At 67.0% G+C, this 458,980-nt stretch carries 406 protein-coding genes, 5 tRNA genes, 1 other RNA gene, 3 pseudogenes and 3 riboswitches (1 of these 418 running past the window's edge); of the genes and pseudogenes, 157 read left to right on the top strand and 258 right to left on the bottom strand.

All coding sequences use genetic code 11. The features are described 5' to 3' along the window. Positions 1–133, top strand: partial view of a flavin reductase family protein gene (locus QP512_RS04225; protein ID WP_164082268.1) — the final stretch only. The gene continues 488 nt to the left of window position 1, outside the view; the window shows 133 of its 621 coding nt (coding positions 489–621); its start codon lies beyond the left edge, outside the window; the stop codon is at positions 131–133. Between the two features lie 3 nt (positions 134–136). On the opposite strand, the gene QP512_RS04220 is transcribed toward QP512_RS04225, so the two are convergent. The 6 genes from QP512_RS04220 to grxC all read right to left on the bottom strand — a co-directional run bounded on the left by QP512_RS04220 (position 137) and on the right by grxC (position 4,795). Beyond that, entirely contained in the window at positions 137–898 is a 762-nt protein-coding gene (locus tag QP512_RS04220) for a sulfite exporter TauE/SafE family protein (RefSeq protein WP_286071082.1), read from the bottom strand. A gap of 25 nt (positions 899–923) precedes the next feature. Next, entirely contained in the window at positions 924–1,832 is a 909-nt protein-coding gene (locus QP512_RS04215; protein WP_286071081.1) for a LysR family transcriptional regulator, read from the bottom strand. A gap of 53 nt (positions 1,833–1,885) precedes the next feature. After that, a complete protein-coding gene (locus tag QP512_RS04210; RefSeq protein WP_164082271.1) occupies positions 1,886–2,629 on the bottom strand; it encodes an isochorismatase family cysteine hydrolase in 744 nt (247 codons plus the stop codon). 200 nt (positions 2,630–2,829) lie between these two features. Beyond that, complete coding sequence (locus QP512_RS04205) at positions 2,830–3,834, bottom strand: isocitrate dehydrogenase (RefSeq protein WP_107229995.1); 1,005 nt, start codon at positions 3,832–3,834, stop codon at positions 2,830–2,832. 281 nt (positions 3,835–4,115) lie between these two features. After that, positions 4,116–4,508 (bottom strand): carboxymuconolactone decarboxylase family protein, encoded by a 393-nt coding sequence (locus QP512_RS04200; protein ID WP_164082272.1) that lies wholly within the window; start codon positions 4,506–4,508, stop codon positions 4,116–4,118. Continuing rightward, complete coding sequence (grxC, locus tag QP512_RS04195) at positions 4,505–4,795, bottom strand: glutaredoxin 3 (RefSeq protein ID WP_049400919.1); 291 nt, start codon at positions 4,793–4,795, stop codon at positions 4,505–4,507. Before grxC ends, QP512_RS04200 begins: the two co-directional genes overlap by 4 nt. Before the next feature lie 88 nt (positions 4,796–4,883). Between grxC and QP512_RS04190 the strand changes: the two genes are divergently transcribed. From QP512_RS04190 to lpxH, 9 genes are all read left to right on the top strand, one after another. Then, a complete protein-coding gene (locus QP512_RS04190; protein WP_204323514.1) occupies positions 4,884–6,584 on the top strand; it encodes a M48 family metalloprotease in 1,701 nt (566 codons plus the stop codon). A gap of 116 nt (positions 6,585–6,700) precedes the next feature. Beyond that, positions 6,701–7,390 (top strand): phosphate regulon transcriptional regulator PhoB, encoded by a 690-nt coding sequence (phoB, locus tag QP512_RS04185; RefSeq protein ID WP_005408258.1) that lies wholly within the window; start codon positions 6,701–6,703, stop codon positions 7,388–7,390. Between the two features lie 106 nt (positions 7,391–7,496). Then, the gene (gene phoR / locus QP512_RS04180; protein ID WP_087921666.1) at positions 7,497–8,828 is read left to right on the top strand and encodes a phosphate regulon sensor histidine kinase PhoR; all 1,332 of its coding nucleotides are present in this window, start codon (positions 7,497–7,499) and stop codon (positions 8,826–8,828) included. Between the two features lie 4 nt (positions 8,829–8,832). Then, the gene (gene ppk1 / locus QP512_RS04175; RefSeq protein WP_286071080.1) at positions 8,833–10,920 is read left to right on the top strand and encodes a polyphosphate kinase 1; all 2,088 of its coding nucleotides are present in this window, start codon (positions 8,833–8,835) and stop codon (positions 10,918–10,920) included. 381 nt (positions 10,921–11,301) lie between these two features. Next, entirely contained in the window at positions 11,302–12,828 is a 1,527-nt protein-coding gene (gene ppx / locus QP512_RS04170; protein WP_286071079.1) for an exopolyphosphatase, read from the top strand. Positions 12,829–13,091: 263 nt separating this feature from the next. Further along, positions 13,092–16,058: a TonB-dependent receptor gene (locus tag QP512_RS04165; protein WP_286071078.1), complete on the top strand. Its 2,967-nt coding sequence runs from the start codon at positions 13,092–13,094 to the stop codon at positions 16,056–16,058. A gap of 157 nt (positions 16,059–16,215) precedes the next feature. Next, the gene (locus QP512_RS04160) at positions 16,216–17,361 is read left to right on the top strand and encodes a glycosyltransferase family 1 protein (RefSeq protein ID WP_286071077.1); all 1,146 of its coding nucleotides are present in this window, start codon (positions 16,216–16,218) and stop codon (positions 17,359–17,361) included. Further along, the gene (locus QP512_RS04155) at positions 17,342–17,881 is read left to right on the top strand and encodes a phosphatase PAP2 family protein (protein WP_286071076.1); all 540 of its coding nucleotides are present in this window, start codon (positions 17,342–17,344) and stop codon (positions 17,879–17,881) included. Before QP512_RS04160 ends, QP512_RS04155 begins: the two co-directional genes overlap by 20 nt. A gap of 67 nt (positions 17,882–17,948) precedes the next feature. Then, positions 17,949–18,695, top strand: coding sequence for a UDP-2,3-diacylglucosamine diphosphatase (lpxH, locus tag QP512_RS04150; RefSeq protein WP_286071075.1), 747 nt, complete (start codon positions 17,949–17,951; stop codon positions 18,693–18,695). A 54-nt stretch (positions 18,696–18,749) separates the two neighbouring features. Here the strand turns inward: lpxH and QP512_RS04145 are convergent, their stop codons facing one another. After that, positions 18,750–20,003, bottom strand: a complete 1,254-nt coding sequence (locus QP512_RS04145; RefSeq protein WP_286071074.1) for a zinc-dependent metalloprotease — start codon at positions 20,001–20,003, stop codon at positions 18,750–18,752. 225 nt (positions 20,004–20,228) lie between these two features. Between QP512_RS04145 and QP512_RS04140 the strand changes: the two genes are divergently transcribed. After that, positions 20,229–21,686 (top strand): DUF2235 domain-containing protein, encoded by a 1,458-nt coding sequence (locus tag QP512_RS04140; protein WP_286071073.1) that lies wholly within the window; start codon positions 20,229–20,231, stop codon positions 21,684–21,686. Positions 21,687–21,707: 21 nt separating this feature from the next. Here the strand turns inward: QP512_RS04140 and QP512_RS04135 are convergent, their stop codons facing one another. From QP512_RS04135 to QP512_RS04105, 7 genes are all read right to left on the bottom strand, one after another. Then, positions 21,708–22,532, bottom strand: a complete 825-nt coding sequence (locus QP512_RS04135) for a ferritin-like domain-containing protein (protein ID WP_286071072.1) — start codon at positions 22,530–22,532, stop codon at positions 21,708–21,710. 9 nt (positions 22,533–22,541) lie between these two features. Further along, a complete protein-coding gene (gene purF, locus QP512_RS04130) occupies positions 22,542–24,008 on the bottom strand; it encodes an amidophosphoribosyltransferase (protein ID WP_286071071.1) in 1,467 nt (488 codons plus the stop codon). Between the two features lie 30 nt (positions 24,009–24,038). Then, positions 24,039–24,818, bottom strand: a complete 780-nt coding sequence (locus QP512_RS04125) for a CvpA family protein (RefSeq protein ID WP_286071070.1) — start codon at positions 24,816–24,818, stop codon at positions 24,039–24,041. 46 nt (positions 24,819–24,864) lie between these two features. Beyond that, entirely contained in the window at positions 24,865–25,908 is a 1,044-nt protein-coding gene (locus tag QP512_RS04120) for an SPOR domain-containing protein (RefSeq protein WP_286071069.1), read from the bottom strand. 81 nt (positions 25,909–25,989) lie between these two features. Then, positions 25,990–27,261, bottom strand: coding sequence for a bifunctional tetrahydrofolate synthase/dihydrofolate synthase (gene folC, locus QP512_RS04115; protein ID WP_286071068.1), 1,272 nt, complete (start codon positions 27,259–27,261; stop codon positions 25,990–25,992). A gap of 41 nt (positions 27,262–27,302) precedes the next feature. After that, positions 27,303–27,947 (bottom strand): histidine phosphatase family protein, encoded by a 645-nt coding sequence (locus QP512_RS04110; RefSeq protein WP_049430321.1) that lies wholly within the window; start codon positions 27,945–27,947, stop codon positions 27,303–27,305. Positions 27,948–28,165: 218 nt separating this feature from the next. Then, the gene (locus QP512_RS04105; protein ID WP_286071067.1) at positions 28,166–30,331 is read right to left on the bottom strand and encodes a S46 family peptidase; all 2,166 of its coding nucleotides are present in this window, start codon (positions 30,329–30,331) and stop codon (positions 28,166–28,168) included. Between the two features lie 417 nt (positions 30,332–30,748). Between QP512_RS04105 and tdh the strand changes: the two genes are divergently transcribed. Further along, complete coding sequence (tdh, locus tag QP512_RS04100; RefSeq protein ID WP_005415442.1) at positions 30,749–31,771, top strand: L-threonine 3-dehydrogenase; 1,023 nt, start codon at positions 30,749–30,751, stop codon at positions 31,769–31,771. Between the two features lie 199 nt (positions 31,772–31,970). Here tdh and QP512_RS04095 read toward each other — a convergent pair whose 3' ends face one another. Continuing rightward, a complete protein-coding gene (locus tag QP512_RS04095) occupies positions 31,971–32,663 on the bottom strand; it encodes a TorF family putative porin (RefSeq protein ID WP_286071066.1) in 693 nt (230 codons plus the stop codon). A gap of 197 nt (positions 32,664–32,860) precedes the next feature. On the opposite strand from QP512_RS04095, the gene kbl reads away from it, so the two are divergent. Further along, entirely contained in the window at positions 32,861–34,069 is a 1,209-nt protein-coding gene (gene kbl, locus QP512_RS04090) for a glycine C-acetyltransferase (RefSeq protein WP_286071065.1), read from the top strand. A gap of 87 nt (positions 34,070–34,156) precedes the next feature. Here kbl and QP512_RS04085 read toward each other — a convergent pair whose 3' ends face one another. The 4 genes from QP512_RS04085 to QP512_RS04070 form a co-directional block, all read right to left on the bottom strand. Beyond that, positions 34,157–34,492, bottom strand: a complete 336-nt coding sequence (locus QP512_RS04085) for a hypothetical protein (RefSeq protein WP_286071064.1) — start codon at positions 34,490–34,492, stop codon at positions 34,157–34,159. Positions 34,493–34,576: 84 nt separating this feature from the next. Next, positions 34,577–35,386: a pseudouridine synthase gene (locus QP512_RS04080; RefSeq protein ID WP_286071063.1), complete on the bottom strand. Its 810-nt coding sequence runs from the start codon at positions 35,384–35,386 to the stop codon at positions 34,577–34,579. 20 nt (positions 35,387–35,406) lie between these two features. Further along, positions 35,407–35,913, bottom strand: coding sequence for a hypothetical protein (locus tag QP512_RS04075; RefSeq protein ID WP_049468334.1), 507 nt, complete (start codon positions 35,911–35,913; stop codon positions 35,407–35,409). 218 nt (positions 35,914–36,131) lie between these two features. Next, positions 36,132–37,223, bottom strand: coding sequence for an OmpA family protein (locus tag QP512_RS04070; RefSeq protein ID WP_286071062.1), 1,092 nt, complete (start codon positions 37,221–37,223; stop codon positions 36,132–36,134). 357 nt (positions 37,224–37,580) lie between these two features. Here QP512_RS04070 and QP512_RS04065 point away from each other — a divergent pair, with 357 nt between their 5' ends. The 5 genes from QP512_RS04065 to QP512_RS04045 all read left to right on the top strand — a co-directional run bounded on the left by QP512_RS04065 (position 37,581) and on the right by QP512_RS04045 (position 42,950). After that, the gene (locus tag QP512_RS04065; protein WP_286071061.1) at positions 37,581–38,600 is read left to right on the top strand and encodes a zinc-binding alcohol dehydrogenase family protein; all 1,020 of its coding nucleotides are present in this window, start codon (positions 37,581–37,583) and stop codon (positions 38,598–38,600) included. A 135-nt stretch (positions 38,601–38,735) separates the two neighbouring features. Then, complete coding sequence (locus tag QP512_RS04060; protein WP_286071060.1) at positions 38,736–39,368, top strand: hypothetical protein; 633 nt, start codon at positions 38,736–38,738, stop codon at positions 39,366–39,368. A 101-nt stretch (positions 39,369–39,469) separates the two neighbouring features. Beyond that, positions 39,470–41,500, top strand: a complete 2,031-nt coding sequence (locus QP512_RS04055; RefSeq protein WP_286071059.1) for an NADPH-dependent 2,4-dienoyl-CoA reductase — start codon at positions 39,470–39,472, stop codon at positions 41,498–41,500. 295 nt (positions 41,501–41,795) lie between these two features. Further along, the gene (locus QP512_RS04050; RefSeq protein ID WP_004154513.1) at positions 41,796–42,254 is read left to right on the top strand and encodes a cell wall hydrolase; all 459 of its coding nucleotides are present in this window, start codon (positions 41,796–41,798) and stop codon (positions 42,252–42,254) included. An 84-nt stretch (positions 42,255–42,338) separates the two neighbouring features. After that, the gene (locus QP512_RS04045; protein WP_286071058.1) at positions 42,339–42,950 is read left to right on the top strand and encodes a glutathione S-transferase N-terminal domain-containing protein; all 612 of its coding nucleotides are present in this window, start codon (positions 42,339–42,341) and stop codon (positions 42,948–42,950) included. A 67-nt stretch (positions 42,951–43,017) separates the two neighbouring features. On the opposite strand, the gene QP512_RS04040 is transcribed toward QP512_RS04045, so the two are convergent. The 6 genes from QP512_RS04040 to QP512_RS04015 all read right to left on the bottom strand — a co-directional run bounded on the left by QP512_RS04040 (position 43,018) and on the right by QP512_RS04015 (position 49,680). Continuing rightward, positions 43,018–44,073, bottom strand: coding sequence for a suppressor of fused domain protein (locus QP512_RS04040; protein ID WP_286071057.1), 1,056 nt, complete (start codon positions 44,071–44,073; stop codon positions 43,018–43,020). A gap of 46 nt (positions 44,074–44,119) precedes the next feature. Further along, positions 44,120–44,623, bottom strand: coding sequence for a hypothetical protein (locus tag QP512_RS04035; RefSeq protein ID WP_286071056.1), 504 nt, complete (start codon positions 44,621–44,623; stop codon positions 44,120–44,122). A gap of 193 nt (positions 44,624–44,816) precedes the next feature. Next, a complete protein-coding gene (prpE, locus tag QP512_RS04030) occupies positions 44,817–46,697 on the bottom strand; it encodes a propionate--CoA ligase (protein ID WP_286071055.1) in 1,881 nt (626 codons plus the stop codon). A 675-nt stretch (positions 46,698–47,372) separates the two neighbouring features. Further along, on the bottom strand, positions 47,373–47,987 hold the full coding sequence (locus QP512_RS04025; protein WP_286071054.1) for an RluA family pseudouridine synthase: 615 nt from the start codon (positions 47,985–47,987) through the stop codon (positions 47,373–47,375). 96 nt (positions 47,988–48,083) lie between these two features. Next, positions 48,084–49,070 (bottom strand): malate dehydrogenase, encoded by a 987-nt coding sequence (locus QP512_RS04020; protein WP_004153634.1) that lies wholly within the window; start codon positions 49,068–49,070, stop codon positions 48,084–48,086. Between the two features lie 118 nt (positions 49,071–49,188). Next, positions 49,189–49,680 (bottom strand): peptidylprolyl isomerase, encoded by a 492-nt coding sequence (locus QP512_RS04015; RefSeq protein WP_005408225.1) that lies wholly within the window; start codon positions 49,678–49,680, stop codon positions 49,189–49,191. Positions 49,681–49,953: 273 nt separating this feature from the next. Here QP512_RS04015 and typA point away from each other — a divergent pair, with 273 nt between their 5' ends. The 3 genes from typA to QP512_RS04000 are packed head-to-tail and all read left to right on the top strand — an operon-like array spanning position 49,954 to position 53,944. Then, complete coding sequence (gene typA, locus QP512_RS04010; RefSeq protein WP_286071053.1) at positions 49,954–51,801, top strand: translational GTPase TypA; 1,848 nt, start codon at positions 49,954–49,956, stop codon at positions 51,799–51,801. Between the two features lie 11 nt (positions 51,802–51,812). Then, positions 51,813–52,280, top strand: a complete 468-nt coding sequence (locus QP512_RS04005; RefSeq protein ID WP_049467554.1) for a DUF2127 domain-containing protein — start codon at positions 51,813–51,815, stop codon at positions 52,278–52,280. A gap of 41 nt (positions 52,281–52,321) precedes the next feature. Beyond that, positions 52,322–53,944 (top strand): amidase, encoded by a 1,623-nt coding sequence (locus QP512_RS04000; RefSeq protein ID WP_286071052.1) that lies wholly within the window; start codon positions 52,322–52,324, stop codon positions 53,942–53,944. A gap of 72 nt (positions 53,945–54,016) precedes the next feature. On the opposite strand, the gene QP512_RS03995 is transcribed toward QP512_RS04000, so the two are convergent. After that, positions 54,017–55,204: a mechanosensitive ion channel family protein gene (locus tag QP512_RS03995; RefSeq protein WP_343229510.1), complete on the bottom strand. Its 1,188-nt coding sequence runs from the start codon at positions 55,202–55,204 to the stop codon at positions 54,017–54,019. A gap of 557 nt (positions 55,205–55,761) precedes the next feature. Then, positions 55,762–57,153, bottom strand: coding sequence for a 3-deoxy-7-phosphoheptulonate synthase class II (locus QP512_RS03990; protein WP_286071050.1), 1,392 nt, complete (start codon positions 57,151–57,153; stop codon positions 55,762–55,764). A 217-nt stretch (positions 57,154–57,370) separates the two neighbouring features. On the opposite strand from QP512_RS03990, the gene QP512_RS03985 reads away from it, so the two are divergent. Continuing rightward, the gene (locus QP512_RS03985; RefSeq protein ID WP_286071049.1) at positions 57,371–59,491 is read left to right on the top strand and encodes a TonB-dependent receptor; all 2,121 of its coding nucleotides are present in this window, start codon (positions 57,371–57,373) and stop codon (positions 59,489–59,491) included. A 105-nt stretch (positions 59,492–59,596) separates the two neighbouring features. Here the strand turns inward: QP512_RS03985 and QP512_RS03980 are convergent, their stop codons facing one another. The 47 genes from QP512_RS03980 to QP512_RS03750 form a co-directional block, all read right to left on the bottom strand. Next, positions 59,597–60,103 carry a disulfide bond formation protein B gene (locus QP512_RS03980; protein WP_286071048.1) on the bottom strand — a complete coding sequence of 169 codons (507 nt, stop codon included), beginning with the start codon at positions 60,101–60,103 and terminating at the stop codon, positions 59,597–59,599. Between the two features lie 181 nt (positions 60,104–60,284). Next, positions 60,285–60,668 carry a 50S ribosomal protein L17 gene (rplQ, locus tag QP512_RS03975; protein WP_005408217.1) on the bottom strand — a complete coding sequence of 128 codons (384 nt, stop codon included), beginning with the start codon at positions 60,666–60,668 and terminating at the stop codon, positions 60,285–60,287. 190 nt (positions 60,669–60,858) lie between these two features. After that, on the bottom strand, positions 60,859–61,857 hold the full coding sequence (gene rpoA / locus QP512_RS03970) for a DNA-directed RNA polymerase subunit alpha (protein ID WP_004145453.1): 999 nt from the start codon (positions 61,855–61,857) through the stop codon (positions 60,859–60,861). Positions 61,858–61,912: 55 nt separating this feature from the next. Beyond that, positions 61,913–62,542, bottom strand: coding sequence for a 30S ribosomal protein S4 (rpsD, locus tag QP512_RS03965; protein ID WP_004145446.1), 630 nt, complete (start codon positions 62,540–62,542; stop codon positions 61,913–61,915). Positions 62,543–62,557: 15 nt separating this feature from the next. Then, the gene (rpsK, locus tag QP512_RS03960; RefSeq protein ID WP_004145443.1) at positions 62,558–62,947 is read right to left on the bottom strand and encodes a 30S ribosomal protein S11; all 390 of its coding nucleotides are present in this window, start codon (positions 62,945–62,947) and stop codon (positions 62,558–62,560) included. Between the two features lie 11 nt (positions 62,948–62,958). Beyond that, positions 62,959–63,315 (bottom strand): 30S ribosomal protein S13, encoded by a 357-nt coding sequence (gene rpsM / locus QP512_RS03955; RefSeq protein WP_004154500.1) that lies wholly within the window; start codon positions 63,313–63,315, stop codon positions 62,959–62,961. Between the two features lie 347 nt (positions 63,316–63,662). Next, the gene (secY, locus tag QP512_RS03950) at positions 63,663–65,030 is read right to left on the bottom strand and encodes a preprotein translocase subunit SecY (protein WP_004154499.1); all 1,368 of its coding nucleotides are present in this window, start codon (positions 65,028–65,030) and stop codon (positions 63,663–63,665) included. 7 nt (positions 65,031–65,037) lie between these two features. After that, complete coding sequence (gene rplO, locus QP512_RS03945; protein ID WP_004154498.1) at positions 65,038–65,481, bottom strand: 50S ribosomal protein L15; 444 nt, start codon at positions 65,479–65,481, stop codon at positions 65,038–65,040. A 6-nt stretch (positions 65,482–65,487) separates the two neighbouring features. Beyond that, complete coding sequence (rpmD, locus tag QP512_RS03940) at positions 65,488–65,679, bottom strand: 50S ribosomal protein L30 (protein WP_005408214.1); 192 nt, start codon at positions 65,677–65,679, stop codon at positions 65,488–65,490. Beyond that, complete coding sequence (rpsE, locus tag QP512_RS03935; RefSeq protein WP_005408213.1) at positions 65,672–66,214, bottom strand: 30S ribosomal protein S5; 543 nt, start codon at positions 66,212–66,214, stop codon at positions 65,672–65,674. Before rpsE ends, rpmD begins: the two co-directional genes overlap by 8 nt. Positions 66,215–66,375: 161 nt before the next feature. Next, the gene (rplR, locus tag QP512_RS03930; protein WP_014646053.1) at positions 66,376–66,729 is read right to left on the bottom strand and encodes a 50S ribosomal protein L18; all 354 of its coding nucleotides are present in this window, start codon (positions 66,727–66,729) and stop codon (positions 66,376–66,378) included. Between the two features lie 32 nt (positions 66,730–66,761). After that, positions 66,762–67,286 carry a 50S ribosomal protein L6 gene (rplF, locus tag QP512_RS03925; RefSeq protein ID WP_014646052.1) on the bottom strand — a complete coding sequence of 175 codons (525 nt, stop codon included), beginning with the start codon at positions 67,284–67,286 and terminating at the stop codon, positions 66,762–66,764. Between the two features lie 18 nt (positions 67,287–67,304). Beyond that, positions 67,305–67,703, bottom strand: a complete 399-nt coding sequence (rpsH, locus tag QP512_RS03920) for a 30S ribosomal protein S8 (protein ID WP_005408210.1) — start codon at positions 67,701–67,703, stop codon at positions 67,305–67,307. 259 nt (positions 67,704–67,962) lie between these two features. After that, a complete protein-coding gene (gene rpsN, locus QP512_RS03915; protein ID WP_005408209.1) occupies positions 67,963–68,268 on the bottom strand; it encodes a 30S ribosomal protein S14 in 306 nt (101 codons plus the stop codon). A gap of 18 nt (positions 68,269–68,286) precedes the next feature. Further along, positions 68,287–68,829 (bottom strand): 50S ribosomal protein L5, encoded by a 543-nt coding sequence (gene rplE, locus QP512_RS03910; protein WP_004154491.1) that lies wholly within the window; start codon positions 68,827–68,829, stop codon positions 68,287–68,289. A gap of 11 nt (positions 68,830–68,840) precedes the next feature. Next, positions 68,841–69,158, bottom strand: a complete 318-nt coding sequence (rplX, locus tag QP512_RS03905) for a 50S ribosomal protein L24 (protein ID WP_004154490.1) — start codon at positions 69,156–69,158, stop codon at positions 68,841–68,843. A 16-nt stretch (positions 69,159–69,174) separates the two neighbouring features. Next, positions 69,175–69,543: a 50S ribosomal protein L14 gene (gene rplN / locus QP512_RS03900; protein ID WP_004145357.1), complete on the bottom strand. Its 369-nt coding sequence runs from the start codon at positions 69,541–69,543 to the stop codon at positions 69,175–69,177. A gap of 11 nt (positions 69,544–69,554) precedes the next feature. After that, positions 69,555–69,824: a 30S ribosomal protein S17 gene (gene rpsQ, locus QP512_RS03895; protein WP_004154489.1), complete on the bottom strand. Its 270-nt coding sequence runs from the start codon at positions 69,822–69,824 to the stop codon at positions 69,555–69,557. An 11-nt stretch (positions 69,825–69,835) separates the two neighbouring features. Beyond that, positions 69,836–70,021, bottom strand: a complete 186-nt coding sequence (rpmC, locus tag QP512_RS03890) for a 50S ribosomal protein L29 (RefSeq protein WP_004154487.1) — start codon at positions 70,019–70,021, stop codon at positions 69,836–69,838. After that, positions 70,021–70,434, bottom strand: coding sequence for a 50S ribosomal protein L16 (rplP, locus tag QP512_RS03885; RefSeq protein ID WP_004154486.1), 414 nt, complete (start codon positions 70,432–70,434; stop codon positions 70,021–70,023). Before rplP ends, rpmC begins: the two co-directional genes overlap by 1 nt. A gap of 5 nt (positions 70,435–70,439) precedes the next feature. Then, the gene (rpsC, locus tag QP512_RS03880) at positions 70,440–71,174 is read right to left on the bottom strand and encodes a 30S ribosomal protein S3 (RefSeq protein ID WP_005415414.1); all 735 of its coding nucleotides are present in this window, start codon (positions 71,172–71,174) and stop codon (positions 70,440–70,442) included. An 18-nt stretch (positions 71,175–71,192) separates the two neighbouring features. Further along, positions 71,193–71,528: a 50S ribosomal protein L22 gene (gene rplV, locus QP512_RS03875; RefSeq protein ID WP_004145348.1), complete on the bottom strand. Its 336-nt coding sequence runs from the start codon at positions 71,526–71,528 to the stop codon at positions 71,193–71,195. Between the two features lie 12 nt (positions 71,529–71,540). Beyond that, a complete protein-coding gene (gene rpsS / locus QP512_RS03870; RefSeq protein ID WP_004154485.1) occupies positions 71,541–71,810 on the bottom strand; it encodes a 30S ribosomal protein S19 in 270 nt (89 codons plus the stop codon). A 6-nt stretch (positions 71,811–71,816) separates the two neighbouring features. Then, positions 71,817–72,644: a 50S ribosomal protein L2 gene (rplB, locus tag QP512_RS03865; RefSeq protein ID WP_004145339.1), complete on the bottom strand. Its 828-nt coding sequence runs from the start codon at positions 72,642–72,644 to the stop codon at positions 71,817–71,819. A 10-nt stretch (positions 72,645–72,654) separates the two neighbouring features. Continuing rightward, positions 72,655–72,954 (bottom strand): 50S ribosomal protein L23, encoded by a 300-nt coding sequence (rplW, locus tag QP512_RS03860; protein ID WP_004145338.1) that lies wholly within the window; start codon positions 72,952–72,954, stop codon positions 72,655–72,657. Further along, positions 72,951–73,556 (bottom strand): 50S ribosomal protein L4, encoded by a 606-nt coding sequence (gene rplD / locus QP512_RS03855; protein ID WP_049432779.1) that lies wholly within the window; start codon positions 73,554–73,556, stop codon positions 72,951–72,953. The genes rplW and rplD overlap by 4 nt, the downstream gene beginning before the upstream one ends. A gap of 12 nt (positions 73,557–73,568) precedes the next feature. Beyond that, the gene (rplC, locus tag QP512_RS03850; RefSeq protein WP_004145336.1) at positions 73,569–74,219 is read right to left on the bottom strand and encodes a 50S ribosomal protein L3; all 651 of its coding nucleotides are present in this window, start codon (positions 74,217–74,219) and stop codon (positions 73,569–73,571) included. 11 nt (positions 74,220–74,230) lie between these two features. Beyond that, positions 74,231–74,542, bottom strand: coding sequence for a 30S ribosomal protein S10 (gene rpsJ, locus QP512_RS03845; RefSeq protein WP_005408208.1), 312 nt, complete (start codon positions 74,540–74,542; stop codon positions 74,231–74,233). A gap of 332 nt (positions 74,543–74,874) precedes the next feature. Beyond that, entirely contained in the window at positions 74,875–76,065 is a 1,191-nt protein-coding gene (tuf, locus tag QP512_RS03840; protein ID WP_004154360.1) for an elongation factor Tu, read from the bottom strand. Between the two features lie 52 nt (positions 76,066–76,117). Continuing rightward, on the bottom strand, positions 76,118–78,259 hold the full coding sequence (gene fusA, locus QP512_RS03835) for an elongation factor G (protein WP_010480354.1): 2,142 nt from the start codon (positions 78,257–78,259) through the stop codon (positions 76,118–76,120). Positions 78,260–78,400: 141 nt separating this feature from the next. Further along, positions 78,401–78,874, bottom strand: a complete 474-nt coding sequence (gene rpsG / locus QP512_RS03830) for a 30S ribosomal protein S7 (protein ID WP_004145321.1) — start codon at positions 78,872–78,874, stop codon at positions 78,401–78,403. Positions 78,875–78,886: 12 nt separating this feature from the next. After that, positions 78,887–79,261: a 30S ribosomal protein S12 gene (gene rpsL / locus QP512_RS03825; RefSeq protein WP_004145320.1), complete on the bottom strand. Its 375-nt coding sequence runs from the start codon at positions 79,259–79,261 to the stop codon at positions 78,887–78,889. A gap of 269 nt (positions 79,262–79,530) precedes the next feature. After that, entirely contained in the window at positions 79,531–83,751 is a 4,221-nt protein-coding gene (gene rpoC / locus QP512_RS03820; RefSeq protein WP_285317916.1) for a DNA-directed RNA polymerase subunit beta', read from the bottom strand. Between the two features lie 87 nt (positions 83,752–83,838). After that, positions 83,839–87,993: a DNA-directed RNA polymerase subunit beta gene (gene rpoB, locus QP512_RS03815; protein WP_049446770.1), complete on the bottom strand. Its 4,155-nt coding sequence runs from the start codon at positions 87,991–87,993 to the stop codon at positions 83,839–83,841. 365 nt (positions 87,994–88,358) lie between these two features. Beyond that, a complete protein-coding gene (rplL, locus tag QP512_RS03810; RefSeq protein ID WP_005408204.1) occupies positions 88,359–88,727 on the bottom strand; it encodes a 50S ribosomal protein L7/L12 in 369 nt (122 codons plus the stop codon). Positions 88,728–88,790: 63 nt separating this feature from the next. After that, entirely contained in the window at positions 88,791–89,327 is a 537-nt protein-coding gene (gene rplJ / locus QP512_RS03805; RefSeq protein WP_010480377.1) for a 50S ribosomal protein L10, read from the bottom strand. A 385-nt stretch (positions 89,328–89,712) separates the two neighbouring features. Then, positions 89,713–90,411 carry a 50S ribosomal protein L1 gene (rplA, locus tag QP512_RS03800; RefSeq protein WP_248859368.1) on the bottom strand — a complete coding sequence of 233 codons (699 nt, stop codon included), beginning with the start codon at positions 90,409–90,411 and terminating at the stop codon, positions 89,713–89,715. 4 nt (positions 90,412–90,415) lie between these two features. Then, on the bottom strand, positions 90,416–90,844 hold the full coding sequence (gene rplK, locus QP512_RS03795) for a 50S ribosomal protein L11 (protein WP_004145248.1): 429 nt from the start codon (positions 90,842–90,844) through the stop codon (positions 90,416–90,418). A 257-nt stretch (positions 90,845–91,101) separates the two neighbouring features. Beyond that, complete coding sequence (gene nusG, locus QP512_RS03790; RefSeq protein ID WP_004154362.1) at positions 91,102–91,662, bottom strand: transcription termination/antitermination protein NusG; 561 nt, start codon at positions 91,660–91,662, stop codon at positions 91,102–91,104. A 10-nt stretch (positions 91,663–91,672) separates the two neighbouring features. Beyond that, on the bottom strand, positions 91,673–92,086 hold the full coding sequence (secE, locus tag QP512_RS03785) for a preprotein translocase subunit SecE (protein WP_286071047.1): 414 nt from the start codon (positions 92,084–92,086) through the stop codon (positions 91,673–91,675). Positions 92,087–92,135: 49 nt separating this feature from the next. Continuing rightward, a tRNA-Trp gene (locus QP512_RS03780) sits at positions 92,136–92,211 on the bottom strand. A 102-nt stretch (positions 92,212–92,313) separates the two neighbouring features. Then, the gene (tuf, locus tag QP512_RS03775) at positions 92,314–93,504 is read right to left on the bottom strand and encodes an elongation factor Tu (RefSeq protein ID WP_004154360.1); all 1,191 of its coding nucleotides are present in this window, start codon (positions 93,502–93,504) and stop codon (positions 92,314–92,316) included. 41 nt (positions 93,505–93,545) lie between these two features. Next, positions 93,546–93,621 (bottom strand) — tRNA-Thr (locus tag QP512_RS03770). Between the two features lie 49 nt (positions 93,622–93,670). Next, positions 93,671–93,744 (bottom strand) — tRNA-Gly (locus QP512_RS03765). A 24-nt stretch (positions 93,745–93,768) separates the two neighbouring features. Further along, positions 93,769–93,854 (bottom strand) — tRNA-Tyr (locus QP512_RS03760). A 137-nt stretch (positions 93,855–93,991) separates the two neighbouring features. Continuing rightward, positions 93,992–95,008, bottom strand: coding sequence for an isoaspartyl peptidase/L-asparaginase (locus QP512_RS03755; RefSeq protein WP_286071046.1), 1,017 nt, complete (start codon positions 95,006–95,008; stop codon positions 93,992–93,994). Positions 95,009–95,146: 138 nt separating this feature from the next. Further along, the gene (locus QP512_RS03750; RefSeq protein WP_286071045.1) at positions 95,147–96,166 is read right to left on the bottom strand and encodes a cyanophycinase; all 1,020 of its coding nucleotides are present in this window, start codon (positions 96,164–96,166) and stop codon (positions 95,147–95,149) included. Between the two features lie 170 nt (positions 96,167–96,336). On the opposite strand from QP512_RS03750, the gene QP512_RS03745 reads away from it, so the two are divergent. Next, positions 96,337–99,075 (top strand): TonB-dependent receptor, encoded by a 2,739-nt coding sequence (locus tag QP512_RS03745; RefSeq protein WP_286071044.1) that lies wholly within the window; start codon positions 96,337–96,339, stop codon positions 99,073–99,075. 632 nt (positions 99,076–99,707) lie between these two features. Here QP512_RS03745 and ychF read toward each other — a convergent pair. The 8 genes from ychF to QP512_RS03705 form a co-directional block, all read right to left on the bottom strand. Then, on the bottom strand, positions 99,708–100,799 hold the full coding sequence (gene ychF, locus QP512_RS03740) for a redox-regulated ATPase YchF (RefSeq protein WP_019338145.1): 1,092 nt from the start codon (positions 100,797–100,799) through the stop codon (positions 99,708–99,710). A gap of 122 nt (positions 100,800–100,921) precedes the next feature. Further along, entirely contained in the window at positions 100,922–101,500 is a 579-nt protein-coding gene (pth, locus tag QP512_RS03735) for an aminoacyl-tRNA hydrolase (protein ID WP_008268208.1), read from the bottom strand. Positions 101,501–101,548: 48 nt separating this feature from the next. Further along, positions 101,549–102,166, bottom strand: coding sequence for a 50S ribosomal protein L25/general stress protein Ctc (locus QP512_RS03730; RefSeq protein WP_014036085.1), 618 nt, complete (start codon positions 102,164–102,166; stop codon positions 101,549–101,551). A gap of 110 nt (positions 102,167–102,276) precedes the next feature. Further along, positions 102,277–103,236, bottom strand: coding sequence for a ribose-phosphate diphosphokinase (locus QP512_RS03725; protein ID WP_005415400.1), 960 nt, complete (start codon positions 103,234–103,236; stop codon positions 102,277–102,279). Positions 103,237–103,375: 139 nt separating this feature from the next. After that, positions 103,376–103,452: transfer RNA gene (locus tag QP512_RS03720), tRNA-Gln, on the bottom strand. A gap of 11 nt (positions 103,453–103,463) precedes the next feature. Continuing rightward, on the bottom strand, positions 103,464–104,333 hold the full coding sequence (ispE, locus tag QP512_RS03715; RefSeq protein ID WP_286071042.1) for a 4-(cytidine 5'-diphospho)-2-C-methyl-D-erythritol kinase: 870 nt from the start codon (positions 104,331–104,333) through the stop codon (positions 103,464–103,466). Then, positions 104,330–104,989, bottom strand: coding sequence for a lipoprotein insertase outer membrane protein LolB (gene lolB / locus QP512_RS03710; RefSeq protein ID WP_286071041.1), 660 nt, complete (start codon positions 104,987–104,989; stop codon positions 104,330–104,332). The genes ispE and lolB overlap by 4 nt, the downstream gene beginning before the upstream one ends. Then, the gene (locus tag QP512_RS03705) at positions 104,986–106,671 is read right to left on the bottom strand and encodes a tetratricopeptide repeat protein (RefSeq protein WP_286071040.1); all 1,686 of its coding nucleotides are present in this window, start codon (positions 106,669–106,671) and stop codon (positions 104,986–104,988) included. Before QP512_RS03705 ends, lolB begins: the two co-directional genes overlap by 4 nt. Positions 106,672–106,734: 63 nt before the next feature. On the opposite strand from QP512_RS03705, the gene hemA reads away from it, so the two are divergent. The 4 genes from hemA (at position 106,735) to ppk2 (ending at position 111,754) form a co-directional block, all read left to right on the top strand. After that, complete coding sequence (gene hemA, locus QP512_RS03700) at positions 106,735–108,018, top strand: glutamyl-tRNA reductase (RefSeq protein ID WP_032130429.1); 1,284 nt, start codon at positions 106,735–106,737, stop codon at positions 108,016–108,018. Continuing rightward, positions 107,996–109,078 carry a peptide chain release factor 1 gene (gene prfA, locus QP512_RS03695; RefSeq protein ID WP_286071039.1) on the top strand — a complete coding sequence of 361 codons (1,083 nt, stop codon included), beginning with the start codon at positions 107,996–107,998 and terminating at the stop codon, positions 109,076–109,078. The genes hemA and prfA overlap by 23 nt, the downstream gene beginning before the upstream one ends. Before the next feature lie 5 nt (positions 109,079–109,083). Further along, entirely contained in the window at positions 109,084–110,796 is a 1,713-nt protein-coding gene (locus QP512_RS03690; protein ID WP_286071038.1) for a tetratricopeptide repeat protein, read from the top strand. A gap of 175 nt (positions 110,797–110,971) precedes the next feature. After that, entirely contained in the window at positions 110,972–111,754 is a 783-nt protein-coding gene (gene ppk2, locus QP512_RS03685) for a polyphosphate kinase 2 (protein ID WP_286071037.1), read from the top strand. A 530-nt stretch (positions 111,755–112,284) separates the two neighbouring features. Here the strand turns inward: ppk2 and QP512_RS03680 are convergent. Both QP512_RS03680 and QP512_RS03675 read right to left on the bottom strand, forming a co-directional pair. Then, complete coding sequence (locus tag QP512_RS03680; protein WP_286071036.1) at positions 112,285–112,857, bottom strand: TlpA disulfide reductase family protein; 573 nt, start codon at positions 112,855–112,857, stop codon at positions 112,285–112,287. After that, positions 112,854–114,128, bottom strand: coding sequence for a YihY family inner membrane protein (locus tag QP512_RS03675; protein WP_286071035.1), 1,275 nt, complete (start codon positions 114,126–114,128; stop codon positions 112,854–112,856). The genes QP512_RS03680 and QP512_RS03675 overlap by 4 nt, the downstream gene beginning before the upstream one ends. Before the next feature lie 77 nt (positions 114,129–114,205). Between QP512_RS03675 and wrbA the strand changes: the two genes are divergently transcribed. From wrbA to QP512_RS03660, 3 genes are all read left to right on the top strand, one after another. Next, positions 114,206–114,799, top strand: coding sequence for an NAD(P)H:quinone oxidoreductase (gene wrbA / locus QP512_RS03670; RefSeq protein ID WP_012510135.1), 594 nt, complete (start codon positions 114,206–114,208; stop codon positions 114,797–114,799). Then, the gene (locus QP512_RS03665) at positions 114,796–115,131 is read left to right on the top strand and encodes a DUF2069 domain-containing protein (RefSeq protein ID WP_049435186.1); all 336 of its coding nucleotides are present in this window, start codon (positions 114,796–114,798) and stop codon (positions 115,129–115,131) included. Before wrbA ends, QP512_RS03665 begins: the two co-directional genes overlap by 4 nt. 79 nt (positions 115,132–115,210) lie before the next feature. After that, the gene (locus QP512_RS03660) at positions 115,211–115,696 is read left to right on the top strand and encodes an asparaginase domain-containing protein (RefSeq protein ID WP_010481766.1); all 486 of its coding nucleotides are present in this window, start codon (positions 115,211–115,213) and stop codon (positions 115,694–115,696) included. A 120-nt stretch (positions 115,697–115,816) separates the two neighbouring features. Here the strand turns inward: QP512_RS03660 and QP512_RS03655 are convergent, their stop codons facing one another. From QP512_RS03655 to sufT, 3 genes are all read right to left on the bottom strand, one after another. Continuing rightward, positions 115,817–117,556: a S8 family peptidase gene (locus QP512_RS03655; protein ID WP_286071034.1), complete on the bottom strand. Its 1,740-nt coding sequence runs from the start codon at positions 117,554–117,556 to the stop codon at positions 115,817–115,819. 452 nt (positions 117,557–118,008) lie between these two features. Further along, complete coding sequence (locus QP512_RS03650; RefSeq protein WP_286071033.1) at positions 118,009–119,103, bottom strand: branched-chain amino acid aminotransferase; 1,095 nt, start codon at positions 119,101–119,103, stop codon at positions 118,009–118,011. 59 nt (positions 119,104–119,162) lie between these two features. Then, a complete protein-coding gene (gene sufT / locus QP512_RS03645) occupies positions 119,163–119,714 on the bottom strand; it encodes a putative Fe-S cluster assembly protein SufT (RefSeq protein WP_012479222.1) in 552 nt (183 codons plus the stop codon). Positions 119,715–119,835: 121 nt separating this feature from the next. On the opposite strand from sufT, the gene QP512_RS03640 reads away from it, so the two are divergent. Next, positions 119,836–120,255, top strand: a complete 420-nt coding sequence (locus QP512_RS03640; protein WP_286071032.1) for a hypothetical protein — start codon at positions 119,836–119,838, stop codon at positions 120,253–120,255. Between the two features lie 115 nt (positions 120,256–120,370). Here QP512_RS03640 and QP512_RS03635 read toward each other — a convergent pair whose 3' ends face one another. Then, positions 120,371–121,831, bottom strand: coding sequence for an NAD(P)(+) transhydrogenase (Re/Si-specific) subunit beta (locus QP512_RS03635; protein ID WP_286071031.1), 1,461 nt, complete (start codon positions 121,829–121,831; stop codon positions 120,371–120,373). After that, on the bottom strand, positions 121,828–122,148 hold the full coding sequence (locus QP512_RS03630; RefSeq protein ID WP_286071030.1) for an NAD(P) transhydrogenase subunit alpha: 321 nt from the start codon (positions 122,146–122,148) through the stop codon (positions 121,828–121,830). The genes QP512_RS03635 and QP512_RS03630 overlap by 4 nt, the downstream gene beginning before the upstream one ends. A gap of 98 nt (positions 122,149–122,246) precedes the next feature. Here QP512_RS03630 and QP512_RS03625 point away from each other — a divergent pair, with 98 nt between their 5' ends. The 3 genes from QP512_RS03625 to QP512_RS03615 are packed head-to-tail and all read left to right on the top strand — an operon-like array spanning position 122,247 to position 123,619. Further along, positions 122,247–122,831 (top strand): RNA polymerase sigma factor, encoded by a 585-nt coding sequence (locus QP512_RS03625; RefSeq protein WP_286071987.1) that lies wholly within the window; start codon positions 122,247–122,249, stop codon positions 122,829–122,831. Continuing rightward, entirely contained in the window at positions 122,828–123,154 is a 327-nt protein-coding gene (locus QP512_RS03620) for a hypothetical protein (protein ID WP_286071029.1), read from the top strand. Before QP512_RS03625 ends, QP512_RS03620 begins: the two co-directional genes overlap by 4 nt. Before the next feature lie 3 nt (positions 123,155–123,157). After that, positions 123,158–123,619 carry a DUF3106 domain-containing protein gene (locus QP512_RS03615; RefSeq protein WP_286071028.1) on the top strand — a complete coding sequence of 154 codons (462 nt, stop codon included), beginning with the start codon at positions 123,158–123,160 and terminating at the stop codon, positions 123,617–123,619. A 102-nt stretch (positions 123,620–123,721) separates the two neighbouring features. Here the strand turns inward: QP512_RS03615 and QP512_RS03610 are convergent, their stop codons facing one another. Continuing rightward, positions 123,722–124,801 carry an NAD(P) transhydrogenase subunit alpha gene (locus QP512_RS03610; RefSeq protein WP_286071027.1) on the bottom strand — a complete coding sequence of 360 codons (1,080 nt, stop codon included), beginning with the start codon at positions 124,799–124,801 and terminating at the stop codon, positions 123,722–123,724. 51 nt (positions 124,802–124,852) lie between these two features. Further along, a complete protein-coding gene (locus QP512_RS03605; RefSeq protein WP_286071026.1) occupies positions 124,853–127,177 on the bottom strand; it encodes a DUF1631 domain-containing protein in 2,325 nt (774 codons plus the stop codon). A gap of 331 nt (positions 127,178–127,508) precedes the next feature. On the opposite strand from QP512_RS03605, the gene QP512_RS03600 reads away from it, so the two are divergent. The 4 genes from QP512_RS03600 to QP512_RS03585 are packed head-to-tail and all read left to right on the top strand — an operon-like array spanning position 127,509 to position 130,363. After that, the gene (locus tag QP512_RS03600; RefSeq protein WP_286071025.1) at positions 127,509–128,090 is read left to right on the top strand and encodes a nitroreductase; all 582 of its coding nucleotides are present in this window, start codon (positions 127,509–127,511) and stop codon (positions 128,088–128,090) included. Next, entirely contained in the window at positions 128,087–129,022 is a 936-nt protein-coding gene (locus tag QP512_RS03595) for a 5'-3' exonuclease H3TH domain-containing protein (RefSeq protein WP_286071024.1), read from the top strand. The genes QP512_RS03600 and QP512_RS03595 overlap by 4 nt, the downstream gene beginning before the upstream one ends. After that, positions 129,019–129,573 carry an NUDIX hydrolase gene (locus QP512_RS03590; RefSeq protein WP_286071023.1) on the top strand — a complete coding sequence of 185 codons (555 nt, stop codon included), beginning with the start codon at positions 129,019–129,021 and terminating at the stop codon, positions 129,571–129,573. The genes QP512_RS03595 and QP512_RS03590 overlap by 4 nt, the downstream gene beginning before the upstream one ends. After that, positions 129,566–130,363 carry an N-formylglutamate amidohydrolase gene (locus tag QP512_RS03585; protein ID WP_286071022.1) on the top strand — a complete coding sequence of 266 codons (798 nt, stop codon included), beginning with the start codon at positions 129,566–129,568 and terminating at the stop codon, positions 130,361–130,363. The genes QP512_RS03590 and QP512_RS03585 overlap by 8 nt, the downstream gene beginning before the upstream one ends. A gap of 32 nt (positions 130,364–130,395) precedes the next feature. Here QP512_RS03585 and QP512_RS03580 read toward each other — a convergent pair whose 3' ends face one another. Both QP512_RS03580 and QP512_RS03575 read right to left on the bottom strand, forming a co-directional pair. After that, positions 130,396–131,067, bottom strand: coding sequence for a hypothetical protein (locus tag QP512_RS03580; RefSeq protein WP_286071021.1), 672 nt, complete (start codon positions 131,065–131,067; stop codon positions 130,396–130,398). Then, positions 131,064–132,482: an MFS transporter gene (locus QP512_RS03575; RefSeq protein WP_286071020.1), complete on the bottom strand. Its 1,419-nt coding sequence runs from the start codon at positions 132,480–132,482 to the stop codon at positions 131,064–131,066. The genes QP512_RS03580 and QP512_RS03575 overlap by 4 nt, the downstream gene beginning before the upstream one ends. 106 nt (positions 132,483–132,588) lie before the next feature. On the opposite strand from QP512_RS03575, the gene QP512_RS03570 reads away from it, so the two are divergent. Next, positions 132,589–133,473 carry a LysR family transcriptional regulator gene (locus tag QP512_RS03570; protein ID WP_286071986.1) on the top strand — a complete coding sequence of 295 codons (885 nt, stop codon included), beginning with the start codon at positions 132,589–132,591 and terminating at the stop codon, positions 133,471–133,473. A gap of 99 nt (positions 133,474–133,572) precedes the next feature. On the opposite strand, the gene pip is transcribed toward QP512_RS03570, so the two are convergent. Beyond that, positions 133,573–134,514, bottom strand: a complete 942-nt coding sequence (pip, locus tag QP512_RS03565) for a prolyl aminopeptidase (protein WP_014646006.1) — start codon at positions 134,512–134,514, stop codon at positions 133,573–133,575. 48 nt (positions 134,515–134,562) lie between these two features. Then, on the bottom strand, positions 134,563–135,420 hold the full coding sequence (gene prmC / locus QP512_RS03560; protein WP_286071019.1) for a peptide chain release factor N(5)-glutamine methyltransferase: 858 nt from the start codon (positions 135,418–135,420) through the stop codon (positions 134,563–134,565). A gap of 353 nt (positions 135,421–135,773) precedes the next feature. Here prmC and ahpC point away from each other — a divergent pair, with 353 nt between their 5' ends. From ahpC to QP512_RS03535, 5 genes are all read left to right on the top strand, one after another. Beyond that, complete coding sequence (gene ahpC, locus QP512_RS03555; RefSeq protein ID WP_005408159.1) at positions 135,774–136,337, top strand: alkyl hydroperoxide reductase subunit C; 564 nt, start codon at positions 135,774–135,776, stop codon at positions 136,335–136,337. A gap of 225 nt (positions 136,338–136,562) precedes the next feature. Next, positions 136,563–138,155, top strand: a complete 1,593-nt coding sequence (gene ahpF / locus QP512_RS03550; protein ID WP_286071018.1) for an alkyl hydroperoxide reductase subunit F — start codon at positions 136,563–136,565, stop codon at positions 138,153–138,155. An 85-nt stretch (positions 138,156–138,240) separates the two neighbouring features. After that, positions 138,241–139,203, top strand: coding sequence for a LysR substrate-binding domain-containing protein (locus QP512_RS03545; protein WP_286071017.1), 963 nt, complete (start codon positions 138,241–138,243; stop codon positions 139,201–139,203). 123 nt (positions 139,204–139,326) lie between these two features. Next, the gene (gene rnk / locus QP512_RS03540) at positions 139,327–139,731 is read left to right on the top strand and encodes a nucleoside diphosphate kinase regulator (protein ID WP_286071016.1); all 405 of its coding nucleotides are present in this window, start codon (positions 139,327–139,329) and stop codon (positions 139,729–139,731) included. A 50-nt stretch (positions 139,732–139,781) separates the two neighbouring features. Further along, positions 139,782–140,738 carry a transaldolase gene (locus QP512_RS03535; RefSeq protein ID WP_286071015.1) on the top strand — a complete coding sequence of 319 codons (957 nt, stop codon included), beginning with the start codon at positions 139,782–139,784 and terminating at the stop codon, positions 140,736–140,738. A 735-nt stretch (positions 140,739–141,473) separates the two neighbouring features. Here the strand turns inward: QP512_RS03535 and msrA (QP512_RS03530) are convergent. Both msrA (QP512_RS03530) and QP512_RS03525 read right to left on the bottom strand, forming a co-directional pair. Next, positions 141,474–142,139, bottom strand: a complete 666-nt coding sequence (msrA, locus tag QP512_RS03530) for a peptide-methionine (S)-S-oxide reductase MsrA (protein ID WP_286071985.1) — start codon at positions 142,137–142,139, stop codon at positions 141,474–141,476. Positions 142,140–142,169: 30 nt separating this feature from the next. Then, complete coding sequence (locus tag QP512_RS03525) at positions 142,170–142,433, bottom strand: DUF2007 domain-containing protein (protein ID WP_005408153.1); 264 nt, start codon at positions 142,431–142,433, stop codon at positions 142,170–142,172. A 157-nt stretch (positions 142,434–142,590) separates the two neighbouring features. Between QP512_RS03525 and QP512_RS03520 the strand changes: the two genes are divergently transcribed. The 6 genes from QP512_RS03520 (at position 142,591) to QP512_RS03495 (ending at position 147,958) form a co-directional block, all read left to right on the top strand. Beyond that, positions 142,591–144,339 carry a glutamine--tRNA ligase/YqeY domain fusion protein gene (locus tag QP512_RS03520; RefSeq protein ID WP_286071014.1) on the top strand — a complete coding sequence of 583 codons (1,749 nt, stop codon included), beginning with the start codon at positions 142,591–142,593 and terminating at the stop codon, positions 144,337–144,339. Between the two features lie 43 nt (positions 144,340–144,382). Beyond that, the gene (locus QP512_RS03515; protein WP_286071013.1) at positions 144,383–145,036 is read left to right on the top strand and encodes a hypothetical protein; all 654 of its coding nucleotides are present in this window, start codon (positions 144,383–144,385) and stop codon (positions 145,034–145,036) included. Between the two features lie 48 nt (positions 145,037–145,084). Continuing rightward, on the top strand, positions 145,085–145,807 hold the full coding sequence (locus QP512_RS03510) for a DUF6348 family protein (RefSeq protein WP_286071012.1): 723 nt from the start codon (positions 145,085–145,087) through the stop codon (positions 145,805–145,807). Between the two features lie 97 nt (positions 145,808–145,904). Next, positions 145,905–146,465 carry a nucleoside deaminase gene (locus QP512_RS03505; protein WP_004154307.1) on the top strand — a complete coding sequence of 187 codons (561 nt, stop codon included), beginning with the start codon at positions 145,905–145,907 and terminating at the stop codon, positions 146,463–146,465. Further along, complete coding sequence (rlmM, locus tag QP512_RS03500; protein WP_286071011.1) at positions 146,449–147,516, top strand: 23S rRNA (cytidine(2498)-2'-O)-methyltransferase RlmM; 1,068 nt, start codon at positions 146,449–146,451, stop codon at positions 147,514–147,516. Before QP512_RS03505 ends, rlmM begins: the two co-directional genes overlap by 17 nt. A gap of 49 nt (positions 147,517–147,565) precedes the next feature. Beyond that, positions 147,566–147,958, top strand: coding sequence for an EF-hand domain-containing protein (locus QP512_RS03495; RefSeq protein WP_286071010.1), 393 nt, complete (start codon positions 147,566–147,568; stop codon positions 147,956–147,958). Between the two features lie 76 nt (positions 147,959–148,034). Here the strand turns inward: QP512_RS03495 and QP512_RS03490 are convergent, their stop codons facing one another. Together QP512_RS03490 and ubiH are read right to left on the bottom strand one after the other, a co-directional pair. Further along, positions 148,035–149,216 (bottom strand): UbiH/UbiF family hydroxylase, encoded by a 1,182-nt coding sequence (locus QP512_RS03490; protein ID WP_286071009.1) that lies wholly within the window; start codon positions 149,214–149,216, stop codon positions 148,035–148,037. Continuing rightward, a complete protein-coding gene (gene ubiH, locus QP512_RS03485) occupies positions 149,213–150,421 on the bottom strand; it encodes a 2-octaprenyl-6-methoxyphenyl hydroxylase (protein WP_286071008.1) in 1,209 nt (402 codons plus the stop codon). Before ubiH ends, QP512_RS03490 begins: the two co-directional genes overlap by 4 nt. A 106-nt stretch (positions 150,422–150,527) precedes the next feature. Between ubiH and QP512_RS03480 the strand changes: the two genes are divergently transcribed. From QP512_RS03480 to QP512_RS03435, 10 genes and pseudogenes are all read left to right on the top strand, one after another. Then, positions 150,528–151,112 carry a hypothetical protein gene (locus QP512_RS03480; RefSeq protein WP_286071007.1) on the top strand — a complete coding sequence of 195 codons (585 nt, stop codon included), beginning with the start codon at positions 150,528–150,530 and terminating at the stop codon, positions 151,110–151,112. An 8-nt stretch (positions 151,113–151,120) separates the two neighbouring features. Continuing rightward, positions 151,121–151,675 carry a cob(I)yrinic acid a,c-diamide adenosyltransferase gene (locus tag QP512_RS03475; RefSeq protein ID WP_286071006.1) on the top strand — a complete coding sequence of 185 codons (555 nt, stop codon included), beginning with the start codon at positions 151,121–151,123 and terminating at the stop codon, positions 151,673–151,675. A 9-nt stretch (positions 151,676–151,684) separates the two neighbouring features. After that, positions 151,685–152,623, top strand: coding sequence for a histone deacetylase family protein (locus QP512_RS03470; RefSeq protein WP_286071005.1), 939 nt, complete (start codon positions 151,685–151,687; stop codon positions 152,621–152,623). Between the two features lie 89 nt (positions 152,624–152,712). Next, positions 152,713–155,193 (top strand): LPS-assembly protein LptD, encoded by a 2,481-nt coding sequence (gene lptD, locus QP512_RS03465; RefSeq protein WP_286071004.1) that lies wholly within the window; start codon positions 152,713–152,715, stop codon positions 155,191–155,193. Continuing rightward, positions 155,190–156,518: pseudogene (locus tag QP512_RS03460) on the top strand (peptidylprolyl isomerase); the annotation flags it as partial. The gene lptD and the pseudogene QP512_RS03460, both read left to right, overlap by 4 nt. Before the next feature lie 18 nt (positions 156,519–156,536). Then, entirely contained in the window at positions 156,537–157,517 is a 981-nt protein-coding gene (pdxA, locus tag QP512_RS03455; RefSeq protein ID WP_286071002.1) for a 4-hydroxythreonine-4-phosphate dehydrogenase PdxA, read from the top strand. Next, on the top strand, positions 157,514–158,317 hold the full coding sequence (rsmA, locus tag QP512_RS03450) for a 16S rRNA (adenine(1518)-N(6)/adenine(1519)-N(6))-dimethyltransferase RsmA (protein WP_286071001.1): 804 nt from the start codon (positions 157,514–157,516) through the stop codon (positions 158,315–158,317). Before pdxA ends, rsmA begins: the two co-directional genes overlap by 4 nt. A 13-nt stretch (positions 158,318–158,330) precedes the next feature. Continuing rightward, entirely contained in the window at positions 158,331–158,714 is a 384-nt protein-coding gene (gene apaG, locus QP512_RS03445; RefSeq protein ID WP_286071000.1) for a Co2+/Mg2+ efflux protein ApaG, read from the top strand. A 15-nt stretch (positions 158,715–158,729) separates the two neighbouring features. Beyond that, a complete protein-coding gene (locus QP512_RS03440) occupies positions 158,730–159,761 on the top strand; it encodes a symmetrical bis(5'-nucleosyl)-tetraphosphatase (protein ID WP_286070999.1) in 1,032 nt (343 codons plus the stop codon). Beyond that, positions 159,758–160,408: a DUF1287 domain-containing protein gene (locus tag QP512_RS03435; RefSeq protein ID WP_286070998.1), complete on the top strand. Its 651-nt coding sequence runs from the start codon at positions 159,758–159,760 to the stop codon at positions 160,406–160,408. Before QP512_RS03440 ends, QP512_RS03435 begins: the two co-directional genes overlap by 4 nt. Positions 160,409–160,496: 88 nt before the next feature. Here QP512_RS03435 and QP512_RS03430 read toward each other — a convergent pair whose 3' ends face one another. The 6 genes from QP512_RS03430 to QP512_RS03405 are packed head-to-tail and all read right to left on the bottom strand — an operon-like array spanning position 160,497 to position 164,729. Beyond that, complete coding sequence (locus tag QP512_RS03430; protein ID WP_286070997.1) at positions 160,497–160,988, bottom strand: dihydrofolate reductase; 492 nt, start codon at positions 160,986–160,988, stop codon at positions 160,497–160,499. Positions 160,989–160,993: 5 nt separating this feature from the next. After that, on the bottom strand, positions 160,994–161,788 hold the full coding sequence (locus tag QP512_RS03425; protein ID WP_099526839.1) for a thymidylate synthase: 795 nt from the start codon (positions 161,786–161,788) through the stop codon (positions 160,994–160,996). Then, positions 161,785–162,672: a prolipoprotein diacylglyceryl transferase gene (gene lgt, locus QP512_RS03420; RefSeq protein ID WP_286070996.1), complete on the bottom strand. Its 888-nt coding sequence runs from the start codon at positions 162,670–162,672 to the stop codon at positions 161,785–161,787. Before lgt ends, QP512_RS03425 begins: the two co-directional genes overlap by 4 nt. A gap of 51 nt (positions 162,673–162,723) precedes the next feature. Further along, a complete protein-coding gene (locus QP512_RS03415) occupies positions 162,724–163,218 on the bottom strand; it encodes a TPM domain-containing protein (RefSeq protein WP_286070995.1) in 495 nt (164 codons plus the stop codon). Further along, positions 163,218–164,105 carry a TPM domain-containing protein gene (locus tag QP512_RS03410; protein WP_286070994.1) on the bottom strand — a complete coding sequence of 296 codons (888 nt, stop codon included), beginning with the start codon at positions 164,103–164,105 and terminating at the stop codon, positions 163,218–163,220. The genes QP512_RS03415 and QP512_RS03410 overlap by 1 nt, the downstream gene beginning before the upstream one ends. Before the next feature lie 3 nt (positions 164,106–164,108). Then, positions 164,109–164,729: a LemA family protein gene (locus tag QP512_RS03405; protein ID WP_286070993.1), complete on the bottom strand. Its 621-nt coding sequence runs from the start codon at positions 164,727–164,729 to the stop codon at positions 164,109–164,111. Between the two features lie 581 nt (positions 164,730–165,310). On the opposite strand from QP512_RS03405, the gene QP512_RS03400 reads away from it, so the two are divergent. Then, a complete protein-coding gene (locus tag QP512_RS03400; RefSeq protein ID WP_286069090.1) occupies positions 165,311–165,604 on the top strand; it encodes a transposase in 294 nt (97 codons plus the stop codon). Further along, positions 165,601–166,461: an IS3 family transposase gene (locus QP512_RS03395; protein WP_286069091.1), complete on the top strand. Its 861-nt coding sequence runs from the start codon at positions 165,601–165,603 to the stop codon at positions 166,459–166,461. Before QP512_RS03400 ends, QP512_RS03395 begins: the two co-directional genes overlap by 4 nt. Positions 166,462–166,654: 193 nt before the next feature. On the opposite strand, the gene QP512_RS03390 is transcribed toward QP512_RS03395, so the two are convergent. The 3 genes from QP512_RS03390 to QP512_RS03380 all read right to left on the bottom strand — a co-directional run bounded on the left by QP512_RS03390 (position 166,655) and on the right by QP512_RS03380 (position 169,260). After that, on the bottom strand, positions 166,655–167,815 hold the full coding sequence (locus QP512_RS03390; RefSeq protein WP_286070992.1) for an MFS transporter: 1,161 nt from the start codon (positions 167,813–167,815) through the stop codon (positions 166,655–166,657). A 266-nt stretch (positions 167,816–168,081) separates the two neighbouring features. Next, entirely contained in the window at positions 168,082–168,831 is a 750-nt protein-coding gene (locus QP512_RS03385) for a TerC family protein (protein ID WP_005408127.1), read from the bottom strand. Between the two features lie 33 nt (positions 168,832–168,864). Then, the gene (locus tag QP512_RS03380) at positions 168,865–169,260 is read right to left on the bottom strand and encodes a diacylglycerol kinase (RefSeq protein WP_049406112.1); all 396 of its coding nucleotides are present in this window, start codon (positions 169,258–169,260) and stop codon (positions 168,865–168,867) included. 212 nt (positions 169,261–169,472) lie between these two features. On the opposite strand from QP512_RS03380, the gene QP512_RS03375 reads away from it, so the two are divergent. Beyond that, complete coding sequence (locus tag QP512_RS03375) at positions 169,473–170,174, top strand: SGNH/GDSL hydrolase family protein (protein WP_286070991.1); 702 nt, start codon at positions 169,473–169,475, stop codon at positions 170,172–170,174. A 136-nt stretch (positions 170,175–170,310) separates the two neighbouring features. On the opposite strand, the gene QP512_RS03370 is transcribed toward QP512_RS03375, so the two are convergent. The 3 genes from QP512_RS03370 to QP512_RS03360 all read right to left on the bottom strand — a co-directional run bounded on the left by QP512_RS03370 (position 170,311) and on the right by QP512_RS03360 (position 173,184). Then, entirely contained in the window at positions 170,311–171,582 is a 1,272-nt protein-coding gene (locus tag QP512_RS03370; RefSeq protein WP_054171040.1) for a HAMP domain-containing sensor histidine kinase, read from the bottom strand. 156 nt (positions 171,583–171,738) lie between these two features. Then, complete coding sequence (locus QP512_RS03365; RefSeq protein WP_002811889.1) at positions 171,739–172,452, bottom strand: response regulator transcription factor; 714 nt, start codon at positions 172,450–172,452, stop codon at positions 171,739–171,741. Between the two features lie 87 nt (positions 172,453–172,539). Then, positions 172,540–173,184: an arylesterase gene (locus QP512_RS03360; RefSeq protein ID WP_286070990.1), complete on the bottom strand. Its 645-nt coding sequence runs from the start codon at positions 173,182–173,184 to the stop codon at positions 172,540–172,542. A gap of 75 nt (positions 173,185–173,259) precedes the next feature. On the opposite strand from QP512_RS03360, the gene QP512_RS03355 reads away from it, so the two are divergent. The 3 genes and pseudogenes from QP512_RS03355 to QP512_RS03345 form a co-directional block, all read left to right on the top strand. Next, positions 173,260–173,907, top strand: coding sequence for an ATP-binding cassette domain-containing protein (locus tag QP512_RS03355; RefSeq protein WP_345783117.1), 648 nt, complete (start codon positions 173,260–173,262; stop codon positions 173,905–173,907). Beyond that, positions 173,904–176,417, top strand: a complete 2,514-nt coding sequence (locus tag QP512_RS03350; RefSeq protein ID WP_286070988.1) for an FtsX-like permease family protein — start codon at positions 173,904–173,906, stop codon at positions 176,415–176,417. Before QP512_RS03355 ends, QP512_RS03350 begins: the two co-directional genes overlap by 4 nt. Positions 176,418–176,492: 75 nt before the next feature. Beyond that, positions 176,493–176,573, top strand: a pseudogene (locus QP512_RS03345) (DMT family protein); the annotation flags it as partial. Positions 176,574–176,680: 107 nt separating this feature from the next. Here the strand turns inward: QP512_RS03345 and QP512_RS03340 are convergent. From QP512_RS03340 to QP512_RS03320, 5 genes are all read right to left on the bottom strand, one after another. Further along, positions 176,681–177,616 (bottom strand): DUF6607 family protein, encoded by a 936-nt coding sequence (locus QP512_RS03340; RefSeq protein ID WP_286070987.1) that lies wholly within the window; start codon positions 177,614–177,616, stop codon positions 176,681–176,683. Between the two features lie 73 nt (positions 177,617–177,689). Next, the gene (locus QP512_RS03335) at positions 177,690–178,289 is read right to left on the bottom strand and encodes a Hemin transport protein (RefSeq protein ID WP_286070986.1); all 600 of its coding nucleotides are present in this window, start codon (positions 178,287–178,289) and stop codon (positions 177,690–177,692) included. Between the two features lie 4 nt (positions 178,290–178,293). Next, the gene (locus QP512_RS03330) at positions 178,294–180,450 is read right to left on the bottom strand and encodes a TonB-dependent hemoglobin/transferrin/lactoferrin family receptor (protein WP_286071984.1); all 2,157 of its coding nucleotides are present in this window, start codon (positions 180,448–180,450) and stop codon (positions 178,294–178,296) included. Between the two features lie 189 nt (positions 180,451–180,639). Further along, positions 180,640–180,834, bottom strand: a complete 195-nt coding sequence (locus QP512_RS03325) for a hemin uptake protein HemP (protein ID WP_005412278.1) — start codon at positions 180,832–180,834, stop codon at positions 180,640–180,642. A 288-nt stretch (positions 180,835–181,122) separates the two neighbouring features. After that, complete coding sequence (locus QP512_RS03320) at positions 181,123–182,094, bottom strand: aldo/keto reductase (protein WP_286070985.1); 972 nt, start codon at positions 182,092–182,094, stop codon at positions 181,123–181,125. A 193-nt stretch (positions 182,095–182,287) separates the two neighbouring features. Between QP512_RS03320 and QP512_RS03315 the strand changes: the two genes are divergently transcribed. From QP512_RS03315 to QP512_RS03295, 5 genes are all read left to right on the top strand, one after another. Continuing rightward, a complete protein-coding gene (locus QP512_RS03315; RefSeq protein ID WP_286070984.1) occupies positions 182,288–183,586 on the top strand; it encodes a nucleoside transporter C-terminal domain-containing protein in 1,299 nt (432 codons plus the stop codon). 25 nt (positions 183,587–183,611) lie between these two features. Continuing rightward, positions 183,612–184,577, top strand: a complete 966-nt coding sequence (locus tag QP512_RS03310) for a ribokinase (protein WP_286070983.1) — start codon at positions 183,612–183,614, stop codon at positions 184,575–184,577. A 151-nt stretch (positions 184,578–184,728) separates the two neighbouring features. Beyond that, positions 184,729–185,160, top strand: a complete 432-nt coding sequence (locus tag QP512_RS03305; RefSeq protein WP_286070982.1) for a hypothetical protein — start codon at positions 184,729–184,731, stop codon at positions 185,158–185,160. Between the two features lie 302 nt (positions 185,161–185,462). Further along, positions 185,463–186,458 carry a tRNA dihydrouridine synthase DusB gene (gene dusB / locus QP512_RS03300; RefSeq protein ID WP_286070981.1) on the top strand — a complete coding sequence of 332 codons (996 nt, stop codon included), beginning with the start codon at positions 185,463–185,465 and terminating at the stop codon, positions 186,456–186,458. A 59-nt stretch (positions 186,459–186,517) separates the two neighbouring features. Further along, the gene (locus QP512_RS03295; protein WP_286070980.1) at positions 186,518–187,345 is read left to right on the top strand and encodes a class I SAM-dependent methyltransferase; all 828 of its coding nucleotides are present in this window, start codon (positions 186,518–186,520) and stop codon (positions 187,343–187,345) included. A 48-nt stretch (positions 187,346–187,393) separates the two neighbouring features. On the opposite strand, the gene QP512_RS03290 is transcribed toward QP512_RS03295, so the two are convergent. The 3 genes from QP512_RS03290 to QP512_RS03280 all read right to left on the bottom strand — a co-directional run bounded on the left by QP512_RS03290 (position 187,394) and on the right by QP512_RS03280 (position 191,057). After that, complete coding sequence (locus QP512_RS03290) at positions 187,394–188,425, bottom strand: metal-dependent hydrolase (RefSeq protein ID WP_286070979.1); 1,032 nt, start codon at positions 188,423–188,425, stop codon at positions 187,394–187,396. A gap of 119 nt (positions 188,426–188,544) precedes the next feature. Next, entirely contained in the window at positions 188,545–189,345 is an 801-nt protein-coding gene (locus QP512_RS03285; protein WP_005415316.1) for a UDP-2,3-diacylglucosamine diphosphatase, read from the bottom strand. Further along, positions 189,342–191,057 carry a lysophospholipid acyltransferase family protein gene (locus QP512_RS03280; RefSeq protein WP_286070978.1) on the bottom strand — a complete coding sequence of 572 codons (1,716 nt, stop codon included), beginning with the start codon at positions 191,055–191,057 and terminating at the stop codon, positions 189,342–189,344. Before QP512_RS03280 ends, QP512_RS03285 begins: the two co-directional genes overlap by 4 nt. Positions 191,058–191,390: 333 nt before the next feature. Here QP512_RS03280 and metK point away from each other — a divergent pair, with 333 nt between their 5' ends. Together metK and QP512_RS03270 are read left to right on the top strand one after the other, a co-directional pair. Next, positions 191,391–192,602, top strand: coding sequence for a methionine adenosyltransferase (metK, locus tag QP512_RS03275; RefSeq protein WP_079220656.1), 1,212 nt, complete (start codon positions 191,391–191,393; stop codon positions 192,600–192,602). Positions 192,603–192,668: 66 nt separating this feature from the next. Continuing rightward, on the top strand, positions 192,669–193,175 hold the full coding sequence (locus tag QP512_RS03270) for an acyl-CoA thioesterase (protein ID WP_005415314.1): 507 nt from the start codon (positions 192,669–192,671) through the stop codon (positions 193,173–193,175). 67 nt (positions 193,176–193,242) lie between these two features. Here QP512_RS03270 and ppc read toward each other — a convergent pair whose 3' ends face one another. Continuing rightward, positions 193,243–195,954 (bottom strand): phosphoenolpyruvate carboxylase, encoded by a 2,712-nt coding sequence (gene ppc, locus QP512_RS03265; RefSeq protein ID WP_286070977.1) that lies wholly within the window; start codon positions 195,952–195,954, stop codon positions 193,243–193,245. A gap of 236 nt (positions 195,955–196,190) precedes the next feature. Continuing rightward, entirely contained in the window at positions 196,191–198,707 is a 2,517-nt protein-coding gene (locus QP512_RS03260) for a prolyl oligopeptidase family serine peptidase (RefSeq protein ID WP_286070976.1), read from the bottom strand. A gap of 119 nt (positions 198,708–198,826) precedes the next feature. After that, a riboswitch (S-adenosyl-L-homocysteine riboswitch) is annotated at positions 198,827–198,910 on the top strand. A 36-nt stretch (positions 198,911–198,946) separates the two neighbouring features. On the opposite strand from QP512_RS03260, the gene ahcY reads away from it, so the two are divergent. From ahcY to QP512_RS03245, 3 genes are all read left to right on the top strand, one after another. Then, complete coding sequence (gene ahcY, locus QP512_RS03255; RefSeq protein WP_286070975.1) at positions 198,947–200,392, top strand: adenosylhomocysteinase; 1,446 nt, start codon at positions 198,947–198,949, stop codon at positions 200,390–200,392. Positions 200,393–200,576: 184 nt separating this feature from the next. Next, entirely contained in the window at positions 200,577–201,050 is a 474-nt protein-coding gene (gene ybaK / locus QP512_RS03250) for a Cys-tRNA(Pro) deacylase (RefSeq protein WP_286070974.1), read from the top strand. Further along, the gene (locus tag QP512_RS03245; RefSeq protein WP_286070973.1) at positions 201,050–201,553 is read left to right on the top strand and encodes a hypothetical protein; all 504 of its coding nucleotides are present in this window, start codon (positions 201,050–201,052) and stop codon (positions 201,551–201,553) included. The genes ybaK and QP512_RS03245 overlap by 1 nt, the downstream gene beginning before the upstream one ends. Here QP512_RS03245 and QP512_RS03240 read toward each other — a convergent pair. From QP512_RS03240 to QP512_RS03220, 5 genes are all read right to left on the bottom strand, one after another. Beyond that, positions 201,550–202,182 carry an energy transducer TonB gene (locus QP512_RS03240; protein ID WP_286070972.1) on the bottom strand — a complete coding sequence of 211 codons (633 nt, stop codon included), beginning with the start codon at positions 202,180–202,182 and terminating at the stop codon, positions 201,550–201,552. The genes QP512_RS03245 and QP512_RS03240 overlap by 4 nt on opposite strands. Before the next feature lie 90 nt (positions 202,183–202,272). Continuing rightward, a complete protein-coding gene (locus tag QP512_RS03235) occupies positions 202,273–202,830 on the bottom strand; it encodes a DUF3228 family protein (protein ID WP_286070971.1) in 558 nt (185 codons plus the stop codon). A gap of 50 nt (positions 202,831–202,880) precedes the next feature. Further along, positions 202,881–203,612, bottom strand: a complete 732-nt coding sequence (locus QP512_RS03230) for a LytTR family DNA-binding domain-containing protein (RefSeq protein ID WP_286070969.1) — start codon at positions 203,610–203,612, stop codon at positions 202,881–202,883. Beyond that, positions 203,609–204,658, bottom strand: a complete 1,050-nt coding sequence (locus QP512_RS03225; RefSeq protein WP_286070968.1) for a histidine kinase — start codon at positions 204,656–204,658, stop codon at positions 203,609–203,611. Before QP512_RS03225 ends, QP512_RS03230 begins: the two co-directional genes overlap by 4 nt. A 36-nt stretch (positions 204,659–204,694) precedes the next feature. Continuing rightward, positions 204,695–205,621, bottom strand: a complete 927-nt coding sequence (locus QP512_RS03220; protein WP_286070967.1) for an alpha/beta hydrolase — start codon at positions 205,619–205,621, stop codon at positions 204,695–204,697. A gap of 203 nt (positions 205,622–205,824) precedes the next feature. On the opposite strand from QP512_RS03220, the gene metF reads away from it, so the two are divergent. Next, on the top strand, positions 205,825–206,652 hold the full coding sequence (gene metF / locus QP512_RS03215; protein ID WP_197619763.1) for a methylenetetrahydrofolate reductase [NAD(P)H]: 828 nt from the start codon (positions 205,825–205,827) through the stop codon (positions 206,650–206,652). Positions 206,653–206,692: 40 nt separating this feature from the next. After that, positions 206,693–207,277 carry a DUF4124 domain-containing protein gene (locus tag QP512_RS03210; RefSeq protein WP_286070966.1) on the top strand — a complete coding sequence of 195 codons (585 nt, stop codon included), beginning with the start codon at positions 206,693–206,695 and terminating at the stop codon, positions 207,275–207,277. A gap of 95 nt (positions 207,278–207,372) precedes the next feature. Here the strand turns inward: QP512_RS03210 and QP512_RS03205 are convergent, their stop codons facing one another. The 3 genes from QP512_RS03205 to QP512_RS03195 form a co-directional block, all read right to left on the bottom strand. Further along, a complete protein-coding gene (locus QP512_RS03205; RefSeq protein ID WP_286070965.1) occupies positions 207,373–208,329 on the bottom strand; it encodes a Nudix family hydrolase in 957 nt (318 codons plus the stop codon). Between the two features lie 101 nt (positions 208,330–208,430). Further along, positions 208,431–211,163 carry a preprotein translocase subunit SecA gene (gene secA / locus QP512_RS03200; protein ID WP_286070964.1) on the bottom strand — a complete coding sequence of 911 codons (2,733 nt, stop codon included), beginning with the start codon at positions 211,161–211,163 and terminating at the stop codon, positions 208,431–208,433. 250 nt (positions 211,164–211,413) lie between these two features. After that, positions 211,414–212,370, bottom strand: coding sequence for a M23 family metallopeptidase (locus QP512_RS03195; RefSeq protein WP_286070963.1), 957 nt, complete (start codon positions 212,368–212,370; stop codon positions 211,414–211,416). 12 nt (positions 212,371–212,382) lie between these two features. Here QP512_RS03195 and QP512_RS03190 point away from each other — a divergent pair, with 12 nt between their 5' ends. After that, positions 212,383–212,832, top strand: a complete 450-nt coding sequence (locus QP512_RS03190) for a DUF721 domain-containing protein (RefSeq protein ID WP_286070962.1) — start codon at positions 212,383–212,385, stop codon at positions 212,830–212,832. A 282-nt stretch (positions 212,833–213,114) separates the two neighbouring features. Here QP512_RS03190 and lpxC read toward each other — a convergent pair whose 3' ends face one another. The 15 genes and pseudogenes from lpxC to QP512_RS03115 all read right to left on the bottom strand — a co-directional run bounded on the left by lpxC (position 213,115) and on the right by QP512_RS03115 (position 229,880). After that, a complete protein-coding gene (lpxC, locus tag QP512_RS03185; RefSeq protein WP_004143722.1) occupies positions 213,115–214,026 on the bottom strand; it encodes a UDP-3-O-acyl-N-acetylglucosamine deacetylase in 912 nt (303 codons plus the stop codon). Positions 214,027–214,218: 192 nt separating this feature from the next. Next, positions 214,219–215,454: a cell division protein FtsZ gene (gene ftsZ, locus QP512_RS03180; protein ID WP_286070961.1), complete on the bottom strand. Its 1,236-nt coding sequence runs from the start codon at positions 215,452–215,454 to the stop codon at positions 214,219–214,221. A gap of 161 nt (positions 215,455–215,615) precedes the next feature. Beyond that, a complete protein-coding gene (ftsA, locus tag QP512_RS03175; protein WP_005408083.1) occupies positions 215,616–216,851 on the bottom strand; it encodes a cell division protein FtsA in 1,236 nt (411 codons plus the stop codon). Between the two features lie 71 nt (positions 216,852–216,922). Beyond that, a pseudogene (locus QP512_RS03170) lies at positions 216,923–217,597 on the bottom strand (cell division protein FtsQ/DivIB); the annotation flags it as partial. After that, the gene (locus tag QP512_RS03165) at positions 217,594–218,556 is read right to left on the bottom strand and encodes a D-alanine--D-alanine ligase (protein WP_286070960.1); all 963 of its coding nucleotides are present in this window, start codon (positions 218,554–218,556) and stop codon (positions 217,594–217,596) included. The gene QP512_RS03165 and the pseudogene QP512_RS03170, both read right to left, overlap by 4 nt. After that, a complete protein-coding gene (murC, locus tag QP512_RS03160; protein ID WP_286070959.1) occupies positions 218,553–219,989 on the bottom strand; it encodes a UDP-N-acetylmuramate--L-alanine ligase in 1,437 nt (478 codons plus the stop codon). Before murC ends, QP512_RS03165 begins: the two co-directional genes overlap by 4 nt. 40 nt (positions 219,990–220,029) lie before the next feature. Beyond that, the gene (murG, locus tag QP512_RS03155) at positions 220,030–221,115 is read right to left on the bottom strand and encodes an undecaprenyldiphospho-muramoylpentapeptide beta-N-acetylglucosaminyltransferase (RefSeq protein ID WP_286070958.1); all 1,086 of its coding nucleotides are present in this window, start codon (positions 221,113–221,115) and stop codon (positions 220,030–220,032) included. Then, entirely contained in the window at positions 221,112–222,422 is a 1,311-nt protein-coding gene (ftsW, locus tag QP512_RS03150) for a putative lipid II flippase FtsW (protein WP_286070957.1), read from the bottom strand. The genes murG and ftsW overlap by 4 nt, the downstream gene beginning before the upstream one ends. A gap of 1 nt (position 222,423) precedes the next feature. Continuing rightward, the gene (mraY, locus tag QP512_RS03145; protein WP_180865298.1) at positions 222,424–223,509 is read right to left on the bottom strand and encodes a phospho-N-acetylmuramoyl-pentapeptide-transferase; all 1,086 of its coding nucleotides are present in this window, start codon (positions 223,507–223,509) and stop codon (positions 222,424–222,426) included. After that, the gene (murF, locus tag QP512_RS03140) at positions 223,499–224,893 is read right to left on the bottom strand and encodes a UDP-N-acetylmuramoyl-tripeptide--D-alanyl-D-alanine ligase (protein WP_286070956.1); all 1,395 of its coding nucleotides are present in this window, start codon (positions 224,891–224,893) and stop codon (positions 223,499–223,501) included. The genes mraY and murF overlap by 11 nt, the downstream gene beginning before the upstream one ends. Continuing rightward, positions 224,890–226,398, bottom strand: a complete 1,509-nt coding sequence (locus QP512_RS03135) for a UDP-N-acetylmuramoyl-L-alanyl-D-glutamate--2,6-diaminopimelate ligase (protein ID WP_286070955.1) — start codon at positions 226,396–226,398, stop codon at positions 224,890–224,892. Before QP512_RS03135 ends, murF begins: the two co-directional genes overlap by 4 nt. Next, positions 226,395–228,239: a penicillin-binding protein 2 gene (locus tag QP512_RS03130; protein WP_286070954.1), complete on the bottom strand. Its 1,845-nt coding sequence runs from the start codon at positions 228,237–228,239 to the stop codon at positions 226,395–226,397. Before QP512_RS03130 ends, QP512_RS03135 begins: the two co-directional genes overlap by 4 nt. Then, positions 228,236–228,499 carry a cell division protein FtsL gene (gene ftsL, locus QP512_RS03125; RefSeq protein WP_005408074.1) on the bottom strand — a complete coding sequence of 88 codons (264 nt, stop codon included), beginning with the start codon at positions 228,497–228,499 and terminating at the stop codon, positions 228,236–228,238. The genes QP512_RS03130 and ftsL overlap by 4 nt, the downstream gene beginning before the upstream one ends. Beyond that, positions 228,496–229,464 carry a 16S rRNA (cytosine(1402)-N(4))-methyltransferase RsmH gene (gene rsmH, locus QP512_RS03120; protein WP_019661066.1) on the bottom strand — a complete coding sequence of 323 codons (969 nt, stop codon included), beginning with the start codon at positions 229,462–229,464 and terminating at the stop codon, positions 228,496–228,498. Before rsmH ends, ftsL begins: the two co-directional genes overlap by 4 nt. Before the next feature lie 14 nt (positions 229,465–229,478). Beyond that, positions 229,479–229,880, bottom strand: coding sequence for a division/cell wall cluster transcriptional repressor MraZ (locus tag QP512_RS03115; RefSeq protein WP_008266948.1), 402 nt, complete (start codon positions 229,878–229,880; stop codon positions 229,479–229,481). A gap of 368 nt (positions 229,881–230,248) precedes the next feature. On the opposite strand from QP512_RS03115, the gene QP512_RS03110 reads away from it, so the two are divergent. Both QP512_RS03110 and QP512_RS03105 read left to right on the top strand, forming a co-directional pair. After that, complete coding sequence (locus QP512_RS03110) at positions 230,249–231,025, top strand: NRDE family protein (protein ID WP_286070953.1); 777 nt, start codon at positions 230,249–230,251, stop codon at positions 231,023–231,025. A gap of 812 nt (positions 231,026–231,837) precedes the next feature. Further along, positions 231,838–232,317 carry a DM13 domain-containing protein gene (locus QP512_RS03105; RefSeq protein WP_286070952.1) on the top strand — a complete coding sequence of 160 codons (480 nt, stop codon included), beginning with the start codon at positions 231,838–231,840 and terminating at the stop codon, positions 232,315–232,317. A gap of 89 nt (positions 232,318–232,406) precedes the next feature. Here the strand turns inward: QP512_RS03105 and rnpB are convergent. Both rnpB and rsmI read right to left on the bottom strand, forming a co-directional pair. Beyond that, positions 232,407–232,758: RNase P RNA component class A (gene rnpB / locus QP512_RS03100), an RNA gene on the bottom strand. Between the two features lie 118 nt (positions 232,759–232,876). Then, the gene (gene rsmI, locus QP512_RS03095) at positions 232,877–233,695 is read right to left on the bottom strand and encodes a 16S rRNA (cytidine(1402)-2'-O)-methyltransferase (protein WP_286070951.1); all 819 of its coding nucleotides are present in this window, start codon (positions 233,693–233,695) and stop codon (positions 232,877–232,879) included. Between the two features lie 81 nt (positions 233,696–233,776). On the opposite strand from rsmI, the gene QP512_RS03090 reads away from it, so the two are divergent. From QP512_RS03090 to QP512_RS03070, 5 genes are all read left to right on the top strand, one after another. Further along, the gene (locus QP512_RS03090; protein ID WP_286070950.1) at positions 233,777–235,498 is read left to right on the top strand and encodes a penicillin-binding protein activator; all 1,722 of its coding nucleotides are present in this window, start codon (positions 233,777–233,779) and stop codon (positions 235,496–235,498) included. Beyond that, positions 235,488–235,856, top strand: a complete 369-nt coding sequence (locus QP512_RS03085) for a YraN family protein (RefSeq protein WP_286070949.1) — start codon at positions 235,488–235,490, stop codon at positions 235,854–235,856. The genes QP512_RS03090 and QP512_RS03085 overlap by 11 nt, the downstream gene beginning before the upstream one ends. Positions 235,857–235,935: 79 nt before the next feature. Further along, the gene (locus tag QP512_RS03080; RefSeq protein ID WP_286070948.1) at positions 235,936–236,553 is read left to right on the top strand and encodes a metal-dependent hydrolase; all 618 of its coding nucleotides are present in this window, start codon (positions 235,936–235,938) and stop codon (positions 236,551–236,553) included. Beyond that, positions 236,550–237,935, top strand: a complete 1,386-nt coding sequence (locus tag QP512_RS03075) for an FAD-linked oxidase C-terminal domain-containing protein (protein WP_286070947.1) — start codon at positions 236,550–236,552, stop codon at positions 237,933–237,935. The genes QP512_RS03080 and QP512_RS03075 overlap by 4 nt, the downstream gene beginning before the upstream one ends. Positions 237,936–238,074: 139 nt before the next feature. Continuing rightward, a complete protein-coding gene (locus QP512_RS03070) occupies positions 238,075–238,629 on the top strand; it encodes a molecular chaperone (RefSeq protein WP_286070946.1) in 555 nt (184 codons plus the stop codon). 69 nt (positions 238,630–238,698) lie between these two features. On the opposite strand, the gene QP512_RS03065 is transcribed toward QP512_RS03070, so the two are convergent. The 6 genes from QP512_RS03065 to QP512_RS03040 form a co-directional block, all read right to left on the bottom strand. Further along, positions 238,699–239,667, bottom strand: coding sequence for a fimbrial protein (locus tag QP512_RS03065; protein ID WP_286070945.1), 969 nt, complete (start codon positions 239,665–239,667; stop codon positions 238,699–238,701). 188 nt (positions 239,668–239,855) lie between these two features. After that, positions 239,856–240,818, bottom strand: a complete 963-nt coding sequence (thiL, locus tag QP512_RS03060) for a thiamine-phosphate kinase (RefSeq protein WP_286070944.1) — start codon at positions 240,816–240,818, stop codon at positions 239,856–239,858. Positions 240,819–241,023: 205 nt separating this feature from the next. Next, on the bottom strand, positions 241,024–241,503 hold the full coding sequence (gene nusB, locus QP512_RS03055) for a transcription antitermination factor NusB (RefSeq protein WP_286070943.1): 480 nt from the start codon (positions 241,501–241,503) through the stop codon (positions 241,024–241,026). After that, positions 241,500–241,967, bottom strand: coding sequence for a 6,7-dimethyl-8-ribityllumazine synthase (gene ribH, locus QP512_RS03050; RefSeq protein WP_012479138.1), 468 nt, complete (start codon positions 241,965–241,967; stop codon positions 241,500–241,502). Before ribH ends, nusB begins: the two co-directional genes overlap by 4 nt. A gap of 192 nt (positions 241,968–242,159) precedes the next feature. Next, positions 242,160–243,260 carry a 3,4-dihydroxy-2-butanone-4-phosphate synthase gene (ribB, locus tag QP512_RS03045; protein ID WP_286070942.1) on the bottom strand — a complete coding sequence of 367 codons (1,101 nt, stop codon included), beginning with the start codon at positions 243,258–243,260 and terminating at the stop codon, positions 242,160–242,162. Then, entirely contained in the window at positions 243,257–243,883 is a 627-nt protein-coding gene (locus QP512_RS03040; RefSeq protein WP_286070941.1) for a riboflavin synthase, read from the bottom strand. Before QP512_RS03040 ends, ribB begins: the two co-directional genes overlap by 4 nt. 77 nt (positions 243,884–243,960) lie before the next feature. After that, a riboswitch (FMN riboswitch) is annotated at positions 243,961–244,106 on the bottom strand. Positions 244,107–244,373: 267 nt separating this feature from the next. Here QP512_RS03040 and QP512_RS03035 point away from each other — a divergent pair. From QP512_RS03035 to QP512_RS03020, 4 genes are all read left to right on the top strand, one after another. After that, entirely contained in the window at positions 244,374–244,997 is a 624-nt protein-coding gene (locus tag QP512_RS03035) for a hypothetical protein (RefSeq protein ID WP_286070940.1), read from the top strand. A 152-nt stretch (positions 244,998–245,149) separates the two neighbouring features. Beyond that, a complete protein-coding gene (locus tag QP512_RS03030; RefSeq protein WP_286070939.1) occupies positions 245,150–246,034 on the top strand; it encodes a hypothetical protein in 885 nt (294 codons plus the stop codon). Positions 246,035–246,165: 131 nt separating this feature from the next. Further along, positions 246,166–247,029 carry a hypothetical protein gene (locus tag QP512_RS03025; protein ID WP_286070938.1) on the top strand — a complete coding sequence of 288 codons (864 nt, stop codon included), beginning with the start codon at positions 246,166–246,168 and terminating at the stop codon, positions 247,027–247,029. Then, positions 247,029–247,712, top strand: coding sequence for a hypothetical protein (locus tag QP512_RS03020; RefSeq protein ID WP_286070937.1), 684 nt, complete (start codon positions 247,029–247,031; stop codon positions 247,710–247,712). Before QP512_RS03025 ends, QP512_RS03020 begins: the two co-directional genes overlap by 1 nt. 36 nt (positions 247,713–247,748) lie before the next feature. Here QP512_RS03020 and ribD read toward each other — a convergent pair whose 3' ends face one another. The 5 genes from ribD to glyA form a co-directional block, all read right to left on the bottom strand. Beyond that, positions 247,749–248,834 carry a bifunctional diaminohydroxyphosphoribosylaminopyrimidine deaminase/5-amino-6-(5-phosphoribosylamino)uracil reductase RibD gene (gene ribD / locus QP512_RS03015; protein ID WP_286070936.1) on the bottom strand — a complete coding sequence of 362 codons (1,086 nt, stop codon included), beginning with the start codon at positions 248,832–248,834 and terminating at the stop codon, positions 247,749–247,751. Positions 248,835–248,912: 78 nt separating this feature from the next. After that, positions 248,913–249,434: a transcriptional regulator NrdR gene (nrdR, locus tag QP512_RS03010; RefSeq protein ID WP_004143350.1), complete on the bottom strand. Its 522-nt coding sequence runs from the start codon at positions 249,432–249,434 to the stop codon at positions 248,913–248,915. 138 nt (positions 249,435–249,572) lie between these two features. Further along, positions 249,573–250,022 (bottom strand): hypothetical protein, encoded by a 450-nt coding sequence (locus QP512_RS03005; protein WP_286071983.1) that lies wholly within the window; start codon positions 250,020–250,022, stop codon positions 249,573–249,575. After that, a complete protein-coding gene (locus QP512_RS03000) occupies positions 250,015–250,485 on the bottom strand; it encodes a hypothetical protein (protein WP_286070935.1) in 471 nt (156 codons plus the stop codon). The genes QP512_RS03005 and QP512_RS03000 overlap by 8 nt, the downstream gene beginning before the upstream one ends. 67 nt (positions 250,486–250,552) lie before the next feature. Further along, the gene (glyA, locus tag QP512_RS02995; RefSeq protein WP_286070934.1) at positions 250,553–251,806 is read right to left on the bottom strand and encodes a serine hydroxymethyltransferase; all 1,254 of its coding nucleotides are present in this window, start codon (positions 251,804–251,806) and stop codon (positions 250,553–250,555) included. A gap of 226 nt (positions 251,807–252,032) precedes the next feature. On the opposite strand from glyA, the gene QP512_RS02990 reads away from it, so the two are divergent. Beyond that, entirely contained in the window at positions 252,033–256,979 is a 4,947-nt protein-coding gene (locus QP512_RS02990) for an autotransporter-associated beta strand repeat-containing protein (protein ID WP_286070933.1), read from the top strand. Positions 256,980–257,071: 92 nt separating this feature from the next. Here the strand turns inward: QP512_RS02990 and QP512_RS02985 are convergent, their stop codons facing one another. Continuing rightward, positions 257,072–257,536: an RcnB family protein gene (locus QP512_RS02985; protein ID WP_286070932.1), complete on the bottom strand. Its 465-nt coding sequence runs from the start codon at positions 257,534–257,536 to the stop codon at positions 257,072–257,074. A gap of 257 nt (positions 257,537–257,793) precedes the next feature. Between QP512_RS02985 and ettA the strand changes: the two genes are divergently transcribed. From ettA to QP512_RS02970, 3 genes are all read left to right on the top strand, one after another. Next, the gene (ettA, locus tag QP512_RS02980) at positions 257,794–259,458 is read left to right on the top strand and encodes an energy-dependent translational throttle protein EttA (RefSeq protein WP_108748493.1); all 1,665 of its coding nucleotides are present in this window, start codon (positions 257,794–257,796) and stop codon (positions 259,456–259,458) included. A 256-nt stretch (positions 259,459–259,714) separates the two neighbouring features. Beyond that, a complete protein-coding gene (locus QP512_RS02975) occupies positions 259,715–260,404 on the top strand; it encodes an outer membrane beta-barrel protein (RefSeq protein WP_286070931.1) in 690 nt (229 codons plus the stop codon). Between the two features lie 64 nt (positions 260,405–260,468). After that, positions 260,469–261,785, top strand: coding sequence for an NCS2 family permease (locus QP512_RS02970; protein WP_024957255.1), 1,317 nt, complete (start codon positions 260,469–260,471; stop codon positions 261,783–261,785). 61 nt (positions 261,786–261,846) lie between these two features. On the opposite strand, the gene bcsZ is transcribed toward QP512_RS02970, so the two are convergent. The 13 genes from bcsZ to QP512_RS02905 form a co-directional block, all read right to left on the bottom strand. Further along, the gene (bcsZ, locus tag QP512_RS02965) at positions 261,847–262,980 is read right to left on the bottom strand and encodes a cellulose synthase complex periplasmic endoglucanase BcsZ (protein ID WP_286070930.1); all 1,134 of its coding nucleotides are present in this window, start codon (positions 262,978–262,980) and stop codon (positions 261,847–261,849) included. Next, a complete protein-coding gene (bcsC, locus tag QP512_RS02960; protein ID WP_286070929.1) occupies positions 262,964–266,545 on the bottom strand; it encodes a cellulose synthase complex outer membrane protein BcsC in 3,582 nt (1,193 codons plus the stop codon). Before bcsC ends, bcsZ begins: the two co-directional genes overlap by 17 nt. Beyond that, positions 266,545–268,908 (bottom strand): cellulose biosynthesis cyclic di-GMP-binding regulatory protein BcsB, encoded by a 2,364-nt coding sequence (gene bcsB, locus QP512_RS02955; protein WP_286070928.1) that lies wholly within the window; start codon positions 268,906–268,908, stop codon positions 266,545–266,547. The genes bcsC and bcsB overlap by 1 nt, the downstream gene beginning before the upstream one ends. Beyond that, on the bottom strand, positions 268,905–271,529 hold the full coding sequence (gene bcsA / locus QP512_RS02950) for a UDP-forming cellulose synthase catalytic subunit (RefSeq protein ID WP_286070927.1): 2,625 nt from the start codon (positions 271,527–271,529) through the stop codon (positions 268,905–268,907). Before bcsA ends, bcsB begins: the two co-directional genes overlap by 4 nt. Then, the gene (gene bcsQ / locus QP512_RS02945; RefSeq protein ID WP_286070926.1) at positions 271,529–272,284 is read right to left on the bottom strand and encodes a cellulose biosynthesis protein BcsQ; all 756 of its coding nucleotides are present in this window, start codon (positions 272,282–272,284) and stop codon (positions 271,529–271,531) included. The genes bcsA and bcsQ overlap by 1 nt, the downstream gene beginning before the upstream one ends. Next, a complete protein-coding gene (bcsR, locus tag QP512_RS02940) occupies positions 272,281–272,460 on the bottom strand; it encodes a cellulose biosynthesis protein BcsR (protein WP_049444988.1) in 180 nt (59 codons plus the stop codon). Before bcsR ends, bcsQ begins: the two co-directional genes overlap by 4 nt. Beyond that, positions 272,460–274,091: a cellulose biosynthesis protein BcsG gene (gene bcsG, locus QP512_RS02935; protein ID WP_286070925.1), complete on the bottom strand. Its 1,632-nt coding sequence runs from the start codon at positions 274,089–274,091 to the stop codon at positions 272,460–272,462. The genes bcsR and bcsG overlap by 1 nt, the downstream gene beginning before the upstream one ends. After that, on the bottom strand, positions 274,088–274,267 hold the full coding sequence (gene bcsF / locus QP512_RS02930; RefSeq protein ID WP_286070924.1) for a cellulose biosynthesis protein BcsF: 180 nt from the start codon (positions 274,265–274,267) through the stop codon (positions 274,088–274,090). Before bcsF ends, bcsG begins: the two co-directional genes overlap by 4 nt. After that, on the bottom strand, positions 274,264–275,802 hold the full coding sequence (locus tag QP512_RS02925; protein WP_286070923.1) for a BcsE family c-di-GMP-binding protein: 1,539 nt from the start codon (positions 275,800–275,802) through the stop codon (positions 274,264–274,266). The genes bcsF and QP512_RS02925 overlap by 4 nt, the downstream gene beginning before the upstream one ends. 213 nt (positions 275,803–276,015) lie before the next feature. Next, positions 276,016–277,053, bottom strand: a complete 1,038-nt coding sequence (locus tag QP512_RS02920) for a fimbrial protein (protein ID WP_286070922.1) — start codon at positions 277,051–277,053, stop codon at positions 276,016–276,018. Continuing rightward, positions 277,044–279,608 carry a fimbria/pilus outer membrane usher protein gene (locus tag QP512_RS02915; protein WP_286070921.1) on the bottom strand — a complete coding sequence of 855 codons (2,565 nt, stop codon included), beginning with the start codon at positions 279,606–279,608 and terminating at the stop codon, positions 277,044–277,046. Before QP512_RS02915 ends, QP512_RS02920 begins: the two co-directional genes overlap by 10 nt. A gap of 92 nt (positions 279,609–279,700) precedes the next feature. Then, positions 279,701–280,429, bottom strand: a complete 729-nt coding sequence (locus QP512_RS02910; RefSeq protein ID WP_286070920.1) for a fimbria/pilus periplasmic chaperone — start codon at positions 280,427–280,429, stop codon at positions 279,701–279,703. 85 nt (positions 280,430–280,514) lie between these two features. Then, a complete protein-coding gene (locus tag QP512_RS02905; protein WP_286070919.1) occupies positions 280,515–281,054 on the bottom strand; it encodes a fimbrial protein in 540 nt (179 codons plus the stop codon). 457 nt (positions 281,055–281,511) lie between these two features. Here QP512_RS02905 and QP512_RS02900 point away from each other — a divergent pair, with 457 nt between their 5' ends. Then, positions 281,512–281,877 carry a hypothetical protein gene (locus QP512_RS02900; protein WP_286070918.1) on the top strand — a complete coding sequence of 122 codons (366 nt, stop codon included), beginning with the start codon at positions 281,512–281,514 and terminating at the stop codon, positions 281,875–281,877. A 22-nt stretch (positions 281,878–281,899) separates the two neighbouring features. Here the strand turns inward: QP512_RS02900 and pncB are convergent, their stop codons facing one another. The 17 genes from pncB to purL form a co-directional block, all read right to left on the bottom strand. Further along, complete coding sequence (gene pncB, locus QP512_RS02895; RefSeq protein WP_033834855.1) at positions 281,900–283,081, bottom strand: nicotinate phosphoribosyltransferase; 1,182 nt, start codon at positions 283,079–283,081, stop codon at positions 281,900–281,902. A 122-nt stretch (positions 283,082–283,203) separates the two neighbouring features. Continuing rightward, positions 283,204–284,043 (bottom strand): glycosyltransferase family 2 protein, encoded by an 840-nt coding sequence (locus QP512_RS02890; RefSeq protein ID WP_286070917.1) that lies wholly within the window; start codon positions 284,041–284,043, stop codon positions 283,204–283,206. After that, entirely contained in the window at positions 284,040–284,891 is an 852-nt protein-coding gene (locus tag QP512_RS02885) for a glycosyltransferase (protein WP_286070916.1), read from the bottom strand. Before QP512_RS02885 ends, QP512_RS02890 begins: the two co-directional genes overlap by 4 nt. 587 nt (positions 284,892–285,478) lie before the next feature. Continuing rightward, positions 285,479–287,686, bottom strand: coding sequence for a type II secretion system secretin GspD (gene gspD / locus QP512_RS02880; protein WP_286070915.1), 2,208 nt, complete (start codon positions 287,684–287,686; stop codon positions 285,479–285,481). Positions 287,687–287,695: 9 nt separating this feature from the next. Continuing rightward, the gene (locus QP512_RS02875; protein ID WP_286070914.1) at positions 287,696–288,478 is read right to left on the bottom strand and encodes a general secretion pathway protein GspN; all 783 of its coding nucleotides are present in this window, start codon (positions 288,476–288,478) and stop codon (positions 287,696–287,698) included. After that, the gene (gene gspM, locus QP512_RS02870) at positions 288,468–289,175 is read right to left on the bottom strand and encodes a type II secretion system protein GspM (protein ID WP_286071982.1); all 708 of its coding nucleotides are present in this window, start codon (positions 289,173–289,175) and stop codon (positions 288,468–288,470) included. The genes QP512_RS02875 and gspM overlap by 11 nt, the downstream gene beginning before the upstream one ends. Then, the gene (locus tag QP512_RS02865) at positions 289,156–290,301 is read right to left on the bottom strand and encodes a PilN domain-containing protein (protein WP_286070913.1); all 1,146 of its coding nucleotides are present in this window, start codon (positions 290,299–290,301) and stop codon (positions 289,156–289,158) included. The genes gspM and QP512_RS02865 overlap by 20 nt, the downstream gene beginning before the upstream one ends. Further along, positions 290,298–291,161: a general secretion pathway protein GspK gene (locus QP512_RS02860; protein ID WP_286070912.1), complete on the bottom strand. Its 864-nt coding sequence runs from the start codon at positions 291,159–291,161 to the stop codon at positions 290,298–290,300. Before QP512_RS02860 ends, QP512_RS02865 begins: the two co-directional genes overlap by 4 nt. Then, the gene (locus QP512_RS02855; protein ID WP_286070911.1) at positions 291,158–291,790 is read right to left on the bottom strand and encodes a type II secretion system protein J; all 633 of its coding nucleotides are present in this window, start codon (positions 291,788–291,790) and stop codon (positions 291,158–291,160) included. Before QP512_RS02855 ends, QP512_RS02860 begins: the two co-directional genes overlap by 4 nt. Next, positions 291,787–292,212, bottom strand: coding sequence for a prepilin-type N-terminal cleavage/methylation domain-containing protein (locus tag QP512_RS02850; protein WP_286070910.1), 426 nt, complete (start codon positions 292,210–292,212; stop codon positions 291,787–291,789). The genes QP512_RS02855 and QP512_RS02850 overlap by 4 nt, the downstream gene beginning before the upstream one ends. Next, positions 292,209–292,703 carry a GspH/FimT family pseudopilin gene (locus tag QP512_RS02845; protein ID WP_286070909.1) on the bottom strand — a complete coding sequence of 165 codons (495 nt, stop codon included), beginning with the start codon at positions 292,701–292,703 and terminating at the stop codon, positions 292,209–292,211. Before QP512_RS02845 ends, QP512_RS02850 begins: the two co-directional genes overlap by 4 nt. Positions 292,704–292,709: 6 nt before the next feature. After that, the gene (gene gspG, locus QP512_RS02840; protein WP_004154150.1) at positions 292,710–293,153 is read right to left on the bottom strand and encodes a type II secretion system major pseudopilin GspG; all 444 of its coding nucleotides are present in this window, start codon (positions 293,151–293,153) and stop codon (positions 292,710–292,712) included. Positions 293,154–293,202: 49 nt separating this feature from the next. Next, positions 293,203–294,423, bottom strand: coding sequence for a type II secretion system F family protein (locus QP512_RS02835; RefSeq protein WP_286070908.1), 1,221 nt, complete (start codon positions 294,421–294,423; stop codon positions 293,203–293,205). A 24-nt stretch (positions 294,424–294,447) separates the two neighbouring features. Next, the gene (gene gspE / locus QP512_RS02830; protein ID WP_286070907.1) at positions 294,448–296,169 is read right to left on the bottom strand and encodes a type II secretion system ATPase GspE; all 1,722 of its coding nucleotides are present in this window, start codon (positions 296,167–296,169) and stop codon (positions 294,448–294,450) included. A 137-nt stretch (positions 296,170–296,306) separates the two neighbouring features. After that, complete coding sequence (locus QP512_RS02825; RefSeq protein WP_286070906.1) at positions 296,307–298,199, bottom strand: S8 family serine peptidase; 1,893 nt, start codon at positions 298,197–298,199, stop codon at positions 296,307–296,309. 157 nt (positions 298,200–298,356) lie between these two features. Next, positions 298,357–305,538 (bottom strand): ESPR-type extended signal peptide-containing protein, encoded by a 7,182-nt coding sequence (locus tag QP512_RS02820; RefSeq protein WP_286070905.1) that lies wholly within the window; start codon positions 305,536–305,538, stop codon positions 298,357–298,359. Between the two features lie 439 nt (positions 305,539–305,977). Next, positions 305,978–309,862, bottom strand: coding sequence for a phosphoribosylformylglycinamidine synthase (gene purL / locus QP512_RS02815; RefSeq protein WP_286070904.1), 3,885 nt, complete (start codon positions 309,860–309,862; stop codon positions 305,978–305,980). A gap of 844 nt (positions 309,863–310,706) precedes the next feature. Between purL and QP512_RS02810 the strand changes: the two genes are divergently transcribed. Next, a complete protein-coding gene (locus tag QP512_RS02810) occupies positions 310,707–312,806 on the top strand; it encodes a glycosyl hydrolase family 18 protein (RefSeq protein WP_286070903.1) in 2,100 nt (699 codons plus the stop codon). Positions 312,807–312,928: 122 nt separating this feature from the next. On the opposite strand, the gene QP512_RS02805 is transcribed toward QP512_RS02810, so the two are convergent. Continuing rightward, on the bottom strand, positions 312,929–313,714 hold the full coding sequence (locus QP512_RS02805) for a DsbC family protein (RefSeq protein WP_286070902.1): 786 nt from the start codon (positions 313,712–313,714) through the stop codon (positions 312,929–312,931). Positions 313,715–313,814: 100 nt separating this feature from the next. Then, positions 313,815–314,792, bottom strand: coding sequence for a site-specific tyrosine recombinase XerD (gene xerD, locus QP512_RS02800; RefSeq protein ID WP_197596026.1), 978 nt, complete (start codon positions 314,790–314,792; stop codon positions 313,815–313,817). Positions 314,793–314,848: 56 nt separating this feature from the next. On the opposite strand from xerD, the gene QP512_RS02795 reads away from it, so the two are divergent. Next, positions 314,849–315,340 (top strand): RDD family protein, encoded by a 492-nt coding sequence (locus QP512_RS02795; RefSeq protein ID WP_286070901.1) that lies wholly within the window; start codon positions 314,849–314,851, stop codon positions 315,338–315,340. Positions 315,341–315,457: 117 nt separating this feature from the next. On the opposite strand, the gene lptG is transcribed toward QP512_RS02795, so the two are convergent. Continuing rightward, entirely contained in the window at positions 315,458–316,564 is a 1,107-nt protein-coding gene (gene lptG, locus QP512_RS02790) for an LPS export ABC transporter permease LptG (protein WP_286070900.1), read from the bottom strand. Further along, on the bottom strand, positions 316,561–317,643 hold the full coding sequence (lptF, locus tag QP512_RS02785) for an LPS export ABC transporter permease LptF (RefSeq protein ID WP_286070899.1): 1,083 nt from the start codon (positions 317,641–317,643) through the stop codon (positions 316,561–316,563). The genes lptG and lptF overlap by 4 nt, the downstream gene beginning before the upstream one ends. A gap of 104 nt (positions 317,644–317,747) precedes the next feature. Between lptF and QP512_RS02780 the strand changes: the two genes are divergently transcribed. From QP512_RS02780 to QP512_RS02765, 4 genes are all read left to right on the top strand, one after another. Then, positions 317,748–319,226 (top strand): leucyl aminopeptidase, encoded by a 1,479-nt coding sequence (locus QP512_RS02780; protein ID WP_286070898.1) that lies wholly within the window; start codon positions 317,748–317,750, stop codon positions 319,224–319,226. An 82-nt stretch (positions 319,227–319,308) separates the two neighbouring features. After that, complete coding sequence (locus tag QP512_RS02775; protein ID WP_014645876.1) at positions 319,309–319,734, top strand: DNA polymerase III subunit chi; 426 nt, start codon at positions 319,309–319,311, stop codon at positions 319,732–319,734. A 72-nt stretch (positions 319,735–319,806) separates the two neighbouring features. Further along, a complete protein-coding gene (locus QP512_RS02770) occupies positions 319,807–322,635 on the top strand; it encodes a valine--tRNA ligase (RefSeq protein ID WP_286070897.1) in 2,829 nt (942 codons plus the stop codon). Between the two features lie 131 nt (positions 322,636–322,766). Beyond that, positions 322,767–323,588: an EamA family transporter gene (locus QP512_RS02765; RefSeq protein ID WP_286070896.1), complete on the top strand. Its 822-nt coding sequence runs from the start codon at positions 322,767–322,769 to the stop codon at positions 323,586–323,588. A 96-nt stretch (positions 323,589–323,684) separates the two neighbouring features. On the opposite strand, the gene rimI is transcribed toward QP512_RS02765, so the two are convergent. The 3 genes from rimI to pssA are packed head-to-tail and all read right to left on the bottom strand — an operon-like array spanning position 323,685 to position 325,464. Beyond that, positions 323,685–324,182, bottom strand: a complete 498-nt coding sequence (gene rimI, locus QP512_RS02760; protein WP_286070895.1) for a ribosomal protein S18-alanine N-acetyltransferase — start codon at positions 324,180–324,182, stop codon at positions 323,685–323,687. Next, positions 324,179–324,691 (bottom strand): hypothetical protein, encoded by a 513-nt coding sequence (locus tag QP512_RS02755; protein ID WP_286070894.1) that lies wholly within the window; start codon positions 324,689–324,691, stop codon positions 324,179–324,181. Before QP512_RS02755 ends, rimI begins: the two co-directional genes overlap by 4 nt. Continuing rightward, complete coding sequence (gene pssA / locus QP512_RS02750) at positions 324,688–325,464, bottom strand: CDP-diacylglycerol--serine O-phosphatidyltransferase (RefSeq protein ID WP_046983850.1); 777 nt, start codon at positions 325,462–325,464, stop codon at positions 324,688–324,690. Before pssA ends, QP512_RS02755 begins: the two co-directional genes overlap by 4 nt. Before the next feature lie 80 nt (positions 325,465–325,544). Between pssA and QP512_RS02745 the strand changes: the two genes are divergently transcribed. From QP512_RS02745 to QP512_RS02735, 3 genes are all read left to right on the top strand, one after another. Continuing rightward, positions 325,545–325,919, top strand: coding sequence for a DUF4124 domain-containing protein (locus QP512_RS02745; protein WP_286070893.1), 375 nt, complete (start codon positions 325,545–325,547; stop codon positions 325,917–325,919). A 573-nt stretch (positions 325,920–326,492) separates the two neighbouring features. Further along, entirely contained in the window at positions 326,493–328,196 is a 1,704-nt protein-coding gene (locus QP512_RS02740; protein ID WP_286070892.1) for a proline--tRNA ligase, read from the top strand. Positions 328,197–328,418: 222 nt separating this feature from the next. Next, a complete protein-coding gene (locus tag QP512_RS02735) occupies positions 328,419–328,802 on the top strand; it encodes an H-NS histone family protein (RefSeq protein WP_005408004.1) in 384 nt (127 codons plus the stop codon). A gap of 109 nt (positions 328,803–328,911) precedes the next feature. Here QP512_RS02735 and QP512_RS02730 read toward each other — a convergent pair whose 3' ends face one another. Next, complete coding sequence (locus QP512_RS02730; RefSeq protein WP_286070891.1) at positions 328,912–330,171, bottom strand: threonine/serine exporter family protein; 1,260 nt, start codon at positions 330,169–330,171, stop codon at positions 328,912–328,914. 93 nt (positions 330,172–330,264) lie between these two features. Here QP512_RS02730 and QP512_RS02725 point away from each other — a divergent pair, with 93 nt between their 5' ends. From QP512_RS02725 to QP512_RS02710, 4 genes are read left to right on the top strand one after another with little or no spacing between them, the layout of a single operon-like run. Beyond that, positions 330,265–331,386: an ABC transporter permease gene (locus QP512_RS02725; protein ID WP_286070890.1), complete on the top strand. Its 1,122-nt coding sequence runs from the start codon at positions 330,265–330,267 to the stop codon at positions 331,384–331,386. A 1-nt stretch (position 331,387) separates the two neighbouring features. After that, positions 331,388–332,215 carry an ABC transporter ATP-binding protein gene (locus tag QP512_RS02720; protein ID WP_286070889.1) on the top strand — a complete coding sequence of 276 codons (828 nt, stop codon included), beginning with the start codon at positions 331,388–331,390 and terminating at the stop codon, positions 332,213–332,215. Between the two features lie 3 nt (positions 332,216–332,218). Continuing rightward, a complete protein-coding gene (locus tag QP512_RS02715) occupies positions 332,219–333,145 on the top strand; it encodes an MlaD family protein (RefSeq protein ID WP_286070888.1) in 927 nt (308 codons plus the stop codon). Further along, entirely contained in the window at positions 333,142–333,783 is a 642-nt protein-coding gene (locus tag QP512_RS02710) for an ABC-type transport auxiliary lipoprotein family protein (RefSeq protein ID WP_286070887.1), read from the top strand. The genes QP512_RS02715 and QP512_RS02710 overlap by 4 nt, the downstream gene beginning before the upstream one ends. 4 nt (positions 333,784–333,787) lie before the next feature. Here the strand turns inward: QP512_RS02710 and QP512_RS02705 are convergent, their stop codons facing one another. Next, positions 333,788–334,375 (bottom strand): alpha-ketoglutarate-dependent dioxygenase AlkB, encoded by a 588-nt coding sequence (locus QP512_RS02705; RefSeq protein ID WP_286070886.1) that lies wholly within the window; start codon positions 334,373–334,375, stop codon positions 333,788–333,790. A 160-nt stretch (positions 334,376–334,535) separates the two neighbouring features. Between QP512_RS02705 and QP512_RS02700 the strand changes: the two genes are divergently transcribed. Continuing rightward, positions 334,536–337,361, top strand: coding sequence for a rhamnan synthesis F family protein (locus tag QP512_RS02700; protein ID WP_286070885.1), 2,826 nt, complete (start codon positions 334,536–334,538; stop codon positions 337,359–337,361). On the opposite strand, the gene QP512_RS02695 is transcribed toward QP512_RS02700, so the two are convergent. Continuing rightward, positions 337,358–337,987 carry a CoA transferase subunit B gene (locus QP512_RS02695; RefSeq protein WP_286070884.1) on the bottom strand — a complete coding sequence of 210 codons (630 nt, stop codon included), beginning with the start codon at positions 337,985–337,987 and terminating at the stop codon, positions 337,358–337,360. The two genes, QP512_RS02700 and QP512_RS02695, sit on opposite strands and share 4 nt — an antisense overlap. A 1-nt stretch (position 337,988) precedes the next feature. Further along, positions 337,989–338,720 carry a CoA transferase subunit A gene (locus QP512_RS02690; protein WP_286070883.1) on the bottom strand — a complete coding sequence of 244 codons (732 nt, stop codon included), beginning with the start codon at positions 338,718–338,720 and terminating at the stop codon, positions 337,989–337,991. A 161-nt stretch (positions 338,721–338,881) separates the two neighbouring features. On the opposite strand from QP512_RS02690, the gene QP512_RS02685 reads away from it, so the two are divergent. The 3 genes from QP512_RS02685 to QP512_RS02675 all read left to right on the top strand — a co-directional run bounded on the left by QP512_RS02685 (position 338,882) and on the right by QP512_RS02675 (position 345,059). Continuing rightward, a complete protein-coding gene (locus QP512_RS02685; RefSeq protein ID WP_286070882.1) occupies positions 338,882–342,199 on the top strand; it encodes a DEAD/DEAH box helicase in 3,318 nt (1,105 codons plus the stop codon). Positions 342,200–342,296: 97 nt separating this feature from the next. Beyond that, positions 342,297–343,643: a phosphomannomutase gene (locus QP512_RS02680; RefSeq protein WP_286070881.1), complete on the top strand. Its 1,347-nt coding sequence runs from the start codon at positions 342,297–342,299 to the stop codon at positions 343,641–343,643. A 12-nt stretch (positions 343,644–343,655) separates the two neighbouring features. Next, a complete protein-coding gene (locus QP512_RS02675) occupies positions 343,656–345,059 on the top strand; it encodes a mannose-1-phosphate guanylyltransferase/mannose-6-phosphate isomerase (RefSeq protein WP_286070880.1) in 1,404 nt (467 codons plus the stop codon). A 103-nt stretch (positions 345,060–345,162) separates the two neighbouring features. Here QP512_RS02675 and rfbD read toward each other — a convergent pair whose 3' ends face one another. The 4 genes from rfbD to rfbB are packed head-to-tail and all read right to left on the bottom strand — an operon-like array spanning position 345,163 to position 348,564. Beyond that, on the bottom strand, positions 345,163–346,056 hold the full coding sequence (rfbD, locus tag QP512_RS02670) for a dTDP-4-dehydrorhamnose reductase (RefSeq protein WP_286070879.1): 894 nt from the start codon (positions 346,054–346,056) through the stop codon (positions 345,163–345,165). After that, positions 346,053–346,610, bottom strand: a complete 558-nt coding sequence (gene rfbC / locus QP512_RS02665) for a dTDP-4-dehydrorhamnose 3,5-epimerase (RefSeq protein WP_049434959.1) — start codon at positions 346,608–346,610, stop codon at positions 346,053–346,055. The genes rfbD and rfbC overlap by 4 nt, the downstream gene beginning before the upstream one ends. After that, positions 346,607–347,494 carry a glucose-1-phosphate thymidylyltransferase RfbA gene (gene rfbA, locus QP512_RS02660; RefSeq protein WP_286070878.1) on the bottom strand — a complete coding sequence of 296 codons (888 nt, stop codon included), beginning with the start codon at positions 347,492–347,494 and terminating at the stop codon, positions 346,607–346,609. The genes rfbC and rfbA overlap by 4 nt, the downstream gene beginning before the upstream one ends. Positions 347,495–347,508: 14 nt before the next feature. Next, entirely contained in the window at positions 347,509–348,564 is a 1,056-nt protein-coding gene (gene rfbB / locus QP512_RS02655) for a dTDP-glucose 4,6-dehydratase (protein ID WP_286070877.1), read from the bottom strand. A gap of 285 nt (positions 348,565–348,849) precedes the next feature. Between rfbB and QP512_RS02650 the strand changes: the two genes are divergently transcribed. From QP512_RS02650 to QP512_RS02595, 12 genes are all read left to right on the top strand, one after another. After that, positions 348,850–349,596 carry an electron transfer flavoprotein subunit beta/FixA family protein gene (locus tag QP512_RS02650; protein ID WP_057496707.1) on the top strand — a complete coding sequence of 249 codons (747 nt, stop codon included), beginning with the start codon at positions 348,850–348,852 and terminating at the stop codon, positions 349,594–349,596. Beyond that, on the top strand, positions 349,596–350,534 hold the full coding sequence (locus tag QP512_RS02645; RefSeq protein WP_286070876.1) for an electron transfer flavoprotein subunit alpha/FixB family protein: 939 nt from the start codon (positions 349,596–349,598) through the stop codon (positions 350,532–350,534). The genes QP512_RS02650 and QP512_RS02645 overlap by 1 nt, the downstream gene beginning before the upstream one ends. Next, complete coding sequence (locus QP512_RS02640; protein WP_286070875.1) at positions 350,534–351,517, top strand: lysylphosphatidylglycerol synthase transmembrane domain-containing protein; 984 nt, start codon at positions 350,534–350,536, stop codon at positions 351,515–351,517. The genes QP512_RS02645 and QP512_RS02640 overlap by 1 nt, the downstream gene beginning before the upstream one ends. Positions 351,518–351,629: 112 nt before the next feature. Then, entirely contained in the window at positions 351,630–353,048 is a 1,419-nt protein-coding gene (locus QP512_RS02635) for a UbiA family prenyltransferase (RefSeq protein ID WP_286070874.1), read from the top strand. Further along, positions 353,045–354,358, top strand: a complete 1,314-nt coding sequence (locus QP512_RS02630) for an FAD-binding oxidoreductase (RefSeq protein ID WP_286070873.1) — start codon at positions 353,045–353,047, stop codon at positions 354,356–354,358. Before QP512_RS02635 ends, QP512_RS02630 begins: the two co-directional genes overlap by 4 nt. Before the next feature lie 2 nt (positions 354,359–354,360). Next, positions 354,361–355,092, top strand: coding sequence for an SDR family oxidoreductase (locus QP512_RS02625; RefSeq protein WP_286070872.1), 732 nt, complete (start codon positions 354,361–354,363; stop codon positions 355,090–355,092). Between the two features lies 1 nt (position 355,093). Continuing rightward, a complete protein-coding gene (locus QP512_RS02620) occupies positions 355,094–356,038 on the top strand; it encodes an NAD-dependent epimerase/dehydratase family protein (RefSeq protein WP_286070871.1) in 945 nt (314 codons plus the stop codon). Between the two features lie 13 nt (positions 356,039–356,051). Further along, positions 356,052–358,175: a hypothetical protein gene (locus QP512_RS02615; RefSeq protein ID WP_286070870.1), complete on the top strand. Its 2,124-nt coding sequence runs from the start codon at positions 356,052–356,054 to the stop codon at positions 358,173–358,175. Next, entirely contained in the window at positions 358,172–358,702 is a 531-nt protein-coding gene (locus QP512_RS02610) for a GtrA family protein (RefSeq protein WP_286070869.1), read from the top strand. The genes QP512_RS02615 and QP512_RS02610 overlap by 4 nt, the downstream gene beginning before the upstream one ends. A gap of 72 nt (positions 358,703–358,774) precedes the next feature. Then, entirely contained in the window at positions 358,775–360,076 is a 1,302-nt protein-coding gene (locus QP512_RS02605; protein WP_286070868.1) for an NAD(P)/FAD-dependent oxidoreductase, read from the top strand. After that, a complete protein-coding gene (locus QP512_RS02600; RefSeq protein WP_286070867.1) occupies positions 360,073–360,474 on the top strand; it encodes a GtrA family protein in 402 nt (133 codons plus the stop codon). The genes QP512_RS02605 and QP512_RS02600 overlap by 4 nt, the downstream gene beginning before the upstream one ends. Then, complete coding sequence (locus QP512_RS02595) at positions 360,471–361,853, top strand: hypothetical protein (RefSeq protein WP_286070866.1); 1,383 nt, start codon at positions 360,471–360,473, stop codon at positions 361,851–361,853. The genes QP512_RS02600 and QP512_RS02595 overlap by 4 nt, the downstream gene beginning before the upstream one ends. A gap of 12 nt (positions 361,854–361,865) precedes the next feature. Here the strand turns inward: QP512_RS02595 and QP512_RS02590 are convergent, their stop codons facing one another. From QP512_RS02590 to QP512_RS02545, 10 genes are all read right to left on the bottom strand, one after another. Further along, a complete protein-coding gene (locus tag QP512_RS02590; protein ID WP_286070865.1) occupies positions 361,866–362,801 on the bottom strand; it encodes a methyltransferase domain-containing protein in 936 nt (311 codons plus the stop codon). A 110-nt stretch (positions 362,802–362,911) separates the two neighbouring features. Further along, positions 362,912–365,179 carry a glycosyltransferase family 2 protein gene (locus QP512_RS02585; RefSeq protein ID WP_286070864.1) on the bottom strand — a complete coding sequence of 756 codons (2,268 nt, stop codon included), beginning with the start codon at positions 365,177–365,179 and terminating at the stop codon, positions 362,912–362,914. A 113-nt stretch (positions 365,180–365,292) separates the two neighbouring features. Beyond that, positions 365,293–366,705: a class I SAM-dependent methyltransferase gene (locus QP512_RS02580; protein ID WP_286070863.1), complete on the bottom strand. Its 1,413-nt coding sequence runs from the start codon at positions 366,703–366,705 to the stop codon at positions 365,293–365,295. Further along, positions 366,702–368,042: an ABC transporter ATP-binding protein gene (locus tag QP512_RS02575; RefSeq protein ID WP_253143399.1), complete on the bottom strand. Its 1,341-nt coding sequence runs from the start codon at positions 368,040–368,042 to the stop codon at positions 366,702–366,704. Before QP512_RS02575 ends, QP512_RS02580 begins: the two co-directional genes overlap by 4 nt. Continuing rightward, positions 368,032–368,886, bottom strand: coding sequence for an ABC transporter permease (locus QP512_RS02570; RefSeq protein ID WP_343229530.1), 855 nt, complete (start codon positions 368,884–368,886; stop codon positions 368,032–368,034). The genes QP512_RS02575 and QP512_RS02570 overlap by 11 nt, the downstream gene beginning before the upstream one ends. Continuing rightward, complete coding sequence (locus tag QP512_RS02565) at positions 368,883–370,067, bottom strand: cystathionine gamma-synthase (protein WP_286070862.1); 1,185 nt, start codon at positions 370,065–370,067, stop codon at positions 368,883–368,885. Before QP512_RS02565 ends, QP512_RS02570 begins: the two co-directional genes overlap by 4 nt. Positions 370,068–370,190: 123 nt before the next feature. Next, positions 370,191–371,561 carry a pyridoxal-phosphate dependent enzyme gene (locus QP512_RS02560; protein WP_286070861.1) on the bottom strand — a complete coding sequence of 457 codons (1,371 nt, stop codon included), beginning with the start codon at positions 371,559–371,561 and terminating at the stop codon, positions 370,191–370,193. Positions 371,562–371,861: 300 nt separating this feature from the next. Beyond that, complete coding sequence (locus QP512_RS02555) at positions 371,862–372,098, bottom strand: YdcH family protein (protein WP_005407964.1); 237 nt, start codon at positions 372,096–372,098, stop codon at positions 371,862–371,864. A gap of 324 nt (positions 372,099–372,422) precedes the next feature. After that, positions 372,423–373,307 (bottom strand): hypothetical protein, encoded by an 885-nt coding sequence (locus QP512_RS02550; protein ID WP_286070860.1) that lies wholly within the window; start codon positions 373,305–373,307, stop codon positions 372,423–372,425. Further along, positions 373,304–373,669, bottom strand: a complete 366-nt coding sequence (locus QP512_RS02545) for a DUF4398 domain-containing protein (RefSeq protein WP_019660954.1) — start codon at positions 373,667–373,669, stop codon at positions 373,304–373,306. The genes QP512_RS02550 and QP512_RS02545 overlap by 4 nt, the downstream gene beginning before the upstream one ends. Before the next feature lie 121 nt (positions 373,670–373,790). Here QP512_RS02545 and QP512_RS02540 point away from each other — a divergent pair, with 121 nt between their 5' ends. From QP512_RS02540 to QP512_RS02530, 3 genes are all read left to right on the top strand, one after another. Beyond that, positions 373,791–374,918, top strand: a complete 1,128-nt coding sequence (locus tag QP512_RS02540; protein ID WP_043398800.1) for a PilT/PilU family type 4a pilus ATPase — start codon at positions 373,791–373,793, stop codon at positions 374,916–374,918. Between the two features lie 129 nt (positions 374,919–375,047). Continuing rightward, entirely contained in the window at positions 375,048–376,331 is a 1,284-nt protein-coding gene (locus QP512_RS02535; protein WP_286070859.1) for a putative DNA modification/repair radical SAM protein, read from the top strand. Further along, positions 376,312–377,808: a UdgX family uracil-DNA binding protein gene (locus QP512_RS02530; RefSeq protein WP_286070858.1), complete on the top strand. Its 1,497-nt coding sequence runs from the start codon at positions 376,312–376,314 to the stop codon at positions 377,806–377,808. The genes QP512_RS02535 and QP512_RS02530 overlap by 20 nt, the downstream gene beginning before the upstream one ends. Before the next feature lie 33 nt (positions 377,809–377,841). Here QP512_RS02530 and maiA read toward each other — a convergent pair whose 3' ends face one another. Both maiA and QP512_RS02520 read right to left on the bottom strand, forming a co-directional pair. Further along, on the bottom strand, positions 377,842–378,525 hold the full coding sequence (maiA, locus tag QP512_RS02525) for a maleylacetoacetate isomerase (RefSeq protein ID WP_286070857.1): 684 nt from the start codon (positions 378,523–378,525) through the stop codon (positions 377,842–377,844). A gap of 14 nt (positions 378,526–378,539) precedes the next feature. Next, on the bottom strand, positions 378,540–379,529 hold the full coding sequence (locus tag QP512_RS02520) for a fumarylacetoacetate hydrolase family protein (RefSeq protein WP_286070856.1): 990 nt from the start codon (positions 379,527–379,529) through the stop codon (positions 378,540–378,542). A 993-nt stretch (positions 379,530–380,522) separates the two neighbouring features. Here QP512_RS02520 and QP512_RS02515 point away from each other — a divergent pair. After that, positions 380,523–381,935 carry a DEAD/DEAH box helicase gene (locus QP512_RS02515; protein WP_286070855.1) on the top strand — a complete coding sequence of 471 codons (1,413 nt, stop codon included), beginning with the start codon at positions 380,523–380,525 and terminating at the stop codon, positions 381,933–381,935. Between the two features lie 535 nt (positions 381,936–382,470). On the opposite strand, the gene QP512_RS02510 is transcribed toward QP512_RS02515, so the two are convergent. Together QP512_RS02510 and QP512_RS02505 are read right to left on the bottom strand one after the other, a co-directional pair. Continuing rightward, complete coding sequence (locus QP512_RS02510; protein WP_286070854.1) at positions 382,471–385,065, bottom strand: M14 family zinc carboxypeptidase; 2,595 nt, start codon at positions 385,063–385,065, stop codon at positions 382,471–382,473. 73 nt (positions 385,066–385,138) lie between these two features. Then, positions 385,139–387,778 carry a TonB-dependent receptor gene (locus tag QP512_RS02505; RefSeq protein ID WP_286070853.1) on the bottom strand — a complete coding sequence of 880 codons (2,640 nt, stop codon included), beginning with the start codon at positions 387,776–387,778 and terminating at the stop codon, positions 385,139–385,141. Positions 387,779–387,970: 192 nt separating this feature from the next. Here QP512_RS02505 and queD point away from each other — a divergent pair, with 192 nt between their 5' ends. Together queD and QP512_RS02495 are read left to right on the top strand one after the other, a co-directional pair. After that, positions 387,971–388,333, top strand: a complete 363-nt coding sequence (queD, locus tag QP512_RS02500) for a 6-carboxytetrahydropterin synthase QueD (RefSeq protein WP_286070852.1) — start codon at positions 387,971–387,973, stop codon at positions 388,331–388,333. Between the two features lie 117 nt (positions 388,334–388,450). After that, the gene (locus tag QP512_RS02495; RefSeq protein ID WP_286070851.1) at positions 388,451–388,798 is read left to right on the top strand and encodes a phasin family protein; all 348 of its coding nucleotides are present in this window, start codon (positions 388,451–388,453) and stop codon (positions 388,796–388,798) included. A 344-nt stretch (positions 388,799–389,142) separates the two neighbouring features. Here QP512_RS02495 and asnB read toward each other — a convergent pair whose 3' ends face one another. Next, the gene (gene asnB, locus QP512_RS02490; protein ID WP_286070850.1) at positions 389,143–391,044 is read right to left on the bottom strand and encodes an asparagine synthase (glutamine-hydrolyzing); all 1,902 of its coding nucleotides are present in this window, start codon (positions 391,042–391,044) and stop codon (positions 389,143–389,145) included. Positions 391,045–391,391: 347 nt separating this feature from the next. Between asnB and QP512_RS02485 the strand changes: the two genes are divergently transcribed. Next, a complete protein-coding gene (locus tag QP512_RS02485) occupies positions 391,392–392,081 on the top strand; it encodes a winged helix-turn-helix domain-containing protein (protein ID WP_286070849.1) in 690 nt (229 codons plus the stop codon). Then, complete coding sequence (locus QP512_RS02480) at positions 392,078–393,424, top strand: ATP-binding protein (RefSeq protein ID WP_286070848.1); 1,347 nt, start codon at positions 392,078–392,080, stop codon at positions 393,422–393,424. The genes QP512_RS02485 and QP512_RS02480 overlap by 4 nt, the downstream gene beginning before the upstream one ends. On the opposite strand, the gene QP512_RS02475 is transcribed toward QP512_RS02480, so the two are convergent. Then, the gene (locus QP512_RS02475; RefSeq protein WP_286070847.1) at positions 393,421–394,890 is read right to left on the bottom strand and encodes a HAMP domain-containing sensor histidine kinase; all 1,470 of its coding nucleotides are present in this window, start codon (positions 394,888–394,890) and stop codon (positions 393,421–393,423) included. The two genes, QP512_RS02480 and QP512_RS02475, sit on opposite strands and share 4 nt — an antisense overlap. Then, positions 394,887–395,606, bottom strand: a complete 720-nt coding sequence (locus tag QP512_RS02470) for a response regulator transcription factor (protein ID WP_286070846.1) — start codon at positions 395,604–395,606, stop codon at positions 394,887–394,889. Before QP512_RS02470 ends, QP512_RS02475 begins: the two co-directional genes overlap by 4 nt. A gap of 144 nt (positions 395,607–395,750) precedes the next feature. Between QP512_RS02470 and msrB (QP512_RS02465) the strand changes: the two genes are divergently transcribed. From msrB (QP512_RS02465) to QP512_RS02450, 4 genes are all read left to right on the top strand, one after another. Further along, a complete protein-coding gene (gene msrB, locus QP512_RS02465; RefSeq protein ID WP_286070845.1) occupies positions 395,751–396,323 on the top strand; it encodes a peptide-methionine (R)-S-oxide reductase MsrB in 573 nt (190 codons plus the stop codon). Between the two features lie 2 nt (positions 396,324–396,325). Then, positions 396,326–398,095 (top strand): cytochrome c biogenesis protein DipZ, encoded by a 1,770-nt coding sequence (locus tag QP512_RS02460; RefSeq protein ID WP_286070844.1) that lies wholly within the window; start codon positions 396,326–396,328, stop codon positions 398,093–398,095. Positions 398,096–398,109: 14 nt separating this feature from the next. Continuing rightward, the gene (gene msrA, locus QP512_RS02455) at positions 398,110–398,847 is read left to right on the top strand and encodes a peptide-methionine (S)-S-oxide reductase MsrA (RefSeq protein ID WP_286070843.1); all 738 of its coding nucleotides are present in this window, start codon (positions 398,110–398,112) and stop codon (positions 398,845–398,847) included. A 235-nt stretch (positions 398,848–399,082) separates the two neighbouring features. Then, positions 399,083–400,534, top strand: coding sequence for a PLP-dependent aminotransferase family protein (locus QP512_RS02450; RefSeq protein WP_286070842.1), 1,452 nt, complete (start codon positions 399,083–399,085; stop codon positions 400,532–400,534). Between the two features lie 79 nt (positions 400,535–400,613). Here QP512_RS02450 and bioD read toward each other — a convergent pair whose 3' ends face one another. Beyond that, positions 400,614–401,297, bottom strand: a complete 684-nt coding sequence (bioD, locus tag QP512_RS02445) for a dethiobiotin synthase (protein ID WP_286070841.1) — start codon at positions 401,295–401,297, stop codon at positions 400,614–400,616. Between the two features lie 68 nt (positions 401,298–401,365). Here bioD and QP512_RS02440 point away from each other — a divergent pair, with 68 nt between their 5' ends. Together QP512_RS02440 and QP512_RS02435 are read left to right on the top strand one after the other, a co-directional pair. Next, complete coding sequence (locus QP512_RS02440) at positions 401,366–401,848, top strand: GAF domain-containing protein (RefSeq protein WP_286070840.1); 483 nt, start codon at positions 401,366–401,368, stop codon at positions 401,846–401,848. Next, the gene (locus QP512_RS02435; RefSeq protein WP_286070839.1) at positions 401,845–402,207 is read left to right on the top strand and encodes a TfoX/Sxy family protein; all 363 of its coding nucleotides are present in this window, start codon (positions 401,845–401,847) and stop codon (positions 402,205–402,207) included. The genes QP512_RS02440 and QP512_RS02435 overlap by 4 nt, the downstream gene beginning before the upstream one ends. An 89-nt stretch (positions 402,208–402,296) precedes the next feature. Here QP512_RS02435 and QP512_RS02430 read toward each other — a convergent pair whose 3' ends face one another. Next, positions 402,297–402,875 carry a histidine phosphatase family protein gene (locus QP512_RS02430; protein ID WP_286070838.1) on the bottom strand — a complete coding sequence of 193 codons (579 nt, stop codon included), beginning with the start codon at positions 402,873–402,875 and terminating at the stop codon, positions 402,297–402,299. A gap of 143 nt (positions 402,876–403,018) precedes the next feature. Further along, positions 403,019–403,242: riboswitch (cobalamin riboswitch) on the top strand. Between the two features lie 114 nt (positions 403,243–403,356). On the opposite strand from QP512_RS02430, the gene btuB reads away from it, so the two are divergent. Next, positions 403,357–405,198: a TonB-dependent vitamin B12 receptor gene (gene btuB / locus QP512_RS02425; RefSeq protein WP_286070837.1), complete on the top strand. Its 1,842-nt coding sequence runs from the start codon at positions 403,357–403,359 to the stop codon at positions 405,196–405,198. A gap of 115 nt (positions 405,199–405,313) precedes the next feature. Here the strand turns inward: btuB and gph are convergent, their stop codons facing one another. The 3 genes from gph to QP512_RS02410 form a co-directional block, all read right to left on the bottom strand. Next, positions 405,314–405,982 carry a phosphoglycolate phosphatase gene (gene gph, locus QP512_RS02420; RefSeq protein ID WP_286070836.1) on the bottom strand — a complete coding sequence of 223 codons (669 nt, stop codon included), beginning with the start codon at positions 405,980–405,982 and terminating at the stop codon, positions 405,314–405,316. 64 nt (positions 405,983–406,046) lie between these two features. Next, positions 406,047–406,838, bottom strand: a complete 792-nt coding sequence (locus QP512_RS02415) for a class I SAM-dependent methyltransferase (RefSeq protein ID WP_286070835.1) — start codon at positions 406,836–406,838, stop codon at positions 406,047–406,049. Beyond that, the gene (locus QP512_RS02410; RefSeq protein ID WP_286070834.1) at positions 406,835–407,764 is read right to left on the bottom strand and encodes a LysR family transcriptional regulator; all 930 of its coding nucleotides are present in this window, start codon (positions 407,762–407,764) and stop codon (positions 406,835–406,837) included. The genes QP512_RS02415 and QP512_RS02410 overlap by 4 nt, the downstream gene beginning before the upstream one ends. A gap of 108 nt (positions 407,765–407,872) precedes the next feature. Between QP512_RS02410 and QP512_RS02405 the strand changes: the two genes are divergently transcribed. After that, positions 407,873–408,511, top strand: a complete 639-nt coding sequence (locus QP512_RS02405; protein WP_286070833.1) for an NAD(P)H-binding protein — start codon at positions 407,873–407,875, stop codon at positions 408,509–408,511. A gap of 161 nt (positions 408,512–408,672) precedes the next feature. After that, positions 408,673–409,584, top strand: coding sequence for an MBL fold metallo-hydrolase (locus QP512_RS02400; RefSeq protein WP_286070832.1), 912 nt, complete (start codon positions 408,673–408,675; stop codon positions 409,582–409,584). 271 nt (positions 409,585–409,855) lie between these two features. On the opposite strand, the gene dinB is transcribed toward QP512_RS02400, so the two are convergent. Continuing rightward, entirely contained in the window at positions 409,856–410,950 is a 1,095-nt protein-coding gene (gene dinB, locus QP512_RS02395) for a DNA polymerase IV (RefSeq protein WP_286070831.1), read from the bottom strand. A gap of 191 nt (positions 410,951–411,141) precedes the next feature. Between dinB and fabA the strand changes: the two genes are divergently transcribed. Next, positions 411,142–411,657 carry a 3-hydroxyacyl-[acyl-carrier-protein] dehydratase FabA gene (gene fabA, locus QP512_RS02390; RefSeq protein ID WP_010484110.1) on the top strand — a complete coding sequence of 172 codons (516 nt, stop codon included), beginning with the start codon at positions 411,142–411,144 and terminating at the stop codon, positions 411,655–411,657. Beyond that, positions 411,657–412,865, top strand: a complete 1,209-nt coding sequence (gene fabB / locus QP512_RS02385) for a beta-ketoacyl-ACP synthase I (RefSeq protein ID WP_286070830.1) — start codon at positions 411,657–411,659, stop codon at positions 412,863–412,865. The genes fabA and fabB overlap by 1 nt, the downstream gene beginning before the upstream one ends. A 38-nt stretch (positions 412,866–412,903) precedes the next feature. Here fabB and QP512_RS02380 read toward each other — a convergent pair whose 3' ends face one another. The 3 genes from QP512_RS02380 to QP512_RS02370 are packed head-to-tail and all read right to left on the bottom strand — an operon-like array spanning position 412,904 to position 415,346. Then, positions 412,904–413,587 (bottom strand): HAD family phosphatase, encoded by a 684-nt coding sequence (locus tag QP512_RS02380; RefSeq protein WP_286070829.1) that lies wholly within the window; start codon positions 413,585–413,587, stop codon positions 412,904–412,906. After that, positions 413,584–414,285 carry a pseudouridine synthase gene (locus tag QP512_RS02375; RefSeq protein ID WP_286070828.1) on the bottom strand — a complete coding sequence of 234 codons (702 nt, stop codon included), beginning with the start codon at positions 414,283–414,285 and terminating at the stop codon, positions 413,584–413,586. Before QP512_RS02375 ends, QP512_RS02380 begins: the two co-directional genes overlap by 4 nt. Next, positions 414,282–415,346, bottom strand: coding sequence for a class I SAM-dependent methyltransferase (locus tag QP512_RS02370; protein WP_286070827.1), 1,065 nt, complete (start codon positions 415,344–415,346; stop codon positions 414,282–414,284). The genes QP512_RS02375 and QP512_RS02370 overlap by 4 nt, the downstream gene beginning before the upstream one ends. A 159-nt stretch (positions 415,347–415,505) precedes the next feature. Here QP512_RS02370 and QP512_RS02365 point away from each other — a divergent pair, with 159 nt between their 5' ends. Next, positions 415,506–415,769, top strand: a complete 264-nt coding sequence (locus QP512_RS02365) for a hypothetical protein (protein WP_005407925.1) — start codon at positions 415,506–415,508, stop codon at positions 415,767–415,769. A 72-nt stretch (positions 415,770–415,841) separates the two neighbouring features. Here the strand turns inward: QP512_RS02365 and QP512_RS02360 are convergent, their stop codons facing one another. Both QP512_RS02360 and QP512_RS02355 read right to left on the bottom strand, forming a co-directional pair. Next, on the bottom strand, positions 415,842–416,135 hold the full coding sequence (locus QP512_RS02360) for a DUF3247 family protein (RefSeq protein ID WP_286070826.1): 294 nt from the start codon (positions 416,133–416,135) through the stop codon (positions 415,842–415,844). Between the two features lie 43 nt (positions 416,136–416,178). Further along, positions 416,179–418,167 (bottom strand): ATP-binding protein, encoded by a 1,989-nt coding sequence (locus QP512_RS02355; protein ID WP_286070825.1) that lies wholly within the window; start codon positions 418,165–418,167, stop codon positions 416,179–416,181. 243 nt (positions 418,168–418,410) lie between these two features. Between QP512_RS02355 and QP512_RS02350 the strand changes: the two genes are divergently transcribed. Beyond that, a complete protein-coding gene (locus QP512_RS02350; protein ID WP_286070824.1) occupies positions 418,411–418,977 on the top strand; it encodes a DUF3016 domain-containing protein in 567 nt (188 codons plus the stop codon). 107 nt (positions 418,978–419,084) lie between these two features. Here QP512_RS02350 and alr read toward each other — a convergent pair whose 3' ends face one another. Together alr and QP512_RS02340 are read right to left on the bottom strand one after the other, a co-directional pair. After that, positions 419,085–420,152 (bottom strand): alanine racemase, encoded by a 1,068-nt coding sequence (gene alr, locus QP512_RS02345; RefSeq protein ID WP_286070823.1) that lies wholly within the window; start codon positions 420,150–420,152, stop codon positions 419,085–419,087. Beyond that, entirely contained in the window at positions 420,131–421,435 is a 1,305-nt protein-coding gene (locus QP512_RS02340) for a D-amino acid dehydrogenase (protein WP_286070822.1), read from the bottom strand. The genes alr and QP512_RS02340 overlap by 22 nt, the downstream gene beginning before the upstream one ends. Before the next feature lie 149 nt (positions 421,436–421,584). Here QP512_RS02340 and QP512_RS02335 point away from each other — a divergent pair, with 149 nt between their 5' ends. After that, positions 421,585–422,064, top strand: a complete 480-nt coding sequence (locus QP512_RS02335; RefSeq protein WP_005407919.1) for a winged helix-turn-helix transcriptional regulator — start codon at positions 421,585–421,587, stop codon at positions 422,062–422,064. Between the two features lie 107 nt (positions 422,065–422,171). Here QP512_RS02335 and QP512_RS02330 read toward each other — a convergent pair whose 3' ends face one another. Next, positions 422,172–422,318, bottom strand: coding sequence for a lana protein (locus QP512_RS02330; protein ID WP_286070821.1), 147 nt, complete (start codon positions 422,316–422,318; stop codon positions 422,172–422,174). Between the two features lie 141 nt (positions 422,319–422,459). Further along, a complete protein-coding gene (locus QP512_RS02325; protein WP_286070820.1) occupies positions 422,460–422,831 on the bottom strand; it encodes a classical arabinogalactan protein 4 in 372 nt (123 codons plus the stop codon). A gap of 153 nt (positions 422,832–422,984) precedes the next feature. On the opposite strand from QP512_RS02325, the gene msrB (QP512_RS02320) reads away from it, so the two are divergent. The 5 genes from msrB (QP512_RS02320) (at position 422,985) to QP512_RS02300 (ending at position 426,219) form a co-directional block, all read left to right on the top strand. After that, a complete protein-coding gene (msrB, locus tag QP512_RS02320; RefSeq protein ID WP_286070819.1) occupies positions 422,985–423,452 on the top strand; it encodes a peptide-methionine (R)-S-oxide reductase MsrB in 468 nt (155 codons plus the stop codon). A 91-nt stretch (positions 423,453–423,543) separates the two neighbouring features. Next, the gene (motA, locus tag QP512_RS02315) at positions 423,544–424,398 is read left to right on the top strand and encodes a flagellar motor stator protein MotA (RefSeq protein WP_008264562.1); all 855 of its coding nucleotides are present in this window, start codon (positions 423,544–423,546) and stop codon (positions 424,396–424,398) included. A gap of 3 nt (positions 424,399–424,401) precedes the next feature. Further along, positions 424,402–425,340: a flagellar motor protein MotB gene (motB, locus tag QP512_RS02310; protein ID WP_286070818.1), complete on the top strand. Its 939-nt coding sequence runs from the start codon at positions 424,402–424,404 to the stop codon at positions 425,338–425,340. A 95-nt stretch (positions 425,341–425,435) separates the two neighbouring features. Further along, positions 425,436–425,930: a hypothetical protein gene (locus tag QP512_RS02305; RefSeq protein ID WP_286070817.1), complete on the top strand. Its 495-nt coding sequence runs from the start codon at positions 425,436–425,438 to the stop codon at positions 425,928–425,930. Between the two features lie 13 nt (positions 425,931–425,943). After that, entirely contained in the window at positions 425,944–426,219 is a 276-nt protein-coding gene (locus QP512_RS02300; RefSeq protein ID WP_286070816.1) for a DUF4031 domain-containing protein, read from the top strand. A 197-nt stretch (positions 426,220–426,416) separates the two neighbouring features. On the opposite strand, the gene QP512_RS02295 is transcribed toward QP512_RS02300, so the two are convergent. Beyond that, a complete protein-coding gene (locus QP512_RS02295) occupies positions 426,417–426,959 on the bottom strand; it encodes a hypothetical protein (protein WP_286070815.1) in 543 nt (180 codons plus the stop codon). Positions 426,960–427,049: 90 nt separating this feature from the next. Between QP512_RS02295 and QP512_RS02290 the strand changes: the two genes are divergently transcribed. Next, a complete protein-coding gene (locus tag QP512_RS02290; RefSeq protein ID WP_012509930.1) occupies positions 427,050–427,298 on the top strand; it encodes a DUF3297 family protein in 249 nt (82 codons plus the stop codon). 84 nt (positions 427,299–427,382) lie between these two features. Here the strand turns inward: QP512_RS02290 and QP512_RS02285 are convergent, their stop codons facing one another. The 3 genes from QP512_RS02285 to QP512_RS02275 all read right to left on the bottom strand — a co-directional run bounded on the left by QP512_RS02285 (position 427,383) and on the right by QP512_RS02275 (position 430,383). Further along, positions 427,383–429,032, bottom strand: a complete 1,650-nt coding sequence (locus QP512_RS02285; RefSeq protein WP_049432345.1) for a Na+/H+ antiporter — start codon at positions 429,030–429,032, stop codon at positions 427,383–427,385. A 117-nt stretch (positions 429,033–429,149) separates the two neighbouring features. Further along, on the bottom strand, positions 429,150–429,941 hold the full coding sequence (locus tag QP512_RS02280) for a class III extradiol ring-cleavage dioxygenase (RefSeq protein WP_286070814.1): 792 nt from the start codon (positions 429,939–429,941) through the stop codon (positions 429,150–429,152). Positions 429,942–429,972: 31 nt separating this feature from the next. Next, positions 429,973–430,383, bottom strand: coding sequence for a DoxX family protein (locus tag QP512_RS02275; RefSeq protein WP_286070813.1), 411 nt, complete (start codon positions 430,381–430,383; stop codon positions 429,973–429,975). A gap of 96 nt (positions 430,384–430,479) precedes the next feature. Between QP512_RS02275 and QP512_RS02270 the strand changes: the two genes are divergently transcribed. Beyond that, the gene (locus QP512_RS02270; RefSeq protein ID WP_286070812.1) at positions 430,480–431,361 is read left to right on the top strand and encodes a LysR family transcriptional regulator; all 882 of its coding nucleotides are present in this window, start codon (positions 430,480–430,482) and stop codon (positions 431,359–431,361) included. A 195-nt stretch (positions 431,362–431,556) separates the two neighbouring features. On the opposite strand, the gene QP512_RS02265 is transcribed toward QP512_RS02270, so the two are convergent. Continuing rightward, entirely contained in the window at positions 431,557–434,619 is a 3,063-nt protein-coding gene (locus tag QP512_RS02265; RefSeq protein ID WP_286070811.1) for an EAL domain-containing protein, read from the bottom strand. Between the two features lie 176 nt (positions 434,620–434,795). Between QP512_RS02265 and QP512_RS02260 the strand changes: the two genes are divergently transcribed. Continuing rightward, complete coding sequence (locus QP512_RS02260; RefSeq protein ID WP_286070810.1) at positions 434,796–436,907, top strand: M13 family metallopeptidase; 2,112 nt, start codon at positions 434,796–434,798, stop codon at positions 436,905–436,907. A 171-nt stretch (positions 436,908–437,078) separates the two neighbouring features. On the opposite strand, the gene QP512_RS02255 is transcribed toward QP512_RS02260, so the two are convergent. Beyond that, positions 437,079–438,008, bottom strand: a complete 930-nt coding sequence (locus QP512_RS02255; protein ID WP_286070809.1) for an oxygenase MpaB family protein — start codon at positions 438,006–438,008, stop codon at positions 437,079–437,081. A 309-nt stretch (positions 438,009–438,317) separates the two neighbouring features. Here QP512_RS02255 and QP512_RS02250 point away from each other — a divergent pair, with 309 nt between their 5' ends. After that, complete coding sequence (locus QP512_RS02250; protein WP_106549748.1) at positions 438,318–438,932, top strand: hypothetical protein; 615 nt, start codon at positions 438,318–438,320, stop codon at positions 438,930–438,932. 39 nt (positions 438,933–438,971) lie between these two features. Here the strand turns inward: QP512_RS02250 and QP512_RS02245 are convergent, their stop codons facing one another. The 13 genes from QP512_RS02245 to QP512_RS02185 all read right to left on the bottom strand — a co-directional run bounded on the left by QP512_RS02245 (position 438,972) and on the right by QP512_RS02185 (position 451,407). Further along, complete coding sequence (locus QP512_RS02245; protein ID WP_286070808.1) at positions 438,972–439,316, bottom strand: hypothetical protein; 345 nt, start codon at positions 439,314–439,316, stop codon at positions 438,972–438,974. 18 nt (positions 439,317–439,334) lie between these two features. Further along, positions 439,335–440,105, bottom strand: coding sequence for a LytTR family DNA-binding domain-containing protein (locus tag QP512_RS02240; RefSeq protein ID WP_286070807.1), 771 nt, complete (start codon positions 440,103–440,105; stop codon positions 439,335–439,337). Beyond that, positions 440,095–441,354 (bottom strand): histidine kinase, encoded by a 1,260-nt coding sequence (locus QP512_RS02235; RefSeq protein WP_286070806.1) that lies wholly within the window; start codon positions 441,352–441,354, stop codon positions 440,095–440,097. Before QP512_RS02235 ends, QP512_RS02240 begins: the two co-directional genes overlap by 11 nt. A 163-nt stretch (positions 441,355–441,517) precedes the next feature. Continuing rightward, entirely contained in the window at positions 441,518–443,167 is a 1,650-nt protein-coding gene (locus tag QP512_RS02230) for a M28 family metallopeptidase (RefSeq protein WP_286070805.1), read from the bottom strand. A gap of 360 nt (positions 443,168–443,527) precedes the next feature. Beyond that, complete coding sequence (locus QP512_RS02225; protein ID WP_286070804.1) at positions 443,528–445,174, bottom strand: CsgG/HfaB family protein; 1,647 nt, start codon at positions 445,172–445,174, stop codon at positions 443,528–443,530. A 16-nt stretch (positions 445,175–445,190) separates the two neighbouring features. Beyond that, a complete protein-coding gene (locus QP512_RS02220) occupies positions 445,191–445,877 on the bottom strand; it encodes a hypothetical protein (RefSeq protein ID WP_286070803.1) in 687 nt (228 codons plus the stop codon). A 97-nt stretch (positions 445,878–445,974) separates the two neighbouring features. Then, positions 445,975–447,075, bottom strand: a complete 1,101-nt coding sequence (locus QP512_RS02215; protein WP_286070802.1) for a hypothetical protein — start codon at positions 447,073–447,075, stop codon at positions 445,975–445,977. Next, positions 447,066–448,262, bottom strand: coding sequence for a hypothetical protein (locus QP512_RS02210; protein WP_286070801.1), 1,197 nt, complete (start codon positions 448,260–448,262; stop codon positions 447,066–447,068). Before QP512_RS02210 ends, QP512_RS02215 begins: the two co-directional genes overlap by 10 nt. Before the next feature lie 107 nt (positions 448,263–448,369). Next, positions 448,370–449,632 carry a sigma-70 family RNA polymerase sigma factor gene (locus QP512_RS02205; protein ID WP_286070799.1) on the bottom strand — a complete coding sequence of 421 codons (1,263 nt, stop codon included), beginning with the start codon at positions 449,630–449,632 and terminating at the stop codon, positions 448,370–448,372. Between the two features lie 45 nt (positions 449,633–449,677). Beyond that, complete coding sequence (locus tag QP512_RS02200) at positions 449,678–450,034, bottom strand: DUF1428 domain-containing protein (protein ID WP_286070798.1); 357 nt, start codon at positions 450,032–450,034, stop codon at positions 449,678–449,680. Between the two features lie 24 nt (positions 450,035–450,058). After that, positions 450,059–450,469, bottom strand: coding sequence for a VOC family protein (locus QP512_RS02195; RefSeq protein ID WP_188219105.1), 411 nt, complete (start codon positions 450,467–450,469; stop codon positions 450,059–450,061). Between the two features lie 34 nt (positions 450,470–450,503). Further along, entirely contained in the window at positions 450,504–450,926 is a 423-nt protein-coding gene (locus tag QP512_RS02190) for a VOC family protein (protein ID WP_286070797.1), read from the bottom strand. A 67-nt stretch (positions 450,927–450,993) separates the two neighbouring features. Beyond that, positions 450,994–451,407 carry a YciI family protein gene (locus QP512_RS02185; RefSeq protein ID WP_241885894.1) on the bottom strand — a complete coding sequence of 138 codons (414 nt, stop codon included), beginning with the start codon at positions 451,405–451,407 and terminating at the stop codon, positions 450,994–450,996. A gap of 810 nt (positions 451,408–452,217) precedes the next feature. Between QP512_RS02185 and QP512_RS02180 the strand changes: the two genes are divergently transcribed. After that, positions 452,218–452,625, top strand: coding sequence for a YciI family protein (locus QP512_RS02180; protein ID WP_286070796.1), 408 nt, complete (start codon positions 452,218–452,220; stop codon positions 452,623–452,625). Here the strand turns inward: QP512_RS02180 and QP512_RS02175 are convergent. Together QP512_RS02175 and QP512_RS02170 are read right to left on the bottom strand one after the other, a co-directional pair. Beyond that, positions 452,603–454,666 (bottom strand): gluconolaconase, encoded by a 2,064-nt coding sequence (locus tag QP512_RS02175; protein WP_286071980.1) that lies wholly within the window; start codon positions 454,664–454,666, stop codon positions 452,603–452,605. The genes QP512_RS02180 and QP512_RS02175 overlap by 23 nt on opposite strands. After that, positions 454,587–454,784 (bottom strand): hypothetical protein, encoded by a 198-nt coding sequence (locus tag QP512_RS02170; RefSeq protein WP_286072080.1) that lies wholly within the window; start codon positions 454,782–454,784, stop codon positions 454,587–454,589. The genes QP512_RS02175 and QP512_RS02170 overlap by 80 nt, the downstream gene beginning before the upstream one ends. Positions 454,785–454,848: 64 nt before the next feature. On the opposite strand from QP512_RS02170, the gene QP512_RS02165 reads away from it, so the two are divergent. Next, positions 454,849–456,369 (top strand): hypothetical protein, encoded by a 1,521-nt coding sequence (locus QP512_RS02165; protein WP_286070795.1) that lies wholly within the window; start codon positions 454,849–454,851, stop codon positions 456,367–456,369. Positions 456,370–456,467: 98 nt separating this feature from the next. On the opposite strand, the gene QP512_RS02160 is transcribed toward QP512_RS02165, so the two are convergent. Further along, positions 456,468–457,244, bottom strand: a complete 777-nt coding sequence (locus QP512_RS02160; protein WP_286070794.1) for a lytic transglycosylase domain-containing protein — start codon at positions 457,242–457,244, stop codon at positions 456,468–456,470. A 283-nt stretch (positions 457,245–457,527) separates the two neighbouring features. Beyond that, a complete protein-coding gene (gene cycA, locus QP512_RS02155) occupies positions 457,528–458,901 on the bottom strand; it encodes a D-serine/D-alanine/glycine transporter (protein WP_286070793.1) in 1,374 nt (457 codons plus the stop codon). Positions 458,902–458,980: the final 79 nt, after the last annotated feature.

The raw sequence follows: 458,980 nt of genomic DNA, 5'->3' as shown, positions 1-458,980 counted from the left end.
TATCGATGAACGGTTGCTCGTCGATGGCATCTACGACACCGCCGCGGCGGCGCCGATCCTGCGCGGCGGCGGTCCCGCCGACTACTTCCGCATCGGCGCTGAACAACGCTTCCGCATGTTCCGCCCGGCCTGAATCTCAGCCGCCGGCAGGACGGGACAACAGCACCGGCAGCGAGGAGGCCAGCAGGGCGATGCCGGAGGCGGTCAGCAGGCTCAGCACGACCTGCCGGAAACGCGCTTCGCTGATGCCGATGTAGACCCGCGCGCCCAACAGCGTCGGCACCAGCATCGCCGGTGCAACGATGGCGAAGTACGGCAGCATCTGCCGTGTCACCAGGCCACTCCCGACATAGGTGGCCATGGTCACCGCCAGCATCGCCAGATTGAAGTTCTGGATGACCGCGCGCTGCTCGTCCTTGCCGAAACCGCGCAGCGTGCTCCACAGCGTCGGCACCGGTCCGGCGAAACCGCCGATGCCACTGAGCACGCCGCCGGCCATGCCGGCGATCGCATCGCCCACACGGCCACCCACGGTGATTGGCGGCAATGTGCGCGCCATCAGCATCACCGGGCACCACAGCGCCAGGAAGCCCCCCAGCAGCGCCTTGAACCAGGCCATGTCCAGCTGCGGCAGCACCATCACGCCCATCGGGATGCCGGCCAGCCCGCCCAGCACGAACGGCAGCAGCAGGCGCAGGTTGAAGCCGCGGCGCACGGTGAACACCGCCACCAGCTGGCCAACCAGCGCGCCGAACACCGAAAGCGTCGCCGCCAGCCGCGGCTCCAGCCCCCATGCCCAGAACGACATCGCCACCATGCCGAAGGCGAAGCCGGACAAGCCTTGTACGAATCCGGCGACGATCGCGCCAAGCGCGACCAGCAGATACACCGACTCCATCACCACCTCGGCTGCAACCGCGCGGCTAACCTGCCACGCCCCTCTGTGCAGCGTAGTGCGCCGCAAGGTGCTCGACCAGCGCGCGCACTTTCGGTGCCAGCGCCCGTGCATGCGGATACAGCGCGAAGTAGCGGCGCTGACCGGCATGCCAGGCCGGCAACACGCGGATCAAACGACCGGCGCGCAGGTCCTCCTGTACGGTCAGTGCGGTGAACAGGCTGATGCCCATTCCGGCCAGCGCGGCGGCATACAGCGCGGGCGTGGCATCCACGCGCAGGCGCTGGCCGGCCTCGATGCTCACGCTGGCACCGCGTGGCCCCTGCAGCTGCCAGGGCGGCATTGACGGCGTGGGACTGAATCCCAGCAGCGTATGTTGTTCGAGATCCGCAGCCTGTCGCGGCAGACCACGACGTGCCAGATAGGCCGGCGCAGCAACCAGGATGCGCGGGCAGCTGGCCAGTTCGCGCGCGACCAGCTGGCTGTCCGGCAACGAGGGCGCGATGCGCAGGGCCAGGTCGAAACCGCCCCCCACTACATCGACCAGTTGATCATCGGCCGACAGGTCCAGCGAGACCTGCGGGTAGCGCTGCAGGAACGACGGCAACCACTGGGGCAGCTCCTGGCTGGCGACCACCTGCGGCACGCTGATGCGTAAGGCGCCACTGGGCTGCGCCTGCCCGGCGCGCGCGCGGTCGTCCGCTTCCTGCAGGCGATCGAGCAGTACGCCGGCCTCCCGGTAGTAGTCGCGCCCGGCTTCGGTCAGCGACAGCCGCCGACTGTTGCGGTCGAGCAGGCGAACCTGCAGGTGATCTTCCAGCTGCCGCAGTTGCCGTGACATCGCCGAGTGAGTCGTGCCAAGGCGTTCGGCCGCAGCGGTGAAGCTGCCGGCATCGACGATGGCGCGCAGCGCACGCAGGGCGGCGAAATGATCCATCAGCGGGCGGCTCCACCTGGCAGGGCCCACGGCATGCGGGCCCTGCCAGCTTATCAAGCGCCGTCGCCGGCCTTGCGCACCGGCAGCGCCAGGATCGCGTCGGTACGCATGACATCACCGAAGGTGTCTTCGATCTGCGCCAGCGATGCCTCATGCAGCGCGCGATGTTCGATGCGACGGCCATCGGCCAGGTCCAGGTCACGGCTGGCACTGGCGTCGGATGAGACGATCACGCGGTAGCCGCGCGGTGCAGCGGCGGCATCGCGGGCCGCGCCGGCCACGCAGGCATGGGTCTGCAGGCCAGTGACGATCAGGGTGTCGATGCCAGCCTCCTTCAGCACGGTGTCGAGCACGGCGGCCGAGGCGCCGGCGAACACGCTGACGTTGTCCTTCTGCACCACGGTTTCGCCCTCGCGCGGCTGCAGGTCGCGATGGAAGTCGGCATTGACACTGCCCTGCGCGAACAGCGGCGCGCCGGCCGGCAGCACGTGCTGCACATGGATGACGCGGATGCCATTGGCATCGGCGAACTCGACCACGCGCGTGGCCTGGCGCAGTGCCGCCACGCCATCGGGAATGACCATGCGGCCACCGGCAAAGCCGGGCGCGGCGCTGGCATCGAAGTATTCATTCTGGAAGTCGATCACCAGCACGGCGGTCTTCGCGGCATCCAGCGAGGCCGCGACCGGCGCGCCGGCCATGTGGCGGATGGTGGGATGGGACGGTTCGGCGGCGGCGACCGGGGCGGTGGCGGCCATGCCGATCAGGCTGGCCAGGCCGAAGGCGGTGAGGTTCATAAGAGGGTTCCTGTGCGATGGGTGCGGGGCACAGGATGCGGAGCGATTGGCGCACGAACCAGCCGTGCGGCGGCACATGATCTGTGCGAAAACCGCACAACCGATCATTCCGTCATCCACGCATGGCGTGGATCTACCGGAAAACGCAACGGGGCGCCCGAAGGCGCCCCGCTGGGATCCAACCGAGGTCGACCAGCTGCTTACAGGCGGCTGGCGATGGCCTTGGCGAAGCTCATGGTGGTGCCGGTGCCGCCCAGGTCGCCGGTCAGCGAGTCCTTGGCTTCCATGGTCGCCACGATGGCCTTGCGCAGGCGCTCGGCGTTTTCCGGCTGGCCGACGTGGTCCAGCATCTGCGCGGCTGCCAGCAGCAGCGCACACGGATTGGCCTTGCCCTGGCCAGCGATGTCCGGCGCGGTGCCGTGCACGGCTTCGAAGATCGCCGCGTCCTTGCCGATGTTGGCACCCGGGGCCAGGCCCAGGCCGCCGACGAGGCCGGCACACAGGTCGGAGATGATGTCGCCGAACAGGTTGGTGGTGACGATCACGTCGAACTGTTCCGGACGCATCACCAGCTGCATGCAGCAGTTGTCGACGATCATTTCCTGGAATTCGATGTCCGGGTACTGCGCGGCCACTTCACGGGCGACATTCAGGAACAGGCCCGAGGTCGACTTGATGATGTTGGCCTTGTGCACGGCGGTAACCTTCTTGCGGCCGACGCTGCGGGCCAGCTCGAAGGCGTAGCGCACGATGCGCTCGGAGCCCTTGCGGGTGATGCGGGTGCCGGAGAAGGCGGTCTCGCCATCGGCCGACACTTCCTGGCCTTCGGCCAGGTACGCACCTTCGGTGTTCTCACGCACGGTGATCAGGTCGACGTTGTCGAAACGCGACTTGGTGTTCGGGAAGGTGTGGGCCGGACGCACGTTGGCGTACAGGTCGAAGTGGCGGCGCAGGCTGACGTTGATCGAGGTGAAGCCACCACCGACCGGAGTGGTCAGCGGGCTCTTCAGCGCCACCTTGTTGCGCGCGATCGATTCCAGGGTCACCGCCGGCATCAGGTCGCCGTGCTTTTCCAGGGCCACCAGGCCGGCGTCGGCGTCTTCGTACTCCAGGCCAGCGTTGAGCTGGTCGAGCACGAACAGGGTGGCGTCCATGATTTCCGGGCCAATGCCGTCGCCGCGGATGACCGTAATTTTCTGCGTCATTGATCGATGTTCCGAACAGGGGGAAAAACGCCGTCCGGACGTGCCCGGAAACGCCGGCGCAAAGGAAGTTTCACCGGCAATTATGCCTTAGCCGGGCCCGGCTACCCAAGTAGACCATGGTCCTGACCCCGGCAAAGGCATAATTGCCCGCGCATTCCTCCTCTACCCCCGCCTGTCGGCGCGCCCCTTCAACAAGAAGGGGCTCTTGGGCGGTTGGATCGCGGGAAATGCCCCGGTGCGCGGCCGTGATCCGGTAGCGCCGGGCATGGCCCGGCGCTACCTCAGTGCTCGTGCGCTTCGGGGGCGGCGGCGCCCCCTTCGAGCTGGTCGAGGAAGTCGACCGCGCGGCGCAGGTGCGGGATCACGATCGAGCCGCCCACCACCAGGCCGACCGAGAAGGTCTCGAAGAACTCTTCGCGGGTCACCCCGGCGTCCTTGCACTGGGCCACGTGGTAGCTGATGCAGTCGTCGCAGCGCAGCACCATCGAGGCCACCAGGCCCAGCAGCTCCTTGGTCTTCACGTCCAGTGCGCCGGCCTGGTAGGTCTGCGTGTCGAGCGCGAAGAAGCGGCGCACGACCTGGTTCGGTTCGCCCAGGATGCGCTCGTTCATGCGCTTGCGGAACTCGGTGAACTCGGCGATGCGGTCCTTGCTGCCGTCGTCGGCCGCGCTCATGCCTGGCCCTGCCCGGCCAGCAGCGGCTCGAGCTTGCCTTCACGGTGCAGGGCCATCATGTCGTCGTAGCCGCCGACATGGACATCACCCACGAAGATCTGCGGCACGCTGGTGCGGCGGGTCAGCGCCATCATCTTCTCGCGCTCGACCGGGTCCAGGTCGATGCGGACCTCGGTCCACTGCTGGCCCTTGCTCTTCAGGAAGTTCTTGGCGGCCACGCAATACGGGCAGACGGCGGTGGAATAGATGGTGATGGCGGGGGCACCGCCGGCGGTCTGGGCTGTCACGGGAAACTCCACGATGGATCGACGGTCTACATATGGTACCGGTGCGCTGGAATTTCCACGCCACCGCCGCAACACTGTGGATTAACGAATGGTTGCCCCCTGCCCTGCCACGCTGGGCGCGCCCTGCCCGAGGACCCCCTGCTTGCGAGCCCTGCTGCTGACTACCGCCGTCACCCTGGCCCTGGCCATGCCGCTGGCCCAGGCCCAGGAGAAGCTGCCCGACATCGGCTCCTCGGCCGGCGAGCTGCTGACCCCGGCGCGCCAGGCCGAGTACGGCGCGATGATGCTGCGCGAGCTGCGCAACTACGGCTACCTGCTGGACGACCCGCTGGTGAACGACTGGCTGCAGACAATGGGCACCCGGCTCGGCTCCAACAGCGACCAGCCACGCCAGCCGTACACGTTCTTCGTGATGAAGGACCGCCAGATCAACGCCTTCGCCACGCTGGGCGGCTACATCGGGGTCAATGCCGGCCTGGTGCTGACCGCCGAGCGTGAGGACGAGGTCGCTGCGGTGCTGTCCCACGAAATCGCCCACGTCACCCAGCAGCACGTGCTGCGCGGGGTCGAGCGCGCCCAGCGCGACCAGATTCCGATCCTGCTGGGCATGCTGGCGGCGGTGGTGGCCGCCCAGGCCAGCAACAGCACGTCGTCCGGCAACGCGACGATGGCCGCGATCAGCTCGGGCATGGGCCTGATGCAGCAGCGGCAGATCAACTACACCCGTTCCAACGAGTCCGAGGCCGACCGTCTCGGCATCCGCACCCTGTCGCGCAGCGGCTACGACGTGGATGCGATGGCCGGCTTCTTCGAGCGCATGTCGGCGGCGATGCGCGGCAACGAGGGCGGCTACAGCGTGCCGGAGTTCCTGCGCACCCACCCGGTCAACATCACCCGCATCAGCGAGGCCAAGGCCCGCGCCGAGCAGATGAAGAAGGACACGGTGCTGCTGACCACCAGCACTCCCAGCGGCGAGCGCAAGGAGCGGGTGAATCCGGCCGACCCGGGCCTGGCCGAGCCGCTGCTGCGCGGGAACAACCCGTTGCTGCCCGGCAGCGTGCTGCGCATTCCGATGGGCCAGCTGGCCCGTGGCGCCAGCGGCGACTTCGAGTGGGCACGCGAGCGCCTGCGGGTGCTCAGCGCCGATTCCACCACCGAGCTTGAGCGCGAATACGCGGACATGGCCAAGCGGCAGAAGGACGGCCTCAACGACGCCCAGCGCTACGGCCAGGCGCTGGCGGTCATGCGCGGCGGCCGCAGCGGTGCCGCGCAGGCCCGGCAGACCCTGGCCAGCCTGCTGCAGACCCGTCCGGACAACCTGTGGCTGGCACTGGGCCTGGGCGAGGCCGAATCACGCGCCGGGCTGGGCGCACAGGCCAACACCCGTTTCGAGCAGCTGCTGCGCGAGCACCCCAACAGCCGGCCCGTGGCCCTGACCTACGCGGAGATCCTGAACGAGCAGGGCACCCGCGAGGCCGGCCAGCGTGCACAGGCCATGCTGCGGCCCCTGCTGTCGCAAAGTGGTAACGATCCGGTCTTCCAGCAGCGATACGCCCGTGCCAGCGAGCTGGCCGGCGACAGTGTCCGCGCCAGCGAAGCCTATGCCGAGGCCGCCTTCCTCAGCGGCCGCCCGGAGCAGTCGCTGATGCAGCTGCAGGCGCTCAAACGCAACCCGGCACTGGACTACGTGGGCCGGGCGCGGGTGGATGCGCGCATCGAGGCGATCACCCCCACCGTGCTGGAACTGCGCCGCCAGGGCGTGCAGGACCCGGACCTGGACCGCCGCTGAGCGCTGCATGACCGGTCGATGGCAATCCCGACCGGTTCCGGCCAGACAGTCACAAACATGTCATCAAACCGTAGTCTACTGGCACCACTCCAGTAACCGAGCCCTACGGTGTCCTCGTGCAGAAACGCATCCTGATCGTCGATGACGAGCCCGCGATCCGTGAAATGGTCGCCTTCGCCCTGCGCAAGGGCGATTACGAACCGGTCCACGCCGGCGACGCCCGCGAGGCCCAGACCGCGATCGCCGACCGCGTTCCCGACCTGATCCTGCTGGACTGGATGCTGCCCGGTACCAGCGGCCTGGACCTGGCCCGCCGCTGGCGCAAGGAAACCCTGACGCGCGAAGTGCCGATCATCATGCTGACCGCCCGCGGCGAAGAGAACGACCGCGTCGGTGGCCTGGAAGCCGGTGTCGACGACTACGTGGTCAAGCCGTTCTCGGCGCGCGAACTGCTCGCCCGCATCCGTGCGGTCATGCGCCGCGCTCGCGAGGACGACGAAGACGGCAGCGTGGCGGTCGGCCCGATCCGCATCGACGGCGCCGCCCATCGCGTGTTCGCCAACGACCAGCCGGTGCCGATCGGCCCGACCGAATACCGCCTGCTGCACTTCTTCATGACCCACCCCGAGCGCGTCTACACCCGCGCCCAGCTGCTGGACCACGTGTGGGGCGGCAGCGTGTACGTGGAGGAGCGCACCATCGACGTGCACATCCGCCGCCTGCGCAAGACGCTGGAACCGTTCAACGCCGAGAACATGGTGCAGACCGTGCGCGGCGCCGGTTACCGCTTCTCCACTGCCACCTGAGTCTCGTCGTGCCGGCGCCGCGCACCCGCGGGTGCCGGCGTCGGCAACTCTGCTATAACCCTCGGTTCACCCCAGTGAACCGCCGCACCTCAACGACGAGATCGCAATGCCCCGCCACATCCGCTCTGCCTGGTTGAAGACCCTGGCCACCGTTGCCGCGGTACTGCTGTTCTCCGGACTGGTGGGGTGGTTCACGGGTCACCTGTGGCTGTGCATCGCACTGGGCGCACTGGCCACCCTGGCCTGGCATTACTGGCGCCTGCGCAGCGTGCTGCGCCGGCTGACCGCGCGCCAGCGCTGGGACACCGCCGAGGAAGGCACTGGCGTCTGGAACGAGCTGGACCGCCTGCTGTACCGCAACCAGGTGGAAATGCGCGTTCGCAAGCGCCGCCTGCTCGACATGCTGCGCAGCTACCGCGCCGCCGCCGCCGCGCTGCCCGATGCGGTGGTGGTGCTGGACCGCAACAGCCAGCGCGTGCAATGGTTCAACGAAGCGGCCACCGCCCTGCTCGGCCTGCATCATCCGGGTGATCTCGGCGAGGCGCTGGTCGAGCGCCTGCAGCCGATGCCGCTGGCCCACTGGCTGGCCGGCGGTCGCAACGCCGAGCCGATCCTGGACGTCCCCTCGCCGGTCGACCCGGCGATCCGCCTCAACCTGCGCCTGATTCCCTATTCGTCGGACTACTGGCTGCTGATCGCCCGCGACGTCAGCAAGCTGCTGCGCCTGGAACAGGTGCGCCGCGACTTCGTCGCCAACGTTTCACACGAACTGCGCACGCCGCTCACCGTGGTCCACGGCTACCTGGACATGATGGACCCGGAGGATTTCCCGGGCACCGGTCCGATGCTGGAAGAGATGCGCAAGCAGAGCCAACGCATGGCCCAGCTCGTCGAAGACCTGCTGACCCTGTCGCGCCTCGAATCGCAGGAACACAGCGAGGAAGAGACGGTGGCCATGCAGCCGATGCTGGCCACGCTGCGCCGCGAGGCCGAGGCGCACAGCCAGGGCCGCCACCAGATCAGCATCGACGACCTCGCCGGTGTCGACCTGCAGGGTTCGACCAAGGAACTGCACAGCGCCTTCTCCAACCTGGTCACCAACGCGGTGCGCTACACGCCGGCCGGTGGTCGCATCGCGGTGGAATTCCGCCGCGAAGGCGACGGCGCGGTGCTGGCGGTGCGCGACTCTGGTTACGGCATTCCGGCCACCCACCTGCCGCGCCTGACCGAACGTTTCTACCGTGTCTCCAGCAGCCGTTCCCGCGAAAGCGGCGGTACCGGACTGGGCCTGTCCATCGTCAAGCACATCCTCGGCCTGCACCACGCGCGGCTGGAGATTGAAAGCGAGGTCGGCAAGGGCTCGGTGTTTTCCTGCCATTTCGATGCCGACCACGTGCGCCCGCGCGAGTCCGCCCCCCTGACTTCCATCGAAGAATGACGCCATGAGCAGCCTCGGATCCCTCCCCCTCCCCGTGAGCCCGGACAACGATCCGCTGCGCGACCCGGCGCTCTACATCAACCGCGAACTGTCGCAGCTGGATTTCAACTTCCGCGTGCTGGCGCAGGCGATGGACCCGCAGGTGCCGCTGCTGGAACGCCTGCGCTTCATGTGCATTTCCTGCACCAACCTGGACGAATTCTTCGAGATCCGCGCCGCCGCCGTGCGCCATGCGCAGGAATTCGGCCTGCCACCGGCGCCGGACGGCATGAGCCCGCAGGCCATCCTCACCGCCATCCACGACCGTGCCGCCGAACTGGTGGACCAGCAGTACCGCTGCTGGAACGAGACGCTGCGCCCGGCGCTGATGGACGCCGGCATCGGCGTGCTCGGCCGCCATTCGTGGAACCACCGCCAGAAGCGCTGGCTGCGCGCGTACTTCCGCAACGAGATCATGCCGGTGCTGTCGCCGCTGGGCCTGGACCCGGTGCATCCGTTCCCGAAGATCCTCAACAAATCGCTGAACATCGTGGTGGTACTGAAGGGCACCGACGCGTTCGGTCGCGCCGGCCACCTGGCCATCGTGCGTGCGCCGCGCTCGCTGCCGCGCATCATCCAGCTGCCGGAAAAGCTGGGTGGATCGCAGAACTTCGTGTTCCTGTCGTCGGTGCTGTCCACCTTCGTTGATGAACTGTTCCCGGGCATGGAAGTCCAGGGCGCCTACCAGTTCCGCGTCACCCGCAACTCCGAACTGGTGGTGGACGAGGAAGAAGTGGAGAACCTGGCGCTGGCGCTGCGCGACGAACTGGTCGACCGTGGCTACCGGCCGGCGGTGCGGCTGGAAATCGCCCACGACATGCCGCGGGAGATCGTGCGCACCCTGCTGCAGAACTTCGGCCTGACCGAAAACGCGGTGTACCGCATCGATGGCCCGGTCAACCTCAACCGCATCATCCAGCTGTACGACCTGATCGCACAGCCGGACCTGAAATACCCGCCGATGACCCCGCGCACCCTGCGCGACAGCGACGGCATCTTCGAGACGGCCGCGCGCCAGGATCTGCTGCTGCACCACCCGTTCGATGCCTTCACCGCCGTGCTGGACCTGATCCGGCAGGCGGCGGTGGACCCGAACGTGCTGGCGATCAAGCAGACCCTGTACCGCACCGGCAAGGATTCGCTCATTGTCGATGCGCTGATCCAGGCCGCGCGCAACGGCAAGGACGTGACCGTGGTGGTCGAGCTGCGCGCGCGCTTCGACGAGGAGGCCAACCTGGGCCTGGCCGATCGCCTGCAGGAAGCCGGCGTGCAGGTGGTGTACGGCGTGGTCGGTTACAAGACCCACGCCAAGATGCTGCTGATCGTGCGCCGCGAGGGCCGCAAGCTGCGCCGCTACGTGCACCTGGGCACCGGCAACTACCACAGCGGCACCGCACGCGCGTACACCGATATCAGCCTGATCACCGCCGATCCGGACATCGGCAACGATGTGCACCTGCTGTTCCAGCAGCTGTCCGGGCTGGCGTCGAAGATGAAGCTCAAGCGCCTGCTGCAGTCGCCCTTCACCCTGCACACCGGCATCCTCGGCCGCATCGAGCGCGAAACGCGCATCGCCGCCGCCGGCCGTCCGGCGCGGATCATCGCCAAGATGAACGCCCTGAACGAACCGCAGGTGGTGCGCGCGCTGTACGCCGCTTCGCAGGCCGGCGTGCAGATCGACCTGATCATCCGCGGCGCCTGCACCCTGCGCCCGGGCGTGCCGGGTGTATCGGACAACATCCGCGTGCGCTCGATCGTCGGCCGCTTCCTGGAGCACAGCCGCGTCTACTGGTTCGGCAACGACGGTGCGCCGGAGATGTACTGCGCCAGCGCCGACTGGCTGGAACGCAACCTGCTGCGCCGGGTCGAGACCTGCTTCCCGATCCTTGACCCGGAACTGGCCAAGCGGGTGTACCGCGAGGTGCTGCAGAACTACCTGGACGACAACCTCAACGCCTGGGAGCTGGATGCCGACGGCGTGTACCACAAGCGCGCACCGGCCCACGACGAAGCCCCGCATTCTGCTCAGATGGCATTGATGCAGGGCCTCTGATCCGGTACGTGTCGACCAAGGTCGGCGCGTTTGGACTCATCCACGCATGGCGTGGATCTACCGTGTCGACCGAGGTCGACACCCACCAACAGCCGCACAGCACGCCGTAACAGCAGATCGCAGGGAACTGTCGAAGGCGGGGTGGGTCCGGTTGCGGGGGGCCAGATCAGTCCGCGGCATCGATGCCGCGGCCAAGCCCCCAAGGATGGGTTCACGGCGCCCCCCGCAACCGGACCCACCCCCGCCATCCCACGGATACCCCGCTTTTGACGTTGACGTTGCCTCTGCGGGTGCAGGGCGCAGCCCTGCCGCACTCCCTTCTTCCAAAATGTGAAGGCCGCGCGGTGACGAGCACACCGCCCCTTCGGCTAACATTCGCCCATGCCGCATACCACCACGACTCCGCCCGCATTGCAGGATGGCGACCTGCTGGCCGCCATCGACCTTGGCTCCAACAGTTTCCACATGGTCATCGCGCGCTACACGCTCGGCCAACTGCGGGTGATCGACCGCCTGCGCGAGACAGTGCGCATGGCCGATGGCCTGGATGGCAAAGGTGGACTCTCTTCCGCCGCACGGCAGCGCGCGCTGGAATGCCTGGCCCGTTTCGGCCAGCGCATCCGCAATGTGCCGCCGCACCGGGTGCGCGCCCTGGCCACCAATACCGTGCGCCAGCTGCGTTCTCCCCAGTCGTTCCTGGTCCCGGCCGAAACCGCGCTGGGACACGCCATCGAAGTGGTCAGCGGCCGCGAAGAGGCGCGCCTGATCTACCTTGGCGTGGCCCACGCACAACCTCCAAAGCCCGGCCAGCGCCGGCTGGTGATCGACATCGGCGGTGGATCGACCGAATTCATCATCGGCATGGGCATGCAGACCCTGGAGCGCGAAAGCCTGCAGGCCGGCTGCATCGCCAGCACCCGCCGCTTCTTCCCGGGCGGCAAGCTGAGCAAGAAGCGCTGGAAGGACGCGCTGGCCGAGATCGGCCGCGAGTTCCAGCCGTTCGCCAGCAAGTACCGCGCGCTGGGCTGGCAGGAAGCCCTTGGCTCGTCCGGCACGCACAAGGCGATCAGCGAAATCTGCGCGACCATGAAGCTGAGCAAGGGCGCGATCACCGCCGAGGCCCTGCCGCAGCTGCGCGACGAACTGCTGAAAGCCAAGAAGATCGACGACATCCAGTTGCCGGGGCTGTCCAGCGACCGCCGCCCGATCATCGCCGGCGGCATCCTGGTACTGGAGGCTGCCTTCCAGGCACTGGGCCTGCAGAAGCTGCTGGTCAGCAAGGCGGCGATGCGCGAAGGCATCCTGTACGACATCGTCGGCCGCGCCGGTGAGAACGACCTGCGCGATGAATCGGTGGCCGCGCTCAGCCAGCGCTACGGTATCGACACGGTGCAGGCCGACCGCGTGCAGGACACCGCACTGTCACTGCTGGAGCAGGTGCAGGAACGCTGGCAGCTCGATGCCGACGATGCGCGCATGCTCGGCTGGGCCGCTCGCCTGCACGAGCTGGGCCTGATGATTGCCCACAGCGGCTACCACGTGCATGGCAGCTACGTGCTGGAACACTCGGACATCGCCGGTTTCTCGCGGCAGGAACAGCAGATGCTCGCCGCGCTGGTGCGCAGCCATCGCCGCAGCGTACCCCGGACCGCCTTCGACGCCCTGCCCGAGCGCCTGCTGCTGACCGCGCGCCGGTTGGCCGCCCTGCTGCGCCTGGCGGTGCTGCTCAACCGCGCCCATGAAGACGCCCCGCTGCCGGCGCTGGAACTGACCGCCGACGACAACCGACTGTCACTGATCGTGCCGCAGGCCTTCATCGATGCCCGCCCACTGCTGCGCGCCGACCTGATCGGCGAAACCGACGGCATCGCCGGGCTGGGCATCCAGTTCCGGCCGTTCGTGGCCTGATCCGGCCCGGGCGAGACCCGGGCCGCGCGCAATTCGCGCTGCGCCGCAACATCAACCCACCGTCGCTATAGATGCATCTCATCTGCAAGCCCCCGAATTCCTTCACATTTTCATCACCAGCATGACACGTGGTGAATTATTTCGACACGGGCTATTTACAAACTCTTAACTACCGAGACTAGTATTGGGGCACCGGCGCACTTCCGCTGGGCAATTGGGTGCTTTTTTGGGCATCTCCCTACGTCTTTGAGAGAGAGAACGTAATGACTTCACGTACCGTGCTGGGCAAGGCCATTGCCCACGTCCTGGTGACGACCACCGCCGTGGCCGCGCTGCCGGCCTTCGCCCAGGACAGCGGCAACGCTTCGCCGACCAATCTGGATCGCATCGAAATCACCGGCTCGCGCATCCGCCAGGTCGATGTGGAGACCGCCCAGCCGGTGCTGGCAATGACCCGCGTGGACATCGAGCGCCAGGGCTTCAGTTCGGTCGCCGACATCCTGCAGAACGTGACCGCCATGGGCAGCCCGGCGATCAGCCGCGCCAACGCACTGAGCTCGGGCGAAAACACCGGCGGCACCTACATTGACATGCGCAACCTGGGCGCGCAGCGCACTCTGGTGCTGGTCAACGGCAAGCGCCTGGGCATCAGCACCTCGGGCCTGCAGGACGTGTCCTCGCTGCCGGTGTCGGCGGTGGAGCGCATCGAAGTGCTGAAGGATGGCGCCTCGGCCATCTATGGTTCCGATGCGATGGCCGGCGTGGTCAACATCATCACCCGTTCCAACGTCAACGGCGTGACCGCCAACGTCTACCACGGCCAGTACAGCGAAGGGGACGGCGCGCGCGACCGCTTCGACGTGGTCGGTGGCTGGAGCAACGACCGCGTGTCGCTGACCCTGGCGCTGGAACACTCCGAAGAAAAGGGCGTGTGGGCACGTGACCGCTGGTTCAGCAAGTACGGCACCAGCGACCACAATCCGAAGGATCCCTCCAACTGGACCACGCTGAGCCAGTGGGGCCAGATCACCGGCCTGAAGGGCCTGCCGGGCTGCACCGATGCCCGTCTGGGCTGCGGCTACTCGCTCAACCGTGGTGCCGACCCGACCAACCCGGCCAACTACCACCTGACCGATACGACGCCGTTCACCGGCGACGTCAGCAATGCCAACGATCAGATGCACGTCATGTACCCGATCAAGCGTGATTCGGTGTACTTCGATGGCCGCTTCAAGCTGACCGACAGCATCAACCTGCGTACCGAGCTGGGCTACAACAAGCGTTCCTCCGAGCGCCAGATCGCCGGCTACCCGACCCAGTCCAGCTCGGTGTCCATCCCCAATGACCCGAACGCCACTGGCCAGATGTCCAGGGACAGCTACTTCAACCCGTTCGGCAGCCAGCACGGCTACGCCAACCCGACCGCAGTGTCCTGGAACCGCCGCACCTGGGAAGTACCGCGCGTAAGCACCAGCGAACTGAAGACCTATCGCGCGGTGGTGTCGCTGGATGGCTCCTTCGAGATCGGCCAGCGCTACTTCGACTGGGACGTGGGCTATCAGTACAACCGCAATGAGCTGACCGCCACCGCCACCGGCAACCTGCACAAGAAGCGCGTGCGTGATGCCGTGGGCCCGTCGTTCCTCGACCCGGCCACCGGCAAGGTGATGTGCGGCCGCCAGGGCGCGGTCATCGATGGCTGCAAGCCGTGGAACCCGCTGGTGCCGTTTGGCAAGAACGATCCGTACGGCCTGACCGGCAACGAAGAGCTGCTGTCCTGGCTGTTCCCGGCCGAGAAAACCACCGGCCGCACCACCACCAAGAACGCGTTCGCCAACCTGTCGGGCAGCATCATCACCCTGCCGGCCGGCGACCTGGGCTTTGCCTTCGGCGTTGAGAGCCGCAAGGAAGATGGCCAGTACACGCCTGACGCGCTGGCCCAGACCGGTGCCACCACCAACCTGGCCGCTGGCCCGACCGGTGGCAGCTACACGGTGAAGGAAGCGTACCTGGAGCTCAACGTGCCGATCCTGGCCGACCTGCCGGGCGCCAAGGAACTGAGCCTCAGCGCCGCAACGCGTTTCTCCGAGTACAACACCTTCGGCAACACCCTCAACAGCAAGTTCGGCTTCAAGTGGAAGCCGATCGACCAGCTGCTGGTCCGCGGTACCTGGGCTGAAGGTTTCCGTGCACCGACCATCAGCGACCTGTACGGTGGCGGTTCCGAAACCTTCGCGCAGTTCAGCGATCCCTGCGACACCGTGTTCGGCGCTTCCAAGAACAGTCCGGAAGTCCGCGCACGCTGCGCACGCGACATCGCCGATGCCGGCAACTTCCGTCAGCTGCGCCAGGGCAATACGCCGGTGACCACCGCGCAGGACGCAACGCCGACGCCGTTCGTGTCCGGTTCCAATCCGCAACTGACCCCGGAAACCTCGACCAGCAAGACGCTGGGCGTGGTGTGGAGCCCGACCTTCATCAGCAACTTCAACGTTGCGCTGGATTGGTGGAAGATCCGCATCGACAACACCATCGTCGATGACAGCCCGAACCAGATCCTCACCGACTGCTACGAGCAGGGCATCCAGGCACGTTGCAGCCGCTTCACGCGTGATGCGGCCACCGGCATCGTCACTGGCTTGAGGTTCGGCAACCGCAACGCCGGCTTTGCCGAGACCGAAGGTTACGACCTCGACGTCAGCTACCGCGTCGATACCAGCTACGGCAAGCTGAGCGCTGGCTGGACCAGCACCTATGTCAGCAAGAACATTTACCGTTCCACCAACGATACCGGCGTGGTGCCCACCCCGATCAACGGCGTGGCCAACACCATCGGCACCAACACCAGCCTGGCCTTCCGGGTGCGTTCGAACCTGGTGCTGGGTTGGGATATCGGTGACTTCGGCGTCAGCTGGACCGCGCGTTACTACTCCGGCGTGAAGGAGCGTTGCCTCAACGCCACCCGTTACGCGGATGAGTGCTCCGATCCGGGCTTCATGGCCCCGTGGATCAAGGGGACGCGCGATTACAACGAGCGTGGCGCGGTCACCTTCCATGACGTGCAGTTCCGCTACAACCTGCCGTGGGATGCCACCGTGTCGGTTGGCGCCAACAACGTGTTCGGCAAGGAAGGCCCGGTGATGTACAGCAAGCCGAACTCGTCGTTCTCCTACTACGGCGGCTACGACATCGGTCGTTTCATGTACATGAAGTACCAGCAGCGCTTCTGATCCATCCGCGTTGTTGAAGCTCCACGACCACGGCCCTTCGGGGCCGTGGTTTTTTTTCTGCCCGCAGCGGCCGCGACCGGCGTCATCTGCCGGTCGCAAGGCGGTCATATCGGCTACATCGCCAGCACCGAGCATGCCGGAAACCCGGAGGCCCGCCATGCGCTATGCCATCGTCACCGAGACCTACCCGCCGGAAGTGAACGGCGTTGCCCTGACCGTGCAGGGGCTGGAACAGGGACTGCGCAACGCCGGCCACGAGATCGACCTGATCCGCCCGCGACAGGCCAGTGAAGCGCTGGACTCCGCAGCGGGCACCCTGTTGGTTCCGGGTGCCGCCCTGCCGCGTTACCCCGGTCTGCGCTTCGGGCTGCCGGCCCCGATCCGGCTCGGCCGCCATTGGCAGCAGCAACGCCCCGATGCCGTCTATGTCGCCACCGAAGGCCCGCTGGGCTGGTCGGCGGTGCGCACCGCACGGCGCCTCGGCATCCCGGTGGCCAGTGGCTTCCACACCCGCTTCGACGAATACCTGCCCGACTATGGCGTGGCTTGGCTGCAGGCCGCCGCGATGCGCTGGATGCGTCGTTTCCACAACCAGGCCGATGCAACGCTGGTACCCACCCGCGAACTGCAGCAGTTTCTCGGCGAACAGGGTTTCGAACGCGTACGCCTGCTGGCCCGTGCGGTCGACAGCCAGCAGTTCGATCCCGGCCGGCGCGATCCTGCGCTGCGCGAGGAGTGGGGCGTGGACGGCAACGGCCTGGTGGCGATCTACGTCGGCCGCATCGCCGCCGAGAAGAATCTCGGCCTGGCGGTGAAGGCATTCCGCCGCCTGCAGCAGATCCGTCCCAAGGCGCGCTTCGTGTGGGTGGGCGATGGTCCGGCCCGCGAAAAACTGGCGCACGAGAATCCCGACTTCATCTTCTGTGGCATCCAGCGCGGCGAAGCCCTTGCACGCCATTTCGCCAGCGGCGATCTGTTCCTGTTCCCCAGCCGCAGCGAGACCTTCGGCAACGTGACCCTTGAAAGCATGGCCAGCGGCGTGGCAACCGTGGCCTTCGACTATGGCGCTGCCCGCGAGTACCTGCGCAGTGGCGAGAATGGCGCCGCGGTGGACAACGATGAGCAGTTCATCGAAGCGGCCGTGCAGCTGGCTGCGGATGACGCGCAGCGCAGGACGCTGGGCGGCAACGCCGCACGCGCCATGAAGCGCCTGCATCCGCAGCAGGTGGTGGCGGAGTTCGATGCCCTGCTGGCCGAACTGGCGCAGTCGCGGAGGATCGGCCATGCGCACAACGCGGCTTGAACTGCTGGCCGACCGCGAAGCCCGCCTGTGCCGGCGGGCCAACCACTACTGCCGCCGCCGCCGCGTGCGCCGCGTGTTCGCGGTCATCAGCCGGCTCGGTGATGGCGTGTTCTGGTATGTGCTGATGGGCGCGCTGGTGCTGCTCGATGGCTTCGACGGCCTGCGCGCGTCCGTGCACATGGCCGCCACCGGCCTGGCCGCGCTGTTGCTGTACAAAGGCCTGAAGCGCTGGACCCGGCGCCCGCGCCCGTATGCGGCCGACCTGCGCATCCGCGCCTGGGTGGCACCGCTGGATGAGTTCAGCTTCCCCTCCGGCCACACCCTGCACGCGGTGTCGTTCACCATCGTGGCGCTGGCCTACTACCCGTGGCTGGCGCCGCTGCTGGTACCGTTCACGGTGGGCGTGGCGCTGTCGCGTGTGGTGTTGGGCCTGCATTACCCCAGCGACGTGCTGGCCGCCACCGGCATCGCCATCGGGCTGGCCTCGGCCAGCCTGGCCTGGTTGCCGTTGCCGGTGTAGCCCCCGGGGTCAGATCCGTTCGGTAGCGCCGGGCCATGCCCGGCGGTGGATGTCCTAGAATGGCCGCATGACCACGCTGTTCATTTCCGACCTGCACCTGGACCCCAGCCGTCCGGAGATCACCGATCTGTTCCTGCGCTTCCTGCGCGAGCAGGCGCCCGGCGCCGATGCGCTGTACATCCTCGGCGACCTGTTCGAAGCCTGGATTGGCGATGACACGCCCTCGCCTGCCGCCGATGCGGTGGCCGATGCGCTGAAGGTGCTGTCCGACAGCGGCGTGCCGGTGTACTTCATCCGCGGCAACCGCGATTTCCTGCTCGGCGAGGACTACGCGCGCCGCGCCGGCCTGCGCATCCTGCCCGACCCGTGCCTGATCGAACTGTATGGCCGCCCGGTGCTGTTGCAGCACGGCGACCTGCTGTGCACCGACGACATTCCTTACCAGCAGTTCCGCGCGCAGACGCGCGACCCGGTGTTCCAGGCGCAGTTCCTGTCGCAGCCACTGGCCGCGCGCATCGCGTTCGCGCAGAAGGCGCGCGAAGCCAGCCAGGCCCGCCAGTCGGAAATGAAGCAGGGTGATCGCGCGCAGTTCGAGACCGTCACCGACGTGGCCCCGGCCGAAGTCGATGCCACCTTCGTGCGCCACGGCGTGGACACCATGATCCATGGCCACACCCATCGCCCGGCGATCCATTCGCTGCAGGCCGGTGGCCGCGCCTGCACCCGCATCGTGCTGGGCGACTGGTACGAGCAGGGTTCGGTGCTGCGCGTGGATGCCAGCGGCTGGTCGCTTGATACCCTGGCCCGCGGGTAAGTCCTGCCGGCAGGACATCCGCGGCCGCGCAAGGCGGCCGCGGACTGTACGGACTCAGCGGAAGGCCGCGATGGTGGCCTTCGTATTGACCAGCACACGCTGGTTGTCGGCGGTACTGGCATTGCCCATCGGGATGCCGTTGTAGCTGATGTTCGGGTTGGACCAGTAGTTCAGGCGCGGGCAGCTGCGGGTGCAGTTGTAGGCCATGATCGTGCGCCAGCCGGTGCCGCTGGCCGGTTCATAGCGGTAGCCGTGACCATAGGCGTAGGGCGAGGTGCTCGAGTCCGTGGCGATGTCATGCCGCGCGCTCTGCAGGTGGCCGATCTCATGCGCGAACGAGTAGTAGCCGGTCGCGCAATCCCAGTACACCGCCGCGAATGCGGTCGATGCGGTCGAGCCGATGCCAGAGGCTAGGCCGCAGTACGCGGCGTTGTTGATCAGCAGTACGCCGACGTCGGCTGCGGTGCTGTTGCGGCTGGTATGGATGCTGTCCATGTAGCCATCACTGGTGCCACGGAAGCGCGCCAGATCGGTATCGAAGCTGCCCGACTCGCTGTAGCTGGTGGTCTCGTAGCCGGCCAGCTGCAAGGTGATGCCGACGTTGCTGTTGACGTAGCCCTGGTTGGACTCAGCCACCGCCAGCTGCACCAGCGACTGCATGTTGCCGCCGTAGGCTGACACCGCAGCGTTGGTCGCCACCACCAGCACGCGGATGGTCGCCGGCGTGCCCGACGAAGCCTGCGCGATGCCGATGTGGTCGTTGTCGCCCATCGGGATCTTCGGCAGCTGGTTGTAGTCGGCCGGATGATCGGCCGGCATCCGCGATTCGTCCACTTCCACCAGTACGTGGCGGTTGCCCAGCGGACGCAGGCGATACAGCTTGCCGTCCTTGCGGATCGAACCGGTGATCGTGTCGCCCGAGCGCACCAGGATCAGCGAATTGCCCGGATCGTCCTGGCCGCTGGAGGTGGTCGCGGTCAGCCGGTCGGACGGCGAGCGGAACTGGCCGTACCAGATGCTGCCGCCATCGGGCAGAGCTTCGACCTTGCTGCGCACCGCCTGCACGCGCTTGCCGAGCAGCTCGAACTCCAGCTGCGGTTGCGCCGTAGCCGCGGCGTCGACACGCACTTCCTGTACCGTCGCCGTGGACGGCGTGGCCAGCAGCTTGCCGAGTGCGGGCTCACTGTTAGCGGATGCCCGGCTGATCACCGTGACCGGCTCGAACAACGGTGCCGCGTGCGCGGCCGCTGCCACCGACAAACCCAACACCAGGCCACCTGCCGCTTTGCCAATCGATCTGGACAACATTGCGTCGCTCCTTGAATGATGTGAACAGCGTTGATGCAGCACGCCCGGGTTTGCCGGGTCTGGCCATATGGCCTGCGCGGGTCGTGTGAATTCAATAGTTGACGCGAATGAAGATCAGGAACTGTGATCGACCGCATCTGCGTTCAGTCAGGTCAAAAGCGTCACTGCACGTCGTACACACACTGTTTTCGCGCTACTTTGACGCAGTCACGACGGGGGATGCACATGGCACCATCGCAGGAGACGGACGAAGATGACGGCTTGCTGCGGATAGGCCTGTTCTTCGATGGCACGCGCAACAATGCCCACAACCTGGCGCGCGGTCGCCCGCAGCGTCCGCAACCGCGTCCGGCCGAACTGCGCGCCGACGACGATTCGACCTACCAGAGCCGGCTGACCAGCAGCTACGACAACGGCCTGACCAACATCGCGCGCCTGCAGCAGCTGTATCCGGACAGCCGCCGCGATGCGATGGCCGCGCCTTCGCTGTCGATCTATGTGGAAGGCGTGGGCACCCGCGATGATGCCGATGACGATCTGATCGGGCTGGCCTTCGGTATCGGTGCCAGCGGCGTGCGGGCGAAAGTGCAGCGCGTGCTGCAGGTGCTGCTGCCAGCCGCGCTGGCGGAACTGTCCACGCGCTGGCGGCAGCCGCTGCATCGCGTGCAGCTGGATCTGTTCGGTTTTTCACGCGGCGCTGCCTCGGCCCGTGACATCGCCAACCAGCTGCAGGGGTGGGATGGCACGCGGTGGCGGCAGCTGCTGCAGGCCTCGGGCCTTGCCTGTGCAACCGACTTCGCCCCCGCCACGCCGGTGCTGCGCTTCATCGGTCTGTTCGACACTGTGGTCGCGGTCAATGGCGGCCGCGCCGATGAGCAGCCGCAACTGGCTCTGCGCAGTGGCATCGCACGCCACGTCGTACAGCTCACCGCGCGTGATGAACATCGCCAGCACTATCCGCTGACCAGCGTGGCACCGCCGTTCACCGAGATCGCGCTGCCCGGCGTGCACGCCAACATCGGTGGTGGCTACAACCAGCTGGAGGAAGGCCCCAAGCTGCTCAGTCGCCCACGTCGGCAACAACTGCGTCGGCCAGCAGTGGCTGACTACCAGACGCCACCGCTGGCCCTGCTGCAGACGACCACGGCCTACGCTGAAACACTGGCCGATGCCGAGCGCTGGCGGCAACAACTGGGTGTGGGCGAGAAAGAGGTCTGGGTGGATGTCTGGCACCAATGGCAGCAGCAGCGTCGTGCCGGCAGCCGCAGCGTGCTGCTGTCACCGGTGCTGTATGTGACCGCTGCGGTAGTGCTGCGCCGGAAGATCGATTGGCGTTACCAGCTGATCGCACTACAGGTGATGCAGCAACAGGCTATCAATGCCGGCGTGCAATGGACCGCCAATGCCGCCGAAGTTCCTGGCTGGGAGCTGCCGTCGGCCCTGCAGCCGATCGCACGGCGGCTGGTGGGCGGACAGGCACTGACCCAGACCCAGGAAGCGTTGCTGCGGCGGCGCTACCTGATGCAGTCGGCGCACTGGAATTTCGACGCGCTGGGCGACACCGCACTGACCTACGCCGCCGATGCCGGCGTCAGCGAACTGCCATACCGGCCGGGGCCGGGGTTGTTGTACATCAACCGGCCGACCGTGGACGGCAAGCGCGTGGTGTTGCCGAATGGGTGAACTGCATCCAACCGGCGCCAATCAACCCGCCTGTTCGACCAGGTTGGCCAGCTCATCCGCATCGAACCCGGCCAGCAGGCGCGCTTCCATGTTGAACGGCCCGTGCAGGTAGCCGCCGGCGTACTCCACCAGCAGTTCCTTGAAGCGTGCGCGCGGTTCGACACCGGCGCGGTCGCAGTACCAGCGATACCAGCGCGAGCCGGCGGCAACATGCGCCACTTCCTCGCGCAGGATCACTTCCAGCACATCGGCGGTTTCACCATCGCCGACATTGCGCAGCTTCTCGATCATGCCGGGCGTCACGTCCAGGCCGCGCGCTTCCAGCACGCGTGGCACCAGCGCCATGCGTGCCAGGCCATCGTGCGCGGTCTTTTCGCACATTTCCCACAGGCCGTTGTGCGCGGGGAAATCGGCGTAGTCGTGGCCGTGTGCCTGCAGGCGCTCACGCAGCAGCATGAAGTGCCGCGATTCGTCGTCGGCACAGCTGACCCAGTCGGCATGGAACGCCGGCGGCAGGCCGCGGAAGCGGTACACCGCATCCCAGGCCAGGTCGATCGCGTTGAGTTCGATATGCGCGATGGCGTGGATGAAAGCAGCCCGCCCTTCCACACCACCCAGTCCGCGCCGCGGCACTTCGCGCGGGTGCACCAGCACCAGCTGCGCCGGCCGGCCGGGCATGCGGATCGGCTCCGGCGGCGGCGCGTCGGCAGCCACCTTCAGGCGGCCGGCACGGAACGCAGCGGCATGGGCCTGGGTCAGCGCAACCTTGCGCAGCGGATCGGCTTCAGCCAGGCACTGCTGCGCAGCGCGCAGCAGGTCGCCACCAACGTCGGGCACATCAACCACGCCTGATCCTCAGGCGCGGCGCTTGTGCTTGGCATCGTCCGAACGCAGCTGCTGGATGCGCTCGAAGTAGCCCGGCTCGATGCCGGTCGGGTAGTGCCCGTTGAAGCAGGACGAGTCGAAGCTGCGCAGCGCCGGGTTGCCCTCGCTCACCGCCGCTTCCATGTCCTCGATGTCCTGGTAGATCAGCCAGTCGCAGCCCAGGTGCGCTTCGATCTCTTCAACCGTGCGGTTGTGCGCGACCAGCTCTTCGGCGGCCGGCATGTCGATGCCGTAGATGTTCGGGTAGCGCACCGGCGGCGCGGCGCTGGCCAGGTAGACCTTGCGGGCGCCCGCATCACGCGCCATCTGCACGATCTGCTGGCTGGTGGTGCCACGCACGATTGAATCGTCCACCAGCAGCACCACGCGGTTGCGGAACTCCAGGTGGATCGGGTTGAGCTTGCGACGCACCGACTTCACGCGTTCGCCCTGCCCCGGCATGATGAAGGTGCGGCCGATGTAGCGGTTCTTGATGAAGCCTTCGCGGTACTTCACCCCGAGCACGTTGGAGATTTCCAGCGCGGCATCGCGCGAGGTGTCCGGGATCGGGATGATGGTGTCGATGTCGTGGTCCGGGCGCAGGCGCAGGATCTTCTCGCCCAGCTTGATGCCCATGCGCATGCGCGCCTTGTGCACCGACACGTTGTCGATCATCGAATCCGGGCGCGCGAAGTACACGTACTCGAAGATGCACGGGGTGTGCTCGGCGGGCTCGGCGCAGATTTCGGAGAACAGTTCGCCGCGCGCGGTGATCACCAGCGCTTCGCCCGGCTGCACGTCGCGCACGCGCTGGAAGCCCAGCACGTCCAGTGCCGCCGATTCGGAAGCCACGATGTACTCGTCACCTTCAGCGTGGCTGCGCTTGCCCAGCACCAGCGGACGGATGCCATGCGGGTCGCGGAAGGCGACCAGGCCCAGGCCCAGCACCACGCTGACCACTGCATAGCCGCCCTTGCAGCGGCGGTGCACGCCGGCCACCGCGCGGATGGCCGCTTCCGGGCTGAGCTGGCGCTGCTGCTCCAGTTCGTAGGCGAACACGTTCAGCAGCACTTCGCTGTCCGAATCGGTGTTGACGTTGCGGCGGTCCTGCTCGAACACCTGCTGGCGCAGCGCCTCGGTATTGATCAGGTTGCCGTTGTGAGCCAGCGCGATGCCGTAAGGCGAGTTGACGTAGAACGGCTGCGCCTCGTCCATGCCTTCCGAACCGGCGGTGGGGTAACGCACATGGGCGATGCCGACGCTGCCTTCCAGGGTGGACATGGTGCGGGCATCGAACACATCGCGGACCAGGCCGGTGGCCTTCTGCACGCGCAGGCGGCTGCCATTGGCGGTGGCGATGCCCGCCGCGTCCTGGCCACGGTGCTGGAGGACGGTCAAGCCGTCATACAACTGCCCGGCGACGTTCTGGTTGCCGACGATTCCGACGATGCCACACATGGTGCGAGGTCTCCGCTGGGCTGTGCCCAGTTACAAGGAAGGTGGCCGTACCTGGCCGCGGTGGTCGCCGCGCCTGCGGTCGACATTGGCCGGATCGCCCGGCTCGATACTGTCCGGCAGTGCTGGGGCGTCCGGACGCACTTCGGCCGGATCGTAGGAATCGCCCTGTTCCGCTTTTGCAGGCCGCAGCCATCCGCTGCCTGCCACTACCTGATTGAGGATGCCATTATCGCCTGCCGCGCCCGGCTTTCCCAACCCGCCGCCTGCGTTCCTGCCCAACTCCATCAATGCAGATGGGGACAGCGCGTCGGTCGGCAAGGCCTTGGGCAGCAGATCGGCCCCGGCAACCTCCCAGTGCGGCAGCTTGCTGTTCATCCAGGCAACGGTGGGGTTCAGCAGTGGGCGCACCGCCGAACGCTGCCAGGAAGGCTCGGCGGTCAGCGGAGTGAAACTGCCCAGCAGCAGCAGGATCGCGGCGATCAGGCCGCCACGGACCACGCCCAGCACACCTCCCAGCAGCCGGTCCAGGCTGGTGAGCATGCTGCGGTTGACCAGGGCCTTGATGACCATGCCGACCACGGCGACCACGATCATCACGCCGATGCCCACGCCCAGGTAGCCACCAACGAAGTGTTCGCCGCCCGGGGCGGCCGGGGCGGCCCACCAATGGGCCGCGTCATTGCCGAAGGCGAAGGCCGCCCACGCGGCCAGCAGCCACGACAGGGTGCCGATGACGATGCCGACGAAGCCGCGCAGCATCCCCAGCAGCGCCGAGGCGGCGATCACGATCAGCAGCACCACGTCGATCATGGCGCCCCGCTCCTTCGGCGGCGCTGGCAACGGGGCTGCGCGTGGGTCATGGGTGCGGTCGCACCATGCCGGCCACGCCGACCTTGGCGGCGACCTGCGCCTTCAGCTGCTCGGCATCGGCGCGGTTGGCCACCGGCCCAACGCGGACGCGGTGCAGGGTGCCCTTTTCAGTGCGCACCTGCTCGACAAAGGCGCTGAAGCCCGCGACCCGGACCTTGTCGCGCAGGGCGTTGGCATCGTTGGCCTGGCCGAACGCGCCCAGCTGCACGGCAAAGCCGACGCCGCTGGCCGCCGGTGCGGCGGGCGTGGTCGGGGCGGTTGCCGGCTTGCTGGCGGCGGCATCCGGCTTGGGCTCCGGCTTCGGGGTTTCGGGCTTCGGCGCCGGCTTCGGCGGCTCCGGCTTGGCGGCCGGGGCGGTCGTTGCGGTCGGCGTACTCGGCGGCAGGCTTTCGCTGTGCACCGGGTTGCTGCTGGCCGACGGCGCAGTGGCTGCGGACGGGGTACTGGCGCCTGGCGTGGACGGTGCCGGGGTGGCTGCCACCGGGGCGCTGCTGGCCGCTGCGGCATCCAGGGTGATCACTTCGGCCTTCACGTCGGCGCGGATCTTCACCGCCTGCAGGCGAGCCGCCTCGGCCTGGGCGCGGTCGGCATACGGCCCGACACGCACGCGCCATGCCTGGCGCCCGTTGATGGTCGTCGTTTCGGCGAAGCCCGGCAGCTGCGAGCGCTTCAGGTAAGCGATCACCGCGTCGGCGTCGGCCTTGCTGCCGTAGGCACCGAAGGTAACCGCATAGTTGCCGGCGGCAACCGCCGGCGACGTGTCCACGGTCGGCGGCGTGGCGGGCGCTGTGGCCTCCGCAAGCGGTTTGGCCTGGCCGGTCTGCAGCCCCGTGGCACCGCCCGCCGGGGCCACCAGCGGCAGTTCACGGGTTTCGAACTGGCCATCGGCAGGTGCATCCGGCGCGGCGATCGGCACATTGGCGACGCCGCTGTCCGGTGCGGGTCCCTTGACCAGCATCGGCAGGAAAATCACGGCCAGTGCCACCAGCACGATGGCACCAATTAGACGCTGTTTCAGAGGCGTATCCACGTGAGGCAGGCAACTGTCCGGAGATTGCCATCGATTATACGGGTGCCGGACCGGACGGCGTCGGCGTTGGCTGAACGCGTATCAGGCGGCGTCCTGCAGCCATTGCAGGGCGGCGGCGGCGGTATGGAAGGAGCCGAACACCAGTACCCGGTCCCCACGTTCGGCCTGGGCCAGTGTCTGCGCCAGCGCCTGTTCGACGCTGTCAGCCAGCGCCGCCGTGGCGGCGACCGTGCCGGCCAGGCGTGCCTGCAGCTGGGCGGCGCTCTGCCCGCGCGGGCCTTCCAGCCCGGCCAGGGTCCACTCGCCCACCACGTCCTCCAGCGCCTGCACCACGCCCGCTGCGTCCTTGTCCTGCAGCGCGGCGTACACCGTCAGGGTGCGCCCGGCCGAGACCTCGGCCTTCAGCGCACGCGCGAGCTGGCCCGCGGCCTGCGGGTTGTGGCCCACGTCCACACGGATCTGCACGCCGTCGCGCTCGAATGCCTGCAGCCGGCCGGAAATGCGCGCCGCCGCGACACCGGCAGCCCACGCCGCGCGCGGCACCGGCTTGTCCAGCGCGCGCAGCGCGGCGATGGCGGCGCCGGCGTTGGCCAGCTGGATCGGGCCGGCCAGCGCCGGGGTCGGCAGTTCCATGCGCAGGCCGACGTCGCGCCAGCGCCAGCGCTGGGCATCGATCGGCTCGTAGAAATAATCGCTGCCGCCACGGATCGCGTTGGCGCCGACCAGGTAAGCACGGCGCAGCACGCTCGACGGTGGATCGGTCTCGCCCAGGATCACCGGCTTCCAGCCGCGGATGATGCCGGCCTTCTCGGTACCGATCGCCTCGCGGTCCTCGCCCAGCCACTCGGCATGGTCGATGTCCACCGTGGTGATCACGGCCACGTCGGCGTCGATGATGTTGACCGCATCGAGGCGACCGCCCAGGCCCACTTCCAGCACCGCCAGGTCCAGCCCGGCGTCGCCGAACAGCCGCAGCGCGGCCAGCGTGCCGTACTCGAAATAGGTCAGCGTGGTTTCGCCACGCGCCGCCTCGATGGCGTTGAACGCGGCAACCAGCGCGGCATCGTCCACGTCCTGGCCGTCGATGCGCACGCGCTCGTTGTAGCGCAGCAGGTGCGGCGAGGTGTACGCGCCGACCTTCCAGCCGGCGGCGCGCGCGATGGCCTCGATGAAGGCCACGGTGGAACCCTTGCCGTTGGTACCACCGACCACGATGGTGCGCTTGGCCGGCGCGCCCAGGCCCATCGCCGTAGCCACGGCGCGCACGCGCTCCAGGCCCATGTCGATGGTCGCCGGGTGCTGGCGTTCAATGTAGTCCAGCCAGTCGGCCAGGGTGGTCGGGGTGTTCGTCACGGCAGCGGTTCCAGCAGAAGCAGTTGATGCGGGGGGATGGATCAGAGGGCGCGGTGCTTGGCTTCGCCAAAGAACGGCGTGTGGTGGGCGCAGTCGTTCAGGCGCACCACTTCCAGGCTGTCCAGGTCGGGGCCTTCGAGCAGGTTGAGCGTGGTCGGTGCCTGGCGGAAGGTCCACAGGCGGGAGATCGGCAGGCCCAGCACCTTGCACAGGATCACGCGGTTGACCGCGTCGTGGGCGACCACCAGCAGGGTGTCGTGCTCGCCGAGGCCTTCGGTGGCACGGGCCAGGCCACGCCAGCTGCGTTCCAGCACCAGGCGCAGCGATTCGCCGCCGGGCATCAGCACGGTATCCGGTTCCTCGCGCCAGGCCTGCAGGCGCGACGGATCCTTTTCGTTGATTTCGCTGGCCAGCAGGCCTTCCCATTCGCCGTGGGCGATTTCCTGCAGCTCCGGCTCGGTCAGCAGCATGTCGGCGCGGGCGGCGCCAAGCGCCAGCTGCGCGGTGCGCTGCGCGCGCGACAGCGGCGAAGCGACGGCACGGGTGATGTCCACCGAGGCCAGCCGGGCACCCAGTGCCTGGGCCTGGGCTTCACCGATCGGCGAAAGCGGGATGTCGATCTGGCCCTGGTAGCGGCCTTCGGCGTTCCACGGCGTTTCGCCGTGACGGGCAAGCAGGATGCGCATGCGAGCAAGGGGTCCTGGGGGAAGGAGGTTTCCGCGTTCGTTCACATCCTGTGAAGTATGCGGAACAGGGATGATACCTGTTCGGCGCACCGGGCCGGGGCGGGCATGAAAAAACCCCGCGACCTGCGTCGCGGGGTTTCAGGTCCGGCAGTAGATCCACGCCATGCGTGGTTGCACCGCCAGGCCGTAGGCGTTGCCGGCCAGCGGCCGGCACTCCCTTATTTCGCCAGGTTGAGTTCCTTCAGCAGCTCCGGTGCCGGCGCCACCTCCTGCATGATCCACTGCATGTAGCGGCTGTCGACCGAGATCATGCGGGTCATCACCGGGTCGAACACCCAGTTGGAGCTGACCGATTCCCAGTTGCCGTCGAAGGCCAGGCCGACCAGCTTGCCGTTGGCGTCCAGCACCGGCGAACCGGAGTTGCCGCCGGTGATGTCCAGGTTGGACAGGAAGTTCACCGGCACCGAGCCGATGCGCTTGTCTTCCAGGCCGCCGTAGCGCTTGGCCTTGACCGCATCGAGCAGCGCCTTGGGCGCATCGAACGGATCCACGCCGGTGTCCTTGGCGACGATGCCTTCCAGCGTGGTGAACGGGGTGTAGGCCACGCCGTCCTTGGGCTCATAGCCCATCACGTTGCCGAAGGTGATGCGCAGCGACAGGTTGGCGTCCGGGTACACGAACTCACCCTGGCTCTTCTTGTAGTCGGCCAGGGCCTGCAGGTACAGCGGACGCGCGGTCAGCGACTCGCCTTCCCGGATCTTCTTCTGCTCTTCCTGCTTCAGCAGCGACGGCATGATCGCCACCGCGTACTGGATGGCCGGATCGCTGCTGGCTTCAAACGCGGCGCGGTCGGCCTTGAACCACTTCAGGCGCGCGTCCAGGCTGCCCAGCTCGGTGCCCGACAGCTTGGTGACCAGCGCCTTGACGGCGTTGGCATCGCTGCCACCCAGCCAGGTGTTGAGCACTTCATTGTTGCGCTGTGCGGCCGGCAGGGCGACGTACTGGTCCAGCCAGTAGGTCTGCAGCTGCTGGTCCATCTTCGCCACGTAGCGGCGGTCCATCTGCTTCAGGCCGCCTTCCAGGGTCGGCAGGTCGCGCTGCTGGTAGCCGACTTCGCGCTCGGCGTCCGGCTTGGTGCGCTCGATCGACAGGCGATACAGGCCGATGGCAGCGCTGACCGCCTGGGTGTTGTTGAACTGGCCGACGAACAGGTCACGCTCGCGGGTGGCCTTGCTGGTGTCCAGGTGCTTGACCAGCTGCGCGTGTGCGGCCAGTGCCGGCTTGCCGGCGGCGCCCTGCTTCTTCAGCCACGCCAGCACGGCGGCTTCTTCGGCCTGCTTCTGGCCAGCCGCGTCGATGCGCTTGAAGCCTTCCAGCTGGCCCGAGTAGTTCTTGGCCACGTTGTTCATGCTGGCGGCAGTGGCGGCGTACTTCACCTTGACGTCGGCGTCGGCCTTGCCGGCCTCGTCGATCATCTTCAGCACCGCGTTGTAGTGCTTGGCGATGGTCGGGTAGGTCCAGTTGGCGGTTTCGTTGAACTCACCGGCCAGCGCATAGCGGTTGGTGCGGCCCGGGTAACCGGCCACCATCACGAAGTCGCCGGCACCCAGCGGCTGGTCGGTGAACTTCAGGAAGTGCTTGGGCTGGTACGGCACGTTGTCGGCCGAGAACGCCGCCGGCTTGCCGTCCTTGCCGACGTAGGCGCGGTAGAACGAGAAATCGCCGGTGTGGCGCGGCCACATCCAGTTGTCGACATCGCCGCCGTACTTGCCGACGCTGCCCGGGGGCGCGTAGACCAGGCGCACGTCCTTGATTTCCATGTTGCGGAACAGGCGGTAGGTGTTGCCGCCGGAGAAGGTGTACAGGCGGCAGCGGAAGCCTTCCTCGGCTTCACAGGCGGCGACCTGGGCCTTGTCGAAGGCGTCCAGCGCGCGGCTGCGGGCCAGCGGGTCGTTGCCGGCGGCGGCAATCGCGGCCTTGGCCTGCGCGGTGACGTCGGTGATCTGGTCCAGCACGTAGACGCGGGCATTCGGGCCCGCGCTCAGTTCATCGCTGTGCTTCGGGGCGTTGAAGCCGTCCTTGATCAGGTTCTTCTGCGCGGTCGAATTCAGCTGGATGGCGCCGTAGGCGCAGTGGTGATTGGTGACCACCAGGCCCTGCGGCGAGACGAAGCTGGCGGTGCAGCCGCCCAGCGCAACCACCGCGCCCATCGGGTCGCCGGTGAGGTTGGACAGCTGTTCCGGGGACAGCTTCAGGCCGGCCTTCTGCAGCGGGCCGGCGATTTCCGGCAGCTGCTGCGGCACCCACATGCCTTCAGCGGCATGGGCGACCTGGGCCAGCCCGAGGCTGGCGACGATGGAGAATGCAAGCAGGTTCGAGCGCATGGAGCGGCCCCTGGTAGTGGAACCCTCGATTGTAGCCCGCCGCCCTGCCCCGGCCCGAACCCCGGAAGTCATGCAATCGGATGCTTCCACCGTTCAGCGTCTCCACTGCGATCGGACGGAGACGGGAGGCCAGGCCGATGCAGGACACGCCGTAAACCCATCCATGGGGGCTCGATCGCGCCATCCATGGCGCTTACGGTCCTGCATCGGCCTGGCCTCCCGTCTCCCGACAATTCCCTGGCCTCGGGCGGTAGCGCCGGGCCATGCCCGGCGAGTGCAGCGGCCACGTTCGAAACGCCTGCCGGCGCACGCCTTTCGTTCCGCCAATGCACCCGCAGCGCAACATGGGAATTCCGCCCGGCACCCTATAATCCGCGTTTTCCCCCTGATGAGTTCCACCCGATGGCGCAGCAAACGATGAAGGCCCTGGTCAAGCGCGAAGCGGCCAAGGGCATCTGGATGGAAGAGGTTCCGGTACCGACCCCGGGCCCGAACCAGGTGTTGATCAAGCTGGAGAAGACCGCGATCTGCGGCACCGACCTGCACATCTACCTGTGGGACGAGTGGAGCCAGCGCACGATCAAGCCGGGCCTGACCATCGGCCATGAATTCGTCGGCCGCATTGCCGAAATCGGCCCGGGCGTGACCGGCTACGAGATCGGCCAGCGCGTCTCGGCCGAAGGCCACATCGTCTGCGGCCACTGCCGCAACTGCCGTGGCGGCCGCCCGCACCTGTGCCCGAACACCGTCGGCATCGGCGTCAACGTCAACGGCGCATTCGCCGAATACATGGTGATGCCGGCCAGCAACCTGTGGCCGATCCCGGACCAGATTCCGTCCGAGCTGGCCGCCTTCTTCGACCCCTACGGCAACGCCGCGCACTGCGCGCTGGAGTTCGACGTGATCGGCGAGGACGTGCTGATCACCGGGGCCGGCCCGATCGGCATCATTGCCGCCGGCATCTGCAAGCACATCGGTGCGCGCAACGTGGTGGTGACCGACGTCAACGACTTCCGCCTGAAGCTGGCTGCCGACATGGGTGCCACCCGCGTGGTCAACGTCGCCAATCAGTCGCTGAAGGACGTGATGAAGGAACTGCACATGGAGGGCTTCGACGTGGGCCTGGAAATGAGCGGCAACCCACGCGCGTTCAACGACATGCTCGACTGCATGTACCACGGCGGCAAGATCGCCATGCTCGGCATCATGCCCAAGGGCGCCGGCTGCGACTGGGACAAGATCATCTTCAAGGGCCTGACCGTGCAGGGCATCTACGGCCGCAAGATGTACGAGACCTGGTACAAGATGACCCAGCTGGTGCTGTCCGGCTTCCCGCTCGGCAAGGTGATGACCCACCAGCTGCCGATCGACGACTTCCAGAAGGGCTTCGACCTGATGGAAGAAGGCAAGGCCGGCAAGGTCGTGCTGAGCTGGAACTGATTCACCGTGCCCTCGGCACGTTGAATCAGTCCGCGCATGTTTTCTTATCCCCGCGCCATTGGCGCGCCCCCTGGAACAACAAGGGGGCTCTCCCCCGGATGGGATCAAGAACACTGCGGAATTGAAAAAGGCGCCCGATGGGCGCCTTTTTCGTAGAGCGTGCCAGGCAAGCCTGGCACCTACCGTAACGCCTGCGGCGTTACTTCCCGACCGCCACGGTCAGCAGCACGCGGCTGTGTGCCAGCTTGCCCGAGTTCTCGCGGCCATTGCTGTCGGTGCCGTAGTAACCCAGGCCGACGTTGAACAGGCCGAACTGGCGGCTGACGCCGACGTTCCAGTCGGTGTAGTCCTTGGCCAGGCCCTTCTCGAAGCTGCTGCGGCCGACGTTGGCGTTGAGGGTGAAGTCACGCGGCAGGCCCCACTGGCCGCCGACACCGTAGTACCAGCCGTCGGTCCCGCTGTTCCACTGGTCGTTGGTGTAGGCCACGGTCAGCTTGTAGGTCTCGTCCAGCGTGGTCGTCGTAACCAGCTCGTTGTAGTTCTGGTTGCTGGCACCGATGTAGGTATAGCGGTTCAGCAGCACATCGAAATTGACGCGCGGGGTGACGTCCACGCCATAGCCGATCTGGTAGTCGACCTCGGTGTTCGGGTCGCCCGGACCGAAGTCCACGCCCGATCCCCAGACGCCGGCGTACAGGCCCACCGGGGAGGTGTAGGTGAAGCCCGCCTGCAGGGTCGGCTTCTCGTCGGTCTGCGACACGCCACGGAACAGGTAGTCCGACACGGCGGTGACGTTCCAGCTGTAGGGCGATTCGTTGTCCTGGGCACTGGCGGCAAACGGCGCAAGGGTCAGGGCGGCGGCAATGGCGAGGCAGGCACGGGCATGCTTCATGGGCGTCTCCGAGGGTGGCGGGGGCGGGAGGGGGAGCGGGCAACCGGCGCTAGACAGGCGGGGTTCACGAATTTTTAACCCGTTTGCTATTGCGATGCAACATGTGCCGCCGGTGGCGGGGCCCTGTCCGGCCCGGTCGATGGGCGCCGTTGCCCGGTAGAATCAGTGGTTTCCCCGTGCTGAGCCGTGCCCACGCCATGACCGACGCCTCCTCCGCCCTGACCCGCCACTACGCCGAGGAACTGGACGCCATCCGCGCCCAGGGCCTGTTCAAGTCCGAGCGGATCATCACCAGCCCGCAGTCGGCCGAGATCACCCTCGACGACGGCCGCAAGGTGCTGAACTTCTGTGCCAACAACTACCTGGGCCTGGCCGACCATCCGGACCTGATCCAGGCCGCCAAGGACGCGCTGGATACCCACGGCTTCGGCATGGCCTCGGTGCGCTTCATCTGCGGCACCCAGGACCTGCACAAGCAGCTGGAAAAGCAGATCGCCGACTTCTTCGGCAAGCAGGACACCATCCTCTACGCCGCCTGCTTCGACGCCAACGGCGGCTTGTTCGAGCCGCTGCTCGGCGAAAACGACGCGATCATTTCCGATGCGCTGAACCACGCCTCGATCATCGACGGCGTGCGCCTGTGCAAGGCCAAGCGCTTCCGCTACGCCAACTGCGACATGGCCGATCTGGAAGCGCAGCTGCAGGCTGCCGATGCCGCCGGCTGCAAGACCAAGCTGATCACCACCGATGGCGTGTTCTCGATGGACGGCTTCATCGCGCCGCTGGACGAGATCACCGCGCTGGCGAAGAAGTACAACGCGCTGGTGCACATCGATGAGTGCCACGCCACCGGCTTCCTCGGCGCCACCGGCCGTGGCTCGGCCGAAGTGAAGGGCGTGCTGGACAAGATCGACATCATCACCGGTACCCTGGGCAAGGCCATGGGCGGCGCGCTGGGCGGCTTCACCTGCGCCAGTGCCGAGGTGATCGAACTGCTGCGCCAGCGTTCGCGCCCCTACCTGTTCTCCAACTCGCTGCCGCCGCACGTGGTGGCCGCCGGCATCAAGGCGTTCGAGATGCTGGCCGCCGCCGACGACCTGCGCGACACCCTGGTGGAGAACACCCGCCACTTCCGCGAGAAGATGGTCGCCGCCGGTTTCGACGTGAAGCCGGGCGTGCATCCGATCAGCCCGGTGATGCTCTACGACGCACCGCTGGCGCAGAAATTCGCCGAGCGCCTGCTGGAAGAAGGCATCTACGCGATCGGCTTCTTCTTCCCGGTGGTGCCCAAGGGCCAGGCGCGCATCCGTACCCAGATCAGCGCCGCGCACACCCGTGAACAGCTGGACCGCGCGATCGATGCGTTCACCCGCATCGGTGTCGAGCTGGGCGTGATCAAAGGCTGACCGCCCCGGGGTCGGATCCCTTTCCGCAGGAAAGGGCTCTGACCCCACCAGGCAAGGCGTGCCGACCCAGGTCGGCACCCACAGGCGTCATTTCTTTTTCTTCTTGCCCTTCGGTTCGTCCTTGCTGGCCACCACCACCGGCTTGGCGGCAGCGTCCTGGCCATTGCCCTTGGCAACGCGGATGCCATTGGCCTTCATCCAGGCATCGAACTGGTCGGCGGTCATCTTCTGGTCGCCGTTGCTCATCATGAAGCGGTAGCTGCCGCGGCCATCCAGTTCCGGGGCCTTTACTTCCACCACCGGGGTCTCGGCAGGAGTTTCGGCCCTGGCCACCTTCTTGTGGCCGCCGCAGGCGGTCAGCAGCACCATCGGCAGCAGCAGGCCTGCACAGCGCAGGGTTGGGTTGAGGGTCAGGTGGTACATGGGCAGGCTCCGTTCGGGAAATTCAACAACCAGACGCCCCCACGCCTGGAACGGTGGCCGGCAACTGCCGGCCGCGGGCGATGATCAGCCCGTTGCAGCGGCCCCCAGCCGCTGCTGGTCGCCGACCTCCAGCACCCGCCACTGTCCCTTGCCGAGATCGCCGAGCTGCAGCCCACCGATCGCGACCCGGACCAGGCGCAGCACCTGCAGGTCGAAGGCCGCCAGCAGGCGGCGGATGTGACGGTTGCGGCCCTCGTCGAGGACCACCTCCAGCCACGCGGTCTTGTCGCCGCTGCGCAGCACGCGCACGGCCTGGGCGACGAGGAACTCGCCCTCGTCCTCGATACCGGCGCGCAACGCAGCCAGGGTGTCCTCGTCGGGCAGATGGTCCACCTGCACGTGGTAGGTCTTCTGTGGACCGGTTTCCGGATCGGTCAGGTGCGCGGCCCATTGCGGATCGTTGCTGAACAGCAACAGGCCTTCACTGGCCTTGTCCAGCCGCCCGACCGGGGCGATCCACGGCAGGCCGGCGCCATCGAAGCAGCGATAGACGGTGTCGCGGCCACGCTCGTCCTGCACGGTGGTCACCACCCCACGTGGCTTGTTCAGCATCAGATACAGGCGCTGCGGCGCGCCCATCGGCTGGCCGTCAACCTCGATCGGCGGCGCCGGCTGGCCAATCGGAAATTCCGGATCACGCACGATGCGTCCGGAAACACGCACACGGCCATCGGCGATCCAGCGCGCGGCTTCGCTGCGCGAACAGACACCCGCCTTGGACAGCACGCGCGCCAGGCCATGGCGGACACCGGCGGGCGTGGCAGCGGGAGTCGCACGCCCACGCGTTGCGTGGGAGCGGGCGGCGGGGGATGCAGGCGGGCGGCGCGTACGCAAGCCTCTGCTCCCCGCAGCGCTTACTTCTTGTCGACCGGCTTGGTTTCAGCCGGTGCTTCGGCTGCGGCCGGCGTGGCGGCCGGTGCCGGGCGGGCCTTCACCACGCGCACGCCACGCGCCTTCATCCAGGCGTCGAACTCTTCGGCGGTCATGCGCTTGCCGTTCTGGCTCATGTCGAAGCGCCAGGGCGTGTTGTCGAATTCGGTCTGCGGCTTGTACGCCGCCGGATCGTTCGGCTTCACCGCCGGTGCGCTCGGGATGGCCTTGGCGATGTTCTGGCAGCCATCGATGCGCAGACGCTGCAGCACCTGGTCCAGCGACTGCGACGGATCGTAGTTGCTGCTCAGCACACCGGCCGGCATGCCCAGCTGGTTGCCACGGATGTACAGCTCGTCGGCCACCGGCGCGATGGTCGTGGCCGGCAACGGCAGCGGCGAGGCGCTGGTGTTGACCGAGCAATCGACCGCAGCGTGGGCGGCGGGAACCAGGGCCAGCGCCAGGACGGCGGCCGATGCAGAGCGCAGCATGAGGGGCATCCACGGAAGGAAGTGACGCGGCGAGTTTAGCAATGCCGCGCCAGCTTTCAAGCGCCACTTTCAATGAATACGGCAACTCATTGGTTTTACGAACAAAATCCCGACGAACGGTCACCTTTGCACAGGCAAGGCTGGATTCGAGGCCGCAGAAACAACAAGACCCGGCCGAAGCCGGGTCCTGCTGTGTCTTGCGGGCAGAGCGTCAGAACTTAGTTCTGGACGTTCAGCTCGGTACGACGGTTCTTGGCGCGACCTTCCGGGTTGTCCGAACCATCCGGGTTGGTGTTCGGAGCAATCGGACGGCTCTCACCATAGCCGATCGGGCCGACCAGGCGACCGGCGTCAACGCCGTTCTTGGTCAGGTAGTTGTACACGGCGGTAGCGCGACGCTCCGACAGCTTCTGGTTGTAAGCGTCGGTACCCTTCGAGTCGGTGTGACCGGCAACTTCAACGCGCAGATCCGGGTAACGCTTCAGGATCTCGGTGGCTTCGCTCAGGATCGCCACGGCGTCCGGACGCAGGTTCGACTTGTCGAAGTCGAAGTTGACGCCCTTCAGGTCGATGGAGACCGGAACCGGGCAACCGTCCGGACCGATGGTCTGACCCGGCTGCGAGTTCGGGCACTTGTCGTCGCAGTTGTTGACGCCGTCACCGTCGTCGTCCAGGTCGGCGCAGCTCGGGGCAACCGGAGCCGGAGCCGGAGCAGCCGCGACCGGAGCCGGGCCCAGCGGGATCACGACGCCGACCGAAGCCAGCACGTCGCCGAACCAGCTTTCGTTGCGAGCGGCAACGCTCTGGTCGTCGAAGTCAGCGCGGTAGGCCACTTCGGCGCGGACAGCAACGCGCTTCTCGAAGGTGGTCTGCAGACCGACGCCGAGCTTGGCGGCAACGTTGCCGTCCTTGCGCTGACGCGGACCGTTGTTGTCCAGTGCCGGGTACTCTTCTTCCGACTTCTGGTAGCCCAGGCCACCCACGATGTACGGGTTCCAGCCGCGGCCTTCCTTGATGAAGTGGCGACGCAGGTCCAGCGAAATGCCGTACTGCGACCAGTTCAGGTCCTGGTTCGAATCGAAGTTCGGGTTCTGATAGTTCAGCTCACCGTCCAGCGACCAGTTCGGGCTGATGAACTTGCCCAGGCCCAGGGTGACGAACGGAGCGTCATTGGTCAGACGGTCGCTGTCCTGGAAGTTGAAGCCGGCCGAACCGGTCAGGTACCAGCGGTCATCGAACTCCTGCGCGGAGGCAGCCTGGGCGAAAGCCAGACCACCCAGCAGCGCGGCAGTAAGGATCTTCTTGTTCATTGAGTACAGCTCCTATTTCGGGGGTATGAAACCGGTAGAGGCATGGGCCAGCACTACTGCGTCGATGTTCGACAGCCGATTCAGCACGCCACCGCCGCGAACATTATGCTCAGGCGGGTGAAGGTCATGTTAACAGTCCCGTAACATGTGAAGTGTTGCGCCCGACCCTCCACCGGTCCGACGTTGAAACCCTATACAGGATGATGAAAATCCGCAAGACCCTCACACCACAAGGGTTTGAGGAGGTTTAGGTGCAGGAAACGACATACTGCGCGACGCACTGCTTCACACGGTTCAGCGCGTCTGCGGAAAGGTGAGGAACCTTATGATGGGATTACGAACCCAGCCGGAGCCGAGATGAAAGCCGTCGCCCTGAGTCGTGAATCCGCCCCCGCCCTGGGCGATGTCCAGCTGCCTCCGCCGTTGCCTCCCACCGGCCGTGATCTGCTGATCCGGGTCGAAGCAGTCTCGGTCAACCCGGTCGATGGCAAGCAGCGCGCCGCCACTGCCCCCGCCGTGCTCGACGTGCCGCGCGTGCTCGGCTGGGACGCTGCGGGTGTGGTCGAAGCGATCGGCGAAGAGGCCAGCCTGTTCGCTTCTGGTGACGAGGTTTACTACGCCGGCGATGTCACCCGCCCTGGGTGCAACGCGCAGTTCCATCTTGTGGACGAACGCCTGGTGGCGCGCAAGCCGACGACGCTCGACTTCGCCGAAGCGGCGGCCCTGCCGCTGACCACGCTTACCGCATGGGAACTGCTGTTCCAGCGCATGCCACTGCAGCTGGATGATCGCCGCCATGCCGGCCAGCACCTGCTGGTGATCGGCGGCGCAGGCGGGGTTGGATCGATGGCGATCCAGCTGGCCCGGCATGCCGGATTCGAGGTGATCGCCACCGCCTCGCGCGAGGCGTCGATCAACTGGTGCCGGCAGATGGGCGCCCAGCAGGTGATCGACCACCGGCAGCCGCTGCTGCCCCAGCTGCAGGCGCTGGGCATCGACGCAGTACAGGTCGCCCTCAATCTGGCCGACACTGACCAGTACTGGGATGAACTGGGTCAGGTGCTGGCGCCACAGGGCCATGTCGGCCTCATCGTCGAACCGCGCGGCGCACTGCGCATCGGCGATCCCTACAAGGCCAAGTGCATCGGCATCCATTGGGAGTTCATGTTCGCGCGTTCGCGTTTCGCCACCGCCGACCGCATCGAACAGCACCGCATCCTCAGCCGTGCAGCCAGCATGATCGACGCGGGCCAGTTGCGCGGCACCCTCAGCGAGACGCTGGGCACGATCAATGCGGCCAATCTGGACATCGCCCATCAGCGCCTGGCCAGCGGGCGCACGGTGGGCAAGCTGGCGCTGGCCGGCTGGGGCGACTGACGCGCCGGTAGCGCCGAGCATGGGCTCGGCGCTGCAGCTTCCGCCTGTGGCAGCGGATTGGCTGTCATCTGTATCTATGGATGATTCGGAAACGGGGATACGGTGGAAACAGATCCTCCCCTCCCCGAGCGTGCCATGCCCACCGCCCTGCCCCTGCGCCTGCTGCAACTGATCGTTGGCCTGTTTCTGTACGGCTTCGGCGCCTCGCTGATGATCCGTGCCGCGATCGGCGTGGCACCCTGGGATGTGCTGTCGCAGGGCATCGCCGCACAGACACCGCTGTCCTTCGGCCTGGCCACCAACGTGATCGGCGCGCTGGTGCTGCTGCTGTGGTGGCCGTTGCGGCAGAAGCCGGGCGTCGGCACCGTGCTCAACGTGATGCTGATCGGCCCGTCGGCGCAGTTCGGCCTGTGGCTGCTGCCGCCTGCCATGGGCCTGGGCTGGCAGCTGGCGATGTTCTGCGCCGGCATGCTGTTGGTTGCGCTGGCCACGGGCCTGTACATCGGTGCCAGGCTCGGGCCTGGCCCGCGCGACGGCCTGATGACCGGCCTGCACGCCCGCACCGGCTGGCCGATCTGGAAGGTGCGCAGCCTGATCGAAGGCAGCGTGCTGCTGCTGGGCTGGTGGCTGGGCGGCAATGTCGGGCTCGGCACCCTCGCCTTCGCCTTGCTGATCGGCCCGCTGTGCGGGGTGACGCTGGGCTGGTTCGGGATTGGCCGGCCGATGCCGGGACCGCGCCCGGCGAGCGCGCAGCGCGGCCACGGGTAGCCGCGTCGCCGGGCATGGCCCGGCGCTACCGATTCGCCAGCCCTTGCCCCGACCGACGTTTCGCGGCACGCTTCGCGCTTCCGTACGCAAGCGTATCGACCATGTCGCCAGCCAACGAAAGCGCCTATCCCCACTTGTTCACTCCGCTGGACCTGGGCTTCACCCAGCTGCGCAACCGCGTACTGATGGGCTCGATGCACACCGGCCTGGAAGATCGCGCCCGTGATTTCCCGCGCCTAGCGGCCTATTTCGCCGAGCGCGCCGAGGGTGGTGTCGGCCTGATCGTCACCGGCGGCTTCGCGCCCAACGTGGTGGGCTGGCTGAAGCCGTTCGGCGGCAAGCTGTCCTGGCCGTGGGAAGTACGCCCGCACCGGCAGCTCACCGCTGCCGCGCACCAGCATGGCGCGAAGATCTGCCTGCAGCTGCTGCATGCCGGCCGCTATGCCTACCATCCGCTGTCGGTGGCACCGTCGAAGCTCAAGGCGCCGATCAACCCGTTCACCCCGCGTGCGCTGTCGGCCAGCGGCGTCGAGCGGCATATCGCCGATTACGCACGCAGCGCCAAGCTGGCCCGCGAGGCTGGCTACGACGGCGTGGAAGTGATGGGCTCGGAGGGCTACCTCATCAATGAGTTCATCGCCCCGCGCACCAACACGCGCACCGATGCCTGGGGTGGCGACGCGCGACAGCGCATGCGCTTCGCGGTGGAGATCGTGCGCCGCATCCGCGAGGCCTGTGGCCCGGACTTCATCATCATCTACCGCCTGTCCCTGGTGGACCTGGTGGAAGACGGCAGCAACTGGGAAGAGATCGTGCAGCAGGCGCAGGCGATCGAGGCGGCCGGCGCGACGATCATCAATTCCGGCATCGGCTGGCACGAAGCGCGCATTCCGACCATCGCCACCTCGGTGCCGCGCGCGGCCTTTGCCGGGGTCACTGCCAAGCTGAAGCCGCATGTGACGGTGCCGCTGGTGGCGACCAACCGCATCAACATGCCCGAGGTCGCCGAGCGCATCCTGGCCGATGGCGGCGCGGACATGGTGTCCCTGGCACGCCCGCTGCTGGCCGACCCGCAATGGCCGAACAAGGCCCGTGCCGGCCGCGCCGAGGCGATCAACACCTGCATCGCCTGCAACCAGGCCTGCCTGGACCACGTGTTCGAGAACAAGCTGGCCAGCTGCCTGGTCAATCCGCGCGCCGCGCACGAGACCGAGCTGGTCTATCGCCCGACCGCTGCGCCGAAGAAGATCGCCGTAGTCGGTGCCGGTCCGGCCGGGCTGGCCTGCGCCACGGTCGCCGCCCAGCGCGGCCATCAGGTCACCCTGTTCGATGCCAACGAGGAGATCGGCGGTCAGTTCAACGTGGCCAAGCGCATCCCGGGCAAGGAAGAGTTTTACGAGACGCTGCGCTATTTCCGCCACAAGCTGGCTGAAACCGGGGTGCAGCTGCGTCTGGGCACCCGTGCCGACGCAAGCCGCCTGGCCGGCTTTGACGAGGTGGTGCTGGCCACTGGCATCACCCCGCGCAGGGTCGACTTCCCTGGCGCCGACCATGCCAAGGTGGTCAGCTACCTGGACGTGCTGCTGGGCCGGGTCCAGGTGGGCGCCAATGCGGCGATCATCGGCGCCGGCGGCATCGGCTTCGATGTCGGCGAGTTCCTCAGCCATGCCGGCGAGTCGCCGTCGCTGGACCCGCAGCGCTGGATGGCCGAATGGGGCGTTGACGCCAGCTTCGAAGCGCGCGGCTCGCTGGCCAGGCCGCAGGCAGAAGCCTCGCCACGCCGGCTGTGGCTGCTGCAGCGCAGCCCGGGCAAGCCCGGTGCACGGCTGGGCAAGACCACCGGCTGGATCCATCGCGCCACGCTGAAAGCCAAGGGCGTGCGCATGCTCGGCGGCGTCGAGTACCTGGGCGTTGACGATGACGGCCTGCGCATCCGCGTTGATGGCAGCGAACAGCTGCTGCCGGTCGATCACGTGGTGATCTGCGCCGGGCAGGAACCGAACCGTTCGCTGCAGGCCGAGCTGCAGGCGGCCGGCATCAACACGCAGCTGATCGGCGGTGCCGACGTGGCCGCAGAACTGGATGCGAAGCGGGCCATCGACCAGGGCAGCCGGGTCGCCGCCGCGCTCTGATGAGTGCCTGAATGGGGGGCGGAATGTGATTTCCGTCACCCCTCCCGAACCTGAATGTCAAGCCGGACGGTTCACGATGCGTTCGGCTATCCCCCCCTACCTTGCGCCATCTTCCGCTCACCAGCCAGTTTCCGGTGAGCCGGTGCGGCCCCCTCGATCGGTACTGATCGTTTCTTTTGGGGCCGCCCACGGGGCGGCCCCGATGGCCGCCTCCCCATGACGCCAAGTCGTACCCCGTCCCGCAGCCCCCGCTGCGGGGGCCGGGAAGTGCGGCCCATACGGAGCAAGGAGTTATATGAAACTGGCCTGGATTCTCTGGCTGTCGCAGTTGTTGCCGCAGCCGGCCGCTGATTCATTGTGTTTGAGCACCACCGTTTACCTGGAAGCCCGCGACCAGACCCTGCGTGGCCAGCAGGCCGTCGCCGAGGTCGCCCTGCGTCGCCTCGACAGTGGCCTGTGGGGTGACTCGATGTGCCAGGTGGTCACCGCGCGCAAGCAGTTCGCACCGACCATCGTCTCCCCCGGCACCCAGCTGGGCAATGACGCGGCGTGGAGCGAGGCGATGAACGTGGCCTTCGATGCCGAGCGCAACTGGGCGCTGCCGGCCGGCGAACGCCGCGAGATCGTGCCCGGTGCCAGCCACTTCGCCGCGCTGTCCATCGCCAGCCCGAACTGGCGCAACGCCTACCAGGTGGCCACCATCGGCGATCACACCTTCTACAAGGTGCAGAACCTCAAGCCGCGGCAGTCGTAACGATCCGTGCTGGCGGCGGCGTTGCCGCCCGCCGGCAGGCTCTGGGATAGTGGGCGTTTCCCGCCCGCATCACCTGGAGTTCCCATGAAGCTGTACAGCAAGCCCGGTGCCTGTTCCACCGCCGACCACATCGCCCTGCAGTGGACCGGCCAGCCGTTCGAGGTTGAACTGCTGAACAAGGACACCCTGAAGGGTCCGGAATTCCTCAAGATCAATCCGGCCGGCGCCGTTCCCGCGCTGGTCGACGGCGACTTCGTGCTGCTGCAGAACGCCGCGATCATGGGCTACATCGCCGACAGCTACCCGCAGGCCGGCCTCGCGGGTGACGGCAGCCCGCGCCAGCGTGCCGAAGCCACCCGCTGGCTGGCCTTCGTCAATTCCGACGTGCACCCGGCCTTCTCGCCGCTGTTCGCACCGGGCAAGTTCATCGCCGACGAAAGCCAGTTCGATGCGATCCGCGCCGCCGCACACAAGCGCCTGCGCGGGCTGTTCGAGACCGCTGACAAGCAGCTGGCGGACAAGCCCTGGCTGGCCGGTTTCCGCAGCTACGCCGACCCTTACTTCTACATCACCCTGCGCTGGGCCGCCGGCACCAAGGTCGACCTGTCCGGCCTGGACAACCTGGCTGCCTACAAGGCACGCATGGACGCCGATGCCGGCGTGCAGGCCGCGCTGAAGGCTGAAGGCCTGGCCTGACCTTGACCAGGGGTCAGAGCCGTCCGCATGGCGAACGGATCTGACCCCACCGGTTCCACCCGCCCGGTCAACCGATCTGGCGGATCACTTCACCCTTTGCATCGCGCAGGTAGGTCGGCACCACCTCGATGCGCAGTGCTCCCGCCACCGGGTAGAGGCCACGTTCGGCACGCACGCCTGCCAGGGCCTGCAGCCCTGTCTCGTCCAAGGGCCAGCGCGCGCTGTCAGTGGACACCTCGCCGGCTTCACCGGGCCCGGCCGGAATGAATTCCCACTGCCGCTCGCGGCTGACCAGCTCCAGCGATCTGCCGTGTCGCAGGCGCAGCGGCAGCAGTTCACACACACTGGCCACCTGGCCCGCGCCAAGCACCAGCGTGGTGACGCCCGCCTCCTGCCCCCAGTCCAGCGTCTCGATGAACAACATGCCGGTGCTGGAGCCCTCGCGCTCGCTGCCGGCCCGCACCCGGGCCGTCAGTGCCGGATCGTCCAGCAGGTTGCCGCGATGCAGATCACTGATCCACAGCGGCATCGCCGGCTGCAGCGCCTGCAGCACACCGCGCGTCGACCAGCGCTTGACCGCCTCCATCTCTTCGTCGGTCAGGCCGACCAGCTGCAGGAACTGCAGGTGGCCATTGGCGGTGTCGCGCGCCGGCAGCTGCGGGTCGGCAATGAAAGCCAGGTGGCACAGGCGCGTGTCGGTCTCCAGCGCGATCGGGCCATTGGCATTCAGATGGTGACCATCCTCGAACACGTTTCCGCTGCCAAACACGTAGCGCGCCAGGTTCTGCAGCAGGTTCATCGGCCACACCGGCGGCGAGCTGCCAGCGTTCTCACCGGTGTCGGCAGCGAGGCGGAAGGTCAGCTCGAAACCATAGCCGCTGGCGGCGGCATCGCTGCTTTCCTTGGTGTACAGCTCGGAGAAGCCGTAGGTGACGTAGTGCCAGTGCGGCACCGGCGCATCCGCCCAGTACACGCTGATGCCATCCAGTGGATCCTGGCCGCCGAGCGTGTACGACAGCGCGGTGCCGAAATGACGCGGTTCCTGGCCTGCATACAACGGCGCCAGTGCTGCGTTGATCGCGTCCCAGCCTGGGGTGTCGGTGTCGTCGTGGTCGTCCTGCACGCGGGACTCCTTGTGGGGAAGTGAACCGATCACTTTACGCGGTGGCTCAGGCCTCCACGACCTCGCCACCATCATTCACCATCGACGCCTGCGTTTCCTGCCACCAGCGCTGCGCCAGCGCCGGGCTGCGCGCCTTGCCCACCGCCGCCAGAAGTTCCGGGCACAGGCGCTCCAGCGCCACCGCATCGGTGCAGCGCTCGATCTTCAATTGCATGAAGTAGCCCTTCAGGCCGAGATGGCGCCGTACGGCTTCGCTCATCGCGTCGTACAGGTGCTGGTACAACGCCGGATCCTGTTCGCGGCCGGCGCTGATGCCGCGCGCCGGTGGCGCCTCAGCGCTGCCGCCGATCACTTCGATCAGGCCCTGCGCTGCCAGCTGCTCCAACGCATCGGCCGGCGCGCGCAGGCCTTCGAACAGACCGCGCAGTTCAGTGTCGTCGCGATGGCCGTCGACCATCAGCAGGATCGACCGCAGTGCTGCCGGCAGGCGCCGGCCACGGTCTTCGATTTCCTGACGGCCAGCCGCCGTCTTGGCGTGCAGCAATGCCATTGCCTCCCCCTCCCTTCATGCGCCATGCCAGCGCGCCCTTGCGGGCACGCTCCCCTGCAACCGAGCTTAGCGCACCGGTTGCAGGGAGGAAGCTGCGGTGCAGCAACGGCCTCCCCTGTAGAGCCGAGCCGATGCTCGGCTGCCTTGGCAAGGCATGCGGAGCCGAGCATCGGCTCGGCTCTACAGAAGCAGGTCAGCGCCCCAGCGCGCGGCGGATTTCCTCCAGTGCGCTGGGATCATCCAGCGTCGACAGGTCCCCCGGATCACGCTGTTCGGCCAGCGCCTGCAGCGAGCGTCGCAGCAGCTTGCCCGAACGGGTCTTGGGCAGCGCATTGACCACGTGCACATGCGCCGGGCGCGCTACCGCGCCGAGCGAAGTGGTCACCGTGGCCATCATCTCCGCCACCACCGGCGCCGGGTCCTCACCGTTGAGCCCCTGCTTGAGGGTGACGAACACCAGCGGCACCTGTCCCTTCAGTTCGTCCATGACCCCGATCACCGCCGCCTCGGCCACGCGCGGATGGCTTGAAATGGCTTCCTCGATCTCACGCGTGCCCAAGCGATGCCCGGCCACGTTAATCACATCGTCGGTGCGGCCCAGGATGAAGGTGTAGCCATCGTCATCGCGGATCGCCCAGTCCAGCGAGCTGTACAGCAGTTCCTTGAAGTGGCTGAAGTAGCTCTGCAGGAAGCGGCTGTCATCATTCCACACTGTGCTCATGCAGCCCGGCGGCAACGGTGGCGAGACCACCAGCACGCCCTTCTGCCCCGGCGCGACCTCCTCGCCGGTGTTCTCGTCGATCACCTTCATCCGGTAACCGAGATTGGGGAAGCCGGGCGAACCGAAGCGCACCGGCTTCATCTCCAGGCCCGGCAGCAGGGTCAGCGCCGGCCAGCCGGTTTCGGTCTGCCAGTAGTTGTCGATGATCGGCTTGCCCAGCGCTTCGCTGATCCAGTGGGCGGTGGGTTCGTCCAGTGGCTCGCCGGCCAGGAACAGGTACTTCAGCGCACCCAGGTCATGCCGGTGGATGAAATCCGCGTCGTGCTTCTTCAGCACGCGGATGGCGGTCGGCGAAGAGAACATCGTGCGCACGTTGTACTGCTCGCACAGCGCCCACCAGATGCCCGGGTCCGGGTTGGTTGGCAGACCTTCGTACAGCAGCGAGGTGCAACCACCGATCAGCGGACCGTACACATTGTAGGAATGACCGACAGCCCAGCCGACATCAGAGGTGGAAAACATCACCTGGCCCGGCTTGCAGTCGAACACGGTCTCCATCGACTGCGCCATCGCCACCGCGTAGCCACCCACGTCACGCTGCACGCCCTTGGGCTTGCCGGTGGTGCCGGAGGTGTACAGCAGGTAGCTCGGCTCGCTTGCTTCCAGCCATTGCACCGGCACATCGACTTCACCGATCTGCGCGCGCAGCGTGGCGTACTCCACATCACGGCCCGGCGCGCGCGGTTCGGCTGCGTCCAGCCCGCGCGACACGATCAGCACGTGCGGTGGCGGTGAAGCCGCTTCAGCGCAGGCGGCATCGACCATCGGTTTGTACGGAATGAGCTTGCCACCGCGCATGCCGGCATCGGCGGCGATCAACAGCTTGGGCCTGGCATCGTCGATGCGCAGCGCCAGGTTATGCGCGGCAAAGCCTCCGAACACCACCGAATGCACCGCACCGATGCGCGCGCACGCCAGCATCGCGAACACGGCTTCGGCCATGTTCGGCATGTAGATCACCACGCGATCGCCGTGGCCGACACCGAGGTGCTTGAGCACCGCGGCGAAGTCGTTCACTTCGCGGTACAGCTGCCGATAGGTGATCTCGCGGGTGCTGTTGGTCTCGGTGGAAATGGCAACCAGCGCGAGCTGGTCGGCGCGCTCGGCCAGGTGGCGGTCGACGGCGTTGTAGCAGAGATTGGTTTCGCCGCCGACGAACCAGCGCCGGAACGGCGGGTTGCTGTAGTCGAGCACCTGCTGTGGCGGTTTGTGCCAATGGATGCGCTTGGCTTCCTCGCCCCAGAAGGCCTCCGGCTCGTCGATCGAGCGACGGTAGGTTTCCTCGTAGTTCATGACGCAGCCCTCCCAGACAAAGTCATGGGTTCGAGGATAGTCCGGCGCTGGCGTGCGGGCCGCCCTACCTTGGTAGGGGGTGGGGTTTGTTCTGCAGGGCTTGCAGCCCTGCGCCTGCAGAGGCCAGAGCAACGTCAACGGCAGAAGCCGGCTATCCGTGGGATGGCGGGGTGGGTCCGGTTGAGGGGGACGCTGCAAGTACGTCCATGTAAGCTCGGTCGCCGCTTGCTCGTGTGCGCAGTCCTGCGCACACGGCAAGACCGGGGTTGGGCGTCCTGCCCAACCCGCCCGAGGCATGCCTCGGGCCCATGCGGCTCACGCCCCCTCAACCGGACCCACCCCGCCTTCGACAGACTTCCGCGATCTGTCGGAGCACGGGGTCGGATCCCAGATTCAATATTCAATTCGATATCTGACAGAAAAATCGTGTCGACCAAGGTCGACACCTACCAAGACCAACAGCGACAGCCGTTACCAACCGCCGCAGGAATCTGTCGGGGGTGGGGCGGTGTGGGTTGGCAGGACCGTTGGCGCCATGGATGGCGCCATCGAGCCCCCATGGATGGGTTTACGGCGTGTCCTGCCTACCCACACCGCCCCGCCACCCCACGGACAGCCCGCTTTTGACGTTGACGTTAATTCTGCGGGTGCAGGGCTGCAAGCCCTGCCGACCCCCTAGAACGGAGCCGCGGACTCGAACGCGAGCACCTCGCCCGTCAGCGGATGCGTGAACCGCAGGCTGCGCGCATGCAGATGCACGCGGTGCGCCGGTGCCGCGTCATACAGCACGTCGCCAACAATCGGATGGCCAAGACTGGCCATGTGCAACCGCAGCTGATGGCTGCGGCCAGTGATCGGTTCCAGCGCCACGCGCGTGCGCTGCGCTTCAACATCACGCGCCAGCACGCGCCAACGCGTCAGCGCCGGCTTGCCGCTCCCATGGTCGACCATCTGCTTCGGCCGGTTCGGCCAGTCCACGATCAGCGGCAGGTCCACTTCACCGGCATCGCTTTCGATCACACCCTGCACGACGGCTTCGTAGCACTTGCCGACCTGGCGCTGCTCGAACTGCATCGACACTGCGGCCTGCATCTCCTTGCCGCGCGCGTGCAGCAGCAGGCCCGAGGTGACCTGGTCCAGCCGGTGCACGGTCAGCGCGTCCGGGTACACCGCCTGCAGGCGCGCGACCACGCAGTCCTGGTTCTCGGCGCTGCGGCCGGGCACGGACAGCAGGCCGGCCGGCTTCTCGGCCACCAGCAGCGCGTCGTCGATGTAGTGCAGGTGGATCATGCGGTTCCAGGAATTCCAAATGAAAACGGGGAAGCCGAAGCTTCCCCGTTTTCTGCGTACCGACCAACGGTCGGCACCTACCGGCCGAGGCCCGTATCAGCCCAGCAGGTGGGCGACGCCGGCGCGCTCTTCTTCCAGCTCGGCCAGGGTCTTGTCGATGTACTTCTGGCTGAAGTCGTCGATCGGCAGATCCTTCACCAGGGTGTACTTGCCGTTCTCGGTGGTCACGGCGAAGCCGAAGATCACGCCTTCCGGAATGCCGTAGGAACCGTCGGACGGCACGCCCATGGTGACCCACTTGCCGTTGCTGCCCAGCACCCAGTCACGCACGTGGTCGATGGCGGCGTTGGCGGCCGAAGCGGCCGAGGACGAGCCACGGGCTTCGATGATCGCTGCACCGCGCTTGCCCACGGTCGGGATGAAGGTGTTGGCGTTCCACTCCTGGTCGTTGATCGCATCGGCGATCGACGCGCCATCGGCGGTGGCGAAACGGTAGTCCGGGTACATGGTCGGGCTGTGGTTGCCCCACACGACCAGCTTCTCCATGCCACCGACCGGCTTGCCCAGCTTGGTCGACAGCTGGCTCAGGGCGCGGTTGTGGTCCAGGCGCAGCATGGCGGTGAAGTTTTCCGGCTTCAGGTCCGGGGCCGACTTCATGGCGATGTAGGCATTGGTGTTGGCCGGGTTGCCGACCACCAGCACCTTCACGTCACGGCTGGCGACCTTGTTCAGCGCCGCGCCCTGGGCGGTGAAGATCTTGGCGTTTTCCAGCAGCAGGTCCTTGCGCTCCATGCCCGGGCCACGCGGACGTGCACCGACCAGCAGGGCGATGTCGGCGTCCTTGAACGCGACTTCGGCGTCATCGGTGCCGACCATGCCGGCCAGCAGCGGGAAGGCGCAGTCTTCCAGCTCCATCATCACGCCCTTCAGGGCGGCCTGGGCCTTGTCCACCGGCAGTTCCAGCAGCTGCAGGATGACCGGCTGGTCCTTGCCCAGCATTTCGCCGGAGGCGATGCGGAACAGCAGGGCATAACCGATCTGGCCGGCGGCGCCGGTCACGGCAACACGAACGGGTGCTTTCATGGGGGTTTCCTCTTGCTTGCAAGCGTTTGATGGGACGCCGCGGGCAGAGCCACGCAGGCCTGGCGGGCGGCGGGGAACAGGGAAACGGCCACCCGTGGGTGGCCGTTTCGAAGGGGAATCAGGCGGCGAGGTGCTTGTTCCACTCGGCGACGCGGTCGGCCTGGGCGGCCAGCACGGCGTCGACGTCGCCTTCCAGGGTGATCGAATGGATCACGTCGCCCTGCTTGACCGAATCGACGATGGCCTGGCCTTCCAGGACCTTGCCGAAGACGGTGTGGCGGCCGTCCAGCCAGTCGGTCTTGATGTGGGTGATGAAGAACTGGCTGCCGTTGGTGTTCGGGCCGGCATTGGCCATCGACAGCGAGCCGACCTCGTGCTTCACGCCATTCTTCTCGTCTTCGAACTTGTAGCCCGGGCCGCCGGTGCCACGACCCTGCGGGCAGCCGCCCTGGATCATGAAGTCGGCGATCACGCGGTGGAAGATCAGGCCGTCATAGAAGCCGTGCTTGACCAGGTTCACGAAGTTGGCCACGGTCAGCGGCGCCTTGTCGGCGAACAGCTCGACCTTGATCGGGCCCTGGGTGGTGTCGAAAGTGGCGATGAGGGACATGAAGATCCTTGATGCAAAGGGGAATGCGTCTAGCCACCTAGTTTACACCCGCCTCGTGTCGGCGGCGGCTTCGACCATGGGTGAAGCGCCTCGCTTCAGCCCACGGACGGGGAGCCGCGCCGCCGGGTCCTGGCGGCCTCGGCCGGGGCCGCGGATGGTCAGCTGAATGGGGGGCGTGACGGGCGTGAACTCCATCTTTTCGCGAATCGTCAAGTTCGACGTATAATGTTGGACTTCTTTTTCCAAATCCGGCGCCGACTGGCCCCCTTTCGTATGTCCATCGAAAATCTTCGCAACATCGCCATCGTCGCCCACGTCGACCATGGCAAGACCACCCTGGTCGACCAGCTGCTGAAGCAGTCCGGCACCCTGTCCGAGCGCACCGTCCTCGCCGAGCGCGTGATGGACAGCAACGACCAGGAAAAGGAACGCGGCATCACCATCCTGGCCAAGAACACCGCCATCACCTGGGAAGACAAGAAGACCGGCATCAAGAACCGGATCAACATTGTCGACACCCCCGGGCACGCCGACTTCGGTGGTGAGGTCGAGCGCGTGCTGTCGATGGTCGACACCGTGCTGATCCTGGTCGATGCGATGGACGGCCCGATGCCGCAGACCCGCTTCGTCACCCAGAAGGCCTTCGCGATGGGCTTCAAGCCGATCGTCGTGGTCAACAAGATCGACCGTCCGGGCGCGCGTCCGGAGTGGGTGATCGACCAGGTCTTCGACCTGTTCGACAAGCTCGGCGCCACCAACGAGCAGCTGGACTTCCCGATCGTCTACGCCTCGGCCCTGAACGGCTACGCCGGCCTGGAAGATACCGTGCGCGACGGCGACATGACCGCTCTGTACGAAGCGATCATGCAGCACGCCCCGCGTCCGGAAGTGGACCCGGAAGGCCCGTTCCAGATGCGCATCAGCCAGCTGGACTACAACAACTTCGTGGGCGTGATCGGCATCGGCCGCATCCAGCGCGGCACCCTGAAGAAGAACATGCAGGTCGCGGTCATCGACCGTGAAGGCAAGAAGCGCAACGGCAAGGTCGCCCAGGTACTGGGCTTCCTGGGCCTGGAGCGCATCGAGCAGGACACCGCCGAAGCCGGTGACATCGTGGCCATCTCCGGCATTCCGGAACTGACCATCTCCGACACCCTGTGCCACCCGGACACCCCGGAAGCGCTGCCGGCACTGACCGTCGACGAACCGACCATCTCGATGACCTTCCAGGTCAACAACTCGCCGTTCGCCGGCAACAAGGATCTGTCCGGTGGCAAGTTCCTGACCAGCCGCCAGATCAAGGACCGCCTGGACCGCGAGCAGGTCCACAACGTGGCCCTGAAGGTCGAACAGCTGGAAGACGCCGACAAGTTCCTGGTCTCCGGCCGTGGCGAACTGCACCTGTCGGTGCTGATCGAGAACATGCGTCGTGAAGGCTACGAGCTGGCCGTGTCGCGCCCGGAAGTGATCATCAAGGAAATCGACGGCCAGATGATGGAGCCGATCGAGCAGCTGGTGGTGGACATCGAAGAAGTGCACCAGGGCGGCGTGATGGAAAAGCTGGGTACCCGCAAGGGCCAGCTGAAGAACATGGAGCCGGACGGCAAGGGCCGCGTGCGCCTGGAATACCAGATCCCGGCCCGTGGCCTGATCGGTTTCCAGAACGAGTTCAAGACCCTCACCCAGGGTTCGGGCCTGCTGTTCCACGTGTTCGACCACTACGGTCCGAAGGAACAGGGCGCCATCGCCAAGCGCATCAACGGTGTGATGATCGCCAACGCCCCGGGTACCACGCCGGCCTACTCGCTGGGCCCGCTGCAGGAGCGCGGCAAGCTCTTCGCTGCTGAAGGCGACAACGTGTATGAAGGTCAGCTGGTCGGTATCCACTCCAAGGACAACGACCTGACCGTCAACGCGATCAAGACCAAGCCGCTGACCAACATGCGCGCTTCGGGCAAGGACGATGCGATCCAGCTGACCCCGGCGATCAAGTACTCGCTGGAACAGGCCCTGGACTTCATCGAAGACGACGAGCTGGTCGAGATCACCCCGAAGGAGATCCGTCTGCGCAAGAAGTTCCTGACCGAAAGCGACCGCAAGAAGGCTTCGCGCGGCGGCTGAGCCAGCACCCCGTGAACCCGAGCGGCTACAACCCGGATCCACACCGGCATCCGGGTCTCCACGTCATCGCCCTGCTCGAAGCGAGCAAGGCGATGCTGGCGCTGTTGGCGGCCACCGGGCTGGAAGTGCTCGGACCGCAGCCGCTGCGGCACGGCATCATGGTCCTGATCCGGCGTTTCAGCCTGGATCCGGACCATGGCACCCTGCCCTCGCTGCTGCACATGATCAGCCCCGACGCGGTGCACCTGGCCGCGGCGGGGATGATCGGCTACGGCCTGCTGCACCTGGTCGAAGCCTGGGGCCTGTGGCGGGCCAAGGCCTGGGCCTCCTGGCTGGGCTGCCTGACCGCCTCGCTGTACCTGCCCTTCGACATCTTCGCGATCATCCGCCATCCCGGCTGGCCGTCGTGGACGATCCTGGCGATCAACCTGATCGTGGTCTACGTCCTCGCCCGCGACCTGCGCAAGCGCCACCGCTGAGCACCGGCTACACTGGGGATTGGAGCCGACCAAGCCGCCCCATGCGCCCGTCCTTGACGCCTCTGCTGACCTGCCTGCTCGCCGCGCTGCCTGCGCTGCTTTCGGCTGGCTGCAGCCCCGCCACGTCCAGCGCCCATGCGGCCGAACCTGCGAGCCGCAACGTGCCGTTCCCGTATGCCGAAACCGATGTCGCCGACCTGCAGGCGAGGATGACCGCCGGCGAGCTGGACAGCACCACCCTGACCCAGGCCTACCTGCAGCGCATCGCCAGCCTCGACCGCACCGGGCCGCGCCTGCGCGCGGTGATCGAGCTCAACCCCGATGCCCTGAAGGAAGCGGCCGCGCGCGACCGCGAGCGCCGCGAAGGACGCCTGCGCGGCCCGCTGCACGGCATCCCGCTGCTGCTGAAGGACAACATCAACGCCGCGCCGATGGCCACCAGCGCCGGCTCGCTGGCCCTGCAGGGATTCCGCCCGGACGACGCCTACCTGGTGCGCCGGCTGCGCGAGGCCGGTGCCGTGGTGCTGGGCAAGACCAACCTCAGCGAATGGGCCAACTTCCGCGGCAATGATTCGATTTCCGGGTGGAGCGCACGCGGTGGCCAAACCCGCAATCCCTATCGCCTGAGCCATTCGCCCTGTGGCTCCAGCAGCGGCAGCGCGGTGGCCGTGGCCGCCAACCTGGCCAGCGTGGCGATCGGCACCGAAACCGACGGCAGCATCGTCTGCCCCGCCGCCATCAACGGCGTGGTCGGCCTGAAGCCGACGGTCGGCCTGGTCAGCCGCGATGGCATCGTGCCGATCTCTTTCAGCCAGGACACCGCCGGGCCGATGACACGCAGCGTCGCCGATGCCGCCGCTGTGCTGACCGCGATCGCCGGCCGCGACGATGCCGATCCGGCCACCGCGACCATGCCCGGCCGCGCGGTCTACGACTACACCGCCCGCCTGGACCCGCAGGGCCTGCGCGGCAAACGCATCGGCCTGCTGCAGACGCCGCTGCTGAAGTACCGCGGCATGCCGCCCCTGATCGAACAGGCCGCCACCGAGCTGCGTCGCGCCGGCGCCGTGGTGGTGCCGGTGGAGCTGCCCAACCAGGGTGCCTGGGCCGAGGCCGAGCGCACGCTGCTGCTGTACGAATTCAAGGCCGGGCTGGAGCGCTACTTCAGCACCCACCGCGCGCCATTGCGCAGCCTGGCCGAGCTGATCGCCTTCAACCAGGCGCACAGCAAACAGGAACTGGGCCTGTTCGGCCAGGAGTTGCTGGTGGAGGCTGACGCCACCGCGGGCCTGGCAGACCCGGTCTACATCCGCGCACGCAGTGAAGCCCGCCGCCTGGCCGGTCCGGAGGGCATCGATGCCGCCCTCGCCGCCCATCAACTCGATGCGCTGGTGGCGCCGACCACCGGCGTCGCATGGCCGATCCGCAGCGAAGGCGACGACTTCCCCGGCGAGAGCTACAGCGCCGCTGCCGTGGCCGGCTACCCGAGCCTCAGCGTGCCGATGGGCCAGATCGACGGCCTGCCGGTCGGCCTGCTGTTCATGGGCACCGCCTGGAGCGAGCCGAAGCTGATCGAGATGGCCTACGCCTACGAGCAACGCACGCGCGCGCGCAAGCCGCCGCACTTTGATACCGACGCACTGATCGACGCCGGCGAGCCTTGATCGTGTTTCTGTAGCGCCGAGCCCACGCTCGGCTTCACCGGAAAATCGAAAGCAGCCGAGCACGGCTCAGCTCTACAGAGGCTGGTCAGGCTCCATCGGCGCGATCGCGGCCTCACCATCTTCAGCACCCGGCGACCGCACATCCGCGGTGCGCGCCCGCGGACCGCGCGGCATATCCAGCTCATCATCGTGCTGCACGCGTGCACGGACCTGCGGCAGCGCCTGCGGATGCTCGCGCGCAAGGAAATCGAGCATGCGCTCGCGCACCAGGCAGCGCAGGTCAAAGGCATCGCCGGAACTGCGTGCGCTGACCAACAGGCGTACCTGGATTGCGCGTTCGCTGGTTTCGGTCACCTGGGTCACGCAGACCCGACCATCCCACAGCGCTTCGCCACGACAGATACGCTCCAGCTCGGCACGGATCGCCGCGATCGGTGCTCGGTAGTCCAGCCACAGGAAGGCCGTGCCGAGCAGATCGGCACTGCGTCGCGTCCAGTTCTGGAACGGGTTCTCGATGAACCAGGTCAGCGGCACCACCATCCGCCGCTCATCCCAGATGCGCACTACCACGTAGCTGCTGCCGATCTCCTCGATGCGGCCCCACTCGCCTTCGACGATCACCACGTCATCCAGGCGGATCGGCTGCGTTACCGCAATCTGCAGGCCGGCAATGAGGTTGCCGAACACCGGCTTGGCCGCGATACCCGCCACCAGGCCGATCAGGCCCGCCGACGCCAGCAGGGCCGTGCCGATCTTCTGCACCATCGGGAACGTCAACAGCACCAGCGAGGCACCGAGCACGATGATGCCGCCCATCAACACGCGGCTGAGCACCCGCGTCTGGGTCTGGATGCGGCGTGCCTCCAGGTTGTCGGAGACATCGATTGGATGGTTGCGCAGGATCGCGCGCTCACCCGCGGCGACCGCTCGCACCAGCAACCAGATGAAGCAGGCGGTCAGCGCGATGTGCAGCACATGCTGCAGATTGCCCAGCACGGGATCCTGCAGCGGCGTGGCCTGCAGCGCTGGAATCAACAGCAGCAGCGGCCATGCGGTGGCCATCGGCAATCCAAGCACGCGACCGATGCGCGCGCGCCGCCGATCACGCCCTTTCAGCCGGTGATAGATCCACAGGATCAGCCACGCACCGACGCCGCCCACCACTGCTGCCAATCCCAACGGCCATGCGTAGGCCTGTGCGGTTTGCCAGTGCACCGTTGCCACCTCCACTCGAACAGCCAAGCGGACAGCCTCGCGCATGGCGCATGAGCGTCACGTCAGTCGTTCGTAAGCAGGGTGTTGGTCGGCAGGGCTTGCAGCCCTGCACCTGCCGAAGCCAGAGCAACAGCAACAGCCGAAGCAGAAGCGGGTTTCCTGTGGGATGGCGGGGTGGGTCCGGTTGCGGGAGACGCCGTAAACCCATCCTTGGGGGCTTGGCCGCGGCATCCATGCCGCGGACACTCCCGCAACCGGACCCACCCCGCCTTCGACAGATTTCCGCGATCTGTTCGCGCTTCTGTAGAGCCGAGCCATGCTCGGCTCAAATCTCACAGATATCGATATATTCGATTTCCATAGTGATTCATCCACGAATGGCGTGGATCTACCGCAGGTCGCAGAGATCTGTCAGAGGCGGGGCGGTGTGGGTAGGCAGGACCGTTGGCGCCATGGATGGCGCCATCGAGCCCCCATGGATGGGTTTACGGCGTGTCCTGCCTACCCACACCGCCCCGCCACCCCACGGAATGCCCGCTTCTGCCGTTGCTGTTGCTTCGGCTTCTGGCAGGTGCAGGGCTGCAAGCCCTGCCGAAAAACCCTTACCGCACCTGCTCCTGCTTGCGCACGATCGCCATCGCGATCTCCAGCGACTGCTCGTAATTCAACCGCGGGTCCACCGTCGAGCGGTACGCGCGCTCCAGGTCGCGCTCGGTCAGTTCGCGTGCGCCACCGGTGCACTCGGTCACGTCCTCGCCGGTCAGTTCCAGGTGCACACCCCCCAGGCGCGTGCCTGCGGCCGCATGCAGATCGAACGACAGCTCCACTTCGCCACGCACGTTGTCGAAGCGGCGCGTCTTGAAACCGTTGGCGGTGCTCTCGGTATTGCCATGCATCGCATCGCACACCCACAGCACACGGCGGCCGTCGCGCTTGACCGCATCCAGCAGCGGCGGCAGCTTCTCGGCAATCTGCGCGGCGCCCATGCGGTGGATGAAACTCAGGCGGCCCGGTTCGTCATGCGGGTTGAGCACGTCGATCAGGCGCAGCAGCTGGTCCGGCGTCACCGACGGGCCGACCTTGATCGCGATCGGGTTGCGCACGCCACGCAGGTACTCCACGTGCGCGCCATCCAGCGCGGCGGTACGCATGCCGATCCACGGGTAATGCGTGCTCAGGTTCAACCAGCCCTGCTGGCGCGGCACCTGCCGGGTCAGCGCCTGCTCGTAGGGCAGCAGCAACGCCTCGTGCGAGGTGTAGAAATCGATGCGGTTGAGGTTGTGCACGCGGGCCCCGGCCAGGGTCTCCATGAAGTGCACCGCATCGCCGATCGAGGCCACCATCTTCTGGTACTCGGCGGCCAGCGGCGAGTGGCTTACCCACTCCAGGTTCCAGTACTCGGGGTGGTGCAGGTCGGCGAAGCCACCATCGATCAGCGCCCGCACGAAGTTCATCGTCATCGCCGAGTGCGCGTGGGCCTGCAGCATCCGCTTCGGGTCCGGCAGGCGTGCCGCTTCGGTGAAGGCCGGCGCGTTGATCACATCGCCACGGTAGCTGGGCAGGGTCACGCCGTCGCGGGTCTCGGTATCGGCCGAGCGCGGCTTGGCGTACTGGCCGGCGAAGCGGCCGACGCGGATCACCGGCTGGCGCAGGCCGTGAACCAGCACCAGGCTCATCTGCAGCAGCACCTTCAGGCGGTTGGAGATGGTGCCCGATTCGCAGTCGCTGAAATTCTCGGCGCAGTCGCCCCCCTGCAGCAGGAAGCGCTTGCCCTCCTGGGCCTCGGCCAGCTGCTGCTTCAGCGCCAGGATCTCCCACGAGGTGACCAGGGGCGGCAGCCGCTTCAGCTCGTGCAGAGCGGCGTCCAGCGCCACCGGGTCCGGATAGGTCGGCATCTGCAGCGCGGTCTTGCCACGCCAGCTCTCCGGCGACCAGGCAGCGCCAGCGGCGGCTGCGGCAGGATCGGGGACAGGCGAAACGGCGGACAGGCTCATTGCAGACTTCCGGAGGTGGGGGGCGTTCATGGTCGCAGAGCCGACCGCTGTCGCAAAGGGTCGAACATCGTCTCCACATGACTGAACGCCGGGGAAAGCGCATCGCGATTGGCCAGAAGCGGCACGCCCACGGCCGGCCGGACAGGCGCATGATTCGCCACGCACTGTTACGAAGTAACACTCAATCCCCATTGGCCCCTTCCACAGCCTATCCGCCATGAAGCCCTCCCTGCTCGCTACCGGCATCACCTTCGCCCTCACCCTGGCCAGCCTGCCCTCCCTCGCCCTGGCTGCCGATGCGGCCCCGGTGAAGGACCTCGATACCGTCACCGTCAGTGCCCAGCTCGACCAGGCCCGCAACGCGCTGTCGCCGGACATCGGCAGCAGCCAGTACCAGATCACCGCCGAGGACATCCAGAAGCAGCCGCTGGGTGCCTCCGCCCCGCTCAGCCAGGTGCTGTTGCAGGCCCCGGGCGTGGTCCAGGACTCCTATGGCGGCGTCCATGTGCGCGGCGACCACGCCAACCTGCAGTACCGCATCAACGGCGTGCTGCTGCCCGAATCGATCTCCGGCTTCGGCCAGACCCTGGACGCGCGCACCATCAAGAGCATCCGCCTGATGGACGGCGCGCTGCCGGCGCAGTTCGGCGAGCGCACCGCGGCGGTGGTCGACATCACCACCCGCAGTGGCGCCGAGCTCGGCAATGGCGGCAGCGCCGGACTCACCGCGGGCTCGTTCGGCAAGGTCAACCCGAATGCCTCCTGGTGGGGCAACCAGGGCCGCTGGAGCTGGTTCCTGACCGGCAACTACGACCAGAACGAGGTTGGCCTGGAGAACCCGACCAGCTCGCGCAAGCCAATGCACGACGACACCCATCAGGGCAAGGCGTTCGCCGACCTGACCTACCTGGTCAACGACAACACCCGCCTGAGCGTGTTCGCCGGCTTCGCCAACAACCGTTTCCAGATCCCGGTCAATCCGGGCCAGACTCCACAGTTCGGCTATCTCGATACCACCACGTTCGATTCCAGCCAGCTGGACGAGACCCAGCGCGAGACCACCCGCTTCGGCATGCTGGTGCTGCAGGGCACGCTGGGCAGCACCGCCTACCAGGTCTCTGCCGGGCAGCGCTACAGCGATGTGGCATTCAACCCGGATGTCGTCGGCGACCTGGTGTTCAGCGGCGTCGCCTCGCAGGTCCAGCGCAGCAACCGCGCCAACACCCTGCAGGCCGACTTCTCCACCCCGCTGGGCAACGACCACACGCTGCGCTACGGCCTGTACGGCAATTACGAGAACGCGCAGGCCAGCAACAGCAGCTGGGTGTTTCCGGTCGATGATGCCGGCCAGCAGTCCAGCACCACGCCGCTGCTGATTCCGGATCGCAGCGCCTTCCACGCCAGTACGCTGGCGCTGTACGTGCAGGACGAATGGAAGATCGGCGACGACTGGACCGTGAACTACGGCCTGCGCGGCGATCGCTACAAGGCCTTCGGCCACACCGAGGGTCAGCTCAGCCCGCGGTTGGGGGTGGTCTGGAATGCCAGCGACAGCACCACCGTGCATGCCGGCTATTCGCGTTACTTCACGCCGCCTGCCAGTGAGTTGATCGCCAGCAGCGATATCGCCCTGTACGACGGCACCACCAACCAGCAACCCAGCGGCGGCAGCAACACGCCGCTGGCCGAACGCAGCGACTACTACGACATCGGCGTCTCGCAGCAGCTGGGCGAGCACCTGACGCTCGGCCTGGATGCCTATGATCGGCGCGTCGCGCGGCTGCAGGATGAAGGCCAGTTCGGCGCCGCCTACATCTATTCGACCTTCAACTATCGCCGTGGCCACATCCGCGGCCTGGAGTTCAGTGCCGACTACAGCAACGGCCCCTTCAGCGCCTATTTCAATGCGGCGTACAACAAGGCAATCGGCACCCGGGTCATCACCGGCCAGTACAACCTCGATCCGGATGCGCTGGCCTACGTGGCCGACCACTGGATCCACCTCGACCACGACCAGAAGCTGACCTCATCGGGTGGGCTCAGCTACGCCTTCGCCGGCCACAACCGGATCGGTGCAAACTACGTGTTCGGCAGCGGTCTGCGTTCGGACATCGAGGGCGTGCCCAACGGCGGCGAACTGCCGGCGTACCTGCAGGTGAACCTCAGCGCCGGGCACGACTTCAACGCCGACAGCGGGCATCCACTGCATGTGCAGCTGGCCGTGATCAACGCGCTGGACCGCAGCTACCAGCTGCGTGATGGCGGTGGCGTGGGCGTGTTCGCCCCGCAGTGGGGGCCACGCCGCGGCGCCTACCTGAGCCTGCAGCAGGATTTCTGAGGAGACAGGGGTCGGATCCCTTTCCGCAGGAAAGGGCTCTGACCCCGCACCGGGAATGAGGTCAGCGCCCTTTGCGATGCAAAGGGTTCCGACCCCGTTTTGCTCTCAGCGCTTGACCTTGCGCAGCGACACCGCCAGCGCCCACAGCGCCAGCAGCACGAACCACACGCCGGACCACATCGGCATGGTCAGGCCCAGGAACGTCCAGTCAATATTGCCGCAGTTGCCGGTGCCGGTCAGCACCGTGCGGAACACTTCCAGCGGGCCCATGGTCTCGCGCAGGAAGCTCAGCGGCGGGCCGCAGGTCGCGCCCATCTCCGGCGGCAGCATCTGCACGTAGACGTGGCGAGCGGCGATGCCGACACCAACTGCGGCGGCAATGAAGGCCAGCACGCCATAGGTCGCGCGGCCGGGGCGGTTGGACGGCCCGTGCAGCGCACCGATCAGGAACAGCAGGCCCAGCGCAGCGAACGCCAGGCGCTGGAAGATGCACAACGGACACGGCTCCAGGCCCATCTTCAGCTGCAGGAAGATGGCGTAGCCCAGCAGGCCCGCGCAGATCAGGAAGCCCAGGAAGAACTGGGCGCGGAAGGGCCAGCGCAGTGGATTCATCGTCAACGCTCGAATGGATCAGGCGCCAAGCGTAACCGACAGCGCGCCCCGTTCGAACCGCCACACGGCACGCCTGTCGGAACGGTGCGGGTCAGAGCCCGTGCCCGCGGCACGGGATCCGCAGAAACGCAAAAGCCCGGCAGAGGCCGGGCTTTCGCTGTGTCGCGTTGGAGCGGTCCGATTACTCGGCCACTTCCTCGGCCACGACCGGACGGTCAACCAGCTCGACGTAGGCCATCGGCGCGTTGTCGCCGGCGCGGAAACCGCACTTCAGCAGACGCAGGTAGCCGCCCGGACGGTTCGCGTAGCGCGGGCCCAGGATGGTGAACAGGTTGCCCACGGCTTCGTTGTCGCGCAGGCGGGCGAAGGCCAGACGGCGGTTGGCGACGGAGTCGACCTTGGCCAGGGTGATCAGCGGCTCGGCAACGCGGCGCAGTTCCTTGGCCTTCGGCAGGGTGGTCTTGATCAGCTCGTGCTTGAACAGCGAGGCGGCCATGTTCTTGAACATCGCTTCGCGGTGGGCGCTGGTACGGCTGAACTTACGGCCAGACTTCTGATGACGCATGGTGATATTCCTTGGTTAATGATGAGGCTGTGTGGATCGTTGTCGCCATCCTGGCGTTGCTGCGCGGACTGCGGGTGGTCCTGGCCATCCATCCTGGACGACCTGCCCGCGAACCTTGGGTTCGTCGTGGCATGTTGTGTTGCGTTGAAGGCTCCACCGCGAACGGTGGAGCCCTCAGGCATTACCGATATCAGCCCAGCATGCCGTGGCTGGCGACGCCGGCCGGCGGCCAGTTCTCCAGCTTCATGCCGAGCGACAGGCCGCGCTGAGCCAGCACTTCCTTGATCTCGGTGAGCGACTTCTTGCCCAGGTTCGGGGTCTTCAGCAGCTCCACTTCGGTCTTCTGGATCAGATCGCCGATGTAGTAGATGCTTTCAGCCTTCAGGCAGTTGGCCGAACGCACGGTCAGCTCCAGATCGTCGATCGGGCGCAGCAGCACCGGATCCACGCCGTTGTTGGCCGGCTTCGCCGCACCGCGGTCGCGGTGGGTGAAGTCACCGAACACCGACAGCTGATCGCTGAGGATGTCGGCGGCGGTGCGCACGGCTTCCTCGGCATCGATGGTGCCGTTGGTCTCGATATCGATGACCAGCTTGTCCAGGTCAGTACGCTGTTCGACGCGGGCCGCTTCCACGGCATAGGCGACGCGGCGGACCGGCGAGAACGAGGCATCCAGGACCAGGCGGCCGATGGCACGGGTTTCTTCGTCCGGACGACGACGCGCGGCAGCCGGCTGGTAGCCGAAACCACGTTCGATCTTCAGACGCATGTTGACTGCCGTGTCCTTGGTCAGGTGGCAGATGACATGGTCGCCGTTCAGGATCTCCACATTGTGGTCGACCTTGATGTCGGCAGCGGTGACAACGCCCGGGCCCTGCTTGGACAGGGACAGGGTGGCGCTGTCGCCGGAGTGCATACGGATGGCCACGTCCTTCAGGTTGAGCAGGACTTCAAGCACGTCCTCCTGCAGACCTTCGACCGTGGTGTACTCATGCAACACGCCGTCGATTTCGACTTCCGTGATGGCGAAGCCCGGGATGGACGACAGCAGCACGCGACGCAGGGCATTACCCAGCGTATGCCCGTAACCCCGCTCCAAAGGTTCGATAACGACCTTTGCACGGGTGTCGGTAAGGCGTTCGATCTGCGGACCGCGAGGACGCAGAACCTGGTTGGCGGTAACCGTCATGTTGCGGGTTCTCCTAGTGAACCCCCGGCCGTCGCCGGGGGCTCTCCAATGTGAATTACTTCGAATACAGCTCGACGATCAGCGCTTCGTTGATGTCCGCAGGCAGATCCGAACGATCCGGAACAGCCTTGAAGATGCCGGTGAACTTGCCGGAATCCACTTCAACCCACGACGGGCTCAGGTCATGCTGGGCGGCGACGGTCAGGGCTTCCTGGACGCGCAACTGCTTTGCAGCCTTTTCAGACAGGGCGATGGCGTCGCCAGCCTTGACCTGGTACGAAGCCAGGTTGACCGACTTGCCATTCACGGTGACGCCGCGGTGCGACACCAGCTGACGGGCAGCCGGACGGGTCACGGCGAAGCCCATGCGGTAGACGACGTTGTCCAGGCGGGTTTCCAGCAGCTGCAGCAGGTTCTCGCCGGTGTTGCCCTTCTTGGTCGAGGCCTTCTTGTAGTAGTTGCGGAACTGACGCTCCAGCAGGCCGTAGATACGCTTGACCTTCTGCTTTTCACGCAGCTGGGTAGCGTAGTCGGACAGCTTGCCCTTGCGGGCAGTGGCGCCGTGCTGGCCGGGCTTCTGCTCCAGCTTGCACTTGGAGTCCAGCGCACGCGCCGGGCTCTTCAGGGACAGGTCGGCGCCTTCGCGACGGGCGAGCTTACAGGTAGGACCGATATAACGAGCCATTTCTTATCGCTCCCTTTAGACGCGACGCTTCTTCGGCGGACGGCACCCGTTGTGCGGGATAGGCGTCACGTCGATGATGTTGGTGATCTTGTAGCCGACGTTGTTCAACGAACGCACGGCCGACTCACGGCCCGGACCCGGGCCCTTGATGCGGACTTCCAGCGACTTCACGCCGTAGTCCAGCGCAGCACGACCGGCCTTTTCAGCAGCCACCTGGGCAGCGAACGGGGTCGACTTGCGCGAACCGCGGAAGCCAGCGCCACCGGAGGTCGCCCACGACAGAGCATTGCCCTGGCGGTCGGTGATGGTGACGATGGTGTTGTTGAACGAAGCGTGGACGTGGGCAACGCCGTCGGTGACGACGCGCTTGATCTTCTTCTTGGTCTTAGCAGCGGGCTTAGCCATTTCTCAGTCCCTTACTTCTTGATCGCCTTGCGCGGACCCTTGCGGGTGCGGGCGTTGGTACGGGTGCGCTGGCCACGCAGCGGGAGGCCACGACGGTGACGCAGGCCGCGGTAGCAGCCCAGGTCCATCAGGCGCTTGATCGCGATGCCGATTTCACGGCGCAGATCGCCTTCTACGATGTACTTGCCGACTTCGGCGCGCAGGCGCTCGATTTCCGGCTCCGACAGATCGCGGATCTTGGTGGTCGAAGCAACGCCTGCGACTTCGCAGACCTTCTTCGAACGGGTACGGCCGATGCCGTAAATGCTTTGCAACCCGACCCAGACGTGCTTCTGGGCTGGCAGGTTGACGCCTGCAATACGCGCCATGACGCGGTTCTCCAGCTGAGTGATGGCCGACAGCGCGCCTCGGGCACGCCAATCCGGCAGGATGGATCAAAAAAGTGAACTAGCGATACTAACAAGGTTCCGGTTTACATGGAAGCCCGTGAAACCATTGGTTTCATGAACCCGGCCTGGGGAGTGTGCCCAGGCTCCGGCGCCGGATGGGGTTGGACCTGGGGTTTCCCCCGGGGCCGCCCGCGCTACTCCAGCGCGGGACCACCTCATCACACCCCCACCCGGAACCGCTGCGGGGGCCGCCCTTCGTTTGTGTGGCCGAAGTCCGCGAAGCGGAGGGACCATCACGTCAGGAAGACGAAAGTATAACAGGCCAATCAGCCGCGGGCAAAACCGCCGCGGTTGCCGCCCTTCAGGTTGGCCTTCTTCAGCAGGCTCTCGTACTGGTGGGACATCAGGTGCGCCTGCACCTGGGCGATGAAGTCCATCACCACCACCACCACGATCAGCAGCGAAGTACCGCCGAAGTAGAACGAGGCGTTCAGCTGAGTGCGCATCAGCTCCGGCAGCAGGCAGACAATCACCAGGTAGGCCGAGCCGGCCGCGGTCAGGCGGGTCAGCACGCCGTCGATGTAGTCGGCGGTGGCCTTGCCCGGACGGATGCCCGGAATCAGCGCGCCCGACTTCTTCAGGTTGTCGGCGGTTTCCTGCGAGTTGAACACCAGCGCGGTGTAGAAGAACGCGAAACCGGTAATCAGCGCAGCGAACACGATCATGTGCAGCGGCTCGCCCGGGCCCAGGGCGTTGGCGACCTTCTGCAGGATCTGGCCGAAGCTGCTCTGGTTGGCGGCCTGGCCGGACCACATGGCCAGGGTGGCCGGGAAGGCCAGCAGGCTCGAGGCGAAGATCGCCGGGATGACGCCGGCCATGTTGAGCTTCAGCGGCAGGAACGAGGTCTGGTTCATGTACGCATTGCGACCGCCCTGGCGGCGCGCGTAATTGACCGTGATCCGGCGCTGGCCACGCTCGACGAACACCACGAAGAAGGTGAAGGCGAGCACGACGATGGCGATCAGCAGCAGCTGGATGAACTGGATGTTGCCGTCGCGGTACGCGTCGAAGGTGTGGATGACCGCACCCGGCAGGCCCGCCACGATACCGGCAAAGATGATCAGCGATACGCCGTTGCCGATGCCGCGCTCGGTGACCTGCTCACCGACCCACATCAGGAACATGGTGCCGGCAGTCAGTGCGACCACGGCGGTGAGCACGAAGCCCATGCCCGGTGCGTACACGACCGGAGCGCCCGACGGCGAGACCTGGCCCTGCAGGGCCAGCGCGATCGAGCCGCCCTGCACCACTGCCAGCAGCACGGCGCCGATGCGCGAATACTGGGTGATCTTGCGGCGGCCGGACTCACCTTCCTTCTGCATCGCCTTCAGGGCGGGGAAGATGTGCACGGCCAGCTGCATCACGATCGATGCCGAGATGTACGGCATCACGTTCAGCGCGAAGATGCTGAAACGGTGCAGGGCGCCGCCCGAGAACATGTTGAACATGTCCACGATGCCGCCGCCCTGCTGTTGCATCATGGCAAGCATGGCATCGGGATTGACGCCCGGCACCGGCACGTAGCAGCCGATGCGATAGACGATCAAAGCCCCGACGACGAACAGCAAACGTTGGCGAAGTTCAGTGAACTTGCCCATTCCGCCCGCGAGGTTACCGATGCCAGCTTGCGCCATGATTTTCTTACTCCGTTACGCTGCCGCCGGCAGCTTCGATCGCAGCCTTGGCACCGGCCGTGGCAGCAATACCCTTCAGGGTGAACGCCTTGGTCACTTCGCCCTTGACGACGACCTTGGCCTTCTTTGCGGTGCTCGGGACCAGCTTGGCAGCACGCAGGGCGGCGAAGTCGATCTCACCGGCCGGCAGCTTGTCCAGCGCGTACAGCAGCACTTCAGCGGTGTCCTTGGCGATCGGCGAACGGAAGCCGATCTTCGGCAGACGACGCTGCATGGGGGTCTGGCCGCCTTCGAAGCCAGCCTTGATCTTGCCGCCACCCTTGCGGGCGAACGAACCCTTGTGGCCGCGGCCGGCAGTCTTGCCCAGGCCCGAGCCGATACCGCGACCGACGCGGGTACGCTCGGTGCGGGCGCCCGGTGCCGGGCTCAGTTCATTGAGACGCAGAGTCATGGTCGATTACTCCTCAACCTGGACGAGGTACTGAACCTTGTTGATCAGGCCGCGCACCTGCGGGCTGTCCTTCAGTTCACGCACATCGTTGAGCTTGTTCAGGCCCAGGGCACGCACCGACAGGCGGTGACGCGACTGGGTGCCACGCAGGCCACGCACCAGGCGGACCTTGACAGTCTTGTTGGACTCATTAGCCATGGTTGAGTTCCTCCACCTTCTTGCCGCGCTTGGCCGCGATGCGGGCCGGCGACTGCGCAGCAGACAGGCCCTTCACGGTGGCACGCACCAGGTTGATCGGGTTGCGCGAACCGGTGGCCTTGGCCAGCACGTTCTTAACGCCAACGGCTTCCAGCACGGCGCGCATGGCACCGCCGGCGATCACACCGGTACCTTCCGAAGCCGGCTGCATGAACACGCGGGCTGCGCCGTGACCATCCTTGATGGTGTGCCACAGGGTGCCGTTGTTCAGGTCAACGCTGACCAGGTTCTTGCGGGCCTGTTCCATCGACTTCTGGATGGCGACCGGCACTTCGCGGGCCTTGCCATAACCGAAACCGACCTTGCCTTCGCCGTCGCCGACAACGGTCAGGGCGGTGAAGGTGAACTGGCGGCCACCCTTGACGGTCTTGCTGACGCGGTTGACCGCGACCAGCTTTTCGATCATGCCGTCGTCGATCTTCTCTTCGCGGTTACGGTCGCGATCGCGACCCCGCTGCTGACGCTCTTCTGCCATGTTGATTCCTTGGTTGTTTGGGTATGTACGGCTCGAGGCCGCTTATGGTTGTGGAATGTCGCGTTGTTCCGGTGAACCACTGCAGAAGAGTGGCGCCGCCCCGCCTCACTCAGGCGGGCGAGCAGGCGGGCAGGAGACCACAGGTCCCCTGCCCTTGTCCCTTAGAACTGCAGGCCGGCTTCGCGGGCGGCTTCTGCCAGGGCCTTGATGCGGCCGTGGTAGCGGTAGCCCGAACGATCGAAGGCAACCTTCTCGACGCCGGCGGCCTTGGCGCGCTCAGCGACGATACGGCCGACCTTGGCGGCGGCATCGGCGTTCTTGCCGTTCTTCAGGCCTTCCTTGACGTCGGTCTGGGTGGTGTTGGCGGCAGCCAGCACCTTGGAACCGTCGGCGGTGAAGACCTGGGCGTACAGGTGCTGGCCGGTGCGCAGCACCGACAGGCGGGCGACGCCGAGCTCACGGATGTGGGCGCGGGTCGACTTGGCGCGACGCAGGCGGGCGATGTTCTTGTTCATGATGTTTTTCCTTTGAAAGCGGAAGCGCCTAATTAGGCCTTCTTGGCTTCCTTACGGATGATGACTTCGTCGGAGTACTTCACGCCCTTGCCCTTGTACGGCTCCGGCTTGCGGAACGCACGGATCTTGGCGGCAACTTCACCGACGACCTGCTTGTCAGCGCCCTGGACCAGGATCTCGGTCTGGGTCGGGGTGGTGATGGTGATGCCTTCCGGCGCCACGAACACGACCGGGTGCGAGAAGCCCAGGGACAGGCTCAGGTCCTTGCCCTGCATGGCAGCGCGGTAACCCACGCCGACCAGCTCCAGCTTGCGCTCGAAGCCTTCGGACACGCCCTTGACCATGTTGGACAGGATCGCACGCACGGTACCGGTCAGTGCGACCAGCTCGGCGTTCTCGGTGCTCAGGGTGGCAACGCCGTTGTCGACGTTGATGGCAATACCGGCCGGCTTGGCCAGCGACAGGGTGCCCTTCGGGCCCTTGGCGGTGACGCTGTCCGACTGGACGTTCAGTTCAACCTTACCCAGGGTAATCGGCTTCTTGGCTACGCGGGACATAGTTCTACTCCTTTCGCCTTAGGCCACGAAGCACAGGACTTCGCCGCCGACGCCCAGCTGGCGCGCCTGCGCATCAGTCATGATGCCCTTGGAGGTGGAAATGATGGAGATACCCAGGCCGTTCATGACCTTCGGCAGCTCGCTCTTGCCGCGGTACTGGCGCAGGCCCGAACGCGAGAAGCGCTTCAGGGTCGCGATGACCGGCTTGCCTTCGAAATACTTCAGCACGATTTCCAGCTCGGACTTGTTGTTTTCCAGCTGGGTCACGCGCAGGTCGGTGATGTAACCCTCGTCCTTCAGGACCTGGGCGATCGCAACCTTGATCTTGGACGACGGGGCCTTCACCGTCTGCTTGCCTACCGCGGCCGCATTCTTGATGCGGACCAGCAGGTCGGCGATGGGATCAGTCATGCTCATATGAGTACCTTTGAGTGCACCGATATCCGCTTTCGCGAAAATCTGTTGTCTCCTGGAAACGGGCCAGGTCCCTTGATGCAGCGGGCCGGAAGCCCACTCCTACGACCCCGTTTGCGCAGGGCAAGACGCGGGAGTATACGCCAAAAGAGCCCGGCTTGCGCCGGGCTCTTCGGTTTTTTTTGCGTCGGGAAAGCTGAATGCCTCCCCCGCCCGGTTCAGGAACCCCCGAAGGGGCTCCTGATCGCAGGGCCGGCTGGGATTACCAGCTGGCCTTGCGCAGACCCGGGACGTCGCCACGCATGGTGGCTTCACGCAGCTTGTTACGGCCCAGGCCGAACTTGCTGTAGACGCCACGCGGACGACCCGACAGTTCGCAACGGTTGCGCTGGCGGCTCGGCGACGAATCGCGCGGCAGCTTGGCCAGCTTGGTTGCGGCGTCGATCTTCTCTTCGTAGGTCGCGTCCACGGAGGACACGATCTTCTTCAGAGCCGCACGCTTTTCAGCGTACTTCTTTGCCAGCTTTTCCCGCTTGATGTCGCGGTTGACCATGGAGGTCTTTGCCATTTCGGTTTCCTCGACAGATCAGTTACGGAACGGGAACTTGAACGCTGCCAGCAGCGCCTTCGCTTCCGCGTCGGTCTTCGCAGTGGTGGTGATGGCGATATCCATACCGCGGATCGCGTCGACGGCGTCGAAGTCGATTTCCGGGAAGATGATCTGCTCCTTCACACCCATGTTGAAGTTGCCGCGGCCGTCGAAGGAACGACCGGAAACACCACGGAAGTCGCGCACGCGCGGCAGCGAGATGTTGATCAGGCGATCCAGGAACTCGTACATCTTGTGGCGACGCAGCGTGGTCTTGCAGCCGATCGGCCAACCATCGCGGATCTTGAACGACGCAACCGACACACGCGACTTGGTGACAACCGGCTTCTGGCCGGAAATCTTGGTCATGTCGCCGACGGCGTTTTCCAGGATCTTCTTGTTGGTGGCCGCTTCGCCGACACCCATGTTCAGGGTGACCTTGACCAGCTTCGGCACTTCCATCGGATTGGTGTAGCCGAACTGCTTCATCAGCGCCGGCACCACTTCGTCCTTGTAGAACTTTTCGAGACGGGAACTCATCTTCTCATTCCTCAGGCGTCGAGCGCCTCACCGCTGGAGCGGAACACACGCAGTTTGCGTCCATCCTCCAGCACCTTGAAGCCAACGCGTTCGCCCTTGCCCGAAGCCGGGTTCAGAACATTCACGTTGGAGATATGGATCGAAGCTTCGCGCTCGACCACGCCGCCGGCAACACCTGCCTGCGGGTTCGGCTTGGTGTGGCGCTTGACGATGTTCACGTTGGCGACGACCACGCGGTCGCCGTCGACGCGGACGACTTCGCCCTGCTTGCCCTTGTCCTTGCCAGCGTTGACGACAACCTGGTCGCCCTTCTTGATACGGTTAGCCATGATTATCTCCTGTCGCTCACAGCACTTCGGGAGCGAGCGAGACGATCTTCATGAACTTCTCCGAACGAAGTTCACGGGTCACCGGCCCGAAAATACGGGTACCGATCGGCTCCTGCTTGCTGTTCAGCAGAACGGCAGCGTTGCCGTCGAAGCGGATCAGCGAGCCGTCGGCGCGACGCACACCCTTGCGGGTACGCACCACGACGGCGTCATACACTTCACCCTTCTTGACCTTGCCGCGCGGAATCGCATCCTTCACGGTGACCTTGATGATGTCGCCGATGCCGGCGTAACGGCGCTTGGAACCACCCAGCACCTTGAAGCACATCACCTGCTTGGCACCCGAATTGTCCGCGACGTCAAGGTAGCTCTGCATCTGGATCATGATTCAGCTCCTTATTCAGCCGCGCGCGTGATGACTTCCACCACGCGCCAGTTCTTGGTCTTGGACATCGGAGCAATCTCGGTCACGCGGACGACATCGCCTTCCTTGCAGGCGTTGTCGGCATCGTGGGCGTGCAGCTTCGTCGAGCGCTTGATGTACTTGCCGTACAGCGCGTGCTTGACCTGACGCTCAACCAGGACGGTAACCGTCTTGTCCATCTTGTTGCTGACGACACGGCCTTCGACCGTGCGCAGCGTCTTCTTTTCAGTATTGTCGCTCATAGCGGCCATCCTTACTTCGTGCTGCCGAGCAGGGTCTTGACGCGAGCAATCTCGCGACGGACCCGGCGAATGTCGTGGGTCTTCGGCAGCTGGCCGGTGACCTGCTGCATACGGACAGAGAACTGTTCCTTACGCAGGTCGATCAGGTGGGCCTTGAGTTCGTCAGCCGACTTTTCACGGAGAGTTTTGATATCCATCAGCGCACCGTACGGGTCACGAAAGTGGTGGTGACCGAGAGCTTGGCGGCGGCCAGGCGGAACGCCTCGCGAGCCACTTCCTCGGAAACACCCTCGATTTCATAGATCATGCGGCCGGGCTGGATCTGGGCCACCCAGTATTCCACGTTACCCTTACCCGAACCCATTCGGACTTCGATGGGCTTCTTGGTGATGGGCTTGTCGGGGAACACGCGGATCCACATCTTGCCGCCGCGCTTGACGTAGCGGCTGATCGAGCGGCGGGCCGCTTCGATCTGACGCGCGGTCAGCTGACCGTGTGCGGTTGCCTTCAGGCCATACTCGCCGAAGCTGACAGCGTTGGCGCTCCAGCTCAGGCCATCGTTACGGCCCTTGTGTACCTTGCGGTACTTGGTTCGCTTGGGTTGCAACATTGTCGTTACCTCGCTTCACGGGCCGGGCGCTGACGGTCACCACGGTCGCCGCGATCGTGACGATCGTTGCGCGACGGGGTGTCGTCCTGCTTTTCCTGGCCAACCTGGGAGAAATCGAAGACCTCGCCCTTGTAGATCCAGACCTTGATGCCGATGATGCCGTAGGTCGTCTTGGCTTCAGCGAAGCCATAGTCGATGTCGGCACGCAGGGTGTGCAGCGGCACGCGGCCTTCGCGGTACCACTCCGAACGGGCGATTTCTGCACCGTTGAGGCGGCCACCGACGTTGACCTTGATGCCCAGGGCACCCAGGCGCATCGCGTTGCCGACCGAGCGCTTCATTGCACGGCGGAACATGATGCGACGCTCCAGCTGCTGGGCGATCGACTCGGCAACGAGCTGCGCGTCCAGTTCCGGCTTGCGCACTTCGGTGACGTTGATGTGCGCCGGGACGCCCATCATCTCGCTCACTTCCTTGCGCAGCTTCTCGATGTCCTCACCGCGCTTGCCGATCACCACGCCCGGACGGGCGGTGTGGATCGTCACGCGAGCGGTCTTGGCCGGACGCTCGATCAGGATCTTGCTGATGCCGGCCTGAGCCAGCTTCTTGCGCAGCATGTCGCGCACTTTCAGGTCGGCTGCCAGGTAACCAGCGAACTCGGCCTTGTTGGCGTACCACTTGGAGTTCCAGTCCTTGGAAATGCCGAGGCGGATACCAATCGGATGAACTTTATGACCCATGGTCTTTTCCTTATCCGCTTACTTGGCGGCGCCCACAACCACAGTGATGTGGCTGGTGCGCTTGAGGATGCGGGTACCGCGGCCTTTCGCCCGCGCCATGAAACGCTTCAGGGTCGGACCTTCATCAACCATGATGGTCTGAACCTTCAGCTCGTCGACGTCGGCGCCCTGGTTGTTCTCGGCATTTGCAATAGCCGACTCCACCACCTTCTTGATCAGGTGGGCAGCCTTCTTGTCCGAAAACTTCAGCAGGTTGACCGCACGCTCGGCCGGCAGACCGCGCACCTGGTCAGCGACCAGACGAGCCTTCTGCGGGGAGATGCGCGCAGTGCGCAGGATGGCTTTCGCTTCCATTGTCATCTCTCCTTACTTGCCCGACTTCTTGTCACCACCGTGACCCTTGAAGGTCCGGGTGATGGCAAATTCGCCGAGCTTGTGGCCGACCATGTTCTCGTTGACGAGAACCGGGATGTGGTTCTTGCCGTTATGCACGGCAATGGTGACGCCTACCATGTCAGGCAGGATCATCGAACGGCGCGACCAGGTCTTGATCGGCTTCTTGCTGCCCGCAGCGGCCTCCACCTTCTTGACGAGGTGGTGATCGACGAACGGGCCCTTCTTGAGTGAACGTGCCATGGTCGATTAGCCCCTACGATCGCGGACGATGAACTGCTGAGTGCGCTTGTTATGGCGCGTCTTGTAACCCTTGGTCGGGACACCCCACGGGGTGACCGGATGCGGGTTACCCTGGCCGGCCTTGGCCTCACCACCACCGTGCGGGTGGTCAACCGGGTTCATGGCAGCACCACGAACGGTCGGGCGGACGCCGCGCCAACGCTTGGCACCGGCCTTGCCCAGCTTTTCCAGGCTGTGCTCGTCGTTGCCGACTTCGCCGATGGTGGCGCAGCACTCGACCGGAACCTTGCGCATTTCACCCGAGCGCAGGCGCAGGGTGGCGTAGATGCCTTCGCGAGCCACCAGCTGCACGGCCGCACCCGCGGCGCGAGCGATCTGAGCGCCCTTGCCCGGCTTCAGTTCGATGCAGTGGATGGTGGTGCCGACCGGGATGTTGCGCAGCGGCAGGGTGTTGCCAGCCTTGATCGGGGCATCCGAACCGGCGATCACCTGATCACCAGCCTTCAGGCCCTTCGGGGCGATGATGTAGCGACGCTCACCGTCGACGTAGCACAGCAGAGCGATGTGGGCGGTGCGGTTCGGATCGTATTCGATGCGTTCCACGCGCGCCGGGATGCCCAGCTTGTTGCGCTTGAAGTCGATGATGCGGTAGTGCTGCTTGGCACCACCACCGACGTGACGCACGGTGATACGGCCATGGTGGTTACGACCACCCGAGCGGCTCTGCGACTCGACCAGCGCAGCGTGCGGAGCACCCTTGTGCAGGTCGGGAGTGACCACGCGCACGGCCGAGCGGCGGCCGGGGGAAGTGGGCTTGAATTTCATCAATGGCATGGGATGTACCTCAGGCCTTGGCCGTTACATCGATCGACTGGCCGTCGGCCAGGCGAACGTACGCCTTGCGCCAATCGCCGCGGCGGCCAGCACGGTTACGGAAGGACTTGTTCTTGCCCTTGACGTTGACCACGTTGACGGCTTCGACCTTGACGTCGAACAGCTGCTCAACCGCGGCCTTTACATCGGCCTTGGTGGCTTCGTTCGAAACTTCGAAGACATACTGGTTGGAGAGTTCCTGCAGGCGCGCGGTCTTTTCGGAGACACGCGGGGCACGCAGCACGCTGAAGATTTTTTCGTTGCTGTTCATGCCAGCCACTCCTCGACCTTCTTGACCGCGTCAGCGGTGATGACGACCGTGTCGGCACCCACCAGCGAGACCGGATCCAGACCCTGGACGTCACGCACCTGCACGTACGGCAGATTGCGGGCGGACAGGTACAGGTGCTCGGACGCTTCTTCGGTGACGATCAGCGGGCGCTTGCCCACTTCCAGGCCGGCCAGCTTGGCGATCAGACCCTTCGTGTTGGTCACTTCGACGTCGAAGGACTCCACGATGGTCAGACGGCCCTGACGGTTCAGCTCGGACAGGATCGCGCACATGGCGGCACGGTACTGCTTGCGATTGACCTTCTGCTCGAAGCTGCGCGGCTTGGCCGCGAAGGTGACACCGCCGCCGACGAAGATCGGAGCCGTCAGTGCGCCATGACGCGCGCCGCCGCCCTTCTGCTTCTTCGACTTCTTGGTGGTACCAGCCACTTCAGAGCGAGTCTTCTGTGCCTTGGTGCCGGCGCGACCGGCGTTGCGGTAAGCAACGACGACCTGGTGGACCAGATCTTCGCTGAAATCGCGACCGAACACGGCTTCGGAGACCGAGACCTTGTTGTTGCTACCCGTGATAACGAGTTCCATCGTCATCTCTCCTTATGCCTTGCTCGCCGGACGGACGATCACGTCGCCACCCGCCGCGCCCGGAACGGCGCCGCGAACCGCGATCAGACCGCGCTCGACGTCGACCTTGACCACTTCCAGGTTCTGGGTGCTCTGCTGCACCGCGCCCATGTGGCCCGACATCTTCTTGCCCGGGAAAACGCGACCCGGGGTCTGGCGCTGACCCAGCGAACCCGGCGCGCGATGCGACAGCGAGTTACCGTGGGTTGCATCGCCCATACGGAAGTTGTGGCGCTTGATGGTGCCCTGGAAGCCCTTACCCTTGGTGACACCCTGGACGTCGACGATCTGGCCGACTTCGAAGATGTCCGCCTTGACTTCGCCGCCAACGGCGAAATCGCCGAGCTGCGCGTCTTCAACGCGGAATTCCCACAGGCCACGACCCGCTTCCACCTTCGCCTTGGCGAAGTGGCCGGCTTCCGGCTTGTTGACCAGGGCAGCGCGACGCGCGCCGACGGTCACCTGCACGGCGCTGTAGCCGTCGGTTTCGACGGTCTTGATCTGCGCGATGCGGTTCGGGGTTGCTTCGATCAGGGTCACCGGGATGGAGCGGCCATCTTCAGTGAACACGCGGCTCATGCCGGCCTTGCGGCCCACGAAGCCCAACGAATACTTCTTCGTCATGGTCGTAGTCCTCAGGTCAGCTTGATCTGAACGTCGACGCCGGCAGCCAGTTCGAGCTTCATCAGCGCGTCCACGGTCTTGTCATTCGGGTCAACGATATCGAGCACGCGCTTGTGCGTGCGGGTCTCGTACTGGTCACGCGCGTCCTTGTCGACGTGCGGGGAAACGAGAACGGTGTAACGCTCGATCTTGGTCGGCAGCGGGATCGGGCCACGCACTTGCGCGCCGGTCCGCTTTGCCGTTTCAACGATCTCGCTGGCCGAACGGTCGATCAGACGATGATCGAACGCTTTCAGCCGGATCCGGATCTTTTGGTCCGCCATGGCGGTAGGTTCCTTCGTTAAAAGAGCGACAGACAAAGCCTCTGGGTTGCTTTGCCCCATGAAATTCCTGAATACGGACGGCCCACACTCCTGCAGGCCGACAAGGTCACTCCATAGACCTCAAAAACGTAGGCAGACCCGTTCCCAGGCCTGCCCAGACGTAGAAGCATAATGGCACGCAAGGCAGCTGTCAACAGTCGCCTGTTGACGCCGCCTGAATGGCATTGACCCTTCCTGGTCCGGGGAACACAAGGCACATCCTGTGCCTGCTTTCCCATTTGATACGCCCCGATGCCCTACCCAGGCAACATCGGGGCGCAGATACTACCAGATTACTCGATGATCTTCGAGACCACGCCGGCGCCGACGGTACGGCCACCTTCGCGGATGGCGAAGCGCAGGCCTTCGTCCATTGCCACCGGGTTGATCAGGGTGACGACCATCTTGACGTTGTCACCCGGCATCACCATTTCGACGCCTTCCGGCAGTGCAGCTGCGCCGGTGATGTCGGTGGTGCGGAAGTAGAACTGCGGGCGGTAGCCGTTGAAGAACGGGGTGTGACGGCCGCCCTCGTCCTTCGACAGGACGTAGACTTCGCCTTCGAACTTGGTGTGCGGCTTGATCGAACCCGGCTTGGCCAGAACCTGGCCACGCTCGACGTCGTCACGCTTGGTGCCGCGCAGCAGCAGGCCAGCGTTGTCGCCTGCCTGACCCTGGTCCAGCAGCTTGCGGAACATTTCAACGCCGGTCACGGTGGTCTTCTGCACCGGACGGATGCCGACGATTTCGATTTCGTCGCCAACCTTGATCACGCCGCGCTCGATACGACCGGTCACCACGGTGCCGCGGCCCGAGATCGAGAACACGTCTTCCACCGGCATCAGGAACGGCTTGTCGATCGCACGCTCCGGCTCCGGGATCCAGCTGTCCAGGGCGTCGACCAGCTTCAGGATGGCCGGCACGCCGATGTCGCTCTGGTCGCCTTCCAGCGCCAGACGGGCCGAACCGGCGATGATCGGGGTGTCGTCGCCCGGGAAGTCGTACTTGCTCAGCAGCTCGCGCACTTCCATTTCGACCAGCTCGAGCAGCTCGGCGTCGTCAACCATGTCGGCCTTGTTCAGGAACACGACGATGTACGGCACGCCGACCTGACGCGACAGCAGGATGTGCTCGCGGGTCTGCGGCATCGGGCCGTCAGCGGCCGAGCACACCAGGATCGCGCCGTCCATCTGGGCGGCACCGGTGATCATGTTCTTGACGTAGTCAGCGTGGCCCGGGCAATCGACGTGGGCGTAGTGACGAACCGGGGATTCGTATTCGACGTGCGCGGTCGAGATCGTGATACCACGGGCCTTTTCTTCCGGAGCGGCGTCGATCGAGGAGTAATCCTTGAACTCGCCACCGAAGCGCTCGGCACCGATCTTGGTCAGTGCAGCGGTCAGCGTGGTCTTGCCGTGGTCGACGTGACCGATGGTGCCGACGTTGACGTGCGGCTTGGTGCGCTCGAACTTACCCTTTGCCATTGTTCTATACCTTGATTGTTCGTAAGTGGTTTCAAGAGAGGCCGAGCGAGGCTCAGCCCTTCTTCATGACGGCTTCGGCGATGTTGGTCGGCGCCGGCTCGTAGTGATCGAATTCCATGGTGAAGGTGGCGCGGCCCTGGGTCTGCGAACGCAGCGCAGTGGCGTAACCGAACATTTCACCCAGCGGGATCATCGCGTTGATGATGCTGGCCGAACCGTCACCGGTGGTGTCGGAACCCTGCAGCACGCCGCGACGACGGCTGACGTCGCCCATCACGTCACCCTGGTAATCCTCCGGGGTCACGATCTCGACCTTCATGATCGGCTCCAGCAGCACCGGCTTGGCCTTGGCGAAGCCCTGCTTGAAGGCCATCGACGAAGCCAGCTTGAACGCCATTTCCGAGGAGTCGACGTCGTGGTACGAACCGAACACCAGCTTCACCTTGACGTCCACGACCGGGAAGCCAGCCAGCGGGCCGCTGGTGATGGTTTCGCGCAGGCCCTTTTCAACCGACGGAATGAATTCCTTCGGGATGACGCCGCCGGTGATGTCGTTGATGAACAGGAAGTCGTCCTTGATCATCGGAGCGATCTTCGGATCGGCACGGTCTTCAGCGGTGATCGGCGACAGTTCGATCACGACGTGACCATACTGACCCTTACCACCGGACTGCTTGGCGTGCTTGTAGTCCGACTTGACGTCAGCCAGGGTGATGGTTTCGCGGTAGGCCACCTGCGGCGCGCCGACGTTGGCTTCAACGTTGAACTCGCGCTTCAGGCGGTCGACGATGATGTCCAGGTGCAGCTCGCCCATGCCCGAGATGATGGTCTGGCCGGATTCCTCGTCGGTCTTGACGCGGAACGACGGATCTTCCTGCGCCAGGCGACCCAGCGCCAGACCCATCTTTTCCTGGTCCGACTTGGTCTTCGGCTCGACGGCCATCGAGATCACCGGCTCCGGGAACGTCATGCGCTCCAGGATGATCGGGGCGTCCACGGCGCACAGGGTGTCACCGGTGGTGGTGTCCTTCAGGCCCACGGCAGCGGCGATGTCACCGGCCAGAACTTCCTTGATTTCCTCGCGGTTGTTCGAGTGCATCTGCAGGATGCGGCCGATGCGCTCCTTCTTGCCCTTCACCGAGTTCAGCACGGTGTCGCCACCGTTCAGGGTGCCCGAGTAGACACGGAAGAAGGTCAGCGCGCCGACGAACGGGTCGGTGATGATCTTGAAGGCCAGCGACGAGAACGGCGCCTTGTCGTCCGACTTGCGGGTCATTTCGACGGTGTCGTCATCAACGTCCACGCCCTTCACGTCCGGCACGTCGACCGGCGACGGCAGCAGCTGGATCACGCCGTCCAGCATGGCCTGCACGCCCTTGTTCTTGAAGGCCGAGCCGCAGTACATCGGCACGATCTCGGTGGCCAGGGTACGGGTACGCAGCGCGTTGATGATTTCGGCCTCGGCCAGCTCTTCGCCGCCCAGGTACTTTTCCATCAGCTCTTCGCTGGCTTCGGCAGCGGTCTCGACCATGAACTGGCGAGCCTCTTCAGCCGGACCCTGCAGTTCGGCCGGGATTTCACCGTACTCGAACTTCATGCCCTGCGAAGCCTCATCCCAGTGGATGGCCTTCATCTTCAGCAGGTCGACGACGCCCTTGAAGTTGTCTTCAGCGCCGATCGGCAGCTGCATCGGCACGGCAACCGCGCCCAGCTTGGCCTTCAGCTGACCGACGACCTTCTGGAAGTTGGCACCGGTGCGGTCCATCTTGTTGACGAACGCGATGCGCGGCACGTGGTACTTGTTGGCCTGGCGCCACACGGTTTCCGACTGCGGCTGCACGCCACCGACGGCGCACAGGACGAAGACGGCACCGTCGAGCACGCGCAGCGAGCGCTCCACTTCGATGGTGAAGTCGACGTGCCCGGGGGTGTCGATGATGTTGAAGCGGTGCTCCGGCAGGGACTTGTCCATGCCCTTCCAGAACGCGGTGGTGGCAGCGGACTGGATCGTGATGCCACGCTCCTGCTCCTGCTCCATCCAGTCCATGGTGGCGGCGCCGTCATGCACTTCACCGATCTTGTGGCTCTTGCCGGTGTAGAACAGGATGCGCTCGGACGTGGTGGTCTTGCCGGCATCGATGTGAGCCATGATGCCGAAGTTACGGTAACGCTCGATGGGAGTGGAACGGGCCACGGGAGCCTCTCAGATTTCTTGGATTTCGGATGGCCGAACGCCGCCTTTCGGCGGCCTTCGGATTGGCGCAGTCTTTCTGGGACCGCGAGGCAGCACGCACCGAAGTGGTGCTGCCCTGCCTGTTTTACAAGGCCGTCAAACTCACCAGCGGTAGTGGGCGAAGGCCTTGTTGGCTTCGGCCATGCGGTGGGTTTCTTCGCGCTTCTTGATGGCCCCGCCACGGTTTTCCGAGGCGTCGATCAGTTCAGCAGCCAGCTTCTTCGGCATGGTGTTCTCACCACGCTTGCGCGCGGAGTCGATCAGCCAGCGCATGGCCAGGGCCATCTTGCGCGACGAACGCACTTCGACCGGCACCTGGTAGGTGGCACCACCGACGCGGCGCGACTTGACTTCGACCGCCGGAGCGACGTTGTCCAGAGCCTTCTGCACCAGTTCAATGGCGTTGGCGCTGCTGTTCTTCTCGGTGATCACGTCCATGGCGCCGTACACGATCTTTTCGGCGACGGACTTCTTGCCGCTCTGCATGACCATGTTGATGAAACGGGCGATGGTTTCGCTTCCGTGCTTCGGATCGGGCAGGACGGAACGCTGCGGAGTATTACCCTTACGCGACATTGTGCTCTCTCCTTATGCCTTCGGACGCTTGGCGCCGTACTTGGAACGGGCCTGGCGACGCTTGGCAACGCCGGCGGCGTCGAGCGAGCCACGAACGGTGTGGTAACGCACACCCGGCAGGTCCTTGACGCGACCGCCGCGGATCAGGACCACGGAGTGCTCCTGCAGGTTGTGGCCTTCACCACCGATGTAGGAAATCACTTCTTCCTGGTTGGTCAGGCGGACCTTGGCAACCTTGCGCAGAGCCGAGTTCGGCTTCTTCGGAGTGGTGGTGTAGACACGGGTGCAGACGCCACGGCGCTGCGGGCACTTGTCGAGCGCCGGCGAGGCACTCTTGTAGGTGGTCGCTTGCCGCGGCTTGCGGACCAGCTGGTTGATCGTCGCCATCAGTAGGTTCTTCTGATTGGTGGCCGGATAATCCGACCAGAGATGCGGAAATGTTAAAGCAGGCCAAAATTCTGGCCTGCTGAGACAGACGATTGTAGCAACCTGCCAGGAAAGCAGTCAAACGCCTTCTGTCAAGCCCGTTCCTGATCCCGGAACGTTACTGGGGGGCCTCCATGTACCCCGTTCAGGTTGGCGGGGTGAACCGCGAACGGCCCACCCTGCCCTGCCCCGGTCGCCCGGGTGGTCCGGCCTGAGGCCGGACCCGTGTTTCAGTCCTCCGAGGCCTGTTCAGCTTCGGCTTCAACCACCGGTGCCTCGACCGCGGCCGGGGTGCCGGCCAGGGTCTGCATTTCCGACTCGGTGAGACCGGAAGCGCCGCGACGGCGGTTGCTGTGGTACGCCAGGCCGGTACCGGCCGGAATCAGGCGACCCACGATGACGTTTTCCTTCAGGCCACGCAGGTTGTCCGAGGTGCCGCGGACGGCCGCTTCGGTCAGCACGCGGGTGGTTTCCTGGAACGACGCGGCCGAGATGAACGATTCGGTCGCCAGCGAGGCCTTGGTGATACCCAGCAGGACCGGATCGAAGTGCGCCGGCAGCTCGTTGCGGGCTGCAAGGCGGGCATTCTCCTCGATAACGCGCTGGCGCTCCACCTGTTCGCCGTTCAGGAACTTGCTGCTGCCCTGGTCGGTGATCTCGACCTTGCGCAGCATCTGGCGGGTGATGACCTCGATGTGCTTGTCGTTGATCTTCACGCCCTGCAGGCGGTACACGTCCTGGATTTCCTTCACCAGATAGGCGGCCAGCGGTTCGACACCCAGCAGGCGCAGGATGTCCTGCGGGCTCGGCTCGCCGTCCACGATGGTTTCACCCTTGGTGACATGCTCGCCTTCGAAGACGATGACCTGGCGGTACTTCGGGATCAGCTCTTCGTGCTCCGAACCATCGGTGTCCTTGATGATCAGGCGCTGCTTGCCCTTGGTGTCCTTGCCGAAGCTGATGATGCCCGAACGCTCGGCCAGCACTGCCGGATCCTTCGGCTTGCGCGCTTCGAACAGATCGGCCACGCGCGGCAGACCACCGGTGATGTCGCGGGTCTTCGACGCTTCCTGCGGAATCTTGGCGACCACGTCACCCACGCCGACGGCAGCGCCGTCCTGCAGGTTGACGATCGAGCGCGGCGGCAGCAGGTACTGCGCCGGCAGGTCGGTGCCCGGAATCGACAGGTCGTTGCCCTTGGCGTCGACGATGCGCACGATCGGGCGCAGGTCCTTGGCCTGGGTACCACGACGCTTCGGATCGGTGATTTCGCGCGACGCCAGACCGGTCAGCTCGTCGGTCTTCTCGATGACGGTGATGCCGTCGACGAAGTCGATGAAGCGGATGAAGCCGGCCACTTCCGACACGATCGGGTGGTTATGCGGATCCCAGTTGGCCACGGTCTGGCCCGCCTTGATCGCATCACCGTCCTTGGACGTGATGGTCGCACCGTACGGCAGCTTGTAACGCTCACGCTCACGGCCGTGGGCATCGAGCACCGAGATTTCGCCCGAGCGCGACACTGCCACCAGCGAGCCGTTGGCATGCTCGACCGACTTGAGGTTGCTGAACTTGACCGAGCCGGTGGTCTTGACGGTGATGTTGTCGACCGCAGCAGCTCGAGACGCCGCACCACCGATGTGGAACGTACGCATGGTCAGCTGGGTACCCGGCTCACCGATGGACTGGGCGGCGATGACGCCGACCGCTTCACCGATGTTGACCAGGTGGCCGCGGGCCAGATCGCGGCCGTAGCAGCGCGAGCAGACACCGAAGGCCGATTCGCAGGAGATGGTCGAGCGGACCTTGATGGTCTGCACGCCGGCATCTTCCAGCTTGGCCACCCAGGCTTCGTCCAGCAGGGTGTTGCGGGTCACGATCGGATCTTCGTCGTTGCCCGGCAGGAACACGTCCTCGGCAACCACGCGACCCAGCACGCGGTCCTTCAACGGCTCGACCACGTCGCCGCCTTCCACGATCGGGGTCATGATCAGGCCTTCGGTGGTACCGCAATCCACCTCGGTGATCACCACGTCCTGCGCCACGTCGACCAGACGACGGGTCAGGTAACCCGAGTTCGCGGTCTTCAGCGCGGTATCGGCCAGACCCTTACGGGCACCGTGGGTGGAGTTGAAGTACTCCTGCACGTTCAGGCCTTCGCGGAAGTTCGCCTTGATGGGCGTCTCGATGATCGAGCCATCGGGACGGGCCATCAGGCCGCGCATGCCGGCCAGCTGACGGATCTGCGCCTGCGAACCACGCGCACCGGAGTCGGCCATGATGTACAGCGAGTTCATCGACTTCTGGTCGATGGTTTCGCCCTTGGCATTGACCACCTTCTCGGTACCGATGGTGTCCATCATCGCCTTGGCGATGCGTTCATTGGTGCGCGACCAGATGTCGACCACCTTGTTGTAGCGCTCGCCGGCGGTGACCAGGCCCGACTGGTACTGCTCCTGGATTTCCAGCACTTCGGCTTCGGCCTCGGTGAGGATGCCCTTCTTCTCGTCCGGGATCAGCATGTCGTCGATGCCGATGGAGACGCCGGCGCGGGTCGCGTAGGCGAAGCCGGTGTACATCAGCTTGTCGGCGAACACGACCGTGTCCTTCAGGCCCAGCTGGCGGTAGCTGGAGTTGATCAGGCGGCTGATGTTCTTCTTGGTCAGCTCGACATTGGCCAGCGCGAACGGCAGGCCTTCCGGCAGGATTTCAGCCAGCAGGGCGCGACCGATCGTGGTGTCCACGATCGAGGTCTTGTTCTGCTTGTTGCCGTCTTCGTCGGTCACCACCTCGGTGATGCGGACCTTGACCTTGGCGTGCAATTCCACCACGCGGTTGTCGTAGGCGCGCTTGACTTCGGCGATGTTGGCGAAGGCCATGCCCTCGCCCTTCTTGTTTTCCAGCGAGCGGGTCATGTAGTACAGACCCAGCACGACGTCCTGCGACGGCACGATGATCGGCTCGCCGTTGGCCGGCGACAGGATGTTGTTGGTCGACATCATCAGCGCACGCGCTTCCAGCTGGGCTTCCAGCGAGAGCGGCACGTGGACGGCCATCTGGTCACCGTCGAAGTCGGCGTTGAACGCGGTGCAGACCAGCGGGTGCAGCTGGATGGCCTTGCCTTCGATCAGCACCGGCTCGAACGCCTGGATGCCCAGACGGTGCAGGGTCGGCGCACGGTTCAGCATCACCGGGTGTTCGCGGATGACCTCTTCCAGGATGTCCCAGACTTCGGCTTCTTCGCGCTCGACCAGCTTCTTGGCGGCCTTGATGGTGGTGGCCAGGCCACGACGCTGCAGCTTGGCGAAGACGAACGGCTTGAACAGCTCCAGCGCCATCTTCTTCGGCAGGCCGCACTGGTGCAGGCGCAGGTACGGGCCGACCACGATGACCGAACGGCCCGAGTAGTCGACGCGCTTGCCCAGCAGGTTCTGGCGGAAGCGACCCTGCTTGCCCTTGATCATGTCGGCCAGCGACTTCAGCGGGCGCTTGTTGGTGCCGGTGATGGCACGGCCACGACGGCCGTTGTCCAGCAGCGCATCGACCGATTCCTGCAGCATGCGCTTTTCATTGCGCACGATGATGTCCGGCGCGCTCAGTTCGAGCAGGCGGCGCAGGCGGTTGTTACGGTTGATGACGCGGCGGTACAGGTCGTTCAGGTCGGAGGTCGCGAAGCGGCCGCCGTCCAGCGGGACCAGCGGACGCAGGTCCGGCGGCAGCACCGGCAGCACGGTCATGACCATCCATTCCGGACGGTTGCCCGATTCCAGGAAGGCTTCGATCAGCTTGATGCGCTTGGTGAGGCGCTTGAGCTTGGTTTCCGAACCGGTAGCAGCGATTTCCTCGCGCAGGCGGGTCATTTCCGACTGCAGGTCGATCGTGCGCAGCAGTTCGTACACGGCCTCGGCGCCCATGGCGGCGTCGAAGTCGTCGCCGTGTTCCTGGCGGGCCTGCAGGTACTGTTCTTCGGTCAGCAGCTGGCGGCGCTCCAGGGCGGTCAGGCCCGGCTCGGTCACCACGTAGGCTTCGAAGTACAGCACGCGCTCGATGTCGCGCAGGGTCATGTCCAGCATCAGGCCGATGCGCGACGGCAGCGACTTCAGGAACCAGATGTGCGCGACCGGCGAGGCCAGGTCGATGTGGCCCATGCGCTCACGACGCACCTTGGCCAGGGTCACTTCGGTGCCGCACTTTTCGCAGACGACGCCGCGGTGCTTCATGCGCTTGTACTTGCCGCACAGGCACTCGTAGTCCTTCACCGGCCCGAAGATGGCGGCGCAGAACAGGCCGTCGCGTTCCGGCTTGAAGGTACGGTAGTTGATGGTTTCCGGCTTCTTCACTTCGCCGAAGGACCACGAACGGATCAGGTCCGGCGAAGCCAGCGCGATCTTGATCGCGTCGAAGTCCAGCGTCTGGCGCTGCTGGTTGAAGAGGTTGAGCAGGTCTTTCATGGTGTTCTCCAGAAGGAGGAATGCTGTGTCGATGGGCTTTCAGTTCACTGCCAGCGGCGCGGCGGCGGACCGCCGCGCCGGCATGGATCAGTTGTCTTCCAGTTCCATGTTGATGGCCAGCGAGCGGATTTCCTTCACGAGCACGTTGAAGGATTCCGGCATGCCCGCGACCATCTCGTGCTCACCGTCGACGATGTTCTTGTACATCTGGTTGCGGCCCTGCACGTCATCGGACTTCACCGTCAGCATTTCCTGCAGGGTGTAGGCCGCGCCGTAGGCTTCCAGCGCCCAGACTTCCATTTCACCGAAGCGCTGGCCGCCGAACTGCGCCTTGCCGCCCAGCGGCTGCTGGGTGACGAGCGAGTACGGACCGGTCGAACGGGCGTGCATCTTGTCGTCGACCAGGTGGTTCAGCTTCAGGTAGTGCATGTAACCCACGGTGGTGTGGCGATCGAACGCTTCACCGGTGCGGCCGTCGTACAGCTGGGTCTGGCCACTGCTCGGCAGGTCGGCCAGTTCCAGCATGCGCTTGATTTCCGCTTCGGTGGCGCCGTCGAACACCGGGGTGGCCATCGGCACGCCGTCGGTCAGGTTGCGGGCCAGACGCAGCAGTTCCTCGTCGCTGAACTGCGACAGGTCGACACGGTTGGCCACGTTGGTGTCGTCGTGGTTGTAGATGTCGTCCAGGAACTTGCGCAGGTCGGCAACGGCGGCCTGGGCTTCCATCATCGCCTGGATCTTGCGACCCAGACCCTTGGCCGCCCAGCCCAGGTGCACTTCCAGGATCTGGCCGATGTTCATACGCGACGGCACGCCCAGCGGGTTCAGCACGATGTCCACGGTTTCGCCCGAGGCCATGTACGGCATGTCCTCGACCGGCACCACGTTGGAGACCACACCCTTGTTGCCGTGGCGGCCTGCCATCTTGTCGCCCGGCTGGATGCGGCGCTTCACGGCCAGGAACACCTTGACCATCTTCAGCACGCCCGGGGCGAGGTCGTCGCCGGCGGTGATCTTGCCGCGCTTGTCGGCGAAGCGACGCTCGAATTCCTTCTCGTGCGCCTGGATCTGCTTCTGCGCGCGTTCGATGGCTTCCGAAGCGTCTTCGTCCTTCATGCGCAGGGCGAACCAGTCAGCCTTCTTCAGGCCGTCCAGGAAGGCGTCGGTGATCACGTCACCCTTCTTCAGGCCAGCGCCACCGTTGACCACCTTGCCCACGATCTGCGAACGCAGACGCATGTAGATGGCCGCTTCCAGGATGCGGAACTGGTCGTCGAAGTCCTTCTTGACGCGCTTGATTTCAGACTCTTCGATCTGGCGGGCGCGCTTGTCCTTCTCGATGCCGTCGCGGGTGAAGACCTGCACGTCGATGACGGTGCCGTCCATGCCCGGCGGAACGCGCAGCGAGCTGTCCTTAACGTCCGAAGCCTTCTCGCCGAAGATCGCGCGCAGCAGCTTCTCTTCCGGGGTCAGCTGGCTTTCGCCCTTCGGGGTGACCTTGCCGACCATGATGTCGCCGGCGCGGACTTCGGCACCGATGTACACCACGCCGCTCTCGTCCAGGCGGTTCAGCGCCTGCTCGGAGACGTTCGGGATGTCGGCGGAGATTTCCTCCGGCCCCAGCTTGGTGTCACGCGCGACGCAGGTCAGCTCTTCGATGTGGATCGTGGTGTAGCGATCCTCTTCCACCACGCGCTCGGAGAGCAGGATGGAGTCTTCGAAGTTGTAGCCGTTCCACGGCATGAACGCGATCAGCATGTTCTGGCCCAGGGCCAGTTCGCCGATGTCGGTGGACGGGCCGTCGGCCAGCACGTCGCCGCGGGCGATGACGTCACCCACCTGGACCAGCGGACGCTGGTTGATGCAGGTGTTCTGGTTCGAACGGGTGTACTTGACCAGGTTGTAGATGTCCACGCCTGCGTCGGTGGCGCCAACGATCTCTTCCTCGTTGACCTTGACCACGATGCGGGCCGCGTCGATCTGCACGATCTCGCCACCACGGCGGGCGTTCACGGTCACACCGGAGTCACGCGCCACGGCGCGCTCGATGCCGGTACCGACCAGCGGCTTCTGCGCACGCAGGGTCGGCACGGCCTGACGCTGCATGTTGGCGCCCATCAGTGCGCGGTTGGCGTCATCGTGCTCCAGGAACGGAACCAGCGCGGCCGCGATCGACACGGTCTGCATCGGCGAGACGTCCATGAAGTGGACTTCCGCCGGCGGCTTCAGCAGCGATTCGCCCTGGAAGCGGCACGGCACGAACTGCTCGGTCAGCACGCTGTCGGCATTGGTCAGCGCGTTGGCCTGCGCAATGACGTACTCGTTTTCTTCGATGGCCGACAGGAACTCGACTTCGTCATAGACCTTGCCGTCCACGACCTTGCGGTACGGGGTCTCGAGGAAACCGTACTGGTTGGTGCGGGCGTACACGGCCAGCGAGTTGATCAGGCCGATGTTCGGGCCTTCCGGGGTTTCGATGGTGCAGACGCGGCCGTAATGGGTCGGGTGCACGTCGCGCACTTCGAAGCCGGCGCGCTCACGGGTCAGACCGCCCGGGCCCAGGGCCGAGACGCGACGCTTGTGGGTCACTTCCGACAGCGGGTTGTTCTGGTCCATGAACTGCGACAGCTGCGAGGAGCCGAAGAACTCCTTGATGGCTGCGGCAACCGGCTTGGCGTTGATCAGCTCCTGCGGGGTCAGGCCTTCGGACTCGGCCATCGACAGGCGCTCCTTGACCGCGCGCTCGACGCGGACCAGGCCGACGCGGAACACGTTCTCGGCCATTTCGCCGACCGAACGCACGCGACGGTTGCCCAGGTGATCGATATCGTCGACCACGCCGCGACCGTTGCGGATCTCGGTCAGGACCTTGATCACGTCCAGGATGTCGGAGCTGTCGCCATGGGCGGCAACCAGGCGCTTGGACTCTTCGTCGTTGCGCTCACCGAAGTACTTGCTGTCGTACAGCACGGCTTCGCCGGTGGTTTCCTTGCGGCCCACGCGACGGTTGAACTTCATGCGGCCGACCGCGGACAGGTCGTAGCGCTCGAAGGTGAAGAACAGGTTGTGGAACAGGTTCTGCGCGGCGTCCTTGGTCGGCGGCTCGCCCGGACGCATCATGCGGTAGATCTCGACCAGGGCTTCCAGCTGGGTCTTGGTCGGGTCGATGCGCAGGGTGTTGGACAGGTACGGACCACGATCCAGATCGTTCACCCACAGGGTGCCCACGGCATCCACACCGGCCTTGCGGAAGGCCTGCAGCTGCTCGTCGGTGATCTCGTCGTTGGCCTGGGCCAGCAGTTCGCCGGTCGATGCATCGACCACGTCGTGCGACAGGATGCGGCCGACGATGTAGTCGTCCGGCACGGCCAGGGCGGCGATGCCCGAGGCTTCCAGCTGCTTGATGTGGCGCGCGGTGATGCGCTTGCCGGCTTCCACGATGACCTTGTCGCCGTCGGCGAGGTCGAAGCCCAGGGTTTCGCCACGCAGGCGCTCCGGCACCAGCTCCAGCTGGACGCCTTCATCCGGGTTGATGTGGAAGGTGTTGATCTCGAAGAACTCGGCCAGCATCTCTTCGTTGCTGTAGCCAAGCGCGCGCAGCAGGATCGACACCGGCAGCTTGCGGCGGCGGTCGATACGGGTGAACAGCGCGTCCTTCGGGTCGAACTCGAAGTCCAGCCAGGAACCGCGGTAAGGAATGATGCGGGCGCTGTACAGCAGCTTGCCCGAGCTGTGGGTCTTGCCACGGTCGTGGTCGAAGAACACGCCCGGCGAACGGTGCAGCTGCGAGACGATGACGCGCTCGGTGCCGTTGACGATGAAGGTGCCGTTCTCGGTCATCAGCGGGATTTCGCCCAGATAGACCTCCTGCTCCTTCACGTACTTGATGGCCTTGGTCGACGACTCACGGTCGTAGATCACCAGGCGCACGGTCACGCGCAGCGGGGCGCCGTAGCTCATGCCACGCTGGCGGCACTCGCGCTCGTCGAAGACCGGTTCGCCCAGCTTGTAGCCGACGTATTCCAGGGCAGCATTGCCGCTGTAGCTGGCGATCGGGAAGACCGACTTCAGCGCAGCATGCAGGCCGTGGTCCGTGCGCTTGGCCGGATCGACGTTTTCCTGCAGGAATTCACGATAGGAATCCACCTGGATGGCGAGCAGGAACGGCACTTCGAGGATCGAGCGCTGCTTGCCGAAATCCTTGCGGATACGCTTTTTTTCGGTGAACGAATAGGACGTCATGAGGTCTTCCACCTTGTTGTGCGGGCCGTGCGTCCACGACCCAGAAGGAAACTTGAAATTGTCAGTTGGAAGTCGCTGGTATTGCCGGCACCAGCACGCCTTCTCCCGCTACTTCCAACTGCCAACTCGTCTGCTACCACGCCCCTGCTGCCGCGCGCCGCGCTGGCCGGCCGGGGTTTGACTGCAGCCCGTGTTGGGCTTTTTGCTGCTTTTGAAACGGTAAGGCCGACTGTCAGTCGACTTCTTTCACAGGAGTCGACTGACAGTCGACCCTACCAGTACCGCAACAACGACCAAAGGCCGGGGGCTTACGCCCCCAGCCTTGGCTGCATCGCCGTGAATCGGTGACGATGCAAGGTAACTGCTTACTTGACTTCGACAGTCGCGCCAGCAGCTTCCAGGTCCTTCTTCATCTTCTCGGCGTCTTCCTTCGAAGCGCCTTCCTTCAGGACGCCACCGGCTTCGGCCAGGTCCTTCGCTTCCTTCAGGCCCAGGCCGGTGATGGCGCGGACGGCCTTGATGACTTCGACCTTCTTGTCGCCGGCCGACTTCAGGGTGACGGTGAACTCGGTCTGCTCTTCAACAGCAGCGGCCGGGCCAGCGGCAGCAGCCACGGCAACCGGAGCAGCGGCGGAGACGCCGAACTTCTCTTCGATGGCCTTGACCAGCTCCATCACTTCCATCAGGGACTTCTCGGCGATGGCGTCGACGATCTGTTCGTTGGTAAGGGACATGATTAATACCTTTGGATGATTTTCTGGGTTGAGGTTCCGTCAGGAACCACGGTAAGTCGAAACTCAGGCGGTCTCGGCGGCCGGCTCGGCAGCGTCGGCGGCGACATCGCCACCACCCTGCTTCTCGCCAACGGCCTTGATGGCGCGGGCAAACATCGTGACCGGCTCGGTCAGGACGCGGGCCAGCATGGCCAGGGCCTGATCGCGGGTCGGCAGCGAGGCCAGCACTTCGACGTGGCTTGCCGGGAACACTTCGCCACCGATGGCGACGACCTTAGCCTTCAGCTTGTCGTTGCCCTTGGCGGCTTCCTTGATCAGGCGACCGGCAGCGCCGGGCTCCTCGAGCGAGAACGCGTACAGCAGCGGACCAACCATCTGGTCCTGGGCGACTGCGAACTCGGTGCCTTCAACGGCGCGCGAAGCCAGGGTGTTCTTGACAACCTTCAAGAAAACACCGGTTTCACGAGCCTGCTTGCGCATCGCGGTCATCTGGGCGACCGTGGTGCCAGCGTATTCGGCTGCGATCAAGGAGTGGGCCTTGGCGGCGACGTCTGCCAGCTCGGCGACTACTTCTTGCTTCTGGGACAGATTGAGAGCCATTGCACTCCTCCTATTGAACTCCGCTTACGGCTCCTGCCGTGTGCGGTCCTGTGCGGCATCCGTCCTGGACGCCGGGAACATCGGGATGATGTTCCGGGGGGTGGGCCGTTCCAGACCTGGAGGCAATCAGGGAAATCCCAGACATGCGTGAACCAGAAAAACTCCAGAAGGGCACCATCTACGCAGGTTGATTCCGGGGAATCGATTAAGCGTTCGTGACTGCTCCGGCGGCGACTCCTTGCCAGATCGAGCTTCCGTGCCCGTCGCCGGTAGTGCCACGACCGCGCCTGCGGTCTTTGACGGCTACCACTGGCGATGTACTGCCAGCGATGCCTTCAAATGTCACGGCCACGGCACCCGAGGGCACCGTGACCGCTTCAAACAATTACTTCAGGGTCAGCGACGACTGGTCGACGGTGACGCCCGGGCCCATCGTCGAGCTGACCGAAACCTTCTGCAGGTAGGTGCCCTTCGAGGTGGCCGGCTTGGCCTTGATCAGGTCCAGCAGCAGCGCGGTCAGGTTCGACTTCAGCGCGTCTTCGGCGAAGTCGGCCTTGCCGATGGTGCAGTGGATGATGCCGGCCTTGTCGGTGCGGTAACGGACCTGACCCGACTTGGCGTTCTTCACGGCTTCACCCGGGTTCGGGGAAACGGTGCCGACCTTCGGGTTCGGCATCAGGCCGCGCGGGCCCAGCACGGTGCCCAGCTTACCGACGACGCGCATGGCGTCCGGGGTCGCGATGACGACGTCGTAGTTCAGATCGCCGGCCTGCATCTTCTCGGCCAGGTCATCCATGCCGACGGCTTCGGCGCCAGCGGCCAGGGCTTCGTCAGCCTTGGCACCGGCCGGAGCGAACACGGCGACGCGGACCGACTTGCCGGTACCGGCCGGCAGCACGGTGGAGCCACGGACCTGCTGGTCGGACTTCTTCGCATCGACGCCCAGGCGCACAGCAACGTCGATCGACTCGACGAACTTGGCCTTGGTGGCGTTCTTCAGGATGTTGATCGCGTCCTCGAAGGCGTATGCCTTGCCCGGAACGACGGCGGCCTTGATGGCCTTCTCACGCTTGGTCTGTGCCATCTTATTAACCCTCCACCACGAGGCCCATGGAACGGGCAGAGCCAGCGATGGTACGCACGGCGGCGTCCAGATCGGCGGCAGTCAGATCCGGTTCCTTCGCCTTGGCGATCTCTTCCAGCTGCTTACGGGTGACCTTGCCGACCTTCTCGGTGTTCGGGCGCTTGGAGCCCGACGAGATGCCAGCGGCCTTCTTCAGCAGGGTGGTGGCCGGGGTGCTCTTGGTGATGAAGGTGAACGTACGGTCCGAGTAGGCCGTGATGATCACCGGAACCGGCAGACCCGGCTCGAGCTTCTGCGTGGCAGCGTTGAACGCCTTGCAGAATTCCATGATGTTCAGGCCGCGCTGACCCAGCGCAGGACCGACCGGCGGCGAGGGGTTGGCCTGACCGGCCTTCACCTGCAGCTTGATGTAACCGACAACTTTCTTTGCCATGAGTATGCTCTCCGGGTGCTAGCGCCTTTCGACAACAGGCTCCCCATCGGACCGGGAATCACGCGTCCCGGCATCGCGTTTTGAAATCATGCTGAAGGCCACCTTGCGGCGGCCTCGTCCTGCTGGCTTCCCAGCGGGGAGCCGCGCACTATATCAGGTTTTTTCTTCACATGCCTGAAGCGGCACGTAAACGCGAGAAACCGGGCCACGCCCGGTTTCTCGTCCGGAGTCGAGCATGGCTCGACTCTACAGTGGGATCAGACGGCCTTTTCGACCTGGCCGAACTCGAGTTCGACCGGAGTGGCACGACCGAAGATCAGCACCGAGACGCGCAGACGGCTCTTCTCGTAGTTGACTTCTTCGACGACGCCATTGAAATCGTTGAACGGGCCATCGGTGACACGGACCATCTGGCCCGGCTCGAACAGCACCTTCGGACGCGGCTTCTCGACACCTTCCTGAACGCGGTTCAGGATGGCCTCGGCCTCGGAATCGGCGATCGGCAGCGGACGGTCGGCGGTGCCGCCAATGAAGCCCATCACGCGCGGGGTTTCCTTGACCAGATGCCAGCTTTCGTTGTCGATGCGCGGAATACCCGCTTCTTCGTGGGTCTCGATCTGGACCAGCACGTAACCCGGGAAGAACTTGCGCTCGGAGCGGCGCTTCTGCCCAGCGCGCATCTCGACCACTTCTTCGGTCGGGACCAGGACGTCGCCGAAGCGCTCTTCCATGCCGTCACGGACGATGCGATCGCGCAGAGCCTGCGCCACCGACTTCTCGAAGCCCGAATAGGCGTGAACGACGTACCAACGCTTCATGCAAATCTCCTTAGCGGCTCAGGAACCACTGAGTCAGTTTCTGGATCAGGAAGTCGAAGCCACCCAGCAGCAGGCTGAGGATGAGCACCACGACGATCACGACCCAGGTCATGCGGATGGCTTCCTGGCGCGTCGGCCAGACCACCTTGCGCAGCTCAAAGCGCGACTCGGAGAGGAATTCGCGGGTGTCGCGCCCCTTGCCGGTCAGCATGAACACGCCGATACCGCCAACCAGACCGACCACGACCGCCAACGCACGCAGCTGACCCGCCCACGCGCCCAGTTGGGCGGCGCGACCGGAGTCGGCGGAGAACCAGAACCAGACGAACAGACCGGCCAGCACCAGCAGCGATGCGGCGACATACTTGACGATATCCCCACCGTTGGCGGAGGTGTCCTTGGAGTGTTCGATCTTGCTATTCATCAGGCTGTGTCTGCTTTAGCGGCCCAGGCCGCTGGATAAGGTGGGCAGATGGCACGCCAGGAGGGACTCGAACCCCCAACCTGCGGTTTTGGAGACCGCTGCTCTGCCAATTGAGCTACTGGCGTACGTTGAAAACTTGCCTTCCCTTAGACGGCGAAGGCGGACCGAGGTTCCCGGCCCGCCATTCGCGTAACCGGCGGCGCTATGCAACCACCGGTACTGCAGGCTTACTCGATGATCTTCGAGACCACGCCGGCGCCGACGGTACGGCCACCTTCGCGGATGGCGAAGCGCAGGCCTTCGTCCATTGCCACCGGGTTGATCAGGGTGACGACCATCTTGACGTTGTCACCCGGCATCACCATTTCGACGCCTTCCGGCAGTGCAGCTGCGCCGGTGATGTCGGTGGTGCGGAAGTAGAACTGCGGGCGGTAGCCGTTGAAGAACGGGGTGTGACGACCGCCCTCGTCCTTCGACAGGACGTAGACTTCGCCTTCGAACTTGGTGTGCGGCTTGATCGAACCCGGCTTGGCCAGAACCTGGCCACGCTCGACGTCGTCACGCTTGGTGCCGCGCAGCAGCAGGCCAGCGTTGTCGCCTGCCTGACCCTGGTCCAGCAGCTTGCGGAACATTTCAACGCCGGTCACGGTGGTCTTCTGCACCGGACGGATGCCGACGATTTCGATTTCGTCGCCAACCTTGATCACGCCGCGCTCGATACGACCGGTCACCACGGTGCCGCGGCCCGAGATCGAGAACACGTCTTCCACCGGCATCAGGAACGGCTTGTCGATCGCACGCTCCGGCTCCGGGATCCAGCTGTCCAGGGCGTCGACCAGCTTCAGGATGGCAGGCACGCCGATGTCGCTCTGGTCGCCTTCCAGCGCCAGACGGGCCGAACCGGCGATGATCGGGGTGTCGTCGCCCGGGAAGTCGTACTTGCTCAGCAGCTCGCGCACTTCCATTTCGACCAGCTCGAGCAGCTCGGCGTCGTCAACCATGTCGGCCTTGTTCAGGAACACGACGATGTACGGCACGCCGACCTGACGCGACAGCAGGATGTGCTCGCGGGTCTGCGGCATCGGGCCGTCAGCGGCCGAGCACACCAGGATCGCGCCGTCCATCTGGGCGGCACCGGTGATCATGTTCTTGACGTAGTCAGCGTGGCCCGGGCAATCGACGTGGGCGTAGTGACGGACCGGGGATTCGTATTCGACGTGTGCGGTCGAGATCGTGATACCACGAGCCTTTTCTTCCGGAGCGGCGTCGATCGAGGAGTAGTCCTTGAACTCGCCACCGAAGCGCTCGGCACCGATCTTGGTCAGTGCGGCGGTCAGCGTGGTCTTGCCGTGGTCGACGTGACCGATGGTGCCGACGTTGACGTGCGGCTTGGTGCGCTCGAACTTACCCTTGGCCATGGCTGCTTATCTCGAATTCGTCTGAGAGGTGATGCTTAAGATGGTGCTCACGAAAGGAATCGAACCTTCGACCTCTTCCTTACCAAGGAAGTGCTCTACCGACTGAGCTACGTGAGCCGAGTTTTGCATTATGACATGAACTCGATAATATTCAAAGTTCATTCAATGGAGCGGGAGACGGGAATCGAACCCGCACCATCAGCTTGGAAGGCTGAGGTTCTACCATTGAACTACTCCCGCGCCGGGAATGTCACAACGTGAAACTGGTGGAGGGAGGTGGATTCGAACCACCGAAGGCGTAAGCCAGCAGATTTACAGTCTGCCCCCGTTGGCCGCTTGGGTATCCCTCCTTACCACCCCATCCCGTTGCCGCCGAAGCGTTGCGGTGTGTGGTGGTGAGCCGCTTATTCTGCTGATGGGACGGGGGCGTGTCAACGCTTTTTTCCATCTTTTTCACACGTTGTCGCAAACCCATTGATACGCAAGGTTATTGCCCGGGGACCGGCAGGGTCTCGCTGGCGAAAATTGCGACATGGGGGACGCCGTCGGCGCCGATCCAGCCCCGGTACATGCCCTGGGTGTTGAACGGCGTGGCCATTTTTCCGTCTGCGGCAAGCACGATCGCACCGCCATCGCCGCCCATCTGCGGGATCGTCTCGTTGATCACGCCCTTGCCGGCCTGTTCCGGGGTCTGCCCCTGGTAGCGCATGCGCGCGCAGATCTCATGCGCGGCGGCAGTACGGATGTAGTACTCGCCCCAGCCGGTGCCAGACACCGCGCAGCGCGCGTCAGCCCAGGTACCGGCGCCGATGATCGGCGAATCACCCACACGCCCATAGCGCTTGTTGGTCATGCCTCCGGTGGAGGTGCCCGCCGCGAGATGCCCCTGCGCGTCCAATGCGACCGCACCCACGGTGCCGAAGTGCTTTGCGGTCTCCAGGTCGGCATGCGCCTGGCCGCTGGCCTCCTCCTTCAGCGCGCGCTGCAGCTGCTGCCAGCGCTTGTCGGTGCGGAAGTACGACGGATCGACCAGGGTGATGCCCTGCTCCACCGCAAATGCCTCGGCACCCTGCCCGACCATCATCACGTGCTTGGATTTCTGCATCACGGTCTGCGCCAGCAGGATCGGGTTGCGCACCCGCTGCACGCCCGCGACCGCGCCCGCCGCCTGGCTCGCGCCGTCCATGAGAGCCGCATCCAGCTCGTTGCGACCGTCGTGGGTGAACACTGCACCCTTGCCGGCGTTGAAGGTGGGATCGTCCTCCAGCACGGTGATCGCTGCGGTGACCGCAGCGAGCGCCGGACGACCCGCGGCGAGTTCGGCATGCCCCTTCAGCAGCGCCGCCCGCAGCGCGTCGCGTGCCGCCCTCTCTTCGGCCGGCGACAGATCCTTGCGCTCGACGCCGGCGCCACCGTGGATGACCAGCATCGGCGCGGTGGCCGGCGCGGCCTGGGCGAGCAACGGCAGGGACAGCAGCGCGGACAGCGCCAGGCGCAGTTTCATCGGGTACGTCTCCAGCAAGTGGGCAAGGGAGGCATCATGGTAGGGCCGAGCGCATGCTCGGCTGATGCCTCGATTGAAAGGCAGCCGAGCGCGAGCTCGGCTCTACAGCATCCCATGCGTGACCACAGGATCGCCGGGTCACTGGCGGATGACTTCGATCTCGCCATCGCTGACGTCGGCCACGGCCTGGTAGTCAGCCTCGGCCTGGAAGTCATCCAGGCGCATGCGACTGCCGCTGGCGACCACGGTCACCGGGACGGCATGGAAGCGCAGTGGCTCGCCCTCCACCAGGCGGTCGGCATCACGGCCGGGGCTGACCACCCAGACCTTGCCGTCGCCGTCGACGCTGTAGACCTGGGCCTGGCCATCCGGCTCCACGCACAACGCGGTGTCCTCATCGACACCGATGCCGACGATGTCGGGGTCGCCACTGTCCTGTGCGGCGCGCGCCACGAACACGATCAGGCGTCCGAGCCGGTCACGCTTGTCGAAATGGGTGTCGGTGACCACACGCTGCAGGTAGGGCATCTGCAGGAAGCCGCTGTCCATGGTCACCGCACTGCCCATCGGGTCTGCCAGCGCACCGGCAGAGGTGATGCTGCCGCCATCCATCGCGCCGTAGGCATAGCCACCGAGTATCGCCAGGCCAGCACTGGTACCGGCAATCGGCTTGCCGGCGCGCACATGCGCGTTGAGCGCGCGGTTGAGCGCGGTGCCCTTCCAGAAGCGGATGTAGCGCGACTGGTCGCCGCCGGCGATGAAGATGGCATCGGCCGCGGCAACCACGCGCAGCACGGCAGGATCGTCGGCGCCGCGGCGGCTGTCGAAGACCAGGGTCTGTACCGCGGTGGTGCCGCCGATCTCGTGATAGAGCCGCTCCTGAAGTTCGTCGCCGCCGGAGGCGCGCAGGATCAGCACGCGGCCGTTGCCGGCCTGCTTCAGCCACCACCGGAAGGCTTCGGGCACCCATTCGCCGCCTCCCATCAGCATCATCGCCGGTGCGCGCGGGCCGGATCTCGGCGCCTCCAGGTCACCCACTTCGTAATAGGCAAGGCCCGGCCCCTGCAGATCCTGCGCAACGGCCGCCAGCGGCCAGGCCAGGACCAGCAGTGCCAGCCAGAGAAAGGGTCCGCGCAGGGGGCTGTGGAGGCGTCGCATCTTGATCTCCCTGAACAAAATCGACTTGCAAGCGTTTTCACTCTTTGCCAGATAGGGACCCAGTAGTCAAGGGCATGAAAAAGGCGTTAAATGCGCGCGCCCATTCCGGAAATCTGAATGGGGGACAGGGCTCCTCCTCTGCGGGCCGGCTTCAATACCGAGAATTCCTCATGCGTAGAAAGGCGATGGCGTGGTCGATCCAGCTGGCGTTGATGGGCGTGGCTGCTTCCGCGGCGGCCCAGGCTCCGGCTTCCTCTTCGGTTCAACAACTGGATGCGGTGCAGGTCACCGGTTCGCGCATTCCCCGCGCCCAGGTGGAAGGTCCTGCCCCGATCACGGTGATCAGCGCCGAGCAGATCCGCTCCAGCGGCTTTACGACCGTGCCGGACGTGCTGCGCGCGATGACCCAGAACGGCGGTGAGACGCAGAGCCAGCAGTCTTCCAGTGGCGCCGACTTCTCGCCGGGCGCCCAGCAGGTGGACCTGCGCGGCCTCGGCCCCAACCACACGCTGGTACTGGTCAACGGCCGCCGCATCGCCGACTTCCCGATGCCGTTCAAGGGCCGCAGCAACTTCACCGACGTCTCCAACATCCCGCTGGGAATGATCGAGCGCATCGAAGTGCTGACCGGCAGTGCCTCGGCCATCTACGGCTCGGACGCGATCGCCGGCGTGGTCAACTTCATCCTGAAGAAAAAGGCCGACGGCACCACGATCGACATGCGCATGGGCACCACCAGCGAAGGCGGTGGCGAGTCGTTCGACATGAGCCTGGCCAGCGGTTTCAGTCGTGGCAACTTCAACGCCGTGTACAGCGTCGAGCTGCAGTCGCAGACGCCGTTGTGGGCGTATGAGCGCGACATCCAGGATTCGACCCAGGACGCGCCGACCGAAGGCTCGCGCATCGCGCGCCGCGCCTACCTGCGTACCGATTACAACGATGACTACCTGGACCCGGGCGCCGCCACCTGCGAGGCGCTGGCCGGCCAGAACCAGGGCACCACCTACCATGCCTATCGGCCGAAGTACGGCTACTACTGCGGCAGCGAAGCGTCGATCGGCTACGGCACCATCCTCAGCAAGCGCCGCGGCGCCAATGGCTACGCCTCGCTGAGCTACGACTTCGACAACGGCCAGCAATGGTTCGCCGACGTGCAGCTGGGTTACCACACGATGTCGCTGATGCGCGACGTCACCAGCTGGGGCCGCATGGACGCCAGCGGTGACGAGTCGGGCTACTTCAACAATGAAGCCACCGGCGAGATCGAATTCTGGCAGCGCCAGTTCTCACCCGAGGAAATGGGCGGACTGCGCAATGCAATGGTGCGCAGCACGCAGAAGACCTTCAGCGTGACCACCGGCTTCAAGGGCAACCTGACCGGCAACTGGGATTACGAAGCGGCATTGAGCCATTCGCAGTACCAGTCGCGGATCAGCTGGGCGCAGATCATCGCAGCCAAGGCCAATGACCTGTTCCTGGGCCCGCAGCTGGGCGTGGATGATGATGGCTTCCCGATCTACAACGCGGACCCGTCACGCCTGTACCGGCCGCTCACCCGCGCCGAGTACGATTCGATCGCCGCACGCACCACCTATTCGCCCAAGTCGCGCACCGAGACGGCCGCGTTCACCCTGACCAACTCGGCACTGTTCGGCCTGCCGGGCGGTGACGCCGGCTTCGCCGCGACCGTGGAAGTGGGCCAGCAGGCGTACTCGCTGAATCCCGATCCGCTGGCTACCCAGTACTACTACTACAGCTGGAAGGATTCGGACGGCAACGGCTCGCGCAACCGCTGGGCCACGGCGGCCGAGCTGCGCATGCCGCTGCACGAGACGGTCAACCTGAGCGTGGCCGGCCGCTACGACCAGTACCGCTATTCCGGCCACACCATCGGCAAGGCCACCTGGAGCGGCGGCCTGGAATGGCGCCCGATCGATACCCTGCTGGTGCGCGGCTCCTACGGCACTGCATTCCGCGCACCGGACCTGCACTATGTGTTTGCCGGACCGGGCAACGACGAGACCAGCGCCGAGGACCTGTACACCTGCCGCCTCGAGGAAGCCAGCGACTGTTCCGATTACGAGCGCAACCTGATCCGCAGCCGCACCGGCAACCGCCAGCTCGACCCGGAAACCAGCACCTCGTGGAGCGCCGGCTTTGTCTGGTCGCCGGCAATCGGCCTGGACCTCTCGGTGGACTGGTTCGACATCGACATGCGCAAGCAGGTGCAGGACATGGACGTGCGCACGATCCTGGCCAATGAAGCGAACTGCCGGCTCGGCAGCGCGGACATCAACTCGCCGACCTGCGTGGATGCACTCGACCGCATCACCCGCACCAGCGACGGCCGCTTGTATGGCGTGCGCGTGGCCCCGATCAACGTTGCCCGCGAGTCGACCTCCGGCATCGATGTCGGCCTGCGCTACCGCGTGCAGACCGGCATCGGCGACTTCATCCTCAACGGCACCCACACCTGGGTGAAGAAGCACGATTTCCAGCGCTACCCCGGCGATCCGACCCTGGACCAGTTCGCGGTCAACAGCGGCTTCGACATTCCGCGCACCAAGACCAGCCTGAGCGTGACCTGGGAGAAGGACGCGTGGTCGGCCACGGTCTATGGCTCGCGCCTGGGCAAGCTGCCGACTTCGGACAACTACGACCAGTCGTTCGACTGGGACAGCGGCGACAGCCCGTACGTGAAGGCGACGTACCGCTACAACGCCTCGGTGCAGTACCGCTTCGACGACCATTCGCGCCTGTCGCTGGCAGTGGTCAACGTGTTCAACAAGATGCCGCCGAAAGACGCCACGTACACCGCCTACCCGTACTACGACGTGTCCTGGTTCGACAGCGTCGGCCGCACCATCAACCTGCAGTACACCCACAAGTTTGGTGGCAGCGCGTTGTAAGGCACGCCGCACTGCAGAACGTGGACGACAAGGCCCGCCATTGGCGGGCCTTGTCGTTGGGGAACCTGGCTCTGCCAGATGCCCACGTTGGTAGGCACTGATCTGCCACGCCCCGCCAAGGTGGGCGACTACCAGAGCGGGCCACGCGGGTTTTCCACATCGGACGTGGAGAGCGATGGGAACTAGGTGTGGACAAGTGGGCGCGATCGTTGTCCCACAGGCATTTCCGGGCGTGGTGATTTTTTATCCATGCGCTTCGATTGTTTTCCACACCAGACGTGGAGAGCGATGGGAACTTGGTGTGGACAAGTGGGCGCGAGCATTGCCGCGCAGGCGTTTGGAAGCGTGGCGAATATTTGTCCACGCTTCGCGGACAAGCGCCGTAGAGCCGAGCCCATGCTCGGCGCCGGCCGGCATCAGCCGATGCATGGGCTCGGCTCTACAGCGGCACACGGGGTTTTCCACACCGCGCGTGGAAAGTGGTGGGGGTTTGGTGTGGACAAGTGTGCGCGAGGCTTGCCGCGCAAGCGTTTCAATGCATGGTCAATTTTTCACCAGCCACCAGCGCGGCGCCGGAAACGCGAACGCCCCGCACAAGGCGGGGCGTCCAGGGTCGATCCGCTACCGCTGGATCAGACGTTGAAGCGGAAGTGCAGGATGTCGCCTTCCTGCACGCGGTATTCCTTGCCTTCCAGGCGCAGGCGACCGGCTTCCTTGGCACCGGCTTCGCCCTTGTACTTGATGAAGTCGTCGTACGCGATGGTTTCGGCGCGGATGAAGCCCTTCTCGAAGTCGGTGTGGATGACCGCGGCGGCCTGCGGGGCGGTAGCGCCCTTGCGCACGGTCCACGCACGGACTTCCTTCACGCCGGCGGTGAAGTAGGTCTGCAGGCCCAGCAGGCTGTAGGCCGCGTTGATCACGCGGTTCAGGCCCGGCTCGCTCAGCCCCAGATCGGCCAGGAAGGTATCGCGGTCCTCATCGTCGAGCTGCGACAGCTCCTCTTCGATGGCGGCCGACACCGGCACCACCTGCGCGCCTTCGGCGGCGGCATGCGCGCGCACGGCTTCCAGGTGCGGGTTGTTCTCGAAACCATCTTCCAGCACGTTGGCGATGTACATCACCGGCTTCAGGGTCAGCAGGAACAGGTCACGCACCAGCGCCTTTTCTTCATCGTCCAGGCCGACCGAACGGCCAGCCTTGCCATCCGACAGCGCCGCCTGCAGCTTGGCCAGCACCGGCTTGCGCGCCGCTGCGTCCTTGTCGCCGCCCTTGGCTGCACGCTCGGCACGGTTCAGCGCCTTCTCGACGCTGTCCAGGTCGGCCAGCGCCAGTTCGGTATCGATGGTTTCGATGTCCGAGATCGGGTCGACCTTGCCGGCCACGTGCACGATGTCGCCGTGCTCGAAGCAGCGCACCACGTGGGTGATCGCATCGACTTCGCGGATGTGCGCCAGGAATTTGTTGCCCAGGCCTTCACCGCTGGCCGCACCGGCCACCAGGCCGGCGATGTCGACGAACTCGACCGCGGTCGGAATGACCTTCTGCGGGTTGATGATCCCTGCCAGTTCGCCCAGGCGCGGATCCGGCACCGGCACGATGCCGACGTTCGGTTCGATGGTGCAGAACGGGAAATTCGCCGCGGCGATACCCGCCTTGGTCAGCGCATTGAACAGGGTCGACTTGCCGACGTTGGGCAGGCCGACGATGCCGCATTTGATACCCATGGGTGACAGCTCTCTGGGGTGAAAGTGATTGGTGAAACAGCGCGCGCGCTGCTTGGCCAATCCATCTCGGTGTGGTCGATCAACAGCGGCGCCAACCACGGTTGGCACCTACCCAAAGCGGGTTATTTCGGCGTGTGCAGGCGCTTCATCGCTTCGCTGAAATCGCCCTGCACCGCCAGCGGCATCACGTCGATCGCATCGTCGATGGCGCGTGCGATCAGCACGTCGTCATCCTTGGACGGGCGGCCGAGCACCCAACCCACCACGCGGTCCTTGTGGCCGGGATGGCCGATGCCCACGCGCAGGCGATGGAACTTGCCGTGACCGAGCAGGCGGATGGTGTCACGCAGGCCGTTCTGGCCACCGTGGCCACCGTCGAACTTCAGCCGCGCCACGCCGGGCGCCAGGTCCAGTTCGTCGTGGGCCAGCAGGGTTTCTTCCGGTTCGATCTTCCAGAACCGCTGCGCGGCGGTGACCGACTTGCCACTGAGATTCATGAAGGTGGCGGGCTTGAGCAGCCACACCGTCTGCCCGGCAATCTCGACCTTGGCGGTCTCGCCGAACAGTTTGCTGTCCACATTCCATCGTGCACCGGCTTTTTCAGCCAGGGCCTCAACGAAATGAAACCCGGCATTGTGCCGGGTCCGGGCGTGTTCCGATCCGGGGTTGCCCAGACCGACGATCAGTCGCAGTCCTGCCATGGCTCCTTCCAATACGGTGCCTGCCCGGAGGCAGGCACCGTAGCGGTATTACTCGGCGGCAGCCGCTTCTTCGTCGGCCGCGTCGGCCTTGCCGGCCTTGGCGGTGACGATGGCGTCGTCGTGGTCCTTGCCCAGCGCCAGGGCCGGGATTTCCACGCCCTTCGGCAGCTTGATGTTGGACAGGTACACCACGTCACCGGCCTTCAGCTCGCCCAGGTCGACTTCGATCGACTCCGGCAGGTCCTTCGGCAGGCAGGTGATGGTCACTTCCTTCAGTTCGTGGGTGACCACGACGTCGGCAGCCTTGCCAGCCGGCGAGGTGTCTTCGTTGATGAAGTGCAGCGGGACCGAAGCGGTCAGGGCTTCGTTCTCGTTCACGCGCTGGAAGTCCAGGTGCATGATCAGCTGCTTGTACGGATGGCGCTGCATGTCACGCAGCAGGACCTTCTGCACCTGGCCGTCCAGGTTCAGGTCCAGGATCGAGGCATAGAACCACTCGTTCTGCTGGGCCAGCCAGATTTCGTTGTGGTCCAGGCTGATGGCGACCGGCTCGGCGTTGCCGCCGTACACGATGGCCGGGATCACACCGGCGTGACGCAGGCGGCGGCTCGCACCCTTACGCTGCAGTTCACGCTTGGTGACCTTGATTTCATGGGTCTTCGACATTTTCGACTACTCAGGTTGTTGCCCTGCCTTGCGGCCTGGCGGTTGAAGATGCTTCCGCGACCAGAAGCACCCGGGGCATGTCCCCGCCGTTGCCGGCAGGGACGAAAAACTCAGTCGACGTACAGCGAGCTGACCGACTCGCCGAAGGCGATGCGGCGCATCGTTTCGGCCAGCATTTCCGCCACGCTCAGCTGACGGATCTTGCTGCACACCCGCGCTGCGTCCTTCAGCGGGATGGTGTCGGTCACCACCAGCTCGTCGAGCTGGGAATTGGTGATGTTGTCCACCGCCGGGCCCGACAGCACCGCGTGGGTGCAGTAGGCGGCGACCTTGAGCGCACCGCGCGCCTTCAGGGCAGCGGCAGCGGCGCACAGGGTGCCGGCGGTATCGACGATGTCATCGACCATCACGCAGGTCTTGCCTTCGACGTCACCGATGATGTTCATCACGGTGGAGACGTTGGCGCGCGGGCGGCGCTTGTCGATGATCGCCAGGTCGGCGTCATCCAGGCGCTTGGCCACCGCACGGGCGCGGACCACGCCGCCGACGTCCGGCGACACAACGATCAGGTTCTCGGTGCCGTAGGCGCGCCAGATGTCGGCCAGCAGCAGCGGGGACGCATACACGTTGTCCACCGGAATATCGAAGAAGCCCTGGATCTGGTCGGCGTGCAGGTCGACGGTCAGCACGCGATCAGCGCCAGCGGTGCTGAACATCTTCGCCGCCAGCTTGGCGGTGATCGGCACGCGCGAGGAACGCATGCGGCGATCCTGGCGCGAGTAGCCGAAGTACGGCACCACGGCGGTGACGCTGGCCACCGATGCGCGCTTGAGCGCGTCAATCAGCACCAGAAGTTCCATCAGGTTTTCCGCGCTCGGCGCGCAGGTCGGCTGGATCACGAACACGTCCTGCTTGCGGACGTTCTCTTCGATCTCCACCTGCACTTCGCCATCGGAGAAGTGCGAGACCAGCGCCTTGCCCGGGCGGACCCCCAGTTCCTTGCAGATGTTCTGCGCCAGACGTTTGTTGGCGTTGCCGGAAAAGACCAGCAGGTTCGGGGACTCTTGCATCATGATTGTCTCGGGCGGGGACGAGTGGCGGGGATCCGGGATCGGCAAGGACCCGATGGACCCTTGCTGCTGACAACACCGCGGTTGTTTCCACGTCCCGCGCAGGCGATGCGCTGGAAGGCGCGGACACAGCCGCTATTGGCAGGGGCGGTAGGATTCGAACCTACGAATGCCAGGATCAAAACCTGGTGCCTTGGGCCTCTTGGCGACGCCCCTGCAGTGATGAATCAGTGTTGCTCGAGTGCATCCAGCAGTGGCGAACGCGCAACGCCCGCTGCCACCCTTGCCCGCAACTCCTTCGGCAACTTCGACCGTCCCTGCTCTGCGGCAGACTGCGATGCGAACTCGACGAAACAACCACTTCCCGAACCGGTCAGCCGCGCCGTGCCGATGTCGCTCAACGCGGCGAACGCTGCCTCGACGGCAGGCTCACGGCGGCGCAGCACCGGTTCGAACGCATTCCCGACCAGGGTCCCGGAAGCGAAGTCCTCTATTTTCGCCACTGGGCTGTCGCGCGTCAAATCCGGGTCTGCGAACAGGGCCGGGGTGGGAACATGAACGCCCGGTTCAACCACCACATACCAGGCCGGTTCCAGCAAGATCGGCTGCAGGCGCTCGCCCACCCCTTCGGCCCAGGCATTGCGCCCGCGCACGAACACCGGCACATCCGCGCCCAGGCGCAGGCCCAGCGCGGCCAGGGCATCTTCGTCCAGGCCCGCCCGCCAGAGCCGGTTCAGCACCACCAGCACGGTGGCGGCATCGGACGACCCGCCACCGAAGCCACCGCCAGCCGAAACATGCTTTTCGACGATGATGTCTGCGCCTTGCGCGCTATTGGCCGCATCTTTAAGAAGCCGCGCAGCGCGGACCGCCAGGTCATCCGCCTCGGCCACGCCGGCCAGGCCCTCACCCTGCCGGCGCACCTGGCCATCTTCACGCAGGCGCAGGCCAATGAGGTCACCCCAGTCCAGCAGGCGGAACACGGTCTGCAGCTCGTGGTAGCCGTCGGCCCGGCGGCCGGTGATGTGCAGGAACAGGTTCAGCTTGGCCGGGGCCGGCCACCAGGACCAGCCCGCGTCGTCGGCTGCCCCACTCATGGGCCGCCCTGCCCCCACTGGTCCACCAGCAGGCGCACCTTGGCGTCGCCTTTGCTGGCCTCGATTCGGCGCGGCAGCGCCGGGCGCCCAGCCTCGGCGGGATACCAGTCCAGGTACTGCACTTGCCAGCCCATCTGCTGCATGCGGCGCGGCCGGCCTTCACCGTCGCGCTCGACCTTCTCCGGACCGGCAGCATCGCCGGCTACCAGGCCGCGGATCCACTCCGGCAGCTGGTTGACCGGGATGTCCCAGCCAGTCGCCTCCAGCAGCAGCTGCTGGGCATCCTCGCCATCGCGCGGCCCGCCAGCCAGCCCTTCCAAGCGACCTGCTTCGGAATGGGTATCGCCGGTCAGCTTCCAGCTCTGCCGGGTCACCGGCGCACTCAGTTCGACCACGTAGCGGCGGCCTTCCTGCTTCCAGTCGATGCGGCCGCTGCCACCGTCCTTGCCCTTGCTGACCGCGACCCGGCCCTGGAACGTCCAGTCCGACTGTGCCTGCAACGCAGCCACGCGTGCGGCCTCGGTCTGTGCCGCTTCGGCAGACACGGTCTCGACCACGGCCGGCGCAGGGGTCTTCTGCGTGCCCACGCTGGTGCAGGCGGTCACCGCCAGGGTCGCGGCCGCCAACAGCAGCGGCCGGATCAGGGAAACACTCATGGATTGAATTTCTCGCGGGCGCGCAGCAGCGCGCGGTTTTCGGGATCGAGCTTGGCCGCTTCCTCGAAGAAGTGGCGCGCCTCGTCATGCTTGCCCAGCACCCACAACACTTCGCCGACATGGGCGGCGATCTCGGGGTCCTTGGCCAGGGTCCAGGCACGGCGCAGCTGCACCAGCGCCTCTTCCTTGCGACCCAGGCGATACAGCACCCAGCCATAGCTGTCGACGATGGCGGCGTTGTCCGGTTCGGCCACGCGCGCGCGGTCGATCAGCTCCAATGCTTCCTGCAGGCGACCGGTGCGATCGGCCAGCGTGTAGCCCAGCGCGTTCAGCGCCGGCACGTTCTCCGGGTCAGTCACCAGGATCTTGCGCAGGTCGGCCTCGGCGCGCGGGATGTCGTCACGGCGCTCCCAGGTGAGTGCACGGGCGTACAGCAGGCCGTTGTCATCCGGGTAGGCGGCCAGGCCGCGGGCCAGTGCATCCAGTTCGCCGCCGCTGTCGTCGGCGCGCTGGCGCAGTTCGGCTTCCAGCAGGTAGGCGTCGCGACGCACGTCGTCGTCGACCACCGCATCGGATTGGATCGCGTGGACTTCATCCAATGCCTGCGACAGGCGCCCGGCCAGCGCCTGGGCATTGGCCGCGCGCAGGCGCGCCTCGCTCAGCTCATCGCCACCGGGCACGCTGTGGTACCACTGCACGGCCTCGGGGTAACGCTTCAGGTATTCGGCGATCTTGCCCAGCAGCAGGCGCTGTGCCGGGTCAGGCTTGGCCGCCTGCCGGGAAAGTTCGTTGTAGAGATTGGAGAGCGCGGCCTTGTCGCCCTGCTTGGCCAGCAGCGAGGCGCGCATGCCCCAGGTCTGTACGTCCTGCGGGCCGAAGGCCAGTACGCGTTCGGCCGCGGCCGGCTGCCCCAGGCTGTCGTAGGCGATGGCCACCGCGTTGCGCAGTTCCGGATCCTGGCGCGTCTTCGGCTCGACGTCATGCAGCAGCGACAGCGCCTTGTCGGTCTCGCCAGCCTGCTGCAGCTGGCTGGCGCGCAGCAGTGCCACGCGCGGTTCTTCAGGGAAACGCTTGACCACTTCATCGATCATGCGCCGCGCCAGTTCGGGCTTGTCCATGCGCAGGGCAAGGCGGCCGAACTCCTGCCAGGCCTCGATCTTCGGCGGAATGGCGTTGGCATCGACCAGCTCACCCAGCACCTGCGCCGGTACTGCCGGGTCGCGGCCACCGCCAATCAGCGCGGCCAGGGCGAACTTCCAGCCACGTTCATCCGGGTCGGCCAGCAGGGCCTGCAGATCGCCACGCGCGGCCTTCACATCGCCCTGGCGCATGGCCAGCGCAGCAGCGGCGCTGCGCATCGTCAACGAGCTCGGTGCGCGCTGCTGCCACAGGGCCAGGCCCTTGGCGGCGCTGGCATCGTCGTTGGCCAGCATGGAAATGCGGGTGGCACGTTCGGCCAGGCCGGCATCGCCGTCGGTCTGCTGGGCCGCCTGCAGGTACCAGCGCGCAGCCTCGGCCAGCTTGCCGGCCTGCAGGGCGAATTCACCGGCCATCACCGGTTCCAGCGCCAGTTCCTCAGTGGCCGGCGCCCGCACAGGGGCCTTGGCCGGCACCGCCGCCAGGGCCTGGGAACAGGCCAGGGACAGCAGCAGAACACTGGGGATGCGAATCAATGCGGGCATCGTCGGCATCGGGGCCTTAAAATGTCGTCCAATGGCCAGCAGCTTATCGCAAGCAACTGAACAATGACCCTGTGGGTGCTCGGACTGAATCACCAGACCGCACCGGTGGAGCTGCGCGAGCGCGCGGCCTTCGCCGGTGAGGCGTTGCCGCGCGCGCTCGGTTCGCTGCGCGATACCCCGCAGATCGCCGAGGCGGTGCTGCTGTCCACCTGCAACCGCACCGAACTGTACGCCGTGGCCGAGTCGGCGCAGGCGCTGGACCAGTGGCTGCACAGCCAGGCCGGCGACCTGCAGGGCTACCTGTACCAGCATGCCGATGCCGAGGCCGTGCGCCACCTGTTCCGGGTCGCCACCGGGCTGGATTCGATGGTGCTGGGCGAGCCGCAGATCCTCGGCCAGGTGAAGGATGCGTGGTCGACCGCGCGTGACCACGGCCTGCTCGGCCAGCGCCTGGACCGGCTGTTCCAGCAGACGTTCTCTGTAGCCAAGCGTGCGCGCACCGACACCCAGGTCGGCGCCAACCCGGTCTCGGTGGCCTCGGCCGCAGTGCGCCTGGCGCAGAACGCCTTCGCGCGCCTGGACGATTCCACCGTGCTGCTGGTCGGTGCCGGCGAGACCATCGAACTGGCTGCACGCCACCTGAGCGAGGGCAAGGTGCGGCGGTTGCTGATCGCCAACCGTACCCTCGCCCATGCCCAGGAGCTGGCCAGCCGACATGGTGGCGTGGCGCTGCCGCTGACCGAGCTGGACCGCCACCTCGGCGAGGCCGACGTGGTGTTCTCGGCCACCGCCGCGCGCGAACCGGTGATCCATCGCGAGATGGTGGCCAAGGCCCTGCGCGCGCGCCGGCACAAGCCGATGCTGCTGTTCGACCTGGCCGTGCCGCGCGACATCGAGGCCGAGGTCGGCACGCTCAATGACGCCTTCCTCTACACCGTCGACGACCTGGAGCGCGCGGTGGAAGACAACCGCCGTGGCCGCCGCGAGGCCGCCGCCGAGGCCGAGGCGATCATCGACCTGCAGGTGTCCCGCTTCGTCGAGACCCAGCAGGCCAGCGCCCACCAGGCACCGCTGCGGCAGTTGCGTGCGTTCGGCGAAGCCACCCGCGCCGAACTGCTGGAGCGCGCGCGCCAGCAGCTGGCCAACGGCAAGCCGGCCGACGAAGTGCTGGAACTGCTGGCGCACGGGCTGACCAATCGATTGCTGCACCCGCCGACCGCTGCCCTGCGCGCCGCCGCGCTGAGCGGCGATGCCGACCTGACCCGCGCCGCCGAGCGCCTGTTCCCGGCCACGCCGGGTTACCGCCACCCACCCGTGAGACCCGATGACGCCGACCCTGCGCCGTAAGCTGGAAGCGCTGGCCGAGCGCCGCGAAGAACTGGAACGCCTGCTCGCCGAACCCGACGTGGTCGCCGACAACACCCGTTTCCGCGACCTTTCGCGCGAATTCGCCCAACTTGAGCCGGTTGCCACCGCACTGGCCGATGAAGCCCGTGCCAAGGCCGACCTGGCCGCCGCCGAAGGCATGCGTGCCGACCCCGACCTGCGCGAGCTGGCCGACGAGGAAATCGCTGCCGCCCAGGCCCGCCTGCAGGAGCTGGAACAGGAACTGGCGCTGCTGCTGGTACCGCGCGACCCGCGCGACGACGGCAACCTCTTCCTGGAAGTGCGCGCCGGTACCGGCGGCGACGAAGCGGCGATCTTCGCCGGCGACCTGTTCCGCATGTATGCCCGCTACGCCGAACGCCAGGGCTGGAAGGTCGAGATCGAATCGGACAATCCCGGTGAGCATGGCGGCTACAAGGAAGTGGTGGCGCGCGTGGTCGGCCGCGGTGCGTTCTCGCGCCTGAAGTTCGAATCCGGCACGCACCGCGTGCAGCGCGTGCCGGCCACCGAATCGCAGGGCCGCATCCATACCTCGGCGGCCACCGTGGCGATCATTCCCGAAGCCGATGAGGTCGAGGACATCGTCATCAACCCGGCCGACCTGAAGGTGGATACGTTCCGCTCCTCCGGCGCCGGTGGCCAGCACGTGAACAAGACCGAATCGGCCATCCGCATCACTCACGTGCCCACCGGCGTGGTGGTGGAATGCCAGACCGAGCGCAGCCAGCACGCCAACCGCGACAAAGCGATGAAGCGCCTGAAGGCACAGCTGCTTGATGCCGAGCGCCAGCGCCAGGATGCGGCGCAGGCCGAATCACGCCGGCTGCAGGTCGGCAGCGGTGACCGCAGCCAGCGCATCCGCACCTACAACTTCCCGCAGGGCCGCATCACCGACCACCGCGTGGAAGGCCTGACCCTGTACGACCTGCCCAACATCCTGGCCGGCGACCTCGACGCGTTGCTGCAGCGGCTCAGCCACGAGCACCAGGTCGACGCCCTGGCCCAGCTGTCGGCGGGCTGAGTACGATGTCGGCCTGGCAGCAGCGACAGCACCTGCAGCAGGCGATTGCCCGCCAGCCGGACGACTTCGTCGCCTGGGTGATGCTGGCCGACGTGGAACTGGAAGCCGGCGACATCGCCGCCGGCGAACAGGCCGCGCGGCGCGCGCTGCAGCTGCGCCCGAACCACCCCGAAGCACTGGCGCGGCTGGGCCGCGTGGCGTGGATGGCCGGGGCGCATGGCGATGCGGCCAAGCTGCTCGGCCAGGCCTCGGCGCTGGCACCGCAGCATCCCGGCATCGCGCTGTGGCTGGGCCACGCACTGGAAGATGCCGATGATGCCGAAGGTGCGTCGGCGGCGTATCGACGCGCCCATGCGCTGATGCCGAGCGAACCCTACATCGCCGCCCAGCGCCTGGCCTGGCAGCGCCGCGTGTGTGACTGGCAGGACCTGGACGAACTGGCCGCACAGGTGCGCGGCGCACTCGCCTCGGGACAGGGCGTGGTCGAACCGTTCGCCTTCCTCAGCGAGGATGCCAGCGCCGCCGAACAGCTGGCGTGCGCACGCGCACGCGCCGCCGCGGTCGCCGCATCGGTACGCCCGTTGCCGCCGGTATCGGTGCGTGCGCGTGGCCCGCTGCGCGTCGGCTTCCTGTCCAATGGATTCGGCGCGCATCCGACCGGGCTGCTGACCGTGGCCCTGTTCGAGCAGCTGCGCCACGATCCGGCGCTGCAACTGCATCTGTTCGCACTGAACCGCGCTGACGGCAGCCGCATCCGCCAGCGCCTGCAGGCAGCGACGCAGCTGCATGATGTGGCCGGCCTGCGCCACGCCGACACCGCCGCACGCATCCGCGCACAGGGCATCGATCTGTTGTTCGACCTGCGTGGCTGGGGCGGTGGCGGCACGCCGGAAGTGCTGGCGATGCGCCCGGCCCCGCTGCAGTTGAACTGGCTGGCCTACCCGGGCACGTCGGGCGCGCCGTGGATGGATGCGGTGGTGGGCGATGCGTTTGCGCTGCCACCGACCCTGGAACCGCACTACAGCGAACGCGTGCTGCGACTGCCGCGCGCCTTCCAGCCATCGGACAACACGCGCGTACTGGAGCCGGCGCCGACCCGCGCCGACTGCGGCCTGCCCGCGCAGGGCGTGGTGTTCTGCTGTTTCAACAACAGCTACAAGCTCAATCCGCGCAGCATGGGCCGCGCCTTCGCGATCCTGCAGGCGGTACCCGACAGCGTGCTGTGGCTGCTGTCCGGGCCCGGACAGGCCGATGCGCGCCTGCGTGCGGCCGCGCAGGCCGCAGGCCTGGATCCAACGCGGCTGGTGTTCATGGCCAAGCTGCCGCATCCGCAGTACCTGGCCCGTTATCGGCTGGCCGACCTGTTCCTGGACACGCATCCGTACAACGCCCACACCACCGCCTCCGATGCGCTGTGGGCCGGCTGCCCGGTACTGACCTGCCCCGGCGACACCTTCGCCGCGCGCGTGGCCGGCAGCCTCAACCATCATCTGGGCCTGGCGCGGATGAACGTCGCCGACGATGCCGCGTTCATCGCCACTGCCCGTGCACTGGGCAACGACCCGGCAGCGCTGGCCGCGCTGCGTGCTGAACTGGCGCAGGCACGCGAGGGCAGCGGACTGTTCGACATGGGCGGGTTTGCCGGTGATCTGTCGGCGTTGGTGCAGGAGCTGGCGCGCGAGCACGGATGGCGCGGAACAACCGAACCGGCTGGGTAATGTCGGCTGGGTGATGTCGACTGGGTAGAGTCGACTGTCAGTCGACTGCTGTTGGCAAGAAGCAGAAACCCCGCGCTGCGCGCGATCGTCGACCAGCAGTCGACCCTACCCGGCGTCGACATCGCCTGAGCGATCCCTGCGCTAGGCTTGGGCTTCCTTCCCGCGTGGTGTGACGATGGCCAAGCTCAAGCGCAAGGCGTACGACGAACTGCTGCTGCCACTGCAGCTGGAACTGACCGCGATGGCGCGCTGGGTGCAGCATAGCGGGCAACGCCTGCTGGTGCTGTTCGAAGGACGTGACACGGCGGGCAAGGGCGGCGCGATCCAGGCCATCAGCCAGCACCTCAACCCTCGCCAGTGCCGGGTCGTGGCCTTGCCCAAGCCGACCGACCGCGAAGCCACGCAGTGGTACTTCCAGCGGTACGCCTCGCATCTTCCCGCCGCCGGCGAGATCGTGCTGATGGACCGCAGCTGGTACAACCGCGCCGGCGTTGAGCGGGTGATGGGCTACTGCAGCGAAACCGAGTACCAGCAGTTCCTGCGCCAGGCACCGGTGTTCGAACAACTGCTGGTGGACGACGGCATCCTGCTGTTCAAGTACTGGCTGTGCGTGGACCAGGAGCAGCAGGAGAAGCGTTTCTGCGAACGCCATGTCGATCCACTGAAAGGCTGGAAGCTGTCGCCGGTGGACCTGAAGTCGCGCAGCAAGTACAGCGCCTACACCGAGGCCCGCGAGGCGATGCTGCGCGCCACCCATCGTGAGGCGGCGCCGTGGACGCTGGTGGATTTCAACGACCAGCGGCTGGGCCGGCTGACCCTGGTGCGCAACCTGCTGGACCGGTTGCCGGACACGCGCGTGGATGCACCGTTGCCGGAACTGCCGAAGCTGAAGGGCAAGCTGCATCGCGAGCACTACGATGTGCTGAAGCCGATCGAAGACTTCCCGGTCGAGGAATAGGTTGGTCGGCAGGGCCTGCGGCCCTGCACCTGCAGAAGCCTTCAAGCAACGGCAACAGCAACAGCCAGAGCGGGATTTCCGTGGGATGGCGGGGCGGTGTCGGAGTGCGGGGACGCCGCAAGTACGTCCGTGTAGGCTTGGCAGCCGCATCCATGCGGCTGACACCCCGCACTCCGACACCGCCCCACCTCTGACAGATTCCGACGATCTGATGGATCCACGCCATGCGTGGATGAGTCCCAATCGAAATCGAAAATCTCGATATCTGTGAGATCTGAGCCGAGCATGGCTCGGCTCTACAGAAGAGCGGGCAGATCGCGGAGATCTTTCGAAGGCGGGGTGGGTCCGGTGGCGGGAGTGTCCGCGGCATGGATGCCGCGGCCAAGCCCCCAGGGACGGGTTTACGGCGTCTCCCGCAAACGGCCCCACCCCGCCATCTCTCAGGAAACCCGCCGTTGCTTCGGCTGTTGCTTCAGCTGTTGCCTTGGCTCGTAGCGGGTGCAGGGCCGCAGGCCCTGCCGACCAACCCACTACTTGGCAGCAGCGATCTGCTTTTCGATGTCGGCGGCAGTCACCGGGCCAAGGAAGCTGTGCGCCAGCTTGCCCTGCGGGTCCAGCAGGTGCGTCAGCGGCAGACCGCGCGGCGTGGCGAAATCAGCCGGCGGGTCGAACGGGTCGACGATCACGATCGGATAGGTCACCGGATGCTTGGTCAGGAATGCCTGCATCTCCGGCGCTTCGATGTCCTCATACGCCAGGCCGACCACTTCGATGTTGCTGCGCATCGCATGCAGCGCCGACAACTCCGGCATCTCCTTGCGGCACGGCGCGCACCAGGTCGCCCAGAAGTTCACCACCACCCACTTGCCGCGGTGCGCGGCCAGGTCGTAGTCGCTGCCATCCACCGCCTTCATCTTCAGTGTCGGGAACTCGGCCGTGGTGCGCTCTGCCGGGGTTTCCTCGACCGGGGCCGGTGCGGCCGGCGTCGGTGCCTGTGCCGGCGGCTGGCTGCTGGACGGGGTCGGTTCCTGCGCCGGCTTGCAGGCGGCAAGGGCCAGCGTCAGGGCCAGCGGGAGCAGCAGCAACGGGGTCTTGCGGGTCATGGCGTGTCTCCGGAATCGGTATAGATATCGCTGACCTTGCGCTTGAGGCGTTCGCGCAGGGGCAGTCGCAGGTCGTCCAGTGCCGCCAGGGCGGCCCGGCCCAGGCTGTCGTCGCGGTACGGCAGGTGCTGCTCGGCAACCGGGATGCGCAGCTGGGTGCATTCGTACAGGTCAGCCAGGCTCACCTGGTCCAGGTCGCGGGACAGCAGCCACTCGCCGCGCTCGTCGCGGCGCAGCAGGCCGATCTCCTGCAGGTTGCAGGCCAGGTCATGCAGCAGGGAGTCGGTCAGCATCGGCTCCAGCCGCAGGATTTCATCATCGGCAAGGCCCCTGCCCTTCAAGCGTGCATGGTGGAAGCGGCCTAGCAGGCGCAGCAGGCCGTAGAACTCGTAGCCCTGCGGCAGCCGCAGCTCCACCGGCTGGTAGCGGAAGGCCGCCATCGACGATGACAGCGACGCGCCCAGCAGCACCGCCACCCAGCACAGGTAGATCCACAGCAACAGGATCGGCACGAACGCCACCGTGCCGTACAGCTTCTGGTAGGACTGGAAGCTGCCGAGGTAGGCGCCGATGCCCCACTTCACCAGTTCCAGGATCACCGCCGCCAGGATGGCGCCGGGGACCGCGTGCCGCCACTTCACCGTGTGGTGCGGCACCACCCGGAACATCAGGGTGATGCAGACGAACTCGATCAGGATCGGCGCCAGCCGCAGCGCCAGCTCGGCCAGCCAGCGGCCCTCCTGGGTGCCGAACAGGGGCATCGCGAACACCCGCGCCGATACCGCCAGCGACGCGGCGGCGAGCATCGCGCCCAGCGTCAGGACGGTCCAGTAGACGAGGAAGCGGGTCAGCTTGGGCCGGGTCGAACCGACCCGCCAGATCTGGTTGAAGGTCTCTTCAACACTGTTGAGGGTGATCAGCAGCGAGACCACCAGCGCGATGAAGCCGGCAGCGGTGAGCTGGCCGGCACTGGCCGAGAACTGCCGCAGGTAGCCCTCGGCCGCGCGCGCGGCGTTGGGCACGAAGTTGGAGAAGACGTAATCGCTGAGCTGGTCGCTCCAGCGGTCGAAGACGGGAAAGGCCGAGAGCACGCCGAACACCACGATTGCCAGCGGCACCAGCGCGAACACCGTGGTGTAGGCCAGTGCCGCCGCTGCCTGGAACAGGCGGTCGTCGAGGAAGCGATGCCACAGGAAGCGGCCGAAACTGATGGCCCGTGCGCGATCCCGCGCGCGCTCCATCCACAGGTTGAGCGTATCCAAAGGTTCCATCGGTGGAAGGGTACCCGATGCGGAATGCTGGCAGGATAGCCATACTGATGGCTACACGACGAGGAGAAGCGGGCACGATGGGCGAGATTCTGGTGCTGTACTACAGCCGGGGCGGTTCGGTGGCACGGCTGGCGCGCCAGATCGCGCGGGGCATCGGCGAAGTGCCGGGCATGACCGCGCGGCTGCGCACGGTGCCGCCGGTGGCCGCGGTGACCCAGACCGCACAGCCGCCTGTGCCCGACGATGGGGCTCCCTACGTGAGCGTGCAGGACCTGGTCGAGTGCCAGGGCCTGCTGCTCGGCAGCCCCACCCGCTTCGGCAATATGGCCGCACCGGTGAAGCACTTCCTGGATGGGCTGGGCGCTGAATGGGTCAATGGCACCCTGTCCGGCAAACCGGCCGGCGTGTTCACCTCCACCGCCTCGATGCACGGCGGGCAGGAATCGACCCTGCTGTCGATGCAGGTGCCGCTGCTGCATCACGGCTGCGTGATCGTCGGCATCCCGTTCACCGAGCCGGCGCTGAGCCACACCACCAGCGGCGGCACGCCCTATGGCGCCAGCCACGTGGCCGGCGCCGCCGACGACCCGCAGCCGACCGACGACGAGGCGGTGCTGGCACGCGCGCTGGGCCGCCGGGTGGCCGACATCGCGCAGCGGTTGGCCCGATGAACCGCGCGCCGCGCACGGTCCTGCTGCTGGCCCTGATGGGGCTGGCCGCGCTGTTCGCCGGTTGGTTCATCAATGACAAGCACTGGCTGGCGACCCAGCTGGTGTTCACCGCGCCGCCGCTGGCGCTGGCCTGTGCGCTGCGCCTGGGCTGGCGCAAGGCCGGCTTCTGGGCCTCGGTGCTGGCGCTGGGCTGGTTCAGCCATGGCGTGATGAGCGCCTGGAGCCATCCGGAAACGCGCTGGCTGGCATTGATCGAGATCGCGCTGGCGCTGCTGGTGATCTTCAGCGCCAGCCTGCCCGGGCTGCGCGCCCGCTTCGGCAAGCGACGCTGACGCTGCGCCCGCCGGGCCGTATCATCTGTGTTCCTGGCCCCGCGCCGCTGCACCTGTCCTGGTTTCACGCATGCACATGATGGAAGAGCTCCTGGTCGTCACCACCGGTGGCACGATCGACAAGATCTACTTCGACGACAAGTCGGACTACCAGATCGGCGACCCCCAGATCGGCATGATCCTGCGCGAGCTGGGCGTCACGTTCCGCTTCAACGTGATTCCGATCCTGCGCAAGGATTCGCTGCACATCAACGATGAAGACCGCGAGCTGATCCGCGCCACCATCGCCGCGCAGCCGACCCGGCATGTACTGGTCACCCACGGCACCGATTCGATGGTGCAGACCGGCAAGGTGCTGGCGACGATTCCGGACAAGACCATCGTGATGACCGGCGCGCTGAGCCCGGCACGCTTCCGGGGTTCGGATGCCGAGTTCAACATCGGCTGCGCGATCGGTGCGGTGCAGTCGCTGCCGAGCGGCGTGTACATCGCCATGAACGGCCGCATTTTCGACCCGCAGCACGTGCGCAAGAACGTGGCCGCGAACCGCTTCGAATCGGTCTGAGCAACAGCGTGCCGACCAGGGTCGGCACCCCACCATGGCGCGGCCGCACGTACCACTGCCGGCCCCATGAGAAAACGCCCCGGCCTGAGCCGGGGCGTGCCCATGGAGAGGGACTTGGGCTCAGTACTGGGCGCTGAGGGTCAGGCCCGAGAAGGTGCTGTACGCCTTCACCCGCACATACCAGGTGCCTGCGGCCGGGCTGTTGATGGTGCAGGTCTCGCTGTTGCCGCTCAGGTACGGACGGCAGGTGTAGGTGGTATCGGTCGGGGCACTGCCTTGGCGCACGTACAGGTCGGCATCACCGCTGCCGCCACTGATCGCCACGCGCAGCTGGGTGCTGCCGGCCGGAACCGCAACGGTGTAGTTCAACTCGGCACCGGTGGCGGCGCCCAGGCCGGTCACCGGCACGTTGTTCTGCAGCACGTTGCCGCCCGGGTTGGTGCCACCGCCGTTGATCGCGGCAGCCACCGCGGCATTGGCGTCGATGATACCGGCACCGCAGCCGCCCGAGCAGGCGCCCGGCAGCGGACGTGCCGTGCTCTTGATGATGCTCTCGACCTGCGCCGGGCTCAGCGGGCTCGGGGCGACCGACTGCATCAGCGCGACCACGCCGGCCACGTGCGGCGCCGCCATCGAGGTGCCGTTGTACGACGCGTAGGTCGCGCTGCCCGGCGTGGTGGTGCCGGTGTTGAGGGTGGACAGGATGCTCTGGCCCGGCGCCGAGATGTCGATGCCGGTGCCGTAGTTGGAGAAGCTGGCACGTGCACCGGCCGAGGTGGTCGCGGCCACCGCGATCACGTTCGGGCAGTTGGCCGGCACCGAGCTGGACACGTTGGTGTTGCTGTTGCCGGCAGCGACCACCACGGTGGTGCCACGGCCGACCGCCCCGTTGATCGCATTCTGGTAGGTGGTCGAGCAGCTGCCGCCACCACCCAGCGAGAGGTTGATGACCTCGGCCGGATTGGCATTGGCCGGCACGCCACTGACGGTGCCACCGGACGCCCACACGATCGCATCAGCGATGTCGGAGGTGTAACCGCCGCACTTGCCGAGCACGCGCACCGGCACGACCTTGGCGTTGAACGCGGTGCCGGCGACGCCGCTGGCGTTGTTGGTCACCGCCGCCACGGTGCCGGCAACGTGGGTGCCGTGCCAGCTGGAGTTGGAGGCCGGGATGCCCGAGCCACACTCATTGGCGCCGTACCAGTCGCCTTCATCGTTCGGATTGTTGTCGCGGCCGCCACCATCGCGCGCCATCGCGGCGTCGCTGATGAAGTCGTAGCCGGGCAGGATGTTGGCGTTGAGGTCGGGATGGTTGGTGATGCCGGTGTCGATCACCGCCACCACCACGCCGGTGCCGGTGGACTTGTCCCAGGCCTGCTGGATGTTGATGCCTGCGTTGGACGTACCGAAGCCCCACTGCTCGCTGAAGCGGGTGTCGTTCGGGGTCAGCGTCGCGCGCATGATCTGGTCGACTTCGACGTATTCCACGTTCGGGTCGGCCGCCAGCTTGCGCATCAGCAGTTCGGATTCGGCCTGGTCGAGCGGACGGTCGGTCCTGACCAGGGTCGGGCCGACGGCCAGCTTGCGGACCTCCTGCAGGCCCAGCGCGCGGCCCTGGCTGCTGGCCAGGCCAGCGGCGGCCGTCTTCAGCGACGAAGCCAACGCGGTGGTGTTGGCCACGGCGGCGCTGCCGTCGCGGTACTTCACGATGAAACGCTGGTGCGTCGGCGCGGACTGCAGGCCGGTGAGCTGGACTTCACCGGCCAGCGCAGGCGTGGCCAGCAGCAGCGATGACAGAACGGACGCACCAAGGACCACCCACACTCGACGCACACGCGGTTGCGTTACCTGGGACATCGTATTTCCCTTTCTTGTGGTGTGAATGCCGGAATCGGCAGAAGCACCGGCCCGAACCCTGGGCTGGCTTGCATTGGCGAGGTTCGAAGTCCGGTGAGTCAGCGGATCCCCCTAACGATCCGCCGTGCAGATGACGCTAATGGCCGAAACCGGACACCACAAGATTTTCAGCGTCTTTTCAGCAAGATGAAATGTTCGTTCTGAGACTTTTCGGGTCAATGGTTTGTGAAGGTGAAGGAACTTTCTCGTGTCCTGCACAGACCTGACTGGGTCTTCACGTGTCCCGGAATGACTTTGCCGACATCGGCGTCCGCTGTTTCGGGGCCAGATCCTTTTCCCATGGAAAAGGGATCTGACCCCCAGGCCCATAACGCAGAAAGCCCGTCACGGGGGACGGGCTTTCCGGACAATCAGCCGAGCGCGGGCGCGGCTCTAAAGTTGACCGCAGGCGATCAGCCCAGCTTGACCAGCCAGTTATGGCGGTCCGGCAGGCGGCCGTACTGGATGTCGGTCAGCTCTTTGCGCAGCGACATGGTCACTTCGCCGGCCGGGGCGTTGATGTCGCCGACCGAGAAGCCCTCGCCCTTCAGCTGGCCGATCGGGGTGACCACCGCGGCGGTACCGCAGGCGAACACTTCGGCGATATCGCCCGAGGCCACGCCCTGCTTCCACTCATCGATGGTGACCTTGCGCTCTTCGACCTTCATGCCGCGGTCGCGGGCCAGCTGCAGGATGCTCTCGCGGGTGATGCCTTCCAGGATGCTGCCCGACAGTTCCGGCGTAACCAGCGTGCCGTCCTTGTAGACCAGGAACACGTTCATGCCGCCCAGTTCTTCCAGGTACTTGCCTTCGACCGGGTCGAGGAACAGCACCTGCGAGCAGCCCTGCGCCTGCGCCTTCTGCTGCGGCAGCAGCGATGCGGCGTAGTTGCCACCGCACTTGGCCGCGCCGGTGCCGCCCTTGGCCGCACGCGCATATTCGGTAGACAGCCAGATCGACACCGGGGCAACGCCCTTGGCGAAGTACGGGCCGGCCGGGCTGGCGATGACGTAGTAGCCAGCCTTGTGTGCGCCGCGCACGCCGAGGAAGGCTTCGTCGCCGATCATGAACGGACGGAAGTACAGGCTCGACTCATCGGCCGACGGCACCCAGGCGCTGTCCACGGCGATCAGCTGCTTCAGCGATTCGACGAAGATCTCCACCGGCAGTTCCGGCAGCGCCAGGCGCTGTGCCGAACGCTGCAGGCGACGGCCGTTGGCATCCGGGCGGAAGGTCCAGATCGAGCCATCGGCATGGCGGTAGGCCTTGATGCCTTCGAAGATTTCCTGGCCGTAGTGCAGCACGGCCGCGGCCGGGTCCAGCTGCAGCGGGCCGTAGGCACGCACGTTGGCGTTGTGCCAGCCGGCGTCCTTGTCCCAGCGTACCTCCACCATGTGATCGGTGAAATGCAGGCCGAAGCCCGGCTTTTCCAGGATCTGGGCGCGCTCTTCAGCGCTGCGCGGGTGGTCCGAACGGGTGACGGCGAAGCTGGGAATGGACTGGGACACCGGAGGATTCCTGTTCTGGTTGCGGGTAGTGCCGGGCCCGCGTCACTGCGGGCCCTGGGTCAAAGCATGCCGGTCTCGAGCCGGGCCGCCTCGGACATCATGTGCTGGTTCCACGGCGGGTCGAACACCAGGTCGACGTCGGCCTCGGCCACCGTCGGGATCATTTCAAGCTTGCTGCGCACGTCGTCGACCAGGATGTCACCCATGCCGCAGCCCGGTGCGGTCAGGGTCATCTTCACGTCGATCTCGCGCTGGCCTTCGTCCAGGTGCTTGATCTCGACCTCGTAGACCAGGCCCAGTTCGACGATGTTCACCGGAATTTCCGGGTCGAAGCAGGTGCGCAGCTGCTGCCACACCAGCTGTTCCACCTGTTCGTCGGTGGCATCGGCCGGCAGCTCCAGCGGTGCCGGTGCCTCCTTGCCGATGGCGTCGCCGTCCTTGCCGGCGATGCGGAACAGGTTGCCCTCGACGAACACCGAATAGCTGCCGCCCAGCGCCTGGGTGATGTACCCATAGCTGCCGGCGGGCAGGGTCACGGTATCGCCCTGCGGGACCATCACGGCCTCGCAATCGCGTTCGAAGTGGACAGGTTCGCTGCTACGGGAATACATGGGGACCGATATGGGGCCGTGGCCGGGCCACGCAAGACGGCATTCTAGCCCAGCCGCCCCGGCACCGCCGGTGCACCGCGGCAAACCACAGTATCCTGTGGGTGATCTTCAGGGAGCTTCGATGTCCTCCAATGCCGCGCGTGCCAGGACCGTCACCTGGCTCTGGCCCCTCATGTTGTTGCTGGGCCTGCTTGTTGCTCCCCTTGCCTGGATGGTGCTGGCGCTGATGACCGGCCGGCAGGTTGGCTGGATGGCGGTTCTGACCGCCCTGGAACTGGTGTTCATGCTGCGCATGGGTACGCTGGGCCCGGGCCGGCTGCGCATTGCGCTGGTCGTGGTCGGCACCCTGCTGGTGGCCGCCGTGGCCAACTGGACCATCGCCAGCGCCTGGATGGGCGGCTCGATCGGGCTGGACCTGTGGGACGCCACCACGCGGATGGGCCCGCACCTGGCCTGGACCCTGATCAGCCTGGCCAACGGCGCGATGGAATGGATCTGGCTGGCCGTGGGTGTTGCCGTGGGCGCCTGGCTGGCGCGCTGAGCGCGATGCCCCCCGTGCGCGTTGTGCCTTCCGGGTAGATCCACGCCACGCGTGGATGAGGCTGCGCATATGGGGTCAGAGCCCTTTCCTGTGGAAAGGGATCCGACCCCGGATCTCAGTGCCCGCCGTCGAGCGCCTTCAACTCGCTCACCAGCGAGGCCGCCGCTTCGGCACCGTCGCCATACAGCATGCGGGTGTTGTCGGCGTAGAACAGCGCATTCTCGATGCCGGCAAAGCCGGTGCCCTTGCCGCGCTTGATCACCACCACGTTGCGGGCGTTCACCACGTCCAGCACCGGCATGCCATAGATCGGGCTGGCCGGATCGGTGCGTGCCACCGGATTGACCACGTCGTTGGCACCGATCACCAGCACCACGTCGGTGTTGGCGAACTCCGGGTTGATGTCGTCCATGTCGGCGATCAGGTCGTAGGGCACGCCGGCTTCGGCCAGCAACACGTTCATGTGCCCGGGCATGCGCCCCGCCACCGGATGGATCGCGAACTTCACCTTCACCCCGCGCTGGCCCAGCCGCTGCGCCAGTTCCCAGATCTTGTGCTGGGCCTGGGCCACGGCCATGCCGTAGCCGGGCACGATCACCACACGCTCGGCGAAGGCCATCATGGCAGCGACGTCGGCCGCGTCGATCGGCTTCTGCGAGCCGGTGATCGCCTGCGCTTCGCCACCGGCGCCAGCGCCGAAGTTGGAGAACAGCACGTTGCGGATCGGCCGGTTCATCGCCTTGGCCATCAAGCGGGTCAGCAGGATGCCGGCCGCGCCGACCATCATGCCGGCGATGATCAGCGCCTCGTTGCCCAGCACGTAGCCTTCGAAGGACACCGCCAGGCCGGTGAACGCGTTGTACAGCGAGATCACCACCGGCATGTCCGCACCGCCGATGGGCAGCGTCATCAGCACGCCCAGGGCCAGCGCCAGCACGAAGAAGGCCACGATCGCCCAGGTGCTGAGCGTGCTGGCCGCGATGATCGCCAGCACCACCACCGCCAGCGCCACCAGCAGGTTCATCACCTGCTGGCCGGGCCAGGTCACGCGCTTGTCCAGACGCCCGTCCAGCTTGGCCCAGGCAATCACCGAGCCGGACAGCGACACCGCGCCGATGGCCGCGCCGACCACCGCCAGCAGCAGCACCGTGCCCGACGGCTGGCGCGCGGCCAGGTCGGCCAGTGCCTGTTCGCTCCAGTGCGTGGTGTCGCGGTGGGCCAGGAAGGCATAGCGCAGCAGTTCCACCGCACCGATCGCCGCCGCCGAGCCGCCGCCCATGCCGTTGTACAGCGCCACCATCTGCGGCATGTCGGTGATGGCGACCTTGCCGGCCGACCACCAGGCCAGGCCAGCGCCGAGCAGCAGTGCCACCAGGATCAGGGGCACGTTGTGCAGTTCGGGCAGGAAGAAGGTGGCCACCGTGGCCAGCAGCATGCCCAGCCCGGCCCAGCGGATGCCGCTACGCGCGGTGAGCGGCGAGGCCATGCGCTGCAGGCCGAGCAGGAACAGGGTGGCGGCCACCAGGTAGCTGGCCTTGACCAGCCAATCGAGCAGTTCGACGGTGCTGATGTTCAAGCCTGCGGCTCCTTCGTTTCGTCCTTGCCACCCTTGGGCGCGCTCGGCTTGAACATTTCCAGCATGCGCGCGGTGACCACGTAGCCACCGGCGGCGTTGCCGGCGCCCAGCACCACGGCGAGGAAGCCCAGGGCCTTCTCCAGCGGCGTCTGCGCGTGCCCCAGCACCACCATCGCGCCGATCAGCACGATGCCGTGGATGAAGTTGGAACCCGACATCAGCGGGGTATGCAGGATCACCGGCACCCGCGAAATGATCACGTGGCCGGCGATGGCGGCCAGCATGAAGATGTACAGCGCTACGAACCCGTCACTCACTGGCAACGCTCCCGCTCTGTCTTCGTCGGCCCATCATAACCACGGGCTGAACCCGGCGCGCGCCCACGGTCAACCGGAGGCGCGCTCACGCGTTGTCGATGGTGACCCCGAGCGAGGAACCGTACCCTGTGCTGGTGAGCAGCCCCGTCCCCTCGAGCGCCGAGACCGATGCCCTGCCGGCGTCGCTGGAGGCGTTCCTGGCCAGCGTCGGCCCGCGCGCATTCCGCTTCGCCGAGGCCGGCCTGCGCCAGCGCGACGACGCCCTGGATGCGGTGCAGGATGCGTTGATGCGCATGCTGGACTATGCCGACAAGCCGGCCGCCGAATGGGCGCCGCTGTTCTGGAGCATCCTGCGCCGGCGGGTGATCGACCTGCAGCGCCGGCGCCGCTTCCGCCTGCCGTTCTGGCGCGACAACCAGGACGCCGACGGGGGCGAGATCGACTGGGCCGATCCCGGCCCGGACCCGGCGCAGGCGCACGAACAGCGCCAGCAGTACCAGCAGCTGGTGCAGGCACTGCGTACCCTGCCCGCCCGCCAGCGCGAAGCCTTCACCCTGCGCGTGCTGCAGGACCTGGACGGGGCCACCACCGCCCGCGCCATGGGCTGCAGCGAAGGCGCGGTAAAAACCCATCTGGCACGCGCCCGGCAGGCGCTGCAGGACTACCTGGAGACTCACCTGTGAACCGCTCCCTGCCCTCCGATGACATCCTGCGCAGCCTGCACGCGCGGTCGCTGCAGGCCGTGTCGCCGGCCACGCTGGCACGGCTGCGCCAGGCCCGGCACGGCGCCGGCGCAGCCCATCGCGGGCGCCTGCGGTGGTGGCTGGCCAGCGCCTGCTCGCTGGTGGTGGCACTGGGTGTCGGCCTGCAGTTCAGCGGCCATGGCAATCTGGCGGGGCCCTCGCCGGCGCCGGTGCTGGCATCGGTGGAAGACAACAGCGCGCTCTACGACGAAAATCCCGATCTGTACCTGTGGCTGGGCGATACCGACCTGGCGATGGAGTGAACCATGCCCCGATCCAATCTCCTGCCGCTGCTGTTGACCCTGTCGCTGCTGCCGGCCGTTCCGGCGCTGGCGCAGAGCGCGGCCCCTGCGCCGGCCGCACGCCCTGCACCGGCTGCGCCGCTGCCGGCGTGGGAACAACTGAGCGAAGCCCAGCGTGAATCGCTGCTGGCGCCACTGCGCGACCGCTGGAACAGTGCCGATGCCGGCCAGCGCCAGCGCATGCTCTCGCATGGCCAGCGCTGGCAGTCGATGAGCCCGGAGGAACGCGACAAGGCCCGCCGTGGCCTGCGCCGCTTCGAGCACATGAGCCCGGAGCAGCGCGAGCAGGCACGTGCCCTGTTCGGGCAGATGCGCAACATGCCGCCAGCGCAGCGCGAAGCCCTGCGCGAACGCTGGTCGCAGATGACACCGGAACAGCGCAAGGACTGGGTGCGCGACAACCCGCCGCCGGCGAAGCCGAGGTAAAGGCAGCGTTCAACCCTTTGTAGAGCCGAGCCCAAGCTCGGCTGCTTTATCGCGCCTGCGCAAGCCGAGCATGGGATCGGCTCTACAGGAGGCATATCAGGTTCACGCCTGCCAGCGCGTCTTCGCCAGCAGCTCGTCGTCCCAGTCGAACGCCAGCTGCCCCTCGCGCACGAACAGCGCGACGAAGTTCAGCAGGTTGCGCGCATACATCTCGCTGGCCTGGGTCGCGCCGCGACTGGCCAGGCCCAGCGGGCCGTCAATGGTCACGCCCTGGTGTTCGATGCATTGCCCCGGCTGGGTCAGCGCGCAATTGCCGCCGCTCTCGGCGGCCAGATCCACGATCACGCTGCCGGTGGCCATGCCTTCCACCATCGCCGCAGTGACGATGGTCGGGGCCGGGCGACCCGGTACCGCAGCGGTGCAGATCACCACATCCACGCCGCGCAGGTGGTCGGCCAGCCGCCGCTGCTGCTCGGCGCGTTCCTCGTCGGTCAGCGCACGCGCATAGCCACCCTCGCCCGCCGCACTGACGCCCAGGTCGAGGAAGCGCGCGCCCAGTGACTGGATCTGCTCACGGGTTTCCGGACGCACGTCGAAGCCTTCCACCTGTGCGCCAAGACGTCGGGCGGTGGCAATGGCCTGCAGGCCCGCCACGCCCGCACCGATCACCAGCACCTTGGCCGGTCGCACGGTGCCAGCCGCAGTGGTCAGCATCGGGAAGAAACGGGGTGCGCGTTCGGCAGCGATCAGCGCCGCCTTGTAGCCGGCCATGCCGGCCTGCGAACTGAGCACGTCCATCGCCTGCGCACGGGTGGTGCGCGGCAGCTGCTGCAGCGGGAACAGGTGCAGGCGATCATCGGCAGCCAGTGCCGCCAGGGCAACATCACTGGCAGGGGTCAACAGGCCAACCACGGTGGCCCCCGGCTTGAGCTGCTGCAGCACCGTCGCCGGGGGCGCCTGCACGCACAGCAGGATGTCGATCTCGGCCCAGCGGGCGGCATCAAAGGCGCGGGCACCGGCATCGTCATAGGCGGCATCGGTGAAACCCGCGGCCAGTCCGGCGCCGGGCTCGTACCACACAGTGATGCCCAGGGCACCGAGCTTGTGCGCGGTTTCCGGCGTCAGTGCCACGCGCCGTTCGCCCGGCGCGGTCTCCTTGATCCCCAGCAACGCCACGGCCATGCAGGTCCCCGCTGATCGGTGAGTTTTCCCGATCCTAGCAGGCGGCTCCGCTCAGTGCAGGGTGGCGCTGCCCGGGTCCAGCCGATCGATCACGCCCTGCATGGCGCTGTCGAAGGCGCCGTCATCCACATGGGCGCGCAGCCGGCCCAGCCGCACCATCACCGCCAGCTCTTCCGGCGAGGCCACGCAGAAGCGCACGCCACGACGATTGACGAACAGCAGGCGCGAGGAGATCGGGCTGACCCAGGACAACTTGCCGGCCTGCACCTTGCCGTCCTTGTCGACGAAGTCCAGCCAGTTGCCGATCTCCATGCGGCGGAAGCGATCCGCATCGGCGTTGTCGAAATCATCGGCGTCGATCTGCCCACTCAGTTCCACCGCCGGCGATTCGGCCACCGGCGGCGCCGGCAGTGCGACCTGCGGCAGCTCCGGCAGCGCACGCTGCAGTTCCGGACGCGACTCGGCGATGCCCTGCAGGGTGTCGTGCAAGGCATCGATGGCGCCGGAGGCGGCGTCGCCATGCACGCCCACGCTGGCGAACACCTTGGCCAGCACCGGCTGCCAGGCCTGCAGCCACGGCTTGCCGACGATCTGGCGGCGGGCCTCGGCCACTTCCTCCAGCAGACCGTCGCCCAGGCTCAGGGCCTCGGCCACCGACGCGCCCTCCTCGCCCTCGCGCAGCAGCGCCAGGGTCAGGTGGTGCTGCCACGGCTGGCGCAGGAATTCGGCGATGGCCGGCGGCAGGCTGGCATCACCAATGCGGCGGTCCAGTTCGGCGCCGGCGCGGGTGCGGGCCATTTCCAGTTTCTCCTGGCCACGCTGCGTTTCGGCGGCGCGACGCTCGGCGATTTCCACGCGGCGGCGATGCTGCACCAGGAACTCGCGGAATTCTTCTTCCAGCGTCAGGAAGATCGCCAGGTTCTCGTTGAACTCGGCCACCAGGCGCTCGATGATCTCCTCGACCTTGGCCATCAGCATGCGCTCGGCCTGGCTTTCGCCGGTGTTGCCTTCGCAGGCCTCGGCCAGCGAGTTGAGCAGCTTGCGCGCCGGATGGGTCTTCTGCACGAACATGCGGCGGTCGAGCATCGCCACCTTGACGAACGGCACCACCAGGCGGCCGATCAGCTCCCTCGAGCGGCCTTCCAGTTCACGCTCGTCCAGCATCACGTCGAACAGCATGCCGACCAGATCGATCGCGTCCTCGTCCTGCGGGTCCAGCCGGGTCTGGCCCGGGTCGACACCGAGGCGGGTGGCGCTGGACAGCACCTCACTCTTCAGCCGTTGGGCCAGCGATTCGCCGTCCTCGCCGATCGCCGCACGCAGGGTCGCACTGGGCGTGGCCTGCAGCAGCGACAGCACCGACATCATCTCGCGCTGGCTGAGCGGACGCTGCTGGCCGATCGCCACCTGCGCGGCCGAGGTCGCGTCCTCGCGCACATGCCGGGTCTGCTGCAGCAGTTCGTGCAGCGCCTCCAGCAGCATGCCCTGCTGCTGGCCCGCGTAGGCCTCGCCACCACCACCGTCGTCTCCGGGCAGATGCTGCTGCATGTGGCCACGGCGTTCGGACCAGCGCGCGGCGAAACGCTGCGCCCAGGCCGGCGCGGCCTGTTCGTCATCACCGAAGTCGCCGTCGAAGCCCGCGCCGGGGCGCTGCTCCACCAGATCGTCCAGGACCGACGCCATGCGCGGGTCGGGCGCGGCCGACAGCGGACGCCGCGGCGCTCCCGTCTGCGACATGACACCGGCCGCGGCCAGTTGCTCGTCCAGCTTCTCGTAGATGCGGCCGACCGGCGCGCGCAGGTCGCGTTCGCACAGCTTGATCAGCACCAGGTGCACTTCCGGGGCCAGTTCACAACCAGCGAAGGCTTCGTGGATGGCCACGCCCAGATGCTCGGGGCTGATCGGGTTGTGGTCGGCATCCAGTTCGGCGCCGCCGATCAAGCGGCCCAGGCGACGATCCAGCCGCGCCAGTACCGGCTTGAAGTCGCGCAACAGCACGGTGGCGAAATTGCGCACCGCCAGCCGCGATTCCAGTACGTGTTCGGCCAGCAGGCTGAGGCCATCCTCGGCCGGGCCGGACAGCGTGGTTTCCGCGGACAGCGGCTCACCACTGGCCAAGGCTTCCCAGGCGCGCTGCAGGTGGCCGGCAAAGGCGGCGGCGATCTCCTCGCGGCGGCGGCGCAGTTCACGCATCGCGTCCAGGAACAGCAGCTGCGACGAACCGGCATTGCCGGCCCGGTCGAACAGGGCATCGTCGAAGCGCGCCAGTGCCGCCCCGAAGGCCTGGCACAGCGCGGGCAGGACCATGTCCCGGGCAAGCTGGAGCTGGGCCGGGTCACGGCCCGGCGATCCCAACGGTGTGGGCGCGCTCATCATTCGGGAAGGCTCCCCACCTTCTCTGGTACGGCAGGCATCATGGACATCGCGACGGCCGGTACACCCCATGTACCGGTACGTCGATGGTAGGCCGGCCAGCCCGTCACGGACAGTGAAACAGTCCTCACTTCAAACCTCATGACCGGCGGCCCGGCAAGGTAGATATCGTAAGCCGTGCAAGGCCTGCGAGGCGAGGGGAAGCGGCTGCCCGTTTCCCGCCAGTGGCATGACGTTCATCACAGTTTGATATTCAGAGGCCAGACGCGACACAGACGGCGTCTTTGACCACCCCGACTATAATCAAACCTCCGTGATGACTGGTTCAGACACCATGCCCGACCCCGCTGCCCTGCTCGCCCTGGATGCCCGCCGCTCCGTGCCTTCGCGGCAGCTGGCCGAGCCCGGCCCGGATCCGGCCACCCTGCAGCGGATGCTCGCCTCCGCAGTGCGTGTTCCCGACCACGGCAAGCGCGTACCGTTCCGCTTCCTGAAGATTGCCGGCGATGCACGTCACACTCTGGGCGACTTCCTGGCCCAGCGCAGCCGCCAGCGTGACCCGCAGGCCGGCGAGGCGGTGTTCGAGAAGGACCGCCAGCGCTTCAGCCATGCGCCGCTGGTGATCGTGGTGGTGGCCAGCCCGCGACCGGACCCGAAGGTGCCCGAACAGGAACAGCTGATGACCGCCGGCTGCGTCTGCTTCGCGCTGCTGCAGGCCGCTCAGGCCTTGGGCTTCGGCGCGCAGTGGCTGACCGCCTGGATGGCCTTCGATCCGGCCGTGCAGGCCTATCTGGGGCTGTCCGAGGGCGAAGGCATTGCCGGTTTCATCCATATCGGCACGCCGAAGGCCGCCGTCCCCGAACGCGAGCGCCCCGATCCGGCGGCCCTGCTGCGCGACTGGACGCCGCCGGCATGACCCTGCCGGCAGCGCCGCCCTCGCTGTACCTGGTCGACGCCAGCATCTACGTGTTCCGCGCCTGGCACTCGCTGCCGGACCAGTTCCAGGACGCGCAGGGCTGGCCGACCAACGCGGTGCACGGCTTCGCCCGCTTCCTGCTGGACCTGCTCGAGCGCGAGCGCCCGCGGCACATCGCCATTGCCTTCGACGAAGCGCTGGACAGCGGCTTCCGCCACCGACTGTATCCGGCCTACAAGGCCAACCGCGACCCGGCGCCGGAGGCGCTCAAGCGCCAGTTCGTGCACTGCAAGGCGCTGTGCGCGGCGTTGGGCCTGGCGGTGCTTGCGCACCACGAGTACGAGGCCGACGATCTGATCGGCAGCGCACTGCACGTGCATCGTGGCAGCCATCGCGGCGTGATCATCTCCGCCGACAAGGACCTCTCGCAGCTGCTGCTCGACCACGACGAACAGTGGGACTACGCACGCAACCAGCGCTGGGACGTGGCCGGGGTGAAGCCGCGACACGGCGTGCATGCGCACCAGATCGCCGATTACCTGGCGCTGTGTGGCGACGCGGTGGACAACATTCCCGGTGTCAGTGGCGTCGGCAGCAAGTCCGCTGCCGTGCTGCTGGCCCATTTCGGCAGCATGGACGTGCTGTACGAGCGACTGGATGAAGTGCCGTTCCTGCGCCTGCGTGGCGCCGCCCAGATGGCCGTGCGCCTGCGCGAGCAGCGCGAGCACGCCCTGCTCTGGCGCCAGCTGACCACCATCGCGCTGGACGCGCCGCTGGAAGGCAGCCAACCCGGCCTGCTGCGCCAGACCGCCGATCCCGAGCTGCTCGGCGGCCTGTGCCAGACCCTGCGCTTCGGCCCGATGACCCGCCGCCGGCTGTTCGATGCCGCTGGCGTGCCCGATATTCTTCCCACCCACAGCGAGCCCGCATGAGCCAGCGCAACACCGAAGCCCCGCGTGTCGTCTATGAAGGCAAGTACCAGCGCATGCTGGTGCGCGGCACCTGGGAATACAGCGAACGTACCCATGCCGGTGGCCTGGCCGCGATCATCATCGCCGTCACCCCCGAGGACAAGGTGCTGTTCGTCGAGCAGTTCCGCGTGCCGCTGCAGGCCCCCACCATCGAGATGCCGGCCGGCCTGGTCGGCGACATCCACGCCGGCGAGTCGATCGAAGTCTCGGCGGTGCGCGAGCTGGAGGAAGAAACCGGCTGGACCGCCGATCACGCTGAAGTGCTGATGATCGGCCCGACGTCCTCTGGCGCCAGCAGCGAGAAGATCGCCTTCGTGCGCGCCACCGGCCTGCGCCGTGTCGGCGAGGGCGGTGGTGATGACAGCGAAGACATCACCGTGCACGAGATTCCGCGCAGCGAAGCCGCAGCCTGGCTGGTGCAGAAGATGGGCGAAGGCTACGAGCTGGACGCCAAGCTCTGGGCCGGGCTGTGGATGATCGAGCACCACCTGGACGGACGCCCGCGTGGCTGACGCCGACCTGCACGCGCTGCCGGCCCTGCTCGGCGCAGACGACCCGGCGATCCACACGATCCACCGGCCGCAGGGCGCCTCGCCGTTCCTGCTGCTGGCCGACCATGCCGGCCAGCGGGTGCCGCGCGTCCTCGCAGGCCTGGGCTTGCCGCAGACCGAACTGGACCGCCATATCGGCTGGGACATCGGCATTGCCGGCACCACCCGTGCACTGGCCGAACGACTGGATGCCTGGGCGATCGAACAGACCTATTCGCGGCTGCTGATCGACTGCAACCGCCCGCTGGCCTCGCCAACGCTGATTCCGGAAGTGAGCGACCACACCGTGGTGCCAGCCAATGCCGGGCTGTCAGTGGCGCAGCGGCAGCAACGCATCGAGGCGATCCATGCGCCGTACCACGCGCGCATCGACGCCGAGCTTGATACACGCCGTGATGCCGGCCGCCCGACCCTGCTGGTGATGATGCACAGCTTCACACCGGTGATGAACGGCGTGCAGCGGCCGTGGCACGCCGGCGTGCTGTACCACCAGGACACGCGTTTTGCCCATGCCCTGCTGCAGGCGCTGCGCGACGAGGGCGACCTGGTGGTGGGTGACAACGAGCCGTATTCGGTCAGCAGCACCAGCGATTACGCGGTACCGGTGCACGGCGAAGGCCGTGGCCTGGTGCACGTGGAGCTGGAGATCCGCCAGGACCTGATCGCCGACGTGGCCGGGCAGCAGGCCTGGGCGGAGCGGCTGGCGCGGATTTTCAGCGCGCTGCAGCCGCAGTTGCTGGCGTTCGGTTGAACGTCATCCACGCCCTGCGTGGAGGGTGTTGCTCAAGGCAATGCGGGCGCGTCCATCCACGGGAACGGCTTGTAGCCACGCACCTGCAGCGTCGCGCCGATGTCGGCGAAGTCATCCTTGATCGCCTGCGCGCGGCGACGATCCAGCGCTTCACCCAGCAGCAGCGGTAACGCGCGGCAGCGCGCCAATGCATCGCTCACCGGAATCTCCAGCAGGCGCGCCACGCGTTGGGCCGCCGCTTTGACCTGCGCCTCCGGGCACGCGTTCAATGCCAGATCGAAGGACGCGAAGATGCCTGTCCCCACTCCCGCCTCGCGCGCAGCCGCCTGTTCCGCAGCTTCCGCTTCGCCCAGCACCTCGTCGATGCCTTCGACCTGCCGGAACGCGTCGTACTCGGCGTAGTACGCCAGCGCCTGCGCGTAGTCCCGCAACGAAGACAACGGGCGCTGCCGCTTCTGCACGTCGAGCACATCCGCAAACGTCGCAGGTTCCAGGAACGCGCCCAGGCCCAGCGCGCGTGCCTCAGCCGGGACCTCGCTGTCCTCATCGAAGGCGGCATCCTCATCGGGTGGCAACCAGAAGCGTGCCTGCAGCAGGTCGCCCTCGGTGGCGTGCACCCAACCGAAGGAGCCGTACACCTCATCATCATCGTTGCAGGCTGCGAAGGCATGCAGGGTCTGTTGCAGGTCCAGCAGTTCGATCATGCGTCGGTGCCCAGGCAGGTAGTGGCAGCCGAGTCTACCGGCGCCGGGCGCAGGCCCAGCGCGATGACCACGCCGAGCGCGGCGAACAGCGCGGCGCCGTACTGGGCATTGACCATGCCCTGCAGGGCATCGGCACTGGTTGCTGCCTGCGTGCCGCGCGCGGCGTTGGCCACCATCACCAGCACCGCCAGTCCCAGCGCGCCGCCGATCTGCTGGGCGGTGGCGGCCATGCCGGACGCGACACCCTGCTGCGGTCCCGGCACGCCCTGACCGGCCACGATCCACATCGCTGTCCAGCTCATGCCCTGGCCGACGCTGAGCACCACGATGCCCGGCAGCAGCGGCCAGTAACCAGCGCCATGCGGCATCGCCAGCGCCACCGCAGCGATGCCGATGGCACCGGCGGCGAAGCCCCAGGCCAGCACCTGCCGTGGTGAACGACGCCGCAGCATGCGCTCGGCAATACGGATGCCGAAGGTGCACACCAAGGTCGGCAGCAGGAAGGCCATGCCAGCCTGCAGCGGGCTCCAGCCATAGCCATCCTGGAAGTAGAGCGCCAGAAAGTAGTACTGCACGCCGTAGCTGCTCATGAAGGCGAAGGTCAGGCCGAGTGCCGCACGCAGGCCGGGCAGGCGCAGCAGCGCGAACTGCATCAGCGGGTCACGGCTGCGCTTCTCGATCTGCACGAACACGGTCAGCAGTACCGCTGAAAGCAGCAGGCAGAGCATCGTGGCCGGTGCCGCCCAGCCCCACTCCGGCCCCTGCACCAGGGTGGTGACCAGCAGGCTGCCGCCGGCGGTGACGGTGAGGCAGCCGGCCAGGTCGAATGAACGCCCCTGCACCCGTGGGCCATCGCCCGGCAACCACGCACCGGCAGCGACCGCACATGCGGTGGCCAGCGGCACGATCACCGCCAGCACCGCCGGCCAGCCGAACGCCTGGGTCAGCACGCCGCCGAGCAGCGTGCCCAGCGCCAGGCCGACCGCGCTGGCCATGCTCCAGATCGCCAGTGCGCGGTTGCGCACCGGGCCTTCGGCGTACAACGTGTTGATCAATGCCAGCGTGGCCGGGAACAGCAGCGCCGCACCGACGCCCTGTGCGGCACGCGCGATGATCAGCAGGATCGCATTCGGCGCCAGCGCACCAAGCAGCGAGGCCAGTGCGAACAGCAGCATGCCCAGCCGGTAGAAACGGCGGCGACCGATCAGATCGGCGGCGCGGCCACCCAGCAGCAGGCTGCCGCCGAAAGCGACGGTATAGGCGCTGACCACCCACTGCAGTTGCTGCGCGTTGATCTGCAGCGCGCGGCCCATGTCATGCAGGGCGACGAAGATGATGGTGGCGTCCAGCGCGATGATCAGCTGCGCGGTGGCCAACAGGGTCAGCGCCCAGCGTGGATAGTTGAGGGGAGGCATCGGTGGGTTGGAGCGATGGGGGGAGCGCAGTCTCATTGATGCGGACAATTCAATAAAGCCCTTGCCGCCCATATCTGTCATGATTTTTCGCATGAATGGAGCCTCGATGGACCTCAATGCGGTGCGCATGCTGGTGCAGGTGGCAGAAGCGCGCAGCTTCACGGTGGCCGCCGGCCAGCTCGGCCTGAGCCAATCCGGGCTGTCGCGCGCGATCGGCCGGCTGGAGGCGACGCTGGGGGTGAAGCTGCTGCAGCGGAACACCCGCAACGTGGCGCTGACCCCGGATGGCCGCCAGTTCGTCGAACAGGTGATGCCGCTGCTGGCTGGCCTCGACGATGCCGAGCGCCAGCTGGCCGACCGACCCTGCACGCCCTCGGGCACATTGAAGATCAGCGCGCCGTCGATGTTCGGGCGCAAGGTGCTGGTGCCGATGCTGGCGCCGCTGCTGCAGCAGCATCCGCAGTTGCAGGTGGAAGCGGTGCTGAGCGACCGCCTGGTCGATCTGGTCGAGGAAGGCTTCGATGCAGCGCTGCGCACCGGCGTGATTGCCGACCAGCGCATTGTTGCGCGGCCCTTGCGGCCGCTGCGCTGGGTGACCGTGGCCAGTCCGGACTACCTGGCCCGCTGCGGCGCGCCGGTCGATGTCGCCGCGCTGCGGGACCACGCCTGCCTGGCCGTGCGCAACCTGCGCAGTGGCCGCGTGGTCGACTGGCAGTTCCTGCAGGACGGCCAGTTGCGGGAAGTCACGCCGCCGACGCGGATGGTGTTCGACAGCGGTGATCCACTGGTGGAAGCGGCCATCGCCGGCATCGGTATCGTGCAGGTCATGGATTTCGCCGTGGCCGACGCGCTGGCCGATGGCCGGCTGCAGCGCGTGCTGCAGCCGTATGAAGGCCGCAGCCTTGCGTTGTCGTTGATCTATCCGCCCTCGCGGCAGCACTCGCCGAAGCTGCAGGTGCTGGCTGACGCGTTGCTGGCCGGTAACTGGTAGATCGGTGCATTCGGGCCGGGGTCAGATCCCTTTCCTCGGGAAAGGGATCTGACCCTGGCGTCGACCCTGGCGTCGCCGGCCAGCGGCCGGCACTCCCGATCAAGCAAAGCTATCGGTGGCGCGTACCAGTGCGTCCACGTTCTCGGCTTCGAACGCCGAGTGGCCCGAGGCCGGGGTGATTTCCAGCTTCGCCTTCGGCCACACCTTGGTCAGGTCCCAGGCGTTGGCCAGCGGGCAGACCACGTCGTAGCGACCGTGCACGATCACGCCCGGAATGTCGGCAATGCGGTGCGCGTCGCGCAGCAGCTGGTCTTCCACCTCGAAGAAGCCACCGTTGACGAAGTAGTGGTTCTCGATGCGGGCGAAGGCCAGCGCGAAGTGCGGGTCTTCGTGGCTGTTGATGAAGTCGTCATCGACGTGCAGGAAGCTGGTCGCGCCTTCCCACACCGCCCAGGCCTTGGCCGCTTCCAGGCGGGTGGTTTCGTCGTCGCTGGTCAGCCGGCGGTGGAAGGCCGAGATCAGGTCATGACGCTCCACCGACGGGATCGGCTTCAGGTAGTGCTCCCAGGCATCCGGGAACAGGCGGTTGGCACCTTCCTGATAGAACCATTCCAGTTCCCAGCGGCGCAGCATGAAGATGCCGCGCAGCACCAGCTCGGTCACGCGCTGCGGGTGGGTTTCTGCATAGGCCAGCGCCAGGGTCGAACCCCAGCTGCCGCCGAATACCTGCCAGCGATCCACCTTCAGGTGCTCGCGCAGCTTTTCGATATCGGCAACGAGGTCCCAGGTGGTGTTGTCCACCAGGTCCGCGTGCGGGGTGGAACGGCCGGCACCACGCTGGTCGAACAGGATGATGCGGTACTTCGACGGGTCGTGGAACTGGCGCATCTTGTCGCTGCAGCCGCCGCCCGGGCCACCGTGCAGCATCACCACCGGCTTGCCATCCGGGTTGCCGCACTGTTCGAAGTACAGCGTGTGGCGGTCATCGACCTTCAGGGTGCCGACGTCGTAGGGGGTGATGGCGGGGTACAGCGTACGCATGCTTGCAGCTCCAGGGTGATGCCCTGCCGGGGCAGGAGAACCTCCATTCTAGGCCGGACGCCGGCCCAGGGTGATGCGGTCGCGCTGCTCCAGGTCCTGCACGGTCTGCACGTCGGCAAAACCGGCGGCGTCGAACAGCGCGCGGATCGCCTCGCCCTGGTCCCAGCCATGCTCGATCAGCAACCAGCCACCGGGCAGCAGATGCGCCCGGCCGCCGTCGACGATGCGGCGGATGTCATCCAGCCCATCCAGGCCGGACGCCAGTGCGGTGGACGGCTCGAAGCGCAGGTCGCCCTGCTGCAGGTGCGGGTCATCGCTGGCGATGTACGGCGGGTTGCTGGCAATCAGGTCGAAACGCGCCCCCTGCAACGGCGCATACCAGTCGTGCCCGCCCTCGGCGAAACGGACGTTGCCCAGTTCATGACGGGCGGCATTGCGCGCGGCCACGGCCAGCGCGCCCGGGCTGGCATCGGTGGCCAGCACCTGCGCCTGCGGCCGTTCGCTGGCCAGCGCCAGCGCGATCGCGCCGCTGCCGGTGCCGAGGTCGGCCACCTGCAGGTCACGCTCCAGCGGCAGGCGCTCCAGCGCCAGCTCCACCAGCAACTCGGTTTCCGGGCGCGGGATGAGGGTGAAGGGGTCCACCTCCAGATCGAGGGTCCAGAAGCCGCGGCGGCCAGTCAGGTAAGCCACCGGCTCACCGGCCACGCGGCGGGCCAGCAACGCGTCGAAGGCAGCCTGTTCGGCATCAGCCAGCGGATCGGTGGCGTGCGCGAACAGCCAGCTGCGCGGGCGGTCCAGCACGTGCAGCAGCAGCAGTTCGGCCTCATGGCGGGCGTCGATGCCGCCCAGGCGGGCACTGGCGTCGGCCACGACCTGGCGTAGGGAGGATTCGGTTTTGACAGACATTCCGCAATTGTAGAGCCGAGCCCATGCTCGGCTGCTTCTGGGACAGCCGAGCGTGGGCTCGGCTCTACAGATCCGCAACCGAGCGTAGGCTCGGCTCTACAACGCCGGAATCCGTTCAGGTTCTGGCAAACGGAATAAGGACGGGCTATCGGCCGCGTTCACCTGCCGGGAAGAATTTTCCTTGTCATACAGGCAGTTGCAGGATGGAAGCAGCAAGGTTCAGTGCCGGCTCATGACCCCTTGATAGACTCTATCTATCAAATAGATGCAATCAATGGATTGTTCTTATCGCCAGCGAGTCGGTAACCTAGCTCCTGTCGATTCACCCACTCCCCTTCACCAGAGGAAAAACGATGTCCCTGATCAACACCCAGATCCAGCCGTTCGAAGCCAACGCTTATCACAATGGCGAGTTCATCAAGGTTTCCGATGCCAGCCTGAAGGGCCAGTGGTCCGTCCTGATCTTCATGCCGGCCGCCTTCACCTTCAACTGCCCGACCGAGATCGAAGACGCAGCTGACCATTACGCCGAGTTCAAGAAGGCTGGCGCCGAGGTCTACATCGTCACCACCGACACCCACTTCTCGCACAAGGTGTGGCACGAAACCTCGCCGGCCGTCGGCAAGGCCCAGTTCCCGCTGGTCGGCGACCCGACCCACCAGCTGACCAACGCCTTCGGCGTGCACATTCCGGAAGAAGGCCTGGCCCTGCGCGGCACCTTCATCATCAACCCGGAAGGCGTGATCAAGACCCTGGAGATCCACTCCAACGAGATCGCCCGTGACGTGTCCGAGACCCTGCGCAAGCTGAAGGCTGCCCAGTTCACCGCCGCCAACCCGAACCAGGTCTGCCCGGCCAAGTGGAAGGAAGGCGAGAAGACCCTGACCCCGTCGCTGGACCTGGTCGGCAAGATCTAACGCAGTACCGGCCTGCCGTGGCCCCACGTCACGGCGCGCCCTTCATCCCCGTGCCGGTCCCCCCGCCGGCGTGGGGGTGAACCCAAGACAGCCAACGCGCGCCAGCCTTGGCCAGCCAGCCCCTTCCACGGTCGCTGTCTTGGGTTCACCCCTACCCCCTGCTGGTCCGCTACCTTCTACAGCGGTGCCACGCCCCCTGTTTGCCTGAAGCCAGGAGATGACCCGATGTTGGACGCCAACCTGCAGTCGCAGCTGAAGACCTATCTGGAGCGCGTGACCCGCCCGATCCAGATCACCGCGCACGCCGACGATGGGGCCAAGTCGCAGGAAATGCTGGAACTGCTGCAGACCCTGGAAAGCCTGTCGGACAAGATCTCGCTGCAGGTGCTGCGCGACGGTCAGGGCCGCGTGCCCTCGTTCGACCTGGGCACCCCGGGCCAGGACATCCACCTGACCTTCGCCGGCCTGCCGATGGGCCACGAGTTCACCTCGCTGGTGCTGGCGCTGCTGCAGGTCGGCGGTCATCCGTCCAAGGCCACCGCCGAACTGATCGAGCAGGTGCAGAATCTGGAAGGTGAGTACCGGTTCGAAACCTATTTCTCGCTGTCCTGCCAGAACTGCCCGGACGTGGTGCAGGCGCTGAACCTGGCCGCAGTGCTCAACCCGCGCATCCAGCACGTGGCCATCGACGGTGCCCTGTTCCAGGACGAAGTCGAGAAGCGCGAGATCATGTCGGTGCCGACCGTGTACCTCAACGGTGAAGTCTTCGACCAGGGCCGCATGACCCTCGAGCAGATCGTGGCCAAGCTGGATACCAATGCCAGCAAGCGCGATGCCGAGAAGATCGCCGCCAAGGATGCCTTCGACGTGCTGGTGGTGGGCGGTGGCCCGGCCGGCGCTGCAGCGGCGATCTATGCCGCACGCAAGGGCATCCGCACCGGCATCGCCGCCGAGCGTTTCGGTGGCCAGGTACTGGACACCATGGCCATCGAGAACTTCATTTCGGTGAAGGAGACCGAGGGCCCGAAGCTGGCCACGGCGCTGGAACAGCACGTGCGCGAGTACGAGGTGGACATCATGAACCTGCAGCGCGCCAGTGCGCTGGTGCCGGCCGGCGAAGACGGCCTGGTGCAGGTGCAGCTGGAGAACGGCGCGGTACTGAAGTCGCGCTCGGTGATCCTGTCCACCGGCGCGCGCTGGCGGCAGATGAACGTGCCGGGCGAAGACCAGTACCGCAACAAGGGCGTGGCCTACTGCCCGCACTGCGATGGCCCGCTGTTCAAGGGCAAGCGCGTGGCAGTCATCGGCGGCGGCAACTCCGGCGTGGAAGCGGCCATCGATCTGGCGGGCATCGTGTCGCATGTGACCCTGCTGGAATTCGATTCCAGCCTGCGCGCCGATGAAGTGCTGCAGAAGAAGCTGCGCAGCCTGGGCAACGTCACCGTGCTGACCAGTGCGCAGACCACCGAGGTACTGGGCGATGGCAGCAAGGTCACCGGCCTGGTCTACAAGGACCGCGTCGGTGGCGATGCCCACCGCGTCGAGCTGGAAGGCATTTTCGTGCAGATCGGCCTGCTGCCCAACACCGAATGGCTGAAGGACACCGTGGCGCTGTCGCCGCGTGGCGAGATCGTCATCGACGACCGCGGCCAGACCAGCCTGCCGGGCGTTTTTGCCGCCGGCGATTGCACGACGGTGCCCTACAAGCAGATCATCATCGCCATGGGCGCCGGCTCGACCGCCGCACTGAGCGCGTTCGACCACCTGATCCGCTCGTCGGTAAGCAACAGCAGCGGTGCCGTTGCTGAAGCGGCCTGATCCACCGTTCCCAGATCACCGGGAACCTTGTCTGCCTGTCGGGTAACCACGCCGTCAGCCGGTCCGTTACCCCTGGGGTGTAAGGATGAACCTACGTGATCTGAAGTACCTGGTAGCCCTGGCCGACCACAAGCATTTCGGTCGGGCTGCCGCCTCCTGCTTCGTCAGCCAGCCCACGCTGTCCACGCAGATCCGCAAGCTGGAAGAAGAGCTGGGCCTGCCGCTGGTGGAACGCGCGCCGCGCAAGGTGATGCTGACCCCGGCCGGGCAGGAAGCAGCCGCGCGGGCACGGGTGATCGTGTCCGAAGTGGAACAGCTGAAGGAAGCGGCACGGCGCAGCCGCGATCCGGAAGCCGGTACGGTGCGCCTGGGGATCTTCCCGACCCTGGGCCCCTACCTGCTGCCGCATGTGATCCCGCGCATCCGCGAGCGTTTCCCGGAGCTGGAACTGCTGCTGGTCGAGGAAAAGAGCGATGTGCTGCTGGACCGCCTGCGCGAAGGCAAGCTCGATGCTGCGCTGCTGGCCCTGCCGGTGATCGACGATCAGCTGCACGCCGAGTTCCTGTTCGAGGAGCCATTCCTGCTGGCGGTGTCCGGGCGCCACCCGCTGGCCCGTCGCGAACACCTGGACGTGCAGGAACTGGCCACGCAGAAGCTGCTGCTGCTGGAAGACGGGCATTGCCTGCGCGACCAGGCGCTGGAAGTCTGCCGCCTGTTCGGCGCCAACGAGAAGTCCGAGTTCCGCGCCACCAGCCTGGAAACCCTGCGCCAGATGGTCGCCGCCGACGTCGGCATCACCCTGCTGCCCAGCCTCTCCGTGCAGCCGCCAGTGCCGCGCTCGAACAACATCCGCCTGCTTGATTTCACCGGCGAAGGCCGTCCCAGCCGGCGTATCGCCATGATCTGGCGCCGCAGTTCGGCCATGAACGAGTTCCTGATGGAGCTGGCCGACCAGTTCAAGCGCCTGCCGCAGGCGCTGTTCACGCTCGATGCGCTCACTGCCACCGACGAGGCTGCGGCCCTGCCCGGCCCTGCGCTGAACCGCTGAGCCCCCGCAGCACCGGCCCGGAATCGGCAGGAGTCGATTCCGGCCGCATTTGTCCCCACAATACAGACAGGCGGCGCCAGCAGGCGCCGCCTTTTGCATGGCTTTCAACCAAGGAGCTTCACCATGAACACCGCCAGCGGCCTGCCGCCGTCGATCACCGTTTCTACCTTCGACATGGACCGCCTGGACGCCATGCTCGAATCCCCTGCGCTGAGCCAGACGCCTGCCGCGCTCGCGCTTGCTGAAGAACTCAACCGGGCCACCGTGCTGGCACCGGACCAGATTCCCGAAGGCATCGTCATGATGCATTCGCGCGTGGAGTGCGAAGATGAGGTGTCGGGCGAAACGCATGTCCTGACCCTGGTCTTCCCCCGTGAAGCCAACGTCGACGAAGGCAAGGTCTCCGTGCTGGCTCCGGTCGGCAGTGCCCTGCTCGGCCTGGCCGTTGGCCAGAGCATCGACTGGAATGCGCCCGGCGGCCGCAAGCTGCGCCTGCGCGTGACCGCGGTCCACAACGACCGTCCCTGATTACCGCTGCGCACCGCGCGCGATTCGATCCCCCTGCACCAGGAGCCGTAATGAGTACCCCGTCCAAACTGTCCCAGCTGCGCGAACTGTCCGTGGTCGTTGCCGATACCGGTGACTACGAGGCGATCAAGCGCCTGCAGCCGGTGGACTGCACCACCAACCCGACCCTGGTGAAGAAGGCGCTGGACCTGCCGGTCTATGCCGAGCTGATCGAACGCGAACTGGCCTGGGGCCGGCAGCAGACCGGAGACCGCGAAGCCGTGGTGCACGCCGTGGCCGACCGCCTCACCATCGGCGTCGGCGCGCTGCTGAGCACGCTGGTGCCGGGCCGCGTGTCCACCGAAGTGGATGCCGACCAGGCCCACGACACCGCCGCCACCGTGGCCAAGGCCCGCCAGTTCATCCAGATGTACGCCGATGCCGGCGTGCCGCGCGAAAAGATCCTGATCAAGATCGCCGCCACCTGGGAAGGCGTGGAAGCCGCGCGCATCCTGCAGGCCGAGGGCATCGACTGCAACCTGACCCTGATCTTCAACCCGACCCAGGCGCTTGCCTGCAGCGAAGCCGGCGCGTTCCTGATCTCGCCGTTCGTCGGCCGCATCCTGGACTGGTACGTGGCCAACGGCCAGACCCCGGCCAGCATCGACGAAGACCCGGGCGTGAAGTTCGTGCGTGGCGTGTATGCCGAATTCAAGCGTCGCGGTTCGCCGACGGTGGTGATGGGCGCCTCGTTCCGTTCGACCGCGCAGATCGAAGCGCTGGCCGGTTGCGATCGCCTGACGATTTCGCCGGACCTGCTGGAGAAGCTGGACGCCGACCATGGCGAGCTGCCGCGCAAGCTGGTGGCCGGTGCCGCCGATGGCGTGGCGGTGACCCCGATCGACGCAGCGAAGTTCGCGGCGGACCTGGCGGCCGATCCGATGGCGACCGAGAAGCTGGCGACGGGTATCGATGCGTTTGCCAAGGATCTGGAAGCACTGCGCGAGCGGATCCGCGCGGCACTGTGATTCCGGCCAACGGCTGAGCCCCTCGTGGCGGGCTGCTCGGTTCGGTAGAGTCGACTGTTAGTCGACTTGTATCGCGCTGGGTCGGGCGGGTTGGGTTCGCGGGGGACGCCGTGAACCCGTCCATGGGGGCTTGGCCGCGGCATCCATGCCGCGGACACCCCCACGAACCCAACCCGCCCGCCCTCTGACAGTTTCCTGCGGCCGCCCGCCACGGAAGAAAGAAAGAAGAGCAACAGCGGGTCGCGCGCTTCGCTTGCTCGGAGCCGAGCATGGCTCGGCTCTACAAGGGCAATGCAGAACCAAAGAAAAAGGACGCGGCGAACGCCGCGTCCTTTTTCTTTCCCATCAGTTCGTCAGTAACCCAATGCTCTTTCCCACCGTCACCGGGAAACTGTCGGGGGGTGGGGCGGTGTGGGTTGGCAGGACCGTTGGCGCCATGGGCCCGAGGCATGCCTCGGGCGGGTTGGGCAGGACGCCCAACCCCGGTCTTGCCGTGTGCGCAGGACAGCGCACACGAGCAAGGCGCCATCGAGCCCCCAGGGGTGAGGGCGCTTTGCTCGCGAAGCACTGCTTCGCAAGCGCCCGAACGCCCAGCCGCCAGCGGCTGGGCCGGACCGCGGAGCGGGGTTTACGGCGTGTCCTGCCAGCCGTCCCCGTCCCGCCAAACCATCAGCACCCCAGAGCCGCTTTGGATGTTGATGTTGACGTTGCCCGCCGCAGGCGGACCTCCACGCGTCAGCGCGGCGCCTCCACATCCAGCCCGATCGGGCAGCTCACGCCGGTGCCGCCAATGCCGCAGTAGCCGTTCGGGTTCTTCGCCAGGTACTGCTGGTGGTAATCCTCGGCGTAGTAGTACGCCGGCGCCGGGTACACGATCTCGGTGGTGATCGGGCCGTAACCGGCCGCATCCAGTTGGGCCTGGTAAGCCTCGCGGCTGGCCAGCGCGGCCTTGTACTGGGCCTCGTCGGTGGCGTGGATCGCCGAGCGGTACTGGGTGCCGGTGTCGTTGCCCTGGCGCATGCCCTGGGTCGGGTCGTGGCTCTCCCAGAACAATTGAAGCAGCCGCTCCAGGCTCACCACCGCCGGGTCGAACACCACCTGCACCACTTCGGTGTGGCCGGTCAGGCCCGAGCAGACCTCTTCATAGGTCGGGTTCGGGGTGATGCCGCCGGCATAGCCGACCGAGGTGCTGTACACGCCCGGTTCGGTCCAGAACTTGCGCTCGGCGCCCCAGAAGCAGCCCAGCGCAAAACGGATCTGCTGCAGGCCGGCGAAGCGGTCCTTCAGCGGATGGCTGTTCACGAAGTGCTGGTTGCTGTGCAGCGGCAGCGGTTGCTCGCGTCCCGGCAGCGCCTCTTCCGGGCGCGGCAGGCGCTGCTTGAAGGCGCCGATGCCGAGGATGCCCTGGCCAATTCCCAACATGATGCGCTCCTACGCCGGAAGGCCGGCTATGTCGTCTGCATCTGAAATGGGGGCGTCCGGCGCGTGGCCCAAGTCCAGCGCCGCCACGATGTCTTCGGCCTGCGGCCGCGCCGCGTCGGGGATACCCACCCGCAGCACGCCGAACAGCGGCAGCTCGCCCATGCCGCCCAGCAGCTGCTCGCCGAACACGAAGGCGGGGATGCCCGCGTCTTCCAGTGCGTGCTTCACAAGGTGGGCGTCGAACAGATTGTCGGCCTTGTACACGATGTGCATGGGCGGCTCCTTGAGTCAGGGGTCCAGCATACGCCCGGGGGCTGAATCGCGCCGCCGCGCTCGCCGGGCGTGGCCCGGCGCTACCGTTCCGGACCGGGCAGCCCTGGCCTGTACGCGCTAGACTGTTGGTCTTTCTGCCCTTTTTCGCCCCAGACTCATGTCCGAGCACACCCCCGCCAGCCCCGAGACCCCCGCCGACAGCCACGAAAAGCGCGATTTCATCCGCCAGATCGTGCGCGAGGACCTGGCCAGCGGAAAGCACCAGGCGATCAAGACCCGCTTCCCGCCCGAGCCGAACGGCTACCTGCACATCGGCCATGCCAAGTCGATCTGCCTGAACTTCGGCATCGCCGGTGAGTTCAGCGGCGTCTGCAACCTGCGTTTCGACGACACCAACCCGGCCAAGGAAGACCCGGAGTACGTGGCCGCGATCCAGGATGATGTGCGCTGGCTGGGCTTCAGCTGGAACGAGCTGCGCCACGCGTCGGACTACTTCCAGGCCTATTACCTGGCCGCCGAGAAGCTGATCGAACAGGGCAAGGCCTACGTCTGCGACCTGTCGGCCGAGGAAGTGCGCGCCTACCGCGGCACCCTGACCGAGCCGGGCCGTCCGTCGCCGTGGCGCGACCGCAGCGTCGAGGAAAACCTCGACCTGTTCCGCCGCATGCGCGCCGGTGAATTCCCGGATGGCGCGCGCACCCTGCGTGCGAAGATCGACATGGCCAGCGGCAACATCAACCTGCGCGATCCGGCGCTGTACCGCATCAAGCACGTCGAGCACCAGAACACCGGCAACGCGTGGCCGATCTACCCGATGTACGACTTCGCCCACGCACTGGGCGATTCCATCGAGGGCATCACCCACTCGCTGTGCACGCTGGAATTCGAAGACCACCGCCCGCTGTACGACTGGTGCGTGGACAACGTCGATTTCGCCCATGACGACGCGCTGACCCAGCCGCTGGTCGACGCCGGCCTGCCGCGCGAAGCGGCCAAGCCGCGCCAGATCGAGTTCTCGCGCCTGAACATCAACTACACGGTGATGAGCAAGCGCAAGCTGATGGCGCTGGTCACCGAACAGCTGGTGGACGGCTGGGAAGATCCGCGCATGCCGACCCTGCAGGGCCTGCGTCGCCGCGGCTACACCCCGGCGGCGATGCGCCTGTTCGCCGAGCGCGTGGGCATCAGCAAGCAGAATTCGCTGATCGACTTCAGCGTGCTGGAAGGCGCGCTGCGCGAAGACCTGGACAGCGCCGCACCGCGCCGCATGGCGGTGGTCGATCCGGTCAAGCTGGTGCTGACCAACCTGCCGGAAGGCCACGAAGAACAGCTGACCTTCAGCAACCACCCGAAGGACGAGAGCTTCGGCAGCCGCGAAGTGCCGTTCGCACGCGAAGTGTGGATCGACCGCGAGGACTTCGCCGAAGTGCCGCCGAAGGGCTGGAAGCGCCTGGTCCCGGGTGGCGAAGTGCGCCTGCGCGGCGCCGGCATCATCCGCTGCGATGAAGTGATCAAGGATGCCGACGGCACCATCACCGAGCTGCGCGGCTGGCTGGATCCGGAATCGCGTCCGGGCATGGAAGGCGCCAACCGCAAGGTCAAGGGCACCATCCACTGGGTCAGCGCCGTGCACGGCGTGCCGGCCGAGATCCGCCTGTACGACCGCCTGTTCTCGGTGCCGAACCCGGACGACGAATCGGAAGGCAAGACCTACCGTGATTGCCTCAATCCGGAATCGCGCCGCACCGTCACCGGTTATGTCGAGCCGGCCGCAGCCAGCGCCGCCCCGGAGCAGTCGTTCCAGTTCGAGCGTACCGGCTACTTCGTTGCCGACCGCCGCGACCACACCGAGGCCAAGCCGGTGTTCAACCGCAGCGTGACCCTGCGCGACACCTGGTCGGCCTGAGGATCTGCGCGGGCGCCGGCATGGCGCCCGCACGACCGCGACGATGATCACCGCCCCGTCCGCCCTGCTCTGGTTCATCTCGCAGCATCCGCTGCTGACGTTCTTTGCAGCAATGGTGCTGGCCGGGCTGGTCTCATGGTGGCGGCGTTCGCCGGTCTACGCCATCGTGGTGTTTCCGCTGGCGATGCTCAACATCTTCCTCGGCAGCTTCCTCAACGCCACCTTCCTCAATGCGGTGGGCGAGCGCGGTGAAGCGGTGATCGTCAAGGCCGAGGAAACCAATTCCACGCTCAACGAACAGTACATCTGGCGTTACGAAGCGGTATTGCGCACCGCCGAGGGTCGCGACGTGGAGGTGGTGTTCCATACCAACACCGCCTCGCTGTGGCCGCTGGAGAACGCGATCCGCATCCCGGCGCGCGACCAGCCGTTCGTGGTGAAGTACACCCCGGGCTTTCCGCGCAACTTCGTCATCCTCACCAACGAATCACCGCACGGCATCGCCCAGGCCCGTGCCAGCGCGCGCGAGCGGGTGGAGGTGGCGGCGCGCAAGCTGCACTTCAGCCCGGGCAACGCCGACTTCCGTGCGGACTATCGCCGTGAACTGGATACCTGGCTGCGTGATCATGGCAACGATCCGCAGCAGCAGTCCGACGCACTGCGATATCGCGCAGAACGCGAAGCGCTCGATCACTAGCACCAGGCCCGGCCTGGATGCTCCACCCGATCCATCCACAGGCCTGACATGACCACGACGTCCACCGCCCTCCTCCCGCTGCTGCAGCAGGTCCTGCAGGACGCCGGCATCGCCAGCCGCGTCGACGGCGGCGCGCTGCTGCTGGACAGCGGCCTGCGCCTGACCCCGCACGCGATGGCGGCACACGCGCGCGACAACGGTGGCTGGCAGACCTCCACGGTCATCGAGGTGCAGCACACCACTCTGTTCGCCGATGGCCTGTTCGAGTACCAGCACGCCAACGGTGCCGATGAGCAGGCGTCGCTGCAGTCCGGCTTCCAGACCTGGGTGCGGGTGGACCTGGCGACCCTGCAGACCGCGATCGGCGCCGAAGATGCCCAGGGCCTGCCGATGATGGGCCTGACCTATCCGGCCAGCGACGACGGCGAGGAACACGAACGCACCGTGGTGCTGGGGCCGCTGGCGCACTACCGCGCGCAGGAGGTGGATCCCTCCACCGGCAGCGAGGACGACCACGGTTCCTGCCCCTGCTGTCTGTTCACCAGGAGCATGGATGCCTTCGACGACCTGCTGAAGGCGCGCCAGTTCCTCGCCATCCGCCTGTTCGCCTCGCGCGATGCCGACGGCCTGTGCGAGGCCGATTGCCGGGTCAATGGCCACGACTTTGCCGCCGCCCTGCCCCTGCTGCGCGCCTACGCGGCCAGCTGGCCGCAGGCCGGGCTGGAATTCCGCAAGCAGTACGTGGTGATCCGCACCGGCTCACCCGGCTGACCCGCGCCCACACCCGATACAGGCCGGTGCGGCTACACTGCGCGCCGGTTTCCCCAAGCAACCGCACTTTTCCCATCCCACACGAGGCACCCCCGCGATGCTGTACGCGCAAGTCCACCTGACCCTTCCCGCCTGGATCCACGACCAGATCGACCTGGATCGTCGATATCCGGGCGATGAGGCCAAGGTCGCGCTGGCGATCGAGCTGTCGCGACTGAACGTCGAGCACGCCAGTGGCGGTCCGTTCGGCGCCGTGGTGTTCGGCCCGGACGACAAGGTGATCGCTGCCGGCGTGAACCGGGTGATGCCGCACGCGACCTCGCTGGCGCACGCCGAGAACATGGCCTACATGCTGGCCCAGCAACGCCTGCAGACGCCGCGCCTGAACGCGGTGCTGTCGCCGGTCACCCTCGCCACCAGTTCGCAGCCATGCTGCCAGTGCTACGGCGCCACCGTGTGGGCCGGCATCGACCGCCTGTTGATCGGCGCCAACTCGGCCGACGTCGAGGAACTGACTCCGTTCGACGAAGGCCCGCTGCCGGCGGACTGGGTCGGCGAGCTCAACAAGCGCGGCATCGAAGTCGTGCAGGGCCTGAACCGCGACGCCGCGCGCAGCGTGCTGCGTGCCTATGGGGAAAGCGATGGCGCCCGTTACTGAAACCGGCATCGGCCTGCTGTGCCTGTGCCGGCAGGGATTCGAGCCCGAGCTGGCCGGCGAGCTGCAGTTCCGCGCCGGTGAAGCCGGTTTCGCCGGCTACGCGCGCACCCAGCGCAATGATGGCTACGTGCTGTTCATGTGCGACGAAGCCGCCGCGCTGGCGCCGCGCCTGCGCTGGCGCGAGCTGATCTTCGCGCGGCAGAAGCTGGTGGTGCTGGCCGAACTGCCGCAGCTGGACCCGGCCGACCGCATCACCCCGATGCTGGAGGTGCTGGCCGATGCGCCGCGCTTCGGCGACCTGTGGGTGGAGCACCCGGATTCGGATGCCGGCAAGCCGTTGTCCGGGCTCGCCCGCGCCTTCGGCAATGCGCTGCGCCCGGCGCTGCGCAAGGCCGGCACGCTGACCGACAAGCCGAACACCCGCCTGCCGCGCCTGCACGTGGTATTCGTCGACGGCACCCACGCCTTTGTCTGCGTGGCCGACCCGGCCGACAGCGCACCATGGGCACTGGGCATCCCGCGCCTGAAGCTGCTGCCCGAAGCGCCTTCGCGTTCGGCGCTGAAGCTGGACGAAGCGTTGCTGACCCTTCTGACGCCGGAAGAACGTGAGGCGCTGGCCAAACCCGGCATGCGCGCGGCTGACCTCGGCGCCGCACCGGGCGGCTGGACCTGGGTACTGACGCGCCAGCACATGCACGTGCTGAGCATCGATAACGGCCCGTTGCGCCAGCACGTGCTGGACACTGGACTGGTCGAGCACCTGCGCGCCGATGGCTTTCACTGGCATCCGGAACAACCGCTGGACTGGATGGTCTGCGACATGGTCGAGCAGCCGCGCCGCGTCGCCGAACGCATGGCCACCTGGTTCCGCGAAGGCTGGTGCCGGCACGCGATCTTCAACCTGAAGCTGCCGATGAAGAAGCGCTGGGATGAAACCCGGCTGTGCCTGGACCTGTTCCAGGACCAGGCCGGCAAGCCACTGGTGGTGCGCGCCAAGCAGCTCTATCACGATCGTGAAGAGATCACCGTACTGGCTTCGCAGCTGCGCTGATGCGCGATGTCCGCCGGGCATGGCCCGGCGCTACCGGGAACAAGACTGCATGCACTTTCGACTGATTCCACTCCTGCTGGCCCTGCTGCCGGCGGCTGCGTCGGCGCAGGTGGCCCTACCCCAACCGGCACAGAGCGCACCGCTGCGCGATGACAGCGGCGTGGTCCGCCAGCAGTCACTGGCCAGTGGCCGGGTGACCGGCAGCGTCGACATCGCCGTGCCGCTGGGCGAAACGCCGGTGACGGTGCGCTCGGTCAGCCCGGCCAGCGTGGTCGGGCAGTACCGCATCCACTTCGCTGCGCTAGACGTGGACGGCGATGGTTTCATCAGCCGCGACGAGGCACAGGCCAACCCAGCGCTGGGCGATGAGTTCACCTCGCTGGACGAGAAGCATCGCGGCAAGCTGGACCGCACCGACCTGGCCGGCTGGCTGATCGACTGATCCGAGTCACGCGTGCCAACCAAGGTTGGCGACTACCGCGCTACGCGCTCGCCGGGCAGGGCCCGGCGCTACCCGCTCAGACGCCGGCGGCGCGCTTCCAGAACGCCTGCACCAGCGGCGGCCATTTGCCGACACAGCCCAGCGCGCGTCCACGGGCCAGGGTCAGGTGCATTTCGTCGTTGGAGAACAGGCGGTTGATCGCGTCGAAGCTGTAGGCGGCGATCTGGTTGTCACTGCGCCGTTCGCGCGCCCAGCGTTGCAGGCGCTGCGGCGACAGGCGTGGCTGCCCGCGGCGTTCGGCCGACGGCGCCAGCCACTGCTGCAGGGCGGCGACATCGCGCAGGCCAAGGTTCACGCCCTGCCCGGCCAGCGGATGCACCACATGTGCAGCATCGCCCAGCGCCAGCACGCGGCCGGCGACGTAATGACGGGCGAGCTGGCGCCGCAGCGGGAAGGCCGCACGCGGTGACGCCAGCCGCAGCTCACCCAGGCGCGCCGCGAAGGCGCGGGTCAGTTCGCGGTTGAACGCCTCTTCGTCCAACGCCAGCACGCGAGCCGCTTCGTTTTCGGGCAGGGTCCAGACGATCGAACTGCGGCGCTCGGCCACCGGCAGCAACGCCAGCGGTCCGGTCGGCAGGAAGCGCTGCCAGGCCGTGGCCTGGTTCGGCAGCTCACTGTCCACATAGGCCACCACGCCACGCTGGTGGTAGTCATGGTGCTCGACCTCGATCCCGGCCAGCTGGCGCAGGGTCGATTCGGCGCCGTCGGCGGCCACGGCCAGCGCCGCTTCCAGGCGGCGCCCGTCATCCAGCCGCAGGCGCACGCCGTCCTCGTCCTGCTCCAGCGCTTCCACCCGTGCGGGGCAATGCAGCTGCACGCCCGCCGCCGGCAGCGCCGACCACAGGCGATCCTGCAGCAGGCCGTTCTCGACGATGTAGCCCAGCTCACGCCGACCGAAGCGGTCAGCGTCGAACAACAGATCCTCGCCACCGGCCGCATCCCACACCTGCATGCGCCGGTAGGGCCACGCGCGGGCCTGCGCGATGGCCGGCCACACCCCCAGGCGGTTCAACAGCTGCACGTTGTCGGCGGCAAAGGCGAACACCCGCAGGTCTGGCTGCGCGGCCTGCCACGGTGCCGGTTCACGGCCCTCCACCAGCGCAACCGACAAGCCGGCATCGGCCAGCGCCAGCGCACAGGCGGCACCGACCACGCCGCCACCAACAATGGCCACGTCCAGGCGCGTGCGCCGGCTCATGCAGCTTCTCCACGGCATAGGCGCGGCACTTCACCGCGGAAGCCCATCGCACCACCCACCAGCATCGACTGCACCGAGGTGCGTTGTGCGGCCACCAGGCCGAGGCTGCGCAGCGGCCGCATCAGCGGTGCCGGATTGCTGGTCAGGCGTGCCAGGCCACCCGAGAACGCCACCGTCTGCCGTCGGTCTTCCTCGCGGCGCGCGACATAGGCCTGCAGCAGCGCATCGCTGCCGGCATCCTCATGTGCATCCTCCAGCAACTCGGCCAGGGTCAGCGCATCGCGCAGGCCCAGGTTGAAGCCCTGCGCACCCAGCGGATGGATGGTCTGCGCGGCATTGCCGAGCAGCACTGTGCGTTCACCGGCCAGCGCGCGCGCCAGCACCTGGATGAGCGGGTAAGCGCTGCGCGGACCGGATTCAAGCAGGCGGCCGGCACGCCAGCCGATCGCATCCTGCAGCCGCTGCAGCCAGGCCGCGTCGTCCAGCGCCATCACCGCATCGGCCTGGTCGCGTGCCACGCCATGCACGACGCCGAAGTGGCGGTCACCCCGCGGCAGCAGCGCGGTCGGACCGGTATCGGTGAAGCGCTCCCAGGCCGTGCCGTCCGGCGCGCGCTGGCTGCGCACGCGGGCCACGAACAGGGTCTGCTGGAAATCATGGCGGTCGACCTCGATGCCCAGCGCATCGCGCACGCCGCTGTTCGTGCCATCGGCACCGACCACCAAGCGTGCCAGCAGCACGCGCTCGCCGGCCTCGTCGGCCACCCGTACCTGGCGGTAGCCGTCAACCACCTCGCCCAGCCCCAGGAACCGCATCGGGCGGTAACGGTGCAGCCGCGGCAGCTCCTGCAGGCGTGCCTCCAGCGCCTGGCCGAAGTCACGGGCGACCACCACCTGGCCGAACCACGGCCGGTCGTAATCGGCTGCTTCCAGCTGCACACGGCCGAAATCGCCGGCGCGGCTGACATGGATGCGGCGGATCGGGCCCGGCGCCATCGCCAGTTTCTGCATCACCCCCAGCGCGGTCAGCGCGTTGACGGTGGCGGCGGCGAAGCTGAGGTTGCGCTGGTCGAACACCGCCGGCAACTCGCCGGCCGGGCTTGCCTCGAGCAGGCCCACGTCGCGGCCGAGGCGGTCCAGGGCAATGGCCAGGCTGGCGCCGACCAGGCCACCACCGACGATCAGCACGTCATGTCGTTCACTCATGCGTTCATGATACGCGCTCGCCCCGTCTGTACGCCGAACGGCCGGCTCTGCGCCAAGTCGCGCGGCGGGCTAGAATGAAACCTGAATCCGCTCCGGGCCCGCCACCATGTCCGACACTGCCAACCGCGCCTTCGTCCTGTCCGTGCTCGTTCTGGTGCTGGCAGCGACCCGGGTCAACCACTTCGCGGCCATCCCCGATGCCTCGTGGGCGGTGTTCTTCATCGGCGGCTTTTACCTTGCGCGCTGGACGCGCTGGGCGTTCCCGCTGCTGATGGTGTTCGCGGTGCTGGTGGACTGGATCGTGATCCGCAGCAGCGGCCTGGACTTCTGGCAGCACTACTGCGTGTCGCCGGGCTACTGGATGCTGCTGCCAGCCTATTTCTCGCTGTGGGCCGGTGGCATGCTGCTGGGCCGCAACTACCAGAGCGCGCGCTGGCCGGTGCTGGCCAAGGGCGCGCTGCTGCTGGTCGCCTCGGTGGCGGTCTGCCACCTGCTGGCGCAGGGCGGTTTCTACTGGACCACCCGCAACGTGGCCGAGCCGACCCTGGCCGGCTGGGCGCAGAACTATGCACAGTGGTTCGGCCCCTACCTGCGCACCACGGCCATCTACGTGGCGCTGGCCGCCGCGCTGCAGCTGGCCGTGGAGCAGGTGCTGAAGCTCCAGCAGGCCCGCCGCGACATCCGGCACTGAGCCGCGCCATGGGTCATCGCCTCTCGCGCATCTACACCCGCACCGGCGACGACGGCAGTACCGGCCTTGGTGACGGCCAGCGCGTCGCCAAGGATGACGCCCGCGTGGCGTCCTACGGCACCGTCGACGAGGCCAACGCCGCGCTCGGCCTGCTGCTTGCGGCACCGCTGCCGGAGGACGTACGCGCGCTGGTCGTACACCTGCAGCACCAGTTGTTCGACCTCGGTGCCGAGCTGTGCATCCCCGGCCATGCGGCGATCCACGCCGCTGATGTCTCGGCGCTGGAGCAGCAGCTGGACCATTACAACGCCAGCCTGCCGAGGCTGAAGGAGTTCATCCTGCCGGCCGGGGGCGAGGCCGCTGCACGCTGCCACCTGGCCCGTACCATCGTCCGCCGCGCCGAGCGCGAGACCGTCACCCTGGCCCGCCTTGAGCCCGTGCGCAGCGAAGCGCTGCAGTACCTCAACCGGCTGTCGGACCTGCTGTTCGTGCTGGCCCGGGTCCTGGCCCGTGCCGACGGCCAGGGCGAGGCGCTGTGGCAGCCACAGCAGCGCCAGCGCTGAGTCGGCACGATGCTGGTCTACACCCATCCGTCCTGCCTGCTGCACGCCCCCGGCCCCGGCCACCCGGAGTGCCCGCAACGCCTGCAGCATGTGCTGGATGCCCTGCATGCCGCGTTCCCCGGCCAGCTGGACTGGCGCGAGGCGCCGCCGGCCAAGTTCGGCGAGCTGACCCGGGTCCACGACAGCGCCCTGCTGGACTTCGTGCTGCAGCCGCAGACCGTGCCGCTGCGCCAGCTGGACATGGACACCTGGACCTCGCCCGGCTCGGCCAGTGCCGCCGTGCATGCCGCCGGCGCCGGCGTGGCGGCGGTCGATGCGGTGATGCTGGGCGAGGACCCGCTGGCCTTCTGCGCGGTGCGTCCGCCCGGCCACCATGCCACCAGCAGCACGGCGATGGGCTTCTGCCTGCTCAACAACATCGCCATCGCCGCCGCCTATGCCCGTGACCGGCATGGCCTGGAGCGGATCGCGGTGGTCGATTTCGACGTGCACCACGGCAATGGCACCCAGGACATCTTCCAGCACGATGCCCGGGTCTCGTACTACAGCACCCACCAGGCCGGCCTGTTCCCCAATTCCGGCCTGCGCCGCGACCGGGGCGCCGGCAACCTGATGAACATCCTGCTGCCCCCCGGCAGTGGCGGCTTCCGCTTCCGCAACGTCTGGGCCGACGAAATGCTGCCGGCCATCGACGACTTCCGTCCGCAGCTGCTGCTGATCTCGGCCGGCTTCGACGCCCACCTGCGTGACCCGCAGGCGGACCTGATGCTGGAGACCGACGATTTCGCCTGGATCACCCGTGAACTGCACGCGCTGGCACGGCGCCATGCGGCCGGCCGGGTGGTCTCGATGCTGGAGGGCGGCTACGACCTGCAGGCGCTGGCCGAGTGCAGCGTGGCCCATGTCCAGGCCCTGATCTCGGCGGCCAGCGGTGGCACGTCTGGATGAACCCGAACCGGCGGCCACCGGCGCCCTTCATTGCCCCTATGCAAGGGATGGGGCAAGCTACCGTCCGTTTTCGCCCGAATCCGAACCGCGTGCGCCGAGCCCTCCGCCTGCTTCCCCTGCCTCTGAGCATCGCCATCAGCCTGCCGGCGATGGCCGATGAAAAGCCGCTCAACTGGGGCCTGTGCCCGGCTACCGACGTCATCCCCGCGTTCACCGACGCCCCGACCCCGGTCCCCGCCCAGAACAAGGCCAGCGCCGCTGCCGCGCGCGAACAGCAGCCCACCGACATCGAGGGTGACCAGCTGCTGGGCACCACCACCGTGCCGCAGTACGAAGGCAACGTGGCGCTGCGCCGCGGCGACCAGTTCGTCGGCACCGACAAGCTCAGCTTCGACACCGAGACCGGCAACTACATCGCCGACGGCAATGTCCGCTACCAGGACTCCTCGATCCGCATGGTCGCCAAGCGCGCCGAGGGCAACCAGGAAAGCGACACCCACAAGATCAGCGACATCAAGTACCAGCTGGTGTCGCGCCGTGGCAACGGCGATGCCGAGTCGGTGGACCTGCAGGGCGCGGTCGGCCAGATGCACCGCTCCACCTACACCACCTGCGACCCCTCGCAGCCGGTGTGGAAGCTGTCGGCGCCGCAGATCGAAGTGGACAACGACGAGGGCTTCGGTACCGCCCGCAACGCCGTGCTGCGCATCGGCAAGGTGCCGGTACTGTGGGCGCCGTACTTCAAGTTCCCGATCGATGACCGCCGCAAGACCGGCCTGCTGTTCCCGCAGCTGGGCATGTCCGGCCGCAACGGTTTCGACTACGCGCAGCCGATCTACTTCAATCTGGCGCCGAACTACGACGATACGCTGACCCCGCGCTACATGAGCCGGCGCGGCCTGCTGCTCGACAACGAGTTCCGCTACCTCTACAACGGCGGCCGCGGCGAACTGCTCACCGCGTTCATCCCCAACGACAAGCTGCGCGACCGCGACCGCGGCCGGGTGATGTTCAGCGGCTACCACAACGTGGACAGCCACTGGCAGGCACGCGCCAACCTGGCCTGGGTCAGCGACGAGCGCTATGTCGAAGACTTCGCCAACCGCCTGGTCGGCGTGACCGCCTCGAACCTGCAGAGCACCGTGGGCCTGTACGGCACCGGCAACAACTGGACGGCCGGCATCATGGCCGACCGCTGGCAGCTGACCGACTACACCCTCAACGAGAGCGCGCTGCCCTACAACCGCCAGCCACGCCTGTACTTCAACTGGGACAAGCCGGTCCTGCCGTGGCTGGAAACCGGCATCTACGCCGAAGCGGTGCGCTTCACCCACGACGACATCAACTTCAAGTACGGCCCGGAAGCCGGCGAGGACCTGCAGTACACGCGCAACGGCCAGACCCAGCGCATGTACGGTGGTTCGCGCCTGGATGTGAAGCCGTACGTGTCGTTCCCGATCAGCGGCGCGGCCTGGTACATCACCCCCACCCTGGCCTACCGGTACACCGGTTACGAGCTGGACCGCGGGCTGGCCGATGCCACCCGCAGGAGCATCCTGGTTTCGCAGGGCATCGACCCGGCCACGGCCACGCCCCAGCAGCTGCGCGGCAATACCTCGCCCAGCCGCAGCCTGCCGATCGGCAGCATCGACGCCGGCCTGTTCTTCGACCGCGAGACCAGCATCGGCGGAAAGTCCTTCCTGCAGACGCTGGAACCGCGCCTGTTCTACCTGCGCACGCCGTACCGCAACCAGGACGAGCTGCCGATCTTCGATACCCGTGACTTCACCTTCAGCTGGGGCCAGCTGTTCCGCGATTCGCGCTACACCGGCGCCGACCGCCAGAACGATGCCAACCAGCTGACCCTGGCGCTGGGCACCCGTTTCATCGACCAGACCACCGGCAAGGAACGCTTCTCGGCCTCGATCGGCCAGATCCAGTACTTCGATGAGTCGCGGGTGACCGTCACCCCCGGCGGCGAGCCGGTGGAGAAAGGCAAGTCGGCCTGGATCGCCGACGGCAACTACATGATCAACGACCGCTGGACCCTGGGCGCCACCTACCAGTGGGACCCGAAGTACAAGCGCGAGGATCTGGCCAGCGTCCGTGCCCGCTACCTGATGCCCAACGACGGCGTGGTCAACCTGAGCTACCGCTACCGCATCAATGCCGGCGCCGCGCCGGGCGCCAACAAGCATGACCGCACCCTGCTGGAGCAGGCCGACCTGTCGTTCCTGTACCCGCTGAATGCGCGCTGGAGCCTGGTGGGCCGTTATTACTACTCGCTGCAGGACAAGGAACCGCTGGAAATCATCGCCGGCGTGCAGTGGGACAGCTGCTGCCTGGCCGTGCGCGCGGTTGCCCGCCGCTACGTCCGCAACCGCGAAGGCGAGATGAACAATGCCATCCAGGTCGAGTTCGTCCTGAAGGGCCTGAGCTCCATCGGCCAGGACACGGACCGCACCCTGCGCCGTGCTATCCTCGGCTACAACCGCGACGACCTCTATCTCGTGCCGCCCAGCAACACCGGGGCGACCCGGGATGACTACGATCCGAATCTGATCCCATGACCAAGCGCTTCCCCGTTCTACTCGCCTCGCTGCTGGCGGTGTCCAGCGTGTCCGCCCCCATGCAGGTGCTTGCCCAGGAGGCGCAGCCGCTCGACCGCATCGCCGCCGTCGTCGATGAGGACGTGATCCTGCAGAGCGAACTCCAGCGTGCGATCGCCAACATCAAGGCGCAGTACGCCGGCCGCGAGAACCAGCTGCCGCCGGAAGACGTGCTCAGCCGCCAGGTGCTCGAGCGCCTGGTGCTGGTCAAGCTGCAGGTGGCCCGTGCCCAGGGCAGCGGCATCCGTGTCGGCGACCAGGAGCTGAACCAGGCGATGAATGCCATCGCCCAGCAGAATGGTTCGACCCTGGACGCACTGCGCCAGCGCCTGGCCCATGACGGCATCGATTTCAACGATTTCCGCGCCTCGGTGCGTGACGAGATCACCGTGCAGCGCCTGCGCCAGAGCTTCGCGCAGAGCCGCATCAGCGTCAGCGAGGGTGAAGTCGACGCCGCGCTGAAGCAGCAGGCGACGGTAGGCAACCAGTACCACCTGGCGCACATCCTGATCGCCCTGCCCGACGGTGCCAACGCCGACCAGATCGCCACCGGCCAGAAGAAGGCCGACGGCGTGAAGGCCTTGCTGGACAAGGGCGAGCTGGACTTCAACGCAGCCGCGGTGCGCTATTCGGACAGCCCCAACGCGCTGGAAGGCGGCGACCTGGGCTGGCGCAGCCTGGACGAGATTCCGCAGGCGTTCGCGCAGATGATGGAAAAGATGAAGCCCGGTGAAGTGGTCGGCCCGATCCGCGGCCCCAGCGGCTTCCAGCTGCTGAAGCTGGTGGACGTGCGCGACGCCAGCGCCAGTGCTGGCACCCACACCGTCACCGAGTACCACGGCCGCCACATCCTGGTGCGCGTGGATGACCACCAGACCGACGCGGCCGCCAAGGCCAAGATCGATACCCTGCGTGCCCGCATCGCTGGTGGCGCGGACTTCGAGACCGTGGCCAAGGAGTCCTCCGAGGACAACAACAGCAAGGGCCAGGGCGGCGATCTGGGCTGGTTCCCGGCTGACGCGTTCGGTCCGGCGTTCGGCCAGCAGGTGTCCGGCATCCAGGATGGTGGCGTCAGCCAGCCGTTCCGTACCGATGCCGGCTGGCACATCGTGCAGCGCGTGGCCACCCGCCAGACCGACGTGACCAGCGACAACCAGCGCGCCCAGGTCCGCGAGACCATCGGCCGCCGCAAGCTGGAAGACGAGTACAACCGCTTCCTGCAGGAACTGCGTGGCGAAGCCTACGTCAGCTTCCGCAGTGGCGACCGCGCGGAAAATACCGCCACCCCGCCGCAGTCCTGACCGATGCGCCCCGAGCTCGCTCTGGTACCGGGCGAGCCCGCCGGGATCGGCCCGGAGCTGTGTGTCCGCCTGGTCCAGCAGCCGCGTGAAGACTGCCGGCTGCTGGCCTTCGCCGACCCGGATACCCTGCGCGCGGCCGCCGCCGCGCTGAACCTGCCCCTGCAACTGCTGCCCGAGGACGCCGAAGCACGCGTCCCCGGTGACCTGCGCCTGCGCGTGGTGGCCAATGCTGCCCCGAGCCGCTTCGGCCAGGCCGACCCGGCCAATGCGCCGGCCGTCATCGGCGCCCTGCTTGGCGCTGGCCAGGCCTGCCTGTCCGGTGAACTGCACGGCGTGGTGACCGGCCCGGTGCACAAGGCGGTCATCAACGACGGCGGCATCGCCTACAGCGGAACCACCGAACTGCTGGCCGACCAGGCCGGGGTAAAGGTGGTGATGATGCTGGCCAATGACATCGTGCGCGTGGCCCTGGCCACCACCCACATGCCGTTGCGCGCGGTGGCCGACACGATCACCGCGCCCGGCCTGGAACACACCCTGCGCACCGTGCACGCCGCGCTGCGCCGCGAGTTCGGCCTGCCGGCGCCACGCATCGCCGTGCTCGGCCTGAACCCGCACGCCGGCGAAGACGGCCATCTGGGCCGCGAAGAACTGGACCTGATCATTCCCCTGATGCTGCGCCTGCGCGCAGAGGGCATGGACCTGGTCGGCCCGCTGCCGGCCGATACCGCGTTCCTGCCAGCCAAGCTGGCCGGCTTCGACACCGTGCTGGCGATGTACCACGACCAGGGCCTGCCGGTGCTGAAGTACTCGGGCTTCGAGCAGGCGGTGAACCTGACCCTGGGCCTGCCCTACCCGCGCGTGGCGGTGGACCATGGCACCGCGCTGGACCTGGCCGGCCGCGGCATCGCCGATCCTTCCAGCCTGCAGGCGGCAACGACGTTGTGTGCGCAGCTTGCGCGGCAACGTACACTGAGCGCATGAATTTCCCGCATTCCCCCTCCGGCCCGGTGTTCACCGCACCGGCCAAGAAGCAGCTTGGCCAGCATTTCCTGGCCGACCGCCACTACATCGACAAGATCGTGATGGCGGTCAACCCGAAAGATGGCGATCGGCTGGTCGAGATCGGCCCCGGCCAGGGCGCGATCACCCTGCCGCTGCTGCGCGTGCACCCGAAGCTGACGGTGATCGAGTTCGACCGTGACCTGATCGCGCCGCTGACCGCCGCCGCCGAGCCGCTGGGCGAGCTGACCATCGTCCACCGCGACGTGCTGCGCGTGGACTTCACCGAGCTGGCCGATGGCCAGCCGATCCGCCTGGTCGGCAACCTGCCCTACAACATCTCCTCGCCGATCCTGTTCCATGCGCTGGAGCACGCCGCGGTGATCCGCGACATGCACTTCATGCTGCAGAAGGAAGTGGTCGACCGCATGGCCGCCGGCCCTGGCAGCAAGGTCTACGGCCGCCTCAGCGTGATGCTGCAGGCCTACTGCCAGGTGACCTCGCTGTTCGTGGTGCCGCCGGGCGCGTTCCGTCCGCCGCCGAAGGTCGATTCGGCCGTGGTGCGGCTGGTGCCGCGCGACCCGGCCACGGTCAGCATCAACGATCACACGCGCTTCGCCGAGGTGGTCAAGGCCGCCTTCGGGCAGCGCCGCAAGACCCTGCGCAATGCGCTCAACAACGTCGTGACGGCCGAGCAGTTCGTGGCCGCCGGCGTGCGCCCCGATGCCCGCGCCGAACAGCTGGATGTGGCTGAATTCATCGCTTTGGCCAATGCCTCCTGATTACACTGCCGGTATGGAAGACGCTGACGTTTACGCCATCTCCGTCGAAGTCGCACCGCGCTTCCTCGACGATCAATCCACCCCGGAAGACGGTCGCTACGCGTTCGCCTATACGATCCGCATCCACAACCAGGGGCGCGTGGCCGCGCGCCTGGTGGCGCGTCACTGGCGCATCACCGATGCCAATGGCCGCGTCGAGCATGTCGATGGCGACGGGGTGATCGGCGAGCAGCCGCGCCTGCGTCCCGGTGAAGACTTCCGTTACACGTCCGGTGTCATGCTGGGGACCGATCACGGGACCATGCAGGGCCACTACGACATGGTCGCCGACGACGGCACCGAATTTGCCGCGCCGGTCGCACCTTTCGTGCTGGCCATCCCGCGTACCCTGCACTGACACGGAGGCCGAACGATGAGTGTGTGGGCGATCGGCGACCTGCAGGGCTGCTATGACATCACCCAGCGGCTGCTGGAGAAGATCCGTTTCGACCCGGCACAGGACACCCTGTGGTTCTGCGGCGACCTGGTCAACCGCGGCGGGCAATCGCTGGAAACCCTGCGCTTGGTGCATTCGCTGCGCGAGCACAGCGTGGTGGTACTGGGCAACCATGATCTTTCGCTGCTGGCCGTGGGTGCGCGCACCGAGGAGGAACAGCGCAAGGTCAACCCGGACCTGCTGCGCATCGTGCAGGCCGAGGACCGCGACGAACTGCTGGACTGGCTGCGCCTGCAGAAGCTGGTGCATGTGGATCGCGAGCTGGGCTGGATGATGGTGCACGCCGGCCTGGCGCCGAAGTGGACCACGCAGATGGCCGAGAAGCATGCGGCCGAAGTCGAGGCACAGCTGCACGGCGCCGGCTACCGCAAGCTGTTCCGCAACATGTACGGCGACAAGCCGAGCTGGGCGCCCAATCTGTCCGGCTACGACCGCTCGCGCGCGATCATCAACGTGCTCACCCGCATGCGCTACTGCACCCCGCGCGGGCGCATCGGCATCGAGGACAAGGGCACGCCGGGCACGCAGGAACAGGGGCTGTACCCGTGGTTCGAAGTGCCGGGCCGGGTCGAGCGTGACCTGAAGGTGGTCTGCGGCCACTGGTCGGCGCTGGGCCTGACCATCACCCAGGGCGTGCACGCCATCGACACCGGTGCGGTGTGGGGCGGCAAGCTCACGGCGATCCAGCTCGATACCGATGAACTGCGCGTGGTGCAGGTGCCGGGCCGCGATGTACCGGCACCCGTCCCGAACGCCCGTCCGCCGGCGCGACCGGCGCACGAGCGCCCCGCCGCAGCGGCGCAGGGCAAGGAACAGGGCAGTGGCAACGCCCCCGCAGCCAACCCGGGCAATCGTGGCCCGCGTCGTCGCCGCCGTCGTGGTGGTGGCGGGGGTGGTGGGGGCGGCTCCGCCGGACCCAACAACAACGGCACAGCGCCACAGGCATGACGCGGCTTCGCCGGGCACCATGGACGGTGCTGCTGCTGACGCTGGCCCTGGCCAGCGGCTGCCAGCCCGGTTCGGCCCCCGCGCCGACGGTCGCGGAAAACGCCGACCACACCCCATCATCGCAACCGCAGCCGCCTTCGCCGCCGCTGGTGGCCGCGGCACGTGCGCAGATCGGCGTCACCACCCGCTACGATCCGGCCTACCGGGTGCTGGCCTACCCCGGCGGCGACGTTCCCGTGGACCGTGGTGTCTGCACCGACGTGGTGGTGCGCGCGCTGCGCAGCCTGGACGTGGACCTGCAGGCCCGCGTGCATGAGGACATGCGCGGCAACTTCAGTGCCTATCCGGCGATCTGGGGCCTGTCACGACCGGACCGCAACATCGATCATCGCCGCGTACCGAACCTGATGCGCTGGTTCGAACGGCAGGGCTGGCAGCAGCCGATCACAGCCGCCGCCGCCAACTACGCGGCCGGCGACATCGTCGCCTGGAAGCTCAACGGCAACGGCCTGTTGCATATCGGCATCGTCTCTGACCGGCGCCTGGCCAATGGCACGCCGCTGGTGCTGCACAACATCGCGCGCGGCACGCGCGAAGAGAACCTGCTGTTCCAGCACACCATCATCGGGCACTACCGGATGCCGTAGGCAATCCTGTAGAGCCGAGCCATGCTCGGCTACGGGATGTGTCCGGCAACAGCAGCCGAGCATGGCTCGGCTCTACAGGAAACCATCTTCAGCGGCGCACGTAGTGCACGAACCGGAACGCATACGCGTGGCGCGCATCGGCCGGGTGCGGCTCGCTGCTCACTTCCTGCCACACCGCGGCATCCACCTCAGGGAAACGGGTATCGGCAGGGACTTCGGCATCCACCCAGGTCAGGTACAGGTCACTGGCCTGGTCGAGCAGCTGTCGGAAGATCTCGCCGCCGCCGATGATGCACAGTTCACTGGCACCCTCGCCTTCGGCAATCACCCTGGCTTCCTCCAGCGACGCCACCGCGCGCATGCCCTCGAACGGCACCTGGCCGCTGCGGGTCAGCACCAGGTTGGTCCGCCCCGGCAGCACGCGGCCGATCGACTCGGCCGTCTTGCGCCCCATCAGGATCGGCTTGCCCAGGGTGAGCGCCTTGAAGTGCTTGAAGTCGTCGGGCAGGTGCCAGGGCATGGCGTTGCCCTGGCCGATGCCACGATTGCGGTCCAGCGCCACGATCATCGAAAGCTTCATCGCAGTCACACCGCCACCGGCGCCTTGATGGCCGGATGCGGATCGTAGCCGTCGATACGGATGTCGTCGAACTGGAAGCCGAACAGGTCGGTCACCTCCGGGTTCAACCACAGCTTGGGCAGCGCGCGCGGTTCGCGCGACAGCTGCTCGCGGGCCTGCTCGAAGTGGTTCGAATACAGGTGCGCATCGCCCAGCGTATGCACGAAGTCGCCCACGCCCAGGCCGGTGGCCTGCGCCACCATGTGGGTCAGCAGCGCGTAGCTGGCAATGTTGAACGGTACGCCGAGGAAGATGTCGCCGCTGCGCTGGTACAGCTGGCAGCTGAGCTTGCCGTCCACCACGTAGAACTGGAACAGGTTGTGGCACGGCATCAACGCCATCTGCGAGAGCTCGCCCACGTTCCAGGCGCTGACCACCAGCCGCCGCGAATCGGGGTTGCGCTTGATTTCATCCACCAGCCACTGCATCTGGTCGATCTCGCGACCATCGGCGGTGGCCCAGCTGCGCCACTGCTTGCCGTAGACCGGGCCGAGGTCGCCGTTCTCGTCGGCCCACTCGTCCCAGATGCGCACCTGGTTGTCCTTCAGGTAGCCGATGTTGGTGTCGCCCTTCAGGAACCACAGCAGCTCGTGGATGATCGAGCGCAGGTGCAGCTTCTTGGTGGTGACCAGCGGGAAGCCTTCGTTCAGATCGAAGCGCATCTGCCAGCCGAACACGCTGCGGGTGCCGGTGCCGGTGCGATCACTCTTCTCTGCGCCGTGCTCGAGCACGTGCGAGAGCAGGTCCAGGTAAGCCTTCATGCCTTGCCCTCGGCGGCCACCGGCAGCTGCGGCTGCAGCACCGGCGCGCGACGCGACATCGCCAGCAGCACCAGGCCGAAGGCGATCAGCGGCAGGCTCAGGATCTGGCCGCGGGTCAGCCAGTCGAAGGCCACATAGACGCCGTTGTCGGGCATGCGCACGAACTCCACCGCGAAGCGGAACAGGCCGTACATCAGCGCGAACAGGCCGCCGACCAGGTAACGGTGGCGCGGCTTGGCCGACACGGCCCACAGCACCACGAACATCACCAGGCCTTCCAGGAAGGCTTCATACAGCTGCGACGGATGACGCGCGAACTGGTTCAGCGCGCCGGTGGCGAACTGCGCCTGCAGGGTTGCATGGTCCAGCTGGTTCAGCGGCGCCGGCAGGCCGGACGGGAACACCACGCCCCACGTGCCGTCGGTGTACTTGCCCCACAGCTCGGCGCCGATGAAGTTGCCGATGCGGCCGAAGCCCAGGCCCAGCGGCACCAGCGGCGCCATGAAATCCATGGTGTCGAAGAAGTGCAGCGCGTGCTTGCGCGACCACCACCAGCAGGCACCGAGCACACCGAGCAGGCCGCCGTGGAAGCTCATGCCGCCATCCCATACCTTGAACAGCAGCAGCGGGTTGTGCAGGAAATCGCCCAGCGCGTAGAACATCATGTAGCCGATGCGCCCACCCAGCACCACGCCGAGCATGGCGTAGAACAGCAGGTCGGAGAATCCATTGGCGTCGACGCCCGGCAGGCGACCGGCGGCGATGCGCTTGCGGCCCAGCAGCCAGGCGGCGGTGAAGCCCAGCAGGTACATGATGCCGTACCAATGCACCTTGATCGGCCCCAGCGAGAGGGCGATGGGGTCGATGTCGTGGAAATAGATCATGGAAGGTGCCTTGCGGTTGAACGCCTATTCTCGGGCCAGTGCCGCCCCGGCTCAACCAAGGATCTGCGGCGAGTTCGGCAACGCGTCATCGTTCGACCGCGTCGAGGCCGGAAAGTGCCCTTCCACCAGGCTGGAGACTTCATCGATCGCATCCTGCAGCGCCTCCACCGGGTTGGACCCGCGCAGGCCCTCGCGCAGATGGGTGCAGACCCGCTGCCACTGCGCCGGGCTGACCCGGCCGTGCAGGCCCCGGTCGGCAACGATCTCGATGGCGTGGTCGGCCAGCAGCAGGTAGATCAGCACCCCGTTGTTGTGGGCCGTGTCCCAGGTGCGCAGGCGCGCGAAGGCGTGTTCGGCCGCTTGGCGCGGGGTGACCTTGTGCCACAGCGCGGCCAGTGGCAGGTCCGCTTCCACCGCGAACATCACCTGCCCGCCGTGGCGCTGCTCACCGGCCGCGATGGCCTCGGTGATCGCCTGCAGCGTGGCCGGCGGGAACGCGCGCCGTACCGACGGCGAAAACACATGACGACACAGTCGTTGGATCATCACCAGCCCCCCGAAGCGCCGCCACCGCCGGAGCGGCCACCACCGCCGCCCCAACCGCCGCCACCGCCGAATCCACCACCGCCACCGAAGCCGCCTCCGCCGCCCCAGCTGCCACCGCCCCAGCCGCCGCCACCGGCAAAGCGGCCCGGGTGGCCGGAGAGCATGGCAACGATCAGGCCCACGATGCCCGCCAGGCCACTGGCCAGCACGGTTGAGGTGAACAGGAACGCCGCCACCGCTGCACCGGCACCGCCCAGCACGCCACGCAGCGGCCGCGGCACCCGCGAGAACACACCGCGCAGGATGCTGCCGGCGAACACACCGATGAACAGCGCCAGGAACCAGGTGTCGCCGCCCCCCTCGGGCTCACGGCCACGCTGGCTGCTGACCGGTGCAGGCAGTGCTTCACCCTCGACGATCTTCACCAGCACGGCCGTGGCATCGGTGATGCCGCCGGCGTAGTCGCCGCTGCGGAAGCGCGGCACCAGGTATTCCTGGATGACGCGGTTGGCAATGGCATCGGGAATCGCTCCCTCCAGGCCGTAGCCCGGTTCGATGCGCACGCGCCGGTCGTCCTTGGCCACCACCAGCAGTACGCCGTCATCCACGCCCTTGCGGCCGATCTGCCACTGGTCGAAGACGCGGGTGGTGTACTGCGCGATGTCTTCAGGCTGGGTCGTGGGTACCACCAGCACCTGCAGCTGGCTGCCCTTGCGCTGCTGAAGGTCCAACGCCTGCTGTACCAGCGCCTGCTTCTGCGTGGCATCCAGCGTACCGGTGGTATCGACCACCGGCGAATCCAGCGCCGGAATCGGCGCCAGCTGCTGCGCCTGCGACGCCAGCGGCAGCCACAGCAGCAGGGCCAGCAGCGCAGTGGCCAGGCGCATGGGTCAGTGACCCGGCTGCGGGGCCGGCTGCTGCTGCGGCGCGTTGCCGAAATCGACCGCCGGCGCGTTGGAGATCTGCGCTTCGTTGTCCACGGTGAAGTTCGGCTTGGTCTTGTAGCCGAAGATCTTGGCGGTGATCACCTGCGGGAACGAGCGGATGTAGGTGTTGTAGTCCTGCACCTGCTGGATGTAGCGGCCACGGGCGACGGTGATGCGGTTTTCGGTGCCTTCCAGCTGCGCCTGCAGGTCGCGGAAGTTCTGGTCGGACTTCAGCACCGGGTAGTTCTCGGTGACCACCAGCAGCCGCGACAGCGCGCTGCCGAGTTCACCCTGGGCCTGCTGGAACTGCTTGAGCGAGGCTTCGTCATCAGCGTTGACATTGATCTGGCCGACTCGCGAACGGGCGTTGGTGACTTCGGTCAGCACGCGCTCTTCCTGGCTGGCGAAGCCCTTCACGGTCTGCACCAGGTTGGGCACCAGGTCGGCGCGGCGCTTGTACTGGTTGAGCACTTCCGACCAGCTGGCCTTGACCGCCTCATCCTTCTGCTGGATGGCGTTGTAGCCGCAGCCGGACAACAAGGAGGCCAGCAGCATCAGGGACAGGACACGGGTGAACAGGCGCATGGCGGAGGTTCCGGGTGGGCTTGGCGCCGAGCATGCCACGGTTGGGGTGAAAGACCGGCCATCGGGCGCCGCCCTCCGCGGTGGTTGGCGAGGAAGCGCTATCGGGGTCGGCCGGAAGGGTGGGATGGCTGGGGGGCGCTGCAAGTACATCCATGTAAGCTCGGTCGCGCTTGCTCGTGTGCGCTGTCCTGCGCACACGGCAAGACCGGGGTTGGGCATCCTGCCCAACCCGCCCGTGGCATGCCTCGGGCCCATGGCGCTCACGCCCCCAGCCGACCCACCCTCCCGACCATGGACGGTTTCCTGGCACCGCAGGAAAGATCAAAAAAGAGCAAGAGCAAGAGCAAGAGCAAAAACAAAATCCCATGCTCCAGGCATTCGTGCCGACCAACGGTCGGCACCTACCAAAGCAGAACCAGGGTCAAAGCCCGTTGCACAGCAACGGGATCCGACCCCGGTCATTGCGGCAGAGCGCAGGAAACTGTCGAAGGCGGGGTGGGTCCGGTTGCGGGGGTGTCTGATCTGGCCCCCCGTCAGCGGACGCCAAGAAGCGATACTTTGATCGCACTTGGAGGTCCCTTATGTCCCGTCTCACCCGTCGTAGCTACACCGATGAGTTCAAGCACCAAGCCGTGGAGTTGGCCGAGTCGCTCGGGCCTGCCGCAGCGGCCCGTCAGCTAGAGATGTCGGTCAAGACGCTGGCAAATTGGCTTGACGCGGTCCGTGCTGGCCGGTCGTTGACCTCTGAGGCTCGCAGGCCGGCCACCGATCTGGAAAGCGAGATCAGCCGCCTTCGGGCCGAGAACGCCAATCTGAAGATGGAGCGGGAAATCCTAAAAAAAGCGGCGGCGTTCTTTGCCAGAGAGTCCAAGTGAGGTACGCCTTCGTCGCCAGTCAAAGGACTCACTACCCGACTAGGTTGTTGTGTCGGGTTCTTGGAGTTTCTATCTCTGGATTCCATGACTACCTGCGCCGGCAGTGTGCCCAAACGTGCGATGTCGATTCGGCCCTCCGTACCGAGCTTCGGGCCATTCATGTGACCAGCAAGCGCAGTTATGGGCGACGTCGGCTGGTCGAGGCCTTACGAGCCAGGAATCACCCGGTCGGCCACAAGCGCGTGGCACGGCTAATGGCCCAGGAGCGAATCCAGGGCAAGACCAAAGGCCGATCTCGACCCAAGTCCTCCGGCGGCTCATCTCAGCTCGCCCCCAACCTGCTGGATCGGCAATTTGCCCCCGGAACCGGACCGACGGCGTGGGTCGGGGATATCACGTATGTCCCCACCCGTCAGGGATGGCTGCATCTGGCCGTGGTCATCAGCGTCCAGACCCGGCAGGTGCTGGGCTACAGCGTTTCCAAGCGCCTGACTGAAGAGCTGGTGGTGAAAGCATTTGCCAATGCTTGGGCTCTGCATCCACAACGACCCGGCCTGATCTTCCATTCAGATCGTGGTGGGCAGTACTGGGGGAACCAGTTTCGCCAGCTGCTGCAGTCCCATGACGTGGTCCAAAGCATGAGCCGGCCTGGCAATTGCTGGGACAACGCGGTGGCCGAGAGCTTCTTTGCGACGCTCAAGACAGAAGAGGCTGCCGAGCCTTACGCCAGTAGGGAACAAGCCAGCCAATCCATCGCTGCTTACATCCACGGCTTCTATAATCCAGCCCGGCTACACTCGGCGCTGGGCTATCGCTCGCCTAACAACTACGCCCGGCAGCTCCCGGCTGTCGCATGAAACGGCTTCATGGCGTCCGTTTTCAGGGGGCCAGATCAGTCCGCGGCATGGATGCCGCGGCCAAGCCCCCATGGAAGGGTTTACGGCGTCCCCCGCCACCGGACCCACCCCGCCATCCCACGGAATGCACGCTGTGGCTGTGGCTGTGGCCTCGGCGGGTGCAGGGCGCAGCCCTGCCGGAAACCCTCCCCTCTCAGCAGGCTTCAGCCACCGCAGTGCGGGGACGCCCCAGCCATGCCAGCAGCAATCCCGCCGCCGCCAGCAGGCCACCCGCCACCGGAATGGCGGCATAGCCCAGGCCCAGGCTGATCACCGCACCGCCCAGCGCCGCACCCAGCGCGTTGCCCAGGTTGAACGCACCCACGTTGATCGACGACGCCAGGCCCGGCGCCTCGCTGGCCGCCTGCATCACCCGGATCTGCAGCGGCGGCACGATGGCGAACGTCGCCGCACCGAACAGCAACACACCCACCGCCGCGGTGGCGTGACTCATGAAGGCCAGCGGCAGCACGAACATCAGCATGGCCAGCGCCGCCAGCAGGATGCGGGTGGCGCCATCCAGAGACCAGTCGGCCATGCGGCCGCCGATGCCGTTGCCGACGGTGAAGCCGATACCGATCAGCATCAGCGACATCGAGATGAAGCCGTTGGAGGCACCGGTCAGTTCGGTCAGCACCGGCGCTACGTAGGTGTAGAGGGTGAACATCGCACCCGCGCCGAGCACGGTGGTGCCCATCGCCAGCAGCACCTGCGGCTGCAGGATGGCCTTCATCTCGCGACGGACATCCGGGCGCGGACCCGGTGCCGATGCCGGCAGCGCCAGGCCCAGCGCGGTGATCGCCACCACACCCAGTACCGCGGTGCCGGCGAACGACAGGCGCCAGCCCAGCTGCTGGCCCACCCAGGTGGCCAGCGGCACGCCGCCAATGTTGGCGATGGTCAGGCCCATGAACATGGTGGCCACGGCGGCCGCCTGCTTGTCCTTTGGCACCAGGCTGGCGGCGACCACCGCGCCGATGCCGAAGAAGGCACCGTGGTTGAGGCTGGTGACCAGACGCGACAGCAGCAGCAGGCCGTAGTTCGGTGCCAGCGCGGACAACAGATTGCCCACCACGAAGATCGACATCAGCAGCATCAGCGCGGTGCGCTTGCCGAAGCGTCCCATCAGCAGGGTCATCACCGGCGCGCCCAGCATCACGCCCACGGCGTAGGCGGTGATCAACATGCCGGCGGTGGGGATGCCGACACCCACGCCATCGGCGATGACCGGCAGCAGGCCCATCGGGGCGAATTCAGTGGTGCCGATGGCGAAGGCACCGACGGCAAGGGCCAGCAGGGCGGCTCTGGAGTTCATGGGGGTTCCTGGGGGCGGAAACGGGCAGGTGCGTAGCCTGCGCGCTTTGCCACGGGCAATTAAGCCTCGCCCCGGGAAAACACTGTTGATCCTGGTTCACAAGTGGAGGCCGCAACCCCGCCACAGATGCAAAAACCGCAGCGCCGGTGAGCCGAGCCCATGCTCGGCTGACCGGCAGGAAGCAGCCGAGCATGGGCTCGGCTCTACACGACCTCGCATCCACAACGAAGAACCCCCGGCAGGGCCGGGGGTTCGGGGTCACGCACTTACCAGTTGCCGGCGCCCGGCACGTTGTGCTCGCGGGCGCGACGGCGCATCAGCAGGTTCAGCCACTCCACCAGCACCGAGAAGCCCATCGCGGCGTAGATGTAGGGCTTGGGCACGTGCACGTCCAGGCCGTCCAGGATCAGCACCGCACCGATCATCAGGATGAAGGCCAGGGCCAGCATCTTCACGGTCGGGTTGGCGTCGATGAAGCGGCCCAGCGGGTTGGCGGCCAGCAGCATCACCAGCACCGACAGCAGGATGGCGGCGACCATCACCGGGATGTGGTCGGCGATGCCGACGGCGGTGATCACCGAGTCCAGCGAGAACACGATGTCGATCACCGCGATCTGCGCGATCACGTAGCCGAACACGGCCGAAGCCTTGGTGGTGCTGGGATCTTCATCCTCGCCGCCGCTGATCAGTTCCTTGATCTCCATGCAGCCCTTGATGATCAGGAACAGGCCACCAACGATCAGCACCAGGTCGCGGATGGAGATGCCCATGCCGGCCACGGTGAACAGGTTGGCAGCCATGTGCGCCAGGTAGGCCAGCGACACCAGCAGGCCGATCCGGGTGATGCAGGCCACCGCGATGCCGAGCTTGCGCGCGAACGGACGGCGTTCTTCCGGCAGCTTGCTGACCGCGATGGAAATGAACACCAGGTTGTCGATGCCGAGCACGATTTCCAGCGCGCTGAGGGTGAACAGGGTCACCCAGGCATTGGGGTCGGCGAGGAACTCAAAGGACATGGAAACTCTTCAAGGCAGTGGGGGAATGGGGTTTCAGCCGTAGCTGCCGGCCAGCGCGTGCGGAACCACGACCAGCGCCCAGCACAGCAGCACGTTCATCATCAGCACGAACACCGCCGCCGAGCCCATGTCCTTGGCGCGACCGGCCAGTTCGTGGATCTCGCTGCCGTAGCGCTCGATCACCGCCTCGATGGCCGAGTTGGCCAGTTCCATCGCCAGCACCAGCAGCATCGAGCCGATCAGCAGCGCGCGCTCGACCGGGGTCTGGCCCAGCCAGATCGCGACCGGGGTCAGCAGGATCAGCAGGTAGACCTCCAGCCGGAACGACGATTCGTGCAGCCAGGCGGCGCGCAGGCCCTGCCAGGACCAGCGAGCGGCCTGGAAGATGCGGCGCGGGCCGCGGGGCAGATGACCGAACTGGTCAGCCACGGGTGGAACATCCAGCAACAGGGGCGCGGCGCAGCGACCGCTCAGACGCACGGCAGGGAATCATGGGTGCACAGGAATAGGCAGATGGCCGCCATTTTGCCACAAGGCCGCCGACCATACCCCCGGCCGCTGCGGCGAACGGCCTGCCCGGGGAAAGCGCCACGCCGCGTCCTGCTCCTATGATGGTTCCCCCTTCCCTGCTGGAGCGCCTGATGTCCCGTCGCCGTACCTGCCTGCTGATGCTGGGCCTGCTGACCGCCGCACCGCTGGCCCAGGCCCTGGGCCCGACCTCGTCGCCCAAGGTGCCCGAACAGGTCTCCAACGTGGCCTGGGCGGGCGACATGGCCCGCTTCGCCAGCGCCGACCAGGCCAACCCGCCGCCGCGCGGTGGCATCGAATTCATCGGCAGCTCCTCGATCCGCTTCTGGGAGAGCCTGGCCACCGACTTCCCCGGCCAGCCGGTGTTCAATCGTGGCTTCGGCGGTTCGGAAGTACGCGACAGCACCTGGTACGCCGACCGCATCGTAGTGCCGTATGCGCCATGCAAGGTGTTCTTCTACGCCGGTGACAACGACCTCAACAGCGGCCGCAGCGCGACCCAGGTGCGCGACGACGTGGTTGCCTTCGTGCAGCGCGTGCACCGCGATCTGCCGAAGACCACGGTGGAGTACCTGTCGATCAAGCCGAGCCCGTCGCGTGCCCACCTGCTGCCGGCGATCAACGAGGCCAACACGCTGATCAAGGCTGCCCTGGCCAAGCTGCCCAATACCGGCTTCATCGATATCTACACGCCGATGCTGGGTGCCGACGGCCAGCCGGATGCGAAGCTGTTCCGCGAGGACATGCTGCACATGACCCCGGCCGGCTATGCGATCTGGACCAGAGCAGTGGCGCCAAAGGTCAACTGCAACTGAGGCACTGCGGACGCCGGGCCTGGCCCGGCGCCACCGCAACACCACCCACGCATGGCGTGGATCTACCGGGATTCCAGCGGGAGGGGGTCAGAGCCCGTTGGGCAGCAACGGGATCCGACCCCGGCAGGCCGCCGCGTCAGCGGAAGATGACCGTCGCTTCGGTACCCTGCCCCGGCTCGCTGGCCAGGCTGACCTTCCAGCCGAAGCGGTCGCACAGCCGGCGCACGATCGACAGGCCCAGGCCGGTGCCCTGCGGGCGGCTCGGTTCAGCGCGGTAGAAAGGCTCGAACGCGCGCGACAGCGCTTCGGCGGACATGCCGATGCCGGTATCGCGCACCACTACCCGATCGTTGTGCACCTGCACGTCGATGCGCCCTTCGTCGGTGTAGCTGCAGGCGTTGCGCACCAGGTTGCTGACGACCACCTGCAGCACCCGCGGCGGCGCATGCAGCTGCACCGGGCCATCGCTGTGCAGGTGCACCGACACCGGCCGGGACCCCAGCAGTTCGTTGGCGTTGTCCACTTCATAGCGGACGATGTCGTTGACGTCGAACAGCTCGATCTGCGGCTCGACGTCGGCCTCACGGGCCAGGATCAGGAACGCATCGATCACCGCTTCCATGTCGCGGCCAGCCCGCTGGATGCGCTGCAGGCTGCGGCGCAGGCGCGGCTGCAGGGTTTCATCGCCCAGTGCCATGTCGCTGGCCACGCGGATGACGGTCAGCGGCGTACGCAGTTCGTGGCTGGCATCGCGGGTGAAATTGCGCTCGCGGGCGACGTGCGCACTGACCCGGTTGGCCAGCGAATGCAGCGCGGCCGCCAGCTGCCGGGTCTCACCCTGCATGTCGGCGGGCAACTTGTTCGGCTCCAGGTCGGCCGCTTCCGGATGGCCCGGGTCCCAGCGCGAGACGCGCCGTGCCAGCCAGTTCACCGGCGACACCAAGCGTTTGGACGCGCGGTAGGTCACCCAGCTGGCGCCATACACCGCCAGCAGGGTCAGCAGCACCGGCACGATGCCGAACCAGAACGCCAGCATCTCCGCGCGCGAGCGCAGGAACACCAGGTACAGGCGACCGGCCGGGCGCACGTCGACCAACACCAGCTGGTCGTCCTTGGGCAGCTCGTGGAAGCCGGGTTCCAGATTGCGCAGGTTGGCCGGCAACGACAGGGCCGACTGCCCGCTTTCCAGCAGATAGCCGCGGATGTTCTGGGTGTTGGGGGGTGGCTGCACCGGCGACGCTTCGTGCAGCGTCCAGTAGTACGCCGCCTCTTCGCGCAGGGCAGCGCCCACCAGGCTGTGCTTGATCACCAGCGACACCAGCCACGCACCCAGCAGGATGCCCAGGCTGGCCAGCACTGCCTGCAGGATGAAAGCGATACGGATCTTGCGCGGCAGGCCGTGCGGCATTGCGGGGTCCCGGTCAGAGCGCTGCGATTATAGGCAGCGCGCCACGCCGTGCGGGTGCATGGGCGATGACCGGCGACAATGCCGGCCGGTCATGCCCTGCCCTCGTACATGGCCACCACCCGGCCGGGCCTGCTGCTTCACCGGCGCGTGCCCTGCTCAGGCCATCGGCTGGGCAATGTCGGCAATGCGGTAGCCGGCGCTCTGCACGGTATGCAGCAGCGGACGGTCGAACGGCTTGTCGATGATCTTGCGCAGGTTGTACAGGTGGCTGCGCAGCGTGTCCGAATCCGGCAGGCCATTGCCCCAGATCTCGCGCTCGATCTCCTGGCGGGTGACCACGCGCGGCGATTCGCGCATCAGGATGGTCAGCAGGCGCAGACCGATCGGCGAAAGCTGCAGCTCGGTGCCGGCACGGGTGGCACGCATGCTGACCGGGTCGAGCACCAGATCGGCCACCTTCAGCACTTCCGAACCGACCTGGCGACGTTCGCGACGGATCAGCGCGCGCAGGCGGGCTTCCAGCTCCTGGATCGCGAACGGCTTGGTCAGGTAGTCATCGGCACCGAACCCCAGGCCGGTGAGCTTGTCGTCCAGCGTGTCGCGGGCCGTGAGCATCAGCACCGGGGTGGACTTGCGCGCATCATTGCGCAGGCGACGGCACACTTCGATGCCATCCAGGCGCGGCAACATGAGATCGAGCACCACGACGTCATAGCTGTTCTCCGCCGCAAGGCGGTAGCCATCCAGGCCGTCCTGTGCATAGTCGACTTCAAAGCCGCGACCTTCCAGGTATTCCCCGATCATCTCGGAGATGTTGCGGTTGTCTTCGACCACCAGCACCAAGCCGGAGGTCTCCTTCGTCTGACGCATGTGATTCCCTCTAACTTCAGCTTTGTGAAACATGCCGGATCGACGGTGGACGCGATGTGAAGTTCCGTCAAGAGGAAATCAAACGGTTCAGAGCAGCGGCCTGAGCAGCGGCCAGACGTTGTCCAGCACCTTCGGCTGCGCCTGTGCCGTGGGGTGCAGGCCATCGGCCTGCATCATGCCCGGCTGCAGGGCCACGCCCTCCAGCAGGAACGGCAGCAGCGGCACCTTGTACTGCGTGGCCAGCGCCCTGTAGGCCGCCGCCAGGCGCTGCCGGTAGGCCGGCCCGTAGTTGGGCGGCACGTCGATGCCCAGCAACAGCACCTTTGCGCCGGCCTTCTGGCTGGCCTGCACCATTTTCTCCAGGTTGCCCTGCACCTGGGCCGGGGTCAGTCCACGCAGCGCGTCGTTGCCCCCCAGCGCGATCACCACCACCGTCGGCTTCTCTTTCGCCAGCAACCCTGGCAGTCGCGTCAGCGCGCCAGCGGTGGTCTCGCCGCTCATGCTGGCGTTGACGATACGCGGTGGGGTTTTCGACTGCTGCCTGACCCGCTGCTGCAGCAGGCTGACCCAGCCGGCGTCGGCGGGGATATTGTGGGCAGCACTGAGGCTGTCGCCGAGCACCAGCACGGTACCGGCCGGACCTTTGGCACAGGCCAGCCCCGGCAGCAGCAGCAACGCTAGCAGCAGCACCATCATCGCGCCGGCTTGCCGGCTCCATCCCGTCTTGCGCATTGGAGTCTCCTCATCGACAGCCTGTCCCCCCGCAGCGCGCCCGTCGCCATCGCCGTCGACCAGGTCGGCAAGTCCGTGCAGGGCCCGGAGGGTGAAGTCCACATACTGGACAACATCACCCTGACCGTCCATGAAGGCACCAGCGTGGCCATCGTCGGCGCCTCCGGTTCCGGCAAGACCACCCTGCTCGGCCTGCTGGCTGGGCTGGACCTGCCCAGCCGCGGCCGCATCAGCCTGGCCGGGCACGATCTGGGAAACCTTGACGAGGAAACACGCGCCCAGCTGCGCGCGCGCGCGGTCGGCTTCGTGTTCCAGAGCTTCCACCTGCTGCCCGCGCTGACCGCCGCCGAGAACGTGGCGCTGCCGCTGGAACTGGCCGGGCGCGAGGACCGCGTACGGGTCGAAGAGGTGCTGGCCCAGGTCGGCCTGTCCCACCGCGCCCGCCACTACCCGCGCCAGTTGTCCGGCGGTGAACAGCAACGCGTGGCACTGGCGCGTGCCTTCGTCACCCGCCCACGCATCCTGTTTGCCGACGAACCGACCGGCTCGCTGGACCATGCCACCGGCCAGCACATCAGCGACCTGTTGTTCGAGTTGAACGCCGGCAGCGGCACCACCCTGGTGCTGGTCACCCACGACCTGCGCCTGGCCCAGCGCTGCCAGTACATCCACCGCATCGACGACGGCCGCCTGCTGCCGGTCGAGCGCGGGGCCCAGGCATGAACGTGCTGCGGCACGCGTGGCGCGCGTTGCGCCGCGAGGCCCTGGCCGGCGACCTGCTGACCGTGTTCGCTGCGCTGGTACTGGGCGTGGCGGTGATGACCGCAGTCGGCACTCTGGTGAACCGGGTCAACCTGGCGCTGACCGGTAGCGCGGCGGAGATGCTCGGCGGCGACCTCGGCATTGCCGGGCGCGATGATCCGTCCCAGGCATTCGCAGAGGAAGCGCAACGCCGTGGACTGGCCCACACCCGCATCGCCAGCTTCGGCAGCGTGCTGTTCCATGGCGAGGCCAGCCAGATGGCCAGCATCAAGGCGGTGCAGGCCGGCTACCCGCTGCGCGGCACGCTGCGGGTGCGCGCCACGCCCGGGGGTGCCCTGATCGCCAACGCCGGCATGCCCCCCAAGGGCCAGGCCTATGCCGACCCGCGCCTGCTGCAGGGGCTGGGACTGAAGGCCGGTGATGATCTCGAGTTCGGCGCTGGCACGCTGCGCATCGCCGGCATCATCGAGGCCGAACCGGATACCGGCGGCGACCTGCTGACGCTGTCCCCCACCCTGCTGGTCAACCGCGCCGATGTGGAAGGCACGGGACTGCTTGGCCCCGGCAGCCGCATCAACTACCGGCTGATGTTTGCAGGACCGCCCGCGCAGGTCGCGTCCCTGCGTGAGTGGCTGCTCCCACAAGTGAAGGGCCTGCGCCTGCTGAGCGTCGATGACACCCAGCGCGGCGTGCGCCAGGCCTTCGATCTGGCAGGGCGCTTCCTCGGCCTGAGCGCGCTGCTGGCGGTGCTGCTGGCGGGCGTGGCCACCGCATTGGCGGCCAACCGTTTCGCCCTGCGCCGTATCGACCAGGTGGCGATCCTGCGCTGCCTCGGTGCGCGCCAGCGCGACATCCTGCTTGGCCTGGCACTGCAGTTGCTGATGCTGGCGGTGCCGGCCTGCGCGCTTGGCATCGGCCTGGGCATGGCCGCGCAGGAAGGGCTGGTGCAGGTGCTGGGCAGCCTGGTGCCGCAGCGCCTGCCGCTGCCGGAAGCGATGCCGGCGCTGACCGGTGCCGGCATCGGCCTGTTGCTGCTGTTCGGCTTCGGCCTGCCACCGCTGCTGCGCCTGCGCGGGGTGCCGCCGATGCGCGTGCTCAACCGTTCCTTCGCCTCCCTGCCGCCGGCCTCGCTGCTGGCCTATGTGGCCGCGCTGGGGGCGAGCCTGTTGCTGGCGGTGCAGGTCACCGGTGACCTCAAGCTGGCGCTGTGGGTGCTGGGTGGTCTGGCCGCGCTGGCAGTGGCGGCCGGGGTGGTCGGCTTCGTGCTGCTGCAGTTGCTGCGCGGCCTGCAGCATCGCCTGCATGGCAACTGGCGACTGGGCCTGGCCGCACTGACCCGGCGCCGCATGCTGGCGGTGATGCAGCTGGTCGGGCTGTCGCTGTCGCTGTGCGCGCTGTTGCTGCTGGCTGTGACCGGCCCCGGCCTGCTGCAGCAGTGGCGCGAGCGGCTGCCCGCGGACACGCCGAACTACTTCCTGATCAACATCCAGCCCGAACAGCGCGACAGTGTGCTGGCAACGCTGCGCGGGCTGGGTGCCAACGACGCCAGCATCGAACCGATGGCCACCGGGCGCCTGATCGCCATCAACGGCAAGCCGCCGCTGCGCGTGGACCGCGAGCCGGGTCAGGACGGGCAACCGGCTCAGGGCGGCCAGCGCGACGACGATGACGAGAACCGGCCACTGAATTTCAGCTGGCGCAGCACGTTCCCGCCGGCCAATACGCTGGTCAATGGCACGTTCTGGAAAGCCGACAGCACCGCACCGGAAGCCTCGGTGGAGATCGGCTGGGCCAAGCGCTACGGCGTGTACCCCGGCGACCGCATCACCATTGCGGTGGGCGAGCAGGAGCGCGAATTCGCCGTCACCAGCGTGCGCAAGGCGGACTGGAACACCTTCCGTCCCAACTTCTTCGTGCTGTTGAACCCGAATGCCGTGGGCGACACCCCGCACAACCTACTGTCGGCATTCCACCTGCCGGCCGGCAAGGCGGCCGGGCTGGGCGAGCTGGTGCGTGCGCAACCGAACCTGTCGCTGCTGGACGTGGATGCGGTGATCTCGCAGGTGCGCGATGTGATGGAGCGGGTGGCGCAGGCGGTGCAGCTGGTGATGGTGTTCAGCCTGCTGGCCGGTGTGCTGGTGCTGCTGGCCGCGGTGCAGGCCACGGCCGGCGAGCGCCGCTACGACAGCGCGGTGCTGCGCACGCTGGGCGCGACCCGTCGCCAGCTGCGCGGTGCGGTGCTGGTTGAGTTTGGTGCACTGGGCACGCTGGCCGCGTTGCTTGCGGTGGGTGCAGCCGCCGCCATCGGCGTGGCGGTCTCGCAGAAGGTGTTCGAGCTGCCGTTGCTGCCACCCTGGCCGGGACTGCTGCTGGGCGGCGTGGCCGGCATCGGATTGAGCCTGCTGGCCGGCTGGTGGGGCACGCGGCGCATCCTGCACACCTCGCCGGCCCTTGCCCTGCGCGAGGCCTGACGCGGCCGCTGGCGCACCCGGGGGGGCGCCAGCGCTGTGCTGCGCGCCCCAATCCCACGAGATCACCCGGATGCGCTGATGACGGTGATCCTGGTCAGCTGGGGCATCGCCTTCTTCGAATACTGCCTGCAGGTGCCGGGCAACCGGCTGGGTTCAAGGAATGAAAGCATCCACGCATGGCGTGGATCTACTGGGGGTTACCCGGCAGATCCACCCGATGCGTGGATGAGGTGCCGGCCACGACCGGCACCTGGACGTGCCGATCAACCTTCCTTCGGTGCCTTTTCCACGTACTTGGCGAACACTTCGTCGATCTGCGTGTCCTTCACCTTCTTGCCGGCCTGGATCTCTTCGGCCTGGGTGAACAGCGGAATGATCATCGCCATGCCATCGATCTTGGTCTTCAGGTGCACGCCCGGAGCCTGGCCGAGGAACCCGTCCCAGCGCTGGCGCACCTTGGCCCAGTACCCGGCGGTCGCCTTCCAGTAGTTGCGCGCCGGGGTGAAGTCGATCTCGGTGGTCTTCACGTAGTCGTTGAAGCCGAACTCGCGGGCGATCTCCACCTGGCTGCCGTCGGCATTGCGCTGCACCTTGGTGTTGAACTGCTCGTGGGTCCAGCCGTTCGGGGTCAGGGTGTGGCGGTTGACCACGGCCAGCGCGTTGTAGTCGCTGCGCTTGGTGTACTCACGACGCGGCAGCGGACGCCAGCTCAGGTCGCTGGTCCAGCTCGGCACGTTGTTGGTATAGGTCCATCTGCCGGTGCCGCAGTAGCGCGGTGCATCGCTCACTTCATACACGCACTGGGTCCAGGCGCCCTGGTTCACCGCCGCCGGAATGCTGCGCACCTGCCAGGTCTGGTCGGCACTGAATTCGAAACGGTTGGGCGCTTCGTACACCCAGTCCTGGCGCCAATGCTTGGTGATGTGGCCGCTCTTCTCGTCCAGCAGCAGGTGCTGCAGCACGATGCGCCTGGGGGTGTCCTCGACCACGATGACCACTTCGTTGCCACCGCTGCGCATCGCCGGCGCACGCTCATAGCCCGGCTTCAGCAGCACGGTTTCGTCGAAGGCGAAATCCACGGTGTATTCGCCCTGCATGGCCAGGATGCTGTCGTGGTCGCGGGCGATGTCGGAGGGCTGCGCGCTGGCCGCGCCGCTGGCGGCGAGCAGCAGCAAGGCGCAGGCTGTCTGGAGCTTCATCGGGGTCTTCCTTCGGGGGTGCAGATTCATTGAGGGGCCATCCGTGGCCAATGGGCGTTCCATCAGGACAGGATCAGAGTCGGATCAGCGGCAGGTCGCCTGGAATCCGGGGGGCCGGCCGGCGCGCTGCGTCGGCACAGCAGCAGTCATCGATGGCCAGCTCGCCCTCGGCGCCTTCCAGGCGGGCGATGCGGCGTGCGGTGACCGCGCCCAGCGACGACAGCGTCGACAGGCTGGCGGCCAGGGTGCGGCCATCGTCGGCGGCGTGCAGGCGCAGCGCGCACAGGCGCCAGCGCTGGCCGCCGAGGTGACCGGCCAGGCGTCGCCACAGGCGTTCACCGACGCTGCCGTCGCTGTCGTGCTGCGGGCCCGGCGGCAGCGAGGCCACCAGCCGGTCCCAGGCCAGGAAATCGCTGTCCGGCAGCAGGTACAGGCGCCACACGCAGCGGCCACGGCCATCGAGGAAGCACAGGCTTTCGCGCAGCCCCTCGCTGTCCACGCCCTGGCAGGCATGCACGCGCACCGCCTGTCGCCAGCCGCCAAGCTCGTTGCCGTCGGCGTGGTAGAGACACAACACGGTGCCAAGCGTGGCCAGCTGTGCCGGGGTCGGCCAGACCGCGCGGTGTGGCGCGGCGATGGAGTCATTCCTGCGTGCGGACAGTGCTCGGCTCATGAGGTCACCAGGAAACGGCAAGGCTGGCGGAGAAGGTACGGCCCGGGCTGGTGTAGCGATCCAGCACGCGGCTGGTCGGCGACAGCGTCGAACCCACGTTGGACCAATCGATGTAGCGTTTGTCGCCCAGGTTGAACACGCCTACGTTGAAGGTCGCACCGGGGGCGAAGTTCCAGTGCGCCATCAGGTCGGCCACACCGTAGCCGGCCGGGCGGTACACCGTGGCCGAAGCGACGCGGTCCTTGCGCTTGACGAACGTGCCGGCCAGTTCCACGCCCCAGGTATCGGTGTCGTACATCAGGCCGACGGTGCCACGCAGGGGATCAACCGAATCCAGCGGGGTGTCCTCGGTCTTGTTGTCGCCGCGCGACCAGGCCACCGCACTGCGCAGCGCCCAGCCCTGCAGCGCCGGGCTGATCTGGCCGAAGTCGACGCCGGCCTTCAGTTCGGCTCCGTAGATGCGTGCGTCGGCGATGTTGCGCGACTGGAACACCATCAGGCCCTGTGCGTTGGTACCCACCAGCGACTGCGACTCGATGAAGTCCTTGTACTCGTTGTAGTAGCCGCTGACGCTGACGTAGGCGGCCGGCGACAGGAAGCGCAGGCCCAGCTCCATGCCATCACTGGTTTCCGGCTTCAGGTCCGGATTGGGAATGGCGGTGTAACCGAAGGCGAAGTTGGTGAAGCCCAGGTTGACGTCGTTGTACGGCGGCGAGCGGAAGCCATGCGAATAGCCGGCAAACAGCGACCATTCGTCGGTGAAGCGATAGACCATGCCGAGCTTCGGCGAAACGCTGGTCTTGGTCAGCTTGGCCACCGGCACACCAGGATTGTCCTCGGCAAAGATGCTGTCCACCTCCGGCTTCAGCTCGTAGCGGTCCACGCGCACGCCCGGCACCAGCGACAGCTTGCCGCCGGCCATGCGCATTTCATCCTGTGCGTACAGGCCAAGCTCGGTGGTCTTGCTGATCGGGAAATCGCGAACCGGGAACGCGTCGGGCAGGATGGTGGTGCTGGTCTGGCCGTTGGCCAGGACCTGGAAACCATCGCGCTTCTGGCGGATCTCGGTGCGCGCACCCTCGAAGCCATAGGTCAGCGCGTGCTCGACGCTGCCGGTGCTGAAGGCCTTGTTGAACTGTGCCTGCAGGCCGTACACGCGCTGGTCGAAATTGAACTCGCGGTGGCGACGGCTGCGGTTGGCGCGGTCCTCGTCGGTAACCTGGGTGGTTTCGCTGTGCTGGGTGTAGACCTGCCAGTGCAGGCTGTCGGCGAAGGCCTTGTCCAGCGCATCCATTTCATGCGCGAACGACACGCGGGTGCGGTTCTGCTTGTCGCGCGCCTTCATGCCGGTGGTGGTGGTGTGGTCGATCGAAGACAGCACGTTGGTCTCGGTCTTGTCTTCGTTGCCTTCCACGGTCAGGCGGAAACGCTGATCCTCGCTCGGCGCATAGACCAGCTTGGCCAGGCCGCTGCGACCGTCGCGGTCCTGCGGGTTGGGGGCGGTGCGGGTGTTGTCGTTGCTGCGCACGTCACCCTTGTTGTCGGTTTCCTGGCCCTGGCGGTGGTTGATGTTGACCATGCCGCTCCAGTGTTCGCCGCCGAACGCGGTGGTGACACCGCCGAGCAGGCCCTTCCATTCGCCGTCGTAGCCGAACTTCAGGCCGACGTAGCTGTCCTTGCCGTCCTTCAGGTAGTCGGCCGGATCCTTGGTGACGAAGGCGACGACACCGCCCAGTGCGTCCGAGCCATACAGCGAGCTGGCCGGGCCACGCACGATCTCCACACGCTTGAGCGTGTCCAGATCGGTGAAGTTGCGGTTGGCATTGGAGAACGAACCGATGTTGAAGCTGGTCGGCATCGCGATGCCGTCGGTCTGCACGCGCACGCGGTTGCCGTCCAGGCCACGGATGCGGATGCTGCCCAGGCCGAAGCGCGCGGCGCTGCGGTTCACCGACAGGCCCGGCTCATAGCGCAGCAGGTCCTTGATGTCCTGTACCAGGTGCCGTTCCATCTGCTCGCGATCGATCACATCGACCGTTGCGGCCACGTCGCTCACCGCACGTTCGGTGCGCGTGGCAGTGACCTGCACGCGATCAAACTCGCGTGCATCGGGCGCGGCGCTGGCAGCGGCAGCGGCGTGGGCGGACAGCGGCAGGGCCATCCAGACAGCAAGGCAAAGGGCGGTATGGCGGGTCATCGGGTTCGTTCGGTCAGGCAGGGGAACCCCCGGTTACCGGCACACCCGGAAGGTGCACGCGGTAGGCCGAGGGGGAGAGAGCGGGAGCGGACGGGTCGCCCACCCTGCCGGCGCTGCCGGCAGGAGGGAGGGAGGCGGGCGACCAGACCGCGATTACTTGGTCAGGATCAGCTTGTCGTTGCTGGTGTGCCGCAGGCGATAGAAGCGGTCGCCGTGCTGGATCAGGATTTCACGACGGCCCTTGAGCAGGGCTTCGCTGTCGATGACCTCTTCCGGCGGAACGACACGGACCGGGCGATCGCGAAGGGTCAGCGTTTCGGGGCGCAGCAGTACAGGTTGAGCATTCATGAGCATCTGGACTCGTGCGAGGGACGAGTCAAATGATAATGATTCTCAGTTGACAATCAACAACCATTCTCACTTTCATTGATGGGATTAATGATCGAATTATGAAATTCGATAGCCGCCATCAATCAAAATTTGGGCGCGGCACCTTTGTAGCGTCGAGCCACGCTCGACTGCTCTTGGCGCCGTCGCCAGGAAACGTCCGCGCTGCGCGCGGAGTCGAGCATGGCTCGACTCTACAAAGTCCCGGTCAACCTGAAGTCGAGCGTGGCTGGACTCTACAAAGGGCTGTCAGGCGAAGACGGCTTCGACCTCGGCCCAGCCGGCTGCGTCAACCTGCTCCAGCACGTCCAGCGCCTGCAGGTTCTGCAGCAGCTGGCTGACCCGGCTGGCGCCGAGGATCACGCTGGATACATTCGGGTTGCGCAGGCACCAGGCGATGGCCAGCGTGGCCGGGGCCTGGCCCAGCGCGCGCGCCGCCTCGCTGAAACGGCGCACCTGGCCCAGGCGGGTCTCGGCGTCGGCACCCAGGACCAGGTCCTGCAGCCAGCCCATGCCCTCGCGCCCAAGTCGTGCATCAGCCGGAATGCCCTGGTCATACTTGCCGGTCAACAGGCCCGAGGCCAGCGGCGAGAAGATGGTGGTGCCCAGGCCGGCGCGGGCGTACAGCGGCGCATACTCGACCTCCACCCGCTCGCGGTGCAGCAGGTTGTACTGCGGCTGCTCCATCGACGGTCCCTGCAGGTTGTGCACTTCAGCGATGTCCAGCGCCTGCTGGATCTGCGCCACCGACCATTCGGAGGTACCCCAGTAAAGGATCTTGCCCTGGCGCACCAGCGTATCCATCGCATGCACGGTCTCGGCGATTGGTGCGTCCGGGTCCGGGCGATGGCAGTAATAAAGGTCCAGGTAGTCCACCTGGAGGCGCTTGAGCGCGGCATGGCAGGCGTCGGTCACGTGCTTGCGCGACAGCCCGCGCTGGGTCGGTCGCGGGTCCTTGGCGCTGCCGAAGAACACCTTGCTGGACACGCAGAAGCCGTCGCGCGGCAGGCGCAGGTCGCTGATCACGTCGCCCATCACCTGTTCGGCGCGGCCGTTGGCGTAGCCCTCGGCATTGTCGAAGAAGTTGACGCCATGATCCCAGGCGGCGGCCACCAGGTTGCGGGCCTCGTCACGCGGAATCTGGTCACCGAAGGTCACCCAGGCGCCAAAGGACAGGGCGGAAATCGGCAGGCCGGTGGAGCCGAGGCGACGGTATTGCATGCGAATCTCCTGCTGCGGGCCCGCATCCGGGCCGGGATCGATCCTCATTCTACCTGCCGTCACCGGCCGCAAGCCCTTGCCGTTGCTGGCCCGATCGGTACCGATGGGTGCGCGCACGCTGCTTTTCCTTGCCCCGGCCCCGGCCCTGCACTAGGCTTCCCGTTTTTCGCGACGCCCCAGGGGAGTCACTCACATGGTCGAAGGTTTGGGCAGGATCGGCTTCGGCCTGTTCGGGTTGGCGGTGCTGATCGGCATCACCTGGTTGTTTTCCAACAACAAGCGCGCGGTGGACTGGAAGCTGGTTGCCACTGGTATCACCCTGCAGATCGCCTTTGCGGCGCTGGTGATCCTGGTGCCGGGCGGGCGCGACGTGTTCGACGCGCTGGGCCACGGTTTCGTCAAGGTGCTGAGCTTCGTCAACGAGGGCTCGGGGTTCATCTTCGGCTCGCTGATGGACACCAAGAACTACGGCTTCATCTTCGCCTTCCAGGTGCTGCCGACCATCATCTTCTTCTCGGCGCTGATGGGCGTGATGTACCACCTCAACATCATGCAGGCGATCGTGCGCGTGATGGCGTGGGCGATCACCAAGGTGATGCGCGTGTCCGGTGCGGAAACCACCAGTGTCTGCGCCAGCGTCTTCATCGGCCAGACCGAGGCGCCGCTGACCGTGCGCCCGTACATCGCCAAGATGACCCAGTCCGAACTGCTGACCATGATGATCGGCGGCATGGCGCACATCGCCGGCGGCGTGCTGGCGGCCTACGTGGGCATGCTCGGCGGCGGCGACCCGGTGCAGCAGGCGTTCTACGCCAAGCACCTGCTGGCAGCCAGCATCATGGCCGCGCCGGCCACCCTGGTCGTGGCCAAGCTGCTGATTCCGGAAACCGGCACCCCGCTCACCCGCGGCACGGTAAAGATGGAAGTGGAGAAGACCTCCAGCAACATCATCGACGCGGCTGCCGCCGGCGCCGGTGACGGCCTGAAGCTGGCGCTGAACATCGGCGCGATGCTGCTGGCCTTCATCGCCCTGATTGCGCTGCTGAACGCCCCGCTGACCTGGATCGGTGATGTCACCGGCCTGGCCGCGATGATCGGCAAGCCGACCAACCTGTCGACCATCTTCGGTTACGTGCTGGCCCCGATCGCCTGGGTGATCGGCACCCCGTGGGCCGATGCCACCACCGTCGGTTCGCTGATCGGCCAGAAGGTCGTGATCAACGAATTCGTGGCCTACACCGAGCTGTCGCAGATCGTGAACGGCCAGGTGGCGGGCGTCAGCCTGTCCGATGAAGGCCGCCTGATCGCCACCTACGCGCTGTGCGGCTTCGCCAACTTCAGCTCGATCGCGATCCAGATCGGCGGCATCGGTGGCCTGGCCCCGGAACGTCGCCACGACCTGGCCAAGTTCGGCCTGCGCGCGGTGCTGGGCGGTACCATTGCCACCTTCATGACGGCGACCATCGCCGGCGTGCTGACGCACTTCAGTTGAACCCTTGGTTGAGAAAAGATTCCCTATGAGCAGCAGTGTCGTTGTCGTCGGTTCCTTCAATGTCGATCACGTGTGGCGGTGCGAGTCACTGCCGGCACCGGGTGCGACCATTGCCGGCCGCTACAGCACCGGCCCGGGTGGCAAGGGCTTCAACCAGGCCGTGGCCGCCTGCCGCGCCGGCGCCGAGACGCACTTCGTGTGCGCGCTGGGCGATGACGCCGGCGGCGCCACCGCACGCGAACTGGCCGCTCAGGACAGCTTCGGCCTGATGGCCGAAGCCAGCAGCGAGCCGACCGGCACCGCCGGCATCTATGTGGACGCGCGCGGCCGCAACACCATCGTGATCGGCCCGGGCGCCAACGCCGCGCTCAGCACCGACTTCCTGCAACAGCAGCAGGCATTGCTGACCGGCGCCAAGGTAGTGCTGGTGCAGCTGGAATCACCGGTGCAGACCATTGAAGCGGCGCTGGCCACGGCCCGCGAGGCCGGTGTGACCACCGTGCTCAACACCGCACCGGCCGACGCGCCCTCGACCATCGGCCTGCTCAAGCTGGCCGATGTGATCACTCCGAATGAAACCGAGTTCGCCGCCCTGCTCGGCCGTCATGTGGGTGAGCGCGTGGATGCCAACGACGTGGCCGCGCTGGATGGCGCCAGCCTGCATGCGCTGTGCCGCAAGCTGGTCGGCAACGGCACGGTGGTGGTGACCCTGGGTTCGGTGGGCGTGTTCGTCTCGCATGCCGACGAGAACCTGCGCGGCGATACCCAGCCGTACTACCGCGTCGGCGCCGAGCAGGTGCAGGCCATCGACACCACCGGTGCCGGTGACGCCTTCAACGGTGCGCTGGCCGCGTCGCTGGCGCAGGTGGCCGACGCCCCGTTCGCCCGCCACGTACGCTTTGCCAACCAGTTCGCCGGTCGCTCGACCGAGAAGGAAGGCGCCGCTGCGGCGATGCCGCGTTTCACGCCGGCCGACTCCGAAGTGAAGTAGATCCACGCCATGCGTGGATGAGAAGGCCCGGGTGCGCTGGCACCCGGGCCTTTGTTTTTGCCCATTTCCCAGCGGCTGCGACCGCCTGTCGCATTGCCCACACCCTGCTCCCGCGCCCACCATCCGCGCAGCTCCCTTGCACGGACAGGACGTGGACGGATTCCCTTGGCTGCTGGTCGCGGCCGCCGGCAGTGCCCTCGCGGCGCTGCTGCACATTGGCTGCATTGCTTTGGGCGCACCCTGGTATGAGCGTTTCGGCGCTGGCCAGCGCATGGTCCGGCTGGCGCACGCGGGGCACTGGTGGCCCCCGCTGATGACGGCCGGCATCACCGCCATGTTGGTGGCCTGGGCCTTGTACGCACTGGCGGCCGCCGGCTGGCACTCGCCGCTGCCGGCCAGCCGCCTGGTGCTGCCTGGCATCGCCGCGCTGCTGTTGCTGCGTGCCGCGTCGGGATTCGGCCTGGCGTTGTTCCGCCCGGGATACAACGGCGCGCGCTTCTGGATGGCCAGTTCGCTGGTCTGCCTGGGTCTGGGCCTGGCCTTTGCGCTGGGCGCCCGCCAGGCGTGGGAAACGCTGGGCTAGCCGGCGGAGGCGGGGCGACCGGGTAGAGTCGACGGGTAGCCGACGGCTTTCCGGCCAGGTCGTGGAAACCCCGCGCTTCGCGCGATAGTCGACTGGCAGTCGACTCTACCCCCTCTCGCCGCGTCCCCAGTCCGGCGGCATCGGCCTTCACCAAGCCGCCTACCATCACCCGCCCGTGGGGGCGGTGGAAGCAACCGTCAAGCATCTGCTGATGCCGGTACGGCATGAGGTCGGTGCCGATCGGCCTGAACCGGGTCCGCGTGGACACGGCCGCTCCGTCGTCCGCGCTTTACAATGAGCGCATGCAGATCGGCCCGTACACCATTGCCCCCAACGTCGTGCTGGCGCCCATGGCCGGCGTTACCGACAAGCCCTTCCGCCTGCTGTGCAAACGGCTGGGCGCGGGCTTGGCTGCCTCGGAAATGACCATCAGCGACCCGCGCTTCTGGAACACGCGCAAGTCGATCCACCGCATGGACCATGAGGGCGAGCCGGCGCCGATCAGCGTGCAGATCGCCGGCACCGAACCGCAGCAGCTGGCCGAGGCGGCGCGCTACAACGTCGACCACGGCGCGCAGATCATCGACATCAACATGGGCTGCCCGGCCAAGAAGGTGTGCAACGCCTGGGCCGGTTCGGCGCTGATGCGCGACGAGCAGCTGGTGGCACGCATCCTCGAAGCGGTGGTCAACGCGGTGGACGTTCCGGTCACGCTGAAGATCCGCACCGGCTGGGACTGCGACCATCGCAATGGCCCGCTGATCGCGCGCATCGCCGAGGACAGCGGCATCGCGGCGCTGGCGGTACATGGCCGCACCCGCGACCAGCACTACACCGGCCAGGCCGAGTACGGCACCATCGGCGAGATCAAGGCCGCGCTGCGCATTCCGGTCATCGCCAACGGCGATATCGATTCGCCGCAGAAGGCGGCCCACGTTCTGAAGGAAACCGGCGTGGACGCGGTGATGATCGGCCGTTCCGCACAGGGCCGGCCGTGGATCTTCCGCGAAGTGGCGCATTACCTGGCCACCGGCCAGGAACTGCCGCCACCGTCGCTGGCCGAAGTGCGCGACATCCTGCTTGGCCACCTGCACGCACTGCATGCGTTCTATGGCGAACCGCAGGGCGTGCGCATCGCGCGCAAGCACCTGGGCTGGTATGCCAAGGATCGACCGGAGAACGCCGCCTTCCGCGCGGTGGTCAACCGCGCGGAGGACCCGCAGAGCCAGATCGCGCTGACCACCGAGTACTTCGACCGCCTGATTGCCGCGGAACCGGCGCTGTCTTCGGCCGCCTGAGCCGCCAATCCCGCGTTTCCGGACAGTCGAGCCCGCTCGACGCTACGAGAGCCCGCCCCATGACCCCGCCGATTTCCTCCCCGACTTACCTGCACGGGTTCTCCGGCACCGAGCAGCAGCGCCTGATGACCCAAGCGCGCCTGCTGGAGTCGAGCATCTTCGGCCAGATCGACTACAGCGGCGCCCGGCGCCTGCTGGAAGTCGGCAGCGGCGTGGGTGCGCAGACCGAGATCCTGCTGCGCCGCTTCCCGGAACTGCACGTGACCGGCGTGGACCTGAGCGAGACCCAGCTGGCCACCGCGCGCGAGAACCTGGCGCGCACCCCGTGGTGCAGCGATCGTTACACCCTGCAGCAGGCCGATGCCGGCGAACTGCCGTTCGAGGCCCGCAGCTTCGATTCGGCCTTCCTATGCTGGGTGCTGGAACACGTTCCGTCACCGGCACGCGTGTTGAGTGAAGTGCGCCGCGTGCTGGCTCCGGGTTCACCGGTCTACATCACCGAGGTGATGAATGCCTCGTTCCTGCTTGACCCGTATTCGCCGCATATCTGGCGCTACTGGATGGCCTTCAATGATTTCCAGTACGACCACGGTGGCGACCCGTTCGTCGGCGCCAAGCTGGGCAACCTGCTGCTGGCCGGCGGCTTTCGCGACGTGCACACCGAGATCAAGACCATCCACCTGGACAACCGCGAACCGGCACGCCGCAAGACCATGATCGTATTCTGGGAGCAGCTGCTGCTCTCGGCCGCCGACCAGCTGCTGCAGGCCGGTTCGGTGGACGAGGAGACCGTGGAAGGCATGCGCCGCGAATTCCGGCTGGTGCAGAACGACCCGAACGCGGTGTTCTTCTACTCGTTCGTGCAGGGCCGCGCGACGGTGTATTGAGCCGACGCGGCGCTGCCGATGTTCCCGTCATCCACGCATCGCGTGGATCTACTCGGGTGCATGCCAGATGCGCTGCCACATCGCCGACAACCGGCGACCGGCATCGGCTCGCGCGGCCGCGCTGCTGTAGTCCGCCCGTGTCTGCTCGGGCACGATCGCCCGCCATTGCCCGTCCGCCTGCTCGGCCACCACGAAGTTGAAGGTGTAGTCCGGTTCCAGGCCCATGCGCAGATCGCTCAGTACCAGCTGGCCGTCCACGACCTGTGCACGCATGAAACCGCGGTTGAACCACTGAAGCTGCTGCACCGCCGGAATCGCCTGCGCCTCGCGCAGCGCCTGTACGTTGGACGGATGGCCTTCGAACCGCATCGGCCCATGGTCGGCCACCAGTGAGCGATCACCCACCACGTAGCCATTGGGCGTCATCGCCACCACCCGCCACAGCAGCGTATTGAACGGCATCGGCACCGAGAAGCGCGGCGCGTCACCCAGGCCCATCGCCGCCAGGCTCTGCTGGGCGGCACGGTCGACCTGCGCCTTGGCGATCAGGCCCCAGCCGAGGTAGCCACTGCTGAGCACCAACGCCGTGCCCAGCACCTTGCCCGCCCAGGGCCGCGCACGACCGAACCAGGCGAGCACGCAGCCCAGCAGCAGCCACACCGTGTAGCCGGGGTCGATGATGAAGACGCTGGAGCCCATGGTTGGGTGGGGCCGCAGCGGCCACCACAACTGGGTACCGTAGACGGTGAACGCATCCAGCAAGGGATGGGTCACCAGCGCCAGCTGGATCGCCCAGAACCAGCGCACCGGTGACTGCGCGACGCGGCCGTTGCCGAAGCGCTTGAACAACCACCAGATCAGCGCCGCCACCCAGGGCAGCACCAGCAACGAATGGCTGAAGCTGCGGTGTTCGGTCATGTTGGCCACCGGGTCGGCAGCGGTGAGGCCGAGCCACAGCGCGTCGAGGTCCGGCAGGGTGCCGAGCGCGGCACCGGCCAGCAGGGCCGCACGGCGATGGCCGGGCGGAGCGATGGCAGCGGCGACGGCGCCGCCGAGTACGATCTGGGTCAGGGAATCCATTGGCCGATGCTAGCGGCTTGCGGGCGGTGCATGTAGAGCCGAGCCCATGCTCGGCTGCTCTTCGTTGCCTACAACCGCAGCCGAGCATGGGCTCGGCTCTGCAATAGGCCAGAGGCGAGTTACGCCGCCTGCGAAAGGCGCGCGCCCGGCAGCTCCACCAGCGTCTGGCCGTTGTGGTCCAGCAGGCGCAGCGCGCCATCGTGGTCTTCGACCAGCGCGGTCAGGCTTTCCACCCAGTCACCATCGTTGGCATAGACCAGGCCATCGCGTTCGACCAGCGCGGCGCGGTGGATATGCCCGCAGACGATGCCGTCCAGGCCGCGCCGGCGTACGTCGTCCAGGCCGGCCTGCACGAAGCGCTCGATGTAGCGTTCGGCCGCACCACTGCGCTTCTTCAGGAACTCCGACAGCGACCAGTAGCGCATGCCAAGCTGGCGGCGCACCGCGTTCAATGCCTGGTTGCCGGTGAGGATGCGGTAGTACAGCCAGTCACCGAACTTTTCCTGCAGGCCGCCGAAGTGGGTCACGCCGTCATAGTCGTCGCCATGCGCGACCAGCAGCCGGCGGCCATCGGCGGTCACGTGGATGGCGCGGCGGCGCACCTGCATCGCCGGCAGCATCAGCCCGCACACCTGGCGCAGCGATGCATCGTGGTTGCCGGGGATGTAGATGATCTCGGTGCCGGCGCGACGCAATGCGTGCAGTGCCTGGATGACCTCGCTGTGTGACTGCCGCCAGTTGGCACGGCGGTGCGCCATCCACCACAGGTCGATGATGTCGCCGACCAGGTACAGCCGTTCACAGCGCAGCTGCGAGAGAAAGCGCGCCAGCTCGGTTGCATGGCAGTGACGTGATCCCAGGTGCACGTCGGAGACGAACACTGCGCGCCGGTGCGGCGACAGGTTCGCCAGCGTGCTCATGCCGGCGTCCCCGCCTCGCGCAGGTAACGTTTGCGCTTGTTCGGCCGGATCGCACACAGGTCCACCTCGATCAGGCCGTCGATCGAATCGCTGAAGTCCGGATCCACCCCGAAGGCGAGGAAACGCGCGCCGCCCGGTTCGCACAGATCGGTGTACTGGCGGTACAGCGTGGGTACGCCGGTACCGAGCGCAGCCAGGTTGGCCTTGAGCACGTCGAACGCGGCGCCTGCGTCCAGCTCACCGAAACTGGGCGGTGCGGCGAAGTACTGGAACGGCCGGTTCGATTCGGCCAGGCCGGCGGTGCCGCTGTAGTAGCGCTGGTAGTACGCCACCAGCTGCTCGCGCGCATCGCGCGGCAGCGCCGCACTGATCGACACCGCGCCGAACAGGTAGCGGATGCCCGGCCGGCACTGCAGGTAGGCACCGATGCCCTGCCACAGGTAATCCAGGCTGCGGCTGCCCCAGTAATCAGGCACCACGAAGCTGCGGCCCAGTTCCAGGCCTTCGGCGATGTGGGTGATGGCGTCGTCGGAATAGCGGAACAACGACGCACTGTAGAGGCCGGACAGGCCGTGCCGGGCCAGTGCCTGGGCGCCGCGCATGATCCGGTAGGCGCCGGCGATGCGCTGCGCGGCCGCGTCCCAGATCACGATGTGTTCGTACTGCGGATCGTAATCGTCCAGGTCGCGGCTGCGCCCGGTGCCCTCGCCTACCTGGCGGAAGGTCAGTTCCCGCAGGCGGCCCAGCTCCAGCAGCAGCGGCGAATCGGCGCTGCAGGTGGCCAGCAGGATCTGCTTGCCATCGGCGGTCTGGCCCAGCTGGGTGGCGGCAGCGACGCCGACGGCGACCTGGGAAGGCGGCACCGGGGACGCCAGCGGTTCGGGCCCTGCAATGGCAGCGGCATCGCCCGCCGCACCGTTACGGCCCAGCGCATACAAGGCGCGGCGCACGGCCAGCAGCTGGGCACCGGGGTCGCCGCCCTTGCCCAGCTGCATCGGCTCACCGATGCTCAGGCGCAGCGGGCGGCCACGGCGGGTGAACATCTCGCGCGCCAACAGCGCGGTGCCGGCCGGCTTGAACAGGGTGGAGGCACCGTAGAACAGCGCCGAGTTGCGCGCTTCCACCCGCACGGGCAGCACCGGCGCGCCCGCGGCACGGGCAAAGCGCACGAATCCGCGCTGCCAGCGACCGTCGCGGATGCCGCGCAACGAGAGGCGCGAGACCTCGCCGGCCGGGAACACGATCACGCACTGCTCGGCCGCCAGCGCCTCCTCGACCGCATGCAGGCTGCCGCGCTGCGCCTTGCCGCCAAGGATGCGCACCGGCAGCAGCAGATCCTGCAAGGGCGCGATCGCCCCCAACAGATCGTTGGCCACGATCCGCACATCGCGTCGGATGCGACCAACCGCGTCCAGCAGGGCCAGCGCATCCAGCGCCCCGGACGGGTGGTTGGCGACGATCAGCAGGCGGCCGGTGGCCGGGATCTTCGCCAGCGCGGCCGGGTCCACCTGGTACTGGCCATCGATGAACTCCAGGGCGGCGGCGACGAAGCCGAATCCGCGCAACCCTGCACTGCGCTGCAGGAAAGCTTCGATCTGGTCCAACCGCGACCAGCGACCGACGCTGCGCAGCAGCGGCCGCGCCAGCTGGCCACGCCGGCCATGGAACCAATCGGGAAAGCGTTGCTGGAGGCGCTGTTCAAGTTCCTGCATGGCGGATCCACTCATGCCCGGCGGCCGGATTGGCCGACAGCCTGCGCCCGGCAGGCGGCAGCCCGATGGCGGTTTCTGGACAGAACGATGACGGCCGCCAGGCCATGCGGCCCTGACGCCCGCGCATTCCAGGCCGGTCGGCAGCCTGGCTCGTCGTCACGCTGGTGGAACACTGGGCGTCGAGGCTGGGCCCCAATCCCGGCAGGACGGCCCCTGCCGGGCCTACACGGGCTTAACCACCGGCAACCGGTACCGGTTCACAATGCACAGGCGGCGCACCCCGTGTATGATGCGCGCCCATCTTTCCATCCGAATCAAGGGATATACCGCCTGATGTCCAGCTATCTCTTCACCTCCGAGTCGGTCTCCGAAGGCCATCCGGACAAGGTTGCCGACCAGATCTCCGATGCGGTGCTGGACGCGATCCTGACCCAGGACCAGCGCGCCCGCGTGGCCTGCGAGACCATGGTCAAGACCGGTGTTGCCATCGTCGCCGGTGAAATCACCACCAGCGCCTGGATCGACCTGGAAGCCCTGACCCGCAAGGTCATCACGGACATCGGCTACGACAGCTCCGACGTCGGCTTCGACGGCGCCACCTGCGGCGTGCTGAACCTGATCGGCAAGCAGTCGCCGCACATCGCCCAGGGCGTGGACCGCAAGAAGCCGGAAGAAATGGGCGCTGGCGACCAGGGCCTGATGTTCGGCTACGCCACCAACGAGACCGACAGCTTCATGCCGGCTGCGATCCACCTGTCGCACCGTCTGGTCGAACAGCAGGCCAAGATCCGCAAGAAGCGCAACTCGCCGCTGTCCTGGCTGCGCCCGGACGCCAAGAGCCAGGTCACCCTGCGCTATGAAAACGGCGTGGTCTCGGCTATCGACGCCGTCGTCCTGTCCACCCAGCACGCCCCGGGCATCAAGCAGAAGGACCTCATCGAGGCCGTCCGCGAAGAGATCATCAAGCCGGTGCTCCCGGCCAAGTGGCTGCACAAGGGCACCAAGTTCCACATCAACCCGACCGGCAAGTTCGAGATCGGCGGCCCGGTGGGCGACTGCGGCCTGACCGGCCGCAAGATCATCGTCGACACCTACGGCGGCTGGGCCCGTCACGGTGGTGGCGCCTTCTCCGGCAAGGACCCGTCCAAGGTCGACCGTTCGGCGGCCTACGCGGCCCGCTACGTCGCCAAGAACGTGGTTGCCGCCGGCCTGGCCGACCGTTGCGAAGTGCAGGTTTCCTACGCCATCGGCGTGGCTGAGCCGACCTCGATCTCGGTCACCACCTTCGGCACCGGCAAGATCAGCGACGACAAGATCGAGAAGCTGATCCGCAAGCACTTCGACCTGCGCCCGTACGGCATCATCAAGATGCTGGACCTGGTGCACCCGATGTACCAGCAGACCGCGGCCTACGGTCACTTCGGCCGCAAGCCGAAGGAGTTCAGCTACCTCAACGGCGAAGGCGAGACCGTCAACGCCACGGCCTTCTCCTGGGAGAAGACCGACCGCGCCGCCGCCCTGCGCGCCGATGCGAAGCTGAAGTAAGAAACACGAAGGGCCGCTCACGCGGCCCTTCTGCTTTCTGTAGAGCCGAGCCGATACAATCGGTGCATGTCGACCGAACTGAAAACCCACCAGCTGTCCATGACCGTGCTGATGTCGCCGGAGATGGCCAATTTCTCCGGCAAGGTCCACGGTGGCGCCATTCTGCGCCTGCTCGACCAGGTTGCCTACGCCTGCGCCAGCCGCTACGCGGGCAGCTACGTGGTTACCCTGTCGGTGGACCAGGTGATGTTCCGCCAGCCGATCGCGGTGGGCGAGCTGGTCACCTTCCTGGCCTCCGTGAACTACACGGGCACCTCGTCGATGGAGATCGGCATCAAGGTGGTGGCCGAGGACATCCTCAAGCGCAGCGTGCGCCACGCCAACAGCTGCTTCTTCACGATGGTGGCGGTGGACGAGGAAGGCCGGCCGACGCCGGTACCGCCCTTGCAACCGGCCACGTCCGACGAGAAGCGCCGCCAGGCCGCCGCACAGATCCGCCGCCAGCTGCGCCAGGAAATGGAGCAGCGGCACCTGGAACTGCTGGCGTCGAATCCGCCGTCGCCGGAGGAGTGAGGGCGTGCGGGGCATGCCCCGCACCCACCGAGGCAGGTAGCGCCGGGCCACACCCGGCGGATACGCATCACCCGGTGTTCTGCACGCCCTGCGAAACACCGTTCACGCAGGCCACCAGCGCGCGCAGCAGGTCCTCGTCTTCGCGCCCGCTGGCCCGCCAGCGCTGCAACAGATCCACCTGCAGCACGCTGATCGGATCGACGTAAGGATTGCGCAGGCGGATCGACAGCGCCAGCCGCGCATCGTGGTCCAGCAGCGTCTGCTGGTCCATCAACGCCAGCAGCCAGTGCCGGGTCAGTTCCAGCTCGCGCTGCACCTGCGGGAAGAAGCGCCCATGCAGGTCGCCCGACAACCGCGAGAACTGCTCGGCGATGGTGATATCGCCCTTGGACAGCACCATCGCGATGTCGTCCAGGAAGGTGCGGAAGAACGGCCAGTCACGCGCCATCCCGCGCAGGGTCTGTTCGTGGCCGGCATCAACCGCCGCCTGCATGCCACTGCCTACACCGTACCAGCCGGGAATCACCGCCCGCGCCTGGCTCCAGGCGAACACCCAGGGAATCGCACGCAGGTTGCCCAGCGCCGCGTCCTGGCCGAGCCGGCGCGATGGCCGCGAGCCCAGCGTCATCCGCTCGATCACGTCGATCGGCGTGGCCGTGCGGAAGTAATCCATGAAGCCGGACTGGCCGACGAAGCCACGGTAAACCTCGCTGCTGGCCGAGGCCACCGCGTCCATCACCGGCCGCCACTCATCCTCGCGCGGCTCGGCGGCACGCGGGCGCAGGCTGGCGCGCAGCACTGCACCGGTGGCCTGTTCCAGCGAGCGCAGCGCCAGCGCGCGGATGCCGTACTTGCGATGGATCACCTCGCCCTGCTCGGTCACCCGCAGGCGGCCATCGATGCTGCCGCGCGGCGACGCATCGACCGCGTGGGTGGTTTTGCCACCGCCACGGCTGATCGAACCGCCACGGCCATGGAAGAAGGTCAGCCGGATGCCGGCCTCGGCCGCCACTTCCAGCAGTTCCACCTGCGCGCGCTGCAGCCCCCAGCGCGACGCGGCGATGCCGCCGTCCTTGCTGCTGTCCGAATAGCCCAGCATCACCATCTGCACGTCCCCGCGCGCACGCAGATGGGCGCGATACACCGGGTCGGCCAGCAGGTCGCGCAGGGTCGCGGTGCCGCGCTTGAGGTCATCCACGGTTTCGAACAGCGGTGCGATGTCGAGCGGCACGCCGCCATCGGCATCGACCAGACCACCGCGCCGCGCCAGTGCCAGCACGGCCAGCACGTCGCCGCGATCGTGCGCCATCGAGATGATGTAGCTGCCCAGCGCATCGCCACCGTGGCGTGTGCGCGCATCGGCCAGTGCAGCGAACACCGCATCCAGCCGCTGGTTGCCCTCGTCATCGCCCTTGGGAAGCGGTACTTCGCCGCTGGCATGCGGGCCCAGCAGCCGTGCGCGGCCCAGCGCATCCAGCGCCTGCCAGGCCTCCTCGCCGCCCAGCACCGCGGCCAGCGCGCGCGCATGCACGCTCGATTCCTGGCGCACGTCCAGCCGCGCCAGATGGAAGCCGAACGTCTTCACCCGCCACAGCAGGCGCTGCACGGCAAAGCCACCGGCGTGCTCGCCACGGTTGGCGCGCAGGCTGTCGAGGATCAGCTGCAGGTCGTCGATCAGCTCGTCCGGGCCAGCATAGTTGCCTTCGCCATCATCCAGCGTGGCCTGCAGGCGCGCGCGCATGCGGTCGTTGAGCAGGCGGTACGGCATGTCGGCATGGCGTGGGCGCGACTGCACCTGCGGCAGCAGCTGCTGGTAATGCGCCACGCGCGCCTGCAGCGCATCACTCACGCCCACCCGCTCGGTAGACTGGCTGAGCAGGCTGGCCAGCTGCAGCAGTTCCTTCTGGTAGCGCCCGAGCACCGCCTGCCGCTGCGCATCCAGCGTGTTGCGGATGGTGGTCGCATCCACGTTCGGGTTGCCATCCATGTCGCCGCCTACCCACGTGCCGAAACGCAGCAGGCGCGGCAGCGGCAGCTCCTCGCCGTAGGTATCGCGCAGTGCCTGCTGCAGCGATTCGTACAGCACCGGAATCACGCGGTACAGCACCTGCACCAGATAGAAACCGACGTGCTCACGTTCGTCATCCACGGTGGGCCGCACCGGCGAGGAATCGGTGGTCTGCCACGACGCGGTCAGCGCCATGCGGAAGCGCGCGGCATCGGCGGCAGCTTCCCCCGGCGTGCGCTGGCCATCAAGGTTGTCGACCAGGCTGGCCACCATCAGCTGCTCTTTCTCCAGCAGCGCGCGGCGCACCGCCTCGGTCGGGTGGGCGGTGAACACCGGTTCGATGTCGATGCGCGGCAGCCACCGCGCCAGCTCGTCCAGGCCCACGCCCTGCGCCTTCAGGTGCTGCAGCGCATCCTGCAGGCCATCGGGCTGTGCGCCTGCGGTACCGGCACGCTGGTAGTCGCGGCGGCGGCGGATGCGATGCACGCGCTCGGCGATGTTGACCACCTGGAAGTAGGTGCTGAACGCCCGCACCATGGTCTCGGCCTGCTGCGGCGTGCGCCCGGCCAGGCCATCGGCCAGCTCGGACAGGGGCGCCTGGTTCTCGCGGCGGGCGATGGCGCGGGTGCGCACGTCTTCGACGTCGTCGAGAAACGCGGCCGAAACCTGTTCCACCAACAGGTCGCCGACCAGCGCGCCAAGCCGGCGCACGTCATCGCGAAGCGGAAGATCGGGAGAAGCGAATTCGATGCTGCTGCGGTACTCGTTCATCGGCGACGCACAGGCCTCGGTCAACGGATCCAGACCCCAAGCCTAAACCAGATTGCGCACCATGCTGCGACGCAAGAATGGTTTCATCTGCACGCATCCATGGCGGACGCAGCCGAGCATGGGCTCGGCTCTACAAGCGTCGTGGCGCGTGACACCGTGTAGCGCCCGAGCCCATGCTCGGGCGGCAGCGCAGCCGCACAGGCGGCCCCGTTGCGGGGGCCGCCCTCATGCAGGTATCAGCGCTTCTTCTTCGCCTTGCCCTGCTCGGCCGGGCCGATGGTCTGCTCCAGCCAGCGCTCGCTCTCGGCCAGCATGGTCATGATCGATTCGCGTGCGCGGTAGGCATGCGATTCGTTCGGCAGCATCACCAGCCGCGCGGTGCCACCCAGGCCCTTCACCGCGGCGAACATGCGCTCGCTCTGGATCGGGAACGTGCCGGAGTTGTTGTCGTCCACGCCGTGGATGAAGAGGATCGGATCCTTGATCCTGTTGGCGTAGTTGAACGGCGCCATCTTCTGGTAGACGTCCTGCGCCTGCCAGTAGTTGCGTTCCTCGGCCTGGAAACCGAACGGGGTGAGCGTGCGGTTGTAGGCACCGCTGCGCGCGATGCCGGCCTTGAACAGGCGGGTATGCGCCAGCAGGTTGGCGGTCATGAACGCACCGTAGGAATGGCCACCGATGGCGATGTGCTCGCGATCGGTCACGCCACGACGTACCACTTCATCCACCGCTGCCTGCGCGTTGGCCACCAGCTGTTCGATGTAGGTGTCGTTCGGCTCCTTGTCGCCCTCACCGATGATCGGCATCGACGGGCTGGCCAGCACCACATAGCCCTTGGCCAGGAACGCCTGCGGGCCCCAGTAGCTGACCGCATTGAAGCGGTACGGCGAATCGGTCACCTGGCTGGCCGCCGCCGCGCTCTTGAACTCGCCCGGGTAGGCCCACATCAGCAGCGGCCGCGGGCCGTCGCGCTTCGGGTCGTACCCCGGCGGCAGCAGCAGGGTCGCGGTCAGGTCGACGCCATCCTTGCGCTTGTAGCGGATCTGCTCCTTCTGCACGCCCTTCAGCTGCGGCAGCGGATGGGCGAAATGGGTCAGCGCGCGCGGTGCGGCACCGGCATCGGCCAGCGACTGCACGTAGAAGTTGGCCGGCTCATCCGGGCTTTCACGGCTCAGCAGCAGCGAGCTGCCCTGGTCGTCCAGCAGCGCCACCGGCGCGGCGTAGTTGGGCGCCTGCGAGTGGAACAGGCGGGTAGCCTTGCCACTGGCAATGTCGAAGCGGTCCACGAACGGGCGGTCGCCCTCCGGCGAAGCACCGGCACCGGCCAGGTACAGGCTGCCGCCATCCGGGCTGGTCTGCAGCAGCGAACGCCCGCGGTCGTCGCTGGACAACAGCGGCCGACCCGGATCGGAATAGCGGTCCTGCGCGTCACGATCCCACAGCAGGCGCGGCTCGGCACCGGCATTGTCCGGGGCAATCAGCCAGGTCCTGGTCTTGCGCGTCTTCCACCACGACTCGGTCAGCAGGGCCAGGTCGCCACGGCCCCAGTTGATGCCCACCAGACGGCTGCCGAGCTGGGCCAGGGTCACCGGCGGCTTGTCGAACGGCGCGGCCTGCATCAGCACCGCATCGCGTACCTTGGCCTCCCGGTTCGGATCACCACCGTCCTGTGCCTCGGCCCAGACCAGGGTGGCATCGGCATCACCCCGCCAGCTGATATCGCGCACGCCGGTCACTTCGGCGTCGTTGCCGGTTGGCAGGCCTTCCACCAGCGGGCGCACGGCCACGGTATGCACCAGCTTGCCGCTGGTACGGTCGATCACTTCGATGCGGCGCGGGAAACTGCTCACCGGCACCACATAGGAATACGGGCGCTGCACCGGCTGGCGCAGCACGAAGCGGCCATCGGGCGACACCGAGAAGCCCATGAAGATGCCGGCCGCGCCGATCGCGCGGGTGCTGCCGTCCAGGCCGACTTCCATCGGCTGGGTGGTGGCGTAGTAATCGAACTGGCGGGCGTCAGCTTCGTTCTTCAGCAGGTCCTGGTAGGTACGGATCGACACGACGCCGCCGCCCTGGCTGGTCTGCTGCACGGCCGGACCGGTCGGAATGCCGTCGGCGGCCGGGGCCGCACCGAGGTTGGCCGGGCGGGTGAACACCACCAGGCCGCGGCTGTCCGGCAGCCACTGGTAGCCGCTGCCGATCACCGTGTTCAGGCCGGCAGCCAGGCGACGGGCACTGCCACCGGCCACGTCCACCAGCCACAGTTCATTGGCGCCACTGGCGGCGTCGACCTGGTTGAAAGCCAGCCATTTCTGGTCCGGCGACCACATCAGACTGGCGATCCACAGCTTGGCGGGCAGTCCGCTGATCTGCCGTTCCTTGCCGTCGGCCACGTTCATCAGCCACAGCTTCTCGCCGAAGCTGAAGCGGCTGTCGGAGAACGTTCGCGGGTTGATGCGCAGGCCGGCCAGCTTCAGTTCCGGCTGCGCCACCACCTGGATCGACGGCAGCGACGGCATCTGCATCATCGCGGCCACGTCGCGGCGTGGCGACAGGTACAACGAGGGCGCACGCGGGGCGTCAACCACCGCCTGCAGCGCGGCCGAGGGCAGTTCATAGCCGGTGACGCCCTGGGCCTGTGCGGCCACGGGCTGCGGCGCGGCCGCCCAGGCCAGCGGAGCCACCGCCAGCAGTCCCATCGACAGGACCAGGCCGGTCCAGCGCCGTGTGCGGCGCGCGTGCATGCTCATCGTTCCACCTGTGTGATGCGTGAAAACACCGACATTAACAGTCTGTGCACGCGATCCCATCTGCCGATGGTTGGGTCATCCGACGCCATGCCGGGGCCGCGATATACTGGGGGTTCTCCCCTGCCGAGGGGCGCTGCGACCGGATCCCACGAGGCCCGGCCAGGCTCGGTAAGGTGGCTTTGTAACAACGGCGCCCGGCTAGATGCGAGCACCCGCTCGTCCACAACCGGAGCACACGAATGAATGCTGTTGCCAAGACCTTCTCCACCGAAGGTGATTACAAGATCCGCGATATCACGCTGGCCGACTGGGGCCGCAAGGAACTGGACATCGCCGAGCACGAAATGCCGGGCCTGATGTCGATCCGCCGCAAGCATGCCGCCAGCCTGCCGCTGAAGGGCGTACGCGTGACCGGTTCGCTGCACATGACCATCCAGACCGCGGTCCTCATCGAGACCCTGAAGGACATCGGCGCCGACGTGCGCTGGGCCTCGTGCAACATCTTCTCGACCCAGGACCACGCTGCCGCCGCCATCGCCGCCACCGGTACCCCGGTGTTCGCCTGGAAGGGCGAGACCCTGGAAGAGTACTGGGACTGCACCCTGGACGCGCTGACCTTCACCCTGGCTGACGGCACCCTGACCGGCCCGGAGCTGGTGGTGGACGACGGCGGTGACGTCACCCTGCTGATCCACAAAGGCTACGAGCTGGAAAACGGCAGCGACTGGGTCAACACCGCCTCGTCCTCGCACGAAGAACAGGTCATCAAGAACCTGCTCAAGCGCGTCGCCAAGGAGCGCCCGGGTTACTGGGGCCGCGTGGTCAAGGACTGGAAGGGCGTCTCCGAGGAGACCACCACCGGCGTGCACCGCCTGTACCAGCTGGCCCAGGCCGGCACCCTGCTGATCCCGGCAATCAACGTCAACGACTCGGTCACCAAGAGCAAGTTCGACAACCTGTATGGCTGCCGCGAGTCGCTGGCCGATGGCCTGAAGCGCGCGATGGACGTGATGCTGGCCGGCAAGGTTGCCGTGGTCTGCGGCTACGGCGACGTGGGCAAGGGCTGCGCCGCCTCGCTGCGTGCCTACGGTGCGCGCGTGATCGTCACCGAGATCGACCCGATCTGCGCCCTGCAGGCGGCGATGGAAGGCTATGAAGTCAACACCATCGAATCGACCCTGGGCCGTGCCGACCTGTACGTCACCACCACCGGCAACAAGGACATCATCCGCATCGAGCACCTGAGCGCGATGAAGGACCAGGCCATCGTCTGCAACATCGGCCACTTCGACAACGAGATCCAGGTCGATGCGCTGGTCGCGTTCCCGGGCGTGAAGCACGTCAACATCAAGCCGCAGGTGGACAAGTACATCTTCCCGAACGGCAACGCGATCTTCCTGCTGGCCGAAGGCCGCCTGGTGAACCTGGGCTGCGCCACCGGCCACCCGAGCTTCGTGATGTCCAACAGCTTCGCCAACCAGACCCTGGCACAGATCGACCTGTGGGCGAACAAGGACAGCTACGAGAAGAAGGTCTACCTGCTGCCGAAGAAGCTGGACGAGGAAGTGGCGCGCCTGCACCTGGAGAAGATCGGCGTGAAGCTGACCACCCTGACCCAGGAACAGGCCGACTACATCGGCGTGCCGGTGGAAGGCCCGTTCAAGCCGGACCACTACCGCTACTGATCGTGCCCGGGTCGGATCCCTTTCCGCAGGAAAGGGCTCTGCCCCCAGCAACGGATGCAGACAGAACGGGCGCCTTCGGGTGCCCGTTCTGCGTTTGCGCACGGCCGAACATCACGCATCCACCAGAGTGGGGGCCAGTAGCCTCGGTCAAGGCAACGCGCCCAGCACGCGCTACGATGCCCCCATGACCCCGGCCATCAACCTGCTCAAGCGCGAGAAGATCGCCCACACCGTGCGCAGCTACGTGCACGACGCCCACGCCGAATCGTATGGCGGCGAAGCCGTCGACAAGCTCGGCCTCGACCCGGCCCAGGTGTTCAAGACCCTGCTGGCCAGCACCGAGGCACACGAACTGCTGGTGGCGATCGTACCGGTGGCCGGCCAGCTGGACCTGAAGGCCTTGGCCGAAGCGGCCGGCTGCAAGAAGTGCGAGATGGCCGCCGCCGACGCAGCGCAGCGCGCGACCGGCTACCTGGTCGGCGGCATCAGCCCACTGGGGCAGAAGAAGCGCCTGCGCACCTTCCTGGACGCCAGTGCGCAGGCATTGCCCGCGCTGCATGTCAGCGCCGGTCGCCGCGGCCTGGAAGTGGAACTGGCGCCGGCTGACCTGCTGCGGCTGACAACCGGCCACTACGCTGCCATCGGCAAGGCACGTTGATGCGCTGGCCGTGGTCCGCAGTACCGATTCCCCGGCTCGACGATGCACAGGCCGATGTGCTGCTGCAGGACCTGTTGTCGCGCGACGCAACGCGCATCACCGATGCCGCACGCACCGTCGCCCGATTGTTCACTCCCGCATCCCTGGAGGCGTTGAGCGCGCATGTGGATACGATTGAACGCAGCTGCCAGGGCGTCGCCCTTGGCGGCATGCTGATCAGCAACCAGGCTCACCTCAAGGCGGCCCTGCAACGGCTGCGCCACTGGCAGGCGCGCGAAGGCTGCCTGTGTGCGCTCTACCCTTCCTACGTGTTCTTCAACCCCGAGCCGCTGCTGGAACAAGGTCACGTGCAGCTGCGTGCACGGGGCGAAGCGGAGGACGGCTGGGGCGAATGCTACCGGCTGACGTGCACCTGCTGCGCGCAGCCATGGAGCGCGACCGAGCGCGAGTACCACTACCGCTGGTGGGAGTGGAAGGCCGAGCCCGCCCTGCAGACGCCCTAGTTGAGCTTGAACGTGACCGTTCCGCGTATCAGGCTCATGTTTGGCGCCTTGTCCGCCGCTTCACGCTCATAACGCCAGTCACGCGCGTGCTTGAGCGCCGCCGCATCGAGCAGTGGGTACGCACTGGACCGGGACAGGATGATCGCCTGGGTCTTGCCCTGTGCATCCAGCAGCAGCATCAGCTCGACAACGCCCTCCTGGGCTTCGCGCATGGCGGCCGCAGGATACATCGGGACCGACGAGAGCCGCCGCTGGTGCCAGCCTCCTTCCCGTGCAATCAACGGCGTGCTGGAAGAGAGTGGGCAACGCGCAGGCATCTGCAGGTCGAAGCCCGCAGCCCCTTGCGAAGGCCGGGTGGTGGCTGGCGCACCACAGGCGATCGCCGACACGCTCTGGAGCAACGACTGCTGACGCGAAAGCGCTGCTGCGTCATCCGCTTCCACATGGAACGTGCAACGCCCCGAGGTTGCCTGCGCCTGCAGTGAACCCACGCCCGCGTCGCGGATCTGCGTCACGTCGGACAGGGACCCACAGGCTGCGCCTGCATCGTACTTTGCTGCCGAGCTTTCACATGCGGCCAGCAGGCCTGCGGCGACCCATGCGAACAGCATCCAATGTCGAACATCCATCCCTGTGCTCCCTGCGTTGATTCACCGCCATGGTAGCGCTCCACTGCCGTTACCCTCTTCGCATGCCGGCTGTCCGGCCACAGCGTGGGCTCAGGGCCGCCAGTTGGCGTTGTTCTCCCAGAACGCCACCGAGCGCCGGTAAGCCTCGCGATCCAGCGGCACGCCGGACCCGCCCTCCTCTACGCCCAGTGCGTTGCGCATCATCGTGATCGGCGCCATCGGCACCTCTTCCGGTTCCGCGGTGTAGATGCAGCCGACAATGCCCCAATCGGCCTCGATCGGTGAACCTTCCTTCGCCAGCTGCTCGGCGCTGTACAGGATCACCACCAGATAGTTCGCACGCGGGGACTCCACGCCTTCGAACCAGCGCACCAGCACCGGCAGCTCGTCACGATTGCGCGCCTCATAGCCACTGCGCAGCTGGTGGCGGTTGGCCTCGGTGATCGGCACCGTCAGGCAGCGCGTGCTGGTCCAGTTGTCGTAGACGAACAGCTTGCAGAACGGCGCGTAGCCATCGAGCACCTTCAGTGGCGCGTGCGCATTGAGGTGTGCCTCGAACTGCTCGGCAGTGCAGTCCTGGATGGTGTTGCCGCGTGGCACGCGTGGGAACAGGCGGGGACGGGCGAAATCGGTGAGGACGATGGACATGGCGTGGTGCAACGTGGGAATCCGCTGCACAGGGTAACCGCTGGCCGCCCCTACAACGCCATCCGCTCGCGCAGTTCCCGCGCCTGCCGCCGCGACACCTCCACCTCGCTGCCGTCGTCCAGCATCAGGTCGTACCCATCGCCGATGCTGGGCGTCACGCAACGGATGCGGCGCAGGTTGACCAGGGTATTGCGGTTGGCACGGAAGAACAGATCCTGCGGCAGGCGTGCTTCCAGCGCGCTCAGGCTGCGGGCCAGCAAGGCGTTCTGGTCACGGAACCACAGCCGCGTGTAGTTGCCGTCCACCACCAGCCGGCGGATCTCCGAGACGGCGACGAACCAGCAGCGTTCGCCCTCACGCACGAACACCTGGTCCTGCGCGGCCAGCGTACTGCGTGACTGCGGCGCTTCGGCCTGCACGGCCTCGCGCTGGCGCGCCCGCTCCAGCGCCTCCAGTAAGCGTGGCGCCTCGACAGGCTTCACCAGATAATCCAGCGCATTGGCCTGGAACGCGCGCACGGCGTAGGTATCGTAGGCAGTGACGAACACCACCGCCGGCACCGTTTCCAGGCCGTCCAGCACATCGAAACCACTGCCGGAAGGCATCTGCACGTCCAGCAGCACCAGGTCCGGCGCCAGCGTGGCGATCGCCTCGCGCGCGGCAGGCACATCGTCGGCCTCACCCACGCACTGCACCCATGGCAGCGCCGTCAACAGCGTACGCAGCTCCTGCCGCGCCAGCCGGGCGTCATCGACAATCAGCACACGCAGTACGCCACTCATTGCGGAATCTCCAGAAGGGCCTGCATGCGGTCGCCGATCGGCTGCAGGGTGAAACGGCCACGCGAACCGAGCTGCGCACGCAGATAGGCCAGGCCGACGCCATGCCCGTCGGCAGGCTCGCTGGCGTTGCCCAGCGGGTTGTCCACCTGCAGTCGCAAGACATCGCTGTCCAGCGTGACCTGGATCTGCACCTCGCCACCACCGGGGCGGCTGGCAATGCCGTGCTTGATCGCATTCTCCACCAGCAGCTGCAGGACCATCGCCGGCAACTGCGCCTGCAGGGCGTCAGCATCGATGCGCCGAGCTACCTGCAGGCGCTGCTCGAAGTGGATGGCTTCGATCGCCAGATAGTCGTCCACCACCGCCAGTTCTTCGGCCAGCGTGACCTGCTCGCTGCGGTTGTGCGCCAGCGCTTGGCGCAGCGTGCGCGACAGGCGCGTGACCATGTCGCGGGCGCGCTCGGGGTCTTCCAGGATCAGCGCGCGCAGGTTGTTCAGCGCGTTGAACACGAAGTGCGGATTGAGCCGTGCGCGCAGTGCATCGCGTTCCAGCGCGCTGCGTTCGGCTTCGGCGCGCAGGCGCGCCAACTCACTGTGGCGGGCTCGGCGCAGGCCATGCAGGCCGGCCCACAGTCCGGTCCACATCAGCAGGAACAGCGCGGTGTTCATCCAGTACACCAGCAGCGAAGACCACCGGTAATCCGCGTGGCCGCCGGGCAGCTGCACCCAGCCCAGTGCCAGCGCCGGTAGCAGCAGCGCGGCAGTTGCCACCTGCGCGACGCTGGCGCCGGCCACCACACCGGCGGCCAGTTTCAACACCAGGCTGCCCAGGCTCCCCTCCCACCAGCGCTGGCGCAGTGCCACCGCGCGCAGCATGCCGCTGCACATCCACAGGCAGGCGGCTACGCTGACGGTGATCAGCACGATGCCGCTGAACACCACGCCGCCGCCGATCCGCATCCCTGCCCACAGCCCGTACATCGCGTAGCCGGCCCAGGCCAGCGCATTGAGCGTCCAGAAGCGGCGGGATGAGGTGGTGGCGTCCATGCGGACTCTCGGCGGTGGCAGGAGGGCAGACAAGGGTCAGGGGTGCGCGGCGAGGAAACGCTGCACCTGCTGCTGCAGCCAGCGCGGATCATCCCACATCAGGAAGTGGAACCCCTGCGCGCTCATCGCGATCTGCACGCCCTGCAGTTTCGCGTACTGCGCCTGGAACACCGCGCGGGTGCTTTCTTCGGTACCGCCCATCGGCTGGTAACCGGCCCAGCTGCCCAGTACCAGCGTCGGTGCGCTGACGGAGGCGATGCTGTCACGCAGGTCGGTGGTCATCACCCCGTGCATGGCGTCGGCGGTGGTCTGTCGGTCACTGCTCTCGCCCCAGCGGCCCAGCTCGGCCTGGCGCTGCGGATCACGGGTCATGCCCGGCAGGCCGGCTTTCAGCTGCGCCTGCCACTGCGCGGCGTCGGCGGCGAGCATGCCCTTGCGCAGCTGGTCGGCCATCGGCCGCACGCTGTCTGCGGTGGCGTTCGGGTCACGCGCCGCCGGCAGGAACGGCAATGCATCAACCACCACCAGCGCGCTGACCGCCTTCGGCTCGGCCTGCGCCATCTGCAGGCCCAGCAGGCCGCCGAGGCTGTGGCCGATCACCACCACCGGGCCCAGGTGCTGGTCGTGCAGGTAGGCCAGCAACTGGCCGCGCACCGCCGACAGGAACTCGGCCGGGCGCGGATCGGCGGGCGCTGCGCCGGCAAAGCCCGGCAGCTGCACCAGGTGGCACTGCACGTTCTCCAGCGCCAGGCAGGTCTCGCGCCAGACCTCGGCGCTGCTGTTGAGGCCGGGGATCATCAGCAGCGGGCGGCCCTTGCCGACCACCTCGACCTGCACCTTGCCGGTGCCTGAGGCCGCCGCCGCATGGGCCGGACCGGAGCCAAGCACGGCCATCGCCATGCCGATCATCGCCAGCCGGGCCAGCGCCTTCAGTGCGTACCAGAGTGCCAGGAAGATCTTCATCGTCTGCTCCTTCGTCGGGTGGATGTTGCCGGGATGGGAGCAGCGTGGGCCGGGCCGAGGCGTACCGGTTGCGATTCCGGAGCAGCGGCCGCACGGCGGGGCGAACGGTCGCGGCTCGGGGTTGACGGACCCTCACGCAGTCGTCAAACATCTATCTTGATGAAGCGATATACTGCTTCGTACTTGCCGCCGCCGCCCGCGCCATGACCGCCATCAGCTTCGAGTTCTATCCGCCCAAGACCGACGAACAGCGCAGCCAGCTGGACCGTGCCGCGGCCAAGCTGAAGGACTACGATCCGCAATACGTGTCGTGCACCTTCGGTGCCGGCGGCTCGACCCTGAGCTATACCTCCGAGACGGTACGCCACCTCAACCAGCACCACGGGTTCGACGCGGCGCCGCACCTGTCGTGCGTGGGCGGCACCCGCCAGGAGATCCGCGAGCTGCTCAAGCTGTACCGCGCCATCGGCTGCCGTCGCCTGGTCGCACTGCGCGGTGACCTGCCCTCGGGCATGGGCTTCCCCGGCGACATGCGCTATGCCGCCGAGCTGATCGCCTTCATCCGCGCCGAGCATGGCGATGCGTTCCACATCGAAGTGGGTGCGTATCCGGAGACGCACCCGCAGGCGAGCGATGCGCTGGCCGACCTGAAGCACTTCAAGGCCAAGATCGATGCCGGTGCCGACGCGGCGATCACCCAGTATTTCTTCAACCCGGATGCCTACTTCCACTTCGTCGATGAAGTGCGCCGGCTCGGTGTGCAGGTGCCGATCACGCCGGGCATCATGCCGATCGCCAACTTCAGCCAGCTGCGCCGCTTCTCCGAACAGTGCGGCGCGGAGATTCCGCGCTGGATCAGCCGCAAGATGCAGGCCTACGGCGATGACGCCGAATCGGTGCGTGCGTTCGGCACTGAAGTGGTGGCCAGGCTGTGCCAGCGCCTGATCGAAGGCGGCGCACCCGGCCTGCATTTCTATACCTTGAACCTGGCCAAGCCGACCACCTCGGTGCTGAAACTGCTGCAGGGCTGAAAGCACGCCCTGCGGACCTGATCGGCGCTACCCTTTCTGGATGATCCGCCTTTCCCTCCTGCTGGTGCTGTTGCCGCTGTGCGCGATGGCCCCTGTTGCCCATGCGCAGTCCCCGCGCCTGAACCGCTGCACCGATGCGCAGGGCCAGAGCGTCTACACCGACCGTCCCTGCGACAGCGTGGGTGCCCGGTCGCGGCTGCCGCCCCCCGCCCCCGCCGGCAACACTGCACCGCGCGACACATTGGGTGCGCGCTGCCCACGCCGGCTGAGCGAGCTCGTGGACGCATTGCGCAACGGCATCCTCAGCAACGATGTGAACCGGCTCTCTTCGCTGTACCTGTGGGGTGCGGTGTCGGACGCGGGGGCGCAGCGCATCCTTGGCCAGCTGGAATCGCTGGCACGGCGACCGCTGGTGGACGTGGTGCCGGTGTATCCGCGGCACGATCAGGACGTTCTGCAGGACGAGGGTCAGAGCCCTGCTGCGCAGGGATCCGACCCTGAGCCGCCAGCGGCGCGGCATCCAGTCGGCCTGCGCCTGGAGCAGACCCTGCCGGGCAGCGTGGCGCGCGCCTCGACGGTGCTCGGGCTGCGGCGGCAGTACGGGTGTTTCTGGATCACGTTGTGATCGGGAGGGGTCGGATCCCGTTCCAACGGAATGGGCCCTGACCCCGGGTTCCAGCGGGGGTCAGAGCCCCGCGTTGCGGGGATCCGACCCTGGCATCACTCCGGCCACAACCCGCGAATGGCCGCGATGCCCTGCCCGCCGTGGCGGCGCGCTTCGGTGATGTGGCCGCGACCCATGCCACCCAGGGCGTAGATCGGCAGTGACACCTGCGCACGCAGCTCGGCGAAGGCGTCCCATCCCAGCGGCACGGCATCCGGATGACTGTCCGTGGCCTGCACCGGGCCGAGCACGGCGAAGTCGCAGCCCAGCTGCTGTGCGGCCTGCAGCTGCGGCAGGTCGTGGCAGGATGCGGCCACCAGCTGTCCTTCGGGGAGTGGACGCTGCGACAGCTCCAGCAACTGCTGGCTGCCCAGGTGCACGCCCACGCCCAGTGCGCGTGCCAGTTCGATATCGCGGTTGAGCAGCCATTGCACGCCGCTGCGGCGATGCGCACGCACGGCCTGCTCGACCATCGCCTGCCGCTGTGGATGCCCCGGCGGCAGGCGCAGCTGGATGCGCTGCTGGCCGTTCGCTACCGCGCGCTGCAGCTGCGCGTGCCAGTGCTGCACGCCGCCATCATCGTCGGCCGGCGCGGGGGTGATCAGGTAGCGGTCGGGCTGGCGCAGGGCGGCCACTACCGGCAGATCGGCCGGTGGCATCGAATAGCGGCCCAGCTTGTCCGGCGCCACCCAGGTGATCGCCTGTCCTTCGCGTCCGCGCGGGGTCCCCTTCCAGCTGCGCACGTGGCGCACCTCCAGGGTCAGGTGCTTGTCCGGGTAACGCTGCGGCACGTCCATCAGCCACTCGCCGACATCGGCCTCGATGCCCAGTTCCTCGCGCAGCTCGCGCACCAGCGCCTGCTCGGAGGTCTCCCCGGATTCGCGCTTGCCGCCCGGGAACTCCCACAGGCCGGCCATGTCGCGGTTCTCGGTTCGGCGGTTGAGCAGGACGCGGCCACGCGCGTCGGTGATGACGGCGGCCACGACATGGATCGATCGGGTCGGGGAAGGCATGGGGGAAGCATGCCCAGAACAGGGCGACCCGCGCAATCGCGGATCCGGCCAGAATCAGGCGCCGCAAAGGAAAAGCCCCGCTTTCGCGGGGCTCTTCGGGATCAGCTCAGCTGGCCGTGGCAGTGCTTGTACTTCTTGCCACTGCCGCACGGGCAGGGATCATTGCGACCGATCTTCGGCTCATCGCGCTGCAGCTGTGCCACACCCTGGCGCTCGGCCTCCACCTGCGCCGCTTCCTCGTCGGCGCTGTAGCTGCCGGCGTCCTGGTGCCGGAACTGCGACTGGCTCAGGCGGGCTTCCACCTGCTGGCGTTCGGCCGCTTCCAGCGCCTGCACTTCCTCGTCGCTGCGGATGCGCACGCGCGACAGCAGGGTCACCACTTCGCGCTTGACGTTTTCCAGCATGTCCGAGAACAGCTCGAAGGCTTCCTTCTTGTATTCCTGCTTCGGCTGCTTCTGCGCATAACCACGCAGGTAGATGCCCTGGCGCAGGTAGTCCATGCGGGCCAGGTGCTCCTTCCAGCTCTGGTCCAGCACGGTCAGCATCACGTGCTTCTCCAGCGCGCGCATGGTCTCTTCGCCCACGCCGGCTTCCTTCTCTGCGAAGTGCTGGTTCACGCGTTCCTGCACCTTGGCGGCGATGGCTTCGGCGTCCAGTTCCTCGTGTTCCTTGACCAGGTCGGTCAGCGACATCTGCAGGCCGAAGTCCGACTCCAGGGTCGCCTCCAGGCCACGCAGGTCCCACTGCTCGTCGATCGAGTTCGGCGGCACGAAACGGGCGACCACATCGAAGATCACGTCGTCGCGGATGCCATCGACGTTGGCCTTCACCGACTCGGCATCCAGCAGCTCGTCGCGCTGGGCGTAGATCACCTTGCGCTGGTCGTTGTTGACGTCGTCGAAGTCCAGCAGGTTCTTGCGGATGTCGAAGTTGTGGGCCTCGACCTTGCGCTGCGCCTTCTCGATCTGGCGGCTGACCAGGCGGTCCTCGATGACGTCGTCTTCCTTCATGCCCATCATGCGCATGGCCTTCTGCACCCAGTCGGAGGCGAAGATGCGCATCAGGTTGTCTTCCAGCGACAGGTAGAAGCGGGACGAACCCGGGTCACCTTGGCGGCCCGAACGGCCACGCAGCTGGTTGTCGATACGGCGGGACTCGTGGCGCTCGGTGCCGACGATGTGCAGGCCGCCCGCAGCCTTCACCGCGTCATGGCGCTTCTGCCATTCGGCCTTGACCGCCGCCTTCTGCTCGTCGGTCGCGCCTTCGCCCAGCTCGTGGATTTCCGCTTCCAGCGAACCGCCCAGCACGATGTCGGTACCACGACCGGCCATGTTGGTGGCGATGGTCACGGCTGCCGGACGACCGGCATTGGCGACGATGGTCGCTTCGCGATCATGCTGCTTGGCGTTGAGCACTTCGTGCTTCACGCCCGCCTTGCGCAGGTGCTCGGACAGCATTTCCGAGGTTTCGATCGAGGTGGTACCCACCAGCACCGGCTGGCCGCGCTTGGCGCACTCTTCGATGTCGGCCAGCACCGCATTGAACTTGCCCTTGCGGTTGAGGAACACCTGGTCCGGGCTGTCCTTGCGGATGGTCGGACGGTTGGTCGGGATCACCACCACTTCCAGGCCGTAGATGCTCTGGAACTCGAATGCTTCAGTGTCGGCCGTACCGGTCATGCCGGACAGCTTCTTGTACATGCGGAACAGGTTCTGGAAGGTGATGCTCGCCAGCGTCTGGTTCTCGCGCTGGACCGGCACGCCTTCCTTCGCTTCCACCGCCTGGTGCAGGCCATCGGACCAGCGGCGGCCGGCCAGGGTGCGACCGGTGAACTCATCGACGATGACCACTTCGCCGTCGCGCACGATGTAGTCCACGTCACGCTGGTAGATGGCGTGAGCGCGCAGGGCGGCGTTGAGGTGGTGGACCACGGTCAGGTTCTGCGCCGCGTACAGGCCTTCGGTCTCGCCGTCGAGGATGCCGGCTTCCACCAGCAGCTGCTCGGCGTGCTCCATGCCCGCTTCGGACAGGTGCACCTGCTTGCCCTTCTCGTCTACCCAGAAGTCGCCTTCGCCGTCTTCCACTTCCTGCTTGACCAGGTGCGGCACGACACGGTTGACGCGGATGTACAGCTCCGGGGAATCGTCGGCCGGGCCGGAGATGATCAGCGGGGTACGCGCTTCGTCGATCAGGATGGAGTCGACTTCGTCGACGATGGCGTAGTGCAGGCTGCGCTGGTAGCGGTCGGCCTTGGACAGCGCCATGTTGTCGCGCAGGTAGTCGAAACCGAATTCGTTGTTGGTGCCGTAGGTGATGTCGGCGGCATAGGCTTCGCGCTTGTCGCTGTGCGGCATGCCCGGGTACACCACGCCCACGCTCAGGCCCAGCCAGTTGTACAGCTTGCCCATCTGCGCGGCGTCGCGGCGGGCCAGGTAGTCGTTCACGGTGACCACGTGCACGCCCTTGCCTTCCAGCGCGTTGAGGTACACCGGCAGGGTCGCCACCAGGGTCTTGCCTTCACCGGTGCGCATTTCTGCGATCTTGCCCAGGTGAAGCACCATGCCGCCGATCAGCTGCACGTCATAGTGGCGCATGCCCAGCACGCGGCGGCCGGCTTCGCGGCAGACCGCGAACGCTTCCGGCAGCACCTTGTCCAGGGCTTCACCGCCAGCGATGCGCTGCTTGAACTCCGGCGTCTTGGCCTGAAGCTGCTCGTCGGAAAGCTTCTCGATCTCCGGCTCCAGCGCATTGATCTTGGCGACGATGCGGTTGAGCTGGCGCAGCTGTCGTTCGTTACGACTGCCAAATACGCGGGTAAGCAGGCTGTTGATCATTGAAGGAACCGGGTTGGATGGACACGACGCCCGGCCTCCCCCTTGGGATCCGTCCGCCGCAAACGAAACAGGGCGCCTGGCGCCCTGTCGATGGCAACACCCATTGTAGCTTGGGACGGGCGGCTGAGGTTTCAACCCTTTGGAGAGGGGGTCAGGGCCGTTCCGCGTTGCGGAAGGGATCCGCCCCCGTGCTCGATCGGGGTCGGATCCCATTCACCATGGCGAATGGGCTCTGACCCCAGGCCTGGAATCAACCCCGGCTGACGCGGCCGACCGGCGTGTTGCCGCCGTCGCCGAGGAACTTGCGCGGGTTGACCACGTTGCCGTTTTCCCACACCTCGAAGTGCACGTGGGCGCCGGTCGAACGACCGGTGGAGCCTGCCTTGGCAACTTCCTGCCCGGCACGGACCAGATCGCCGACCTTCACCACCAGGCGCGAATTGTGCGCGTAGCGGGTGACATAGCCATTGCCATGGTCGACGTCGACCACGTTGCCATAGCCGCCCTTCACACCGGCGAAGCTGACCACGCCTTCGGCCACGGCCATCACCGGGTCACCGACCTTGGCGTGGAAATCCATGCCCTTGTGGGTGGCGGCGCCGCGGCCGAACGGGTCAGCACGGGTGCCGAAGCCGGAGGTCACGTAGCTGTTGCGGATCGGCATGCGCGAGGGCACGGCGTTCTGCTGCAGCTGGTGGTCGAACATCAGCGATTCCATCACCGACAACTGGCGGCCTGAAGCAGCGAAGCGCTGCTCCAGCACCTGTAAGTCGGCGTTGACGTCCTTGACCGGGATGTCGCTGGTCGGGCCGCCGGCATCGCCATCACCGAGGCCAGGCGTCTCGTTGAAATCGAATTCGCCGTCTTCCAGCTTGCCCATCTGGGTCAGCCGTTCGCCCAGCGCGTTGAGGCGGGTGGCCTGCGCCTGCAGCTCGCCGAGGCGGGCCGCGAGTGCATTGACCTGGGTCTGCGCATCGCGCTTGACCTTGGCCAGCTCCGCATCCTGGCGCTCGACCTTGGCCTGCAGCCGGGAATCATTCAGCGCGCTGGCGCCAATGCCGCCAGCAAGGCCGATAATGCAGCCTACCCCGAGCACGCTGCCCAGCAGGGCGCGGGGGCGGTCCTCGAAATAGAACCGCAAACGCGTGATCGGCGACGATTTGGCCTGTCCTTCACGCGTTTTGATTACGATCTTTTTGAATGCCATCAGTGAGTTTTCATGTCTGAGCCGAAATCCAGCGTTCGCCCCGCGTCAGTGCCGAAGCCGGCGCTGGATGCGGTGATGGCGGACAAAAGCGGGAACCCGCTGCGGCGTGCCTTGTGGCTCGACGCGCTGGACCGTCAGTTGCGCCCCCAGTTGCCGCCACCTCTGCGCAGCCGTTGCCGGCTGGCCAATGTGGACGGGGAACACCTCGTTTTTCTCGTCGAGTCCCCGGTCTGGCATGCCAAGTTGCGGCTTGCCGAAGCCCAGTTGCTCGACGCGGCCCGTTCCATCGGGCTGAAGGCCACCAGGGTGACCATCAAGACTGCGTCCACCACTCCCTCACGCTCCCCAGCGATCGACAACCGGAATGGCCCCCACGCAGTTTCAGCCGCCACGCACAAAGGGCTACGCGACGCCTTGGCTTGCCTGCAGGACGTTCCTTCGAAGCTGAAGAAGCGGTCCTGACGACAACGGAGCATCCGGCTCCGCTCCCCGTCGCGCGTGTCACCACGGCGTGAAACATTTCGGGGGCCGGGTCGCATCCTAGCTGCCATCCGGGGGGCTGTCGTTAGATTGTTGTTAAAACCGCGTTAAATTCAGGCTTCCGATCCAACAGGTTCACAAAACCGTGACCTCGAACCGGCCCTGGCGGCGGTCAAGCATGCTGAATGCGGTGCGCGTTGCGGAAACAACAACGCCGCCCTTTCAGGCGGCGCTTTTTTCTTTCAATTCAACAACCTGCAAGAATCAGGCGTAGGCCGGCGTGGCGTATTCGACCGGATCCGGCGTGGCCGGCGAGTCGAAGCTGACCCATTCCCAGGCCGTGGCGTCGGCCATCAGCGCGCGCACCAGCTTGTTGTTGAGCGCGTGGCCCGACTTGAAGCCCTCGTAAGCGCCCAGCACCTGGCCACCGGCCAGATAAAGGTCGCCGATCGCGTCGAGGATCTTGTGGCGCACGAATTCGTCGGCGTAACGCAGGCCGTCTTCGTTGAGCACGCGGAATTCGTCCAGCACGATTGCATTGTCCATCGAACCGCCCAGGCCCAGGTTGCGCTCGCGCATGTATTCCAGGTCGCGCATGAAGCCGAACGTGCGGGCGCGGGAGATTTCCTTGGTGTAGGCCAGCGTCGAGAACTCGATTTCCTGGCGCGACTGCTTGGCCGGGATCATCGGGTGGTCGAACTGGATGGTGAATCCCAGCTTGTAGCCCTCGTAGGGGGTGAAGCGGGCCACCTTGTCGCCCTCGGTCACTTCCACGGTCTTCAGCACGCGGATGAAGCGCTTGGGCGCATCCTGCTCCACGATGCCCGCCGACTGCAGCAGGAACACGAACGGGCCGGCCGAACCGTCCATGATCGGCAGCTCGGCCGAGGACAGTTCAACGATGATGTTGTCCACACCCAGGCCGGCCAGCGCCGACATCAGGTGTTCGACGGTCTGGATCTTGGCGTCGTTGCAGGTCAGGCCGGTGCACAGGGTCACTTCGGTGACCAGCTCGGCCTTGGCCGGCACTTCCACGACCGGGTCCAGGTCCACGCGACGGAACACGATGCCATGGTTGACCGGTGCCGGGCGCAGGGTCATGTAGACCTTGTCACCGCTGTGCAGGCCAACGCCGGTGGCGCGGATCGTGTTCTTGAGGGTGCGTTGCTGGATCATGGGGGATGGACCGGAAGTGACACATTAGATTAACACGCGCGGTCCCCTACCCCGGCTGAAAGGCAGGCAGGACACACCGGCGCGCCAATGGGGCGCACATGAAGCAAGGCGGCCGGGCCCATCCTGGCCCGGCGCCCGCGTTTTCAGGACATGGTGGCGCAACCCGGGGAGGACAACCCCGGGCCGCGCCGCTCAGTCCGCCTGGCGGCGCAGGAACGCCGGGATGTCCAGGTAGTCGTTCGGCAGTTCCGCTGCAGCCGGGGCCGAAGAGGCCGGGGCCGACGGGGTCGAAGCGGCCGCGGTATCGCTGCTGGCGCGACGCAGGCCCAGGCCCATGCCGCCGACGGCCTTGGACACGGCATCGCCGCCGTTGTCGAAGTCGCCGAACTCCGGCTGGCCGGTGGTGGCGTTGCGGACCAGCTTGATCGGCGCACGCTCGCCCGGACGCTGGGTCTTGCTGGCCGACACGCGGTTCAGGCCGGTGGCCACCACGGTCACGCGCACTTCGTCCTGCATGTCCGGGTCGAGCACGGTGCCGACCACCACGGTGGCGTCTTCGGACGCGAAGCCGTCGATGGTACGGCCGATCTCGTCGAACTCGGCCATGGTGAAGTCGGCGCCGGCGGTGATGTTGACCAGGATGCCGTTGGCACCGGCCAGGTTCACGTCGTCCAGCAGCGGGTTCTGGATGGCCGATTCGGCGGCGGCCTGGGCGCGGTCATCGCCACGGGCGGTACCGGTACCCATCATCGCCAGGCCCATTTCGGACATGACGGTGCGCACGTCGGCGAAGTCGACGTTGATCAGGCCCGGACGCACGATCAGGTCGGCGATGCCCTGCACGGCGCCCTGCAGCACGTCGTTGGCGGCACGGAAGGCCTGGATCATGGTCGCGTTGCGGCCCAGCACGGTGATCAGCTTCTCGTTCGGGATGGTGATCAGCGAGTCGCAGTGCTGGCTCAGTTCCTCGATGCCCTTCAGCGCCACCTGCATGCGGCGACGGCCTTCGAACGGGAACGGCTTGGTGACCACGGCCACGGTCAGGATGCCCATTTCCTTGGCCAGCTGCGCCACCACCGGTGCGGCGCCGGTGCCGGTGCCGCCGCCCATGCCGGCGGTGATGAACACCATGTCCGCGCCCTGCAGCGCGTCCATGATGCGCTCACGGTCTTCCAGCGCGGCCTGGCGGCCGACTTCCGGGTTCGCGCCTGCGCCCAGGCCCTTGGTCACGTTGGTACCCAGCTGCAGCTGCAGCTTGGCACCGCAATTCTTGATGGCCTGCGAGTCGGTGTTGGCGGTGATGAATTCCACGCCGTCCACTGCCGAGTTGACCATGTGCGCCACGGCATTGCCGCCGCCGCCGCCCACGCCAACCACCTTGATCACCGCATTGGGTGCCATCTTTTCGATCAGTTCAAAATGCGCCATGTCCGTGTCCTCGTTGTATCCGCTTGTCGGTGGCATGGACGGTCGGGCCTCCTGCCTTTGCGTGTCATGTTGCCGATGCGGCTGTGTGGGTTGTGTGTTGCGTTGTTGCCGTCTATTGCAGGTACTGCGACCGGGTACGCCCGGGTGTTGCAGGTTCCGCGTCAGAACTCGCCGCGGAACCAGGTCTTCAGTTTCTTGAACATGCTTCCGGCGCGCCCGGTCGGCAGCGACGGGCGACGCGGGTGCTCGATCTGGCTGCCCATCAGCAGCAGGCCCACACCGGTGGCATGCACCGGGTTGCCGACTACTTCGCCGAGGCCGGTGACGTGCTGCGGAATGCCCACGCGCACCGGCATCTGCAGCATTTCCTCGGCCAGCTCGACCACGCCTTCCATCTTCGAAGCGCCACCGGTCAGCACCATGCCGGCGCGCACCAGTTCCTCAAAGCCGGAGCGCCGCAGTTCGGCCTGCACCATCTCGAAGATCTCCTCGTAACGGCCCTGCACCGCCTGCGCCAGCGAATGGCGCGGCATGCGACGCGGCGGGCGGTCGCCCACCGACGGCACCTGGATGCTTTCCTCGGCGGTGGCCAGCTGGGCCAGGGCGCAGGCATAGCGCACCTTGATCTGCTCGGCTTCCGGGGTCGGCGTGCGCAGCATGTGCGCGATGTCGTTGGTCACGTGGTCGCCGGCGATCGGCAGCGAGGCGGTGTGGCAGATCGCGCCCTGCACGAACACCGCGATGTCGGTGGTGCCGGCGCCCATGTCGACCAGCACCACGCCGAGTTCGCGTTCGTCTGCGGTCAGCACGGCCACGCTGGAGGCCAGCGAGGACAGCACCAGGTCATCCACCTGCAGGCCGCAGCGCTGCACGCACTTGCTGATGTTGGCCGCGGCCGACTGCGCGCACACCACCAGGTGCGCATGCACCTCCAGGCGCACGCCGGTCATGCCGACCGGGTTGCGGATGCCTTCCTGCGAGTCGTCCAGCACGTACTCGCGCGGGATCGCGTGCAGGATCTTCTGGTCGGCCGGAATCGCCACCGCCTTGGCCGCATCAAGCACGCGATCCAGGTCGCCCCAGGTCACTTCCCCGTCGCGGATCGGCACGATGCCCGGCGAGTTCTTGCACTGCACGTGGTTGCCGGAGATCGAGGCGTACACCGAGCGGATCTCGCAGCCGGCCATCAGCTCGGCTTCTTCCACCGCGCGCTGGATCGACTGCACGGTCGATTCGATGTCCACCACCACGCCGCGCTTCAAACCGCGCGACTCATGCGAGCCGATGCCGATCACTTCGATCGGATTGCCCGGCGAATACTCGCCCACCAGCGCCACCACCTTGGAGGTGCCGATGTCCAGGCCAACGATCAGCGATTTGTCACCCTTGCGATTCATGTCCTTTCCTGCGTCCTGCTGGCCGGGGTCGCCGGCGTTTTCGCCGGCGTGGCCGGGGTACCCCAGCTCAGCGTGAAACCATTGGTGTAACGGAGGTCGGCGCGCTCGATCGGCGCGTCCTGGCGGTTCAGCTGCGGCAGCACCTTGACGAAGCGCTGCAGGCGCGAGCGCGCGTCGTCGCGGCCAACCACCACTTCGGTGCCGTTGCTCAGCACCAGCGACCAGCTGCCGCGTGCATCCATCGTCACCCGGCGCACGTCGACGCCGGCCGGTGCGAACAATGCACGCGAGTCGCTGTACAGCTTCATCACTTCTTCGGTCTGGCTGTCCGGGCCGTCCAGTTCCGGCAGCGCCAGGTCGGCCAGCTTCTTCGGCGTGGGGAACAGCTTGCCCTGCTCGGAGACCAGGCGATCGTTGCCCCAGCGCGCGAATGGCTTGTGCTCGACCAGGGTCACTTCCAGCACATCCGGCCACTGCTTGCGTACCCGCGCGCTTTCCACCCACGGCAGCTTTTCCAGTGCGTCCTGGGCATCCTGCAGCTTGACCGCGAAGAACCCGGCGCGCGCGTAGGGCAGCAGTACCTGCTGCAGCTGTTCGGCCGGTACACGCTTGAACTCACCGTGCACGCGCAGCTTCGCCAGCGGCCAGCGCTCGGCGCCGACCCAGCCATTGACCACGGCCACCACCGGCAGTGCAACCACCGACAGCGCCAACAGCCAGACGAAGATGCGCAGCACCGCGTTCATGCGTGCGAGGCCTCCAGGGTCTGTTCCAGCACGCGCCACACCAGCTCTTCAAAGTTGATGCCGGCCTGCCCGGCCGCCTTGGGCACCAGCGAGTGGCTGGTCATGCCCGGCGCGGTGTTCACTTCCAGCAGGAAGAAGCGGCCGCTGCTGCGGTCACGCATGACATCCACGCGGCCCCAGCCACGGCAACCGGCGGCACGGAACGCGGCCAGCGCGATGCGGCGGATCTCGTCCTCGTCGGCACCGTCCAGGCCCGGGCACAGGTACTGGGTGTCCTCGGCGATATACTTGGCGTTGTAGTCGTACCACTGTCCCTTGGGCACGATGCGGATCGACGGCAGCGCGACGTCACCGAGGATGGCCACGGTCAGTTCGTCGCCGACCACCATCTGCTCCATCAGCAGCTGGCCGTCGTAGCGTGCGGCCAGCGCCACGGCCTCATCCAGGCCGGCCTCGTCGGTGACCCGGCTGATGCCCACGCTGGACCCTTCATTGGCCGGCTTCACCACCACCGGCAGGCCCAGTTCGGCCGCCAGCGCATGCACGTTCGACGCGTCGACCTTCCGGTACTGCGGGGTCGGCAGGCCCAGCGACAGCCACACCTGCTTGGTGCGGATCTTGTCCATGCTCAGCGCCGAACCCAGCACGTCCGAACCGGTGTACGGCACGCCGAAGGCATCCATCAGGCCTTGCACGATGCCGTCCTCACCGCCACCGTTGTGGCCGTGCAGGATGTTGAACACGCGGTCGATGCCACCGGCGGCCAGGGCCTTGGCCAGCGCCGGGATGCCATCCACCGCGAACGCATCGACGCCGCGCGACTGCAGGGCTTCGAGTACGTTGCGGCCCGAATCCAGCGACACTTCGCGCTCGCTGGAGCTGCCACCGAGCAGCACGGCGACGCGGCCGAACACGGCCGGGTCGGTCACGCGCAGCGGCGGGAACGTCAGCGTACTCACGCTTCACCCTCCGCCTTGAAACCTTCCACGGCGATATGGCTCGCGACGGCGCCAATGTCGCCCGCCCCCATCATCAGCAGCAGATCACCGTCCTGCAGCACGTCGGGCAGCACGCTGGCCAGTTCGGCGGCCTTGCCCACCACCACCGGCTCGCTGCGGCCGCGCGCACGGATGGCACGGGCCAGCGCGTGCGAATCGGCACCGGCAATCGGCTCCTCACCGGCCGGGTAGACCTCGCTCAGCACCAGCGCGTCGACGCTGGACAGCACGGCAGCGAACTTGTCGAACTGATCGCGGGTACGGCTGTAGCGGTGCGGCTGGAAGGCCACCACCAGGCGCTTGTCGGCCCAGCCACCGCGGGCGGCGGCAAACACAGCCTCCAGCTCGCTCGGGTGATGGCCGTAGTCGTCAATGATGCGGACCTTGGCACCGCTGGCGGTGGTCACCTCGCCCAGATCGTTGAAGCGACGGCCAACGCCGGCGAAACTTTCCAGCGCGCATGCGATCGCGTCCGGAGCCACGCCCAGCTGCCAGCCCACCGCCGCAGCGGCCAGCGCGTTGAGCACGTTGTGCCTGCCCGGCAGCGCCAGCACCACTTCCTGGCTGGTGCCCTGCGGCAGGCGCAGGGTGAAGCGCATGCGCGACCCTTCCTGCACCACGTTCTCGGCACGCACGTCGGCCTGCGGGCTCATGCCGTAGCTCATCACGTGGCGCGGGGTCTTCGCCGCCAGCGCGGCCACTTCCGGGTCGTCGATGCACAGCACCGCCAGGCCGTAGAACGGCAGGCGCTGCAGGAACTCGGCGAACGCCGCCTGCACGCGGGCAAAGTCGTTGCCGTAGTTCTCCAGGTGATCCGCATCAATGTTGGTGATGATCGACATCAGCGGGTTCAGGCGCAGGAAGCTGCCATCGCTTTCATCGGCCTCGGCCACCAGCCACTGCCCACCACCCAGCTTGGCGTTGGCACCGGCGGCCAGCAGCTGGCCACCGATCACGAAGGTCGGGTCCAGGCCACCTTCGCTCAGCACCGCCGCGGTCAGGCTGGTGGTGGTGGTCTTGCCATGGGTACCGGCCACCGCGATGCCGCGGCGGAAGCGCATCAGCTCGGCCAGCATCGCCGCACGCGGCATGATCGGAATGCGCTGGCTGCGCGCCTCCATCAGTTCCGGGTTGTCGTCGCGGATGGCACTGGAGACCACCACGCAGTCGGTGCCCAGCACGTTGGCCGCGGAGTGGCCGCGCATGATGCGCGCACCCAGGCTGGCCAGGCGACGGGTCGCCACGTTGTCGGCGTTGTCCGAGCCGGACACTTCATAGCCCAGCGTCAGCATCACTTCGGCGATACCGCTCATGCCGGTGCCGCCGATGCCGACGAAATGCACGCGCGGGAAGGCGCGCACCAGGTCGTTGGTGTCGTGCAGGCGACGGATCATGCGCGGCCTCGCGCAGGGCAGGCGCGGTGGCATGCCTTCTTCATACAGCTTCCTCAAGAATGATATCGGCGATGCGCTCGGCGGCATCGACCTTGGCCAGGGCACGCGCGGCGTGCGCCATCTGCATGCGGCGGGCGGGATTTTCGGACAGATCGCGCAGCAGTGCGGCAATGCCGTCGGCCAGCGTTCCGTCCTGCTTCAGCAACACCGCCGCGCCGCGCTCGACCAGGTACTCCGCATTGCGGGTCTGGTGATCGTCGACGGCGGCGGGGAATGGCACCAGCACGCTGCCGACACCGACCGCGCACAGCTCGGCCAGCGTCGACGCGCCGGCGCGGCACACCACCAGGTCGGCCCATGCAAAGGCTTCGGCCATGTCGGCGATGAACGGCGTGATCTCGGCCTGCACGCCGGCCTTGGCATACGCATCGACCGCTTCGGCATGCATCTTCTCGCCGCTCTGGTGGCGCACCTGCACCGGGACCGCGGCGCCCAGTGCAGCGATGGCCTGCGGCACGCCGGTGTTGAGCGCACGTGCACCCTGGCTGCCACCCACCACCAGCACGCGCAGCGGGCCGTGGCGGTCGGCGAAGCGCTGTTCCGGCGGTGCGATGGCGGCAATCTCAGCACGCACCGGGTTGCCGACGAACTCCTCGCGCTTGGCGAAGGTGCCCGGGAAGCCGGTCAACAGGCGGCGCGCATAGCGCGACAGGATGCGGTTGGTCATGCCCGGTGCGCGGTTCTGCTCGTGCACGATCAGCGGCAGACCGTGCAGGCGCGTGGCCATGCCACCGGGGCCGGAGGCAAAGCCGCCGAAGGCCACCACCGCACGCGGCTGACGCTTGCGGATGATCATGCCGGCCGCGCGCAGCGCGCGCATCAGCCGCCACGGCGCACCCAGCAGGGCCAGCTTGCCCTTGCCGCGCAGGCCGGTGATGGCCAGCGTGTCGATGGCGATGTCGTGCTTCGGCACCAGGCGGGTTTCCATGGCGCCTTCGGCGCCCATCCAGGTGACCGGCACGCCACGCTCGCGCAGCACGCGGGCCACGGCCAGGCCGGGGAAGATGTGACCGCCGGTACCACCGGCCAGGATCATCACCGGGCGGGCGTTGGAAGCGCTGCTCATGACAGCCTCCCGAAGGTCGGCTCGATGCGCGACTGCAGGCGGCTGGTGCCACGCGCAGCGTTCGGCGCTGCGGCAGCCACCGGCTCGGCGCTCACCGGAACGCTGGCCGCGACCGGCGCGTCGCTCGGCTCGGCAGCGGCGTCCTCGGCGCCACCGATGCGCACGGCCTGACGGCGCTCGGCGCGCTTGAGCTCATAGGACACGCGCAGCAGCAGGCCCATCGCCACACAGGTCATCAGCACCGACGAACCGCCGGAGGAGATCAGCGGCAGGGTCAGGCCCTTGGTCGGCAGGATGCCCAGGTTCACGCCGATCGAGACGAAGGTCTGCATGCTGATCCACAGGCCGATGCCGAAGGCGATGTAGCCGGAGAAGTGGCGCTTCATTTCCACGCAGCGCATGCCCAGCCAGAAGGTGCGGCCGACCAGCAGCGCGTACAGGGCCACGATCACGCAGGTGCCCAGGAAGCCGAATTCCTCGGCGGTCACCGAGAAGATGAAGTCGGTGTGCGCTTCAGGCAGGTAGTACAGCTTCTGCACCGAGTTGCCCAGGCCAACGCCGGTCCACTCGCCACGGCCCACCGCCATCAGCGCGTTGGACAGCTGGTAGCCGTCCCCCTGCTGGTCGGCCCATGGGTCCAGGAAGGAAGTAATGCGGCGCATCCGGTACGGCTCGATGATCGCCAGCGCGCTCATCCCTACCAGGCCGATGATCACCGGCATCGACATGCGCGGCATGTTCACCCCGCCCAGTACCAGCATGCCGGCGGTGATCGCCAGCAGCAGGGTGGACGAGCCGAAGTCCGGCTGCAGCAGCAGCAGCACCACCAGCGCACCGGCCACGCCCAGCGGCTTGAGCATCGCCGGCCAGGTCGCGTTGACTTCGTCGCGGAAGCGCACCAGATAGCTGGACAGCCAGACGATGTAGAGCACCTTCACCGCCTCGACCGTCTGGAACTTGGAGATGCCCAGGTTGATCCAGCGGCGCGCTCCGTTGACCGTACTGCCCAGCCCCGGCATGAACACTGCCAGCAGCAGCACGAAGCAGCCCAGCAGCAGCATCTGGTTGTACTGCTCGATGGACTTCAGCTCGGTGCGGGCGGCGATGACCGCCAGCACGATACCGACCGCCAGGAAGATCAGGTGGCGATTGAGGTAGTAGAACGGGCTGCTCATCAGCGCGATCGAACTGGATGCCACCATCACCACGCCCACGCCGGTGAGCGCGATGATCGCGCCCAGCAGCCACTTGTCGTAGCTGCCTTCGATGGCTTCAAGGCGTGTTGCCTGGCGGGACAGGTCGTTCATCTCAGCGCACCTTCAACGTGGCCAGACCGATCAGCACGAGTACGACGGAGATGATCCAGAAGCGCACGATCACGCGCGGCTCGGGCCAGCCCTTCAGTTCGAAATGGTGGTGGATCGGCGCCATGCGGAACACGCGCTTGCCGGTCAGCTTGAACGAGGCGACCTGGATCATCACCGACAGGGTTTCGATGACGAACACGCCGCCCATGATCACCAGCACCAGCTCCTGGCGGGTGATCACCGCGATCGTGCCCAGCACCGCGCCCAGCGCCAGCGCACCGATATCGCCCATGAACACCATGGCCGGATAGGTGTTGAACCACAGGAAGCCCAGGCCCGCACCGGCAATCGCCGCGCAGATGATGACCAGCTCACCGGCACCTGGAATCTGCGGGATCTGCAGGTAGTTGGCGAACACCGCGTTGCCCGAGGCATAGGCGAACACACCCAGCGCGCAGGCGACCAGTACGGTCGGCATGATCGCCAGGCCGTCCAGGCCATCGGTCAGGTTTACCGCGTTGGAGAAACCGACGATCCAGAAGTAGGCGATGGCCACGAAGCCGATGCCGGCCAGCGGCAGCGCGATCGACTTGAACATCGGGATGTAGAAGGTCAGCGCCGCCGGCACGTCGGCCGTGTAGAACAGGAACAGGCCCGCGGCCAGGCCGAAGATCGACTGCAGCAGGTACTTCCAGCGCGACTTCAGGCCGTTCGGATCGCGACGGACGATCTTGATCCAGTCGTCATACCAGCCGATGGCGCCGAAGCACAGCATCACCGCCAGCACCAGCCACACGTAGCGGTTGCGCAGGTCGGCCCACATCAGCACCGACAGGGTGATGGTGAGCAGGATCAGCGAACCGCCCATGGTCGGCGTACCGGCCTTGGAGAAATGGGTCTGCGGGCCGTCCTGGCGGATCGGCTGGCCGCCCTTGAACTGGGCAAGCTTGCGGATCATCGCCGGGCCGAGCCACAGCGACAGGAACAGGGCCGTCAGCGCGGCAAGGATGGCGCGGAACGTCTGGTAGTTGAACAGCCCGAACAGGCTCTCCAACTGCTGCAACCATCGAGCCAGTTCATACAACATGCGGGGATTCCTCTCCTTGCGCCAGCAGCGCTTTGACAATCGTGTCCATGGCGCTGCCACGGGAACCCTTGACCAGGCAGCGCACGCCGGCGTGCAGCTCGTCCTTCAGCGCCTGCGACAGCGCGTCATGGGTGGTGAAATGACGGCCGCCTTCGCCGAACGCAGTGGCGGCGGCGGCGCTGAGCGGACCCAGCGCGTACAGACGCTTCAGTCCGGCAGCGCGTGCGCGGATGCCCGCCTGCGCATGCAGTGCCTCGGCATCCGGGCCCAGTTCGCGCATGTCGCCCAGCACCAGCCAAGCCTCTTCCGGGGCGGCGGCCAGGGCATCGATGGCCGCAGCCAGCGAGCCGGGATTGGCGTTGTAGCTGTCATCCACCAGCACCGCGCCGTTGCGCAGCTGATGGGCGATCTGCCGACCCGGCACCGGCTGTGCCTCGGCCAGGCCGGCGGCAATCAGCGCAAGATCGACACCGGCAGCCAGCGCCAGGCTGGCCGCGGCCAGCGCATTGCTGACGTTGTGGCGACCCGGCAGGCCGAGCACCACACGCACTTCGCCGGCCGGCGAAACCAGGGTGAACTGGCTGCCCTGGGCACCGGCGCGGATGTCGCGCGCGGTCACGTCGGCGGTATGTTCCAGGCCATAGCGCAGCACGCGGCAGCGCGGCGGGGTGCCGACGAAATGCTGTTCGAACCAGCGGCCGTAGGCATCGTCGGCGTTGATCACCGCCACACCATCGGCCGGCAATGCGGCATAGATCGCGCCCTTGGTCACCGCCACGCCGAGCAGGCTGCCCATGCGTTCCAGGTGTGCCGGGGCGATGTTGTTGACCAGCGCATAGCGCGGGCGGGCGATGTCGGTCAGGTAGGCGATGTCACCCGGCTTGCCGGCGCCCATCTCATAGACGGCATAGTCGGCATCTTCCGGCGCATCGATCACCGCCAACGGCAGGCCGATCTCGTTGTTGCGGTTGCCCGGGTTGGCGTAGACCACCTTGTGCGCATGCTGTGCCACCTGCTGCAGGATCGACAGCAGCAGGCTCTTCACGCTGGTCTTGCCGTTGCTGCCGGTGATCGCGAACACCTCGGTGCCGCGGTCACGCTGCATGCCGGTGGCGATCTTCGCCAGCGCCCGCTCGGCGTCGGCCACCAGCACCTGCGGCAGCTCGATCGGCAGCAGGCGCTCGACCAGCAGCGCACTGGCACCGCGTGCCTGTGCGTCGGCGGCGAAGTCATGACCGTCGAAACGCTCGCCGCGCAGCGCCACGTACAGGCTGCCCGGACCGAGGTTGCGGGTGTCATGGCTGACCGCATCGATGGCCACGTCGTCGCCGTGGATCTCGCCGCCGGCCCAGTGCGCGATCAGCGAAAGCAGGGTGCGCTTCATGCGATGCCCTCCCCGGCCTGCGAGCTCAGAACACCGGCCTTGGCCGCCAGCGCAGCGGCGGCCACTTCGGTGTCGTCGAAGTCATGGCGCACGCCGTTGACCTCCTGGTACGGCTCGTGGCCCTTGCCGGCGATCAGGATGATGTCGCCGGCGCCGGCGCGCTTCACCGCCAGGCCGATCGCACGCGCGCGGCTGCGCTGCACGGTCACCGCCTCGGCGTTCTGGAAGCCGGCCAGGATGTCGGCCACGATCACGTCGCCATCTTCGCCACGCGGGTTGTCGTCGGTGACGATGACATGGTTGGCCAGGCGCTCGGCAATGGCCGCCATCTGCGGGCGCTTGCCGGTATCGCGCTCGCCACCGCAACCGAACACGCAGAACAGCGCGCCGTGCAGGTGGCCGTGCAGGCTGTCCAGCGCCTGTTCCAGCGCGTCCGGGGTATGTGCGTAGTCGACCACCACGGTCGGCAGGCCGTCTTCGCCGCCGAGGCGGTTCATGCGGCCGCGGATCGGCTGCAGCGCCGACAGCACTTCGGCAATGCGCGGCAGCGGCTGGCCCTGCGCGTGCAGGGTACCGGCCACGGCCAGCAGGTTGTCCACGTTGAAGCGGCCCAGCAGCGGCGACTGCACCGCGGCGCGCTGGCCGTCAATGACCAGTTCGAACGCAATGCCACGACCATCCAGCTGCAATGCTTCGGCGCGCACGCTGGCATCGCTGGCACCACGCGAACTCAGGCCGATCGGCTGCACGCCCGCCGGCAGGCCGGCAAACAGCTGGCGACCGAAGGCATCGTCCAGGTTGATCACCGCCGCCTTCAGGCCCGGGCGATGGAACAGCCGCGCCTTGGCCGCGCCGTAGCTGGCCATGTCGCCGTGGTAATCCAGGTGATCGCGGGTGAGGTTGGTGAACACCGCCACGTCGTAATGCACGGCATCGACGCGGCCCTGGTCCAGCGCGTGCGAGCTGACTTCCATCGCCACCGCGCGCGCACCTTCGTCGCGCAGCTGCGCCAGCAGCGCATGCATCTGCAGCACCAGCGGCGTGGTGAAACCGGTCGGTTCAACTGCACCATAAAGTCCGGCGCCCAGCGTGCCGATACTGCCACTGGGCGTGCCGAGCAGGTGCCAGGCCTGGGCCAGCAGCTGCACGGTGGAGGTCTTGCCGTTGGTGCCGGTCACGCCAACCATCGCCATCGCCCGCGACGGTGCGCCATGGAACTGGTCGGCCATCGCGCCCATGCGCGCACGCAGGCCCGGCACCGCGATCGCATCGATCGGGGCCGGCAGCTCGGCAGGTGCCGGCGGTTCGAACAGGATGGCGCCAGCGCCCGCCGCACGGGCCTGCTCGACAAAGCCCAGGCCATGCGCGCCGAACCCGGCGATGGCGACGAAGGCATTGCCGGGGCGCACGGCGCGGCTGTCCAGCACCAGGCCGGTCAGAACGGGATCATGGCCCGCCAGGGCCACGTCCGGAAGCAACTGCGAAAGCAACATCGAAGGACTCATTGCGTGCCTCCCGTAGCGGGCGGCGTCTGGGCATGCGCGCTGGGCAGCGCAGCATCGAATTCAGCGGCGGCATCCGCCGGCAACGCGGTTTCGGCCGGCGGCGCAGGCAGGATCGAGGCCGAGTGGCCGACCTTGCCGGACTGCTGCGCGGCCAGCCACGACTGCAGGTCGTCCAGCGGCACGTCCATCAGGCGCAGTGTGCCTTCCATCACGTTGTGATAGACCGGCGCCGACACCAGGCCGCCGTAGAACTTGCCGGCCTGCGGGTCGTTGATGACGATGACGGTGGCGAAGCGCGGGTTGGTGGCCGGCACCACGCCGGCGAACAGCGCGTTGTAGTGGCCGCGCTCGTAACCACCTGGACCGGCCTTTCGCGCGGTACCGGTCTTGCCGGCCACGCGGTAGCCCAGCACCGCCGCCTGCTTGGCGCCGCCCTGGGTGACCACCGTTTCCATCATCGCCACCACCTGCTTGGCGACGTTCTCGTCGATGATCTGATGCGCCTCGTTGCGCTGGCCCTTGACGAAGGTCGGTGCGATCAACTTGCCGCCATTGGCCAGCGCCGAGTAGGCGGTGGCGATCTGCAGCGGCGTCACGTTCAGGCCGTAGCCGTAGGACATGGTGGTCTTGGTGGCACCGTCCCAGTTGGCCGGGCGCCGCACCACGCCACCGGATTCCCCCGGGAAGCCGCTGTGCGGCACCGAGCCGTAGCCGAAGCGGCGCACGCCGTCATAGAACACCTGGTCCGGCATCTTCGCCGCAACCTTGGCCGCGCCGATGTTGGAACTGCGGGTGATCACGCCGGTCACGTTCAGCACGCCGTTGTTGCGCGGCACGTCGCGGATGGTGAAGCGGGCTACCTGCATGTAACCCGGGTTGGTATCGATGATGGTGTCCTTGGTCACCGCACCGGCCTGCAGCGCGGTGGCGATGGTCAGCGGCTTCATCGTCGAACCCGGCTCGACCAGGTCGGTCACCGCACGGTTGCGGCGCGCATCGGGCAGCGCGCCGGTCAGCGAATTCGGGTTGTAGGTCGGCAGGTTGACCATGGCCAGGATCTCGCCGGTGGTCACGTCCATGATCACCATCGAACCGCCGGCGGCCTTGTTGGCGACCAGCGCGTTGCGCAGCTCCTTGAAGGCCAGGTACTGGATGCGGCGGTCGATGCTGAGGGTCAGGTCCTTGCCCGGTTCAGCAGCGCGCAGCAGATCGCTTTCGACGGTCTCGCCCTTGCGGTTGCGGATCACCCGCTTGGCACCGGCCTTGCCGCGCAGCCATTCATCGAACGCCAGCTCCAGGCCTTCCTGGCCGCGGTCGTCGATGTTGGTGAAGCCCAGCACGTGCGCCATCGCCTCACCCTGCGGGTAGAAGCGGCGGAACTCGCGCTGCGCGGCCACGCCCGGAATCTTCAGCGCGACCACCTTTTCTGCCTCGTCCGGATTGATCCGGCGACGCAGGTACATGAATTCCTTGTCCGACTTCTGCGACAGGCGGCTGCTCAGCTCGTCCACGGACATGCCGACCGCCTGGGCCAGCTCCGGAATGCGCTCGGGCGAACGCAGCAGGTCCTGCGGATTGACCCAGATCGAGGCGACCGGGGTGGATACCGCCAGCGGCTCGCCGTTGCGGTCGGTGATCATGCCGCGCGAGGTCTTGATCGGCAGCTCGCGCAGGTAACGGGCCTCGCCCTGGCGCTGGTAGAAGTCGCTGTTGATGATCTGCACGTAGGCGGCACGACCGACCAGCGACACCGAGCACAGGCCGAGCGCCAGCGCGACCCAGCGCAGGCGCTGGCGCAGGTTGAAGGCGTTGCGCGGGCGGTTGCGGCCGGCCTTGCTCATGGCCGCACCACCACGATGTCCCCGGCTTCGGGGAACTTCATGCCGAGCTTCTCGCGGGCGATGCGATCCACGCGGTTGGCTTCGGCCAGCGTGGCCTGTTCCAGCTGCAGGCGGCCGAATTCCAGGTTGATGTCATCGCGCTTGCGTTCGGCGCGCGACAGCTCGATGAACGTCTGCCGATGACGGTGGCGCACGAACACGACGCCGATCGCCGAGGCCACGGTCGAGGCCAACAGGATGATCAGCAGCAGCCGGCTCATGCGTCGGCCTCCCGCTTCTGGGCCACGCGCAGCACGGCGCTGCGGGCGCGCGGGTTGGCGGCCAGCTCTTCGTCGGTGGCCTTGATGGCACCGCCGATCAGGTCCAGCGTCGGCACGAACGCGACCGCCTCGGGCAGGCGACGGTTGGCCGGCGGCGCCTTGGCCAGGCGGTTCATGTACTGCTTGACGATGCGGTCTTCCAGCGAATGGAAGCTGATCACCGCCAGCCGGCCACCGGGCTTGAGCCGCTCCACCGCCGCATCGAGGCCGGCTTCCAGATCGGCCAGCTCGCGGTTGATGTGGATGCGGATGGCCTGGAAGCTGCGCGTGGCCGGGTGGATCTTGTCTTTCCCACGCGGCATCACCGAAGCGATCAGCTCGGCCAGTTCGGCAGTGCGGGTGAACGGCTGCTTCTCGCGGCGCGCTACGATGGCACGGGCGATGCGGCGGCTCTGCCGCTCTTCGCCGTAGGTCCACAGCACGTCGGCAATCTCGCGGTCTTCCACGCGGTTGATCCACTGCGCGGCGCTTTCGCCGCTGTCCGGGTCCATGCGCATGTCCAGCGGGCCGTCCTTGCCGAAGCTGAAACCGCGCTCGGCCACGTCCAGCTGCGGCGACGACACGCCCAGGTCGAACAGCACGCCGTCCAGGCCTTCGGCCGTCGCATCCCACTGCAGCAGCTGGGCGAAGCTGCCACGGAAGATGGACACGCGCGGGTCCGGCGCGAAATCGCGCTCGGCAACGGCGATGGCTTCCGGATCCTTGTCCATGACCAGCAGGCGCCCCTCGGGACCGAGCTGGGTGAGCACACCACGTGCATGACCGCCACGACCGAACGTGCCATCCAGATAACGTCCGTTTTCGATCACCCTCAGGCCTTCAAGGACCTGGGTGTACAGGACCGGCAGGTGCACCGCCGGCGACTGCGACACCGGAAGGTGACCGGTCTGCGCTTCTGGGCGCATCCGGGCACCCCGGCTCACAACTTCAGGTCGAGCAACCCATCACCCAGATCCTCGTCAGACAACGTCTGCTGGATCAGGGCCCGATGCGCCTGCTCGCTCCACAATTCGAACTTGTCGCCCATACCGAGCAATACCGCCTTCTTCTCAATGCCCACCGCACCGCGGTGGCTGGCGGGGATGCTGATGCGACCGTTGCCGTCCAGCTCCAGATGGGCGGCCGAGCCGACCAGCTTCTGCTGCAACAGGCGCACGACGCGCTGGGTGTTGGGCTTGGACATGACGTCGTCGCGGACCCGCTCCCATTCCGACTCTGCATACAGCCACAGGCAGCCGGCTTCGAACGGGTTGTAGGTCAAAACGAGACGGTTGTTGCTGGCGCGCGCGACAAGGTCGCGGTAAGCGGTGGGAACCGCCATGCGCCCTTTGTCGTCAACTGTGATGGCCGTCTCGCCCTGGAACACGACGCGTGCACCTTTCCTTCGCCCGGTGAAACATTGAACCACGAAAACCCACAAAACACCCGGATTTCCCTCTGATGCCCACCTTAGCAGCGGCCGAGGGGTTGTCAACAACTTTTCAGCAGGGAAATCGCCAGCCGCATCAATGGCTTGCAACAACCTTTAGAGAATTGTTCAAGGCTTATCCACAAGTTGCTGATCCGTCTCAATTTTTGAGATTGAACGGAAGTTCAGGGCTGTGGACAGGGCGTGAAACACAGGCCGCGCATTCATCCGTAGCGGGCCGAAATGGGCCCCGGACTGCGCAAACGGTGCACAATGAGGCCATGTGCCTGCTCGCTCTTGGCTGGATGCACCACCCGCGCTGGCGGCTGGTGATGGCCGGCAACCGTGATGAGTTCCACGCCCGCCCGACCGCGGCGCTGGGCCCCTGGCAAGATGAGACCTCCGTCATCGGTGGGCGCGACCTGCGCTCCGGCGGTGGCTGGGCCGGCGTCGGTGCCGGTGGCCGGATGGCGGTGGTCACCAATGTCCGCGATCCGCTGGCCGCACAGACCGGTCCTTCACGGGGCGCGCTGGTGGCCGACTTCCTGCGCGGCCGCGACTCGGCCGCCGTGCATATCGACCGGCTGGCCATCGTGGCGGGCGCGTACGCCCCCTTCAACCTGCTGCTGGCCGATGGCGACAGCCTGGAGTACCTGGGCAACCACCCGGCCGAGCGCCAGCGCTTGGCCCCCGGCGTACATGGCATGTCCAACGGCGCGCTGGACGCGCCGTGGCCGAAGACGCGGCGGCTGATGGCTGCGCTTTCCGCCTGGCTGAAGGAAGACGGGGTCAGATCCTTTCCCCAAGGAGAAAGGAATCTGACCCCGCTCTGGCAGGCCCTTGCCGACGAACACCGCCCCGCCGACCGCGACCTGCCCGACACCGGCATCGGCCTGGAGCGCGAGCGCTGGCTGAGCCCAGCCTTCATCCGTGGCGACGACTACGGCACCCGCGCCAGCACGGTGCTGCTGATCGACGCCGATGGCCACGGCCAGATCCACGAGCGCCGCTTCGGTCCGCAGGGCGTGCCTGTTGGACAGGACCACTTCATTTTCTGACCCTCAACAGGCAAGTCGACTGACAACGGCGACCGACCTCCCATAGGGAGAGACGTGAGTCGCCATCGGTATGTCGCAACTGGCAATGCAGCAGGTCATCCGGCACATGCTCGGCCGGTGACCGTTCAGCGTCCCCATAGGAATCGGCACCTTGTGCCACAGGACCTTCAGCACTGAATTGTCGTCAGCTTCGTGGATGAGGCGCCTGCACGCCGCTTGAGCATCAGCATCAAGGGCGCGGAAATGTCCGCCGTTGCGTCGCTCTGCCTGCGCATCCACAAGGCGCCGCTGCCTTGCGCAACGCTCCCGTTCCGAAGAGTGCAGATCACGACATGCCAATCTCCACACTGATCCTGTCCCATGCCATTTCATTGTGGCTGGGCCTCGCCGTTGCGCTTCACATGTTGCCCCAGCCGCTCACCGCCAACGATGCCTGCAACCGCGGTGTCCATTGCGAACTCCCCCACCCCGCGGATGCCAAGGACCTCCATCCCACCCGGCCAGCCCACGTTCCCGCCGAGCCCGACTCACGGCCATCCCGGTTCACCCCTCCCTTCCTGCCAACCCGCGCGTTGCTCCGCATCAAGGCCCTCTGCGCTGCCATTTCACTTCCCTGCGGTTACGCGACCACCGCGCGCGATGCCGTCCATCCTGCGGGCTGAAACCCCAACGCTCGGAATCAGCCCGGATGCCCCGGCCCCGTGCAGGATCACCGCCTGTACCTGTTTTCTGTGTCTATCAATGCGCCACCTCGCGCCACACGATGGCCGCGCGCCACTTCCGCGCACACCACCGTTCCAGATGGAGTGACCATGCGCCGTATCCTCATCCTCATCACCACCCACCTGCTTACCCTCGGCCTTGGCTTCGGCCTGGGCGTGTACCTGCTGCCGATCCTGATCGCCCCCGACGACCCGCCGGTCGCGCAGGTGCAGGCGGCGATGGGCGACGCCCGCTACCACACCACCTTCCGTCGCGACCTCAAAGGCAGCGACGCCGTGCATTGGGCCGAGGGCAAGGTCAGCGTCAGTCCGCACCAGGTCGCGTTCGACGGCACGATGGGCCCGGGGCCGGACTACAAGGTCTACCTGGTCCGCGACTTCGTCGACAACAAGGCCGATTTCCTGAAGATCAAGGCGCAGGCCCAGCGCATCGGCGAGGTGAAAACCTTCAACCGGTTCCTGGTGGACGTGCCTGAAAGCGTCAACGTGGACGACTACACCACCGTGGTGGTGTGGTGCGAACGGTTCGAGCAGTTCATTTCCGCCGGTCAGTACCGCACGCCGGGTTGAACAACATCCCGAGCATCTGAACGGAGAGCAGCCGAGCATGGCTCGGCTCTACTGTAGAGCCGAGCCATGCTCGGCTTACCGCAAGAAAGAGGCGGAGCCGGCCGATAAGCCGGGTTCTGTCGTGGACAGTCATTCCTCTAGGCGTTACGTCACCGCAACGCTCAAGCAACCTACCCGGATCCAACGCGGGCCGCGCCAAAGGATCCCTATTTGGTCTTGCTCCAGGTGGGGTTTGCCGTGCCGGTCTGTTGCCAGACTCGCGGTGCGCTCTTACCGCACCATTTCACCCTTACCGGCCTTCCGAAGAAGACGTAGGCGGTATCTTTCTGTTGCACTTTCCGTCGGCTTGCGCCGCCCAGGCGTTACCTGGCACCTTGCCCTATGGAGCCCGGACTTTCCTCGGCACCCCCGAAGGGATGACGCGACTGTCTGGCCGGCTCCGCCAGCGCGCATTCTAGCGTACATGGGTTGTTCCTGCCGCCTTGATCGCGACGTGCGGTTCATCCATCCACGCATGGCGTGGACCTACCAATTCCGCTGCGCTGGCGGGTGCGATCCATCAACTCCCGTACAACGCCTTGCGCGGCGCGCCGGTCAGCTCGGCCGCCAGCTTCGCCGCAGTCGACGGCGGCAGGTGTTCGCTCAGCGTGGCGTACACGCGACGGCCATGCGCCAGCTGCGCTTCCTCATCGTCGCCGGCGCCCTGCACCATCACCACGAACTCGCCCTTGCGCTGGTTCTCGTCGGCTTCCACCTTGGCCAGCAGCCCCGCCAGATCGCCATCAAGCACGGTCTCGAACAGCTTGGTCAGCTCGCGCGCCAGCACCGCCGGGCGCTCGCCGCCGAAGATCGCCGCCATGTCCGCCAGCGATTCGCCGATGCGGTGCGAGGATTCGTAGAACACCATCGTGCGCACTTCACCCGCCAATGCCTGCAGCCGGTCGCGGCGGCCACTGGCCTTGGCCGGCAGGAAACCCTCGAAACTGAAACGGTCGCTGGGCAGGCCGGCCACGCTCAGCGCGGCGATGGCGGCGCAGGCCCCCGGGATCGGGCTGACCTTGATGCCGGCCGCACGCGCAGCACGCACCAGGCGGAAGCCGGGATCGCTGACCAGCGGGGTGCCCGCATCGCTCACCAGCGCCAGCGACTCGCCGGCCTGCAGGCGCGAGACCAGGCGCTGCGCCAAGGCATCTTCATTGTGTTCATGCAGGGCCACCAGCGGCTGCTGGATGCCGAAATGGGACAGCAACTGGCCGCTGCGGCGGGTGTCCTCGGCACAGATGGCCGCCACCGAACGCAGCACCTCCTGCGCGCGCGGGCTCAGATCGGCCAGGTTGCCGATCGGGGTGGCGACGACGTACAGGGTTGGGACACTCATTTCAGCGGTACTCACGGGGCAAGGGTAGAATCGTAGCGTGTACCCGGCCAAGGCCGCTGCCCTCATCGCATGGACCCGATCATGAACAAGCCCGCCGCACGGATCTCCGCCCTGTCGTTGTCGCTGATGCTGCTGGCCGGCTGTGCCACCACCAGCCTGACCAGCGCGCCCGAATCTCCGGCCCAAAGCCAGGCGCTGGCGCTGATCGAACAAGGCAAGCCGCGCGACGCCGCCCTGCAGCTGGAAGCACTGGCCGCAACCCTGAAAGGTGGCGCCCGCAGCAACGCCCTGGCCGATGCCGCCTGGGCGTGGCACCTGGCCGGCGACAGTGCCCGCGCGCGCAGCCTGCTGGGCCAGCTCACCGCCCGCCAGCTGTCCGGCGCCAGCCTGCAGCGCTACCAGCTGACCGGCGCCGAGCTGGCGCTGGCCGACAAGCAGCCGGCACACGCCCTGGCCCTGCTGAAGGACAGCGGCGACAACGTGCTGCCGGCGCTGCGCACGCGCTGGTACATGGCCCGCGCCGCTGCACTGCAGGGGACCGGTGACAGCTTCGGCGCCGCCGCCGAACGTGCCCGCGCGCACGCCGGCCTGACCGGCAGCGCCCGCAGCGAGAACCAGGCCGCCATCGCCGGTCTGCTCGGTACCCTCGACGACGCCACCCTGCGCAGCCGTGCCGCTGCCCTGCCGGCCAACGACCCGCTGTACAACTTCGCCGGCCGTGCACTGATCGCGCGTGGCCTGCCGCTGCCGCGCCCGTTCGACCGTGATGGCGCCGCCCAGTTCGATACCAGCAAGCGCCCGCCGGCCATGAGCGACGGTTACCGTCCGCCGGCCAAGCTGGCCGTGCTGCTGCCGCTCAGCGGCCGCCTGGCCACCGCCGCGCAGCCGGTGCGCGATGGCCTGCTCGCCGCCTACTACGGCGAAACCCGCCGCCGCCCGGACATCAACTTCATCGACACCGCCGGTACCCCGGCCGGTGCGCTGGCCGCCTATGACAAGGCCGTCGCCTCCGGTGCCGACTTCGTGGTCGGCCCGCTGGGCCGTGACGAAGTGGATGCGGTCTATGGCCGCCAGCAGCTGCAGGTGCCGGTGCTGGCCCTGAACCGTGGCAAGGACGCGCCGCCGGCCGGCAGCGCCGGCTTCTCGCTGGCGCCGGAAGACGACGGCATTGTTGCCGCCGAATACCTGCGTGGCCGCGAGCGCGGCAAGGCGCTGGTGATCAACAGCGCCGACGACACCGGCCGCCGTGCCGCTGCCGCCTTCGCCCAGCGCTTCGCCCAGCGTGGCGGCCAGGTGGTGGCCACCGTCGGTGTCAGCGACGCGGTTGGCGATGTCGGCGCGCAGGTGCGCAATGCCGGCCAGGTCGATGCCGTGTTCCTCGCCGTGCGCGCCCCGCAGGCCCGCCTGCTGGCGCCGCAGCTGGCACTGGCCGGTGCCGGTGGCGCCACCCGCGTCGGCACCTCGCAGCTGACCGTCGGTAGCGGCAAGGTGGAAGAAGACGTGGCGCTGGACGGCATCGTCTACCCGAACGAAGCCTGGAACGTGCGCAGCGTGTCCGGCCTGCCCTCGGCCAGCCAGGTGGCCAGCACCCTGCCCAGCGCACGCGGTGCCGCCGGCCGCCTGTTCGCCTTCGGCGCCGATGCCTGGAAGATCACCGCCTACCTGGACAAGCTGTCCAACGAAGGCGGCCTGGACGGTGCCACCGGCACCCTGTTCCTGGACAGCAATGGCAACATCCTGCGCCAGCCGGCCTGGTCCACCTTCAATGGCGGCCGGCCGATGCCGATCGTCGGTGGTCGCTGAGCGCAGCCAACGGGGCGCGGCGGTGGAAGCCGCCGCCGAGCAGCATCTGCAACAAGCCGGACTGCAGCCGCGTGCGCGCAACGTGCGCTACCGCGGCGGTGAACTGGACCTGGTGATGGACGACGCCGGCACCGTGGTATTCGTGGAAGTACGTTACCGCGCGCGATCCGATTTCGGTGGCGGTGCGGCCTCGGTGGATGTGCGCAAGTGTCGACGCGTGGCGCATGCCGCATTGCTGTACCTGCAGGACCATCCCGCGCTGGCCGATGCGCCCTGCCGCTTCGATGTGGTGGAAGCCACGGGTGAACCGCCGCAGTTGAACTGGCTGCGCGATGCGTTCCGGCTGGAGGATTGCTGATGGTTACCGTCCGCTCTGGTAGAGACCGACCTTGGTCGGCGCTTCTGGGACTGGCCGGCACGACCATGGTGCGTGACTGATGCCGTCGATCATCACCCATGCCGCTGTACCGCTGGCGCTGTGGTGCGCCGCCGATCGCGGCCGCATTCCGGCGTGGCTGCTGGCTGCAGGTGTGGTCGCCGCGATGCTGCCCGATGCCGACGTGCTGGCATTTGCCCTGCACATTCCGTATGCCGATGCGTTCGGCCATCGCGGTGCCAGCCATTCGTTGTTGTTTGCCAGTGTGTTGGCGACGTTGGCCGCCGTGTGGGCGTTCTTTGGCAGCGGCCGACCCTGGTCGGCACAGCGCAGCCCCGGTAGTCGCCGACCTTGGTCCGCGGTTTCGTGCCAACCAAGGTTGGCACCAACCACACAGGCGGCGACGTTCGTCTTCGTCTGCGCGGCCAGCCATCCGCTGCTGGATGCGATGACCTCCGGCGGGTTGGGCGTTGCCCTGGCCTGGCCGTGGAGCGAGCACCGCGTCTTCGCCCCGTGGCGACCGATCCGCGTTTCACCCTTCGCGCCGCAGTTCTTCAGCGCACGCGGCATCGCCACCCTGCTCTCTGAACTGCGCTGGGTGTGGCTGCCGCTGGCCACCGCCGTGGTCGCCTGGAAACTGATCCAACCTGCCCCCGCTGTCCCGCGAGATCCCTCATGAGTACTGCCCTGCCCGCTGCCCTGGTTGCCGAACTGTCCGCTCTGCTGGGCGTGGAGGGCTGGCGCATGGATGACAACGCGCTGGAGGCGAACGCGCAGGACAACTCGTGGCGCCGTCAGCGCCCTGCAGCCGTCGCGCTGCCCACCAGCATCGAACAGGTACAGGCACTGGTGCGCGCCTGCCGTGCACATCACGTGGCGCTGGTCGCGCGCGGCGCGGGCACCGGCACCACCGGTGCTGCGGTGCCATTGCCCGGCAGCATCGTGCTGTCGTTCACCCGCATGGACCGCATCATCGAGATCCGTGCCGGTGATCGCTGTGCCGTGGTGCAGCCGGGCGTGCTCAATGGAACGCTTCAGCAGGCACTGGCACCGCACGGCCTGTTCTGGGCGCCGGACCCGTCCAGCGCCGATATCTGCAGCGTGGGTGGCAACCTGGCCTGCAACGCCGGTGGCCCACGCGCGGTGAAGTACGGCACCAGCCGCGACAACGTGCTGGGGCTGGTGGCCGTCACCGGCACCGGCGAGGTGATCCGCTGCGGGGGTGCCTACACCAAGGATTCCACCGGCTATGACCTCACCCACCTGCTGGTGGGCAGCGAAGGCACGTTGGCGCTGATCGTGGAAGCCACGCTCAAGCTCACCCCGCTGCCGGTCAGCCAGGCCGGCCTGCGTGTGCTGTATCGCGACGCCGATGCGGCGGCGGCAGCGGTATCTCGCCTGATGTCGCAGCCGGTGGTGCCCACGCGCCTGGAATTCATGGATGCACGCAGCCTGGAGCTGCTGCGCCTCAACGGTGCCGAAGTACCCGAGGCCGGCGCGATGCTGCTGGTCGAAGCCGATGGTGACCACGACACCCTGCCCTACCTGCTGCAGGCACTGGCCAGCGCCGCCGAAGGCGACGGCATGATCGAGCTGGACGTGGCGATGGAAGGCCGTGCACGCGACCAGCTGTGGGCCGCGCGCAAGGCACTGTCGCCGGCACTGCGCACCGTAGCGCCCGGCAAGATCAATGAAGACGTGGTGGTACCGGTGTCGCGCATCCCCGACCTGGTGGCTGGCGTGCAGGCGCTGGCACGCGAGTACACGCTGACCATCGTCACCTTCGGTCATGCCGGCAACGGCAACCTGCACGTCAACATTCTTTACCACCCGGACGATGCCGACGAGAACGCACGCGCGCATGCCGCGCTGCCGAAGATCTTCGAGCTGACCTTGGCGCTGGGCGGCACGTTGTCCGGCGAACACGGCATTGGATTGGCCAAGCGCGATTTCATGGCGCAGGCGTTCGGCCCGGCCACGCTGGCGACGATGCGCGCGATCAAGACCGCACTGGACCCGGATGGGATTCTCAACCCGGGCAAGGTGCTGCCGCCGGTGTGATGCTCGCCGGGCATTAACCGGCGCTACCAAGGTGTGCACCTGTAGAGCCGAGCCCACGCTCGGCTGCTCTCCGTTCAGATCACGATGCACCCGCGCTTCGCGCGGTGAGCCGAGCATGGGCTCGGCTCTACAGAGGTCCGTGCGCCTACCCCTGCACGGTCGCTTGCCAGGCCATGCGCACACCCACCTGGCCACCCACGTTGCGGTAGCCATGGTCGCCGCGCTGCACGCTCAGGCCGCCCGCCAGGCCTACCGCATCACCTACGCGCCGCGCCCATCGGAAGCACCACTGCCGACCGACCGCGAATCGGTGTTCTATTTCAATCTGCTGGACATTCCGCCCAGGCCCAGCGATGCCAGCGGCAAGAATCTGCTGCAGTTCGCAGTGCGCACGCTCGTTAAATTGTTCCATCGCCCTGCCGGCCTGCCCGGCAGCGCACGCGACGCGGCAGCCCAGCTGCAGTGGCGTGCCGAGGGCAACGCGCTGCAGGTGCGCAACCCCAGCGCGTACCACGTAACACTGAGCACCGCGACATTGGCCGATGGCCGCAAGGTGGACGTGGACATGGTGGCACCGGGCGCCACGGCACGGTTCCCGTTGCCGCCGGGCAGCACGGTGCCGGCCACGGTGACGTTCCAATGGCTGGATGATTACGGTACGCCGCGTGATGCCGAGGCTGCGGTCGCGCAATGAGCTGCGTAATCGGGGTCAGAGCCCTTTGCGCTGCAAAGGGATCTGACCCCGTCTGCCGGGTTCAGGATGTCAACGGTAGGTCGCGGTCAACACCGCTTCGCCGATAATGGCACCGGGCGCCAGTGCCTCGCTCGTACGCAGATAGCGTGCATGGAAACCGATTGGCTGGCTGCCCTTCGCCGACCAGCCATGTGACCACGCCTGCCCGAACGACAGCGGCACGGCGCCGCGCAGTATCTGCACCTGCACGCCCGTTGCATCGGAGCCGGTCGCAGGCGCCAGCAGGCTGCCGGTATTGGCCGGGTCATTGGCATCGGCCATGGTGAAGCTCACATCCACGTTCGCACTCGGGCAGGCCATCACCACATCGAAGTCCACGCCTTTGGCGCTGTCGCCCGGGCTGGCCAGTTCATTGGCGATCACCTCATCGAGCACCAGCGTGTGGTCGGTCAGTGCACAGGTGACCGGTGGCACGTTGAACCCCAGAGAGATCGGCGTCTGCAGCCGCTGCATGGGATCGGCCACCGGCCATGCCTCCACGCTGCCCAGGTGCTGGTACGGCACGCTCTCCATGGCACCACCGCGCAGGAAGTAGCGGATGATCACCCCCGCGTTGACGCTGCCTTCTGCGGGACGTGACGGACTGCGCACGGTCTGCGCTGTCCCGACGCGAATGGTATGCGGCGAGCCATCACTCATCTGGTAGAGCATGCCGATCAACGGCGAGCGGTCGCTGAATCCATACGCGGCATAGGTATTCCCGTCGTAGACGATGTCGCGCACGTAGGTGAGTCCCGCCAGCGGCGCATTGATCACGAACTCGGACACGCCCGCAGGGCAGCGATAGGCGCTGGCGAGGTAGCCACCGGTACCGGCGAAGTAGCGGTCAGGCAGGTCCAGGTTGGGTATGGTGCGATTGTCATCCAGCACCTGGTCACTTGGCGACAGACGCTGACAGGCCATGGACGGCGCAATGGCCAGCAGCGGCAACAGCGTGCAGGGCAGCGTGCGCCGTGCCAGTAAAAGAAAGTGATGCATCTTGCGCGACTCCTTCGCAGCGGCCACGGCGCACACGCGCCTGCGGTGCCACGCATGTTGGGGAGATCGTAGAGTCTAGGCAAGGCCGCTGTGGCCGGCCATGCAAAAGCTTGCAAATGACAGGCCGGGATCGCGGCTGGGGTCAGAGTGCTTTGCGTTGCGAAGGGATCCGCCCCCGCGCCCGCATATCAGGCGAAGTGCTGGTAACCGCCGCTGGCGGCTTCACCATCCACCTGCACGCCCTGCCCTTCGGTGATGCGGCCGACGCGGGTCAGCGGCACATCCAGCGATTCGGACAGGTACAGCAGGGCATCGCGCTGGTCAGCCGCGGCGGTGAAACACAGTTCGTAGTCATCACCACCGCGCAGCGCGCACTCGCGGGCACCGTCGCGGCCCAGCAGCTCGCGCAGCGCCGCTGACATCGGCAACGCATCGGCATCGACCTCGGCGCGCACACCACTGCGTGCAGCGATGTGGCCAAGGTCGGCCAGCAATCCATCGGAGATATCCACGGCCGCATGCGCGAAGGCACGCAGGCGCAGGCCGAGGGTGACGCGCGGGGTGGGCCGCAGCAGGCGCAGGCGCAGGCTTTCGTAGTCGGCCAGCAGCGTGGCCGTGGCCACGTTCAGCGCGCCCTGCTGCCACAGGCGCAGTGCCCCGGCGGCATCGCCCAGCGTGCCACTGACCCAGATGTCATCGCCCACCTGCGCGCGGTCGCGACGCAGTGCCTGGCCGCGACCAACCTGGCCCATCGCCGTGACCGACGTTGACAGCGGGCCGCGTGTGGTGTCGCCACCGATCAGCGCAATGTCGTGCTGGTCGGCCAGCGCGAAGAAACCGTCGGCGAAGGCCTCGATCCAGTCTTCAGAGGCTTCCGGCAGCGACAACGCCAACGTGCACCACGCCGGGCGCGCGCCCATCGCGGCGAGGTCGGAGAGATTCACGGCCAGTGTCTTCCAGCCGATATCGAACGCCGGCGTTTCGGCCGGGAAGTGCACGCCGCTGTTCAGCGTGTCGGCGGTGACCACCAGCTGCTCGTTCGGACGCGGCTGCAGCAGTGCGGCGTCGTCGCCGATGCCGAGCAGTATGTCGTCGCGCTCGAGGGTGCGGGCGCGGATGCGGTCGATGAGGGCGAATTCAGCCAGGGACATGGGGCGCTCCGGCGAGGTGCATGGGATGGGCGGCGGGCGCGGGTGGATCGTGCCGATCGGATGGAACCGGCGGGGTGGAGCCGACTGTTGGTCGACTGCCTTTCGATCAGCGGTCGTATCGCCGGATCAAGAGCAGTCGACTGACAGTCGACTCTACCGAAGCAGATTCCCGCGCCGTTCAATGAACGGTGCGGGACGCAGGGGTTCAGTGACCCGATTCGACCTTGCGCCATTCCACGGCGGCACGATCCAGCACGCCGTTGACGTAGGTGTGGCCGTGTTCGGAACCGAAGCGCTTGGCCGATTCGATGGCTTCGTTGATCACCACGCGGTACGGCACGTCCAGGCGGTAGCGCAGCTCGCACGCCGCCAGGCGCAGCACCGCGCGTTCGATCGCGTCCACTTCCTCGATGCCGCGGTCCAGGTACGGGCCGAGCGCTTCGTCGATGTCGCGACGGTTGTCGAGCACGCCATGCACCAGCGCTTCGAAGTACGCCAGGTCGGCGATTTCGCGGGCCTGTTCGTGGGCGAACTGGGCGATCAGCGACTGGGCGTTGCCGCCGGAGATCTGCCAGGCGTAGATGGCCTGCACGGCACGACGGCGGGCGCGCGAGCGCAGCACCGGATCGACGCCATCGCGGCGGACGGGTTTACCGGAGGGCTTGCTCTGGGTGTTCTTGTTCATGGCAGCTGCTCCAGAAGATTGACCATTTCCAATGCGGCGAGTGCGACTTCCTCGCCCTTGTTGCCGTGGCTGCCGCCTGCGCGGGCCTCGGCGTCTTCAACACGTTCCACCGCCAGCACGCCGTTCAGCACCGGCACGCCGAAATCCAGCTGCACGCGCATCAAGCCTTCGGCGCAGCGGTCGGCCACGTGTTCGTAGTGGCGGGTGTCGCCACGGATGACGCAGCCCAGGGTGAGGATGGCGGCGTGCTCGTGGGCGGCGGCCAGGCGCGCGGCGACCAGCGGCAGTTCCCAGGCACCCGGCACGCGGATCACGTCGATGTTGGCTTCGGCAATGCCATTGCCGGCCAGGCTCTGGCGGGCGCCAGCGACCAGCGTATCGGTGATGCGGGCGTTCCAGCGGCTGGCCAGGATGGCGAAGCGCGCCGATTCGGGAGTGCGAAGATCGCCTTCGTAGTGGCTCATATGCGGCTTGGGGGACTCGATAAGGGGGTAATTCTAGCGTGGATGGGCCCCGGCCGTGGCTGGCGGGGGCCTGGAGGGGGCCTGCTGTAGAGCCGAGCCATGCTCGGCTGCCCTGTCTGGCACCGGACCGGAGAACCCGCGCTGCGCGCATGAGCCGAGCATGGCTCGGCTCTACAAGGGTTCCCCATGGCCTCAGCAGCCCACCGTCTCCACCACTTCCAGGCCGTAACCGGCCAGGCCGACCTGGCGGCGCGGGGTGCCGAGCACGCGCAGCTTGCCCAGGCCCAGGTCAGACAGGATCTGTGCGCCGGCCCCGTTGCGGCGCCACTGGCCCACGTCCTTGTCCTTGCCCGGCACCACCGGCGCCGGCTGCTGGCGCAGGCGGGCCAGCAGGGCTTCGCTATCGCGCGGGGCCGACAGCACCACCATCACGCCCGCGCCCTCGGCATCGATCGCACGCAGAGCGTCGGTGGCCGCCACGCCGAAGTCGTCACGGCGCCAGTGCAGCAGGTCGGCCAGCGGGTTCTCCACCTGCACGCGCACCAGGGTCGGGGTGTCCGCATCCGGGGTACCGCGGACCAGCGCGAAATGCAGGTCGTGGGCGATGCGGTCACGGTAGGTCACCAGCTTGAACGGACCGAATTCGGTGTCGATCTCGCGCTCGTCCACGCGTTCAACGGTCTTTTCGGTGGCCAGGCGGTAAGCGATCAGGTCGGCGATGGAGCCCATCTTCAGGCCGTGCTCGCGCGCGAACACTTCCAGCTCCGGGCGGCGCGCCATGCTGCCATCCGGGTTCAGGATCTCCACCAGCACGCCGGCCGGTTCCAACCCCGCCAGCATGGCCAGGTCAACGCCGGCTTCGGTATGGCCGGCGCGGGTCAGCACGCCGCCCGGCTGCGCGATCAGCGGGAAGATGTGGCCCGGCTGGTGCAGGTCCGACGGCTTGGCGTTGGGCTTCACCGCGGTGCGGATGGTGTGTGCGCGGTCGTGGGCCGAGATGCCGGTGGTGACACCCTCGGCAGCCTCGATGCTGACCGTGAAGTTGGTCTGGAACTGCGCGGTATTGGCCTGCACCATCGGCGCCAGGCCGAGATCGGCGGCGCGGGTGCGGGTCAGTGGCAGGCACACCAGGCCACGGCCATGGGTGACCATGAAGTTGATGTCCGACGGTTTGACCAGCTCGGCGGCCATGATCAGGTCGCCTTCGTTCTCGCGGTCTTCGTCATCGACGATGACGACCATGCGGCCTTGGCGGATGTCTTCCAGGATGTCCGGAATCGGGGCGAAATTCATGCGGCATCTCCCTGCGGGTGCTGAGCGTTGCCCGGCACACCGATCAAACGTTCGACATAACGGGCAACCAGGTCGATTTCCAGGTTCACCGCGCTGCCCACGCCAGTGGCGGAGAAGGCGGTGTTGGCGACGGTGTGAGGGATCAGGGCGACGTCAAAACCCTCGTCGTCCACTTCGTTGACGGTGAGGCTGACGCCGTCCACGCAGATCGAGCCCTTCTTTGCGATGTAGCGGCGCAGCGCGGCCGGCGCGGCGAAGCGCCAGCGCTGGGCACGTGCATCTTCGTGGATGGACAGCACCTGGCCGAGGCCGTCGACGTGGCCGCTGACCAGATGGCCGCCCAGGCGGTCGGTCGGGCGCATGGCGCGCTCCAGGTTGATGACCGCGCCCTCGCGCAGCTGGCCCAGCGTGGTAAGGCCCAGGGTCTCGGTCGAGGCATCTGCCTGGAAGCTGCTGGCGTCGAATGCGATGACGGTGAGGCAGACGCCGTTGATGGCGATGCTCTCGCCCATCTGCACGTGGTCGAACGGCAGGTTGCCGACGTTGAAGGTGAAGCGGACATCGCCGCCGATGGCTTCGCGAGCGGCCAGACGGCCGACGCCTTCGATGATTCCAGTAAACAAGAAACGTTCTCCGCGAAAAGTGAGCGAAAAACGCCGCAAGGCAAACAGGCGGGCGCAGGGCCGCAAAGGCCCTGTGGCACCGTCTTCTTTCATCCGGACTATGACCGTCGGCTCCGGCATTGGACCGGATCTGCTGACCCCCGGCCGTGGACCGGGGCGCTCGCGGGCTCGTGCTTGCGCACCCACCGCCGGTGGGGAATTGCACCCCGCCCTGAAGACGTTTGTGTACCGGCGAACCGGCCCGCGTAGTGTAGCAGCCCGGCCTGAACGGGGTCGGATCCCTTTCCGCAGGAAGGGTTGTGAGGCCATGCAGCACAGGGGGCAGAGCCGTTTTCCTGCGGAAAACGGATCCGACCGCCGACCCAGCCTGTGACGGTCGTCTCTCGCATTTTGTAAAACTTTCATTAAAATCCGCACCGGACGACATGAGGTCGCCACGGGCAGCCGCGAAGGCAGGCCCGCCAATGGACTGAAATTCACAGGAATTCCCATGCGCAAGATCCTGATCGTGGCCGCCCTGCTGGCCGCTGCCCCGTTCTCGGCCTCCGCCGACGCCCTGAGCTACACCTACGTTGAAGGCGGCTGGACGCAGGTCAAGACCAACGACGACCTGCTGGATGACCCGAAGGTCGACGGCGGCTACCTGCGCGGTTCGGTCGCGCTGGCCGAACAGGTCTACGTGTTCGGCGGCTGGACCTACGCCAGCAAGTCGTACAACTACGACTACGGCTCCTACAAGCTGAAGCTGAACCAGCCGGAGCTGGGCATCGGCTACCACATGCCGTGGACCGACCGCGTCGACTTCACCGCTGACGCCGCCTGGGTCCGCCAGCAGGCCGAAATCACCGTCAACTCCGATTTCTACGGCCGCCTGCGCAACAAGGATCACACCAACCTGGGCCGCGTCACCGTGGGCCTGCGTGGCAAGCCGTCGCGCATGACCGAAGCCTGGGTCAAGACCGGCTACATGGACGGCGGCAACCACTTCAAGGGGACCTGGGTCGGCACCCTGGGTGGCCAGATCAACTTCACCAAGACCTGGGGTCTGGTGGGCGAGATCTCCGGCTACCGCGATGTCACCCAGTACTCGGCCGGCGTCCGCGCCAGCTTCTGATCCAACGATCGTTCCTCGTCGTGCGATCGAACGGGCCCCGCAAGGGGCCCGTTTTTTTGGCCGCTGCACGCCGTCACCTGGCCGCGTGGCGCCATCGAAGGTGCAGGCAGATGCGCTAGGCTTGCGCGCCTCTGGAACAGGAAACCACCGTCATGAAGACGCTCACCCGTAGCGTGCTGGCCAGTGCCGTGCTGTGCGCCCCGCTGTTTGCCAGTGCCGCCCCGGCCCAGCTGACGCCCGAACAGGCCTTCGACCTGTACGCGCGCACCCTGCTGGAAGACGACGCGGCCGCCACCCGCACGCTCAACGATGCGCTGAAGCCAGCCTTCGAAGGCCAGGACGCCGTGACCCCAAACCCGGGTGCGCTGGCCAAGGCATTGGCCGAACCCTGGCAGACGGTACTGGCCAGCACCGGCGCCACGTCCGACGCTGCGTCGACCGAAGCGCTGTATGCCAAGGCGCTGCGTGAGTCGAAGTGCCGCGCGACCAAGAGCGTGATCGAAGACAACCAATACGTTGAAGACCAGAAGCTGGCACGCATCAGTTTCAGCTGCCAGGTGCCCGACCTGGGCAAGGTGCGCCCGCTGTTCGCCGCCAGCTTGGCCGCCGATGCCAGCCCGGCCTCGCGCAAGCAGTTCACCGATGCCTATACCCAGGCGCTGCAGAGTCGCTCGCGCGTGCCGGTCAGCGGCACTTTCACCCTGTACCCGGCCAAGGAAAACGGCTACTGGTACAGCGGTAATTTCGATGATCTGGTGGGCACCGTAGCCGGTGCGCTGGCGCCGTTCGAGGACTGGATGCAGGATGCACAGGCGGCCAGCGCGCCGAAGGTGACCGGCGTACCGGGCTGCGACCTGCTGCTGCAGCAGCACCGCGCCTGCGTGGCGAAGATCGCGCCGGAACAGATCAGCGGCGTGGATGCGATGGCCGAGGAACTGAAGTCCAAGGCGCAGGTGCAGTCGGCCGAGGAGATGACGCAGGAGTGCAAGGCACTGCGCCCGATCGCCGAGATGATGTGGACCGACGAATGCGCGTGAGGTGGTAAGCGGTAGCGCCGGGCCATGCCCGGCGACGCCCGCAACGCTGCACATTTTCAGACAAGTTGCATGGACCCGTGCAAGGAACGCCCCTGATCCTCAGGGCCCTCCCGGATTGCCCCTGTGCCGCCATGCTGAAACCCGTCCTGATCCTGCTGCTGGGAGCGCCGCTCACGGCTGTTGCCGCACAACCTGCTGCGCTTTCACTGGAAGATACCTTCGACGCCTATGTGCAGGTCATCCTCCACGGCAACGAGGCGTCCAGGGAAGCGCTACGCAAGCGCAACCTTCTGCGTGGGATCAACGACGGCACGGATGTGATCGTCGCCCCCCTTGATGTGCTCCAACTGCCCAAGGCCGCTTTCAACGGCACTGCAATGGAGCCGGTTTCCCGCGCTCTGGAGATGCGGCAGAAGACCCTGTCCTGCACCATCACCCACATCACCCGGGAGACGGTGGATGCGATGCTGCAGGCCAACGTGGCGTATCGCTGTGCCTTCCCCGACCTCTCGGGCTTCTTCGCGACCTACCGGAACGCGCAGAAGCGACGCGCCGTTGTTGGTGACGATCCGGAAGACGCCAAGGCCCTCTTCGTTTCCTTCGCCAACGCCCTGCGCGACGCGCCGGATCGTTCACATCAGGGCAGGGCGGTGTTCCTCCAGATGCCAGATAGCGGCACCTGGGAGAGCACCAACCTGCCGCTGCTGGGTCTCGCACTGTTGCAACGGGTAATGCCCTTCGACGCATGGAATACGCGTATCGAAGCGGAATCCGTGCCCACGGTCACCGGCATTCCCACCTGCGACCTGATGATGGCCGCACAGCTGGGGTTTCATGCCCGGCACCCTCCCCAGAGTCCCTTCCTGAGCAACGGCATGCTGCAAAGGAATCTGCTCAAGCGTGTGGAGGGAATGAGCGACGAGGAGGCAGCGCGCGATTGCCAGATCACCCATGACCGCAACCGCGAGCTGTGGAACAGGGAGAAGACCGACTGATGCGTGGATCGATCGCGATCAGGCACGTGGTGATCCTCCTGCTGGGCCTGCCGCTCTGGGCGGTAGCCTCCGCGCCTGCCGATCTCTCGCCGCAGGCCGAATACACGCTGCAGGCGCAGGTACTGCTGCACGACGATGCCGCCGCCCGGCAGATACTGCGCGAGCAGGGAGAGGGATATGAGCCTGCCGTTGCCCTGGACTGGCAGTTGCTTGTGGACGATGTGCCTGCAGCACTCGCGCGGCAGGGCGCTACTACGCCTTCCCCGGCTGCGACGCAGGCCTTTGTACAGGCACTGGCAAGACGACTGCCGAGGGTCAGCTGCGCTGCCCGGGAGTTCGTGCCGTCGGGATCGCCGGAGATCGGCCTGTACCCACTGGTCTGCCAGCATCCCGACGTGGAACCCCTCCGGCAGGAATATCTGGCGTTGCGGGCCGCACCTGAAGCAGGGCGCCAGGCACGCATCGATGCGCTCTTCCTGCGCTGGGCGGCGGCGCTGCGCGACGGGCCCGATGTACCACATTGCAGTCGGGTCACCGGGTGGTACCAGGCACGCCATGCGTTCGCCCATGCCGAGCGCGTGCATCAGCTCTATCAGACAATCCTGTGGCGATTGCTGCCGATCGAGTTGTGGCTGGGTGAACCGCTGCTGCCGCAGGAGGATGAGCTGTGTGATGACGTTTGAAGTCCGTCGGGCTCAACCCTGCACGACGTAGGCCCGTTATACCCGCAGCAGCAACCTGATGTCTTCGCCCACCTGCCGCTGATCAACCACACGCAGGCGGCGCTGCTGGTCCATCACTTCGATGCCGAGGCCGGCCAACAGCGGACGGCCGCTGTCGCCCAGCAGCGTGGGCGCCTGATACAGCAGCAGCTCGTCCACCCAGCCACCGCGCAGCAATGCACCGGCCAGCGTCGCGCCGGCTTCGGTATGCACTTCGTTGATGCCGCGTTCGGCCAGCAGGGCCAGCACCGCACCCAGATCCAACCTGCCGCCACTGACAGGCACGCTGGCAAATTCGGCGTCGGCCGCATCCGGTGTGCTTACTGCTGCGTCATGCAGGTACAACGTCGGCGCCCCGCCCTCGCGTACACGGCTGCACTCCAGCGAGCGCAGGCGCGAATCCAGCACCACGCGCAACGGCGGCATCACGTCGGTATCGGCCAGGCGTACAGTCAGCATCGGGTCGTCGGTGAGGACGGTGTCGGCGCCGGTCAGGATCGCGCCGGCGCGGGCACGCCAGTGCTGCACATCCTCGCGCGCGGCCGGGCCGGTAATCCATTTGGAGCTGCCATCGGCCATCGCGGTGCGGCCATCCAGGCTGGCGGCCAGCTTCACCCGCAGCCACGGGCGGTGGCGCTCCAGGCGCGACAGGTAACCCTTGTTGAGCGCGCGCGCCTGCGCAGCCATCAGCCCTTCCTCGACAACGATGCCGGCGTTGCGCAGCAGATCGAAGCCACCGCCATCGACCTTCGGGAACGGATCGCGCATCGCCGCAACCACGCGCGACACGCCCGCTTCGATCAGCGCCAGCGCGCAGGGTGGTGTGCGCCCATAGTGCGCGCAGGGTTCCAGGGTGACGTAGGCGGTGGCCCCACGTGCTTCGCTGCCGGCCTCGCGCAGGGCGAACACCTCGGCATGCGGGCCACCGGCGCGCTGGTGCCAGCCCTGCCCGACCACGCGTTCGCCATGGGCGATGACACAGCCGACCATCGGGTTCGGGCGGGTGGTGTAGGCGGCGCGCTCGGCCAGGCGCAGTGCGTTGGCCATGTGCAGGTGGTCGAGGATGGAGAACGGGGTGGTCATGCGGCCATGGTAACGCCGCCGGTGTGCATCCATGCCATCAGTGCCAACCAAGGCTGGCATCTACCGGGGAAAAGGCGGTCAGCCCTTCTTCTTCTTGGTCAGGGCGATCACGTCGCCCAGCAGCTGCAGCTGTTCGGTGCTGGACGGCAGGTCACGTTCCAGCTTCTCGATCTCCTCGCGGAAATCAGCCACGTCCTCGAAGCTGCGATACACCGACGCAAACCGCACATACCCGACATGATCGAGCTTGCGCAGTTCATTCATCACGAACTCGCCAACCTTGATCGAAGGCACTTCGCGCTCGCCGCTGATGCGCAGCTGATGCACCACCGCACGCACCGCCGCTTCAATCTTGTCTTCGGCCACCGCGCGCTTCTGCAGCGCGCGATCGAAGCCGGCGCGCACCTTGCGCTGGTCGAAGGCTTCGCGGGTGCCATCACTCTTGACGATGGCCGGCAGCTTCAGCTCGACCGTTTCCATGGTGCTGAAACGCTCGCCGCACGCTTCGCATTCACGCCGACGGCGAATCGTCGCGCCGTCTTCAGAGACGCGCGAGTCGATGACCCGGGTATCGGCATGTTGGCAGAAGGGGCAATGCATGGAACGCCTGGCTGAGGGAGCAACCTGATTGCCACGGTCATGGCAGCGTCGCAAAGGTACCTGAGAAAGGGCTTAGCAGCAAATGCTGTCTGCGCGGAAGTGCCTGCCCGACGACCCATGGCACGCGCCCCAGGCAGCTCAGCAGGCTTGGTCAGCTCCGAGAGGCGTCTGACGCCAACGCAACCACGCCAGATGTGCGGCCGGCAGTAGAAACGGCGGGCCCAAACCGAGGTAGGCCAGCGGGGCGAATTCGCCCTGTTTGAACACCAGGTGCAGCGTGACGGCGACCACGGCCAATGCCGCCAGAACGCCCACCCCCAACCCCACCCACGCAGCAAGCGACGATTGCTGCAGGCCGGCCCGGCCACGCCGCAGGAACACGCCGCTCAACCACAGCCACGACAGCAGGCCGATGATGCCACCCGACGACCACAGCAGCAGCACCGTGAGTTCGTTGCCGGGCAGATACTTGCCGTCCACCGCGACCATCAGCCCCAGCACCGCGACGGTGCCTGCGGCGGCAAGGGCCGGCAGTCCCAGCAGCAGGCCGCCGACCGCCACCATGCGCTTGTGTCCGCTTTCATCCATGGCGCGTCGGCGCTCCCGCAAAGGTGGCAGCATCAGCGCGCGCACGCAGAAGCGTCAACATGCCGGCAGGCACCAGCAGCGACGGCCCGGCGAACAGCCCGCTGAGCACGGATGGGCCAAGCTCGGAGAAGTAGTACAGCGCCATCGCCAGCATTGGCAGGCCCGCCAGCACGCCCAGGCCCAGCAGCCACCACCAGCGGCGTGATGCCGTGTGCAGCCCGCGTGCGCCATCGCGCAGCCAGAAGATGCTGAGTGCGACCCAGGCCACCAGGCCGGCGATCGCGAAGGATCCCCACGCGAACATGCCGGCGGCAAACCACAGTTTGTCCGCGTCCAGGGTAGCCAGTCCGATCACGCCCATGACCAGGGCGATGCTGGCGCCCGCGCCGCCGAAGAACAGGCTGGGCAGGCCAAACAGCACCGCCACGGCGGTGTACAGGTACCTGAGGTGGCGCTCTTCCATGCGCGGTTGCTCCAATGCTGGGGTCAGAGCCCTTCCCTGCGGGAAGGGATCCGACCCCACTCCCCGATCAGCCGTAGACCGGGTACTTGCGGCACTGCGCGCTGACGGCATCACGCACGCGGGCGATCACGGCGTCATCGTTCGGCGCGTCGAGCACATCGGCGATCCAGTTGGCCAGGTCCACGCAGTCCTGTTCAACGTAACCACGGGTGGTCACCGCCGGGGTGCCCAGGCGCAGGCCCGAGGTCACGAACGGCGAACGCGGGTCGTTCGGCACCGAGTTCTTGTTGACGGTGATGTGCGCCTTGCCCAGCGCAGCTTCCGCGTCCTTGCCGGACACGTCCTTGCCGATCATGTCGACCAGCATCAGGTGGTTCTGGGTACCACCGGAGACGATCTTGTAGCCGCGCGCGATGAGCGTGTTGGCCATCGCCTGGGCGTTCTTCACCACCTGCTGCTGGTAGGCCTTGAAGCCCGGTTCCAGCGCTTCCTTGAAGGCCACGGCCTTGCCGGCGATGACGTGCATCAGCGGACCGCCCTGGATGCCCGGGAACACGATCGACTGCAGCTTCTTGACCAGGTCTTCGTCGGCACCCTTGGCGACGATGATGCCGCCGCGCGGGCCGCGCAGTGTCTTGTGGGTGGTGGAGGTCACCACGTGGGCGTGTTCCAGCGGGCTCGGGTAGACGCCGGCGGCGACCAGGCCGGCCACGTGGGCCATGTCCACGAACAGGTAGGCACCGACCTTGTCGGCGATGGCGCGGAAGCGCGCCCAGTCGATCACCTGCGAGTACGCCGAGAAACCAGCCACGACCATCTTCGGCTTGTGCTCCAGGGCCAGGCGCTCGACTTCGTCGTAATCGATCAGGCCCTGGTCGTTCACGCCGTACTGCACGGCGTTGAACAGCTTGCCGGAGGCATTGACCTTGGCACCGTGGGTGAGGTGGCCGCCGTGGGCCAGGCTCATGCCGAGGATGGTGTCACCTGGCTGCAGCAGCGCGAAGTACACGGCCTGGTTGGCCTGCGAACCGCTGTGCGGCTGCACGTTGGCGTAGTCGGCCCCGAACAGCTGCTTCAGGCGGTCGATCGCCAGCTGCTCAGCGATGTCCACGTATTCGCAGCCGCCGTAATAGCGCTTGCCCGGGTAGCCTTCGGCGTACTTGTTGGTCAGCTGGCTGCCCTGGGCTTCCATCACCGCCGGGCTGGTGTAGTTCTCGCTGGCGATCAGCTCGACGTGGTCTTCCTGACGCTGGGTTTCGGCGGCGATGGCCTTGGCCAGTTCGGGATCGTAGGTTTCGATGCGGACGTCACGCGGGAACATCGGTTACTCCAGGCAGGGTGAGGAACAACGAGTTGTTCATTGTAAGGCCGACGGCCCGGTCCCGTCAGATCTCGTTGCCGCTGGAACGACTGCCACCTCGCCCGGGTGACCCAATCCGTGACCCCATTCCTTGAATAATCCAGAAAATCTTGCTCCAGACCCTTCAGGACTCTTCTGTCCGGCCGATACCGCTGCTCCAGCCAGAAGCCTCAAGGAAGTGTTGCTCGTGAACCGTCTGTATCGCCTGGTCTTCAACCACGCCCTGAAGACCGTGCAGGTCGTCTCTGAAATCGTCACTGGCAGCCGTCCTGGCCGTTCCCCCTCCCCCGCCCATGCGCCTTCGCTGTCACTGCGGCTGCTGGTGCCGGCGCTGGCTCTGGCGTGTTCAGCCACAGCCCAGGCCGCCGCACCGGCAGGCTGGAACAAGTGGGGCGTGGGCAACTCGATCATCTGGTTCCAGGCCAGCAACTGGTCCGGCGGCGTGCCCACGGCAACGTCCGCGGCGGCCTACATCGATGGCTTCTCGCGCGTGGAATCCCCCGGCGCCGTCAGCAACCATCTGCACGTGGGCTACGAAGGCACCGGCACGCTGGATGTCATCAATGGCGGCACGCTGACGTCGTCCACCATCTTCATGGCGACCCAGGCAGGTTCAACCGGCCAGGCCAACATCGACGGCGCTGATTCGTTCTGGCGCAGCAACACCACCATCGGCGTGGGCCATGCGGGTACCGGACGCGTGACCATCACCGGCGGCGGGGCGCTGGACATCCGTACCGACAGCTACATCGGCGCCACCCCGACCGGCAACGGCACGGTCTATGCCACCGGCGATGACTCGCGCTTCCTGACCGGCGGCAACCTGTTCGTCGGCAACGAGGGGGTGGGCCTGGTCAGCATGCAGGCGGGCGCGGACATGACCAGCGGCAGCGCCTATGTCGGCAACACGGCCACCGGCAACGGCACGGTCGAAATCACCGGTGCGGGCAGCACCTGGGTCAACAGCGGCAGCCTGGCGATTGGCAGCAACGGCACCGGCACGGTGAAGGTCCTGGATGGCGGCAGCGTAACCGCTGGCACGTTCATCGCGCTGGGCCGCCTTCCGGCCGGGGCTGCACGCAGCAGTGGCACACTGATCGTGGATGGCCCCGGTTCGCAATTCACCGGCAGCACCCAGATGGTCGTCGGCGGCTCCGGCGACGGCACGGTGCAGATCAGCAACGGCGGCCGGATGGACATCGCAGGCTCGGTGGTGATCGCCGAGCAGGTCGGCAGCACCGGCACCGTGTCGGTGAGCGGCACCGGCAGCGAATGGCACAGCACCTACCTGCGCGTGGGCGCCAACGGTGATGCGCAGTTCAACGTGGCCAATGGCGCGACGGCACGCGTGGACACCGCCATCGACGTCGGCCTGACCGCCAGCAGCAAGGGCGTGCTGACGATCGGCAACAATGCGGTGCTGAGCGTTGGCGACGGCACAAGCGGCCGCATCACTCCCGGCCAGGGCGATTCCTCGCTGGTGATGGACGGCGGCACCCTGCAGGGCAATGGCACGCTGCAGGTCAGCACCAAGGTGGACCTGCAGGGCAGCGGCACGATCGCCTCGGACAGTGCGGTGGACGTCTGGGGCACGGTGTCGGGCACCGGTCTGTTGACCAAGACCGGAACCGGTACGCTGTCGATGAACAGCAACAACACCCATAGCGGAGGCATGCACATCCAGGGCGGCCGCCTGGTCCTGGGCAGTGCCTCGGCCGCCGGCACCGGCGCGCTGACGATGGCCGATGCCACCTCGCTGGCGTTCGGCCTGAACACCCTGGCCGTTGGCAATGCGATCCGCCTGGACGGCACGGTGAACGTCGACCTGACCGCGGGCCAGTCCGCACTGCTGTCCGGCGCGATCGACGACAGCAGCGCCCACGGGCGCCTGGTCAAGACCGGCACCGGCCGTCTGACCCTGTCGGCCGCCAACAGCTACAGCGGCGGCACCCAGGTCGATGCAGGCACCCTGGCGGTCGCCACCACCGGCGCGGCAGGCACCGGCGAGGTGCGCCTGGCCAATGGCACCACCCTGGCCTTCGCCGGCAGCGCCGTTGCCTTGGGCAACGCCGTGGTGCTCGATGGCAGCAGCACCGTCGACGTAGCCCTCGGTACGGGACGGCTGACTGGCGTCGTGGTCGATGGCAACGGCATCGGTACGCTGGTCAAGACCGGCTCCGGCGTCCTGGCACTGGAAGCGGCCAACACCCATTCCGGTGGCGTGCAGGTGCAGGCCGGCGGCCTGATGCTGGGCAATGACACCGCCGCAGGCAGCGGCCAGCTCTCACTGGCCAACGGCACGACGCTGGGGGTTACCCGCGCAGGCCTGGATGTGGCCAATGCAATCAGCCTGCAGGGCAGCGGCAACGTGCTGCTGGACAACGGCCGCGACGCCCGCCTTTCCGGCGTCATCAGCGACAGCGCCAGCAGCGGCCGCCTGGTCAAGTCGGGCACCGGCATGCTGACCCTGGCCGGCAGCAACACCTACAGCGGTGGCACGACCATCAGCAACGGCATGCTGAAGATCGAGCGCGAAGATGCGCTGGGCAGCGGCGCGGTGCAGATCGGCAACGGTGCTTCGCTGGGCCTGGCCGGCAACACGCGGGGGGTCGCCAATGACATTTCCCTGGCCGGCACTGCCGGCGTGGTGGTCTGGCCGGGCAGCGCCACGCTGGACGGCGTGATCAGCGATGGTGGCAGCCGTGGCACGCTGGTGAAGAGTGGCGCAGGCACCCTGGTGCTGTCTGCAGCGAACCGCTTCACCGGCGGCGTGCAGGTGGACATGGGCACGCTGGCGCTGGGCAACGCTGCAGCAGCCGGCAGCGGTACGCTGACGATGAACGACTACACCACGCTTGCCTTCAACGGCAGCGGGTTGAACATCGCCAATACCCTGCTGCTTGGTGACCGCGTAACGGTGCGCACGGACGATGCCACGCAGCTGTCGGGCAGCATCGGCGATGCAACCGGCAACGGACGCCTGGTCAAGACCGGCACGGGCACCCTCACCCTGTCCGGTACCAGCACCTACAGCGGTGGCACCCAGCTGGATGCCGGCACGCTCGCGGTGAACGGTAGCAACGCCCTGGGCAGCGGCGCGGTGCAGCTGGCCGATGGCACGACCCTCACCCTGGTGGGCAGCGATGTCGTGCTGGGCAATGCGCTCGCACTGGAAGGCGAAGGCACCATCGACGTGGCCAGTGGCAGTGCCACCATCAACGGCGTGATCCGCGACGGCGAGCGCAGTGGCGGCATCATCATGATGTCGCTGGCTGTTTCGCCGCTGGCAGCGCCTGCCCCGGCGTCGGGCACGCTGGTCAAGACCGGTGCCGGCGAACTGGTGCTGGGCGCCGACAGCAGCTACAGCGGCGGCACCCGCATCGAGGCCGGCAGGCTGCGTCTGCAGGACCGTGCGGCGATCGTCGGTAACATCGCCATCGCCGCTGGTGCCGGCCTGGACGTGGCGCGCTCGGCGGACAGCCGCTTCAGCGGCGTGCTGTCCGGCGCCGGTGAAGTGCGCAAACTCGATGCCGGCCAGCTGTGGCTGACCAGCGACAGCCATGCGTTCAGTGGCCAGACCCTGATCGAGCGTGGCAGCCTGTTCGTGCAGGGCGCACTGGGCGGCGCCACCACCCTGGGGGCAGCCACCCTGCTGGGCGGCACCGGCACGCTGCAGGACGTGAGCCTGCTCGATGGCGCCAGCCTGGCCCCGGGCCTGGAAGGCGGCATCGGTACGCTGAACATTTCGGGCAACCTCGCGTTCAGCCAGAGCGCGCGCTTCAACGTGGACGTTGCCGCCGATGGCAGCAGCGACCGGGTGCGCGTGGGCGGTACCGCCATCCTGGGCAACGCCGGCACCGTGGCGCTGGCACGCGGCAGTGACTGGTCGCCGCGCACCCGCTACACCCTGCTGACGGCCGACCAGGCTGTGCAGGGCGTGTTTGCCGGCGTCACCAGCAACTTCGCCTTCCTGACCCCGAGCCTGGAATACGACGCCAACAACGTCTACCTGACCCTGGCCCGCAACGACATCGCCCTGCCGGACGTCGAAGAAGCGTTCCCCGACGTGAAGGTCAACCGCAACCAGAAGGCCGTCGCCACCAGCGTCGAAGCGATGGGCACCGGCAACGCGGTGTACGACGCCGTGGTGCGGCTGGAGGTCGACCAGGTGGTTCCGGCCTTCGACAGCCTGAGTGGCGAGATCCATGCCGCCCACCGCGGCACGCTGCTGCAGAACCGGTTCCTGCACGATGGCGTCGACCGCCACCTGGACGGCACGGTGATGGCCGGCGAGATCGCACCGGGCGTGCGCGCCTGGATTGCCGGCAGCGGCGGCCAGCGCCGTACCGATGCCAGCAGCGAAAATGCCGGCCTGCGCGCCTCGCAGCACGGCGTGATGGCCGGTGCCGGCTGGCAGCTGGGTGAGTCGCTGGAGCTGGGCGTGGCCGCGGGCCAGCAACAGCTGGTCAGCCGCCTGGCCCAGCGCGATGCGCGCAGTGAAACCGACAACACCGAGTACGGCCTGTATGCGCAGTACCGCTGGCAGGGCCTGAGCCTGCGCGGCGGCGTCAGCCGTGCCGACTACCGCACCGACAGCACCCGCACCGCCCAGGTCGGGACCACGCTCAGCGAAGGTCTTGTGTCCCGCGAAGATGCCACCGGCACCACCGCGTTCCTGCGGGCCGGCTGGAGCTTCGGCGGCCCGCGCCTGCAGCTGACCCCCGAACTGGAACTGGCCCAGGTGCGCCTGAGCAGTGACGGCAGCCAGGAACACGGCGGCCACAGCGCCCTGCAGCTGGAGAGCAGCAGCGCGACCTATCGCACCGGTCTGGCGGCACTGCGTGTGGACTGGGACATCAGCGGTGGCCAGCGTGACCGTGCGGCGCTGACCGCCCGCGTGGGTTGGCAGGCAGCCGGCGGTGATCGCCTGCCGCAGGTCGACGCGCGCTTCGTGGAAGGTACCCAGGGCTTTGCGATCAACGCTGCGCCACTGGCCCGCCGCAGCGCCCTGGCGCAGTTCGGCGTGGCGGTGAGCCCGACCGACAACAGCCGCGTGGCACTGCAGATGCAGGGCCGCCGTGGTGATGGCCAGCGTGATGTGGGTGCGCAGCTGGACTGGTCGGTGGCGTTCTAAGCGAAGAACGGGGTCGGAGCCATTCCTGTGGAAAGGGCTCCGACCCCGGGTACCTCAGTAGATCCACGCCATGCGTGGATCCGACCGCCGGCTCAGCGCCCGCTGAGCACGTACTGGGCGATCACACCGGTGGCGATGGCCACCAGCAGCATGTTGCCGCGGTCATCGCGGATCCAGTGGTGGCCGTACGGCGGGCGACGCAGGTGGTAGCGCGGGTAGTCATTCACCACGTAGACCGGCCCACGGTAGTAGTCGCGGTAGGGGGAACCGACCCGCCAGCCGTAGCCGCCATAGCGCGGCGGCGGCGGTGCCGGGCGATAGACCACGCGGGGCGGTGCCGGGCGGTAGTAGCGGTCATGGTCGCGGTGCCAGTCGCGGCGTGCCTCGCGGCGGTCGCGCTCCCAGTCTCGGCGGTCCTGGCGCCACTCACGGCGATCCTCCCGCCACTCACGGCGGTCGTGGTCGCGGCGATGGTCGTTGTCGGCGAAGGCCGGGGCCACGGCGCCCAGCGCCAGCACAGAGGCCACAGCACTGGCCATTACTCGATTGATGCGCATGTGTCAGACCTCTGCTCGGGTGGGTGGTGAGCCCATATTGCGCAACCGATCTGAACCGTTTCCGGCTGGAAACGCTTCCCGTTGCAGGACTGTGACCCAGTATTCAGGCCACGGCCAGCCCGGCGCCCCTTCCCGGGCGCGGCCCGGAACCGGTTCCGGCTATAATTGGCGGTATTCCATTCCAGACTGTGCCCGCTGCCGCAACGGGATCTTCCCGCTGACGGACGGGTGCAGGGCCGCGCCCTTACGGAGACCTCATGTCCTCGCAATACATCTACACCATGAACCGCGTGTCCAAGGTGGTCCCGCCCAAGCGGCAGATCATCAAGGACATCTCGCTGTCCTTCTTCCCGGGCGCGAAGATCGGCCTGCTGGGCCTGAACGGCGCCGGCAAGTCCACTGTGCTGAAGATCATGGCCGGCGTGGACACCGATTTCGAGGGCGAAGCCCGCCCGCAGCCGGGCATCAAGGTCGGCTACCTGGCACAGGAACCGGAACTGGACCCGACCAAGACCGTGCGTGAAGCGGTGGAGGAAGGCGTGGGCGAAGTGCTGCAGGCCCAGGCCGCGCTGGAAGCGGTGTATGCCGCCTACGCCGAGGAAGGCGCCGACTTCGACGCACTGGCCAAGGAACAGGAGCGCCTGGAGGCGATCCTGGCCGCCGGCGATGCACATACCCTGGAAAACCAGCTGGACGTGGCCGCCGATGCGCTGCGCCTGCCGCCGTGGGATGCGATCGTGGGCAAGCTGTCCGGTGGTGAAAAGCGCCGCGTGGCACTGTGCCGCCTGCTGCTGCAGAAGCCGGACATGCTGCTGCTCGACGAACCGACCAACCACCTGGACGCCGAGTCGGTGGAATGGCTGGAACAGTTCCTGGCGCGCTATACCGGCACCGTGGTGGCGGTCACCCATGATCGCTACTTCCTGGACAACGCCGCCGAGTGGATCCTGGAACTGGACCGCGGCCGCGGCATTCCGTGGAAGGGCAACTACACCGACTGGCTGACCCAGAAGGATGAGCGCCTGAAGCAGGAAGACAACCAGGAAAAGGCCCGCCAGAAGGCGATCCAGAAGGAACTGGAGTGGTCGCGCCAGAATGCCAAGGGCGGCCGCACCAAGGGCAAGGCCCGTCTGGCCCGCCTGGAAGAGCTGCAGTCGGTCGATTACCAGAAGCGCAACGAGACCAATGAAATCTTCATCCCGCCGGGCGAGCGCCTGGGCAATGCGGTGATGGAGTTCAAGAACGTCTCCAAGAAGTTCGGCGACCGCCTGCTGTTCGACGACCTGAGCTTCCTGGTGCCGGCTGGCGCCATCGTCGGCATCATCGGCCCCAACGGTGCCGGTAAGTCGACCCTGTTCAAGATGATCACCGGCCAGGAAAAGCCGGATTCGGGCGAGATCGTGGTCGGCCCGACCGTGAAGCTGTCCTACGTGGACCAGAGCCGCGACGCACTGGAAGGCAACCACAACGTCTTCCAGGAAATCGCCGGCGGCCTGGACATCCTCAACATCAACGGCATCGAGATCCAGTCGCGCGCCTACATCGGCCGCTTCAACTTCAAGGGCCAGGACCAGCAGAAGATGGTCGGTTCGCTGTCCGGTGGTGAGCGTGGCCGCCTGCACATGGCCAAGACCCTGCTGCAGGGTGGCAACGTGCTGCTGCTCGACGAACCGTCCAACGACCTGGACATCGAAACCCTGCGTGCGCTGGAAGATGCGCTGCTGGAATTCCCGGGCAACACCTTCGTCATTTCGCATGACCGCTGGTTCCTGGACCGCATCGCCACGCATATCCTGGCGTTCGAAGGCGATTCGCACGTGGAGTTCTTCCAGGGCAACTACCGCGAGTACGAAGAAGACAAGCGCCGCCGCATGGGCGACGACGCTGCGCCGAAGCGCCTGCGCTTCAAGGCGCTGAAGTAACTGCAGGAAAACGCAAACGGCCGCGCTCTGCGCGGCCGTTTGCGTTTGCGCCACTGCCAACCGCGATTCCTGTTGTCGTTTTTGGCGCGCTCGCAGTCCTGAGCACCCGTGCCTTCCGCGTTCCGGTGTCGATCAAGCCCTCTTGATGTCCTGTCGCACACGGCCTGCCTGCGACGTTGCAACTATTTGTATGTACCGTGCCCCCTGCATCGGCTTTCCTACGCCCCGCTTCATCCCCCAACGTAGGAAACCCGCAATGAAAGCACTGATCACCACCACGGCAGCCCTGATGCTGTCGGGCACCGCCGCGGCCGCCAGCTCCGACTGGGACGGCTACTACTTCGGCGTGCAGGCGTCGCACAGCGAAGGCCACAGCAAGGACCGCAGCAACGCCAACGCGTCGGAAAAGAGCATCCGCGGCTTCAGCGGCGGCGTGCAGGGCGGCCGTCGCTGGCAGTTCGACAACAACATCGTGGTGGGCCTGGACGGTTCGCTGTCCTTCGGCAATGTCGCGCGCGACTGGAAGGACCGCGAGCAGCACCAGTACAGCCCGTACCACGGCAAGGATGCAGTGACCCGCGCCGGCGCCGTTGATGTGACGCTGGGCCGCGCGATGGGCCGCTGGCTGCCCTACGTCGGTGCCGGCGTGACGGTGGCCCGGCAGGAATTCACCCTGGGCTGCGACAAGTCGCTGGTGGAGGCCACCAACGGCTGCCGCGTGGCCGAATTCGAGACCCGCGCCTCGCACGTGTCCACCGGCGCCCACGCCACGGCAGGCGTGCTGTACCGCTTCAACGACCGCCTCTCGGCCGGTGCCGAGTACCGCTACACCCACCTGGGCTCCAGCCCGGTGACTCTGGAAGATCCCAACTATCCCGCTGCGGCCCGTCGCAGCTTCCATACCGACTACAGCAGCGTTACGCTGAAGTTGAACTACCACTTCTAACCGCCTGGCGACGTACCCGCAGGTCCCCAGGGGCGGCAGGGCGCGCAGGCATGAGAGATCTGCGATGTCCCTGTTCGAGCGCCTGTTCCAGCTGCAGCAGCACGGCACTACCGTGCGCACCGAGCTGCTGGCTGGTGTCACCACCTTCCTGACGATGTCCTACATCGTCTTCGTGAACCCCGAGATCCTCGGCACCACCGGCATGGATGCCGGCGCGGTGTTCGTGGCCACCTGCCTGGCCGCGGCGCTGGGTTCGGCGGTGATGGCGCTGGCCGCCAACTTCCCGGTGGGCATGGCGCCGGGCATGGGCCTGAACGCATTCTTCGCCTTCACCGTGGTCGGCGCTGCGGGCCTGCCGTGGCAGCAGGCACTCGGTGCGGTGTTCATTTCCGGCCTCGTCTTTCTGGTGCTGTCGCTGACCGGAGTGCGCGCATGGCTGGTATCGGGCATTCCCTCGTCGCTGCGTTCGGCCATCGTGGCCGGCATTGGCCTGTTCCTGGCAATCATCGCGCTGCAGAAGTCGGGCGTGATCGTCGGCAACGAAGACACGCTGGTGGCGCTGGGCCCGTTGAACACGGCGCCGCCGCTGCTGGCCCTGGCCGGCTTCCTGCTGATCGCGGTGCTGGAAGCGCGGCGCATCCGTGGTGCGATCCTGATCGGCATCCTGGCCGTGACCGGCGCGGGCTGGGCGTTGGGCGACGTGCAGTACCAGGGCCTGGTTTCGCTGCCACCGAGTCTGGCACCGACCTTCCTGCAGCTGGACCTGCCGGGCCTGCTGCACCATGACGGCGGCGCACCGATCGCCGTGCTGCTGCAGGTGGTGCTGGTGTTCGTGCTGGTGGAAGTGTTCGATGCCACCGGCACGCTGTACGGCGTGGTCGGCCGCGCCGGCCTGCTGAAGCTGCCCGGCGCGCAGAAGCGTTTCGGCCGCGCGCTGCTGGCCGACAGCACCGCGATTGTTGCAGGCTCGATGCTCGGCACCAGCAGCACCACTGCCTTCGCTGAAAGCGCCTCGGGCGTACAGGTGGGCGGCCGCACCGGCCTGACCGCATTGGTGGTGTCGGCACTGTTCCTGGCCGCGCTGCTGTTCTCGCCGCTGGCGTCGATGGTGCCCAGCTATGCCACCGCACCGGCGCTGCTGTTCGTGGCCGGCCTGATGCTGCGCGAACTGGTGGAAGTGGACTGGAGCGACCTGACCGAATCGGTGCCGGCGGCCCTGTGTGCGCTGGCGATGCCGTTCACTTATTCGATTGCCAACGGTCTGGCGTTCGGCTTCATCGCCTATGCCGCGCTGAAGGCCGGCACCGGGCGCTGGCGCGAAGTGCATCCGGCAGTCTGGCTGGTGGCGGTGCTGTTCACCCTGCGCTACGCGCTGGAATGATGCCTGGCTGAGGGTCGGAGCCCATTGCCGTGCAATGGGACCCGACCCCGCAGGACTGCTGCTACCAGCGCGGCTGCAGGCGGCCGTCGGCGCCGAAACGCCAGCGTCCTTCGGCCCAGCCCAGGCCGAACAGGGCCAGCATCTGCGAGTAATAGGCCGGTGCATCGGCGCGCTGCTGTTCGGCGCTGGGCAGGCTGGCCCGCAACGACTGCGCACGCTCCCCTTCGCCCTGCGCGATCAGATACGGCAGCAGTGCCGCGCGGAATCCGTAGTTGCCTTCGCCCTGCCCCTGGCCACTGCGGGTGTCGATCTTTTCCCACATTGGCGCACCACTGCGCAGGCGCTGCAGCGGCCCGGACAGGGCCGCCAGCTGCGCACGGAACAACGGATCGCGTGGTGCGGTCATGCCGGCCCAGGTGTAGCAGCGGATGGCGTCGTAGCCGCCGACCGCACCACGCACCGGATCGACGACGAAGCGATCGCCTTTCCACGCGGCCCAGTCCGGTGCGAACCCATGCGGGCTGCTCTGCTTCAACAGCTGCACGCTGTTGCGCGCCAGCGCCTGCCACGGACCACCGCGATCCTCCACCGCAAAGCGGCGCAGCAGCGGCAGTGGCAGATAGCTGGGGTTGACCCGCGCGGCGTCCCCTTCGATGAACCCCTGTGGGCCTGGCAACAGCATCGGACCGAGCCCGGGCAGGTCCACGATCTCGCGTGCCCGCACCTGCGCGAGCATCCCTTCGGCGATGGCCTTCAGCGCGGGACGGCGCCACAGTCGCGCGCCTTCCAGCAGCGCATAGGCCAGCCAGAGATCGGAGTCCGAGGCCGGGTTGTCGTCCAGCACCCGCCAGGCGCCGGCGTCATCGCGTCCCCACAGCCAGGCCGGCAGGCGCTTGCCCATGTCGCCTTCGGCGAGGTTGTTCTGGGTCCAGCCAAGGACGCGGTCGAACAGCGCCTGGTCGTTGTCGACCAGAGCGAAGAACAAGGCATAGGACTGGCCTTCGGAGGTGCTGCGCTGATCGTCCTGGCTGCGATCGATCATGCGTCCGTCGCGGCTCAGGCTGCTGTCGAGCAGTACCTGCGACGCCGGCCAGCGCGGTGCGGGCGCGGCCTGCGCACTGCACCAGCCAAGCAGCGGCAGCGTGGCGGCCGCCTGCAGCAGGCGACGTCGCCGAAGGTCAGCGGAATTCGCCATACGGCACCAGTGGCGATACGGGCAATGGCAGGTTTCCCTGCCACGGCTTGAAGGTGTAGCGCAGGTAGAGCTGGAACGAATTCGGCGAGAAATCGCGGCTGCGCTGCAGGGTGCCGGCGGCACCCAGCATGAAGTGGTCGCCCAGCCGGCGCTCGACCGCACCATACAGGCGGTAGCCGGTGCCGGTGCTGCTGCTGTCACCGGTGTACAGGCCGGCCTCGTCCAGCCGCAGCGGACCGTACTGCGGCTCGAGCTGTGCAATCACGCGCTCGATCAGCGCCTGGTCGGGGAAACGGCTGATCGATGAGGTGCGCGCACTGGACACGCTGACCGAGCCATCCAGGCGCACCGACCACACGTCGTTGCGCCAGGCGAAGCTGACCGGCAGGCTGAGCGAGGCGTAGCGCTGCGGGCTGTAGTAGCCGCCCTGGCCCAGCGAGTAGCCGCCCAGGTCCTTCTGGTAGCGCCAGTACATCGCGGTGGTGCCCACATCAAGCCGCATGTCGGGGCGCTGGATCAGCTTGTGGTACCAGCCCACCATCGCGCGTGCGCGGGTGTTGTCGACCACATTGTGGCCGGTCAGCCGATGCCAGCTCCAGTTCGACCACACGCCATCGCGGCCACCCTGATCGTAGCCGAGGCTGAAGGTCACGCCGTTGGCGGTGACGCCGCCCCAGCTGATGCCACTGCGCGGATCGACCGCACCGGCCTGCGACAGCATCGAATTGGTCATCGGCCGCCGCGACACAGTGGCCCCCCAGCCGAAGCGCCCGAGGTCACCGTTGAGGGTGACACCGCCAAGCCAGTTGCCGACCACGTAGTTGGACGGCGTGTGGCCGATATCGAAGTTCCAGCGGTCATCCAGGGTGCGCCAGCCGACGGCGACGCCGGCGCCGGAGGTGCGCCGCTGGTGCACGAAACGGGTGCAGCCCGGTGCGCGCAGGCGGCTGTTGTCGGCCTGCAGCAGATCCAGGTCGCAGCTGCCGAAATCCTCGTCGTAGGCGCCGTTCTCGTCGGTCTGGAAGCGGCCGGCATCGAAGCTCACCTGTTCGATGCGCGCCCAGCCCAGGCCACCGGCGAACGGCGCGTCGAGATGCGCGATGCGGGTATCGCGCGACAGCCGCGAAATACCCGGGGTTCCGTCGCTACGGCGGCCGGTGTCCTGCATCACCGTCAGAGTGGGATTCTCCTGCTGGTACAGGGTCTCCACGTCGCTGCGCAGGCTGCGCCGCAACCAGTCATCGCCGGCCGTCTCACGGCTGGCGAGGGTCAGGGCGCGGTTGTCGCGCGGCGTGGCCTGACTGGGGGCCAACAGGCCGTTGTCAGCCATCGCCTGCGCATACATGTCCAGCGCCTGCTGGGGATCGTCGCGGCGCACCAGCCGGGCCGCATCACGCCAGGACTGTGCATCGGGCCCGGTCTTGCGCGCCAGCAGCGCGCGCAGGATCGCCAGCGCCTTCGTGTCCTCGCGCAGGTCGGTCCAGATCGTGGCGAGCTGGCGCTGCTGGCCGATCCCGGCATCGTCCACTGCCGGCGGTGCGTCGTGCATCTGGCGGCGTGCGCTGGCCAGATCGCCGGTGCCGATCCAGGCCTGCACCTGGCCCAGCTGCGCATCCACATTGTCCGGCTGCGCAGCAATCACGCGCTGGTAGTAGTGCAGCGCCTGCGCATGATCGCCGCGCAGGCGTGCCCATTCGGCCATCAGCAGATCGTTGTCGGTGCTGGGCGGTTGCTGCTGCAGCAGCGCGATGGCTTCGGCCTCCCTGCCCTGCCCACGCAGCTCCCACAGATGATCGATCAGCTGCTGCCGCTGCAGGCGCGCCGACAGCGCGCGGATGTCATCATCCCACTGCGCCTGCGGCAGCGCATCGAGCACCGCCAGCGCCTGCGGCAGCCGATCGGATCCCGACAGATAGAGCGCCTGCGCGTAGCGCGCTTCGGCACGGTCGTTGTGCGTGGCCATGTCGGCCACCACCGCGTCGGCTTCGTCCTGCCGGCCGGCGGCGCGCAGCTCGTTGCCCAGCGCGTAGGCCAGCCATGCATCGCCTGGCAGTTCGCCACGCAGCTGCTGCCCCAGCGTGATCGCAGTGCCTGCATCGCCGGCAGCCAACGCCTGCTCGCGACGCTCACGCAGTCGACTGATCTGCAGCTGGCGCAGGTCTTCGGCATACAACCGGCGCTGGGCAGCGGGCAATGCGTTGATGAAGGCTTCCAGCCGCTGCGGGTCGGTGCGGCCGTACAGCTGCACCAGCTTGCGGATCACGTTGGCGTCGTTGGGCGCCATCCGCCGGGCAACCTGCAACTGGCGTTCGGCCGCGGCGTCATCGCCGCGGGCCACGGCCACGTCGACCAGGCCCAGTGCAGCATTGACGTCGCGGGGCTGCTGGCGACGCGCCTGCGCGTACAGTCGCTCGGCCTCGTCCAGCCGGCCGGCGGCCAGCGCCGAATCGGCCTGGTCCAGCTGCAGCCAGTAGCGGGTACTGGCGATCAGGTCACGCCACTTGTCGTTGCTGTCACCGGCCGGGGTGGCCTGCACCGCCCGCTGGAAATAGCTGATGGCCTGCTCGCGACGGCCCTGGCGCATCAGCGCCAGGCCGAGCCCCCCCAGCAGGTCGGGCTCGCGCGGATAACCGCGCAGGGCCTGCAGGAAAGCGCGCTCGGCCTCTGCATTGCGGCCGGCATCGAGCAACTGCTGGCCACGCAGGCCGGCGCGCCACGCCGGGTCGCTGACCCGCTTGTGCTGGTCGGTGTAGCGCTCGCGCACCAACGCGATGTCGGCAAACGTCGGGTTGCGGGTGATGAAGTCCTGCAGCCGGCGCACGCTGCGGTCGTCGGCCGGCTGATCCTTCAGGTAGGCCCACTCGGCGTCCGCCGCCATGCCGCGGGCTTCAGGATTTCGCCCCATGCGCTGCAGCGCGGCCAGCGCCTCGGCATCGCGGCCGGCCGCGAACAGCATCTGCGACAGCGCCTGCAGCAATGGCACATTGCCCGGATAACTGCGGTCCAGTTCGCTCAGCGCACGGATCGCCTGTGCACGCCCATCCGCCTGGGCGCCGCGCAGGCGCCAGTACTCCAGGCCCAGCTGCAGGCCAGGTGGATCATCGTTGAACAGGCGCCGGTAGATCGCCAGCGCTTCGGCGCTGCGACCACCGGCAGCGAACAGCCGCGCCTGCTGCAGGTCCTGCTGCAGGTCACCGCGATAGGCCTGCCAGAGGCGCTCGCCGGCGGCCAGTTCACGGGTGCCCGCGCCGATCTCGCGCAGGCGCTTCAGGGTCACCTCGGCATCCTGCAGCTTCTGCTGCGACAACTGCACTTCCAGGATTGCCACCAGCGTGCCGCGATCATCCGGTGCCAGCATGCGCAGCCGCGCCAGCGCGTCTTCGATCAGGCTCTGGCGCCCGGTGGCCTCGCCGATGCGCACCTGCTGCAGCAGCCACTGGCGCTGCTCGGCAACGGTTCCGCCCGGTGTATCGGGCAGGGCCTGCGCCGCGCAGGGCCCGGCACCGGCCAGTCCCAACAGGACCAGGCCGGACGCGGTGACCAGCGGATGCCGTGTACGTGCCATCAGTGCCCCGGGTCCAGGCGCTTGGCCGCCACCCAGCGCAGCGTGCGCCACAGCAGGAAGGCGACCATCAGCACCACCAGCGTGGCCAGCACCGCCAGCAGTGCCGGGTGGTCGGCCAGGTGGTACCACAGCAGCAGCCACCACGGCAGCGCGCCAACGTAGTAGTGATCGCCGACGAACTGGCTGTGGATGCCCGAGGTGCGCAGGATCGCCACCGAACCGGCGATGGCTTCGCGCTTGCCGGTATCGCTGAGTGCATCGTCGAGCAGGCCGTAGTCGGCGGCATTGCTGGCGGCCAGCGAAACGATGCTGCGCTGCGCATGCGTCGGCGACTGCATGCCGATGATCGCGGCGAACGGCGCCTGCGCGCTCACGGCTACTTCGGTCACCGCCGGGTCGCCATCGCGGCTGCCACGGCGCGCCTGTTCCATCGCCTGCTGCGGCGAGGGCGACTGGCCGTTGAGCAGGCGCGTGCGCTGGTCGTCGATCAGCAGCGACAGCTGCTGGCTGCCGCGCAGCTCCGCCGGCAAGGCGCCCAGCATCAGCAGGTCCGCATCCAGTGTGCTGGCCTGCTTCCAGTCATCGGACAGGCGCAGCCCATAGGCCGGGTAGCCGCTCTGCACGCCCAGCCCACCGATCAGGTTCAGCAGCAGGCTGACCTGAGCTTCGCTGGCGCTGGGTGGCACCAGCACGACGGTCTCCGACAGATCGGCCATGCGAGTGAAGGGGAAGCCGCTGAGTGCGAACGCGGACAGGTCCGGCAGGCCCATGTAGTGATGGAAGCCGGAGAAGTCGATGGTCGAGTCTTCTTCGATCGCTGCCTGCAGGTTGGGCGGCAGCACGGTCTGGCAGTGGTCGCGCTGCGCACTGCCCATCACGCTGGCGAAGTTGAAATCGAAGCGCAGCTGGTTGCGGTCGCCCAGCTTGAGCGCCGGAATCAGCAGGCGCCCGTCGTCGGCACCGGCATCGCCGGCCAGCACCGGCAGGCGGATTTCCTCCAGGCCCTGCTTGCCGTTGCGACGCACCAGCGGGAAGCTGGAGATGAACTGGTCGTTGATCGCTACGCCCAGCCGCGACTCATCGCTGCCGAACGGCGGCGTGTAGCGGTAGCGCAGGTTCAGCGGAATGCCCTGGTTGCGCCAGATGAACAGGTCCGGCGGCAGGTTGAGGTTGACCGTGATCGGCTGCGGCGACACGCCGTTGGCGTGCAGCTGCTGCGGATAGTCGAGCAGTTCGGCCAGGCGCACGGCGCGATCGGTACGCACCCAGTTCGGTGCGTCGTACGGCTTGCGCGGGGCCAGCGGCTTGATCTCGTCGACGCTGACCTGGCGACCGCGGAACAGCACGTTGCCGGCCGCCATCGCGGCCACTGCCTTCTGCAGGTCGTCATCGTTGCGGCCGAGCACCAGCAGCAGCTTGCGCTGCGGATCCTCCGGCAGCGACATCAGTTCGATCATCGGGCCCTTCACCGGGGCATGGTTGGCGATCACCGGCGGGAACCTGCCGTTGACCGCCAGCACCACCGCGTGGCCCTTGTCCGGCAGTGTGCCGAAGCTGACCGGGAAGCGCGCCTGGCGCCACCAGCCGGACAGGCTGCCGAAGTACGAGGACATCACCGCCGCCGCGCGCTGCTGCGCCAGGCTCGGTGCGGTGGCGAACACCACCGGCAGTTCCAGCCGTGCGGTATCGCGCGGATCGAAGAACGGCAGCGGGAAGTTGGCCAGGTCGTCCTGCATCGCCAGCGGCTGGCCCCCCAGGCGCAGCGTGCTGTTGCTGGACAGGTTGACCCACAGCGAGCTGTGCGTCGGCTCTTCGCAGATGTCGGTGTAGTGGCCGACGAACTCCAGGCGGACCTGGTTGAAATCAGCGATCAGGCGCGCGTCCAGCGGCAGCTTGGCCTGCACCGGCCGGCCCAGCTGGTCGTTGCTGATCGGCACCACGCCCATCATCGCGTCATTGAGGTAGACCCGCAGGTGCGACAGGGTCGGCAGCAGCGACGGTGAAGGCGTGAAGCTGAGATCCAGCTCGGCATCGCGGACCAGGCGGTCACGGCGCACCTGGAACTCGAAGGTGGTGGCATTGCGCACCCCCGACAACAGCGTGTCCTGGCGACGCCCCAGCTGCGCGAAGGTGTTCTGCCGCTGCCAGGGCCAGGCGCTGCCCGCCCAGGTCTGCGCCAGCGCGGGCTCGGTACCGACGGCGGCCGTGGTGGCAGGTGCGGCCGGCACATCCGGCACCGGCGGCGCGACAGGCGCTGTGGTGGGAGGGGCGACCGGTGCCGGAGCAGGCGCACTGTTGCCTGACGCCACGGGCAGGGCCAGCAGGGGCAGCAGCAGCCAACGCAGAGAGGACGGAAGGGTCATGGACGAAGCCCTGGATCAGCGGCTGGGTCAGCCGGGTGGGAAGGAAGCGGACGTTGCGGAGCAAAACTGGCCAGCCATCGCAGCAGGCGACGGTTCCAGTGTGCCGGGCGATCAAGGTCGAACGGTGCGAAATCACCCATCCGCCGATAGCCGCGCCAGCCCAGGACAAGCACGCTCCACAGGCTGCGCGGCAGGCTCTTGGGTTGGTAACCGGCGTGCCAGTCGAGCCAGGCATCGGCGCGGGCGAAGGTGCACTGGGCAAACTCGACGCGCTGGCGTTCGTCCTCGAACAGCAGCAGCAGGCCCAGTCGCCGGCCGACAGTACGCTGCACGCGCGCCGGGAACGCGAACTCACGGCGGCCCCGTCCCAGCAGCACCTGCACGCGCTCGCCTTCGGCCAACTGTGCGTCTTCGCCGAGTTCGACGCCCACGCCATCGTTGGAGTAATCCTGCAGGACGCCGCGCAGGCGCCGGCCATCGGGTACCTGCAGCGCCATCGGCAGGTGGGTGGTGACACGATGCGTGCGACGCACCTGCTGCACTTCAGCGGCCACCGCCAGCGCACCGCCGATGATCAGCAGGTTGTACAGCACCCACAGCGAACTGACGACCACCGTACCGCGTTCATCGACCGGCCCGTGCATGAAGCGCCATACGGCAAAGCACAGGCCGAGCACGTTCAGCAGCGCCAGCACCAGGTAGGGCTGCGCCACGCGCCAGTCGAATCGATCGCCGGCCTGGGTGCCGCCCTTGTCGGTGACGTTGAACTTGCCGCGGCCCGGGCTGAACAGTGCCACGGTAGTGGGCCGCGCGATGTACCAGGCCAGCACCGTCTCGTACACCTCACCCCAGAACGGCCGCCGGTACTTGCCCTGGATGCGTGCGTTGGTAAGACTGGCGTGGGCCATGTGCGGCACCACGAACAGCAGGATGGCCAGCGCCGGCGCGTAGATGATGTAGACGTGCAGAAGCAGGAACGCCAGCGGCGCGGTGAGGAACACCAGGCGCGGAATGCCGGCCAGGAAATGCAGCATCGCGTTGGCATAGCAGAAGCGCTGGAACAGACTCAGGCCCTTGCCCAGCAGCGGGTTGTCGATGCGGAAGATCTGCACCATGCCGCGCGCCCAGCGGATGCGCTGGTTGACGTGTGCGCCGAGGCTGTCGGTGGCCAGGCCGGCTGCCTGCGGAATGCGCAGGTAGGCCGAGTTCCAGCCCTTGCGGTGCAGGCGCAGCGCGGTGTGCGCATCTTCGGTGACGGTCTCGGTGGCAAACCCGCCGATGGCATCGATGGCCTCGCGCCGCAGTACCGCGCAGGAACCGCAGAAGAACGCCGCGTTCCACAGGTCGTTGCCGTCCTGCACCAGGCCGTAGAACAACTCCCCTTCGTTGGGGTCGCTGCGGAACACCTGCAGGTTGCGTTCGAACGGATCGGCCGAGAAGAAATGGTGCGGGGTCTGCACCAGCGCCAGTTTCGGGTCGCGCAGGAACCAGCCACAGGTGATCTGCAGGAACGAACGCACCGGCAGGTGGTCGCTGTCGAAGATGGCCACCAGTTCGCCATCGATCAGGGTCAGGGCGTGGTTGAGATTGCCGGCCTTGGCATGGCGGTTGTCAGTGCGGGTGATGTAGTTGACCCCGGCACGTTCGGCGAATGCGCGGAATTCTTCGCGCTTGCCATCATCGAGGATATGGATGCGCAGCTTGTCGGCCGGCCAGTCCAGGCCCATCGCCGCGTACACGGTATGCCGCACCAGCGCCAGGTCTTCGTTGTAGGTGGGAATCAGCACGTCCACCGTCGGCCACTGGCGGAAATCGGCCGGCAACGGCGCCGGGCGGCGGCGCAGCGGCCACGCCACCTGCACGTAGCCCAGCATCAGCACCAGCCAGGAATAGGTTTCTGCCGCCAGCAGCACCACGCCACAGACCAGGTCGAAGGTGCTGTTCCAGTTCAGCGTGGCGGTGTAGCGCCACCAGAGGTAGCGGCAGGACACGGTGATCGACAGCACCACCAGCACCAGCGTCGCATAGCGCCCCTGCATGCGCCGCACCAGCAGCGCGATGACCCACAACAGCACGACGAACACGAACTGTGCGAAATAGGTGAACGGCTGGGTGATGCACAGCGCCGCCAGCCCCAGCGTGGCCAACCCGACCAGCAGGGTGAGCAGGTGCCGCGAACGTGGCGACAGGCTGCCCACCTTCCGGCCGAACCAGGCCGCCACGCGGCTGTTCCAGAATTCACTGGGCGCGTCGCGCATGGCGCGCAGATAGCGCAGGCGGCCGCGACCGGCCGCGCCACGCAGTTCGGCAATGCGTTCGCGCCTGGCCTGGGCCAACCGTTGCCGCCTCAGCGAAGGCCGCGGTGCCAACCGCACCACCGACAGCCACATGGCCTGGATCAGCAACCGCAGCGGATCGCCCGGGCGCCAGCGACGGTCGCCCTGTATCTGCGGGAAGGCGTTGCGCAGGCGCGGCGCCTGCGCCTGCCACGCAGGCCCTTCCAGGCGCAGGAACGCCCAGCCCGCGCATTGCAGCAGCCACAGTAATGCCCGCGTCGGCCAGGACGCATGCACCCGCTCACGCAGGCGTCCCCAGTCCAGGTAATAGACGCGGACACCCATCAGCGTCCTCCCGCCGCGGCCTGGCGCCGCGCGGCCTCCGCAAGGCACCACAGCGCCAGCCCGTCGACATCGGCGGCGGCCAGCGAATCGGTCGCATAGCGGCCCAGTGGCTGCTTGCTGGCCAATGCGGACGGCACCCGCGCATCCTCGTGCAGCGGCTGCGGCACCAGCCGCGCGCCGTGCGCGTGCAGCCACAGCTGCATCAGGTCGCGCTGCACCGGAATGACCGGGTCATAGCGGTTGGCCAGCAGCAGGCGGGTGTCATCCACCTGGCGTTGCAGGAACACATGGCTGACCGGATCGACACAGGCCAGGCGCAGCGGCAGCGTGCAGCGCGCGTGCTGGTTGATGGCCGCCACGTGCGCCGGCAGGCGCTGCGGCAGGTCGAACAGGATCCAGTCGAACTGCGGCGCCAGCACCGGAATGCGCTCGGCCCAGGTGGCCGGTGCCTGCTGCAGCTGCTGTTCGATGCGCATCGCGGCCCCGGCGTCGACACGGCCGTAGGGCAGCAACGCGAGTCCTCCTGCGATGGCGTAGGCGGCATCACGCCAATCCCTGCCGTCCAGCTGCGCGCGCGCCCAACCGTTGTCCACGTCGGCAGGCAGGCCCAGGTGCAGGCCGAGCATCTGGTCCGGACTGAATTCGACCAGCAGCACGCGCTGGCCTTGGGCATGCAGGCTCTGGCCGAGTGCGGCCAGCACCGTGGTGACGCCGGTTCCGCCATGGATACCCTGCAGCGACAGCAAGGTACTCATCGGCGCGGCTCCAGTTCGGCCAGCAATGGCCAGCGCGCCAGCGCCTGGGCACGCTCATGCTGGGCCGAGAAGTCCACATAGGGCAGCCCCGGCATGTCCAGGCTGCGGCGCAGCAGGTCGATATCGTCCTCTTCCACGGACAGCGTGACCGGCACGGCAAGAATGTCGGCAGGCATCAGCGCGCCTCCTCTGGGTAGGGGCTCCAGGTCTGGCTGCCCTGCAGCTGCAGCCAGGGCTTGCCGGCGTACTCGATGACCTTGGCGCCTTCGTTCTCCGATACCGACGGTGTCTGCGGCAGCCCCTTCAGCAGGCTGTCCCAGTTGCGCTCGCTCGGCGGCGACTGGGCGTTCAGCGCGTACACGCGCGACACCAGCTCGGACACCGCCAGGTAGCTGCTGGGTTCGGGCACATGACGTGGGCCACCGGCCGCCGGCGCGCCCATGCCGATCAGCTTCACGCCCACCGGCACGTGGGTGATGGACGGGCTGGGGATCTCACGCATGCCCGGAATCTGCATGCGGTCGCCATGCAGGGCCGCGCCATGCTCGGGCACCACCACGATCATCGCGCGGCGGCCACTCTTCTCCACCGCATCGACGAAACCGGCCATGTCGCCCAGCACCATTTCCGCACGTGCCTTGTAGTCGGCGGCATTCGAACGGCCATCGGCACCGACGATGCGATTGCCGTCGTGCAGCGAGATCGTGTTGTAGAACAGCGCCACCTGCTGGCTGGACTCGGCCAGCCGGTGTTTCCACCACGCCATCAGCACATCGCCATCGCGGCGCAGCGGCGACTTGTCGAAGGCCACCAGCGCTGTGGGAAATGCGCTGATGTCCATCGGCTGCGCCTGCAGCCCGCCGTACTGGTGCAGTTCACCGATGAAATCGTCGAAGTGGCCGTCATGGTTCATCGCCAGCTGGCTCTGGAAGCCCAGATGCTGCAGGTTCGAGAACAGCTGGCACTCGGCCGGCACCGGATCGAACAGCCCGGTATGCGAGGTCTGGCCGCAGCTGGCGCGCAGCAGGCGGATCGCTGCCGGGCCGCTGTAGGCGGTTGCCGAGTTGAAGTCGTCGAACACCACGTCCATGTGGTCGAGCAGGTTGTTCTGGCGCAGCCCCACTTCATCCAGATCGCTCCATGCCAGCGAGCAGATGTTGAGGATGATGACGTCGAACGGCGCGCCGCTGCCCGGTGCGGGGAAGCTGGTCTTGAGGCTGGCCTGCTGCTGGTAGAAGCTGGCCAGCCATGCATTGAGCGTCTCGTTGTTGGCCGGCGGCAGGCCGCCACCCGAGGTGCCTCCGGCGCTGGCGGTGGCCGCGGTGGCGGTGCCCTGCCCCCAGTTCCAACCGGCCGGCATCGGTATCGCCATCACTGCCAGGCCAAGCATGCCCAGCACGCTCAGGGTAGTGATGCGCAGCCACGGCTTCAGCAGTACGTAGGCCAGCACCAGCATCACCAGCACCGCCACCATCTGCCAGTTGATGAAGCGCTGGGCCAGTTCAAGCCAATAGTCGGCCGAGAAGTCCAGCACGCCCGGCTGCACCAGCAGGCGCCGGAACGGCGGCCACCAGGTGTCCTGGTAGTACAGCGCCACGCCCACCGGTACCGCGACGACGGTGCGCGCGATGCGTGCCCAGCGCCAGCGCAGTGGAATCAGCAGCGCGCCCAGGAACAGCAGGTTGGGCAGGATCTTCAGATCCAGCGCACCCATCCAGGCAAGTACCACCTTGGACAGGAAATACAGGTTCCAGCCGCGCAGGTCGGCCCAGGCGAAGGGAGATGCAGGTGCCATCTGCGGACTCATGCAGCCCTCCGCGGCGCACGCCGGCGCACGCCGGCGCGGCGCAGGTGGCGGGGTGGAAGCCAGCGCGCGACACGGCGGCGCAGCCCGCGCCACAGCGTGCCGAGCATGGCTCCGAAGGGAATCATCACGATCGCGCAGGCGACGATCAGGGTCCAGAGTTGCTGGTCGGTGGTCATGCGCGATCTCCCAGCCGCAGCGGCTTCGGGGCGGTGAAAACAGGCGCCTCCAGCGCCGGGGCCACGGCCGGCAGGGTCGCGGGTGCTTCGGGCAGTACCTCGGCCTCCGGATCGCTGCCGTGGGCATTCATCGCTGCAATGTCGTACTCGGCCAGGCGCTGGTAGCCATCGAACAGCTCGCGCCATGGCAGGCGGAACAGATTGCCCAGGGCCTGCTCGACCGCATCACGCCGGCAACCAAACAGGAACAGGCGTACCTGCCCGCGGTAGACGCAGGCCAGATCGCCCTGGCGGCGGATGCGCAGCTGCTGCAGGGTCTGCTCGGCACGCAGGCCGGCCACCGGCTGCAGCGCCAGCACGGCGCTTTCCACCGCACTACCGTCCTGGTCGATGCGATCACCTGCGATCTGGCGGAAGCGTGCGGCGTTGACCAGGCCACTTACCGATGGCGGTCGATGCGAACGGATCAGCGGCTCTGGTTCTTCCGCCAGCTGGCCCTGCCAACGCTGCCGCTGCACGGTTTCCAGCAGGGTCAGCAGTCGTGGCAAAGGCGTCGCTGACGGCACCACAAGGCTGCAACCGCACTGCATCAGCAGCCGCTCATCGGCGTAGCGCAGGCACGGCTGCAGCTCGCGCACCACCAGCTTCAGCGCATTGCCACGTTCGCGGCGCAGGCGGTGCAGCAGGCGGGCCAGTGCATCCACCCTGGCATTCTCGCCGATGGCCAGCACCACGGTGGCCTCGCGCGCCTGCAGCGCGGCCGGCAGCAATCCACCCCAGCCGTCATACAGGCGCCAGGCCGCCGACAACGGCGGCGCACCTTCCAGCACTTCGGCCTGGGCCAGGAAGACATCGCGGTCACTGCCGCTGGCCGATCCGATCGCCGTCTCGGCGGCATCGGCCTGGACCAGATGGCGCAACCCTTGGCGTTCCTGCTCGACACCGAACGATCGCTGCGCCACCACGCCATGGCTGTTGGACCAGTAATGCAGCAGCAACTCCAGGGCGCCGCGATGAGGATGCAGCTGGGCCACGCCGGCGCAGCTCCGGTTCAACGGCAGCAGCCTTGGCGCAAGCGTCGCCACTTCGCCATGGCACAGCAACAGCAGCACCTGCTGCGCCTGCATGGCCCAGTCCTGCAGCTGCTGGCACCAGCGCGCCAGCCGGGCATCATCCCAGCCGTCCAGCGCCGCCACGGGGAACTGCACCACGCTGAGCCGGGTGCGCGCCGACGCTGTACGCGGCAGATCGCCGGTCAGCCCGCGCAGCGCCTGCTGCATGCCGTGGTGCGAGCGCTGGAACAGCCGCAGGCGGGCCGGCCCTCGGTCGGCCGGAAGCAGCGCCAGCATCGATTCGGCCCCCCGCCCCAGCGTGACCAGCACGGCCTCGTCCAGTGCGTCGGCCGTGGCCAGCACACCGGCACCGAGCAGGTCCGTCGGTGCGCTGCCGGCGGCCACGACCCAGTACAGGCCCCCGCTGCGCATCTCGACGAATTCGGTGGGCAATCCGGCAATGGCAAGGTGGGTCGCTGGCACGCCGGATCCTTTCATTGCCCCTCAACCGGCCAGACCGTCCGGCGGCGGGGGCGCTGCAGTGAAGAGGAGGTCATTTCCATGACGTACATCACATTCATGTTTCTGTACGGCAATGATAGCTCTGATCTTCACGTTTGCGCGATCAAGACGCAGTCAACGCCGCCCGCGGGGCGGGCGACGTGCGGCTCGAAACTCAGCAATGGGAAACGCGTGTTATTCGTACTGGATCGTGAACGTCGCCTGCCCGTTGGCGGTGCCGGCACCGACGGTACCGGCCTGGGTCTGCACGTAGCGGGCCCGCAGCGGCAGGCTCATCACACTGGTTCCAGTGGCGGTGGTGCCGACACTGATGGTCTGGCCGAAGCGCACTTCACGTTCGCTGCTGCCGTCGCGCTGGACCATCTGGATGCCGATGCGGGTGGCACTGTTGGCGGCTGCGCTCAGCTTCAGCACGCCGGGCATGTTCGAGCTGTCCTGGTCGGCGTCCAGGCGGATGCCGATCTTGCTCTGGTAGGCGGCCACGTTGCTGCCCTGGCAGTTCAGGCGGATCTCGAAATCGCGATCGACGGCCTTGGAGCCCACACCGGTGAAGGTGGTGTTGGCCACGCTGCCGAAATCGACCGCGATGTTGCGGCTGCCGGCCTGCACTTCGCAGGTCGGGCTGACCACGGTGGTGCCCGAGCCCCTGAAGGTCGAGGTCAGCACGGGTTTGCTGGGACCGTCACCATCGAAGTAATAGGTGGTGAAACGGCCATTCGGTGCGATTACGCCCGAGCCCGTCTGCGCGGCGGTCTTGATCAGCTGGATGCGGAACTGGCCGCCGATCAGCGAGATGGTGGAGTTGGCACCGAAGTTGATGGAATGCGGGTAGTAGGTCTGGATCGCGCCGGAGTCGCGGAACAGGCGGATGCCCACACCGGTGACGCCGGTCTCGTAGACGTTGGCAAAGCCGGCCACCGGCCGCTTCTGTGGTGCGTTGACGTACTCGCCCGTCGAGTTGCCGCCACTCCACCAGTCGCAGCTGGCTACATTGTTCCGCTGGTTGATCGGTACGCTGATTTCCTTGATCACGCCACCCACCGGGGTGCTGGGCAGGATCACGATCTGCCCCATGTCCATCTGCACATCCTGGGCAACGAAACCGTTGATCTGGATGCGGCAGGCCGCGCTGGCCTGCTGCGCCAGCAACCCACCACCCACCAGCATCATTGCAGCCAGCACCTTGCGGCCACGGGAAGAAATCATCGGCATGCTGCCTCCAGCGGGATGAAGCCGGTCTTGGACGCATCGGCGTCTGCCGGAACCTGGTAATCGACGGTGCAGCGCTGGTCGGCGCCGGCGCCCCACTCCACCAGCAGGCGGCCCCGGGTCTGCTCGCTGCGCACGTACAGGCGGCCACCCTGGCTGACCATGCCCACCGGCTGGCCCTGCTCGTCCTTGACCTGCGCACCGAACGGCATGCTGCGGCCATCGGGGTTGCGCACCTGGATCAGCAGCGCGTTGCCCTTGCGGGTATCGAAGCGCAGGTAGCTGATGGCACCGGCGAACGGTGCGATGGCCTGGCTGGTGCTTTCCAGCTCCACGTCGTGGGCCATGCCCTGCGGGTCGAGGGTGACGGTGTTGAGGCGGTACGGCGACACGTACGGCACCACGGCGTAGCCGCGGCCATCGACGCGCAGGCCCGGGGCGTTGCTGACGATCGCGTCGCGCGCACCCGGTGCTTCCACCAGCACCATGGTGTCGCCGCGCTGCGGGGTGAAGGTGAAGCCACCCGGATGCACGACCACGCTGCCGTTGGCACCGACCGAGGCCTGGCGGAAATCACGCGAGTGGCTGTAGGTGGCGTTCAACGCGGAGTAGCGGCTGCGGTATTCGGCATTGCCGACCGCCGTGGTGCCACCCTCGCGGGAATCGGACAGGGCTGCGCCGTAGCTGAAGTTGTTGTCGACGCCGGCCGAACCGGTGATGCCGACGCGGCTGTTGTCGTAGCCACCGCGGTCGCGCACGCCGAGATCGGCGCTGAACGACACCGGGTGGGTGCCACGGCCCAGCGGCACGCTCATCGACAGCAGGTACTGCGTATCGGAACGGCCCAGCACGCCCTCTTCGGTGCGCAGCGCCGAGAAGCCGTAGTTCACCGAACGCCAGGCGTTGTTGTAGCCCACCTGGTACTGCTTGGAGGTGCCGGACCGGTCGTAGAAGTCACGCACCGAGCCGGTCACGTACAGCGCGCCGCCGCGACGGCCCAGCGGCTGGTTCAGCGTCAGCTGGAACTGGCTGCGCTGGCGGCCACGGGTGGTCGGATCGATGCCACGCTTGTCCGAATCACGGCCGTACAGCGCGTCCTGCAGGCTGTAGAAGCCTTCGGTCGAATAACGGTAGGCGGCCAGGGTCAGGTTGGTCCCGGTCTCGCCGATCATGTTGCTGTAGCTCAGGCGTACACTGGCGCCGGTGTGGTCACCGTAGTGGTCGAACGAGGTGCGCGCGTGGGTGACATCGGCGGCGAACGCGCCGATGCGCGTGGACAGGCCGACGCCGTACAGCAGCGACAGGTAGCCATCGCTCAGTGCACTGCCGCCGTACAGGGTCAGCTGGTTGCCGATGCCACGCTGGTAGGTGCCCTGCACCAGCCACGGCTCATCGGCCAGCAGCTTGTTGCGCACCTGGCCCGCGGTCAGCGCATAACGCGACACGCCTTCGCGCAGCATCTGCGGCACCGAACCGAACGGCACCTTGAACTCGCGGCGACGGCCGTCGGCCTCGATCACGCTCACTTCCAGGTCGCCGCCGTAACCGGTCGGGTAGAGATCGTCGATGACGAAGCTGCCCGGCGAGACGGTCGAGGAGTAGATCAGCTGCTGGTTCTGGCGCACTTCGATGCGTGCGTTGGTCTCGGCGATGCCACGCACGACCGGCGCGTAACCGCGCAGCGAATCGGGCAGCATGCGGTCATCGCTGGCCAGGCTGGCGCCGCGGTAACCGATCGAATCGAACAGCTCGCCGGTGGTGTAGGCCTCACCGATGGTGAGCATGCCGCGCACCTGCGGAATGCCGCGTTGTGCATAGGTGGCGATGCTCTGCCAATGGCGGCCGTCACCCTCGGACCAGGTCAGGTTGGAGTCGTGGCGGAACTGCCATCCGCCCAGGTTCAGCCCGGCGTTCAGACCGAGGTAGGCGCTGCGGTTGCGCTGGCCACCTTCGACACGGCTGTCGCTGTCGATGGCATTGAAGCTGTAACCGACGAAGCCGGCATTGATGCCGCGGTCCCACAGCGATGGGTTGACATAGCCGCGCGCCTCGCGGCGCAGGAACACCTGCGGGATGCTGAGGTCGTAGCGCAGGTTGCCGCTGTCATAGATGCCATAGGCATTGGCCATGCGCTGCTGCACCGGCACGCAGCTGGTCTTGTCGGCCGGCACGGACGGGTCCTGCTGCAGCAGCACGGCCTCGCTGTCCACCCCCATTTCCTCCAGCATCGGCAGCGGCAGGCAGGCGTCCACACGCCCCTGCGCATCGGCCTTGAACTGCAGGTCGCGGCGGCCCTGCCAGGCACCGTTGACGTAGACGTCGACGCGGTAGTTGCCGGCCACCATCGGGTTGCCGTTGGTGAAGGCCGCCAGGTCAACCTGCTTGGCCTGGCCAGACAGGAAGCTGGAATTGAACTGGGCCGATTCCGGCGCACGCGCATTGGCCGCACCACTCTGCGCCATCAGCGCCTGCTCGCCGAGGTTGGCCGGGGCGGCCAGTGCCCATCCTGGGCAGGCCACGCCGGCAGCCAGCAGGCAGATCGCCTGATGGATCGACAATGTCAATCTGTTTCCGATCACACTGACATTCCTTCAGTTCGCCGCACGGCGGCGGTGGCGGGATGCGCGGGCGCATGGCCGGCGCGGCGCGTTCAGCCCCCGGTGCTGCCGAGGCGGATCGTGTGTTCCACGCGGCCGCCGTAGTCGTTGATGGTGATGAAGCGGACCTGGCTGGTGCCTGCCGGTGCGGCGAACTCCAGGCTCTGCTTCGGTGCAACCATTGCGCCCTTGTCCTCGACGGCCTTTTCGGTGCCGCCGGTCACGGCGTGCACTTCAGCCAGGGTGACGTGGAAGGGACTCGGGTTTTCCACCCGCAGGCGATCGCCGGCGAGCGTCCAGTGCAGTGCTGCCGGTGCGTCGTTGGCGACGCCCTTCAGCCCCTGCGGCCGGTAGAAAAGCTTCAGGCGCGAACGGAACGCGACCTGCAGGTAGTTCTGGTCGCCACTGTCGGCGTTGTCGGGCGACGGCGGCACGTCCAGCACGTTGAGCCAGAACACCGACTCGCGGTCGGCCGGCAGCTGTGCACCGGAGAAGATCACGCGCAACGCCTGGCTGCGGCCCGGTTCAACGCGCGCGATCGGCGGCGTCAGCACGAACGGGGCATCGCTGGTGTCGGCGGTCTGGTTGGCATCGCCGCTGTCGATCCAGGCCTGGACCAGCGCCGGCGAGTCGCCGACGTTGTCGACCTGCACGGTGACTTCGCGCGCCTGCGCCGGATAGATCACGCGGGTGCCATTGACCACCACGCCGGCCAGAGCGTTCTGGCAGAAGGGCAGCGTGAACGCTGCCAGCAGCAGCGCCCGGGGAAAGAATGCTTTCATCGGAAGTACTACGCTCGAGGGGTGTGGCCAGGGGCCGCGGCGCATGGGCCGGCGGATACGCCGGCCAATGCGGGTACGACGACGATCAGTTGTAGATGATCGTGTACTTGACGCTGCTGGTGACGTCGCCCGGGGTGGCGGCGGCAGTGGCGTAGTACTCAGCGTAGTAGCTCAGGTCGGCCGAGCCGTCGGTGCCGACGGTGACCCACTGCGAGTTGGTCTGGGCCAGACCAGCGCCAGCAGCCTTGATCGGCAGGACCTGGTTGTTCGAACCCAGCAGCTGCAGCTGCACGTTGGTGGCAGCATTGGCCGAAGCCTGGTTCAGCAGGCGGCCGCTGTTGAAGTCAACGGTCGAACCCGGCTCGAAGTAGGTCGCGACGTTGCCGGCGCTGCACTTGGTCAGGTTGATGGCGAACGGGGTACGGCCCGCAACGGCACCGGCGGTGGCCAGGGTGTTCTTGGACACGGTCGGCAGGTTGACGGCGAAGTCCTTGCCGCCCGGGGTCGAGATGGTGCAGGTCTTGTCGGTCACCTTGCCGGTGAAGGTGATGGTGCCGTCGGCGGCGTTGGCGGCCAGCGGAGCGGCGGCCAGCATCAGAGCGGCGATGAGGTTGATCTTGTGCATTCGCTTTTACCTAACCCTACTGAAGAGATGGAAGTAGAGGAGGAAGCAAGGAGCACTGCCGGGCGAACAAGACCCATCCTTGCGTCTCACCTGTGGCCGGATTCGGACGTACCTCTCCCTGAATCCGTGACGCAAGTATATTCACAAGTGTGATGAAAGTCTCATTATTTTTCTGAACGCCAATTCATTGACGCTCGAAAAGTGACGTGGTACGCAATTTCTCCAGACAAGGGGCGCCGGAAAGGCGACGGCAGGAACTCCTGCCGCGAACGACCTTCGACGACGTGTTGACCGGCACTGCGGACACGCGCGGAAAGAGGCCATTTTCAGGCCGAAATTCACTTATTTGATGCACATCACTCTTTGTTGGTGATGGCCCTAGCAGATTCGGAATCGTCCTATTAAAGGCTGATCGCAGCTGTCGCTAACTAGGACACACCGAACCAGAGAACGTGTCATGAGAACCTCCCTTCTGCTGTGCGTGGCCCTGATGTCCATCAGCGCCGTGGCCCAGGCCAGCAGCGGCAGCATCCGCTTCAGCGGCCGCATCGCCGAACCGGGCTGCACGACGAACCTGTCCCAGGGCGAGCTGAGCCTGGCGGCGTGCCCGCCGTCGGCCAAGGGCTCGACGGTGGCGGTAACGGCACTGGCTGACGGCCAGGCCGCGACGCTGCGCGATGGCAAGCGCCAGGGGCAGAAGCTGTCGGTGTCGGCCAGCGCGATGCGCGCCGGCGATATCGCCTTCTCCGAGCGCTACAGCGTACAGGGCTCGAAGCAGCAGCCATTGCAGGGCGCCTACCTGGTCGTGGTTGACTACCTGTAAGCGTCAGTGACGGCCGGCGTGCTTACGCCGGCTGCGGCAGCTCGAAGACCTGACGCAGGTACGCCAGGTAGCCCGGGTCGTCGCACATGCTCTTGCCCGGCGAATCGCTGAGCTTGGCCACCGGCTGGCCGTTGCAGCGGACCATCTTGATGACGATGTTGAGCGGCGTCGGGCCCAGATCATTGGTCAGGTGCGTACCGACGCCGAACGCGACCTGGCAGCGTCCACGGAAGTAGTCATACAGGCGCATCACCTTGGCGATGTCCAGACCGTCGCTGAAGACCAGCACCTTGCTGCGCGGGTCCACCCGGCGCTGCTGGAAGTGCGCCAGCATGCGGTCGCCCCAGTCGAACGGATCGCCGGAGTCATGGCGGACGCCGTCGAACAGCTTGCAGAAGTACATGTCGAAGTCGCGCAGGAACGCGTCCAGGCCGACCACGTCGGACAGCGCGATCCCCAGGTCGCCACGGTACTCGCGCGCCCACGACTCGAGTGCCGCCACCTGCGAATCACGCAGCCGTGGGCCCAGCGCCTGGAACGCCTGCAGGTACTCGTGCGCCATCGTGCCGTGCGGGGTCATGCCGTAGAGGCGGGCGAAGTGCACGTTGCTGGTACCGACCAGCTGCGGGCCGAGTGCATCACGCAGCAATGGCAGCAGGCGCGCATGCCAGTCGCGCGAGTAGCGTCGGCGGCTGCCGTAGTCGGCAATGCGGCACTGTTCGAAACCGGGGGTATCGCGCAGCAGTGCCGCCTTGGCCTGCAGGCGGCGCTCGCCTTCGGCGAAGTCAGGCGTGGTGGTGTTGCGGAACCAGACTTCGTTGATGATCGCCAGCAGCGGCACTTCGAACAGGATGGTGTGCAGCCACGGGCCGGTGATGTCCAGTTCGATCTCGCCCGGCACGGTCTTTGAGGCACGCAGCTGGATGTACTTGCGGTCCAGGTGGAACAGACCGAGGAAATCGGCGAAGTCCGGCTTCACGAAGCGCAGGCCACGCATGTAGTCCAGTTCCGCGTCACTGAAGCGCAGGCTGCACAGGTGGTTGATCTCTTCGTCGATCTGGTCGATGTAACGGGCCAGGTCGATGCCGGGCGTGCGGCACTTGAACCGGTACTGCACCTGCGCGCCGGGGTGCTGGTGGAGCACCGCCTGCATCATGGTGAACTTGTACAGGTCGGTGTCGAGCAGGGACTGGATGATAGGCATGGGGCAGATTATGCGCCCGGCGGCGTGAACCGGGGGGCCAGCCTCCGCATCCCGTGTGCATGCAGCCGAGCATGGCTCGGCTCTACAGTAGATCCACGCCATGCGTGGGTGCGCTTGTGGCCCTACAGCGACCGGCGCAGCAGGCGCGGCACCAGCATCAGCGCATGGGCCCAGATCGCGCCCCACACCGCCACCCGCACCGGCAACGAACGCTGCTTCGCTTCGAACTTCTGGAAATAGCGCCACAGGCCCTTGTGCTTGTGCCATTCAACGAAGAACGGCCGCGAGCGGCTGGACACACCACGCACATGGGTGACCTGCAGGTCATTGGCGATCGCCACCACCGCACCGGCGTCGCGCGCACGACGGCACAGGTCCAGGTCTTCGGCGTGCAGGCGATAGCCCGCATCCCAGCCACCGATGCGCTCAAACAGCGCTCGCGGCATCATCAGCAGCGCACCGGACAGTGCCGGCACCCGCTGCAGCGGCTGCTGCGGATCGCGCGGAACCGCCAGCTTCGAGCCCTTGCCCGGCGAACGCAGCATCAGGAGGAAATCGGGATCACGACGACGCACCGCCTCGTCGGCATGGCCATGCTCATCCAGCTGTTCGACGCCCAGCAGGCAATCGCCCAGCCTTTCGGCACGGCTGCGCAGTTCGGCCAGGGTATCCGGCTCGATCATCAGGTCCGGATTGATGAAGGCCAGCCACGGGCTGCGCGAATCGGCCACGCCCTGGTTGTTGGCAGCGGCGAAGCCGGGGTTGTCCGGATTGCCGACAAAACGCACGCGGGGGTCATGGCTGGCGTGCCGTTGCACGATGTCCAGCGTGCCATCCAGCGAGCCGTTGTCGATCACCCGGATCTCGGCCACGTCCTGCGCCTGGCGCAGGCGCGAGAGGCAGGCATCGATGGTGCTGCCGCTCTGGTAGGTGACGACGATGGCGGCAATGGCAACATTCAAACGGGGGGCTCCGGCGCGGAAGAAACGAACAGGTCGCCCTGTTCCCTGGGCATTATCGCCTGCCGCATGCGCTGCTGGAGGTTGGCGCGCAGACCGTGCAACGGATCGTGCATCAGGAAATCGGCCAGGCGCGGCACCCAGCCGGGCCAGCGTGCAGCCAGCGCCTCAAGGTCGCCATCGCGGCTGACCGCCTCGCCAGCCCGGCTGACAAAGGCGGTCTCGCACAGCACGTTGCGCCAGCCCAGGCCGGCCATGCGCAGGCTGAGGTCGACCAGGGCCGCGTTCCAGCCGGCATAGCTGTCCACATCCAGGCCACCGGCGCGACGGCGTGCGTTGCCACGCACCAGCACCGCATGGGTGACCGCAGATGGCAGCTCCGGGTGCAGCGTCGGCAACCCGCTGCAGACGTGCGCCAGCAGCTCGGCGTCATCGGGTTCGGGGTTGATCTCGCCCAAACGTGGCCACGCCGCGGTTTCTCCCGCGTTGCACCACGGGGTTGCGGTCGCGATGGCGGCGTCGCGGGCAAAGGCGTCCTGCAGCTGCTGCAACCAACCCGGCGCCGGCACGCTGTCCGGTGCCAGCACCACCACGTCCATGCCATCGCAGGCGCGCAGCATCTCGTCCAGATGGGCCACCTCGCCGAGCGGCCGCGCGCGGCGGGTGTATTCGGCCTGCAGCGGCGTATGCGCCAACCAGTGTTCCACCACCGCCTGCGCACGCGGACCGGTCTGCGCATCGTCGGCCAACCAGACCGCGGTGCCCGGCGCGGTGCCGGCATCCAGTGCAGCCAGGCAGCGGTCGAGCGCGGCATCGTCCACGCACAGCGGCAACAACACGATCGCCCCCATCCCGCCTCCGTGGTTGTCGGTGGCCACAGCCTAGCACTGGGAGGGTATCGGCCGGGTTGCACCCGGTACCCGCAGAAGCCAGAGCCGAAGCCGAAGCAACAGCAGAAGCCGGCTATCCGTGGGATGGCGGGGTGGGTCCAGTTGCGGGGGGCGCCGTGAATACGTCCCTGTAGGCTTGGCAGCCGCATCCATGCGGCTGACTGATCTGGCCCCCCGCCACCGGACCCACCCCGCCTTCGACAGATTTCTGCGATCTGCAGTAGATCCACGCCATGCGTGGATGAATCTCCATCGGAATCGAATATTTCGAATTGGAATCGAAAAGCATCCACGCATGGCGTGGATCGTGTCGACCAAGGTCGACACCTACCAACAGCAGCAGGAAACTGTCGAAGGCGGGGCACTGTGGGTTTGCGGGGTGTGAGCCGCATGGATGCGGCGACCAAGCCTACATGGACGTATTTACGGCGTCCCCGCAAACCCACAGTGCCCCGCCACCCCTCAGTAAACCCGCTGTTGCCGTTGCTCTGGCTCTGGCTCCGGCTCTGGCCTCTGCGGGTGCCGGGCGCAGCCCGGCCGTAAACCCCTTACTTCTTTGCGCGCGGCTGGTTCAGCGGTTCCATCGCTCGGAAGCGCTGGCTGTACTCGTCGGTCAGATTTCGTGCTTCCTGGCTGTTGCGCACGATGCTCGGGGTCAGCAGCACGATCACCTCCGAACGACGGCTGGTGCGGCTCTTCTGCCCGAACAGCGCGCCCACCACCGGGATCCGGCTCAGGCCGGGAATGCCGCTGCTGCCATCGGTGCCCGAATCGGTGATCAGGCCGGCCAGCATGATGGTGTCGCCGCTCTGCACCGCCGCTTCGGTCGACAGCTTCTTGGTCGAGATGCGCGGGTTGCAGTTGCGCTCCTGCGGGTTGCAGTTCTCCGGCACGTTCGAGGCGCTGCTCACTTCCTGCACGATGTCGAGGAACACCGTGCCGTCGCGCGTCACGCGCGGGCGCACCTTCAGGATCACGCCGGTGTCGATGTACTGCACCGAGCTGTAGCTGCTGGTGCCGATGCCGGTGTTCACCGTAGTCGTGTTGATCGGCACCTTGTCGCCCACGTTGAGCGTGGCCTCGGCGTTGTTGCGCACGAACACCGAGGGGGTCTGCAGCAGGCGTACATCGGTGACCTTGTCCAGCGCGCTCACCACCGCCGCACCATTGTGACCGGTGAACGCCCAGCCCAGGCCTTCGCCACCGGTCGCGGCACCGGCGAAGCTGCTCCAGGAGCCACCCGCTGCTGCCGGCAGGGTCACGCCGCCCAAGGCTCCCGTCAGTGCACGCCCGGCCACGGCATTGTCGAAGAACCAGTTCACGCCGTACTTCAGGTCACCGTCCAGCGAGACTTCTGCCACCTGGGCTTCGATGTGCACCTGCAGCGGCATCACGTCCAGCTTCTCGATCACCTCGCGGATCGAGCGCCAGGCCTGCGGGGTCGAGCGCACCAGCAGGGTATTGGTTTCCTCCACCGCCGACACGCCCACGCGATCGCCCTCCACTTCCAGGCTGACGCTGACGTTGCCGGACTGGCGCTGCGGCAGGTTCATGCTGCCGTTGCCGGCACCACTGGAACCGCTGCCCGGGGTCGAGCCGAAACTGCTGCTGTTGTTGCTGTCCATGCCACGGTCGCCGTCGCCGTCGCTGCCCAGCTGCGACGGCATCGCCCCCGGGGCCAGCGAGGCGGGGCTGGACGCGCCGCGGTTGCCGCTGCTGGCGAAGGCTTCACTGAGGCGCTCGGCCAGGTCGCGCGCCTTGATGTAGCGCAGTTCGTAGGAGAACAGGCGGGCGCTGCCGCCGGCAGTATCGATACGGTCCAGCCACTGCTGGATCTGGTCCAGGTAACGCACCTGGGGGGTGATTACCAGCACCGCGTTGGCGTTCTCCAGGGGCAGGAAGCGGAACATGCCGGCGCTGGGGGTCTTGCTCTCCTCGCCGAACACTTTCTCCAGGTCGGCAGCGACCTGCTCGGCCTTGCCCGACTGGATCGGGAACACGCCCACCGACATGCCCGACAGCCAGTCGACGTCGAAGATCTCGACGGTGCGCATGTAGTTTTCCAGCTCGGCGCGGGTACCGCCGAGGGTGATCACGTTGCGGCCGCTGTCGACGTTGACGATGGCATTGGGCCGCGCATACGGCTCCAGCACCTTCTTCATTTCGGTGGCGGAGATGAACTGCAACGGGATCACCCGCACTTCGAAGCCTCGTGCGCTGGCCGCCGGCGCGGTGCTCGGTGCGACCGTGCCGGCCAGGGCCTGGTCGGCGGCGACGATGTTGTAGCGGCCGCCGCTGTAGACCATGCGGGCATTGTTCCAGCCCAGCACCATTTCCAGCAGGTTCAACGCCTGCGCCGGCGATACCGGCTTGGGCGTGGCCAGGGTCACCGTGCCCTGCACCCCCGGCGCGATCACGTAGTTCTGGCCGAGCATGTCACCGAGGATGGCCTTGACCACCGCATGCACCGACTCGCCCTCGAAGTTGAAGGTGGCTTCGCCGGTGCTGGCGCCATGCAGTGCCGGTGCCGGTGCGCGTGCGGCTTCGCGGTTGATCATGGTGCCGGTACCGCGGCGGATCACGGCCTGCGGAGCACCCTGTGCGTCACGGGCGGCATCGGCGGCGACCTCGGCCGCCTGGCCGGCTTCGGCCGTGGGCGACAGGTTGCCCTTGCGCTGCACATGCGGCGCGGACACGGTGCTGCAGCCGACCAGCAGCGCGAGGGCAAAGGACCAGGGAAGAAAACGCAGGCTCATGCATTCACTCTATCGGTTGGTGCCATCGCCCGGGGGCGGCGACGGTTGTTGCTGCTGTTGTTGCAGCTGGCGACGGCGGGCCTGGATGCGTTCGCGGATGGCCTGCATCTGCGCTTCGCTGGGGCCGTTGTTGTTGGCAGGGGGTGCAGCCGCGGCCGATGCTGCGGAGGCGGCACTGTCAGGCGCGCGCGGGGCCGCAGCGGGGGATGCCTGCACCGGTGCGGGGGGCTGCTGCGGCGGCGGTGGCAAGGCCCCGGGCGCCGGCGGCGCGCCGTTGGCGCCACGCAGCACGGTGGGAGGCTCCCCTCCCTGGCCGTTGAACACGGCAAGTTCCAGCACCTGGCTCCCACCAGGACCGATCACCGTGGCCTGGCGTGGTGCCAGTGCGACCAGCTGCCAGCCGTCCACCGCGTCACCATTGAGCCGCAGGCGCAGCGAACGGTTCTGTTCGGTACTGAAGGTGGCCATGCCGAAATCGCCGGTCATCAGCACCCCGGTCAGGCGCAACGCGGCGCTGGCGGCCGGTTCGCTGCCACCCAGCAGGTAAGGTCTTGGCTTGCGGTCTTCGGCGAACAGCGGGCGCTCGCCGATGACGCTGTAGCTGTCGGCGCTGGCCATGCGTTCGGCCGCCAGTGGCGGCAGGGTCGGCAGTGATGGCGCGGCATCGGCATCGCCACCGGCGCCCGGCAGCTGGCTGCCCAAGCCGAAGCCGGTGGCCAGCCAGATCGCCGCCGCCCAACCCGCCAGCGCCAGCAGGAAACCGGTGCGCAGGCTGATCTGCTCAAGTTTCATCGGCCACCTCCTGTCCCTCGGCCGGCGCAGCCGGTGCGGGGGCGGGTGCAGCCGAAGGGGGCTGCGGCGCCGACACCGGCTCGGCGCCAGGCGTCGGCACACTGCCATCGGCAGCAGCGCCGGGCAGCAGGTAGCCGGCCAGCTCGAACGACACATCCAGACCAAGCCCGGATTCATTCGGCGACTGCTGGAAGCGCTGCGCGATCAGGTTGAGATTGTCGACGAACAAGCGCGGGCTGCCGGTTTCCAGGCTGTGCAGCACGGTGGCCAGTTCGGCCACGCCACAGCGCAGGCGTACCTGCATGGCCACGCGCACGAACTCGGCGTCCCGGCGGTTGTCGGTGAGCGGGGTGCGGTTGCTGATGGTGCAGCTGCGGTTGCCCGGGCTGGCCATCGCCACCGCATCCTGCAGCTTGGCGCCAAGCGCAGCGGCGGCCGCTTCGGCGGTCGCTTCGCGCAGGAAGCCCGGCCGTTGCTGCAGGGCGTCCTGGGTGGCACGCAGGCGCTGCTCGATCTGCGGCTTCTGCTGCAGCTGTGCCTGCACGCGCGATTCGCGTTCGCGCAGCGCGGCGACATCGGCATCGATCTCGCGCAGCGGCTGGGTAAACCAGGGGTGCACCAGCAGCAGATAGGCCAGGCCCAGCACTGCCAGCAGCAGTGCCAGCGCCAGCCAGCGGTCACGGCGTGCGCTTGGCATCGGCATCGGCCGCCTCCCGGGTCGGGGTTGCCGCCGGCAACGGCTGCAGTTCCGCAGTCATGGTGAAGCGGTCGCGGCCGCTGGCGGCACCATCGGCCTGCAGCACGCCGGTCAGATTCACCTTGCGCCACTGCGGCGCATCCTGCAGCAGCTGCACCAGCTGCGACGCCTCGCGGCTGAGCCCGATCAACTGCAGGTTGTTGTTCTCGATCGCCAGCTTTTCCAGGTAGGTACCTTCCGGCAGGCGCCGGGTCAGTTCAGTCCAGATCTCCACCGTACCGGCGCGCTGGCTGCGCTGCTTTTCCAGGAACGCAGCACCGTCGATCAGCGCCTGCAGCTGCGCGCGTTCACTGGCCACACCACGCGCACTGCGCGCACTGCGCTCGACCTGGGCACGCAGTTCATCGGCAGCCGCGCGGCGGTTGTCGAGCAGCTGCAGGCCAGCCAGCACCAGCATCACCACCGCAGCCACCGCCAGCAGCAGGTTCCAGCGCCGCATCGGATCGGCCCGCAGCTGGCGCTGCGCGGGCGGCAGCAGGTTCACCTGCAGGCTGTTGCCCTGCGCATCGATGGCGTCGACAGCGGCCAGCGCGTCGGCCCATTGGCCCACGTCGCTGCGCCAGACCTCGAGCTGCCGCAACGGCCACGCCACCAGCTCGACCTGCAGCTGGCCTTCGCCCGCCGCGCCGAGTTCACGTACGTCATAGCTGACCTGACTGGATTCGAACGGCGTCTGCCGGTCGATCTCGAAACCGACCACCGCACGCAGGCGATCGGCCGCCGCCGCTGGCAGCCGCAGCTGGCGGCGCAGCACGTCATCGGCCGGCAGCAGCCACACCCGCGGCAAGCTGCGTAGTCGCGCTTCCAGCACGCGATCCAGTTCGGCCGGCGACAGCGGCCACGGCAGCCGTGCCACCGGTTCGCGGCGCTCACCGGCCTCACGCCAGACCTGCAGCTGCTCGCCTTCGCGCTGCAGCAGCAGGCGTGCCTGCGCCCAGCCCAGCGCCCACTGCCAACGGGCCGGCACCCACGCCAGCAGCGATTGTCGCCACCAGCGCAGGAAACGGCCGGCGCCGGGGCCGATCCGGCCCTGCACCTGCCGCACACTGTCCTGCCAAGCCGTCATCTTGCTGTCATTCCCTGCTCCCAGCGAAGCACTGTGTAGGACCGCCCGGGAACCCCGCCCGAGCCATTGCGTACCACTGCCTGCAACACCGACCGGCGTCCACTGCCGTCGATGACACGGGACTCGATACTATAGGTGCCACTGCTGCTGGCAAGGGTTGACGCGCCGGCAGCGGAATCGGCGTCACGCTCCTGCTGGGCGCGCTGGGCCAGTACGGTCTCCGCATCCAGGCCCAGTGCAGTCAGCACCGGCGCGCTGGCGAACTGCGGATCCGGCCGCGCCTGCCGGCTGTACAGGGTCAGGTGCGGCAGCATGGCCTGGTACAGCGCACCGCGCATGCCGAGCACGCGCTGCAGCTCACCCAGCGTCTCGAAACGCCTGTTGCGTGGGCCATAGGGCAAGCCCGCCGAGGCATAGTCGGGGGCTTCTGCGCCACCTCCTGGCTGCAGCAGGCTGTCTTCGTCACGCCAGTCGACGATTGCACCGGCCAGCTGGCGGGCCTGCGTTTCGTCTTCGCCCAGCGCTTTGAGGAAGGCAGTCAGCAGGGCCACGTCGGCCAGGTTCAGGTTGATCTTGCCGTTCTCGTCCAGCACCTTGATCTCGATGGCGGCATCGTCGAACTGCCAGCGATAGGTGCGGCCATCGGCACGCCACGGCGCCCGCTGCGGATCGGCGGACAGGCGCGTCAGCGCGTACTCCAGTCCCGCCCGCGCCCGTTCCTGCCCACGCGCATCGTCGTCCAGCACCCGCTGCTGCAGATGCTCGACGCGCGCGCTGAGCGCGAACGCGCCGACCAGCGCCGTCATCAGCGCGATCAACCACAGCACCAGCACCAGAGCCGCGCCGCGTGCCCGGTTCACCGTGCACCTCCGCTGCCACCGGCGCGCGGTGCCACCACCAGCGTGGGCCAGGGCGCCCCCTTGGCGGGCACGATCTGGATCTCCACGAGCATCGGCAGGCGCCGGGTGTCGTCCCAGCGTTGCATCCAGTCGGTCACCTGGCCGGTGCTGGCATCGATGCCGCGATAGCGCAGCTGCACCGATTTCAGGTTCTCCACCAGCACCTCCGGCGGGCGCGGCGGATTCTCGGCAATGCGCTCGCCTTCCTGCAGCAGCACCAGGTCCAGCAGCAGGCGTTGCTGGCCGCTGCGGCCATCCACCTGCAATGCATGCAGGTACGCCCCACCGCGGCCGAGATAACCGGGCAGATCGGCGGCAAACAGCATGCGTTGCTCTTCGCCCTGGAAGAAGATCGGTTCGCGGGTGGGATCAGGCACTTCCAGCGGCGTGCGCAGCGCACCGGCCAGTTGTCGCCGCAGCAGGGCCTCGACCGCACGCATGCGTTCGCTCTCGGCGGCAATCTGCTCGCCACGCTGGCTCACCGCCATCGCCGAGCGCACGCTGGCGAACGCCAGCGCCAGGCCACCGGCCAACAGCACCGTGGCCAGCATCACTTCCACCAGGGTGAAGCCTGCGGCGCGGCGCTTCATCGCGCGCTCTCCAGGTCCGGCGGCAGCAGGCGCAGGCTGCGCCAGCGCAGTTGCTCGCGCTCGCTGTCGCCCCAGCGGACCTGCAGCTGCAGTTCGGCCAGCCACGGCGCACCCGGCGATTGTGCCTGCGCCTGCATCGCATTGCCGGCACGCGGCTCCACCCACGGCTGCACCTGCAGTTCCCAGTGGTAACGCCCCTGTTCCCAGTCGCCCTGCTGGCGCCCGACCTGCAAGGGGGATGCGACACCGGCTTCGGCCAGCAACGACTGTGCATGCAGCACCGCACGCGTACGCACCTCGGCCTCGCGCACCTGTTTCGCGCCACCGGACAGGCTGCCCAGCAGCAGTGTCAGCGCCAGGCCCAGCAGGGCGAAGGCGATGATCACTTCCAGCAACGTGAAGCCACCTGCGCGCCGCTTCATGGGGCCCGCCAGGGACCGGAGCGGACCTCGCCGGTCAGCCAGCCGACATCGATGCGCCATTCGGCGCCGTCGCGCTGCAAGCGGATGCGGCCCCCGCTGGAACCACCATCGGGATGGAACTCGATCACGCCCTGCCCGGGCGCGGTGGCCAGCTGCGCGGCACCTTCGAACTGCACCTGCAGCTGCGCGGGGACATCTCCCTGGCGCTGGCTCGCACCTTGCCAGTGGCGTCGCGCCGGCTCGATCACGAAGCGCTGCGGCTCGCCGCGGGCGATGGCCTGCGCGCGCACCATGCGCAGCTGGTTGGCAATGTCCTTGCCGGCGCTGCGCAGCTGCATGCCGGCAAAGCCGCGCGACAGGCCAGCGGCGGTGATCAGGCCGATCGCGGCAATCAGCGCGATCACCAACAGCATTTCCAGCAGCGACAGGCCCGCCGCACGCCTGCCGGGCAGGCGCGGGCGTGGCAGCCGGCGCGGCAGGACGTGCGTCATGCAGGCTCAGGGCTGGTAGCGGATGTCGGCGTCGACGCTGCTGCCACCGGCCTTGCCATCCTTGCCCAGGCTGACCAGCTCGTACGGCTGGCCCTCGCCCGGCGCACGGTATTCCAGCGCGTGGCCCCACGGGTCGTTCAGATCGGCCGGCTTGGCATACGGGCCCAGCCAGCCACCCACGCCAGCGGGCGCGGTCACCAGGTCGTTCAGCGAGCCGGGCAGCTTGCCGGTGTCGATCTGGTAGTTGTCGATCTTGGATGCCACGGTCTGCACCTGCGCCTTGGCGATGTTGGCCTTGCCGCGGTCGGCACCGCCCAGCACGCGGCTGGCGACCAGGGTCAGCACCGCGCCAATCAGCACAATGACGATGATGATTTCCAGCAGGCTCATGCCCGACTGGTTGCGCGCGGCGGTGAAGGAAAGGCGGATCGGTCGACGGGAAGCAATCATGGTCGGTCCTTTCAGTTGCGGAGTGTCGGGGTTGCGTAGGGAACCATCATCAACCGATGGCATTGGTCAGGTCGTACAGCGGCACCAGCACGGCCACGATCACCGCGCCGACCACCGAGGCCAGCACCAGGGTGATGGCCGGCACCATCGCGGCCAGCAGGCGATCGATGCGCCGTGCGCTGTCCTGTTCGAACGTGTCGGCAGCCTTCAACAGCATGGTGTCGAGGGCCCCGGATTCCTCGCCGACCTGGATCATCTGCAGGGCCAGGCGCGGGAAGCGCTTGCCGCGTGACAGCGCCAGCGACAGGCCGGCACCATTTTTTACTTCATCGGCGGCCGCTTCCACATCGGCGGCCAGCGCGCGGTTGCCCAGTACGTTGCGGGCGATGCCCAAAGCGCCAAGCAGCGGCACGCCATTGCGCAGCAGGGTGCCCAGCGTGCGCGCCAGCCGTGCGGTTTCCAGTTCACCCAGCAGGCGACCGATGCCGCGGCGCTGCAGCAGCCAGCCGTCCAGTGCCAGCCGGAACGCCGGTTGCCGCGCCTTGCGCTCGAAGAACAGCGCCAGCACTGCAGGCACCACCAGCAGCAGTACCCACCAGTCCCGCACGAACAGGCCGAGCTGCAGCACGGCGTTGGTGAACCATGGCAGCGCTACGTCCAGGCTCTCGTACATCTGTGCGAACTGCGGCACCACGTAACCGAGCAGGAACAACAGCGCACCGCCCACCACCACCAGCAGGATGGCCGGATAGACCAGTGCGTTGATCACCTTGCCCTGCAGCGCGCGGCTGCGTTCGAGGTAGTCGGCCAGCCGCTGCAGCGTCTCGTGCAGGCTGCCACCCGCCTCGCCGGCACGCACCATGTTGACGTACAGCCGCGAGAACAGGCCGTGCTGGCGTTCCAATGCGGTCGACAGCGGCGAACCACCGCGCACCACGTCACGGATGTCGGTGATCGCGCGGCGCGAACGTTCGTCTTCCGGCAGCCCCAGCAGGATCGACAGCGCACGGTCCAGCGGCTGGCCGGCGCCGAGCAGGGTTGCCAGCTGCTGGGTGAACTGCAGCAGCGCGGCGCCCTGCAACGGGCGCTGGCGCAGCAGGGTGCGCCAGCTGCTGCCACCGATCGCGCCTCCGTCGGCCAGCTGCGTTTCCATCGGCAGGTGCCCCTGGTCCTGCAGGCGCGCGATCAGTTCGGCCTCGCTGGCCGCTTCCATCTGCCCGTCGAAGATCTCGCCGTGCGGATTGAGCGCTTTGTAACGGTAGTTCGGCATGTCAGCCCTGGCGTCCTGCGCGCATCAGCTTTCCTCGGTCACGCGCAGCACTTCCTCGATCGTGGTCTGCCCGCTCAGCGCCTTGCACAGGCCATCCTCGTACATGGTGCGCATGCCGGCTTCGCGCGCGATGCGTTCGATCTCGCCCATGCCGTCGCGACGCATCACTGCACGGCGCAGTGCGTCGTTCATCACCAGGAATTCCATGATGGTGGTGCGGCCCAGGTAACCGGTCGGCGCCAGCGCCGAGGGCTTCGGGCGGTACAGGTGGATCGTGCCCTGCGGCTGCAGGCGACGCAGCTCGAATCGTTCGATTTCCTCCGGCGAGGCTTCATAGCGCTCGGCATGCGTCGGTTCCAGCCGGCGCACCAGGCGTTGGGCGAGAATGCCGTTGATGGTCGACGTGAGCAGGTAGTCTTCCACGCCCATGTCGAGCAGGCGGGTGATACCGCCGGCCGCATTGTTGGTGTGCAGGGTGGACAGCACCAGGTGGCCGGTCAGCGCCGACTGGATGGCGATGCGCGCGGTTTCCAGGTCGCGCATTTCGCCGATCATGATGATGTCCGGGTCCTGGCGGACGATGCTGCGCAGCGCGTTGGCGAAATCCAACCCGATCTGCGGCTTGGCCTGGATCTGGTTGATGCCTTCGATCTGGTACTCGACCGGATCTTCCACCGTGATGATCTTGACGTCGGCGGTGTTGAGCTGGCTCAGCGCGGTATACAGCGTGGTGGTCTTGCCCGAGCCGGTCGGGCCGGTGACCAGCAGGATGCCGTGCGGCTGTTCCAGCACCTTGCGGAACTGCGGCAGGAACGCGTCGGTGAAGCCCAGGCGATGGAAATCGAATACCACCGTTTCGCGGTCGAGCAGTCGCATCACCACGCTCTCGCCGTGCGCGGTCGGCACCGTGCTCACGCGCAGGTCCAGCTCCTTGCCCTGCACGCGCAGCATGATGCGGCCATCCTGCGGCAGGCGGCGCTCGGCGATGTTGAGCCGGGCCATGATCTTGATGCGGCTGATCACCGCGGCGGTGAGATTGGCCGGCGGGCTTTCGCCCTCCACCAGCACGCCGTCGACGCGGTAACGCACCTTCAACCGGCTCTCGAACGGCTCGACATGGATGTCCGAGGCACGCAGTTCCACCGCACGCTGGATCACCAGGTTGACCAGGCGGATCACCGGCGCTTCCGAGGCCAGGTCGCGCAGGTGCTCGATGTCGTCGACCGCGCCGCCCTCGCCGTCTGCGGTTTCAACGATCGCGCCCATCGCGCTGCGGCCTTGGCCGAACCAGCGCTCGACCAGGTCGTCGATCTCCGCGCGCATGCCCAGCACCGGCGTCACCGGCACACCCAGCGCCAGCTGCACGGCCTGCTGCGGGTACGGATCGTGAGCGTCGGCCAGCCACAGCCGCACGCCCTGTTCATCCAGCGCCAGCGGACACACGTGGAACTGCTTGAGGAAGCGCAGCGACAGCGGCAGGCCCTCGGCCAGGCCCTGCGGCGGCGCGTCGGGCAGCTGCTTGCCCTCCAGCAAGGGCAGGTCCAGCACCTCGGCGCTGGCCTGCGCCTGGTCACGTTCGGACACCAGCCCCAGCCGCACCAGCAGGCCGAGCAGGCTGCCACCGGCCTCGGCGTGCAGCGGCCGTGCCCGCGCAAGATCTCCCTCCTTCAGCCGGCCACGCGCCAGCAACGCATCCAGGATGCGGCCTTCGGCATCGTCGGCAGCGGTTGCAGCAAGCGCGTTCACGTGACTCTCCTGTCAATCGGCTCGACTTTAACAGTTAAGCCGTGATTTACGTCGCCCCGCCACCCGCTTTCTTGAAAAGACGAAGCCCGTCACAGGGAAGTGACGGGCATCGGCCATTCAACTACGACACTGCGCGCTTACTGCGTGGCGAGAATGCTCACGCCGCTGTAGGCCGCTTCGCCCACCACCTTGATGTAATAGGTGCCGGCCGTTGCGGCAGTCACGCGCACGGTTTCCGAGGTACCCGGGCGGGTCGAACGCGCATCGTTGTCGGTGGCGCTCGGTTCACGACCCTTGGCCAGGTACACCGATACGTTGCCGGTGCCACCATAGGTGATGACGCTGAGCTGCTTGCCGGCCGTGGCTTCGAAGCTGTACAGCGCGCTGCTGCCGGCCGCACCGCTGAGGCCACCGACGGCCACCTTGTTGGTCAGCGGCTTGGCCACCGGACCGCAGTTCTCGGTGCACGGTTCTTCCAGCGCCTTGTCCAGTGCGGCCTTGGCATCGACGATGCCGGTGCCGATCGGGGTGGCCGACGGGATGCTGACCGGGAACGGGCGCGCGGTGTCCTTCAGCAGCGTGCGCATGTCGGCCGGCGTCAGCGGATCGCGGTTGGCGGCGATCAGCGCGCTCTGAACCAGCGCGGCAACGGCCGCCACGTGCGGGGCCGCCATCGAGGTACCGGCCAGGCCACCGATGGTGTAACCGGTGGTGGAGCCCGCAGCCGGCGGCGAGGTCTTGTTGCTGGACAGCGCCTGCCACACGTAGCCATTCGGATTGCCGTCGGTCACGCCGCCACCCGGGCCGGAGAGATCGATGCGGGCACCGAAGTTGGAGTAGTAGGCAATGGCGCCGGTGATGCCGGTAGCACCGACCGAGACCACGCCATCGCAGTTGGCCGGCCGGGCGTTGGCGACATTCATCGCATCGTTGCCGGCTGCAACCACGACCACCGTGCCGCGGTTGGTGGCACCGGTGATGGCGGCCTGGTACGCCGGATCACAGCTGCCGGAACCGCCCAGGCTCATGTTGATGATCTCGGCCGGGTTCTGGTTGGCCGGAATGCCGGCCACCGTGCCACCCGAGGCCCAGGTGATGGCATCGGTGATGTCCGACAGGGTGCCGCCGCAGTAGCCGAGCACACGCACCGGCAGCACCTTGGCCTTGTAGGCCAGGCCCGAGGCCATCAGGCCATTGTTGGTGGCCTCGGCGATGGTGCCGCTCACGTGGGTACCGTGCCAGCTGCTGTCACGCACCGGCGAACCCTGGTAGCAGGCGTTGGCGGTCGGCATCCAGTCGCCGTAGTCGAGGGCGCCCGGTACACGGCCATCGGCCGGACGACGCGAGCGGCTGGCCTGGCTGATAAAGTCGTAGCCTTCCAGCAGGGTGCCGGCCGCGAAATCGGGGTGCTCGGGCAGGATGCCGGTATCGATCACCGCCACCACGATGCCCTCACCCTGCGAGACGTCCCACGCGGCCGGCGCGTTGACGCCGCCCACCGGGTTGTGGAAGTGCCAGTTGTGGCTCTGGTAGTTCGGATCGTTGGGCACGAAGGTCGGCGACCCATCGGCCTTCGGTGCAGCGTCCAGGCGTGCGGTGGAGGCAGCGTCGATCGGATACATGATGGCGTCCGGCACCGCGTACTCGACGGTCGGATCGGCCTTCAGTTCAGCCAGCACCTTGTCCAGGTCGGCGCTGGCGATGCTCCCCTGCAGCCGGATCAGGTCGGCACCGATGCCGAGCCTGCGAGCCACCTGCGGACGCAGCGCAGCACTGCGCGCCGCCGCGTTGGTGCCACCCAGTGCGGCACGCGAGACGGCTGCGTTGACCACGGCCAGCTTGGCGTTGGTATCGGCCGCAGCGGCGCTGCCGGCACGGTACTTCACGATGATGCCTTCGACCTGCTGCGTCTTCGGGCCGGACAACGGCGCACTTACCTTCAGGTCGGCGGCCTGTGCCAGGCCAACACCGGTCAGCGACAGCACGGCGGCTGCCAGAACATTGATGCGAAGGTTCTGCTTCTTGATCACGTCGAATTCCTCTTCTGGGTCATGGATCGAACCAACACTGCGGCCATCATTCCTTGACGACTCCCGGCCGGCCCAGCCGGGATTGCCGTGACCTCCCCCCAGGCCCTCATTGCAGGTGCTGCGCCGGCGTGGGTGGCCGCCGGCGCGATGGAGTGGCTTACCAGCCGAAGCCGGCACCGACGCCGACCGAACTGTCGTCGCTGCTGAAGGCTCCGCCGAAGGTGACCGTGGCACGATCGCTGATCGCACGCTGGTAACCCAGCGACAGCGCCGATTCCCCGCCCTGGAAACCGATGCCGACGCCGACCCGGTTCTGGGTGCGGATACCCGCGGCACTGGTGGCCATGTTGAGCATCGCTGCGCTCATCGCGCCCTGGCGGTCGATGCGGCGATCCATGTGGCGCAGGCGTCCGTCGATCTCGCCCTTGAACACATCGAAGCTGTCGGCGACGGCCTGCACGCGGCTGTCGGTGTAGCTGTTGGCGGTGGCCATGCCACGGTCCAGCTGCCCCTTGTTGACCGCATCGGTGGCCGTGGTACCGGCGGCCACGTTGGTGACCTGGCGCTCGTTGCCTTCGCTGCCCACCGACACCGTATTGGCACGATCGGCAACCGAGCCCTGGCCCAGCGCCACGGCGTTGGCAGCGGTGGCGCTGGCCCCCTGGCCGATGGCGGTGGACGAGGCACCACTGGCCACGGCGCCATCGCCCATGGCAACGGCATTGAGGCCCGACGCCGGGGTGCCGACCGGGATGCCCGCACCGGCCGCGGCGACGGTCGGCGTGCCCTGCACGCGTGCCGTGCTGGCCGTTGCCACATCGGCGGTTGCCGGTGCATCGGCGGCGCTGGCCAGCGAGGTGTCCTCCAGTGGAGCCCCCATCGAACGCAGGCTGGCGGTTCCGGCACGCGTGCCACCCGCGGTGCGGCGATCGATCTCGCTGACCTTGCGGTCCAGCGCGCCCAGCGCATCGCCGACGTTGCTGTAGGTGGCGCCCTGGATCACGTAGTTCGGCGCCACGAACACACCCTGCATGCCGACGCTGGCGCCGCCACCCAGGAAGCTGGCGGCATCGCTGAGCGACTGGAACAACTGGCCGCCATTGATCGCCTGGCGACTGCCGGCGGCGATGCTGCCGGCACCGACGTTGTCGATGGTGGTGCCCTGGAAGCCGGACAGGGTCAGGCGGTCACGGCTGGCGTCGTCGTAACCGACCGCGCTGGCCGCGGTCGTTTCCACCGTGGCGATGCGCGAATCGAAATCACCGACGCGGGTCTCCACTGCGCCCACGCGCTGGTTGGTGACGTTGAGCTGCGAACCAGTCACCGCATCGCTGCTGCCGGCGGCGATACGGCCATCGGCCACGTTGACGATGCGGCGCGTGGCCGGGCCATCGGTGCCGTTGCCGCCACCGACCGACACCACGTTGGCATCGAGGGCACGCGAGCCCGCACCCAATGCCACCGAATTCGCGCCGCTGGCACCGGCACTGCTGCCCAGCGCCAGTGCACCATTGCCGATGGCGGCCGCGTTGGCACCCAGCGCGTTGCTGCGCGCACCACTGGCACTGGCACCCGAACCGAGCGCGGCCGCATCGCTGCCGCTGGCACTGGCGGTGCCGCTGCCGGTGGCCTTGACGTAGCGGGCGGTGCCATCGGCGGTTGCGGCAACGGCATCGAGCTGGCCGCGGTTGACCGCATCGGTGCGTTCGGTACCCGCGGCCACGCGAGTGATCTGGCGATCACTGGTGCTGCTGCCCACCGAGACGGTGTTGGCACGATCAGCCACCGAGCCCGAACCCAACGCCACGCTGCCTGCAGCGCTGGCGGTGGCACTGACACCCACCGCCGTTGCATTGGCGGCGGTTGCCTTGCTGCCGTAGCCGACTGCAGTACCAAGGCGACCACTGGCATCGGCGTAGCTGCCGATGGCCGAAGCACCATCGGCCGAAGCACTGGCGCGGAAGCCATTGGCCTGCGACTGCGTGCCGGTGGCGGCAGCCTGCGCACCGTTGGCGGTGCTGTAGGCGCCCTTGGCCTGGGCGCCAGCACCGGTGGCGCTGGCACCGGTCTCGCTGGCGCTGGCACCGCTGCCCAGCGCAACGCTGTCGACACCGGCCGCCTGCGCGGCGTTGCCCAGAGCGGCAGCATTGTTGCCGGTGGCCAGTGCATCGAAACCGACCGCCGTGGCACTGGCGGCCATCGCATTGGCACCGCTGCCCAGCGCAGTCGCACCGTTGCCGATCGCGTTGGCGGCATTGCCGGCCGCCAGTGCGTTGTCACCCTCCACCAGTGCACCGGCCTCGCCGTCGGCATTGCCGCTGGCCTGGAACTGGCGGCTGGTCTTGTCGGCGACGCTGGCCACGGCATCGAGCTGGCCCTTGTTCACTGCATCGGTGGCTTCGGTGCCGGCTGCAACGTTCGTCACCTGGCGTTCGCTGCCGGCCTTGCCGACAGCCACGGTGTTGTCGCGGTCGGCGGTGGAACCGGCACCGAGCGCCACGCTGTTGCTGCCATTGGCCGTCGCGTTGGCACCCAGCGCGGTGGCGTTGGTGCCGGCGGACCAGGCATTCCAGCCGATGGCGGTGGCGTAATCCTCGGTGGCCCACGCACCGGCGCCGAACGCGGCCGCGCCAGTACCACTGGCACGCGACGGAATCAGGCCGAAGAAGGTGCTGCCACCGATCGCCACGCTTTCCGCACCGCTGGCTTCACTCGACTGACCCACCGCAACCGCGCCGGTACCCGCCGCCGCGGCCCCGAAGCCCACCGCCGTGGTGTTGGCGCCGCTGGCCACCGAACCGTAGCCGAGCGCAGTGCCGAGGCGACCGGTCGCTTCGGCATAGCCACCCACCGCCGTCGTGCCATCGGCCGACGCGGTGCTGCGGAAACCGTTGGCCAGCGACTGTGCGCCACTGGCGTTGGATTCGGTACCGCTGGCGGTGCTGTAGACACCGCTGGCCTGCGCACGGGCGCCCACTGCGCTTGCGCCCACATCGCTGGCACTGGCGCCGCTGCCCAGGGCCACGCTGTCATCGCCGGTGGCCTGCGCGGTGCTGCCCAGTGCAGCCGCATTGCTGCCGGTCGCCAGCGCATCGATGCCGACGGCGGTGGCGTTGGCGGCCAGTGCGTTGGCACCACTGCCCAGTGCGGTAGCGCCGTTGCCGATGGCGTTGGCCGCATCACCTGCGGCCAGTGCGTTGTCGCCCTCCACCAACGCACCGGTTTCACCATCGGCATTGCCGCTGGCCTGGAACTGCCTGCTCGTCTTTTCCGCGGCGGCGGCTACGGCGTCGAGCTGGTTCTTGTTGACCGCATCGTTGCCCTGCGTGCCATCGGCCACGTTGGTGATCTGGCGGGTATTGCCGCCGCCGCCCACCGACACGGTGTTGTCGCGGTCGGCGATCGAATCCGCACCCAGCGCCACGCTGTTGTCTCCGCGCGATTCCGCTGCATTGCCCAGCGCGGTGCTGTTGATGCCCGGCGACCAGGCGCCACCGCCCACCGCGGTGGAGTAGTTGCCCGAGGCTTCGGTGGCCAGCGTGCCGAACAGCGAGCCGCCGATGGCGACGCTGTTGGTGCCGGTGGCCAGGCTGCCCTGGCCGGTGGCGGTGCTGTACGCGCCGGAGGCTTCCGAGTCGCCGCCCAGCGCCACGCTGTTGGAACCGGAGGCGTTGGCGAAATTGCCGAACGCGGTGGCGTTGAACGCCGAGGCCTGCGCGTAGCCGCCGATGGCGGTGCTGTAACCGCCGGTGGCTTCGGCGCCGATGCCGAACGCCGCCGATGCGGTGCCGCTGGCCACGCTCTCGCTGCCCACCGCCGTGGCACCACTGCCACTGGCGTTGCTGAAGTAGCCCACCGCCACCGCTTCTTCGCCGGAGGCTTCGGACAACACGCCGTTGGCGGTGCTGCCGGCGCCACTGGCAATGCTGGCCGCGCCGAACGCTGCGCTCTGTTCCCCGCTGGCTTCGCTCTCGGCGCCCTGCGCGGTTGCATACTCACCGGTGGCCTGTGCATTGGCACCGACGGCGCTGGCATTGGCAGCGGTCGCCAGTGCATTGAAGCCGATCGCCTGCGCGTTGTTGGCCAGCGCATTGGCACCGCTGCCGAGTGCGGTGGCGCCGTTGCCGATGGCGTTGGCGGCGTCGCCGGCGGCCAGTGCGTTGTCACCTTCCACCAGCGCACCGGCCACATCATCACCGTTGCCGCTGGCCTGGAAGAAGCGGCTGGTGGTGGTGGCGGTGCTTGCCACCGCGTCCAGCTGTGCCTTGTTCACCGCATCGGTGGCCTGGGTACCGGCGGCGACATGGGTGATCTGCCGCTCGCTACCGGTGCTGCCCACTGACACCGTGCGTGCGCGGTTGGCCACCGAACCGGCACCCAGCGCGACCGCGTTGCTGGCACTGGCGTTGCTGCCCGCACCCAGCGCGATCGCGTTTTCAGCGCCGGCCACGGTGTTGGTACCGATGGCGATGCTGTTGAGCGTGTTGCCGAGCGCCTGGAAGCCGAGCGCGACACTGTTGTCACCATAGCCGAAGGCACCACGGCCGACGGCGGTGGCGCTGGTGCCGTTGGCCCAGCTGTTGTAGCCGATGGAGGTGGCGCCGGCGCCGCTGGCCCATGCAGCATTGCCGAACGCCGAGGCATTGGTGGCAGTGGCCCATGCACCGGAACCGAACGCGCTGGCGCCACTGGCGGTGGCCCAGCTGTAGCCGCCCACCGCGGTGCTGTCATCGCTGCTGGCGAACGCACTGTCACCCACTGCCACCGCATAGGCACCGGTTGCGCGCGACTTGCCGCCCGCGGCGAAGCTGTTGTCGCCGCTGGCCTTGGCGGCGTTGCCGAAGGCGCTGCTGGCAGCACCGGTGGCCTGCGCGCCGCTGCCGACCGCCGTGGCATCGGCAACCGCAGTGGTGCCAACCTGCTGCGCCTTGCCATCGGCGCCGATGATCGGTTGGTTGAATTCGTCGTAGGCCTGGCCCAGGCCACCGATGGCGACGCCGCCGTTACCGGTGGCCGCACTGTTGCGGCCCACCGCCACGCTGTCATCGCCGATCGCTGACGCAGCCGCGCCATGGGCTACTGCACCGGCGCCGATCGCATTGCTTGACGAACCAGCAGCGATGGCGCCCTCGCCCTCGGCCAGTGCGCCGGCATCGCTGTCGGCTTCCGGCTGCGCCTGGAAGAAGCGCGCGGTGCTGTCGGCGGTGTTGGCCACCGCATCCAGCTGCGCCTTGTTCACTGCATCGGTGGCCTGGGTGCCCGCGGCCACGCTGACGATCTGCCGCTCGTTGCCATTGGTTCCCACGGCAACCGTGTTGGCGCGGTTGGACCCGGAGTAGGCACCCAGTGCAACACTGTTCTCGGCGCCAGCGGTAGCGTAGTAGCCGATGGCAGTGCTGTCCTTGCCGACAGCCCAGGTCTGCGCACCCAGTGCACTGGCGTTCTCGCCCGGTGCATAGGCGAAGTAGCCCACGGCGGTGGCTTCAATGCCGGAGGCTTCGCTGAGGGTGCCGTTGGCCACCGCGCGGTCACCGCTGGCGATGGCGCCGGCACCCACCGCAATCGCGGCTTCGCCGCTGGCCCGGGTCTGCACGAAGAAGCCCATGCCCGGAACCAGATCGGCCGGGCCACCGATGGCGACGCTGCTGGTACCGGTCGCATTGCTCTGCGTACCGAGCGCTGTCGAATAGTCGCCGATGGCATTGGAGACCGCACCGAACGCCGACGCCTGCGCGCCGGAGGCATAGGCACCCACGCCATAGGACGATGCGGCAAAACCGCTGGCATCGGCGCTGGCGCCGACCGCCGTGCCACCCACACCGGCACTGGTGGCGCCGGTGACCACCGGCACGCCACCACTGGTGATCAGCGGGTTGCCGCTGGCGTCCACCGCAGCGCCACCCACGGCAACGCTGCCCGGGCCGTTGGCCTGCGCGTTGTTGCCGAACGCGGCGCTGTTCTGGCCCGAGGCCAGCGCGTTGTTGCCCACGGCAGTCGCGTTCTGCGCCACGGCGGTAGCGCCGGCGCCGACCGCCGTGGTGCCGTTGCCGATGGCGTTGGCGGCCTCGCCAGCCGCCAGCGCGTCGTCACCTTCCGCCAGTGCACCGGCATCGCTGTTGCTGCTGCCGGTGGCCTGGAAACGCTTGGCGGTGGCATCGGCCACCGCGGCAACATCCTTCAACTGCCCGACGTTGACCGCATCGGTATCGTCGGTACCGGCGGCAACGCTGGTGATCTGGCGGGTCAGGCCGTAGTCGGCGGCACCGACGGACACGGTATCGACACGGTCGGCCAGCGAACCGGCGCCCAGCGCCACGCTGCCGGTAGCGACCGCGGCGGAATTGGAACCCAGCGCGGTGCTGTATTCACCCACCGCCGTGCTGAATGCACCGACGGCGATCGAGGCTTCGTTGGCGGCGGTGGCGCCGCGACCGAGCGCGGTGCTGCCCGGGCCCATCGCAACAGCACCGCCACCGACGGCGGTCGCACCATCGGCGGTGGCTTCGGACAATGCCCCCAGGGCCGTTGCTGCACCGTTTTCGCTGGCGGCGTACGCGCTGGCGCCGACGGCGGTATCGCCAAGGCCGAAGGCTGCTGCGCTCTGCCCGACCACTACGCTGGCATCACCGATCGCCAACGCGCCCTGGCCGAACGCGCTGGCGCCGATGCCCGCCGCAATGGCCTGGGTACCGATGGCGGTGGTGGCGTTGGCCAGCGACTGCGCACCGGCACCGGCGGCCAGTGCACCCTCGCCCTCGATCTTCGCCGCGTCGCTGTCATCACCTGCGCCGTCGGCCTTGAAATAGCGGTTGCCGTCTGCGGCAACGTCGGCCAGCGCGGCCTGGGTGGCACGCGCCTGCGCGTCCAGCTGCGCCTTGTTCACTGCGTCGGTCGCCTGCGTGCCTGCGGCGACGTTGGTGACCTGCCGTTCCTTGCCGGCATCGCCAACGGACACCGTGTTGGCGCGCGTGGCCTTGGAGCCCGCGCCCAGCGCCACGCTGTTGGCCGCACTGGCGCTGCTGTTGCTGCCGATCGCCACCGCATTGCTGCCCTTGGCCGTGGCCGAGCCTTCGATCAGGCACTTTTCGAGCAGCTTGCCGCTGAAGGCCACGCAGGTGGCGCTACCGCCGATCTGCACCGACTGTGCGGTGGCAGAGCCACTCATGCCCAATCCCAATACCAGGCCCAGTGCCACCGCCAGCCGTGCGGGCGTGGCCTGTGTCGCATCGCGGCGCTGGTCGACGACCCCACCGCTGCTGCTGTCGGAGGAAGCCAGTTCCGAGGCCACCACCAACTGACCCAGTGCTTTGTTCCAGACCTTGCGATAAATCCGATTCATCGGTACGGCTCCTGATTGGACTGGTTTTGGGCAAAGCAACGCCACCGCTGGGCTTTCCGGCCCAACGTCCCCTGGGGGCGTTTATTCGCGTGATTTACTGCGGGGTATTGCCGAACGGCGCGCAGCGACAGAAAACCGAGCGCGTGCGCCAACCGGTTACTGCGAAATGAATGATTCTGAAACGGGGTTCAAGTGTTAACGGCAACTGTGCAGATCGTCAAGACTTTGACACCACAAATCCCATTGCCGTGAAACAGTTCACTGTTCCGCGTGTTTATAAAAGGATTTTGTTAGCCGTGCGTGACGATTTGCTGTCGCCTGAAAATCGATGTAACTCGCGGACGCATCAGGAGTTTCACGCGTGCAAAGAAAAAACCCGCCGATCAACGGCGGGTTTTTCCATACGCGATGGGATTGATGTCTGCGCGATGGGATGCGATCAACCGCACCACACCCGCGCGTTGCGGAACATGCGCATCCACGGTGAATCACCCTGCCACTCGACCGGCGCCCAGCTCATGTTGAGCGCGCGCGGAGTACGTTCCGGGTGCGGCATCATGATGGTGACGCGGCCATCGCTGCTGGTCAGGCCGGTGATGCCGTCCGGCGAACCGTTCGGGTTCAGCGGGTACTGGCTGGCCACGTTGCCGTGGCCATCGATGTAGCGCAGCGAAACACGGGCCGCGGCCTGGTCGACGGCGTTGTCGAACACCGCCTGGCCTTCACCATGCGCCACTGCCACCGGCAGGCGCGAACCGGCCATGCCACGCAGGAGGATCGACGGCGATTCCACCACTTCCAGCAGCGCGGTGCGGGCTTCGAACTGTTCGCTGGCGTTGCGGCGGAACTGCGGCCAGTGCTCGGCACCGGGGATGATGTTCTTCAGCTGGCTCATCATCTGGCAGCCGTTGCACACGCCCAGTGCGAAGCTGTTCTCGCGCGCGAAGAACGCAGCGAAGGCATCCCGCAACGCACTGCGCTCCAGGATCGAGGTGGCCCAGCCGCGGCCGGCACCGAGCACGTCGCCGTAGCTGAAGCCGCCGCAGGCAACCAGGCCGGTGAAGTCCTGCAGGGCCACGCGACCTTCGATCAGGTCGCTCATGTGCACGTCGAAGGCGCGGAAGCCGGCACGTTCGAAGATGTTCGCCATTTCAATCTGGCCATTGACGCCCTGCTCGCGCAGCACGGCCACGCGCGGACGCGCACCGGTGCTGATGAACGGAGCGGCCACGTCTTCGTTGAGGTCGAAGCTCAGCTTCGGCTTCAGGCCCGGCGCATTGAACGCGCGCGCCACCTCACGCTCGGCATCGGCGTTGGCCGGATTGTCGCGGCGCTTCTGCATCGCGTGGGTGACCGACCACCAGGCGTCGAACAGCGCTTCCCAGCGCCATTCGGCCAGGTTCTCGCCGCCCAGCGACACGCGCACCACCGGTGCGGTGGTCGGCTTGGCGATGCGCTGCGCGCACTCGATCAGTGCATGGCGCTCGACCAGGTCGGCGAAGGCCGCACGGTCTTCGCGGGCGATCTGCACCACCGCCCCCAGTTCTTCGTTGAACAGGCTGCGGAACGGATCATCGCCCCAGGCATCGAGGGTGATGTCCAGGCCCAGCCGCGAGGTGAACGCCATTTCGCACAGCGCGGCGAAGGCACCGCCGTCGCTGCGGTCGTGGTAGGCCAGCAGCAGGCCGGCCTGGCGCGCATCGCGAATCAGCTCGAAGAAGCCACGCAGGCGCTGCGGGTCATCCAGGTCCGGGGCGGCACCGGCGAATGCCGGCAGGTCGCCGTGGTCGGCGTGCACCTGGGCCAGGATCGAACCGCCCAGGCGCTGCTTGCCGGCACCCAGGCCGATCAGCCACAGCTCGCTTTCGACGTCGCGGTCGAGCAGCGGCGTCAGCTGCTGGCGCACGTCGGCGACCGGTGCGAACGCCGAGATCACCAGCGACACCGGCGACACGCTTTTGTGCGCTTCGCCCTGGTCGTGCCACTGCGCCTGCATCGACAGCGAGTCCTTGCCCACCGGGATGCTGATGTCCAGCTGCGGGCACAGTTCCATGCCCACCGCCTTCACCGCGTCGTACAGCAGCGCGTCTTCGCCCGGGTGGCCGGCCGCGGCCATCCAGTTCGCCGACAGCTTGATCTCATCCAGCGCATCGACCGGGGCCGCGCACAGGTTGGTCAGCGCTTCGCCTACCGCCATGCGTGCCGAAGCTGCCGCATCGAGCAGGGCCAGCGGGGTGCGCTCGCCGATCGACATGGCTTCGCCAGCCACGCCGTCGAAGTCGGCCACGGTGATGGCCACATCGGCCACCGGCAGCTGCCACGGGCCGACCATCTGTTCGCGTGCGGTCAGGCCGCCGACGCTGCGGTCACCGATGGTGACCAGGAAGTTCTTCGACGCCACCGTCGGGTGCGCAAGCACGCGCAGGCCCGCTTCCTGCAGATCCAGACCTGCGGTCTTCAGCGCCGGCCAGCGCGGGGCCGGCGGATGCGCGGTATCGCGGTGCATCTTCGGCGGCTTGCCGAACAGCACGTCCATCGGCAGGTCGATCGGTGCGTCGGCGGGGATGTTGCCCGGCACGGCACCGTAAGCCACCACCAGGTGTTCCTCGGCGGTGGCCACGCCGACCGCCGCGAACGGACAGCGCTCGCGGGCGCACAGCGCGGCGAACTCGGCCAGACGCTCCTGGGCCACGCCCAGCACGTAGCGTTCCTGCGATTCATTGCACCACAGCTGCATCGGCGACAGCGACGGATCATCGGTGGGCACCTTGCCCAGGTCGATCACGCCACCGACGTTGGAGTCGTGCAGCAGCTCGGGGATGGCATTGGACAGGCCACCGGCACCGACATCGTGGAAGAACTTGATCGGGTTGTTGGCGCCCATCGCCACGCAGCGGTCGATGACCTCCTGGCAGCGACGTTCCATTTCCGGGTTGTCACGCTGCACGCTGGCGAAGTCCAGGTCTTCGGCGCTTTCGCCGGAGGCCACCGAACTGGCGGCACCGCCGCCCAGGCCGATCAGCATCGCCGGGCCACCCAGCACGATCACCGCATCGCCATCCTGCAGCGGGATCTTGTCCACCTGCACGCGATCGATCGCACCGAGGCCACCGGCCAGCATGATCGGCTTGTCATAGGCACGCACCAGATCGGCGCCTTCGGGCAGCTCGAAGCTGCGGAAGTAGCCGAGCAGGTTCGGGCGGCCGAACTCGTTGTTGAACGCGGCGCCGCCGAGCGGGCCGTCGGTCATGATTTCCAGCGCCGGCGCCATGCGCGGGTTCAGCGCGCGCGGCGCTTCCCATGGCTGCGGCAGCTCGGGAATGCGCAGGTGCGAGACCGAGAAGCCGGTCAGGCCGGCCTTCGGCTTGCCGCCGCGGCCGGTCGCGCCCTCGTCGCGGATCTCGCCACCGGCACCGGTCGAGGCGCCCGGGAACGGTGCGATCGCGGTCGGGTGGTTGTGGGTTTCCACCTTGATCTGGAACGCGCTCGGCACCTGCGGCTCGCGGCGGTATTCGCCGCTTGCCGGGTCCGGGCGGTAGCGCGAGGCCGGATGGCCTTCGATCACCGCCGCATTGTCGCTGTACGCACTGAGCGTGTGCTGCGGGGTCTGCTGGTGGGTGTTCTTGATCATCCGGAACAGCGAGCGGTCCTGTTCCTGGCCGTCGATGGTCCAGCTGGCGTTGAAGATCTTGTGCCGGCAGTGCTCGGAATTGGCCTGCGCGAACATCATCAGTTCCACGTCCGACGGCGAGCGGCCCAGCGCGGTGAAGCGTTCGCGCAGGTAGTCGATCTCATCCTGGGCCATGGCCAGGCCGAGGCGCTGGTTGGCAACCTCCAGCTGATCCACCGGCACGCGTTCCAGCTCGCCACGCGCGGGCGCCGAGAACAATGCCTGGCCCTGCTCCACGGTCTCCAGCACCGACTGCGTCATCGGGTCGTGCAGCGCCTTGACCAGCGCCTGCTGGGCGTCGGCGTCGGCCGGCCAGCCCTGCACGTCGATGCGCAGGCCACGCTCGACCCGGCTGACCGGCTGACCGGCACCGCGCACCAGCTCCGTGGCCTTGCTCGACCACGGCGACAGCGTGCCCAGGCGAGGCACCACGATGCGGCTGACCGCGCCTTCGGCCACGGCCTCGGCCTGCGGCGCAGCTTCGAGGATGCGGCACAGGGTGGCAAGGTCGGGAGCGGCGCTGCCTTCGGGCTGCACGAAGTAGACGTGCCAGGCACCGCTGATGCGCAGGGAGGGAGCGATGGACTGCAGGCGGGATTCAAGACGTTCGCGGCGGAACGGCGACAGGGCGGGCGCGCCCTCGAGGACCATCATGTCCGGGGAACCGTAGTTGGGAAACGGGCCCGACATTGTACCGGAAGCGGGGGAAGGGCTTTGGCCGGGCGGCGCCCGGCACCCGCCGAGGCCAGGGCAACGGCAACGGCCAGAGCAAAAGCTGGCTTCCCGTGGGATGGCGGGGTGGGTCCGGTGGCGGGGGACGCCGTAAACCCGTCCTTGGGGGCTTGGCCGCGGCATCCATGCCGCGGACACCCCCGCCACCGGACCCACCCCGCCTTCGACAGATTTCTGCGATCTGCTGGAACGGCACGGGGTCGGATCCCGTTGCTTCGCAACGGGCTCTGACCCTGGATTTGTTGCGATATCTGATGGATCCATCCACGCATGGCGTGGATGGGAGCGAAGCGACCGGCTTTTGCTTTTGCTTTTGCTTTTGCTTCTGATTTTTTGTTCTGTCTTCCGTGGCTGGCCGCGCAGGAACCTGTCCGTGGCCGGGTGGGTGGGCTGCGCAGGGGCGTAAGCGCCATGGATGGCGCGCCCGAGCCTACAGGGACGTATTCACGGCGCCCCCTGCGCAGCCCACCCGCCCGGCCAACCTCCAGAAACCCGCTGTTCGCGGAAAGCCCCAGCCACGAGGGGCTCCGCCGATGGCCGCCGACCGCGCGCGTCGCGCTCTCGGCCCGATTCCCCGAACCATGCACTCGCTCACGGATTGACCACGCAATTGATGACAACGTTGTCCCTACCTGGTGCCGGACTCTCTCCCCGGCCTCCCAGGTACCTCCGTCCGCCCCCTCCGTCGCCTTCCCTGGCGACGCCCGGACCTGCGTCACGCGCGGCGCCATCGGGGCCCGCGCGCCCTTTGATCGGAGACTTACCCATGTACGACCCGATTGTGCGCAGTGCCGAACGTGCGACCCGAAGCTGTCGTCCCCGCCGCCTGGCCTGGCTGCTTGCCTTGGCCGCAGGTACCGCTGCCCTGCCCGGCCTGGCGCAGGCCGCCAGCTGTGCCGGGGTGGCCCAGTGGGACCAGGCCAAGATCTACCGGGCCGGCGATACCCTGCAGAAAGGAGGCGTCCTCTATCGGGCGAACCAGGACATCTGGAACGCGCCGCCGGACCATCCGGCCGGTGCGCCCTACTACACCAATCTCGGTGCCTGCGATGGCAGCGGCACCAACCAGCCGCCGGTGGTCAGCCTGACCTCGCCGGCCAACGGCGCCACCTTCAGCGCCGGCAGCACGGTCAACGTGACCGCCAACGCCAGCGACCCGGACGGCAGCGTCGCCAAGGTCGAATTCTTCCGCGACGGCGCCTCGCTGGGCATCGCCACCAGTGCGCCGTATGCGGCCAGCTGGGCCAATGCCAGCGCCGGCAGCCACACCCTGCGCGCGGTAGCCACCGACAACAACAACGCCACCAGCAGCACGCCGACCATCACCATCACCGTCAACGCCGCCGGTGGCGATACCACCGCACCGAGCGTGCCTGGCGGCCTGGCAGTGGGCACGCGTACCGCCAACAGCATCGCGCTCAGCTGGAGCCCGTCCACCGACAACACCGGTGGCAGCGGCGTCGCCGGCTATGACGTGTACCGCAATGGCAGCCTGGTCGGATCGCCGTCCAGTGCCAGCTACGTCGATGGTGGCCTGGCCGCATCCACCACCTATCGCTACCGCGTGCGTGCCCGCGACAACGCCGGCAACGCGTCCGCCCAGGGCACCGAGATCAGCGCCACCACGCTGGCCGGCGACGGCGGCACCACGGGCAAGCGGGTCATCGGTTACTTCACCCAGTGGGGCATCTACGGCCGCAACTACCGGGTCAAGAACATCGACAGCAGCGGCTCGGCCGCGCGCCTGACCCACATCAACTACGCCTTCGGCAACGTGCGCAACAATCGCTGCGAAGTGGGCATCACCCAGCCGTCGGATCCGAACAGCGGTGCCGGTGGCGATGCCTTCGCCGACTACACCAAGGCCTTCAGCGCCGCCGAGAGCGTCAGCGGCAGCGCCGATACCTGGGACCAGCCGCTGCGTGGCAACTGGAACCAGCTCAAGCAGCTCAAGGCCAAGTACCCGGGCATGAAGGTGCTGATCTCGCTGGGTGGCTGGACCTGGTCGCGCGGCTTCTCCAGCGCAGCACGCCCGGAAAACCGCCAGGCCTTCGTCGCCTCGTGCATCGATGCCTACATCAAGGGCAACCTGCCGGTGACCGACGGTGCCGGCGGCGCCGGTGCCGCGCTGGGCGTGTTCGACGGCATCGACATCGACTGGGAATACCCGGTGGCGTGCGGCATCGAATGCGGCAAGCCGGAAGACAACGCCAACTTCACCGCGCTGATGGCCGAGTTCCGCCGCCAGCTCGATGCAGTGCGTCCGGGCCTGTTGCTGACGGTGGCGGTGGGTGCGGGCATCGACAAGATCCGCGTCACCGACCCGGCCGCGTACCACCCGTACCTGGACTACATCAACGTGATGACCTACGACTTCCACGGCGCGTGGGATGCGAAGACCAATCACCAGTCGGCGCTGTTCGATTCGCCGAATGATCCGTCCACCGGCGACCAGAAGCTGTACAACAGCAACGACGCCATCGAGGCCTTCATCAGCCGTGGCGTGCCGGCAGCCAAGCTCAACCTGGGCATCGGCTATTACGGGCGTGGCTGGACCGGTGTGGCCAACGCCAACAACGGCCTGTACCAGACCGCCACCGGCGCCGCCCCGGGTACCTACGAGGCCGGCATCGAAGACTGGAAGGTGCTGAAGAACCTGGCGTGGCCGGGCTACACCGACAACACCGCCGGTGCCAACTGGATCTACAACGGCAGCACGCTGTGGAGCTTCGATACTCCGGCCAACATCACCCGCAAGATGGGTTACGTGAAGACCCAGGGCCTGGGCGGCGCGTTTGTCTGGGAGTTCAGTGGTGACGATGCGCAGGGCACGCTGACCAAGGCGGTCAGTGATGGCCTGAAGTAAGGAAGAACGTCGGGGATGCGACACGCATCCCCGGCCTCGAATCTGTAGAGCCGAGCCCATGCTCGGCTGATGTTCCCACAGCCGAGCATGGGCTCGGCTCTACAGCGAATGACCTGCGACGGTCAGCGCTTGGCGGACAGTTTTTCCAGCGCTGCACGCAGCTGTGCCGGCGGCAGGTAGCCGCCCAGCTGGGTGCCATCCGGCGCGAAGATCGCCGGCGTGCCGTTCACGCCCAGCTGCTGGCCCAGTGCGTACTGCATCGCCACCGGGTTGGTGCAGTTCTTGGCCGGCACGCTGCCACCGCGCTTGGCGTTGGTCAGCGCCTGGCGACGATCAGCCGCACACCAGACAGAGATCATGTCGGTGTAGTCCTTGCTGCCCAGGCCCATGCGCGGGAATGCCAGGTACTCGACGGAGATACCGTTGCGGTTGAGCTCGGCGATGTCCTGGTGCAGCTTGCGGCAGTAACCGCATTCGATGTCGGTGAACACGCTGATGGTGTACTTGGCGTTCGGCGCGGCAAACACGATACGGTCGCCATGGTTGACCTTGGCCAGCAGATCGCGGCGGTAGCCGAGCAGGCCTTCGCTGTTGGCCGGGCCCTTGGCGCGGGTGTCATACGGCTGCGACTGGAACAGATAGCGGCCGTCATCGGACACGTACAGCAGCTGGCCGGACACGACGACCTCGCGGAAGCCGGGGAACGGCGCGGCACCGATGTAATCCACCTTGAAACCAGGATTGAGCGCGGTCAGCGCGGCACGCACGGCCTGGTCGGCTGACGCGGTGGTGGCCGGGCTGGCCTTGGCCGCAGCGGTGGCAGGGGCCTTGGCGGCCGGCGGCGCGGGCTGGGCACAGGCCGTCAGGCTGAGCGCGCCGAACACGGCGGCGATGGCAAATCGGAGCATGGAACGATCCGCGGCAGAAGAAGACCCCGGATTCTGACACAGCCACCGGCACCGGGCCGCGACGCCGCGCACCGCCCGGGGCCAGGGTTCAGGCCACCGCTCAACCGCGCGGGTGATGCCGGGCGTGCAGTTTCTGCAGGTGCTCGCGCGCCACCAGGGTGTAGATCTGGGTGGTCGACAACGAGCTGTGGCCAAGCAGCATCTGCAGCGCGCGCAGATCGGCGCCACGATTGAGCAGGTGCGTGGCGAAGCTGTGGCGCAGGCCATGCGGGCTGATCCGCACCGGGTCGATGCCGGCCACCTGCGCATGGCGCTTGACCAGGTGCCAGAACGCCTGGCGGGTCAACGCGTGCAGCGTCGGCTCAACGAACAACGGTGTCTGCCCGTCCGCCAGCGCGTGCACCTTGCCTTTGCCGACCAGCTGCGGCCGAGACTGCTGCAGGTAACGCTCCAGCCAGTGTTGCGACTCTTCGCCCAGCGGCACCAGCCGCTCCTTGCTGCCCTTGCCGGTCACCCGCAGCACGCCCTGACGCAGGTTGACCGCAGTGGCCGGCAGCAGTACCAGTTCGCTCACGCGCAGGCCGGCGGCGTACATCAGTTCCAGCATGGCCCGATCGCGCAGGCCCAGCGGGCTGTCGACGTCCGGCGCGGCCAGCAGCGCATCGATCTGGCTTTCGGCCAGCGCCTTGGGCAACAGCCGTGGCAGCTTGGGCGGGTCCAGCAGCGCGCTGGGGTCCTCGCTGCGCTCGCCCCGGCGCACGCCGTCGGCAAAGAACGCGCGCAGGGCCGACAACAGGCGCGCATTGCTACGCGGTGACCAGCCGTGGCGGGTGCGCCAGGCCAGATAGTCGAACAGGCCGGGACGCTCGATGCCGGCCAGGCCACCGTCGCGCCCATCCATCCAGCGTGCCAACCCTTCCAGGTCGCGCCGGTAGCTGTCGAGGGTGGCACGGGCCAGGCCGTTCTCGGCCCAGATCGCATCGAGGAAGCGCTGGATGCGCACGCTGTCATCGGCGCGCAGCTCGGGCAGTTGCTGCACCAGCTGGCGGCGTTCGGCGGGGGTGGAAACAGAGGCCATGCGTGCAGGATACGAGGGCCACTGCGGGCGCGGCCAGCTTTGCGTATGCTCGGCGCATGTCCCGCCCCGCCATTGATACGGCCCCTGCGGCCGCCACCGAAACATCCCGCCCGCGCGCATTGCTGCTGTGGCGCGCGCTGGCGATGGTCTACGACGCACTGCCGGTGCTGGCGCTGTGGATGCTGGCCGGCACCCTGTTCACCCTGGCCTACACCTTCAGCGGCCACGCCCAGCGCGAGAACATCGCGCCGTTCAGCGCCTGGCAGTGGCTGCTGTGGGCGGTGTGCTGGATGATCACGGGGTGGTACGCCACGGCCAGCTGGCGCCGTGGTGGGCAGACACTGGGCATGCGGCCATGGCGGTTGAAGCTGGAATCGAGCGATGGCACACCCTTGCGACGCGCACAGCTTTGGCTGCGTTTCGCCGTGGGCACGTTGTCACTGCTGCTGGGCGGCCTGGGATTCTGGTGGGCGCTGGTCGACCGCGAGCGCCTGACCTGGCATGACCGTGCCAGCGGCACCCGCCTGCTGCGGATGCCGAAGCGGTGATGCGTCACCCTTCAATCCGATCCTGCGCAGCGCTTGTGTAGAGCCGAGCCCACGCTCGGCTGGCGGGCGGTGCACGCAAATCAGCCGAGCATGGGCTCGGCTCTACAACAACCAGGATCAGCCCGATTTGCGCCGGAACAGCAGCCCGGATACCGCCAGCATCACGATCGGCGGCAACGCATAGGCAATGCGGTAATCGAATTTCAGCGCGCCTGCCATGCGGCCGAAGAACAGCTGCAGCAGCCAGAAGCCCAGCGCGAACAGGATGCCCAGGAACAAGCGCTTGCCCATGCCGCCGCTGCGCAGCGAGCCGAACGCGAACGGCACCGCCGCCAGGCACAGCGCCAGCACATTCACCGGGTAGAACCAGCGGCTCCAGTACACATCCTCGAAATCGCGCGCATCCAGCCCGTTGCGTTCGCGGTAGGCAATGCTGGTGCTCAGCTCGGCCACGCTGAGGTTGCGCGGCTTGGCAATGCCGGTAGCCAGCGCCGCCGCATCCAGCTTCGAGTTCCACGGTTCGCGTGCCACTTCCTGGCGGCTCGCCGAGCGCTCGCCGAAGGTGTCGCGGCGCACGCCGGTCAGCACCCAGCCGTCCTTGTCATGCTCGGCGGTGTCGGCATGGGTCAGCGAGGCGATCGTGCCGTCCTCGGCAACGCGGTACAGGCGCACGTCGCGCAGGATCAGACGCGTGCCCTTGTCGCCGACCAGCTGCTCTTCGCCGCTTTGCGCATTGAGGAAGGTGTCGCCTTCGCGTGCCCACAACCCGGAGTAGCGGCTGGTGGCGATGTCCCGCCCCCACTTGGCGCTGGACTTCAGCGCATCGGCGCGATCCTGGCCCCAGGGACCCAGCGTCTCGGCACTGAGCACCATCACTGCGGTCAGCAACGACAGCGCGATCGCCACCGACACGCTCAGGCGCTTGCGCGACAGGCCCAGCGCGCGCAGTGCGGTCAGCTCGGAGGTGGCAGCCAGCTGGCCCAGGCCCATCAGCGCACCGATCACCGCGGCGGTCGGGAACATGGTGTAGGCGCGGCGCGGCACCGTGTACAGCACCCACGCGGCGGCATGGCCCAGGGTGTAGCCGTTCTTGCCGATGTCCTTGAACTCGCCGGAGAACGCCATCACCACGTCCAGGCCGACCAGCACGGCCCAGGTCAGCAGCACCGTGGTGAACACCGACCGGCCCAGGTACAGGTCGAAACGCATCGGGCGCAGCCTCATGCGCGGGCTCCCTTCGGGCGGCCCAGGCGGCCATCACGTGCATACATCCAGATTGCCAGCGCCAGCAGCGGCAAGGTCAGCCACCACAGGCCGAGCGCGGGCGGAATCTTGCCGTTGGCGATCCAGCCACTGCCGATGAACATCAGGTTGGTACCCACCATGTAGGCCATCAACGCCAGCATCATGCGGCCGTAGCGCTGCTGGCGCGGCGAGCTGCGGCCCAGCGGCACGGTCAGCAGCGCAAACGCCAGCGCGATCAGCGGCGGGGCCAGGCGGCGGTGCAGCTGCGCCTGCGCCTGCGGGCGCTCGTCACCGATCAGCTTCAGGGTCGGCATCAGTTCCGGGTCATCCTCGGTACGTGTCTGGGCGCCATCAGGCAGGGCCACGTCGTTGCGGGCAAAGGTGGCCAGGCGGTAATCCAGCCCACCGGCCACCGGCCCTTCCACCTGGTGACCGTCATCCAGCTCCAGGAAACGCTGGCGGGTGCCCTCGAAGAACATGCGGCCGCCATTGGCGGACACCACTTCCAGGCGGTCATCCTTCTGGCGCTGCAGGAACACCTTGCCCAGCTGGGTGCCATCGGGCGAGATCGAGGACAGGTAGACCACGCCGCCATTGGGCAGCGGGGTGAACCGCCCCGGTTCCAGCCCGGCCATCAGCACGCTGCGGTTGGCCTCGATGATCATCTGCTCGGCCACCCGGCCGGCCCACGGGCCCAGCCACAGCGAGCAGGCGCCGACCAGCAGCACCACCGGCACCACCAGCATCAGCAGCGGCCGCAGCAGGCGCTTGGGGCCCACGCCAATGGCGGTGATGACCGCCATTTCCGAGTCACGGTACAGGCGGGCGATGGCCAGCAGCAGGCCCAGCATCAGGGCCAGCGGCAGGATCAGCGGCAGGTAGGCGATGAACTGCAGGCCCAACTGGGAGAACAGCAGCTTGGCCGGCAGGCGCCCGTCGGCGATGTTGCCGAGGATGTCCACCAGCACGCCGCCCACGCTGACCACCAGCAGGACGATCAGGGTAGCCAGGAAACTCTGGACGAAATCGCCCAGCAGGTATCGGTCGAGCTTCAGCATGGGGCGGTGGTTTAAACTCTGGGGTTCGTTCGCGGTGCCGCCCAGTCTACTGTCTGGGCGTAAACGGCCTGCGATTGTACGGACTCGCCAATGGAATCTGCTCAATGGCCCTCGAATTCACCCTGAACCACCTCGCGCCGGCTGCCGCCACCGTTGACTGCCTGGTGGTCGGCGCCTATGCCGACCACAGCCTGACCCCGGCCGCGCAGGCCCTGGACGCCGCCAGCGGCGGCCGCCTGGCCTCGCTGGCCCAGCGCGGCGACCTGTCCGGCAAGACAGGTGCCACCACCCTGCTGCACGACCTGCCGGGCGTGACTGCCCCACGCGTGCTGGTGGTCGGCCTGGGCGAGGCCGCCCGCTTCGGCGTGCCGCAGTACCTGAAGGCCATCGGCGACGCCGTGCGCGCGCTGAAGGCCGGTGCTACCCGCAGCGCACTGTTCACCCTGTCCGAAGTGGCCATCAAGGACCGCGACGCGGCCTGGGCGATCCGCCAGGCGGTGATCGCCGCCGATCACGCCGCCTACCGCTACACCGCCACGCTGGGCAAGAAGAAGGCCGACGACGCCGGCCTGGCGCAGCTGGCCATCGCCGGTGACGATGCGCAGGCGCTGGCCCAGGGCCAGGCCATCGCCGCCGGCGTGGAGTTCGCCCGCGAGCTGGGCAACCTGCCGCCCAACTACTGCACCCCGGCCTACCTGGCCGAGGTGGGCGTGAAGTTCGCCGGCGAGCACGAGGGTGCCGAAGCCGAGATCCTCGACGAGCACCAGATGGAAGCGCTGGGCATGGGCTCGCTGCTGGCCGTGGCCCGTGGCTCGGCCAACCGCCCGCGCCTGGTGGTGCTGAAGTGGACCGGTGCAGGCGACGCCAAGCCCTATGTGCTGGTCGGCAAGGGCATCACCTTCGATACCGGTGGCGTCAACCTGAAGACCCAGGGCGGCATCGAGGAGATGAAGTACGACATGTGCGGTGGCGCCAACGTCATCGGCACCTTCGTTGCTGCCGTGAAGGCCAAGCTGCCGCTGAACCTCGTCGTGGTGGTGCCGGCCGTTGAAAACGCCATCGATGGCAATGCCTATCGTCCGTCCGACGTGATCACCTCGATGTCGGGCAAGACCATCGAAGTGGGCAATACCGACGCCGAAGGCCGCCTGATCCTGTGCGACGCGCTGACCTACGCACAGCGCTTCGAGCCGGCCGCGCTGGTCGACGTCGCCACCCTGACCGGTGCCTGCATGGTGGCCCTGGGCCACCAGACCGCCGGCCTGATGAGCAAGCACGACGACCTGGCCAACGAGCTGCTGGCCGCCGGCGAGCACGTGTTCGACCGCGCCTGGCGCCTGCCGCTGTGGGACGAGTACCAGCCGATGCTGGATTCGACCTTCGCCGACGTCTACAACATCGGCGGCCGTTGGGCCGGTGCGATCACCGCCGGCTGCTTCCTGTCGCGCTTCGCCGAAGGCCAGCGCTGGGCCCACTTGGACATCGCCGGCGTCGCCAGCGATGAAGGCAAGCGTGGCATGGCCACCGGCCGCCCGGTCGGCCTGCTGAGCCAGTGGCTGCTGGACCAGGTCGCCCGCGCCTGATGCCGTACCCGACCCTGGCCGGCCTCTGCCGGCCAGGGCCTCGCCCGGCAATGCCGGGCCCCTGCCTGACCCGGACCCTGCCATGCCCCGCGCCGACTTCTACCTGATCGCCAAGCCCCGCTTCCTGACCGAGCCGCTGCGCCTGGTCTGCGAGCTGGCGCGCAAGGCCAACGACGCCGGGCTGTTCACCCTGGTGCTGGCCCGCGACCAGGCCCAGGCCGAAGAGCTGGACGAGCTGCTGTGGGCATTCGACAACGATGCCTACATCCCGCACCAGATCGCCGGCGAAGACATGGACGAGGAAGAGGCCCTGGTACTGATCGCCGTACCCGGAACCGACGCGCCGGCACGCCCGCTGGTGATCAACCTGCGCGATGAACCCTGGCTGGGCCAGTGCGAACGCGTGCTGGAAGTGGTCCCGGCCGATCCGGAAGCGCGCGAACCGCTGCGCGAACGCTGGCGCCAGTACAAGGCCGCCGGTTACGACCTGAACAAGCACGACATGTAAGCGCGCACCGGCCCCCTTGAGCGGCCGCCGCCGCGCCCTGATCCTTCAACGATTACCTCCTGGTTCCCCCGCATGACCCAACTCGCCTCCAGCTACGACCCGAAGTCCTTCGAGACCGACCTCTACGAGGCCTGGGAGAAGGCCGGCCACTTCAAGCCGTCCGGCACGGGCGAGCCGTACACCATCCTGCTGCCGCCGCCGAACGTGACCGGCACCCTGCACATGGGCCATGCGTTCCAGCAGACGCTGATGGATGCGCTGGTGCGCTACCACCGCATGCGCGGCTACGACACGTTGTGGCAGGTCGGTACCGACCACGCCGGCATCGCCACCGAAATGGTGGTCAGCCGCAACCTGGCGCTGGAAGGCAAGGGCGAGACCCGCGATTCGCTGGGCCGCGAGGGCTTCATCGGCAAGGTCTGGGAGTGGAAGCAGCAGTCCGGCGACACCATCGAGCGCCAGATGCGCCGCCTCGGCACCTCGGCCGACTGGTCGCGCAGCACCTTCACCATGGACCCGCAGCCGTCGGCTGCGGTGAGCGAAGCCTTCGTGCGCTGGTACGAGCAGGGCCTGATCTACCGCGGCCAGCGCCTGGTCAACTGGGACCCGGTGCTGAAGACCGCCATTTCCGACCTGGAAGTGGAGAGCGCCGAGGAAGATGGCTTCCTGTGGTCGATCGCCTACACGCTGGATGACGGCCTGAGCTACGAGCACGTCGAGCGCGATGCCGACGGCGTGGAAACCCTGCGCGAAACCCGCGACTACCTGGTGGTCGCCACCACCCGCCCGGAAACCCTGCTGGGCGATACCGCGGTGATGGTGCACCCGGACGATGAACGCTACGCCCACCTGATCGGCAAGAGCGTGGTGCTGCCGTTGACCGGCCGCCGCGTGCCAGTGATCGCCGATGACTACGTGGACCGCGCGTTCGGCACCGGCGTGGTCAAGGTCACCCCGGCGCATGATTTCAATGACTATGAAGTGGGCGTGCGCCACAGCCTGCCAATGATCAACCTGTTCACCCCGGTGGCAGCGCTGAATGAAAATGCGCCGGAACGCTTCCAGGGCCTGGACCGCTACGCCGCGCGCAAGGCCGTGCTGGCCGAGCTGGAAGACCTGGGCATCCTGGTCGAGACCCGCGCGCACAAGCTGCAGGTGCCGCGCGGCGACCGTACCGGCCAGGTGATCGAGCCGTACCTGACCGACCAGTGGTTCGTGAAGATGGACGACCTGGCCAAGCGCGGCCTGGAACTGGTCGAAGACGGAACCATCGCCTTCGTGCCACCGAACTGGATCAACACCTACCGCCACTGGATGAACAACATCCAGGACTGGTGCATCAGCCGCCAGCTGTGGTGGGGCCACCGCATTCCGGCGTGGTTCGACGCCGCCACCGGCAACTGCTACGTCGGTCGCACCGAAGACGAAGTGCGCGCGAAGAACAACCTCGGCAGCGACGTGGTGCTGAACCAGGAAAGCGACGTGCTGGAGACCTGGTTCTCCTCGCAGCTGTGGCCCTTCTCCACCCTGGGCTGGCCGAACGAACAGGCCATGGCCGAGCGCGGCTTCGACCGCTACCTGCCGTCGTCGGTGCTGATCACCGGCTTCGACATCATTTTCTTCTGGGTGGCGCGCATGATCATGGCCACCGACAACCTGGTCGGGAAGATCCCGTTCAAGGACGTCTACTTCACCGGCCTGATCCGCGACGGCCAGGGCCAGAAAATGTCCAAGAGCAAGGGCAACGTGCTGGACCCGCTGGACATCATCGACGGCATCACCATCGACGACCTGGTCGCCAAGCGCACCGGCGGCCTGATGCAGCCGAAGATGGTGGAGAAGATCGAGAAGGCCACCCGCAAGGAATTCCCGGACGGCATTGCTGCCCACGGTGCCGATGCGCTGCGCTTCACCATCGCAGCGCTGGCCACCCACGGCCGCGACATCAAGTTCGACATGAACCGCGCCGAGGGCTACAAGAACTTCTGCAACAAGCTGTGGAACGCCAGCCGCTTCGCGCTGATGAACACCGAGGGCGTGGCGTTCACCGGCGTGCCCAAGCCGCGTACCGATGCCGAGCGCTGGATCCTCGCGCGCCTGGCCGCCACCACCGCCGAAGCGCAGGGCCATTTCGCCGCCTACCGCTTCGACCTGCTGGCGCAGTGCCTGTACGAGTTCGCCTGGAACGCGTTCTGCGATTGGTTCCTGGAACTGAGCAAGCCGGCCCTGAACGGTGCCGATGCCGCCGATGCCGAAAGCACCCGCCACACCCTGCTGTACGTGCTGGAAGCGCTGCTGCGCCTGCTGCACCCGCTGACCCCGTTCATCACCGAGCAGCTGTGGCAGCAGTTGGCGCCGCGCCTGGGCCTGGCCGAGACCACGCTGTCGCTGCGGCCGTACCCGACCGCAGCCGAGTTCGAAGGCGATTTCGCCCAGGCCGAAGCCGACGTGGAATGGCTGAAGGCGGTGATCAGCGCGGTGCGTCGCGTGCGCAGCGAACTGAACGTTGCCCCATCCAAGCTGGTGCCGCTGCGCCTGCAGGCCGGGCTGGAGCAGGACCGCCTGCGCATTGAACGCTTCAGCGCCTCGCTGTCGTTCCTGCTGAAGCTGGACAGCATCCAGTGGCTGGCCGAAGGCGAAAGCGCACCGCCGGCTGCCGCTGCGATCGTGGGCGAGCTGAAGCTGCTGGTGCCGCTGGAAGGCCTGGTCGATCTCGATGCCGAGCGCGTGCGCCTGGACAAGGAAATCGCCCGCGTCGATGCCGAAAAGGAAAAGAGCGAGACCAAGCTGGCCAGGTTCACCGACAAGGTGCCACCGGCGGTGGTCGAGCAGGAACGCGTGCGGCTGGCCGACTGGAATACCCAACTGGCCGGCCTGCGCGAGCAGCGCGCGAAGCTGTAAGCGCCGCGCTCTGGTGCGTGCCAACCAAGGTTGGCACCCACGTCGGGAGAGGTTGGCATCTACCGATGCGGAATCGGAAACGCCGGGCAATGCCCGGCGTTTCCATTTTCCCGGCGTGGCATCATCGCCCGATGCCTCTTTCCATTTTCCTGCTGGTCCTCGCGGCTGCGGCCCTGCACGCCAGCTGGAATGCGATCGTCAAACGCGGGCCGGACAAGTTCCTCGGCACCGTGCTGGTCACCGGCAGCGCCGCGCTGCTGTCGGCGGCCGCCCTGCCCTTCCTGCCGTTCCCGGCCGCGCACAGCTGGCCGTGGCTGGGCGCGTCGGTGCTGCTGCAGGTGACGTACTACGGCCTGGTCGCACGCTGCTACCAGCAGGTCGACATGAGCCTGGCCTATCCCCTGATGCGTGGCAGCGCGCCGATCCTGGTTGCGCTGGCCGGCACCCTGCTGGGCGAACCATTGCCACCTGCCGCGTGGCTGGGCGTGGTGCTGGTGAGCACCGGCATCCTGTGCATGGCACTGGGTGCACGTGGCGGCCAACTGCGCCTGCCACTGCTGACCGCGGCGATGATCGCCACCTACACCCTGGTCGATGCACAGGGTGCGCGCCAGTCCGGCAGTGCGCTCAGCTACACGCTGTGGCTGTTCCTGCTGTCGGGCATTCCCCTGCCATTGTGGGCGCTGTACACCCGGCGCGGCGCGGTACTGGCCTATGCGCGGCAGCATTGGCCTCTCGGTCTGGCCGGTGGTGTCGGCACCACGGCGTCCTATGCAATGGCGTTGTGGGCGATGACCCAGGCGCCGGTGGCGATGGTCTCCGCGCTGCGTGAGTCTTCGATCCTGTTCGCGCTGCTGATCTCGGTGTTCCTGCTGCGCGAGCGCATTCCGCGTGCGCGGTGGCTGGCGGCGGCGCTCATCGTCGGCGGTGTATTGGCGCTGCGGCTGGCGTGAGCAGTGCGTGCCTACCAAGGTGGGCCGCCGCCGGCAGGGCCGGGGCGCGCCCGGCGAGCGCGGTAGTGCCGACCGCTGGCCGGCCGCCCTTCTCCGTTACAGCGGTGGCATCGTCTGCAGGTCGCCGTCAACCAGCTCGATCGCCATCACCAGCGCATCTTCGCGGCCCTGTGCGGCCGGGTAGTAACGCGGGCGACGGCCGATCTCGTTGAAGCCTTCGCTGTGGTACAGCGCCAGCGCCGGCGCATTGGACGGACGCACTTCCAGGAACACGCGCTGCGCGCCACGATCACCGGCCAGCTGTACCAGCGCCCGCAGCAGTTGCCGCCCGAGGCCACGCGACTGCGTGATCGGATCGATGCAGATGTTCAGCACATGGGCCTCGTCGGCGGCGATGCTGAGCACGCCATAGCCGATCAGCTGGCCATCGCGCTCCATCGCCAGGCCGGGATAACCGGCACGCAGGCAGTCGACGAAGATGCCGCGGGTCCATGGGAACGGATACCCGCGCACTTCGATCGCCATCACCGCATTGAGGTCGCTCTCGCGCAGTGCGCGCAGGCTGACCGGGCCGGACTGGCTGACCGCGCTCATGCGCCGCCCCGCTTGCGCAGGGCCCGCAGCTGCGGCCACAGCGCGCGCTTGGCCGCCGGGTCCTGGCGCAGCTGGTCCAGCGGCCAGCTGTCCATCAGCGCCTGCGTGGCCGGATCGTTGGGGTTGCAGCCGGAGGCACGCAGCAGCGCGATCTGCAGGCGATCCGGCAGCCGCACCACCGGTTGCCGGGCAGTGCCACCCGGCAGCGGCCGGGCCGGTGCCGGCGCGGTATCAGGTGCGGTGACCGGGGTCTCGCGACGCGGCGGCGCCGGGCGTTCCTGGCGCGGGGTCGGCGCGGCTTCGGACGCGCGCTCGCGCGCGGGAGCAGTGCGCGCCCGCGGCGGCTCCGTCACCGCTGCTGCCGCCTCGGCCTCGGCCTCGGCCACACTCAGCTGCAGCGCGGCATCCAGTTCGGCGGCCAGCTGGCCGTCGTGATACACGGTGTAGCCCATGGCCTGCAGCCAGGCCTGCTGGGCCGGTGACCACAACACGGGCAGGTCCCCGCTCACGCGGCCTCGGGCTTCTTGCGCAGGCGCTGCACGGCCCACATCACCGGGCCGGACAAGGCGTACAGGATGCCCACCGCGAACAGCACGCGCGGCAGATCAATGACCGCGATGGCGATCGCCACCGGTACCAGTGCCAGCACCAGGAACGGCACACGGTCCGAACGCCCCCCCTTGGCAGCACCGCCCTTGAAGCTCCAGAAGCGGATACGGCTGACCATCAGCAACGCCGCGACGATCGTCACTGCCAGCGCCACATAGCGCAGCTGGTTGCCGTCCCAGCCGAGGTTGCCATCGGCGAAGGCCCAGACGAAGGACATCATCAGGCCGGCCGCAGCCGGGCTGGCCAGGCCGACGAACCAGCGCTTGTCGACCACCGCCACCTGGGTGTTGAAGCGGGCCAGGCGCAGTGCCGCGCACGCGGCATACAGGAACGCCACGGCCCAGCCGACGCGGCCGAGCAGCGGGTCATCGAACTTCAGCCACGACAGCGACCAGTGGTACATCACCAGCGCCGGGGCCATGCCGAAGCTGACCAGGTCGGCCAGCGAGTCGTACTGCACGCCGAATTCGCTGCTGGTACCGGTCAGGCGCGCCACGCGCCCGTCCAGGCCATCCATCACCGCCGCCACGAACACGGCGATGCTGGCATTGACGAAATCCCCGTTGGCCGCGGCGATGATCGCGTAGAAGCCGGCGAACAGGCCAGCAGTGGTGAACAGGTTGGGCAGCAGGTAAATCGTGCGCGAACGCGGCGGCGGTGTGATCGGGTCCATGGAATCCAGTTTAATCGACTTGCCAGTGCTCGGCGCCAATGCTGCAATCGGCGTTCTACGCCCATTCCGTGGAGTCTGCCATGCGTGCCCTGTCCTGCCTTGGAGGCCTGCTGCTGTTGGCCAGTGCCAACGTCGTGGCTGGCCCGGTCTATAAATGGAAGGACGCCAATGGCGTGACCCAGTACTCGGAGACCCCGCCGGCCGGCAGGAAATTCGAGACCCGCGAGCAGGCCCGCAGGCCGCAGGCCGCGGCCAGCGCCGAAGCCCCGGCCTCACCCGTGCCGGCGCCGTGCAGCACCGCCCGTGCCAACCTGGCCCTGCTGGAAGGGCCCGGCCAGGTGATGCAGGACACCGATGGCGACGGCAAGGCCGATGCCGCGTTGACTCCGGAACAGCGCAGCGCGCAGAAGGGATTGGCGGAAGCTGCCATCAAGGCGTACTGCCCGGCGGAGTGAGGGTATCGGCAGGGCTGCGCCCTGCACCCGCATCAAGCAACGGCAACGTCAAATGCCAAAGCGGCTCTGGTTTTCTACTGGTTTGGCGGGGCGGTGCGGGCTGGCAGGACACGCCGTAAACCCATCCTTGGGGGCTCGATGGCGCCATCCATGGCGCCAACGGTCCTGCCAACCCACACCGCCCCGCCCCTGACAGGTTCCTGGTGACGGTGGTAAATCCACGCCATGCGTGGATGAAATCTGTCGGATATCGAATTGAATCCGGGGTCAGATCCGTTTTCCTCCGGAAAACGGATCTGACCCCAATGGCTTTCCGACAAATCGCGGAAAACTGTCGAAGGCGGGGTGGGTCCGGTTGCGGGGGCGTGAGCGCCATGGATGGCGCGACCGAGCCTACAGGGACGTATTTACGGCGTCCCCCGCAACCGCCCCCCCCCGCCATACCACGGGAAACCCGCTGTTGCCGTTGCTGTTGCCGTTGCTCGAGGCGGGTGCAGGGCGCAGCCCTGCCAGTACCCCCCACCCCGGCCGGGCTGGCAGAATAGGCGTCTCTGCCGTTATCCGAAGCCGACGATGCGCCTCTCCCAGTTCCACCTGCACACCACCAAGGAAACCCCCAGCGACGCCGAGCTCACCAGCCACCGGCTGATGCTGCGCGCGGGCATGATCCGCAAGCTGGCATCGGGCCTGTACACCTGGTCGCCGCTGGGCCTGCGCGTGCTGCGCAAGGTCGAGCGCATCGTGCGCGAGGAAATGGACCGGGCCGGTGCCGTGGAATTCCAGATCCCGACCATCCAGCCGAAGGAACTGTGGGAGCAGACCGGGCGCTGGCAGAAGTTCGGCCCGCAGCTGCTGAAGATCAAGGACCGCAAGGACCAGGTGTTCTGCTACAGCCCGACCGCCGAAGAAGCCGCCTGCGACTTCGCGCGCAGCGAGCTGTCCAGCTACAAGCAGCTGCCGGTCAATTTCTACCAGGTGCAGACCAAGTTCCGCGACGAGATCCGCCCGCGTTTCGGCGTGATGCGTTCGCGCGAGTTCCTGATGAAGGATGCCTATTCGTTCCACCTGCACGATGAGTGCCTGGTGCGCGAGTACGAGAACATGAAGTCGGCCTACAGCCGCATCTTCACCCGCCTCGGCCTGGACTTCCGCATGGTGCAGGCCGATTCCGGTGCGATCGGCGGCGATGCCTCGCAGGAATTCCACGTGATCGCCGATTCCGGCGAAGACGCGCTGGTGTTCTCCACCGGCTCGGATTACGCAGCGAACATGGAAGCGGCGATTGCTGCCGATCCGGCCCCCCGTGCGGCCGCCGCTGAAGCTATGCGCAAGGTGGACACGCCCACCCAGAAGACCTGCGAGGACGTCGCGGCCCTGCTCGGCATCGACCTGCAGCGCACTGTGAAGTCGGTGGCGCTGGTCGCCGGCGAAGGCGAGGCACAGCAGTTCGTGCTGGTGCTGGTGCGCGGCGACCATGAGGTCAACGAGATCAAGCTGGCCAAGGTCGCCGGCCTGGACGAGCAGCGCTTCGCCAGCGAAGCAGAGATCGCCGAGTACCTGGGCAGCGTGCCGGGCTTCCTCGGCCCGGTCGCACCGGCCAAGGCCATCCGCGTGGTCGCCGACCGCGACGTGGCCGCGATGTCCGACTTCGTCGTCGGCGCCAACGAGGCCGGTTTCCATCTGGCCGGCGTCAACTGGGGCCGTGATCTGCCGGAGCCGGAAGTGGCCGACATCCGCAACGTGCGTGCCGGTGACCGCGCGCTGGACGGTGGCGAACTGAAGATCGCCCGCGGCATCGAAGTCGGTCACGTGTTCCAGCTCGGCCGCAAGTACGCCGAAGCGCTGGATGCCACCGTGCTGGACGAGAACGGCAAGGCCGCGGTGATGGCGATGGGCTGTTATGGCATCGGCATCTCGCGCGTGGTGGCTGCCGCGATCGAACAGAACCATGACGATGCCGGCATCATCTGGCCGGACGCGATGGCGCCGTGGCAGGTGGTGGTGTGCGTAATCAACCCGAAGGGCGACGCTGCCGTGGCCGACGCTGCGGCCAACCTGCTGCAGGAGCTGCGCGACGCCGGCCTGGACGCGGCACTGGACGACCGTGGCCTGCGCCCGGGCGCGATGTTCGCCGACATGGAACTGATCGGCATTCCGCACCGCGTGGTCGTGAGCGAGCGCGGCCTGGCCGCCGGTACCTACGAATACCGCTCGCGCCGCGCCAGCGAAGCGGAGAGCCTGGACAAGGCCGCCCTGCTGCAGCGCCTGCAGGGATGATCACGGAAAGACCGGGGCACGCCCCGGTCATTTTCTGCATACAAGCCACGCCGCCGATATTGCAGCAGACATAATCCGGTCAAAATCGACGCCATGCAGCCGGCACGCCGCCAAGCCCTGTCCTGCCTGTATTTGTGCTTGGAATAATTCATCTCTATTCTGTCCCGCGACGCCATGGACTGGCTCGTCCCGTCCACACATTAGTTTCCGGAGTAACCGTAAATGAGCATTGACCTGACCGGCCTGTCGGCACGCGAGCTGGGCGCCCTGATCCGCACCGCCAAGAAGCAGCAGACCATCGTCGCCAAGCGCCGGCCGATCACCAAGGTCCGGGCCCAGCTGACCAAGCTGGCCAAGACCGAGGGTTACACCATCGAAGAACTGTTCGGCGGTGCCCCGGCCCCGCGCGCGCGCAAGGCCGCCCCGGCAGCCAAGGCACCTTCCAAGACCGCTGGCCGCAAGCTGGGCAAGGTTGCCCCGAAGTACCGCAACCCGGCCAACCCCAAGGAAACCTGGACCGGCCGTGGCAAGCAGCCGCGCTGGATGGCCGAGCTGACCGCCAAGGGCAACAAGAAGCCGGAAGATTTCCTGATCAAGAAGGCCTGAGGCCAGATCGGGATGCAATGAAAAACGCCGGCGAAAGCCGGCGTTTTTTGTTTGTGGAGCCGAGCCCACGCTCGGCTGTCCATATCTGAAGCCGAGCATGGGCTCGGCTCTACAGGGTTTTGCGTGCCGGCATCAGCAGGTTGCCGAACAGCAGGCCGGCCACCAGCGCCATCACCACGTTGAGCACGGTGAGGAACACGCTCTGGCCGGCACCCACGTCCTGCTGCTGGACCAGGGTCAGCACGCCACGCAGGCTGGTGCTGCCGGGCACCATCATGATGATGCCCGGCAGGCGGATGATCGCGCCCGGGCGGCCCACCAGACGGCCGAACAGGTTGCCACCGGCGGTCAGCAGCATCGCCGACAGGAAGATGCCGGCCGGCGCGCCCCAGGCATGGCCACCAAACTTGGAAATCGCATAACCGGCCACCGAGGCGGCGATCACCCACGGGTAGTCGCGGCGGTTGGCCTTGAACAGCATCGCGAACGCGAACGCCGCGGTCAGCAGCGAGCCCCACTCCACCCACGGCCCCTGCGGCCGCGTGGCGCGGATCACCGGATCCAGGCCGAGCACATCCGCCAGGGTCACCGCGATCATCGCGCCGACGCTGAGCTTCATGATGGTCGTCAGCGCACCGGCAAAGCGCGCGGTGCCCGAGACCCAATGCTGGCTGGCCAGTTCGTTGACCGCATTGGTCAGCGACATGCCGGGCAGCAGCACCACCAGCGAGGCGATGATCACCGTGTTGAGGTTGAGCGCACCAACAAAGGACGCGACCAGGGTGGCGACCATGCCGGCCAGCAGCGCGGCCAATGCCTCGGCCGCTTCGCGGGTGGCGGGGCGACGGTCGGTGACCATGCCGAGCAGGCCGATCATCAGGCCGATGACACCGGCGGTGGCGATATCCAGCCACGGCAGCTTCCACATGCCGGCCACGCCGGCCGCGCCAAGGGTGAACGAAAGGATGGTGCGCAACTTGCCACGCCGGCCTGGGTCCTTGTCCAGTTGGCGCAGCGCGGTGTGGCCCTGGGCGATGCTCATCCGGCCGTTGGACACTTCCTCGGCGATGTGGTCGGCGACGCTGAGCTTGTGCAGGTCGTTCTCGCCGGGCGCCAGGCGGATCACGCGGGTGATGTCGCTGGAGCCGATGGCCTGCGCCGGATCGCTGAAGCTGAGGATGATACCGGTGGGATTCGACCACGGTTCACAATCCAGATCGAGCTGGCGGGCCAGTGCCACCACCGCCGCTTCCAGGCGCTGGGCCGTGGTGCCGTAGCTGTGCAGGCGTCCGGCGATCTCGGAAACAAAGGCCACGCGCTGCGCGTAGGTGGCCTGGGGCGTGGGGATCGTGTGAGCGTCTGCGGACATGCGCCGTAGTATTACCTACTGCCGGGCCGCACTGGATAAATTCATCCGGGTTCGACGCGATGCCCAGGACAGAACGGTTATGCTGCGACCCGAATGGCCCAAGTGACCCCGAACCACGCCCCCCAGCTCGAACAGGACGCCCATGACCCGGGCCTGATCCGCCTGTCCGGCACCTGGACCCTGAAGACCGCGCTGGCCGCGGCCGAAGTCCTGCGCGGCGTTCCAGATGCGCTGACCGGCATCGATGCCACGGGTATCGAGAAGATGGATTCGGCCGGCGTGCTGCAGGTGCTGCGCGTGGCGCATCGCGCCGATCTGGGCGAGGACGCACTGAAGTTCCGCCCGGACCACCAGGCACTGGTGTGCACCATCGAGGAAGTGGCCGACGACCGGCCCAAGCCCAAGCGCGACTTCGGCGTGCTGGCGGCGCTGGAGCGCCTGGGTGTCAGCGTCCACGCCACCGGCCACAACATCAAGGCGCTATGCAGTTTCCTCGGCGAGAACCTGGTCAAGGGAGCTCGCCTGCTCAAGGAACCCCGTCGCTTCCGCCTGACCGCCACCGTGCACCAGATGGAGCAGGTCGGGCTGGACGCGGTACCGCTGGTGGCGCTGCTGTCCTACCTGGTGGGCGCGGTGATCGCGTTCCTCGGCTCGACGATCCTGCGCGACTTCGGCGCCGAGATCTACGTGGTCGAGCTGGTCAACATCGCGTTCCTGCGCGAGTTCGCCGTACTGCTGACCGCCATCGTGCTGGCCGGCCGCACCGCCAGTGCGTTCACCGCCCAGATCGGTGCGATGAAGGCGCGCGAGGAAATCGATGCCATGCGCACGCTGGGCCTGGATCCGATCGACCTGCTGGTGCTGCCACGCTTGCTGGCACTGCTGGTCACCCTTCCCCTGCTGACCTTCATTGCCATGATTGCCGGTCTGGCCGGCGGCATCACCGTCGGTGCATTCGATCTGGACATCCCGCCGCAGATGTACATCGCGCGCATGCACGAAACGATGGAAGTGCGGCACATGCTGGTCGGCCTGTCGAAGGCGCCGGTGTTCGCGCTGGTGATCGGCCTGATCGGCTGCCTGGAAGGCCTCAAGGTCGAAGGCACCGCGCAGTCGGTCGGTGAGCGCACCACCTCCAGCGTGGTGCAGACCATCTCGCTGGTGATCATCATCGACGCCTTCGCGGCGTTGTGGTTCATGCACATGGACTGGTGACATGAGCACGTACCCGACGCCCGACGACATTCCCATGCAGGACGACGACGGCCACGACCTGGCCATCCGCGTACGCGGGCTGGTGAACCGCTTCGGCAGCCAGACCGTGCATGAAGACCTGGACCTGGACGTGCGCCGTGGCGAGATCCTCGGCGTGGTCGGCGGCTCGGGCACCGGCAAGTCGGTGCTGATGCGCTCGATCCTGGGCCTGCGTACGCCCGATGCCGGGCAGATCGAAGTGCTCGGCCGCGACGCGCGCGCCGATGATGCCGAGAGCCGGCTGCACATCGAGCGCAACACCGGTGTGCTGTTCCAGGACGGTGCCCTGTTCTCCTCGCTCACCGTGGGCGAGAACGTACAGGTACCCCTGCAGGAGCATCATCGCGAGCTGCCCGAGCGCTGGCATTACGAGCTGGCACTGCTGAAGGTGAAGCTTGCCGGCCTGCCCGCCGATGCGATCAACAAGCTGCCGTCGCAGCTGTCCGGTGGCATGCGCAAGCGTGCCGGCCTGGCCCGCGCGCTGGCACTGGACCCGCCGCTGCTGTTCCTGGACGAACCCACCGCCGGCCTCGACCCGATCGGTGCGGCCGCATTCGACCGCCTGATCAAGACCCTGCAGGAAGCGCTGGGGCTGACCGTGTTCCTGATCACCCACGACCTGGACACGCTGTATGCGATCTGCGACCGGGTGGCGGTGATCGCCGACCGCAGGGTGGTGGCCAACGCGCCACTGCCGGAGATCGAGAAACTGGACCATCCGTGGATCCAGGAATACTTCCACGGACCCCGCGCGCGCGCCGCACGGGGTGAACAGATCGAGAGTGCCTGAGCCATGGAAACCAAAGCCAACTACGTGCTGATCGGCGCGTTCACCCTGATCACCGGCCTGGCCCTGCTGGCCTTCGGCCTGTGGGCCGCCAAGTACTCCTCCGACCGCACCTGGCAGGAGTACCGCGTGGTGTTCCGCGAGGCGGTGACCGGCCTGTCGGTGGGCAGCCCGGTGCAGTACAACGGCATTGCGGTCGGTTCGATCACCGAACTGAACCTGGTACCGGACGACCCGCGCCAGGTGGTCGCACGCATCCGGCTGAACTCGACCACGCCGGTCAAGACCGATACCCGTGCCAAGCTGGCGATCACCAGCCTGACCGGCCCGTCGATCATCCAGCTCAGCGGTGGCACGCCGCAGTCGCCGGCGCTGACCACGGTCAACAAGGACCCGGCCCCGATCATCCCGACCACGCCCTCGGCGCTGCAGAACATCACCGACGTGGCCAACCGCATCGTCGAGCGCATGGACCAGATCCTCAGCGACCGCAACGTCGCCTCGATCAACGCCACGCTGGCCAACCTGGAGACGATCAGCGGCGGCCTAGCCGACCGTGACCAGGGCACCCAGGCGCTGCTGCTCAGCGCGCGCGATGCCGCGCGCAGCCTGGACACCACGCTGAAGACCACCAACGGTACGATCGAGCGCCTGGACAAGAACCTCGTGCAGCAGCTGCCGGGCATCATCGACAAGCTCGACGGCACGCTGGTCAAGCTCGACTCGGCCGCCGGAAATGCCGATTCGATCCTTGGCGAGAACCGTGCCGCGATCAACAGCTTCGCCAACGACGGCCTTGGCCAGCTGGGCCCGACGCTGACCGAGCTGCGCGGCCTGATCCGCGATCTGCGCCGGGTCAGCGACCGCCTCGAGAACAATCCCGCGCGCTACCTGCTGGGCCGCGACGCACCGAAGGAGTTCGAACCCCAATGAGCCCGACCCCCCTTCCGCGCCTGCTGCTGGCCGCTTCATTGGTCGCCCTGCTGGGCGGCTGCTCCATCCTTGGCAGCAGCGAGAAAACCGCGGTGACGCTGTACTCGCCCGCAGTACAGGTAAAAACTGATCCGGCGTGGCCGCAGGTCGACTGGCAGCTGGTGCTCTCCAAGCCCAGCGCCGCACGCATGGTCGACAGCCCGCGCATCAACGTGCGGCCGACGCCGTCGGAGATGGAGATCTACAAGGGCGCCAGCTGGGCACAGCCAGCCACCGACATGATCGAGGACACGCTGATCCGCGGCTTCGAGGATTCCGGCCGCATCCGCGGCGTGGCGCGCAGCACCGCCGGCATCCGTGCCGACTACAAGCTGTCCACCGATGTGCGCCGCTTCGAATCGGATTACCAGGGCCAGGCCACGCCGACCGTGGTGATCGAGGTCAACGCCAAGCTGATCCACGTCGCCGACCAGCGCGTGGTGGCCGACCGCACCTTCCGCCAGGCACAGCCGGTCGGCAGTACCGACGTACCGGCAGTGGCTGCCGCGTTCGAACGCGGCCTGCAGCAGCTGGCGCAGGACGTGGTCGGCTGGACGCTGACAAGCGGGCAGGCCGACCAGCCGACCGTTGCGCGCTGACCGATCAGCGCGGCGTAATCCAGCGGAACGTCAGGTTGATCCGTTCACCCTGCACCCGTGCCATCTTCGGCAGCGCGTGCTGGTAGAACCTCTGTGTCTGCCCCGCCATCACCAGTAGATCGCCATGGCCGAGCAGGTACTCGGCCTTCCGCGCCGGATCATCGCGCCGGCGCAGCAGGAAGCGGCGCGCCGCGCCCAGGCTCAGCGAAGCAATCACCGGGGTCGGCCCCAGCTCGGGCTCGTCATCGCTGTGCCAGCCCATGTAGTCGCCACCACCGCGATAGCGGTTCAGCAGCACGCTGTTGAAGCGGCCGATACCCTCGGTTTCCAGCCGCTCGCGCACGGCCAGCAGCGCAGGCAGCCACGGGTGCGGCACGAATTCAGCACCGGAATAGCGGTAGCACGCCTGCGGATCGCCAATCCAGCAGCTCAGCCGTGGCGAATCCACCCAGTTGCCGAACATGCGGATGCGGTGGACCTCCCAGGGGACTTCCTTCTGCAGAGCCAGCAGCAGCGCAGTGGCCGTGCCGGCGGGCAGCCAGGCGGATAGATGGCAGACGTCAGCGTCAGGCAGTTCAGGCGGGAACAGCATTGAACCGGGTACCGGACAGGGGCGACCACAAGCATGCCTGATTTGCCCGGTTCAGGCACAAACGGGAGAATGACAGGAAACTTCAGCGCTCCTGTCCAATGCACCTGATGCCGCGCCCCTCGTCCCTGACGCATCTCCCACGGCCCCGCAGAGGCCAGCCATGAGTTTCGGACGTTATCTCGCCACCGTGCGGCGGTCGGTACAGCGTCACGGTGGTGGTATCGCAGGCTTGGGTTCGGTGCTGCTACGCGCCCTGAAGGTGGTGCACGCCATGGGCGTACGCGGTTTCATTGCGCGCCTTCGCTCGGCCAGCGTCGTCCGCACCCGCGCCAGCGAACCCTTCGATGCGCCTGTGCTACCCGCACCGGTCCCGCTGGAACAGCTGCGTTTGAGCGTGGGTGTGATGGCGCACGTGTTCTATCCCGACCTGATTAACGAGTTTGCCACCACGCTGTCGCGTATGCCGCTGCGATTCACATTGCTGGTTTCGGTGATGGACGCCGCTGCCGAAGCACAGGCACGTGAAGCGTTCGGACGCCTGCCGAACGTTCAGACACTTGTTGTCCGCCAAGTCCAGAATCGTGGTCGCGATATTGCTCCTCTCCTGGTGACGTTCCGAGAAGAGATCAAGGCACTGGATCTGGTGTGCCATATCCACACCAAGAAATCGCTCTATACCGGTAGCGAACAGCAGACGTGGCGCCACTACCTGCTGGACAGCCTTCTGGGCTCGCGAGAGCGCATCGCCTGGATCCTGGGCACCTTCCAGGCCGACCCGAACCTGGGCCTGGTCTATCCTGAGAGCTACGTCGGTGTACCACTCTGGGCGCACACGTGGTTGAGCAATGGCCCTGCGTGCGACGCACTCGCGCAGAAGCTTGGAATCGCTCTGGACGCGCAGCGTTACATCGACTTCCCGGCTGGCTCGATGTTCTGGGCGCGGGTCGATGCGCTTCGGCCGCTGTACGATCTGAACCTTCCACTGGATGCCTTCCCTGTGGAACAGGGCCAGGTGGATGGAACGCTGCAGCACGCCGTCGAGCGCCTGTTTGGGGTCATCACCCGCCATCAGGGTTTCCGGCTGGGCATACTGCCACCCGATGGTCGCCTGGCTCTTGCTGCCGAAGGTGAACGTAATGTCGGTGAGGCACTTCAAACCGGCCTGTCTGATCGTTTGACGCTGGCCGCGCTGGATGCACGCATGGTCACGGTCGATATTTTCGATACGCTGGTCACCCGCGTGTTCCTGACTCCGACGGCGGCTCGTGAGCATCTCGCCTGGCGACTGGAGCGGCAGTGGGGCATAGGTGATTTCTCCCGGCACCGCGCCGACGCGGAAAGCTGCCTGCGCGAAACCTTGCAGCGGGACCCCACCCTCTCCGAGATCCACATCGAGCTCGCCGGGCGCCTCGCGTTGCCTGGCGTGGATGCGAACATGCTCGCCAATGCCGAGCGCCTGCACGAGCGCGCGATACTCAGGCCGCGGCAGGGTCTGCTGGCAGCGCTTGCAGATGCGAAACTGACTCCGCTGACGGCATTCTCCGACATGTACCTGTCCAGCGAGGACATGCGGCAGGTGTTGCCCGATGGGGTGCAGCGGCTCATTTCACGGTGGTGGATTTCCTGCGAGACCGGCCTGCGCAAGGACTCTGCCGACAGTTGGAAGCAGCTGGCGCGTCAGGAAGGGCGCGAAGATGGCCGCTGGCTACATGTGGGTGACAACGAACACGCCGACATCCAGATGCCACAGCTGGGCGGCCTGCTTACGCCCGTGCACGTGCTGCGCCCCGCCACCTTGCTGGACGTCGTACCGGGCCTTCGCCCGCTCCGCCATCCCCAGGGCACCCAGGCTCCATGGTCTGAGCAGCTCTGGCGCGGCCTGCTGGCAAACAGCTTCGCTGCGATCGCCGACACCTCTCCGCAGCGGCTGCTCGGTCGTCCGCAGCTCGATGCACGTACGCTGGGCTATACGGTCCTCGGCCCGTTGGTTCTGGACTTCCTGCTGCATGCCATCGACGTAGCGCGCCGCCACGGGGTGGACCACCTGCTGTTTCTGAGCCGCGAAGGCTATCTGCTGGAGCAGGCATTCACACGGCTGCAGGCTGCACACCCATTCGCCGCCACGATCAAGAGCAGCTACTTTCTGGCGTCGCGTCGGGCAACCCTGCTGCCCGCTCAGCGCGACGCCTCAGATCTTGCACTGCTCATGCAGGGCACGTTCAACGGGTCGCTGCGCGGCCTGCTGCAGGCACGGCTCGGCGAAGATGCCGCGGCACAGGTGGCCGCACTGCAGCCGGCACTGATGGAGCGCGACGTCTTCCTGCCGGAAATGGCCGACGAGGTACAGCGTTGGCTGCAGCCGGTCGGAGATGCGCTTCTGTCGCTGGCTGCCCGCCATCGCAAGGCCTATCAGGCGTACTGGGCCCGCACCGTCGGCTCATCGACGCCGATGGTGATCGATGTGGGCTACGCCGGCAGCATCCAGCGCAACCTCGCTCGCTTGCTCGGCACACCACTGGGCGGCTGCTACATGGCCCTGCGCGCGGGCGCCAGCGCGCTGGCATCGCAGGGCTGGGCCGAGGCACGGTACTTCGACGGCCGCAATGGCGGCAACGATGCAGACTCCCCCATCCTCGCCAATGACCTGCTGCTGGAGTCACTGCTGGCAGCTCCGCACGGCCAGTTCAACGGCTTCACTGAAAGCAGCGAGGGCCTGGATAGGCCCCGCTTCGGCTCCATTGAGCTCCCAACGTCCGCCCTGGAGATCCTCGCCGAGGTCCATGCCGGGACGCTGACCTTCATCGACGAAGCCTGCGATACGCTCCATGAGGACGTCGCCGAGCTGGTCCTGGACGCCGAGGGCGTCCAGGTTCCACTCCAATGCCTGGGCAATGGGCAATGGAATGCCGACCGTGTACTTGCCCAGCTCGCCACCGAAGACGGCTTCACGGGTCGTGGCACGGTCAGCGCGACCCCCCAGGACTAACGCTGGAACGCGACGCCGGTCTTTTCCTTCAACTCCTCATCACTGACACCCGGCGCCGCCTCCACCAGCTGCAACCCGGCATCAGTCACGTCGAACACCGCCAGGTCGGTGATGATGCGGTCGACCACGCCGAGGCCGGTCAGCGGCAGCGAGCATTCGGCCAGGATCTTGTGCTCGCCGTTCTTGGCGGTGTGCTCCATCAGCACCACCACGCGCTGCACACCGGCCACCAGGTCCATCGCACCGCCCATGCCCTTGACCATCTTGCCGGGCACCATCCAGTTGGCCAGGTCGCCCTTGTCGGTCACCTGCATGGCGCCAAGAATGGCCAGGTTGACGTGGCCGCCGCGGATCATCGCGAAGCTGTCATGGCTGCCGAAATAGCTGGCACCGGCGCGTGCCGTGACGGTCTGCTTGCCGGCATTGATCAGGTCGGCATCGACTTCGGCTTCGGTCGGGAACGGGCCGATCCCGAGCAGGCCATTTTCCGACTGCAGCCACACGTCCACGCCCTCGGGGATGTGGTTGGCGACCAGGGTCGGCAGGCCGATGCCCAGGTTCACGTAGGCGCCATCGGTCAGTTCGCGGGCGGCACGTGCCGCCATCTCGTCACGGGTCCACGCCATGTCAGTTGCCCTCCGCGCGGATGGTGCGCTGTTCGATGCGTTTTTCAGGATGCGCGTTGTGCACGATGCGGTGCACGTAGATGCCCGGCAGGTGCACCTGGTCCGGATCGATGGCGCCCACCGGCACCACCTCCTCCACTTCCACGATGCAGACCTTGCCGGCCATCGCGCAGGCCGGGTTGAAATTGCGCGCGGTCTTGCGAAACACCAAGTTGCCGGCTTCGTCGGCCTTCCACGCCTTGACCAGCGCCACGTCGGCGCGCAGCGCGGTTTCCATCACGTAGTGCTTGCCGTCGAACTCGCGGGTTTCCTTGCCTTCGGCCACCACCGTGCCGTAGCCGGTGGCGGTGAAGAACGCCGGAATGCCCGCACCGCCGGCACGCAGGCGCTCGGCCAGGGTGCCCTGCGGGTTGAATTCCAGTTCCAGTTCGCCGGCCAGGAACTGCCGCTCGAATTCCTTGTTCTCGCCCACGTAGGACGAAACCATCTTCCTGATCTGCCGGGTTTCCAGCAGCTGGCCCAGGCCGAAACCATCAACGCCGGCATTGTTGGAGATCACGGTCAGGCCCTTGGCGCCGCTGTCGCGCAGCGCCGCGATCAGTGCCTCGGGAATGCCACACAGGCCGAAGCCGCCCACGGCCAGCGTCTGGCCATCGGCGACCACCCCTTGCAGGGCCTCCGCCGCACTGGCGAAGCGCTTGCCGCGCTGGCCGGTGGAAGTCGATTGCTGCATTGCTGTACTACCCTGCACGTTGAGGATGCCCGCATTCTAGCTGGAGGGCGGCCAAGCGCCTGGATGCGCCGCAGCATTGCACGGGCATCGCACAGGGTTCCGTAGAATGCCGGGTTCCCCAGCCAATGGCCGGCCCTGTGCCCGCCGCCCTACCCTCGTTGATGGCCCAGATCTACACCGAAGAAGACCTGCTCCGCTGGATGGACGCGTGGACACTGGAAAAAAGCGAACGTTGCCTGTCCGGTGTCCGCAACATGCATCTGACCAGTGGAATGCTCATCGCCGAAGTGAAAGGCTCGGCCAGATACCCCTACCGGGTGGAAATCGATCTGGAAGCCAGCCTGCGCCATCCCCGCAGCCGCCTGCGTAGTGAATGCTCGTGCCCTGTCGGCCATCACTGCAAGCACGTGGCGGCCGTGCTGGTCGCGCATATGCTGGACGCGGCAGACCTGGGCGATGACGATCCAGCGTTGGAGCACGATCCGGCCCAGTCACCACGCCGCGAACTGCTGGAACAGCTGTCACGCTGGCAGGCCGCCAGAGCCCAGCCTCCCCGGTCACGTAGAAACGGCATCATCTTCGAGCTGTCCACGTTCAATCACCGGCCTTCCATCCTGCTCCGTCGCGTCAAGTACGCCCTCGACGGCACGATCGAGTTCGGCAAATGGCAGGAAATCACCCCTCAGCTGTTGCTGGAACCACCTGGCTACCTGACGCAGGCCGACTTGGCCGCGGTGGCGCAGCTGTGGGCCCTGCATCAGTCCGTGAAACCGCCGGAACGGTTCGACATCGGCACGATCCTGCAGTCGATCGTGTCCAGCGAGCATGGCTGGGTGTCATGTGGCATGCATGATCGCGTGCCGGCCAGGCCCGGCACACCACGTCACGGTACGTTGGGATGGAGCGCAGAGACGACTCACGGCAGGTTGCTGCTGGCGCCGACACTGAGCGTGGAGGGCGATGCGGAAGGCCTCGTACTGGGACCCAGTGCCGGTTACCTGGATCCGGTCTCCGGTGAAGTCGGGCTTCTCCTGCTGGACGTCAAGCCGGAGGACGCGGACGCGTTCCTCGCCCTTCCCCACCTGCTCCCCGATGAGGAACCGATCGTGGCGCAACTGCTGCAACAGATCGACCCGGCGCTGCCGCGCCCAGGCGCAAGCGACACACTGCCCACCCTGCAGATCAGCGCGATGACGCCCGTCCTGCGCCTGCACACGGTCGAGTTCCGTCCGCCGTGGCTCGGCCGCCGCGACCCGTCGCAGTGGGCCGATATCGCGACCGTGGCCTTCGAGTACGACGAGCACGTGCGGTTCCTGGATGATCCGAGCCTGTTCGCTCACGATCCGCAGGGCCAGCTCGCCCTGCTGCCCCGCGACCTGGCTGAGGAATCACGACGCGAGGCCGAGCTGCGCACGGTGGGACTGCATCGCGACACGGATCCACGGGCGCCCCTTGACGGCGCTGGCCCTCAGTTCCAGCTGCGCACCCATGACTGGACACGGCTCCTGCTGGACGACGTGCCGCGCCTGGAGGCCCTGGGCTGGAAGGTGGAGACGGACGACGATTTCCGCCATCGCATCACCCGGGTGGATGAGATCGACCTGGACATCCAGGCGGACCCGGCGGATACGGGCTGGTTCAACCTGGGCCTGAACATCCAGGTGGACGGCCGCAACGTGTCGATGGTTCCGCTGCTGCAGCAGGTGCTGCAGTCCGATCCACGCTGGATGCGCGGCCAGCTGGACGCCATCGGCGACGACGAGAACATCCTGTTGATGGCAGGCGACAACACCCGCCTGGCACTGCGGGCGGCGCGACTGAAGCCGATCATGGCGCTGTTGGCGGACCTGTTCGCCCAGCGTGTCGGGCCGCTGCGCCTGTCAGCGCTTGACCGTGGCCGCCTGCAGGCGCTGCAGGACACCGCGCGCCTGCAGTTCCGGGGACACGAGGATACCCAGGCGCGGGTGCAGCGGCTGATACAGGCCCCCGCGCTGGGTGAAGTGCCTCCGCCGACGGGGCTGATGGCAACGCTGCGTCCCTATCAGCGTGAAGGCCTCTCGTGGCTGCAGTACCTGCGCCAGCAGGGGCTGGGCGGTGTGCTGGCCGATGACATGGGGTTGGGCAAGACCCTGCAGACGCTGGCGCATCTGCTGGTCGAAAAGGAAAGCGGCCGCCTGGACCGGCCAGCACTGCTGGTGGTGCCGACCTCGCTGCTGCACAACTGGCAGAGCGAAGCGGAGCGCTTCACCCCTGGCCTGCGGGTGCTGACCCTGCACGGACCGGCGCGTGAAGCACTGTTCGAGGCGATCCCCGGGCACGATCTTGTGCTGACCACCTACCCCCTGCTGTGGCGCGACGAGCAGGCGCTGCAGGCCCATGCCTACCATCTGCTGATCCTGGATGAAGCCCAGCAGGTGAAGAATCCGAAGTCACGCGCGGCCATTACTCTGCGCACGCTGCAGGCGCGCCATCGCCTGTGCCTGACCGGCACGCCACTGGAGAACCATCTGGGCGAGCTGTGGACGCAGTTCGACTTCCTGCTGCCCGGCCTGCTCGGCAGCGAGAAACAGTTCAACCAGCATTGGCGCCATCCGATCGAACGTGGAAGTGACCACCGTCGCGCCACGTTGCTGGCGCAGCGGCTGCGCCCGTTCATCCTGCGTCGGCGCAAGGACCAGGTCGCGTCAGAGCTTCCGCCCAAGACCCTCATTACCCGTGCGGTGGACATGGAGGGCGGCCAGCGTGATCTTTATGAGACCGTGCGTGCAGCGATGGAAAAGCAGGTGCGCGAGGCCATCAGCGGCAGCGGGCTGGCGCGCAGCCATATCGTGGTGCTGGATGCCTTGCTGAAGCTGCGCCAGGTCTGCTGCGATCCGCGCCTGCTGCCGGGCGACGCCCCGGCCCGCAACGCCGGTTCGGCCAAGCTGGAGCTGCTGCGTGAGATGCTGCCGTCGATGGTCGAGGAAGGCCGGCGGATCCTGGTGTTCTCGCAGTTCACCGGCATGCTGGCACTGATCGCGCAGGCGCTGCAGGAGCTGGGACTGGCCTATGTGACCCTGACCGGCGACACCCAGGACCGGACCACGCCGGTGCAGCGTTTCATGCAGGGCGAGGTGCCGGTGTTCCTGATCAGCCTGAAGGCAGGCGGCGTCGGGTTGAACCTGACCGCGGCCGACACCGTCATCCATTTCGACCCCTGGTGGAACCCGGCGGCTGAAAACCAGGCCAGTGACCGCGCCCATCGCATCGGCCAGCAGCAGCCGGTGTTCGTTTACCGGCTGATCGCCGCAGGCAGCATTGAAGAACGGATCGCCGAACTGCAGGAACGCAAGGCCACGCTGGCCGACTCGATTCTCGAAGGCGGCGGCGCTACAGGCCCTCGCTTCAGCGAGGAAGACGTGCAGGCGTTGCTGGCCCCGTTGCCGGGCCTGCCCGGCAAACGTTCCCGCAAAGCGGGCAAACGGTCGACGCGTGCCTGACCCCCGAGCGGCAGTCAGGGGACGTTCTCGGATGAAGACGCTTCCCATGCAGCACAGGGACTACAATCGGGGGCTGAGCTCACAAAGGATCTGATCGATGCCCCTGCCCGCCTTCAAGGCCTACGACATCCGCGGCCGCGTGCCGGAAGAACTGAACGAAGACCTGGCCCGCCGCATCGGCGTCGCGCTGGCGGCCCAGCTTGCTCCCGGTCCGGTCGTGCTCGGTCATGATGTGCGCCTCACCAGCCCGGCGCTGCAGGATGCGCTGGCGGCGGGTCTGCGCGGCACCGGTCGCGAGGTGATCGACATCGGCCTGTGTGGTACGGAGGAGGTGTATTTCCAGACCGACCACCTGGGGGCAGCCGGCGGCGTGATGGTGACCGCCAGCCACAACCCGATGGATTACAACGGCATGAAGCTGGTCAAGGAGAATGCCCGTCCGATCAGCTCCGATACCGGCCTGTTCGCGATCTCCGATGCGGTCGCCGCCGATACCGGCGCGCCCCAGCCGCCGAGCGCTGCGCAGACCGCACGCCACGACAAGAGCGCCTACATCGACCACCTGCTGAGCTACGTCGATGCCAGCAAGCTCAAGCCGCTGAAGCTGGTGGTCAACGCCGGCAACGGCGGTGCCGGTGCCATCGTCGACCTGTTGGCGCCGCACCTGCCGCTGGAGTTCATCCGCATCTGCCATGAACCCGATGGCAACTTCCCCAACGGCATCCCCAACCCGCTGCTGCCGGAAAACCGCGCCGCCACCGCCGAGGCCGTGCGCGAACACGGTGCCGACTTCGGCATTGCCTGGGACGGCGACTTCGACCGCTGCTTCTTCTTCGACCACACCGGCCGCTTCATCGAGGGCTACTACCTGGTCGGCCTGCTGGCCAAGGCGATCCTGGCCCGCACCCCCGGCGGCAAGATCGTGCATGACCCGCGCCTGGTCTGGAACACGGTGGAAATGGTCGAAGCAGCCGGCGGCGTGCCGGTGCTGTGCAAGAGCGGCCACGCTTTCATCAAGGAAAAAATGCGCGCCGAGGATGCGGTGTATGGCGGCGAGATGAGCGCCCACCACTACTTCCGCGAGTTCGCCTATGCCGACTCCGGCATGATCCCGTGGCTGCTGATCGCCCAGCTGGTCTCCGAAAGCGGGCGCTCGCTGGCCGACTGGGTGGAAGACCGCATGGCAGCCTATCCCTGCAGCGGCGAAATCAACTTCAAGGTGGCCGATGCCAAGGCCGCGGTGGCACGCGTGATGGAGCACTTCGCAGCGCAGTCGCCGGCGCTGGACCATACCGACGGCATCAGTGCCGATTTCGGTGACTGGCGCTTCAACCTGCGCAGCTCCAACACCGAGCCGCTGCTGCGCCTGAATGTCGAGGCGCGTGGTGACGCGTCGCTGATGCAGGCGCGTACCGACGAAATTTCCCGCCTTATCCAGCAGTAATCAAGGAAGATCATGAGCAGCATCCAGCCCGTCATCCTCTCCGGTGGTTCCGGGACCCGCCTGTGGCCGCTGTCGCGCGAGGCCTACCCGAAGCAGTTCCTGCCACTGGCAGGCGAGCTGACGATGCTGCAGGCCACCTGGCAACGCGTTGCACCGCTGGCGGCGCACGGCCCGTTGGTGATCGCCAACGAAGAGCATCGCTTCGTTGCTGCCGAGCAGCTGCAGCAGGTCGGCGCCGAGCCGGCTGCGATCATCCTGGAGCCGGTCGGCCGCAACACCGCGCCGGCCATCGCCGTGGCCGCACTGGAGGCTACCCGTGATGGCGCCGACGCGCTGCTGCTGGTGCTGCCCTCCGATCATGTCATCACCGACAAAGCCGCTTTCCGCAGCGCCGTGCAGGCCGCCGCAAGTGCCGCCGAAACCGGCAAGCTGGTCACCTTCGGCATCGTGCCGACCGGCCCGGAAACCGGCTACGGCTACATCAAGGCCGCCGACGGCCAGGGCCTGCGTGCGGTCGAACGGTTCGTCGAAAAGCCCGATCTCGACACGGCCACAGGTTACGTGGCCAGCGGCCAGTACTACTGGAACAGCGGCATGTTCCTGTTCAAGGCCTCACGCTACCTGCAGGAGCTGGAACGCTTCCAGCCGGCGATGCTGGCCGGCAGCCGCCAGGCCTGGCAGCAGGCCCGCCGCGATGCCGACTTCACCCGCCTGGACAAGGAAGCCTTCACCGCCGTCACCTCCGACTCCATCGACTACGCAGTGATGGAAAAGACCGCCGACGCGGTGGTGATCCCGCTCGATGCGGGCTGGAACGATGTCGGCTCGTGGACCGCGCTGCGCGACGTCTCGCAGCAGGACGGCGATGGCAATGCGCATCAGGGTGATGTGATCGCCATCGACTGCCGCAACACCTACGCCTATGGCCAGCGCCTGGTCGCGATGGTCGGCCTGGATGATGTGATCGTGGTCGAGACCGATGATGCAGTGCTGGTCGGCAAGGCCGACCGCATGCAGGAGGTCAAGACCGTGGTGGCACAGCTGAAGGCCGAAGGCCGCAGCGAGGCGACCTGGCACCGCAAGGTGTATCGCCCCTGGGGCGCCTATGATTCGATCGACAATGGTGAGCGTTTCCAGGTCAAGCGCATCACGGTCAAGCCCGGCGGTACGCTCAGCCTGCAGATGCACCACCATCGCGCCGAGCACTGGATCGTGGTCAGCGGCACCGCCGAGGTCACCCGCGGCGACGAAGTGATCCTGCTGAGCGAGAACCAGAGCACCTATATTCCGCTGGGCGTGACCCATCGCCTGCGCAATCCGGGCAAGCTGCCGCTGGAACTGATCGAAGTGCAGTCGGGCAGCTACCTGGGCGAGGATGACATCGTGCGCTTCGAGGATACCTACGGGCGCAGTTGAGGTTTGCCCGGGGTCGGATCCCGTTGCTGCGCAACGGGATCCGACCCGTTCCTGACCGGCCCGGCAGCACTGCGTCGCCGGGCATTGCCCGGCGCTACGGCCATCAGGCCAGCTCGGCCATCACCCGCTTCAGGCCATCCTGCCAGCTGGGCAGCACGATGCCGAAATCCTGCTGCAGCTTGCGGTTGTCCAGCACCGACCAGGCCGGGCGTTTGGCCGGGGTCGGATACTCGGAACTGGGGATCGCCTCGACCGACGGCGCCTTGGCCAGCAGGCCGGTCGCCAGCGCCTGCGCGAAGATCGCCTCGGCAAAACTGTGCCAGCTGGTCTGGCCACTGGCGGTCAGGTGCCAGGTACCGGACAACGGATCCGGATACTGCAGTGCCTGCGCAGTGACGTCGGCAATCAGTGCCGCCGGCGTCGGCGTGCCGATCTGGTCGGCGACCACCCGCAGCTGATCGCGCTCGGCGCCGACGCGCAGCATGGTGCGCAGGAAATTGGCCCCATGCGAGGCATACACCCAGGCCGTGCGGAAGATCAGGTGGCGACCGCCGGCCGCGCGCACCGCATCCTCGCCATCACGCTTGCTGGTGCCATACACCCCCAGCGGCGCGGTCGGCTCCTCCTCGCGGTACGGCGCGGTGCCCTGACCATCGAACACGTAGTCGGTGGAGTAATGCACAAACGGCACGCCATGGGCCGCGCACCAGCGCGCGATCACACCCGGCGCCTGCGCATTGGCCGCAAACGCCGCATCGACCTCCTGCTCGGCACGGTCCACCGCCGTGTAGGCGGCGGCATTGACCACCACCGACGGCTGCAGCCGGTCCAGCAGGGCTGTCAGGCTGTCAGGCTGGCCGAAATCAGCGGTTTCGCAGGGGCTGCCATCAGGCAGGACACCGCTGCGGGTGGTCGCGACCACCTGGCCCAGGGGCGCCAGCGCGCGCAGCAGCTCCTGGCCGACCTGGCCATTGCCACCGAAAACCAGAACGGTCATGGCACGTAGACCGGCAGGCGGTCTTCGGCAATGTCCTTCAGGAAGGGGGCGCTCTCGTCCTTGGCCGACAGGGTCGGTGCGCTCACCGGCCAGTCCACCGCGATGTCGGCATCGTTCCAGCGCACGCCTGCATCGAAGTCCTTCAGGTAGACCTCGGTGCACAGATAGCTGAACACCGCGCGCTCGGACAGTACGGCAAAGCCGTGGGCGAAGCCTTCCGGAATCCAGAACTGCTTCTTGTTCTCCGCGCTCAGCACCACCGCTTCCCACTGGCCAAAGGTCGGCGAACCACGGCGGATGTCCACCGCCACGTCATAGACCTCGCCTTCCAGCACGCTGACCAGCTTGCCCTGCGGGCGCGGCCACTGGTAATGCAGGCCGCGCAGCACGCCCTGTGCCGACGTCGACACGTTGCTCTGCACGAAGCGATCCGGCAGGCCCAGCGCGGCAAAGCGCTCGGCGTTCCAGGTTTCGAAGAAATAGCCGCGGGCATCCCCGAACACCGCCGGCTCGATCACCACGCAGCCGGGCAACTTGGTTTCAATCACTTTCACGGAACAACTCCACGCAGGGCGAGCTTGTGCAGGTACTGACCGTAGCCATTCTTGATCAGCGGTGCAGCCAATGCTTCCAGCTGCTCGGCGGTGATCCAGCCCTGGCCGAACGCGATTTCTTCCGGGCAGCAGACCTGGAGGCCCTGGCGGGTCTGGATGGTCTCGATGAAATTGGAGGCTTCCAGCAGCGACTGGTGGGTGCCGGTATCCAGCCAGGCATAGCCACGGCCGAGCGCTTCCAGGTGGAGGTTACCCTCGGCCAGATATCGCTTGTTGAGATCGGTGATCTCCAGCTCGCCACGCGGCGACGGCTTCAGTTCGGCGGCGTGCGCGCTGGCGTTGCCGTCGTAGAAATACAGGCCGGTGACCGCATAGTTCGAGCGCGGGTTTTCCGGCTTCTCCACCAGGTCGATGACCTTGCCGCTCTTGTCGAACTCGGCCACGCCATAGCGTTCCGGGTCGTTCACCCAGTAGCCGAACACGGTGGCGCCATCCACGCGCTGGTCGGCACGCTTGAGCACGTCACGCAGGCCGTGGCCGTGGAAGATGTTGTCGCCCAGCACCAGGCAGCTCGGCTTGCCGGCCACGAAATCGCGGCCGATCAGGTAGGCCTGCGCCAGCCCATCCGGGCTCGGCTGCACCGCGTACTGGATGTCCATGCCCCACTGCGAACCGTCGCCCAGCAACTGCTGGAACAACGCCTGTTCGTGCGGGGTATTGATGATGAGCACTTCACGGATGCCCGCCAGCATCAGCACGCTGAGCGGGTAGTAGATCATCGGCTTGTCGTACACCGGCAGCAGCTGCTTGCTGACGCCCTTGGTGATCGGATACAGCCGGGTGCCGGAGCCACCGGCGAGGATGATGCCCTTGCGCTGGGTCATGAGGTCTCCTGGGTTCAGGCCGCGGTGCCGATGCGCTGCAGACGGTAGCTGCCGTCGAGCACGCCGTTGACCCATGCCTGGTTGTCCAGGTACCAGTCGACGGTGAACGTGATGCCCTGTTCGAAGGTGTAGGCCGGTTCCCAGCCCAGGTCGTTCTTCAGCTTGGAGGCATCGATCGCATAGCGGCGGTCATGGCCGGGGCGGTCGGTGACGTAGGTGATCTGGCTGCTGCGCGGCTGGCCGTCTGCACGCGGGCGGCGCTGGTCCAGCAGCGCACAGATGGCCTGCACCACTTCGATGTTCTGCTTTTCCGAGTTGCCGCCGACGTTGTAGGTCTCGCCGACCTGGCCCTTGGCCAGCACGGTGCGGATCGCTTCGCAGTGGTCGGACACGAACAGCCAGTCGCGCACCTGCTTGCCATCGCCGTACACCGGCAGCGGCTCGCCGGCCAGCGCCTTGGCGATCACCAGCGGAATGAGCTTCTCCGGGAAGTGGTACGGGCCGTAGTTGTTGGAGCAGTTGGTGGTCAGCACCGGCAGCCCGTAGGTGTGGTGGAACGCACGGACCAGGTGGTCCGAAGCGGCCTTCGACGCCGAATACGGGGAATTCGGCGCGTACGGCGTGGTTTCGCTGAACTTGCCGGTCTCGCCCAGGGTGCCGTACACCTCGTCGGTGGACACGTGCAGGAAGCGGAAGGCCGCGCCCTGTTCGGCCGGCAGCGCCTTCCAGTAATCACGGACCGCTTCCAGCAGGCCCAGGGTGCCCACCACGTTGGTCTGGATGAAGGCGCCCGGGCCGTCGATGGAACGGTCCACGTGGCTCTCGGCGGCGAAATTCAGCACGGCGTCGGGCCGGTGTTCGGCCAGCAGGCGGGCGACCAGGGCGCTGTCGCCGATGTCACCCTGCACGAACACGTGGTTCGGATTGCCGTCCAGGCTGGACAGGGTCTTCAGGTTGCCGGCGTAGGTCAGCACGTCGAGGTTGATGACCTTGACGCCGCGCGCGACGGCCTCGAGAACGAAGTTACCGCCAATGAATCCGGCGCCGCCGGTGACAAGCCATGTGGGCACTACCTGTTCTCCTGATCGAAATTCATCCAAGGAGCGCCATGAGCGCCCCGGCACAGCGGCACAGGATACATGCCGATGGCCTTCACGACTGCCTGCGTGACGTGAACGGAACGCCGGGGAGGTCATGTTTTTGCCGCGTCGCAGCAAACCCATACGCATTCGCATGGTCACCCCAAGCCAGCTAGAATCGGGATCCCACCCCCGAACCGGTTGCTGTTCCAGAACCGGGCGTTCTCCGCAACTGTGAGCCGGCCAGTGGCCGGCACTACAAGGATCGAGCAGCAGATGAAAATCCTCGTCGCGTACAAGCGCGTGGTGGACTACAACGTCCGCATCCAGGTCAAGCCGGACGGCTCTGGCGTGGTCACCGACGGCGTCAAGCTGTCCCCCAACCCCTTCGACGAAATCGCTCTGGAAGAAGCCCTGCGACTGCGCGACAAGGGCATTGCCAGCGAAGTGGTGGTTGCGACCATCGCCCCGGCCGATGCCCAGGCGCACCTGCGCAACGGTCTGGCCATGGGCGCCAACCGTGCCATTCACGTCGTCACCGACCAGGCCATCCAGCCGCTGACTGCGTCGCGCACCCTGCTCAAGCTGATCGAGAAGGAACAGCCGGACCTGGTGATCCTCGGCAAGCAGGCCATCGACGATGACGCCAACCAGACCGGCCAGATGCTGGCCACGCTGTGGGGCCGCCCGCAGGCGACCTTCGCCAGCAAGCTGGAGATTGCCGATGGCAAGGCCACGGTGACCCGCGAAGTCGACGCCGGCCTGGAAACGCTGGAAGTGGACCTGCCGGCCGTGGTCACCACCGACCTGCGCCTGAACGAGCCGCGCTTCATCAAGCTGCCGGACATCATGAAGGCCAAGGCCAAGCCGCTGGAGACCCTGCAGCTGGCCGATCTGGGCGTTGAAGCCGCCGACACCTTCAAGACCACCCATTACGCCGCGCCGTCCAAGCGCAGCAAGGGTGTGATGGTCAAGGACGCGGCCGAACTGGTTGCCGCACTCAAGCAGAAGGGGCTGCTGTAATGAGCAAGATTCTCGTCATCGCCGAGCACCACGACGGCAAGCTCAACGCCGCCACCGCCAAGACCGTCAGCGCCGCCGCTGCCATCAGCGGTGCCAGCATCGATGTGGTGGTGCTGGCCGCCGATCCGGCCGCCGTCGCCGCTGAAGCCGCGAAGATCGCCGGCGTCGCCAAGGTCCTGACCGTGGCCAACGCCGCCAACGCGCAGGCCATCGCCCAGGTGCTGGCGCCGCAGATCGCGCAGCTGGCCAAGGGCTACACCCACGTGTTCGGCCCGTCGACCACCTTCGGCAAGGACCTGATGCCGTGTGTGGCCGCCCTGCTCGGCGTCAACCAGGTCTCCGACCTGATGACCGTCGAAGGCAGCCACACCTTCAAGCGCCCGATCTACGCCGGCAACGCGATCATCACCGTGGAAGCCCCAGCCGACCAGACCGTGGTTGCCACCGTGCGTGCCGCGTCGTGGCCGGAAGCCGCCCAGGGCGGCAGCGCCGCCATTGAAGCGGCGAGCGTCGACGCCGCGCTGCCAACCCACACCCGCTTCGTCGGCCTGGCCGCCGGTGCCAGCGACCGTCCGGACCTGCAGAGCGCCAAGCGCGTGGTTTCCGGTGGTCGTGGTGTCGGTTCGGAAGAGAACTTCAAGGTCATCTTCCAACTGGCTGACAAGCTCGGTGCCGCCGTCGGTGCCTCGCGCGCTGCGGTCGATGCCGGCTACGTGCCCAGCGACCTGCAGGTTGGCCAGACCGGCAAGATCATCGCGCCGGAACTGTACGTGGCTGTGGGTATCAGCGGTGCCATCCAGCACCTGACCGGCATCAAGGATGCCGGCACGATTGTCGCGATCAACAAGGACGGCGATGCGCCGATCTTTGAGATTGCCGATATCGGCCTGGTGGGGGATCTGTTTGCGATCCTGCCGGAGCTGGAAAAGGCGCTTTAATGGCCAACCGTCGCCCTCCGGTGCCGGTTCAGCCGGCACGCGGAGGGCGTGCGGGCATCTGGGTCGCCGCCATTGCAGTCGTCTATCTGGCGGCGCTGTGGTACCTCGATCGCGACCGGAACATTTTGTCGCAATTGGCCAAAATGGCGGTACCGCTGTCCGTCTGCGCCGTCCTGGTCCTGGTCGGCTATGTCTGCCGGTACCAGCGCTGGCGCAGCGTACTCGCGGCACAGGGCCATCCTGTGCACGCTTGGCGGCAGGGTCTGGTCGCCTATCTCGCCGGTTTCGCGTTCACGGCATCACCCGGCAAGGCGGGTGAACTGCTGCGGATCCGCTACTTCAACTGGCAAGGCATTCCGCCCCGGGCCACGTTGACGACGTTCATCTTCGAACGGGGCTGCGACCTGCTGGTCATCACCCTGCTGTCGATCGGAGCGGCCACCCTGGTTCCGGCGTTCGGCCTGCTGGCGCTGATCATTCTTATGCTCTTGCTGGCACTGCTTGCCCTGGGCTGCTGGCCCCCGCTTGCGCGGTCCGCGCGCGGACTGGCCACGCGGCTGCCCGGCGCGCCGGTGCGACGGGCGGCGGGCTTCCTCATCGACGGTGGAACCGCGCTGGGCCCCCTGCTCCGGGTCCGTCTTCTGCTGGGCAGCCTGGGCTGGGGCAGCGTGGCGTGGTTGCTGACGGCGGTTGCATTCGCATGGTTGTGCCACAGCTCGGGCATCACCGTGCCGGTTCCGTTGCTGCTGGGCATCTATCCCATGGCGATGCTGATCGGTGCACTGTCCTTCGTGCCCGGCGGCGTCGGAACCACCGAAGCGGCCATCGTGCTGATGCTGGTGACCTGCGGCGTCGGCTCGGAAGCGGCACTGGCCATTGCCATCGGCATCCGGCTGGTCAGTCTGTGGCTGGCGGTGCTGGTGGGCATGCTGGCCATGGCCACGCTGGAATCCCGCGCCCTGGCAGCTGCGACCGGGCGCTGATGCGCGTACTGACCCCGTCACCACCTTCAATTATCATCCATTTGGTCAACAGCGAAACATAGGGCTCAGCAATGCAGCATTTCGACGCAGTACACCCCGGAGCACATACGCTGTGACGATCTCCAACCGCCCGCTCTGCGTCGATCTTGACGGCACCCTGCTGCGCTCGGACATCCTCTACGAGTCCCTGCTGGCGCTGCTGGCGAACAACCCGCTGTACATTTTCCTGGTGCCTTTCTGGCTACTGCGGGGCAAAGCCTACGTGAAACGCCAGCTGGCCTCCCGCGTGCAGTTGCCGGCCGAGACCCTGCCGTACGACGAGCGCGTGCTGGAGATCCTGCGCACCACCACCCAGCGCCCGAGGGTGCTGTGCACCGCCTCGGACAGACTGCTGGTGCAACCCATTGCCGACCACCTCGGCCTGTTCGAGGAAGTAATGGCCAGCGATGGTCAGACCAACCTGTCCGGCAGCAGCAAGGGGCAGGCACTGGCGGCGCGCTTCGGCGAACGAGGCTTCGACTACATGGGCAACGGCACGGTTGACCTGAAGGTCTGGGCGCATGCCGGTGGCGCGATCGTGGTCAACAACGGTGCCGCGCTCGCCAGCGCGGCGGCGAAGCAGACCGAGGTGCTGGCCCACCTGCCCTCGCAGAACGGCGGGCTGATCACTTGGATCAAGGCACTGCGCATCTACCAGTGGCTGAAGAATCTGCTGGTGCTGGTGCCGCTGCTGACCGCACATCGGTTCTTCGACATCGCCTCGATCATCGATGCGGGCACGGCGTTTCTCGCCTTCGGCCTGTGCGCGTCGGGCGTCTACCTGCTCAACGACCTGCTCGACCTCACCCCGGACCGCATGCATCCGCGCAAGCGCAGACGTCCGTTCGCGGCGGGTACGCTGCCGCTGCTGCATGGCCTGCTGGTCGCACCACTGATCACCCTGGCCGGCTTCGCCCTGGCCCTGGCCTGCAGTCCGGTCTTCGCCGGAGTGCTGCTGTGCTACTACGTGATGACGCTGAGCTATTCGCTCAAGCTCAAGCGCATCGTGATGATCGACGTCGTGCTGCTGGCTGCGTTGTACACGGTGCGCATCATCGGTGGTGCTGTGGCGATCAATTCCGAGCTGTCATTCTGGCTGCTGGCCTTCTCGATGTTCGTGTTCCTAAGCCTGGCCATGCTCAAGCGCTATACCGAGCTGGCGTCGGCCCTGGCCAGCGGCAAGGAAATGGCGATCGGCCGTGGCTACTCGGTAGCGGACCTGCCGCTGGTGCAGTCGCTGGGGGCAGCCGCCGGCTACATCGGCGTACTGGTGTTCGCCCTGTACATCAACAGCCCGGAAAGCCTGGAGCTCTACAGCAATCCCAAGCTGCTGTGGCTGCTGTGCCCGATCCTGCTGTACTGGATCAGCCGGATGTGGATCGTCTCCCACCGCGGTGACATGCATGACGATCCCATCGTGTTCGCGGCCATGGACCGCGGCAGCCAGATCGTCATCGGGCTGTGCGTGCTGATCGTGCTGATCGCAATATGAGTGCAGCGCCCGGCCAGTCCTGGGGACGCTATCCGCGCGTTGAGCAGCGCATCATCCCGGTGCTCGACCGTGCGTCGCCGCTACCGTTGCCGCCGGAAGGCGACACCGTGCTTCCGCATGGCAATGGCCGCAGCTATGGCGACAGCTGTCTCAACCCGGACGCTTCGCTGCTGACCAGCCGCGCCCTGGACCGCTTCATCGGCTTCGATCCGGCCGCTGGCATCGTCCGTTGCGAGGCTGGCGTCACCCTGGCCCAGATCCTCGAGATCGCCCTGCCCAGCGGCTGGTTCCTACCGGTCACGCCAGGTACCCGATATGCCACGGTAGGCGGTGCCATCGGCAACGACGTCCACGGCAAGAACCACCATCGCGCAGGCACCTTCGGCCACCACGTGCGCTGCCTGGAGCTGCTACGCAGCGATGGCGCCCGCCAGCAGCTCACTCCCGCCGATGACAGTGGCCTGTTCGCCGCCACCGTCGGCGGTCTCGGCCTGACCGGTTTCATCACCTGGGTCGAGCTGCAGCTGCGGCGCGTGCCGGGGCCGTGGATCGAAACCGAATCGATCCGCTTCGACAACCTGGACGCCTTCTTCGAGCTCTCGCGCGAATCGGCCAGCGATTTCGAATATACCGTCGCCTGGATCGACTGCCTGGCCAGCGGGCCGAAACTTGGCCGCGGCCACTTCCTGCGTGGCGACCACGCATCGGGCAATGCGCAGGCGGCCACGCCAGGTTCGGCACCCCGCCGCAGCATGCCCATCGTGCCGCCGGTATCGCTGGTCAATCGGCTCACACTGCGACCGTTCAACACGCTGTACTACTGGCGCCAGCCCGCGCGCCGTGCCCGTCATCTGTCGCATTACCAGAGCTACTTCTACCCGCTGGACGGCATCAACCACTGGAACCGCATGTATGGCCCACGGGGCTTCCTGCAGCACCAGTGCGTACTCCCACCTGCTGTCGCCCGTGATGCTACCGCCGCTCTGCTGGCAGAGATCGCGCGCAGTGGACGCGGCTCGTTCCTGGCGGTGCTGAAGGAGTTCGGCGACCGCCCTTCGCCGGGGCTGCTGTCGTTCCCGCGCCCGGGTACTACCCTGGCCCTGGATTTCCCCAACGACGGGCCGGAACTGCTGAAGATGCTCGACCGCCTGGATCGCATCGTCAGCGAGGCCGGTGGCGCGGTCTATCCGGCCAAGGACGCGCGAATGTCCGGTGCACTGTTCCGCCAGGCCTACCCGGCCTGGGAAGCATTCTCCCGCTTCATCGACCCCCGTTTCTCATCCGGCTTCTGGCGCCGGGTGATGGAGTAAGCATGCAGAAGATCCTGATCATCGGCGCGACCTCGGCCATCGCCGAATCCGTCGCCCGCCTCTACGCGGGACGCGCCGCCGCGCTCTACCTGGTGGGCCGCAGTGCCGGCAAGTTGGACACCATCGCCGCCGACCTGCGCGTGCGCGGCGCCCCACATGTACATACCCGCGTACTGGATGTGAACGACCTGTCCGCGCATGGCGCGCTGCTGGATGACGCCTGGTCAACCCTCGGCGGTGTGGACACGGTGCTCATCGCCCACGGCACCCTGCCTGACCAGGCCGCCTGTGATGCATCGGTCGAGCTGTCGCTGCACGAGTTCGCCACCAATGGCACCTCCACGATCGCCTTGGCGGCCGCGCTGGCCCAGCGCCTGCAGTCCGGCGCCAGTCTGGCGGTGATCTCCTCGGTGGCCGGTGATCGTGGCCGCGCCAGCAATTACCTCTACGGCAGCGCCAAGGCCGCCGTGACCGCCTACCTGAGCGGCCTGGGCCAGCGCCTGCGTCCGGCCGGCATCAACGTGCTGGTCATCAAGCCGGGCTTCGTCGATACGCCGATGACGGCCGCCTTCAAGAAAGGCGCGCTGTGGGCAACGCCGGACAAGGTGGCCGCCGGCATCCTCAAGGCCATCAGCAAGCGCAAGGCCGTCGCCTACCTGCCCGGTTTCTGGTGGGCGATCATGATGATCATCAAGAACATTCCCGAATTCGTCTTCCGCAGGATCAAGCTCTGACATGACCGAAAAGCACGCCAAGATCGTCATCACCGGCGCCGCTGGGCTGGTCGGGCAGAACCTGATCGTCGAGCTCAAGCAGCAGGGGTATACCCAGCTGGTGGCCATCGACAAGCACGCGCACAACCTGGACATCCTGCAGAAGCTGCACCCGGACGTGCGGGTGGTGCTGGCCGACCTGGCAGAACCGGGCGGCTGGGCCGGCGAGTTCAGCGGCGCGGCCTGCGTGGTGCAGCTGCATGCACAGATCACCGGCAAGACCACCGACCTGTTCGTGCGCAACAACATCACCGCCACCGGCCACGTGCTGAAGGCGACCCAGGACGCTGCTGTGCCCTACATGGTGCACATCAGTTCGTCGGTGGTGAATTCGGTGGCCAAGGATGACTACACCAACACCAAGCGCGAGCAGGAAGAGATGGTGGTGGCCAGCGGCCAGCGCCACTGCGTACTGCGCCCCACCCTGATGTTCGGCTGGTTCGACCCCAAGCACCTGGGGTGGCTGTCGCGCTTCATGGCACGCACGCCGGTGTTCCCGATTCCCGGTGACGGCAGGTTCATGCGCCAGCCGCTGTACGAACGCGACTTCTGCCGCTGCATCGCCAGGTGCATCGAGACCGAGCCCGATGGCGAGGTTTTCGACATCGTGGGCGATACCCGCGTGGACTACGTGGACATCATCCGCACGATCAAGCGGGTGAAGAAGCTGCATACGTTGATCGTGCACATCCCGATCGGCTTCTTCGCCTTCCTGCTGAAGGTCTACAGCCTGTTCAGCACCAAGCCGCCCTTCACCGCCGACCAGCTGAAGGCACTCAGCGCCGGCGATGATTTCAAGGGCATCGACACCGAGGCCGTGTTCGGCGTGAAGCAGACGCCGTTCGAGGATGCTATCCGCGAAAGCTACACGGACAAGCGTTACAGCCACATTGTTCTGCAACGCTGAAGGAAGGCGACGGATGCGCATCATTACCATCGTGGCCGCGATCATCTGCATCGCGCTGGCACTCTGTTGGAAATTGCTGCCGGCACAGGGCGCAGCGGATTCCGCAGCGGTGTTCGACGGGGGGTGCCTGCCATCATCGTCGCCGTACCTGCAGGCCAACGCGAGCGTGAAGGGAGCCATTACCTACTGCGAGATCGGTGACGCCGACACGGGCACGCTTGTCATGCGCATTCCCGCTGGCACGCTGGACAGCTTTGACCTTGTGGTTTCCGGCTATGTGGACGGCGAAAACGTCAGTCTTGCCCTGCAGCCGGTCGACGGCAGCAGCCCAGCCATCCACCTGCAGCAGGCTCCAGCTGAGCGATGGACTGCGGCAGCACTGCAGATCCCCGAGCCATGGAAGAGCATTGACTTGACCGCTACGCTCCAGGACCGCGGCAATCAACATGCACAGTGGGGTGGCGTTGGGCTGGTTCCCGCAAGACCGGCTGCACACGCACCCCGCAGCGTGGCGGTAGCGCTGCTGTGCCTTGCAGTTGCATTGGCTCTGCTGGCACGCCATGCAGGCGCGGCCTCCAACCCTTCCAGCACCATCAACCGGGTCTCTGTAGCCACAGCTCTGCTTGCGACAGTGCTGATCGGCGGACACCTTTACCAGAGCGACATTGCTGGTATCTGGGTCCATCCTGACGAGTCCATCCCGGTAAAGGTCATGGAAGGGATGCACGAGCGCGGCGATCTTGACACGGATTTCGCCAAGGCTGATCTCCCCATCTTCGCCGACTTCCGCTACAACTTCTCCGGATACATCCTTGCTGCCTACGCCAGTGCCGAGGTGTTTTCGCCAGAGTCCTTCAGCAGTGAACCTGCGCTGCTGAAGCATCTGCTGGATCTGTCGCGTTGGAGCGCGGCAGCAACCCTGGCTTTGTGCCTGCTGCTGCTCCTGCGTCATACCAATGCGCTGTACGCCGTCATTGGTACGGCGTTGATCGCCATTGTCCCCCAGCTCTACCAGGACGCCCACTACGCGCGCCTTGAATCACTGAGTACGCTGCTGGCGACGCTGGTCTTCGCACTGGCTACACTCAAACCCGTTCGGGAACGACACCGCCATCTGCTCATGGCTGGCATCGGCCTGCTTGCTGGCGTACTGACCACGATCAAGTTCACCTATGTGATCTTCCTGCTGTTCTGCATCGCATCCGCCATCCCCATGCTTCCACGCTCTGATGGCGTTGCGATGCGCATCAAGGCGCTGTTGGTACATGGCCTGTGGTCGGCGCTCGGTTTTACCGCTGGATTCTGCATTGCATCACCGTCAATCGTTGTCGATCTCGGAGGGTTCATCGCAGGCATTCAGGCATTGAACAACCAGTACGGCGGCGGCCATCCCCCGCACGGCTTCCCATCGCCTTCGGTGGGAAAGCAGATCGGTCTGATTGCCGGCTACTACTCTGCAACGATCGGGCTGCCGCTGCTGGCACTGCACTTGGCAGGCTATGCACGTGGGCTGCTTGCACCAGCAAAGTACGCGCTTGGGGGGGTCGCAGGCATCACGTTGCTGGCGTTCCTTTTCCAGGATGTGTTCTTCGAGCGCAACTTCAGCCCGTTCCTGCCCTGCTTCATCCTGATTTCAGTAGCCGGTATGACGAATATCGAGCACTGGATGCTGCGTATCCTGCCCGAGCGCAACTGGATTCCTGCAGCGCTGAGACTGCTCCTGGCTGCAGTTCTGGCCATCTGCGGCTGGACCGCGCTGTCGGTGACAAGCCGCCTTGCTCCGCACTTCTCTGCGGAGAGCCTGTCGACCATGGACCGTGACCATGCCCGCAAGCTGAACGGCTATGTGCGTGATTTCGGTGCGACTGGAGTAAGACAGATCGGCTTCCCTGACATCATGGGGTCTGCCTTCCCACAGCCCGCTGGGGAGTGCGTACTCTATCAAGGCATTCACTACAACGACGGTTGGTCCGAAAACTACTATCACCAACTCGAACAGCGTGGCTTCCGCTTGGTCGCGCGCATGGCGTCAGATTTCGACGAGGTTCCCGTGAGCACGCTCAACGTGTATCACAGTCCGACCATGCTGCTGTATTACTCCCCCGCCGACTGCACCCGTGAAGGAGCACTGCAGTGAGCTACTCTGCACCTGACAAGAAACGCTCACCTTCGCCGCCGCCCGCAGACGGATGCTCCACTGACAGGCCGAATGAAGCACCGAGCGGCGGTCTCCTGCGCGACTTTTTCAGTCGCCGCTACCTGCTGTTCCTCGTCTCCGGCGGCTCCTCAGCTGTCCTCGGCGTTACTTTGCGCCTTCTGTTTGCACAGTTCATGGGCTACACCGCCTCAGTCGTTGTGTCGTACTTCTTCAGCACGCTTGCGGCCTATGCACTGAACAAACGCTTGGTGTTCCGCGGCCAGGCGCGCAGCACGGAGCTGGGCAAGTTCTTCGTCGTGAACGTGATCGGCCTGCTGCAGACTGCGCTGCTGAGCAACGCGTTTTTCAAGCTCATCGAGTGGGCAACGCGATTGCCCGTTCCTGTCGCCGAGACGATGGGACATGCCGTCGCCCTCTCCACTCTGGCGGTGACCAGTTTCATCATCCACAAGTACTGGACTTTCTCCGAATCGAAGCTCGACGGAAAGGCCGGCCGCCCGGATTGACCCGGTCGCGCAATCAGACAAGGCAGACACGTGTCAGCATCCCTTACAGACTCCAGCATTCAGGTCAAACCAATGAGTAAGCAGCGCTATGCCGTCATCGGCGCAGGCCCGATGGGCCTGATGGCCGCCATCCGCCTCCTCGACGCGGGGCACCAAGTCGATATCTATGAGCGTGACGACCGCATCGGCGGCATGTCGGCGGCCTTCGATTTCGAAGGCCTTTCCATCGAACGCTACTACCACTTCATCTGCAAGACCGACGACCCGTTGTTCGCCCTGTTGGAACGCTATGGCCTGGGCCACACGCTGAAGTGGACCGATACCAAGATGGGCTACTTCTACAACGGCCGCCTCTTCAAGTGGGGCACGCCGTTCGCGCTGCTCGGCTTCCCGCACCTGGGGCCGATCAGCAAGTTCCGCTACGCCCTGCACGTGATGTACACCAAGGGCATCAAGGACTGGACGGCGCTGGACAAGGAAGAAGCAGGTACCTGGATCCGTCGCTGGATCGGCGAGAAGGCCTACAACGTGATGTGGAAGGACGCCTTCCGCCTCAAGTTCTTCGAGTACAAGGACAACCTGTCCGCCAGCTGGATCGGCACGCGCATCAAGCGCATCGCGTTGTCGCGCCGCAACCTGATGAACGAAAGCCTGGGCTACCTGGAAGGTGGCTCGATGACGCTGCTTGACCGCATGGAGAAGGACATCCTGGATCGCGGTGGCCGCATCTTCCTGTCACAGGGCATCGACGAAGTGGTCAGTGAAGGCGGCCGCGTGACCGGCATCCGGACCGGTGACACCTTCACCGCCTACGACGGCGTGGTGTCCACCGCCCCTATCCAGTATGTTCCCGCCATGGTTCCCGGCCTGCCGGAAGACTTCCGCGCGCAGATCCGCGCCGTGGAGAACATTCCCGTGGCGTGCGTCATCCTCAAGCTCAAGCATGCGGTCAGCGAGAACTTCTGGATGAACATCAGTGATCCGGGCATCGCCATTCCCGGCGTCATCGAGTACAGCAACCTCAATCCCGGCGAGCACCCGGGGCAGAAGATCCTGTATGCACCGTTCTACATGCCCAAGACCCACTCCAAGTGGAAGGCATCCAACGCCGAGCTGATCGAGGAAGTGCTGGGTTACCTGCCGCGCCTGAATCCCCAGTTCAAGCGCGACTGGGTCCTTGCCACCCACTGCCACCGCTATGAGTTCGCACAGACCATCTGCCCGCCCGGCTTCCAGGACATGCTGCCGGCGATGCGCACTCCGGTGAGCGGTTTCTTCATGGCCGATACTGCCTATTACTACCCCGAGGACCGCTCGATCTCGGAAAGCCTGCAGGCAGCCGATCGCCTCGTCGAAGAAGTGCTGAAGGCATGATCAGTCCGCAGTTCCTGCGGTTTATCGTCGCAGGCGGTATCGCCGCCGCGGCGAACTTCGGATCACGCATCCTGCTGAGCCAGGTCATGCCATATGCGGCCGCAATCATCGTCGCGTACTGCATCGGCATGGTGACCGCTTTCCTGTTGAACCGCCGCTTCGTGTTCGAAGCATCCAGCAACCCGTTACACCACCAGGCGGCATGGTTCGTTGTGATCAACCTGCTGGCGGTCGTACAGACGCTGGTGGTCAGCCTCGTGCTCGCGCGCTGGCTGTTCCCCGCTGTTGGCATGACCTTCCACCCGGAAACCCTGGCACATGCGGTGGGTGTAGCCGTGCCGGTATTCACCAGTTATGTGGGTCACAAAGCGCTCACTTTCCGCGAGAAGCATCCATGACCACTTCCATGCACGTGGAACGCCGTAATGCCCCCTCGGCCGTCACCATCGCCGTCGGCGTGGCGTTGCTGGCCCTGGTGGCCAGGCTGCTGTACATCCAGCTCTATGCCGTACCGGTACCCTACTGGGACCAGTGGGACGGCGAAGCAGCCTTCCTGCTCAAGCCCTGGATCGACGGCACCCTGCAATGGGCAGACCTGATCCGTACCCATAACGAGCACCGCATCCTGCCGACGCGCCTGGTCACGTTGGGCAGCTATCTGGTGACCGGCCAGTGGAACAACATGTACGAAGCACGCGTCAGCGCGCTGGTGTACTGCTTCATTCCCGGCCTGTTGGTCTGGCACGCGCTGCGCGATGAACGGCGGTCGCGCCTCAACTGGCTCCTGGTGGTGATGGCACTGGCAACGGCCGTGCTGCCTTTCGCCTGGGAGAACATCCTCGTCGGTTTCCAGAGCCAGTTCTATTTCCTGATCCTTGCCAGCCTGCTGGCAGTGGGCCTGGCCGCCCGCCAGCACGAGAACATCATCGCAATCGCTGGCGCGGTGACGCTGAGCATCTTCGCCGCATTGACGATGGCATCGGGCATGCTCACCCCCGTCGCCGTCGGCGCCACCTACGTGCTGGCCTGCATCTGCCTGCCCGGCCGTCGCTGGCCCGCGCTGAGCGCCGTGATCGTGCTCGCCGCCATCGCGGCAGCCGCCTACCTGGCCATCCCGGTCATTCCCGAGCACCGCACGCTGCAGGCGCAGGGCGCACTGGAGTTCATCGATGCTGTCAGCCACGTGCTGGGGTGGCCGGTGTCCCGGTTCCACCTGGCCGTGGTGGCGCTATGGCTGCCGTCGGTCCTGGTGATCTCGCGCATGCTGCTGCGCCGTCGGGCCACCCATAGCGAACTGGTGATGGCCGGCCTGTGCATCTGGTCTGCGCTGCAGGGCGCGGCCATTGCCTATGGTCGTGGCCATGGCATGGAAACGCCCACCTCGCGCTATACCGAACTGTTCATTCCCGGCCTGTTCGGCAACGCTTGGTTTGCCATCCAGTTGGTGCGGACAGCGGCTCGCCCGTCGGTGGTGCGTACTGGTGCGGTGCTGGTGGCTGCCGCGTTCGCCATTACCTTCACCGGGGGCATGTTGCGCCACGTGCCCGCAGACATGGCCACGGTCAGGGAACGCGCAGCGCTCGGGCAGATCCAGCAGCGCAATGTCCTGCATTACCTGACCAGCAATGACCCGTCCGCCCTGCAGGTGGAATACCAGCACATCCCCTATCCCAGTGCGGAGCGGCTCAAGACCCTGCTGGATGACCCGGCGTTGCGTGGGGCGCTGTTCGTCGAGGTGGTGCCCGCCCAAGCCCAGCAACCTGCGCCGGTCCACTGAGGACCGGTCGCGTCAAGCGTGGCGGCGCCCTTCGTGGCGGCCATACTCCAGCCAATGGGTAATGGGATCGACCCGGGCCGTTACCAGGTCCGGGTTGTTTGCCAGATAGGCGGCCACGCTGAAGTCTCCCGGGAGTGCGGCAGCGCGGCCGGCCCTGGACAGCGGCAGGCTTCCCAGCCGATCTTCCCAGGAGCTGGCGTCGTTGCGCACCAGACGGAACAGGAACTCGTTGCCTTCGGTACCGCGGAAGCCGCCGAAGATGAAGGGGAAGAGATCCAGGACCGCCAGCGAATGGAAGATGTCGAACAATTCAGCAGGTTGGAACACCCAGCAGTGCACGTCGTAGTAATCGCTTGACGCCACTGCCTGCCGGGCCATTTCGAGCGCGAGCGCCGGTTGCCGGTTGTGGCGGAGCGCCTCGGACGAAGGTTCTCCTTCCCAGGTGAGTTGCCCTTGCCACGAGCATTCGCCCAGAAGCGCGTCGATGACATTACGTGGAGAAGGGCGCCAGGCATCTTCCAGATAGGCCCCCAGCCAATCGGCAACAACTGACGGCCGGCGAAGGCTGTCGAAACAGCGCAGACGATCGGGAACCGCGAACACGGCGGCACCGCCATCCGTGCAGATGGCATGGATATCCAGTAGCCAGCGTATCGGGTTGGGCACGTGCTCAAGCACGTGCGAAGAGATCACCGCGCTGAAACGGTCGGCACCCACGGCGGCAGCAAGCCCCTCTGCGCCGACGACGTAGTTGACGGTCTGGATCGCCTCTTTGTCCACCGTCTCATGGCTGGCGTACTTGTGCATCAAGCCCGCCGTATCCAGGTGGTCGGCGTAACGCACGTTCCAGTTCGCCCGCGTCAGTACCGGCTTGTCCAGGGGCGCGATCTCCAGCGCCAGCCCGTTCTCATCCAGTCCCGCCTGCATCCAGTCGCCACGACTTGCCATCGCCACCTCCATTTCTCTGCACGAAAACGCACCGAAAACATGAAGCAAGGGCGCCCGAGGGCGCCCGCTGGTCAAGCACAAGCCCCTCTCCGGACCACCGGGGGACTCTCCTAGCGTGGGCCAATATGCCCGTGCCGCGGCGGAAATGCCAGATCAAACGTATGCCCGGTGGCCGCCAGGTTGAGGTTGTAGGCCGGGTCGGCTTCGATCACCGAAGACCAGCGCGACATCACCAGCGCCACTTCCCGGTCGAAGCGCTCGCGCTTGGTGCCCTCCATGTCACTGCCGCGGCTGGCTGACTCATGGTGATAGAGCTCGGCATAAGGCGTCCACAGGTTGCGATAGCCGGCCTCGCGCACGCGCAGGCAGAAGTCCAGATCGTTGTAGGCCACCTGCAGGGCGGTATCCAGCCCTCCAACCTGCTCATAGACGGACTTTCGCACCAGCAGGCAGGCGGCGGTCACTGCCGAGAAGTTCTGCAGCAGGCGGGCGCGAAGCATCATCCCCACCCAACCCCGCGGCCGGTCGGCATAGGCATGCACGCCCACCCCGTTGAAACCGAGAATCACGCCAGCATGCTGGATGCTGTCGTTGGGGAAATAGAGCATGGCCCCCACTGCGCCCACTTCCGGGCGGGCCGCCTGGCTGGCCATCTCGGTAAGCCAGTCTCTGGAGATGACCTCGATGTCGTTGTTCAGCAGGCCAACGATCGTGCCGGTGGCCTTGGAAACGCCCAGGTTGTTGATGGCCGAATAGTTGAAGGGTGCGTCGTAGTCGATCACGCTCACCCGCGGGTCCTGCTGCAGGGTCTGCAACAGTTCCAGTGCGTCGGCCTCGACCGACTGGTTGTTGACGATGATGATCTCGTAATCCGGATAATCCGTCTTTTCCAGGATGGAGGTCACCGCCATGCGCAGCAGGTCGGCGCGATCACGCGTGGGGATGATCAGCGAAACCCGCGGCGCGGGCGTCGGCAGCCGGTTGCGGACGCGATAGTTGCCCGAGAAGTTCGGGATATCCAGCACCTCGGCGTCACGACCAATGCGATCGAGGTGCGACTGGATGCTCTTCATCGCTGCGTAGTGCGCGTAAGTCTTTTCGCCGGGGCCAAGCGCGGTGGATCCCGGAATGGCTCGCCAGTGGTAAAGCACGTGCGGCACGTGACCGATCTGGCTGTCATCGAGCGTCTCGATGCAGCGCAGCGCCAGATCCCAATCCTGGCTGCCTTCGTAGCCAAGGCGGAAGCCGCCGACCTGTTCCACCAACCCACGGGCGTACACGCCAAGATGGCTGATGCAGTTGTGGGAGAGGAACAGATCGTAGTTCCAGTCAGCCTTGAAATAAGGGTCGAAGCGGCGTCCCTTCTCGTCGATCTTGTCTTCGTCGCTGAACGCCATCTGCCACGAGGGATTGGCCCGGAACGCCTTGGCCATCTCATACAGCGCATGCGGATGCAGCTCGTCGTCGTGGTCGAGCAGCACGATGTAGTCGCCGGTCGCCAGCTTCAAGGCGTCGTTGGAGGACGCGGAGATATGACCATTCTGCTCGCGCACCACGAACTTGATACGCGGGTCTGCTGCAGCAAGCTCCTTCAATACGGCCACCACATGCGGCTTGGGCGACGCATCGTCGGCCACGCAAAGCTCCCAGTGCGGGTAGCTCTGGTTGATCACCGTCTGCACGCATCGGCGCAGCCACTTCTCGGGCGTGTTGTAGGTAGGAACCACGATCGAGAACGTCGGCTTCCTGTCCCAGGCTTCGATCTCACCGCGCTCCGGCGCGGCCAGGGCACCATACAGAGCGACCCAGGCGTCGTAGTCGAAGGCGCTGTGCAGGGCGATGGCGCTGTAGCGCAAGCGCAGGAATCCACCCAGGCCCGAGCGTCCCGTGGTGAGAAGCGAGCGCAGGCTGTCCAGGGCGAACCGCAGCTTCGCGCGGCGTCCGCGCTGGCTGTTCAGTACTTCGGTGAACATGGTACGGGCCACGTGTGCCTGGCCTACCCGGCGCATCGCGAAGCGACCGATGCGAATCGTGCAGGGACCGATGGACGGGTCGAAACGGAGCTCGACGAGCCGCCCGGCCAGTGGCACCAGGGTGCGTGACACGCCGTCGGCGCCGGCCGCAACGTGCACAGGTACACGCCCCGCTTCGGTCATGCCTGCACCACAGTCGACGTACAGCACGGGATCCACCATCCGTGCCCCAACCTTCTCAACGACGAAGCTGAGCTCATACCAGCCCCCTTCAACCGGGTTGCCGTCCACAGCGATCAGACGGCACTGCGGGTCGTCGCCGAACGCATTCAGCTCAACCATCCCGTTTGAATCGACCGCACCCAACGTTACGCCGCTGATCGGTTGCAACTGAAGTTCAATCATGTCATTCCCTGTCTGTATGGCCGCGCCAGAGCGCCTGCGGCGGGGCAATCGCGATCGCCCGCTACTCCGGCAAACTGATCTTCATGACGGCTGGCCGTCATGCATACAGCAAGCTAGGTGTGCAACGTGTCGCCATTCGGACCGGTTGGCTGTGATCTACCTGCCAATTCAGCCAGTCGCTGTTCAAGATTGGACTGCGACTGCACCAGCGCCGCCAGCTGCTGCTCGAGCACGGCGTGCTGGGCGCGCACCGTGCTGGAGAGCTGAGCCAGCGGCCTCTCCTCGCGCTTGCGCTGCAGCGTGTCCTTCAGCTGCTGGATCGCCTGGGCAGCCCGTACGGCTACGGCCTGCAGTGCCGGGGAGGTCACCACGTCCTCATAGGCCACGTCGACCACAACGGTGCCGGCCTGGTCATCATTGCCAAGCTGCTCCCACACACCGCGCAGGTCGACCTCCACGTAAGGGTCGTTGTGCAGGCTGACGAAACGGATGCCTTCCTGGATGGCACTGGGCAGCACGTCGCCGTTGACGACGAAGCGCGGCGCACCCGGCTCGGCGAACAGATTCATCGTCGCCCCGCCCGCGCGCAGCCCTACCGTCACCAGGCGATAGGTACCCGGCAGGCTTGCCGGGTCCACGCGGACGTGTTGCGGGCGCTGGCCTGCCGGGAACTCGAATTCGAAAGTAGCATCCGCCCCCCCCGCGTGGATGATCGACAGCGAACGCGTCTCTTCGAAGATCTGGCCGTCGTTGCGGTAGTACATGAGGCATTCGATGGAATGCTCCACCGCATCGGCACCACCGGAAGGCATGCCGGTTTCCGGATCCAGCAGGGCGGCCGCAGCGGCTTCAAAGATCGCGCGCGTCGCCTCGGGGCGTGACAGCGCCTCGCGCATGAACGCCTTGAACGCCTCGGGCACGTCGGCGCCGACCGGTACGACGGCCAGGCCGTTGCTGTGGTTGAATTCGAACACTTCGTAAGTCGCGCGCAGCTCGCCCATGAAGGTGTGCACGCCGAAATTGCGATCATGTACGGCGCTATCGTGGAAGATCACCACCGCCGAAGAACTGAGTTTGGGCAGCCAGGTCTCGAAGTCATGCTTGACGGCTTCGTAGGTGTGCAGGCCGTCGATGTGCAGCAGGTCGATACTGCCGTCCTCGAACTGGTCCAGCGCCTCGTCGAAGTAGGCTTTGACCAGCGTGGAGAATTCGCCATAGCGCGGCTTCTGGTACGCCGAAAGCGTGCGGTAGACGTGGTCGCCGTAGAAGCGGGCATGCTCGTCGCCCTTCCAGCAATCGACGGCGTAGCAATGCGTCTGCGACTGCAGGCCAAGCGCCTTCACTGCCTGGCAGAAGGCCAGGAACGAGTTGCCCGAATCGGTACCCAGTTCCACGAAGCTGCGCGGACGCAGCAGGTCCGCAAGGACATACATGAAGGGAATGTGTCCCACCCAGGCGTAAGGATGGGTGATATGCGGCTTCAGGAAGATCACCGGATGATCCTGCAGGCGGAATTCGGTTGTCACGACACTCTCTCCAATTCAATCTGATGCATCGGGATACCGATGATGCCGACCGGCAGCCCTTGTCCAAGGGAACGCAACGCAAGTGCTTCGTGGATCCAGTGCTGGATCACGTGCTCATGCTGGGAACCGGACGCTACGCCGGCGGTGATGAAGTAATCGCCCTGCTGCAGGCGCGGCATCTGGAACACGAAAGTCGCACGGAAACGCTCGCCCGCGCTGACCGCCAGGTCACCCTCGATGCGTGCGGTCTCGGTGTTGTCACCGAACAGCAACTGCCCAAGCCGGTCCTTGAAGTAGAAGCCGACGATGGCATGCGGCAGGTCCTCACTGGCATGCGCCACGATCTCCAGGCGAACCGTCTCGCCACCCACGATCGTCGGCAGTTGTCGGCCATCGATATCGCACAGGCAGACATCCTCGATCTTTGCCTTGCCCTCGCCGAAACCATCAACGGGCGCGAACTCGACCACTGTGATGTCGTTGCGGAGCTGGCTGCGATCAATCAGATCCAGCCGCTTGTCACGCACGCGACTGGCAACCGGCGTACGCGCCGCGGGCTCGGGGCGTGCACTGCCGGTACGGCCTTCGCGGTCGGCGATAAAGGCCTCGAGATAGGCGTCCATCACTTCCTTGGGCTCGCCCGACTGGCGCAGATTGCCCTGGTCGAGCCAGATCGCCCGATCGCACAACGCCGTGACCGAGCCACCGTCATGGCTGACGAACAGAAGCGTGCCGCGCTGCTTGAACTCACGCAGGAAACGCATGCACTTCTGCGTGAAGAATGCATCGCCGACGGACAATGCTTCGTCGATGATCAGGATATCGGCGTCGACGTGTGCGATCACCGAGAATGCCAGGCGCATCACCATGCCGCTGGAGTAATTGCGGATGGGCTGTTCAATGAACTCGCCAATAGCGGCGAACTCGGCAATCTGCTCGAAACGTTGGTCGATCTGCTCCTTGCTCAGGCCGAGGATCGAGGCATTGAGATACACGTTCTCGCGCCCGGTGAAATCGGGATTGAAGCCGCTGCCCAGTTCAAGCAGCGCAGCAACGCGCCCACGTACTGCGATTTCGCCGTTGGTCGGGGTCAGGGTGCCCGCAATCAGCTGCAGCAATGTCGACTTTCCCGAGCCATTGCGGCCGACGATGCCCAGGGTCTCGCCACGCTTGACCTCGAAGGCGACGTCACGCAGCGCCCAGAATTCACGGTAGTAGCGCTTGCCGCCGCCAACCAGGCCCTGCATCAGCCGATGGAACGGCTTGTCGTAGACCTGGTAGCACTTGCCAATACCACTGACCTGGATGACCGCGTCGTCGTTCATCTCAAAGGACATCAGCAAATCCTCGACGGGTTTTCTCGAAGAACGCAAAACCCAGATACATCACAGCCAGCGCCATCAACGCATACAGTCCCAAACCGCTCCAGTCAGGCAGGCGCCCCCAGAACGCCACTTCGCGCACCTGGTCGATGATGAACGTAAGCGGGTTGATCTTGAACACGAACTGGAACTGCGCCGGCAGGGTGGATACCGGAATGATGGCCGACGACAGGAACAGCATCGCCGTGGAGACAACGCCCATGACCTGGCCGACGTCACGCAGGTAGACGCCCAGCGCGGACAGGATCCAGCTCACCCCCACGGCCAGCATCACCAACGGCAGCACCACCACCGGCAGCAGGACGACCGTCCAGTGCGGATCGCGCAGTAGCAGCGTACTGATGACCAAGTACACGACCGTGTTGGCCGCCAGGTGGAACAACGCCGAAAGAACCGCTGTCCAGGGCAGCAGATGCAGAGGAAAGATGATCCGCTTGACCAGATTGCTGTTGCCGACGATGAGGTTGGGGCTGCGGGTCAGCACCTCGGCGAAGAAACCGTGCACGATGAGGCCGGCGAACAGGATCATCGCGAACTCGCCCATATTGCCGGATGCGCCGGGCCAACGGCTTTTCAGGATGTAACCGAAGGCCAGTGTGTAGACGCACAGCATCATGAAGGGGCTGATCAGCGACCACAACAGGCCGAAGCTGGCCCCACGGTAGCGACCGCGGATATCACGCTGGGTCATTTCCCGCGTCAGCGAGCGATGGACGCCCAACGCAGAGAACGGCCCCGTCAGCAGTCGGTCACGTGCACTGCGGCCCGCCGGCGTGATGCGAACGATCTGCTCGCTCATTCAGAAGCCCTGCCCAGCGCCCGTTCCAGATCCACCTGCAGATCCCCCAGCTCCTCCACACCCACGCTCAGCCTTACCAGCGCATCACTGATGCCCAGCTGTTCACGGCGCGCGACGGGAATCGAGGCGTGCGTCATCACCGCCGGATGGTTGACCAGGCTTTCAACACCACCAAGCGACTCGGCCAGGGTGAACAGTTCGGTCTTCTCGCAGAAACGCTTGGCCGCCTCGAAACCGCCCTTGAGGACGATCGAGACGATGCCGCCGTAGCCGCCCATCTGGCGGGTCGCCAGCTCATGCTGCGGGTGCGACGGCAGGCCCGGGTAGATAACCTTTTCCACCGCCGGATGCTTTTCCAGCCACTGGGCCAGGGCCAGCGCGTTGGCGCAGTGCGCCTTCATGCGCAGGGGCAGGGTCTTCAGGCCACGCAGGGCCAGGAAGCTGTCGAACGGGCCCTGCACGCCACCCACCGAGTTCTGCAGGAAAGCCATCTGCTCGGCCAGTTCGGCGTGGTCGCCAACCACCACCATGCCGCCGACCATGTCCGAATGGCCGTTGAGGTACTTGGTGGCCGAATGCAGGACCAGATCCGCGCCCAGTTCCAGCGGGCGCTGCAGCATCGGCGAGGCGAAGGTGTTGTCGACCACCACGATCAGGCCGTGGCGCTTGGCGATGGCGGCCACCGCAGCGATGTCCACGATCTTCAGCATCGGATTGGTCGGGGTCTCGATCCAGACCATCTTCGTCTTTGCCGTGATGGCTGCCTCGAACGCGGCCAAGTCGGTCAGGTCGACGAAGCTGAAGTCCAGCCCGGCGGTGCGGCGACGCACGCGCTCGAACAGGCGGAAGCTGCCGCCGTAGATATCGTCCATCGCCACCACGTGGCTGCCGGCGTCCAGCAGTTCGATCACGGTCGAGCTGGCCGCCATGCCCGAAGCGAAGGCGAAACCACGGGTACCGCCTTCCAGGGACGCCACGCACCGCTCATAGGCGAAGCGGGTCGGGTTGTGGGTACGCGAGTACTCGAAGCCCTGGTGCTCGCCCGGGCTGGACTGGGCATAGGTCGAGGTGGCGTAGATCGGTGGCATCACCGCGCCGGTGCTGGGATCGGGCGACTGGCCGCCGTGGATGGCCAGCGTGGCCAGGGCCAGGGCGCGATCCTGGGAAGTAGCGTTGGACATGTTCTTTCCTGAGGGGCGCCGACACGCGGCGCCATCGAAGGTGCGGAAGTCTACCAGCGCGGCCTTAACGACCTTTGACGCGGATAAACCGGGATTCAGCAGCGAACGTCTGCGATCAGCGGCTTACTGCACGCGGCGGCGCAGATAGTTCAGCAGGTCGATACGGGTGATCAGGCCCAGGAAAGTGTCGCCGTCCATCACGATCGCCACCTGGCCGCGGTCGAACACCGGCAGCAGTGCCTCGATCGGCGACTTCACGTCCAGCCGGTCCAGCTTGCTGACCATGGCGGTGGCCACGGTGTCGCGGAAACGCGCCTCATCGCCATAGACGTGCAGCAGCACGTCGCTTTCGTCGACGATGCCGACCAGCTGGTCGCCGTCCATCACCGGCAGCTGCGAGACGTCGTACAGCTTCATGCGCTGGTAGGCGGTGGTCAGCAGGTCGTTCGGTCCGATCACGACAGTGTCGCGCTGGCCATACGGGCGCAGGATCAGGTCGCGCAGGTCGCCGTGCTGCGGGCGCTGCAGGAAGCCGTTGTCCAGCATCCAGTAGTCGTTGTACATCTTCGACAGGTACTTGTTGCCGGTGTCGCAGACCAGTACCAGCACCCTCTTCGGCGTGGTCTGCTCCTTGCAGTACTTCAGTGCCGCGGCCAGCAGGGTGCCGGTGGACGAGCCGCCCAGGATGCCTTCCTTGCCCAGCAGTTCGCGCGCGGTGTGGAAGCTCTCCGCATCGGTGATGGCATAGGCCTTCTTCACCCGGCTGAAATCGGAGATCGACGGCAGGAAATCCTCGCCGATGCCTTCCACCAGCCAGCTGCCGGACTTGTCGTTGAGGTTGCCCTCGTTGATGTACTCGGCCAGGATCGAGCCGACCGGATCGGCCAGCACCAGCTCGGTCTTCGGCGACAGCGTGGCGAACGCGCGCGACAGGCCGGTCATGGTGCCGGAACTGCCGCAGCCGAACACGATGGCGTCCAGATCGCCGCCCATCTGCTCCAGGATCTCCGGGCCAGTACCGAATTCATGTGCGGCCGGGTTGTCCGGGTTGCCGAACTGGTTGATGAAGTAGGCGCCTGGAGTCTGCTCGGCGATGGTCTTGGCCAGATCCTGGTAGTAGTCCGGGTGGCCCTTGGCTACGTCCGAACGGGTCAGGCGTACTTCGGCGCCCATCGCCTTCAGGTTGAAGATCTTTTCGCGACTCATCTTGTCGGGAACGACCAAGATGAGCTTGTAACCCTTCTGCTGCGCGACCAGCGCCAGGCCCAGGCCCGTGTTGCCTGCGGTGCCCTCGACCAGGGTCGCGCCGGGCTTCAGGTCCCCGCGCTTCTCCGCCGCTTCGATCATCGACAGGCCGATGCGATCCTTGATCGATCCGCCCGGGTTGGCGCTTTCGAGCTTCAGGTAGAGCTCGCAGACGCCGGTGTCCAGGCGCTGGGCCTTGACGATCGGGGTCTGGCCGATGAGTTCGAGGACGGAAGAATGAATGGGCATTCGGAGGACTTTCGATTCGCGCCACGCAGGGCCGGACCGATGATTATCCGTCGGATGGCGATGAATGTCAGGTCGGCGCGGAGACGGGCCGCAAGCCCGCAAAAAGGGATGCGGACGGCCCCGGATCGACGAGGAGACCGGTACCGCCCGCATCGGTGAGTTGCGCCTGCAGGCCAAGGCACCACCGCCTGTGGTGCCTTGGCGCGGCCGCCTCATCGGCGGTGCCGCGATGCCGGGGCAGGAGCACCCGGCGGGGCCATCGATGGCCGGGTCACGCCGTTCCGGGCGTGACGGGGTGCGTCAAAGCGTGGGGGACGTCGTTGGGAGCGGTGTTTCGTACATTCGCAGAAGTCGTTGCTTGGCCAGCAGCTTCTCACGCTTCATGCGACCCAGGGTGACATCATCGATCGGGAGTACACCCAACTCCGCGTCCATGCACTTCTTGTTCAACTTGCGGTGCTGGTCATGGAGTGCCCTGAACTCCGGATCACGCGCGCGACGGGCGTCGATCTCGCTCTGGGGCTGATCTTCAAACATGATGGACCTCCTTCGACAGATACACGAACGCCCCGTCCGCAAGGCACGGGGCGTTGTTCATGGAGGAGCGCCGGTCGATGGCCACCTGGACGCCTGCAACGACCTGCGGCACTGGCCTGCGCACGTCGATCTGCTGCGGTTCGCGCCCTGCTTGCATCGGCCCGGCCCTCCCATCGTCCGGTCCGCGGCATTGCGTCCCGGACGATTGACCCTACGCCTGCTCAAGGCGGGGTACAAGACCCCTGCGTCAAAAAGACCGAACCCCGCCGGGGCGGGGTTCAGGCTGAATGCTCATCACAACGAAAAACAAACAATATCAAGCAATTACGGGGCGATGATGACCTCGGCCGAGCGCGCCTGGGTGGAGGCCGCCTTCTTGCCGGCGAGCTGGATCCGGTTGCTCGCGACACCGGCCGCGACCAGGGCATCGCGCAGCGCTTCGGCACGCTTCTGGCCTACGCCGTTCGCGTTGTCGTAGGCCTCGATGCGCAGGCGGCCCTTCTTGCCGATGTTCAGGTATTCGGCCAACGCCTTGGCCTGGTTGCGGGCCCCGCCGGACAGGCTGGAGGCGCCGGCGGCAAACGCATCGCCACGGAAGGTGAAGACCTCGCCGCGACCATCGAACTTCGAGGCCGGCAGTTTCTGACCGGACACCAGCTCGGCTTCCTCGCGGGCCAGCTTGGCGGCGTTCTGCTGAGCGGCGCTGAGGCGCTGCTGCTGCTTGCCGGCCACGCTGGTCAGGGCGTTCTCGGCGTCCTGGCGGGCCAGGGTCTCGGCCTCGGCGGCCTGGCGCAGGCGCTCGGCCTCTTCGGCCTGCATCTGCGCCTGCATGCGCAGCTGCTCGGCTTCCTGGCGGGCGCGGGCGGCATCGCGGCGGCTGGCCTCGATCAGCAGGTCGCTGCGGGTCCGCTCCAGGCGGTCGACCTCGCGGGCAGCCAGCGCGGTACGCACGGCGGTCTCGGCGATCTCGACCCGGCGCTCGGCCAGGTAGGTGGCCAGCTCCTGGTCGCGGCGCTTGGCCTTGTCCAGGGTGGCGATGGCCTGCTGGGCCTGCATGCGCTCGAACGCGCCCAGCTCAGCGGTATCGGGGTTGGCCTGGATCGCCATCAGGCGCTGGCTCAGCTGCGCCACCATCGGGTTGTCGGCGGCCACGGCCAGGGTCGGCAGCGCCAGCAGCGCGGCCAGGGTTGCGGCGGTCATCGGCTTCACCGGCGGTCCTCCCCGGTCGACAGCTGGCGTTGCAGCTGGTTGACCTCGTTGCGGCGCAGCTGCAGCTGCGCGGATACGGTGGCTTCCTCGCTGCGGACGCGGGCCAGGTCGGCATCGGCGGCGGCGCGCAGGGCCATCGCCGGGGCGTTCTTGCGCTCGCGGCGGTCGCCGGCGGCGCGCTGGGCCTGCTCCAGCCCCTGCCGGGCCAGCCCGATCAGGTCCGGGGCGTACTGATCGGCGTCGGCCTGGGTGGCCTTGTCGACCGCCTGCCGGGCCTGCGCCAGTTCCAGGGCAGCGTCCTGCGCCCAGGCGGGGGCAGACAGTGCGAATGCAAACGCCATCACATACAGGCCATGGCGCATTCGTGCGAAGCTAAGTCGTTTCATTGGGGAGGCCGTACCGGTTGTCGGTTCACGGCCATTGTCGTCAAGCCGACACCGTGCTGGCAACGGGCGTCGGCCGTTTCGTTGGGGAAAATTCGCAATGGATATCGGCTACTTCCTGAAGCTGATGACCGAAAAGAACGCTTCGGACATGTTTCTGACCACCGGGGCGCCGGTCTACATCAAGATCGAGGGGAAGCTCTATCCGCTGGGCAACACCGGCCTGCCGCCGGGCATGGTCAAGAAGATCGCCTACTCGCTGATGGACGAAGGCCAGGTACCGCAGTTCGAGCGCGAGCTGGAGCTCAACATGGCCATTGCCCTGCCCGATGCCGGGCGCTTCCGCGTCAACGTGTTCAAGCAGCGTGGCGAGGTCGGCATGGTCATCCGTGCCATCCGCAGCCGCATTCCGAGCATTGAAGAGCTGAACCTGCCGCAGGTGCTGAAGGACGTCATCATGACCCCGCGCGGGCTGGTGCTGGTGGTGGGGTCCACCGGTTCCGGCAAGTCCACCTCGCTGGCGTCGATGATCGACCACCGCAACAGCACCACCACCGGTCACATCCTCACCATCGAGGACCCGATCGAGTACCTGCACAAGCACAAGATGTCGATCGTCAACCAGCGCGAGGTCGGGCTGGACACCCATGCCTTCCACAACGCGCTGAAGAACGCGATGCGTGAAGCGCCGGACGTGATCCTGATCGGCGAGATCCTGGATGCGGAAACGATGGAGGCGGCCATCGCCTTCGCCGAAACCGGCCACCTTTGCCTGGCCACCCTGCACTCCAACAACGCCGACCAGACCATCGAGCGCATCCTCAACTTCTTCCCGGAAAGCGCACACAAGAACGTGCTGATGAACCTGGCGCTGAACCTGCGGGCGGTGATCAGCCAGCGCCTGGTGAAGAACAAGGAAGGCCGTCGCCTGCCCGCCACCGAAGTGCTGATCAACACGCCGATGATCCGCGACCTGCTGCGTCGTGGCCAGGTGCACGAGATCAAGGCGGCGATGGAAGGCTCGCTGGAGGAAGGCATGGAGAGCTTCGACCAGTGCCTGTTCCGGCTGGCCAAGGCCGGCACCATCGAGCAGGAGGAGGCCCTGCGCGCGGCCGACTCGCGCGATGGCCTGGCGCTGAAGTTCCGCCTGTCCGAAGGCAGCAGCGGCGAGCACGATCCGTACGCGGATTTCTCGGCCGGCGCGCCGAGCATCACCCACGGGTTCTGACCTGGAAAGGGGACGCGGGGGATCAAGTCGTTCATGGCACAAACGACTTCGTCCTTTCCGTTCCCTTTTTTCCTGAAGGGTTCAGGGGCGGTCTCATCCAATGAGACCGCTGATCCGTAGGTTTCCGCAATGGAAACCATCCGCAAGCTCGCCATCCTGGCTGACGCCGCCAAGTACGATGCCTCCTGCGCCTCCAGCGGCTCGGGCAAGCGCGACTCACGCGCCAGCGGCGGCATCGGCAGCACCGAAGGCATGGGCATCTGCCACAGCTATACGCCGGATGGCCGTTGCGTTTCGTTGTTGAAGATCCTGCTGACCAACTTCTGCGTCTACGACTGCGCGTACTGCGTGAACCGCGTGTCCAGCAACGTGCCCCGCGCGCGCTTCAGCGTGGACGAGGTGGTCGCGCTCACCCTGGACTTCTACAAGCGCAACTACATCGAGGGCCTGTTCCTTTCCAGCGGCATCATCCGCAATGCGGACTACACCATGGAGCAGATGGTGGAAGTAGCGCGGCAACTCCGCGAGGAACACCGCTACGCCGGCTACATCCACCTCAAGACCATTCCCGAGGCCTCGCCGGAACTGCTGGCCAGCGCCGGGCGCTACGCCGACCGGCTGTCGATCAACGTGGAGCTGCCCACCGAAGCCGGGCTGAGCGCGCTGGCACCGGAGAAGACCGTACAGTCCATCCGCGGTGCGATGGGCGAGCTGCGCTGGCGCATCGAGGAAGCCAAGGAAGCGCGCAAGGCGCCAGCGGTGGTCGCGCCAGTGTCCACCCGCAGCGCGCGTCCGCGCCCTCCCCGCTTCGCACCGGCCGGGCAGAGCACGCAGATGATCGTCGGCGCCGACGGCGCCAACGACCGGCAGATCCTCGCCAGCGCCGATGCGCTCTACGGCAACTACCGGATGCGCCGGGTGTACTACTCCGCCTTCAGCCCGATTCCGGATGCCAGCCGCCAGCTGCCGCTGCAGCCGCCGCCCCTGCAGCGCGAGCACCGCCTCTACCAAGCCGACTGGCTGCTGCGCTTCTACGGCTATGGCGTGGATGAAATCACCGATACCACCCAGGCCGGCATGCTCGATCTGGACATCGACCCGAAGATGGCCTGGGCGATCCGCCACCCCGAACGCTTCCCCGTGGATCTCAACCGCGCGCCGAAGGAAATGCTGCTGCGCGTACCCGGGCTGGGCGTGCGCAATGTGAAGCGGGTGCTGATGGCGCGCCGCCACGGTCGCCTGCGGGTTGCCGATGTGGCACGCCTGAAGGCGCCGATGAGCAAACTGCTGCCATTCGTGCTGCTGGCCGACCACCACCCACGCAGGGCGCTGGACGATCCGGCGGCGCTGCGCGCCCAGTTGGCCCCACCGCCTCGTCAGGGATCACTGTTCGATGCCCCACCGTCAGCCTGACGCACAGCGCTGGTCGCTACGGGTGGACCCGCCGTGGTCGCTGGAGGCCTGGCGCAACGGTGCGCGCGATGCCCTCTTGCGTGGCATCGCACCGGAACAGCTGGACTGGCTGGAGGGCAGCGAGGCATCACTGCTGGATGCGCCCGCGGTCAGCTCCGCGCCCGTGCTGGCCGATGCCGGCGTGCCGAACGTACCGCGCGACTTCCTTGAACTGGCGGCCACCTGCCTCTGTCATCGCGATGTGCAACGCATGGCCCTGCTGTACCGGCTGCTGTGGCGCATCACCCATGGCGAGCGCTCGGTGCTGTCGAATCCCGCCGATGCCGACGTGCTGCGCGCAACCGCGCTCGCCCAGGCCGTTCGCCGCGATACCCACAAGATGAAGGCGTTCGTGCGCTTCCGCGAGGTGCCCGGCCAGCCCGAGGCGTTCATCGCGTGGTTCGAGCCACAGCACCACATCGTCGATCGGGTGGCGCCGTTTTTCGCGCGCCGCTTCACCGGCATGCGCTGGGCCATCCTGACACCGTCACGCAGCGTGGCATGGGATGGGCAGGCACTGGCGTTCGGGCCGGGCGCACGGCGTGAGGACGCCCCGGCAGAAGATGCGCGCGAGGCGCTGTGGCAGACCTATTACGCCAGCATCTTCAATCCGGCCCGGCTCAACACGCGGATGATGATGCAGGAGATGCCTGCCAAGTACTGGCGCCACCTGCCCGAGGCGCAGCTGCTGCCGCGCCTGGTGCGCGATGCGGGTGATCGCGTGCAGGAAATGCATGACCGGCCCGCGCAGGCACCGCAACGGAAGATACCTGCGCGGGCGCTGGCGCCAATGCCCGCCGCCGACGCCAAGGGATTGCAGACACTGCGCCAGCAGGCGCTGGCCTGCCGCCAGTGCCCGCTGTGGGAAGCGGCCACGCAGGGGGTGTTCGGTGAAGGCCCGGCCGATGCCCGGATCATGGTGGTCGGCGAGCAGCCGGGCGACGTGGAGGATCTGCGCGGCCAGCCATTCGCCGGCCCGGCCGGCCAGCTGCTGGACCGTGCCCTGGCCGAGCTGGGAATCGATCGCGCCACGCTGTACCTGACCAATGCGGTGAAGCACTTCCACCATGAGCGCCGCGGCAAGATCCGGCTGCACAAGCGTCCGGAAAGCCGCCACATCCAGGCCTGCCGGCCGTGGCTGATGGGCGAGATCGCGCGGGTGCGCCCGCAGGTCATCGTCTGCCTGGGCGCAACCGCTGCAGTCTCGGTATTTGGCCGTGATTTCAATCTGTCGCGCGACCGTGGACGCTGGCACACGCTGGAGGACGGCACCCGCGGCTACGCCACCGTGCATCCGGCGTGGGTGCTGCGGCAGGGCGATGATGCACGCCGCGAGGCCGGCTATCAGCTGTTCCGGGACGACCTTCGGCAGATGCTGCGAGGGGATGGGGCATCCGCCGGGCATGGCCCGGCGCTATCACGGGCCGGGGACCAGTAGCGCCGGGCCACGCAGGGCGAGCGAAGCGGCCTGTCAGGCGGCGTCGAGCTGGTTTTCCGGTCGCGCGCGCTCGAAGGCATCCAGCGCCTGGCAGGCCGCTTCAATCCGGCGCAACGTTGGATATGGCGTCAGGTCCAGGCCGAAGCGGTGCGCGTTGTAGAGCTGCGGCATCAGGCAGAGGTCGGCCAACCCCGGGCGATCGCCGTGGCAGAAGATGCCGGTGTCGCGGCTGTTGGCCAGCATCGCTTCCATCGCCGCAAAGCCTTCGACGATCCAGTGCAGGGTCCACTGCGCGCGGGCGTCGGCCGGCAGCTGCAGGTCGCGCTCCAGGTACTGCATCACCCGCAGGTTGTTGATCGGATGGATATCGCAGGCCACCAGCTGGGCCAGCGCCCGCACCCGCGAGCGGCCGGCGGCGTCGGCCGGCAGCAGCGGCACCTGCGGGAAGCGCTCATCAAGATACTCGACGATCGCCAGCGACTGGGTCAGCGTCTGCCCAGCGTGCAGCAGCGTCGGCACCAGCTGCTGCGGATTGAGCGCGCGATAGGCGTCCAGGTGCTGCTCGCCACCCTCGCGCACCAGGTGCACCGGCCGCGCCTCCCAGGCCAGGCCCTTCAGCTCAAGGCCGATGCGCACGCGGTAGGCAGCACTGGATCGCCAGTAGGTGTACAGCACGATGCCGTCGTCGACCGGGCCGTCGTCACCCAGGATGTCCATCGCCGCCTCCATGCTCAGGGCTTGGCCGCCTGTTCGATGCGCTGCTCGATCGCACCGAAAATGCTGTTGCCGGCGGCGTCGAGCATCTCGATGCGGACCACGTCGCCGAAGGACATGAACGGCGTGCTCGGCTTGCCGTCGCGCAGCGTTTCCACCACGCGCTGCTCGGCGAAGCACGATGCACCCTTGCTGGTGTCTTCGTTGGCGATGGTGCCCGAGCCGACGATGGTGCCGGCGCTGAGCGGGCGGGTCTTGGCCGCATGCGCGACCAGCTGGGCGAAATTGAACTGCATGTCCACGCCCGCTTCCGGCGCACCGAACCACTGGCCATTGATGTGGGTCAGCAGCGGCAGGTGCACCTTGCTGTCCTGCCAGGCGGCACCCAGCTCATCGGGAGTAACGAACACCGGCGACAGCGCCGAACGCGGCTTGGACTGGAGGAAACCGAAGCCCTTGGCCAGCTCGCCCGGAATCAGGTTGCGCAGCGAAACATCATTGACCAGGCCGACCAGCTGGATGTGGCCAGCGGCCTGCTCCGGGGTGGCGGCCATCGGCACGTCGTCGGTGATCACCACGATCTCCGCTTCCAGGTCGATGCCGTAGTCCTCGCTGACCACCTTGACCGCGTCGCGCGGGCCGTAGAAGCCGGCGCTGGTGGCCTGGTACATCAGCGGGTCGGTGTAGAAGCTCTCCGGCACTTCGGCGCCACGGGCGCGGCGCACGCGCTCGACGTGCGGCAGGTAGGCGCTGCCGTCGACGAATTCATAGGCGCGCGGCATCGGCGCGGCCAGTGCCTGCATATCCAGGTCGAACACGCCATCGGCGTCGCCGGCGTTGAGCGATTCGTACAGGGCGTTCAGGCGCGGCGCGATGCGGCTCCAGTCCTCCAGGGCCTGCTGCAGGGTGGCGGCAATGCCGGTGGCGCGCACGCCGTGGCGCAGGTCACGCGAGACGACGATCAGGGTGCCGTCGCGGCCGCCTTCCTTCAAAGAACCAAGCTTCATGGGTGGGTGTCCGGAGTCGTGGGCAAACAAGTTTCAAGTGTAATCAAATATGCGGCGACGCCAAGCTGCAGCGCGGCATCGGCCCACCCTACCGTAGTGGGGGTTCGGCAGGGCTGCGCCCTGCACCTGCTTCAAGCCAAGGCAACGTCAAATGCCAAAGCGGCTCTGGTTTTCCGTGAGTTGGGTGGGGCGGTGTGGGCGGGCAGGACACGCCGTAAACCCATCCCTGGGGGCTCGATGGCGCCATCCATGGCGCCAACGGTCCTGCCCGCCCACACCGCCCCACCCTTGACAGTTTCCCGGTGACGGTCGGTAGATCCACGCCACGCGTGGATGAAATCTGTCAGATATCGAGTGAAGTTCCGGGGTCAGATCCGTTTTCCAATGGAAAACGGATCTGACCCCATCAGCATTCCCAACGGCTCGCAGGAAACAGTCGAAGGCGGGGTGGGTCCGGTGGCGGGAGTGTCCGCGGCATGGATGCCGCGGCCAAGCCCCCAGGGGTGAGGGCGCTTTGCTTGCGAAGCACTGCTTCGCAAGCGCCCGAACGCACAGCCGCCAGCGGCTGGGCCGGACCGCGGAGCGGGGTTTACGGCGTCTCCCGCCACCGGACCCACCCCGCCCTCCCTCAGGAAGCCCGCTTTTGACGTTGACGTTGACGTCGCTTTGGCCTCTGCGGGTGCAGGGCGCAGCCCTGCGGAGAGCCCCCCTACCTGAACGGGGCTTTTTGCGCGAGGTCTCAGCCATCGGTTAGACTAGGCGGGTCTGCAGCGGCCGTCCGTTTCCCTCCGGGATCGCCGGCGACCTGGGTCCGCCCACTTCGCCCGCCCCCACTCCGACGCCGTTCGTCACGCATTCCAGCCTGCGCTCCGTGCCGGCTGCACCCAACTTCTCGCAGCGCGGTTCACGGGAACGCTCCGAGTCAGCCGATCAGTTTGATCTGCCCCCGTCTGTCCGATCGGACAGGCGTTTCTTGTACTTGGAGCAAACTCAATGTCTTTTGAATCGCTGGGCCTGGCGCCCTTCCTGCTGCGTGCGCTTGCCGAGCAGGGCTACGAAAACCCGACCCCGATCCAGCAGCAGGCGATCCCGCTGGCGCTGGCCGGTCGCGACCTGCTGGCCGGTGCACAGACCGGTACCGGCAAGACCGCTGCCTTCGGCCTGCCGCTGCTGCAGCACCTGGGCACCGCCTCGCAGGAAGTGCGCAGCGGCCCCCGCAAGCCGCGCGCACTGATCCTGGCCCCGACCCGCGAACTGGCCACCCAGGTGCATGACAGCCTGCGTGGCTACAGCAAGTACCTGCGCATCCCCAGCGCCTGCATCTACGGCGGCGTCGGCATGGGCAACCAGCTGGACATCCTGCGCCGTGGCGTGGACCTGCTGGTGGCCTGCCCGGGCCGCCTGATCGACCACCTGGAGCGTCGCAGCATCGACCTGTCCGGCATTGAACTGCTGGTGCTGGACGAAGCCGACCGCATGCTCGACATGGGCTTCCTGCCGTCGATCAAGCGCATCCTGGCCAAGCTGCCGAAGCAGAACCGCCAGACCCTGCTGTTCTCGGCCACCTTCGAGGACAACATCCGCCAGCTGGCGCTGGAGTTCATGCGCAACCCGGAACAGATCCAGGTGACGCCGAAGAACACCGTGGCCGAAACCATCACCCACCGCGTGCACCCGGTCGATGCCGGCCGCAAGCGTGACCTGCTGCTGCACCTGCTGGCGCAGGACAGCCGCGAGCAGACGCTGGTGTTCGCGCGCACCAAGCACGGCAGCGACAAGCTGGCCGCGTTCCTGGAAAAGTCGGGCATCAAGACCGCGGCGATCCATGGCAACAAAAGCCAGGGCCAGCGTCTGCGTGCGCTGGGCGACTTCAAGGCCGGCCGCGTGACCGTGCTGGTGGCCACCGATATCGCCGCGCGTGGTATCGACATCAACGAGCTGCCGAAGGTGATCAACTTCGATCTGCCGATGGTGGCCGAGGACTACGTGCACCGCATCGGCCGTACCGGCCGCAACGGTGCCACCGGCCAGGCGATCTCGCTGGTCGCGCAGGACGAAGTGAAGCTGCTGCGCGCGATCGTGCGCCTGCTGGGCCGTGACATGGACATCCGCGATGTGCCGGGCTTCGAGCTGCAGGTGCCGATCCGCTGGGGCAACAGTGCGCCGGGCAAGGCCGAGCACGATACCGGCGAGCGCGCACCGCGCAAGAGCCATGCACGCCGTCCGCACGGTGATGCGCCGCGCCATGCGCACGCGGGCCCGAAGAAGGCCGGTGGTGGCCGTCGCGAGGGCGGTGGCAATGGCCAGCAGCGTGCAGGTGCCGGCCAGGGCCAGCGCCGTGGCGGTGGTGGCAATGGTGGCGGCCGTGGTCGTGGCCAGGGTGGCGGCGGTGGTCGCGCTGGCTGATCCCAGCTGACATCGAGGGTGCCTCCCGCTGCGCGGGGGCTATCGAGGGACGGCGCTGACGCGCCGTCCTTTTTTGTTGCTGGCTACCGGGTGATAAAGCACGCGGTGGCAGTATCGAGGGCGGATGGGCATGGGGGCAGCGCAGAACACGCTGTAAATACGTCCATGTAGCTCGATGGCGCCATCCATGGCGCCAACGGTTCTGCGCTGCCCCCATGCCCATCCACGTCAAGCATTGCCTGCGCCTTCTTCTCCCGCCGGGTAGCCGGGAGAAGAAAGATCAAATTCCAATTCAAATTCAAATTCAAATTCAAAGTCAGAAGCCGAAGCCGCAGTGCCCGCTTTTGCTTTTGCTCCCGCCTTGGGGTTCGATGCGTCCGCGCCCGCAGGAAACTGTCGAGGGGAGGCCGGGCGGGCTGCGCAGGACCGTGAGGCGCATGGATGCGCCGATCGAGCTTACATGGACGTATTTACAGCGTGTCCTGCGCAGCCCGCCCGGCCTCCCCCACACGCATCAATCAAGGCGCGTAAAGCCTCAACCCCGCGCTTTCGCCGGATTCACCAGATTCCCGAAGAAGACCGCATTGATCAGCAGTCGATCCGTTCCGTGCCAGTACTTGCGGTGCGCCGGGTCATCGGCGAACAGCACTACGTTGCCCTGCCCCTGCGCCGACACCAGCAGCCACGCGCTGCCCCCCACCCGCGCGCGGTTGCGCTCGGACAGGTAACCGTTCACCCGCGGCGGCGTGTCGATGCGTACCACCGTCGAGAAGGGATTCGCGCTCGGCCGCAGCGTCACCGTGTTCTCCTTGTTGATCGCCAGCTGCCGGCGCGGCACGCCGAACGCCAACGGATGGCTGGTGTCCACGTCGGCACTGAGGATGTTGCCGCTGACCCGCTCGATCGCGGCGATGTCACGCTGGTCACCGAACGCGCGGCGGCTTTCGTCAGCGGCATCCTCTTCCTTGCCGAGCTTCTCGCCGTCGGCCAGCTTCTGTTCGATCGCCCACTTCGATGCGCTGCCGTAGGTCACCAGCGAGCCACCGGCCTGCACCCAGCGCTTCAGCGCAGCCACTGCCGTGGCATCGACGCCGGTATAGGTACCGCCGGACAACACAATCGTGGTGTACCGGTCCAGCGACACTTTTCCCAACTGCTGGGGATCCAGCTTGCTGGCCGGCAGCCGCAACTGCTGGTCGAGCAGGAACCAGGCCGAGCCGATCTCGGTGGCCGCCACGCCCTCGCCCATCACCAGTGCCACCGCAGGCTTGCGCAGCGCCTTGACGCCGTCACTGCCGAGGTCGATGCCTTCGCGGCTGCGGCCGCTGGACAGCGCATGTACCTGTACGCCCGCCTCGCGCGCGGCGGACGTCACTGCCTCAAGCAGCGTCGCATCCTGCAGCGACTGACCGGCGACCGGAATGACCAGGCTGCCGGCGGCGAAGCTGATGTCGCCCTGCGCGGTCGCGGTGGTGAACGGCTGGAATGCCACGCGCGCATTCACGCCCTTGCCCTGCAGCGCGGCCAACGCGCGCCCGGCGTTGTAGTCGCGCCAGTCGATGGCATAGGCGAATCCGGCCTGCCCGCCAACGACCGCCCCCTGTTCCGCAGGCAGCGTGGTCACGCGCGCACCGCCATCAACGCGGCTGCGGCTGCCCGCGAACGCCACGCCATACGCCGGTGCAATCGCGTAGCTGGTACTGCCGTAGAACACATCACCCTTGACCGGCGGCGTCTCTGCGAAGATCGAATGCACCAGGCGGAACTGCGCCTGCTGCACCGGTACCACGTAGGCACTGCCCGGTGCGAAGTGCTGGCCATCCACGGTCACCGCGCGATCCAGCGCGCGCACCTCGATGCGATGCAACAGCAACAACTCAAGCAGGCGGCGGGTCAACGCCGGGTCATGCGCATCACCAAACACGAAGCTCTTCACCGGCTGCTGCGCGGCCTGCTTCAGTGCGCTCTGGAAGAACTGCTTCTGCAGGTCGAACAGGCCGTTGCGCTCGGCCACCGCGCCTCGCACCGTGCCCAGGCCGGTCGCGACCTGGTTGCGGATGGTGAACGGGAACGTCAGCAGGCCATTCACCGACTCCTGCACACGGCCGCGCGAACTGGCCTGCTCGACGGTCACGCCGACTGCGCCGTGGAAATCAGGATAGGTCGAGCCGTACACCGGCGAGAAGTTGTCGAAGTTCTCGCCGGTGTAGTACAGCGACCCCAGCGCATCCAGCGCCTGCGCGTGATACTTGGCCAGCGTCTTGTTGAATTCGTACGACGCCGCCGGGATCAGCGGGCTGTGCATGCTCTTCGGCGAGGGCTCGAAGTAATAGGTGCTGTCCTTGCCCATTTCGTGGAAGTCGATCTGCACGTTCGGGTACCACTGGTGGAACACCTCCACCTTCGGCCGGGAGTCCTGCTGGGTCAGGGCCAGCCAGTCGCGGTTGAGGTCGGTGAAGTAGTGGTTGGTGCGGCCCTGCGGGAACGGCTCGACGTGTTCCTTGTCGGCCGGGTCGGCCGAGGCCGGATCGGAGGCCCAGGCGTTGTGCCAGTTGGCAGCGCGATCGCGGCCATCCGGGTTCTGCGCGGGGTCGAACAGCACCACCGCCTGCTGCAGCCATCGCTGGGTTTCAGCGCTGCGGTTGGCCACCAGGTAGTAAGCGGTCAGCATCGCGGCTTCGGCACTGGAGGTTTCATTGCCATGTACGCTGTAGCCCAGCCACACCACCACCGGGCTGTCGCCGGCGGCGATGCGTGGCTGCGCCGGATCGACCAGGGTCGCGTGCTGCTGGCGGATCTGTTCCAGTCGTGCGTGGTTACCTGCTGCGGTGACCGTGGCGATCAGCAGCGGGCGGCCTTCATAGCTGCGGCCGATCTGGCGCACGCTGATCTTGTCCGAGCGGCGGGCCAGTTCCTGGAAGTACGCCACCAGCTGGTCGTGCCGGGTGTAGCGGCTGCCGATCGGATAGCCGAGGAACTGCTCCGGCGTGGGAATGGCCGCATCAAATGCCGCTGCCTCGGTGACCTGCGGGAAGAAGTAGGCGCTCTGTGCCTGCGCCGGCAATGGCAAGGACAGTGCGGTGGCGGCGGCGATCAGCAACGGTAGAACGGCACGACGATGCAAGGACACGGTGACTCCCCAGGAAACAACGGCAGACGGTCGCGCGGCCGGCTCCCTGAAGAGACCGGCCGCGGCGGATGGATCAGAAGCGGTAATCGAAGCCGAGCGTGAAGTAGCGGCCGCGCAGGTCGTACTGGCTGAAGTCGTACGGCGCGCGGATGCCCGGGAACGAGGCGTCGTACGGCGGCGTCTTGTCGGCCAGGTTCTGCACCTTGGCGTAGACGGTCAGCTTGTCGATGCCGGTGTAGGCCAGGTACAGGTCGTACTGGCTGTAGCTGCCGACGCGCGTCTGCACGGCCTTGGCCGCGGTGCTCGCTTCCTGGCGGTAGCCGCTGGTGTAGTACCAGGTCACCGCCGCGTTGAAGTCGCCATGCTTCCAGTCCAGCGTGGTGGTGGCCTTGTCCTTGGGCAGGGTCGGGCCGAGGTTGCTGCCGGCGTAGTCCACCAGCGGGCCGCCGACCACGGTCGGGCGACGGTAATCGCGCACGTGGGTGTAGGCCGAAGACAGGGTGAAGTCACCGAGCGCAGTGGTCGGGATGCGCTGGCGCAGTTCGACATCGATGCCCGAGGTCTTCAGTTCACTCAGGTTCTGGTAGCGGTTGTAGACCGCCTGCAGCTTGCCGCGCTCATCGCGCTGCACCGCGCCGGCCACGTTGTCGTTGACCAGGGTCTGGGTGTTGTTGGTGCCCACCAGGTTGTCCAGCTGGATGCGGTAGTAGTCCACGCTCAGGTTGGTGTTGGCCCACGGCGACAGCACCACGCCGAAGTTCACGCTCCTGGTGCGCTCGGGCTTCAGTTCGTTGTTGCCGACGGTGAAGAAGGTCGGGTTCTGGCGCGAGCCCGGCACGTCCGGATCACGCGGGTCGACCACGCTGCCGTAGGCGATGCTGGTGCTGTTGGAGTTCTCCGACAGCGACGGTGCACGGAAGCCCTTCGAGGCCGACGCACGCACCAGCAGGAAGTCCAGCGGCTGCCAGCGCAGGCCGATCTTCGGCGAGAAGGCATCGCCGAAATCGTCGTAGTGGTCGGCACGCGCGGCGGCGGACAGCTCCAGCGTCGAGGCCAGCGGCACGTTCACTTCGGCGTAGGCCGCACTGACCTGGCGCTTGCCGTGCACTTCGGCGATCGCCGGGCGCACCTGCAGGCCGGCATCGATCTGCCACGGGTTGTTGGAATCGAGCTTCTCCCGGCGCCACTCGGCACCCGCAGCGAAGCCGATCTCGCCCGCCCAGGTGTGGCCCAGGCTGCCGGAGACCTTGGCGTCGATGCCCTGCAGCTTGGATTCGGCCGGACGCAGGGTGGCGATGTTGATTGCGTCGCGCACCGACTGCGGCGTCGCCGCCGGATCCAGCAGGTTGTAGCTGCCCGATGCCAGCGCATCGGCCAGTGCCCAGCGATTGGCGAAACCACCGGAGACGTTCTCACGCTCGCTGCTGCGTGCACCGAACGCGGCCACTTCCCAGTCCCACGACGCGGTGGTGCCACGCAGGCCGAACACACCGCGATAGGCGGTGGAGCGGTTGGTCTTGATCGTGCCGCCGAGGTCGAAGAACGTGTACTCGATCGGGATCGCACGGCCGTACGGGTTGTACGGATTGCTGGCCGGCAGCAGCGACGACACCGGCTCGGCCAGGCCGCTGTTCGCGTTCAGTGCGAAGCGGCCGCTCTCCAGGGTGAAGAACGGGCTGCTGCCGAACCACGCGGCGCTCTTGATCTGGCTGTACAGCACTTCGCCGAAGGCCTCAACGCTGTCATTCAGCCGGAACGTACCGTTGGCGTAGGCCTGGTAGCGTCTGGTCGACGGGATCAGCGTGGTGAACGGCGCCTGGTTGAAGCCGCAGGTGTCACCGCTCAGGCCGTCGATCGGCGCGCTGGCAACCCGGGTGGTTCCGGCCGGGCAGTTGCCGTTGGCATCGAGCATCGGCACCGACACGCCGTTGACCAGATAGCGCGCGCCCTTGGCCGACCAGCCGTTCCAGCGGCCGCCCGGCTGGTCGGTGTAAATGCCGCTCCTGGTCAGGTTGCGTTCGTCCTGGTCCAGGCGCTCGCGGTTGTAGCCCTGCAGGCTGAAGAGGATGTTGTAGCCGTCGGTGTCGAGATCACCCAGGCCGCCGACGAACTTCAGGTTCTGCTCGTGCAGGCCGCCCTGGTCGGCACCGCCGAAGCTGCCGCCGACTTCGGCGCCTTCGAAGTTCTGCCGGGTGATGATGTTGACCACGCCGGCCACGGCATCGGAACCGTACACCGCCGAGGCACCATCCTTGAGCACTTCGATGCGCTCGACCGCAACCAGCGGCAGCGCGTTGAGATCGACGAAGGTGTCGGACAGGCCACCGGCCGGAAAACCATAGTTGGCCAGGCGGCGACCGTTGAGCAGCACCAGCGTGTTCTTCTGCGAGAGGCCGCGCAGGCCGATGCCCGCCGAGCCGGAGGCCCAGCCGTTGTTGGTGGTTTCGTTGCTGGCGTTGCCGGTGTTGGCCGAGATCGAGCGCAGCACGTCGGCCACGGTGGCCTTGCCGGTCTGTTCCAACTGCTGGCGACCGATCACCTGCACCGGATTGGAGGCCTCGGTATCGGTGCGCTTGATATTGGAACCGGTGACGCGCACGGCGGCCAGCGTGCTGGCTTCGCCACTGGCGTCGGCGGAGGTTTCGGCGGCGGCGGACAAAGGCGCGGCCAGAGCGACGGCCAGGGCCGCCACGAGCAGGGTGTGCTTGGGCATGACGATGTGGGGGAGGTGGTAAGGACGACGAAGTTCCGCAGTAGTCCATGCCAGGCCGGGGGCCGGCCAATAACATCTCTTCATACGGATATAAGAGAAACTATCATCTCTTCATCCGGATGGAAAGAATTACTTCGCGGAAGCCCAACATCCGCTCAGGCTGCCGGCCCGCCCACGGCGTACAATCGCGCCATGGAAATCTTCAAAGTCTTCATGCTCGAGGCGGCGCATCGCCTCCCCAATGTGCCGCCGGGGCACAAGTGCGCGCGCCTGCACGGCCACTCGTTCCGGGTGGAACTGAAGGTCGAGGGGGAGCCCGGCGCGCAGACCGGCTGGATCATGGACTTCGGCGACGTGAAGGCAGCCTTCCAGCCGATCTACGACCGCCTGGACCACCACTACCTCAACGACATCCGCGGCCTGGAGAACCCGACCAGCGAGAACCTGGCGGTATGGATCTGGAACGAGCTCAAGCCCAGCCTGCCCGCGCTGAGCGAGATCACCGTGCACGAAACCTGCACCTCCGGCTGCCGTTACCGCGGCCCGGCGATCTGATCAAAGCATTGATCTGAAAGGCTTTTCAAAGGCGCCTCGGGCGCCTTTGTTATTTTTGTTGCATTGCCGCATCAACGGCGTATGCTGCATTGCATCAAGTCACTCCCTGATGCCCCCATGGCCGCCGCCTTCAGCGATCGCTTCAGTGATGCCACCCGCCAGCTCGCCGCCGCGGCAACGCGCGCGAACCGGTTGGCGCTGGAGAACGCGGAAAGCATGTTCGGCGTGCAGCTGAAGGCGATGGAGCGCAACCTGACCGCGACCGGCGGCTGGCTGGGCGAACTGGCCCGCAGCGACGATGCGGCGGGCATGCTCTCCAGTGGCGCGCAGCTGTGGCAGGACAACCTGCAGCGGCTGGGCCAGGCCCAGCAGGACGTGGTCGGCCTCGGGCTGCAGGCCGGCAAGGCCTGGTCCGAACTGGTGCAGGGCTACAACTCATCAACGGCGGACGCGAACAGTCACTGACGCGACGCAACGCTCATTGCATGGGTCCCTCCCCCCATGCAATCCGGACCCGGCAGATCCCTCCCTCTGCCGGGTCTTTTTTTGCCTTGCGTCCGGATACCGAAGTGCGTCTTCGTCCGTCGTCTCTGCCGGCTGAAGGGCCCTGCCGGGGCGGGCAGGGGCCTGGGCAAATGTCCCCCGGCGCCGGCCGTTGGCCGTCACCTCCTCCTTTACTTTGCCCGGCCCCCCGCCCGCCCCGACGAGGTTCGGCGTGCGGCAGGTGAAGCGCAGCGCTCGTGGCCGCCTTTCAACGAGGCGCCGACGAACTCCGCCCTGCGCCACGCAGAACCCACCGCGAAGGAACCTCAACGCCCGCGACCACCATGCCAATGCTGGTGCCACGCCTGGAACATCAGCACGTTCCACAGGTGCGTGTGCCACTTGCGCTCACCGCGCAGGAACGCCTCCCAGATACCGCGCACGCGTACCGCATCGAAACACCCTTGGTTGCGCAGCAGCTGCGGATCCAGCAGCGCCTCCGCCCAATCGCGCAGCGGGCCCGCCAGCCATCGCGCCATCGGCGGGCCAAAGCCGCGCTTGGGGCGGTACACCAGCGGCTCGGGCAGGTAGCGGGCCAGCAGGTGTTTCAGAATCCGCTTGTGCTCGCCATCGTGGTACTTCAGGTGCTGCGGCAGGCGCCAGGCCAACCGCACCACCTCCATGTCCAGCAGCGGCGCACGCGTCTCCACGCCCGCCGCCATGCCCGCGCGATCGACCTTGGCGAGGATGCCCTCGGCCAGGTCCATGCGGAAATCCAGCAGCTGGATACGCGCCTCGGCCGGCAGCGCCGTGTCCTGCTGCTGGAAGATCGTGATCGGTTCGCGCGCGCCCAGCACCACCTGCGCAGGCTGCCGCCAGCGCGTCACGCGCTGCAGGTAATGCCCTTCCACATCGTTGGCCGCGACCTCGGCCACCAGTGCGCGCCAGCCGCCGAGACGTCCGCGCTCGACGTTCATGCGGTTGCCGCTGCGCCGCGCCAGATCGCGCACCCAGTCCGGCAGACCGCCACACAACCGCGCATTGCGCAGCGCGCGGCCATAGCTGGGGTGGCCGAAGAACAGTTCGTCGCCGCCGTCACCGGTCAACGCCACCGGCTTGCGTGCACCCAACAGCTCGCTGGCCAGCAGGGTCGGCAGCTGCGAGGCATCGGCGAACGGCTCGCACCAGACCTGCGGCAGGCGCTGCAGCAGGTCCAGGCCCTGGCGCGCGTCCATGCGGTGCAGGTGGTGCTTCACGCCCAGATGCCGCGCGACCTGCGAGGCCCAGTCGCTCTCGTCATGGCCGGGATCGTCGAACCCGACCGTCCAGGCTTCGATCGGCAGGGTCGACTGCGCCTGCATCATTGCGGTTACCAATGAAGAATCGGTACCACCGGACAGGAACGCGCCGCAGGCCAGCGGCGAGTGCATGCGGGCGGCAATGGCCTTCTGCAGTGCCGCTTCCAGCTGGTCGGTGGCCTGCTCCAGGCTGGGTGCCGGCTGCAGGGGTTCCTGCAGTGCGCGCTGCATCGCGTCGCGTGCGCACCAGTAGCGTGAGCCACCCTGTGCGGCCTGGCTGGAACCGCCAGCCGCATGGTCATTCAGATCGATGCGCAGCATCGCGCCTGCCACCAGCTTGTGGATGCCGCGGTAGATGGTGTGTGGTGCCGGCACGTAGTCATGGCGCAGCAGCAGGCTCAGCGCATCCTGGTCGATGCTTGGTGCGAAACCGGCGAAGGCCTGCAGGGCCTTCATTTCCGAGGCGAACAGGAACTGGCCCTGGTACCAGCCGTAATACAGCGGCCGCTCGCCGACCGGGTCGCGGGCCAGCCACAGCTCGCGCGACTCGCGGTCCCACACGCTGAAACCGAACGCGCCCTCGATGCGGGACAGCGCGCGCTCCACGCCCCATTCAACGATCGCCTGCAGCAGCAGCCTGGCATCGCTGCAGCTGCGCGGCAGATCGCGCAGCTGCGCCTGCAGGTCGCCACGGTTGTACAGCCGGCCGTCCAGGCACAGCACGTAGCGGCCGCAGTCCGAGCTCAGCGGCTGCAACGGCGTATCGGTGGGTGCCCGGCAGTGCCCCAGCGCGAGGCCGGCCTCGGCGTCGGTCCAGTAGCCGATGCGGCCACGCCCACGCTGCTGCAGGGCGCGCAGCATCGGCGCCAGCTGCTGCAGCAGGTGTTCATCCTCGGCGGGCGGCAGCCAGGCTCCGACGACGCCGCTCATCGGGCACCTCGGCAGCAGCAGCGGGACGGGTTCGGCAGGCGGCGATGGGCGAGCGACATGGGCACGGCACGCGGAGCGGAGGAGACTCCATGCTCGGCGCGCCCCTTGTCCCGCGTCAGTCGCTTTGCTGTCAGCGATGGTCACCAGACGTATCACGAAGGTAACGCTTTGTAACAGCACCGCGTTATGCTGGGCGACAAGTTGTTGCCGGGCCTGAGGTCCGGCCCGTGCGCCAGCAACCCCGGCTGAATGGCGCCCGCCCCCGGGACCCGGGCGGCCCACAGGCTGGGATAGCATCGCCGCGCTCGTGCCGTGGCGGTACGTTTGCGTCCACGGAGGCCTTGAAAATGCTGGATATCGTACTGGTCGAAGACGATGCCCGCCTGGGTACGATGGTCAGCGACTATCTGCAGCGGCATGGCTACCAGGTAGCCCACGAGCGCAGCGGTGAGCGTGCCGTGACCCGGATCCTGGCCGAGAAGCCGGCCCTGGTCCTGCTCGATGTCGGCCTGCCCGACCAGGATGGTTTCGAAGTGTGTCGGCAGATCCGGCCCCACTATGACGGCATCATCTGCGTGCTGACCGCACGCACCGACAACATCGACCAGGTGCTGGGACTGGAACTGGGGGCCGACGATTACATCGGCAAGCCGATCGAACCACGGGTGCTGCTGGCCCGCCTGCGCGCCCATCTGCGACGCCACCGCCGGGTCGAGCCGCGCGATGGCAGCCTGCGCTTCGGCGAGCTGAACATCGACCCGTCCACCCGCAACGTGCACCTGCAGGGCGCGCTGCTGGAGCTGACCACCGCCGAGTTCGACCTGCTGTTCCTGCTGGCCAGCAACGCCGGCCAGATCCTCGACCGCGACGCGCTGCTGCGCGGCCTGCGCGGCATCGCCTTCGACGGCCTGGACCGTTCGGTCGACGCCCGCATCTCACGCCTGCGCCGCAAGCTGGGCGACAACCCGGAACAGCCGGAACGGATCAAGACCGTGCGCGGTCGCGGCTACCTGTTCAGCCGCTCGGCATGGGGATGAAGCGCACGCCCTCGGCGATGCGCGGCCACGCCTTCCATTTCCTGCGCTACGGCATCGGCTTCCTGGTTGCCCACCTGCTGCTGATCGTGCTCGGCCTGTGGGCCTGGGACGCGCTGCTGGAAGACCGCACCGAGGCCGGCCTGCAGGCCGAAATGCGCGGCACCCATTCCCTGCTGCAGCATCGATTCGCCGAAACCCCGCGTGAGCAGTGGCCGACGCTCGCGCGCGAACTGGACGCCGACTTCGCCTATGCCCTGCGCATGGTGCCGCTGGCCGAGGCGGTGAAGGAGCTGCCGGCCAGCCAGCGCCCCTCGTTCAACAATGGCCGCGTGCAGATCGACCTGGAGCATATGCGCAGCCTGCAGCGGATCGGCGACAGCGACTATGCAGTGATGCTGGGGCCGCTGGACGAGGCGCTGCCGGATGAGGGCTGGCAGGACAGCGATGTCTCCGGCGTGGCGATCCTGCTGCTGATCCTGATGGTGGCGGTGGCGCTGCCGATGTACGTGATGGTCTATCGCCTGTGGCGTGATGTCTCGCAGCTTGCGCAGGCGGCACGGCAGATGCGCGACGGCCAGCTGGAAACGCGGGCCCCACGCGCCGGCACCGCGCTGGTGCGGCCGCTGGCCAATGCCTTCAACCATATGGCCGAGCAGCTGCAGCAGCTGCTGGAGAGCCAGCGCGTGCTGGCGCAGGCGGTTGCACATGAAGTGCGCACGCCATTGGCACGGATGCGCTTCGGCCTGGCCGACCTGGAAGACACCGCGCTGGACGAAGTGCAGCGCGATGCGCTGGGTGGCCTGCGCACCGATGTCGATCGGCTGCAGCACCTGACCGATGCCGGCGTCGAGTACGCCGCACTCGGTCGCTGCCATCAGCTGACCCGGCAGCGCCTGCAGCTGGCGGCACTGGTGCGTGGCGTGGTCGCGCAGTTCGCGCCGTTGCCGATGCCCGTGCAGCAGGCGCTGTCGCCGGTGGACCTGGTCAACGTCAACCGACACATGCTGGAACTGGCATTGCGCAACCTGCTCGGCAATGCCCTGCGCTACGCGCGACGGCAGATCCGCATCGCCAGCACGGTCAACGACGGGTGGCTGTGCCTGCAGGTGGAGGACGACGGCCCCGGCATCGCGCCCGAACTGCGCGGCCAAGTACTGCAGCCCTACGTGCGGCTGGACCCGGGCAGCCCCGGTTTCGGCCTCGGCCTGGCATTGGTGCAGGTGGTGGCCGACAAGCATGGCGGCCACGTCGAGGTGACCGATTCGGCGCTGGGCGGTGCCTGCATCCGCCTGCACCTGCCGCTGGACAGCGGCGGCGCGGTGGAGTGCGAGGCGGCCTGCTAGGCCGCCGGTTCCGCACGCGGCAACGCAAACACGAACAGCGCGCCGCGCTCACTGTCACGCAGTTCGATGCGGCGGCCATGCAGCTGCACGATGCGCTGCACGATCAGCAGGCCCAGCCCACCATTCTCGCCACGCCGTGCACCCAGCGCGGCCGGCGCCTGGAACAGCTGGCTGCGCAGTGCGGGGGCAACGCCAGGGCCATCATCGGCCACGCTCACCTCGACGCTGTCCGGCGTCGCGCGCAGACATACCACGATCCGGCCGCCGTCGGGCGCATGCCGCAGCGCGTTGTCGAGCAGGTTGGTCAGCACCCGCTCGACCAGGCCCAGATCGGCACGCACCAGCGGCAGGCCCGGCGGGAAGTCCGCGTGCAGGCGCTGGTTGCGCGCCTGCGCCGCCAACTCGAATTTCTGCAGCACGTCCTGCAGCAGTTCGGGCAGCGCGAACACCTCCCACTCCAGCCGCACTTCGCCGTGCTCCAGCCGCGCCAGCTCGAACAGCGCGCGTGCCAGCCGACCGACCTTGGCACTCTGCGCCAGGGCGATGCCGAGATAGCGGCGGCGCTCGTCCGGCGACAGCGTGGCGTCCTTCAACGCCAGCGTTTCCAGGTAGCCGTGCAACGACGACAGCGGCGTGCGCAGGTCGTGCGAAATATTGGCGACCAGCTCGCGCCGCTGCAGGTCCTGCTGGCGCAGCTGCTGCCATTGCTCGCCCAGCCGCTGCGCCATCTGCGCGTGCGCGTGTTCCAGGATCACAAGTTCGTCGCGCTCGCCGGGACGCAGCGGCTCGGGCGGCGGCAGCGGCGTCGGTGCATCGATGTCGAAGGCCTGGATGCGGCGGGTCAGCCGTCGCAGCGGGCGGGTCACCCAGTAGAACGCCACCAGCCCGGCCAGCAGGCCCAGGCCACCGACCAGCACCACCGACCACAACGTGGTGTTCCATTGGCTGCCGGCAGCGAGATCGTCGGACAGCATCTGCCGGTGTTCACCGACCAGAACCACATACACATAGCCGGCCTGGCGGCCCTGCACGATCAACGGCGCGGCACTGAATACCTTGCGGCCGTCCTGGCTGCGCGGGTCATCGCCGAGGATCGGCAGCGGTGCACCGGCCAGCAGCCGGCGCAGCGGTGCCACGTCCACCCGGTTGCGCACCAGATGGCCTGTGGGCGCATCATGGCCGAGGATGCGGCCCTGGTCGTCCAGCAGGTAGACCTCGACGCTGGGATTGACCGCCATCAGCTGGCCGAACAACGCGCGCACCGCGGCATCGCGCATGCCGCTGGTGTCCATCAGTTCGCTGCGCTGGGCGATGTGCTCGGCCAGGCCCAGCGACAACCGCTGCACCACTTCCTGTTCGTGGCGGGTATTGGCGCGCATCTGCAGCGCCAGCAACGCCATGCAGCACATCAGCATCAGCGCGGCGATCACCGCCGCCAGCTTCTGCCACAGGTTCGGTTTGATCATGCCGCCGCCCCGGCCGGATCGACCAGCTTGTAGCCGCGTCCCCACACCGTCAGCAGCCGCCGCGGGTTGGCCGGGTCCGGCTCGATCTTGCTGCGCAGGCGATTGATGTGGGTGTTGACCGTGTGTTCGTAACCGTCGTGCTGGTAGCCCCAGACCTGGTTGAGCAGTTCCATGCGCGCGAACACCTGGTCCGGATGACGGGCAAAGAACAGCAGCAGGTCGAACTCGCGCGGGGTCAGCTCCAGCACGTTGCCATCCACCGACGCGGTGCGCGCGACCGGGTCCAGCTGCAGGCCGCCCAGCTCGATCGCACCGGCATCGATGCGCGCGCTCTGCGCCATTGCCTCGGCCCGGCGCAGCAGTGCACGCACGCGGGCCACCAGTTCCGGCATCGAGAAGGGCTTTGCCAGGTAGTCATCCGCGCCCAGTTCCAGGCCGACGATGCGCTGGGTTTCGCTGCCACGCGCACTGATGATGATGATCGGCACGTAACGCGCCATCGCGCGTGCGCGCTGGCAGACCTGCAGTCCATCCACGCCGGGCAGCATCACGTCCAGCACCAGCGCGTCCCACGGCCCTTCCTGCTCCAGCAGGCGCAGGCCGGCGTCACCGGTGGCGGCGTGGGCGACGTCGTAGCCCTCATCGCCCAGGTGCATGCGCAGCAGGTCGGCGATGTGGGCATCGTCTTCAACGATCAGCACGCGTTTGGTGGACATCGGCAGCTCGGGGCCAGCGGGGAGGCTGCCCGCATTGTGGCGCGGGACGGCCGCCGATACCTCACGAAAAATTGAATCCTGCGTGAGGATTCGTTGACCTGGGCGGGCGCAGCATGGCCCCGTCGCCCCTTCCCGGAGTCCGCCATGTCCCTCACCCGACGCCATCTGCTGGGCCTGGGCGGTGTTGCCACCGCGGCCGGCCTGCTCGGCCTGGGCGCCTGCAGCCGTGCCGCCCCGGCCGCCGCCGAGGCACGGCCGGCACGGCAGTTCGAGGTCATGCACAGCGACGCCGACTGGCGCCAGCGCCTCACCCCGGCGCAGTACGCAGTGCTGCGCCAACAGGCCACCGAGCGCCCGTACAGCAGCCCGCTCAACAAGGAACACCGGCAGGGCACCTTCGCCTGCGCCGGCTGTGCACTGCCGCTGTTCTCTTCGTCCACCAAGTTCGAGAGCGGCACCGGCTGGCCCAGCTTCTGGGCGCCGTTGCACAACGCCATCGGCGAGGACCGCGACTTCACCTTCGGCATGCTGCGGGTGGAGGTGCATTGCCGGCGCTGCGGCGGCCATCTCGGCCACGTGTTCAACGACGGACCGCGCCCGACCGGACTGCGCTACTGCATGAACGGCGCGGCACTGGTGTTCGTCCCCGGTGCCAGTGATGGCACCGCCGACGGCTGGCGCGTGCCGGTCGGTTCGTCCCCGACTTCCGGAGCCTGACCATGCTGCTGTTGCTGCTTGCCTACCTGGGGGGCGCGCTGACCCTGCTCAGCCCGTGCATCCTGCCGGTACTGCCGTTCGTGTTCGCACGTGCCGACCGCCCCTTCCTGCGCAGCACGCTGCCGCTGCTGCTGGGCATGGCACTCACCTTCACCGTGGTCGCCAGCCTGGCGGCAGTGGGCAGCCAATGGGTGGCACAGGCCAACCAGATCGGACGCTGGATCGCCCTGCTGCTGATGGCGCTGTTCGCGCTGGCCTTGCTGTGGCCGCGGTTGGCCGACCATCTGCTGGCGCCGTTCCAGCGCGTGGGTGCGCGGCTGAGCGCCCGCGCTGATGCGGCCGACGCTGCCGGGCGTGGCGGTGCCTGGACCTCGCTGCTGATCGGCATCGCCACCGGCCTGCTGTGGGCGCCGTGTGCCGGGCCGATCCTTGGCCTGGTGCTGACCGGTGCTGCGCTGCACGGCGCCAGCGTCGGCACCAGCACCCTGCTGCTGGCGTATGCGTTGGGCGCCATCACCGCGCTGGCGCTGGCGGTATGGGTGGGTGGCCGCGTGTTCCGCGCGCTGCAGGCGCGGCTGGGCCTCGGCGATGTGCTGCGCAAGGTGCTGGGCGTGGCGGCGCTGCTGGCGGTGGTGGCGATCGGCCTGGGCTGGGATACCGGCCTGCTGACCCGCCTGTCCACGCTCAGCACCGCGCGCATCGAGCAGGGCCTGCTGGATGCGGTACCCGGTGCGCAACCGGCGGCACCGCCGTTGATGATGATGGCCGGCGCCAATGTCGGGGCCGATGCACCGCTGCCAGTGGAAGGCACCCTGCCAGCACTTGATGGCGCCACCGGCTGGCTCAACAGCCCGCCGCTGAGTGCACAGCAGCTGCGCGGCAAGGTGGTGCTGGTCGATTTCTGGACGTATTCCTGCATCAACTGCCTGCGCGCGATGCCCTTCGTGCACGAATGGGAACGTCGCTACCGCGACCACGGCCTGGTAGTGATCGGCGTGCACACCCCGGAGTTCGCCTTCGAGCGTGACCCGCGCAATGTCATGAAGGCGGTGCAGCAGCTGAAGGTCGAGTACCCGGTGGCGCTGGACAACCAGTACACGATCTGGCGCGCGTTCAACAATCGCTACTGGCCAGCGCAGTACTTCGTCGATGCACAGGGCAACATCCGCGGCCACCAGTTCGGCGAAGGCAACTACGCGCGTTCGGAACAGGTGATCCGCCGCCTGCTGACCGAAGCGGGCCAGACCCATCTGCCGCCCCCGGCCGACCCCGCCGCAGCGGACCTGCAGGGCGTCGCCGCGCAGGCCGACATGGGCAACCTGCGTTCGCCGGAAACCTACCTGGGCCACGCCCGTGCCGAGCAGTTCGCTTCACCCGGTGGACAACATGCGGATACCGCCTTCGACTACGCGCTGCCCACCACGCTCGCGTTGAACCAGTGGGGCCTGTCCGGGCGCTGGACCGTCACCGACGAGGCTGCGCAGCTGCAGCAGGCCGGTGGCCGCATCGCCTTCCAGTTCCATGCGCGCGACCTTCACCTGGTGCTGGCGCCGGGCCAGGAAGGAAAACCGGTGCGCTTCCGCGTGCTGTTGGATGGCAAGCCGCTGCCGGCTGCCGATGCCGGCAGTGATGTCGGCGCCGATGGCAGCGGCGTGGTCAACGAGCACCGCCTGTACCAGCTGGTGCGCCAACGCGGCACGGTCGGCCCGCACCGCTTCGAGATCGAGTTCCTCGACGCGGGCGTACAGGCCTATGCCTTCACCTTCGGTTGAACCGGGAGGACACGATGAAACTCTCCTTCGAACAGGGCATTGCCGCTGGCGTTGCCGGATTGGTGGCCGCGGCACTCATCGCCGGTGTGCTGTTGGTTGACCACGGCGCCATCGCGGCACCGGTCGACGCCAGCGCGCAGGCCAAGGCGCTGCCAGTACCCAGCGGCGATGCCGCGTTCCGCGATGACGCCACCCACGCCAGCGTGGTGTTTGCCGGTGGCTGCTTCTGGGGCGTGCAGGGCGTTTTCCAGCACGTCAAGGGCGTGAGCAATGCGGTCTCCGGCTACATCGGCGGCAGCGCTGCAAATGCGCGTTACGAACGGGTCAGCAGCGGCCAGACCGGCCATGCCGAGGCGGTGAAGATCGACTACGACCCGCGCCAGGTCAGCTACGGGCAACTGATGCAGGTGTTCTTCTCGGTGGCGCACGACCCGACCCAGCTCAACCGCCAGGGGCCCGACCACGGCAGCCAGTACCGATCGGCGATCTTCACTGACGACGCCCGCCAGCAGGCTGCCAGCCGCGCCTACATCGCCCAGCTCGGCCAGGCCGGCAGCTACCGCGCGCCGATCGTCACCCAGCTGGTCAGCGGCCAGCGCTTCTACCCGGCCGAGAGCTACCACCAGAACTACATGACCAACTACCCGCAGGCGGCCTACATCCGCTACTACGACGCGCCGAAGCTGGCCGCCCTGGCCAGGCAGTTCCCGGCGCTGTACCGGCGCGATGCGGTGCTGGTGCCGATGCGCTGACGGCTTTTCCCCCGAGGCTGATCGGTGCTTGGGCTGCTCTTCTGTAGCGCTGAGCCCACGCTCGGCTGCTGTTGGCGGAAAAGCAGCATGGGCTCGGCTCTACACAAAAAAAAGACGCACGGCCATCCAGCCGTGCGCTTGGAAAGTACCGGCCGTGCCCCGATCAGGCCCAGCCGACACCGCCATGCTAGGCTCGCCATCATCATGGGTACAGCACCAGATGGCGGGATGTTCGATGGATACAGATGACCACAGCGCGATGATCCCTCCCCGCTACCAGCGGCTGTCCGATGAACTGGCCGAGGCCATCCACGGCGGCCGGCTTCCAGTAGGCAGCCGCCTGCCGTCGCTGCGGCAGATGGCATCGCAGCGCCGGCTCAGCCTGAACACGGTGATCGCCGCCTATCGCCAGCTGGAGGATGCCGGGCTGGTGATTCCCCGGCCCAAGGCCGGCTTCGAGGTCGCGCCGCGGCTGTCGGTGCCGGAACGGTCGTTGCGCGATGTGCCCTCCGCGCCCACCGCACCACTGCAGCAGGTACTGATGGCGCGCGTGCTGGAAGCACAGCGCCGCCCGGGCGTGATCGACCTGGCCTTCGCCGGCCCGCGCGGTCGCCAGTTCTACCCCGGCGCGCAGCTCGCCAGGCACACTGCCCAGGTGCTGCGCCACGGCCAGCAGACGGTGGAGACCTACGCGCGCCCGAATGGTTCACCACGGCTGCTGGCGCAGATCGTGCGCCGTGGTCCGCGCATGGGCCTGCACACCCACGCCGAGCGCCTGCTGCTGACCCACGGTGCGATGGAAGCGCTGCAGCTGGCGTTGCGTGCAGTGACCCAACCGGGCGACGCGGTCGGCATCGAAGCGCCGTCCTACTTCAATCTGTACCCGTTGCTGGCCAACCTCGGCCTGCAGGCCATCGAACTGCCCACCCACCCGCAGCACGGCCTGGACGTCGACGCGCTGGATGCGATGCTGGAGCACACGCCACTGGCCGCGCTGGTGGTGATGCCGACCGTGCACAACCCGCTGGGCTGCACCATGCGGACCGCCGACAAGCAACGTCTGGCCGAGCTGGTCAACGCGCGCCAGCTGCCGTTGATCGAGGATGCGGTGTACGCAGAACTGCAGTTCTGCGAGCCGCCGGCGCCCTTGCTGAAGGCGTTTGATCGCGACGGCTGGGTGATGGTCGTCGGCGGCTTCTCCAAGACGCTGGCACCGGATTACCGCGTCGGCTGGCTCGATGGTGGCCGCTTCGCCGAGCGCATCGCGCTGCTGAAGTTCCAGTCCACCGGTGGCGAGCCGCAGCTGCTGGGTGATGCGGTGGCGGCCTATCTGGAAGCCGGCAGCTACGAGCACCATCTGCATCGCATGCGTCGCCTGTATCGCGAACAGGTCGGACGGCTGCGGCAGCTGGTGGCCGAGCACTTCCCGGCCGGCACCCGCGCCACTGAACCGCAGGGTGGATTCCTGCTGTGGCTGGAACTGCCGGGCGTGGATACGCGCGAGCTGTTCGAGCGTGCATTGAACGAGGACATCGTGTTCATGCCCGGCCAAATGTATTCGCGTGGCGCGCGTTACCGCCATTGCCTGCGGCTGTCGTGCTGCCAGACGCTGGACGCGCACGTCATCGGCGCGGTGGAGCGACTGGGCGCGATTGCGCGGGAGCTGGCGGCGCGCCAGCTCCTGTAGAGCCGAGCCTACGCTCGGCTGCCCTTCGCCAATGGTCCCCCACTGAGCCGAGCATGGGCTCGGCTCTACAGTAGGCAGGTCAATCGAGCAGGTGCGTGCTCAGGATCTGGCCATCCGCCCCCGGAAGATTGGGCAGCCGCCCCCAGCACGGCATCGGCAGGCGCTGCTGCAGCGTGGCCACGTTCTCGTCCTGGCGCTGCATCGCCGGGTCGATGTGGTTGCCGATCCAGCCCAGACAGTCCACGCCGCTGGCCTGCAGTGATTGCGCAGTCAGCCGCGCGTGGTTCACGCAGCCCAGCCGCATGCCCACCACCAGCAGCACCGGCAACTGCAGCGCACGCACCAGATCGAGCTGATCCAGCGTGGCCGAAACCGGCGCCAGCCAACCGCCCACGCCCTCCACCACCACCACATCGGCCTGCGCACGCAGTCGTTCGAACGCAGCCACGATCGGCGCCAGTTCAACCTGCACACCATCCTCGGCAGCAGCCAGCTCCGGTGCCAGCGGCTGCCGCAGCGCGTACGGGTTCAGATCCGCGTAGTCCGGCACCGGCCAGCTGGCCGCCTGCAGCGCCAGCGCGTCTTCATTGCGCAGGCCCTGCCCCAGGTCCTCACTGCCGCTGGCCACCGGCTTCATCCCGACCGCGCGCAGCCCGCGCCGGCGCAGCGCATGCAGCAGGGCGGTACTGGTGGCGGTCTTGCCGATCCCGGTATCGGTGCCGGTGACGAACAGGGCGGGCGGCAGCGTGGCGGGCAACGGCATCGAAGGGCTCCAACAGGGCAACAGTGTGTGCATTATCGCCGGCCCGGCGCGCTTGCTAGACTGCAACCATGTTCGCCAATGCCTCGCTCACCGGCAGCAAGCCGGAACAATACGCCCAGCTGCTGGAACAGGCCCGAGGCCTGGTCTACGGCGAGTCCGACCGCATCGCCAACGCGGCCAACCTCTCTGCACTGGTCTACCACGCCCTGCCCGACCTGAACTGGGTGGGCTTCTACCTGTACGACGGCAAGGAACTGGTGGTCGGCCCGTTCCAGGGCCTGCCGGCCTGCGTACGCATCCCGCTGGACAAGGGCGTGTGCGGCGCCGCCGCCACCCAGCGCGTGACCCAGCGCGTGGAGGACGTCGATGCCTTCCCCGGCCATATCGCCTGCGATTCGGCCTCGCGCTCGGAACTGGTGGTGCCGCTGCTGCGTGGTGATGAACTGATCGGCGTGTTCGACATCGACAGCCCGAAGGTCGGCCGCTTCGACGCCGAGGATCAGGCTGGCCTGGAAGCCATCGCCCGCGTGTTCGTCGAGGCGTTGGGATGAGCGCACCGAAGCTGCGCAACATCGGCCCCAAAAGTGCAGCCTGGCTGCGCCAGGTCGGCCTGCGCAGCCGCGACGACCTGGTCGCGATCGGTGCGGTCGGTGCCTTCGTCAAGGTCAAGCGTGCCGGCTTCAAGCCCAGCCTGAACCTGCTGTACTCGCTGGAAGGTGCATTGCTGGACTGCCACTGGCAGGAGCTGAGCGAGCCGCAGCGCGATGCGCTGGTGCAGGACTATGAAGCGCGTATCGCCGCGCATCCGCTGAAGGCGGCCGGCCCGGCCTCGGGCCCGGTGCATGAGCAGCGCTTCGATGCCGGTGATGACGCTGAAGACAGCGTTGACGAGGGCGCGGACGAGGATTGAGCCGCGCCCTTCTGTAGAGGCGAGCCCACGCTCGGCTGGCTTTTCTGATCGAAGTGCAGCCGAGCATGGCTCGGCTCTACCAGAGCAGATCAGGGCTGCTGCAGCTCCAGCAGCTCACCCACCAGCCCGACCTCACCCCGCTCCAGCCACACCCGCAGGCGCGTGCCGTGGTCGATGCGCAGCGCCCAGCAAAGCGACATCGGCAGGCCGCAGACCTGCGACAGCACCATGCGCAGCGGGCCACCGTGGCTGACCACCAGCGTCGGCACCGGGTCATCCTCGTCAAGCAGGCGATCCAGCGCGCGCGCGATGCGCCGCTCGAAATGCCCCCAGCTCTCGCCGTTCGGCGGCGGGAACGCATGCGGATCGGCGTGGAAGGCCGCCACTGCGTCTTCCGGCAGGTCGAACAGCGACTGCCCGTCCCAATCGCCGAAGTCCAGCTCTTCCCATTCCTCGTCTGCTTCCACGTCCAGCCCGCGCGGCGTGGCCAGCGCCATGGCGGTGTGCAGCGCACGCAACCGCGGTGAACTGATCACCCGCCCCCAGGGCTGCGCGGCATAGGCCTCGATCAGTTCCTGCGGCAGGCCAGCCAGTTGCGGAGGGTCGCTGCGGCCATCAAGGTATTCATCACGGCCATTGCCGGCATGGCGGACCAGGTCGAGGATCATGCGTGCGTCCCGGACGGGCAACGCAGGTACAGCGGAAAACGGGCGGACATCGGCAACGGCACCACGGGATCGAGCAACCATTCTAAAGGCACGGCCGAAGCAGTCGAGCAGACGCGACGCAACGGGACTGCCTGCGATGCCGTAGACTGCGCCCACTTCCAGGTGACCTGCGGCCACGGCCGGCAGGTTGAAACGGGAAGCCGGTGACGCGTGATTCCACGCCAGGCCGGCGCTGCCCCCGCAACGGTAAGCACGTCAGTTCCAGGCAACACCGCCACTGTGCCACGGGCATGGGAAGGCGCCTGGACGGTGGCCTCGCGCCACCCGGCGGCAAGCCCGGAGACCGGCCCGGAAGCCTCAGGTCGCGATGCGGTGGGCATGGCGCTGGATGACCGCAGCCCATGCTGCGGCATCGGCGCGTGCCTGCCTTCGCGGCTCCTCCCCTTCGCCACGCGGGCGTGCGTGGCACCTGGAGTCCCCCATGAAGCTGCAGTCCCGAATGCTGTCCCTGGCCGTGCTGGCCGCCCTGCCCGCGCTGGCACAGGCCAACGAGGACACCACCGCGCTCGACCAGATCCTGGTCACCGCTACCCGCACCCCGATTGCCCTGCAGGACAGCATCGCGCCGGCACAGGTGATCGATCGCGCACAGATCGAAGCGAGCCAGGCGACCTCGCTGCAGGAGCTGCTGCGTGGCCGCGCCGGCATCAACCTCACCAATGCCGGCGGGCTCGGCAAGCAGAGCTCGCTGTTCCTGCGCGGTACCAATTCCAGCCACACGGTGGTGCTGGTCGATGGCGTGCGCATCAACAGCGCCGACCTCGGCCTGGCCATGTACCAGGACCTGCCACTGGCGCAGATCGAACGCGTGGAAATCGTGCGCGGCCCGCAGTCGAGCCTGTACGGCGCCGACGCCATCGGTGGCGTGATCCAGATCTTCACCCGCCGCAACCAGGGCGATTTCGCCCCGCATTTCCAGCTTGGCGGTGGCAGCAACGGGCTGCGTGAAGCCAGCGGTGGCATTGGCGGTGGTACCGAGCGCGGCTGGTTCGGTGCCGACATCGCCTACCAGCATTCCGATGGCATCGATGCCTGCCGCGGCTCGGCCACGCTGTTCGCCGGCTGTTTCGCCAACGAGCCCGACCGCGACGGCTACCGCAACCTGTCCAAGAGCCTGCGCGGTGGCTATACCTTCAACGAGAAGTGGAACGTGGAAGGCAGCGCGCTGCGCGCCGACGGCAGGAACCACTACGACGGCTACTACAACTACTCCGAGACCCGCCAGCAGGTGCTGGCCGGCAAGGTGCGCTACACCCCGTCCGAGCGCCTGGCATTCACCGCAAGCGTCGGCCGCAGTGACAACGAGTCGGACAACTTCGGCGACTTCGGTGCACGTGGCAGCGCACAGACCCACCGCGACAGCGCCTCGCTGCAGGGCGATATCGGCGTGGCCGAAGGCCAGCTGCTGAGCGCAGGCGTGGACTGGAGCGAAGACAACCTGGATGGCAGCAGCGCGGGTTACCTCGTCGACAGCCGCCGCAACACCGGCGTATTCGTGCAGTACCAGGGCCGCTTCGGCCGCCACCAGCTGCAGGCCAGCGCGCGCAACGACGACAACCAGCAGTTCGGCAACCACGCCACCGGCAGCGTTGGCTGGGCGATGGAACTGGGCCACGGCCTGCGCGTCAATGCCAGCTATGGCACCGCGTTCAAGGCACCGACCTTCAGCGACCTGTATGACCCGTGGAGCGGCGTGCCGACGTTGAATCCGGAGAAGTCGAAGAGTGCCAACCTGGGTGTTTCGCAGCAGGGCCAGGGCTGGCATTGGGGCCTGGACGTGTATGAAACCCGCGTCGATGATCTGATCACCTACGATGCGGCGACCTTCAGGATGCAGCAGGTGGAGAAGGCCCGCATCCGCGGTGCCGAACTGACCGGTAGCCTGCTGCTGGCCGGCTTCGACATCAACGCCCAGCTGAGCTACACCGACCCGCGCAACCGCACCGGCGGCAGCACCCAGTTCGACAACTGGCTGCCTCGCCGCGCGCAGCAGACCGCGCGCCTGGACATCGACCGCCGCTTCGGCGACTTCCGCGCAGGCCTGACCGTGCAGGGTGCGGGCAAGCGCTACGACGATGCCGCCAATGCGGTGAAGGTGGGAGGTTACGGCACGCTGGATGTGCGCGCCGAGTACGCGCTGACGCCGTCGTGGTCGCTGCTGGCGCGTGCCGCCAACGTGTTCGACCGCAGATATGAGACGGTGGCGTGGTTCAACCAGCCGGGTCGTGAGTACCAGTTGAGCGTGCGTTACCAGCCGAAGTGAAGGAAGGCGCCGGGCATTGCCCGGCGCGTTTTCCATCGACGCATGGCGTCGATCTACTGTAGAGCCGAGCCCATGCTAGGCTCATGCATTCAAGCAGCCGAGCGTGGGCTCGGCTCTACCCCGGGATACCGGCGGTCAGTCCCGGCAGTTCACGCAGGTCATCGATCACCGCCACCGCATGCGCGGTGGCCAGGTCCAGGCCGCGCGGATAGCCGTAGCGCACCAGTGCGATCGGCATGCCGGCATCTTCGGCGGCGCGGTAATCGGTCAACGAATCACCCACCATCAGGCAGGACGCCACCGGCAGCCCGAAGTGCGCTGCGATATGGCGCAGTGGCTCACCGCTGGGCTTGCGCTGCGGCAGTGAATCGCCCCCCAGCACCAGCGCGAACGCATCATCGATACCCAGATACTGCAACAGCGGCGGCACCAGCGCTTCGGGCTTGTTGGTGCAGATGGCCAGCGGAACAGCACGTGCACGCAGCTGCGCCAGTGCTTCGCCCACGCCATCGAACAGGCGCGGGCTGCGCAGCAGGCACTCACGGTAGTGCACCATGAACACCGGCATCACCTCGGCCAGGTCCACCTCGCGGCCGGCGGCCTGCAGCGACTGTTCGACCAGGCGACGCACACCGTCACCGATCCAGCCCAGCACGGTGGCCTCCGGCACGCGCGCCAAGCCGATGTCCTCCAGCGTGCGGTTCAGTGCTTCGGCGATATCGGCAGCGCTGTCGACCAGCGTGCCATCGAGGTCGAATACGACCAGCGGATAGGGATACGACAAGGGACGGCGCCTGTACAACGTGGGGCCGTCCATTGTACGCCGCCCTTTTTCTACTGGATCCGCCTCAGCCGATCCGGCGTGCGCGGGTGGCCAGGAAGGTGGGCAGGTAACGGTCGATCAGGAAGCGCGGCCGCGGCTGCCAGTCTTCCATGAAGCGATCGATGACGAAGCCGGCATCCAGCTGCCCCCCAATCAGTTCGGTCAGGCTGTGGCCGAAGGTCAGCGCGTCACCACGGGCCAGTTTCGCCTCGCGTTCCGCCGATGGCAGATCTTCCAGATCCGAATAGGGAATGGCGTACTGCGGCCGGATCAGGCCCTGTGCATCCAGCTGCGGATCACGCGCGCCGACGAACAGCACCGGGTTGTAGAAACTGGCCATCAGCATCCCGTCGCGCGCCAGCACGCGGCGGCATTCGGTCCACACCGGGCGCACGTCGGGTACGTACAGGTTGGAGATCGGATGGAACACCACGTCGAAGCTGTCGTTGGCGAATACGTGCAGGTCGCGCATGTCGCCCTGCACGGTGCGCAGCTGCAGGCCGTCGCGCGCAGCGACCCTGCGATCCTGTTCCAGCTGCCCGTCGGACAGGTCGAACACGGTGACGTCTGCGCCGGCCGCCGCCAGCACGGGTGCCTGCTGGCCACCGCCCGAGGCCAGGCACAGGATGCGGCGGCCGCGCACATCACCCAGCCAGTCCAGCGGCAGCGCGCGTGGGGTCAGGTGCACCTGCCAACGGCCTTCGCGCGCGGCGGCAATGGTTGAGCTTTCCACCGGGCGCGACCATTCGCGCACTTCGCTGGCCTGGCGGTCCCAGGCAGCACGGTTGTGGTCGATCAAGGCCTGTCCATGGTTCATGTGTTCTCCTTGCCCGGTGGGCGCCAATCCAGATCCTGGAAGGCCGGGCTGGCGAAACACTCGGCCAGGTAGTCCAGGAATCGCCGCATGATAGCGGGCTGCTGGCGCCGTGACGCGTACACGGCATGAATGCCGAGTTCGTCCAGGCTGAATCCGGGCAGCAGTTCGATCAGTTCGCCGGTGCGCAGCAGCGGCGCCACCTGGTAGGTCGGCAGCATGGCGATACCGGCACCGGCCCGCACTGCCTCCAGCAGCAGCGAAGCCTCGTTGGCGCTGATGTTGCCGCCCACCGCCACCGACAGTGAACGGCCATCGCGGTGCAGCTGCCACAGGCTCTTGCCCACGTAGTGATGGGTCAGGCAGTTGTGCGCGGCCAGGTGTTCCGGTGCGGTGGGCGTACCGCGTGCCTGCAGGTAGGACGGCGTCGCGCACAACACCGAGCGACAGGTGGCCAGCCGTCGCGCAATCAGGCTGGGGTCGATCTGGCGGGCGATGCGTACGGCCAGGTCCACGCGCTCTTCCACCAGGTTCACCATGCGGTCGACCAGCAGCAGTTCGATGCGCGCCGCCGGGTGGCGTGCGACGAAACCTGCCACCGCCCGCGCCAGGTGGGCCTGCCCGAACGACACGCTGGCGGTCACCCTCAGCGTGCCGTGCGGCTCGGGATCGTCGCTGGCCAGTTCGCCCTGCAGCGCCTCGCCGATGGCCAGCATCTGCCGGAAGCGCGCCAGCGCCGCCTCGCCGGGGCCGGTCAGGCTGACCCGGCGCGTGGTCCGGTGGAGCAGGCGCGCGCCCAGCCAGCCCTCGACCTCGGCCAGGTAGCGGGAGACCATCGCCCGCGACATGTCCAGCACCTCGGCGGCGGCGGTGAGGCTGCCACGCTCGGCCACCTCGACAAACACGGTCATGGCGGTCAGTCGATCCATCTGCTCGATTCCTGCAACAAACAAGCGCGTTATACGCTGTTTTTCGAGCGACTGCAGCGGCCTAGAGTGGCCCCATTCCCACCCCACACCGCCCCACGGAGTCCTGCCATGAAGATCGCCCTCGTTGGTTCCACCGGCAACATCGGCCGCCAGATCGCCCGCCACGCGCTGGCCAACGGCCACGAACTCACCGTCATCGTGCGCACCGCGCAGGACCTTCCGGCCGAACTGGCCGGTGCCCATCCGGTGATCGCCTCGCTGGATGACCAGGATGCGCTGGTCGCTGCCATCGCCGGCCACGACGTACTGGCCAGTGCCTACGGCCCGCGCCCGGGCGATGACATCGGCCGCGTCGGCGAGGTAGCCGCGCAGTTGGCCGCCGCCGCGCGCAAGGCCGGTGTACCGCGCCTGGTGGTGGTGGGTGGCGCTGGCAGCCTGGAAGTCGCGCCGGGCGTGCAGCTGGTCGATACCCCCACCTTCCCGGAGGCCTACAAGCCGTACGCGCTGGCCCATCGTGAAGCCTTCAATCGCCTGCAGGCGGTGGACGACCTGGACTGGACGTTCTTCTCGCCGGCCGCCGAAATCGGCCCGGGCGAAGAGCGCGGCCAGTACCGCGTGCAGCCCAAGGCCTTCCTGGCCGACGCCAGCGGCCACAGCCGCATCAGCTACGCCGACTACGGCGCGGCGTTCGTCGCCGAGCTGGAAGCGCACCAGTACCCGAAACAGATCATCACGGCAGCCTATTGATCATGGCGTGCGCCGGGGCTGGCCCGGCGCTACCTACCTGTAGAGCCGTAGGCAACGGCAGGAGCCGTTGCCAACGTCGCTTGCGACGGCCCGTACGGGGCCGGGCAAGGACGCCCGGCATAGCCCACGCTCGGCTCCCCATCCGACACAAGGAATTCCCCATGCGCACCGCTGCCCTGCTGCTTCCCCTCGCGCTGGCCGCCAGTTTCACCAGTGCTCCGCTGATGGCCGCGTCGGCCACCCCGGCGCCGGCCACGGCAACGAAATCCCAGCTGCACCTGCAGACCTTCCATCCCGGCCCGCAGGCCATGTTCTCGGTGTCCTCGGTACTGATCGAAGGCCGCCACGACGCGATCCTGGTCGATGCGCAGTTCGGCGCCAGCGACGCGCGCAAGCTGGTCGAGCTGATCCGCGCCAGCGGCAAGCAGCTGACCACGATCTACATCAGCCACGGCGATCCGGACTACTACTTCGGCCTGGCCACCCTGCAGGATGCGTTCCCGAAGGCGCGCATCGTCGCCACCGCGCAGACCGTCGCCCACATCCAGCAGACCCAGGCCGGCAAGCTGGCCTACTGGGGCCCGAAGATGGGTGCGGACGTGCCGGCGCGCATCGTGGTGCCGCGGGTGCTGGACGGTGATGCCCTGATGCTGGAAGGCCAGCGCCTGCCGCTGATCGGGCTGGATGGCCCGACCCCGGACCGCACGGTGTTGTGGGTGCCGTCGCTGCGCGCGATCGTCGGCGGTATTCCGGTGGTGGCCGGCGAGCACGTGTGGATGGCCGATACGCAGACGCCGAAGTCACATGCCGACTGGCTGCAGACCCTGCAGCGGTTGCAGGCGCTGAAGCCGAAGGTGGTGGTGCCGGGGCACTACGCACCGGGTGCGGCGCTGGATGCGAGTGCGCTGGCGTTCACGGCGGACTACATCCGCGCGTTCGATGGCGAAGCGGCGAAGGCCAAGGACAGTGCGGCGCTGGTGAAGGCGATGCAGGCGCGTTACCCGAAGCTGGATGGCGTGGCATCGCTGGAGCTGAGTGCGAAGGTGGCCAAGGGCGAGATGCAGTGGCCGTGAGGTAGGGGGTTTTCTTTTGCAGGGCTGCGCCCTGCACCTGCTCAATGCAACGGCAACAGCCGAAGCAGCAGCAACGGCTGGCTATCCCTGGGATGGCGGGGTGGGTCCGGTTGCGGGGGACGCCGTGAATCCGTCCATGGAGGCTCGGTCGCGCCATCCATGGCGCTCACGCCCCCGCAACCGGACCCACCCCGCCTTCGACAGTTCTGTGCGATCTGCCTGGGTGGCATGGCCTGCTTTTGGTGGGTGTCGACCCTGGTCGACACATGGGTCAGCTTCGCGGGAAGTCGTTCGTTTCGTGCTCGAACAACTCCCCCTGCACCACCGGCTCTTTCTCACGGAACCCACCCAGCCCGACACCCACCAGGCGATAGCGCGTCTCCGCCGGCAGGTCGACGCGGGCGCGCAGGGCCAGCGCGATGTCGCGCAGTTCCTCCATCGATTCCGGTGGGCGTTCCGGGGTGAAGCTGCGGGTGAGGATGCGGAACTGCGCGGTCTTCAGCTTCAGCACCACGGTGTGGCCGACGCGCTCGGTCTTGCGCGTTGCATTCCAGGTCTTCTCCGCCAGCTGCACGATCGCTTCGCCCAGGTCTTCCAGCAGCAGGTCCTCGGCGAAGGTGTCCTCCGAGGAGATCGACTGCACTTGCTGGTCCGGTTCCACCGGCCGCTCGTCGATGCCACGTGCACGGTTGTACAGGCTGCGGCCGAAACTGCCGAACGCCTCTTCCAGATCGATCAAGGCCCACTGCCGCAGGTCGCCGCAGGTGACGATACCGCGTGCGGCCAGCTTGCCTTCCATCACCTTGCCGACGCCGGGCACCCGGTTCACCGGCAACGGCAGCAGGAACGCGTCCACCCGCTGCGGCGGAATCACGAACTGGCCATCCGGCTTGCGCCAGTCCGAGGCGATCTTGGCCAGGAACTTGTTTGGCGCGATGCCAGCTGAAGCAGTCAGGTTCGTTTCCTCGCGGATCTGCGCGCGGATGGTGCGGGCGATGTCGGTGGCCAGTTCGATGCCGCTCTTCGGCTCGGTCACATCGAGGTAGGCCTCGTCCAGCGACAACGGTTCGACCAGGTCGGTATGGCGCAGGAAGATCGCGCGCACCTGCTGTGACACCGCCTTGTAACGTGCGAAGTCCGGCGGCACGAAGATCGCATCCGGGCACAGGCGCTCGGCACGCACGGCGGGCATCGCCGAACGCACGCCGAACACGCGTGCCTCGTACGAGGCCGCGCACACCACCGAACGCGCGCCGCGCCATGCCACGACCACCGGCTTGCTGCGCAGTGACGGATCGTCGCGCTGCTCCACCGACGCGTAGAACGCGTCCATGTCAACGTGGATGATCTTGCGCAGTCGGGTCATGTCAGGCGGAAAGGGCGGGGGCGTGCCGGACGGGCCACACGCCGAAGTATGGTCGTTGCACATCAACAGGATGCGCGTATTCCATTGAAAACACTACGGTTGCGTACGGTTGAAATGTTTGATCGGCGCAGTTTCCACGGGCATCCTCGAGCGCTTGTTTCCCTGTTTCCCCGCTTCCAGGATTGTGCTTCATGACCCGTCTCCACGCGTTCAACCGCGAACAGCTGCTGGCCAGCGCACGCGGTGAACTGTTCGGCGCCGCCGCCGGCCGTCTGCCCAACGATCCGATGCTGATGTTCGACCGCATCACCGACATCCGCGAGGACGGCGGACCGCATGGCAAAGGCATGGTACGCGCCGAACTGGATATCCGCCCGGACCTGTGGTTCTTCGGCTGCCACTTCATCGGCGACCCCGTGATGCCCGGCTGCCTGGGCCTGGATGCCATGTGGCAGCTGACCGGCTTCTTCCTGACCTGGCTGGGCGCCCCCGGCAAGGGCCGCGCGCTGGGCTGTGGCGAAGTGAAGTTCACCGGCCAGGTGCTGCCGGACGCCAAGCTGGTGCGCTACGAGATCGACATCAGCCGCGTCATCAACCGCAAGCTGGTGATGGCCCAGTCCGATGCCCGCATGTACGTGGATGACCGCGAAATCTACAGCGCGCGCGACCTGCGCGTCGGCCTGTTCACTGAAACCGGGAGCTTCTGATGCGTCGCGTCGTCATCACCGGCATGGGCATCACGTCCTGCCTCGGCAATGATCTGGATACCGTTTCGGCTGCGCTGCGCGAAGGGCGCTCGGGCATCACCGCCCTGGCCGACCACGCCGAAGCGGGCCTGCGCAGCCAGGTCGGCGGCCGCGTCGACCTCGACCTGGACGCGCTGATCGACCGCAAGCAAAAGCGCTTCATGAGCGATGCGGCGGCCTTCGCCTATCTGGCCATGCGCGATGCCATCGCCGATGCCGGGCTCAGCGCCGAGCAGGTCAGCAGTCTGCGTACCGGCCTGATCGCAGGCTCCGGTGGCGGCTCCAGCGAATGGCAGATCGGCGCGGTCGACCTGCTGCGCGAACGTGGCGTGCGCAAGGTCGGCCCGTACATGGTGCCGCGCACGATGTGCTCGACCGTGTCGGCCTGCCTGGCCACGGCCTACCAGATCAAGGGCGTCAGCTACTCGCTGTCGGCCGCCTGCGCCACCTCGGCGCACTGCATCGGCGCTGCCGCGGACATGATCCGCCATGGCGCGCAGGACATCATGTTCGCCGGTGGCGGCGAAGATCTGCACTGGTCGATGAGCGTGATGTTCGACGCGATGGGCGCGCTGTCGACCAGCTTCAACGAGACCCCGGCCAGCGCCTCGCGTCCGTACGACAAGGACCGCGACGGCTTCGTCATCGCCGGCGGCGGCGGCATGCTGGTGCTGGAGGACTACGACCACGCCGTTGCACGCGGCGCGCACATCCACGCCGAACTGATCGGCTATGGCGTCACCTCCGACGGCGCCGACATGGTCGCCCCGTCCGGCGAAGGTGCGGTGCGCTGCATGAAGATGGCGCTGCAGGGCGTCGATCGTCCGCTGGACTACCTCAACACCCACGGCACCTCCACGCCGCTGGGCGACGTCACCGAGCTCAATGCGATCCGCGAAGTGTTCGGCGATGCGGTACCGCCGCTGTCGTCGACCAAGGCGCTGTCGGGCCATTCGCTGGGTGCGGCCAGCGTGCACGAGGCGATCTACTGCCTGCTGATGATGCGCGACGGCTTCGTCGCCGGTTCGGCCAACATCGGCGAGCTGGACCCGAAGGTGGAGAGCTTCCCGATCCTGCGCGAAAGCCGCGAGCAGCAGCTGGATACGGTGATGTCCAACAGCTTCGGCTTCGGTGGCACCAACGCCGCGCTGGTGTTCGGGCGGGTGTGATGGGGAAGGCGTGCCGACCAACGGTCGGCACCTACCGGTTACCTCGGCAACAACGGCAGCAGCAGCGCGTGCGCGTCCACCAGCGATCCAACGATGCGGTGGCCCAGGGCACGCAACTCTTCATCCGGATGCACCAGGTCCGGCACCTGGATCACGGTCATGCCGGCGGCCAGCGCCGCGCGCGTACCGGCCGGTGAATCTTCCAGCGCCAGGCACCGCTCCGGCGCCTGCCCCAGCCGCTGCGCGGCCAGCAGGTAGATGTCCGGCGCCGGCTTCGGCCGTGCCACGTCGCCACTGGTGATCACCGCATCGAAGTACGGCAGCAGGCCAGCAGCGGCCAGCTTGCGGTTGGCCCGTGGCTGCCGCGTGGTGGTCGCCACCGCGCGCGGAACCGCATGTGCCTTCAGCAGTTCCAGCAGCTCCAGGATGCCCGGCCGCAACGGCAGGCCGGTCTGCGTGCGTGCTTCGTACAGCTCATGGCAACGTGCTGCCACGGCGTCGATCACGCTGTCCTCGATGCCCTGCGCACGCAGCAGCGCGTGCGTATCGCGGTCGCCGAGGCCGATCATGCGCAGGAACACCGCCTCGTCCAGGCCCAGCCCGAATTCGTCGGCAGCCTCGCTCCAACAAGCCAGCGAGACGCGCTCGCTGTCGATCATCAGGCCGTCCATGTCGAAGATGACGGCGTCGGGCAGGAAGGGCAGCGCAGCGATGGTGGTCATGGAGCGAACAGCGTATCCAGGTCGCTTGAGGTGAGCTGCCGCCATTGCCCCTCGTCCAGTCCCTGCAGGTCCAGCCCGCCAACGCGGCTGCGGTGCAGGGCCTGCACATGGTTGCCAGTGGCGGCGAACATGCGGCGCACCTGATGGTAGCGACCTTCGTGCAGCACCAGGCGCGCGCGCCGCGCATCCAGCACTTCCAGTTCAGCCGGCAGCAGGGGCGTCTTCTCGGATTCAAGCATCAGCGTGCCGCTGGCGAACAGCGCCACTTCGTCGCCGCGCAGGTCGTCGCTCAGCTCAACGTCGTAGACCTTGGGCAACTTCGACTTCGGCGAGATGATCCGGTGCAGCAGGCCGCCATCGTCGGTCAGCAGCAGCAGGCCACTGGTCTCGCGGTCGAGGCGTCCAACCGTGGACAGCACCGGATCGCGGTCGCGGAAGCGCGGCGGCAACAGGTCGTAGATCAGGCGGCCGGTGTCCTTGGTCGAGCAGGTGTAGCCGGCCGGCTTGTGCAGCGCGATCGACAACCCGGCCGGTGGGTCCAGCGGCTCGCCGTCAACGCGGATGGCGTCGTGCGCCACCTGGTCATCCGCGTACAGCACTTCGCCGTCGGCGTCGGTGACACGGCCTTCGCGGAACATCCACTGCACCTGCTTGCGGCTGCCATAGCCGAGGTTGGCGATGTGCTTGACCAGTTTCATCGGCCCTTGCCCTTCACTGCTTCCACCAGTTTGAAGCCATCACGCTCGGCGATCACGCGCACCGCGCCAAAGCTCTCGTTGAGCGTGTACTCGTACGGCAGGTGGCGGTTGGCCACCACGTACAGGCGCCCGCCCGGACGCAGTGCCTGCGCGGCCACGGCGATGAAGCGCTGGCCGATGTCAGGGCGGTCGGCGCGCGACGGCGTGTGGAACGGCGGATTGCTGATGATCACGTCGTAGCCCGGCTCGATGCCGGCGGTGACGTCCTGCCACAGGAAGCGCAGCGGCAGCGGGCGCGGCGGCGGCGCCAGGTTCAGCTCGGCCAGCGCGAGCGCGCGCTGCTCGGCCTCGTACAGGTCGAGCGCGGTGATCTTCGGGCAGCGCTCCAGCAGCTCGCGCGACAGGTAGCCGTAGCCGGCACCGAGATCGGCGGCGCGCCCGGCCAGATCGGGCGGCAGGTGTTCGGCCAGCAGTGCCGACGCCGGATCGATGCGGTCCCAGGCGAACACGCCCGGACGGCTGAGGAAGCGGCCACCGACGATCGGGCGCACCGCATCCAGTGCCGACCAGCGCTTGGCCAGCTCGGCATCGTGCTGGCCCTGCAGCGGTGCGGTCCAGTACACGCGGCAGTGGTTCTTGGTCAGGCTCCCGCCAAGGCCGGCCAGCTGCTTGAGATCGCCCTCGCCCGAGCGCGCACCTTCGTTGTTGGACTGGCAGGCGACGATGCGGCCGCCATCGGCGACCAGCGCCAGCGCGCGGGCGAAAAGCGCACGCGCCTCTTCACGCTGGCGCGGCGGCAGCACCAGCACCAGCGGGTAGCGGCCCTTGCCGGCGGCATCGTCCAGCTGGCCACGGACGGTCCAGCCGGCGGCCTGCTGCAACGGCTGCGCGAACGGGGCAAAACTCTGCTCGCAATGCACTTCGCGAGTGCCAGCGGCCTCGCGCAACGGCCAACCATCGCGGGCACGCAGGAAGGCCACCGGACCCTCCGGCCAGCGCAGGGCGCCTTGGGAGAACGGCAGGAACAGGGTCTGCAGGGGGGCGTCGTCGCTGGAGGCCATCGGCGCGGGTACTTCAAGCGTGAGGGCCGTCCATTGTACCGGCTTGGCCGCGCCGGCCCCGGCTGGCCGCTTTGCGAAACCCGAACGGGGCCTTGATCCGCCAGCAACATTGGAACGTTCAGGGTAGAGGCTCCCCCCCGGAAACCCAGGAGAACCTGCATGCGAGCCTTGTTCGTCGGTGGCGTGGTCGACAACAGTGAAATGGACCTGGAAGGCAGCCATCCGCCCGTGCACTACCCCGAGGACACCGGCGGCGGCCACTCGCGCTACCGGCTGCACCAGGTCGGCCATGGCGCCGATGGCAGCGTGGCCTATGCGGTGTACGGCGCACCGGACCTGGCCGATGACGAGGTGGCGCGGGTCGCCGAAGAACGCGCCTATGCGCGCCGGTTCGAGGCGACGCCGACGTTGTTCGAGCATTGAGGCACCGGTAGCGCGCCCGAGCCCACGCTCGGGCGAGGGCGCAGCCGAGCGTGGGCTCGGCTCTGCAACCGATCAGGGCGCCCTGGGTGGCAGGCGGTTGATGCTGGCGATCTCGTCCAGCCACACGTGGTGCTGCTGCACCGGCGTGTCGTAGTCGTCCAGCCGCAGCTGGCCGTTGCTGCCTTCATCGCCGGCGCCGTTGCGGTACTGCTGCACGGTGGGCTTCACCGCCACCGTGCCGAGCAGGCGCCGGCCATCATGCAGGGTCAGTTCCACCTGCGTTTCGCCTTCCAGCTGCGGCAGCAGGGCTTCCAGGCGCGCGATCTGCGCCGGGTCGGTATGGATACGGGGAGCGGTACGGGACATCGGCGACCTCCTGCGTGCAGGGTCGCCGATCGGCCGTGAATGCTCAGTGCAGTGCGCTGTCCGCGCGCGGCACCTGCACCTTGCGCACGGCAGCTACCAGCTGCGCAACCGAGTACGGCTTGGCGACGTGCTCCTGGAAGCCCGAGGCCAGCGCCCGGCGACGATCATCGGCACGCGCCAGTGCGGTCACCGCCACCGCGGGCAGTGTTGCCGCATCCACGCCCATGTCTTCGCGCAGCGTGCGCACCAGCCCGTAACCGTCCATGCCCGGCATGCCGATATCGGTCAGCATCACGTGGTACTGCAGGTGCCCGGTATCGGCCAGCAGCGCCAGTGCCTCGCCGGCCGAACTGGCCGCCGATACGCTGGCGCCCTGCTCTTCCAGCATGCGCCGCAGGTACTCCAGCACTTCCGGCTGGTCTTCCACCGCCAGCACGTGCACGCCCCGCAGCGGATACGGCTCGACGATCACCGGCTCCAGGATCGGCCCGCTGATCACTTCGCGCAGCGGCCGGCGCTCGGCATCCGGCAGGTGCTGCGGCAGGCGCACGGTGAAGGTGGCACCGTGGCCATGCCCTTCGCTGGCGGCCGTGACCGTGCCGCCATGCAGTTCAACCAGCTGCTGCACGATGGCCAACCCCAGGCCGAGGCCGCCATGGCGCCGCGTGGTGGTGCCATCGGCCTGGCGGAAACGGCTGAACAGGTGGTTGAGGAACTCCGGTGCGATGCCGTCGCCGGTATCGCGCACGGTGATCATCCAGTGGCTGTCGTCGGCCTGCAGCTGTACGTCGATGCGGCCTTCGGCCGGGGTGAACTTGATTGCATTCGACAGCAGGTTCCAGAACACCTGCTGCAGGCGGGTGGCATCGCCGAGCACGAGGCTGGGCTGCTCGGGCAGCTGCAGGTGCACGTCCAGCGCCTTGCCCTCGGCCACCGGTTCCTGCGCGCCGATGGCCTCGCCAAGCAGCGTGCGCAGGTCCAGCACTTCCACTTCCAGCTGCACCTTGCCCAGCAGCATGCTGCTGAGATCAAGCATGTCCGAGATCAGCCGCTTCTGTGCGCCGGCGCTGTTGGCGATCACGTTCAGGCCCTTGAACAGCGGGCTGGTGTTGTCCACGCGCTGCAGCAGAAGTTCGCTCCAACCAAGGATGGTGGTCAGCGGCGTGCGCAGCTCGTGCGACAGGGTGGCGAGGAACTCGTCCTTCAACCGCGCCATGTTCTCGGCGGCACTGCGCGCGGCGCGCTCGGACTGCAGCAGTTCCTCGCGTGCCAGTTCGATCTCGCGGCGTTCGGTCACGTCCGGGCTGCTGCCGGCCAGGCCTATGAAGCGGCCCATGCGCGAGAAGCGCGGGCGCGCGTTCATTTCCAGCCAGCGCCATTGGCCATCGGCACGGCGCGCACGCACCAGCGCATGCATCGATCGCTGTGCCTTCAGCGCTTCCTGCAGTTCGTACTCGAACACCGACGCATCATCCGGATGCACCAGCCCGCGCCAGACGTCTTCCGGCACGCGCGTTTCATCGCCACCGAAGAACTCGCTGAAGGCGCTGTTGACGAAACGGGCGTGGCCGCGCTCGTCGAGCACCCATACCGGCATCGGCAGGCCATCGGCCAGCGCGCTGAAGCGGGCTTCGCTTTCGCCCAGCTCCACCTCCATCTGCTTGCGTGCGGTGATGTCGAAGAACAGGATGCCGACCTTGTCCTCTCCCGGTCGTCCCACGCGCACCGCGTCGACCGCGAAGGAGCGGCCCAGCGCCCGTGCCTCCATCTCGAACTGTGCCGGCCGGCCGCTGCGCGCGACCTCGCCGTAGATGCGGAACCAGTCCTGCTCGTGGTTCGGCTCCAGCGCTGTCATGCGCTGGCCAAGGGCATCCTTCAGGCCCGTATGGCGCTCGAACGCGTCGTTGACCTCGATGAAGCGGTAGTCGATCGCGCGGTCACCCTCGAACAGCACCTGGATCACGCAGAAACCGGCGTTGATGCGCTCAAGCACGCCATGATGCAGGTCGGGTTCGGGCGCCGGCACCATCATCGGTGGGCGCTCCACTAGGGGCGGCAGTGTGGACAAGGGCGTCTGGACGGGCCGTATTGGAGGCACAGCATCTTCCAAAGGACGTATTCACAGCGTCAAGCGCCGTCAGTCATGGTTGACGACGATGAATTGGCGGCAACCGCTCTTGTGCGTGACGCATTCGGCCATTGCCGTTGCCCGGGAGCAGGCTCACACTCGATGTGTGATCAACATCGTCCCCCTCAGGGGATGCAGGAGACCGTCATGAACCGCTCACTTGCTTCCGCCCTGCTGCTGGCCGGCGCCCTCGTGGCAGGCGGCGCCCAGGCTGCGCCCCGCGCGGTGACCGATCCAGCAGCCCCCCGCGCACTGCAGGCCGATGGCCCGGTGAGCGTGAAGTGGGACGATCCGGCCAGGTTCACCGAGATCCGCCAGAGCAGCAACCGCTTCGAGGCCGAACGCGGCGACTGGGTACAGCAGCTGGCGCGCTATGTGCAGACCACCGCCGCCAAGCCGCTGCAACCGGGCCAGACCCTGGATGTGACGCTGGTCGACATCAAGCGCGCCGGTGACTACGAGCCGTGGCACGGCCCGCGCGGGCGCGATATCCGGATCATGCGCGACATCTACCCGCCGCGGATCACCCTGCAGTACACGTTGAAGGACGCCAGCGGCCGCATCGTCAGCGAAGGTGACGCGCGCTTGAGCGATACCGGCTACCTGCACAACCTGGGCCTGAAGAGCGACAGCGACCCGCTGCGCTACGAGAAGCGCCTGATCGATGACTGGGTGAAGCGCCAGCTGGCCAGCCAGGCCACCGCCGCGCGGTAAGGCCGGGCAACGCGCCCCGCCGGCAGGTGTCGACCTTGGTCGACACACGTCAGACGACCGGCGCCGGCCAAGGTCGGCCGCTACCGAAGCCGAGCCTGGGCTCGGCGCTACACGTATACCTTGGCCACGCGCTTGACCGCGCACGGCAGCTGGTAGGCACTCACGCCACAGCGCGGGGCCAGTTCGGACAGCGTCGGCGCAGTGCCCCATAGCTCCACCACGCTGCCGACGCCGGCCTGCGGATGCGTGGTCAGGTCCACGGTCAGCATGTCCATCGACACGCGACCGATCAGCACACCGGGCTGGCCGTCGATCAGCACCGGGGTGCCGTTCGGCGCAAACTGCGGATAGCCATCGGCATAACCCAGCGCCACCACGCCAACACGCGTGCGTGCCTTCGACACGAAACGGGCGCCATACCCCACCGGCTCGCCGGCGTCGATCCAGCGCTCGGCAATCACCTTGGACTGCATCGTCATCACCGGGCGCAGCCGCGCGGTGACCTCCGTAGCATCCGGCAGCGGGTTCGCCCCGTACAGCATCAGGCCCGGGCGCACCCAATCGCTGCGCACGTCCGGCCAGCCCAGCAGCGCGGGTGAATTGCACACGCTGGTCTCGCCCTGCAGGCCGTCGGTGGCACGGGCGAAGGTCGCGGCCTGTTCGTGGGTGCGTTCGCTGTCCAGCTCGTCGGCACGTGCCAGGTGGGTCATCAGCACGATGCGCTCGACCTGCGGCAACGCCGACAGGCGCGCATGCGCGGCACGGAAGCTGTCCACGTCCAGGCCGAGCCGATGCATGCCGCTGTCCAGCTTCAGCCACACCGTCAGCGGACGCGGGCTGTCGAAGGCGGCCACGGCGTCCAGCTGCCACGGCGAACCAACGGCGAACCAGAAATCATGCTCGGCCACCAGCGCCATGTCGCTGGGTTCGAAGATGCCTTCCAGCAGCAGGATCGGCGCACGGATGCCGGCCTGGCGCAGTTCCAGCGCTTCTTCAATGGTGGCCACGCCGAAGCCATCGGCGTCGTCTTCCAGCGCCTGGGCACAGCGCACCGCGCCATGGCCATAGGCATCGGCCTTGATGATCGCCAGGGCCTTGCCACCGCCCAGTTCACGGGCGAGCCGGTAGTTGCTGCGCAGGGCGCCCAGATCGATCAGCGCGCGGGCAGGACGCATGTGCGGTTCTCGTGTTGCGGCGCGTGACCGTACTGGCCGTAGCGGAAAATATCCAGACCTTCCGTGCTGATCTGCGGCTGGCGCGCGCTCATCAGGTCGGCCAGGTAGCGACCCGAACCGCAGGCCATGGTCCAGCCCAGCGTGCCGTGACCGGTATTGAGGTACAGGTTGCGGAACGGCGTGGCACCGATCACCGGCGTGCCGTCCGGCGTGGCCGGGCGCAGGCCGGTCCAGAACTGCGCCTTGGCCACATCGCCGCCCTTCGGGTACAGGTCGCGCACGACCAGTTCCAGGGTCTCACGGCGGCGCTGCGACAGCGACAGGTCGAAACCGGCCACTTCGGCCATGCCGCCCACACGGATACGGTTGTCGAAGCGGGTGACGGCCACCTTGTAGCTCTCGTCCAGGATGGTCGAGGTCGGCGCCATCGCCGGGTCGGTGATCGGCAGGGTCAGCGAGTAGCCCTTCAGTGGGTACACCGGCAGGCGCATGCCCAGCGGCGCGACCATGGCCGGCGAATAGCTGCCCAGCGCCACCACCACCCGGTCAGCGGTTTCCACCCGGTTGCCGACGCGCACGCCGGTCACCCGGTCGCCATCGAACTCCAGGCCGGTGATGTCCTGGTCGTAGCGGAATTCCACGCCGGCGTCGGCGGCCAGCTGGGCCAGGCGGCGGGTGAACAGCTGGCAGTCACCGGTCTGGTCGCGCGGCAGGCGCAGTGCGCCCACCAGGCCATCCACATGGGCCAGCGCGGGCTCGGCCTGGATGATGCCGGCGCGGTCCAGTACTTCGTACGGCACGCCGTACTGGGCCAGGATCTCGATGTCCTGCGCCGAAGCGTCCAGCTGCTGCTGAGTGCGGAACAGCTGGGTGGTGCCCAGGTCGCGGCCTTCGAATTCGATGCCGATCTGCGCGCGCAGTTCGTTCAGGCAGTCGCGGCTGTATTCGGACATGCGCACCATGCGCGCCTTGTTGATCGCATAGCGCTCATGCGTGCAGTTGCGCAACATCTGCCACAGCCAGCGGTACTGGGCCAGGTCCATGCCCGGCTTGATCGCCAGCGGCGCGTGCTTCTCGAACAGCCAGCCGATCGCTTTCTTCGGCACGCCCGGGGCCGCCCACGGCGAGGTGTAGCCGAACGACAGCTGGCCGGCATTGGCGAAGCTGGTCTCCAGCGCCGGGCCGGGTTGGCGGTCGATGACCGTGACTTCAAACCCGGCCTGTCGCAGGTACCAGGCACTGGTGGTGCCGATCACGCCGCTGCCGAGAACTAGGACTCGCATGGGACTTCTCCAACCCGATCATTCCCTGCACTGGAGCGCGCCGGGACCATAATTGGGGAAGTATAGACAGCCGATACCAGTTGATTTGCCTGATTTGAAATCAACCGGCAGGATGTTCTCCTGCAATTCATTCCCCAAGGTTGACGGCGATGGCCACCCGTACCCGCGAACTGGACAAGATCGACCGCAAGATCCTGCGCATCCTGCAGGCCGAGGGCCGTATTTCCTTCACCGAGCTGGGTGAGCGGGTCGGCCTGTCGACCACCCCATGCACCGAGCGCGTGCGCCGGCTGGAACGCGAAGGGGTAATCACCGGCTATCACGCCCACCTGGACCCTGCGGCGGTGAAAGCCAGCCTACTGGTGTTCGTGGAGATCAGCCTGGCCTACAAGTCCGGCGACATCTTCGAAGAGTTCCGTCGCGCCGCGCTGAAGCTTCCCAACGTGCTGGAGTGCCACCTGGTGTCAGGCGACTTCGATTACCTGCTGAAGGCACGGATCAGCGAGATGGCCTCCTACCGCAAGCTGCTCGGCAGCACGCTGCTGACGCTGCCGCACGTACGTGAGTCGAAGAGCTACATCGTGATGGAAGAGGTGAAGGAGACGCTGAGCCTGCCCATTCCGGATTGAGCCGGCTTGCGGGGGGGGGGGGTCAGAGCCCGCTGTGCGGGATCCGACCCCGGTCAGGGTGCTGCACGGGGTCAGATCCCGTAGCGAGAGCTCTGACCCCAGATCCGTCAGCGCTGCTGCGGGTGCTTCTGCGAACGCTGTTCCTGCTGCTTGCCGCTCTTGTGCGGCTGCTGCTGATCCATCTGCTGCTGTTGCTGCTGCGGGTTGCGGCCCTGCGGTTCCTTGCCGGGATGACGGTTCTGCTGGTTTTTCATGATCGCGATCCAATGGACAAAGGAGAAGCGGCGGCGGAATGCCGGCGCACGGCCAAAGTGGTCCCGGATCGGTTAATCGCAGGCGAAAAAGCAGTGAGCGCCGGGATGCTGTTTTCCACAGTTCAGCTACACCGCCCGGCGCTACCGGACCTGCTGCCCGTCGCCCTGCGGCACGCTGTCGTAGTAACGGCCGGTGCGCGAATCGAACACACGGTTGGGGCCGGCCGGGCGCACCCCGGGAAGGATGCGCCCGTTGCGGTCGTAGACCTTGTCGGCCGGCTTCGGCACCGCCATCGGCGCAACCTGGGCCGGGCCGGTGGACTTGATCGGCTGCGCCGGCTGCGGCGAGGGCAGCACCTGCGGCTGCGGGCGGGCGGCCTGTGGCGGCGGTGGCACCGGTGCGGGCGCCACGGTGGTGCTGCTGCGGGTGGCGGTCGGGTCGGCAGTCGGCACCTGGGCCAGCGCCAGCGCGGGCAGCAGGGCGCTCAACAGCAAGGGAAGGGTTGGTTTCATGGCACGCTCCAGCGTGGATCGGCTTCACCATGCGCCTGCCCCCGTGTGCCGGCCATGAACGGCCATCACCAACGGCCATCACACTTGCAAGGTGCCGCCGCCACCCCCACGTCTGCTCGCATCCCCAGGCCATCGACCCCACGGAGCGCCGCCATGACTGCCTTCGACCTGACGCCCCCCACTGCCACCCAGACCGAGGCGCTGGTCGCCGGCCTCAGCAGCGAAGAGCGCCGCGTGCTGCTGCAGCACGGCACCGAGGCACCATTCTGTGGCGTGTTCCTCGACAACAAGCGTGAGGGCGTCTACTGCTGCCGGCTGTGCGCGTTGCCGCTGTTCCGCTCCAGCACCAAATTCGATTCCGGCACCGGCTGGCCCAGCTTCTTTGCCCCGTTCGACCCGGCGCATGTGCGCGAGATCCGCGATACCAGCCACGGCATGGTCCGCACCGAGATCACCTGCGCGCGCTGCGGCAGCCATCTGGGCCACGTGTTCCCGGACGGCCCGCCGCCTACCTACGAGCGCCACTGCCTGAACTCGGTCTCACTTTCGTTCATCGGCAACGGCGAACCGTGGCCTGACCCGTTGCAGCGTGGCGGCGCCGAAAGCGGCGTGGCGGGCTGAAATGCCCCGCTGACCGATTTCACAGAATTCCCTCTTCAGAAAACCAGGTGATGGGCCGACAAGGAGATATCCCCGCTCCTTGCGTCGCGCCATGCTCATCATCGTTGGATTCCTGGTCGTCATCATCAGCGTGCTGGGCGGCTACCTCGGCGCACATGGCCGGTTGGGAGCGCTGTGGCAGCCCTACGAACTGGTCATCATCGGCGGTGCCGCGCTGGGTGCGTTCCTGGTCGGCACCCCGGCCAAGACGGTCAAGCAGACCCTGCAGGCGATGGTGGGCGTGTTCAAGGGCCCGCGCTACAAGCAGCAGGACTACATCGATGTGCTCAGCCTGCTTTACGAACTGCTCAACAAGGCGCGGCGCGAAGGCTTCATGGCGCTGGAAGACCATGTCGAGCGCCCGGCCGAGAGCGCGCTGTTCGGCAACTACCCCAAGGTGCAGGCCGATCACCACCTGATCGACTTCATCACCGACTGCCTGCGCCTGATGATCGGCAGCAACATCGAGCCGCACGAGCTGGAGCCGCTGCTGGAACTGGAGCTGGAAAAGCACCACGCCGAAGCCATGGCGCCGTCGCAGGTGCTGACCAAGGTCGCCGACGGATTGCCCGGTTTCGGCATCGTGGCGGCGGTGCTGGGCATCGTCATCACCATGGGCTCGATCGGCGGCGACATCGTCGAGGTCGGTGGCCACGTCGCCGGTGCGCTGGTCGGCACCTTCCTCGGCATCCTGCTGGGCTACGGCTTCGTCGGCCCGATGGCGGCGGCGATGGAAGCCCGCGCCGAACAGGACAGCCGCATCTACGAGTCGGTGAAGACCGCCCTGCTGGCCTGCCTGCGCGGCTACAACCCGAAGATCGCGCTGGAGTTCGCCCGCAAGACGCTGCCGTCGAACGTGCGCCCGGCCTTCTCCGATTTCGAGCAGCACCTGAAGACGGTCAAGTAAGCCATGGCCGAGACCAAGCCCACCGTCATCGTCCGCCGGGTCAAGAAGGCCGGCCACGCCGCCCACCACGGCGGCTCGTGGAAGGTCGCCTATGCCGACTTCGTGACCGCGATGATGGCGTTCTTCCTGGTGCTGTGGCTGATGGCCACCACCAACAAGAACGACCGCGCCGCCATTTCCGAGTACTTCCGCAATCCCAGCCCGTTGAGCGGGCAGAGCGCCACGCCGGCACCCGGGATGGCCGGCCCCGGCGGTGCCAGTACCTCGATGATCAAGCTGGGCGGTGCCACCGACATCTCGCGCGGCAACAGCAACGACCCCTTCCAGAACCAGAAGGAAGCGGTGCCGCAGCCGGTGGACCAGCAGCAGCGCGACAAGCAGCAGCTGGAGCAGCTGATGAAGGAGCTGCAGGAAGCGATCAGCAAGAGCCAGGCGCTGGAGCCGTTCAAGGACCAGCTGCTGCTGGACCTGACCCCGGAAGGCCTGCGCATCCAGATCGTGGACAAGCAGAACCGGCCGATGTTCGACCTCGGCAGCGCCACGCTGAAGCCGTACACCCAGCAGATCCTGCACGAACTGGCCAATTACCTGAACCATGTGCCGAACCGGATCAGCCTGACCGGCCACACCGATATCACCGCGTATTCGGCCGCACACGGCTACGGCAACTGGGAGCTGAGCGCTGACCGTGCCAACGCCGCGCGGCGCGCGCTGATCGACGGCGGCCTGGACGACGGCAAGATCACCCGCGTGGTGGGCCTGTCCTCGTCGGTGCTGTTCGACAAGGCCGACCCGCAGAACCCGATCAACCGCCGCATCAGCATCGTGGTGATGACCCAGGCCGCCGAAGCGGCCGCCCTGGCCGGCGCCGGCCCGCAGGTGGGGCTGTCGGCGCCCACCGCCGATCCGGACGTACAGGCCGCGCAGGGTGAGGCAAAGTAGACCGTGCGTGCGGACCAGGGTCCGCACCCACCAGGGGCATCACCCGGCGCACCCGCTACAATGGCCGTCTTTCCGTTTCCAGGTGACCCGACCTCATGTCCCAGAACTCCAAGGCCAAGCGCGACAAGCGCAAGAAGCAGCAGGGCAAGCGCCCGTTCCTCCGTCTGAACGCCCAGCAGCAGGTGCAGAACCATGCCGTGCTGACCAGCGAAGACGGCCAGGTGGTCGCGGCCATCGGCCTGCAGGGCCGTGAGTGGCTGCTGGCCATCGGCGGCCAGACCATGGGCAACGCCGAGAACCCCGTGCCGATGCTGGCCATGCTCAAGCACCTGGCCAACGTGCAGGAGAAGGAAGGCCGCAAGGTCAACCTGGAATACTCCGAGCTTCTGCAGAAGCTGCTGGACACCCTGGCCGAAGAGTCCGGCCAGACCGCTGACGAGTACCTGGACAAGCTGGTCGCCGAGTTCGAAGGCGTCGAAGCCGCCGACGGCGAGGACGACGCAGCCGCCGAGGGCGACGTGGCCGAAGCCGCTGCTGCCGACGCCGAGGCCGCCCCGGCCGCCGACAGCGACAGCAAGCCGCAGGCCTGAACCGGCCGCGGCGGTGACGGTCTACGTCGATGACGCGGTGCATGCCTGGCGCGGACAGCGCTGGGCGCACCTGATGGCCGACACCCTGCCCGAGCTGCACGCCATGGCGGCGCAGCTCGGCATTCCACTGCGGGCCTTCCAGAACAAGGCCAGCGGTGCGCACTACGATGTCACTGCCGAGCTGCGCGCACAGGCGATCGCGCTCGGTGCACGGGCTATTTCCCGGCACGCCGACCGCGACCTGGTCAAAGCGGTGATCGCCAACGCCCGGGCGCAGTACCGGCCGTAGGCGGCGCCAAGTGACGGCTGGGTCGAGTCGACTGGGTAGAGTCGACTGTTAGTCGACTATCGCGCGCAGCGCGGGGTTTTCGCGGCCGGATGGAAGAGCAGTCGACTAACAGTCGACTCTACCCCGTCGGGTGGTCCCGTCGGGTCGTCCCGTCGGGCCGCCCCCAGCAGATCGTCCCCGGCGGATCACCCCATCCCTCAGAACGGGTCGCTGCCCAGCCGGATTTCCACGTTCAACAGCGAGCACAGCGCCAGCATCGCGTCGTCGTCGCGGGTCAATGCCATCACGCCGCTGAAGCCGTCGCTGCCGGCATCCACGCTCCACAGCGTGTAGTTGTGCTCGCGCAGGCGGTCGAAGGCGGTGGACATCAGCTGCACGCCGTCCAGGTCTTCGGCGAAGTCCTCGTCGTCCAGGTCACCACCCCAGTCCAGCTGCAGGTTGAAGCGCGCCGACAGCTCGTTCACCGCCGACTGCAGCGATTCCAGGTCATCACGCTCCACCTCGAAACCGGACTGCCAGGCAATGGCCGTGAACAGGGCCGGCAGCCAGTCGCTGTCCGCTTCCAGCGGCTGCCCGTCCTCGGACAGGTGCTCGCGCCAGCGGTTGAACTGCTGCAGGGCCAGCTCTTCGTCGCCCGGGTTGATCAGCACCAGCAGGTTCCAGACCCGCGCCTCGAAGCCATCTTCGTCGAAGTCGTGGATGTCTTCCTCGAAGTCGAAATAGTCGCTGTTGTCAGGCATGGCGGAACTTCCTCTGGGGCAGGCCGGCATTCTACGGTTTATCCTGTGCCGCTGAAGCCGGCCTTGGTGGCCGTCACTGTGAATGAAGCGATGAGCGATACCCCTCCCGACCACCTGGCGATCAACCCGGCCAGCCCCTTCCATGATGCGCAGGCGCTGGAGCGCGGCGTCGGCGTGCGTTTCAACGACGTCGAGCGCGACAACGTCGAGGAATACTCGGTCAGCGAAGGCTGGATCCGCGTGCAGGCCGGCAAGGCCCGCGACCGCCGCGGCAACCCGATGACCATCAAGGTCAAGGGCAAGGTCGAGGCGTATTTCCTGGAAACGAAGCCGGAATAAGCGCGGCTCCCGCATGATCCTGGGGGCAGACCCCTTTCCTGCGGAAAGGGATCTGACCCCGATCGACGCCGCCCGACCGCAGCATCACTCGCGCTTGCGCGATTCCAGCAGGTCCAGGTTGCGGATCAGGCGCCGCGAGATCTCATCGGAGATCACCCCGCGCCGGGTCAACCGGAACAGTTCCTCGCGTTCGGCATTGAGGCCGGCGCTGCGCAGCTGGCGGTAGCCCATTTCCATGCGCCGTACCTTCTCCGGGTCCACGTCGGGCCCATCACTGTCGCGCTCCAGGTGGCGCTGGTACAGCAGGCTCACCCGTGACGCAGCGTCGTTGTACAGCTGCACGTTCTCGGTGTTCTGGTTCATCACCAGCTGCTGGCGCATGCGCTCGACCCCGGCCAGCGCGGCCTTCGACGACAGCCGGCGTGCCAGGTCCTCTTCCTTGCGTTCACCCGAATCGGCCGGCAGCTGCAGGCCCTTCAGCAGCTGCGGCAGCGCGATGCTGGCCCCCAGCAGCGAGAACAGGATCACCGACGCGGCCAGGAAGATCACCAGATCACGCGCCGGGAACGCACTGCCATCGGGCAGGAACAGCGGCAGGGTCAACACACCGGCCAGGGTGATCGCACCGCGTACCCCGGCCACCGAGGTCGCCACCACGATGCGCCAGTTCGGCGCCTCGCCGCGCTCCAGGCCACGGCGCCGCGCGCGCAGCAGGTTCCAGCGCAGCGACAGCCACACCCACAGCAGGCGCAGCGTGATCAGCGCCAGGTTGATCACCACCACGTACACCAGCAGCCACCACGCACTCTGGTGGCCGCTCTCGTTCATGGTGGTGGTGGCGCGTTCGACGATGCCCGGCAGCTGCTCGCCCAGCAGCACGAACATGATGCCGTTGAAGCTGAACTGCAGCATGTTCCAGACCCCGGCGCGCTGCACGCGCATGCTGCCGGAGACGCGGCCGGTCAGCTCCACGTAGCTCATCGCGATGCCGGCGGCGACCGCGGCGAGAATGCCCGAGGCATGGATCTCTTCGGCCAGCAGGTAGGCCGCGAACGGAATGAGCAGGTTGACCAGCATCGCCGCGCCGGGCTCTTCACCGAAGCGGCGCCACAGCCAGCGCTGGAACGTGGACACACCCAAAGTGACCGCCACGCCCACCGCCAGACCGGCCACCGCCACCCACACGAAGGTCAGCGATGCCGTGGCCAGCGAGAAGGTGCCGGTCATCACCGCCGCCACTGCGAAGCGGAAGCAGACCAGGCCCGATGCATCGTTGAGCAGCGACTCGCCTTCCAGGATGTGCATCAGGCGCTTGGGGATCGGCGCCTTGGAGGCGATCGCACCGACTGCCACCGGATCGGTGGGCGACACGATCGCCGCCAGTGCGAAGCACACCGCCAGCGGCATCACCGGAATCAGCCAGTGGATCAGGAAGCCGGCGCCGATGACGGTGAACACCACCAGGCCGAACGCCAGCTCGAGGATCGCGCCCTTGTCGCGGAACAGGCCCTGCTTGGGAATGCGCCAGCCATCAAGGAACAGCAGCGGCGGCAGGAACAGCAGGAAGAACACTTCCGGCTCGAGCGCGTGGCCGCGGTTGAACACCCCGGCGATCACCGCGCCCAGTCCGATCTGCACCAGCGGCAGCGGCAACGAGAAGGGGAGGACGCGAACCAGGTAGCCGCTGGCGACAACGGCTACCAGCATCGCCAGGACGACTTCGATGGTATGCATGCTTCTTCCAGGAAGCGGCGCGGGGGGAGGCTCGGAAGCCAGCGCCGGAAACCCGGAAAAAATTACCACATGCGACTGCAGGCGCGACGACGGGGATGGCCCGGCGTCAGCCCCGGCTCATGCCGCCCCATCGAAGCGGTACAGGTCCATGGCCAGGAAACCGGCGTCGATGCCGGCATCGACGCGACGTGCATCGAAGCCGCCCTCGCCCGCCGCGCCCATCGCGAAGAACAGCGGCAGCAGGTGCTCGTCGGTCGGGTGCGCGCGCTCGGCGAACGGGGCCTGCCGGCGATAGTCGAACAGTGCCTGGCGGTCATCAGCGGCCAGGCGCTGCTCCACCCACTCGATGAAGGGCCGCACGTACGGCGCTTCCTTGCCGTCCTGGTAGTCGCCCCAGTCGTGCAGGTTGTGGGTAATGCTGCCCGAGCCGACCAGCAGCACGCCCTGCTCGCGCAGCGGCGCCAGCGCGCGACCCAGCGCGAACTGATGCTCGGGGCCGAGCAGCGGCTGGATGGACACCGGCACCACCGGGATATCGGCCTGCGGGCGCAGCAGCCGCAGCGGCACCCACGCGCCGTGGTCGAGGCCGCGCTGCGGATCGAGGGCCACCGGCAGGCCGGCGGCGGCGATGCGGCCAGCCACGTCTTCGGCCAGCGCCGGATCACCCGGCGCCGGGTACTGCAGTTCGAACAGCGCGCGCGGGAAACCGCCGAAATCGTGGATGGTCGGCGGCTGCGGATGCGCGCCGACCAGCGGCTGCCGGCCCAGCCAGTGCGCCGAGGCCATCACGATGGCGCGCGGAGTCGGCAGATCGCGGGCCAGCTCGGCCAGGCGCACGCCGACCTGGCCCGGATGCAGGGCGGTCATCGGCGAACCATGCGAGATGTACAACGAAGGCAGGCGGGACATGGAATTCTCCAGTTGAAGGATCAGGCGGCGATCAGCGCGAACGCAGGGTCCACTTGCCATCGCCGACCAGGAACAGCACCACCAGCGCCAGCGCCCAGAAGGCCGGGTATTCCCAGCCACCGCCGGCGTTGGCGAAGCTGAAGCCATTGGCGCCGTGCACGGTGACGATGGTGCCCAGCAGCAGCGGCACACCGGCCAGGCCGATCCAGCGCGCGTAGATACCCAGCAGCAGCGCGGCGGTGATCGCCAGTTCGACGCCGATGGTGAGGTAGCCGAGCACGCCGGGCAGCCCCAGCGACTCGAAGAACGCTGCCGTACCGGCCGGGGTGAACACCAGCAGCTTGGTCAGCGCGTGGACCAGGAACAGCACGCCCAGGGCCAGGCGCAGCAGGGTGGCGCCATACGGCGCCAGCGGCGAAACAGGAGCAGTCGTGGTGTGCATGGGGAAGCACCTCGGAAGGAATGGGTACAGGTTATTGCGCCTTCACGAGCCGATAAATACGATCGCTTGACCGTGTTTATTTCAAAAGTCGCAACAATGGACACCCTCGAGGCGATGCGTGTGTTCGTGGCGGTGGTCGAGCGCAACGGCTTCAGCGCCGCCGCCCAGGCCTTGGACATGTCCACGGCCGGCGTTACCCGCCAGGTCGCCGCGCTGGAAAAACGCCTGTCCACCCGCCTGCTCCACCGCACCACGCGCCGGGTCAGCCCGACCAGTGCGGGCGCAGCCTACTACGCCCAGTGCGTGCGCCTGCTGGCCGAGTTCGACGCGCTGGAGGCCAGCACCGGCGCCCAGGCGCTGGAGCCCTCCGGCACCCTGCGCATCAACGCACCGGTCAGCTGGGGCATCGCCCGGATGGGACCATTGCTGGCCAGCTACCGGCAGCGCTTCCCGCAGGTGGAGCTGGATCTGGCGCTGTCCGACCGGCTGGTGGACATGGTCGAGGAAGGCTACGACGTGGCCATCCGCATCACCCGTGAGCCGAGCCCGGCACTGATCGCGCGCCGCCTGGGTGAATCGCGGGTGAGCCTGTGCGCCGCACCTTCCTACCTGGCCGCGCATGGCACGCCACAGACACCGCAGGAGCTTCAGGCGCACGCCTGCCTGAGCTACAGCTACTGGGCCGCCGGTGACCACTGGCCGCTGCAGGGGCCCGGCGGCGAAGTGAAGGTGGCGGTGAGCAGCCTGCTGCACGCCAACAACGGCGACGTGCTGCGCGAAGCGGCGATTGCCGGCATGGGGGTGATCCTGCAGCCGGATTTCCTTCTGCAGGATGCACTGGCCGATGGCCGCCTGGTGCGCCTCCTGCCTGACTGGGAGGCGGCGCCGATCGGCATCTTCGCCGTCTACACCAGCCGCAGCCACCTGGCACCGAAGGTGCGCAGTTTCATCGATCACCTGATCGAAACCGGGGTGTAAGGGTGCGTCCGCAGGGTATGGTCCAGCGCTACCGGCGCATGGATGCGCCGACGTTTCCTGCGGATATGGCCCGGTAGAGTCGACTGTCAGTCGACTCCCGCGCGTCGCGCGCGTTTTTCTGCCAAACGCCAAGAGCAGTGAACCAACAAGAGCAGTCGACTCTACACGTCGCCGACTCCTTCTCCGGAGCCCGGCCTAGGCCGCCACCTCGTCCAGCGCATCGATGATCCGCTCCAGCGGTGCCGGCCGCCCCAGCAGGTAGCCCTGCACCTGGTCACAGCCGTGCGCGGCCAGCCAGTCCAGTTGCCCCGGTGTCTCCACGCCCTCGGCGATGATGGTCAGCCCCATGCTGTGGCCCAGTGACAACAGCGCGCGGCAGATCGAGGCATTGCGCGGATTGGTTTCCACGTCCGCCACGAAGCTGCGATCGATCTTGAGGATGTCCAGCGGCAGGTGCTGCAGGTAGGACATGCTGGAATAGCCAGTGCCGAAATCATCCAGCGACACGCTGATGCCCTGCTCGTGCAGGCGCTGCATGGTCTGCATCGCCTGCGCCGGTTTGCGCATCAGGCTGCTCTCGGTCAGCTCCACATGCAGCGCGCCACGGGCCAACCCGAACTCCTGCTGGGCGCGGGTGAACTCGGCCACCAGATCGCTGTTGAAGAACTGCACCGCCGACACGTTCACCGCAATCGGCAGCTCGCCCCAGCCAGCCTCGACCAGCCGCCGCTGCGCCTTCGCTGCCGCGTGGATCACCCACCGGCCCAGCGCAAGAATCAGCCCGGTCTCCTCGCACAGCTGGATGAACTCGTTGGGCGGAATGAAGCTGCCGTCGGCCTGCGGCCAGCGCAGCAGCGCCTCCAGCGCCGCCGGACTGCCATCGCTGGCATGCCGGATCGGTTGGAAGTACAGCTGGAACTCGTTGTCGATGGCCGCATGGATGCGCCCGGCCAGGCGCAGCCGGTCGGCCAGCCGCGTGGTCACCGCCGCGTCGAACCACACCACGACGTTGCCCTCGGCGCGCGCCGCATGCGCCGCCTGCGCGGCCATGCCGATCACCTGCTCGGCGCTGTGGCCGTCACCGGCGATGTGCACTGCCACGCCGATGCGTGGCTCGAACTGGTGCAGTGAATCCTTGCCGCGCATTGGCGCCGACACGATCTGCAGCAGGTCGTCCAGCACGCGCTGGGTATCGTGCTCGGCACCGATGGCGAACACGAAGTCCTCCGCCGGCTGGAAGGCCAGCGTGCCGCAGCGTGCGCCCAACCCGCCCAAGCGGGTCGCCATCGACTGAAGCACCGCATCACCGATCTCGCGGCCCAGCGTATCGGCTACCAGCTGCAGGCCACGCAGCTGCACGAAGGCGATGGTGTAGCCCTGTTCCTGCTCATCCAGCTGTTCGGTCAACGCACGTACGTTGAGCAGGCCGGTGGCGGGGTTGTGCCGCGCCTGGTAGGCCAGGTCGCGCTCGTAGGCCAGCCTTTCGCTGACATCCTCGGCCAGCACCAGGCAGGCCGGCTGGCCATCGAAATCGAGCTTGGACAGGTGCGCGCGCACTTCGAACACGCTGCCGTCCTTGCGCCGGTGCAGGCGCACCGCCGCGTCCTGCAGCTCACCCACGCGGGCCCTGGCGATCGCTCCCTTCACCTCGTCCCAGCCTTCGCGTGGGCGGATGTCGAGGATGCTCATCGCCAGGAATTCCTCGCGGCTGTAGCCGTACTGGCGCACCGCCGCGTCATTGACCTCGATGAAGCGCAACGTGTCCGGGTCGAACACCCAGAACGGCGCCGGGTTGCGGTCGAACAGCAGGCGGAAGCGGCGCTCCACTTCGCTCATCTGCTCGCGCGCCTGGTAGCGCTCGCTCAGGTCGGTCAACGCGCCGATCATGCGTCGTTCACTGTCGGCCACCTCCACCCGCTGTCCGCGCGCACCCACCCAGCGCACGTCACCACCGGGCAGCACCAGGCGGAACACCTGGTCGAGCACCGCACCACCGGCGAAGGCCTGGTCAAAGGCCTGCTGCAGGCGTGCGGCATCATCGCGATGCACGCGGGCGAAGAAGTCGGCTACCGGCAGCGCATCGGTCTGCACACCGAAGATCTCGCGTGCCAGGGGGGACCAGCGCAGCAGCGCGGCATCCTCGTCCACGTACCAGGTGCAGACACGCCCGACCTGATGGGCCAGGCGCAGCTCGGCATGGCCGGCCTTCAGTTCTTCGGCCATCGATTGCTGGCGGCGGGTCGTGCGGCGCACCGCATACAGCAGCACGAGCAGCACCGCGATGTAGGCCAGCACAATCACCACCGACGCCTGCAGGTAAGGCCACCACGGCGCAAGGACGTCCTCGTCGGCCAGGCCGATCTGTACCGCCAGCGGGCTGCGGTCGAGCGTACTGATGGTCGTGATGCGCGGCACGCCATCGACCACGCCGGGCAGGCTGCCCAGCTCGACCACGGCCTGCGTGCCGAGCAGATCGCGCCGTGGCAGATCGTAGCGACGGCCTACCGTGCCATGCGGATCGGGCACGCGCGCCAGCATGTACCCCTCGGCATCACTGATCGAGACGAGCCCATTGGGGCCGACATCCAGGCCGCCCGCGATGCGCTGCAGTTCGCCGCAGCGCAGCCGTGCCAACAGCCAGCGCTCACCCACCATCGGCAACGCCAGCGGCACCACCCAGCCGCCGTCGCTGGCACGCTGCGGCGGCCCGATGTACAGCGCGCTGCCCTGCCCCCTGCGCAGCGGGTCGGTCCACAGCGGCAGCTGCAGGTCGCCGCGGCCGGCAGTCAGCGCGCGCCCGTGGCTGTCCAGCACCACGATGCTGTGCAGCTCAGCGTGGCGGCGCAGCACGCCACCGATGGCGGCATCCAGCAGTGCCGGCGCCTGTGCCGGCACGCTGCGGAACAGTTCGGCGGCATCGGCGGCAACGCCCGACATCGCCCGCTCCAGGTTGCGCAGCTCCATCGCCAGCAGCCGCTCACTGCCCACCGCCAGCGCCCGGCTCTGCCGTTGCGCGGCTTCCAGCCGGCGCTGATGGTCGTTGACCAGCATGGTGGCCAACCCGGCCACCAGCAACACGCCCAGCAGCACGCCGCCCCAGGTGATGGCGCGCAGCGGCCGGGCCAACGCCCGTTTCAGCGCGGGCATCGGTCGGTCTTCCTTGTGCAGTCGGCTGGCTTCATGCGCGAACGAATCCTCCACGTCCCCGACCTCAACGGCCGGCGGACGCCATTCTTGACGCCTGACCCCGTCCTGCATGGCCACCTCCCCGTGTCCGCGCAGGGCTCCAGCGCCCAGCATGCACCACCCCGGTGACGGCGTGAAGATCGCTTCGGCGCGTTCAGCCAGATCCTGCACAGGACAGGTGGCACAACGGAACGACCAGGCCGGCCGGCGCGGATTAGACTTGGGGTTTTCCGCTGCAAGAGAAGTCCATGTCCAAGCTGCGCCGTCCCACCCTGGCACTGGCCATCGTTGCCAGCCTGTCCCTGGCTGCCTGCGACCGTCCGGCCGATCAGGCCGCTGGCACCGCCAAGCCCGCCGAGGCGGCCCCCGCTGCGGCAAAGCCGATGCTGGGCAGCTTCGGTTTCGATGCCAGCGGCATGGACCGCAGCATCGCCGCCGGCGATGACTTCTTCGGCTTCGCCAACGGCACCTGGGTGAAGAACACCGAGATTCCGGCCGACCGTTCGCGCTTCGGCAGCTTCAACGTCATTGCCGAAAAGACCCTGGCCGACACCCGCGCCATCCTCGAAGGCGCTGCCGGCAACGCGCAGGCCAGCGGTGACGACAAGCTGATCGGCGACTACTACGCCGCTTACATGGACGAAGCCGGCATCGAGCAGCACGGCATCGCGCCGGTGCAGCCGCAGCTGAAGGCCATCGATGCGATCGCCGACAAGGCGGGCCTGGCCCGTGCGCTCGGCGGCGACGTGCGCGCCGACGTCGATCTGCTCAACGCGACCAACTTCTACACCGACCGCCTGTTCGGCCTGTGGGTGTCGGTGGACATGCTGCAGCCGGACCGCACCGCGCCCTACCTGGTGCAGGGTGGCCTGGGCATGCCCGACCGCGACTTCTACCTGGGCGATGGCCGCATGGCCGAGCTGCGCAAGCAGTACCAGGCCTATATCGCACAGATGCTGCAGCTGGCCGGCGTGGCCGACCCGGCCGGCAAGGCCCAGCGCATCCTGGCGCTGGAGACCAAGATCGCGCAGGCGCACGCCACCCAGGAAGAGACCAACGACGTGACCAAGGGTGCCAACCCATGGACCCAGGCCGACTTCACTGCCAAGGCACCGGGCATGGACTGGAACGCCTTCCTCGATGCGGCTGCGCTGGGCAACCAGCAGGACTTCATCGTGTGGCAGCCCAAGGCTGTGGCCGGCCTGTCCAAGCTGGTCGCCACCGAACCGTTGGACGTGTGGAAGGACTACCTGGCCTTCCACGCGCTGGACCGTGCCGCCGCCTACCTGCCGAAGAAGTTCGCCGATGCCCGCTTCGCCTTCCATGGCACCGCGCTGAGCGGCACGCCGCAGCAGAGCGACCGCTGGAAGCGCGCCGTGGATGATGCCAACCATGCGGTGGGTGAAGCCATCGGCAAGCGCTACGTCGAGAAGCACTTCGACGCGAAGACCAAGGAGCGCGCGGACGAGATGGCGAAGAACATCATCGCCGCCTTCGCCAAGCGCATCGATGCACTGTCGTGGATGTCGCCGCAGACCAAGGCGCATGCCAAGGCCAAGGTCGCCGGCCTGACCGTGGGCATGGGCTACCCGGAGAAGTGGCGCGACTACACCGGCCTGGAGATCCGCCGCGATGACGCGCTGGGCAATGCACAGCGCGCCGAACTGTTCGAATACCAGCGCAGCATCGCCAAGCTGGGCAAGCCGGTCGACCACAGCGAGTGGGCGATGCTGCCGCAGACCATCAATGCGATGAACGTGCCACTGGAAAACCGCCTGGTGTTCCCGGCCGCGATCCTGCAGCCGCCGTTCTTCGACGGTGCCGCCGACGACGCGGTGAACTACGGTGCGATCGGCGCGGTGATCGGCCACGAGATCAGCCACGGCTTCGACAACGCCGGTGCACTGTTCGATGAAACCGGCAAGCTGCACAACTGGTGGACCGCCGAGGACCTGAAGCAGTTCAACGCCGCCGGTGATGCGCTGGCCGCGCAGTTCAGCAGCTACGAACCGTTCCCGGGCGTGCATGTGAACGGCAAGCTGACCCTGGGCGAGAACATCGCCGACGTGGCCGGCCTGGGTACCGCCTACGACGCCTACCAGCTGTCGCTGCAGGGCAAGCCGGGCCAGACCCTGGAAGGTTTCACCCCGGACCAGCGCTTCTTCCTCGGCTTCGCCCAGGCCTGGCGCAGCAAGAGCCGCGAGCAGGCGCTGCGCAACTCGCTGCTGACCGATGTGCATGCACCGGGCCAGTTCCGCGCGCTGACCGTGCGCAACATCGACGCCTGGTACCCGGCGTTCGAGGTGAAGGAAGGCCAGAAGCTGTACCTGGCCCCGGACAAGCGGGTCAAGGTGTGGTGATGTAACCGGAACGGGCGCCGCAAGGCGCCCGTTTCATTTCAGGTGGCGGCCAACCTTGGTCGGCACATGCACCGCTCTGGTGGGTGCCGACCTTGGTCGGCACAGGCTGGGAATCCACGCACGGCGCGGATGAAGCTCTATCGCGCAACCCGTACCAACCACGGTTGGCACCTACCTTGCAACGGCGGGCCACGCCCGCAGGATCTCCACCGGCACGCCCATGCGCGCGCAGGCGCGGCTGGCCAGGCCATCGGGCAATGCGCGACGGAACAGCGGCGCCATGCCCTGCATCAGCTTCGCCGACGCTGCCGCCTGCGCACGCTGGCGGCCAGTGCGTTCCAGCATGCCCTCGGCCCAGTCCGGCAGCAGCGCCGCACCGGCGCCAAGGAACACCTCGCGCGAGAGCCCCGGCACCGGTACCGGCAGGCGGACGCCGGACAGCACCTCCAGCACGTCGCGTGAGCGCTCGTCCACGCGCAGTTCCGGCTGCCGTGCACAGAAATACGCCGCCACCTCGGCTTCACTGCGCGGCACATCCACCGCGCCCAGCGCCTCGGCCACCCGGCGGTACTCGTCGTAGTAGCGATCGGCGATGTACGCCGGCACCTCGCGCCCGTAGCGGCGGAAGCCCTGCAGGAAACCAAACGCTTCGGTCACATGCACCCAGGTCAGCAGTTGCGGATCATCGGCGGCGTAGGGCTCGCCCTGCGCGGTCTGGCCGCGGATCTGCGCATGGATGCGACGCACCTTGGCCACCAGCGCTTCCACCTCGCCGCTGGGCGCATAGCTGGTGCCGGCGACGAAGGCGGTGGTGCGGCGCAGGCGACCCACCAGGTCCTGGCGGAAGTTGGAGTGGTCGTAGACCCCGGCCAGCGCACGCGGGTGCAGGGTCTGCAGCATCAGCGCGCACAGCCCGCCGGCCAGCATCGAGGGGAATTCGGCATGCAGCCGCCAGGTGACGCTGTCGGGGCCGAACCAGCCCGGATCACCCACCGGCTGGTCGTAATCGATGCCGCTCTGGCCACGCGGGAAGGCCTCCAGCACCCAGCGCCGGATCGGCGCGGTGACGGGGCGGGAAAGTCGCTGCAGCAGAGCGGGCATCACAGGTCCAGGAAAGGCGGAAGTACGGCCGCGCGTTGCGCGGTCGCCCCCGATTCTGGGCGATCACGACGCCGGCGGCGAGTCTCCGCGCTCAGCGCCCGTTTCATGTGCGGCCGCAGCACATTTCACCCTGCGACATCCTGTCGCAGGCTGCAACCGCGATGCTGCGCTGCAGCAACATTCACCCATTCAGACAAAAGCCTTACCCCGCTTGGCATTGCGCCCATTGCACGGCTCGCTGGAAGTGCTAGAACTGGACCCGCCACACCGTCCAATGCTGATCGACGCACGTTCCACAAGGAGCCAGCCATGATTGCTTTGTTCAAGGGTTTGGGACTACTGCTTCGCGACAACGAGCTCTACAGCAGCCCGTTCGACAAACAGGTCGCGCACTGGCGCAACCTCAGCGAGCAGCAGATCCGCGATGAAGTGGCCGTGCTGGCCCAGGCCAAGTGCCAGTGGCTGATCGCCTCGATCGTCGGCTGGCAGGCGGCCTCACTGTTGATCCTCGGCCTGATCACCAACTACCTGTGGCGCGACGACTACCACATCACCTTCACCCGCGTGGTCGTGGTGTTCGGTTCGTGGATCTCCATCCTGTTCGTGATCTGGTTCATGGCCAACATGTTCGACCGAACCGCCGGTTTCGAGCGCTGGATGAAGGCCTTCAACAGCCGCGCGCGCATCAGTTCCAAGGCCGACAGCGTCGAACACGTAGCCGAGGCGCTGGACCTGGCCGAGCACTACCCGGAAGTGCTGGACTACAAGCAGGCGGTCACCGCCAAGCGCGAACTGCGCCACGAGGACATCCGCATCATGACTGAGATCGGGCGCATGAAGCAGCACTCCGAGCTGGTCGGCCGCCTCAACCATGTCGGCGAGAACGAACACCACCACGACCTGACGCTGCAACCTGCCTACTGACCCTTCGGGAAAGCGGGGGGACCCAGACTGCCACCGTGATCACTCACGGTGGCAGTGTTCTATCGGGTCCTGGCTGACACACTGGCGGAAGCCGCTGGGCAGGTCACGCATCGCCTCGGTCGTCCCCACCGCCACGGCGAACCGGCGCAACGGTGGCGTCGCACACGCGGCGTCGGTACTGCACGCCGGGTCCAGCACCAGATAGTGGCATTGGCCACTACTGCTGGCGATGCACTGGAACCGTGCCTCGCCGTCGACCACGCTGCCCTTGCTGTACAGCGTGTCCATGCCGTTGGCACGGGTGCGGGTGATCGAGGTAGTGCTGGATTTGTCGCAGCCGGCCAGCGGCAACGCCGCGATGCAGGCAAGCAGGAACAGGCGCATGGTGCCTCCGGGTTGCGGCTACATGCCGCGGAACAGGCTCATGAACGGTTGGCTGACCACCAGCGTCTCCGTGCGTCCACGCAGCCGCAGCACACCGCGGCCGGTATCGTCGCGGCTCACCGCCGCCACCGATTTCATGTTGACGATGGTCGAGCGGTGGATCTGGCGGAAGTGCTGCGGATCGAGCACGTCCAGCAACTCACGCAACGGCGTGCGCAGCAGGCTCTCACCCGCGGCCGTCACCACGGTGGTGTACTTGTTGTCGGCGCGGAAGTAGGCCACGTCCTCCAGCATGATCAGCTGCGTCTCGCGGCCGTTGCTGGCGGTGATCCAGGCCAGCGGTGGGCGCTCCGCGGCCCCCGGCGATGGGCCCAGCCGCTGCAACAGGCGCTCAAGCACGGCATCGTCCTGGCGCGTTGAAGGCAACCGCGAGAGGATGCGCTCACGCGTGGCCAGCAGGCGCTCGTCGCTGACCGGCTTCAGCAGGTAATCCATCGCGCCCTGCTCGAACGCATCGATGGCGTACTGGTCGTAGGCGGTCACGAACACCACTTGAGTGCGTGGGCTCAACTCGGACAGCGAGCGTGCGACTTCAATGCCGCTGATACCTGGCATGCGGATATCCAGGAAGGCAATATCCGGCTGCTTCTCGGCCAGCTGCTCCAGCGCGCTGGCGCCGTCCTCGCACTCGGCCACCAGCTTCAGCTCCGGCCACAACCGGCGCAGCTGCTCCACCAGTGACTGCCGCAGCAGTTCCTCGTCTTCGGCAATGAGGGCTTCAAGCGGCATGGCTGCGCTCCTTGTTCGACTGCGGCAGGGTCATGGTCGCGGCCACGCCGCTGGGGAAGTTGGCAACGATCGCCACGCCGGCCTGCTCGCCACAGGTCAGGCGCAAACGTTCGCGCAGGTTCTTCAGGCCGATACCGGTACCGCTGGTGCCCTGGCCGAAGCCGAGGCCGTCGTCGGCCACGGTCACCGTCACATGGTCATCGAAGCCGCGCGCCAGGATCCAGATCGTGCCGCCGCCGGGCTTGGGTTCCAGGCCGTGCTTGATCGCGTTCTCCACCAGCGTCTGCAGCGCCATCGCCGGCAGGTGCACGCCCTGCAGTTCGTTGGGCACCTGCACCTCCACCGCCAGCCGCGCACCCATGCGGATACGCAGGATCTCCAGGTAGGCGCGCGTGCGTTCCAGCTCCACGCCCAGCGTCGACACCGACTCATCCACCTGCGGCAGCGAGCTGCGCAGGTACTGGATCAGGTGGCCAAGCATCTGTTCGGCGCGCGCTGGATCGGTGCGGGTCAACACCTGCGCGTTGGCCAGCGTGTTGTAGAGGAAGTGCGGTTCCACCTGCGCATGCAGCAGGTTCAAGCGCGCGACCGACAGTTCCTTCTCCACCTGGGTCTGTTCGGCCGCGGCCTGTTCGTCGCGGCGCTGGTCGGCCACGCGGCGGCTGATCGCGCGGGTCACCGCTTCGGCGTTCTCGAAGTTGCTGCCCTCGTCCAGCGCGAGCAGATCGGCCCACCAGCCAGCGTCTGGTTCGAACAACAGCGTGACAGTGCTGGTGCCCTGCCCCGGCGTGACCGTGGCCAGCACGCTGTTGCGCTTGATCGCCAGCCGCGCCGGCAGGTTCCAGCGCGAGGGCTGGCGGCCATTCCAGAGATCGACCCGGCGCACGTAGGCGCGCACCTGCAGGCTGCCGGCCGAGCTTTCCACATCCTCCACGCGCGGAAGTTCGGCAATTGCCGCTTCCACCACGGCGTAGGCCTGGCCGGCGTCCATCGGCAGTTCCACCTGGCGGCGCTGGCGCCCTGACAGCGTGGTCGAATCCAGCCGGCCAGCCACCAGCCAGACCCGGCGTATATGGGTGATCGCGCTGCCCAGCGCGGAGATCATCAGGAACATCGCCAGCAGGCCGAACACCCAGCCGGGGCCATCGTTCATGCCGCTGAAGATGCCGCTCCAGACCATGCCGGCAACAACAAGCGCGGCGGCCCAGGCCAGCAGGTGGCGGATCAGGAGAGAGAGGCTGGCGAACACGACGGCGCCTTGGAGGAAGGGGGTGAGCCGAGCATAGGGCGGTCCGCCGGGCAAACAAGCGGGTTGCGACGAAGGGCCGGAAAGCGGGGATGGAAGCCTTCAGTGCAACGCCGGGCATGGCCCGGCGCTACCGGAGGGTGGCGAGGCAGCGCCCCGCAATCCCTCATCTGCGCTGGTCGGCGCTGGCGTCACGCACGGCGCGGAACGACTCGTCCTTGCTCCAGTTCGGCCAGCTGCGCGAGTTGGCCAGCTGGTTGCCCAGCGTGTACAGCACCTCCAGGTCGCGGGCGGCACCGGCGAACACCCAGTCCGGCTGCCATTCGTCGCCCTGCTGGTGGTAACGCTTGGCGGTGTAGTCCTCGGAGGCCTTCTTGCCTGCGGCCACGCCGCCGTCCACCCAGTCCTGGCCGGCCGACCAGGACAGCGCCGGCACGCCACGCTTGGCGAACGGGAAGTGATCGGAGCGGAAGAACAGGCCTGCTTCCGGCTTCGGGTCCGGGGTATAGCGGATGTCCCAGCCCTTGGCCACGTCCTTCAGCTGGTCCAGCAGCTCGAAGCGCGCGGCACCGTAGATGCCGAAATCACGCGACGGGCCGAACGGCGCCATGCCGTCCATGTTGATCACCGCCACGGTCTTTTCCAGCGGGTACAGCGGATGGGTGGCGTAGTACTCCGAACCCAGCAGGCCCTTTTCCTCGGCGGTGACCGCCAGGAACAGCACCGAACGCTCGGGGCGCTTGGCCTTGGCGAAGCCGCGGGCAAGCTCGATCAGCGAAGCGGTACCGCTGGCATTGTCCAGTGCGCCGTTGAAGATGCGGTCGCCGCGCGCGTCCGGCTCACCCATGCCGATGTGGTCCCAGTGCGCGCTGTAGATGAGGGTCTCGTCCGGATGGCGGCTGCCTTCCAGGCGCGCGGCCACGTTGTGCGAGGTGATGACTTCGGTCTTCACCGCATACTTCGCGTCCAGGCTGGCGCCGGTCAGCGGCACCGGGGTGAAGTCGCGCTGCTGCGCCTTCTTCTTCAGCGCTTCGAAGTCCTGGCCGGCCGAGCGGAACAGCTCCACCGCCAGGTCACGCTGGATCCAGCCTTCCAGCAGCGGGTGGCTCTCGGACGGGTTGTCGCGCACCACGTCGAACATGGTGTTGGTGTTGGAGCCGGCCACCGTGGCCCAGCCATAGGAGGCCGGTGCAGTCTCGTGCACGATCAGCACGCCCAGCGCGCCCTGGCGTGCGCCTTCCTCGTACTTGTAGGTCCAACGGCCGTAGTAGGTCATGCCCTTGCCGTCGAAATCGCCCTGGCCGGTTTCGAAGTCCGGGTCGTTGATCAGCACGACGGCGATCTTGCCCTTCAGGTCCACCCCCTTGAAGTCGTCCCAGTTGCGCTCCGGCGCCTTCACACCGTAGCCGAGGAACACCAGCGGCGCCTTGCTGATGTCGACGTTGCTGGCGCCGTTCATGGCGGCACGCACGGCAATCTGCTTGCCCTGCTCCAGCGGCAGGGTCTTGCCGCCCTGGTGCAGCGCCAGCTGCGGTGCGCCGACGATGTCGCCCTTGCGCAGGGGCACGGCCTGGGTCCACAGGCGCTTGCCGTCCTTGAGGTCACCGCCGGGCTGCAGGCCGGCCTCGGCGAACTGCTTGCTGAGGTAGGCGATGGTCTTCTCTTCGCCCGCGGTGGCCGGGGAGCGGCCTTCGTAGGCGTCGGAGGCCAGTTCCTTGACGTCGGCGGAGATCCGCGCGCCGTCGAATTTCGGGGTGGCCGCCATCAGTGCGCTCGACACTGACAGGGCCAGCAGGCCCAGTGCTACTCGCTTCATTGCTCTCTCCAGCAGGGAAATCCTTCTGGAGTTTAATGGGATTCGGCAGGGCTGCGCCCTGCACCTGCCGAAGCCAGGGCAACAGCAACAGCCGGAGCAACAGCAACAGTAGAAGCAGGCATTCGGTGGGATGGCGGGGTGGGTCCGGTTGCGGGGGACGCCGTGAACCCTTCCTTGGGGGCTTGGCCGCGGCATCCATGCCGCGGACACCCCCGCAACCGGACCCTCCCCGCCTTCGACAGGTTCCCGCTGCTGTTGGTGGGTGTCGACCATGGTCGACACGAACGGAAACAAGAAGGGGCCAGATCCCTTTCCCGGCGGGAAAGGGCTCTGACCCCATCTGTGTCTTGCTTGGGCGTGTTACCAGTTCGGGTCTTCGGCCGGGGCCGCGGCGGGCTTGGGCTTCGGCTTGGCCGCCGGGCGCGCGGCGGCGGCCGGTGCTGCCGAGGCTGTTGCGCCAGCAGCGGCGGCAGCCGGCTTGCTGCCCAGCTTCTGGCGCAGTTCGATCTGGCCCGGGCGGAAGCCGCCACGCATCGCGTCGACGCCGTCTTCGATGGTGCCGTAGGAGGTCTGTGCGGCCACGCGGTCGATGCGGATGGTGCAGCACGGGTGTTCGCTGCGGCCCAGCGAGCGGCCGGTCTGCGGGTCCTTCAGTTCTTCGCCCAGGCGCACGGCCTGCCAGCGCTGGCCAGCCTGCAGCGTTTCGCCGCCCTGGCTCAGTACCACCTGGTCGCCGTCCACCGAGACGACCGACACCGGGAACAGCGTGGTGACGATGGTGGTGCCGATCTGGCCGGACAGCGATTCCATCATCGCCGCCGCCATGTTGCGGCCGTTGACCACGCGCGGCAGCGTGCTGGGGCCGGTCGAGGCCAGCTGGTGGTCGAAGCTGTCGGACATCACCACCTGGCCGGTGGTGGCGTTGATCAGGCGCAGGGTGATGCGGCCACCACCGGAGTACGAGGTCACCTGGCGGTCGGACATGCGCAGGTTGCGCACGCTGCGCGGGTACTCGAAGCGTTCGATGGTCGGGATCAGGATCAGATCGGTCGCCAGCTGCTGGCCCACGCGTGCGGTGTCCTGCAGGCGCACGTTGCCGCTGTTGATGTGGTCGATCTCGGCCTGCAGTTCGTCACCGAACTCACGGTCCAGCACGATGAAGCGCTGGGTCTGGGTCAGGGTGTCGGACAGGCGGGCACGGATCGCGTCGGCCACTTCATCGGCATCCACGCGGCCATCGCCCACGGCGTAGCTGCCTGCCTTGGTACGCGGCAGGGCCACCACGATCTTCGGCTTGCCCTGCTCGTCCGGTGCGCGGTACTGGGCGATCTGCGCGCGCACGCGCACCTTCCAGTAGCTGCGCATGCTGCGATGGGTCACGTCGGAATCGAACGAGCTGGCGCCACGCTTGGCATCAACACTCACCTTCTCGTCGTAGCGTTCACTGACGCTGGCCGAGGCCGAACCGCTCTTGGCCGAGGCTTCGCCGGACGCGCTGGCCGACGCCGAGCCCTTGAAGCTCCAGCCTTCGTCACTGGCGCGCACGCGGGCGATGGTTTCCTCGTCCAGCTGCCGCACTTCGTCCTGCGACAGGATTTCATAGCCCAGCACCGCGCCCTGCGAGCCGGCGATCATCTGCTGGGTGAACGCGTCGGCGCGGATATCGCCGACGTGTTCGCCATCCACATCCACATGCAGGCCTGCACGCAGGCTCTGCATCTGGCTGGCCACGCGTACACCGTTGACCTGCGCCACGGCCGACTGCAATGCCGCCAGCACCGCCAGTTCCGGGGTGCTGCCGATGCCGTCGGCTTCACGCGCGACCTGGGTGGTGCCACCGAAATCCGGCGTGCCACGCAGCGGCGCGTCTTCCACCGGCGCATTGCTGGCCAGTGCACTGGTTGCCTTGTCCTTGGCGGGCGCGGCGGCCGGGGCGTCCTGCTTGCCACAGGCTGCAAGCAGCGTGGCAGCAAGACCCAGGCCGATCAAACGGGTTGTCGTGCGCATGGAGATTCGCCTCGGATCAGAGCTTGTCGAGCATCGAATCGGCGTTGGACGGCACCTTCACCTTGCTCTTCCTGGCGAAGGTCACGGCCGACTTGGTCGAGCCGTACAGGCTCTGGATGAAGCCCGGCGATTCCTTGGCCACCCATGCACCTGCGGCCAGCTTGCGGCCGACGGTGGCCAGCTGGGTCGCACCCAGGTTCTTCATGCCGGCGGTGAAGTTGCTGGCCTCGCCGCCCAGCTTCTGTGCTTCGGCCGCCGAGGCCAGCAGCGAGACCAGGCCTTCGGCATAGTGCTGCTTGGATTCAGCGTTCAGTTCCGGCTGCGCGGCCTGGCGCTCGTTGATCGCCGCCTGCGCAGCTTCGCTGACCGACACCGACTTCTTCATCGCATCGACGCTGACCGAACCCGACGACAGCGCCTGGCGCTCGGCTTCCAGCAGCTGCACCTGCTCGGCCAGGCCGAAGGCGCGGGCGAACGAGGTCTGGGCCTGCAGCGAGTGCGACTGCGAGGTAACGAAGCGACGCACCAGCGCTTCCTGCGCGGCTTCGTCCGGAGCGGCGGCGCTGGAGGTGCTGCTGGAGGTGCTGCTGGAGGTACCGGTGGCGGCACCGGCCAGGTCCTTGAGCTTGCCCAGGCCAGCATGGGCCGGCATCGACAGGGTGGCGGCAGCGATGGCCACGGCAAGAGCGGTAGTGCGGATCATGTGAGTGTCCTTTGGGAGAGACGGCCGCGATGCGGCACGTGGGAAATCGATAACCCCAGGGCGATGCCGAGCGAGCTCGGCCCCCCGGAGTGGGGGATCAGCGAACCGCCTTGACGTTCAGTTCGTTGATCATCTGCTGGGCGGCCTTTTCAGCCGCCAGCTGCAGGGCATTGGTACGGGCCACGGTTTCATTGGGGCCGGTGCCTGAGAACTGCACCGGGCCCACCGACGACACGGTGCGCGGGAAGCGACCGGTCACGTCCAGCACCTTGCCGGTAACGGTGACGAACACGCGGGTGTTGCCGCTGGCCGGATCGCGGTCGCGCATGCCAACGTCGAGGGTGCCGACGGCGATGTACGGAATGTTGGCCGCACGGATGCCGTTGGCGGTGTCACGCAGGGTGGCGGCAGACAGATCGTTGCCGGTGCTGAAATCCTTGCGGATGCGCTCGATGCTCAGCAGGCCACGCGATTCACCTTCCACGTATTCGGCTTCAACCACTTCGTAGCCGGCGGCGCTGAAGGCACCGGTCATCGCCGTGTTGACCTCGGCGGCATTGGCCACCTTCCAGCTGATGTTGTCGCTGCGCTGGGTGGTGCTGCCGCCGCTGGTGACCGACATCGACGCGTTCTGGTTGATGCTGCCGTTGGTGCTGACCGAGTTGCCGCGGAAGCTGTCGCCCTCGCGGGTGTTCTCGTTGTAGCTGGAGCTGACGTCGGTGCGGCGGTACTCCTTGTCCTGGAACGACTGCACGGTGTCCTGCGAGCGCGCCATGAACAGGAAGGTCAGCAGCGAGCGCTGCGCGGCGGTGGCACCGGCCACGGCCGAACCGGCATCCAGCTTGGTCTGCAGCAGGGTGGTGTTGATCTCGGCGCGGACGGTGACGCTGTAGGTCTTGGCCTTCTTGTCTTCGGTGTCCGACAGCTGCACGGCGCTGAGCACGTAGCGGTCGATCTCGCCGATGAACTCGGCGCGGCGGGCTTCGAACAGGCGCAGCTTGGCCGCACCGCTTTCGGCGATGTACGCCTCCAGTGCATTGACCTTGGCCTTGTTCAGGGCCTGGGCACGGGTATCGGCGCTCAGGCGCAGGCTGTAGCTGGCCGAACCGGTACCGCGCGAGCTGGCGGTCTGCGCCGCGACCGGCGAGGCCACCGCCAGGGCGATGAGGAACAGCAGAAGGGTACGCATCAACGACATGACTTGATCAACTCCTGGAGGGCTTGGGTCTGCTGCTGCAACGGGCGGCCGCCCGGCTTCTGCTCATCCAGCCAGGCGCGCGAATCGGCACGCTTGGCGGCGGCGCCGGCGAAGGCATCGAAGCCCGCCAGCAGGGTTTCGTAGCTGGCCGACCACTGGTCGACCTGCCACTGCGTCACCGGCACCACCTTGGTGGCTCCCTTGCGCAGCGGCTGTTCGAAATAGACCTTGCCGGAGAACGGCTCGGTCACCTTCGCGGTGAAGAACGCGCCGAACAGCATCGTCTTCATCGCCGCGGTTTCTTCAATCACGCCGTTCTTCAGCGCATCGACCTGTACGCTGATGACGTAGTCCGGCTCGGGGATCTTCAGCTGGTAAACCTTGCCGTCGGCAAAGCGCGCGGCCATCGCACCGCCGATCGCCTGGCCCGAGGCCGGCGGCAGCAGGCCCACACCGGTATTGGACGACAGCGTCTTGGACAGCTCATGCGCCAGGGTGGCGCGCAGCGGTGCTTCCCACTTCGGGTCGGGCAGCTTGCTGCGCGCCGCATCGGACAGCGTCACGCCGCCCACCTGCAGGCGACGCACCGCGGCATCGGGCAGCCTGGCCTGGGCGAGGCTGGTCGCGAGCACCTGCGACAAGCTGGTGGCAGCGTTGCCGTACAGCAGATCGGCGACGATCGCGTCGATATCGTCGTTGTCCGGACGGTAATCCTGCACGTCGATGCGCTGCAGGGTCAGCGGATAGGACGCGATCACCTGGCGCTCGCGGAAATCGAAGAACAGCGCCTGCAGGGCCACTTCCACCAGTACCTTGTACTGGTGGCCGATCGGCTCGACCGAGACCAGCTCGCGGTCCAGCGCGGCGGCCAGCACAGTCGCGCTGGTGGTGCCGTCGAGCATCGCCACCGGCTGGTCGATCAGTTCCAGGTTCGCCGGCGGCCGGCGCTTGAGCGCCTGTGCCAAGGTCTGGTTCAGCGGGATCAGGCCGCGCTTTTCCAGCACCGCGTGCGCATGCGGCGTGGTCGCCTGCACGGCAGCGGCATCCGCGGTATAGGCAAAGCCGGCCCAGTAGGCCTGCTGCGATTTGTCTGCGGCCTGCGCAGCCATCGGCCATACGGCCAGGCACAGGGCATAGGCAAGCAGGCGCGCAAAAGCGCGCGATGCGCTCTTCGTCCTTGAATACATCCAACCGCTCCTCGGTCAATACGCACGGAACGTGGACGCTCATGCGCCCACTGGGCGCGAAACATAGCCGCTCAGGCGCCTGCCGACAAGTGCTGCGTTCGTCGCAGTCACTCCGTGGTTGGCAGGCCGGCCTTTTGCCGCAGCAGGCCCCGCTCTGCCTGGTTCTGGCTGAGTCTGGCGGCTTCCGCGAAAGCGTGACGTGCGTCGAGGTCACGCCCCAAGGACTGTAGTACTTCGCCGCGTACCACCTGCAACGGCGCGTACTCGCGCAGGCGCGGCTCATCCAGCAACGGCTGCAGTTGTGCCCACGCAGCGAAGGCGCCCTCGCTGCGCAGCACCGCCACGACCCGGTTCAATGCGACAACCGGCGAAGGCATCACCTGCAGCAACTGGGTATAGAGCGAAGCGATTCGAGCCCAGTCGGTGGCGTCAGCCCGGCGCGCAGCCGCATGGCAGGCGGCAATGCGTGCCTGCAGCACATAGGGATCGTCGCCGCCACCGGCCGCCAGCGCGCGCGCCAGCGCCTGCTGGCCACGCTCGATCTGCAGCCAGTCCCAGCGGGCTCGGTTCTGCTGGTCCAGCAGCACCGGCGCACCCTGCGTGTCGGTCCGTGCCGCAGCGCGCGAGGCCTGCAGCTCCATCAATGCCAGCAGCCCCAGAACCGGCGGCACCGGCAGCCGATGGGCCAGGATGCGCGCCAGCCGCAGCGCTTCCTCGCACAACGCCGGTCGCATCCAGTCATCGCCGGCGCTGGCCGCATAGCCTTCATTGAAGACCAGGTAGATCGCCTCCAGCACTGAAGCCAGCCGCTCGGGCATCGCCTCCGCGCGCGGCACTTCATACGGCACCTGCTTCTGCGCCAGCGTACGTTTGGCGCGCACGATGCGTTGGGCGATGGTCGGCTCGGGCTGCAGGAAGGCGCGGGCGATCTCGGTCGTGGTCAGGCCACCGAGCAGGCGCAGGGTCAGTGCCACCCGCGCATCGGCTGGCAGCACCGGGTGGCAGGCCACGAACATCAGGCGCAGCAGGTCGTCCCCCAGGTCATCTTCCAGCGCCTGGCTGTCATCCGGCGCTGGCAGGGGTGCCGGATGCAGCTCCTCACCCCATTGCGCATGCTGCTGCGCCACGCGCTGGTGCTGGCGCAGCACATCGATGGCACGGTTGCGCGCAGTGGTCATCAGCCAGGCTCCGGGATTGTCCGGGATGCCCTGCTCCGGCCAGCGCTCCAGCGCGGCCAGCCAGGTGTCCTGGGCCAGCTCCTCGGCACGGCCGACATCGCCCCCGAGCAGCCGCGCCAGGCGCGCGATCAACACCGGCGACTCCATCCGCCAGAGGGTTTCCAGACGCTGCGTCAGTGCGGGATCGGGCATGCGCCGATCACAGCACGCACGCCCGGTCCGCACAAGCGCCGCAACTCACGCGTCCACAATCGGCTTGAAGCCGCCCCAGAACATGCGCTTGGTATCGAACGGCATGTCCTTCGGGCCCAGCGATGCCAACCGTGGGTCAGCCATCACCTTCGCGTTGACGCGGTCGCGTGCCGCACGCGAGCGGAATACCACGAAGGCGACGATCACCGTCTCACCGGGCCTGGCCTTCACCGCGCGCGGGAATGACGTGCTCTTGCCCGGTTCCACGTCGTCGGCCACGCACTCGATGTACTGCAGCGCGCCATGGTCCTTCCACACCGCGCCGGCCTTGCGGGCAAGGCGGCGGTAGGCCGCCACCTTGTCCTGCGGGCACGGCAGCACGTAAGCATCCACGTAAGCCATGAGGGTTCTCCCTTGCGGCAGCCGTCAGCCCGGCTCGCCGTCCATGTGTGCGATTTCCCAGAGATGGCCATCCAGGTCCTGGAAGCCACGCTGGTACATGAAGCCAAGATCGCGCGCCGGCTGCGGTTCGCTGGCGCCTGCGGCCAAGGCCTTGTCCACCATCACGTCCACCGCCTTGCGGCTGTCGGCCGACAGGCAGGTGATCACCTCGGTGTGGCGGTGCGCATCGGCAATCGCCTTGTTGGTGAACTGCTTGAAGAACGGCTGGGTCAGCAGCATCACGAAGATGCTCTCGCTGATGACCATGCAGGCCGCATCGTCATTGGTGAAGGTGGGGTTGAAGCTGTAGCCCAGGGAGGCGAAGAAGGCCTTGGAGGCGTTGAGGTCCTGCACGGGCAGGTTGACGAAGATCATCTGCGGCTGCGGTGCACTCATCGGTAAAGCTCCTTGTGGATGGAGGAAAGAAGAATCAGGGCTGCTTCATGCAGTTAACCATCCACGGCTTGCCGTAGCGGTCGATCAACATGCCCCAGCGGTGCGCCCAGAACGTTTCGGCGATCGGCATCTGCACCTGGCCGCCTTCGGCCAGCGCGGCGAACACGCGCTCGGCTTCCTTGATGCTGTCGACATCGACATTGATGGTGGTCGAGCCACCCTCGCCGCCGCCGGGGCCGTCGGCGGCCATCATGATGGCGTTGCCGATCTCCAGCTGGCTGTGCGCGACGTGGTCGAGGGTTTCCGGCGGCATTTCGTTGCAGCCCGGCGAGCCATCGGAGGGCGGCATGTCGCGGTACTTCATTTCCGACGTGACCTGGCCACCGAGTGCCTTGGCGTAGAACGCCATCGCATCGTGGGCCTGGCCGCTGAAGCCGAGGAAGGGAATCAGTTTCATGGCACTACTCCGTTGAGGGATTCAGGGTGGCAGCGCCGGGCCATGCCCGGCGGGGAAATGGAATGGATCAACCTTCCAGCTGTGCACGCAGACGCTGTTCCTGCTGCTGTAAGTCGGGGGTGAAGGCTTCACCGAAGTCTTCGGCGGTGATCAGGGGGCGCAGTTCCAGCGTGCCGCCACTGCCGAACGGCGCACGGCTGGCCCACTCGACGGCCTCATCCAGCGAGCGCACGTCCCACAGCCAGAAGCCGGCGATCTGCTCGCTGGCGGGACCGAACGGGCCGGCCTCGACCCTGGGCGCGCCGCTGCCGAAATGAATGCGGCGACCGCGCTGGGTGGCGTGCAGGCCTTCACCGGCCAGCATGATGCCGGCGGCCACGAGTTGTTCGTTGAAGGCGCCCATTTCGGACAGTTCCTGTTCGCTGGGCATGCGGCCGGCTTCGGAGTCGGCGTTGGCCTTCACGATCACCATTACTTTCATTGCAGTCTCCCGTGGGGACGCGTGGTGCGTGCCCTTCACTGGGTACAACGAACCAAGGGGCTGGGAATCGACACGTCCTCTAAAAATTATTTCTTCCGTGGAAAGCGCGCCTTCGGCGGAGGTCGGCGAACGGCGGAGCCCCTCCGTGGTGGGTTGGGTGGGTCGCTGAAAGCTGGGTTCCTGGGCTTTGCCGGGCGGGTAGACGGGTCGGGGGACGCCGTAAACCCGTCCCTGGGGGCTTGACCGCGGCTTGCTCGTGTGCGCTGTCCTGCGCACACGGCAAGACCGGGGTTGGGCATCGTGCCCAACCCGCCCGAGGCATGCCTCGGGCCCATGCCGCGGACACCCCCGCCCCGCCTACCCGCCCGGCCCTGGACAGTTTCCTGCCTGCGGTATCCACCCCGGGAAGATCAAGAAAAAAGGCAAAGGCAAAGGCAACGGCAAAAGCAACGGCGGTTGGCTGGCGGCCTCGGCTTTGCGAGCGAAGCGACCCGCTTTTGCTCTTGTTGTTGATTTCCCGTGTTGGGTCGGCCGCAGAGATCTGTCCAAGGCCGGGTGGGGAGGCAGGACAGGGGCGTGAGCCGCATGGATGCGGCGACCGAGCTAACATGGACGTACTTGCAGCGCCCCCTGCCCTGCCTCCCCACCCGGCCAAATCCAAGAACCCGAGATTTCAGCGACCCACCCACCCCACCACGGAGGGGCTCCGCCGTTCGCCGATCGCCCGCCGCAGGCGGCTTTTCGCGCTGCAGCATGCCGACAGGCAAACCTGCGCCATCATGGACACCCCGCCCCCGCCAGGACCGTGCCATGCAGCAGTACCTGCTTCTGATCTACATCGAGCCTGCCTTGCTGCAGGCGCTGCCCATCGAAGAGTTCAATGCGCTGATGCGCGACTGCCTCGCCCACGCCGACCAGCTGCAGGCCGAGGGCACGCTGCTGGTAGCGCAGAAACTGCAGCCGGTCGACACCGCGCAGACCCTGCGTGTGCGCGATGGCCACAGCCGTGTACTGGATGGCCCGTTCGCCGAAACCCGCGAACTGCTGGCCGGCTTCAACCTGATCATCGCCCGCGACCGCGACGAAGCCATGCGCATCGCCCGCGACTTCCCGTGGGCCCGCTTCGGCAGCATCGAAGTGCGGCCGCTGGAAGACATGGACGCCGAGCGCGAACGCTGCGGCGCCCCGGCCACGGCTATGGCAGCAGCCGCACCCTGATCTCGCGCGGGCCGATGCCTTCGTTGCCGCTGTAATCGCGCACGCTGGCACGCACGACGTACTCGCCCGGCGGCAGCGCCGCCGGCTGCCAGCGGCCGGTTTCCATCAGGCCATCGCGCACGGTGTTGGTGGCAAGGTAGCGGAAACGGGTCACCGCGCTGCCATGCACGGTGATGCCGCTGTCCGGCGCGTAGGCCACGCGCACAGCCTCCCGCTGCGGCGGCATGCGGTTGAACACGATGTTCCAACGCGGCTGCTCGTAGCCCTGCAGCGGTTGGCCGCCCGCATCGAGGATCTGGTAGCCCACCTGGTACATGCCCAGGCGGCGCCGCGGCAGATTGTTATCGACCTGGTCCCAGGCCTCCACCACGATCTGCACGCCACGCCCCTGCCGCGCCACCATCACCACGCCATCGCTGCCCGCAGCCATCGGTTGGTCGTTGTCGTCCAGCAGCGCCACATCGGTGATGCGCGGCGCGAAGTGGTCGGCGTAGTTGTGGAAACCCAGTGCCACGGCGTTGGTCTCGAAGCCGCTGGTGCCGACGGCCAGGTGCACATGCGCCTGATTGTTGATGCTGCCCAGGCGGTCCCCAACATGGATGCGCATGCCACGCCGTACGCGCATCCGCTCCAGCCTGCCCTGTTCGTCGTACAGCGCCTGCCAGCGCCCATCGAAGGGTTCATTGCGCGGGGTGCGGCCCACCCGCATGTGGATGTACTTGAGGCGGTCCACCGCCAGGCCCTCGGCCTGCTCACCCAGGCTCCAGGCCGCCATCGGGCTGCTGATCTTGCCGTCGGCGATCGCCAGCACGGTCTGGCCCACGTCACCGCGCACGTCGAAGCCGCCATGCAGGTGATGGCGACTCTCGCCCTTGAAGTTGCCGCGCACTTCCCCCAACGTGCCGACCACTTCGTGCCAGCCATCCTGCGGGGCCAGCGGCCAGCGTCCGCCAGTATCGGGCAGCGTGGCATCGGCGGCCGGGCCGACCAGCGCCGGCGCGGGCAGCTCACCCACCGGAAGCGGGCGCAGGCGGTGCAGACGGTAGGCGGTGGCATCGGCCACCAGCACGCTGCCGTCGGCGTCCATCGCCAGGCCACTGGGGCGGGCCAGGCGTGGCAGTCGACCGTTGCCGACCAGCGCGATCTGGTGGCCCTGCGGCGTCACCTGCACGATGCGGCCATCCATGTCGCCCACGTACAGCACGCCATCGTGGGTGGTGGCCAGCGACAGCGGGCCATTGATCACACCTCCGCCCCCCACCACGGTGCTGACCGTGCCATCCATGCCGACACGGCGTACCGCGTTGTTGAACAGATCGGCCACCAGCAGCGCACCGTGCGCATCGAAGGCCAGCGCCACCGGCGTATCGAAACGCGCAACGCTGCCCACGCCATCGGCCGATCCCGGCCGCTCACCACCGGCCAGGGTGCGCACCGTGCCGTCGGTGCCGATCACCCGAATACGGTCGTTGTAGGTATCGGCCACGTAGACCTGGCCCTGCGCGTCCACCGCGATGCCCATCGGCGCATCAAAGCGCGCCTGCGCGGCCGGCCCATCGGCATAGCCCTGTTCACCGCCCGCCAGCGTGGTTACCTGGCCGTCGGTGCCGATGCGGCGGATCGCATGGTTGCCGGTGTCGGCCACATACAGGTTGCCCTGCGCGTCGGCGGCAATGCCCGAGGGCGTATTGAAACTGGCCTGTAGTGCCGGGCCGTCAACGCGCCCCTCGCCCTGCCCGGCTACGGTTTCGACGTGGCCATCGGGAAGGCGGCGACGGATCCGGTTGTTGTCACCGGCATCGGTGAAATACACGCTGCCATCGGCACTGCGCAGCAACGCGTACGGATCGGCGAAACGTGCCTGCGCGGCGGCGCCGTCGCGGTCACCCGGGTGGCCATCGCCGGCCAGCGGTTCGATCTGCGCGGTCCACGCCAACGGCGTTGGAGCCGGACCCGCGGGTTCAGCCAGCGTAGGCAGCGGTGTCTCCCACCAGGTTGCGGCCAATGCCACTACCGTCGCCAACGCCACGCCTGCCGCCATCCATTGCCACCGTGCCATCGTGCTGCGCTGCCTGCTGCTGTGTGAAGAGGCACAGACAATAGACGCTGAGCACGGCATGCGCCACGGCCAATCGTACGGCCGGATACCAGAATTCCATGCACCGCGCTTGTTCTCGCTGGCCACAGCAGGTTCAATGCGGTTCCCACGGATGGAGATCCTCCATGCCCCGCACGCTCCCCCTCGCCGCCCTGCTGATCGCCGCACTGGCCAGCACATCCGCTTCCGCATCGATCACGGTGGCGCCGCAGAAGCCGTCGGTCACCAGCGACGCCGTACACATGGCCTATGCCACGCGATGGGATGAGGCGATCCAGCAATCGCGCAGTGGCAACACGCTGGGTGCGCTGATCGCGATGGAGCGGCTGATGGAAGACCCGCTGCTGGACGACTTCGATGCCGAGCACCGCGGCCGCGCCGCGCAGGTGGCCGGCTGGACCGCGATGGTGCAGAAGAAGCCCGAGCAGGCCCGCCGCTACCTGCAACGGGCGCAGGAGGCACTGCCGGAGGATGCGCAGATCCTGCTGACCCTGATGTCGCTGGAACTGTCCGAGAACAGGCCCGTTCCGGCCACCCAATATCTGGTGCAGGCGCTGAAGCATGCCGACGCGCCGCTGCCGCTCGAACACCAGGCCGTCAACTATCTGCAGTACCGCCTGCGCGACCAGCCGCAGCAGCGCATGGAGCTGCTGCAGGCACTGTTCGACAACGGCTGGAAGAGCGGTGGCCTGGAACCGACCGGACTGTGGCTGGCCTTGGCCACGCTGCAGGCCGACAACGGTCGCGGCGACGACATTCCCGCCACCTTGGCCCGCATCACCGCCCCCGCCGAGATCATTCGCCTGCGCAGTGACAAGCGCTTCGATCGCTACGTCGACCGCACCGATCCGCGCTTTGATCCCGTGCAGGCTGCACAGAAGCACCTGGACGAACTGCGCGTATCAGGCCTGCTGGATCGCAAGCTGGATGCACGCATGGCCGAATTCAGCAGCACGCTGCTGATGCTGGACCGCAACGAGGAAGTGCTGGCGCTGACCGATGGCATGGCCCGTGCAGCGGCCGAGGGCGAGTCCCCGTCGGCGCAGGAAGCCGAATGGGTGGCGTGGCTGCTCAACAGCCGGTTCACCGCACTGCGCCGGCTCGGGCGCACCGACGATGCACTGGCGGCGGCGCAACAGGCGGCCCGCATTGGTGCGCTGGGCCCGGACGGCATCGAGCATCAGTTGAATGTCAGCTTCGTGCTCACCTCGCTCGGGCGCATGCAGGACGCCGCGCAGGCGGTGAACGCTATCCAGGGCCTCGCCGGGTACGGCAAGGCCGCACAAGCCCTGGTGCAGTTCACCGCCGCCCGCGAGCGCGGTGATGCCAGGGCGATGGACGCTGCGCGCAGCGTGATCCTTGCCGAGCGCAACGACGCCCACCTTTTCCATCGTGAGATGCTGCTGGACGAAGGCAACCTGGAGGGGGCAGCCGCCGTGCTGATCGATCAACTGCGCTCCCCCATCGACCGTGGCGAGACACTGGCCAGCCTGCAGGACATGCGTACCTACCCGTCGCTGCCGGGCGACGTGAAGATCGATGCGGCCTGGCGTGCGCTGAAGCAGCGCGCTGACGTGCAGGCGGAAGTTGCCCGTCTTGGCCGCATCGAACGCTACGAACTGGTCAGCACCTCCACCTCGCGCTGAGCGGCTTTTGTGTAGAGCCGAGCCCACGCTCGGCTGCAATTGATGCAGCCGAGCATGGGCTCGGCTCTACAACGCCACGTGCAGGCAGCACCGTCCGCCTAGTGCGCCGGCACCTCGGTACGGATGCCCATCGCCTCGCGATAGCGCGCGTACAGCGCCATCACCTTGTCCACGTAGGCCAGGGTCTCGGCATACGGCGGCACGCCCTTGTAGCGGGTGACCGCACCGATACCGGCGTTGTAGGCCGCCGCCGCCAGCGGCCGGTCACCGTTGTAGCGGCGCAGCAGCGCGCGCATGTAGCGGGCGCCACCGTCGATCGACTGCTGCGGCGAGAACGGATCATTCACGCCGTACTCCTGCGCGGTCTCCGGCATCAGCTGCATCACGCCCTGCGCGCCCTTGGTCGAGACCGCCAACGGATCGAAGTTGCTTTCGGCGTGGGCGATCGCGCGCAGCCAGGCGTCATCCACGCCGGTGGCCTTGGCGGCGGCCTTGAACTGCTTGGCATGCTGCGCCAGCTGCGGTTTGCCGACCTTGCCAAGGCCCTCGTGGGCGGGTTCACCCGGCGGCGTGGCCACGGTGAACTTCAGGAAAACCTTCGAGCCGGGCAGGTTGCGGGTGGAGTAGACCAGCACGCCATCCTGCTCTCGCTCGTACAGCACACCACTGAACACACCCATGTTGCCCCACAGGTTCGGTGTCTGGATGGCGTTGTCGTCGATTTCCCTGGGGGTACAGCGCGAGCCGGGTTCCGGGGCAGTGGCCAGGCTGACGGTGTTGCCCTGCACGCAGCGGTAGACGGTGCGCGCAGCGGCCGGCCCGGGCCACAGGCTGGGCAGCAGCAACAGCGCGATGGCGGCAGGGCGGGGGAACATGGCGGCCGGATGATCCGGCCGCAGCCGCTAACGCCAAGTGAATAGGGGTGGGACGGGTCCAGGGACCAGCACTGGCACGGTACCGGTACCGGTACCGGTAGAGTCGACTGTTAGTCGACTATCGCGCGCAGGGCGAGGTTTTCCGGTGGCCCATGGGAGAGCAGTCGACTAACAGTCGACTCTACCGATTTCCGACGTTCCGACGTTCCGGCGTTCCGGCGTTCCGGCGTTCCGATCTCCGTCGTTTCCGATTTTCGGCAGTACAGAATCCCCGCATTCCCGGTCATTTCGCCGCCCTGCGCCGCACCCAATACCCCACGCCCAGCAGCACGAACCACGCTGGGCTGGCCATCAACGCCTGGCGGGTGTCGCCCTGCAGGCTCAGCAGCACCAGTACGCCGGCGAAGAACACCAGGCAGGCCCAGCACATGGCGACGCCACCGGGCATCTTGAAGATCGAGGCGGCGTGGCGCTCCGGATAGCGGCGGCGGTAGACCATGTAGGCCACCAGGATCAGCGACCAGACGAAAATGAAGAGCACGGTGGCCAGCGTGGTCACCAGGGTGAACGCCGTCACCAGGTTCGGGATCAGGTAGATCAGCAACGTGCCGCCCAGCAGGCACAGGCAGGAGAACAGCAGGCCGCGGGCCGGCACCGCCGCGCGTGACAACCGCGACAACCCGCGCGGGGCGTGGCCCTCTTCGGCCAGGCCGTACAGCATGCGGCTGGTGGAGAAGATGCCGCTGTTGGCCGAGGACGTGGCAGAGGTCAGCACCACGAAGTTGATCAGGCTGGCCGCGGCCGGAATGCCGGCCAGAACGAACAACTGCACGAACGGGCTCTTGTCCGGTACCACCTGGCGCCACGGCGTGACCGCCATGATCGCGATCAGCGCCAGCACGTAGAAGATGATGATGCGCACCGGAATCGAATTGATCGCCTTGGGCAGGTTGCGCTCGGGGTCGGCGGTTTCGGCGGCGGTGGTGCCGACCAGCTCGATGCCGACGAAGGCGAACACCGCAATCTGGAAACCGGCGAAAAAGCCGACCAGGCCCATCGGGAACATGCCGCCGTCATTCCACAGGTTCGACAGCGCCGCGGTATGGCCACTGGGCGAGGTGAAGCCCCAGGCCACCAGCCCGGCGCCGGTAATGATCAGCGCGCAGATCGCCACGATCTTGATCAGCGCGAACCAGAATTCCATCTCGCCAAACAGCTTCACCGTCACCAGGTTCAACGACAGCAGCAGCAACACGCACGCCAGCGCCGGCTTCCAGGCCTCAAGCCCCGGGAACCAGAACTGCGCATAGGCGGCAATCGCGATCACGTCGGCGATGGCGGTGACGATCCAGCAGAACCAGTACGTCCATCCACAGAAGAACCCGGCCCATGGGCCGAGCAGGTCGGTGGAGAAATCGATGAAGGACTTGTAGTTCAGATTGGACAGCAGCAGCTCGCCCATCGCGCGCATCACGAAGAACAGCATCGCGCCGATGATCAGGTAGACGAAGACAATGGACGGGCCGGCCAGGCTGATGGTCTTGCCCGAGCCCATGAACAGGCCGGTGCCGATGGCACCGCCGATGGCGATCAGTTGCAGGTGGCGGTTGGACAGGCTGCGGCGCAGGTGCTCGGGGGGCGTGGCGGGCTCGGTCATGGGCGCGGGAAGGGGCGGGCGAAGCGTTCGACGGTAGTCCTCCGTGCGCCGAAGCGCCAGCGCCGGGTGGGCTGATTCC

The sequence above is a fragment of the Stenotrophomonas sp. 57 genome, from assembly GCF_030291075.1.
Classification (GTDB): Bacteria; Pseudomonadota; Gammaproteobacteria; order Xanthomonadales; family Xanthomonadaceae; genus Stenotrophomonas.
Note: the sequence above shows the minus strand (reverse complement) of the source record. Positions and strands in the feature narration are given on the sequence as shown.

Bases quoted from the DNA above. Each gene is read 5' to 3' on its own strand.
- QP512_RS04220 (WP_286071082.1), bottom strand. From the start codon at position 898: ATGGAGTCGGTGTATCTGCTGGTCGCGCTTGGCGCGATCGTCGCCGGA.
- QP512_RS04215 (WP_286071081.1), bottom strand. From the start codon at position 1,832: ATGGATCATTTCGCCGCCCTGCGTGCGCTGCGCGCCATCGTCGATGCC.
- QP512_RS04210 (WP_164082271.1), bottom strand. From the start codon at position 2,629: ATGAACCTCACCGCCTTCGGCCTGGCCAGCCTGATCGGCATGGCCGCC.
- QP512_RS04205 (WP_107229995.1), bottom strand. From the start codon at position 3,834: ATGACGCAGAAAATTACGGTCATCCGCGGCGACGGCATTGGCCCGGAA.
- QP512_RS04200 (WP_164082272.1), bottom strand. From the start codon at position 4,508: ATGAGCGCGGCCGACGACGGCAGCAAGGACCGCATCGCCGAGTTCACC.
- QP512_RS04190 (WP_204323514.1), top strand. From the start codon at position 4,884: ATGGTTGCCCCCTGCCCTGCCACGCTGGGCGCGCCCTGCCCGAGGACC.
- phoR (WP_087921666.1), top strand. From the start codon at position 7,497: ATGCCCCGCCACATCCGCTCTGCCTGGTTGAAGACCCTGGCCACCGTT.
- ppk1 (WP_286071080.1), top strand. From the start codon at position 8,833: ATGAGCAGCCTCGGATCCCTCCCCCTCCCCGTGAGCCCGGACAACGAT.
- ppx (WP_286071079.1), top strand. From the start codon at position 11,302: ATGCCGCATACCACCACGACTCCGCCCGCATTGCAGGATGGCGACCTG.
- QP512_RS04165 (WP_286071078.1), top strand. From the start codon at position 13,092: ATGACTTCACGTACCGTGCTGGGCAAGGCCATTGCCCACGTCCTGGTG.
- QP512_RS04160 (WP_286071077.1), top strand. From the start codon at position 16,216: ATGCGCTATGCCATCGTCACCGAGACCTACCCGCCGGAAGTGAACGGC.
- QP512_RS04155 (WP_286071076.1), top strand. From the start codon at position 17,342: ATGCGCACAACGCGGCTTGAACTGCTGGCCGACCGCGAAGCCCGCCTG.
- lpxH (WP_286071075.1), top strand. From the start codon at position 17,949: ATGACCACGCTGTTCATTTCCGACCTGCACCTGGACCCCAGCCGTCCG.
- QP512_RS04145 (WP_286071074.1), bottom strand. From the start codon at position 20,003: ATGTTGTCCAGATCGATTGGCAAAGCGGCAGGTGGCCTGGTGTTGGGT.
- QP512_RS04140 (WP_286071073.1), top strand. From the start codon at position 20,229: ATGGCACCATCGCAGGAGACGGACGAAGATGACGGCTTGCTGCGGATA.
- purF (WP_286071071.1), bottom strand. From the start codon at position 24,008: ATGTGTGGCATCGTCGGAATCGTCGGCAACCAGAACGTCGCCGGGCAG.
- QP512_RS04125 (WP_286071070.1), bottom strand. From the start codon at position 24,818: ATGATCGACGTGGTGCTGCTGATCGTGATCGCCGCCTCGGCGCTGCTG.
- QP512_RS04110 (WP_049430321.1), bottom strand. From the start codon at position 27,947: ATGCGCATCCTGCTTGCCCGTCACGGCGAAACGCCGTGGAACGCCGAA.
- QP512_RS04105 (WP_286071067.1), bottom strand. From the start codon at position 30,331: ATGCGCTCGAACCTGCTTGCATTCTCCATCGTCGCCAGCCTCGGGCTG.
- tdh (WP_005415442.1), top strand. From the start codon at position 30,749: ATGAAGGCCCTGGTCAAGCGCGAAGCGGCCAAGGGCATCTGGATGGAA.
- QP512_RS04095 (WP_286071066.1), bottom strand. From the start codon at position 32,663: ATGAAGCATGCCCGTGCCTGCCTCGCCATTGCCGCCGCCCTGACCCTT.
- kbl (WP_286071065.1), top strand. From the start codon at position 32,861: ATGACCGACGCCTCCTCCGCCCTGACCCGCCACTACGCCGAGGAACTG.
- QP512_RS04085 (WP_286071064.1), bottom strand. From the start codon at position 34,492: ATGTACCACCTGACCCTCAACCCAACCCTGCGCTGTGCAGGCCTGCTG.
- QP512_RS04075 (WP_049468334.1), bottom strand. From the start codon at position 35,913: ATGCTGCGCTCTGCATCGGCCGCCGTCCTGGCGCTGGCCCTGGTTCCC.
- QP512_RS04070 (WP_286071062.1), bottom strand. From the start codon at position 37,223: ATGAACAAGAAGATCCTTACTGCCGCGCTGCTGGGTGGTCTGGCTTTC.
- QP512_RS04065 (WP_286071061.1), top strand. From the start codon at position 37,581: ATGAAAGCCGTCGCCCTGAGTCGTGAATCCGCCCCCGCCCTGGGCGAT.
- QP512_RS04060 (WP_286071060.1), top strand. From the start codon at position 38,736: ATGCCCACCGCCCTGCCCCTGCGCCTGCTGCAACTGATCGTTGGCCTG.
- QP512_RS04055 (WP_286071059.1), top strand. From the start codon at position 39,470: ATGTCGCCAGCCAACGAAAGCGCCTATCCCCACTTGTTCACTCCGCTG.
- QP512_RS04050 (WP_004154513.1), top strand. From the start codon at position 41,796: ATGAAACTGGCCTGGATTCTCTGGCTGTCGCAGTTGTTGCCGCAGCCG.
- QP512_RS04045 (WP_286071058.1), top strand. From the start codon at position 42,339: ATGAAGCTGTACAGCAAGCCCGGTGCCTGTTCCACCGCCGACCACATC.
- QP512_RS04035 (WP_286071056.1), bottom strand. From the start codon at position 44,623: ATGGCATTGCTGCACGCCAAGACGGCGGCTGGCCGTCAGGAAATCGAA.
- prpE (WP_286071055.1), bottom strand. From the start codon at position 46,697: ATGAACTACGAGGAAACCTACCGTCGCTCGATCGACGAGCCGGAGGCC.
- QP512_RS04025 (WP_286071054.1), bottom strand. From the start codon at position 47,987: ATGATCCACCTGCACTACATCGACGACGCGCTGCTGGTGGCCGAGAAG.
- QP512_RS04020 (WP_004153634.1), bottom strand. From the start codon at position 49,070: ATGAAAGCACCCGTTCGTGTTGCCGTGACCGGCGCCGCCGGCCAGATC.
- QP512_RS04015 (WP_005408225.1), bottom strand. From the start codon at position 49,680: ATGTCCCTCATCGCCACTTTCGACACCACCCAGGGCCCGATCAAGGTC.
- typA (WP_286071053.1), top strand. From the start codon at position 49,954: ATGTCCATCGAAAATCTTCGCAACATCGCCATCGTCGCCCACGTCGAC.
- QP512_RS04000 (WP_286071052.1), top strand. From the start codon at position 52,322: ATGCGCCCGTCCTTGACGCCTCTGCTGACCTGCCTGCTCGCCGCGCTG.
- QP512_RS03995 (WP_343229510.1), bottom strand. From the start codon at position 55,204: ATGCGCGAGGCTGTCCGCTTGGCTGTTCGAGTGGAGGTGGCAACGGTG.
- QP512_RS03990 (WP_286071050.1), bottom strand. From the start codon at position 57,153: ATGAGCCTGTCCGCCGTTTCGCCTGTCCCCGATCCTGCCGCAGCCGCC.
- QP512_RS03985 (WP_286071049.1), top strand. From the start codon at position 57,371: ATGAAGCCCTCCCTGCTCGCTACCGGCATCACCTTCGCCCTCACCCTG.
- QP512_RS03980 (WP_286071048.1), bottom strand. From the start codon at position 60,103: ATGAATCCACTGCGCTGGCCCTTCCGCGCCCAGTTCTTCCTGGGCTTC.
- rplQ (WP_005408217.1), bottom strand. From the start codon at position 60,668: ATGCGTCATCAGAAGTCTGGCCGTAAGTTCAGCCGTACCAGCGCCCAC.
- rpoA (WP_004145453.1), bottom strand. From the start codon at position 61,857: ATGACGGTTACCGCCAACCAGGTTCTGCGTCCTCGCGGTCCGCAGATC.
- rpsD (WP_004145446.1), bottom strand. From the start codon at position 62,542: ATGGCTCGTTATATCGGTCCTACCTGTAAGCTCGCCCGTCGCGAAGGC.
- rpsK (WP_004145443.1), bottom strand. From the start codon at position 62,947: ATGGCTAAGCCCGCTGCTAAGACCAAGAAGAAGATCAAGCGCGTCGTC.
- rpsM (WP_004154500.1), bottom strand. From the start codon at position 63,315: ATGGCGCGTATTGCAGGCGTCAACCTGCCAGCCCAGAAGCACGTCTGG.
- secY (WP_004154499.1), bottom strand. From the start codon at position 65,030: ATGGCGCAAGCTGGCATCGGTAACCTCGCGGGCGGAATGGGCAAGTTC.
- rplO (WP_004154498.1), bottom strand. From the start codon at position 65,481: ATGACTCTGCGTCTCAATGAACTGAGCCCGGCACCGGGCGCCCGCACC.
- rpmD (WP_005408214.1), bottom strand. From the start codon at position 65,679: ATGGCTAATGAGTCCAACAAGACTGTCAAGGTCCGCCTGGTGCGTGGC.
- rpsE (WP_005408213.1), bottom strand. From the start codon at position 66,214: ATGGCAGAAGAGCGTCAGCAGCGGGGTCGCGATCGCGACCGTAACCGC.
- rplR (WP_014646053.1), bottom strand. From the start codon at position 66,729: ATGAACAAGAACATCGCCCGCCTGCGTCGCGCCAAGTCGACCCGCGCC.
- rplF (WP_014646052.1), bottom strand. From the start codon at position 67,286: ATGTCCCGCGTAGCCAAGAAGCCGATTACCCTGGGTAAGGTTGAACTG.
- rpsH (WP_005408210.1), bottom strand. From the start codon at position 67,703: ATGAGCATGACTGATCCCATCGCCGACCTGCTGGTCCGCATCAAGAAT.
- rpsN (WP_005408209.1), bottom strand. From the start codon at position 68,268: ATGGCAAAGACCTCCATGGTCAACCGCGACATCAAGCGGGAAAAGCTG.
- rplE (WP_004154491.1), bottom strand. From the start codon at position 68,829: ATGAGTTCCCGTCTCGAAAAGTTCTACAAGGACGAAGTGGTGCCGGCG.
- rplX (WP_004154490.1), bottom strand. From the start codon at position 69,158: ATGGCTAACCGTATCAAGAAGGGCGACCAGGTTGTCGTCAACGCTGGC.
- rplN (WP_004145357.1), bottom strand. From the start codon at position 69,543: ATGATCCAGATGCAGAGCTACCTTGACGTCGCGGACAATTCGGGTGCC.
- rpsQ (WP_004154489.1), bottom strand. From the start codon at position 69,824: ATGAGCGACAATACTGAAAAGAAGACGCTGCGCACGGTCGAAGGCCGT.
- rpmC (WP_004154487.1), bottom strand. From the start codon at position 70,021: ATGGATATCAAAACTCTCCGTGAAAAGTCGGCTGACGAACTCAAGGCC.
- rplP (WP_004154486.1), bottom strand. From the start codon at position 70,434: ATGTTGCAACCCAAGCGAACCAAGTACCGCAAGGTACACAAGGGCCGT.
- rpsC (WP_005415414.1), bottom strand. From the start codon at position 71,174: ATGGGTCATAAAGTTCATCCGATTGGTATCCGCCTCGGCATTTCCAAG.
- rplV (WP_004145348.1), bottom strand. From the start codon at position 71,528: ATGGAAGCGAAAGCCATCCTGCGCACTGCGCGCATCTCCCCGCAGAAG.
- rpsS (WP_004154485.1), bottom strand. From the start codon at position 71,810: ATGGCACGTTCACTCAAGAAGGGCCCGTTCGTCGATCACCACCTCGTC.
- rplB (WP_004145339.1), bottom strand. From the start codon at position 72,644: ATGCCATTGATGAAATTCAAGCCCACTTCCCCCGGCCGCCGCTCGGCC.
- rplW (WP_004145338.1), bottom strand. From the start codon at position 72,954: ATGAACAGCAACGAAAAAATCTTCAGCGTGCTGCGTGCCCCGCGTGTC.
- rplD (WP_049432779.1), bottom strand. From the start codon at position 73,556: ATGGAACTCGTTATCACGGGTAGCAACAACAAGGTCTCGGTCTCCGAA.
- rplC (WP_004145336.1), bottom strand. From the start codon at position 74,219: ATGACGAAGAAGTATTCGTTGGGCTTCGTGGGCCGCAAGGCCGGCATG.
- rpsJ (WP_005408208.1), bottom strand. From the start codon at position 74,542: ATGGCGGACCAAAAGATCCGGATCCGGCTGAAAGCGTTCGATCATCGT.
- tuf (WP_004154360.1), bottom strand. From the start codon at position 76,065: ATGGCAAAGGGTAAGTTCGAGCGCACCAAGCCGCACGTCAACGTCGGC.
- rpsG (WP_004145321.1), bottom strand. From the start codon at position 78,874: ATGTCGCGTAAGGGTAATACTCCGCAGCGTTCCGTCCTGCCCGATCCG.
- rpsL (WP_004145320.1), bottom strand. From the start codon at position 79,261: ATGGCGACGATCAACCAGCTGGTCCGCAAGCCGCGGCAAGCGACCACC.
- rpoC (WP_285317916.1), bottom strand. From the start codon at position 83,751: ATGAAAGACCTGCTCAACCTCTTCAACCAGCAGCGCCAGACGCTGGAC.
- rpoB (WP_049446770.1), bottom strand. From the start codon at position 87,993: ATGACGTCCTATTCGTTCACCGAAAAAAAGCGTATCCGCAAGGATTTC.
- rplL (WP_005408204.1), bottom strand. From the start codon at position 88,727: ATGTCCCTTACCAACGAACAGATCGTCGACGCCATCGCCGAGAAGTCC.
- rplJ (WP_010480377.1), bottom strand. From the start codon at position 89,327: ATGGCTCTCAATCTGTCCCAGAAGCAAGAAGTAGTCGCCGAGCTGGCA.
- rplA (WP_248859368.1), bottom strand. From the start codon at position 90,411: ATGGCACAGACCAAGCGTGAGAAGGCCATCAAGGCCGCCGTCGTTCCG.
- rplK (WP_004145248.1), bottom strand. From the start codon at position 90,844: ATGGCAAAGAAAGTTGTCGGTTACATCAAGCTGCAGGTGAAGGCCGGT.
- nusG (WP_004154362.1), bottom strand. From the start codon at position 91,662: ATGAAGCGTTGGTACGTCGTTCACGCCTATTCGGGCTTCGAGAAGTCG.
- secE (WP_286071047.1), bottom strand. From the start codon at position 92,086: ATGAATAGCAAGATCGAACACTCCAAGGACACCTCCGCCAACGGTGGG.
- tuf (WP_004154360.1), bottom strand. From the start codon at position 93,504: ATGGCCAAGGGTAAGTTCGAGCGCACCAAGCCGCACGTCAACGTCGGC.
- QP512_RS03755 (WP_286071046.1), bottom strand. From the start codon at position 95,008: ATGAAACTGCGCCTGGCGCTGTCCGCGCTGCTGTCCCTGCCGTTGCTC.
- QP512_RS03750 (WP_286071045.1), bottom strand. From the start codon at position 96,166: ATGCGACGCCTCCACAGCCCCCTGCGCGGACCCTTTCTCTGGCTGGCA.
- QP512_RS03745 (WP_286071044.1), top strand. From the start codon at position 96,337: ATGCGTAGAAAGGCGATGGCGTGGTCGATCCAGCTGGCGTTGATGGGC.
- ychF (WP_019338145.1), bottom strand. From the start codon at position 100,799: ATGGGTATCAAATGCGGCATCGTCGGCCTGCCCAACGTCGGCAAGTCG.
- pth (WP_008268208.1), bottom strand. From the start codon at position 101,500: ATGGCAGGACTGCGACTGATCGTCGGTCTGGGCAACCCCGGATCGGAA.
- QP512_RS03730 (WP_014036085.1), bottom strand. From the start codon at position 102,166: ATGTCGAAGACCCATGAAATCAAGGTCACCAAGCGTGAACTGCAGCGT.
- QP512_RS03725 (WP_005415400.1), bottom strand. From the start codon at position 103,236: ATGCAAGAGTCCCCGAACCTGCTGGTCTTTTCCGGCAACGCCAACAAA.
- ispE (WP_286071042.1), bottom strand. From the start codon at position 104,333: ATGAGTGGGGCAGCCGACGACGCGGGCTGGTCCTGGTGGCCGGCCCCG.
- lolB (WP_286071041.1), bottom strand. From the start codon at position 104,989: ATGAGTGTTTCCCTGATCCGGCCGCTGCTGTTGGCGGCCGCGACCCTG.
- QP512_RS03705 (WP_286071040.1), bottom strand. From the start codon at position 106,671: ATGCCCGCATTGATTCGCATCCCCAGTGTTCTGCTGCTGTCCCTGGCC.
- hemA (WP_032130429.1), top strand. From the start codon at position 106,735: ATGACCCTGTGGGTGCTCGGACTGAATCACCAGACCGCACCGGTGGAG.
- prfA (WP_286071039.1), top strand. From the start codon at position 107,996: ATGACGCCGACCCTGCGCCGTAAGCTGGAAGCGCTGGCCGAGCGCCGC.
- QP512_RS03690 (WP_286071038.1), top strand. From the start codon at position 109,084: ATGTCGGCCTGGCAGCAGCGACAGCACCTGCAGCAGGCGATTGCCCGC.
- ppk2 (WP_286071037.1), top strand. From the start codon at position 110,972: ATGGCCAAGCTCAAGCGCAAGGCGTACGACGAACTGCTGCTGCCACTG.
- QP512_RS03680 (WP_286071036.1), bottom strand. From the start codon at position 112,857: ATGACCCGCAAGACCCCGTTGCTGCTGCTCCCGCTGGCCCTGACGCTG.
- QP512_RS03675 (WP_286071035.1), bottom strand. From the start codon at position 114,128: ATGGAACCTTTGGATACGCTCAACCTGTGGATGGAGCGCGCGCGGGAT.
- wrbA (WP_012510135.1), top strand. From the start codon at position 114,206: ATGGGCGAGATTCTGGTGCTGTACTACAGCCGGGGCGGTTCGGTGGCA.
- QP512_RS03665 (WP_049435186.1), top strand. From the start codon at position 114,796: ATGAACCGCGCGCCGCGCACGGTCCTGCTGCTGGCCCTGATGGGGCTG.
- QP512_RS03660 (WP_010481766.1), top strand. From the start codon at position 115,211: ATGGAAGAGCTCCTGGTCGTCACCACCGGTGGCACGATCGACAAGATC.
- QP512_RS03655 (WP_286071034.1), bottom strand. From the start codon at position 117,556: ATGTCCCAGGTAACGCAACCGCGTGTGCGTCGAGTGTGGGTGGTCCTT.
- sufT (WP_012479222.1), bottom strand. From the start codon at position 119,714: ATGTATTCCCGTAGCAGCGAACCTGTCCACTTCGAACGCGATTGCGAG.
- QP512_RS03640 (WP_286071032.1), top strand. From the start codon at position 119,836: ATGTCCTCCAATGCCGCGCGTGCCAGGACCGTCACCTGGCTCTGGCCC.
- QP512_RS03625 (WP_286071987.1), top strand. From the start codon at position 122,247: ATGGTGACCCCGAGCGAGGAACCGTACCCTGTGCTGGTGAGCAGCCCC.
- QP512_RS03615 (WP_286071028.1), top strand. From the start codon at position 123,158: ATGCCCCGATCCAATCTCCTGCCGCTGCTGTTGACCCTGTCGCTGCTG.
- QP512_RS03610 (WP_286071027.1), bottom strand. From the start codon at position 124,801: ATGGCCGTGGCGTTGCTGGGGATCAAGGAGACCGCGCCGGGCGAACGG.
- QP512_RS03605 (WP_286071026.1), bottom strand. From the start codon at position 127,177: ATGATGAGCGCGCCCACACCGTTGGGATCGCCGGGCCGTGACCCGGCC.
- QP512_RS03600 (WP_286071025.1), top strand. From the start codon at position 127,509: ATGCCCGACCCCGCTGCCCTGCTCGCCCTGGATGCCCGCCGCTCCGTG.
- QP512_RS03595 (WP_286071024.1), top strand. From the start codon at position 128,087: ATGACCCTGCCGGCAGCGCCGCCCTCGCTGTACCTGGTCGACGCCAGC.
- QP512_RS03590 (WP_286071023.1), top strand. From the start codon at position 129,019: ATGAGCCAGCGCAACACCGAAGCCCCGCGTGTCGTCTATGAAGGCAAG.
- QP512_RS03580 (WP_286071021.1), bottom strand. From the start codon at position 131,067: ATGATCGAACTGCTGGACCTGCAACAGACCCTGCATGCCTTCGCAGCC.
- QP512_RS03575 (WP_286071020.1), bottom strand. From the start codon at position 132,482: ATGCCTCCCCTCAACTATCCACGCTGGGCGCTGACCCTGTTGGCCACC.
- QP512_RS03570 (WP_286071986.1), top strand. From the start codon at position 132,589: ATGGACCTCAATGCGGTGCGCATGCTGGTGCAGGTGGCAGAAGCGCGC.
- pip (WP_014646006.1), bottom strand. From the start codon at position 134,514: ATGCGTACGCTGTACCCCGCCATCACCCCCTACGACGTCGGCACCCTG.
- prmC (WP_286071019.1), bottom strand. From the start codon at position 135,420: ATGTCTGTCAAAACCGAATCCTCCCTACGCCAGGTCGTGGCCGACGCC.
- ahpC (WP_005408159.1), top strand. From the start codon at position 135,774: ATGTCCCTGATCAACACCCAGATCCAGCCGTTCGAAGCCAACGCTTAT.
- ahpF (WP_286071018.1), top strand. From the start codon at position 136,563: ATGTTGGACGCCAACCTGCAGTCGCAGCTGAAGACCTATCTGGAGCGC.
- QP512_RS03545 (WP_286071017.1), top strand. From the start codon at position 138,241: ATGAACCTACGTGATCTGAAGTACCTGGTAGCCCTGGCCGACCACAAG.
- rnk (WP_286071016.1), top strand. From the start codon at position 139,327: ATGAACACCGCCAGCGGCCTGCCGCCGTCGATCACCGTTTCTACCTTC.
- QP512_RS03535 (WP_286071015.1), top strand. From the start codon at position 139,782: ATGAGTACCCCGTCCAAACTGTCCCAGCTGCGCGAACTGTCCGTGGTC.
- QP512_RS03525 (WP_005408153.1), bottom strand. From the start codon at position 142,433: ATGCACATCGTGTACAAGGCCGACAATCTGTTCGACGCCCACCTTGTG.
- QP512_RS03520 (WP_286071014.1), top strand. From the start codon at position 142,591: ATGTCCGAGCACACCCCCGCCAGCCCCGAGACCCCCGCCGACAGCCAC.
- QP512_RS03515 (WP_286071013.1), top strand. From the start codon at position 144,383: ATGATCACCGCCCCGTCCGCCCTGCTCTGGTTCATCTCGCAGCATCCG.
- QP512_RS03510 (WP_286071012.1), top strand. From the start codon at position 145,085: ATGACCACGACGTCCACCGCCCTCCTCCCGCTGCTGCAGCAGGTCCTG.
- QP512_RS03505 (WP_004154307.1), top strand. From the start codon at position 145,905: ATGCTGTACGCGCAAGTCCACCTGACCCTTCCCGCCTGGATCCACGAC.
- rlmM (WP_286071011.1), top strand. From the start codon at position 146,449: ATGGCGCCCGTTACTGAAACCGGCATCGGCCTGCTGTGCCTGTGCCGG.
- QP512_RS03495 (WP_286071010.1), top strand. From the start codon at position 147,566: ATGCACTTTCGACTGATTCCACTCCTGCTGGCCCTGCTGCCGGCGGCT.
- QP512_RS03490 (WP_286071009.1), bottom strand. From the start codon at position 149,216: ATGAGCCGGCGCACGCGCCTGGACGTGGCCATTGTTGGTGGCGGCGTG.
- ubiH (WP_286071008.1), bottom strand. From the start codon at position 150,421: ATGAGTGAACGACATGACGTGCTGATCGTCGGTGGTGGCCTGGTCGGC.
- QP512_RS03480 (WP_286071007.1), top strand. From the start codon at position 150,528: ATGTCCGACACTGCCAACCGCGCCTTCGTCCTGTCCGTGCTCGTTCTG.
- QP512_RS03475 (WP_286071006.1), top strand. From the start codon at position 151,121: ATGGGTCATCGCCTCTCGCGCATCTACACCCGCACCGGCGACGACGGC.
- QP512_RS03470 (WP_286071005.1), top strand. From the start codon at position 151,685: ATGCTGGTCTACACCCATCCGTCCTGCCTGCTGCACGCCCCCGGCCCC.
- pdxA (WP_286071002.1), top strand. From the start codon at position 156,537: ATGCGCCCCGAGCTCGCTCTGGTACCGGGCGAGCCCGCCGGGATCGGC.
- rsmA (WP_286071001.1), top strand. From the start codon at position 157,514: ATGAATTTCCCGCATTCCCCCTCCGGCCCGGTGTTCACCGCACCGGCC.
- apaG (WP_286071000.1), top strand. From the start codon at position 158,331: ATGGAAGACGCTGACGTTTACGCCATCTCCGTCGAAGTCGCACCGCGC.
- QP512_RS03440 (WP_286070999.1), top strand. From the start codon at position 158,730: ATGAGTGTGTGGGCGATCGGCGACCTGCAGGGCTGCTATGACATCACC.
- QP512_RS03435 (WP_286070998.1), top strand. From the start codon at position 159,758: ATGACGCGGCTTCGCCGGGCACCATGGACGGTGCTGCTGCTGACGCTG.
- QP512_RS03430 (WP_286070997.1), bottom strand. From the start codon at position 160,988: ATGAAGCTTTCGATGATCGTGGCGCTGGACCGCAATCGTGGCATCGGC.
- QP512_RS03425 (WP_099526839.1), bottom strand. From the start codon at position 161,788: ATGAAGGCTTACCTGGACCTGCTCTCGCACGTGCTCGAGCACGGCGCA.
- lgt (WP_286070996.1), bottom strand. From the start codon at position 162,672: ATGATCTATTTCCACGACATCGACCCCATCGCCCTCTCGCTGGGGCCG.
- QP512_RS03415 (WP_286070995.1), bottom strand. From the start codon at position 163,218: ATGATCCAACGACTGTGTCGTCATGTGTTTTCGCCGTCGGTACGGCGC.
- QP512_RS03410 (WP_286070994.1), bottom strand. From the start codon at position 164,105: ATGCGCCTGGCCACTGCGCTGCTGGCCCTGCTGCTGTGGCTGCCGCTG.
- QP512_RS03405 (WP_286070993.1), bottom strand. From the start codon at position 164,729: ATGCGCCTGTTCACCCGTGTCCTGTCCCTGATGCTGCTGGCCTCCTTG.
- QP512_RS03400 (WP_286069090.1), top strand. From the start codon at position 165,311: ATGTCCCGTCTCACCCGTCGTAGCTACACCGATGAGTTCAAGCACCAA.
- QP512_RS03390 (WP_286070992.1), bottom strand. From the start codon at position 167,815: ATGAACTCCAGAGCCGCCCTGCTGGCCCTTGCCGTCGGTGCCTTCGCC.
- QP512_RS03385 (WP_005408127.1), bottom strand. From the start codon at position 168,831: ATGTCCTTTGAGTTCCTCGCCGACCCCAATGCCTGGGTGACCCTGTTC.
- QP512_RS03375 (WP_286070991.1), top strand. From the start codon at position 169,473: ATGTCCCGTCGCCGTACCTGCCTGCTGATGCTGGGCCTGCTGACCGCC.
- QP512_RS03370 (WP_054171040.1), bottom strand. From the start codon at position 171,582: ATGCCGCACGGCCTGCCGCGCAAGATCCGTATCGCTTTCATCCTGCAG.
- QP512_RS03365 (WP_002811889.1), bottom strand. From the start codon at position 172,452: ATGCGTCAGACGAAGGAGACCTCCGGCTTGGTGCTGGTGGTCGAAGAC.
- QP512_RS03360 (WP_286070990.1), bottom strand. From the start codon at position 173,184: ATGCGCAAGACGGGATGGAGCCGGCAAGCCGGCGCGATGATGGTGCTG.
- QP512_RS03350 (WP_286070988.1), top strand. From the start codon at position 173,904: ATGAACGTGCTGCGGCACGCGTGGCGCGCGTTGCGCCGCGAGGCCCTG.
- QP512_RS03340 (WP_286070987.1), bottom strand. From the start codon at position 177,616: ATGAAGCTCCAGACAGCCTGCGCCTTGCTGCTGCTCGCCGCCAGCGGC.
- QP512_RS03335 (WP_286070986.1), bottom strand. From the start codon at position 178,289: ATGAGCCGAGCACTGTCCGCACGCAGGAATGACTCCATCGCCGCGCCA.
- QP512_RS03330 (WP_286071984.1), bottom strand. From the start codon at position 180,450: ATGGCCCTGCCGCTGTCCGCCCACGCCGCTGCCGCTGCCAGCGCCGCG.
- QP512_RS03325 (WP_005412278.1), bottom strand. From the start codon at position 180,834: ATGAATGCTCAACCTGTACTGCTGCGCCCCGAAACGCTGACCCTTCGC.
- QP512_RS03320 (WP_286070985.1), bottom strand. From the start codon at position 182,094: ATGCAATACCGTCGCCTCGGCTCCACCGGCCTGCCGATTTCCGCCCTG.
- QP512_RS03315 (WP_286070984.1), top strand. From the start codon at position 182,288: ATGGTCGAAGGTTTGGGCAGGATCGGCTTCGGCCTGTTCGGGTTGGCG.
- QP512_RS03310 (WP_286070983.1), top strand. From the start codon at position 183,612: ATGAGCAGCAGTGTCGTTGTCGTCGGTTCCTTCAATGTCGATCACGTG.
- dusB (WP_286070981.1), top strand. From the start codon at position 185,463: ATGCAGATCGGCCCGTACACCATTGCCCCCAACGTCGTGCTGGCGCCC.
- QP512_RS03295 (WP_286070980.1), top strand. From the start codon at position 186,518: ATGACCCCGCCGATTTCCTCCCCGACTTACCTGCACGGGTTCTCCGGC.
- QP512_RS03290 (WP_286070979.1), bottom strand. From the start codon at position 188,425: ATGGATTCCCTGACCCAGATCGTACTCGGCGGCGCCGTCGCCGCTGCC.
- QP512_RS03285 (WP_005415316.1), bottom strand. From the start codon at position 189,345: ATGAGCACGCTGGCGAACCTGTCGCCGCACCGGCGCGCAGTGTTCGTC.
- QP512_RS03280 (WP_286070978.1), bottom strand. From the start codon at position 191,057: ATGCAGGAACTTGAACAGCGCCTCCAGCAACGCTTTCCCGATTGGTTC.
- metK (WP_079220656.1), top strand. From the start codon at position 191,391: ATGTCCAGCTATCTCTTCACCTCCGAGTCGGTCTCCGAAGGCCATCCG.
- QP512_RS03270 (WP_005415314.1), top strand. From the start codon at position 192,669: ATGTCGACCGAACTGAAAACCCACCAGCTGTCCATGACCGTGCTGATG.
- ppc (WP_286070977.1), bottom strand. From the start codon at position 195,954: ATGAACGAGTACCGCAGCAGCATCGAATTCGCTTCTCCCGATCTTCCG.
- QP512_RS03260 (WP_286070976.1), bottom strand. From the start codon at position 198,707: ATGAGCATGCACGCGCGCCGCACACGGCGCTGGACCGGCCTGGTCCTG.
- ahcY (WP_286070975.1), top strand. From the start codon at position 198,947: ATGAATGCTGTTGCCAAGACCTTCTCCACCGAAGGTGATTACAAGATC.
- ybaK (WP_286070974.1), top strand. From the start codon at position 200,577: ATGACCCCGGCCATCAACCTGCTCAAGCGCGAGAAGATCGCCCACACC.
- QP512_RS03245 (WP_286070973.1), top strand. From the start codon at position 201,050: ATGCGCTGGCCGTGGTCCGCAGTACCGATTCCCCGGCTCGACGATGCA.
- QP512_RS03240 (WP_286070972.1), bottom strand. From the start codon at position 202,182: ATGGATGTTCGACATTGGATGCTGTTCGCATGGGTCGCCGCAGGCCTG.
- QP512_RS03235 (WP_286070971.1), bottom strand. From the start codon at position 202,830: ATGTCCATCGTCCTCACCGATTTCGCCCGTCCCCGCCTGTTCCCACGC.
- QP512_RS03230 (WP_286070969.1), bottom strand. From the start codon at position 203,612: ATGAGTGGCGTACTGCGTGTGCTGATTGTCGATGACGCCCGGCTGGCG.
- QP512_RS03225 (WP_286070968.1), bottom strand. From the start codon at position 204,658: ATGGACGCCACCACCTCATCCCGCCGCTTCTGGACGCTCAATGCGCTG.
- QP512_RS03220 (WP_286070967.1), bottom strand. From the start codon at position 205,621: ATGAAGATCTTCCTGGCACTCTGGTACGCACTGAAGGCGCTGGCCCGG.
- metF (WP_197619763.1), top strand. From the start codon at position 205,825: ATGACCGCCATCAGCTTCGAGTTCTATCCGCCCAAGACCGACGAACAG.
- QP512_RS03210 (WP_286070966.1), top strand. From the start codon at position 206,693: ATGATCCGCCTTTCCCTCCTGCTGGTGCTGTTGCCGCTGTGCGCGATG.
- QP512_RS03205 (WP_286070965.1), bottom strand. From the start codon at position 208,329: ATGCCTTCCCCGACCCGATCGATCCATGTCGTGGCCGCCGTCATCACC.
- secA (WP_286070964.1), bottom strand. From the start codon at position 211,163: ATGATCAACAGCCTGCTTACCCGCGTATTTGGCAGTCGTAACGAACGA.
- QP512_RS03195 (WP_286070963.1), bottom strand. From the start codon at position 212,370: ATGGCATTCAAAAAGATCGTAATCAAAACGCGTGAAGGACAGGCCAAA.
- QP512_RS03190 (WP_286070962.1), top strand. From the start codon at position 212,383: ATGTCTGAGCCGAAATCCAGCGTTCGCCCCGCGTCAGTGCCGAAGCCG.
- lpxC (WP_004143722.1), bottom strand. From the start codon at position 214,026: ATGATCCAGCAACGCACCCTCAAGAACACGATCCGCGCCACCGGCGTT.
- ftsZ (WP_286070961.1), bottom strand. From the start codon at position 215,454: ATGGCGCATTTTGAACTGATCGAAAAGATGGCACCCAATGCGGTGATC.
- ftsA (WP_005408083.1), bottom strand. From the start codon at position 216,851: ATGAATCGCAAGGGTGACAAATCGCTGATCGTTGGCCTGGACATCGGC.
- murC (WP_286070959.1), bottom strand. From the start codon at position 219,989: ATGATCCGTCGCCTGCACGACACCAACGACCTGGTGCGCGCCTTCCCG.
- murG (WP_286070958.1), bottom strand. From the start codon at position 221,115: ATGAGCAGCGCTTCCAACGCCCGCCCGGTGATGATCCTGGCCGGTGGT.
- ftsW (WP_286070957.1), bottom strand. From the start codon at position 222,422: ATGAACGACCTGTCCCGCCAGGCAACACGCCTTGAAGCCATCGAAGGC.
- mraY (WP_180865298.1), bottom strand. From the start codon at position 223,509: ATGTTGTATGAACTGGCTCGATGGTTGCAGCAGTTGGAGAGCCTGTTC.
- murF (WP_286070956.1), bottom strand. From the start codon at position 224,893: ATGAAGCGCACCCTGCTTTCGCTGATCGCGCACTGGGCCGGCGGCGAG.
- QP512_RS03135 (WP_286070955.1), bottom strand. From the start codon at position 226,398: ATGAGTCCTTCGATGTTGCTTTCGCAGTTGCTTCCGGACGTGGCCCTG.
- QP512_RS03130 (WP_286070954.1), bottom strand. From the start codon at position 228,239: ATGAGCAAGGCCGGCCGCAACCGCCCGCGCAACGCCTTCAACCTGCGC.
- ftsL (WP_005408074.1), bottom strand. From the start codon at position 228,499: ATGAGCCGGCTGCTGCTGATCATCCTGTTGGCCTCGACCGTGGCCTCG.
- rsmH (WP_019661066.1), bottom strand. From the start codon at position 229,464: ATGCGCCCAGAAGCGCAGACCGGTCACCTTCCGGTGTCGCAGTCGCCG.
- QP512_RS03115 (WP_008266948.1), bottom strand. From the start codon at position 229,880: ATGGCGGTTCCCACCGCTTACCGCGACCTTGTCGCGCGCGCCAGCAAC.
- QP512_RS03110 (WP_286070953.1), top strand. From the start codon at position 230,249: ATGTGCCTGCTCGCTCTTGGCTGGATGCACCACCCGCGCTGGCGGCTG.
- QP512_RS03105 (WP_286070952.1), top strand. From the start codon at position 231,838: ATGCGCCGTATCCTCATCCTCATCACCACCCACCTGCTTACCCTCGGC.
- rsmI (WP_286070951.1), bottom strand. From the start codon at position 233,695: ATGAGTGTCCCAACCCTGTACGTCGTCGCCACCCCGATCGGCAACCTG.
- QP512_RS03090 (WP_286070950.1), top strand. From the start codon at position 233,777: ATGAACAAGCCCGCCGCACGGATCTCCGCCCTGTCGTTGTCGCTGATG.
- QP512_RS03080 (WP_286070948.1), top strand. From the start codon at position 235,936: ATGCCGTCGATCATCACCCATGCCGCTGTACCGCTGGCGCTGTGGTGC.
- QP512_RS03075 (WP_286070947.1), top strand. From the start codon at position 236,550: ATGAGTACTGCCCTGCCCGCTGCCCTGGTTGCCGAACTGTCCGCTCTG.
- QP512_RS03065 (WP_286070945.1), bottom strand. From the start codon at position 239,667: ATGCATCACTTTCTTTTACTGGCACGGCGCACGCTGCCCTGCACGCTG.
- thiL (WP_286070944.1), bottom strand. From the start codon at position 240,818: ATGTCCCTGGCTGAATTCGCCCTCATCGACCGCATCCGCGCCCGCACC.
- nusB (WP_286070943.1), bottom strand. From the start codon at position 241,503: ATGAACAAGAACACCCAGAGCAAGCCCTCCGGTAAACCCGTCCGCCGC.
- ribH (WP_012479138.1), bottom strand. From the start codon at position 241,967: ATGAGCCACTACGAAGGCGATCTTCGCACTCCCGAATCGGCGCGCTTC.
- ribB (WP_286070942.1), bottom strand. From the start codon at position 243,260: ATGAATTTCGCCCCGATTCCGGACATCCTGGAAGACATCCGCCAAGGC.
- QP512_RS03035 (WP_286070940.1), top strand. From the start codon at position 244,374: ATGCGCAAGATCCTGATCGTGGCCGCCCTGCTGGCCGCTGCCCCGTTC.
- QP512_RS03030 (WP_286070939.1), top strand. From the start codon at position 245,150: ATGAAGACGCTCACCCGTAGCGTGCTGGCCAGTGCCGTGCTGTGCGCC.
- QP512_RS03025 (WP_286070938.1), top strand. From the start codon at position 246,166: ATGCTGAAACCCGTCCTGATCCTGCTGCTGGGAGCGCCGCTCACGGCT.
- QP512_RS03020 (WP_286070937.1), top strand. From the start codon at position 247,029: ATGCGTGGATCGATCGCGATCAGGCACGTGGTGATCCTCCTGCTGGGC.
- ribD (WP_286070936.1), bottom strand. From the start codon at position 248,834: ATGACCACCCCGTTCTCCATCCTCGACCACCTGCACATGGCCAACGCA.
- nrdR (WP_004143350.1), bottom strand. From the start codon at position 249,434: ATGCATTGCCCCTTCTGCCAACATGCCGATACCCGGGTCATCGACTCG.
- QP512_RS03005 (WP_286071983.1), bottom strand. From the start codon at position 250,022: ATGGATGAAAGCGGACACAAGCGCATGGTGGCGGTCGGCGGCCTGCTG.
- QP512_RS03000 (WP_286070935.1), bottom strand. From the start codon at position 250,485: ATGGAAGAGCGCCACCTCAGGTACCTGTACACCGCCGTGGCGGTGCTG.
- glyA (WP_286070934.1), bottom strand. From the start codon at position 251,806: ATGTTCCCGCGTGACGTCCGCATCGAAACCTACGATCCCGAACTGGCC.
- QP512_RS02985 (WP_286070932.1), bottom strand. From the start codon at position 257,536: ATGCGCATCAATCGAGTAATGGCCAGTGCTGTGGCCTCTGTGCTGGCG.
- ettA (WP_108748493.1), top strand. From the start codon at position 257,794: ATGTCCTCGCAATACATCTACACCATGAACCGCGTGTCCAAGGTGGTC.
- QP512_RS02975 (WP_286070931.1), top strand. From the start codon at position 259,715: ATGAAAGCACTGATCACCACCACGGCAGCCCTGATGCTGTCGGGCACC.
- QP512_RS02970 (WP_024957255.1), top strand. From the start codon at position 260,469: ATGTCCCTGTTCGAGCGCCTGTTCCAGCTGCAGCAGCACGGCACTACC.
- bcsZ (WP_286070930.1), bottom strand. From the start codon at position 262,980: ATGGCGAATTCCGCTGACCTTCGGCGACGTCGCCTGCTGCAGGCGGCC.
- bcsC (WP_286070929.1), bottom strand. From the start codon at position 266,545: ATGGCACGTACACGGCATCCGCTGGTCACCGCGTCCGGCCTGGTCCTG.
- bcsB (WP_286070928.1), bottom strand. From the start codon at position 268,908: ATGACCCTTCCGTCCTCTCTGCGTTGGCTGCTGCTGCCCCTGCTGGCC.
- bcsA (WP_286070927.1), bottom strand. From the start codon at position 271,529: ATGGGTGTCCGCGTCTATTACCTGGACTGGGGACGCCTGCGTGAGCGG.
- bcsQ (WP_286070926.1), bottom strand. From the start codon at position 272,284: ATGAGTACCTTGCTGTCGCTGCAGGGTATCCATGGCGGAACCGGCGTC.
- bcsR (WP_049444988.1), bottom strand. From the start codon at position 272,460: ATGCCTGCCGACATTCTTGCCGTGCCGGTCACGCTGTCCGTGGAAGAG.
- bcsG (WP_286070925.1), bottom strand. From the start codon at position 274,091: ATGAGTCCGCAGATGGCACCTGCATCTCCCTTCGCCTGGGCCGACCTG.
- bcsF (WP_286070924.1), bottom strand. From the start codon at position 274,267: ATGACCACCGACCAGCAACTCTGGACCCTGATCGTCGCCTGCGCGATC.
- QP512_RS02920 (WP_286070922.1), bottom strand. From the start codon at position 277,053: ATGCCGATGATTTCTTCCCGTGGCCGCAAGGTGCTGGCTGCAATGATG.
- QP512_RS02910 (WP_286070920.1), bottom strand. From the start codon at position 280,429: ATGAAAGCATTCTTTCCCCGGGCGCTGCTGCTGGCAGCGTTCACGCTG.
- QP512_RS02905 (WP_286070919.1), bottom strand. From the start codon at position 281,054: ATGCACAAGATCAACCTCATCGCCGCTCTGATGCTGGCCGCCGCTCCG.
- QP512_RS02900 (WP_286070918.1), top strand. From the start codon at position 281,512: ATGAGAACCTCCCTTCTGCTGTGCGTGGCCCTGATGTCCATCAGCGCC.
- pncB (WP_033834855.1), bottom strand. From the start codon at position 283,081: ATGCCTATCATCCAGTCCCTGCTCGACACCGACCTGTACAAGTTCACC.
- QP512_RS02885 (WP_286070916.1), bottom strand. From the start codon at position 284,891: ATGGGGGCGATCGTGTTGTTGCCGCTGTGCGTGGACGATGCCGCGCTC.
- gspD (WP_286070915.1), bottom strand. From the start codon at position 287,686: ATGAGCCTGCGTTTTCTTCCCTGGTCCTTTGCCCTCGCGCTGCTGGTC.
- QP512_RS02875 (WP_286070914.1), bottom strand. From the start codon at position 288,478: ATGAAACTTGAGCAGATCAGCCTGCGCACCGGTTTCCTGCTGGCGCTG.
- gspM (WP_286071982.1), bottom strand. From the start codon at position 289,175: ATGCCAAGCGCACGCCGTGACCGCTGGCTGGCGCTGGCACTGCTGCTG.
- QP512_RS02865 (WP_286070913.1), bottom strand. From the start codon at position 290,301: ATGACGGCTTGGCAGGACAGTGTGCGGCAGGTGCAGGGCCGGATCGGC.
- QP512_RS02855 (WP_286070911.1), bottom strand. From the start codon at position 291,790: ATGAAGCGCCGCGCCGCAGGCTTCACCCTGGTGGAAGTGATGCTGGCC.
- QP512_RS02850 (WP_286070910.1), bottom strand. From the start codon at position 292,212: ATGAAGCGGCGCGCAGGTGGCTTCACGTTGCTGGAAGTGATCATCGCC.
- QP512_RS02845 (WP_286070909.1), bottom strand. From the start codon at position 292,703: ATGACGCACGTCCTGCCGCGCCGGCTGCCACGCCCGCGCCTGCCCGGC.
- gspG (WP_004154150.1), bottom strand. From the start codon at position 293,153: ATGATTGCTTCCCGTCGACCGATCCGCCTTTCCTTCACCGCCGCGCGC.
- QP512_RS02835 (WP_286070908.1), bottom strand. From the start codon at position 294,423: ATGCCGAACTACCGTTACAAAGCGCTCAATCCGCACGGCGAGATCTTC.
- QP512_RS02820 (WP_286070905.1), bottom strand. From the start codon at position 305,538: ATGAATCGGATTTATCGCAAGGTCTGGAACAAAGCACTGGGTCAGTTG.
- purL (WP_286070904.1), bottom strand. From the start codon at position 309,862: ATGATGGTCCTCGAGGGCGCGCCCGCCCTGTCGCCGTTCCGCCGCGAA.
- QP512_RS02810 (WP_286070903.1), top strand. From the start codon at position 310,707: ATGTACGACCCGATTGTGCGCAGTGCCGAACGTGCGACCCGAAGCTGT.
- QP512_RS02805 (WP_286070902.1), bottom strand. From the start codon at position 313,714: ATGCTCCGATTTGCCATCGCCGCCGTGTTCGGCGCGCTCAGCCTGACG.
- xerD (WP_197596026.1), bottom strand. From the start codon at position 314,792: ATGGCCTCTGTTTCCACCCCCGCCGAACGCCGCCAGCTGGTGCAGCAA.
- QP512_RS02795 (WP_286070901.1), top strand. From the start codon at position 314,849: ATGTCCCGCCCCGCCATTGATACGGCCCCTGCGGCCGCCACCGAAACA.
- lptG (WP_286070900.1), bottom strand. From the start codon at position 316,564: ATGAGGCTGCGCCCGATGCGTTTCGACCTGTACCTGGGCCGGTCGGTG.
- lptF (WP_286070899.1), bottom strand. From the start codon at position 317,643: ATGCTGAAGCTCGACCGATACCTGCTGGGCGATTTCGTCCAGAGTTTC.
- QP512_RS02780 (WP_286070898.1), top strand. From the start codon at position 317,748: ATGGCCCTCGAATTCACCCTGAACCACCTCGCGCCGGCTGCCGCCACC.
- QP512_RS02775 (WP_014645876.1), top strand. From the start codon at position 319,309: ATGCCCCGCGCCGACTTCTACCTGATCGCCAAGCCCCGCTTCCTGACC.
- QP512_RS02770 (WP_286070897.1), top strand. From the start codon at position 319,807: ATGACCCAACTCGCCTCCAGCTACGACCCGAAGTCCTTCGAGACCGAC.
- QP512_RS02765 (WP_286070896.1), top strand. From the start codon at position 322,767: ATGCCTCTTTCCATTTTCCTGCTGGTCCTCGCGGCTGCGGCCCTGCAC.
- rimI (WP_286070895.1), bottom strand. From the start codon at position 324,182: ATGAGCGCGGTCAGCCAGTCCGGCCCGGTCAGCCTGCGCGCACTGCGC.
- pssA (WP_046983850.1), bottom strand. From the start codon at position 325,464: ATGGACCCGATCACACCGCCGCCGCGTTCGCGCACGATTTACCTGCTG.
- QP512_RS02745 (WP_286070893.1), top strand. From the start codon at position 325,545: ATGCGTGCCCTGTCCTGCCTTGGAGGCCTGCTGCTGTTGGCCAGTGCC.
- QP512_RS02740 (WP_286070892.1), top strand. From the start codon at position 326,493: ATGCGCCTCTCCCAGTTCCACCTGCACACCACCAAGGAAACCCCCAGC.
- QP512_RS02735 (WP_005408004.1), top strand. From the start codon at position 328,419: ATGAGCATTGACCTGACCGGCCTGTCGGCACGCGAGCTGGGCGCCCTG.
- QP512_RS02730 (WP_286070891.1), bottom strand. From the start codon at position 330,171: ATGTCCGCAGACGCTCACACGATCCCCACGCCCCAGGCCACCTACGCG.
- QP512_RS02725 (WP_286070890.1), top strand. From the start codon at position 330,265: ATGGCCCAAGTGACCCCGAACCACGCCCCCCAGCTCGAACAGGACGCC.
- QP512_RS02720 (WP_286070889.1), top strand. From the start codon at position 331,388: ATGAGCACGTACCCGACGCCCGACGACATTCCCATGCAGGACGACGAC.
- QP512_RS02715 (WP_286070888.1), top strand. From the start codon at position 332,219: ATGGAAACCAAAGCCAACTACGTGCTGATCGGCGCGTTCACCCTGATC.
- QP512_RS02710 (WP_286070887.1), top strand. From the start codon at position 333,142: ATGAGCCCGACCCCCCTTCCGCGCCTGCTGCTGGCCGCTTCATTGGTC.
- QP512_RS02705 (WP_286070886.1), bottom strand. From the start codon at position 334,375: ATGCTGTTCCCGCCTGAACTGCCTGACGCTGACGTCTGCCATCTATCC.
- QP512_RS02700 (WP_286070885.1), top strand. From the start codon at position 334,536: ATGAGTTTCGGACGTTATCTCGCCACCGTGCGGCGGTCGGTACAGCGT.
- QP512_RS02695 (WP_286070884.1), bottom strand. From the start codon at position 337,987: ATGGCGTGGACCCGTGACGAGATGGCGGCACGTGCCGCCCGCGAACTG.
- QP512_RS02690 (WP_286070883.1), bottom strand. From the start codon at position 338,720: ATGCAGCAATCGACTTCCACCGGCCAGCGCGGCAAGCGCTTCGCCAGT.
- QP512_RS02685 (WP_286070882.1), top strand. From the start codon at position 338,882: ATGGCCCAGATCTACACCGAAGAAGACCTGCTCCGCTGGATGGACGCG.
- QP512_RS02680 (WP_286070881.1), top strand. From the start codon at position 342,297: ATGCCCCTGCCCGCCTTCAAGGCCTACGACATCCGCGGCCGCGTGCCG.
- QP512_RS02675 (WP_286070880.1), top strand. From the start codon at position 343,656: ATGAGCAGCATCCAGCCCGTCATCCTCTCCGGTGGTTCCGGGACCCGC.
- rfbD (WP_286070879.1), bottom strand. From the start codon at position 346,056: ATGACCGTTCTGGTTTTCGGTGGCAATGGCCAGGTCGGCCAGGAGCTG.
- rfbA (WP_286070878.1), bottom strand. From the start codon at position 347,494: ATGACCCAGCGCAAGGGCATCATCCTCGCCGGTGGCTCCGGCACCCGG.
- QP512_RS02650 (WP_057496707.1), top strand. From the start codon at position 348,850: ATGAAAATCCTCGTCGCGTACAAGCGCGTGGTGGACTACAACGTCCGC.
- QP512_RS02645 (WP_286070876.1), top strand. From the start codon at position 349,596: ATGAGCAAGATTCTCGTCATCGCCGAGCACCACGACGGCAAGCTCAAC.
- QP512_RS02640 (WP_286070875.1), top strand. From the start codon at position 350,534: ATGGCCAACCGTCGCCCTCCGGTGCCGGTTCAGCCGGCACGCGGAGGG.
- QP512_RS02630 (WP_286070873.1), top strand. From the start codon at position 353,045: ATGAGTGCAGCGCCCGGCCAGTCCTGGGGACGCTATCCGCGCGTTGAG.
- QP512_RS02625 (WP_286070872.1), top strand. From the start codon at position 354,361: ATGCAGAAGATCCTGATCATCGGCGCGACCTCGGCCATCGCCGAATCC.
- QP512_RS02620 (WP_286070871.1), top strand. From the start codon at position 355,094: ATGACCGAAAAGCACGCCAAGATCGTCATCACCGGCGCCGCTGGGCTG.
- QP512_RS02615 (WP_286070870.1), top strand. From the start codon at position 356,052: ATGCGCATCATTACCATCGTGGCCGCGATCATCTGCATCGCGCTGGCA.
- QP512_RS02605 (WP_286070868.1), top strand. From the start codon at position 358,775: ATGAGTAAGCAGCGCTATGCCGTCATCGGCGCAGGCCCGATGGGCCTG.
- QP512_RS02600 (WP_286070867.1), top strand. From the start codon at position 360,073: ATGATCAGTCCGCAGTTCCTGCGGTTTATCGTCGCAGGCGGTATCGCC.
- QP512_RS02595 (WP_286070866.1), top strand. From the start codon at position 360,471: ATGACCACTTCCATGCACGTGGAACGCCGTAATGCCCCCTCGGCCGTC.
- QP512_RS02590 (WP_286070865.1), bottom strand. From the start codon at position 362,801: ATGGCAAGTCGTGGCGACTGGATGCAGGCGGGACTGGATGAGAACGGG.
- QP512_RS02585 (WP_286070864.1), bottom strand. From the start codon at position 365,179: ATGATTGAACTTCAGTTGCAACCGATCAGCGGCGTAACGTTGGGTGCG.
- QP512_RS02575 (WP_253143399.1), bottom strand. From the start codon at position 368,042: ATGTCCTTTGAGATGAACGACGACGCGGTCATCCAGGTCAGTGGTATT.
- QP512_RS02570 (WP_343229530.1), bottom strand. From the start codon at position 368,886: ATGAGCGAGCAGATCGTTCGCATCACGCCGGCGGGCCGCAGTGCACGT.
- QP512_RS02565 (WP_286070862.1), bottom strand. From the start codon at position 370,067: ATGTCCAACGCTACTTCCCAGGATCGCGCCCTGGCCCTGGCCACGCTG.
- QP512_RS02560 (WP_286070861.1), bottom strand. From the start codon at position 371,561: ATGCCCATTCATTCTTCCGTCCTCGAACTCATCGGCCAGACCCCGATC.
- QP512_RS02555 (WP_005407964.1), bottom strand. From the start codon at position 372,098: ATGTTTGAAGATCAGCCCCAGAGCGAGATCGACGCCCGTCGCGCGCGT.
- QP512_RS02545 (WP_019660954.1), bottom strand. From the start codon at position 373,669: ATGCGCCATGGCCTGTATGTGATGGCGTTTGCATTCGCACTGTCTGCC.
- QP512_RS02540 (WP_043398800.1), top strand. From the start codon at position 373,791: ATGGATATCGGCTACTTCCTGAAGCTGATGACCGAAAAGAACGCTTCG.
- QP512_RS02535 (WP_286070859.1), top strand. From the start codon at position 375,048: ATGGAAACCATCCGCAAGCTCGCCATCCTGGCTGACGCCGCCAAGTAC.
- QP512_RS02530 (WP_286070858.1), top strand. From the start codon at position 376,312: ATGCCCCACCGTCAGCCTGACGCACAGCGCTGGTCGCTACGGGTGGAC.
- maiA (WP_286070857.1), bottom strand. From the start codon at position 378,525: ATGGACATCCTGGGTGACGACGGCCCGGTCGACGACGGCATCGTGCTG.
- QP512_RS02520 (WP_286070856.1), bottom strand. From the start codon at position 379,529: ATGAAGCTTGGTTCTTTGAAGGAAGGCGGCCGCGACGGCACCCTGATC.
- QP512_RS02515 (WP_286070855.1), top strand. From the start codon at position 380,523: ATGTCTTTTGAATCGCTGGGCCTGGCGCCCTTCCTGCTGCGTGCGCTT.
- QP512_RS02505 (WP_286070853.1), bottom strand. From the start codon at position 387,778: ATGCCCAAGCACACCCTGCTCGTGGCGGCCCTGGCCGTCGCTCTGGCC.
- queD (WP_286070852.1), top strand. From the start codon at position 387,971: ATGGAAATCTTCAAAGTCTTCATGCTCGAGGCGGCGCATCGCCTCCCC.
- QP512_RS02495 (WP_286070851.1), top strand. From the start codon at position 388,451: ATGGCCGCCGCCTTCAGCGATCGCTTCAGTGATGCCACCCGCCAGCTC.
- asnB (WP_286070850.1), bottom strand. From the start codon at position 391,044: ATGAGCGGCGTCGTCGGAGCCTGGCTGCCGCCCGCCGAGGATGAACAC.
- QP512_RS02485 (WP_286070849.1), top strand. From the start codon at position 391,392: ATGCTGGATATCGTACTGGTCGAAGACGATGCCCGCCTGGGTACGATG.
- QP512_RS02480 (WP_286070848.1), top strand. From the start codon at position 392,078: ATGAAGCGCACGCCCTCGGCGATGCGCGGCCACGCCTTCCATTTCCTG.
- QP512_RS02475 (WP_286070847.1), bottom strand. From the start codon at position 394,890: ATGATCAAACCGAACCTGTGGCAGAAGCTGGCGGCGGTGATCGCCGCG.
- QP512_RS02470 (WP_286070846.1), bottom strand. From the start codon at position 395,606: ATGTCCACCAAACGCGTGCTGATCGTTGAAGACGATGCCCACATCGCC.
- msrB (WP_286070845.1), top strand. From the start codon at position 395,751: ATGTCCCTCACCCGACGCCATCTGCTGGGCCTGGGCGGTGTTGCCACC.
- QP512_RS02460 (WP_286070844.1), top strand. From the start codon at position 396,326: ATGCTGCTGTTGCTGCTTGCCTACCTGGGGGGCGCGCTGACCCTGCTC.
- msrA (WP_286070843.1), top strand. From the start codon at position 398,110: ATGAAACTCTCCTTCGAACAGGGCATTGCCGCTGGCGTTGCCGGATTG.
- QP512_RS02450 (WP_286070842.1), top strand. From the start codon at position 399,083: ATGGATACAGATGACCACAGCGCGATGATCCCTCCCCGCTACCAGCGG.
- bioD (WP_286070841.1), bottom strand. From the start codon at position 401,297: ATGCCGTTGCCCGCCACGCTGCCGCCCGCCCTGTTCGTCACCGGCACC.
- QP512_RS02440 (WP_286070840.1), top strand. From the start codon at position 401,366: ATGTTCGCCAATGCCTCGCTCACCGGCAGCAAGCCGGAACAATACGCC.
- QP512_RS02435 (WP_286070839.1), top strand. From the start codon at position 401,845: ATGAGCGCACCGAAGCTGCGCAACATCGGCCCCAAAAGTGCAGCCTGG.
- QP512_RS02430 (WP_286070838.1), bottom strand. From the start codon at position 402,875: ATGATCCTCGACCTGGTCCGCCATGCCGGCAATGGCCGTGATGAATAC.
- btuB (WP_286070837.1), top strand. From the start codon at position 403,357: ATGAAGCTGCAGTCCCGAATGCTGTCCCTGGCCGTGCTGGCCGCCCTG.
- QP512_RS02415 (WP_286070835.1), bottom strand. From the start codon at position 406,838: ATGAACCATGGACAGGCCTTGATCGACCACAACCGTGCTGCCTGGGAC.
- QP512_RS02410 (WP_286070834.1), bottom strand. From the start codon at position 407,764: ATGGATCGACTGACCGCCATGACCGTGTTTGTCGAGGTGGCCGAGCGT.
- QP512_RS02405 (WP_286070833.1), top strand. From the start codon at position 407,873: ATGAAGATCGCCCTCGTTGGTTCCACCGGCAACATCGGCCGCCAGATC.
- QP512_RS02400 (WP_286070832.1), top strand. From the start codon at position 408,673: ATGCGCACCGCTGCCCTGCTGCTTCCCCTCGCGCTGGCCGCCAGTTTC.
- dinB (WP_286070831.1), bottom strand. From the start codon at position 410,950: ATGACCCGACTGCGCAAGATCATCCACGTTGACATGGACGCGTTCTAC.
- fabA (WP_010484110.1), top strand. From the start codon at position 411,142: ATGACCCGTCTCCACGCGTTCAACCGCGAACAGCTGCTGGCCAGCGCA.
- fabB (WP_286070830.1), top strand. From the start codon at position 411,657: ATGCGTCGCGTCGTCATCACCGGCATGGGCATCACGTCCTGCCTCGGC.
- QP512_RS02380 (WP_286070829.1), bottom strand. From the start codon at position 413,587: ATGACCACCATCGCTGCGCTGCCCTTCCTGCCCGACGCCGTCATCTTC.
- QP512_RS02375 (WP_286070828.1), bottom strand. From the start codon at position 414,285: ATGAAACTGGTCAAGCACATCGCCAACCTCGGCTATGGCAGCCGCAAG.
- QP512_RS02370 (WP_286070827.1), bottom strand. From the start codon at position 415,346: ATGGCCTCCAGCGACGACGCCCCCCTGCAGACCCTGTTCCTGCCGTTC.
- QP512_RS02365 (WP_005407925.1), top strand. From the start codon at position 415,506: ATGCGAGCCTTGTTCGTCGGTGGCGTGGTCGACAACAGTGAAATGGAC.
- QP512_RS02360 (WP_286070826.1), bottom strand. From the start codon at position 416,135: ATGTCCCGTACCGCTCCCCGTATCCATACCGACCCGGCGCAGATCGCG.
- QP512_RS02355 (WP_286070825.1), bottom strand. From the start codon at position 418,167: ATGATGGTGCCGGCGCCCGAACCCGACCTGCATCATGGCGTGCTTGAG.
- QP512_RS02350 (WP_286070824.1), top strand. From the start codon at position 418,411: ATGAACCGCTCACTTGCTTCCGCCCTGCTGCTGGCCGGCGCCCTCGTG.
- alr (WP_286070823.1), bottom strand. From the start codon at position 420,152: ATGCGTCCTGCCCGCGCGCTGATCGATCTGGGCGCCCTGCGCAGCAAC.
- QP512_RS02340 (WP_286070822.1), bottom strand. From the start codon at position 421,435: ATGCGAGTCCTAGTTCTCGGCAGCGGCGTGATCGGCACCACCAGTGCC.
- QP512_RS02335 (WP_005407919.1), top strand. From the start codon at position 421,585: ATGGCCACCCGTACCCGCGAACTGGACAAGATCGACCGCAAGATCCTG.
- QP512_RS02330 (WP_286070821.1), bottom strand. From the start codon at position 422,318: ATGAAAAACCAGCAGAACCGTCATCCCGGCAAGGAACCGCAGGGCCGC.
- QP512_RS02325 (WP_286070820.1), bottom strand. From the start codon at position 422,831: ATGAAACCAACCCTTCCCTTGCTGTTGAGCGCCCTGCTGCCCGCGCTG.
- msrB (WP_286070819.1), top strand. From the start codon at position 422,985: ATGACTGCCTTCGACCTGACGCCCCCCACTGCCACCCAGACCGAGGCG.
- motA (WP_008264562.1), top strand. From the start codon at position 423,544: ATGCTCATCATCGTTGGATTCCTGGTCGTCATCATCAGCGTGCTGGGC.
- motB (WP_286070818.1), top strand. From the start codon at position 424,402: ATGGCCGAGACCAAGCCCACCGTCATCGTCCGCCGGGTCAAGAAGGCC.
- QP512_RS02305 (WP_286070817.1), top strand. From the start codon at position 425,436: ATGTCCCAGAACTCCAAGGCCAAGCGCGACAAGCGCAAGAAGCAGCAG.
- QP512_RS02295 (WP_286070815.1), bottom strand. From the start codon at position 426,959: ATGCCTGACAACAGCGACTATTTCGACTTCGAGGAAGACATCCACGAC.
- QP512_RS02290 (WP_012509930.1), top strand. From the start codon at position 427,050: ATGAGCGATACCCCTCCCGACCACCTGGCGATCAACCCGGCCAGCCCC.
- QP512_RS02285 (WP_049432345.1), bottom strand. From the start codon at position 429,032: ATGCATACCATCGAAGTCGTCCTGGCGATGCTGGTAGCCGTTGTCGCC.
- QP512_RS02280 (WP_286070814.1), bottom strand. From the start codon at position 429,941: ATGTCCCGCCTGCCTTCGTTGTACATCTCGCATGGTTCGCCGATGACC.
- QP512_RS02275 (WP_286070813.1), bottom strand. From the start codon at position 430,383: ATGCACACCACGACTGCTCCTGTTTCGCCGCTGGCGCCGTATGGCGCC.
- QP512_RS02270 (WP_286070812.1), top strand. From the start codon at position 430,480: ATGGACACCCTCGAGGCGATGCGTGTGTTCGTGGCGGTGGTCGAGCGC.
- QP512_RS02265 (WP_286070811.1), bottom strand. From the start codon at position 434,619: ATGCAGGACGGGGTCAGGCGTCAAGAATGGCGTCCGCCGGCCGTTGAG.
- QP512_RS02260 (WP_286070810.1), top strand. From the start codon at position 434,796: ATGTCCAAGCTGCGCCGTCCCACCCTGGCACTGGCCATCGTTGCCAGC.
- QP512_RS02255 (WP_286070809.1), bottom strand. From the start codon at position 438,008: ATGCCCGCTCTGCTGCAGCGACTTTCCCGCCCCGTCACCGCGCCGATC.
- QP512_RS02250 (WP_106549748.1), top strand. From the start codon at position 438,318: ATGATTGCTTTGTTCAAGGGTTTGGGACTACTGCTTCGCGACAACGAG.
- QP512_RS02245 (WP_286070808.1), bottom strand. From the start codon at position 439,316: ATGCGCCTGTTCCTGCTTGCCTGCATCGCGGCGTTGCCGCTGGCCGGC.
- QP512_RS02240 (WP_286070807.1), bottom strand. From the start codon at position 440,105: ATGCCGCTTGAAGCCCTCATTGCCGAAGACGAGGAACTGCTGCGGCAG.
- QP512_RS02230 (WP_286070805.1), bottom strand. From the start codon at position 443,167: ATGAAGCGAGTAGCACTGGGCCTGCTGGCCCTGTCAGTGTCGAGCGCA.
- QP512_RS02225 (WP_286070804.1), bottom strand. From the start codon at position 445,174: ATGCGCACGACAACCCGTTTGATCGGCCTGGGTCTTGCTGCCACGCTG.
- QP512_RS02220 (WP_286070803.1), bottom strand. From the start codon at position 445,877: ATGATCCGCACTACCGCTCTTGCCGTGGCCATCGCTGCCGCCACCCTG.
- QP512_RS02215 (WP_286070802.1), bottom strand. From the start codon at position 447,075: ATGTCGTTGATGCGTACCCTTCTGCTGTTCCTCATCGCCCTGGCGGTG.
- QP512_RS02210 (WP_286070801.1), bottom strand. From the start codon at position 448,262: ATGTATTCAAGGACGAAGAGCGCATCGCGCGCTTTTGCGCGCCTGCTT.
- QP512_RS02205 (WP_286070799.1), bottom strand. From the start codon at position 449,632: ATGCCCGATCCCGCACTGACGCAGCGTCTGGAAACCCTCTGGCGGATG.
- QP512_RS02200 (WP_286070798.1), bottom strand. From the start codon at position 450,034: ATGGCTTACGTGGATGCTTACGTGCTGCCGTGCCCGCAGGACAAGGTG.
- QP512_RS02195 (WP_188219105.1), bottom strand. From the start codon at position 450,469: ATGAGTGCACCGCAGCCGCAGATGATCTTCGTCAACCTGCCCGTGCAG.
- QP512_RS02190 (WP_286070797.1), bottom strand. From the start codon at position 450,926: ATGAAACTGATTCCCTTCCTCGGCTTCAGCGGCCAGGCCCACGATGCG.
- QP512_RS02185 (WP_241885894.1), bottom strand. From the start codon at position 451,407: ATGAAAGTAATGGTGATCGTGAAGGCCAACGCCGACTCCGAAGCCGGC.
- QP512_RS02180 (WP_286070796.1), top strand. From the start codon at position 452,218: ATGCAGCAGTACCTGCTTCTGATCTACATCGAGCCTGCCTTGCTGCAG.
- QP512_RS02175 (WP_286071980.1), bottom strand. From the start codon at position 454,666: ATGGCGGCAGGCGTGGCGTTGGCGACGGTAGTGGCATTGGCCGCAACC.
- QP512_RS02170 (WP_286072080.1), bottom strand. From the start codon at position 454,784: ATGGAATTCTGGTATCCGGCCGTACGATTGGCCGTGGCGCATGCCGTG.
- QP512_RS02165 (WP_286070795.1), top strand. From the start codon at position 454,849: ATGCCCCGCACGCTCCCCCTCGCCGCCCTGCTGATCGCCGCACTGGCC.
- QP512_RS02160 (WP_286070794.1), bottom strand. From the start codon at position 457,244: ATGTTCCCCCGCCCTGCCGCCATCGCGCTGTTGCTGCTGCCCAGCCTG.
- cycA (WP_286070793.1), bottom strand. From the start codon at position 458,901: ATGACCGAGCCCGCCACGCCCCCCGAGCACCTGCGCCGCAGCCTGTCC.